This is a genomic window from Streptomyces scabiei 87.22 (genome assembly GCF_000091305.1).
Lineage (GTDB): Bacteria > Actinomycetota > Actinomycetes > Streptomycetales > Streptomycetaceae > Streptomyces > Streptomyces scabiei.
This window is the reverse complement of sequence record NC_013929.1, coordinates 6,311,040-6,766,701: the sequence shown is the minus strand read 5'-3', so window position 1 is coordinate 6,766,701 and position 455,662 is coordinate 6,311,040. Positions and strand designations below refer to the sequence as shown.

Annotated in this window: 416 protein-coding genes, 11 tRNA genes, 4 pseudogenes and 1 riboswitch (2 of these 432 only partly in view); of the genes and pseudogenes, 187 read left to right on the top strand and 244 right to left on the bottom strand. The window is 71.5% G+C overall.

Annotation, left to right across the window (positions count from 1 at the left end):
- The 50 genes from SCAB_RS47420 to SCAB_RS28875 all read right to left on the bottom strand — a co-directional run.
- On the bottom strand, positions 1–565 hold the 5' portion of the coding sequence (locus SCAB_RS47420) for a ParB N-terminal domain-containing protein (protein WP_158512263.1). 605 nt of this gene lie to the left of the window's left edge; 565 of the gene's 1,170 nt are visible here — the first part of the coding sequence; it begins with the start codon at positions 563–565; the stop codon falls past the left edge of the window.
- A gap of 5 nt (positions 566–570) precedes the next feature.
- On the bottom strand, positions 571–912 hold the full coding sequence (locus SCAB_RS29105; protein ID WP_013003671.1) for a hypothetical protein: 342 nt from the start codon (positions 910–912) through the stop codon (positions 571–573).
- Positions 909–1,532, bottom strand: coding sequence for a hypothetical protein (locus tag SCAB_RS29100; RefSeq protein ID WP_041669775.1), 624 nt, complete (start codon positions 1,530–1,532; stop codon positions 909–911). The genes SCAB_RS29105 and SCAB_RS29100 overlap by 4 nt, the downstream gene beginning before the upstream one ends.
- Positions 1,529–2,023 carry a DeoR family transcriptional regulator gene (locus tag SCAB_RS47095; RefSeq protein WP_148274232.1) on the bottom strand — a complete coding sequence of 165 codons (495 nt, stop codon included), beginning with the start codon at positions 2,021–2,023 and terminating at the stop codon, positions 1,529–1,531. The genes SCAB_RS29100 and SCAB_RS47095 overlap by 4 nt, the downstream gene beginning before the upstream one ends.
- Before the next feature lie 2 nt (positions 2,024–2,025).
- Complete coding sequence (locus SCAB_RS47090) at positions 2,026–2,226, bottom strand: hypothetical protein (protein WP_013003668.1); 201 nt, start codon at positions 2,224–2,226, stop codon at positions 2,026–2,028.
- On the bottom strand, positions 2,226–3,710 hold the full coding sequence (locus SCAB_RS43845; protein ID WP_013003667.1) for a hypothetical protein: 1,485 nt from the start codon (positions 3,708–3,710) through the stop codon (positions 2,226–2,228). The genes SCAB_RS47090 and SCAB_RS43845 overlap by 1 nt, the downstream gene beginning before the upstream one ends.
- Complete coding sequence (locus SCAB_RS29080; RefSeq protein ID WP_013003666.1) at positions 3,707–3,958, bottom strand: hypothetical protein; 252 nt, start codon at positions 3,956–3,958, stop codon at positions 3,707–3,709. Before SCAB_RS29080 ends, SCAB_RS43845 begins: the two co-directional genes overlap by 4 nt.
- A complete protein-coding gene (locus SCAB_RS29075; protein WP_013003665.1) occupies positions 3,958–4,524 on the bottom strand; it encodes a hypothetical protein in 567 nt (188 codons plus the stop codon). Before SCAB_RS29075 ends, SCAB_RS29080 begins: the two co-directional genes overlap by 1 nt.
- 3 nt (positions 4,525–4,527) lie before the next feature.
- Positions 4,528–4,902, bottom strand: a complete 375-nt coding sequence (locus tag SCAB_RS29070; RefSeq protein ID WP_013003664.1) for a hypothetical protein — start codon at positions 4,900–4,902, stop codon at positions 4,528–4,530.
- Positions 4,903–5,004: 102 nt separating this feature from the next.
- Positions 5,005–5,077: transfer RNA gene (locus SCAB_RS29065), tRNA-Ile, on the bottom strand.
- A gap of 104 nt (positions 5,078–5,181) precedes the next feature.
- Positions 5,182–6,300, bottom strand: a complete 1,119-nt coding sequence (locus tag SCAB_RS29060) for a DUF932 domain-containing protein (RefSeq protein WP_013003663.1) — start codon at positions 6,298–6,300, stop codon at positions 5,182–5,184.
- 32 nt (positions 6,301–6,332) lie between these two features.
- On the bottom strand, positions 6,333–6,578 hold the full coding sequence (locus tag SCAB_RS29055; RefSeq protein ID WP_013003662.1) for a hypothetical protein: 246 nt from the start codon (positions 6,576–6,578) through the stop codon (positions 6,333–6,335).
- 28 nt (positions 6,579–6,606) lie between these two features.
- A complete protein-coding gene (locus SCAB_RS29050) occupies positions 6,607–6,957 on the bottom strand; it encodes a hypothetical protein (RefSeq protein ID WP_041669773.1) in 351 nt (116 codons plus the stop codon).
- Between the two features lie 93 nt (positions 6,958–7,050).
- Positions 7,051–7,662 (bottom strand): hypothetical protein, encoded by a 612-nt coding sequence (locus SCAB_RS29045; protein ID WP_013003660.1) that lies wholly within the window; start codon positions 7,660–7,662, stop codon positions 7,051–7,053.
- The gene (locus SCAB_RS29040) at positions 7,649–8,149 is read right to left on the bottom strand and encodes a hypothetical protein (protein ID WP_148274231.1); all 501 of its coding nucleotides are present in this window, start codon (positions 8,147–8,149) and stop codon (positions 7,649–7,651) included. Before SCAB_RS29040 ends, SCAB_RS29045 begins: the two co-directional genes overlap by 14 nt.
- Complete coding sequence (locus tag SCAB_RS29035; RefSeq protein ID WP_041669770.1) at positions 8,142–8,447, bottom strand: hypothetical protein; 306 nt, start codon at positions 8,445–8,447, stop codon at positions 8,142–8,144. Before SCAB_RS29035 ends, SCAB_RS29040 begins: the two co-directional genes overlap by 8 nt.
- The gene (locus tag SCAB_RS29030; RefSeq protein ID WP_013003657.1) at positions 8,444–8,653 is read right to left on the bottom strand and encodes a hypothetical protein; all 210 of its coding nucleotides are present in this window, start codon (positions 8,651–8,653) and stop codon (positions 8,444–8,446) included. The genes SCAB_RS29035 and SCAB_RS29030 overlap by 4 nt, the downstream gene beginning before the upstream one ends.
- On the bottom strand, positions 8,650–8,898 hold the full coding sequence (locus tag SCAB_RS29025; RefSeq protein ID WP_013003656.1) for a hypothetical protein: 249 nt from the start codon (positions 8,896–8,898) through the stop codon (positions 8,650–8,652). The genes SCAB_RS29030 and SCAB_RS29025 overlap by 4 nt, the downstream gene beginning before the upstream one ends.
- The gene (locus SCAB_RS29020) at positions 8,895–9,722 is read right to left on the bottom strand and encodes a DNA adenine methylase (RefSeq protein WP_013003655.1); all 828 of its coding nucleotides are present in this window, start codon (positions 9,720–9,722) and stop codon (positions 8,895–8,897) included. Before SCAB_RS29020 ends, SCAB_RS29025 begins: the two co-directional genes overlap by 4 nt.
- Entirely contained in the window at positions 9,719–9,985 is a 267-nt protein-coding gene (locus SCAB_RS29015; RefSeq protein WP_041669769.1) for a hypothetical protein, read from the bottom strand. The genes SCAB_RS29020 and SCAB_RS29015 overlap by 4 nt, the downstream gene beginning before the upstream one ends.
- A 1-nt stretch (position 9,986) precedes the next feature.
- Positions 9,987–10,268 carry a hypothetical protein gene (locus SCAB_RS46030; RefSeq protein ID WP_013003653.1) on the bottom strand — a complete coding sequence of 94 codons (282 nt, stop codon included), beginning with the start codon at positions 10,266–10,268 and terminating at the stop codon, positions 9,987–9,989.
- A 3-nt stretch (positions 10,269–10,271) separates the two neighbouring features.
- On the bottom strand, positions 10,272–12,545 hold the full coding sequence (locus tag SCAB_RS47980) for a hypothetical protein (RefSeq protein WP_013003652.1): 2,274 nt from the start codon (positions 12,543–12,545) through the stop codon (positions 10,272–10,274).
- The gene (locus tag SCAB_RS29000; RefSeq protein WP_013003651.1) at positions 12,542–14,062 is read right to left on the bottom strand and encodes a glycosyltransferase family 2 protein; all 1,521 of its coding nucleotides are present in this window, start codon (positions 14,060–14,062) and stop codon (positions 12,542–12,544) included. Before SCAB_RS29000 ends, SCAB_RS47980 begins: the two co-directional genes overlap by 4 nt.
- A complete protein-coding gene (locus SCAB_RS47845; protein WP_013003650.1) occupies positions 14,059–14,226 on the bottom strand; it encodes a hypothetical protein in 168 nt (55 codons plus the stop codon). Before SCAB_RS47845 ends, SCAB_RS29000 begins: the two co-directional genes overlap by 4 nt.
- A 2-nt stretch (positions 14,227–14,228) precedes the next feature.
- Complete coding sequence (locus SCAB_RS28995) at positions 14,229–14,441, bottom strand: hypothetical protein (RefSeq protein ID WP_013003649.1); 213 nt, start codon at positions 14,439–14,441, stop codon at positions 14,229–14,231.
- Entirely contained in the window at positions 14,438–14,686 is a 249-nt protein-coding gene (locus tag SCAB_RS28990) for a hypothetical protein (RefSeq protein ID WP_013003648.1), read from the bottom strand. The genes SCAB_RS28995 and SCAB_RS28990 overlap by 4 nt, the downstream gene beginning before the upstream one ends.
- A gap of 253 nt (positions 14,687–14,939) precedes the next feature.
- On the bottom strand, positions 14,940–15,629 hold the full coding sequence (locus SCAB_RS28985) for a hypothetical protein (RefSeq protein ID WP_013003647.1): 690 nt from the start codon (positions 15,627–15,629) through the stop codon (positions 14,940–14,942).
- Positions 15,626–16,102 carry a WhiB family transcriptional regulator gene (locus tag SCAB_RS28980; RefSeq protein ID WP_013003646.1) on the bottom strand — a complete coding sequence of 159 codons (477 nt, stop codon included), beginning with the start codon at positions 16,100–16,102 and terminating at the stop codon, positions 15,626–15,628. The genes SCAB_RS28985 and SCAB_RS28980 overlap by 4 nt, the downstream gene beginning before the upstream one ends.
- Positions 16,103–16,105: 3 nt before the next feature.
- Positions 16,106–16,777, bottom strand: a complete 672-nt coding sequence (locus SCAB_RS28975) for a hypothetical protein (protein WP_013003645.1) — start codon at positions 16,775–16,777, stop codon at positions 16,106–16,108.
- Positions 16,778–16,900: 123 nt separating this feature from the next.
- Positions 16,901–17,491: a hypothetical protein gene (locus SCAB_RS28970; RefSeq protein WP_013003644.1), complete on the bottom strand. Its 591-nt coding sequence runs from the start codon at positions 17,489–17,491 to the stop codon at positions 16,901–16,903.
- Entirely contained in the window at positions 17,479–17,922 is a 444-nt protein-coding gene (locus SCAB_RS28965; RefSeq protein WP_013003643.1) for a hypothetical protein, read from the bottom strand. Before SCAB_RS28965 ends, SCAB_RS28970 begins: the two co-directional genes overlap by 13 nt.
- Positions 17,923–18,451: 529 nt before the next feature.
- Positions 18,452–18,694, bottom strand: coding sequence for a hypothetical protein (locus tag SCAB_RS28960; protein ID WP_041669766.1), 243 nt, complete (start codon positions 18,692–18,694; stop codon positions 18,452–18,454).
- Positions 18,694–19,890, bottom strand: coding sequence for a DUF5131 family protein (locus SCAB_RS28955; protein ID WP_013003641.1), 1,197 nt, complete (start codon positions 19,888–19,890; stop codon positions 18,694–18,696). Before SCAB_RS28955 ends, SCAB_RS28960 begins: the two co-directional genes overlap by 1 nt.
- Entirely contained in the window at positions 19,887–20,141 is a 255-nt protein-coding gene (locus SCAB_RS28950; protein ID WP_013003640.1) for a hypothetical protein, read from the bottom strand. The genes SCAB_RS28955 and SCAB_RS28950 overlap by 4 nt, the downstream gene beginning before the upstream one ends.
- On the bottom strand, positions 20,138–20,470 hold the full coding sequence (locus SCAB_RS28945; protein WP_013003639.1) for a hypothetical protein: 333 nt from the start codon (positions 20,468–20,470) through the stop codon (positions 20,138–20,140). Before SCAB_RS28945 ends, SCAB_RS28950 begins: the two co-directional genes overlap by 4 nt.
- Entirely contained in the window at positions 20,467–20,886 is a 420-nt protein-coding gene (locus tag SCAB_RS28940) for a hypothetical protein (RefSeq protein WP_148274230.1), read from the bottom strand. The genes SCAB_RS28945 and SCAB_RS28940 overlap by 4 nt, the downstream gene beginning before the upstream one ends.
- 21 nt (positions 20,887–20,907) lie before the next feature.
- Complete coding sequence (locus SCAB_RS28935; RefSeq protein WP_013003637.1) at positions 20,908–21,216, bottom strand: hypothetical protein; 309 nt, start codon at positions 21,214–21,216, stop codon at positions 20,908–20,910.
- A complete protein-coding gene (locus tag SCAB_RS28930) occupies positions 21,213–22,439 on the bottom strand; it encodes a hypothetical protein (RefSeq protein ID WP_148274229.1) in 1,227 nt (408 codons plus the stop codon). Before SCAB_RS28930 ends, SCAB_RS28935 begins: the two co-directional genes overlap by 4 nt.
- A 63-nt stretch (positions 22,440–22,502) precedes the next feature.
- Complete coding sequence (locus SCAB_RS43840; protein ID WP_013003635.1) at positions 22,503–23,021, bottom strand: hypothetical protein; 519 nt, start codon at positions 23,019–23,021, stop codon at positions 22,503–22,505.
- On the bottom strand, positions 23,018–23,503 hold the full coding sequence (locus SCAB_RS28920; RefSeq protein WP_013003634.1) for a RusA family crossover junction endodeoxyribonuclease: 486 nt from the start codon (positions 23,501–23,503) through the stop codon (positions 23,018–23,020). Before SCAB_RS28920 ends, SCAB_RS43840 begins: the two co-directional genes overlap by 4 nt.
- Positions 23,500–23,700, bottom strand: coding sequence for a hypothetical protein (locus SCAB_RS28915; RefSeq protein ID WP_013003633.1), 201 nt, complete (start codon positions 23,698–23,700; stop codon positions 23,500–23,502). Before SCAB_RS28915 ends, SCAB_RS28920 begins: the two co-directional genes overlap by 4 nt.
- A gap of 337 nt (positions 23,701–24,037) precedes the next feature.
- On the bottom strand, positions 24,038–24,517 hold the full coding sequence (locus tag SCAB_RS28910) for a hypothetical protein (protein WP_013003631.1): 480 nt from the start codon (positions 24,515–24,517) through the stop codon (positions 24,038–24,040).
- Entirely contained in the window at positions 24,514–24,837 is a 324-nt protein-coding gene (locus SCAB_RS28905) for a hypothetical protein (RefSeq protein ID WP_013003630.1), read from the bottom strand. The genes SCAB_RS28910 and SCAB_RS28905 overlap by 4 nt, the downstream gene beginning before the upstream one ends.
- Positions 24,827–25,198, bottom strand: a complete 372-nt coding sequence (locus SCAB_RS28900; RefSeq protein ID WP_013003629.1) for a LuxR C-terminal-related transcriptional regulator — start codon at positions 25,196–25,198, stop codon at positions 24,827–24,829. The genes SCAB_RS28905 and SCAB_RS28900 overlap by 11 nt, the downstream gene beginning before the upstream one ends.
- Entirely contained in the window at positions 25,195–25,869 is a 675-nt protein-coding gene (locus SCAB_RS43835) for a response regulator transcription factor (RefSeq protein ID WP_013003628.1), read from the bottom strand. Before SCAB_RS43835 ends, SCAB_RS28900 begins: the two co-directional genes overlap by 4 nt.
- Positions 25,859–26,266, bottom strand: coding sequence for a hypothetical protein (locus SCAB_RS28890; protein WP_013003627.1), 408 nt, complete (start codon positions 26,264–26,266; stop codon positions 25,859–25,861). The genes SCAB_RS43835 and SCAB_RS28890 overlap by 11 nt, the downstream gene beginning before the upstream one ends.
- Positions 26,259–26,528 (bottom strand): hypothetical protein, encoded by a 270-nt coding sequence (locus tag SCAB_RS28885; protein WP_013003626.1) that lies wholly within the window; start codon positions 26,526–26,528, stop codon positions 26,259–26,261. The genes SCAB_RS28890 and SCAB_RS28885 overlap by 8 nt, the downstream gene beginning before the upstream one ends.
- 86 nt (positions 26,529–26,614) lie before the next feature.
- Positions 26,615–26,806, bottom strand: a complete 192-nt coding sequence (locus tag SCAB_RS28880) for a hypothetical protein (protein ID WP_013003625.1) — start codon at positions 26,804–26,806, stop codon at positions 26,615–26,617.
- On the bottom strand, positions 26,803–26,925 hold the full coding sequence (locus SCAB_RS49095; protein WP_269450647.1) for a hypothetical protein: 123 nt from the start codon (positions 26,923–26,925) through the stop codon (positions 26,803–26,805). Before SCAB_RS49095 ends, SCAB_RS28880 begins: the two co-directional genes overlap by 4 nt.
- Positions 26,925–27,167, bottom strand: coding sequence for a helix-turn-helix domain-containing protein (locus SCAB_RS28875; protein WP_013003624.1), 243 nt, complete (start codon positions 27,165–27,167; stop codon positions 26,925–26,927). Before SCAB_RS28875 ends, SCAB_RS49095 begins: the two co-directional genes overlap by 1 nt.
- A 155-nt stretch (positions 27,168–27,322) precedes the next feature.
- Here SCAB_RS28875 and SCAB_RS28870 point away from each other — a divergent pair, with 155 nt between their 5' ends.
- Positions 27,323–27,811 carry a helix-turn-helix domain-containing protein gene (locus tag SCAB_RS28870; RefSeq protein WP_013003623.1) on the top strand — a complete coding sequence of 163 codons (489 nt, stop codon included), beginning with the start codon at positions 27,323–27,325 and terminating at the stop codon, positions 27,809–27,811.
- Positions 27,812–28,789: 978 nt separating this feature from the next.
- On the opposite strand, the gene SCAB_RS28865 is transcribed toward SCAB_RS28870, so the two are convergent.
- The 6 genes from SCAB_RS28865 to leuS all read right to left on the bottom strand — a co-directional run bounded on the left by SCAB_RS28865 (position 28,790) and on the right by leuS (position 39,235).
- Positions 28,790–30,418 (bottom strand): recombinase family protein, encoded by a 1,629-nt coding sequence (locus SCAB_RS28865; protein ID WP_013003621.1) that lies wholly within the window; start codon positions 30,416–30,418, stop codon positions 28,790–28,792.
- A gap of 22 nt (positions 30,419–30,440) precedes the next feature.
- Positions 30,441–32,804 carry a ComEC/Rec2 family competence protein gene (locus SCAB_RS28860; protein WP_013003620.1) on the bottom strand — a complete coding sequence of 788 codons (2,364 nt, stop codon included), beginning with the start codon at positions 32,802–32,804 and terminating at the stop codon, positions 30,441–30,443.
- A 59-nt stretch (positions 32,805–32,863) separates the two neighbouring features.
- Positions 32,864–34,129 carry a helix-hairpin-helix domain-containing protein gene (locus SCAB_RS49435; RefSeq protein ID WP_041669759.1) on the bottom strand — a complete coding sequence of 422 codons (1,266 nt, stop codon included), beginning with the start codon at positions 34,127–34,129 and terminating at the stop codon, positions 32,864–32,866.
- A gap of 135 nt (positions 34,130–34,264) precedes the next feature.
- Positions 34,265–35,110 carry a DegV family protein gene (locus SCAB_RS28850; protein WP_013003618.1) on the bottom strand — a complete coding sequence of 282 codons (846 nt, stop codon included), beginning with the start codon at positions 35,108–35,110 and terminating at the stop codon, positions 34,265–34,267.
- A gap of 92 nt (positions 35,111–35,202) precedes the next feature.
- The gene (locus tag SCAB_RS28845; protein ID WP_037723847.1) at positions 35,203–36,027 is read right to left on the bottom strand and encodes a hypothetical protein; all 825 of its coding nucleotides are present in this window, start codon (positions 36,025–36,027) and stop codon (positions 35,203–35,205) included.
- A 334-nt stretch (positions 36,028–36,361) separates the two neighbouring features.
- A complete protein-coding gene (gene leuS / locus SCAB_RS28840; RefSeq protein WP_037723845.1) occupies positions 36,362–39,235 on the bottom strand; it encodes a leucine--tRNA ligase in 2,874 nt (957 codons plus the stop codon).
- 462 nt (positions 39,236–39,697) lie between these two features.
- On the opposite strand from leuS, the gene SCAB_RS28835 reads away from it, so the two are divergent.
- A complete protein-coding gene (locus tag SCAB_RS28835) occupies positions 39,698–41,065 on the top strand; it encodes a ferric reductase-like transmembrane domain-containing protein (protein ID WP_013003615.1) in 1,368 nt (455 codons plus the stop codon).
- The gene (locus tag SCAB_RS28830) at positions 41,062–42,675 is read left to right on the top strand and encodes an NADH-quinone oxidoreductase subunit NuoF family protein (RefSeq protein ID WP_013003614.1); all 1,614 of its coding nucleotides are present in this window, start codon (positions 41,062–41,064) and stop codon (positions 42,673–42,675) included. Before SCAB_RS28835 ends, SCAB_RS28830 begins: the two co-directional genes overlap by 4 nt.
- A 152-nt stretch (positions 42,676–42,827) precedes the next feature.
- Here the strand turns inward: SCAB_RS28830 and SCAB_RS28825 are convergent.
- From SCAB_RS28825 to SCAB_RS47825, 10 genes are all read right to left on the bottom strand, one after another.
- A tRNA-Ala gene (locus tag SCAB_RS28825) sits at positions 42,828–42,900 on the bottom strand.
- 243 nt (positions 42,901–43,143) lie between these two features.
- Positions 43,144–43,377, bottom strand: a complete 234-nt coding sequence (locus SCAB_RS28820; RefSeq protein ID WP_005479297.1) for a hypothetical protein — start codon at positions 43,375–43,377, stop codon at positions 43,144–43,146.
- 3 nt (positions 43,378–43,380) lie between these two features.
- Positions 43,381–43,551 carry a hypothetical protein gene (locus SCAB_RS47835; RefSeq protein WP_013003613.1) on the bottom strand — a complete coding sequence of 57 codons (171 nt, stop codon included), beginning with the start codon at positions 43,549–43,551 and terminating at the stop codon, positions 43,381–43,383.
- Positions 43,552–43,772: 221 nt separating this feature from the next.
- Positions 43,773–43,845 (bottom strand) — tRNA-Ala (locus tag SCAB_RS28815).
- A 128-nt stretch (positions 43,846–43,973) separates the two neighbouring features.
- Positions 43,974–44,642, bottom strand: coding sequence for a histidine phosphatase family protein (locus SCAB_RS28810; RefSeq protein ID WP_013003612.1), 669 nt, complete (start codon positions 44,640–44,642; stop codon positions 43,974–43,976).
- Positions 44,639–45,085 (bottom strand): ribosome silencing factor, encoded by a 447-nt coding sequence (gene rsfS, locus SCAB_RS28805; RefSeq protein WP_013003611.1) that lies wholly within the window; start codon positions 45,083–45,085, stop codon positions 44,639–44,641. Before rsfS ends, SCAB_RS28810 begins: the two co-directional genes overlap by 4 nt.
- A 162-nt stretch (positions 45,086–45,247) precedes the next feature.
- Positions 45,248–47,050, bottom strand: a complete 1,803-nt coding sequence (locus tag SCAB_RS28800; protein WP_013003610.1) for an LCP family protein — start codon at positions 47,048–47,050, stop codon at positions 45,248–45,250.
- A gap of 16 nt (positions 47,051–47,066) precedes the next feature.
- Entirely contained in the window at positions 47,067–47,777 is a 711-nt protein-coding gene (gene nadD, locus SCAB_RS28795; protein ID WP_037723839.1) for a nicotinate-nucleotide adenylyltransferase, read from the bottom strand.
- Between the two features lie 58 nt (positions 47,778–47,835).
- Positions 47,836–48,003 (bottom strand): hypothetical protein, encoded by a 168-nt coding sequence (locus SCAB_RS47830; protein WP_013003608.1) that lies wholly within the window; start codon positions 48,001–48,003, stop codon positions 47,836–47,838.
- 176 nt (positions 48,004–48,179) lie between these two features.
- Positions 48,180–48,350, bottom strand: coding sequence for a hypothetical protein (locus SCAB_RS47825; RefSeq protein ID WP_013003607.1), 171 nt, complete (start codon positions 48,348–48,350; stop codon positions 48,180–48,182).
- 98 nt (positions 48,351–48,448) lie between these two features.
- On the opposite strand from SCAB_RS47825, the gene SCAB_RS28780 reads away from it, so the two are divergent.
- Positions 48,449–49,528 carry a M48 family metallopeptidase gene (locus SCAB_RS28780; protein WP_013003606.1) on the top strand — a complete coding sequence of 360 codons (1,080 nt, stop codon included), beginning with the start codon at positions 48,449–48,451 and terminating at the stop codon, positions 49,526–49,528.
- Positions 49,529–49,705: 177 nt separating this feature from the next.
- On the opposite strand, the gene SCAB_RS28775 is transcribed toward SCAB_RS28780, so the two are convergent.
- The 5 genes from SCAB_RS28775 to proB form a co-directional block, all read right to left on the bottom strand.
- Positions 49,706–50,776 carry an SCO2583 family membrane protein gene (locus SCAB_RS28775; RefSeq protein ID WP_013003605.1) on the bottom strand — a complete coding sequence of 357 codons (1,071 nt, stop codon included), beginning with the start codon at positions 50,774–50,776 and terminating at the stop codon, positions 49,706–49,708.
- Between the two features lie 121 nt (positions 50,777–50,897).
- Positions 50,898–51,488: an SCO2584 family spore wall biosynthesis protein gene (locus SCAB_RS28770; protein ID WP_037723836.1), complete on the bottom strand. Its 591-nt coding sequence runs from the start codon at positions 51,486–51,488 to the stop codon at positions 50,898–50,900.
- A 121-nt stretch (positions 51,489–51,609) separates the two neighbouring features.
- On the bottom strand, positions 51,610–52,896 hold the full coding sequence (locus SCAB_RS28765) for a glutamate-5-semialdehyde dehydrogenase (protein ID WP_013003603.1): 1,287 nt from the start codon (positions 52,894–52,896) through the stop codon (positions 51,610–51,612).
- A gap of 122 nt (positions 52,897–53,018) precedes the next feature.
- Complete coding sequence (locus SCAB_RS28760) at positions 53,019–53,486, bottom strand: hypothetical protein (RefSeq protein WP_037723834.1); 468 nt, start codon at positions 53,484–53,486, stop codon at positions 53,019–53,021.
- Positions 53,487–53,646: 160 nt separating this feature from the next.
- Positions 53,647–54,753 carry a glutamate 5-kinase gene (gene proB, locus SCAB_RS28755; protein WP_037723832.1) on the bottom strand — a complete coding sequence of 369 codons (1,107 nt, stop codon included), beginning with the start codon at positions 54,751–54,753 and terminating at the stop codon, positions 53,647–53,649.
- Between the two features lie 375 nt (positions 54,754–55,128).
- Here proB and SCAB_RS28750 point away from each other — a divergent pair, with 375 nt between their 5' ends.
- Together SCAB_RS28750 and SCAB_RS28745 are read left to right on the top strand one after the other, a co-directional pair.
- Positions 55,129–57,198 carry a membrane protein gene (locus SCAB_RS28750; RefSeq protein ID WP_013003600.1) on the top strand — a complete coding sequence of 690 codons (2,070 nt, stop codon included), beginning with the start codon at positions 55,129–55,131 and terminating at the stop codon, positions 57,196–57,198.
- Positions 57,199–57,282: 84 nt separating this feature from the next.
- Entirely contained in the window at positions 57,283–58,557 is a 1,275-nt protein-coding gene (locus SCAB_RS28745) for an IS30 family transposase (RefSeq protein ID WP_013002763.1), read from the top strand.
- A 94-nt stretch (positions 58,558–58,651) separates the two neighbouring features.
- Here the strand turns inward: SCAB_RS28745 and obgE are convergent, their stop codons facing one another.
- The 7 genes from obgE to SCAB_RS28710 form a co-directional block, all read right to left on the bottom strand.
- Positions 58,652–60,088, bottom strand: coding sequence for a GTPase ObgE (gene obgE / locus SCAB_RS28740; protein ID WP_013003599.1), 1,437 nt, complete (start codon positions 60,086–60,088; stop codon positions 58,652–58,654).
- 170 nt (positions 60,089–60,258) lie between these two features.
- Positions 60,259–60,513, bottom strand: a complete 255-nt coding sequence (rpmA, locus tag SCAB_RS28735; protein ID WP_013003598.1) for a 50S ribosomal protein L27 — start codon at positions 60,511–60,513, stop codon at positions 60,259–60,261.
- Between the two features lie 14 nt (positions 60,514–60,527).
- Positions 60,528–60,848 carry a 50S ribosomal protein L21 gene (rplU, locus tag SCAB_RS28730; protein ID WP_005479329.1) on the bottom strand — a complete coding sequence of 107 codons (321 nt, stop codon included), beginning with the start codon at positions 60,846–60,848 and terminating at the stop codon, positions 60,528–60,530.
- Positions 60,849–61,199: 351 nt separating this feature from the next.
- Positions 61,200–65,309 carry an Rne/Rng family ribonuclease gene (locus SCAB_RS28725; RefSeq protein WP_013003597.1) on the bottom strand — a complete coding sequence of 1,370 codons (4,110 nt, stop codon included), beginning with the start codon at positions 65,307–65,309 and terminating at the stop codon, positions 61,200–61,202.
- A 246-nt stretch (positions 65,310–65,555) separates the two neighbouring features.
- Complete coding sequence (locus tag SCAB_RS28720) at positions 65,556–66,368, bottom strand: TIGR03936 family radical SAM-associated protein (protein ID WP_013003596.1); 813 nt, start codon at positions 66,366–66,368, stop codon at positions 65,556–65,558.
- 48 nt (positions 66,369–66,416) lie between these two features.
- Entirely contained in the window at positions 66,417–67,550 is a 1,134-nt protein-coding gene (locus SCAB_RS28715) for a hypothetical protein (protein WP_013003595.1), read from the bottom strand.
- 171 nt (positions 67,551–67,721) lie between these two features.
- On the bottom strand, positions 67,722–68,867 hold the full coding sequence (locus SCAB_RS28710; RefSeq protein WP_041670996.1) for a tetratricopeptide repeat-containing glycosyltransferase: 1,146 nt from the start codon (positions 68,865–68,867) through the stop codon (positions 67,722–67,724).
- Positions 68,868–69,134: 267 nt separating this feature from the next.
- Between SCAB_RS28710 and SCAB_RS49090 the strand changes: the two genes are divergently transcribed.
- Positions 69,135–70,688 (top strand): collagen-like protein, encoded by a 1,554-nt coding sequence (locus tag SCAB_RS49090; protein WP_013003593.1) that lies wholly within the window; start codon positions 69,135–69,137, stop codon positions 70,686–70,688.
- 90 nt (positions 70,689–70,778) lie between these two features.
- Here SCAB_RS49090 and SCAB_RS28700 read toward each other — a convergent pair whose 3' ends face one another.
- The 12 genes from SCAB_RS28700 to SCAB_RS28645 all read right to left on the bottom strand — a co-directional run bounded on the left by SCAB_RS28700 (position 70,779) and on the right by SCAB_RS28645 (position 88,407).
- The gene (locus SCAB_RS28700; protein ID WP_013003592.1) at positions 70,779–72,248 is read right to left on the bottom strand and encodes an APC family permease; all 1,470 of its coding nucleotides are present in this window, start codon (positions 72,246–72,248) and stop codon (positions 70,779–70,781) included.
- A gap of 332 nt (positions 72,249–72,580) precedes the next feature.
- Positions 72,581–74,536, bottom strand: coding sequence for a TIGR03960 family B12-binding radical SAM protein (locus SCAB_RS28695; RefSeq protein WP_013003591.1), 1,956 nt, complete (start codon positions 74,534–74,536; stop codon positions 72,581–72,583).
- A 116-nt stretch (positions 74,537–74,652) separates the two neighbouring features.
- Entirely contained in the window at positions 74,653–76,200 is a 1,548-nt protein-coding gene (locus SCAB_RS28690; protein ID WP_013003590.1) for a CYTH and CHAD domain-containing protein, read from the bottom strand.
- A 90-nt stretch (positions 76,201–76,290) separates the two neighbouring features.
- A complete protein-coding gene (rodA, locus tag SCAB_RS28685) occupies positions 76,291–77,487 on the bottom strand; it encodes a rod shape-determining protein RodA (protein WP_013003589.1) in 1,197 nt (398 codons plus the stop codon).
- Positions 77,484–79,826 carry a penicillin-binding protein 2 gene (mrdA, locus tag SCAB_RS28680; protein ID WP_013003588.1) on the bottom strand — a complete coding sequence of 781 codons (2,343 nt, stop codon included), beginning with the start codon at positions 79,824–79,826 and terminating at the stop codon, positions 77,484–77,486. The genes rodA and mrdA overlap by 4 nt, the downstream gene beginning before the upstream one ends.
- Before the next feature lie 105 nt (positions 79,827–79,931).
- Positions 79,932–80,603 carry a rod shape-determining protein MreD gene (gene mreD, locus SCAB_RS28675; RefSeq protein WP_013003587.1) on the bottom strand — a complete coding sequence of 224 codons (672 nt, stop codon included), beginning with the start codon at positions 80,601–80,603 and terminating at the stop codon, positions 79,932–79,934.
- A gap of 28 nt (positions 80,604–80,631) precedes the next feature.
- Positions 80,632–81,585, bottom strand: coding sequence for a rod shape-determining protein MreC (gene mreC, locus SCAB_RS28670; RefSeq protein WP_013003586.1), 954 nt, complete (start codon positions 81,583–81,585; stop codon positions 80,632–80,634).
- A 174-nt stretch (positions 81,586–81,759) separates the two neighbouring features.
- A complete protein-coding gene (locus tag SCAB_RS28665; RefSeq protein ID WP_004931372.1) occupies positions 81,760–82,779 on the bottom strand; it encodes a rod shape-determining protein in 1,020 nt (339 codons plus the stop codon).
- 370 nt (positions 82,780–83,149) lie between these two features.
- Positions 83,150–83,563, bottom strand: coding sequence for a nucleoside-diphosphate kinase (ndk, locus tag SCAB_RS28660; protein ID WP_013003585.1), 414 nt, complete (start codon positions 83,561–83,563; stop codon positions 83,150–83,152).
- Positions 83,564–83,700: 137 nt separating this feature from the next.
- Positions 83,701–84,054, bottom strand: coding sequence for a DUF4233 domain-containing protein (locus tag SCAB_RS28655; RefSeq protein ID WP_013003584.1), 354 nt, complete (start codon positions 84,052–84,054; stop codon positions 83,701–83,703).
- Positions 84,055–84,064: 10 nt separating this feature from the next.
- A complete protein-coding gene (gene folC / locus SCAB_RS28650; RefSeq protein ID WP_013003583.1) occupies positions 84,065–85,573 on the bottom strand; it encodes a bifunctional tetrahydrofolate synthase/dihydrofolate synthase in 1,509 nt (502 codons plus the stop codon).
- Positions 85,574–85,776: 203 nt separating this feature from the next.
- The gene (locus SCAB_RS28645) at positions 85,777–88,407 is read right to left on the bottom strand and encodes a valine--tRNA ligase (RefSeq protein ID WP_013003582.1); all 2,631 of its coding nucleotides are present in this window, start codon (positions 88,405–88,407) and stop codon (positions 85,777–85,779) included.
- A 137-nt stretch (positions 88,408–88,544) separates the two neighbouring features.
- On the opposite strand from SCAB_RS28645, the gene SCAB_RS28640 reads away from it, so the two are divergent.
- Positions 88,545–89,504 carry a membrane protein gene (locus tag SCAB_RS28640; protein ID WP_013003581.1) on the top strand — a complete coding sequence of 320 codons (960 nt, stop codon included), beginning with the start codon at positions 88,545–88,547 and terminating at the stop codon, positions 89,502–89,504.
- 78 nt (positions 89,505–89,582) lie between these two features.
- Here SCAB_RS28640 and SCAB_RS28635 read toward each other — a convergent pair whose 3' ends face one another.
- The 6 genes from SCAB_RS28635 to SCAB_RS28610 form a co-directional block, all read right to left on the bottom strand.
- The gene (locus SCAB_RS28635) at positions 89,583–89,849 is read right to left on the bottom strand and encodes a hypothetical protein (RefSeq protein ID WP_037729633.1); all 267 of its coding nucleotides are present in this window, start codon (positions 89,847–89,849) and stop codon (positions 89,583–89,585) included.
- 170 nt (positions 89,850–90,019) lie between these two features.
- The gene (gene clpX / locus SCAB_RS28630) at positions 90,020–91,306 is read right to left on the bottom strand and encodes an ATP-dependent Clp protease ATP-binding subunit ClpX (RefSeq protein ID WP_013003579.1); all 1,287 of its coding nucleotides are present in this window, start codon (positions 91,304–91,306) and stop codon (positions 90,020–90,022) included.
- Between the two features lie 203 nt (positions 91,307–91,509).
- Positions 91,510–92,190 carry an ATP-dependent Clp protease proteolytic subunit gene (locus SCAB_RS28625; protein ID WP_013003578.1) on the bottom strand — a complete coding sequence of 227 codons (681 nt, stop codon included), beginning with the start codon at positions 92,188–92,190 and terminating at the stop codon, positions 91,510–91,512.
- Positions 92,191–92,272: 82 nt separating this feature from the next.
- Positions 92,273–92,884: an ATP-dependent Clp protease proteolytic subunit gene (locus SCAB_RS28620; RefSeq protein ID WP_037729632.1), complete on the bottom strand. Its 612-nt coding sequence runs from the start codon at positions 92,882–92,884 to the stop codon at positions 92,273–92,275.
- A 402-nt stretch (positions 92,885–93,286) separates the two neighbouring features.
- Positions 93,287–94,687, bottom strand: a complete 1,401-nt coding sequence (gene tig / locus SCAB_RS28615; protein WP_013003576.1) for a trigger factor — start codon at positions 94,685–94,687, stop codon at positions 93,287–93,289.
- 197 nt (positions 94,688–94,884) lie between these two features.
- Positions 94,885–94,961, bottom strand: a tRNA-Pro gene (locus SCAB_RS28610).
- A gap of 177 nt (positions 94,962–95,138) precedes the next feature.
- Here SCAB_RS28610 and SCAB_RS28605 point away from each other — a divergent pair.
- Positions 95,139–95,212, top strand: a tRNA-Gly gene (locus tag SCAB_RS28605).
- Positions 95,213–95,334: 122 nt separating this feature from the next.
- Here SCAB_RS28605 and SCAB_RS28600 read toward each other — a convergent pair.
- Positions 95,335–95,529, bottom strand: coding sequence for a hypothetical protein (locus tag SCAB_RS28600; protein ID WP_033526477.1), 195 nt, complete (start codon positions 95,527–95,529; stop codon positions 95,335–95,337).
- A 576-nt stretch (positions 95,530–96,105) separates the two neighbouring features.
- Between SCAB_RS28600 and SCAB_RS28595 the strand changes: the two genes are divergently transcribed.
- Positions 96,106–97,308, top strand: coding sequence for an acyltransferase family protein (locus SCAB_RS28595; RefSeq protein ID WP_037729631.1), 1,203 nt, complete (start codon positions 96,106–96,108; stop codon positions 97,306–97,308).
- A gap of 78 nt (positions 97,309–97,386) precedes the next feature.
- On the opposite strand, the gene SCAB_RS28590 is transcribed toward SCAB_RS28595, so the two are convergent.
- Both SCAB_RS28590 and SCAB_RS28585 read right to left on the bottom strand, forming a co-directional pair.
- Entirely contained in the window at positions 97,387–97,872 is a 486-nt protein-coding gene (locus SCAB_RS28590; protein ID WP_037729630.1) for an HD domain-containing protein, read from the bottom strand.
- Positions 97,873–98,145: 273 nt separating this feature from the next.
- On the bottom strand, positions 98,146–99,321 hold the full coding sequence (locus SCAB_RS28585; protein WP_013003572.1) for a PP2C family protein-serine/threonine phosphatase: 1,176 nt from the start codon (positions 99,319–99,321) through the stop codon (positions 98,146–98,148).
- A 225-nt stretch (positions 99,322–99,546) separates the two neighbouring features.
- Between SCAB_RS28585 and SCAB_RS28580 the strand changes: the two genes are divergently transcribed.
- The gene (locus tag SCAB_RS28580) at positions 99,547–100,791 is read left to right on the top strand and encodes a GNAT family N-acetyltransferase (protein ID WP_013003569.1); all 1,245 of its coding nucleotides are present in this window, start codon (positions 99,547–99,549) and stop codon (positions 100,789–100,791) included.
- 101 nt (positions 100,792–100,892) lie between these two features.
- Positions 100,893–101,978: an IS630 family transposase gene (locus tag SCAB_RS28575; RefSeq protein ID WP_041669729.1), complete on the top strand. Its 1,086-nt coding sequence runs from the start codon at positions 100,893–100,895 to the stop codon at positions 101,976–101,978.
- Positions 101,979–101,988: 10 nt separating this feature from the next.
- Here SCAB_RS28575 and SCAB_RS28570 read toward each other — a convergent pair whose 3' ends face one another.
- The gene (locus SCAB_RS28570) at positions 101,989–102,813 is read right to left on the bottom strand and encodes an Fpg/Nei family DNA glycosylase (protein ID WP_013003568.1); all 825 of its coding nucleotides are present in this window, start codon (positions 102,811–102,813) and stop codon (positions 101,989–101,991) included.
- 154 nt (positions 102,814–102,967) lie between these two features.
- Positions 102,968–103,453 carry a ribose-5-phosphate isomerase gene (locus SCAB_RS28565; RefSeq protein ID WP_037729629.1) on the bottom strand — a complete coding sequence of 162 codons (486 nt, stop codon included), beginning with the start codon at positions 103,451–103,453 and terminating at the stop codon, positions 102,968–102,970.
- A gap of 277 nt (positions 103,454–103,730) precedes the next feature.
- On the opposite strand from SCAB_RS28565, the gene SCAB_RS28560 reads away from it, so the two are divergent.
- Positions 103,731–105,188: an amino acid permease gene (locus tag SCAB_RS28560; protein WP_013003566.1), complete on the top strand. Its 1,458-nt coding sequence runs from the start codon at positions 103,731–103,733 to the stop codon at positions 105,186–105,188.
- An 88-nt stretch (positions 105,189–105,276) separates the two neighbouring features.
- Here the strand turns inward: SCAB_RS28560 and SCAB_RS28555 are convergent, their stop codons facing one another.
- A complete protein-coding gene (locus tag SCAB_RS28555; RefSeq protein WP_374200546.1) occupies positions 105,277–107,505 on the bottom strand; it encodes a serine/threonine-protein kinase in 2,229 nt (742 codons plus the stop codon).
- Positions 107,506–107,709: 204 nt separating this feature from the next.
- On the opposite strand from SCAB_RS28555, the gene SCAB_RS28550 reads away from it, so the two are divergent.
- Positions 107,710–108,501, top strand: coding sequence for a hypothetical protein (locus SCAB_RS28550; RefSeq protein ID WP_013003564.1), 792 nt, complete (start codon positions 107,710–107,712; stop codon positions 108,499–108,501).
- A 172-nt stretch (positions 108,502–108,673) separates the two neighbouring features.
- On the opposite strand, the gene SCAB_RS28545 is transcribed toward SCAB_RS28550, so the two are convergent.
- Positions 108,674–109,255 carry a biotin transporter BioY gene (locus SCAB_RS28545; protein WP_041669753.1) on the bottom strand — a complete coding sequence of 194 codons (582 nt, stop codon included), beginning with the start codon at positions 109,253–109,255 and terminating at the stop codon, positions 108,674–108,676.
- A gap of 462 nt (positions 109,256–109,717) precedes the next feature.
- Between SCAB_RS28545 and SCAB_RS28540 the strand changes: the two genes are divergently transcribed.
- The 8 genes from SCAB_RS28540 (at position 109,718) to SCAB_RS28505 (ending at position 117,649) form a co-directional block, all read left to right on the top strand.
- Positions 109,718–110,977, top strand: coding sequence for an ROK family protein (locus tag SCAB_RS28540; RefSeq protein ID WP_078580354.1), 1,260 nt, complete (start codon positions 109,718–109,720; stop codon positions 110,975–110,977).
- A gap of 304 nt (positions 110,978–111,281) precedes the next feature.
- Positions 111,282–112,346, top strand: a complete 1,065-nt coding sequence (locus SCAB_RS28535) for an ABC transporter substrate-binding protein (protein ID WP_013003561.1) — start codon at positions 111,282–111,284, stop codon at positions 112,344–112,346.
- Positions 112,347–112,351: 5 nt separating this feature from the next.
- Positions 112,352–113,278: an ABC transporter permease gene (locus SCAB_RS28530; RefSeq protein ID WP_013003560.1), complete on the top strand. Its 927-nt coding sequence runs from the start codon at positions 112,352–112,354 to the stop codon at positions 113,276–113,278.
- Positions 113,254–114,039, top strand: coding sequence for an ABC transporter ATP-binding protein (locus SCAB_RS28525; RefSeq protein ID WP_013003559.1), 786 nt, complete (start codon positions 113,254–113,256; stop codon positions 114,037–114,039). Before SCAB_RS28530 ends, SCAB_RS28525 begins: the two co-directional genes overlap by 25 nt.
- A gap of 17 nt (positions 114,040–114,056) precedes the next feature.
- Positions 114,057–115,403 carry an LLM class flavin-dependent oxidoreductase gene (locus SCAB_RS28520; protein ID WP_013003558.1) on the top strand — a complete coding sequence of 449 codons (1,347 nt, stop codon included), beginning with the start codon at positions 114,057–114,059 and terminating at the stop codon, positions 115,401–115,403.
- A 74-nt stretch (positions 115,404–115,477) separates the two neighbouring features.
- Positions 115,478–116,395: a TauD/TfdA dioxygenase family protein gene (locus tag SCAB_RS28515; protein ID WP_013003557.1), complete on the top strand. Its 918-nt coding sequence runs from the start codon at positions 115,478–115,480 to the stop codon at positions 116,393–116,395.
- A 156-nt stretch (positions 116,396–116,551) separates the two neighbouring features.
- On the top strand, positions 116,552–117,199 hold the full coding sequence (locus SCAB_RS28510) for a superoxide dismutase (RefSeq protein ID WP_013003556.1): 648 nt from the start codon (positions 116,552–116,554) through the stop codon (positions 117,197–117,199).
- A 231-nt stretch (positions 117,200–117,430) separates the two neighbouring features.
- Positions 117,431–117,649, top strand: a complete 219-nt coding sequence (locus tag SCAB_RS28505; RefSeq protein ID WP_013003555.1) for an SH3 domain-containing protein — start codon at positions 117,431–117,433, stop codon at positions 117,647–117,649.
- 7 nt (positions 117,650–117,656) lie between these two features.
- Here the strand turns inward: SCAB_RS28505 and SCAB_RS28500 are convergent, their stop codons facing one another.
- Entirely contained in the window at positions 117,657–118,310 is a 654-nt protein-coding gene (locus SCAB_RS28500) for a mycothiol-dependent nitroreductase Rv2466c family protein (RefSeq protein WP_013003554.1), read from the bottom strand.
- A gap of 160 nt (positions 118,311–118,470) precedes the next feature.
- Between SCAB_RS28500 and pepN (SCAB_RS28495) the strand changes: the two genes are divergently transcribed.
- Entirely contained in the window at positions 118,471–121,065 is a 2,595-nt protein-coding gene (gene pepN, locus SCAB_RS28495; RefSeq protein WP_013003553.1) for an aminopeptidase N, read from the top strand.
- A gap of 266 nt (positions 121,066–121,331) precedes the next feature.
- Positions 121,332–122,402 carry a hypothetical protein gene (locus SCAB_RS28490; RefSeq protein WP_041669748.1) on the top strand — a complete coding sequence of 357 codons (1,071 nt, stop codon included), beginning with the start codon at positions 121,332–121,334 and terminating at the stop codon, positions 122,400–122,402.
- 100 nt (positions 122,403–122,502) lie between these two features.
- Here the strand turns inward: SCAB_RS28490 and SCAB_RS28485 are convergent, their stop codons facing one another.
- The 3 genes from SCAB_RS28485 to SCAB_RS28475 all read right to left on the bottom strand — a co-directional run bounded on the left by SCAB_RS28485 (position 122,503) and on the right by SCAB_RS28475 (position 126,250).
- Positions 122,503–123,663 carry a serine hydrolase domain-containing protein gene (locus tag SCAB_RS28485; RefSeq protein ID WP_173402916.1) on the bottom strand — a complete coding sequence of 387 codons (1,161 nt, stop codon included), beginning with the start codon at positions 123,661–123,663 and terminating at the stop codon, positions 122,503–122,505.
- 115 nt (positions 123,664–123,778) lie between these two features.
- Positions 123,779–125,551 (bottom strand): TIGR03767 family metallophosphoesterase, encoded by a 1,773-nt coding sequence (locus SCAB_RS28480; protein WP_013003550.1) that lies wholly within the window; start codon positions 125,549–125,551, stop codon positions 123,779–123,781.
- Positions 125,552–125,785: 234 nt separating this feature from the next.
- On the bottom strand, positions 125,786–126,250 hold the full coding sequence (locus SCAB_RS28475; protein WP_013003549.1) for an NUDIX hydrolase: 465 nt from the start codon (positions 126,248–126,250) through the stop codon (positions 125,786–125,788).
- 222 nt (positions 126,251–126,472) lie between these two features.
- On the opposite strand from SCAB_RS28475, the gene SCAB_RS28470 reads away from it, so the two are divergent.
- On the top strand, positions 126,473–129,793 hold the full coding sequence (locus SCAB_RS28470) for a S8 family serine peptidase (protein ID WP_013003548.1): 3,321 nt from the start codon (positions 126,473–126,475) through the stop codon (positions 129,791–129,793).
- A 74-nt stretch (positions 129,794–129,867) separates the two neighbouring features.
- Here SCAB_RS28470 and SCAB_RS28465 read toward each other — a convergent pair whose 3' ends face one another.
- On the bottom strand, positions 129,868–130,911 hold the full coding sequence (locus SCAB_RS28465; RefSeq protein WP_013003547.1) for a hypothetical protein: 1,044 nt from the start codon (positions 130,909–130,911) through the stop codon (positions 129,868–129,870).
- Position 130,912: 1 nt separating this feature from the next.
- Positions 130,913–131,479 carry a sigma-70 family RNA polymerase sigma factor gene (locus SCAB_RS28460; protein ID WP_013003546.1) on the bottom strand — a complete coding sequence of 189 codons (567 nt, stop codon included), beginning with the start codon at positions 131,477–131,479 and terminating at the stop codon, positions 130,913–130,915.
- Positions 131,480–131,836: 357 nt separating this feature from the next.
- Here SCAB_RS28460 and SCAB_RS28455 point away from each other — a divergent pair, with 357 nt between their 5' ends.
- Together SCAB_RS28455 and pepN (SCAB_RS28450) are read left to right on the top strand one after the other, a co-directional pair.
- Complete coding sequence (locus SCAB_RS28455; protein ID WP_037729615.1) at positions 131,837–132,853, top strand: aspartate-semialdehyde dehydrogenase; 1,017 nt, start codon at positions 131,837–131,839, stop codon at positions 132,851–132,853.
- 184 nt (positions 132,854–133,037) lie between these two features.
- Positions 133,038–135,620 carry an aminopeptidase N gene (gene pepN, locus SCAB_RS28450; RefSeq protein WP_013003544.1) on the top strand — a complete coding sequence of 861 codons (2,583 nt, stop codon included), beginning with the start codon at positions 133,038–133,040 and terminating at the stop codon, positions 135,618–135,620.
- A gap of 62 nt (positions 135,621–135,682) precedes the next feature.
- Here pepN (SCAB_RS28450) and SCAB_RS28445 read toward each other — a convergent pair whose 3' ends face one another.
- On the bottom strand, positions 135,683–136,675 hold the full coding sequence (locus SCAB_RS28445) for an EamA family transporter (protein WP_013003543.1): 993 nt from the start codon (positions 136,673–136,675) through the stop codon (positions 135,683–135,685).
- Positions 136,676–136,814: 139 nt separating this feature from the next.
- On the opposite strand from SCAB_RS28445, the gene SCAB_RS28440 reads away from it, so the two are divergent.
- On the top strand, positions 136,815–137,333 hold the full coding sequence (locus tag SCAB_RS28440) for a MarR family winged helix-turn-helix transcriptional regulator (protein ID WP_013003542.1): 519 nt from the start codon (positions 136,815–136,817) through the stop codon (positions 137,331–137,333).
- Between the two features lie 96 nt (positions 137,334–137,429).
- On the opposite strand, the gene SCAB_RS28435 is transcribed toward SCAB_RS28440, so the two are convergent.
- The 3 genes from SCAB_RS28435 to SCAB_RS28425 form a co-directional block, all read right to left on the bottom strand.
- Positions 137,430–137,681: a hypothetical protein gene (locus SCAB_RS28435; protein WP_013003541.1), complete on the bottom strand. Its 252-nt coding sequence runs from the start codon at positions 137,679–137,681 to the stop codon at positions 137,430–137,432.
- A 300-nt stretch (positions 137,682–137,981) separates the two neighbouring features.
- Positions 137,982–140,054 (bottom strand): 4-alpha-glucanotransferase, encoded by a 2,073-nt coding sequence (malQ, locus tag SCAB_RS28430; protein WP_013003540.1) that lies wholly within the window; start codon positions 140,052–140,054, stop codon positions 137,982–137,984.
- Positions 140,055–140,084: 30 nt separating this feature from the next.
- The gene (locus SCAB_RS28425; RefSeq protein ID WP_013003539.1) at positions 140,085–140,321 is read right to left on the bottom strand and encodes a hypothetical protein; all 237 of its coding nucleotides are present in this window, start codon (positions 140,319–140,321) and stop codon (positions 140,085–140,087) included.
- 162 nt (positions 140,322–140,483) lie between these two features.
- Between SCAB_RS28425 and SCAB_RS28420 the strand changes: the two genes are divergently transcribed.
- Genes SCAB_RS28420 through SCAB_RS28410 form a run of 3 tightly spaced genes read left to right on the top strand, consistent with a single transcriptional unit; the run spans position 140,484 to position 143,103 of the window.
- The gene (locus SCAB_RS28420; protein ID WP_041669745.1) at positions 140,484–141,017 is read left to right on the top strand and encodes a PadR family transcriptional regulator; all 534 of its coding nucleotides are present in this window, start codon (positions 140,484–140,486) and stop codon (positions 141,015–141,017) included.
- Positions 141,014–141,745, top strand: coding sequence for an ABC transporter ATP-binding protein (locus tag SCAB_RS28415; protein WP_013003537.1), 732 nt, complete (start codon positions 141,014–141,016; stop codon positions 141,743–141,745). The genes SCAB_RS28420 and SCAB_RS28415 overlap by 4 nt, the downstream gene beginning before the upstream one ends.
- Positions 141,742–143,103: an ABC transporter permease family protein gene (locus SCAB_RS28410; RefSeq protein ID WP_041669744.1), complete on the top strand. Its 1,362-nt coding sequence runs from the start codon at positions 141,742–141,744 to the stop codon at positions 143,101–143,103. The genes SCAB_RS28415 and SCAB_RS28410 overlap by 4 nt, the downstream gene beginning before the upstream one ends.
- 64 nt (positions 143,104–143,167) lie before the next feature.
- Here the strand turns inward: SCAB_RS28410 and SCAB_RS28405 are convergent, their stop codons facing one another.
- The gene (locus tag SCAB_RS28405) at positions 143,168–144,271 is read right to left on the bottom strand and encodes a mechanosensitive ion channel family protein (protein WP_013003535.1); all 1,104 of its coding nucleotides are present in this window, start codon (positions 144,269–144,271) and stop codon (positions 143,168–143,170) included.
- Positions 144,272–144,586: 315 nt separating this feature from the next.
- On the opposite strand from SCAB_RS28405, the gene SCAB_RS28400 reads away from it, so the two are divergent.
- From SCAB_RS28400 to SCAB_RS45335, 15 genes are all read left to right on the top strand, one after another.
- Entirely contained in the window at positions 144,587–145,123 is a 537-nt protein-coding gene (locus SCAB_RS28400) for an HNH endonuclease (protein WP_013003534.1), read from the top strand.
- A gap of 200 nt (positions 145,124–145,323) precedes the next feature.
- Positions 145,324–146,160 carry a hypothetical protein gene (locus SCAB_RS28395; protein WP_013003533.1) on the top strand — a complete coding sequence of 279 codons (837 nt, stop codon included), beginning with the start codon at positions 145,324–145,326 and terminating at the stop codon, positions 146,158–146,160.
- 196 nt (positions 146,161–146,356) lie between these two features.
- Positions 146,357–147,589 (top strand): ROK family transcriptional regulator, encoded by a 1,233-nt coding sequence (locus SCAB_RS28390; RefSeq protein WP_013003532.1) that lies wholly within the window; start codon positions 146,357–146,359, stop codon positions 147,587–147,589.
- A gap of 162 nt (positions 147,590–147,751) precedes the next feature.
- On the top strand, positions 147,752–149,089 hold the full coding sequence (locus SCAB_RS28385) for an ABC transporter substrate-binding protein (RefSeq protein ID WP_013003531.1): 1,338 nt from the start codon (positions 147,752–147,754) through the stop codon (positions 149,087–149,089).
- Positions 149,090–149,113: 24 nt separating this feature from the next.
- On the top strand, positions 149,114–150,100 hold the full coding sequence (locus SCAB_RS28380; protein ID WP_013003530.1) for a carbohydrate ABC transporter permease: 987 nt from the start codon (positions 149,114–149,116) through the stop codon (positions 150,098–150,100).
- The gene (locus tag SCAB_RS28375) at positions 150,097–150,993 is read left to right on the top strand and encodes a carbohydrate ABC transporter permease (protein ID WP_013003529.1); all 897 of its coding nucleotides are present in this window, start codon (positions 150,097–150,099) and stop codon (positions 150,991–150,993) included. Before SCAB_RS28380 ends, SCAB_RS28375 begins: the two co-directional genes overlap by 4 nt.
- 7 nt (positions 150,994–151,000) lie before the next feature.
- Positions 151,001–152,266, top strand: coding sequence for a 6-phospho-beta-glucosidase (locus tag SCAB_RS28370; RefSeq protein WP_013003528.1), 1,266 nt, complete (start codon positions 151,001–151,003; stop codon positions 152,264–152,266).
- A 71-nt stretch (positions 152,267–152,337) separates the two neighbouring features.
- On the top strand, positions 152,338–153,294 hold the full coding sequence (locus SCAB_RS28365) for an N-acetylglucosamine kinase (RefSeq protein ID WP_013003527.1): 957 nt from the start codon (positions 152,338–152,340) through the stop codon (positions 153,292–153,294).
- Between the two features lie 277 nt (positions 153,295–153,571).
- A complete protein-coding gene (locus tag SCAB_RS28360; RefSeq protein WP_013003526.1) occupies positions 153,572–155,044 on the top strand; it encodes a hypothetical protein in 1,473 nt (490 codons plus the stop codon).
- 20 nt (positions 155,045–155,064) lie between these two features.
- Complete coding sequence (locus tag SCAB_RS28355; RefSeq protein WP_013003525.1) at positions 155,065–156,117, top strand: glutamate ABC transporter substrate-binding protein; 1,053 nt, start codon at positions 155,065–155,067, stop codon at positions 156,115–156,117.
- A 90-nt stretch (positions 156,118–156,207) separates the two neighbouring features.
- Positions 156,208–157,533, top strand: coding sequence for a hypothetical protein (locus SCAB_RS28350; RefSeq protein ID WP_013003524.1), 1,326 nt, complete (start codon positions 156,208–156,210; stop codon positions 157,531–157,533).
- Positions 157,530–160,157, top strand: coding sequence for a serine/threonine-protein kinase (locus SCAB_RS28345; RefSeq protein ID WP_013003523.1), 2,628 nt, complete (start codon positions 157,530–157,532; stop codon positions 160,155–160,157). The genes SCAB_RS28350 and SCAB_RS28345 overlap by 4 nt, the downstream gene beginning before the upstream one ends.
- Before the next feature lie 3 nt (positions 160,158–160,160).
- Complete coding sequence (locus SCAB_RS28340; RefSeq protein ID WP_037729605.1) at positions 160,161–161,477, top strand: PP2C family serine/threonine-protein phosphatase; 1,317 nt, start codon at positions 160,161–160,163, stop codon at positions 161,475–161,477.
- A gap of 165 nt (positions 161,478–161,642) precedes the next feature.
- A complete protein-coding gene (locus SCAB_RS28335; RefSeq protein WP_013003521.1) occupies positions 161,643–162,992 on the top strand; it encodes a vWA domain-containing protein in 1,350 nt (449 codons plus the stop codon).
- Between the two features lie 135 nt (positions 162,993–163,127).
- On the top strand, positions 163,128–164,903 hold the full coding sequence (locus tag SCAB_RS45335) for an FHA domain-containing protein (RefSeq protein ID WP_078580203.1): 1,776 nt from the start codon (positions 163,128–163,130) through the stop codon (positions 164,901–164,903).
- Positions 164,904–164,992: 89 nt separating this feature from the next.
- On the opposite strand, the gene SCAB_RS28325 is transcribed toward SCAB_RS45335, so the two are convergent.
- A complete protein-coding gene (locus SCAB_RS28325; RefSeq protein WP_086022891.1) occupies positions 164,993–165,976 on the bottom strand; it encodes a methyltransferase domain-containing protein in 984 nt (327 codons plus the stop codon).
- A 155-nt stretch (positions 165,977–166,131) separates the two neighbouring features.
- Between SCAB_RS28325 and SCAB_RS28320 the strand changes: the two genes are divergently transcribed.
- Entirely contained in the window at positions 166,132–166,545 is a 414-nt protein-coding gene (locus SCAB_RS28320) for a globin (RefSeq protein WP_013003518.1), read from the top strand.
- Between the two features lie 21 nt (positions 166,546–166,566).
- Here the strand turns inward: SCAB_RS28320 and SCAB_RS28315 are convergent, their stop codons facing one another.
- The 7 genes from SCAB_RS28315 to SCAB_RS28285 form a co-directional block, all read right to left on the bottom strand.
- Entirely contained in the window at positions 166,567–167,262 is a 696-nt protein-coding gene (locus SCAB_RS28315; RefSeq protein WP_013003517.1) for a hypothetical protein, read from the bottom strand.
- Positions 167,259–167,669 carry an acyl-CoA thioesterase gene (locus tag SCAB_RS28310; protein ID WP_013003516.1) on the bottom strand — a complete coding sequence of 137 codons (411 nt, stop codon included), beginning with the start codon at positions 167,667–167,669 and terminating at the stop codon, positions 167,259–167,261. The genes SCAB_RS28315 and SCAB_RS28310 overlap by 4 nt, the downstream gene beginning before the upstream one ends.
- A 2-nt stretch (positions 167,670–167,671) precedes the next feature.
- Complete coding sequence (gene ettA / locus SCAB_RS28305; protein ID WP_078580202.1) at positions 167,672–169,336, bottom strand: energy-dependent translational throttle protein EttA; 1,665 nt, start codon at positions 169,334–169,336, stop codon at positions 167,672–167,674.
- A gap of 202 nt (positions 169,337–169,538) precedes the next feature.
- Positions 169,539–170,972: a Cys-Gln thioester bond-forming surface protein gene (locus tag SCAB_RS28300; RefSeq protein WP_013003514.1), complete on the bottom strand. Its 1,434-nt coding sequence runs from the start codon at positions 170,970–170,972 to the stop codon at positions 169,539–169,541.
- A gap of 279 nt (positions 170,973–171,251) precedes the next feature.
- On the bottom strand, positions 171,252–171,731 hold the full coding sequence (locus SCAB_RS28295) for a single-stranded DNA-binding protein (protein ID WP_013003513.1): 480 nt from the start codon (positions 171,729–171,731) through the stop codon (positions 171,252–171,254).
- 330 nt (positions 171,732–172,061) lie between these two features.
- Entirely contained in the window at positions 172,062–174,155 is a 2,094-nt protein-coding gene (locus SCAB_RS28290; protein ID WP_086022890.1) for a YfjP family GTPase, read from the bottom strand.
- Positions 174,152–175,822, bottom strand: a complete 1,671-nt coding sequence (locus tag SCAB_RS28285) for a dynamin family protein (RefSeq protein WP_046774198.1) — start codon at positions 175,820–175,822, stop codon at positions 174,152–174,154. The genes SCAB_RS28290 and SCAB_RS28285 overlap by 4 nt, the downstream gene beginning before the upstream one ends.
- Positions 175,823–176,093: 271 nt before the next feature.
- Between SCAB_RS28285 and SCAB_RS28280 the strand changes: the two genes are divergently transcribed.
- A tRNA-Arg gene (locus SCAB_RS28280) sits at positions 176,094–176,166 on the top strand.
- 687 nt (positions 176,167–176,853) lie between these two features.
- Positions 176,854–177,141 carry a chaplin gene (locus SCAB_RS28275; protein WP_173402914.1) on the top strand — a complete coding sequence of 96 codons (288 nt, stop codon included), beginning with the start codon at positions 176,854–176,856 and terminating at the stop codon, positions 177,139–177,141.
- 138 nt (positions 177,142–177,279) lie between these two features.
- On the opposite strand, the gene SCAB_RS28270 is transcribed toward SCAB_RS28275, so the two are convergent.
- From SCAB_RS28270 to chpG, 8 genes are all read right to left on the bottom strand, one after another.
- Complete coding sequence (locus SCAB_RS28270) at positions 177,280–178,146, bottom strand: tyrosinase family protein (protein ID WP_013003509.1); 867 nt, start codon at positions 178,144–178,146, stop codon at positions 177,280–177,282.
- Positions 178,130–178,588 (bottom strand): tyrosinase family oxidase copper chaperone, encoded by a 459-nt coding sequence (locus tag SCAB_RS28265; RefSeq protein WP_041669742.1) that lies wholly within the window; start codon positions 178,586–178,588, stop codon positions 178,130–178,132. The genes SCAB_RS28270 and SCAB_RS28265 overlap by 17 nt, the downstream gene beginning before the upstream one ends.
- A 92-nt stretch (positions 178,589–178,680) precedes the next feature.
- Positions 178,681–179,190, bottom strand: coding sequence for a hypothetical protein (locus tag SCAB_RS28260; RefSeq protein ID WP_013003507.1), 510 nt, complete (start codon positions 179,188–179,190; stop codon positions 178,681–178,683).
- 233 nt (positions 179,191–179,423) lie between these two features.
- Positions 179,424–180,029 carry a vitamin K epoxide reductase family protein gene (locus tag SCAB_RS28255; RefSeq protein WP_041669741.1) on the bottom strand — a complete coding sequence of 202 codons (606 nt, stop codon included), beginning with the start codon at positions 180,027–180,029 and terminating at the stop codon, positions 179,424–179,426.
- Complete coding sequence (locus SCAB_RS28250; protein WP_013003505.1) at positions 180,029–180,526, bottom strand: DUF5949 family protein; 498 nt, start codon at positions 180,524–180,526, stop codon at positions 180,029–180,031. The genes SCAB_RS28255 and SCAB_RS28250 overlap by 1 nt, the downstream gene beginning before the upstream one ends.
- Before the next feature lie 205 nt (positions 180,527–180,731).
- Positions 180,732–181,022, bottom strand: a complete 291-nt coding sequence (locus SCAB_RS28245; protein WP_037729601.1) for a hypothetical protein — start codon at positions 181,020–181,022, stop codon at positions 180,732–180,734.
- Between the two features lie 166 nt (positions 181,023–181,188).
- Positions 181,189–182,082, bottom strand: a complete 894-nt coding sequence (locus tag SCAB_RS28240) for a hypothetical protein (protein ID WP_013003503.1) — start codon at positions 182,080–182,082, stop codon at positions 181,189–181,191.
- Positions 182,083–182,271: 189 nt separating this feature from the next.
- Positions 182,272–182,511: a chaplin ChpG gene (gene chpG, locus SCAB_RS28235; RefSeq protein WP_013003502.1), complete on the bottom strand. Its 240-nt coding sequence runs from the start codon at positions 182,509–182,511 to the stop codon at positions 182,272–182,274.
- Positions 182,512–182,809: 298 nt separating this feature from the next.
- On the opposite strand from chpG, the gene SCAB_RS28230 reads away from it, so the two are divergent.
- The 9 genes from SCAB_RS28230 to SCAB_RS28190 are packed head-to-tail and all read left to right on the top strand — an operon-like array spanning position 182,810 to position 193,620.
- A complete protein-coding gene (locus tag SCAB_RS28230) occupies positions 182,810–184,015 on the top strand; it encodes a hypothetical protein (RefSeq protein ID WP_013003501.1) in 1,206 nt (401 codons plus the stop codon).
- 39 nt (positions 184,016–184,054) lie between these two features.
- On the top strand, positions 184,055–185,227 hold the full coding sequence (locus SCAB_RS28225; protein WP_013003500.1) for a glycosyltransferase family 4 protein: 1,173 nt from the start codon (positions 184,055–184,057) through the stop codon (positions 185,225–185,227).
- Positions 185,224–186,678, top strand: coding sequence for an exopolysaccharide biosynthesis polyprenyl glycosylphosphotransferase (locus tag SCAB_RS28220; protein WP_231885141.1), 1,455 nt, complete (start codon positions 185,224–185,226; stop codon positions 186,676–186,678). Before SCAB_RS28225 ends, SCAB_RS28220 begins: the two co-directional genes overlap by 4 nt.
- Before the next feature lie 11 nt (positions 186,679–186,689).
- Positions 186,690–188,045 carry an O-antigen ligase family protein gene (locus tag SCAB_RS28215; protein ID WP_013003498.1) on the top strand — a complete coding sequence of 452 codons (1,356 nt, stop codon included), beginning with the start codon at positions 186,690–186,692 and terminating at the stop codon, positions 188,043–188,045.
- The gene (gene murJ, locus SCAB_RS28210) at positions 188,042–189,886 is read left to right on the top strand and encodes a murein biosynthesis integral membrane protein MurJ (protein WP_231885140.1); all 1,845 of its coding nucleotides are present in this window, start codon (positions 188,042–188,044) and stop codon (positions 189,884–189,886) included. The genes SCAB_RS28215 and murJ overlap by 4 nt, the downstream gene beginning before the upstream one ends.
- Before the next feature lie 40 nt (positions 189,887–189,926).
- Positions 189,927–190,619 carry a polysaccharide deacetylase family protein gene (locus SCAB_RS28205; protein ID WP_013003496.1) on the top strand — a complete coding sequence of 231 codons (693 nt, stop codon included), beginning with the start codon at positions 189,927–189,929 and terminating at the stop codon, positions 190,617–190,619.
- A 6-nt stretch (positions 190,620–190,625) separates the two neighbouring features.
- Positions 190,626–191,774, top strand: coding sequence for a glycosyltransferase (locus tag SCAB_RS28200; RefSeq protein WP_013003495.1), 1,149 nt, complete (start codon positions 190,626–190,628; stop codon positions 191,772–191,774).
- 20 nt (positions 191,775–191,794) lie between these two features.
- Positions 191,795–192,439, top strand: a complete 645-nt coding sequence (locus SCAB_RS28195; protein ID WP_037729708.1) for a YveK family protein — start codon at positions 191,795–191,797, stop codon at positions 192,437–192,439.
- Positions 192,436–193,620 carry a GNAT family N-acetyltransferase gene (locus SCAB_RS28190; RefSeq protein WP_013003493.1) on the top strand — a complete coding sequence of 395 codons (1,185 nt, stop codon included), beginning with the start codon at positions 192,436–192,438 and terminating at the stop codon, positions 193,618–193,620. The genes SCAB_RS28195 and SCAB_RS28190 overlap by 4 nt, the downstream gene beginning before the upstream one ends.
- 22 nt (positions 193,621–193,642) lie before the next feature.
- Here SCAB_RS28190 and SCAB_RS28185 read toward each other — a convergent pair whose 3' ends face one another.
- Positions 193,643–195,055, bottom strand: coding sequence for a glycoside hydrolase family 26 protein (locus tag SCAB_RS28185; RefSeq protein ID WP_013003492.1), 1,413 nt, complete (start codon positions 195,053–195,055; stop codon positions 193,643–193,645).
- 179 nt (positions 195,056–195,234) lie between these two features.
- Between SCAB_RS28185 and SCAB_RS28180 the strand changes: the two genes are divergently transcribed.
- The gene (locus tag SCAB_RS28180) at positions 195,235–196,524 is read left to right on the top strand and encodes a carboxylate--amine ligase (protein WP_041670983.1); all 1,290 of its coding nucleotides are present in this window, start codon (positions 195,235–195,237) and stop codon (positions 196,522–196,524) included.
- Positions 196,524–197,783 carry an NAD(P)-binding domain-containing protein gene (locus tag SCAB_RS28175; protein ID WP_013003490.1) on the top strand — a complete coding sequence of 420 codons (1,260 nt, stop codon included), beginning with the start codon at positions 196,524–196,526 and terminating at the stop codon, positions 197,781–197,783. The genes SCAB_RS28180 and SCAB_RS28175 overlap by 1 nt, the downstream gene beginning before the upstream one ends.
- 50 nt (positions 197,784–197,833) lie before the next feature.
- Here SCAB_RS28175 and SCAB_RS28170 read toward each other — a convergent pair whose 3' ends face one another.
- The 3 genes from SCAB_RS28170 to SCAB_RS28160 form a co-directional block, all read right to left on the bottom strand.
- Positions 197,834–198,820 carry a chaplin gene (locus tag SCAB_RS28170; protein ID WP_013003489.1) on the bottom strand — a complete coding sequence of 329 codons (987 nt, stop codon included), beginning with the start codon at positions 198,818–198,820 and terminating at the stop codon, positions 197,834–197,836.
- Positions 198,821–198,928: 108 nt separating this feature from the next.
- Positions 198,929–199,186 (bottom strand): chaplin, encoded by a 258-nt coding sequence (locus tag SCAB_RS28165; protein ID WP_013003488.1) that lies wholly within the window; start codon positions 199,184–199,186, stop codon positions 198,929–198,931.
- 253 nt (positions 199,187–199,439) lie between these two features.
- A complete protein-coding gene (locus SCAB_RS28160; protein WP_013003487.1) occupies positions 199,440–199,850 on the bottom strand; it encodes a rodlin in 411 nt (136 codons plus the stop codon).
- 256 nt (positions 199,851–200,106) lie between these two features.
- On the opposite strand from SCAB_RS28160, the gene SCAB_RS28155 reads away from it, so the two are divergent.
- Complete coding sequence (locus SCAB_RS28155; RefSeq protein WP_013003486.1) at positions 200,107–200,535, top strand: rodlin; 429 nt, start codon at positions 200,107–200,109, stop codon at positions 200,533–200,535.
- Positions 200,536–200,708: 173 nt separating this feature from the next.
- The gene (locus SCAB_RS28150; RefSeq protein WP_013003485.1) at positions 200,709–201,137 is read left to right on the top strand and encodes a rodlin; all 429 of its coding nucleotides are present in this window, start codon (positions 200,709–200,711) and stop codon (positions 201,135–201,137) included.
- Between the two features lie 83 nt (positions 201,138–201,220).
- Here the strand turns inward: SCAB_RS28150 and SCAB_RS28145 are convergent, their stop codons facing one another.
- Complete coding sequence (locus SCAB_RS28145; RefSeq protein ID WP_037729595.1) at positions 201,221–203,146, bottom strand: AMP-dependent synthetase/ligase; 1,926 nt, start codon at positions 203,144–203,146, stop codon at positions 201,221–201,223.
- Positions 203,147–203,269: 123 nt separating this feature from the next.
- Between SCAB_RS28145 and SCAB_RS28140 the strand changes: the two genes are divergently transcribed.
- Entirely contained in the window at positions 203,270–203,926 is a 657-nt protein-coding gene (locus tag SCAB_RS28140; protein ID WP_013003483.1) for a chorismate mutase, read from the top strand.
- A 15-nt stretch (positions 203,927–203,941) separates the two neighbouring features.
- Here the strand turns inward: SCAB_RS28140 and SCAB_RS28135 are convergent, their stop codons facing one another.
- The 8 genes from SCAB_RS28135 to iolC all read right to left on the bottom strand — a co-directional run bounded on the left by SCAB_RS28135 (position 203,942) and on the right by iolC (position 215,638).
- Positions 203,942–205,555, bottom strand: coding sequence for a vWA domain-containing protein (locus SCAB_RS28135; protein ID WP_013003482.1), 1,614 nt, complete (start codon positions 205,553–205,555; stop codon positions 203,942–203,944).
- Positions 205,556–205,724: 169 nt separating this feature from the next.
- Positions 205,725–206,621, bottom strand: coding sequence for an ABC transporter permease (locus SCAB_RS28130; RefSeq protein ID WP_013003481.1), 897 nt, complete (start codon positions 206,619–206,621; stop codon positions 205,725–205,727).
- Complete coding sequence (locus SCAB_RS28125) at positions 206,618–209,275, bottom strand: alpha/beta fold hydrolase (protein ID WP_013003480.1); 2,658 nt, start codon at positions 209,273–209,275, stop codon at positions 206,618–206,620. The genes SCAB_RS28130 and SCAB_RS28125 overlap by 4 nt, the downstream gene beginning before the upstream one ends.
- A 261-nt stretch (positions 209,276–209,536) precedes the next feature.
- On the bottom strand, positions 209,537–211,039 hold the full coding sequence (gene mmsA, locus SCAB_RS28120) for a CoA-acylating methylmalonate-semialdehyde dehydrogenase (RefSeq protein ID WP_013003479.1): 1,503 nt from the start codon (positions 211,037–211,039) through the stop codon (positions 209,537–209,539).
- A 16-nt stretch (positions 211,040–211,055) separates the two neighbouring features.
- The gene (gene iolD, locus SCAB_RS28115) at positions 211,056–212,954 is read right to left on the bottom strand and encodes a 3D-(3,5/4)-trihydroxycyclohexane-1,2-dione acylhydrolase (decyclizing) (RefSeq protein WP_013003478.1); all 1,899 of its coding nucleotides are present in this window, start codon (positions 212,952–212,954) and stop codon (positions 211,056–211,058) included.
- Complete coding sequence (gene iolB / locus SCAB_RS28110; RefSeq protein WP_013003477.1) at positions 212,951–213,799, bottom strand: 5-deoxy-glucuronate isomerase; 849 nt, start codon at positions 213,797–213,799, stop codon at positions 212,951–212,953. The genes iolD and iolB overlap by 4 nt, the downstream gene beginning before the upstream one ends.
- 7 nt (positions 213,800–213,806) lie before the next feature.
- The gene (locus tag SCAB_RS28105; RefSeq protein ID WP_013003476.1) at positions 213,807–214,691 is read right to left on the bottom strand and encodes a Cgl0159 family (beta/alpha)8-fold protein; all 885 of its coding nucleotides are present in this window, start codon (positions 214,689–214,691) and stop codon (positions 213,807–213,809) included.
- Positions 214,688–215,638, bottom strand: coding sequence for a 5-dehydro-2-deoxygluconokinase (gene iolC / locus SCAB_RS28100; protein ID WP_013003475.1), 951 nt, complete (start codon positions 215,636–215,638; stop codon positions 214,688–214,690). Before iolC ends, SCAB_RS28105 begins: the two co-directional genes overlap by 4 nt.
- Before the next feature lie 124 nt (positions 215,639–215,762).
- Here iolC and SCAB_RS28095 point away from each other — a divergent pair, with 124 nt between their 5' ends.
- The 3 genes from SCAB_RS28095 to SCAB_RS28085 all read left to right on the top strand — a co-directional run bounded on the left by SCAB_RS28095 (position 215,763) and on the right by SCAB_RS28085 (position 217,935).
- A complete protein-coding gene (locus SCAB_RS28095; RefSeq protein ID WP_013003474.1) occupies positions 215,763–216,680 on the top strand; it encodes a sugar phosphate isomerase/epimerase family protein in 918 nt (305 codons plus the stop codon).
- A 340-nt stretch (positions 216,681–217,020) separates the two neighbouring features.
- A complete protein-coding gene (locus SCAB_RS28090; RefSeq protein WP_037729589.1) occupies positions 217,021–217,221 on the top strand; it encodes a helix-turn-helix transcriptional regulator in 201 nt (66 codons plus the stop codon).
- A gap of 102 nt (positions 217,222–217,323) precedes the next feature.
- Complete coding sequence (locus SCAB_RS28085; protein ID WP_013003471.1) at positions 217,324–217,935, top strand: GNAT family N-acetyltransferase; 612 nt, start codon at positions 217,324–217,326, stop codon at positions 217,933–217,935.
- On the opposite strand, the gene SCAB_RS28080 is transcribed toward SCAB_RS28085, so the two are convergent.
- Both SCAB_RS28080 and SCAB_RS28075 read right to left on the bottom strand, forming a co-directional pair.
- Positions 217,916–219,013, bottom strand: a complete 1,098-nt coding sequence (locus SCAB_RS28080; protein WP_041669739.1) for a zinc-dependent alcohol dehydrogenase family protein — start codon at positions 219,011–219,013, stop codon at positions 217,916–217,918. The two genes, SCAB_RS28085 and SCAB_RS28080, sit on opposite strands and share 20 nt — an antisense overlap.
- Positions 219,014–219,306: 293 nt before the next feature.
- Positions 219,307–221,559 (bottom strand): MMPL family transporter, encoded by a 2,253-nt coding sequence (locus SCAB_RS28075; protein WP_013003469.1) that lies wholly within the window; start codon positions 221,557–221,559, stop codon positions 219,307–219,309.
- Between the two features lie 187 nt (positions 221,560–221,746).
- Between SCAB_RS28075 and SCAB_RS28070 the strand changes: the two genes are divergently transcribed.
- From SCAB_RS28070 to SCAB_RS28060, 3 genes are all read left to right on the top strand, one after another.
- Positions 221,747–222,424 carry a TetR/AcrR family transcriptional regulator gene (locus SCAB_RS28070; RefSeq protein WP_013003468.1) on the top strand — a complete coding sequence of 226 codons (678 nt, stop codon included), beginning with the start codon at positions 221,747–221,749 and terminating at the stop codon, positions 222,422–222,424.
- Positions 222,425–222,540: 116 nt separating this feature from the next.
- Complete coding sequence (locus SCAB_RS28065) at positions 222,541–222,780, top strand: heavy-metal-associated domain-containing protein (RefSeq protein ID WP_013003467.1); 240 nt, start codon at positions 222,541–222,543, stop codon at positions 222,778–222,780.
- A gap of 43 nt (positions 222,781–222,823) precedes the next feature.
- Entirely contained in the window at positions 222,824–225,112 is a 2,289-nt protein-coding gene (locus SCAB_RS28060) for a heavy metal translocating P-type ATPase (protein ID WP_013003466.1), read from the top strand.
- Positions 225,113–225,898: 786 nt separating this feature from the next.
- On the opposite strand, the gene SCAB_RS28055 is transcribed toward SCAB_RS28060, so the two are convergent.
- The 6 genes from SCAB_RS28055 to SCAB_RS28035 all read right to left on the bottom strand — a co-directional run bounded on the left by SCAB_RS28055 (position 225,899) and on the right by SCAB_RS28035 (position 231,569).
- On the bottom strand, positions 225,899–227,188 hold the full coding sequence (locus SCAB_RS28055; protein ID WP_013003465.1) for a citrate synthase: 1,290 nt from the start codon (positions 227,186–227,188) through the stop codon (positions 225,899–225,901).
- A gap of 258 nt (positions 227,189–227,446) precedes the next feature.
- Positions 227,447–229,708, bottom strand: a complete 2,262-nt coding sequence (recD2, locus tag SCAB_RS28050) for an SF1B family DNA helicase RecD2 (RefSeq protein ID WP_013003464.1) — start codon at positions 229,706–229,708, stop codon at positions 227,447–227,449.
- A gap of 88 nt (positions 229,709–229,796) precedes the next feature.
- Positions 229,797–230,120: a helix-turn-helix domain-containing protein gene (locus SCAB_RS28045; RefSeq protein ID WP_013003463.1), complete on the bottom strand. Its 324-nt coding sequence runs from the start codon at positions 230,118–230,120 to the stop codon at positions 229,797–229,799.
- A gap of 149 nt (positions 230,121–230,269) precedes the next feature.
- Entirely contained in the window at positions 230,270–230,455 is a 186-nt protein-coding gene (locus SCAB_RS45325; protein ID WP_013003462.1) for a DUF397 domain-containing protein, read from the bottom strand.
- Between the two features lie 86 nt (positions 230,456–230,541).
- Positions 230,542–230,724, bottom strand: a complete 183-nt coding sequence (locus tag SCAB_RS28040; protein WP_013003461.1) for a DUF397 domain-containing protein — start codon at positions 230,722–230,724, stop codon at positions 230,542–230,544.
- A gap of 8 nt (positions 230,725–230,732) precedes the next feature.
- Positions 230,733–231,569 carry a helix-turn-helix domain-containing protein gene (locus SCAB_RS28035; protein WP_013003460.1) on the bottom strand — a complete coding sequence of 279 codons (837 nt, stop codon included), beginning with the start codon at positions 231,567–231,569 and terminating at the stop codon, positions 230,733–230,735.
- Between the two features lie 200 nt (positions 231,570–231,769).
- Between SCAB_RS28035 and SCAB_RS28030 the strand changes: the two genes are divergently transcribed.
- On the top strand, positions 231,770–232,174 hold the full coding sequence (locus SCAB_RS28030; RefSeq protein WP_013003459.1) for an ATP-binding protein: 405 nt from the start codon (positions 231,770–231,772) through the stop codon (positions 232,172–232,174).
- A 12-nt stretch (positions 232,175–232,186) separates the two neighbouring features.
- On the opposite strand, the gene SCAB_RS28025 is transcribed toward SCAB_RS28030, so the two are convergent.
- The gene (locus SCAB_RS28025) at positions 232,187–232,750 is read right to left on the bottom strand and encodes a dihydrofolate reductase family protein (protein WP_013003458.1); all 564 of its coding nucleotides are present in this window, start codon (positions 232,748–232,750) and stop codon (positions 232,187–232,189) included.
- 203 nt (positions 232,751–232,953) lie between these two features.
- Between SCAB_RS28025 and SCAB_RS28020 the strand changes: the two are divergent.
- The 13 genes and pseudogenes from SCAB_RS28020 to SCAB_RS27960 form a co-directional block, all read left to right on the top strand.
- A pseudogene (locus SCAB_RS28020) lies at positions 232,954–233,730 on the top strand (substrate-binding domain-containing protein); the annotation flags it as partial.
- Positions 233,731–233,921: 191 nt separating this feature from the next.
- Entirely contained in the window at positions 233,922–234,821 is a 900-nt protein-coding gene (locus tag SCAB_RS28015) for a ribokinase (protein WP_013003455.1), read from the top strand.
- Positions 234,818–235,120 carry an RbsD/FucU domain-containing protein gene (locus tag SCAB_RS28010; RefSeq protein ID WP_041670981.1) on the top strand — a complete coding sequence of 101 codons (303 nt, stop codon included), beginning with the start codon at positions 234,818–234,820 and terminating at the stop codon, positions 235,118–235,120. The genes SCAB_RS28015 and SCAB_RS28010 overlap by 4 nt, the downstream gene beginning before the upstream one ends.
- 387 nt (positions 235,121–235,507) lie before the next feature.
- Entirely contained in the window at positions 235,508–235,840 is a 333-nt protein-coding gene (locus SCAB_RS28005; protein ID WP_013003453.1) for a hypothetical protein, read from the top strand.
- 33 nt (positions 235,841–235,873) lie between these two features.
- A complete protein-coding gene (locus tag SCAB_RS28000) occupies positions 235,874–236,185 on the top strand; it encodes a pore-forming ESAT-6 family protein (RefSeq protein WP_005486398.1) in 312 nt (103 codons plus the stop codon).
- A gap of 62 nt (positions 236,186–236,247) precedes the next feature.
- The gene (locus SCAB_RS45320) at positions 236,248–236,553 is read left to right on the top strand and encodes a hypothetical protein (protein WP_013003452.1); all 306 of its coding nucleotides are present in this window, start codon (positions 236,248–236,250) and stop codon (positions 236,551–236,553) included.
- A gap of 16 nt (positions 236,554–236,569) precedes the next feature.
- The gene (gene eccD / locus SCAB_RS27990; RefSeq protein ID WP_049875787.1) at positions 236,570–237,967 is read left to right on the top strand and encodes a type VII secretion integral membrane protein EccD; all 1,398 of its coding nucleotides are present in this window, start codon (positions 236,570–236,572) and stop codon (positions 237,965–237,967) included.
- A 16-nt stretch (positions 237,968–237,983) separates the two neighbouring features.
- Positions 237,984–239,957 carry a hypothetical protein gene (locus tag SCAB_RS48690; protein ID WP_013003450.1) on the top strand — a complete coding sequence of 658 codons (1,974 nt, stop codon included), beginning with the start codon at positions 237,984–237,986 and terminating at the stop codon, positions 239,955–239,957.
- 34 nt (positions 239,958–239,991) lie between these two features.
- Positions 239,992–244,008 (top strand): type VII secretion protein EccC, encoded by a 4,017-nt coding sequence (locus SCAB_RS27980; protein ID WP_013003449.1) that lies wholly within the window; start codon positions 239,992–239,994, stop codon positions 244,006–244,008.
- Positions 244,005–245,462, top strand: a complete 1,458-nt coding sequence (locus SCAB_RS27975; RefSeq protein ID WP_013003448.1) for a DUF6177 family protein — start codon at positions 244,005–244,007, stop codon at positions 245,460–245,462. The genes SCAB_RS27980 and SCAB_RS27975 overlap by 4 nt, the downstream gene beginning before the upstream one ends.
- Positions 245,463–245,590: 128 nt before the next feature.
- Positions 245,591–246,745 carry an ABC transporter substrate-binding protein gene (locus SCAB_RS27970; protein ID WP_013003447.1) on the top strand — a complete coding sequence of 385 codons (1,155 nt, stop codon included), beginning with the start codon at positions 245,591–245,593 and terminating at the stop codon, positions 246,743–246,745.
- Between the two features lie 48 nt (positions 246,746–246,793).
- On the top strand, positions 246,794–248,566 hold the full coding sequence (locus SCAB_RS27965; RefSeq protein WP_013003446.1) for an ABC transporter permease: 1,773 nt from the start codon (positions 246,794–246,796) through the stop codon (positions 248,564–248,566).
- Positions 248,559–249,686: an ABC transporter ATP-binding protein gene (locus SCAB_RS27960; RefSeq protein ID WP_041669738.1), complete on the top strand. Its 1,128-nt coding sequence runs from the start codon at positions 248,559–248,561 to the stop codon at positions 249,684–249,686. The genes SCAB_RS27965 and SCAB_RS27960 overlap by 8 nt, the downstream gene beginning before the upstream one ends.
- Positions 249,687–249,737: 51 nt before the next feature.
- Here SCAB_RS27960 and SCAB_RS27955 read toward each other — a convergent pair whose 3' ends face one another.
- On the bottom strand, positions 249,738–253,283 hold the full coding sequence (locus SCAB_RS27955) for a BTAD domain-containing putative transcriptional regulator (RefSeq protein WP_013003444.1): 3,546 nt from the start codon (positions 253,281–253,283) through the stop codon (positions 249,738–249,740).
- A gap of 167 nt (positions 253,284–253,450) precedes the next feature.
- Positions 253,451–253,633 carry a hypothetical protein gene (locus SCAB_RS27950; protein ID WP_013003443.1) on the bottom strand — a complete coding sequence of 61 codons (183 nt, stop codon included), beginning with the start codon at positions 253,631–253,633 and terminating at the stop codon, positions 253,451–253,453.
- A 731-nt stretch (positions 253,634–254,364) separates the two neighbouring features.
- Between SCAB_RS27950 and SCAB_RS27945 the strand changes: the two genes are divergently transcribed.
- Together SCAB_RS27945 and SCAB_RS27940 are read left to right on the top strand one after the other, a co-directional pair.
- A complete protein-coding gene (locus tag SCAB_RS27945; protein WP_013003442.1) occupies positions 254,365–256,059 on the top strand; it encodes a TULIP family P47-like protein in 1,695 nt (564 codons plus the stop codon).
- Between the two features lie 148 nt (positions 256,060–256,207).
- Entirely contained in the window at positions 256,208–257,827 is a 1,620-nt protein-coding gene (locus SCAB_RS27940) for a TULIP family P47-like protein (protein WP_013003441.1), read from the top strand.
- Between the two features lie 99 nt (positions 257,828–257,926).
- Here SCAB_RS27940 and SCAB_RS27935 read toward each other — a convergent pair whose 3' ends face one another.
- Both SCAB_RS27935 and SCAB_RS27930 read right to left on the bottom strand, forming a co-directional pair.
- Positions 257,927–258,292, bottom strand: coding sequence for a hypothetical protein (locus tag SCAB_RS27935; RefSeq protein ID WP_037729572.1), 366 nt, complete (start codon positions 258,290–258,292; stop codon positions 257,927–257,929).
- Between the two features lie 153 nt (positions 258,293–258,445).
- The gene (locus SCAB_RS27930) at positions 258,446–258,946 is read right to left on the bottom strand and encodes an ATP-binding protein (RefSeq protein WP_013003438.1); all 501 of its coding nucleotides are present in this window, start codon (positions 258,944–258,946) and stop codon (positions 258,446–258,448) included.
- Positions 258,947–259,104: 158 nt separating this feature from the next.
- On the opposite strand from SCAB_RS27930, the gene SCAB_RS27925 reads away from it, so the two are divergent.
- The 4 genes from SCAB_RS27925 to SCAB_RS27910 all read left to right on the top strand — a co-directional run bounded on the left by SCAB_RS27925 (position 259,105) and on the right by SCAB_RS27910 (position 261,943).
- A complete protein-coding gene (locus SCAB_RS27925; protein ID WP_041669736.1) occupies positions 259,105–259,959 on the top strand; it encodes a helix-turn-helix domain-containing protein in 855 nt (284 codons plus the stop codon).
- Positions 259,956–260,222, top strand: a complete 267-nt coding sequence (locus tag SCAB_RS27920) for a DUF397 domain-containing protein (RefSeq protein ID WP_013003436.1) — start codon at positions 259,956–259,958, stop codon at positions 260,220–260,222. The genes SCAB_RS27925 and SCAB_RS27920 overlap by 4 nt, the downstream gene beginning before the upstream one ends.
- A 7-nt stretch (positions 260,223–260,229) precedes the next feature.
- Positions 260,230–261,357, top strand: coding sequence for an AraC family transcriptional regulator (locus tag SCAB_RS27915; protein ID WP_013003435.1), 1,128 nt, complete (start codon positions 260,230–260,232; stop codon positions 261,355–261,357).
- 94 nt (positions 261,358–261,451) lie between these two features.
- Entirely contained in the window at positions 261,452–261,943 is a 492-nt protein-coding gene (locus SCAB_RS27910; protein ID WP_037729568.1) for an RICIN domain-containing protein, read from the top strand.
- 28 nt (positions 261,944–261,971) lie between these two features.
- On the opposite strand, the pseudogene SCAB_RS48685 reads toward SCAB_RS27910, so the two are convergent.
- Positions 261,972–262,058: pseudogene (locus SCAB_RS48685) on the bottom strand (ATP-binding protein); the annotation flags it as partial.
- Between the two features lie 174 nt (positions 262,059–262,232).
- Here SCAB_RS48685 and SCAB_RS27905 point away from each other — a divergent pair.
- The 4 genes from SCAB_RS27905 to SCAB_RS27890 all read left to right on the top strand — a co-directional run bounded on the left by SCAB_RS27905 (position 262,233) and on the right by SCAB_RS27890 (position 263,745).
- Entirely contained in the window at positions 262,233–262,532 is a 300-nt protein-coding gene (locus tag SCAB_RS27905; RefSeq protein ID WP_231885138.1) for a hypothetical protein, read from the top strand.
- Between the two features lie 116 nt (positions 262,533–262,648).
- Positions 262,649–263,014 carry a hypothetical protein gene (locus tag SCAB_RS27900; protein WP_013003432.1) on the top strand — a complete coding sequence of 122 codons (366 nt, stop codon included), beginning with the start codon at positions 262,649–262,651 and terminating at the stop codon, positions 263,012–263,014.
- 63 nt (positions 263,015–263,077) lie between these two features.
- Positions 263,078–263,353, top strand: a complete 276-nt coding sequence (locus SCAB_RS27895; protein ID WP_013003431.1) for a hypothetical protein — start codon at positions 263,078–263,080, stop codon at positions 263,351–263,353.
- Entirely contained in the window at positions 263,350–263,745 is a 396-nt protein-coding gene (locus SCAB_RS27890; protein ID WP_013003430.1) for a hypothetical protein, read from the top strand. Before SCAB_RS27895 ends, SCAB_RS27890 begins: the two co-directional genes overlap by 4 nt.
- A gap of 46 nt (positions 263,746–263,791) precedes the next feature.
- Here the strand turns inward: SCAB_RS27890 and SCAB_RS27885 are convergent, their stop codons facing one another.
- Genes SCAB_RS27885 through SCAB_RS27875 form a run of 3 tightly spaced genes read right to left on the bottom strand, consistent with a single transcriptional unit; the run spans position 263,792 to position 266,936 of the window.
- Positions 263,792–264,589 (bottom strand): sugar phosphate isomerase/epimerase family protein, encoded by a 798-nt coding sequence (locus SCAB_RS27885; protein WP_173403013.1) that lies wholly within the window; start codon positions 264,587–264,589, stop codon positions 263,792–263,794.
- A gap of 38 nt (positions 264,590–264,627) precedes the next feature.
- Positions 264,628–265,782: a dihydrodipicolinate synthase family protein gene (locus tag SCAB_RS27880; RefSeq protein WP_013003428.1), complete on the bottom strand. Its 1,155-nt coding sequence runs from the start codon at positions 265,780–265,782 to the stop codon at positions 264,628–264,630.
- Entirely contained in the window at positions 265,779–266,936 is a 1,158-nt protein-coding gene (locus SCAB_RS27875; protein ID WP_013003427.1) for a Gfo/Idh/MocA family protein, read from the bottom strand. Before SCAB_RS27875 ends, SCAB_RS27880 begins: the two co-directional genes overlap by 4 nt.
- Positions 266,937–267,171: 235 nt before the next feature.
- Between SCAB_RS27875 and SCAB_RS27870 the strand changes: the two genes are divergently transcribed.
- Positions 267,172–268,215 carry a LacI family DNA-binding transcriptional regulator gene (locus SCAB_RS27870; protein WP_037729564.1) on the top strand — a complete coding sequence of 348 codons (1,044 nt, stop codon included), beginning with the start codon at positions 267,172–267,174 and terminating at the stop codon, positions 268,213–268,215.
- A 310-nt stretch (positions 268,216–268,525) separates the two neighbouring features.
- Here SCAB_RS27870 and SCAB_RS27865 read toward each other — a convergent pair whose 3' ends face one another.
- Positions 268,526–268,963 carry a hypothetical protein gene (locus SCAB_RS27865; protein ID WP_173402913.1) on the bottom strand — a complete coding sequence of 146 codons (438 nt, stop codon included), beginning with the start codon at positions 268,961–268,963 and terminating at the stop codon, positions 268,526–268,528.
- A 252-nt stretch (positions 268,964–269,215) separates the two neighbouring features.
- On the opposite strand from SCAB_RS27865, the gene SCAB_RS27860 reads away from it, so the two are divergent.
- The 9 genes from SCAB_RS27860 (at position 269,216) to SCAB_RS27820 (ending at position 278,085) form a co-directional block, all read left to right on the top strand.
- A complete protein-coding gene (locus tag SCAB_RS27860; RefSeq protein WP_037729563.1) occupies positions 269,216–269,413 on the top strand; it encodes a CsbD family protein in 198 nt (65 codons plus the stop codon).
- A 174-nt stretch (positions 269,414–269,587) separates the two neighbouring features.
- Positions 269,588–270,589 (top strand): iron-containing redox enzyme family protein, encoded by a 1,002-nt coding sequence (locus tag SCAB_RS27855; protein WP_037729562.1) that lies wholly within the window; start codon positions 269,588–269,590, stop codon positions 270,587–270,589.
- A gap of 76 nt (positions 270,590–270,665) precedes the next feature.
- Entirely contained in the window at positions 270,666–271,448 is a 783-nt protein-coding gene (locus tag SCAB_RS27850) for a methyltransferase (protein ID WP_013003422.1), read from the top strand.
- A complete protein-coding gene (locus SCAB_RS27845; protein WP_013003421.1) occupies positions 271,429–271,644 on the top strand; it encodes a CDGSH iron-sulfur domain-containing protein in 216 nt (71 codons plus the stop codon). The genes SCAB_RS27850 and SCAB_RS27845 overlap by 20 nt, the downstream gene beginning before the upstream one ends.
- Positions 271,645–271,658: 14 nt before the next feature.
- Positions 271,659–273,194 carry an FAD-dependent oxidoreductase gene (locus SCAB_RS27840; RefSeq protein WP_013003420.1) on the top strand — a complete coding sequence of 512 codons (1,536 nt, stop codon included), beginning with the start codon at positions 271,659–271,661 and terminating at the stop codon, positions 273,192–273,194.
- Between the two features lie 76 nt (positions 273,195–273,270).
- Positions 273,271–274,077, top strand: a complete 807-nt coding sequence (locus tag SCAB_RS27835; protein WP_013003419.1) for a sugar phosphate isomerase/epimerase family protein — start codon at positions 273,271–273,273, stop codon at positions 274,075–274,077.
- A gap of 265 nt (positions 274,078–274,342) precedes the next feature.
- Positions 274,343–275,272 (top strand): MHYT domain-containing protein, encoded by a 930-nt coding sequence (locus tag SCAB_RS27830; protein ID WP_013003418.1) that lies wholly within the window; start codon positions 274,343–274,345, stop codon positions 275,270–275,272.
- Positions 275,273–275,482: 210 nt separating this feature from the next.
- Positions 275,483–277,285, top strand: coding sequence for a glycoside hydrolase family 3 protein (locus SCAB_RS27825; protein WP_013003417.1), 1,803 nt, complete (start codon positions 275,483–275,485; stop codon positions 277,283–277,285).
- Between the two features lie 164 nt (positions 277,286–277,449).
- Complete coding sequence (locus SCAB_RS27820; RefSeq protein WP_037729559.1) at positions 277,450–278,085, top strand: hypothetical protein; 636 nt, start codon at positions 277,450–277,452, stop codon at positions 278,083–278,085.
- A gap of 87 nt (positions 278,086–278,172) precedes the next feature.
- Here SCAB_RS27820 and SCAB_RS27815 read toward each other — a convergent pair whose 3' ends face one another.
- The 7 genes and pseudogenes from SCAB_RS27815 to SCAB_RS27790 all read right to left on the bottom strand — a co-directional run bounded on the left by SCAB_RS27815 (position 278,173) and on the right by SCAB_RS27790 (position 288,127).
- Positions 278,173–279,603, bottom strand: coding sequence for a S28 family serine protease (locus tag SCAB_RS27815; RefSeq protein ID WP_013003415.1), 1,431 nt, complete (start codon positions 279,601–279,603; stop codon positions 278,173–278,175).
- A gap of 202 nt (positions 279,604–279,805) precedes the next feature.
- Complete coding sequence (locus SCAB_RS27810) at positions 279,806–280,156, bottom strand: hypothetical protein (RefSeq protein ID WP_037729558.1); 351 nt, start codon at positions 280,154–280,156, stop codon at positions 279,806–279,808.
- Between the two features lie 121 nt (positions 280,157–280,277).
- Positions 280,278–284,078, bottom strand: a complete 3,801-nt coding sequence (locus SCAB_RS27805) for an ABC transporter ATP-binding protein (protein WP_231885137.1) — start codon at positions 284,076–284,078, stop codon at positions 280,278–280,280.
- 126 nt (positions 284,079–284,204) lie between these two features.
- Entirely contained in the window at positions 284,205–286,685 is a 2,481-nt protein-coding gene (locus SCAB_RS27800) for a hypothetical protein (RefSeq protein ID WP_049875785.1), read from the bottom strand.
- Positions 286,678–287,004, bottom strand: a complete 327-nt coding sequence (locus SCAB_RS48680) for an anti-sigma factor antagonist (protein ID WP_063649863.1) — start codon at positions 287,002–287,004, stop codon at positions 286,678–286,680. The genes SCAB_RS27800 and SCAB_RS48680 overlap by 8 nt, the downstream gene beginning before the upstream one ends.
- A gap of 177 nt (positions 287,005–287,181) precedes the next feature.
- A pseudogene (locus SCAB_RS48675) lies at positions 287,182–287,502 on the bottom strand (STAS domain-containing protein); the annotation flags it as partial.
- A gap of 61 nt (positions 287,503–287,563) precedes the next feature.
- Positions 287,564–288,127, bottom strand: a complete 564-nt coding sequence (locus tag SCAB_RS27790; protein WP_013003410.1) for a hypothetical protein — start codon at positions 288,125–288,127, stop codon at positions 287,564–287,566.
- A 192-nt stretch (positions 288,128–288,319) separates the two neighbouring features.
- Between SCAB_RS27790 and SCAB_RS27785 the strand changes: the two genes are divergently transcribed.
- Positions 288,320–288,967, top strand: a complete 648-nt coding sequence (locus tag SCAB_RS27785; protein WP_013003409.1) for a class I SAM-dependent methyltransferase — start codon at positions 288,320–288,322, stop codon at positions 288,965–288,967.
- Positions 288,968–289,455: 488 nt separating this feature from the next.
- Here the strand turns inward: SCAB_RS27785 and SCAB_RS27780 are convergent, their stop codons facing one another.
- Positions 289,456–290,433, bottom strand: a complete 978-nt coding sequence (locus SCAB_RS27780) for a serine hydrolase (protein ID WP_374195907.1) — start codon at positions 290,431–290,433, stop codon at positions 289,456–289,458.
- Between the two features lie 145 nt (positions 290,434–290,578).
- Here SCAB_RS27780 and SCAB_RS27775 point away from each other — a divergent pair, with 145 nt between their 5' ends.
- On the top strand, positions 290,579–290,944 hold the full coding sequence (locus tag SCAB_RS27775) for a DUF4180 domain-containing protein (RefSeq protein ID WP_013003407.1): 366 nt from the start codon (positions 290,579–290,581) through the stop codon (positions 290,942–290,944).
- A gap of 377 nt (positions 290,945–291,321) precedes the next feature.
- Here the strand turns inward: SCAB_RS27775 and SCAB_RS27770 are convergent, their stop codons facing one another.
- Complete coding sequence (locus SCAB_RS27770; protein ID WP_013003406.1) at positions 291,322–292,659, bottom strand: phosphatase PAP2 family protein; 1,338 nt, start codon at positions 292,657–292,659, stop codon at positions 291,322–291,324.
- Positions 292,660–293,562: 903 nt separating this feature from the next.
- Here SCAB_RS27770 and SCAB_RS27765 point away from each other — a divergent pair.
- The gene (locus tag SCAB_RS27765; RefSeq protein WP_013003405.1) at positions 293,563–294,369 is read left to right on the top strand and encodes an endonuclease I family protein; all 807 of its coding nucleotides are present in this window, start codon (positions 293,563–293,565) and stop codon (positions 294,367–294,369) included.
- A 218-nt stretch (positions 294,370–294,587) separates the two neighbouring features.
- A complete protein-coding gene (locus tag SCAB_RS27760) occupies positions 294,588–296,078 on the top strand; it encodes an FG-GAP-like repeat-containing protein (RefSeq protein ID WP_037729555.1) in 1,491 nt (496 codons plus the stop codon).
- Positions 296,079–296,221: 143 nt separating this feature from the next.
- Here the strand turns inward: SCAB_RS27760 and SCAB_RS27755 are convergent, their stop codons facing one another.
- Positions 296,222–297,130, bottom strand: a complete 909-nt coding sequence (locus SCAB_RS27755) for an alpha/beta fold hydrolase (protein WP_063649848.1) — start codon at positions 297,128–297,130, stop codon at positions 296,222–296,224.
- Between the two features lie 105 nt (positions 297,131–297,235).
- Between SCAB_RS27755 and SCAB_RS27750 the strand changes: the two genes are divergently transcribed.
- A complete protein-coding gene (locus SCAB_RS27750) occupies positions 297,236–297,850 on the top strand; it encodes a TetR/AcrR family transcriptional regulator (protein ID WP_013003402.1) in 615 nt (204 codons plus the stop codon).
- Between the two features lie 12 nt (positions 297,851–297,862).
- Here SCAB_RS27750 and SCAB_RS27745 read toward each other — a convergent pair whose 3' ends face one another.
- A complete protein-coding gene (locus tag SCAB_RS27745; protein WP_013003401.1) occupies positions 297,863–299,548 on the bottom strand; it encodes a thiamine pyrophosphate-binding protein in 1,686 nt (561 codons plus the stop codon).
- 25 nt (positions 299,549–299,573) lie between these two features.
- Complete coding sequence (gene speB, locus SCAB_RS27740) at positions 299,574–300,554, bottom strand: agmatinase (protein WP_013003400.1); 981 nt, start codon at positions 300,552–300,554, stop codon at positions 299,574–299,576.
- Between the two features lie 97 nt (positions 300,555–300,651).
- Between speB and SCAB_RS27735 the strand changes: the two genes are divergently transcribed.
- Together SCAB_RS27735 and SCAB_RS27730 are read left to right on the top strand one after the other, a co-directional pair.
- Positions 300,652–302,334: a PucR family transcriptional regulator gene (locus SCAB_RS27735; protein WP_231885136.1), complete on the top strand. Its 1,683-nt coding sequence runs from the start codon at positions 300,652–300,654 to the stop codon at positions 302,332–302,334.
- Between the two features lie 97 nt (positions 302,335–302,431).
- On the top strand, positions 302,432–303,226 hold the full coding sequence (locus SCAB_RS27730) for a phosphatase (protein ID WP_013003398.1): 795 nt from the start codon (positions 302,432–302,434) through the stop codon (positions 303,224–303,226).
- Here SCAB_RS27730 and SCAB_RS27725 read toward each other — a convergent pair.
- The 3 genes from SCAB_RS27725 to SCAB_RS27715 all read right to left on the bottom strand — a co-directional run bounded on the left by SCAB_RS27725 (position 303,213) and on the right by SCAB_RS27715 (position 306,099).
- Positions 303,213–304,109: an acyl-CoA thioesterase gene (locus SCAB_RS27725; RefSeq protein ID WP_013003397.1), complete on the bottom strand. Its 897-nt coding sequence runs from the start codon at positions 304,107–304,109 to the stop codon at positions 303,213–303,215. The genes SCAB_RS27730 and SCAB_RS27725 overlap by 14 nt on opposite strands.
- Positions 304,110–304,144: 35 nt before the next feature.
- Complete coding sequence (locus SCAB_RS27720; RefSeq protein WP_013003396.1) at positions 304,145–305,302, bottom strand: acyl-CoA dehydrogenase family protein; 1,158 nt, start codon at positions 305,300–305,302, stop codon at positions 304,145–304,147.
- 200 nt (positions 305,303–305,502) lie between these two features.
- Positions 305,503–306,099, bottom strand: a complete 597-nt coding sequence (locus SCAB_RS27715; RefSeq protein WP_013003395.1) for an SACE_7040 family transcriptional regulator — start codon at positions 306,097–306,099, stop codon at positions 305,503–305,505.
- A gap of 105 nt (positions 306,100–306,204) precedes the next feature.
- Between SCAB_RS27715 and SCAB_RS27710 the strand changes: the two genes are divergently transcribed.
- The 6 genes from SCAB_RS27710 (at position 306,205) to SCAB_RS27685 (ending at position 314,500) form a co-directional block, all read left to right on the top strand.
- Positions 306,205–307,821 carry a carboxyl transferase domain-containing protein gene (locus SCAB_RS27710; RefSeq protein ID WP_013003394.1) on the top strand — a complete coding sequence of 539 codons (1,617 nt, stop codon included), beginning with the start codon at positions 306,205–306,207 and terminating at the stop codon, positions 307,819–307,821.
- A 19-nt stretch (positions 307,822–307,840) separates the two neighbouring features.
- The gene (locus tag SCAB_RS27705; RefSeq protein WP_041669732.1) at positions 307,841–309,904 is read left to right on the top strand and encodes an acetyl/propionyl/methylcrotonyl-CoA carboxylase subunit alpha; all 2,064 of its coding nucleotides are present in this window, start codon (positions 307,841–307,843) and stop codon (positions 309,902–309,904) included.
- Positions 309,901–310,851 (top strand): hydroxymethylglutaryl-CoA lyase, encoded by a 951-nt coding sequence (locus tag SCAB_RS27700; protein ID WP_013003392.1) that lies wholly within the window; start codon positions 309,901–309,903, stop codon positions 310,849–310,851. The genes SCAB_RS27705 and SCAB_RS27700 overlap by 4 nt, the downstream gene beginning before the upstream one ends.
- A gap of 5 nt (positions 310,852–310,856) precedes the next feature.
- Complete coding sequence (locus SCAB_RS27695; protein ID WP_041669731.1) at positions 310,857–312,017, top strand: acyl-CoA dehydrogenase family protein; 1,161 nt, start codon at positions 310,857–310,859, stop codon at positions 312,015–312,017.
- Between the two features lie 353 nt (positions 312,018–312,370).
- Positions 312,371–313,423, top strand: a complete 1,053-nt coding sequence (locus SCAB_RS27690; RefSeq protein WP_013003390.1) for an ABC transporter substrate-binding protein — start codon at positions 312,371–312,373, stop codon at positions 313,421–313,423.
- Between the two features lie 267 nt (positions 313,424–313,690).
- On the top strand, positions 313,691–314,500 hold the full coding sequence (locus SCAB_RS27685) for a siderophore-interacting protein (protein WP_013003389.1): 810 nt from the start codon (positions 313,691–313,693) through the stop codon (positions 314,498–314,500).
- Here the strand turns inward: SCAB_RS27685 and SCAB_RS27680 are convergent.
- Positions 314,497–315,582, bottom strand: coding sequence for an IS630 family transposase (locus tag SCAB_RS27680; protein ID WP_041669729.1), 1,086 nt, complete (start codon positions 315,580–315,582; stop codon positions 314,497–314,499). The genes SCAB_RS27685 and SCAB_RS27680 overlap by 4 nt on opposite strands.
- Positions 315,583–315,797: 215 nt before the next feature.
- On the opposite strand from SCAB_RS27680, the gene desA reads away from it, so the two are divergent.
- From desA to SCAB_RS27660, 4 genes are read left to right on the top strand one after another with little or no spacing between them, the layout of a single operon-like run.
- Positions 315,798–317,243: a lysine decarboxylase DesA gene (gene desA, locus SCAB_RS27675; RefSeq protein ID WP_013003387.1), complete on the top strand. Its 1,446-nt coding sequence runs from the start codon at positions 315,798–315,800 to the stop codon at positions 317,241–317,243.
- A complete protein-coding gene (locus SCAB_RS27670; protein ID WP_173402912.1) occupies positions 317,197–318,510 on the top strand; it encodes a lysine N(6)-hydroxylase/L-ornithine N(5)-oxygenase family protein in 1,314 nt (437 codons plus the stop codon). Before desA ends, SCAB_RS27670 begins: the two co-directional genes overlap by 47 nt.
- On the top strand, positions 318,507–319,061 hold the full coding sequence (locus SCAB_RS27665; RefSeq protein WP_013003385.1) for a GNAT family N-acetyltransferase: 555 nt from the start codon (positions 318,507–318,509) through the stop codon (positions 319,059–319,061). Before SCAB_RS27670 ends, SCAB_RS27665 begins: the two co-directional genes overlap by 4 nt.
- A complete protein-coding gene (locus SCAB_RS27660; RefSeq protein WP_013003384.1) occupies positions 319,058–320,830 on the top strand; it encodes an IucA/IucC family protein in 1,773 nt (590 codons plus the stop codon). The genes SCAB_RS27665 and SCAB_RS27660 overlap by 4 nt, the downstream gene beginning before the upstream one ends.
- A 202-nt stretch (positions 320,831–321,032) precedes the next feature.
- Here SCAB_RS27660 and SCAB_RS27655 read toward each other — a convergent pair whose 3' ends face one another.
- Positions 321,033–322,643, bottom strand: a complete 1,611-nt coding sequence (locus SCAB_RS27655; protein WP_041669724.1) for a beta-N-acetylhexosaminidase — start codon at positions 322,641–322,643, stop codon at positions 321,033–321,035.
- A 103-nt stretch (positions 322,644–322,746) separates the two neighbouring features.
- On the opposite strand from SCAB_RS27655, the gene SCAB_RS27650 reads away from it, so the two are divergent.
- Positions 322,747–323,622: a DUF4429 domain-containing protein gene (locus SCAB_RS27650; RefSeq protein WP_013003382.1), complete on the top strand. Its 876-nt coding sequence runs from the start codon at positions 322,747–322,749 to the stop codon at positions 323,620–323,622.
- Positions 323,623–323,691: 69 nt separating this feature from the next.
- Here SCAB_RS27650 and SCAB_RS27645 read toward each other — a convergent pair whose 3' ends face one another.
- Positions 323,692–325,275, bottom strand: a complete 1,584-nt coding sequence (locus SCAB_RS27645; RefSeq protein ID WP_037729540.1) for a purple acid phosphatase family protein — start codon at positions 325,273–325,275, stop codon at positions 323,692–323,694.
- A 186-nt stretch (positions 325,276–325,461) separates the two neighbouring features.
- On the opposite strand from SCAB_RS27645, the gene SCAB_RS27640 reads away from it, so the two are divergent.
- Together SCAB_RS27640 and glmS are read left to right on the top strand one after the other, a co-directional pair.
- The gene (locus SCAB_RS27640; protein WP_013003380.1) at positions 325,462–325,719 is read left to right on the top strand and encodes a hypothetical protein; all 258 of its coding nucleotides are present in this window, start codon (positions 325,462–325,464) and stop codon (positions 325,717–325,719) included.
- Positions 325,720–325,788: 69 nt separating this feature from the next.
- Positions 325,789–327,606 carry a glutamine--fructose-6-phosphate transaminase (isomerizing) gene (glmS, locus tag SCAB_RS27635; RefSeq protein ID WP_013003379.1) on the top strand — a complete coding sequence of 606 codons (1,818 nt, stop codon included), beginning with the start codon at positions 325,789–325,791 and terminating at the stop codon, positions 327,604–327,606.
- Between the two features lie 301 nt (positions 327,607–327,907).
- On the opposite strand, the gene SCAB_RS27630 is transcribed toward glmS, so the two are convergent.
- Positions 327,908–328,438 (bottom strand): universal stress protein, encoded by a 531-nt coding sequence (locus SCAB_RS27630; protein ID WP_013003378.1) that lies wholly within the window; start codon positions 328,436–328,438, stop codon positions 327,908–327,910.
- Between the two features lie 364 nt (positions 328,439–328,802).
- Here SCAB_RS27630 and SCAB_RS27625 point away from each other — a divergent pair, with 364 nt between their 5' ends.
- The 4 genes from SCAB_RS27625 to SCAB_RS27610 all read left to right on the top strand — a co-directional run bounded on the left by SCAB_RS27625 (position 328,803) and on the right by SCAB_RS27610 (position 331,767).
- Entirely contained in the window at positions 328,803–329,258 is a 456-nt protein-coding gene (locus SCAB_RS27625; RefSeq protein WP_013003377.1) for a hypothetical protein, read from the top strand.
- A gap of 378 nt (positions 329,259–329,636) precedes the next feature.
- Entirely contained in the window at positions 329,637–330,860 is a 1,224-nt protein-coding gene (locus SCAB_RS27620; protein WP_013003376.1) for a helix-turn-helix domain-containing protein, read from the top strand.
- Between the two features lie 103 nt (positions 330,861–330,963).
- Entirely contained in the window at positions 330,964–331,566 is a 603-nt protein-coding gene (gene orn / locus SCAB_RS27615; protein ID WP_013003375.1) for an oligoribonuclease, read from the top strand.
- A 128-nt stretch (positions 331,567–331,694) separates the two neighbouring features.
- Positions 331,695–331,767, top strand: a tRNA-His gene (locus SCAB_RS27610).
- Positions 331,768–331,820: 53 nt separating this feature from the next.
- On the opposite strand, the gene SCAB_RS27605 is transcribed toward SCAB_RS27610, so the two are convergent.
- From SCAB_RS27605 to SCAB_RS27595, 3 genes are read right to left on the bottom strand one after another with little or no spacing between them, the layout of a single operon-like run.
- Positions 331,821–332,660: a serine/threonine protein kinase gene (locus tag SCAB_RS27605; RefSeq protein WP_013003374.1), complete on the bottom strand. Its 840-nt coding sequence runs from the start codon at positions 332,658–332,660 to the stop codon at positions 331,821–331,823.
- Positions 332,661–332,705: 45 nt separating this feature from the next.
- Entirely contained in the window at positions 332,706–332,915 is a 210-nt protein-coding gene (locus SCAB_RS27600; protein ID WP_013003373.1) for a hypothetical protein, read from the bottom strand.
- A gap of 41 nt (positions 332,916–332,956) precedes the next feature.
- Positions 332,957–333,298 carry a hypothetical protein gene (locus tag SCAB_RS27595; RefSeq protein ID WP_013003372.1) on the bottom strand — a complete coding sequence of 114 codons (342 nt, stop codon included), beginning with the start codon at positions 333,296–333,298 and terminating at the stop codon, positions 332,957–332,959.
- A gap of 165 nt (positions 333,299–333,463) precedes the next feature.
- On the opposite strand from SCAB_RS27595, the gene SCAB_RS27590 reads away from it, so the two are divergent.
- Complete coding sequence (locus tag SCAB_RS27590; protein WP_013003371.1) at positions 333,464–333,733, top strand: GntR family transcriptional regulator; 270 nt, start codon at positions 333,464–333,466, stop codon at positions 333,731–333,733.
- Positions 333,734–333,805: 72 nt separating this feature from the next.
- Here SCAB_RS27590 and SCAB_RS27585 read toward each other — a convergent pair whose 3' ends face one another.
- Positions 333,806–334,039, bottom strand: a complete 234-nt coding sequence (locus SCAB_RS27585) for a type II toxin-antitoxin system VapB family antitoxin (RefSeq protein WP_037729538.1) — start codon at positions 334,037–334,039, stop codon at positions 333,806–333,808.
- Positions 334,036–335,091, bottom strand: coding sequence for a LacI family DNA-binding transcriptional regulator (locus SCAB_RS27580; protein WP_086022969.1), 1,056 nt, complete (start codon positions 335,089–335,091; stop codon positions 334,036–334,038). The genes SCAB_RS27585 and SCAB_RS27580 overlap by 4 nt, the downstream gene beginning before the upstream one ends.
- A gap of 615 nt (positions 335,092–335,706) precedes the next feature.
- Here SCAB_RS27580 and SCAB_RS27575 point away from each other — a divergent pair.
- The 5 genes from SCAB_RS27575 (at position 335,707) to SCAB_RS27555 (ending at position 341,213) form a co-directional block, all read left to right on the top strand.
- Positions 335,707–337,071 (top strand): ABC transporter substrate-binding protein, encoded by a 1,365-nt coding sequence (locus tag SCAB_RS27575; protein ID WP_013003368.1) that lies wholly within the window; start codon positions 335,707–335,709, stop codon positions 337,069–337,071.
- A gap of 5 nt (positions 337,072–337,076) precedes the next feature.
- Positions 337,077–338,081, top strand: coding sequence for a carbohydrate ABC transporter permease (locus tag SCAB_RS27570; protein ID WP_037729537.1), 1,005 nt, complete (start codon positions 337,077–337,079; stop codon positions 338,079–338,081).
- Between the two features lie 10 nt (positions 338,082–338,091).
- On the top strand, positions 338,092–339,009 hold the full coding sequence (locus SCAB_RS27565; RefSeq protein ID WP_005486531.1) for a carbohydrate ABC transporter permease: 918 nt from the start codon (positions 338,092–338,094) through the stop codon (positions 339,007–339,009).
- A gap of 145 nt (positions 339,010–339,154) precedes the next feature.
- The gene (locus SCAB_RS27560; RefSeq protein WP_013003366.1) at positions 339,155–340,597 is read left to right on the top strand and encodes a GH1 family beta-glucosidase; all 1,443 of its coding nucleotides are present in this window, start codon (positions 339,155–339,157) and stop codon (positions 340,595–340,597) included.
- A 169-nt stretch (positions 340,598–340,766) separates the two neighbouring features.
- Complete coding sequence (locus tag SCAB_RS27555) at positions 340,767–341,213, top strand: NUDIX domain-containing protein (RefSeq protein WP_013003365.1); 447 nt, start codon at positions 340,767–340,769, stop codon at positions 341,211–341,213.
- Positions 341,214–341,282: 69 nt separating this feature from the next.
- Here SCAB_RS27555 and SCAB_RS27550 read toward each other — a convergent pair whose 3' ends face one another.
- From SCAB_RS27550 to SCAB_RS27520, 7 genes are all read right to left on the bottom strand, one after another.
- Positions 341,283–343,301 (bottom strand): beta-galactosidase, encoded by a 2,019-nt coding sequence (locus SCAB_RS27550; RefSeq protein WP_013003364.1) that lies wholly within the window; start codon positions 343,299–343,301, stop codon positions 341,283–341,285.
- Positions 343,298–344,620: a glycoside hydrolase family 36 protein gene (locus SCAB_RS27545; RefSeq protein WP_013003363.1), complete on the bottom strand. Its 1,323-nt coding sequence runs from the start codon at positions 344,618–344,620 to the stop codon at positions 343,298–343,300. Before SCAB_RS27545 ends, SCAB_RS27550 begins: the two co-directional genes overlap by 4 nt.
- Positions 344,621–344,647: 27 nt before the next feature.
- Positions 344,648–345,553, bottom strand: coding sequence for a carbohydrate ABC transporter permease (locus SCAB_RS27540; protein ID WP_013003362.1), 906 nt, complete (start codon positions 345,551–345,553; stop codon positions 344,648–344,650).
- The gene (locus SCAB_RS27535) at positions 345,550–346,548 is read right to left on the bottom strand and encodes a carbohydrate ABC transporter permease (RefSeq protein ID WP_013003361.1); all 999 of its coding nucleotides are present in this window, start codon (positions 346,546–346,548) and stop codon (positions 345,550–345,552) included. Before SCAB_RS27535 ends, SCAB_RS27540 begins: the two co-directional genes overlap by 4 nt.
- 48 nt (positions 346,549–346,596) lie before the next feature.
- Positions 346,597–347,907, bottom strand: a complete 1,311-nt coding sequence (locus SCAB_RS27530; RefSeq protein WP_173402911.1) for an ABC transporter substrate-binding protein — start codon at positions 347,905–347,907, stop codon at positions 346,597–346,599.
- A 202-nt stretch (positions 347,908–348,109) separates the two neighbouring features.
- Positions 348,110–349,594, bottom strand: coding sequence for a sensor histidine kinase (locus SCAB_RS27525; RefSeq protein WP_013003359.1), 1,485 nt, complete (start codon positions 349,592–349,594; stop codon positions 348,110–348,112).
- Positions 349,591–350,295 (bottom strand): response regulator transcription factor, encoded by a 705-nt coding sequence (locus tag SCAB_RS27520; RefSeq protein WP_037729531.1) that lies wholly within the window; start codon positions 350,293–350,295, stop codon positions 349,591–349,593. Before SCAB_RS27520 ends, SCAB_RS27525 begins: the two co-directional genes overlap by 4 nt.
- Before the next feature lie 133 nt (positions 350,296–350,428).
- On the opposite strand from SCAB_RS27520, the gene SCAB_RS47565 reads away from it, so the two are divergent.
- Entirely contained in the window at positions 350,429–350,992 is a 564-nt protein-coding gene (locus SCAB_RS47565; RefSeq protein ID WP_013003357.1) for a hypothetical protein, read from the top strand.
- An 82-nt stretch (positions 350,993–351,074) separates the two neighbouring features.
- Here the strand turns inward: SCAB_RS47565 and SCAB_RS27510 are convergent, their stop codons facing one another.
- A complete protein-coding gene (locus SCAB_RS27510) occupies positions 351,075–351,947 on the bottom strand; it encodes a spermidine synthase (RefSeq protein ID WP_037729529.1) in 873 nt (290 codons plus the stop codon).
- Between the two features lie 58 nt (positions 351,948–352,005).
- The gene (locus SCAB_RS27505) at positions 352,006–352,380 is read right to left on the bottom strand and encodes a hypothetical protein (RefSeq protein ID WP_013003355.1); all 375 of its coding nucleotides are present in this window, start codon (positions 352,378–352,380) and stop codon (positions 352,006–352,008) included.
- Positions 352,381–352,638: 258 nt separating this feature from the next.
- On the opposite strand from SCAB_RS27505, the gene SCAB_RS27500 reads away from it, so the two are divergent.
- On the top strand, positions 352,639–354,150 hold the full coding sequence (locus SCAB_RS27500) for a hypothetical protein (RefSeq protein WP_013003354.1): 1,512 nt from the start codon (positions 352,639–352,641) through the stop codon (positions 354,148–354,150).
- A 40-nt stretch (positions 354,151–354,190) separates the two neighbouring features.
- Here SCAB_RS27500 and SCAB_RS27495 read toward each other — a convergent pair whose 3' ends face one another.
- On the bottom strand, positions 354,191–354,790 hold the full coding sequence (locus SCAB_RS27495) for a histidine phosphatase family protein (RefSeq protein WP_013003353.1): 600 nt from the start codon (positions 354,788–354,790) through the stop codon (positions 354,191–354,193).
- Positions 354,791–355,010: 220 nt separating this feature from the next.
- Between SCAB_RS27495 and SCAB_RS27490 the strand changes: the two genes are divergently transcribed.
- The 7 genes from SCAB_RS27490 to SCAB_RS27465 all read left to right on the top strand — a co-directional run bounded on the left by SCAB_RS27490 (position 355,011) and on the right by SCAB_RS27465 (position 361,608).
- Complete coding sequence (locus SCAB_RS27490) at positions 355,011–356,054, top strand: phosphatase PAP2 family protein (protein ID WP_013003352.1); 1,044 nt, start codon at positions 355,011–355,013, stop codon at positions 356,052–356,054.
- Complete coding sequence (locus tag SCAB_RS27485) at positions 356,005–357,168, top strand: nuclease-related domain-containing protein (RefSeq protein WP_013003351.1); 1,164 nt, start codon at positions 356,005–356,007, stop codon at positions 357,166–357,168. The genes SCAB_RS27490 and SCAB_RS27485 overlap by 50 nt, the downstream gene beginning before the upstream one ends.
- Complete coding sequence (locus SCAB_RS27480) at positions 357,159–358,784, top strand: hypothetical protein (protein ID WP_013003350.1); 1,626 nt, start codon at positions 357,159–357,161, stop codon at positions 358,782–358,784. The genes SCAB_RS27485 and SCAB_RS27480 overlap by 10 nt, the downstream gene beginning before the upstream one ends.
- Entirely contained in the window at positions 358,781–360,124 is a 1,344-nt protein-coding gene (locus SCAB_RS27475) for an AAA family ATPase (protein ID WP_013003349.1), read from the top strand. The genes SCAB_RS27480 and SCAB_RS27475 overlap by 4 nt, the downstream gene beginning before the upstream one ends.
- Positions 360,125–360,347: 223 nt before the next feature.
- Positions 360,348–360,710: a hypothetical protein gene (locus SCAB_RS27470; protein ID WP_013003348.1), complete on the top strand. Its 363-nt coding sequence runs from the start codon at positions 360,348–360,350 to the stop codon at positions 360,708–360,710.
- 156 nt (positions 360,711–360,866) lie between these two features.
- A complete protein-coding gene (locus SCAB_RS44055; protein ID WP_086022889.1) occupies positions 360,867–361,544 on the top strand; it encodes a bifunctional DNA primase/polymerase in 678 nt (225 codons plus the stop codon).
- Positions 361,535–361,608, top strand: a tRNA-Lys gene (locus SCAB_RS27465). The genes SCAB_RS44055 and SCAB_RS27465 overlap by 10 nt, the downstream gene beginning before the upstream one ends.
- 84 nt (positions 361,609–361,692) lie before the next feature.
- Here SCAB_RS27465 and SCAB_RS27460 read toward each other — a convergent pair.
- Positions 361,693–363,030, bottom strand: coding sequence for a M6 family metalloprotease domain-containing protein (locus SCAB_RS27460; RefSeq protein WP_013003346.1), 1,338 nt, complete (start codon positions 363,028–363,030; stop codon positions 361,693–361,695).
- A 386-nt stretch (positions 363,031–363,416) separates the two neighbouring features.
- On the opposite strand from SCAB_RS27460, the gene SCAB_RS27455 reads away from it, so the two are divergent.
- Complete coding sequence (locus tag SCAB_RS27455; RefSeq protein ID WP_013003345.1) at positions 363,417–365,318, top strand: putative bifunctional diguanylate cyclase/phosphodiesterase; 1,902 nt, start codon at positions 363,417–363,419, stop codon at positions 365,316–365,318.
- Here the strand turns inward: SCAB_RS27455 and SCAB_RS27450 are convergent.
- The 3 genes and pseudogenes from SCAB_RS27450 to SCAB_RS48665 all read right to left on the bottom strand — a co-directional run.
- Positions 365,309–366,409, bottom strand: a complete 1,101-nt coding sequence (locus tag SCAB_RS27450; RefSeq protein ID WP_013003344.1) for an LLM class flavin-dependent oxidoreductase — start codon at positions 366,407–366,409, stop codon at positions 365,309–365,311. The genes SCAB_RS27455 and SCAB_RS27450 overlap by 10 nt on opposite strands.
- Before the next feature lie 176 nt (positions 366,410–366,585).
- Positions 366,586–367,320, bottom strand: a complete 735-nt coding sequence (locus SCAB_RS27445) for a maleate cis-trans isomerase family protein (protein WP_013003343.1) — start codon at positions 367,318–367,320, stop codon at positions 366,586–366,588.
- A pseudogene (locus tag SCAB_RS48665) lies at positions 367,317–367,487 on the bottom strand (decarboxylase); the annotation flags it as partial. The gene SCAB_RS27445 and the pseudogene SCAB_RS48665, both read right to left, overlap by 4 nt.
- 205 nt (positions 367,488–367,692) lie before the next feature.
- On the opposite strand from SCAB_RS48665, the gene SCAB_RS27440 reads away from it, so the two are divergent.
- The 7 genes from SCAB_RS27440 to SCAB_RS27410 all read left to right on the top strand — a co-directional run bounded on the left by SCAB_RS27440 (position 367,693) and on the right by SCAB_RS27410 (position 373,212).
- Positions 367,693–368,655, top strand: coding sequence for a D-2-hydroxyacid dehydrogenase (locus SCAB_RS27440; protein ID WP_013003342.1), 963 nt, complete (start codon positions 367,693–367,695; stop codon positions 368,653–368,655).
- A gap of 138 nt (positions 368,656–368,793) precedes the next feature.
- Complete coding sequence (ehuB, locus tag SCAB_RS27435; protein ID WP_013003341.1) at positions 368,794–369,729, top strand: ectoine/hydroxyectoine ABC transporter substrate-binding protein EhuB; 936 nt, start codon at positions 368,794–368,796, stop codon at positions 369,727–369,729.
- On the top strand, positions 369,726–370,580 hold the full coding sequence (ehuC, locus tag SCAB_RS27430; protein ID WP_013003340.1) for an ectoine/hydroxyectoine ABC transporter permease subunit EhuC: 855 nt from the start codon (positions 369,726–369,728) through the stop codon (positions 370,578–370,580). The genes ehuB and ehuC overlap by 4 nt, the downstream gene beginning before the upstream one ends.
- Positions 370,577–371,227 carry an ectoine/hydroxyectoine ABC transporter permease subunit EhuD gene (gene ehuD, locus SCAB_RS27425; RefSeq protein WP_013003339.1) on the top strand — a complete coding sequence of 217 codons (651 nt, stop codon included), beginning with the start codon at positions 370,577–370,579 and terminating at the stop codon, positions 371,225–371,227. Before ehuC ends, ehuD begins: the two co-directional genes overlap by 4 nt.
- A gap of 31 nt (positions 371,228–371,258) precedes the next feature.
- Positions 371,259–372,038, top strand: coding sequence for an ectoine/hydroxyectoine ABC transporter ATP-binding protein EhuA (gene ehuA, locus SCAB_RS27420; protein ID WP_037729690.1), 780 nt, complete (start codon positions 371,259–371,261; stop codon positions 372,036–372,038).
- A gap of 214 nt (positions 372,039–372,252) precedes the next feature.
- Positions 372,253–373,011: an IclR family transcriptional regulator gene (locus SCAB_RS27415; protein WP_013003337.1), complete on the top strand. Its 759-nt coding sequence runs from the start codon at positions 372,253–372,255 to the stop codon at positions 373,009–373,011.
- 127 nt (positions 373,012–373,138) lie between these two features.
- Positions 373,139–373,212, top strand: a tRNA-Lys gene (locus SCAB_RS27410).
- Between the two features lie 122 nt (positions 373,213–373,334).
- Here the strand turns inward: SCAB_RS27410 and SCAB_RS27405 are convergent.
- The 7 genes from SCAB_RS27405 to SCAB_RS27375 form a co-directional block, all read right to left on the bottom strand.
- Positions 373,335–373,988: a response regulator transcription factor gene (locus tag SCAB_RS27405; RefSeq protein WP_013003336.1), complete on the bottom strand. Its 654-nt coding sequence runs from the start codon at positions 373,986–373,988 to the stop codon at positions 373,335–373,337.
- The gene (locus SCAB_RS27400; RefSeq protein ID WP_013003335.1) at positions 373,973–375,211 is read right to left on the bottom strand and encodes a sensor histidine kinase; all 1,239 of its coding nucleotides are present in this window, start codon (positions 375,209–375,211) and stop codon (positions 373,973–373,975) included. The genes SCAB_RS27405 and SCAB_RS27400 overlap by 16 nt, the downstream gene beginning before the upstream one ends.
- 70 nt (positions 375,212–375,281) lie before the next feature.
- Positions 375,282–376,928, bottom strand: coding sequence for a long-chain-fatty-acid--CoA ligase (locus tag SCAB_RS27395; protein WP_013003334.1), 1,647 nt, complete (start codon positions 376,926–376,928; stop codon positions 375,282–375,284).
- A gap of 40 nt (positions 376,929–376,968) precedes the next feature.
- A complete protein-coding gene (locus SCAB_RS27390; RefSeq protein WP_013003333.1) occupies positions 376,969–377,439 on the bottom strand; it encodes a DUF3592 domain-containing protein in 471 nt (156 codons plus the stop codon).
- Positions 377,440–377,558: 119 nt separating this feature from the next.
- Entirely contained in the window at positions 377,559–378,176 is a 618-nt protein-coding gene (locus SCAB_RS27385; protein ID WP_013003332.1) for a lytic polysaccharide monooxygenase auxiliary activity family 9 protein, read from the bottom strand.
- A gap of 96 nt (positions 378,177–378,272) precedes the next feature.
- On the bottom strand, positions 378,273–379,418 hold the full coding sequence (locus tag SCAB_RS27380) for an SPFH domain-containing protein (RefSeq protein ID WP_037729518.1): 1,146 nt from the start codon (positions 379,416–379,418) through the stop codon (positions 378,273–378,275).
- Positions 379,419–379,622: 204 nt separating this feature from the next.
- A complete protein-coding gene (locus SCAB_RS27375; RefSeq protein ID WP_041669721.1) occupies positions 379,623–381,236 on the bottom strand; it encodes a peptidoglycan-binding protein in 1,614 nt (537 codons plus the stop codon).
- An 807-nt stretch (positions 381,237–382,043) separates the two neighbouring features.
- On the opposite strand from SCAB_RS27375, the gene SCAB_RS27370 reads away from it, so the two are divergent.
- The 7 genes from SCAB_RS27370 to glxA all read left to right on the top strand — a co-directional run bounded on the left by SCAB_RS27370 (position 382,044) and on the right by glxA (position 388,950).
- Positions 382,044–382,481, top strand: a complete 438-nt coding sequence (locus tag SCAB_RS27370) for a hypothetical protein (protein ID WP_037729516.1) — start codon at positions 382,044–382,046, stop codon at positions 382,479–382,481.
- 2 nt (positions 382,482–382,483) lie between these two features.
- Positions 382,484–383,119: a hypothetical protein gene (locus SCAB_RS27365; RefSeq protein ID WP_013003328.1), complete on the top strand. Its 636-nt coding sequence runs from the start codon at positions 382,484–382,486 to the stop codon at positions 383,117–383,119.
- 128 nt (positions 383,120–383,247) lie between these two features.
- Positions 383,248–383,883: a hypothetical protein gene (locus tag SCAB_RS27360; protein ID WP_013003327.1), complete on the top strand. Its 636-nt coding sequence runs from the start codon at positions 383,248–383,250 to the stop codon at positions 383,881–383,883.
- A 55-nt stretch (positions 383,884–383,938) separates the two neighbouring features.
- Positions 383,939–384,385 (top strand): hypothetical protein, encoded by a 447-nt coding sequence (locus SCAB_RS27355; protein ID WP_013003326.1) that lies wholly within the window; start codon positions 383,939–383,941, stop codon positions 384,383–384,385.
- A gap of 158 nt (positions 384,386–384,543) precedes the next feature.
- A tRNA-Lys gene (locus SCAB_RS27350) sits at positions 384,544–384,620 on the top strand.
- 398 nt (positions 384,621–385,018) lie between these two features.
- Positions 385,019–387,016, top strand: a complete 1,998-nt coding sequence (locus tag SCAB_RS27345) for a glycosyltransferase family 2 protein (RefSeq protein WP_013003325.1) — start codon at positions 385,019–385,021, stop codon at positions 387,014–387,016.
- On the top strand, positions 387,013–388,950 hold the full coding sequence (gene glxA, locus SCAB_RS27340) for a radical copper oxidase GlxA (RefSeq protein WP_013003324.1): 1,938 nt from the start codon (positions 387,013–387,015) through the stop codon (positions 388,948–388,950). The genes SCAB_RS27345 and glxA overlap by 4 nt, the downstream gene beginning before the upstream one ends.
- A gap of 162 nt (positions 388,951–389,112) precedes the next feature.
- Here the strand turns inward: glxA and SCAB_RS27335 are convergent, their stop codons facing one another.
- From SCAB_RS27335 to SCAB_RS27310, 6 genes are all read right to left on the bottom strand, one after another.
- A complete protein-coding gene (locus SCAB_RS27335; protein ID WP_046773365.1) occupies positions 389,113–390,132 on the bottom strand; it encodes a glycoside hydrolase family 6 protein in 1,020 nt (339 codons plus the stop codon).
- 556 nt (positions 390,133–390,688) lie between these two features.
- Complete coding sequence (locus SCAB_RS27330; protein ID WP_013003322.1) at positions 390,689–391,405, bottom strand: class F sortase; 717 nt, start codon at positions 391,403–391,405, stop codon at positions 390,689–390,691.
- A gap of 7 nt (positions 391,406–391,412) precedes the next feature.
- Positions 391,413–392,084 (bottom strand): hypothetical protein, encoded by a 672-nt coding sequence (locus tag SCAB_RS27325; protein WP_013003321.1) that lies wholly within the window; start codon positions 392,082–392,084, stop codon positions 391,413–391,415.
- A 193-nt stretch (positions 392,085–392,277) separates the two neighbouring features.
- Positions 392,278–393,057 (bottom strand): HAD-IIA family hydrolase, encoded by a 780-nt coding sequence (locus tag SCAB_RS27320; RefSeq protein ID WP_013003320.1) that lies wholly within the window; start codon positions 393,055–393,057, stop codon positions 392,278–392,280.
- A 226-nt stretch (positions 393,058–393,283) separates the two neighbouring features.
- Positions 393,284–394,171 carry a hypothetical protein gene (locus SCAB_RS27315; RefSeq protein ID WP_013003319.1) on the bottom strand — a complete coding sequence of 296 codons (888 nt, stop codon included), beginning with the start codon at positions 394,169–394,171 and terminating at the stop codon, positions 393,284–393,286.
- A gap of 303 nt (positions 394,172–394,474) precedes the next feature.
- Positions 394,475–395,683 carry an ROK family transcriptional regulator gene (locus SCAB_RS27310; protein WP_013003318.1) on the bottom strand — a complete coding sequence of 403 codons (1,209 nt, stop codon included), beginning with the start codon at positions 395,681–395,683 and terminating at the stop codon, positions 394,475–394,477.
- Positions 395,684–395,738: 55 nt separating this feature from the next.
- On the opposite strand from SCAB_RS27310, the gene SCAB_RS27305 reads away from it, so the two are divergent.
- Both SCAB_RS27305 and SCAB_RS27300 read left to right on the top strand, forming a co-directional pair.
- On the top strand, positions 395,739–396,824 hold the full coding sequence (locus SCAB_RS27305) for a Gfo/Idh/MocA family protein (protein ID WP_013003317.1): 1,086 nt from the start codon (positions 395,739–395,741) through the stop codon (positions 396,822–396,824).
- Positions 396,821–397,312 (top strand): heme-degrading domain-containing protein, encoded by a 492-nt coding sequence (locus tag SCAB_RS27300; RefSeq protein WP_013003316.1) that lies wholly within the window; start codon positions 396,821–396,823, stop codon positions 397,310–397,312. The genes SCAB_RS27305 and SCAB_RS27300 overlap by 4 nt, the downstream gene beginning before the upstream one ends.
- A 166-nt stretch (positions 397,313–397,478) precedes the next feature.
- Here the strand turns inward: SCAB_RS27300 and SCAB_RS27295 are convergent, their stop codons facing one another.
- The 3 genes from SCAB_RS27295 to SCAB_RS27285 form a co-directional block, all read right to left on the bottom strand.
- Positions 397,479–398,318: a YidC/Oxa1 family membrane protein insertase gene (locus SCAB_RS27295; protein ID WP_013003315.1), complete on the bottom strand. Its 840-nt coding sequence runs from the start codon at positions 398,316–398,318 to the stop codon at positions 397,479–397,481.
- 122 nt (positions 398,319–398,440) lie between these two features.
- Positions 398,441–398,752 carry a DUF6412 domain-containing protein gene (locus SCAB_RS27290; RefSeq protein WP_041669718.1) on the bottom strand — a complete coding sequence of 104 codons (312 nt, stop codon included), beginning with the start codon at positions 398,750–398,752 and terminating at the stop codon, positions 398,441–398,443.
- A gap of 98 nt (positions 398,753–398,850) precedes the next feature.
- On the bottom strand, positions 398,851–399,528 hold the full coding sequence (locus tag SCAB_RS27285) for a class E sortase (protein ID WP_013003313.1): 678 nt from the start codon (positions 399,526–399,528) through the stop codon (positions 398,851–398,853).
- A gap of 171 nt (positions 399,529–399,699) precedes the next feature.
- On the opposite strand from SCAB_RS27285, the gene SCAB_RS27280 reads away from it, so the two are divergent.
- From SCAB_RS27280 to SCAB_RS45300, 3 genes are all read left to right on the top strand, one after another.
- A complete protein-coding gene (locus tag SCAB_RS27280) occupies positions 399,700–401,253 on the top strand; it encodes a glycoside hydrolase (RefSeq protein ID WP_013003312.1) in 1,554 nt (517 codons plus the stop codon).
- A 118-nt stretch (positions 401,254–401,371) separates the two neighbouring features.
- Positions 401,372–402,382: an SEC-C domain-containing protein gene (locus SCAB_RS27275; RefSeq protein ID WP_013003311.1), complete on the top strand. Its 1,011-nt coding sequence runs from the start codon at positions 401,372–401,374 to the stop codon at positions 402,380–402,382.
- Between the two features lie 400 nt (positions 402,383–402,782).
- Positions 402,783–403,247, top strand: coding sequence for a very short patch repair endonuclease (locus SCAB_RS45300; RefSeq protein ID WP_013003310.1), 465 nt, complete (start codon positions 402,783–402,785; stop codon positions 403,245–403,247).
- On the opposite strand, the gene SCAB_RS45295 is transcribed toward SCAB_RS45300, so the two are convergent.
- From SCAB_RS45295 to SCAB_RS27260, 4 genes are all read right to left on the bottom strand, one after another.
- On the bottom strand, positions 403,233–404,528 hold the full coding sequence (locus SCAB_RS45295) for a DNA cytosine methyltransferase (RefSeq protein ID WP_060907017.1): 1,296 nt from the start codon (positions 404,526–404,528) through the stop codon (positions 403,233–403,235). The genes SCAB_RS45300 and SCAB_RS45295 overlap by 15 nt on opposite strands.
- 179 nt (positions 404,529–404,707) lie before the next feature.
- Entirely contained in the window at positions 404,708–406,525 is a 1,818-nt protein-coding gene (locus tag SCAB_RS27270) for a DEAD/DEAH box helicase (protein ID WP_041669716.1), read from the bottom strand.
- The gene (locus SCAB_RS27265) at positions 406,522–407,955 is read right to left on the bottom strand and encodes a ParB N-terminal domain-containing protein (protein WP_013003307.1); all 1,434 of its coding nucleotides are present in this window, start codon (positions 407,953–407,955) and stop codon (positions 406,522–406,524) included. Before SCAB_RS27265 ends, SCAB_RS27270 begins: the two co-directional genes overlap by 4 nt.
- Positions 407,956–408,004: 49 nt before the next feature.
- Positions 408,005–408,700 (bottom strand): hypothetical protein, encoded by a 696-nt coding sequence (locus SCAB_RS27260; protein WP_013003306.1) that lies wholly within the window; start codon positions 408,698–408,700, stop codon positions 408,005–408,007.
- Between the two features lie 250 nt (positions 408,701–408,950).
- On the opposite strand from SCAB_RS27260, the gene SCAB_RS47065 reads away from it, so the two are divergent.
- Positions 408,951–409,802 (top strand): transcriptional regulator, encoded by an 852-nt coding sequence (locus tag SCAB_RS47065; protein WP_013003305.1) that lies wholly within the window; start codon positions 408,951–408,953, stop codon positions 409,800–409,802.
- A gap of 46 nt (positions 409,803–409,848) precedes the next feature.
- Here the strand turns inward: SCAB_RS47065 and SCAB_RS27250 are convergent, their stop codons facing one another.
- Positions 409,849–410,481 (bottom strand): ATP-binding protein, encoded by a 633-nt coding sequence (locus SCAB_RS27250; RefSeq protein WP_013003304.1) that lies wholly within the window; start codon positions 410,479–410,481, stop codon positions 409,849–409,851.
- Positions 410,482–410,691: 210 nt separating this feature from the next.
- On the opposite strand from SCAB_RS27250, the gene SCAB_RS27245 reads away from it, so the two are divergent.
- From SCAB_RS27245 to SCAB_RS27205, 9 genes are all read left to right on the top strand, one after another.
- On the top strand, positions 410,692–411,537 hold the full coding sequence (locus SCAB_RS27245) for a helix-turn-helix domain-containing protein (RefSeq protein WP_041669710.1): 846 nt from the start codon (positions 410,692–410,694) through the stop codon (positions 411,535–411,537).
- Positions 411,538–411,765 carry a DUF397 domain-containing protein gene (locus SCAB_RS27240; protein WP_049875781.1) on the top strand — a complete coding sequence of 76 codons (228 nt, stop codon included), beginning with the start codon at positions 411,538–411,540 and terminating at the stop codon, positions 411,763–411,765.
- Between the two features lie 485 nt (positions 411,766–412,250).
- The gene (locus tag SCAB_RS46575; RefSeq protein WP_148274228.1) at positions 412,251–412,955 is read left to right on the top strand and encodes an HNH endonuclease; all 705 of its coding nucleotides are present in this window, start codon (positions 412,251–412,253) and stop codon (positions 412,953–412,955) included.
- 196 nt (positions 412,956–413,151) lie between these two features.
- A complete protein-coding gene (locus SCAB_RS27225; protein WP_041669709.1) occupies positions 413,152–413,418 on the top strand; it encodes a hypothetical protein in 267 nt (88 codons plus the stop codon).
- A complete protein-coding gene (locus SCAB_RS27220; protein ID WP_041669708.1) occupies positions 413,387–413,914 on the top strand; it encodes a DUF6879 family protein in 528 nt (175 codons plus the stop codon). Before SCAB_RS27225 ends, SCAB_RS27220 begins: the two co-directional genes overlap by 32 nt.
- Before the next feature lie 16 nt (positions 413,915–413,930).
- The gene (locus SCAB_RS27215) at positions 413,931–414,779 is read left to right on the top strand and encodes a helix-turn-helix domain-containing protein (RefSeq protein ID WP_013003299.1); all 849 of its coding nucleotides are present in this window, start codon (positions 413,931–413,933) and stop codon (positions 414,777–414,779) included.
- A gap of 304 nt (positions 414,780–415,083) precedes the next feature.
- Positions 415,084–415,248 (top strand): hypothetical protein, encoded by a 165-nt coding sequence (locus tag SCAB_RS47820; RefSeq protein ID WP_173402909.1) that lies wholly within the window; start codon positions 415,084–415,086, stop codon positions 415,246–415,248.
- A gap of 87 nt (positions 415,249–415,335) precedes the next feature.
- On the top strand, positions 415,336–416,532 hold the full coding sequence (locus SCAB_RS27210) for a JmjC domain-containing protein (RefSeq protein ID WP_041669707.1): 1,197 nt from the start codon (positions 415,336–415,338) through the stop codon (positions 416,530–416,532).
- Positions 416,466–417,335, top strand: coding sequence for an aldo/keto reductase (locus SCAB_RS27205; RefSeq protein ID WP_041669705.1), 870 nt, complete (start codon positions 416,466–416,468; stop codon positions 417,333–417,335). Before SCAB_RS27210 ends, SCAB_RS27205 begins: the two co-directional genes overlap by 67 nt.
- On the opposite strand, the gene SCAB_RS27200 is transcribed toward SCAB_RS27205, so the two are convergent.
- Positions 417,313–418,170: a hypothetical protein gene (locus SCAB_RS27200; RefSeq protein WP_041670961.1), complete on the bottom strand. Its 858-nt coding sequence runs from the start codon at positions 418,168–418,170 to the stop codon at positions 417,313–417,315. The two genes, SCAB_RS27205 and SCAB_RS27200, sit on opposite strands and share 23 nt — an antisense overlap.
- A 91-nt stretch (positions 418,171–418,261) precedes the next feature.
- Here SCAB_RS27200 and SCAB_RS27195 point away from each other — a divergent pair, with 91 nt between their 5' ends.
- The gene (locus SCAB_RS27195) at positions 418,262–418,807 is read left to right on the top strand and encodes a class IV adenylate cyclase (RefSeq protein WP_013003294.1); all 546 of its coding nucleotides are present in this window, start codon (positions 418,262–418,264) and stop codon (positions 418,805–418,807) included.
- Positions 418,808–418,851: 44 nt separating this feature from the next.
- Here the strand turns inward: SCAB_RS27195 and SCAB_RS27190 are convergent, their stop codons facing one another.
- From SCAB_RS27190 to SCAB_RS27165, 6 genes are all read right to left on the bottom strand, one after another.
- Positions 418,852–419,454 (bottom strand): TIGR04222 domain-containing membrane protein, encoded by a 603-nt coding sequence (locus tag SCAB_RS27190; RefSeq protein ID WP_041669703.1) that lies wholly within the window; start codon positions 419,452–419,454, stop codon positions 418,852–418,854.
- A 153-nt stretch (positions 419,455–419,607) separates the two neighbouring features.
- Positions 419,608–419,967 carry a hypothetical protein gene (locus tag SCAB_RS27185; RefSeq protein ID WP_013003292.1) on the bottom strand — a complete coding sequence of 120 codons (360 nt, stop codon included), beginning with the start codon at positions 419,965–419,967 and terminating at the stop codon, positions 419,608–419,610.
- Positions 419,964–420,443, bottom strand: a complete 480-nt coding sequence (locus tag SCAB_RS27180) for a hypothetical protein (RefSeq protein ID WP_013003291.1) — start codon at positions 420,441–420,443, stop codon at positions 419,964–419,966. The genes SCAB_RS27185 and SCAB_RS27180 overlap by 4 nt, the downstream gene beginning before the upstream one ends.
- A 53-nt stretch (positions 420,444–420,496) precedes the next feature.
- A complete protein-coding gene (locus tag SCAB_RS27175) occupies positions 420,497–421,675 on the bottom strand; it encodes a winged helix DNA-binding domain-containing protein (RefSeq protein ID WP_013003290.1) in 1,179 nt (392 codons plus the stop codon).
- 139 nt (positions 421,676–421,814) lie between these two features.
- Positions 421,815–423,341 (bottom strand): hypothetical protein, encoded by a 1,527-nt coding sequence (locus tag SCAB_RS27170; RefSeq protein ID WP_013003289.1) that lies wholly within the window; start codon positions 423,339–423,341, stop codon positions 421,815–421,817.
- Between the two features lie 439 nt (positions 423,342–423,780).
- A complete protein-coding gene (locus tag SCAB_RS27165) occupies positions 423,781–424,203 on the bottom strand; it encodes an Hsp20/alpha crystallin family protein (protein ID WP_037729494.1) in 423 nt (140 codons plus the stop codon).
- Between the two features lie 195 nt (positions 424,204–424,398).
- Between SCAB_RS27165 and SCAB_RS27160 the strand changes: the two genes are divergently transcribed.
- Positions 424,399–424,701 carry a hypothetical protein gene (locus SCAB_RS27160; RefSeq protein WP_013003287.1) on the top strand — a complete coding sequence of 101 codons (303 nt, stop codon included), beginning with the start codon at positions 424,399–424,401 and terminating at the stop codon, positions 424,699–424,701.
- 191 nt (positions 424,702–424,892) lie between these two features.
- Here SCAB_RS27160 and SCAB_RS27155 read toward each other — a convergent pair whose 3' ends face one another.
- The gene (locus SCAB_RS27155) at positions 424,893–425,864 is read right to left on the bottom strand and encodes a GlxA family transcriptional regulator (RefSeq protein ID WP_013003286.1); all 972 of its coding nucleotides are present in this window, start codon (positions 425,862–425,864) and stop codon (positions 424,893–424,895) included.
- A 165-nt stretch (positions 425,865–426,029) separates the two neighbouring features.
- Between SCAB_RS27155 and SCAB_RS47415 the strand changes: the two genes are divergently transcribed.
- Complete coding sequence (locus SCAB_RS47415; RefSeq protein ID WP_013003285.1) at positions 426,030–426,554, top strand: hypothetical protein; 525 nt, start codon at positions 426,030–426,032, stop codon at positions 426,552–426,554.
- Positions 426,555–426,602: 48 nt separating this feature from the next.
- The gene (locus SCAB_RS27145; protein ID WP_013003284.1) at positions 426,603–427,103 is read left to right on the top strand and encodes a hypothetical protein; all 501 of its coding nucleotides are present in this window, start codon (positions 426,603–426,605) and stop codon (positions 427,101–427,103) included.
- Here SCAB_RS27145 and SCAB_RS27140 read toward each other — a convergent pair.
- The 3 genes from SCAB_RS27140 to SCAB_RS27130 form a co-directional block, all read right to left on the bottom strand.
- Positions 427,094–427,579 (bottom strand): hypothetical protein, encoded by a 486-nt coding sequence (locus tag SCAB_RS27140; RefSeq protein WP_013003283.1) that lies wholly within the window; start codon positions 427,577–427,579, stop codon positions 427,094–427,096. The two genes, SCAB_RS27145 and SCAB_RS27140, sit on opposite strands and share 10 nt — an antisense overlap.
- A 192-nt stretch (positions 427,580–427,771) precedes the next feature.
- Positions 427,772–429,259 carry an MFS transporter gene (locus SCAB_RS27135; protein ID WP_013003282.1) on the bottom strand — a complete coding sequence of 496 codons (1,488 nt, stop codon included), beginning with the start codon at positions 429,257–429,259 and terminating at the stop codon, positions 427,772–427,774.
- Positions 429,260–429,349: 90 nt separating this feature from the next.
- On the bottom strand, positions 429,350–430,723 hold the full coding sequence (locus tag SCAB_RS27130; protein WP_247192386.1) for a DUF445 domain-containing protein: 1,374 nt from the start codon (positions 430,721–430,723) through the stop codon (positions 429,350–429,352).
- Positions 430,724–430,972: 249 nt separating this feature from the next.
- Between SCAB_RS27130 and SCAB_RS27125 the strand changes: the two genes are divergently transcribed.
- Complete coding sequence (locus SCAB_RS27125; protein WP_037729491.1) at positions 430,973–432,328, top strand: SGNH/GDSL hydrolase family protein; 1,356 nt, start codon at positions 430,973–430,975, stop codon at positions 432,326–432,328.
- Between the two features lie 50 nt (positions 432,329–432,378).
- On the opposite strand, the gene SCAB_RS27120 is transcribed toward SCAB_RS27125, so the two are convergent.
- The 4 genes from SCAB_RS27120 to SCAB_RS27105 are packed head-to-tail and all read right to left on the bottom strand — an operon-like array spanning position 432,379 to position 435,977.
- On the bottom strand, positions 432,379–433,230 hold the full coding sequence (locus SCAB_RS27120; protein ID WP_013003279.1) for a DUF1707 SHOCT-like domain-containing protein: 852 nt from the start codon (positions 433,228–433,230) through the stop codon (positions 432,379–432,381).
- A gap of 33 nt (positions 433,231–433,263) precedes the next feature.
- A complete protein-coding gene (locus tag SCAB_RS27115) occupies positions 433,264–434,259 on the bottom strand; it encodes an ABC transporter ATP-binding protein (protein ID WP_037729688.1) in 996 nt (331 codons plus the stop codon).
- 22 nt (positions 434,260–434,281) lie between these two features.
- Entirely contained in the window at positions 434,282–435,184 is a 903-nt protein-coding gene (locus SCAB_RS27110; protein ID WP_037729489.1) for an ABC transporter permease, read from the bottom strand.
- Entirely contained in the window at positions 435,177–435,977 is an 801-nt protein-coding gene (locus tag SCAB_RS27105) for an ABC transporter permease (protein ID WP_013003276.1), read from the bottom strand. Before SCAB_RS27105 ends, SCAB_RS27110 begins: the two co-directional genes overlap by 8 nt.
- Positions 435,978–437,124: 1,147 nt before the next feature.
- On the opposite strand from SCAB_RS27105, the gene SCAB_RS27100 reads away from it, so the two are divergent.
- On the top strand, positions 437,125–440,016 hold the full coding sequence (locus SCAB_RS27100) for a transglycosylase domain-containing protein (protein ID WP_041669702.1): 2,892 nt from the start codon (positions 437,125–437,127) through the stop codon (positions 440,014–440,016).
- Between the two features lie 10 nt (positions 440,017–440,026).
- Here SCAB_RS27100 and SCAB_RS27095 read toward each other — a convergent pair whose 3' ends face one another.
- From SCAB_RS27095 to SCAB_RS27085, 3 genes are all read right to left on the bottom strand, one after another.
- Positions 440,027–440,347 (bottom strand): DMT family transporter, encoded by a 321-nt coding sequence (locus SCAB_RS27095; RefSeq protein ID WP_013003274.1) that lies wholly within the window; start codon positions 440,345–440,347, stop codon positions 440,027–440,029.
- 32 nt (positions 440,348–440,379) lie between these two features.
- Positions 440,380–440,447: riboswitch (guanidine-III (ykkC-III) riboswitch) on the bottom strand.
- 74 nt (positions 440,448–440,521) lie between these two features.
- Positions 440,522–440,866 carry a GroES family chaperonin gene (locus SCAB_RS27090; protein ID WP_005486682.1) on the bottom strand — a complete coding sequence of 115 codons (345 nt, stop codon included), beginning with the start codon at positions 440,864–440,866 and terminating at the stop codon, positions 440,522–440,524.
- Between the two features lie 69 nt (positions 440,867–440,935).
- Positions 440,936–441,265, bottom strand: coding sequence for a DUF3618 domain-containing protein (locus tag SCAB_RS27085; protein WP_013003272.1), 330 nt, complete (start codon positions 441,263–441,265; stop codon positions 440,936–440,938).
- A 105-nt stretch (positions 441,266–441,370) separates the two neighbouring features.
- Here SCAB_RS27085 and bcp point away from each other — a divergent pair, with 105 nt between their 5' ends.
- Positions 441,371–441,838, top strand: a complete 468-nt coding sequence (gene bcp / locus SCAB_RS27080) for a thioredoxin-dependent thiol peroxidase (RefSeq protein WP_013003271.1) — start codon at positions 441,371–441,373, stop codon at positions 441,836–441,838.
- Between the two features lie 664 nt (positions 441,839–442,502).
- Positions 442,503–442,586: transfer RNA gene (locus tag SCAB_RS27075), tRNA-Leu, on the top strand.
- Between the two features lie 49 nt (positions 442,587–442,635).
- Here the strand turns inward: SCAB_RS27075 and rdgB are convergent.
- The 6 genes from rdgB to SCAB_RS27045 all read right to left on the bottom strand — a co-directional run bounded on the left by rdgB (position 442,636) and on the right by SCAB_RS27045 (position 447,334).
- Positions 442,636–443,238 (bottom strand): RdgB/HAM1 family non-canonical purine NTP pyrophosphatase, encoded by a 603-nt coding sequence (gene rdgB / locus SCAB_RS27070; protein WP_013003270.1) that lies wholly within the window; start codon positions 443,236–443,238, stop codon positions 442,636–442,638.
- 34 nt (positions 443,239–443,272) lie between these two features.
- Positions 443,273–443,671, bottom strand: coding sequence for a hypothetical protein (locus tag SCAB_RS27065; protein ID WP_013003269.1), 399 nt, complete (start codon positions 443,669–443,671; stop codon positions 443,273–443,275).
- A gap of 155 nt (positions 443,672–443,826) precedes the next feature.
- Entirely contained in the window at positions 443,827–444,564 is a 738-nt protein-coding gene (rph, locus tag SCAB_RS27060; RefSeq protein ID WP_013003268.1) for a ribonuclease PH, read from the bottom strand.
- An 84-nt stretch (positions 444,565–444,648) separates the two neighbouring features.
- A complete protein-coding gene (locus tag SCAB_RS27055; protein WP_037729483.1) occupies positions 444,649–444,882 on the bottom strand; it encodes a glucose PTS transporter subunit EIIB in 234 nt (77 codons plus the stop codon).
- Between the two features lie 119 nt (positions 444,883–445,001).
- Positions 445,002–446,312 carry an MFS transporter gene (locus SCAB_RS27050; protein WP_013003266.1) on the bottom strand — a complete coding sequence of 437 codons (1,311 nt, stop codon included), beginning with the start codon at positions 446,310–446,312 and terminating at the stop codon, positions 445,002–445,004.
- Between the two features lie 182 nt (positions 446,313–446,494).
- Complete coding sequence (locus SCAB_RS27045) at positions 446,495–447,334, bottom strand: class I SAM-dependent methyltransferase (RefSeq protein WP_013003265.1); 840 nt, start codon at positions 447,332–447,334, stop codon at positions 446,495–446,497.
- A gap of 416 nt (positions 447,335–447,750) precedes the next feature.
- Between SCAB_RS27045 and SCAB_RS27040 the strand changes: the two genes are divergently transcribed.
- The 7 genes from SCAB_RS27040 to SCAB_RS27015 all read left to right on the top strand — a co-directional run.
- Positions 447,751–449,688 (top strand): RiPP maturation radical SAM C-methyltransferase, encoded by a 1,938-nt coding sequence (locus tag SCAB_RS27040; protein ID WP_013003264.1) that lies wholly within the window; start codon positions 447,751–447,753, stop codon positions 449,686–449,688.
- A gap of 133 nt (positions 449,689–449,821) precedes the next feature.
- A complete protein-coding gene (gene botA / locus SCAB_RS46565; RefSeq protein WP_005486703.1) occupies positions 449,822–449,956 on the top strand; it encodes a bottromycin family RiPP peptide in 135 nt (44 codons plus the stop codon).
- A 63-nt stretch (positions 449,957–450,019) separates the two neighbouring features.
- Positions 450,020–451,276 carry a YcaO-like family protein gene (locus tag SCAB_RS27035; protein ID WP_013003263.1) on the top strand — a complete coding sequence of 419 codons (1,257 nt, stop codon included), beginning with the start codon at positions 450,020–450,022 and terminating at the stop codon, positions 451,274–451,276.
- Complete coding sequence (locus tag SCAB_RS27030) at positions 451,227–452,567, top strand: YcaO-like family protein (RefSeq protein ID WP_231885276.1); 1,341 nt, start codon at positions 451,227–451,229, stop codon at positions 452,565–452,567. Before SCAB_RS27035 ends, SCAB_RS27030 begins: the two co-directional genes overlap by 50 nt.
- The gene (locus tag SCAB_RS27025) at positions 452,564–454,579 is read left to right on the top strand and encodes a RiPP maturation radical SAM C-methyltransferase (protein ID WP_013003261.1); all 2,016 of its coding nucleotides are present in this window, start codon (positions 452,564–452,566) and stop codon (positions 454,577–454,579) included. Before SCAB_RS27030 ends, SCAB_RS27025 begins: the two co-directional genes overlap by 4 nt.
- Positions 454,566–455,429, top strand: coding sequence for an alpha/beta fold hydrolase (locus SCAB_RS27020; protein WP_049875780.1), 864 nt, complete (start codon positions 454,566–454,568; stop codon positions 455,427–455,429). Before SCAB_RS27025 ends, SCAB_RS27020 begins: the two co-directional genes overlap by 14 nt.
- Positions 455,426–455,662, top strand: the 5' portion of a protein-coding gene (locus SCAB_RS27015; RefSeq protein WP_013003259.1) for an amidohydrolase family protein. 1,185 nt of this gene lie beyond the right edge of the window; 237 of the gene's 1,422 nt are visible here — the first part of the coding sequence; it begins with the start codon at positions 455,426–455,428; its stop codon lies beyond the right edge, outside the window. Before SCAB_RS27020 ends, SCAB_RS27015 begins: the two co-directional genes overlap by 4 nt.

Sequence of the window (455,662 nt, the reverse complement as noted above, 5' to 3'; positions counted from 1 at the left end):
CCAGCACCACCCCCCGCTCGAACCCGCCACGCGCCGACAGCTTCGCCACCCGCGCCCGCTCAACATCAGCAACCTCGAAGTCGTGAACAGCCGCCAGAGCACGCACAACCTCCAGCACATCAGCGAGCTCCTCGACGAGGTGCTGCCCGTCGGCCGCTGCCGCCTCGGCGGATTCCTCGACCAGCTTGCGGCGCAGCAGACCCGGCATCTCCTGGGCGGCTGCGGTTCGGACGGTGAGGTGCTGGCCGTCGGCGGCGGCAAGGGCGGGGATGAGGTCACGGATCAGTTTCTCGGTCACCTGATTGCTGCTCGGAGAGGCCGGCCACTCCAAGCGCGGTCCGGCGGCAGCTGCTCGCGAGCGGGAGGCTTCGGCGATGGTTCTGCCGACGGCGGAGAAGGTGAGCGGGTACGCAAGGCGGCTGGCGGGCGGTTCGATGCTGCGGAGCCGGCCGAAGGCAGCTTGGAGTGCGCTCGTGTCCGCGTGGATGGTGACCACCTGCCGCGTGTGATGGCGCTCCAACTGCGCGAGGGCCCGGTCGACGTCCGGGTACGGGCGGTGTCCCATGGCGTTCACTCGTCCTCGTCGTCGGCGGTCGGCGCCTGGTCGCGGAAGGCTCCCTCGGCCCTCTGCACGATCAGTTCCAGCAGCGGGCCCACGGTCGGCTGCAGCTCCAGGACGGGCCAGTTGGCCGACCCGTAGCTGTTGTGCAGCCACTGCCGGGCGAGCACCTCGTACGAGCCGCCCCGCCGCTTGATCGTGTCCCACAGGTGGATCAGGTCCCCGATGGCGGGCGGGTGCGGCGTGTGCAGCTTGCCGTCAGCGTGAGGGCTGCCGATGTTGACCGGTTCGTAGTGGAACTGGCCGTCTCCGGCCGGGGTACGGATGTAGAAGCTGCACACGACGGGCTTCATCGGGTCGGGCCTTTCGCTGGCGCTGGCTTGATGGCGTTGAGGAAGCGGTTGGTGGCGTCGACGACGTTGCCCGTCAGGGTGTCCCTCTTGGGGTCGGCGAACGCGAGGTAGTGCACGTTGGGTTCGGCGGCGTCCGGCTTGGACTCGTCGATGCGGTTGCTGCTGGCCATGTAGCGTCCGCCGTCGGTGTCCACGGCGTTGATGCAACGCTGCTCGACCCGGCCGGGGATGTGCTCGAAGCGGGGCGTCGATCCGCCGGCGTTGCGGCGGCGGGCGGCCTCGCGGGCAGCGGGGTGGTCTGCGTCCCCGCTGATCGCGTACGCCTCGTACCGGAACGCAGCGCCGATCAGCGGCCCGACGTCGGGCATCACGAACACGTGCGAGCCGTCCGGGCGCCGGGGCAGTCCCAACGCCATGTCGGCGATCACGACCACCGCGGTGGGCGGGTGTCCGAAGGTCGTCCACACCTGCTCCGGAACCGGTACCTGGATCATGCGTACACCGGGCCCGTGGACCTGGTGGATGGTGAACAACGCGGGCTGTTCGTCCCACTCGCTACGCGAGCGGAGATGGGCGGCGAGTTCACTCCTGACCGCCTCCACGGCCTTCGGTGCAATCACGGGCGGCTCTCCTCCTCGCGGTGCGGGGCGATGTTGCAGGTGAGGATGCGCGGGGCAACGCCGTCCGGGATGCGGCCGGAGGCCCACGCGTTGCGGTAGGTGCCGGCGACGATGCTGACGGCGGTGGCGATGGCGTCCCATGAGGTCATGCCGGTGCGGGTCATGGTGGCGAGGTCGGCGCGCAGCTGGTCGTCGAGGTCGACGGTGAGCCGGTCCGCGTCGGCCGGCGCGGCCGGTGGCGCATCCGGCGCACTGGCTGGCGCACCGTCCGGGGCGCTGGGTGGCGCGTCCGGCGCAGAGGTCGCCTCGGGGGCTGCCGGGTCAGGCTGGGTCTGGCGCTGCGCCGTCGCATTGGCGTCGAGGTCGCGGCGGATCGTGTCCTTGCCGACCCCGAGCCGAGCTGCGATGTTGCGGGCGCTGATGTCGGGTTCCTGGCGCACGAGTTCGGCGACCATGGCGCGGCGGGCCGCGATCGTGAGTGGCGCGGGCATGTTCACCGGCTCGCTCCGGCCGGCCTCGTGGCGCGCGACGGCGCATCGGCGGGGCACCAGTCGCCGCCGGTGTCGCTGCGCCAGCCGTGGCGGGAGTGCGCCACCCGGCGCGCGTGGTCCGCGTTGAGGGTGCCCGTGACGGTCTGCTGGGCGCGGCAGCCGCGCCGGTCGCAGTACAGGGTGTGGGCGTAGCCGATCGCCATCAGCTCTCACCGTCCTCGGTGACGTCCGTCCAGCCGTGGAGGTCGCTCTCGTCGCGCGGGCTCCAGGTGGCGGCGCCTCGCTCGGTGCGGAGCCAGCCGAAGGCGGTCGGCAGGATGCTGTCCGGTGGGGTGCCGACGTGGCTGACGCGGAAGTAGACGAACTGGCCGTGGAACGCGCGCCGGTAGGTGTGGCCGGGGAGGAAGAAGCCGGGGGTGGCGTCGGGGTGTGGCGGGCTTTCGAGGATGGCGATGATGGCCATGCCGAGGTCCCAGGCTTCCGCGCTGTCGCGGATGTCGACCGTCGCGAGCCGGGCCCGGATCTCGTCGTGGCGCTGGTCGGTCACCGAGGCGAAGCGACGCAGGCGCTCCAGCTCGGCCGGCGCGAGCCAGCCCGACACCTTCGCGCGAGTCTCCTCGTCGAAGAGCAGCGCCACGGGCCGGCCGTCCTCGGTGATGGCGCCGACGGTCAGCACCGGATCTTCCTCCGGGGCGGGCTCGATGGCAGTGTCGTACCGGGACACGACCAGCGGCACGGGGGCGGCCTGCGCCTGGTCGGTCATCTGGCGCAGCAGCTCGGCGACCGCGCGGGCCCCACCGGCCGCACGCTGCCCCTGATCGTCGTAGAGGCGGGTGGCCTCCGACTCGGCGGCGGTGGTGGCTTCGTGGAGCGCCTCGGCGCGTACCTCGGTGCGGTAGGCGGCGAGCGCCGCCCGCTGTCCGTTCTGCGCCGGGCCGGGCGCTGCGTTGTGCTGCATGATCCACAGGCACCACTCGTACGCCGACGGCCACGTGTGGCCCGCGTACGTGATCGGGGCGCCCGGACCGGGCCTCGGCACGGCCGGAGTGGACTCGCCCTCGCGCGGGTGAAGACCGCGGGTGCCCTTCTCCGTGGAGGTGGTCTCGATCATCGACAGCACGACCGCCCGGCACCTTCGCCACGCATCGGCGTACGACCCCGCGTTGAACGTGCCCTGCAGGTGCTCCGGCAGCTTCATCGCTGCGAACTGCTCGTCGACCAGGCGCAGCACCTCGATCCGGTGCTCGGCCAGCAGCTCGGTCGTCCTTGCGCGCAGGTCGGCAGCCTCATCCGTCGCCGCCTTCCGAGCGAGCTGCGACGCGATGACGGTGAACAGCATGTGCTGGAGGGCTTCCTGACCCTCGCGAGCACGGGCCCCGGCGCGGTCGGCGGCCCACCCCCGGCCCAGCGCGCGCTGGTAGGCCATACGCCAGGCGGTGCGGTACCGCTCGGCCCGGGACTCCGCGTCGAGGAGACGCCGCAGGACGGGGGCGGTGCGCACGCCCATGTACGCAGCCAAGTTGAGGCAGTACCAGTCCTCTCGCTGGGTGGTGTGGTCGTGCTCGCGGCGGTCCCGCACCGACTTGCCGAACGACAGGAGCAGTGAGTTGCGCGCGGGCTGCGCGTCGCCCAGCAGCTCGGCGAGCTTAGCCCGCTCCTCCAGCGTCATCTCGTGATGGGCGCTCACCGGCGCTCACCGCCCTTCGACTCGGGCTTCACGCCGGCGATCTCGTACCAGGCGGCGAACTCCGGCGATCCCATGCCGGCCTCGGAGCCCTCGACGGGCGCGCTCATGGCGGTCGCGGCGGCCAGGGCGAGCGTCGCGTGGGCCTGGGCCTCGGCGATGATCCGGGCAGCATCACTCGGGTGCAGGGCCGTCGCGGACTCTTCGAGGAGTTTCTCGGCCTGGTCGTAGTGCTCGGGTCCGGTGGCCATCAGGTGCCCGCTCCGTTCCTGGTGTCGGTGTCGAGCCGTGCCGCCCAATCGGTGAGCACGGCGAAGTCGTCGTGGGTGAGGCCCTTGCCCGGGTCGACCCAGTGGAGGAGGGCAGGCCCGTTGTGGTGACGGTCGACGTACGCGCGGTCGACGTCGGTGATCTGGTCGTCCACCCACACGAACGGCCGCCCGGCCGCGTACTCGACGACCCGCCACGTCTTCACGTAGGTGCCGTCGGGCCGGTCCGCGAACTGATCGCCGAACTCGATGACGGGCAGGTCCCGTTCATGCGGGAGGCCGATGCGCCAGCCGATCCACTCGTTGGCGTCGTGCTCCCACGTCGTCGCCCACACCAGCTCGAACGGCAGTGCGAGGAGGGTCGGGCCGTGGGTGGGGTTGAGCCAGACCCGCAGCGGCTTGACCCGCTGCTCGGGGACGCCGGGGTGCTGGGCTATCCAGCCGTCCGGCTTGAGACGGTGCGTCTGGTAGCCGGCGGGGCGCCGGTGCGCGGGTGCGTCGAACGGATTCAGGGGGCCGTCGACGTCGAGGAGGAGCAGAGGCTTCATCGCTCAGTCCTCGAATCCGGGGAGGCCGCGGGTGTCCAGCCCCATGGGCGAGACTGCGGAGTGCATGCGGTCGACGGCGACGCTGAGGGCCTGCGCGAGGGTGACGGCGTCGCCGATGGCCGCGCGCAGCTCGGTGACGGCCTTGTTGGGGTCGAGGCCGCCGTCGATGAGGACACGGCCCTGCTCGTGGGTGTGCTCCACGGGGCGCAGGGCCTGCTCGATGGCCTGCGGCAGCATGCGCACCAGGTAGGCGAGGGAGCCGATCGCGGAGTAGGCGTGGGGCGGGTACTGCCAGCCGTCGCCGGTGTTGATCGTGTCGTGGTTGAACTGGCGGATGAGGTCGCCGGCCTGCGAGGCGGTCCGACCCGGTGTGGCCATGAGGTGACTCCAGAGGATGTTAGGGGCCCGGCGGCGGGAAGCGAGTCGGGGCGCGGACGCGCGGTCGCGTGTCCGGCCGCCGGGCGGTCGAGGTGGGGGGAGTCACGCTGGTGGGGCTCGAACCCACGACCCAGGACTTATAAGATCCGCGCTCTGCCAACTGAGCTACAGCGTGTCGGTATTGAGTTGTGCGGGCCGCGCCCCGGGGCGGGGGGAGTGGTCGGGGCGCGGCCCTGGGTGGCGGCCGGTAGGGGGAGTTACCGGCCGCCGGTCTGGTGGTCAGCGCGTGCGGAGCTGAAGCAGGCGCCGGTGGGCCCGGGTCTTCAGATCGTCGTCGGCGCCTTCCAGGGCGGCGGTCGCGCGGGCCAGTTCCTCGGTCATCGTCTTGCCGGGGCGGCGGGGTGCGACGTGGTCGAGGTAGTCGGTGACGACGCGTTCGGCGGCGTACGCGGTGCGCCCGGCCCGCTCGGTCTCGGCGCGGAACATTGCGTCGAGCCGGTCGGTGCGGCGGGCGTGGCTGTTGCGGGTGCGGTCGGTGGCGTCGTCGTCGAGGGGCCACAGGTCGGCGATCACCTGGTGGAAGTCGTCGATCGCCAGGCTGGTGCGGGCGAGCGCGGTCTCTTCCGCTTCGAACACCTCGGCGTACTTCCGCGTCAGACCGAGGGTGCGGCGGGCTTCGGTGAGGTTTTCCAGGCCCCCGGCGGTGTGCCGGATCGCCCACCGGGAGGCGGCGTCGGCGAGCGCGAACCGTTCGGTGTTGCCGCAGACGACCCGCCACGGGGTGACGACCACTTCGGCCTGCGAGGTGGCGTCGTGGCTGTTGATCGCGACGATGAACAGACGGATCTCGTCGTCGAGGCCGCCCCGGTCAACGATCACCGACTCGGGGATCTGCATGGTGACGAACACGCGGCGCCCTCCGCGCAAGGCTCCTGCGCTCTCCCAGAGGATGTGGTGCGAGTACGCGAGATCCTGGAGGAACGTGAACACGGCTCGCTGCTGGAAGAGGGTGTACCGGTGGCCGACGGTGCCGAGAGCGGCCCCGGTGTCGGTGCGGACGGTGACGAAGTGGTCGGCGTCGATGAGCCTGCGCCCGCCGTGGGTGTACTCCACCGGGTACTTCACCACCTCGAAGTCGATCTGCGCGGCGGCGAGCACGGTGTCGATGTCGGAGATCCCGCCGGGGATGACCGTGCCGAGCCCGTGCCAGGCGGGGGTGCTGGTGTAGAGGGCGGCGGTGCCGCGCGAGGTGTCGAGCCCGTCCCGGCCGACGACTTCGCCCCGGTCGTAGCCAACGGTGGCGCGGTACGAGCCGGACGCGGTACGGCGGGCGTTGGTCGCCTGCATGAGTGCGGTGCGCTGGTCGTGGAAGTGCTGGTTGACGTCGGTGCTGCTCACGGGGTCCCCCTTACGGGACGGGTGGGTGGTGCTCAGCCGCAGGCGGCGGAGCGGGTGATGGACTCGCGGCGGGCGTGGTGGGGGCCGGACCGCTCGCCCCACGGGTCGACGAGCGCGAAGCGGATCTCGGCGAACCCGAGGAGGTCGAGCCGGTGGCAGATGCCGCAGTTGCAGGGGACGGCGAGCCACAGGCCGTGCAGGTGGGTGAGCGAGCCGTGGTAGATCACGAGGTCACCGGGCTCGATCAGGTCGAGGGCGCGGATCAGCGTGTCGGACATGACTCCCCCTTCCGGGACGTGCGGGCGGTTACGGGTGGCTGCGGACGGGACCGGCGTGCGGGGTCCACCGCATGGCGTCGATGCTGGTGAGCGCGGGCGGTACCGGGCGGACGGCCGGGGCGGGCCGACTGACGGCGAACCGGCCGTACCGGTCCCATGCCTCGCTGAGCACGTGGCTCTCACCGGCGGCGTAGGCGCACACGGGACGGACGTGGTCGTTGATCACGCGGAACGCCTTGAACGGCTCGTGCCGGTAGGTGTCGCGGTAGATCTCCGCCGCCACCCGGCCCAGCCACGAGCCGAAACGCCAGTCGGCGGGGAGACCTCGCTGCACGAGGTAGTCGGCGACGGTGATTGCGCGGTTGAGCTGCACATTCATGACGCCCCCCTTCGGGCCGCCCGGTGCGACCCATAAGAAAAGAGTACGAGAATGTACTAGCAACCACAAGACCTGGGTCGTACTTTCTTTGAATCAGTCGACGTTTTCCGCGCCCGCCCGGGCCTCGGCAGCCACCTGCACCGCACCCCTGTAGGCCGTCAGCAGATACAGGCGGGACCCCTCGTACCGGGCTGGCTGGCCGGTGTCGCCGTCCTCGCAGGCGTCGTTGACGCACCACGCCCGGGGCCGGTCGGCGTCCGCGCGCCCGTACACGGTGCGCTGCTCGCACGCCAGACACAGCGCATGCCGGAAGTGCACCGACGGGCCGCGCAAGCCGAGGACCGTCAGCACCGTCCCGTGCCACATGCCGACCAGCCGCGCCACCTCCGGCCCCCGGCCGGCGTTCTCGGCGCCGGGCGGAATCGCACGGAGCGCCCGGAACCAGGGCTGCGTGTGCGACGAGCCGCGGAGTTCGGCGTCGAGGGCGACCGCTTCGGTCTTGATGCGCTGCGACCAGGACACGGCCTCCAGGGAGGTGGGCGGCCGGGAGCCGGGCGGGGCGTGGCCGCCGTCGGCCGGCTGCCGGGTACGCCAGCCGAACGTGTCGAGCCGGAGAATCAGGCCGGGGCCCTCGTCACCGGGGTGCGTGTCGGTGCCGGTGTACCGGTCGACGAGGTCGGCGACCAGGCCGTCAAGCGTCTGCATCGGCGGCCTCCGCCTCGACGGTGTACGAGGTGGCGGCACGGACGATGCGAATGCCGAGGTCCGGATGCCGCTCCTGGCGGCGGGCCCGGGCCTCGACTGCGGCCTGCCGGTCGTTCATGGAGCGGGTGAGCTGCACCCACCGGTCCGCCGGGAGGTACTCCAGGTGCCACCGCTCCCGCGTCGGCCGCGCCTCCGTGTCGGCCGGCTCGTACGTCTTGGCGAGGACGTCCTCGGCGATCGGGTAGTACTCGCGCTTCACGCCGCGCACGATGTGCTGTCCGGTGTACACGAGGACCCAGGTGCTGTGCAGGTTGTCGAAGACCGTGGCGGTGGCGGCCGGGTCGTCGCTGTTCTCCGGGTCGGCGGGGTCGAGGGCGTAGAAGTTGGCGCGGCCGGTGAACGCCTGCACCTCGGCCTCGTTGTCGCCGGTCCACTGGATCGTGTCGACGGCCACCGGCCTCCTGCGGTACCGCACCACTTCAGCCATCGCTGTTCTCCTTGCTTCGCCGTGCTCGCCAGATGCGTGCGCACCAGCCGCACACGTCTGTGCCATCGGGGTAGAGGGCGCCCGAGCCCTGCTGAGGCTCCTCGCCGGGGCGGAGTGACCGTTGCAGGCCGGGGCAGTTGAGGTAGATGTGGTCGGTCGGACCGCCGGGCGCCATGTACCAGGGGCTGACGGAGTTCTCGGGGCCGTGCCGGTCGCGGTGGTCAGCATCGGCGACAGCGAGCGCGGCCTCCAGCACGGTCGGGTGCTGGGCGATCACGTCGCCCGGGTGCGCGGTCACTGTCCGCACCTCGGGCACGGCAGCTCTACGAGGTCCACGCAGACGATGCAGAGGTTGTCCGACTCGTCATCCTTGGTCGCCCACGGCACGCCGGTCACGTCGGTGCCGCACAGCGCGGTGTCCTCGTCGCAGTCGCACACCCCGTGGGACAGGTCGTCGCCGTGGCCGTTGGTGGTGGTCGCCGGTTCGGGTACGAGCGTGGTCACGGTGCGGGTACCTTCTGGTCGGACTGGGGCGGGTAGGGGAACGGGCGCAGGTGCACCTCGCCGACGGGAATCTGCGGGTCGGCGACCAGGGGGAAGCCGCGGAGGTCACCGAGCCGGATCGTGTCGGCCGGCTGTTCGAGACGCTCGGCAAGCTCAGCTCGCAGGTGAGAGGTCAGGGCGGCGAGCGTGCCGAGCTCGGCCGCGATGACCTGCACCGGCTCCTCGACGACCACGAAGAACTTCACGGCCGGGTCACCTCCTGTGTGAAGAGGTCGGCCTGCGCCGACAGCGGCCGGTTGGACCAGAGCACTTCGGTGCGGGCCCGGTCGCCCTTGGCGTTGCCGGTCATGGTCGGCTGCTCGTACCGGTGCCAATCGGTGTACAGCTCGTCGTAGAGCGGCGAGTTGTAGCCGGAGAGCACGACCGTTGCCGCGCAGTCGGCGAGTGCGTCCGCCAGTTCCCGGTGCTCTCCCTCGGTCTTCAGCTCATGCCGGTAGTTACGGCCCCAGCCCCGCGTCGTGCCCAGGTAAGGCGGATCGGCGTACAGCAGCACATCGGGCTGGGACCCGTACTTCCCGATCAGCGTGAGCGCGGGCAGGCACTCCAGCGAGACGGTGTGGAGGCGTTCCGCAGCTGCAGCGAGCCGGAGGGTGTAGGCCTCGAGGTAGCCCGGCATCGAGGTGACCGAACCGGCGGGGTCGATGTAGTGCCGCCAGCCGGTGTTCCGCAGGGTTCCGGAACGGCCTTGGGCGAGGCGGCACCAGATGCGGCGGGCCAGTTCGAGGTCGCCCTCGGTCGGCTCCCACGTCGCGGCGAGCTCGGTGCGGCTATGGGGGGTGAGCATGCACACGCGCAGCAGTTCGTCAGGGTGGTCGCGCAGCACGCGCCAGAACGTCATCAGCTCGCTGTCGAGGTCGTTGACGGTCTCCATGCGCGACGGGCGCTTGGCGAAGAGCACGGATAGGCCCCCGCAGAAGGGCTCGACGTAGTGGTCATGGCGCGGCAGCAGCGACGCGATCCACGGGGCGAGACGCTGTTTGGAACCGAAGTACGGGACGGGCGACTTCACGGCCGGGTCACCTCCAGGCGTCGGCGCCCACCGCGGTCCTGCTGGCTGGGGACGACGTGGTACCCGGCGGCGCGCAGCTCGTCGGTGATGGCAGCCAGTTGGTCTGCCTCTCCGGGCCCGTCGTAGAAGACGTGCGTGCGGCGGGGGCCGGCCTGGGCGACGCGGAAGCCGGGGTCCCACTCGCCTCCCTCGAACTCGGAGAACTCATGGCCCTGGTCGGTGAGGAGCCGCTCCACGCTGGCGGCCCTGATTCGGCGCGCCACGTCAGGACCTCTCCGGGAGGCCGGGGCAGTAGCAGGCGCTCTCGCCGGGCCCGTACGGGTAGGTGTGCGCGTTGTGGTGCATGTCGAAGGCGCACGGCCGTTCGTGGGTGGTCGGCCGGATCGCCACGCTGACCTGGTGGGCGAAGCCGCGGGCTTGGCGCCGCTCAGGGTCGGAGCGGGGGCTGTTGAGGACAGCCTCGGCCAGGGCCTGGACGCGCGCGAGGATTCTGCCTCGGTCGGCGTAGGCGTCGAGGAGGGCATCCACGGTCTGGTGCGTGGGCATGGATCAGCGCCCCTCTCGCTGAGAGGCGGCCTTGCGGCCCGCGTTGTACTCGGCCCAGGTGGTGGCGAACCGGTACTGCTCGTGAGGGGGGGCCACCGGTTTGTCGGCGGACTCCTGGGGTTCGTCGGGGGCGGCCTTGTGGCCGGCGGCTTCGAGCGCCCGGTTCACGGCGATCCAGATGTGCGCGGACCGCCCGGCCTTGGTGGACGGAAGGGAGTTGCCGAGGCTGTCGATGTGGTTCTGCACGGCCTCGTAGGCGCGCTGACGTGGGGTGCGGTGGGCGTCGTCGGGCAGCCGGCCGGGGCGTGCCGGGCCGTCGGCGGTGGGCGGGAACGCCGTCTGGTACTCGACGTCCGCCTCGCGGATCGCGGTCTCCAGGTCGGCCATGTGGTCTCGGCCGCACCGGGCGCACGCCTCACCGCGCACGACCTGGTCCTCGCGGTCGGTCATGGCGGTCGCGACGATGGACCGCAGCGAGCCGATGAGGTCCTTCTGCAGGCTGATGATCTGGTGCGTCTCGGCGAGTGTGGTCTCGGCCTGCTCCGCGCGGCGGACAGCGGCGACGCGGTCGGCCTCGTTGGTCACCAGTTCGTCGTGCCAGCAGTCGCGATCCGCTTCGGCTGTCTCGGCCCGCCGGATCATGGCGCGGCACCAGTCGCCGAGCCGGTTCACCTCGGCGGCGAGGCGCTCCTGTTCGATGAGGGCGGCCTCCAGCCGGGCCGCCTGGGCGAGTTCGGGCCTGAGGGCATCGAGTACTGCACGGGCGATCACGCCCCGGGTGAAGGGCGAGAGCCACTCACCGTTTGCCGTGAGGGCGGGCACGATGGCGTCGACGACGCGGGCGGCGTATGGCTCACTCGGCGCTGCCTGGTCGGTGGATGTGTCCTCCGGACTGTCCTCTTCAGCACCCTGGCTGACGTGCCAGTTCGCGCTATCGGGCGCGATTCTGTCCACTCGCGTGTCCACCTCGGTGTCGCCCGTAGCGGTGTCCGGACAGCCTCCGGGGTGGTGGCCGTCGTCGTGCGGGCAGACCGCGGCGCACTGGAAGCAGTAGCCGTTCAGGATGCTGTGGCCGATCTGCGGGTGGCCGCACGAGCAGCGATGGTCACAGCCTTCGGTCCCATTGACGCCCTGGCAGGTGACCAGGCGCGGGTCCATCGCCAGCCGCTCGCCGGTCGCCTCGAACGGGGTGCGGCCGCAGCACGGCATGAGTCCGGAGCCGAGGGGCGGGCAGGCGTGCGCCGTCTGCCGATCGATCTCGGGGTGCTGCGCACGCATGTGCGCGTCCCACTCGTGACGCGGGACGAGCGGGCAGCCCTCGCAGTACGGACAGGGGTCCCGCACCTCTACGAACGCCAGTGGGTCGGGGATCCGGTCGCGCTTGGGATCCGGCAGGGCGGCCGGGTACACGGCTACGGACCAGTGGAAGCCGCGCTCGTCGATGTGGTCGCCATCGTGCTGCACAGGCCGGATGCACGGCCGTGGGGGCGCCAGAAAGCCGTCGGCGCTGTGGTACTTCGCGGGACACTCGGCCGTAGCCTCGGTCGCGCCCCGCGCGGCGAGCTTCTCGCGGAGCGTCCGGTTTTCCACCCTGAGATCCGCCGCGATGGCCCGCTGCACGGCCCACTCGACGCAGCCCGATCCCTCATCGCCATCGACCCCGTTCCGCCCGCAGTCCTCAGAGTTCTCGTGGGCGCACTCGTCGAGGACGTCGCGGAGTTCGGCGCCGGCGGCCCGGACGAGGAACTGCGCCGCTCCATGTGCCGCTTGCCAGCGGTCGGCGAGCAGGTAGGCCCGGCCAGCCGTGTTCCGGGCGCGGTCCCGCTGCTCCTGGAGGTGGTGAGCGATCGGCATGACCGCGTCGACGATGCGATGGTCACTGGCCTCGACAGGGGCTGGCTCACCGTCCTGCACTGTTTGGATGGCCTGCTCGATCTGTCGCCGCAGAACTGCGCGTTCGGCCTCGGGCCTGAGCAGGTGCGGGGGTACGTCGGCTGCTTCAGCAGCGTCGGCCACAGCCTGACCCACGACCCGGGTGAGGGCCTGGAGGTCGCCGGCCCAGACGACCCGCGTGCTGCCGCCGTGGCCGTGGACGGCTATCGCGTCGTCGAGGCGGTCCCAGAACACGGTGGACGGCTTGTCACCCCGCCACCGGATCGCGACGGTGCCGTCAGGCCAGCAGCAGCCGTCAGCGACGATGCCGACGCCGGACACGCCTGAGACGTCGTGGTCGCGCTGGAGGACGAACGGGCGGCCGAAGGTCAAAGGTGCGGTCATCGGAAGGTTCCTTCAGGCACAGGCGCGGCGGTGCGCTGGCGGGGGATGGGCACGGTGAGGGTGGTCTCCGTGTCGGGGTCGAGGAGCTTCGCCACGGGGATGCGGATGCGGACGGTGTCCTCGTCCGGCAGGTCGGCGAGCGTGGCCTCGTCGGCCGGGCCGGTGAGAGTGACCTCGGCGCCGTTCTGGCGGGTGCCCCACCCGGTGCGGGCGCAGGTGGCCATGCCGTACCAGCGCAAGAAGCGGAGCACCGTCCACGAACCGACCACGGCAGCCGGCATGAGGAGCCAGGTGATCAGACGGGTGCGGATGCGTTCGTCGCTGCGGATGATCGACAGGTAGCGCAGAGCCTGAGCCCAGCCGATGAGGAACGGCACGATCAGGAAGCTCGCGGGCGGGGTCCGCCCGTAGAGGGCGGGCTCGACGATCAGGAGCCAGGCGAGGACCGCGGTGGACAGGGCGACCTGGAACCAGCGGGTGAGCTGCGCCCAGTACGCCCAGCCGGTGAGCGGCAGGTAGCGCATGCGCCACAGGGAGCGGATGGTGGAGCCGCGCATCCACCGCAGGTACATGCGCAGGAAGTGCGACGGCCGCTCCGGCAGGGCGGTGAACACGACAGCGGAGGGCTGCTGGACGGCCCGGCCTCGCAGCAGCGCGTACAGGGTCAGCAGGGAGTCGTCGGAGAACATGACCGGGCGGCCCATGAACGTCTCGCTCAGGTAGGCGTCGAGGTTGTCCCGGACGACGGCGGCCCGGTAGGCGGCCAGCGGACCGGAGTTGACGAGGACGGCGCCCATCGCGGACAGCGCGGACCGGTCGGTGAGCTGCCCGACGAGGAACCATAGGTCCGTGATCCTCGTGAGGAGGTTGCGGTGGTGATTGGTCGCCAGGACGATCCCGGCCGCGGACTGCACGTCGCGGCGGGCGAACGGCAGCAGGATCTCCTCGACGGCCCGGTGGTCGAGACAGGAGTCCGAGTCGACGGTGACGAAGACGTCCGCCTGCGGGCATGCACGCACGCCAGCGGCTTGGGCGTGCCGCTTCCCGGAGTTGGGCTGGCGTACCCACGTGGTGGCGATCCCAGCTGCGGTGGCGGCCTCGATCCACCAGGCGCGGAGCAACCGGTAGTCGCCGGTGGTGGAGCCGTCATCGACGACGTGCACGGAGTTCGGGCAGCGAGTCTGCGCGAGCAGCGACTCCAGTCCGTAGCGCAGGTAGCCGGGGTCCTCGTTGTAGACGGGCATGAGGACCGCGACGTGGAGTGCGTCGAGCTGGCGTCGGGCACGCGGGGTGGCCTGCCGGGGCCGCTCGCAGTGGTACATGACCGTCTGCGTGAGCAGGAGCAGGAAGGTCACGCTCCACACGGCGGCCAGTCGGGAGCTGGTGTCGGCGCCGTAGTCCGCGGCGGTGATGCCGTGGTGGGCTGCCCAGCCGGCGGCCAGGGTCAGGGAGATCGCGCCGGTGAGGACCGTGGTGGAGCGGTGCGGGTGCGCGGTCAGGGTGTGCGGTCTGGTCACTGCTGGCCTGCCGTGCGGCCGCGGCGGAAGCCGACGCGGATGCTCAGGGCTCCGACGGCGACGAGGGTGAGGGCGGCGGTGAGGAGCCACCAGCCGGTGATGGCGGTCCCGGCGATGACGATGGCTCCGGCGGCGGTTCCGGTGCGGGCGAGCTGGTCGGACACGGCTATTCCTTGAGGTCGTCGATGGTGGTGAAGGTCTTCAGTCGGCGGCGGCCGTCGCGGAGCGCGGTGCGGTGTGCTCGGCGCTCGGCGAGGGCTCCGTGTGCGCGGCCGATGGCGCGGTACAGGACGGCGGCCGCGATTGCGATGGCGAGGAGGATCATCACGGCCCACAGCGCGCCGATGGCGCTGACGATGAGCACCTCCCGGTGGGTCACGGCGTCTCTCCTGCACGGCGGTCGCGGTCGCGGACGATGGCTCTGACGGCCAGGACCCCGAAGAGGCCGGCGCCGGTGAGGAAGCCGACGGCGACCGGATCGCGCTCCTGGTACGCCTCGTACGCGGCGGCGAGCAGGCAGGTGAGGGCCAGCAGGCCGAAGAACCAGCCGTCGGAGGCGTTGCAGCAGAGGCAGACGACAGCTGCGAGCGCGGCCGTCAGGGCGGCGATGTAGAGCGGGGGCATCAGGTTCCTTGAGCGGGTTCGTAGGCGGGGAGGTGGATGGTCTGGATGGGGCGGAAACGGCCCCGGTGGATCACGGCCCGGCCAGCGTCGAGGTCGTCGAGCATCTGCTGCGTCTCCTTGTCCGGCTCCTCTTCGGAGTCGTCACACGGGGCGGCGACGTCCTCGGGGTCGAGGTCTTGTTCGAGGCAGGCGCATTAGCCGTGCTCGCAGCCGCCCCACGGGCAGTCCACGAAGATCGGGAGCCGGAGCTGTGTCACGGCAGGCCCGCAAACAGATCGAGCTGCTCCGTACGCACAGGCGCCGCAGGGACGGACGAATGCGGTCGGTGGCAGACGCAGGTGCAGATCTCGCGGCACGGGCGCCCGGCGAGCCACACCCACGCCACGTCGTTGTTCGTCCCGTAGGCGATCCGGCGGCCGTTACCGCCCGCCGGGGCACGATGTTCGTACGGCTCGGGGAATCGTGCCGCGCGTCCCCGGCTGGTGTGGATGACGGTCTCGTTGACGGGGTGCCCGTCGTGGCGGCATCCCGCGTGCTGGTCGCGCTGGCACTCGCAGGACGGCGCCCCTTGGCAGGCGCACGCGAAGGTGGTGGACGGGATGTGGTTGTGGTTGCGCAGCCGGAACCCGGTCCACACGTGCTCGCGAATCCAGGCGGCCTGGGCCGGACTCATCGGCTCGGGCGGCGCCGCGAGCCGGATGATCTGGCCGGCGAGCCAGGCCGTCACCAGCACCCAGCGGGCGAGTTCCCTGCGGGTCTCCTCCGCCCAGAACCGCTTCTCCCAGCCCCACCGGTACTGGTGCTTGCCGCAGGTCAGGCACATGACCTCGCTGCCCGGGGTGCCGGAGTCACGGACCTCGTACTTGACGGTCTCCGCCTTCTGCCCGCACCAGCGGCAGCCGCGCCCTGCCCGTGCGCGGCCGGTCCGTTCGGGGATGCTCATGACGCCTCCGGCAGAGCCTCGGGGGCAGACTCGACGCTGTTGCGTTGCCGCCAGTTGCGGTTGCCGTGGTCGCGGTACACCTCGCCGCTCCAGCACTTGGAGTCGATCGGCTCGCCGAGCCACAGATGCCGCAGCAGCGCCGTGTGGGTGCCGCAACGCTCGGTGCCGTCGAAGGTCAGCGGCAGCGGATCGTCCGCACGGTGCGATGCCGTGGCGTCGAGCCGGTGCCGCTCGTTGTAGGTGAGGCCGGCGAGCACGCCGTCCCGCTCGTCACGGTGCAGCCCGCGCTCTGTGGCTTTCACGTAGGCCAGGCACTCGGCGCGGACGGTGCAGCGGGCCACGCAGATGGTGCGGGCCTCGTGCTCGCGGGCGGGATCGTCGAAGGTCTCTCGCTCGCCTGTGCAGGCGCCGAGCGCCATCCAGTCGAGGCGGCGGCCCGCGGTGTCGGGGACAGCTCCGGTGTAGTTGCTCATGGCTCACCCCACGGCCGTCTCGGCGGGCAGCAGTTCCTGTGCGCGGGCGTACTGCTGGTCGAGGTAGGCGAGGGCGGCTTCGGGGTCGTTGTCCTGCTCGGCGGCCTCGCGGAGGACGGGCATGCCGGAGTCGATGGCGGCGAGGACTTCCGCGTGGGTGGCGGGCCTCCCCTCGGCGAACCACAGGGCTTCGGCGGGTTCGTCGACGTCGAACAGGGCGTGGCCGGGGATCATCCGCCAGGTGTTCGTGACCCACACCAGCGCGACGCCCGGGTTGCGTTCGATCATCACGCCGTCGGGCTGCACGGTGTCCGGGATGCCCTCGATGGGCCGACGCCGCATGCCGGGGGTGGTGAGGAACGGGCACGCGATCGCGGCGTAGACGGCGCAGTCGCGGTGCGCGGGCGGCTCCGAACTCACCCGGTTGACCGCGCACATCGGGCCGATCACGTACGCGTACTGGGTGGCGGCCGGGCCGAGGACGTTGTTGCGCAGGGCGTGGCCGCACAGCCAGCAGCAGCGGAACACGGACGCGCCTTGCCGCTTGCGGGTGTCGGCGATCCGGAAGTCGGGCTCGCCGTCGACGTAGTCCACGAACCACGGGATCGGGTAGCCGGCCTTGTTGCGGGGCAGGCGGGCGATGCGCGGGGGCGGGGCGGGCAGGGTGCGTGTCACTTCGCACCGCCGGTGTAGTGGTCGAGGCAGGGGTAGGGCCTGCCGCACCAGCAGAATCCGTTCATGGTGGTGGCTCTTTCTCGGGGGCGGGCACGTCTTAGGCGGTGGTGCCAGCGGAATCGGTCAGGACTTGCTGTCCTTCACGTCCTCGATCCGCGAGGGCCCCATGGGCTTGGCGCCCTCGAACTGGGGCAGGTCGAGGGGCCGGTCGTAGAGGAAGTACGACTGGTTCTGGCCGACGGAGAACTCCACGTACGCGCCGGTCGTGGCGTCCTTGCCGTAGTAGGCGTTGCAGTTCGAGCCGCTGCTGTACGTGCCGTCCATCGACGGGCCCTGCACGAACTGCTCGCCGTCGTTACCGCCGAGGTCGAGGTCGGCCTTGACCTCGGGCGGGAGCAGGGACACGCAGTACGTGACGGGCAGGCCCTTGAGGATGAAGTAGCCGTAGTCGCCGTTCGCGTTCTGGATGTAGACGTAGGAGAGCTTGTTCGGGCTCTTCATCCACGTGTCGATCCAGAAGTTCTTCGTCTCCCGGGTCGGCGAGTACGAGCCGGTGTGTGCCGGCTGCCGCGACACCAACTGGTCGTAGTTGCCGTTGCGTGCCTTGCTCTCCTTCGAGCGGGAGCTGGTCGTGTCGTCGTCGCACCCGGTGGCCCCGAGGGCGAGACCGCCCACGATGAGAGTGGCGAGGACGGTGGTGGTCAGGCGGCGCACTGGGTCTCCTGGGCGTTGGGGTCGAGCTTCACGGGGAGGTCGGCGTCCTGGAACGCGGTGCGATGTTCCTGGGAGGCCTTGGAGTTGTAGGTGTTGATGGACTCGGCTCGGCTGGCCTTCACCGCGGTGATGGAGGTGCGGATCTTCTCTGCGCGCTCCGGCGACGGCTTGCCGTCGAGTTCCTGCTGGAGGACGGCGAGCTGCTGCTCCGCCGTCTGCGCGGCGGCGCACAGGTCGAAGAACTCCTCGTAGGTGGCGATGCGGAAGGCTCCGCTGCCCTCGGTGCGGTTCTTCTTGTCGACCTCACCGCGGAAGGGGGCGGTCAGCCAGCCGACACCGCCGAAGGCGAAGACGGCGATGAGGGAGCAGACGGCGAGGGCAACGATCCCGAGGATCGTGTAGCCGAGGACGCGGCTTCCGTCTTTGAACACGGTTGGTCTCCTTGCTGGTTGGGCCCTGCCGCCGGGGCTGGTGGACCTACGGCGGCAGGGGGTTCAGGGGTGCTCGGCTCGTGGGCCGGGCCGGTGGCGAGCGGCGCCTGGTGCAGCGCGACGACGCGGGGGCCGCGCGGCGGAGGGGCAGCGGCGACCGTCAGCGGCCGGATCGCGTTGGCGTTGGCGAGCTGGGCCTGCAGCGCCGTGTTCGTGACGCGCAGCTGGTCCACTTCGCGGAGCTGCTCTTCCAGCTCCGCGTGCTTCTGCTGGGCCTGCTCCAACGCCTCTTCGGCAGCCGCGCGCTGGCCGGCCATCCAATCCCGGTTGCTCTTCACGGCGGAGAGGGCGCTCTCCAGGCCGGCGATGTGCCGCTCGGCGCCCGCCAGTTCGTGGAGCGTGAGGCGCAGTTCCCGCCGGAGCCGCGACCGGGGCACCACGAACCGGTGCAGGCCACGGCCAGCGGGGGCCACCGCGTAGATGACCACGGCTGTGGCCAGCACGCCGACGGTGAGGAACACGTACCCGATCACGAGGCACCGCCCTTCACCGGGAGCGTGCCGAGCTTCCGCTTCGGGTCGCTGCCGAACGGCTGCTGGGTGTCGAAGCGCGGGCCGCCGGTGGCGTCGTGGTCGTCCGCGTACATGCGCTCGTTGGCGCGCTGAAGGTCGGCCAGCTTCTCGGTGAGCGCCGCCAACTGGTCGCGCAGTCTGCGGTTCTCGGCTTCGAGCTGCCGTTCCCGCGCGGTCGGGGACTTGGTGCGGGAGAACATCACGACCTCCGGTGGGTGTCGGTGGGGGCGGCGTCGAGGCGGCGGGAGAACGTGTCGAAGTCCTCGGTGAGGCCGGCCTCGATGGACGCGCGGAAGTCGTCGCGGGGCGGCTCGGGGAAGGCGTCGTGGACGCGCCCGTCCAGCTCCCGCCCGGCGCGCTTCTTGCCGACGCGGGCCATCAGCCACGTGCGCGAGTCGGCGGGCTGGTGGCCCTCGGCGATGTAGCCGTTCGATTCGAGCTGGATGACCTGCTTGCCCTCGACGGCCTCCAGGTGGACGGCCTCCATGTGCCCGTCGTCGGTGTCCTCAAGGTCGCCGTACAGCGGGCCGAGCGGCTGCCACTCACCGAGCTGCTTCAGGAAGAAGGCGGTGCCGGAGAGCGTGCACTGGTCACGCAAGGCGCGGGCCCAGTCGGGGTGCATGGGCCGGGCCCGGGGGCCGGACTCGCCCCCGACGATGACCCAGTCGATCCGCGGGCCGACCGCCAGTCCCTGGAATACGCGGCCGCGGTCGTCGGTCTGCTCCGGGCCCCACCCGGGCCGTCCGTCCAGCCAGTACGTCAGCTTCGGCCTGCCGCGCCCAGGGACGATGGGGCCGCACAGGTCGACCGGGCCGAGGAGCGGCTCGCAGGACAGGAAGCGCACGGCGGCCGGGGTCTCCAGCAAGGCCGGGATACGGATGTCGGCCCACTTCTGATCCTCGACGCTGACGCCGAGCCAGATGTTCGCTGGCGGCCACCCGGCACGCGCACGAGCATCCTGCGCGGCCGGGCTGGTCCGCATCGCCTCCGTCGGGCAATCGTCGAACTTCGCCGCGTACTCCCGCCTCTGCTGCTCGCGCTGCTGCACGAACGACCGCATCCGGGCGTGCCGCTTGGTCAGTACCTGGAAGGTGTGGCGCGGGTTGGCCTCCATGACGTCGAACACCCGCGTGATGAACAGGTCGGGCACGCTGTCGTGGAAGAGGTCGGACATGGAGTTCACGAAGACGCGGGCTGGCTTCGTCCACCGGGACGGCTGGTCGATGCGCTCGTCGTGGAGGGTGACGTCGAAGCCGTTGGGGAATGCCTTGCCTCCGGCGAAACGGTGAGCGATCGTCTCGGCGTAGCAGTTGTCGCAGCCGGGCGACACCTTCGTGCAGCCGGTGACGGGGTTCCAGGTGCGGTCGGTCCACTCGATCTTCGTGGTCGCGCTCATGCCGCTGCCCCTTCGCCGAGGTAGCGGACCCACAGGTCGACGCCGTCCTGAGTGACCTCGATGCGCGCCGCGAACGCTCCGGCCGGCTTGTAGGCGGCTGCCCGCTGCCCGGTGCGGACCGCACGGGCCGCAGCCGTGGCGCTCAGGCTGCTGCCGTACGTTCCGGCGAACACCTCGGTGCCGGGCATCTGCCGCGCCATGGACGCCGCGTGCTGGTGGTCGGCCCGGGGGCGGGCGGCGAGGCGGCTCATGACGCACCTCGCGGGCGGGCGGGAGGCCGTACGACGTGCCTGGTGAGAGTGCCGGTCGTGACGTCGTAGTTCTGTGCGGCGGACCAGTTGGCGTGGGGGAAGGCGTCGCGGAGGATGGCGGCCGCTTGGTGGTGCAGGCCGCTGCCGTGCAGGGGCACTTCCCGGCCGTTGACGCCGATCACCTTGGCCACCCACCTGTTGCCTTCAGGCCGGCGCACCCGGGTGATGCGGACTTCCTGCACGCTGCGGCCCACGAGGACGTACAGCTGCTGGTGCAGGGCCGTCCGCGTGGCGGTGTCTGCCACCAGCTCCTTGGGCTGAGTTCTCATGCCGAGTCACCGCCGGGGTTGAAGCAGGCGCGGATGTCGGCGAGGAATCGGATGTGGGCGTCGATGGTGTCCATGGACCAGAGGTGGTCCGGGGCCGGGTAGACCTCGCGGAACCAGCGGTCGCACACCGCGATCAGCAGTGCCTCGCGGTCGGCGTCGTGGGCCGGAGTGCCGCCGTCGGCCGGGGTGACGGCCTGGGGGTGGTCGATCGCGAGCCGGGCGAAGGCGTCCTCGATGGCCGGCGCGTCCAGGGCGTGGCGGTCGGGGGCGTCGACCGGGAGTGCGTCGTGCAGCCGGGTGAAGTACGCGGTGCGGGCCCGGTGGGAGTGGCGCAACTGGAGCGCGGTCCACCAGGTCCGCAGGGCGGTCGGCGGCTGGTGTGGGGTGGTGCGACGAGCGATGTGCAGCGTGGCCATCGCCATCGCCTCCCTTCGTGATCAGTCGGTGTCGGTGTGGTGCAGGGCCGCACGTACGGCGGCGGCCCCGCGGGTGTAGGTCTCGGGCCCCGGCGGGCGGCGGGTCTGTCGCCATGCCTCGGGGACTTGGGCGAGGAGGTCTGGGGGTTCGGCCCGGGGGTCGGCGATCAGCTGGGCGACCGTGACCAGGACGCGGGACCAGCTCATGGCCGGGCGGGCCTGGGCGAGGACGTCGCGCAACTGGTCGGCGGACCAGTCCGGTCGGCAGGCTGCGGCGAGCGCGAGCAGATGCGCGGTTGCCGGGCGCGGCACGTCGGGCTCGTCGGTCACCGGGGCCTCCCGGGTGGGGGCTTCGGGGGCGCCAGTTGGTAGGGCTCGGAGATGCCCAGCTGGCGTTCGCGTTCGTCGAGTTCGGCTTCGATGCGTCGCAGCGCGACCATGGCGGCTCGGGAGTCGGCGCAGGAGGCGCAGGTCTGCCCGGTGTGCCAGATCCGGCCGGACTCGCAGGTGGCGAGCCCACAGCCGTGGCGTACGACGGCCGTGCCGAGCAGCCAGCGGCCCGGGTCCCGGATGTCCTCGGTGGACGCGAACCGGAACTCCAGCCGGGCGCGGAGCCGCTCGGGCTGCTGGCCCTCGTCGAGCTGACGGCCGATCTCCCGCGCCAACTGGCGGACGACGTACGGCGACAGGCCCGGCAGCAGCGGATGCACCGGTTCGAGGACTCGCCAGATCCGCGGAGCGAGAGTCAGCTCGGGCCCGGCGTACGGGCGGCGCAGCGACGGCGGAAGCGGAGGGTTTTCCACAGGCCCTCGCGCTACCTCCTGCACTCGCCTACGGCGGATACCCGAGACGGCAGTGGGCGGTTGATCATCAGGTGAGTCAGTCGGGTGGTGTTCCTTAGACGCGAGGGACCCCTGTTCAAGATCCGCACCCACCCCCTGTTCAGTGTCCGCAGTCAGCGCCTGGTGGGTGGGTTCGTCGTGGCAGGTGTAGAGGTGACGGCCCCGGTATCCGGCGCGCCGCTCCACGCTGATCCAGCCCAGCTCCTCCAGCTGGCGCAGGATGCGCCGGACCGAGCGCGGGTCGAGCGACTGGCCGGCAGACTCGCCGGAGCGGTGGCGCAGGACCCGGCCGAGTTCGGCGAGGGTGATGTGCACGCCGGTGGCGGTGGCGTACGACAGGGCGGCGTAGCAGCGCAGCTGTCGCGGCGACAGGGCTTCGGTGGCCCGGGTGGGCACCCAGGCGCCGTGCTCGGTGCGCCAGTCGGTGACGCGCACCCGGCGTACCGCCGACTCGCCGTCGCCGCCGGCCTTCGTGCGCTGCTGGCTTGTCAGTTCGATCACGTCGTCATCCGGCGCGGGCCGCATGAGCTGAGTCAGTGCCGCCTCGACCGTGGAGCGGGCCAGGCCGAGCAGGCCGGAGAGGTAGGCGACCCGTGCCTCGCATCCGGTGTCTTTCCGGTCGAGCGCGGCGATCTTCACGTACACGCTGACGGTGGAGTCGGCGTAGTGGCCGACGATCACACGCAGCGGTACGCGCACGCGTTGAGGCATGAGGGTCACCTCCTCTCGGGGTGTGGCCGTGGCAGGGGTTCGGGCGCCGCGAAGGGCTATGCGTCAGCCGTCGTCGCCGTCGGGGTGGTCGTGGGCGGTGTTGAGGATGGCCGTGAGCCCTTCGGCGAGGGCCTGCATCTCGTGCCGGACCTCGGTGATCGTCAGATCGGGGCCGTGGACCAGGCGGTGGGCGTAGTCCCGCCAGTGGGCCAGCCCCGCACGCAGCCGGGCGGTCTCCAGGTAGGCGAGCATTCCGCCGGTGAGCCGCAGCGTGGACTCGGACAACTCCAGCTGCCCGTCGTCGTCGAACGTGCCGCGGGCGGTGCGCTGGAGGTGCAGGAACCGCTGCGCCTCACGGACCGCGCCCTCCTGCTCCTGGTTCGGCAGCTCCAGGCCGACGATCCGCACGCGGACGCTCGGCTCCTTCTCGGTGCCGGGCGCGGGCTCGACTCGCTCGATCGCCGCGAACTCGATGATCGCCATCCGGCGGCTGCCCGGCTGGTCGTACATCGGGCGGACGTGCGCTTCCAGCGCCTCCTGCGCCGACGCCGACACCTTGGCGTCGAACTTCAACTGCGTCACGGGGTGGGCTCCTTGCAGAGATCGTTGAGGCGCCAGACCCTGATGACGGCGCCGGGAGTGCGCAGGGCGTCGCCCCAGAGCACGTAGACCTTGGAGGCGGACAGGGAGGCGACGACGCTGTCGTCGGCGAGCACCCCGGCGTCCTTCAAGGCGTCCTGGGTGCAGCGCACGAGCTTGTCCAGGTCGGGCGTGCCGGTGGGGTAGGCGGGCGCGGACGGCTTCAGCCGGCCTGCGTTCCGCCCGGTGCCGTAGTGGTGCTTGGGCCGCCGGAGGGTGAATTGCGCGTCCAGCCACACGGGGCAGCTCAGCGCCGTCCAGCCGTCGTCGTGGTGGAGCGCATCGAGAGCGGCCGTCTTGACGGCCTCGCGCCACGGCTTCACGGCGGCCGACGACTCGTACAGGGCACCGGCCCGGTTGCGGTTCTTCGAGCCCTGCGGGGCGGGGGTGCCGTACACCGTGAGCAGGAGAGCGGGCGCCGTCATCGGGAGCCACCTCGCACCAGCTCGATGTGCCAGTACTGACCGCACGGGAACGGCCGGTGGTGCGCGCCGGGGAACATGGCGCGCGCGGCGCGCTTGGCCTCCCTGCGGGTCAGGTAGTTGGCCTTGCCGCAGTCGTGGCACAGGCCCACCGTGAGCTGGGTCGGGTGCCCGTAGAACTGACGAGCTGCTGCCTTCATGACGTCTCACCGCCGTTGGTGTCGGCCTCGCGGGTGGCGGACCCGGCAGGCAGCATGAGCCGCGCGCTAGCGCATGCCGGGTCGAGGGCTGGGATCCCGTCCGGCGCAGGCAGCGTCTCCGAGGCCGTCGAGCACGGCCCCTCTTCTGCCTTGCCGTCCACAGCGGCCTCCACGTGGGCGGCGGTGGAGCGGTTTGACGCCGGACGGGTGGTGTGGGACCGGCTCGGCGCAGGCAGGCTCTCGGGAGCGCAAGCAGGACGCTCCTCCCCTGCCTTCGCTTCCGTGCGCGTCCTGTCCGCGTCAGCGGACGACGTTGACGCCGAGCCGGTGGTCTGGTTCATCGCAGGGTCACCGTCCGGATCGTGATGCCGGGGGTGGGAGCGGTGCGGGCGTGCTCGGCGATCTCACGGATCTGCTCGGCCCAGGACGCGGACATGGCGCGCGGGGTCTGCCCGGCCAGGGCCTTGACGACGTCGCCGTGCACCGTGTCGAGGTGCTCGACGGGCTGCGGCAGCGACTCGATCTCCTGCAGACCCAGCGGGGTGTTGGCCGGGTTCCAGCCGGTGAACACGACCGGCCCGGCGTACGGCTGTACGCGAGCACCGAGCGCGGCGAGCACGCAGCTGCCGACGGTGTTGCGCGGGTACCGCTTCGGGTACAGCAGCCCGCAGTCGCTCACCCAACCGGTGACAGCGAGGTCGGGCAGGTGCACACGGGCGCGTCCCTCGGGGCCGATGACCGCGGGCCAGTCCAACCGGCCGTCGTGGTGGGTGAGGTCGCCGTCGGTGCTGATGATGGCGTGGCGCAGGCTGGTCATACCGACAGTCCCGTCAGTCGCAGGGCGTGGGCGGGCTGCCAGACGCGCAGCGGGACGCCGCTGTTCGCGGCCCACACCACGCACACCCGCGCGGTGCCGTCGTCGCTGAGGCACCAGGCGCTCGGCTTGCCGTGGAATCGGCCGGGCACCTTCGCCGGCGAGTCGAGCCGGATCACGCCCTTGGTGCCGAAGCGGCGGTGGCGGACCTGGGCGCCTTCGGGCCACTTGCTCGCGAGGGCCTCGATCTGCGCCTTCACCACGTCGGAGCGGTCGACGGTGCCGAGGTAGTCGATGAGCCGGGTGGGCGTGTCAACGGGCATCAGGGTCTCCGGGGATGTCGATGAGGGAGTGGCTGATCCAGCCGGAGGCCATGGCGACGGCGACGGCCTGGGCGACGGTGTGCACGCCGAGCTGCCGGTGGATGCGGCGGCGGTACGTGCGGACCGTGGCCGGGGTCAGGCCGAGGTTGCGGCTGCTGGTGATGTTGGTGTTGCCGTTGGCGGCGTCGAGCAGCACAGCCCAGCGCTTGCCCGTCAGCGGGCACGGGCTCCGGTTCGTGAGCCGGTCGATCTCGGCGAGCAGCTCGTAGATGGCCTGGGCCTGCGGGTTGCTGGGGTTCCGGGCGGCAACCAGCTCGATCGCGGCACGACGATCCGGGGTGAGGGAGCGGGGGGTGGTCATGCGGCCGCGCCTTTCTGGGTGGGGGCGGCGGAGCCCAGGTAGCGGGCTCGGACGAGCCACTGGCCGCGGTCGCCGCGGACGGCAGTGGCTTCGAAGGCCCCAGCGGGCTGGAACTCTTCGAAGAGGCCGAGCCGGATACGGCGGACGGTGTTGCGCGCCCCGCTGTTCGAGCCGTATGGGCCGATGAGTACCGGCTCACCAGGGCGGGCGAGCATCTCGGCGGCGCGGGCGCGGTAGAGATCCCGCCATGCCTTGGGGCTCTGGCGCAGGACCGTCGGTGCGGGCGGCGGGACGTCGAGGCGCGGCAGCCAGCCTTGATGCGTGGCGATGGCTGCGGCATGTACCGCGTTCCTCGCGCCGAGCCTGCCGTAGATGCGACCGAGGTACTGCCGCACTGTGTGTGCGGTGACTTCGAGTTGAGCACCCGCGGTCTCGTACGTCTCGCCGTTGGCGATCAGGGTCAGGACGTCGGTCTCACGCTGGCTCAGCGGGCACGGGACCGAGTCCTGGGGCGTGGGGGGCTGGTGGGCGGCGACCGCCATCTCCATCGCGTCGAGGGTGGCGATGTCGTCGCCGCCCCCGGCGGCACCCCACATGTCCTCGATGAACGCGGCGAGCGGTTCGGCGGCGAGGGTACGGGCCCACGGAAACGTGAGGGATTCACCGGCCACGAGGGGCACCTGCCTTGGAGCGTTCCGGCAGCCTGGCTCGGTCCATGGCGTCGACGAGGCGCTCCGCGTACATCGCGGACACGTTGTGCGGGGAGCAGTAGCCCCGCATGTCCTCGGCGAACCGGCGCGCGGCGGCGACCTCCGCGCGCAGGGCCTCCGCCTCAGTGGCGAGGCGGGACACCTCGCCGAGCAGGGCGGGGAGGTCGGTGCGCGCGTGCCCGATGAACTCGACGGTCGGCAGCTGCTCGTTGTCGGCCCAGGTCTGGAGGTAGGCGATGGGGCCGACCTGGTCCGGCACGCCGTGCTCGCTGGGCTCGACGTCCCACGGACCCATCGGTGCGGCGGCGATCCGGGCCTGAATCTCTTTCAGGTACTGGTGGGTCAGCGGCTCAGGCATGGTGGCTGCCGTCCTCCGCGAGCTTGCTGCGCAACATCTCGGTCTCGAACGGGATGAGCGGGACCTTGCCGTCGAGGACGTCGCGGACCGACCCGAGGACCAGGAGCACCCGGGCGTCGAGGAGGGCCGGGCGGCGGTTGCCGGGCGGGATGTCGAGCGCGTCGCGGATCGCGGCGAGGAGGTCGCGGAGGTCGCTGTTCTCCACCTCGGCGGCGTGCTTGCCCCCGCCGCTGCGGGGGACGTGTGCGATGCTGGAGGGCATCGGAGTCCACCTACTTCGTCTTCTGGTGATGGATGTGCGGGTGGCCGAGGGCTCGCCGGGTGTCGTCCGGCGGGCCCTCTTTCGTGTCAGGCGGCGTGCAGCTGCCGGGCGGGCGGGCTGACGGCGTCCGGCGTGGTGGGGACCAGCAGCGTGCGGAGCTGGTCCATGACGTGGATCGGTGCCGGTGGCGCGCTGGCGGCGATACGCCGGGCGAACGCCGAGACCGATTCACCGGGCCGGATCCGCAGGACGACCTCGTGGGCCTGTATGCCGCTCACGCCGCGCCCGCTTTGAACTCGCGGTCGGCGCCGCAGCGGCGGCACTGGGCCCGCCAGATCGGGTTGCGGTGACCGCAGTGGCACAGCCATCGGCACACGGCGTCGATGGGGGCACGCATCAGGCCACGCTCCTCGTGGCCACGGCGTCGGCCTTCTCCTCCGGGTCGGGGAGCAGCAGGTCTCGGATCGTGCAGCCGAGGATGTCGGCGATCTTCTTGAGGTTCTTCGGGGAGAAGCCCGCACGCCCGTTCTCGACGTCGCAGAGGTGGCTCTTGCTGACCCCTGCCTGCCTCGCGAGGTCCGTGACACTCAGACCGGCCTCGATCCGCCGGCGGCGGAAGCTCTTCGGGTCTTCGTTCATGCGGACGACATTACGACTATGTACGACTAACCACAAGTGCCTGCCCGGATTTACTCCTACTCCATGTGAAGACGTCGTGCACGCCCTCGCGCAGCCCGCTCCCCTTCAATAAAGTTCGAGAAAGTACGAGCGGCCATGAGGAGGAAGAAGTCGACATGACGACGGACCAGGACCACAGCCCGCCGGGCCACGGGGTGCTGATCAAGCTGGCCCGAGAGGCGCAGGGCATCAGCCCCGAGACCGCCGCAGCGCGCATGCCGTTCAAGTTCAGCGGCTCCAGCTGGCGGCACGTCGAGGCCGGCTATCGAGGCGCCGGCGCGAAGCGCGTCGCGGTGCCGGGCAAGCCGTCCACCGTCGCGGCGATGGCTCGCACGGTCGGCGTCACCGCCGAGCGGATGCAGGAGCACAATCCGGCGGCCGCCGAGATTCTTCGCGAGATGGAGCGCCAGCAGGCACCCGTGATTCCGGACGTGCTCCGCGAGGCGCCGCCCCACGTTCGCCGCATGATCGACGCGGCCCTGGAGGACGTCGAGCCCGAGGATGTGCCGGAGCTACTGCGGGAGATCGCGTCCGACTATGAGGCCGTCGCCCGACGTCGGGCCCGTAAGGCGGCCGGGCCGCAACACCCTCGTCACGCAGGATGATGGCCATGGCCATGGCTTGGTAACGGTTGGGTCACGGTCCCTTGGTGTACGAGGTGATACGAGTCACGTTCGGTACAGGATGGCCGAATCCGTGCAATCACCGACATGTACGGAGCCCGACGCGCACGCACGTAGTGGGGATTGGGAATGGCCATGGTCATTTTCGCGAGCGCGCTCGGCGTCATCATCATCACTGAGGGTCTGTTCTTGCGGCGCCTCCTCGGCGACATAGCCGAGCTCAGGCGGCAGATCACAGGGATCGACAGGCAGATGCGCGCCCAGCGAGCCCACGTGACAGCACTGAGACAACTACTCGCCGAACCTGACGACGAACCACCCCGGGAAGCCGCCGTCAGCGGCAGTCCCGGACCTCTCCCCCCACCCCGGCCGGACCCGGTCCGGCGCAAGAAGCATCTCGGACTGCACCTGGGCGGCTCCCTCGCCCTGGTCGCAGCCGCCGGAGCCGCAGCACGCGAGGCACTCCACACGCACCGCGGCCAGTTGGCCAGCGCGATAACCGGAGCCGCCGTCACCAGCACGACGGTCACGGCCCTGGCCATCACACCGTGGGTGGACACTGCCGACCACGTCGGGCCACAACCCCCGGTGCCCGCGGTTTCACCCAGCCGGTCGGCACTCTGGTTCCCTCCGCCGCCTGCGGATCACGAGGCCAGCACGCCACCCATCTCGCCAGCATCCGCCGACCCTCCGCCCGGTGGTTCCTCCGCCGGGCCGGACAGCACGGCCGAGCCGGACGCGGACGGCATCACCCTGCTGGAGCCAACCCAGGAGTCCTCCACCAGCCCCATCACCGTGCCGGCCCCGGGAGGCACTGCCTCCGGCAGCCCCGGCCTGGTGGAGGAAGAACCTACCGCCAGCCCCGCCGCCAGCGGCCCTTCCGAGAGCCCTCCGCCGACGCCGTCACCGGATCCAGGCTCGTGCCTCATCGGGCTGACGCCACCAGACGAGGAGGTCTGCCTACTCAGCCAGGGGTAGGGCATCCCGGGACCAGACCATTCGCTCCGCCGCCGGGGCATAGCCCCGCGGCACGGGCGATGGCGTGATCCGCACCTCACCCAGCATCGCCGGTGTGAGAAGCAGCGTGGCTACGGCCCGCTGCTTCTCCACGCCGGCCTTCTTCCACCACCGCACCACGTCGGTGATCGGCTCGTCCGGCAGCAGCTCGGCGAGCGGCGCCGGGGTGGTGAGCCGGCCCAGCTTCGCCTGCAGAACCTCCACGTCCGTCTCCAGCTCCTCGATGTCGGCAGTGCGCCGGATGCGGGCGCGGGCGGTCTTCGGCTGCGGGGCCTCCTCCAACTCCTTCAGCTCGCTGCTCAGCTCTGCCAACTCTGCCCGAAGGGCGGCCTCTTCGGCGTCGAGGTCCGGGCGGTGCCGCAGGGCAGCGTGCCGGTCGGGATTGGCGAGGTACTGCAGAATGACGCCCGGCTCGGGCGGCAGCAGCTCGCCGGACTCCGGGTCCACGGGGTCGAGGTCGCCGATGATGATCCGGTCCACCTCGTCCTTGCGTACCCACACATGCCCCTTGGGGTGGCACTGGTAGCCCAGGGTCGCCTTGCGGCCGTTCCTCCTGCGCGCCATGACCGCCATGTAGCCGCCGCACACATCGCACTTGAGCGTCATGCTCAGCACGTGCCGGATGTGCTCGCCGGTGTAGGTCCGGCGAGCAGGGTCGGCCAGGATGGCCTGCACCCGCTCGAACAGGGCACGGTCGACGACCGGCGTCCAGCCCTCCCACTGCTCCGGCACCAGCGTCCCCTTGTGCTTGCGCAGTCCCGCGTAGCCGGGACGCAGGAGCATCGACCGCAGGCTCTGCGGAGTGAAGGGCCTGCCGGGCACGGTCTCACCGTCGACGACCCGGTCACGGCTCACGACTCCCCGGCTCGCCCAGTCCTTGGCGATGGCGTAGATGGGCTCCGGCAGCGCCTCTCCGTCACCCGCGACACGCGTGAACAGTTCCTCGACGAGCCGACCCTCCACCGGATCCGGGTACTGCGACACAGGCCGGGGCCGACCGTCGACGACCTCGTAGTCCCGGCGGTAGCCGAACGGCACCTGCCCCTGCGGGCGGCCCTCGCGGGCGGCGGAGTTGAGCCCTCGGAGCGTGCGGACGGACAGCAGCCTGGCTTCCTTCTCCGCGTCGTTGATGCCGCTGATCAGGCTGTGCCGGTCTTGGTAGTTGGCCGGGTTGTAGGTGTGCTCGTGCGACGTGATGTGGATGAGATACCCGCCGGCCTCGCAGGCGTCCACGAGTTCCACGCCTCGGCCGGTCTCACGTGCGAGCCGGCTGATCTCCCACAGCACGAGGACGTCACCCGGCTTGCCGAACGCTCCGGTGCGCAGGTCGCCGAGCAGCTTCTCGAAATCGTCTCGCTGCTTGCGAGCGAACTTGCTGGCCGATCCGGTGTCCTTGTACGGCTCGCCCCACGCCCACGGCCCGTGGTCCTCCGCGGAGGCGAGGTTGTCGCGGTGCTGGTCAGTGATGCTTCGGGCGGCCCTGCCCCGGCCCTTCGAGACGCGCAGGTATTCGCGCGCCATCCGGGTTACAGCCTGGTCCAGGACGCCCTCAACTGTGGTCAGTACGGCCATGCTTGCCCCTCCGTGCCTGCTTCTACACAGAGAGTACAACGAATAAGGCGAACCCGTGGTGGGCGACCTTCAGCACATCCACGGCTCCCAGTGCCGCGGCTTCCGGGGAGCGGGCGAGCTCCCGCTGACCCGGTGGCTCCAGGTCGCCCAGGAGCAGCAGGGTCAGCCCGGACGAGCGGACGAGCATGGTCACGCTGGCGTCGTTGGGCCCATCGGGCGTGGGGGCGTCGCCCGGTGGCCACAGCACCCGCCAGGTGAGGCTTCCCGTGCGCCGCTCCTCCCCGGCCACGGCCCGCGTCAGCGGGATACGGCGGGCCGCCGCCTCCTCGCGGACGAACGCGGCCTGTTCCGCGGGCTCCTCGAAGGCGGTGGCCGCGATCGCCCCCACCGCGCGCCCGCGCAGCACTCCCGGCAGCCCCATCACGTGGTCCGCGTGGAAGTGGGTGAGGACCACGAGCGGGATCTCGGTGATGCCCAGGGCTGTGAGGCAGCGGTCGGCCAGTACCGGATCGGGGCCGACGTCCACGACCACTCCGGCGCCCTCGCCCGCCGCCAGGACGGTCGCGTCCCCCTGTCCCACGTCGCACATCACCAGGCGCCAGCCGGGCGGCGGCCATCCGGTGATCACTCTGGTCAGCGGCGGTGGCTGCACCACGACCAGCAGAAACGCCACCAGACAGGCTCCCGTCAGATACGGATGGCTGACGATCCGCCGCCCGACGAGGACGACGAGGGCGGTGACCAGGACGAGGAGCGCCGCACCGGCCCAGCTGCCCGGCCAGTCCACTCCCGCGCCGGGCAGCGACGCCCCGGTGCGGGCGATGTCCGCGATCCAGCCGGTGGGCCAACTCGCGCACCAGGCAAGGCATTCGGCGACCGGCATCGCCACGGGGGCCGTCGCCAGTGTGGCGAACCCCAGCACCGTGGCCGGGGCCACCGCGAACTCCGCCAGCAGATTGCACGGCACCGCCACCAGGCTCACCTTGGCCGACAGCACGGCGACGACCGGCGCGCACACCGCCTGTGCGGCTCCCGCCGCGGCCAGTGCTTCGGCCGGACGTGGTGGCACCCGGCGCCGCTGGAGCGCGGCGCTCCAGCGCGGGGCGAGGGTGAGTAGCGCTCCGGTGGCGAGGACGGACAGCAGGAAGCCGTAGCTGCGGGCCAGCCAGGGGTCGTACAGCACCAGCAGCAGGACCGCTGTCGCCAGTGCGGGGACGAGGGACCTGCGGCGTCCCGTGACGATGGCCAGCAGGGCGAGGGATCCGCAGGTGGCGGCCCGCACCACGCTCGGCTCGGGCCGGCACACGATCACGAATCCCAGGCTCAGCGCACCGCCCGCCAGCGCGGTGGCCCGCAGCGGGATGCCGAGCCGGGGGGCGAGTCCCCGTCGCTCGGCCCGCTGTGCCAGCCCCGGCGGTCCGATGAACAGGGCCAGGAGGATCGTGAAGTTGGCTCCGCTGACGGCCAGGAGGTGGGTGAGGTCGGTGGCCCTGAACGCCTCGTCCAGCTCGGCCGGGACCCGTGAGGTGTCGCCGACGACGAAGCCCGGCAGCAGCGCACGCGCGTCGGGGTCCAGTCCGTCGGTCGCCTCCCGCAGCCCGGCGCGCAGTCGTCCCGCGAGCCGCTGCACCGTGCTCGGCTGCTGCACCACCGCCGGCGCCCCGGCGCCCCGCACCCGCAGCACGGCCGCCACCCGGTCTCCCCCGGTCATGGCGGGCCCGGCGTGCGCGGCCACGCGCACGCGGGTGGACGGCAGAAGCGACAGCCATGCCGCCCGGCCCGGCCGGTCGTCCGCGTCGACCAGGACCAGCACCGGTGTGCGTGTCTTCACGACCGTCCCGTCCGGGCCGCGCACCCGTCGCACCTCGGCCTGGAGAAGCACGGCGGCCGGGGCCGCGTGGTTTCCGTGGATGCGGGGGCGGGTGAGCCGTGGGTCGGATGTCAGCTCGACCTCCGCGGTCACCCGGGCGTACCGCTCGGCCAGGGCGGGGACGGGGCCCCGCCGCAGATCCGCCCCGTGCAGCCCGGCGGAGGCGGCGGCAGCTCCGGCGCACAGCAGCACGGCGGCGAGGGACACTTTCGTCCGGGCCCCGGTGCCTCCTCCCTGCGGTCCCCTGCCTCCCTCACGCGCCCAACCCGGCTCCGTCCTCGGCCCCGGCCCCGGCCTCGGCCGTGATCCCGGCCCCGGCCTCGGCCGAGGGAGCAGCAGGGCCGAGCCCAGCACCAGGCAGGCCACGACCACTCCCGTGGTCCACCCGGGCGTGGCGTGCACCATGAGTGCCGCCGTCCCCCACGCGGCCAGCGCCGGTGGCACGAGACGCAGGTCCGTAGGGCCCTCCCGCCTGGGGTGGGCGTCGCCGAGCCGGGTGCCGGAGGCCGCGTGCACGGCGGGCCGGGGCGGAGCGACCGCCGCTGCGGCCGCCGCCGTGGCCCTCTCCCTCGTGCTCATGGCTGGACGAGGTCGCGCAGGTCGGCGAAGCGGCGTTCGCCGATGCCGTTCACCTCGCGCAGTTCGTCGACCGAGCGGAAGCCTCCGTGCCGGGTGCGGTGGTCGATGATGTGCTGGGCGAGGACGGGGCCGACGCCCGGCAGGGTGTCCAGCTGGTCGGCGGTGGCCGTGTTGAGGGAGACGGGGGTCGCGGGTGCGGCCCCCGTGACGGCCGCGCCTGCCCCGGCCGTCACGCCGGGCCCGTTCGGCGGTGCCGGACGTCCGACCAGGATCTGTTCGCCGTCCACGAGGATGCGGGCGCGGTTGAGCCCGTCGGTGTCCGCGCCCGGTCGGACCCCGCCCGCGGCCCGCAGCGCGTCGGCGACCCGGGAGCCGGCCGGCAGTCGTCGGACGCCCGGCCTGCGCACCTTCCCGCCGACGTCCACCACGATCGGCGGCCCGGTCGAGGCGGCCACTCCGGCCGGGTCGCCCGGCGCGGCCCCCGCCCGGCCTTTCCCGGGCTCGCCGAACGAGGCCGCCGACCCTCCCGAAGCGTCCGGGGCCCCGGCCCGTACCACCTCGGGCGCGCTCACGGACTGGGTCCGGCCCGTCCAGAAGTGCTGTGCGGCGAACACCGCCGCGACGAGCAGCACCACGCTCAGCGCGACGACGCTCTTCCGTTCGGTGGCGCACCGCGTCTGCAGCCACAGCGGCAGCCGCTCCCGCAGGGCAGGCCCCGTCCGTTCCCGCCACGTGCCTGCTGTCTCGCGCCCGCCGACATCGATGCCGGTGTCACGGCCGGACAGGGACCTGTCGATGTCCCGGCGGGACCCGGACCTGTCGGTGGCCGCGGCCGTGTCGACGGCAGGCACCTCGTCGATGCCCCCAGCCCTGTCGGCGGCGACGGCACCCCTGCCGGTGACGGTCGCCCGTGTGGAGGTGCCAGGTCCCGCGGCGCGACCGCCGGCAGCCCTGCTCCCACCGGGAGCCTCCGCACCCGCAGACCCCTCCGCGGCGAGCCCCCGAACGGCGGAGCCGCCGCCCGCTTCCCTGGTCGTCCCTCCGAGCGCGCCCGGTGGCCCGTGTCCCGACTCCCTCGGTTTCCCGGCCCGCTCGGGGAACAGTGCCTCCGCGCGCAGGCGGAGCGTCTCCGCCGCTGCTCGGCGGCGGTCGGCCCTGCCTCGGGGCTGTCGGGGGCGGTGTCGGTCGCGGCCGTCGGAGGACGGACCGCGGCCCGGTCCGCTGGTGAGGGTCGCGCTGCGTGAACGTGGTCGAAGTGCCATGCGACGAGGATCGGGCAACTCCACCGACTGGCGATGATCTTGCTCGATTCCGGTGGATTACTCCCCGGTTGTGGACAACTCCGTCACCCACACGAGCGGGGAACGGCTCGGTGAGGAACGGCTCGGCGAGCCGGCTCAGCGGGGTGAGACGACCGCCGCGAGCAGCCCGGGCCCCGTGTGCGCCCCGATCACCGCCCCGACCTCGCTCACGTGCAGATCGGCCAGTCCGGGCAGCCGGGCCCGCAGCCGTTCCGCGAGCGCCGAGGCCCGTTCGGGCGCGGCGAGGTGGTGGACGGCGATGTCGACCGGCGCGCTCCCCGCCCGCTCGGCGACGATCTCCTCCAGGCGGGCGATCGCCCTGGACGCCGTGCGGACCTTCTCCAGCATCTCGATGCGGCCGCCGTCGAGCTGCAGCAGGGGCTTGACGGCGAGCGCGGAGCCGAAGAGCGCCTGGGCCGCACCGATCCGTCCGCCCCGGCGGAGATACTCCAGGGTGTCGACGTAGAAGAACGCGGAGGTGCCCGCGGCCCGCTTCTCGGCGGCGGTGACGGCCTCGTCCGCCGTGCCGCCCGCCTCGGCGGACTCGGCGGCGGTGAGGGCGCAGAATCCGAGGGCCATCGCGACCATCCCGGTGTCCACCACGCGTACCGGTACGGGTGCCTCGCGTGCGGCGAGCACGGCCGCGTCGTAGGTGCCCGAGAACTCGGCGGAGAGGTGGAGGGAGACGATGGCCGTGGCGCCCGACTCCGCGATTCTGCGGTAGGTCTCCGCGAAGAGTTCGGGGCTGGGGCGGGAGGTGGTGACGGATCGTCGTTTCTGCAGTGCCTGGGCGAGGGACCGTGCGGAGATCTCGGTGCCTTCGTCGAGTGCCTGATCGCCAAGAACCACGGTCAGGGGCACCGCGATGATGCCGTGACGCTCCATCGCCGGCGGCGGCAGGTAGGCCGTGGAATCGGTGACGATCGCGACATGGCGGGACATGAGCTGGAGGTTACCCGCCGAGCGCCGCCGACGGCAGCCCGCCCCCTGTCACCTGCGGCCGCGCGGGGCGGGTAGGCGGGGGACGGGCCGGGTCAAGTCGTGCTCTCCGGGCGGGGCTTCTTCTGCCACGGGTACACCGGCCGCGTGGCGGGCGGGGTGATGGCGGGCCGGGGCGGCCCCTCGGCACCGCGGGACTCGGCGGCACGGGACTCGCTTTCACGGGGGTCCCGGGGCCCGCTCACCCGCGGGTCGGCCGGGCGGGCCCCGGGGGTCTCCTGCCAGGTCTGTCCCGTGGAGGCGGCGGCCTCGGGCTTGGGCGCCTCGGGCCATACCGAGGCGGGTTCCGTCGTCCAGTGCCGCAGTGCGCCCGCTTCGACGTCGATGCGCGCGCTGAGCGTGTCCAGGTCGTCCTCGGCGAACTTGCGGGCCCGGTCGTGCGCGGCCCAGCGCAGCGAGTCGGCGGACTTCACGACCCGCTCCGTGCGCTCGCGCAGGGCGGGCAGGCGCTGGGCCAGCTTGCTCCGGTCCGGTTCGGGCTCCAGGCGCCGGAGTTCGTCGTCGAGCTCCCGGCCGTGCTTGCTGAGCTGCTCGAAGAGGGCCAGGGACTCCTTGAGGGACTCGTCCTCGCCCACTCCCGCCTGCAGGGCCTCCTGGGTGGCCCGCATCGACGTGCGCAACTTCAGCCGCAGGTCGGCCAGTTGTCCCGCCGGGCCGGGCTGGGCCAGGCTTCTGGCGCGCAGGGTGGTGTCCTCGACGGTCCGCTTGGCCTGGGTGATTGTGCGGTCCACTCCGCGCTTGGCCACGCCGACAGCCTTCACCGTGGCGTAGACGCCCAGCACCACGAGCAGCACGAGGAGCAGGGCGACGACTGCGATGACGGATTCCACGACGCGCTCCTCCTCCGACCGGCACGGCATGTGCTGCGGCGCTCTTCAACGGTAAACGCTACGGGCAGGTCCCGAGTTCCACCGGAACCCTGAACCTGCCCGTAGGGGACGACCCCGAACCGCTGCCGACGGCAGCCGCTGGACGACACGCACCGCCCCGTCACCAGCGACCCGCCACCAGTCACCGGCCAGCCGACGCCCGGGCAGTCGGCCACCCGGCAGCCCGCAGCCCGCAGCCCGCAGCCCGCAGCCCGCAGCCCGCAGCCCGCAGCCCGCAGCAGCCGACCGACTACCGCACGTGCCCCCGGACGTGCCCCCGCGGAGCCGACCGACCACCGCCCGTACTCCCGCGGAGCGCCTCCGCTCAGGTGACGATGTTCACCAGCTTCGGCGCCCGCACGATGACCTTGCGGATCGGTGCGCCGGCCAGCGCCGCGACCACCTTCTCGTCGCCCAGGGCCACCTTCTCCAGCTCGTCCTCGGAGATGGCCGGCGACACCTCCAGACGGGCCTTGACCTTGCCCTTGATCTGGACGACGCAGGTGACGGCCTCGTCGACGACGTACGCGGGGTCGGCGACGGGGAAGTCCTGGTGGACGACCGAGTCGGTGTGGCCCAGCCTGCGCCACAGCTCCTCGGCGATGTGCGGGGCCAGCGGAGCGACCAGCAGGACCAGGGCCTCGGCGACGGGGCGGGACACCGGGCCGCCCGCCTTGGTCAGGTGGTTGTTCAGCTCGGTGACCTTGGCGATCGCGGTGTTGAACCGCATGCCCTCCAGGTCCTGCCGTACGCCGTCGATGGCCTTGTGCAGTGCGCGCAGGGTGTCCTCGCCGGGCTCGGTGTCCACGACGGTCACCTCGCCGGTGGTCTCGTCGACGACGTTGCGCCACAGCCGCTGCAGCAGCCGGTACTGGCCCACCACCGCGCGCGTGTCCCACGGCCGGGAGACGTCCAGGGGGCCCATCGCCATCTCGTACAGCCGCAGTGTGTCCGCGCCGTACTCCTCGCAGATCGACTCGGGCGTGACGGCGTTCTTCAGGGACTTGCCCATCTTGCCCAGCAGACGGCTGACCTTCTCGCCCTGGTGGAAGTAGGCGCCGTCGCGCTCCTCCACCTCGGCGGCCGGCACCGCGAAGCCGCGGCTGTCGCGGTAGACGAAGGCCTGGATCATGCCCTGGTTGAACAGCTTGTGGAACGGCTCGGCCGAGGAGACGTGCCCCAGGTCGAACAGGACCTTGGACCAGAAGCGCGCGTACAGCAGGTGCAGCACCGCGTGCTCGGCGCCGCCGACGTACAGGTCGACACCGCCGTGCGGCTGTCCCTCGCGCGGGCCCATCCAGTACCGCTCGATCTCGGGGTCGACCAGCTTCTCGGAGTTGTGCGGGTCCAGGTAGCGCAGCTCGTACCAGCAGGAACCGGCCCAGTTGGGCATGGTGTTGGTCTCACGCCGATAGCGCTTGGGGCCGTCGCCCAGGTCCAGCGTGACGTTCACCCAGTCCTCGTTGCGCGACAGCGGCGTCTCGGGCCGGGTGTCGGCGTCGTCCGGCTCGAAGGTGCGCGGCGAGTAGTCCTCGACCTCGGGCAGTTCCAGCGGCAGCATCGACTCGGGCAGCGGGTGCGCGACGCCGTCCTCGTCGTAGACGATCGGGAAGGGCTCGCCCCAGTAGCGCTGGCGGCTGAACAGCCAGTCGCGCAGGCGGAAGTTGACGGTGCCCTGACCGATGCCGGTCCGCTCCAGCCATTCCGTGATGCGTGCCTTGGCCTCGACGACGCCCAGGCCGTCCAGGGACACGCCCTCACCGGTGGAGTTGATGATCTTCGCGTCATACGAGGCGAAGGCGTCCTCCCAGGTGGAGGTGTCCGTGCCGCGGCCGTCGGTCGGCTCGACGATGCAGACGACGGGCAGTTCGAAGGCGCGCGCGAACTCGAAGTCGCGCTGGTCGCCGGCCGGGACGGCCATGATCGCGCCGGTGCCGTAGCCCATCAGGACGTAGTCGGCGATGAAGACCGGGACGCGCTCGCCGTTGACGGGGTTGGTCGCGTACGAGCCGGTGAAGACGCCGGTCTTGTCCTTGGCCTCGGCCTGCCGCTCGACGTCGGACTTCGAGGCGGCCTGCGCGCGGTAGGCGGCGACGGCCTCGGCGGGGGTCGCGTGACCGCCGGTCCACACGTCGTGGGTGCCCTCGGGCCAGGCGTCCGGGGTGAACTTGTCGACCAGCGGATGCTCGGGGGCCAGGACCATGTAGGTCGCGCCGAACAGGGTGTCGGGGCGGGTGGTGAAGACCGTGATGTGCTCCCCGTCGACGGGGAAGTCGACGCGGGCGCCCTCGGAGCGGCCGATCCAGTTGCGCTGCTGCAGCTTGATGGCCTCGGGCCAGTCCAGCTCGTTCAGGTCGTCCAGCAGACGGTCGGCGTAGGCGGTGATGCGCATGTTCCACTGGCGCAGCTTGGCCTTGAAGACGGGGAAGTTGCCGCGCTCGGAGCGGCCGTCGGCGGTGACCTCCTCGTTGGCCAGCACGGTGCCCAGGCCGGGGCACCAGTTGACGGGAGCGTCGGAGGCGTACGCCAGTCGGTACTCGCCCAGGACGTCGGCGCGTTCGGTGGCGCTCAGCGCGCTCCAGGAACCGCCGCCGGGCAGCGCGCGCTCACCGGACTCGAACTGGGCGACCAGTTCGGCGATAGGGCGGGCCCGTCCGGTCTCGTCGTCGTACCAGGAGTTGAAGATCTGCAGGAAGATCCACTGGGTCCACTTGTAGTAGTCCTGGTCGATCGTGGCGAACGACCGGCGCTTGTCGTGGCCCAGTCCCAGCCGGCGCAGCTGGGACTTCATGTTGTTGATGGCCGCTTCGGTGGTGACGCGGGGGTGCTCGCCGGTGGCGACGGCGTGCTGTTCGGCGGGCAGGCCGAAGGCGTCGAAGCCCAGGGTGTGCAGGACGTTGTGGCCGGTCATCCGCTGGAAGCGGGCGGAGACGTCGGTGGCGATGTAGCCCAGGGGGTGGCCGACGTGCAGTCCCGCTCCGGAGGGGTACGGGAACATGTCCATGATGAACTTCTTGGGCTTGGCGGCCAGCTCGGCGTCGCCCGCCAGGTCACCCGTGGGGTTGGGTGCGGCGTAGGTGCCCTCGGCGTCCCAGAAGTCCTGCCAGCGTGCCTCGATGTCGGCCGCGACGGTGGCCGTGTAGCGGTGGGGGCTGGCGTCCGCCGCCACGTCAGCGGCGGCGGGGTTCGTCTCGCTCATGATCCTCAAGGCTCCATCGATCGTCTCTGCCAGCGGCTGTGTCGTCAGGAAACGAAAAATCCCCTCACACAGGAGGGGACGCCGCGCCGATGCCGACCATGCCGTCTCGTCGGCGGTCGGGACTGATCAGCGCGGCTCACTAAGCAGAAGGCGTACGGCACGCATGCGTTCAGGGTACCGCAGCCCCCACAGCCGTCGCGACGAGGTTCGAGCCCTCGACGGGCGTGGAACAGCGGCGTGTCCGCCACACGTTCCGGCCAAATAAGTTGAACTTTATTCAAAACTTACTTCGCGTAACGACCACTAACGGGCATCCTCGATGTGAGATTGGTCCTGGGTAACAGCGCAATAACTCAAACCTCGTACCGCCCGGTATTGGCACCACTTACAGTTCGACGACGGGACCGCTTTCCCGAACTGTTCGGAGTTGCCCCCATGAACCCTCGTCGCAGTAACAGCTCGATGCCCCAGACCGGCCGTTCGGCCTATGGGATAGCCACGGCTGCCGCTCTGCTGCTGATACCCGTAAGTGTGCTGGTCGGAGGTGACGCGTACCGGGAGTTCCTCGACTTCGGAGCGGGCGTGCTCTCGCTCGTCTCGTTGACCTGCTCGGTGCTCTGGGGGCTCGTCGCCCAGGACCGGACCCTGCTCACCGTGCGTCAGCGCATCATCGGCCAGGCCGTCCACCGGACGACCGCCATCGCCTCGGTCGCGTTCCTCGTGCTGCACGTGACGGTCAAGCTGGCACTGAACCACGTCTCCGCGCTCGCCCTGTTCCCCTTCGCCCTCGGCGTGACGGGCACGGGAGCGCTCATCGGCTTCGGCGCGACCGCCGGCTCCATGATGGTCTTCGTCGCCATCACCGGCGCGCTGCGCAGCAACTTCGCGTCCCCGGCGCCGGTCGCGGCACGCTGGCGCGCGATGCACATGATGGCCTACCCGGCCTGGTGTTTCGCGCTCGTGCACGGACTCTACGCGGGTCGCGAGGCCAAGCCGGTCTTCGTGACCCTCTACTCCGTGGGCCTGATCGCCGTCGCCGCCGCCCTGCTGCTGCGCGCCGCGCCGCGCGAGGTCAAGCGCCAGGTGGTCGAGCGGGTCGCCGCCGTCCTCGGCACCGACGGCCAGCGGCCCCCCGAGGTCGACGAACTGGTGAAGTCCCGTGCCGCCCGGCAGGGCATGGAGGAGTCCGGCGGCGGTCGCCGTGAGGGCGGCCGGCGCGACCAGATGCGCGACAGCGGCCAGTTCCCCCTGCCCGGCTTCGGCGGCGGACAGGGCAACCCCCCGCTCGGCGACCCGCTGGTGCCCCCGCAGCGCGGGGCGGCGGCCGCCGCCGACAGCGGCCCCGGTTTCGCGGCCGCGTACCGCGCGGTGTCGATGACGCCGCCGCGCGCGCAGGAGCAGCCCACCGCGGCCTACCTGACCCAGCAGCAGCCGCCGTTGGACATGCAGCCCACCCAGGCCATGCCCCGGATGGACGACGGTTCGACCACGGGGAGCACCCGTTGGCCGGCCCCGTCCCCGCCGCCGGTCGGCGAGGCGCCCCCGTCGTCGTACGACCCGATGCAGGACACGTTCGCCGGACAGCCGCTGGGCGGGCAGAGCTACCAGGGCCAGGCGTACCCGGGTCAGACCTACCAGGGCGAGACGTACAACACGGGCGCTTCCGAAACTTCCTACGGAACCCCTGAGACGAACGCCCCCTACGGCACGTACAACCCGAACGACACGTACAACAGCGGTCCCGCCACTGAGTCGCTGTCCGGCTACGACGACTACAACCAGCCGGGCTCGGGCGAACCCTGGAACGCGCCTTCCGGAGGATTTAAGTGAACGAGGCCCTTCCCGACGTCCCCGAAGTCCGAGTGGTGGGCCTTCCCCAGCTCACCTCGGGCTTCGACCTCGTCGAGAGACTCGACCTCCCCATGCACCTCAAGGTGCACGGTCCGCTCGAACCGATGGGCGGTGAGGCACTCGCCCAGCTGTCCGAGCGGATCAACCTCAAGGGCAGGGGCGGCGCGGGCTTCCCGTTCCACAAGAAACTGCGGTCGGTCGCCGAGTCGGCGATCAAGCGCGGCATCCGGCCCGTCGTGGTCGTCAACGGCAGCGAGGACGAACCCGCCTGCCGCAAGGACACGGTCCTCATCAACCGTGCCCCGCACCTCATCCTGGACGGCGCCCTGCTGGTCGCCGAGGCCCTGGGCGCCCGTCAGCTCGTCATCGGGGTGACACGTGAATCCACCGAGCGGTCCATGGAGGCGGCTCTCGCCGAGCGCGGGCTGAGCAACCGGCGCGGCGCCGCCATCCGCGCGAGCGTGCAGCGCAACCCGGTCCGGATGGTCACCGGCGCCGCCGGCTCGCTGATCCGGTCCATCGACGGCGGGCCGCCCATCCCGCCGGGCCGCAAGACCAGCGCGTCCAAGAGCGGTGTCGGCGGCGCGCCGACCCTGCTCTCCAACGCCGAGACCTTCGCCCAGCTCGCCATCGGCGCCCGCATCGGCTCCGAGCGGTACGGCAACACCGGCCTGTACGACGAGCCGGGCACCGTCATGCTCACCGTCTCCGGCGCGGTCGCCCGCCCCATGGTGATCGAGGCGCCCACCGGCGTGCCGCTGCGCTACATCCTGCAGCTCGCCGGCGCGCCGCCGGTCCCGCAGGGCGTGCTGACGGGCGGCTACCACGGCAAGTGGATCGACGCGGCGACGGTCAACGAGGCGGTCGTGTCGCGGAACTCGCTGGACGCGGTGGGCGGTGCGCTCGGCGCGGGCGCGATCCTGCCGATCAGCCAGGACACCTGCCCGCTCGGCGAGTCCCTCCAGGTCGCCAAGTGGCTCGCCGAGGAGAGCGCGGGGCAGTGCGGCCCCTGCTACCTCGGCCTGCCGGCCGCGGCGCGCGGCATGGAGGACATCCTCAACGGCGGCGGTCCGGCCGCCCTGGAGGCCCTGAAGCAGGTCGCCAAGAACGTGAAGCGGCGCGGCGCGTGTTCGCATCCGGACGGCTCCGCGATGTTCCTGGAATCGACCATCAAGGCGTTCACGGACGACCTCGCCGCGCATGTCCTCGGCAACGGCTGCGGGCGCCCCGTCGAGGGCGTGCTGCCGCTCTTCGAGGGCGGCAGGATGCCCTCCGGCCTCCCGGGCGGCGCCGGTCCCGAGGACACCAGCAGCCGTCAGAAGATCTTCGTCGACTGGACGCTCTGCCGGGGTCACGGCCTGTGCGCCGACATCCTCCCGGAGGTCTTCCAGCTCGGCGCCGACGGCTTCCCCACCGTCGCCCAGGCGAAGGTTCCGCAGTACGCCGAGGCCAAGGCCCTGCGCGCGGTGCGCCGGTGCCCCGCGCTCGCCCTGCGCCTGGAGGAGGACAACCGAGCCTCGGCCCCGTCCCGGAACCTCCCGGTCCTCTCCCAGGGCCGTGGCCGCCGGGCCCTGGGCAGCGGCCGCTGACACGCGGCACGGCGAAGGGCGGGTCACTCCGGTCGGGGTGTCCCGCCCTTCGCCGTCGGGTCACTCGTTCGTCGTCGGGGCACCGTCGATCCGTCGCCGGTCTGCCGCCGCCAACGCAAAAGACCCCGTCCATGTGGACGGGGTCTTCTCTGTGGAGCTAAGGAGAATTGAACTCCTGACCTCCTGCATGCCATGCAGGCGCTCTACCAACTGAGCTATAGCCCCTTGCCGTGCTGTTCGCCCGGTCTCCCTGGCGACGACGCCAACATTACCGGTCCCCACGCGCACCTCCAAATCGATTCCGACGGACCGACACACGAGGCAATTTTGTCCGGTAATGCCGGATTGCGAACCACCGCTTCCCCGACCGTCGTTCACGCCCTGCCGCCACGGCCGCGACAAGGCCGCCGGAGCGGCCCTGGAGGCCCCGCGACGGACAGGAGCAGGGCAGGGATGCGGAGTTGGCGCTCAGGCCGTCACGAAGGAGTAGAAGCGCTTGAGCGTGCAGTGCTCTTCGAGGAGCCGGCCGTAGATCGGCTCGCCCTCCAGCTCGCGGTACGTCTCGATGGGGTCGCCTTTTATGATCAGCGCCCGTGCGCATTCCTCGCACCAGTACTGGTAGTCGGCGTTGACGGGCTCCATGTCGCGGACGATGGGCGTACCACTGCCGCACCAGTCGCACTTCCTCCTGTGTGCACCCATCGTTCAGCTCCAGCTGTGGCCGCAGGCCGTGCACACGTAGGAGATCCCTCCGTTGTCACCGAGGACTTGGGCCACGTGGAGCGAGCCGCAGGAAGGGCAGAGGAGGGTGGTCTTGCTCCGCATCACCACCTTCACGGGAAGGTCGTGGACCCTCCCGCGGATGCTCGCAGGCATCGCTTCTCCCTCCCGTCGGGCCGCGCCCCCTTCCGGCCGTTTGATTCTGCCACGGCCGGACCAATACGGTCAGCGACGCCTTCGTACCAGTCCGGGCGAGGGCGGGAAGAAGACGTCGCAGAGCTATACGCCTGCGGGACGGGGACTGCTCAAGAAGGGACGCAGGTCACACACGAAAAATCCCGCTCCCTGACGGGAACGGGATCTTCTGTACCGATCTGTGGAGCTAAGGAGAATTGAACTCCTGACCTCCTGCATGCCATGCAGGCGCTCTACCAACTGAGCTATAGCCCCTTGCGTCACGCGGTGAACCGCGTGGTGTCCGGTCCCGCTCGGCGGGGCGAACAAGAAGAACTTTAGCCTGCGACCAGCCGGAAAGTGAAATCCGGGCCGCGGCCCCGGTGCGGGGCCGCGTACGGGAGTCAGTCGTCGTCGCCGAGCACCGGCTCGGGCAGGGTGCCGGCGTTGTGCTCCAGGAGCCGCCAGCCGCGGGCGCCCTCGCCGAGGACGGACCAGCAGCAGTTGGAGAGGCCGCCGAGGCTCTCCCAGTGGTGCGGCTCCAGACCGAGGAGGCGCCCGATGGTGGTGCGGATGGTGCCGCCGTGGCTGACGACGACGAGCGTGCCGCTCTCCGGGAGCTTGTCGGCGTGCCGGAGCACCACGGGGGCGGCGCGGTCGGCGACCTCGGTCTCCAGTTCGCCGCCGCCGCGGCGGATCGGCTCGCCGCGCTTCCACGCGGCGTACTCCTCGCCGTGCCGGGCGATGATCTCGTCGTGGGTGAGCCCCTGCCAGACACCCGCGTACGTCTCGCGCAGGCCCTCGTCGTGGCTGACCTCCAGGCCGGTGAGGGCGGCCAGCTCGGCGGCCGTGTCGGCGGCACGCCGCAGGTCGGAGGCGACGATCGCGTCGGGCCCCAGGGAGGCCAGCAGCCGGGCGGCGCGGCGGGCCTGACCGAGACCGGTCTCGGTCAGCTCGACGTCCGTGGTGCCCTGGAAGCGGCGCTCCACGTTCCACGAGGTCTGGCCGTGCCGCCAGAGGATGAGGCGACGGCCCTTCCCCTTGCCTCCTGCCGTGTCGGTGCCCGCGGTCACCGCAGCTCCTCGCCCGGCTCGGCGTCCTCCTCGGCGGCGCGCAGCTTGGCGTGCTCCTCGCCCTTGCCCCGGGTGGCCTTGGCGTCGGCGGGCAGGTCCAGCTCGGGGCAGTCCTTCCAGAGCCGCTCCAGGGCGTAGAAGACGCGCTCCTCGCTGTGCTGGACGTGGACGACGATGTCGACGTAGTCCAGCAGGACCCAGCGGGCCTCGCGGTCGCCCTCGCGGCGGACCGGCTTGGCGCCGAGCTCCTTGTTCAGCCGCTCCTCGATCTCGTCGACGATCGACTTGACCTGGCGGTCGTTGGGCGCGGAGGCGAGCAGGAAGGCGTCCGTGATGGACAGCACATCGCTGACGTCGTACGCGATGACGTCGTGCGCGAGCTTGTCGGCGGCCGCCTGCGCGGCGGTGGTGATGAGCTCGAGGGAGCGGTCGGTGGCGGTCACTACACGGCTTTCGGTCGTCGGTCAGGAACCCTCACGGGCTACCCCAAGGGTCTCACGGCCCACCGACGCCGCCCCACGTGTTAATCGATCAGGCCCCGGAGCGTGGCCGACGGGGAGGCTCCGGGGCCTGATTCCGATCATGCCGACGGGGTCGGCCGGGGGTCAGCCCGTGGTCCCGGTCGTTCCCGTCGCCCCGGTCGTTCCCGTCGCTCCGGTGGTCCCCGTCGTCCCGCCCGTGCCGGTCGTCTCGTAGTTCTGGCCGAGGACGACCGAGACGTCGGCGTTGGAGGTGGTCTCGCCCTTCTTCACGGCGCCGGCCGGGAGGCCGAGGGTCTTGGCGACCTCGACGGCGTCCTGTTTGCGGGACGCGTCGGAGTAGGTGACCCGGGAGGTGGCCTCGGGGGCGGCGGTCGTGCCGGCGTCGAGGAAGGTGTAGCCGCCGTTGAGGACGACCACGCGGGCCTGTTCGGTGGCGTCCTTCTCGCCGGTGGCGTTGCGGATGCCGACGCGGACCGCGTCTCCGGCGTCGGGGCTCTTCGCGGCGCCGCCGAGCAGGTCCTTGACCACGCTGTCGGAGGCCTCGGCGCTGAGCGTGCCGTCCTGCTGGACGGGCAGCAGCTCGGTCGCGTAGTCGCCGCCCTTGGCATGGTCGGCGAGCTTGGCGAGGAAGGTCCCGAGATCCTTGTCGCTGAGCGAGGGGTCGAGGATCTGGGCCAGCGTCTGCACGGTGACGGTGGCGGCCTGCGCGTCGGACGACAGCTTGCGCAGGACACCGCGCACGACCTGCCCGAACCGCTTGAGCTGCGCGTCCTGCGACTCGCCTGACGCCCGGTAGGTGGCGTAGGCGACGGCCATCTTGCCGCTGAGGGTCTGTGCCCTGCCCTTGGTGACGAGGGGGGCCGCCCCCTTCTTCTTCGCCTCCGGGTCGGGCACGTTCGCGTTCGTGTCGATGTCGATGTTGCCGACGAGCCCGACGAGGTTGTTCAGGTAGGGGGTGTCCAGCCGCCAGGTGCCCTCGATGTCGGTGCCCAGGACGGTGTCGAGCGCGTCGCGGGTGCCGGAGGAGCCGTCGTCGTCGACGGACTTGGCGAGGGTGGTCGTGGTGCCGTCGTCCGCGGTGAGGGCGAGGGCGCCCGGGATCAGGACGGTGGCGCCCCGCTCGGTGGTGGTGTTGTTCACGAGCAGTGCCGTGGAGGTGCCGCCGCCTTTGGTGTCGTGCAGGTGGACGACGATCACGTCCCGTTTCTGGGCGGCCGCGGAGGTCGTGGTGCCGGTCCGCTGCTCGGATGAGGAGCCGGGCAGCATGCCCGCCCACCACAGGGTGCCGACCCCGCCGACCACGACGAGGGCGAGGACCACCACCAGCGCGACCAGCCGGCTCTTGGCCCGCCGCTTGGCCTCCTCGCGGCGCTCGGTGCGGTTCTCGGTGAAGTTCAGCCAGTCGATGACGTCCTCGGAGTCACCGTCCGGCTCCTCGACGAAGGCGAACTGCTCGGTGCGGTAGTCCGGTTCCCCGGAGCCACCCTCCGGGGGGCCGTCGTCGGCGAGGGGACCGCTCTCCTCGGCGGTCGTCGGCGGTGCCGACTGTTGCGGGATGTAGGCGGTCTGCTCGGTGACGGGCGTCTGCAGGCCGGTGGCGGCCGTCTGCCCGTAGGGGTCGTACGGGTCGTAGCCGGACCCCGTCGCCTGGTGGCCCGGGTCGTAGCCCGCGCCGCCCGTGCCGTACCCCTGCGGGTACTGCTGGTGGGTCTGGTGGGTCTGGCCGGTCGCGTACGGGTCGTAGCCGTAGCCCTGGCCGTAGCCCTGTCCCTGGGGCTGCTGTGTCCCGTAGGGGTCGTACGCCTGTTGCTGAGGCACCTGCTGGGCGGGCGCCTGTCGGTACACCGGCTGCCCGTACTCGTCGTAGCCGACGAGTTCGTAACTCTGGTCGCCGCCCCCGTAGCCGGCGTCGTATCGGTCGTTCACCGGTGCCCCTCTCGGCTCACTCGCCGCGGTACAGCTGCCGCTTGTCGATGTAGCGCACCACGCCGTCCGGCACCAGGTACCAGACGGGGTCGCCCTTGGCGACTCTCGCACGGCAGTCCGTGGAGGAGATGGCCAGCGCGGGCACCTCGACCAGCGAGACCCCGCCCGCGGGCAGGCCCGGGTCGGCCAGGGTGTGACCCGGACGGGTGACCCCGATGAAGTGCGCGAGGGAGAAGAGCTCCTCGGCGTCGCGCCAGGTGAGGATCTGGCCGAGCGCGTCGGCGCCGGTGATGAAGAAGAGGTCCGAGTCCGCGTTGAGCTCGTGCAGTTCGCGCAGGGTGTCGATGGTGTAGGTGAGGCCCTTGCGGTCGATGTCGATGCGGCTCACGGAGAAATGGGGGTTCTCGGCCGTGGCGATGACCGTCATCAGATAGCGGTCCTCGGCCGCCGAGACCGACTGGTGCGACTTCTGCCACGGCTGGCCGGTCGGCACGAACACGACCTCGTCGAGACCGAACTGCGCGGCGACCTCCTGGGCCGCCACGAGGTGCCCGTGGTGGATCGGGTCGAACGTTCCGCCCATGACGCCGAGACGGCGGCGGCCGGGTGCCGACGGGCGGTTTCCCGGTGCGCCGGGGGCACTGCCGGCCCGGCCGTCCGCGGTGTCGTGCGCCTGGTCCGCCGCCTTGTCGTGCTCGGGACCGGTAGGCATGTCCTGCTCTCCCATGCGTGGAGAGCCTACCGGCCCGGCCGACGCGCGCCGTTCGAACGTCTTTTTGCGCGGATTAGCGATCGCGGTTGAAACGGGTGGTGATCCACAGCAGCAGCAACAGGGCGAGGAAGGCTCCGCCGCCGGTCAGGTAGGGGCTCAGGCTCTCGTGGTTGCCGCCGTGCTCCCCGCCGCCCTCGGCGGCGAGAGTGACCAAGTCGGCAGCGGTGCTGTGGAAGCTCATCGTCGGCGTGACCTATCCGGTGGTGGGATCGGGATGAAGACCCGCCCATCGTAAGCGGGAGCCTTCGCCGCGATCACGCCGACTCCGCCCAGGAGTGAACGCGGGCGGCGCCGGGCGCGTACTTCGCGTGCGAGCAACCGTTCGCGGGCGCGGCACGTCCTTCCCGTCGGCGGGCGTCAGTCGTCCCGCTTGTATCCCCGCAGCAGGAACCACGCCATCAGGACGGAGCCCAGGACCATCACGATCAGCACCACACGCAGCAGGTTGCCGGCTCCCTGTTCCTTCGCGGCGGCGTCCGCGGCATCGGTGAGCCAGGCGGACGCGGGCAGGTGCGGGAGATGCCCCATGAGATCGCTCCTTACGGTTGATGCCCTGTCACGGTAACTCCGCCTAGGCTGGACCCCGCTTCGGGGGCACCTTGGGCAATCAGACGCATGGGGGAAACATGCCGGAAGACAGCCACGAGCAGAACGGGCGCGAGAACGTGCCGAGCAGGCAGCGCAGGCGCTTCGAGGGGATCTCCTCCCGGGCGTACGAACACCCCGCGGACCGCTCGGCGCTGGTGGCGCTGCGCAAGCTCAGCGGCTTCGACACGGTGTTCAAGGCACTCAGCGGCCTGCTGCCGGAGCGCAGCCTCAGGCTGCTGTTCCTGTCCGACTCCGTACGGGTCTCGGACCAGCAGTTCACCCACCTCAACGACATGCTGCGGGACGCGTGCTACATCCTGGACCTGGAGAAGGTCCCGCCGATGTACGTGAACCAGGACCCGCAGCCGAACGCGATGTGCATCGGCCTGGACGAGCCGATCATCGTCGTCACCACCGGCCTCGTCGAGCTGCTCGACGAGGAGGAGATGCGGGCCGTCATCGGCCACGAGGTGGGCCACGCGCTCTCCGGGCACTCGGTGTACCGCACGATACTGCTCTTCCTGACGAGCCTCGCCGTGAAGATCGCCTGGATCCCGCTGGGGAACCTCGCGATCATGGCGATCGTGACCGGGCTGCGCGAGTGGTTCCGCAAGTCGGAGCTGTCCGCCGACCGCGCGGGGCTGCTGGTCGGCCAGGACGTCCAGGCGTCGATGCGCGGTCTGATGAAGATCGCGGGCGGCAACCACCTGCACGAGATGAACGTGGACGCGTTCCTCGCGCAGGCCGAGGAGTACGAGGCCGGCGGCGACCTGCGCGACTCGGTCCTCAAGATCCTCAACGTGCTGCCCCGCTCGCACCCCTTCACGGCCGTGCGCGCGGCGGAGCTGAAGAAGTGGGCGGAGTCCCGTGACTTCCAGCGGATCATGGACGGGCACTACCCGCGGCGCAGCGAGGACAAGGACACCTCGGTGACCGACTCCTTCCGTGAGTCGGCCAGTCACTACACGAGCAGTGTGAAGAACTCCAAGGACCCGCTGATGAAGCTGGTCACCGACATCGCGGGCGGTGCGGGCGACCTCGGCGGCCGGGTCCGCCGCGGATTCGGCGGCGGCGGTACGGCTACCGCCGAGGAGGACCGGGACCGCGACGCCGAGTAGTCGGTCGGGTGCGGGTGGGTGGGGGCTGGTCGCGCAGTTCCCCGCGCCCCTACAGGACACGGCCCCTGCGGGCCGTGAAAAAGCCGGGGCGCAGCGCCGCTTTTTCAGGGGCGCGGGGAACTGCGCGAGAAGCCCCACCCACCCGCACCCGACAACGCACCCCGCACACCCCCGGCCTCAGACCTTCGGCTGCGCACTCTCCGCCAGGGTCCCGCACAGCGCCGTCGCCGCCCCCGTGCCGTACGGGTCGGTCCCGGCGGCCGGGCCGCCGGCCTTCGCGGTCTGCCCCGCCAGCAGCGGTCGCAGATGGTTCGTGGTGTCGTCGGCGCAGGCCAGCGGCCCGGCCTGGACGTAGGAGACGACGACCTCGACCTGGTGGGTGCGCAGGTCGTCCTGGTCGAAGCGGAAGTGCAGCTCGCGCCGGACGGTGAACAGCGATGCCTCGGCGTCGGCCCTCTCGCCGGGCGCCCGCAGCGCGTACACCAGGGTGTGGGCGGCGACGACCTCCAGAGTGCCGGAGTCGAACTCGGCGGCCTGGAGGGTGCCCTGGACGCGGATCCGGTGGTCGGCGAGGGTCGCGCGGGACGGGTCGAAGCGGACGAGCCAGCCGGTGGGCGCGTGCCGCCCGTCGGCCGCCGGACGGTCGAAGCTCTGCTGGAACTGGTCGAGCTGCTCGGAGTCCAGCAGCCGTCGCACGGGCTGGACGGTGGTGCCGCCGAGCACCTCCGGGTCGAGTGCTGAGGCGACCAGGTACTCCTTGGCGATGGTCAGCGCGGAGACGACCTGGCTGTCGGAGAAGTGGGCGGTGCGCCGGGTGGCCGGCATCGTGATGCCCTCGGCGCCGATCCGGAACTGGGCGGCCGGGCTGTGCGCGTACAGCGTCTCGGCCTTCTCGGCGCCGGGCACGGCGGACTGCGGGGACAGCGGGATCACGGTCATCCGCAGCGGCTCGGTGGGCTTGGCGGCCGGGGTGTCGTACGGGTGGCGGATGCCCATGTAGATCGCGGTGCCGAAGGCGAGGGCGACCAGCAGGACGAGGATCAGGACCTGCCGGGAGAGGCCGCGGCGGACGGCGGGGCGGCGGCGGACGGCGGGGGCGTGGTCGGAGAGGCGCTCGTGGGCGGAGAACTCCTGGATGCGGGCAGCGCGGACGAACGACTCGTCGAAGACGACGGATCGGTATTCGTCCTCTCCACCGCCGGGGGCGCCCTCAGGAGTCCCCTCAGGTGGGTTTCCTGGCCCGCCCATACCTTGAGAGTAGGTCTTGGGGAGCTTCGGTAAACGCGTCGGTGCACCACAACTTCTGACAGGTCCTCACCAGATTCACCCACACGGGGCGGGCCGCTCCGCGGGGCCGCCGGTGGCCCTGTCAGGGGGTGCGGGGGTCCGCGGAGACCACCGGCTGGGAGAAGTCGGCGGAGGCGGAGGGTCCGGTCGGGATGCCCTGATCCACACCGGTGGTGGCGGGGGGCGGGATCCGCTCGCCGCGGCCGGAGGAGGCGCCCCGGTAGACGGCGGTGAAGGCCAGCACGACCATGCCGATGCCCATCACGAGGGCGAGGATCCAGGCGACGGGCCGGTGCCAGCGGGTCTGTTTGCCGTACGGCCTGCCGTAGGCCCCGTCGGCGGCGTAGCGGGCCTCCAGGACCTCGGGGTCGTCGAGGTCGTCCAGGTCGTCGTCGTGGCCGATACGCGGGCCGAAGCCGTCGCCGTAGCGGTCGTCGTCGCCGTGCACGCCTCTGGAGCGCGAGCGGCGGGCCTCGGCCTCCTGCGCCGCGGCACGGGCCTCCGCGGCCGCGAGCAGGCGCTCGACCGCGGTCGGCTCATGGACCTCGGCGGACCGTACGAAGTCCTCGTCGAAGACCACGGAGGCGAACTCTTCGTCCATACCCCCGCGGTCGCGGTCGTCGTCGGGCTCCCAGCCGTCAGGGAACGGCGTGCCCCCCACGTCCTCCGGCACGGATCCAGAGTAGACCGGGGTGGTCAATTTGGGCAGACGGTAAGGAAATTCATCCGTTCCGCCGACCGGGGCGCCTGGGCCGTTCGCGGGAACGGGCCGACGCCCCGAGGGGCGCGTGCGGCTAGCGGCGGATGTGTCCGTCGCCGGTGACGATGTACTTCGTGCTGGTCAGCTCGGGCAGGCCCATCGGGCCCCGGGCGTGCAGCTTCTGCGTGGAGATGCCGATCTCGGCGCCGAAACCGAACTGACCGCCGTCGGTGAACCGGGTCGAGGCGTTGACGGCGACCGTGGTGGAGTCGACCAGCTGGGTGAAGCGGCGGGCGGCCTGCTGGGAGGTGGTCACGATCGCCTCGGTGTGACCGGAGCTCCAGAGCCGGATGTGCTCCACGGCCCGGTCGAGCGAGTCGACGACGGCGGCGGCGATGTCGTACGACAGGTACTCGGTCTCCCAGTCCTCCGTGGTGGCCTCGACGACCGTGGCCCGGCTCTCCTTGGCGTAGGCGAGGACGCGCTCGTCGGCGTGGACCGTCACGCCCGCGTCGGCGAGCGCGTCGAGGGCGCGGGGCAGGAACTCGGGGGCGATGTCCTGGTGGACCAGGAGGGTCTCGGCGGCGTTGCAGACACTGACGCGGTGGGCCTTGGAGTTGATGAGGATCTCGACGGCCGTGTCGAGGTCCGCGTCGGCGTCGACGTAGACGTGGCAGTTGCCGGTGCCGGTCTCGATCACCGGGACGGTGGACTCCTCGACGACCGTGCGGATCAGGGAGGCGCCGCCGCGCGGGATGAGCACGTCGACCAGGCCGCGGGCGCGCATCAGCTCGCGGACGGAGTCGTGGCTGTCGCCGGGGACGAGCTGGATGGCGTCGGCGGGCAGGCCCGCGCCGCCGACGGCGTCGCGCAGGACCCGGACGAGGGCGGCGTTGGACTCGTAGGCGGAGGACGAGCCGCGCAGCAGGACCGCGTTGCCGGACTTCAGGCAGAGGGCGGCCGCGTCCACGGTCACGTTCGGGCGGGCCTCGTAGATGATGCCGACGACACCGAGGGGGACGCGGACCTGGCGCAGGTCGATGCCGTTGGGGAGGGTGGAGCCGCGGACGACCTCGCCGACCGGGTCGGGCAGCGCGGCCACGTCACGGACGTCGGCGGCGATGGCGCGGATCCGTTCCGGGGTGAGCGTCAGCCGGTCGATGATCGCCTCGCTGGTGCCCGCCGCACGGGCCCGCTCGATGTCCTTGGCGTTGGCCTCGACGACGTCGCTCGTACGGACCTCCAGCGCGTCGGCGACGGCGAGCAGCGCGTCGTCCTTCTCGGCGCGCGGGAGCGGCGCGAGGTCGGCGGCTGCGGCCTTGGCGCGGTAGGCGGCCCGAGTGACCGGCGTCATGGAGTCGTACGGAGAGAGCGTGGTCATACAGGAAGGGTAGTGCGCCCGGCGGAACGGTTCAGCGCTTGGTCCGAACCGCGAGACACCCGCCGCCGGGGCGTCCCGGCGGCGGGCCGGGCCCCCCTCCGCGCCGTGCGGCCGCGGGGCGGTCAGAAGGGGTGGACCCCCACGGGTGTCGCCGGGAGCGAGCCGTACCCCTCGGCGATCCGCTGGTGGTACGTCTGGCGGTCGATGACCTCCAGGCCGACGATCTCCCAGGGCGGCAGCCCGGCCGTCCGGCGGTGCTCGCCCCACAGGCGCAGGGCGACGGCGGCCGCGTCGTGGAGGTCGCGGGCCTCCTCCCAGTAGCGGATCTCGGCGTGGTCGTGGGCGTAGCGGCTGGTCAGCAGGAAGGGGTGGTCGTGGGCGAGCTGTTCCAGGCCACGCCGCACCTCCTTGAGGGGGGCCTCGGCCCCCGAGACGCTCAGCGTGACGTGCCACAGCCGGGGCAGGTCCTGCGGCTTCTCGGCGCTCTCGCCCTCGTAGGTGTCCGAGGCGGCGACGCTGGTGAGCTTGCGCTCCTCGCCGGCCGCACGGGAGGGACCACCACCGCGGGACGCCGCGGCCCCGGGGCGCACTCGTCTCACGACGGCCTCCTTCGCAACGTTTCGAGCTTCGCAACAGGTCGTGCGGAATCTCCCTGCGTCAAAGTTGAGCAGGCTCAGGAGCTTCGCGTGGTGGTTTTACGGAACGTGCACCGCGGGGGCCCGTCCTCTGCTCTCCCCACGGGGCCGCTGGTCAGGGGTGCAGGAGGACGAGATCGTCCCTGTGTACGACCTCTCGTTCGTACGCGGGACCCAGCTCGCGCGCCAGTTCCCGGGTCGAGCGGCCGATCAGCCGGGGGATCTCCTTGGCGTCGAAGTTGACGAGGCCGCGGGCGACCGCCCGGCCCGTGCCGTCCCGCAGTTCCACGGGGTCGCCGGCGGTGAAGTCGCCCTCGACGCCGCCGATGCCGGCCGGCAGCAGCGAGGTGCGGCGGTCGACGACCGCGCGGACGGCGCCGTCGTCGAGGATGAGCGCGCCCTGCGGGGTGGAGGCGTGCTGGAGCCACAGCAGCCGGTCGGCGGACCGTCGGCCGGTCGGGTGGAAGTAGGTGCCGGTGTCGCGGCCGGCCAGCGCGTCCGCCGCGTGGACGGCACTGGTCAGGACCACGGGGATGCCCGCGCCGGTGGCGATCGCGGCGGCCTCGACCTTGGTGACCATGCCGCCGGTGCCCACGCCCGCCTTGCCGGCGCTGCCGATCTCCACGTGCGCGAGGTCCTCCGGCCCCCGTACCTCCGCTATCCGCGACGTGCCGGGCCTGGCGGGGTCCCCGTCGTACACGCCGTCCACGTCCGACAGCAGGACCAGCAGGTCCGCCCGGACGAGGTGGGCCACGAGGGCGGCGAGGCGGTCGTTGTCGCCGAAGCGGATCTCGTCCGTGGCGACGGTGTCGTTCTCGTTGACGACGGGCAGCGCGCCCATCGCGAGGAGTTTGTCGAGGGTGCGGGAGGCGTTGCGGTGGTGGGCGCGGCGGCTCATGTCGTCGGAGGTGAGGAGTACCTGGCCGACGCGGATGCCGTAGCGGGCGCAGGAGGCCGTGTAGCGGGCCACGAGGAGGCCCTGGCCGACGCTGGCGGCGGCCTGCTGGCGGGCGAGGTCCTTGGGCCGACGGCGCAGGCCGAGCGGCGCGAGCCCGGCGGCGATGGCGCCGGAGGAGACCAGCACGACCTCCCGCTCTCCCCCGCTGCGGGCCTTGGCGAGGACGTCCACCAGGGCGTCCACCCGGTCGGCGTCGAGGCCGCCGGACGCCGTCGTCAGCGACGAGGAGCCCACCTTGACGACGATCCGGTGCGCCTTCGCCACTGCCTGCCTTGCCGCTGACACGCCTATCCCCAATGCTCCGAACAGCCCGGTGTGTGCACTTCGCAATCTACGGGAGCGGGCGGACCGGACGCGTCCTCATTTCGAGGGGCGGACGGCACGGGACCCGCCGGGGCGGGGGGCGGCGGCCGGTCGCCGGGGCGGGGGGCGGCGGCCGGTCGCCGGGCCGGGGGGAGGAGGATGCAGGGACCGCACTCCAGGTCACGCCCGTTATGTCCGGCTGCCGGTGATTGTTCCCACGGCGGATTGCTCCCCGGCCTCCCTAGGTCATACGGTCAGGGATCGGCCTTCCGCAGGCCGCCCCCGGAGTCACCCTCCCCCTCTTTGTCCGTCACCCCCTCCGCAGGAGCCCAGCCCGTGCCCTCCGCAGGCCTCCCCACCCGCCGCGTCGCGCAGCTCTCCGCGCTGTTCGCGATGTTCGCGCTCTTCACGGCCCAGATCGTTTCCGCGCTGCTGCCGAACATTCCCGTGTTCGTCGCCGCGAGCGCGGCGGGCCTCCTCCTGGACACGTTCCTGCAGTACCGGGATCCCGGACTGCTGGCACTGCTGGGCAAGATCCGCTTCGACGCGCTGGTGCGCCAGCTGATGCGCGACATGCTGATCCTGGTGGGACTGCTGCGCATCGACGGGATCGACCCGTTGAACGAGCAGGCACCGCTCCTGGTCGGCCTCCTCCTCTTCTACGGGGTGCACTTCGCCTGCCAGGCCGTCTCGGTGCTCGTGCGCCGCAGCCGGACGCTGCCGATCGTGACCCGCAACATCGACGCCTCCGCGCTGCGCCTGACGGCCGCGCCGCCGCGCATCCTGGCCCGCCGCCAGGCCCACCGGCTGCTGACCTTCTCGCTGCCGATCACGGCCGGCCTGGTGCTCACCGCGGCCACGCGGGACGCCACCTGGGGCGGTGCCGGCCTCGGCGCCGCTCTCACCCTCCTCGTCGCGGGCACCGCGTACCTGGGGACCTGGCTGCTGCCGAAGAAGCGCGCGAAGAACGAGCAGCAGGTCATGGAGTGGCTGGACGAGTGGCTCGCCGACTACCGGCCGACCACCGCGATGTACTTCTCCGGCGGTACGACGTCGGCGTACCAGGCGAACATGTGGCTCTCCACGCTCTCGCAGCTGGAGAAGCCGCTGATCGTGCTGCGTGAGCGCTTCATGGTCCAGAAGATCGACGCGACGGACGTGCCGATCATCTGCTTCCCGAAGGTCGCCACGATGTTCTCGCTGGAGACCTCGACGCTGAAGATGATGCTGCACCCGGCCAACGCCGCGAAGACCTCCCAGGTGCTGCGCATCCCCACCGTCAAGCACGCCTTCATCAACCACGGCGAGAGCGACAAGCTGTCCTCCTGCAACCCGTACGCGAAGGCGTACGACGAGGTGTGGGTCGCCGGTCCCGCGGCGCGCGAGCGGTACGCGCTCGCCGAGGTCGGGGTCGAGGACAAGGACATCGTCGAGGTCGGCCGGCCGCAGCTGGCGCCGATCCGCCCGTACGCGGGCCCGCCGGCGGGCACCTACACCACCGTCCTGTACGCCCCCACCTGGGAGGGCTGGGACGGCAACCCGGGCAACACGTCCGTGGTGCTGGCCGGCGAGAACATCGTCCGGCAGCTCCTCGCCGACGACAAGGTACGGCTGCTGTACAAGCCGCACCCGATGACCGGCTCGGTCGACCCGCGCGCGGGTGTGGCCAACGAGCGCATCAAGGCGATGATCCGCGAGGCCAACACGAAGCGCTCGGGCGCGCGGCCGGGTGCCGAGGCGGCCGCCGAGCTCACCCGTCGCTCGGCCGAGCTGGACCGGCTGACCTCCACGTCGTTCCGTACCAGCGCGGACGAGATGGAGCGGATGCTGCTGCAGGGCACGCCCAGCGGGGACCGTGCGACGGCGATCTCCGAGGCGACGCTCGCCTGGGAGAAGGCGTACTGGGCATCGTTCCCGGAGTGGGAGCACGGCATCGTGACCGAGGCGCGGCCCGCGATCTTCGCCTGCTTCAACGTGTCGGACCTGCTGATCAGCGATGTCTCCTCGGTGGTCTCCGACTGGCTGTCCAGTGAGAAGCCGTACTCGGTCGCCAACACGTCCGGGCTGCCGGAGGCGGCGTTCCGCGCGGCCTTCCCGACGGTCTCCGCGGGTGTCGTCCTGACGCCCGGGGCGGACGGCGTCCCCGCCCTCCTCGACGCGGTCCGCAACCCCGAGAAGGACGGTTTCGCCAAGGCCCGCGCCGAGCTGAAGGAGCAGCTGCTGGGTCCCTCCGACCCGCCGTCGCCGGTCCGCTTCGACTCCGCGGTGAAGGCGCTCTGCGCCAAGGCCGACGACCGCCGTGTGCGGATGGAGTCGCGGATCGTCAACGACATGCCGTCGCCCCGGGAGGCCGGCGACGAACTCACCGAGGGCGAGCCGAGCGAGACGAGCGAGGCGCTCGCCTAGGACGCGACCGCCGCTCATGCCGAAGGGCCCCGGAGAGATCTTCCGTTCTAGTGGTCGTCGCAACACCCCAGCTCAAGGGGTGCGATGGACTTCGAGATTCGGGAAGAGCGGGGTAACTACGGCCGCAAGCCTCTGGCCCGCGAGCGGGAGGAATACCTTCGGCTCGTGGATCTTGGGAAAAGCAACACGGAAGCCTGCCGGATCGTCGGGATCAACCGCCGCACCGGAACGCGATGGCGCTACGGCCGGCAGGCATCCGGAAAGAAGAAGGCGTACGCGCCCATCGTCGACACGGGACTCCCGTGGGAGCCCCGTGAAGTAGTGCCGCCGCTGCCTGCGGAAGCGCTCGAACCGGTCGGCCCGTCCCGGTATCTGAGCGAGTCAGACCGCATCCACATCGCCGACCGGCTGCGGGAAAAGGCATCCATCCGGACGATCGCGGCCGAGCTGGGCCGCAGCCCCTCCACCATCAGCCGGGAGATCCGACGCAACCGCACCGTCCACCCGGCCGGCACCTGGTCCTACCGCCCGCACGCCGCCCAGCGCCGCGCGAACAAGCGCAAGCCGCGGCCCAAGCCCGGCAGGATCGGGCAGAACCCAGAACTGCGTGACTTCATCCAGGACCACCTGACCCTGCGGTGGAGCCCGGAGCAGATCTGCCACGCTCTGCGCAGGCGCTTCCCCGACCGGCCGGAGATGCACGTGGTCCACGAGACGATCTACCAGGCTCTCTACGTCCAGGGCCGCGGTGAGCTGAAGCGGGAACTGACCCGCGCGCTGCGGACGGGACGCGCGATGCGCCGGCCGCACCGGCAGGCAGCGAGCCGCAGGCAGCGGTTCCCGCACCCGATGGTCATGATCAGCGAACGTCCCGCAGAAGCTGCCGACCGAGCCGTTCCCGGCCACTGGGAAGGCGACCTCATCGTCGGCAGCAACTCCCGCTCCGCCATCGCCACCCTCGTCGAACGCAGCACCCGCTACCTGATGCTCGTCCATCTACCCCAAGGGCACGGAGCCGCCGCCGTCAACGCCGCGCTCGCGCAGACCGTCCAGACGCTTCCACCACACCTGATGCGGTCCCTGACCTGGGACCAGGGAACAGAGATGGCCTACCACCGCCACTTCACCGTCACGACTGACATCCCGGTCTACTTCTGTGACCCGGCCAGCCCCTGGCAGCGCGGCTCGAACGAGAACACCAACGGCCTGCTGCGGCAGTACTTCCCCAAGGGCACCGACCTGTCCCGGCACACCCGCGAGGACCTGGACGCCGTCGCCGCCGAACTCAACAGCCGCCCACGCAAGACGCTCGGCTGGGAAACCCCAGCCGAGCGTCTGTCTAAACTGATCGCGGCTTGATCAACTCACCACGGTGTTGCATCGACCCCTGGAATTCGCCGATCCGGGGCCCTTCGGCGTTCGCGGTGCGCTCGGGACCTGCCCGGCGGCAGCCCTAGAACGGCTCGAAGTCGTCGTACTCCTTCTGGAGTTCGTCCCGCGCCGCCTGGCGGTCGCGGCGACGCGTGACGGCCGGGCGGGGCTCCTCGAAGCGGTGGTCCTCGCCGCGGCGGCCGAGCATCTCCGCGCCGGCCATGACGGTCGGCTCCCAGTCGAAGACGACCGCGTTGTCCTCGGGGCCGATGGCGACGCCGTCGCCGGAGCGGGCGCCCGCCTTCATCAGCTCGTCCTCGACGCCCAGGCGGTTCAGGCGGTCGGCGAGGTACCCCACCGCCTCGTCGTTGCTGAAGTCGGTCTGACGGACCCAGCGCTCCGGCTTCTCGCCCCGGACGCGGAACAGCCCGTCCTCCTCCCGCACGACCGTGAAGCCCGCGTCGTCGACGGCCTTGGGCCGGATGACGATCCGCGTCGCCTCCTCCTGCGGCTTGGCGGCACGCGACCGGCCCACGAGGTCGGCGAGCGCGAACGACAGCTCCCGCAGGCCCGTGTGGGCGACGGCGGACACCTCGAACACCCGGTAGCCGCGGGCCTCCAGGTCCGGCCGCACCATCTCGGCGAGGTCCTTGCCGTCGGGCACGTCGATCTTGTTGAGGACGACGATCCGGGGCCGCTTGTCGAGACCGCCGTACTGCGTCAGCTCCTCCTCGATGATGTCGAGGTCGGAGACCGGGTCGCGGTCGGACTCCAGCGTCGCGGTGTCCAGGACGTGGACGAGGACGCTGCAGCGCTCGACGTGGCGCAGGAACTCCAGGCCCAGGCCCTTGCCCTGGCTCGCGCCGGGGATCAGTCCGGGGACGTCGGCGATCGTGTAGACCGTCTCGCCGGCCGTCACCACGCCCAGGTTGGGGACGAGGGTGGTGAAGGGGTAGTCCGCGATCTTCGGCTTGGCCGCGCTCAGCACCGAGATCAGCGAGGACTTGCCCGCGCTCGGGTAGCCGACCAGCGCGACGTCGGCGACGGTCTTCAGCTCCAGGACGATGTCGCCCATGTCGCCGGGCACGCCGAGCAGCGCGAAGCCGGGCGCCTTGCGGCGGGCGGAGGAGAGGGCCGCGTTGCCGAGGCCGCCCCGGCCGCCCTGCGCGGCGACGAAGGAGGTGCCGTGGCCGACGAGGTCGGCGAGGACGTTGCCCTGCCGGTCCAATACGACCGTGCCGTCCGGCACGGGAAGGACCAGGTCCTGTCCGTCCTTGCCCGACCGGTTGCCGCCCTCACCGGGCTTGCCGGCGGTGGCCTTGCGGTGCGGGGAGTGGTGGTAGTCGAGGAGAGTCGTCACGGACTGGTCGACGGTCAGGATGACGTCGCCGCCCCGGCCGCCGTTGCCGCCGTCGGGGCCGCCGAGCGGCTTGAACTTCTCCCGGTGGACGGAGGCACAGCCGTGGCCTCCGTTACCCGCGGCGACATGCAGCTCGACGCGGTCCACGAAGGTGGTCATGGTGGGTGCCTCCAGATACGCGTGATGCGTGGTGTTCGGAAATGTCTTACCTGTAACACGTCAAAGGCGGACCCGCTTCCCGTACGAAAATCCTGTACGAGAAGTGAGGTCCGCCTCGACGAATCGCTCTACGGAAGCCTTGGCCGTGAAGACCGGGCGAGTCGGAAGACTCAGGCGGCCGGAACGATGTTGACGACCTTGCGACCACGGCTGGTGCCGAACTCGACCGCACCGGCGTTCAGCGCGAACAGCGTGTCGTCCTTGCCGCGGCCGACACCGGCGCCCGGGTGGAAGTGCGTGCCGCGCTGGCGGACCAGGATCTCACCGGCGTTGACGACCTGACCGCCGAAGCGCTTCACGCCGAGCCGCTGAGCGTTGGAGTCGCGACCGTTCCGGGTGGACGATGCGCCCTTCTTGTGTGCCATGTCTCCTCAGTCCCTTACTTCGCAGCCGCGGGGATCTCAGTGACCTTGATCGCCGTGTACTGCTGGCGGTGGCCCTGACGACGGCGGTAGCCGGTCTTGTTCTTGTAGCGCAGAATGTCGATCTTCTGGCCCTTGTGGTGGTCCACGACCTCGGCCTGGACCTTGATGCCGGCCAGCACCCACGGGTCGCTGGTCACAGCGTCGCCGTCGACGACGAGCAGGGTCGAGAGCTCGACCGTGTCGCCGACACTGGCGGTGGAAATCTTGTCAACCTCAACGATGTCGCCGACAGCAACCTTGTGCTGGCGACCACCGCTGCGCACGATGGCGTACACGCGGATCTCACTCTCTCGCTCGGGAACGGCACCCCCGCAGTCCAGCCGTCCGACATGCGAACGGCCTCTCCCACGGCGCCCGGCGCGCGGAAGGAATGAGGTTTACGGGGATGTGACGCGTCTCTACCTACGGACACGCCGACGGTCAAGGTTACGGGGCCGCGCCCGAAAGGGTCAAACCGAGCCCCCCGCCCACCGCGTGACCGATGTCTCACCGCCCCCGAGCAGGCGTTTCCCGGCGGGCCCGGGCCCCCGTACCCGTCGGCACCCCCGTATGCCGGTGCCCCTGCCGGGGTGGTCTCCCACCCCGGCAGGGGCACCGGCGGAAGCGGACCGTACGTCCGCCCGGGCTCAGCCCTCGTCGGTCGAGGCCGTGACCGTGGCCGACGACTGCTCGGCGGCCACCGTGGTCTTCTTGGCGGCCGTCTTCTTCGTCGTGGCCGCCTTCTTGGCCGTGGCCTTCTTCGCGACCGTCTTCTTGGCCGCCGCCGTCTTCTTCGTGGCGGCCTTCTTCGCCGTCGCCTTCTTGGCCGTCTTGCGCGCCGCCGTCTTCTTGGCGGGCGCCTCGGCCGCGGTCTCCCCGGCGGCCTCCGCGACCTGCGCCTCGACGGGCTCCCCGGCCGGGGTCGCGACCGTGTCCTCGGCGGACGCGGACGGGACCACGACCACGGCAGCCTCCGCCGACGCCGTGGGCGCCGTCGCCTTGCGCACGGCACGCCGACGGGGACGGGCCGGAGCCGCGCTCTCGACGGTGGCGGCGGCCTCGGGCTGCGGGGCCTCGTCGGCCACGGCCGGCTCGGTCGCCGTCGCCGTCGCCTCGTGGACGACCGGCTCGGACACCGTCACCACGGTGTCCTCCACCGCGGCTCCGGCCGGGGTGCCCGCCGGAGCGGACACCTTCCGGGTGGCCCGGCGACGCGTACGGCCCTTGGGCGCCGCGTCCTCGGTGCTCTCGGCGGCGGGCGCCTCGACGACCGGCGTCTCGACGACCGGGTCCTCCACCGCCACGGGCTCCGCCTCGGCGGCCTCGCGCGGCTTCGGGGCACGGTCCTCGGAGACGGTGCCGGTCACGGTCGCGCGGGACTTCGGCGCACCCGAGGGCGCGGACGCCCGCCGGGTCGCGCGGCGCCGCGAACGGCCCCGCCCGACCGCCGCCTCGGCCTCGGCGACGCTGCTGTACAGCTCCTCGTCCGGCTCGAACTCGGGCGCGGGCAGCGCCACCGGCTCGGCGACCTCGGCGGCCACCTCGGCCTCGGCCTGTTCGGTGGTCGTCTCCACCGGCTCGGCGGTCTCGTGCCCGGACACGTGCTCGTGGTCGTGCTCGTGCTCGGCGCCGCCACGGCCGCGCTTGCGGCGCTTGCCGCCACCGCCGACGGCCGTCGGCTGGTCCATGTGCACGATCACGCCGCGCCCGTTGCAGTGGACACAGGTCTCGGAGAAGGACTCCAGCAGGCCCTGGCCGACCCGCTTGCGGGTCATCTGGACCAGACCCAACGAGGTGACCTCGGCGACCTGGTGCTTCGTCCGGTCGCGTCCCAGGCACTCCAGCAGACGCCGCAGCACCAGGTCCCGGTTGGACTCCAGGACCATGTCGATGAAGTCGATGACGACGATGCCGCCGAGGTCGCGCAGCCGCAGCTGACGCACGATCTCCTCAGCCGCCTCCAGGTTGTTCCTGGTGACCGTCTCCTCCAGGTTGCCGCCCTGGCCGGTGAACTTGCCGGTGTTGACGTCGACCACGATCATGGCCTCGGTCTTGTCGATCACCAGCGAACCACCGCTGGGCAGCCACACCTTGCGGTCCAGCGCCTTCATCAGCTGCTCGTCGATGCGGTACGTCGCGAAGACGTCGACCTCGGAGGTCCACTTCTGCAGCCGCTCGGCCAGATCGGGCGCCACGTGCGAGACGTACCCGTGGATGGTCTCCCAGGCCTCCTCGCCGCTGACGATGACCTTGGAGAAGTCCTCGTTGAAGATGTCGCGGACCACGCGGACGGTCATGTCCGGCTCGCCGTACAGCAGCGTCGGCGCGTTGCCGTTCTTCGACTTCTTCTGGATGTCCTCCCACTGCGCCTGCAGCCGCTCGACGTCACGGCGCAGCTCGTCCTCGCTGGCGCCCTCGGCGGCGGTGCGCACGATGACGCCCGCGTCCTCGGGGACGATCTTCTTGAGGATGGTCTTCAGCCGGGCCCGCTCGGTGTCGGGCAGCTTGCGGCTGATCCCGGTCATCGACCCCTCGGGGACGTACACCAGGTAGCGGCCGGGCAGGGAGACCTGGCTGGTCAGGCGGGCACCCTTGTGGCCGATGGGGTCCTTCGTCACCTGGACGAGCACCGACTGGCCGGACTTCAGGGCGGACTCGATGCGGCGCGGCCCGTTGGCCATGCCGAGCGCCTCGAAGTTGACCTCACCGGCGTACAGCACGGCGTTGCGGCCCTTGCCGATGTCGATGAAGGCAGCCTCCATCGACGGCAGCACGTTCTGCACCTTGCCGAGGTAGACGTTGCCGACGTACGAGGTCGACTGCTCCTTGTTGACGTAGTGCTCCACGAGCACGTTGTCTTCCAGGACGCCGATCTGGGTGCGCTCGCCGCTCTGGCGCACGACCATCACGCGCTCGACGGCCTCGCGGCGGGCGAGGAACTCGGCCTCGGTGATGATCGGGACGCGACGGCGGCCCTGCTCCCGGCCTTCGCGGCGACGCTGCTTCTTGGCCTCCAGACGGGTGGAGCCCTTGATGGACTGCACCTCGTCGGAGAACTCCGTCTCCTTGGCGCGCCGCTCCCGCGGCTCACGGACCTTGACGACCGTGCGCTCGGGGTCGTCGGGCGTCGCGTCGGCGTCGGTGCCGGAGTCACCGGCGCGACGGCGACGACGACGGCGACGGCGGCTGCTGCTGGAGCCGGAACCGGAGTCGTCGCGCTCGTCGGCCTCGTCCTCGGCGTCCTCGTCAAGCTGCTCGGCGGTGTCCTCGGTGCCCTGCGCGGCCTGTTCGGCGGTGTGGTCGTCGCCCTCGGCCGCGTCGTCGGCGTCGGTCGCGTCGCCCCGGCGACGGCGGCGTCCGCCCCGGCGACGGCGACGGCGCGAGCCGGTGGACTCCTCCTCGCCGTACTCGTCGCCCTCGTCGGCGTCCTCGGCGCCCTCCTCGGGCTCCTCGGCGTCCTCGGCCTCGTCGGGCTCCTCGGTCACGACGGCGGCGGGCTGCTCGACCGCGGCGGGTTCGCCCCGACGGCGGCGGCGACGGCGCGATCCGCCGGTGTTCTCCTCCTCGGCGAACCCGCCGAGGTCGGCGGTCTCGACGGTCTCCTCCGCCTCCACGGCCTCCTCGGTCTCGACCTCCGCAGCGGCGGCGGCCTGCGCGGCGGCCCGCTCCGGCGTCTGGAACATCGGCTCGGTGAAGACGGGGGCCTGGAACACGGCCACGGCGGGCCGGGACGAGCGGGACGGCGCGTCCTCGGCGACCGGCGGGGTCGGCGCCGAGAAGCCGCCGGCGGCCTTGCGCGCCGAGCGGCGGCGGGCGCGACGGGGGCCGCCGTCCTCCGCCTCGGCGGCCGGAGCCTCCTGGACGGGCTGGGCCGGCACGGTCTCGGCGGCGGGCGCCTCGACGGTCTGCGGAGCGGTGTCCGCGGCGGCGGCGGCCTCGGCGCTCTCGGGCGTCCCGGCGGGCGTGGTCACGCGGCGCGTGGCACGACGACGTGTACGTGCGGCGGGCGCCGCCTCTTCGACGGCTGCGGGCTCTTCGGCGGCCGGAACCTCGGCCGGGGCCACCACCTCAGGGGCGGCGGCGCTCTCCTCCACGGCCTGCGGCGCACCCGTCGGGGCCGAAGCACGACGGGTCGCACGACGACGCGGACGGGCAGCGGGGGCCGCGGGGGCCGCCTCCTCGACGGCTGCGGGCTCTTCGGCGGCCGGAACCTCGGCCGGGGCCACCACCTCAGGGGCGGCGGCGCTCTCCTCCACGGCCTGCGGCGCACCCGTCGGAGCGGAAGCACGACGGGTCGCACGACGACGCGGACGGGCGGCAGGCGCCTCCTCCTCGACGGCTGCGGGCGCTTCGGCGGTCTCCGCCACGGCGGTGGCGGTGGCGGGCGCCACGGTCTCGACGACCTCGACGGCCTCGGTGTCCTTGGGCGCGCCGGCGGGCGCGGAGGCCCTGCGGGTCGCACGACGACGGGTGCGCGCGGGGGGCGCAGCCGCCTCGGCCTCCTCGTCCGTCTCGGCTTCCGCGACGACCTCGGCGGTCGCTGCGGTCTCCTCCGCCTCGTCGGCGGAGGCGAGATCGTCGGTCTCGGCGACCGGTACGGCCGGAGCGGTGCTCTCCGCGGCGGCCTCGGAGGCGGCCGACGGGGGTCCCGCGGGGCGGGACGCGGCGCGGCGGCGTCGGCGCGGCGGCAAGGTGTCGCTCGGCGAGTTCTGCTCGGAGCCCTGCGTGGGCTCTGCGGATTCGATCGATTCGGGCATGCGGGCGTTTCTCCCGTCGGGCTCCCGGGCGCCGCGCCCGGTCCGGCAGAGGCCGGTGACGTCCGCGGCTCGCGTCATGCGCGACTGCCGCCGTCCGGGGCGCGAGCGCCGCACGGGAGCTTTCCGTGTCCTGTCTCGCCGGTTCCGTACGCCATGTTGCGTACGGCCTGGCGAAAGTCTTGTGGTCGGTGCGCTGCCCGACCCAGGTGGCTCCCGGATCAGAGGGCGGCGCTACGACGTCCGTCCCTACGCGGGACCCACCGTCGCCGACGCCTTCGCGGCGGCAGTGGATTCGGCCGTTGAGAGGGCCGGCGCTGCCTCGCGGTCGGGCGCGAGCGGGTCGGTCACCGTGCCGGTCTCTTCATCGAACAGCCCCTGCGCCAGCCTGGTCACCGCTGCGGGGACCGGCGGCGCCAGGTCGGCCACGGCGCGGAGACCGGACAGGACGTCGTCGGGTCGAACGGCAGGCGTCACGTGCCGAACAACCAGGCGCAGTATCGCACAGGGCTGGTCCGTCGGCCCAGCAAGGGGCGCGGCGTCGGCGGCTCCGGCACCCGGGTCCCGTCCGTCACGGCCGGTGAGGTCGACGACGGCGGCCCTGGCGTCGAAGGTCCGCATACCGTTCTTGGTCCTGCGCTGGACCTCGACGAGGTCCGCCGCCGTGAAGGCCTCGACCGCGCGCGCGGCGTCCGCCGGGTCCACGCCGTCCAGGCGCAGCTCCCACACGGATGCCGTGAGGCGGTCGGCGAGCCCGGAGGTCCGGGCCTCGACGGCGTCGACGATGTCGAGCCCGGTGGGCAACGACTCGTCGAGCAGGATCCTGAGCTTCTCCGGGTCGCACGCCCGGGTGAGCGCGATCTCCAGATATTCCGCCTCACTGCCCGTGCCGGTGGGTGCGGCATTGGCGTACGACACCTTCGGATGCGGCGTGAACCCCGCCGAGTACGCCATGGGCACCTCGGCGCGGCGCAGCGCACGCTCGAAGGCGCGCTGGAAGTCACGGTGGCTGGTGAACCGGAGGCGGCCGCGCTTGGTGTAGCGCAGTCGGATGCGCTGCACCGCGGGTGCGGGCGGCGGGCCTTCGGGCTGTCGCTTGCCCAGTGTCGTTCAGTCCTTCGTGAGAGCGGTCGTACTTCTACCAAGAGTACGTGCCCGGGCGGCTCCCGGTTCCCGCCTGTGGACGGGCCGCGGCTCCGCCGGCCGCCCGAGGAGTGCCGAGCGCACGGCGGCGCGGGCCTGGCGGGCGGACTCGCGGGCGGTGGTCCATGCCTGCCGGGCGATCCGGCCGGCGGCGCTCGCGACCGCCGCGGCCGGTTTCCACACGACGTCGCGCACGACGTGGCCGGCGGGCGTGAGAACGGTCCGGTACAGCCACAGCGCCGGCTCGACGAGGAGCCACCGCAGGACGCCGGCCAGGAACCGTCCGACGGCGCGCGAGAGGTGTCCGGCGACCCGCCAGGCGTGAGCGACGGCGTCCCGGAGTTCCCGTCCCACGACCGCGAGCAGCCGTCCGGCCGGTACGAGCGCCCACCGCCACACGGCGAGCGAGGGCAGCACGAGCAGCACGCGTGCGGTCCAGTAGATCCCGAGCCAGAGCCCGGTGAAGATCATCCGTACGAGCCACAGGGCCCCCCGGCCCACCCATGCGAGCGCGTGCCCCACGGGGGTCAGCGCATACCGGTACAGCCACCCGGCCGGTACGACGAGCAGGTACCGCGTCAGCCGGGCCAGGCCGGTGAGCAGCGCGACCGCGGCGGCGGCGAAGCCGGCCCCGACCGCCCGGGCGAGCCGGGCGACGCCCCGCCCGAACGGCACCAGCGTCCACCGGTACACCCAGGCCATCGCGTGCCCCACGGGCGTCAGCGCGTACCGGTACACCCACACCGCCGGCACGACCAGCAGCCGGTACCCGAGCCACCCGAGCCCCTGGGCGAGCGGCACGACGGCGTAGCGCCACAGCGCCACCCACGGCCACACGAGGACGGCCCTCGCGGCCCACAGCGAGGCGCGCCCCAACGGCCGCAGCACGGCGTCCCCGAGGAACCGGCCGGCCACCACGAGCAGGTCCCACACCATCCGCACCGGCACGACGAGGACGAGCACGACGATCCGGACGGGGATGCGGATCGCGGCCGTGAGACATCCCTCGGGCGTCTGCTGCCGCACGGCGGGGCGTGCCGTCGAAGGCTCGGCGGACGGCTCGACCGGCGGGCGGGCGGGGTGCCTCTTCTCCAGGTCCATGACGGTAGGGACGCCTCAGCGGCCCGTAAGGATGCAGCCCCCAAGGATGAGGTCCGTAGGGATCCGGCCCCTAGGGATGAGGTCCGTAGGGATGAGGTCAGACGACCGCGCGTTCCCCGTCGTCCGTACGCGCGCCCCGGAGCCCGCCTCGGGCGGTCGGCCGAGGCGACGCTACCGCCTGCGTCCGGAAGCCCTCGCGGACTTGGCGGACTTGGCGGCCTTCCCGGTCCTGGCGGACTGAGGGCTGCGCACCACGGCGGACAGCTCCGGCCGGGGGGCGTGCGGCACGGAGAACTCCCGGTTGATCTCGACCTGGCGGCGGACCCGTTCGGGCAGGTCCCGCAGCGCCAGCAGACGGTCACAGGCCCGCAGGGCCCCGGCGTGGTCCCCCACCCAGTGGGCGGCGATGGAGAACTCGAACAGCAGGCCCCAGCGGTAGACCCAGGGCCTGGTGAAGAGGAGGTCGTCCGGGGCGGGCCGGTCGACGACGTCGACGAGGAGGGCGTACGCCGTGTGGTACCGGCGGCGGAGGCGCAGCCGGGAGGCCAGTTCGTAGCAGGCCTCCAGCCGTGCGGGGCGTGCCTCCCAGGCCCGGGTGAGCGTGTCCAGGGCCCCCGGCCAGTCCTCCTCCTGCTCCACCCTGAGGATGCCCGCTTCGAGCAGCGAGCAGTAGACCTCCTCGCCCCAGCCGCCCATCGCCGCGCGCCGCTCGTACAGGGCGATGGCCTCGCGCGCGTGGCCCAGGTCGCGTTCGGTGTTGGCGAGGTAGAAGACGGTGCGGGGGTTGGCGGGGTCGCGGTCGAGCTCCCGCCTGAGCAGACGCGCGTCACGCTCGAACTTGTCGCCGCGGCAGCCGCCGTCGGCATGGTCCTCGATGACGATCGCGTCCAGGTTCTCCTGGACGTCGGGCCCGTCGGTGCACGGGTACTCGTGGGTGACGCCCTCGTACCGCCAGAGCAGATCTCCCCGCATCAGGTGCTTGAAGCGGTGCTGGGTGCCGGGGGTGTCGTAGCGCAGCATGTACGAGGTGGCCGTCAGCCGGGGAAGCGGCGTGTCCTGGCGCAGTACGTGGTCGGCGTCGAGGGTGAGCAGGAAGTCGGCCCTGCCCCGGGCGTGCTGGATGTTCCGCGTCCGGTTGCGGCCGAAGTCGACCCAGGGGTCCTGGCGGAGCTCGCCCGGGATGCCGTCCAGCGCCTCGCGGATCAGGTCCTGCGTGCCGTCCGTCGAGCCGGTGTCGGAGATGACCCAGGTGTCGATCAGGGGGCGTACGGAGGCGAGGCAGCGTTCGATCACGCGCGCCTCGTTCTTGACGATCATGCAGAGGCAGATGGTCTGCGGCTTCACGGCTCACCGGTCCCGGGGACGTTGGAACGCTGCCCGAGCGGCCGCGTGACATATCTCCTCATATCTCACAAATGCCGGTGCACGGCGTCGAATTAGCCCACCCGTGACGGCCGGTTGGTCCGACCTGATGATCTCCTTCCCCGTCCGGGCCAGCGCGCTGGTCGGCTCGGTGGACAGGGGTGAGGCTCACGATCGAGTGAGGGGAAAAGCCCCAAACCGGTTGAAACAAGGAGCACATAGATGAGTCCTGAGCGCAGGACGATCTCACTGATAGGCCCGCTGGCTCGCGACAGGATCACCAAGGTCAGCACCTTCGCCTCGCTCGCGCTGGTAGTGACAGCCGGTCTGGCCGCCCCCGCCGTCGCCACCACACGAAACATGTCCGAACACTCCTCCGTGACGAGGTCCGACGACGAGGAATGCCCGCCCTCCGACGACCACGAGCACCACGACGAGCACGGCGGGCAGCAGGACGAGCACGACTCCTCGGCGTCCGACTGGTACGACCAGGAGGACCACGACCGCATCGCGGCCCTCGGTGGCAACGACGACGACCACTGTGAGGAAGGTCCCGGCGGTCAGACCGGCCCCCCAGGAGCGACCGGCGCCACGGGCCCGAGAGGTGAGACCGGCCCCCGGGGCGACACCGGCCCCCGAGGGGAGACCGGTCCTCAGGGCGACACCGGCGAGGCCGGCGCCACGGGTCCGACCGGTCCCACGGGAGCGGACGGCCTCACGGGCGCGACCGGGCCGACGGGAGCGGACGGTATCGCCGGGCCCACGGGACCGACGGGCGCCACCGGTATCGCCGGACCCACCGGGCCCACCGGAGCGGGAGTCACCGGAGCGACGGGGGCCACCGGAGCGACGGGAGCCACAGGGGCCACGGGCGCCACCGGAGCGGGAGTGACCGGAGCCACGGGGGCCACGGGAGCGACGGGCACGACCGGCTCCACGGGCGCCACAGGCGCCACAGGCGTCATGGGAACGACCGGTGCCACCGGGCCCGCCGGCCCCTGCTCCGACATCGACGCGGTGCAGGACTCGAAGAAGCTCGAGTTCCGGGTCGTCCTGACCAAGGGGCGGGTCTTCGCCGGCATCCGCGACCTGACGGGCGCCACCGCCCACCCGTTCCTGTGGACCGACCTCAGCACCCACCCCAACTTCCCCTCGGGCGGCCGTGATTCACAGGGCCGCCAGGTCGGCTACGCCTGCGGTGTCTCGGTCAACACCCACTCCTCCTCCGGACACGGGCAGAAGGAGACGGGCAAGGACACCGGCAAGGACCACGGCTCCGGCAGCGGGCACGACCAGGGCACGAGCACGGGCCACGGCCAGGGCACGGGCCAGAGCCACGACCAGGGCCATGCCCAGAACACGGGTCAGTACCAGAACACGGGCCAGGGTCACGCCCAGAACGCGGGCCAGGCCAACGCCCAGGACACCGGTCACGACACCGGCAAGGAGTACACCCAGGGCACCGGCCAGGACCACGGCACGGACACGGGCAAGGACCACGGCTCCGGCACCGGCAAGGACCACGGCGGTGACAAGGGTCAGGACAAGGGCGAGCACACGGGCGCCGACAAGGGCCTGGTCAAGTTCAACGTCGTCACCACCGTGGGCCAGATCTGGGAGACCACCTGCGTGCCGGTCGACACGGCACCGCACGCCACCCTGAACTGCGACGACGCCCAGGGCAACCCGCGCCCCTGGTTCAGGGTCGAACTCCAGCCCTCGGAGAGCATCATCAACGGCGGCTCCACCGTCACACCCCGCGTGACAGGCCGATAGGACACGAACAGGGGTGCCCGGAGATCGGCCGACCCGGCCTCCGGACACCCCTCACACCCGGCCCCCGCCCCACACACGTCGAACACCGGGTCAGTGCTCGAAGACACTCACATCCCCGGGCTCGGTCTCCAGCGCCGGGCGATTGAACAGCAGCAGGCCGACGAAGAACGCCCCGCCGACGACGAGCAGACCCGCCACGATCAGCACGGGAACGAGCGCTTCGGACGGCGACACCAGCACGACCAGGGAAACGAGCGTCCACACCATCGCGCAGACCGCGACCGGCAACTCGAACCGGCCGAGATCAAAAGCGCCCTTCTTGCGGTCCAACCGACGGCGCACCGCGAGGTACAGGCCGATCGTCGCGCCGTAGATGATCGCCGGAAGGATCGTGGACGCCGTGATCAGCTTCAGTAGCGCGGCGCCCGGCAGCGCGACCATCAGGACGACGCCCACAACGAGAATCAGCACCGTCGCGGGGATCGGCGTCTGCGTGCGAGGGCTGACCCGGCGCATGAGCCGGTGGGCAGGGAAGCGCCCGTCGCGCGACATCGCGAAAACCATCCGTGAACACGCGGTCATCACCACCGTCCCGGCACCGAAGAAGGCGATCGCGATGGCCGCGAGGAGCACTCTCTCCATCGGCGCCCCCAGCTGCTCACGCATGATCGCCGCGACGGGCGACTCGCTCGCGGTGATCCGGGGGATGTCCTCGATCGCGATGGTGAGGCATACCAGGAACGCGATCCCCAGTACACCGGCGGCTACAACGGACCCCACGATCGCGCGCGGAACGCTACGGAAGGGGTCCTTGGCCTCCTCGGCCAGGTTCGCCGCGGAATCGAAGCCGACCAGCGTGGCGAGGCCCATGATCATCGCGATCATCAGCCCCCCGCCGACGTCGAAGTAGTGCGGGGCATGCTCGGTGATGCCGCGCGAGGTCAGGTTGCCGGGCGCGCCATGGCCGGTGACCGCCACCGCGATGGCAAGGGCGAGCGCCACCACCACGACCAACGCCAGCTCCAGCCCCACCGCGGTCGTGTTGATCAGGCTCACGAGGCGCGTCGAGGCCACGACGACCACGGCTTGGACCAGCAGGATCACCAGGGTGATCACTCGTGCGGTGTCCTCGTCCGGCCGCAGACCCACGAGCGGCATGAACGCCTGACTGGCGAGCGCGTTGTCGATCGCCACCACGGCGATGGCCAGGTAGCAGAAGCTCAGCCAGCCGAATCCCCAGCCGACCTTCGGGTTGGCCAGCCGCGAGGCCCATTGGTAGGACGAGCCGCTGAGCGGGATGCGCCCTGCGAGCTGCGCCACCACCAGGGCCACCAGCACCTGACCCACCGTCGCGATGACCCACAGCCAGATACCGACCGGCCCCGCGTTCTGCAGCACGTCGTCGTAGGTCGAGAAGATGCCGACCGCCACCGAGATGAACGCGAACGAGACCGCGAACACCTGAAAAGAACCGAGAGTCCGCTTCAGCTCCTGCTGATAGCCCCCGAGGGCAGTGGAATCCTCATCGTCCTCGGAGCCCGGCGAAGCCGCTTCCACCACGTCGGCAACCCGCCTTTCGTCACGCCCGGCCGGCCGGCACCCTCGCACCGGCTCTCACGACCCGGGCGACCGCCTTCCCATCCGTGCCCTTCTCGCAGACCTGACACATATGCACAGCACTTGTGCACCCGGACGATCCATTCCGTCCCCCACACGGCCCTGGAAAAGCAGCGAGCCCCCGTCCCGGTCGGGAAAGGGGCTCGCAGGGTCATGCAGTCACGCCCGGCCGGTACAGACCTCAGACCCACTCCACCTCGGAAAGGATCTGCGAGTCACGTCCCGGCTCGGGCAGCGGCGTACGGGACGGCACCGGATCGAGTGCCCCTCCCACCTCAGTGAGAGTGACCACTGGTCACGGGCGCGGCACTCTTGACCGACAGCGGCAGCAGCTTCTTGCCCGTCGGGCCGATCTGGATGGACGTGTCCATCTGCGGGCAGACGCCGCAGTCGAAGCACGGGGTCCAGCGGCAGTCCTCGACCTCGGTCTCGTCGAGGGCGTCCTGCCAGTCCTCCCAGAGCCAGTCCTTGTCGAGGCCCGAGTCCAGGTGGTCCCAGGGGAGGACCTCCTCGTAGGTGCGCTCGCGCGTGGTGTACCAGTCGACGTCGACTCCGAAGGCCGGGAGCGTCTTCTCGGCGCAGGCCATCCAGCGGTCGTAGGAGAAGTGCTCGCGCCAGCCGTCGAAGCGGCCGCCGTCCTCGTAGACCGCGCGGATGACGGCGCCGATGCGACGGTCGCCGCGGGACAGCAGGCCCTCGACGATGCCCGGCTTGCCGTCGTGGTAGCGGAAGCCGATGGAGCGGCCGTACTTCTTGTCGCCGCGGATCTTGTCCCGGAGCTTTTCGAGCCGTGCGTCCGTCCCCTCGGCGGAGAGCTGCGGCGCCCACTGGAACGGGGTGTGGGGCTTGGGGACGAAGCCGCCGATGGACACCGTGCAGCGGATGTCGTTCTGGCCGGAGACCTTGCGGCCCTCGGCGATCACCTTCATCGCCATGTCGGCGATCTGGAGGACGTCCTCGTCCGTCTCCGTCGGCAGGCCGCACATGAAGTACAGCTTCACCTGGCGCCAGCCGTTGCCGTACGCGGTGGAGACCGTCCGGATCAGGTCCTCCTCCGAGACCATCTTGTTGATGACCTTGCGCATGCGCTCGGAGCCGCCCTCGGGGGCGAAGGTGAGACCGGAGCGACGGCCGTTGCGGGTCAGTTCGTTCGCGAGGTCGACGTTGAAGGCGTCCACGCGGGTCGAGGGGAGGGACAGGCCGATCTTGTCCTCCTCGTACCGGTCGGCGAGGCCCTTGGCGATGTCGCCGATCTCGCTGTGGTCGGCGGAGGAGAGGGAGAGCAGGCCGACCTCCTCGAAGCCGGTCGCCTTGAGGCCCTTGTCGACCATCTCGCCGATGCCCGTGATGGAACGCTCGCGGACCGGGCGGGTGATCATGCCCGCCTGGCAGAAACGGCAGCCGCGGGTGCAGCCGCGGAAGATCTCCACCGACATGCGCTCGTGGACCGTCTCGGCGAGCGGGACCAGGGGCTGCTTGGGGTACGGCCACTCGTCCAGGTCCATGACGGTGTGCTTGGACACCCGCCACGGGACGCCGGACCGGTTCGGTACGACGCGGCCGATGCGGCCGTCGGGCAGGTACTCCACGTCGTAGAACGCCGGGATGTACACCGATCCCGTCCTCGCGAGACGGAAGAGGACCTCCTCGCGCCCGCCGGGCCGGCCCTCCGCCTTCCACGCGCGGATGATCTCGGTCATGTCGAGCACGGCCTGTTCGCCGTCGCCGATGATCGCCGCGTCGATGAACTCGGCGATCGGCTCGGGGTTGAAGGCCGCGTGGCCGCCGGCCAGGACGATCGGGTCGTCGACCGTGCGGTCCTTGGCCTCCAGGGGGATGCCGGCCAGGTCCAGCGCGGTCAGCATATTCGTGTAGCCCAGCTCCGTGGAGAAGGACAGGCCGAACACGTCGAAGGCCTTCACCGGGCGGTGGCTGTCGACGGTGAACTGCGGGACGCCGTGCTCCCGCATCAGCGCCTCCAGGTCGGGCCAGACGCTGTACGTGCGCTCGGCCAGGACGCCCTCGCGCTCGTTCAGGACCTCGTAGAGGATCATGACGCCCTGGTTGGGCAGCCCGACCTCGTACGCGTCCGGGTACATGAGCGCCCAGCGGACGTCCGCGGACTCCCAGGGCTTGACGGTGGAGTTGAGCTCACCGCCCACGTACTGGATCGGCTTCTGCACATGCGGCAGCAGTGCCTCTAGCTGTGGGAAGACCGACTCGACAGACATCGCGGAGGTTACCTTCGTGAGCGGACGGGGGGTGACCATCTAGCGTAACGCCCCCGGAGACACCCCTCGCACGCCCGGGCTCCGGCGGCCCGGCCGCCCGGTGGGGCGGGCGCCGTCTAGAAGGGCAGGCCGTCGCGGATCTCCGCCCAGGTCGACGGCAGCGCCTCCTCCGCGCGCTCCGCCCGGCGCTCCTCCCTGCCGTACAGCACTCCGTACGTGAAGGCGCTCTCCCCCGGCGCCGCATGGGCCTGGTGGGCGAGGTCGCGCAGGGTCTCGCGGGCCATCACGCTGTCCTGGTGGTCGCCCAGGAGGCTCTGCAGGGACTTCATGTCCTTGACCAGGGCCTTGGCCGGCTTGCCCAGCAGCGGCTGCGCCGCCTCGGCCGCGTACCGGGTGCGCTTGGTCTTCTTGCGGGCCTCGTGCATGGCGAGGTCCCGGTCCGCGCCGGGCGGCTGTGCCAGGGCCTCCTCGACCAGTGCCGCCACCTTGCCGACGTCCTTGCGGACCGTCTTGGTGATCACCTTCTCGGCGTCGCCCTCGGCCGCCGCGAGCAGCGGCGGGTCGGCGAGCACGGCGTCCAGGGAGGTCAGCAGGGCCAGGTACCGCGGTCCGTCCAGCGCGTCGATCAGCTCGCGCCGGGGGCCCGTGTGGCCGTCCTGCTGCGACCAGGCGCGCAGCCGTGCGTGCACCGGGCCGGTCACCAGGGTCTCGGGCAGGGCGTCCAGTGCCTCGGTGAGCCGTTCCGTCAGGACCTCCCGGTCACGGTCGACGCCCAGCTCCCCCGCGAGCCACTTCAGCTCCTCGCCGATCGGGTCCGTGACGGTCCGGTCGAGCACCTTCCCGAACGACTTGAAGGTGCTGCGCAGCCGGCGCGTGGCGACCCGCATGCTGTGGACGGAGTCGAAGACGTCCCGGCGGACGGCGGGATCGAGTTCGACGATCGCGTCGCGCTGGACGCGGATGTAGGCGAGGACGTGGTCGCCGGGGGTGACGGGCTCGCCCGGAACCGCTGCCTCGGCCTTCTTCCCGTCCTTCTTCTGGTCCTTCTTCTTCCCCTTCTTGTTCCTGGGGGCCGTCTCCCGCAGTGCCCTGGCCAGCTTGGAGGGCGAGTCCGACGGCCGGACACCCGCCTTGCGCAGCTTCTTCTCGACCTTGTCGAGGAAGGCCGGGTCGCCGTCGTCGGCGAGTTCGACCTCGATCTCGGACCACTGGGCGGTCCGGCCGTCCTCGGTGAGCCGCTCGGCGACCACGGCGTCGACGCTGACCTCGGCGAGGAGGGTGCCGTCCGCGTCGAGGAGTTCGCTGACGTCGCGCGTGGACAGCAGACGGACCAGCGGGACCAGGTCGGCTCCCCGGACCCGGGAACGCACGAGCCCCGCGAGTTCGTCGGGCAGGGTGTCGGACAGCGGGGCCCGGATCTCGTCGCGTACCCCCGCGGAGACGGGGAGCTTCAGATGCCAGCCCGCGTCGCTGCCGCCCGTGCGGCGCCGCAGGGTGACGGCGGCGGCGGCCAGGCGCTCGTCCGGGGTGTCGTAGTAGACGGCGTCCAGCTCCGCCACGCCCTTGTCGACGACCGTCGCGACGCCGGTCACACCGGTGAGATCGGGCAGGCCGCTCTCGTCGGACTCGTACTTCCGCTCGATCTCACGCTTGGTGTCCGCCATGAAATGAATCTAGTACGCCTTCGGGCGAAGGGGCAGACCATCGCGCTGCCGCGGGAGACCGGAAGCCTGCCCCGAGGGCGGTGCGGAGCCCTATGCGGACATCGGCCGCTCCACCCGGATGGACTGCAGCAGCCCCACCGCCACCCACACCGCGAACATCGACGATCCGCCGTACGACACGAACGGCAGGGGCAGTCCCGCCACCGGCATGATGCCGAGGGTCATGCCGATGTTCTCGAAGGCCTGGAAGGCGAACCAGGCGATGATGCCGCCGGCGACGATCGTGCCGTACAGCTCGGTCGTCTCGCGGGCGATACGGCAGGCCCGCCACAGGACGACACCGAGCAGCAGGATGATCAGTCCCGCACCCACGAATCCCAGCTCCTCCCCGGCCACCGTGAAGACGAAGTCGGTCTGCTGCTCGGGCACGAACTGTCCGGTGGTCTGCGAGCCCTTGAACAGCCCGGTGCCGAGCAGTCCGCCGGAGCCGATGGCGATACGGGCCTGGTTGGTGTTGTAGCCGACGCCGGCCGGGTCCAGCTCGGGGTTGGCGAAGGCCGCGAAGCGGTTGATCTGGTACTCGTCGAGCACCCCGAGCTGCCAGACGGCGATCGCGCCCATGGCGCCCGTGCCGATGAGGCCGAGGACCCAGCGGTTGGACGCGCCGGAGGTGAGCAGGACGCCCAGGATGATGACCACCATGACCATGACCGAGCCGAGGTCGGGCATCAGCAGGACGATCAGAATCGGTACGGCGGCGAGGCCGAGGGCCTGAACGACCGTGCGGTGGTCGGGATGGGGTTTGTCTCCCGCGTCCACCCGGGCCGCCAGCAGCATCGCCATGCCCAGGATGATCGTGATCTTCACGAACTCGGAGGGCTGGAGCGAGAAGCCGCCGCCGACGACGATCCAGGCGTGGGCGCCGTTGATCGTCGCCCCCAGCGGGGTCAGCACCAGGAGGATCAGCAGGACCGAGATGCCGTACAGGATGGGGACGGCCGTGCGCAGGGTGCGGTGGCCGAGCCAGACCGTGCCGATCATCAGGGCGAAGCCGATGCCGGTGTTGAGCAGGTGCCGCAGGAGGAAGTAGTACGGATCGCCCTGGTTGAGTTCGGTGCGGTTGCGCGTCGCCGAGTAGACGAGGGCGGCACCGATCAGGGAGAGCGCGATGGCCGAGAACAGTATCGGCCAGTCGAGCCGGCGGGCGAGCGAGTCCCGGGCGAACAGCCGGGTCCAGCCGGAGCGCTCGGGACCGTACCCGGAGACGGAGAAACTGTTGCCGGTCATGGGGACGTCCTCCGCGTGAGCGTTCCGCCAAGGGTGCCGGGATACGCCGTCGCCGACCGGCGTCGACGCCGTCGCGCCGCCCGGTTGCCGCTGCCGCCGCGCGTGCCGACGATCGCCGGGGGGCCGTCGAAGGACACCGACCGGGCGGCGGGCCCGACAACGGGTCCGGCGGTGAGGGGGCCGGCGGCAACGGTCTGGGTGCCGTCCTCCTCGGCGTCCTTCTCGGTCTTCTTCGGCGGGTAGGTGCCCAGCTTCGGGCTGTCGATCGAGCCGTCGGACTCGATCTTCGGCAGACGCTTCTGCGGGGTGGGCAGCAACGCGTTCTTCTTGTTGATCTTGCCGTCCTCGGAGACTCCGTACAGCGCGTTGTAGAGCTTGCGCACGGCGGGGGCCGAGGCGCCGGAACCCGTACCACCCTGGGAGATCGTCATGACGATCGAGTAGTCCTTGGTGTACGTGGCGAACCAGGACGTCGTCTGCTTGCCGTAGACCTCGGCCGTACCGGTCTTGGCGTGCATGGGGATCTTGTCCTGCGGCCACCCCTGGAAGCGCCAGGCGGCCGTGCCGCGGGTCGCGACTCCTTCGAGGGCTTCGTCTATCTCGTCGTGCGTCTTCTTCGTCATCGGCAGCCTGCCGTGCGACTTGGGAGCGATCTCCCGCACGTTCTTGCCGTCGGCGCTGATGACGGCCTTGCCGACGGTGGGGTCGTAGAGGGTGCCGCCGTTGGAGATGGCCGCGTAGATGGTGGCCATCTGGATGGGGGTGACGAGGGTGTCGCCCTGGCCGATGGAGTAGTTGACGGAGTCACCGGCGCGCATGCGGTTGCCTTCCAGGCAGTTCTCGTACGCGATCTGCTCGGCGTACGTGCCGCCCTTCTTGCCGTACTTGCACCAGGCGTCCTTGTTGGCCTTCCAGTAGTCCAGCTTCCACTTGCGGTCCGGGATGCGGCCGGCGACCTCGTTGGGCAGGTCGATGCCGGTCTCCGCGCCGAGGCCGAACTGGTGGGCGGTCTTGTAGAACCAGTTGTGGGCGCCCTTCTTGGGCTTGATGCCTCCGTCGCGCTTCCACTCCTCGTGGGCGAGGCGGTAGAAGACGGTGTCGCAGGAGACCTCCAGGGCCTTGCCGAGGCTGATGCCGCCGTGGCTCTGGGACTCGAAGTTCTTGAAGACCTGGCCGCCGATCGAGTACGAACTGGAGCACTCGTAGGGGCCGTTGAAGGAGTAGCCGGCGTTCACCGCGGCAGCCGTCGGGACCACCTTGAAGATGGAGCCGGGGGCCGACTGGCCCTGGATGGCGCGGTTCAGCAGCGGGTAGTTGGACTTCTTGCCGGTGAGCCTGGCGTAGTCCTTGGCGGAGATGCCGCCCACCCAGGCGTTCGGGTCGTAGTCCGGGTTGGAGGCCATGGCGACGACGCGGCCGGTCTTGGCCTCCATCACGACGACGGCGCCGGAGTCGGCCTTGTAGTTGGTGCCCGTGTTGCGGTCGTTCTGCTTGCGGGCCTCCTTCATCGCCTCGTTGAGTTCGTACTCGGCGATGCGCTGCACGCGGGCGTCGACGCTGGTCACCAGGTTGGCCCCGGGCTGGGCGGGGTCCGCCTCGGCCTCACCGATGACACGGCCGAGGTTGTCGACCTCGTAGCGGGTGACGCCGGCCTTGCCGCGCAGCTCCTTGTCGTACTGGCGCTCCAGGCCGGAGCGGCCGACCTGGTCGGAGCGCAGATACGGCGAGTCGGTGTCCTGGGCCTTGGTGATCTCCTCGTCGGTGACCGGCGAGAGGTAGCCGAGCACCTGCGAGGTCCTGGAGCCGCCGGGGCTGGCGTACCGGCGGACGGCCTGGGGTTCGGCGGTGATGCCGGGGAAGTCCTCCGAGCGCTCGCGGATCTGCAGGGCCTGCTTGGCGGTGGCCTCGTCGGTGATGGGGATCGGCTGGTAGGGCGAGCCGTTCCAGCAGGGCTGGGGCGTCTCGGAGTCGCAGAGGCGGACCTTGTCCATGACGTCCTGGGGCTTCATGTCCAGGACGCCGGCCAGCTTGGTGAGGACGGCCTTGCCGTCGTCGTCCATCTTCAGCAGGTCGGTGCGGGAGGCGGAGACGACCAGCCGGGTCTCGTTGTCGGCGATCGGCACGCCCCGGGCGTCCAGGATCGAGCCGCGCACGGCGGGCTGGACGACCTGCTGGACGTGGTTGCCCGACGCCTCCTTGGCGTACGCGTCGCCCTCGCGGATCTGGAGGTACCAGAGGCGGCCGCCGAGGGTGCCGAGGAGGGAGAAGACGAGGATCTGGATGATGACGAGCCGGATCTGGACCCGTGGGGTCCGCCCGGTCTCCGGGATGTTGGTCACTGCCTGTCTCCCCCTCTCAGTGCGTGTGCGGGTGGTGCGCGGAGTGCCGGTACATGGGGTACACCGCTCGGCCGTGATCGGTTCCCGAATTCCTTTGCCCCGCCCTCACAGCCGCTTGACCCCCTTGATGCGTCCCGCCCTGGCCATCCGTGAGCGTGCGGCCTTGATGCGCAGTCCGCCGCGCTGGCTGCCGATGCGCAGTCCCGTGCCGGAGGAGAGCCAGCCGGAGGCGACGTCGGAGGTCTTGGCGGTGCTGCCGGTCTCCGCGAGCGGGTCGTTGTCGGCGCGCCGGGCCAGCGCCATGACGCCGGGCACGACGAAGGGCGCGAGCAGCAGGTCGTAGAGCGCGGCGGTGAACAGCAGGCTGGGCAGGCCGACGTGGCGGGCCGCGTCGTCGCCGACGAGGGCGCCGACACCGGCGTACAGCAGGGTCGCGCCGAGGGCGGCCACGACGACCACGGCCATGGGGCCGGTCGCCGACTTCAGCCGGCCCGTCTCCGGCTTCGCCAGCCCGGCGAGGTAGCCGATGACGCAGAGGACCAGGGCGTACCGTCCGGCCGCGTGGTCGGCTGGGGGCGCGAGGTCGGAGAGCAGTCCGGCGCCGAAGCCGATGAGGGCGCCGCCGACATGGCCGTAGGCCAGGGCGAGGCCGAGCACGGTGAGGAGCACCAGGTCCGGTACGGCACCCGGGAGATGGAGTCTGGCGAGGACGCTCACCTGGATCACCAGGGCGACGATCACCAGGGTCGTGGAGAGCAGCATCCGGTTGAAGCGCATCAGGGGGTCAGCTCCTACTGTCCTACGTCTACTGCTCTTGCGGCTGTCCGTCGGCGTCTTCGGCGAGTTCGTCCGCGCCGGGGGTGACCGTCACCGTCACGGTCGGGGTGGGCGTGGCCTTCGGCCGGTTCGGCAGGACGGTGTCGCGCGGGTCCTTGCGGGGCGGCTGGACGACGACGCCGACGATGTCGAGCCGGGTGAAGGAGACGAACGGTTTGACGTAGATCGTGCGGGTGAGGTCGCCGCCGGAGGGGTCGACGCGGGAGACGAGGCCGACCGGGACGCCCGGTACGAACGGCTTGTCGGCCTGCGAGCCGAAGGTGACGAGGCGGTCGCCCGCCTTCACCTTGGCCTTGCCGTTGAGGAGTTCGACGCGCAGGGGACGGTCGCCCTGGCCGGAGGCGAAACCGAGTTCGTCGGTGGACTCCATACGGGTGCCGACGGTGAAGTCGGGGTCGTTGGCGAGGAGCACGGTCGCGGTGTTCGGGCCGACGGTGGTGACGCGGCCCACGAGCCCGTCGCCGTTGAGGACGGTCATGTCGCGGGTGATGCCGTCGTCGCGGCCGATGTCGATGGTGACGGTCCAGGAGAAGCCCTGGGCCGCTCCTATGGCGATGACCTCGGCGCCCTTGATGCCGTAGCGGCCGTTCGCGGCCGTCCTGAGGATCTTGTCGAGCTGCTTGCTCCGGCTGCGGTTGCGGTCGTCGCTGCCGAGGGACGCCTTCAGTTCGGCGTTCTCCTTCTCCAGCGCGGCGAGGCGGTCGTGGCGGGAGCCCGAGTCCCGGACGGCGCTTATGGCGTTGCCGATGGGGTCCACGGCGGTCGACACGCCGTCCTCGATCGGGCCGAAGACGGTGGCGGCTCCACGTCGGGCACCGTCGACCGGTGAGTCCTCCCCGCCGCGGATGTCGACCGTGATCAGCGCGAACGCGACGGCGATCAGCAGCACCAGGAGCAGCCGGCTCTCTCGTGTGTCCCTCACGTGCGGCGGCCGTGCCTTCCTCATAGGAATTCGACAGGAATGGGGGAATTCGGGTAGCCCCTGGGAATCCCGGGACGGGAACGACAGGGGCGCTTTGTGGGAGCTTATGCCTCGATATCAACGATCCGCCGCACGAGAAGAGAACGTCCCGTACGGCGGAATCGAAGTGTTACCTCATCTGCGGGGCTGGGCGTCGAGCACCTGCTGCAATGCCTCGAACTCCTCGACGCACTTGCCGGAGCCGAGCGCCACGCTGTCCAGCGGGTCCTCGGCGATGTGGATCGGCATTCCGGTCTCCCGGCGCAGCCGCTCGTCGAGCCCGCGGAGCAGGGCGCCGCCGCCGGTCAGGACGATGCCGCGGTCCATGATGTCGCCGGAGAGTTCCGGCGGGCACTTGTCGAGGGTCGTCTTGACGGCGTCGACGATGGCGTTGACGGGTTCCTCGATCGCCTTCCGCACTTCCGCGGCGGAGATGACGACGGTCTTGGGCAGCCCGGACACCAGGTCCCGGCCGCGGATCTCGGTGTGTTCGTCAGCGTCGAGGTCGTACGCCGAACCGATCGTGATCTTGATCTGTTCGGCCGTCCGCTCACCGAGGAGGAGCGAGTACTCCTTCTTGATGTGCTGGATGATCGCGTTGTCCAGCTCGTCGCCCGCGACGCGGATGGACTGGGCGGTGACGATGCCGCCGAGGGAGATGACCGCGACCTCCGTGGTGCCGCCGCCGATGTCCACCACCATGTTGCCCGTGGCCTCGTGGACCGGCAGGCCGGAGCCGATGGCCGCGGCCATGGGCTCCTCGATGATGTGCACCTGACGGGCGCCCGCCTGGGAGGATGCCTCGATGACGGCGCGGCGCTCGACACCGGTGATGCCGGACGGCACGCAGACGACGACCCGGGGACGGGCGAGATACCGCCGCTTGTGGATCTTCAGGATGAAGTAGCGGAGCATCCGCTCGGTGATCTCGAAGTCGGCGATGACACCGTCCTTCAGCGGACGTACGGCAACGATGTTGCCCGGGGTCCGCCCGATCATCTTCTTGGCCTCCGCGCCGACCGCGAGAATTCCACCGGTGTTGGTGTTGATCGCGACGACGGACGGCTCGTTCAGTACGATCCCGCGACCCCTGACGTACACCAGCGTGTTGGCGGTCCCGAGGTCGACAGCCATGTCACGGCCGATGAACGACATTGAGTTCCCCATCAGGATTCGTGTGGCCTTCCCCAGTGGAGCACTGACGGCTTTTGAGAGCTTTTCAGGCTTTTCGGGTCGGCGAAGTGGGTGCTGTGACGTGAAGGCTTACATCGTAGTCTCGCCCGCACGAACACTGCGCGAGGGTCTTCGCCATTGTGGGCATGCGATGCGCCGCCTCGCCTGTGGAGACGATCCATCGGGGGTGCGCGTTCCCCCGATCGCCGCGCGTATGCCGTTGTACGGCCGGATTCTGCACGGGTCGGCTGGTCAACAGGGGTAGGCCGGATGGGTGGTGGCCGAGTGTCACCAGCAGGGTAAGGGCGGCGGGGACGGGACTGATCACCGGCCCCCGCCGTCGGGCATGTCGCTACGCGCGCCCGGGGAAGAAGATCTTCACCTCGCGCTCGGCGGACTCCTCGGAGTCCGACGCGTGGATCAGGTTCTCGCGCACGATCACGCCGAAGTCGCCACGGATGGAACCGGGCTGCGCGGCGATCGGGTCGGTCGGGCCGGCCAGCGCCCGCACCCCTTCGATGACCCGCTCACCCTCGACGATCAGCGCGACGACCGGCCCGGACGACATGAACGCGACGAGCGGCTCGTAGAACGGCTTGCCCTTGTGCTCGCCGTAGTGCTGCTCCAGCGTGTCCTGGTCCAGGGTCCGCTGCTCCAGCGCGGTGATCTGCCAGCCGGCCTTCCGCTCGATACGGCTGATGATCTCGCCGGTCAGGCCACGCCGGACGGCGTCGGGCTTGAGCAGGACGAGGGTGCGCTGGCTCACGGTGGTGACTCCTTCAATTCACACGGGTGCGGAGCTCAGAGGCTACAGGGCGCGTCCGGCCCGGTGTCACGCAGCGTCAGGAAGGCCGGGCAGCGCGCCCGGGCCTCACCCCACCGCGGCCAGGAAGGAGCGCCGGCCTAGGAGGCTCCGGCCTCGGCGGACGTCTGGGCCGCGAACCGGGCCTTCGCCTCGTCGACCTTCCGCCCGAAGTGGACCGAGGCCCACCACAGGGCGGCGAAGACCGCGCCCATGAAGAACATGGTCGGAACGACGAAACCGGAGAGGATCAGCGCGATCTGCAGCGCCCAGCCGAGCTGGACGCCGCCGGGCCGGGTGACGAGGCCGCAGAGCACGACGCACAGGAACATGGCGATGCCGCTGACCGTCCAGACCGTCGACATGGACAGGTCCGGGTCCTTCATGGCGACCAGACCCGCGAAGCCGATCACGAAGAACTCGCCGATCAGGGTCGAAGCACAGAGAGTACGCATGTCGTGGAACTCAGCCCTTCCCCAGCAGCAGCCGGGCCTCGCCGACGGTGATGACGGAACCGGTGACGAGCACGCCGCCGCCCGTGAACTCGCCCTCCTCCTCGGCGAGCGTGATCGCCGCCTCCAGGGCGTCCGGCAGCCGCGGCTCGACCTGCACCCGCTCCTCCCCGAACACCTCGACCGCGATCCCGGCCAGCTCGTCGGCGTCCATCGCGCGATGGCTGGTGTTCTGCGTGATCACGACCTCGGCGAAGATCGGCTCGAAGGCCTCCAGGAGACCCCGGACGTTCTTGTCGCCGCTGGCGCCGACCACACCGATGAGCCGGCTGAAGTCGAACGCCTCTCCGACAGCCTCGGCCGTGGCCCGGGCGCCGGCCGGGTTGTGGGCCGCGTCGAGCACGACGGTCGGGGACCGGCGTACGACCTCCAGCCGGCCCGGGGACGAGACCGCCGCGAACGCCTTGCGGACCGTGTCGATGTCGAGCGGCTCGGGGCGCTGCGAGCCGACGCCGAAGAACGCCTCGACGGCGGCGAGCGCCACGGCCGCGTTGTGCGCCTGGTACGGGCCGTGCAGCGGGAGATAGACCTCGGGGTACTCGCCGCCCAGCCCGCGCAGGGTGAGCATCTGCCCGCCGACCGCGACCTGCCGTGCCACGACACCGAACTCCAGGCCCTCCCGGGCCACCGTCGCGTCGACCTCCACGGCCTTCTTCAGCATCACCTGCGCCGCGTCCACCGGCTGCTGCGCCAGGATCACGGTCGCGTCCTGCTTGACGATCCCGGACTTCTCCACGGCGATCTCGGCGGGTGTCGTCCCCAGCCGGTCGGTGTGGTCGAGGTCGATGGGGGTGACCACGGCCACGTCCCCGTCGATGACGTTGGTGGCGTCCCAGGTGCCGCCCATGCCGACCTCGACGACCGCCACGTCCACGGGCGCGTCGGCGAAGGCGGCGTACGCCATGCCGGTCAGCACCTCGAAGAAGGAGAGCCGGTACTCCTGCGCCGCGTCGACCATCTCGATGTACGGCTTGATGTCCTCGTACGTCTCGACGAAGCGCTCGGCGGAGATGGGGGCGCCGTCCAGGCTGATGCGCTCGGTGATCGACTGGACGTGCGGGGAGGTGTACCGGCCGGTGCGCAGTTCGAAGGCACCGAGGAGGGCCTCGATCATGCGGGCGGTGGAGGTCTTGCCGTTGGTGCCGGTGATGTGGATGGAGGGGTACGAGCGCTGGGGCTCGCCCAGGACGTCCATCAGGGCGGCGATCCGGGTGACCGAGGGCTCCAGCTTGGTCTCGCCCCAGCGGCCGGCCAGTTCCGTCTCGACCGCGCGCAGCGCCTTGTCGACGGCCGGGTCGGCGGGGCGGGCCGGTACGTCGGCCTGCGCCGCGCCGCCCTGGGCACGCAGGGTGCGACTGCCGGCCTCGATCACCGCGAGGTCCGGATCCCGGTCGGTCTCCGCGGCGATGATCTCCTCGAACGGGTCGATCGGGTCGGGCTGCGTGTCACTGCGTTCGCTCACGGGGCCAGTCTACGAGTTTGGCTCTGCCGGGCTGTGGGCGCCTCATGGGGTGGGGGTACGGGCCTTCGGGCGGCTGCGGGTGAGTGGGGGTCGCTCGCGCAGTTCCCCGCGCCCCTTGGGAAACCGGCGCTCGCCAGGCGCCCCGACGCGGCAGAAGGCCCCGGTGCCGGGAAGCACCGGGGCCTTCGTATACGTACGGACCGCTACGCCTGCGGCAGGCGGTCCAGCTGGGCGGCGATGCGGGCGATATCCTCGTCCGCCTTGGCGAGGCGGCCGCGGATCTTGTCGACCACCTGATCGGGGGCCTTCGCGAGGAACGCCTCGTTGCCGAGCTTGGCCGTGGCCTGGGCCTTCTCCTTCTCGGCCGCCGCGAGGTCCTTGGCCAGGCGCTTGCGCTCGGCGGCGACGTCGATGACACCGGAGAGGTCGAGCGCGACCTCGGCGCCCGCCACCGGCAGGGTCGCGGTGGCCGCGAAGCCCTCGCCCTCGGGCTGGAGGCGCAGGAGTTGGCGGATGGCGGCCTCGTGCGGGGCGAGGACCGTACCGTCGAGCGTGAGGCGGGCCGGGACGCGCTGACCGGGCTGGAGGCCCTGGTCGGCGCGGAAGCGGCGGACCTCGGTGACGACCTGCTGGACGAGCTCGATCTCGCGCTCGGCGGCGTCGTCGCGGAAGCCGCTGTCCTGGGGCCAGTCGGCGATGACCAGGGACTCTCCACCCGTCAGCGTGGTCCACAGGGTGTCCGTGACGAACGGGACGACCGGGTGGAGCAGGCGCAGCGTGACGTCCAGGACCTCGCCCAGGACGCGCTTGCTGACCTCGGCCGGCTCGCCGCCCGCCTGGAACGTCGTCTTGGACAGCTCGACGTACCAGTCGAAGACCTCGTCCCACGCGAAGTGGAACAGGGCGTCACTGAGCTTGGCGAACTGATAGTCCTCGTAGTACGCGTCGACCTGCTCGACCGTCTCGTTCAGACGGGCGAGGATCCAGCGGTCGGTCGCCGAGAGCTTCGATGCCTCCGGCAGCGGCCCCTCCACCGTCGCGCCGTTCATCAGCGCGAAGCGGGTCGCGTTCCAGATCTTGTTGGCGAAGTTCCGGGAGGCCTGGACCCATTCCTCGCCGATCGGGACGTCGGTGCCCGGGTTGGCGCCGCGCGCGAGGGTGAAGCGGAGCGCGTCGGAGCCGTACTTGTCCATCCAGTCGAGCGGGTCGACGACGTTGCCGAAGGACTTCGACATCTTCTTGCCGCGCTCGTCGCGGACCAGACCGGTCAGGGCGATGGTCTTGAAGGGGACCTCGCCGTCCATGGCGTAGAGGCCGAACATCATCATCCGGGCGACCCAGAAGAAGATGATGTCGTGGCCGGTGAGCAGGACGTCGGTGGAGTAGAACTTCCGCAGATCCTCGGTCTGTTCGGGCCAGCCGAGCGTGGAGAAGGGCCACAGGCCGGAGGAGAACCAGGTGTCGAGGACGTCGGTGTCCTGGGTCCAGCCCTCGGCCTCCGTGCCGGGCGGCTGCTCGTCGGGGCCGACGCAGACCGTCTCGCCGTCCGGGCCGTACCAGACGGGGATGCGGTGGCCCCACCACAGCTGGCGCGAGATGCACCAGTCGTACATGTTGTCGACCCAGTCGAAGTAGCGCTTCGACATGTCCTCGGGGTGGATCTTGACCCGGCCGTCGCGGACCGCGTCGCCGGCAGCCTTGGCCAGGGGGCCGACCTTGACCCACCACTGCATGGACAGCCGCGGCTCGACCGTGGTCTTGCAGCGCGAGCAGTGGCCGACGGAGTGCATGTAGGGGCGCTTCTCGGCGACGATGCGGCCCTGTTCCTTGAGGGCGCCGACGACGGCCGAGCGGGCCTCGAAGCGGTCCAGGCCGATGAAGGGGCCATGGACAGTGATCACGCCGTGTTCGTCCATGATCGTCAAAGACGGCAGGTCGTGGCGGCGGCCGATCTCGAAGTCGTTCGGGTCGTGCGCCGGGGTCACCTTGACCGCGCCGGTGCCGAACTCCGGGTCGACGTGGGTGTCGGCGACGACCGGGATGGAGCGGTCGGTGAGCGGCAGCTTGATCAGCTTGCCGATGAGGTGCCGGTACCGCTCGTCGTCCGGGTGGACGGCGACGGCGGTGTCACCGAGCATCGTCTCCGCGCGCGTGGTGGCGACGACGAGGCTGTCGTCCCCCTCGCCGTAGCGGATGGAGACCAGTTCGCCGGCGTCCTCCTGGTGCTCGACCTCGATGTCGGAGATCGCGGTGAGACAGCGCGGACACCAGTTGATGATGCGCTCGGCGCGGTAGATCAACTCGTCGTCGTAGAGCCGCTTGAAGATGGTCTGGACGGCCTTGGAGAGGCCCTCGTCCATGGTGAACCGCTCGCGGTCCCAGTCGACGCCGTCGCCGAGGCGGCGCATCTGGCCGAGGATCTTGCCGCCGTACTCCTCCTTCCACTGCCAGACGCGCTCGACGAACTCCTCGCGCCCCAAGTCGTGGCGGGACTTGCCCTCTTCGGCGAGCTGCTGCTCGACCTTGTTCTGGGTGGCGATGCCGGCGTGGTCCATGCCGGGGAGCCACAGCGACTCGTACCCCTGCATGCGCTTACGCCTGGTCAGGGCGTCCATGAGGGTGTGCTGGAAGGCGTGCCCGAGGTGCAGGCTGCCGGTGACGTTCGGCGGCGGGATGACGATGGTGTACGCGGGCTTGTCGCTCTTGGCGTCGGCCGCGAAGTAACCACGCTCTACCCAGCGCTCGTACAGCGCCCCCTCTACATCGGCCGGCGCGTACTGGGTCGGCAGATCGGTGGCGGGCGCTGGAGGCTGCTGCTGAGCGTTCTCGGTCACCCGCCCAGTTTAGGGGTGTCACGGGGTGGTCCCGAAACCCGATTCTTCCGTAACGGTGTGGGCCCCGGTGCGTGGGACCCATCGTGTTTGCGCCAGGATGTCAGGAACACATAAGCATCTGGAGGGGAACCCAGACCATGAGTTACAACCAGCCGGGCCCATACGGTGGGCAGCCCCAGCAGCCCGGCCCGTACGGTCAGCCGGGCGGCCAGCCGGGCCCCTACGGCCAGCAGCCGCCGCAGGCCGCCCCCCAGCCCGGCTACGGCTACCCCCAGCAGGCGCCGCCGGCGCAGCCGGGTTACGGGTACCCCCAGCAGGCCCCCCAGGGCGTTCCGCCCCAGACCCCGCCCTACGGCCAGCCCCAGGCCCCGTACGGCCAGCAGCCGTACCCCACCGTGCCGCAGCCGCCGGTTCCCTCGGGCGGCGGTGGCAAGAAGGTCGGCATCATCCTGGGCGCGGTCGCCGTTGTGGCGGCGGTGGCGGTGGGCGCGTACTTCGTCCTGGGCGGAAGCGGCAGCGGCGCGGACATCGCGGACGACGGCCCGCACAAGCTGACCACGCCGGCGACTGTTCTGGGGGACTACAAGAAGCACAGCGGCGCCGGCGACGAGATGACCACCGAGGAGCTGAAGAAGGCCGAGGCTTTCGGCATCAAGAGCCCCAAGGACGTCAGCGCCAACTACCAGTCGGGGGACGAGAGCAACCCCCTGGCCGGGAAGGCGATCACGTACGGCGGCGTCTACGGCGAGATCGAGGACCCGGAGAAGGCGGTCGACAGCTTCCTCGCCATGCAGAAGGAAGAGGCCGAGAAGAACGACATCACCTTCGTCGGCGAGGCCGAGGAGTACACGCCGGACTCGCTCGACGGCGCCATCATGAAGTGCCAGAAGGCGAAGGGGAAGCTGGGCGAGAGCGAGACGACGAGCGGCGGACCGAGCGAGATGAACCTGGTCTACTGCGTGTGGGGCGACCACAGCACTCTTGGTTTCGTGATGCCCATGGAGTACTCGGATCTCGCGGCCGGCAAGTCGACCGATCCGAACGAGGCCGCCGAGACCGCCGCCAAGCTCCGCAAGGAAGTTCGCGTCGCGGTCTGACATCCTCGCACGTGACGAGGGGCACCCGACCCGGGGTGCCCCTCCGTTGCTTCCGGCCTCAGCCGCAAGCAGGTCGGCTCAGGCCAACGTGCATGCCCTGTTGGCGTGTCCGGCCCTCACACCGACGTCCTGCAGCTTGACTATGCACACGGGATGGAATCCGATGACGCTGTGGTAACCGCACGCGCTGGTCACCACCGGACCCACCCTGTACCCCTTGTCCTTGAGGTACTCGACGCAGTCGAACGCATCAGCGTGCGCCGTGCCTGCTGCCGCCACCGGCACTATTCCCGCCGCCGCGGCCACGCCCAGGGCCGCCAGGAAGCGTCTTACCTTCATCGTCATGATCCTTCCTTCACCGCCCCGGAGTGGTCGGTCCCGGGGCAGCACCAGAAGATCACTTGAGGTGCTCATGACACTAGAGCCTGCGGGTGCACGCAGCCTGATCTGGATGATGACTGACTGAAAAGAGCACCCGACTCCCGTCGGGTGCTCTTTCGGTAAGTGCCCGGCGGCTACGCCGTCTTCTGCTCCCCCGGTCCCCGCCCCCGCGCGTCCCGGGGGATCAGGGTCGGGTTGACGTTGGAGCGGACCACGTCGGCCGTGATGACGACTCGGGCGACGTCCTTGCGGGACGGGACCTCGTACATGACCGACATCAGGACCTCCTCCATGATGGCGCGCAGGCCGCGCGCGCCGGTCTGGCGGAGGATGGCCTGGTCGGCGATGGCTTCGAGGGCCTCGCGCTCGAAGTCCAGCTCCACGCCGTCGAGTTCGAACAGGCGCTGGTACTGCTTCACCAGCGCGTTGCGCGGCTCGATGAGGATCTGGAGCAGTGCCTCACGGTCCAGGTTGTGGACCGAGGTGATGACGGGCAGACGGCCGATGAACTCCGGGATCATGCCGAACTTGACCAGGTCCTCCGGCATGACGGCCTCGAACTGGTCCTTGGACTCCAGCTCGCGCTTGGAGCGGATCGTCGCGCCGAAGCCGATGCCCTTCGCGCCGGCCCGGGATTCGATGATCTTCTCCAGGCCGGAGAAGGCGCCGCCCACGATGAACAGGACGTTCGTCGTGTCGATCTGGATGAACTCCTGGTGCGGGTGCTTGCGGCCGCCCTGCGGCGGGACCGACGCCGTGGTGCCCTCCAGGATCTTCAACAGGGCCTGCTGGACGCCCTCGCCCGACACGTCACGTGTGATGGAGGGGTTTTCACTCTTCCGCGCGACCTTGTCGATCTCGTCGATGTAGATGATCCCGGTCTCGGCCTTCTTGACGTCGTAGTCGGCCGCCTGGATGAGCTTCAGCAGGATGTTCTCGACGTCCTCGCCGACATACCCCGCCTCCGTCAGCGCCGTCGCGTCCGCGATCGCGAACGGGACGTTCAGCATGCGCGCGAGGGTCTGTGCGAGGAGGGTCTTGCCCGAGCCCGTGGGGCCCAGCAGCAGGATGTTGGACTTCGCCAACTCGATGGCGTCCTCGCGGCTTTGGCCGCCGCCGTTCTCACCGGCCTGGACGCGCTTGTAGTGGTTGTACACGGCCACGGAGAGCGCCTTCTTGGCCGCCTCCTGGCCCACCACGTAGCCCTCGAGGAACTCGTAGATCTCGCGGGGCTTCGGGAGTTCCTCCCAGCGGACCTCACTGGTCTCCGCGAGTTCTTCCTCGATGATCTCGTTGCAGAGGTCGATGCACTCGTCGCAGATGTACACACCGGGCCCTGCGATGAGCTTCTTGACCTGCTTCTGGCTCTTGCCGCAGAACGAGCACTTGAGCAGATCGCCGCCGTCACCGATGCGTGCCACGGTGTGCTTCCCCTTCGCCTGGGAGTCGACTGGACGATTGGAATCCAGCGGCTCCTGGTGCTGCCTTATGTCGACGGTACCTTGCCGGGCCCCTCGTTCGGGCCCCCCTTGGCACGGTTCGCTTTGACGTGCACCTTGTCGTGCACTGGGTCAAATGGTGCCAACCATGCCAAGGGGCGGCAGACGATACATCCTTTTCGCGGTCAGCGGACGTTGTTGTTGTTCATCTTGCGCGTGGAGATGATCTGGTCGATCAGGCCGTACGACAGCGCGTCCTCGGCCGTGAGGATCTTGTCGCGCTCGATGTCCTCGCGGATCTTCTCGATCGGCGTGGTGGAGTGCTTGGCCAGCATGTCCTCCAGCTGCCCACGCATCCGGAGGATCTCGTTGGCGGCGATCTCCAGGTCGGAGACCTGACCGCGGCCCGTCTCGCTGTACGGCTGGTGGATCAGGACGCGGGCGTTCGGCAGCGCCATGCGCTTGCCCGGCGTACCGGCGGCGAGCAGGATCGCGGCGGCGGAGGCCGCCTGGCCCATGCAGACCGTCTGGATGTCGGGCTTCACGAACTGCATCGTGTCGTAGATCGCGGTGAGCGCCGTGAAGGAGCCGCCGGGGCTGTTGATGTAGACGGAGATGTCCCGGTCGGGGTCCATCGACTCCAGGCACAGCAGCTGCGCCATGACGTCGTTGGCGGAGGCGTCGTCGATCTGCACCCCGAGGAAGATCACCCGCTCCTCGAAGAGCTTCGCGTACGGGTCGTACTCACGGATGCCCTGCGAGGTGCGCTCGACGAAGCGCGGGATGACGTAACGGGACTCGGCCGTCGGGCCCGAGTACTGGGAGCGTGCGCCGTCGTAGAGGCCGCTGCCGGGGAAGTCGTTCACTGTGGTCTCCTGGGAGCCTGAGAGGGGCTGAGGCGGTCGGCTGGGGGCTTCGCGGGGGTGAGAGTGGCGGCGGGTGCCGCCACTACTGCCCGGCCCCGGTGCCGCCGCCGCCCGGCATGCCGGCGGCCGTGGGGATCACGTCGTCGATGAGGCCGTACTCCTTGGCCTCGAAGGCGTCGAACCAGCGGTCACGGTCCGAGTCACGGGTCACCTGCTCGACGGTCTGACCCGTGTGCTGGGAGGTGAGCTCCGCCATGCGCTTCTTGGTGTGCAGCAGCCGCTCGGCGTGGATCTTGATGTCCGACGCCGAGCCGGCCAGACCGGCCGAGGGCTGGTGGATCAGGATCTCGGCGTTCGGCAGCGCGAAGCGCTTGCCGGGGGTGCCCGCGCTCAGCAGGAACTGGCCCATCGAGGCCGCGAGGCCCATGGCGATGGTCACGACGTCGTTCTTGATGAACTGCATCGTGTCGTAGATCGCCATACCGGCCGTGATGGAGCCGCCGGGGCTGTTGATGTAGAGGTAGATGTCCTTGTCGGGGTCCGCGGCAAGGAGCAGCAGCTGTGCGGTGATCTTGTTGGCAATGTCGTCGTCGACCGGCTGGCCGAGGAAGATGATCCGCTCGTTGAGCAGCCGGTTGTAGACCTGGTCGCCGAGGCCACCACCGATGGAAGGCTCGCCGGCGGCTGAGGGCATCAGATTCGTCACGTATCCACCTGCTCGTCTTACGACGGCGCCGGGCCGTCTTCACGTTTCCCTTCCGGGGACCGGGCCGTTAGCCGACAGCCCAGCCCTCGTCTTCATGGACCCTAACGCGGTGGCTCCGCCGGTGAATCCCGCAAAGGGAACTGTTCGCTGTCAGCGCATGCGCTCCGCCGGGTGGAGCGGGTGCGTTGTGGCCCCCGGCCCGGACAGGGGCGCGGGGAACTGCGCGACCGGCCCCCACAAAGCCGCCCGCGCGTCTGCCACGGGCTGTGGATCGGCGAGTGCGGCTTGTTGTGGGCTGGTCGCGCAGTTCCCCGCGCCCCTTGGATAGGCCGACGGGCCCCTGGGTCACAAGTGATCCAGGGGCCCGTCATCAGGCGAACAGCGGAGCGATCAGGCCTCTGGGGCCTTCTCCTCGGCCTCGGTGGCGGCCGGGGTCTCCTCGGTGGCCTCGGCGGAGCCCTCGGCCTCCGTCTCGTCCTCGTCGTCGTCCAGGTCGACGACCTCGCCGTTGGTGTCCTTCACCGTGGCGGACTCGACGACCAGGGCCAGGGCCTTGCCGCGAGCGACCTCGCCCACGAGGAGCTGGACCTGGTTGTTCTGGACGACGGCCTGGGCGAACTGGTCCGGGGACATGCCGGAGGAGGCCGCGCGGCGCATGAGGTGCTCGGTGAGCTCCTCCTGGTTGACGTTCAGCTTCTCCTTGGAGACCAGCTCGTCGAGGACGAACTGGGTCTTGATGCCCTTGACGGCCGCTTCCTTGGTCTCGGCGTCGAACTCCTCGACCGTCTTGCCCTGGATCTCCAGGTACTTCTCCAGGTCCAGGCCCATCTGGCCGAGCTGGTGGTGCTCCAGGTTGTGCTTGCGGGTGTTGATCTCGTCCTCGAGCAGCTTCTCGGGGACGGGCACCTCGACGATCTCCAGGAGCTTCTCGAGGACGCGCTCCTGGGCCTGGGTGGCCTGGTCGTACTGCTTCATGTTCTCCAGGCGCTTGCGGCTGTCCGCGCGCAGCTCCTCGAGGGTGTCGAACTCGGAGGCGAGCTGGGCGAACTCGTCGTCCAGGGCCGGGAGTTCACGGGCGGCGACCTGGGAGACCTTGACGGTCACCTCGGCCTCCTTGCCGGCCGCCGAGCCGCCCTTGAGCTCGGAGGCGAAGGTGGCCTCGCCACCGGCCTCCAGGCCCTTCACGGCGTCGTCGATGCCGTCCAGCAGCTCGCCGGAGCCGATGGTGTAGGAGACGCCCTCGGCGACGCCGTCCTCCAGGACCTCGCCGTCGACCTTGGCCTGCAGGTCGAGCGTCACGACGTCGCCGTCCTCGGCGGCACGCTCGACCGGGGAGGTGGAGGCGAAGCGCTCGCGCAGCTGCTCGACCGCCTTGTCCACGTCCTCCTCGGTGACCTCGACGGCGTCGACCTCGACCTCGATGCCGGAGTAGTCCGGGATCTCGATGGCCGGGCGGACGTCGACCTCGGCGGTGAAGTTCAGCGTCTCGCCGTCCTTCAGCTCGGTGATGTCGACCTCGGGCTGGCCCAGGACGTTGAGCTCGGCCTCGTTGACCGCGTCCGTGTAGAACTTCGGGAGCGCGTCGTTGACGGCCTCCTCCAGCACCGCACCGCGGCCGAACCGCTGGTCGATGACACGGGCCGGGATCTTGCCCTTGCGGAAGCCCTTCACCGTGACCTGCTGGTTGATCTTCTTGTACGCCGCGTCGAGGCTGTCCTTGAGCTCCTCGAAGGGCACCTCGATGCTGAGCCGAACCCGGGTCGGGTTCAGGGTCTCCACGGCGCTCTTCACGGTTCGGTCTCCTTGGGGGCTGACTTCTTGGGGTTCTGCTGACGTCCCCCACCGGTGCGGCGGGGTTTCAGCGGATTAGCGGCCCTTGAGAGACGTGAGAGTGCAGACACACGGGCGCGCAGCTTGCATAGTAACCGCAGGCGGTACACGCCCCAAAAGGCGATCTCGCCGGTGGCGGGCGACGCCTGCCGGCGCGGTGGTCGGGGTGGCGGGATTTGAACCCACGGCCTTCCGCTCCCAAAGCGGACGCGCTACCAAGCTGCGCCACACCCCGTCTGGTGCGACACGTAGGGTACATGCCCGCAGGCCATGGGGTTGCCGCATTCAGCCAGTGCGCGGGCGCGCGCGACGGCGCACGGCGGACGCGGCCGGGAAGGGGTGTGCGGCGGCGGCACCGGACCCGCTACGATGCCTTCTGTGCCGCGGTCACCCGACCTGCGGCGCGAGCTGTGCGGGCGTAGCTCAATGGTAGAGCCCTAGTCTTCCAAACTAGCTACGCGGGTTCGATTCCCGTCGCCCGCTCCAACGGCCTCCGGCCCGGTCGAGGGATTCCTCGACCGGGCCGGAGGCTTTTTGCCGTCTCGTGGCCGTCGGCCGGCCGTGCGGACGTGCACGGCGCGTGTTCCGGTGGTCACCCCGGACACGGTCTAGAACTGGATCGAGTTGATGGTGTCCGCTATCGAGTTCAGGAAGCGCTGGATGTCGTCGGCCATGCCCGTCGAGGCGAGGAAGAAGCCGAAGAGGATGGCGACGACGGCCGGTCCGGCCTTGATCGTCCCTCCCCGCATCAGCACTACCAGGATGATCCCCAGCAAGAGCACCACTGACAGCGAAATGGCCACACAGATCACACCCTCGGTCGGTCCGCACCCGGCCCGGGGCGCCGACCCCACGCGCACCCCGCCAGAACCATCGTGCCACCAACCAGGCCGTCCTATGCAGCGGCTGAGACAACGTCGGCCACGTCACTCCACGCACGCCACCCCCGCCCCCGGCCAACGGGAGCGCACCCCGGGTGAATTCGCGATGATCGTTTCCGTGCACACACAACCCGTGCGCAGGTAATTCGAATTGTTGCCACCGACACATCAAGAGGCCCGGGCAGGACGGTAATTAACCGGACATTTCACCGGAGTCGCCTGCGCACGGTATGCACCATTTAGTCGGGATGAATGCTGACAGAACGGCGGTTGTCATCTGCCCTGCAGTGGACACGTTGTGACGCTTCACCTGGTCATGACTTCACGAATCCCGGGTACGCGGGGAGGACACGTACCCCTCAATACAGGATTCACGTGGGTGGTTTTACGTAATCGCACAGACAACGCTAGGGTGCCTCAGATGTTCACCGCTGCCTCGTCCCCCGCTTGCGCAGCGAGTGCTCGGACCGTCCTCCGGAGTTGCCGGAGGGAGGGTCTGTGACGAACTCGCTGCGACCGCACGGCCGAACCGGGACGCCGCTCCCGCCGACACAGCCACTACAACCGTCCGCAGACGGAGTGCCGAGTCCGCGCTCGCTGAAGTCCTCGTCTCCCCAGCCGACGCCAGGTGGCGCCTCCCCCGAGGCCAGACCGGCCAAACAACGTGACGCGTTCTTCGACAACGCCAAGTACCTCGCCATCGTGCTCGTGGCGATGGGACACGCGTGGGAGCCGCTCACCGACCACAGCCGCGCCGCCGAGGCGCTGTACATGTTCGTGTACACGTTTCACATGCCGGCGTTCATCATCATCTCCGGTTACTTCTCGCGCAGTTTCGACATGCGCCCGGACCGGCTCCGCAGGCTGGTCACCGGAATCGCCGTGCCGTACGTCCTCTTCGAGATCGCCTACTCCTTCTTCAAGCGGTGGGGCGACGACGACCCCTCCCACCCGATCAGCCTGCTCGACCCCTGGTACCTCACCTGGTTCCTGATCGCGCTGTTCGTGTGGCGGCTGACGACACCGCTGTGGAAGGTCGTGCGCTGGCCCGTCCCGGTGGCGCTCGCCGTCGCGGCGCTCGCCTCGGTCTCTCCCGACATCGGTGACGACCTGGACCTGCAGCGTGTCCTGCAGTTCCTGCCGTTCTTCGTCGTCGGCCTGTTCATGAAGCCCGCGCACTTCCAGTTCATGCGGCGCCGCGAGGTGCGGATCCTGTCCCTGCCGGTGGCCGGGTGCGCGCTGGCGATGGCGTACTGGCTGGGCCCGGACATGAACTCGGCCTGGTTCTACCACCGTGACAGCGCGCAGGAGCTGGGTGCGCCGTGGTGGGCGGGCATCGTCATGACCTTCGCGCTGTTCGGCTGCTCCATGGTGCTGACCACGTGCTTCTTCGCCTGGGTGCCGCGTCGGAAGATGTGGTTCACCGTGCTGGGCGCGGGCACGTTGTACGGCTACCTGCTGCACGGGTTCCTCGCGAAGGGGTCGCGCTTCTGGGACTGGTACGACGCCAACGCGTGGGTGTACCAGCCGCTCGGCGAGCTGTTCGCCACGTTCCTCGCTGCGGCCGTCATCACCGTGCTGTGCACCCCGCCGGTGCAGCGGATGTTCCGGTTCGCGATGGAGCCGAAGATGGAGTGGGCGTTCAAGCGGGATGCCGCCGAGCTGGCTCGCGAGCGGGGGAAGGTGGGGGGCAGGACGTAGGCGCGGGGTCTCTGTCCCCTCGACGTCCCCTCGGCCTCGGCGCCGGGGTCCGTCGCTCCCGTTCGCTCCTGTTCTCTCTCAGTTGTTCTCCGTGGCCTCCTCGGCCGCCGGTTCGTCCGGCAGGCCGAGGAGGTTTCGCATGTGGGCGTACTTGCGGGTCAGGCGGGTGCGTGTGGGTTCGTCCAGGACGGCGAGGCGGGCCGGGTCCGCGTTGTGCGCGAGGTCCGACTGCTTGACGAGGAGGGCGCCCGGGGTGTCGAGGATGCGGGTGGCGTACGTCTCCGGGGTTTCGCCCCCGCGCTTGGTGAGGGCGAGGACGATGGCCTTGGTGCGGGCGGTCAGAGGGGCCTCGGTGAGCCAGGTCTCGGTGAGGGCGTCGTCCTCGACCGCGTCGTGCAGCCAGGCCGCGGCGATCTGGTCCTCGTCGCCGCCTCGTGCCGTGACGCCGGCCGCGACCGCCTGGAGGTGCTCGGTGTAGGGGCGGCCGGCCTTGTCCTTCTGGGTGGCGTGGGCCGTTCTGGCCAGGGTTTCCACTTCCGGGAGGGAGAGGGGGGTCGAGGGCATCGGGTCTGGGCTCCTTCGTGCGGTGGGTGTGGGGTGGGGTGGTGAGTGGTGGGTGCCGGTCCGGGTTTCGCCCCCGCCGCCCCTACCCGTCCCCTCCTCCAGGGGCTGCGCCCCTTCGACCCCCATGTGCCGGTCCGATGGGGTTCTCGCGCCGTTCCCCGCGCCCCTGAAAAGCAGGAGGCTGTCGCCGTCGAGGACCGCGTGCACGTCCGGTGGGGGTTCTCGCGCCGTTCCCCGCACCCCTGGCCAGCAAGGGGCTTCGTCCTCTGCTGTTCAGGGGCGGGTGGCTGTGGGGCCTTCTCGGCAGATCAGGAGGAGGGCTCGGTCGTCGTTGACGTCCTTGGCCACGGCTTCGATGAGGTGCCAGGCGGCGCCGTGGAAGCCTCCCGCGACGTAGCGGTCGGCCTCGCCGGTGAGGCGGTCGATGCCTTCGACTATGTCCCGCTCGGAGGTCTCGACGAGGCCGTCGGTGAACAGCATCAGGACGTCGCCGGGGCGCAGGGATCCCTTGACGGGGTCGAACTGGGCGCCGTCGTAGACGCCGAGGAGGGGGCCCTCGGCGGCCTTCTCCTCCCAGCGGCCGGTGCCCGCGCTGAGCTGGAGGCCGGGCGGGTGGCCGGCGGAGAAGAGTTCGTAGTCGCCGGAGTCGAGGTCGAGGACGAGGTGGATGGAGGTCGCGAAGCCCTCGTCCCAGTCCTGGCGGAGGAGGTAGCCGTTGGCCGCCGGGAGGAAGGCGTGCGGTGGGAGCGATCCCAGAAGACCGCCGAAAGCGCCGGAGAGGAGCAGGGCGCGGGAGCCCGCGTCCATGCCCTTGCCGGAGACGTCGGTGAGGACGACTTCGAGGGTGCGGCCGCCGTTCGTGCGGGCGGCCACGACGAAGTCGCCGGAGAAGGACTGGCCGCCCGCCGGACGCAGGGCCATCTCGCGGTGCCAGCCGGCGGGCAGTTGCGGCAACTTGCTCTGGACCCGGATGCGTTCGCGCAGGTCGAAGAGCATGGTGCCGCCGCGCCGCCAGGGCACGCCGACCCGGCTGCGGAACTGGGCGATGAGCAGGCCGAAGAAACCGCAGGCGGCGACCACGAGCACGATGCCGGGTGTCACCCGGGCCGGGCCCTCGGGATAGGGGCCGAGCCGTACCGACTCCACGATCAGCGCGGTCGCGGCGGCCGCGTACAGGCCGAGGAGACTGGCGGGCCGCAGCAGCAGGCCGCCCGCGACGATGGGAAGGACGAGGACGGCGGGTGAGAACCACACCTCGTTGATCAGCGTGAGGCAGGCGATCAGCGGGATCATCAGCAGCAGGCCGACGAGGGCGATCCAGTCGGAGCCGTCCCCGCGGAAGTAGTCGACGGCGGATTTGCGCACGCCGGTGCGGACCCGGTGAACCAGCTTCTTCATCCGGGCCGTGAGCGTATCGGCCGCCGCGCGCCGCTCTCGTCCTGCTGCCATTGTTCGGGACCTTATCCATCGGACCAGCCCCTGTGCACAGGAGGTCCTACTTGTCCCCCTTCCGAGGGCCGGTTCACGACGAATCTCACACAGATCTCACACCGGAACGCGTCGTTCGGCCCCCGTGCGCCCTCCGTGCGGCACCTGTGAAGGATCCCACGTCCGACGGCGACGCGCGGGTCAAATTCGTTCGCCCGTACGGGATCGTGCTGCTAGGCATGGCGTATGACGACTGAGCTGCGGGCGCTGCGCAAGGAAGACTGGGACCCCTGGTACGACAACCTCATCCGCGCCTTCGGCGGCACCCCCGAACCGCCGGAGGAGCGCGAGTTGTGGGACGCGCTCACGGTGCCCGAGCGTTGCGTCGGCGTGTGGGAGGGCGACCGCTGCGTGGGTACGGCGGGGGCGTTCGACTTCCGTCTCACCGTGCCCGGCGGCTCGGCCGTCCCGGCGGCCGGGGTCACGATGGTCGGTGTCGCGGCCACACACCGGCGCCGCGGGGTGCTGACCTCCATGATGCGGCGGCAGTTGGACGACGTCCGTTCCTGGGGCGAGCCGCTGGCCGTGCTGACCGCGTCCGAGCCGGCGATCTACGGCCGGTTCGGGTACGGCCTGGCCACGCGCCGGCTGGCCGCCGACATCGACACCGCCCGGGTGCGGCTGTCCGTACCGCCCGGCACCGACGACGTACGGCTGCGCTACGCCGACCCGTCCGAGGTGCTCGACGCGTGCGAGGCGGTGTACGCCCGGCGGGTGCCGGAGCGGCCCGGGACGCTGGCCCGGCAGCCCGGCTGGGAGCGGGTGGAACTGCTCGACACGGAACGCCACCGCAGCGGTGCCTCACCCCTGCAGTGCGTGGTGGCCGAGCGGACCGACGGCGAGGGCGCCGGCGTGGTCGGGTACGCGCGCTTCCGGGTCAAGTCCGACTGGGGGCCGCGCGGGGCGGACGGCGTCGTCCAGTTGAGCGCGCTGGAGGCCCTGGACCCGGCCGCCCGTGCCGCGCTGTGGCGGTTCCTCTTCGACATCGACCTGACGTCGTGCGTCGTCGCCCACCGGCTGCCCGTCGACGAGCCGGTGCTGCACCTGGTGTCGGACATCCGGCGCTGCGCGCTGCGGTTCACCGACGACCTGTATGTGCGGCTCGTGGACGTGGGCGCGGCGCTGCGCCTGCGGACCTACCAGGCGCCGCTGGACGTGGTGTTCGAGGTCGAGGACTCCTTCTGCCCCTGGAACGAGGGGCGTTGGCGGCTCACCGGCGACCCGAAGGGCGCGACCTGCGAGCGCACCGCGGACGCCGCCGATCTCTCCCTGGACGTACGGGAGTTGGGCGCGGCCTATCTGGGCGGCGTGAGCCTGTCCGCGCTGGCCGGGGCGGGGCTGGTCCGGGAGCTTCGCCAGGGGGCGCTGGCGGAGGCGTCCGTGGGGTTCCTGGCGTCCGGACCGGCGCCCTGGCTGCCGCACGGCTTCTAGTGAGCCGGTTTTGAGTTCTTCCGTCGCCACTTGAGTCGTGTTCCGTTTCGGATCGCGGCTTGGGTGGTGACGGGGCTGGTGGTTTGCGGTCTGCTGTGGGGATGGGCGACAGCAGGCTTGCGCCGTTGGTGTTATCCGATACCGAGCGGCGGACGTTGCAGGGATGGGCCCGGCGCCGGACGACCGCGCAGGGCCTGGCGTTACGGGCACGGATCGTGCTGGCCTGCGCGGACGGCGGCAGCAATATCGCGGTCGCCGCGCGGCTGGGCGTCAACCGGGGCACCGTGACCAAGTGGCGGGCGGGATTCCTGCGCGCCCGGCTGGACGGGCTCAGCGACGAACCGCGCCCGGGAGTGCCACGAACCATCACCGATGCCCAGGTCGAAGAGGTGGTGGTGCGCACGCTGGAGCAGACGCCTCCGGGTGGGACGCACTGGTCGAAGCGGGAGCTGGCCAAGGTCGTGGGGATCTCCCCGGCGAGCGTGCTGCGTATCTGGCACGCCTTCGGCCTGCAGCCATGGCGGACCGAGACCTTCAAGATCTCTCCGGACCCGCTCCTGATCGACAAGATCCGCGATGTCGTCGGCCTCTACCTCGCCCCGCCGGCCAATGCCGCGGTGTTCGCGGTGGACGAGAAACCGCAGATCCAGGCCCTGGAACGAACCGCGCCGGTCCTGCCGATGCTGCCCGGAGTGCCCGAACGGCGCAGCTTCGACTACGTCCGGCACGGCACCGTCGATCTGTTCGCCGCCCTGAACACCGCGACGGGCAAGGTGATCTCGAAGCTGTCCGCGCAGCACCGGGCCGTGGACTTCCGTGACTTCCTCGACGAGATCGACCGCCAGACCGAGCCCGGCCTGGCAGTCCACGTGATCTGCGACAACCTCTCCGCCCACAAGGCGCCGGTGGTGCACAGGTGGCTGCTCACGCATCCCCGCTTCCACCTCCACTTCACGCCCACCTACTCGTCATGGATCAATCAGGTCGAGCGGTGGTTCGCCGAGTTGGAACGGCGCTGCCTCGAACGCGGGGTGTTCTGCTCCCTCGACGACCTCAAGGCCGCACTCGAGGACTGGATCAAGGTCTGGAACGACCAGGCCAGACCCTTCAAATGGACCAAGACCGCCGACCAGATCCTCGACCGAATCTGCCGCTACTGCTCACGCATCTCCGAACCAGCTCACTAGGGCCGGGGACTCACCTCTGCTGGCAGGCCGGGCACCAGAAGAGGTTGCGGGCGGCGAGGTCGGCGGTGCGGACCTCGCCGCCACAGAGATGGCAGGGCAGGGCCGCCCTGCGGTACACGTACACCTCGCCGCCGTGGTCGTCGACGCGGGGCGGGCGGCCCATGGCCTCGGGCGTGTGTTCCGGGCGGACGGTGTCGATGCGGTTGTGCCGTACGCCCTCGCGCATGAGGCCGACGAGGTCGGTCCAGATCGCGTCCCACTCCGCCGGGGTGATGTCCTTGCCCGCGCGGTAGGGGTCGATGCCGTGCCGGAAGAGGACCTCGGCGCGGTAGACGTTGCCGACGCCCGCGATCACCTTCTGGTCCAGGAGGAGCGCGGCGATGGTCGTACGGCTGCGGGAGACACGGGCGTACGCGCGGGCCGGGTCGGCGTCGGCGCGGAGCGGGTCGGGGCCGAGGCGGGCGTGCACGGCGCGTTTCTCGGCCTCGGTGATCAGGGCGCAGGTCGTCGGGCCGCGCAGGTCCATGTACGACGTGTCGTCGCGCAGCCGCAGGCGGACGGTGTCCGTGGGCGGGGGCGCGGGGGCCGGGCCGAAGGTGACCTTGCCGAACAGGCCCAGGTGGATGTGCACCCGTTCCTCGGCGTCGGGGTCGCCGAAGTGCAGGAAGAGGTGCTTGCCGTGGGCCTCGGCGGTGTGCAGCGGGGTGCCGGTGAGGAGGGCCGCGGCGTCGGCGAACTTGCCCTGGGGGCTGGTGACGTGCGTGGGCCGGCCGTCGCCGCCGAAGTGGGCCAGGCAGTCCTCGGCGAGGCGGTGGATGGTGTGCCCCTCCGGCACGGGGGTCCTCCGGGGGTTCGGCAGGGTGGGTGGGGGCGGCCGGGGGCGCGTTCTCGGGTGCCGGTCCGGTGGGGGGTGCTCGCGCAGTTCCCCGCGCCCCTGAGAAGCGGGGGCTGCGCCCCCTGCTTCTCAGGTCCGTACGAACGCCGGAGCGCTACGGCTGGGGGTGGTGGGCCGGGACGGGGGGCAGGTCGCCCGTGGTCTCGTACGCCGCCAGCATGTCGATGCGGCGGATGTGGCGCTCGTCACCGGAGAACGGGGTGTTGAGGAAGGTCTCGACGAACTTCGTCGCGTCGTCCTGCGCGTGCATGCGGGCGCCGACGGCGACGACGTTGGCGTTGTTGTGCTCGCGGCCCAGCGCGGCGGTCTCGGCACTCCAGGCGAGGGCGGCGCGGACGCCGGCCACCTTGTTCGCGGCGATCTGTTCGCCGTTGCCGGAGCCGCCGATGACGACGCCGAGGGACCCGGGGTCCGCGGCCGTGCGCTCCGCCGCGCGGAGGCAGAACGGCGGGTAGTCGTCCTGGGCGTCGTAGATGTGGGGCCCGCAGTCGACGGGCTCGTGGCCGGCGGCCTTCAGCCACTCCACGAGGTGGTTCTTGAGTTCGTATCCGGCGTGATCAGAGCCGAGGTAGACGCGCATGGTCCGAGTGTGACACGCGTGTTTCGGCATGGCACGACGGGGTGCCGACCCAGCGAAACGTGAGCTACCCAACGAATCCTCAAGTAAACCTCAAGTAACGATCCGGATTCAAAGGTTCTGGAATCCTTTCGCCTCCGATTCACTGGACCGATCTTTACAACGGCCCAGCCGGACCCTCGCGGTCGCCCCTCGTTTCCCGCTCTGACGAGAGTCGATCGGTCGGTCACTGGGCAGACGCACGGAAGTCCCCACCACGGCGCAAAGGAAACCTCCCCCCATGACCTCGCAGCCGACCCTGCCGCCCCAGGCGGATTCCCCTGGCTCGTCCTCGCCTCCCTCCCCCGGTCTGCACGCCGGTCTCAAGAACCGTCATCTGTCGATGATCGCGATCGGGGGTGTGATCGGAGCCGGCCTGTTCGTCGGGTCGAGTTCCGGCATCGCCACCGCCGGCCCCGGCATCCTCCTGTCGTACGCGCTCGTCGGCACGATGGTGGTGCTGGTGATGCGGATGCTCGGTGAGATGTCCGCAGCGAACCCGACGTCGGGGTCGTTCTCGGCCCACGCCGACCGCGCGCTCGGCCGCTGGGCCGGGTTCTCGATCGGCTGGCTGTACTGGTTCTTCTGGGTCGTCGTGCTCGCGGTCGAGGCGACCGCGGGCGCGGTGATCCTGGAGGGCTGGATACCGGCGGTGCCGCAGTGGGGCTGGGCATTGATCGTGATGGTCGTCCTGACCGCGACGAACCTGGTCTCCGTCGGCTCCTACGGTGAGTTCGAGTTCTGGTTCGCCGGGATCAAGGTCGTCGCGATCGCCGCGTTCATCGTGGTGGGCGGTCTCGCGGTGTTCGGCGTGCTGCCGGGCGCCGACACCGACAAGGCCGGGCTGTCCAACCTGACCGAGCACGGCGGGTTCCTGCCGCACGGCGCGGGCGCGATCCTCATCGGTGTGCTGCTGGTCGTCTTCTCCTTCATGGGCAGCGAGATCGCCACGCTGGCCGCCGGGGAGACGGAGAACCCGCAGCGGGCCGTCACCAAGTCGACCAACAGCATCATCTGGCGCATCGGCGTCTTCTACCTCGGCTCGATCTTCGTCGTGGTCACGCTGCTGCCGTGGAACGACCCGTCGATCAAGGAGAAGGGCTCCTACGTCGCCGCCCTCGACTCCCTCGGCATCGCGCACGCCGGCCAGATCATGAACTTCATCGTGCTGACCTCGGTGCTGTCCTGCCTGAACTCGGGTCTCTACACCGCGTCGCGCATGGCGTTCTCGCTGGGCCAGCGCGGGGACGCGCCGCGCGCGTTCGGCCGGACGAACGGCCGGGGTGTGCCGATGGCCGCCATCCTCTCCTCGGTCGTCTTCGGGTTCGTGGCCGTCATCTTCAACTACTTCTTCCCCGAGGGTGTCTTCCTCTTCCTCGTCAACTCCTCCGGCGCGGTCGCCCTGTTCGTGTGGCTCGTCATCTGCTTCTCGCAGCTGCGCATGCGCAGGATCATCGAGCGGGAGTCGCCGGAGAAGCTCGTCGTGAAGATGTGGCTGTACCCCTATCTGACGTGGGCCACGATCGGGCTGATCCTCTTCGTCCTCGGCTACATGCTCACCGACACCGAGCACGGCAACCGCGAGATCCTGCTGCTGTCGCTGCTGGTCGCGGCCGTCGTCGTCGGCATCGCGGTCGTCAAGGAGCGGCTGGGTGCCCGGAAGTCCGCCGGCGCCGAGGTGTCCGACACGGTGCGCTGAGCGCGGGCGGCCGAGGCCGTCGACACAGGGCCGGGGTCCGGTGGCGGTTCGTCCGCCGCCGGGCCCCGTTTCGTCGTCCGGACAGGGCCTAGAGGGGAGTGAAGGTCTTCTCGACCTTCTCGTAGACCGGGAGGGCGCGGTCCTCGATGTCGGGGTGGTACCAGGTGGTGAGCTGGTAGGACTTGCCGCCGGTGTCGAAGCCGAGGGAGCGCACGTGCCAGGGCAGTTCCTGGGCGATCACGGTGTACTCCCACACCACGGCGGGCCGGCCGCGGAACTCGGTCTCCTCCAGGCGGATCCGTTCGTATCCCGGCCCCTCGGCGGTGCTCCTCTCCTTCTTCCGCCACTGCTCCAGGAGGTCGCCGCGCGCGAGGGACGCCTTGCCGACGATCTCCTGGCGGGCGTCGGGCGAGGTGTAGTGCACCTCCGCGCCGGCGTGCACCTCCCGCGAGAACCCGTCCGGCGGAACCCAGGCGAACACTCCGGCCTCCGTACGGGCGCCGGGCGGCAGTTCGGGCGGGCGCGAGGTGCCGGCGACGGTGGGAGCGGGGGTAGGGACGGGCGCCTCGGTGGAGGGGGAGACCGAGGCCGATGTCCTGCCGCTCCTGCCGTGCTTGTCGTCCTCGTCGCCCTTGTCGCCGGACGCGTCGTTCATCGCCGGTACGACGACCGCGGCCACGGCCGCCGTGACGGCGAGGGCCGTGGCCGCGAGGAGTCCGGCGCGGCGGTGGTCCCGCCGGGGCGGCCGGGGTGCGGCGGGTGGCGCGGGACGGGGGCGGGTCGGCAGTTCCGCGTCGTCGGGGAGTGCCGGAGCGGTCGTCGGGGGGAGTTCGGGGGTGCTCGTCGGCGGGTGCGCGGAGGGGGTGTGGGGCGTCGGGACGGGGGCGCGGTGCAGGACGGGGGTGGTGGGGCGGTCGGGGCGGGGAGTGGGGAAGGGGTACGGGTCCGCGTCCGGGGCGGGTGGGGCGGGCTGTCGTGGCCGGGGGTGCGGTACGGGCTCGGGGGTGGGGCGGTTCCGTACCGTCGGGGTCGGATGCGCCGGGGTCGGGGGTCCGGCGGGCGGGGGCGGTGCCTCGGCATCCGGGGTGGTGGCGGGCGACGGGCGCGCGGCGGCGCCCAGGGGAGTCGGGTGCGCCGCGACCGGCTCCGGCCGCCCTGCGGAGGGCCGTCCGGCCGCGGCCACGGGGTCGGATGCCGTGGGGGCCGGCCCCTCGGGTGCGGCGATACCGTCCTCCGGCGTTCTGCCGGGGTCTCCTTCTCCCCCGGGTCCGGTGGCTGTGTCGGCCGTCCCGGCCGCGGGGCGCGGGACGCCGGACGCGGGGCGCGTCGCGGGCTCGGCGAGGCCCGGAGCTGCCGTTCCGGTGGCCGCCCCAGCCGTGTCGGCCGTGTCGGCCGTGTCGGCTGTCCCCGGCGTGCCGGCTGTCCCCGGCGTGCCCACCTTGCCGGCCGTCCCCGCCGAACCTGCCGGCTCCTGTGCTGCCGGTGGCCACGGCTCGGTCGTCCGTGTGGCCGCTGCCGGGTTCGTGGCGAGGCGGCGGAGCGTCTCCGTGAGCTCGGGCACGCCGGGCCGGGACTCCGGCTGCTTGGCGAGGAGGGCGGCGAGGATGTCGTGGAGGGCGCCCGCGGCCGGGGGGAGTTCCGGCTCCTCGTAGAGGACGGCGTGGAGGGTGGCGAGGGTGGTGGCGCGGGCGAACGGGGAGCGGCCGCCGAGGGCGGCGCAGAGGGTCGCGCCGAGGGACCAGAGGTCGGAGGGCGGTCCCTGGGGCCGGCCGGAGACCCGCTCGGGGGCCATGTAGTCCGGGGAGCCGACGAGCATGCCGGCCATGGTGAGGGCCTCGGTGTTCTGGATGGCGGCGATGCCGAAGTCGGTGAGGACGGCCTGGTGGGCGCCCGTGCGCTTGACGAGGACGTTGGCCGGTTTGATGTCGCGGTGCAGGACGCCCTGCGCGTGTACCTGGCCGAGGGCGTCGACGAGTTCGAGGCCGATGCGGGCGGTGTCCCGCACGCCGAGGGGGCCGTCCTCCGCCACGACCTGCTCCAGCGAGCGGCCGTCGACCAGTTCCATGACGATCCACAGCCGGTCGCCCGCGTCGACGACGTCGTAGACGCGCACGACATGGGGATGGTCGATACGGGCCGTGGCCCTGGCCTCCCGCAGGGTTCGCTCGCGCCGGGTGCGGCTGTCCTCCGGGTCGAGACCGTCGATACGCATTTCCTTGACGGCGACCCGCCTGTCGAGCATCTCGTCGGTGGCCCGCCAGACCCGGCCCATTCCCCCTTGGCCGATGCCGGCGACCAGGCGATATCGGCCTGCCACCACAAGACCCGGAACACCACCCCACCCTATTTCCGGCATCCCCCTGACCCCCTTCAACAACCGACCGCCATGCCACAGCAGAAACAAAAGGTCGCGCATTGGTCACACTTCGCCCCGCACCAGCATAGTGCGGAGAAATCTTGTGGTACCTCTTCATAGGCCGTGAATTCAGGCACGGCCAGGGGGACGCAAGGGGGAGGGAACATGAGTTCTCATCGTAGGACCGCCATCACCGGATCGCTGCTCGCCGCTTCGTTCACGTCGGTGCTGCTCCTGGGCTTCGCGGCGTCGGCGGACGACCAGGGGGGACTGAGCGGGCACGGCGGAAAGGCCATGGACGCGGCACCGTCCGGAGTACGGCTCTCGACGCTGCTGTCCAAGGAGATCAAAGTCGACAACACGTCGCAGGAAACGAATATCACCGGCGTCGTGAAGAACGCGGGAAGCAAGGCGAGCGGTGAAATCCGATTGCTCGTGGTCGGTTTCGGCGGCCTGACGGTCAAGAATGTCGAAGGATGTTCAGCAATTCCGGACGGAGATCTTCCCGAGGGTGCGAACAGCGGTTTCGCGTGCGGGATCGAGGATCTTCCGGCCGGAAAGTCGAAGACGTATGCGATCGAAGCCACGTACGACCTGGGAAAGAAGGGCAGGATCTGTCTGCCCGTCCAGAATTCCGACGGCTCGAAGACCTTCTGGCAGCAGGGTCCGGTGCCGTTCGGGGCGACCAACCAGTCACCCAACGAGCCCGCCACCCCCCTGCTCCTCGGCACCGACAACAGCCCGGTCACCCCGGGCGGCGGTGACGGCGGGAGCGGTGACGGCGGCGGGAGCGGTGGCGGGGGCGCCGGCGGCGGGAAGGACGACGCCCCGGACGAACTGCCCGAGACGGGTCCGGCCGACCGTGTGGTGCCGCTCGGTCTGGCCGGTGCCGCGCTCGTCTCCGCGGGCGCGGCGGGCCTGTGGTGGAACGAGCGAAGGGCCCGTCAGGAGTCCTGAACCGCCGGGCGGGAACCGGAGAACGGCAGCCGTCGGGCCGTACGGGCTCGCCCCGGCGCCGAAAACCGAGAGAGGTTCGCCGTGGCACGGTCGCAGTGACCGGCCCGGCGAACCTCTCGATGAGCGGCGCCACAGCACGAGCGGTGCACGCCCGGCGCGGCCGACCGCTACCTCACTTCTTCACGAGCTTCCAGGCCGTCGGCAGCAGCCCCATGGCCAGGAGAGCCTTGAGGGCGTCGCCGATCAGGAAGGGCGTGAGGCCGAGCGCGACGGCGGACGAGAGGCTGATGTCGGCGGTGGCGGCGAGGTACGGGACGCCGACGGCGTAGATGATCGCCTCGCCGACGAGCATCGTGCCCGCCGTGCGCAGCGTCGAGCGGTCGCCGCCGCGACGGGCCAGGGCGCCCACGGCGGCGACGGCCAGGATCATGCCGAGGATGTAGCCGAAGGAGACGCCGACACCGGAGGTGCCGTTCGCGAACCACGGCACACCGGCGAGACCGGCCAGCGCGTACAGGCTGAGCGAGGCGACACCCCGGCTCGCGCCCAGGGTGGTGCCGACGAGCAGGGCGGCGAAGGTCTGTCCGGTGACCGGGACCGGGGAACCCGGCACGGGCACGGCGATCTGCGCGGCGAGCCCGGTGAGCGCGGCGCCGCCGACCACGAGAGCGAGGTCGCGCACGCGGGCGCCGGAGACGGGCAGGAGGTCGGCGAGGACCTCGCCGGGGCGGGCTGACGTGGCGGCGGTGCTCATGTTCGGGCTCACTCCGGCGGGTGAAGTCGGCTGGGACACCGTGACGCTATCCCCGGTCCCGTGCGCCGGGCACCGTCAGCATGCGACAAAGGAGGGAACGACGCCTTGATGGGTTTCCGACAAAGGATGCCCGTTACACCCGGTACGGGGTGACGCCGGTCACTGAGGTGGGATGGCCTGGGGCCCGGAAAGCGCCTACCACGGCATCTGTAGGGTTTCACCAATCCGGTGAGCGGCGTGGACGGACGCCGTCTCGCCCGTCGGTCGCCGTCTGGGCAGCGGTGGGCCGTTTTGCTAGCTTCGGGCGCATGGTTGCTCAGGCCCGGTACTTCTCGTCGCGTCGCTATGTCGACCTGCGACGCGTGGGCACGGCCACCTGTCGCCGTCCCGGGTGAGGCGGCTCCGGCACGCCTCGCCCTTCGAGACGGCGCAGTGTCGGACCCGTTCCCGAGGATGATCGTCATGCCCCATGCCGCGGCAGCACCCACCCTGTACGCTCCCGCCCTCTCCGCCTCCCCTTCTCCCGCCTCGTCCCCCGTGCCGCGTGCCGCCGACAGCGACCGGCGGCGGACCAGCGCCAGCGTGGTGCTGAGGTCCGTCCTGGAACACGGGCCCGTGGCGCGGAGCAACATCGCCCGGGTGACCGGGCTCTCCCCCGCCTCGGTGACCGACTACTGCGCCCGGTTCACGGGGCTCGGTCTCCTCCGTGAGGCCGAACCGCCCCGGCGGGCCAAGGGCACGGGGCGTCCGCACGTGCCCCTCGACCTGGACGACTCGCGGTTCGTGGTGGGCGGTGTCCATGTGGCCGTGCCCTACACGACCGTCGCGCTGCTCGATCTGCGCGGACGGGTCGTCGAGGAGCGGCGGCTGAAGCACGGCACAACCGATCCCGCCCCGGTCCTGGCGCGGGCCGCCGGCGAACTCCGGGCGCTGCTGGACGCGGCGCCGGACTGCCGGCCCCTGGCCGTGGGCTTCGCGGCCGGCGGCTGGGTGGACCGGGAGACCGGGACGGTCGTCGAACATCCGCTGCTGGGCTGGCGCGAGGTGCCGGTACGGGAGATCCTCGGCGCCCTGACCGGTCTGCCGGTCCATGTGGACGGGCACGCGCGGGCGTTGGTGGGCGCCGAGCAGCTGTTCGGGCGGGCGCGGGGCAGCCGGAGCGTGCTGCAGCTGTTCGTCGGCAACATGGTAGACGCGGCGTTCGCGACCAACGACGAGGTGCACCACGGGCCCCGCTCGCAGGCCGGGGCGATCGCCCATCTCCCGCTGCCGGGCGGCACCGAACCCTGCGCGTGCGGCCGGACCGGCTGCCTCCAGGCCGAGTTGAGCGAGCGCACGCTGTGCCGGCGGGCGCGGGCGGCCGGGGTCATCGACGGCTCGAACCCGATGCGGGTGCTGGAGGCGGCGGCCGGCGGCGACGCCGTGGCCGCGGGGCTGCTGGTGGAGCGGGCGCGGCTGGTGGGGCGGGCGGTGGAACTGCTGCTCGACGTGCTGAACCCGGAGACCGTCACCGTCACCGAGATCGGGATCATCGGCCGGGAGGACTGTCTCGCCGCGCTGCGCGAGACCGTCGGGCCGGACCGGGCGGCGGCCGTGGGTCCCACGAGCTTCCCCGACTCCGTGCTGGCCGTGGCGGGCGGGGCGGTGGCCCTGGACGTGCTCTACCGGGACCCGCTGGGGGCGTTGGCCCGTCTCGACCGTGTCTCGGCCGAGGCCGGTTAATTCAGAAACTCCGAATGTTGACAGGCAATACCGCGGACCGGGAACATCGTATTCATGCTGCTCACGAGTTGTCGCACCCTCTGTTGCTGACACGTTGACGTTCCGGAGTGCCTCTCGCACTCCGGCCGACGCGGCTCTTCCACCTGCGTGAATTCCCCTTCCGCGGCTTCCCTCCACCGTTTTCCCTCACAGCTTCGCGGCTTCGCTCCGCGGCGGCTTTCGCGCCGTCCGCACGGCCGGCGGCGCCCGCGCCGCTTCCGTGCGCCTTCCCATCGTTCTCCTTCATTCCTCCGGGGGTTCTCCCATGTCCTCTTCCGCCGCGCCCGGTCTCGACCGGCGACTCTTCCTCACCTCCCTGCTCGGCGTCACGGCCGCGGCGGCCGGCCTCAGCGGTTGCGCCGACAGCAGCGCGGCGACCGCCCGCACGGCCGCGGACGCGCCCCTGCCCACCAAGGTGCCCGCGGGGACGAGCCTGAAGATCGCCTCCTTCCAGAGTCAGCAGGAATTGCAGCTCAAGCTGGCGAAACTCGACGATCTGCCGTTCCGGGTGAGCAGTTGGGCGAACATCGGCGCGGGGCCCGACGTCATCAACGCTTTCCGCGCCGGTTCGCTGGACGTGGCCAACAACGCGGGAATTCCGCCGATCCAGGCGCATTACCAGGGATACGACGCGAAGATCGTCGCGATCAACGTCACCCGCAAACCGAACTATCTCTTCGCCACCAAGCCCGGGAGCGACATCAGGACCGTCAAGGATTTCCGGGGCAGGAAGCTCGCCTTCTCCCAGGGGCAGGCACAGGGTGTCGTCCTGCTGCGGGCGTTGAAGGAGGCGGGCCTCGCGTACGACGACGCGGAACTCGTCCCGCTCACCAGCAACCAGTTCCTGACCGCGCTGCAGTCGGGCCAGGTGGACGTCGCGCCGCTCGCCAACCAGCAGGCCCCCGCCTATCTGCAGCAGTACCGGGCCAAGGGTGCCCGCACGATCCCCACCGACGTGGTGGACCTGCTCAACCTGCTGTGGGCACCGGCCTCGGTGCTGGGCGACTCCGCGAAGGTGGCCGCCGTCGCCGCGTACATCCCGTACTGGGCGAAGGGCGCGGTCTGGCAGTACGAGAACCCGGACATCTGGAACAAGGAGTTCTACGTGAAGACCCAGAACCTGACGCTCCCCCAGGCCGAGTCGATCACCGCGCTCGCCAACAAGCCGCTGTTCCCGCCGAGTTGGGACGAGGCGATCAAGTGGGAGCAGGAGACCGCGGATCTGCTGGCGGAGGGCGGCTTCGTGAAGAAGTTCGACGTCGGCTCGCTGTTCGACCGGCGGTTCGAGCGGATCGCGGCGAAGGCCGTGCCCGCGGAGTACCGGAAGTGAGCGCCGTGACCGCGGGTGCCCCGACGGCCACCGGAGGCCCCACGACCGTCGCCCCCGCCCCCGCCTCCGCCTCCGCCGAAGCCGTCCCTGACACGGCTCCCGCCACGGTTCTCCCCACCGCTCCCGCCACCGGGCGGACCTCCCAGGTCCGCAGGCGCCGGCGCCTCTCCCCCGGCAGGCGGCTGCCCGCCTCCCGGCTCGTCGGGCCGGTGCTGTTCCTCGCCCTCTGGGCTCTCGCCTCCGCCGCCGGCTCGCTCGATCCCGCCGCGGTCCCGGCGCCCTGGACGGTGCTGGAGACGGGCGTCCACCTGTGGACCGACGGCACGCTGAGGACCGACATCCTGACCTCGTTGCAGCGGGCCGGGACCGGGTTCGCGATCGGGCTGACCGCCGGTGTCGCGCTCGCCCTGGCCTCCGGGCTCAGCCGGGTCGGCGAGGCCCTGATCGACGCAACCGTCCAGCTCAACCGGGCGATCCCGACACTGGGTCTGATCCCCCTGTTCATCCTCTGGCTGGGCATCGGCGAGACGTTCAAGATCGCGATCATCGCCATCGTCGTCTACATCCCGATCTACCTCAACACCCACGCCGCGCTGGCCGGCATCGACAGCCGCTTCGTCGAACTGGCGGAGGTACAGGGCCTGTCGAGGTTCCGGTTCGTCCGGCAGATCGTCATCCCCGGCGCGCTGCCCGGCTTCTTCGTGGGCCTGCGGCTCGGGGTGACCGGCTCCTGGCTGGGCCTGGTCGTGCTGGAGCAGATCAACGCAACCAACGGACTCGGCTACATGATGTTCCAGGCCCAGAACTACGGCCAGAGCGACGTGATCCTCGTCGGCCTGGTCGTCTACGGGATCTTCGGCCTGATCTCCGACAGCGCGGTCCGTCTCATCGAACGGAGGGTGCTGTCATGGCGACGCACACTGAGCAGCTGACGACCGCCGGCCCCGCGTCGCCCTCGGCGACGACCACAACCACCACCACAGACCGTCCCGCCGTACAACTACGGTCACTCACCCGGTCGTTCGACGGCCGCACCGTCCTCGACGGCATCGATCTCGACATCCCCGCCGGACAGTTCGTCGCGTTGCTCGGACACAGCGGCTCCGGCAAGAGCACGCTGCTGCGGGCGGTCGCGGGGCTCGACCACGAGGTGGCGGGCAGCGGGCGGCTCACCGCACCGGACCGGGTGTCCGTCGTCTTCCAGGACTCCCGGCTGCTGCCCTGGCAGCGGGTGCTGGACAACGTGCTGCTCGGCACCGAGGGCAAGGAGGCCGCCGGCCGGGGCCGCGAGGCGCTCGCCGAGGTGGGGCTGAAGGGCCGCGAGCGCGCCTGGCCGAACGAGCTGTCCGGCGGCGAGGCCCAGCGCGCGGCACTGGCCCGCTCGCTGGTCCGCGACCCCGAACTGCTGCTGGCCGACGAGCCGTTCGGCGCCCTGGACGCGCTCACCCGGATCCGGATGCACACCCTGCTCCGGCAGCTGTGGGAGCGGCACCGGCCCTCCGTCCTGCTCGTCACCCACGACGTCGACGAGGCGATCGTGCTCGCCGACCGGGTCCTCGTGCTCGAGGAGGGCCGCATCGGCCTCGACCTGACCATCGACCGCCCGCACCCGCGCTCGTACCGGGACCCCCTGCTGGGCGACTACCGCGAACGGCTGCTGGCCGCTCTCGGCGTGAAAGAGGACCACCAGTGACCCGGGAGAACAGACCAGTGCCCGCACGACAGCTCCACCTGAACGCGTTCCTGATGAACACCGGTCACCACGAGGCGTCGTGGCGGCTGCCGGAGTCCGACCCGTACGCGCATGTCGAGCTGGACCACTACGTACGGCTGGCCCGGATCGCGGAGCGGGGCACCTTCGACTCGCTGTTCCTGGCCGACGGCCCGCAGCTGTGGGGCAGTGTGGGCCAGCGTCCGGCGGGCGCCCTGGAACCGCTCACGCTGCTGACCGCGCTGGCGACGGCCACCGAGCACATCGGTCTGATCGCCACCGCCTCCACCTCCTACAACTCCCCCTACAACCTGGCCCGCAAGTTCGCCTCGCTCGACATCCTCAGCGGCGGCCGGGCCGGCTGGAACATCGTCACGACCGCCGGCGCGGAGGCGGCCCGCAACTTCGGCCTGGACGCCGAGCCCGCACACGCCCAGCGGTACGCGCGGGCCGCCGAGTTCCTCGACGTGGCCCTGAAGCTCTGGGACAGCTGGGAGGACGACGCGATCGTCGCCGACAAGGAGTCCGGGGTCTGGGGCGACGACACGAAGATCCATCCGCCCCGGCACAGCGGGACGTACTTCAGCGTCGAGGGTCCGCTCAACGTGCCCCGTTCGCCCCAGGGTTATCCGCTGCTCGTGCAGGCGGGGTCGAGCGAGGACGGCAAGGCGTTCGCGGCCCGGTACGCGGAGGCCGTGTTCACCGCTCAGCAGACCGTCGAGGACGCGCGGGCCTTCTACGCCGACCTCAAGTCCCGTACGGCGGCGGCCGGCCGGGACCCCGGGCACATCAAGGTGCTGCCCGGGATCGTCCCCGTCCTCGGGTCCACGGAAGCGGAGGCACTGGCGGCCGAGCGGGTGCTGGAGGACCACATCGTGTACACGCACGGGGTGGGCAATCTGGAGCGGCTGCTGCAGCTCCCCCTGGGATCGCTGGAGCTGGACGCGCAACTGCCCGCGGACCTGCCGCCCGAGAGTGCGATCGAGGGGGCCAAGAGCCGCTACACACTGGTCGTCGAGCTGGCCCGGCGCGACCGGCTCACCGTGCGGGAGCTGATCGGACGGCTGGGCGGCGGACGTGGTCACCTCACGTTCGCCGGGACGCCCGAGCAGGTCGCCGACACGATCGAGACCTGGTTCACGCAGGGCGCCGCCGACGGCTTCAACATCATGCCCGCGGTCCTGCCCTCCGGCCTCGACGCCTTCGTGGACCACGTCGTGCCGATCCTGCGCGCCCGCGGTCTGCTGCGCACCCACTACGGGCCGCGCCGGACCCTGCGGGACCGCTACGGCCTGCCGCGCCCCGCCAACCAGCACGTCCGCGCCGCCGTGCCCGCCCTCGTCTGAGGCCGGGAGCCCGGCCCCGACCGGCCCCGGTCGCCCCCTCCCCTCGCAGTCCCGCCCATGAAAGGAAGCACGCCATGACCATCGAGATCCAGAAGGTCACCGCCCGCATCGGTGCCCGTGTCTCCGGCGTCGACATCTCCCGGCCCCTCGGCGAGGAGACGGTCGCCGCCCTCCGAGAGGCGCTCAACGTGCACAAGGCACTCGTCCTCGACGACGTGAACCTCGACGACGCGTCCCATCAGAGCTTCGTCCGCCACTTCGGCGACATCACCACCGCCCATCCGACGGTGGCCGCCGTCGAGGGCGCGGCGAGCGTCCTGCCCGTGGACAGCGAGCGGGGGCGGGCCAACCACTGGCACACCGATGTCACGTTCGTCCTCAATCCGCCGCAGGCGACCACGCTGCGCAGCATCACGATCCCGCCGTACGGCGGCGAGACCCTGATCGCCAACGCGGCGGCGGCCTACCGGGACCTGCCCGAGCCGCTGCGGCGGCTGGCCGACGGCCTGTGGGCCGAGCACACCAACGACTACGACTACGCGGTGCCCGACGAGGAGATCGACGCGGAACGGGCCGAGCAGCGTGCCCGGTTCACCTCGATCACGTACCGCACGGTCCACCCGGTCGTCCGCGTCCACCCCCTCACCGGTGAACGCGGGCTGTTCATCGGCGGGTTCGCGCAGCGGATCGTGGGGCTCTCGCTCGGCGAGTCCCGCAAGATCCTCGACCTGCTCCAGTCGTACGTGACCCGGCCGGAGAACGTGCTGCGCCACCGCTGGTCGGAGAACCAGCTGGTCGTCTTCGACAACCGCATCACCCAGCACTACGCCATCGACAACTACGACGGCCTGCCGCGCCGGCTGCACCGGGTGACCGTCGCCGGGGACGTGCCGGTGGGGATCGACGGCCGCGAGAGCCACTCGATCGAGGGCGACGCCTCCCACTACACGTCCGTCGCCGCGCGTGAGGAGAGGGTCGCCGTGGCCGCCTAGGGCCGGTTCGGCCCGCACGTTTCAGGGCCCTCGCGCGAAGGACGGACGGTCGGTCCGCGCGAGGGCCCTTTCGCGTGCCCGGGCACGCCCCCACAGTCTCTTGCTGTTAGCCTGCAGTTGCAAGTTCTTTGCAACAAGAGGTCGGAGGGGACCCCCATGCCCGTCTACACGCTCCCGGAGCTTCCGTACGACTACGCGGCGCTCGCCCCGGTGATCAGCCCCGAGATCATCGAGCTGCACCACGACAAGCACCACGCGGCGTACGTCAAGGGCGCGAACGACACCCTGGAGCAGCTGGCCGAGGCACGGGACAAGGAGAGCTGGGGGTCGGTCAACGGCCTGCAGAAGAACCTGGCCTTCCATCTCTCCGGCCACATCCTGCACTCGATCTACTGGCAGAACATGACCGGCCCGAAGGAGGGCGGCGGCGAGCCGCTGGCCGCGGACGGCGTGGGCGAGCTGGCGGACGCCATCACCGAGTCCTTCGGCTCCTTCGCGGGCTTCAAGGCGCAGCTGACCAAGGCGTCGGCGACGACGCAGGGTTCGGGCTGGGGCGTGCTGGCGTACGAGCCGCTGAGCGGGCGACTGATCGTCGAGCAGGTCTACGACCATCAGGGCAACGTCGGCCAGGGCTCCACCCCGATCCTGGTCTTCGACGCGTGGGAGCACGCCTTCTACCTGCAGTACCGGAACCAGAAGGTCGACTTCATCGACGCCATGTGGGCCGTCGTCGACTGGCAGGACGTGGCCAGGCGCCACGCCGCCGCCAAGGAGCGCGCGGACGTACTGCTCCTGGCCCCCTGAACCGGGGCCCGCCCGGATGTCCTGCTCGTGATCGTCTTCTCACCCGTCACCGGCAGGCAGCCAGAGGAGAACCCCCGCGAGGACGTGACTCGCGGGGGTTCTCGGCTGCCCGGGGTGCCGGAGGACGCCTCCGGCGGGGCGGGTTCCGGTCTGCCAGATTGCCGGTGTTTCGCCCTATGCTCCCGTTTCCGGCCGGATTCCCGATCCGGCCGACCGGACCCGGGAGGTCGCATGGAGACGAGCTACAAGCACTGTCCTCCTTGTGGGGGAGGCAAGCCCCTGCCGTTCCACAAGGCCGACAAGGAGGTGCAGGCGTACCTCACGTCGCTGGGCAGGAACCCGGCCGGCTGGTGGCGCTGCGCCAACCACGGCGAGAAGGGCCGCTGCCTGTTCGTCCAGCCGTACGGGAACCAGAGCGAGGGGCTGAACCTCCCCGAGCACTTCCGGTGACGGGCGGTCAGACCAGGTTGCTGAAGTCCGGGCCCTTGGTGCGGCTGCGCTTGATCTCGTAGAAGCCGGGGACCGAGGCGACGAGGAGGGTGCCGTCCCAGAGCCTGGCGGCCTCCTCGCCCTGGGGGGCGGGGGTGACGACCGGGCCGAAGAAGGCGATCTGCTCGCCGTCGGCGCCGGGGACGGCGATGACGGGGGTGCCGACGTCCTGGCCGACCTTGTCGATGCCCTCCTGGTGGGAGGCGCGCAGCTGCGGCTCGTAAGGGGTGGCGTCCCAGTGGTCCATGAGGGAGTCGGGCAGGCCCACGTCCTTCAGGGCGGCGGCGACCGTCTCCTTCTCCGGGCCCTCGCCCTGGTTGTGGATACGGGTGCCGAGCGCGGTGTAGAGGTCACCGAGCACCCCGGCGCCGTGCTCCTCCTGGGCGGCTATGACGATCCGTACCGGACCCCAGGCCTTCTTCTCCAGCAGCTCGCGGTACTCCTCGGGCAGCTCGTCGATCTTGGGTTCGTTCAGCACCGCGAGGCTCATCAGGTGCCAGCGGACCTCGATGTCCCGGACCTTCTCCACCTCCAGGACCCAGCGCGAGGTCATCCAGGCCCAGGGGCACAGCGGGTCGAACCAGAAGTCGACAGGGGTCTTGCCGGAGGTCTGCTCGGACATGGTTCTCCTCGGAAGCGCGTTCGGAAGGCGGTCGTCTCAGCTGGCAACACCGTCGGCCGGGCGTCGCATTCCCACCTGCCCGCCGTCAGGTGCGCATGGCAGGATCGGGCCTGTCCGCATGCTGAACACCACTGGAAATCCACCCTGAGGGAGTGCCGCCGTGCCCGGTGAGAATCTGTCCCGCGACGAGGCCCAGGAACGGGCCGCGCTGCTGTCCGTCGACGGCTACGAGGTCTCTCTCGACCTGCGGTCCGCCGTCGGCGACGCGGGTGGCGCGGCCGGCGAGCCGCGCACCTTCCGCTCGGTGACGACGATCCGCTTCCGCTGCGCCGAGCCGGGCGCCGGCAGCTTCGCCGACCTGATCGCGCCGAGGGTGACAGCCGTCTCCCTCAACGGCAAGGATCTCGACCCGAGCGAGGTCTTCGACGGCTCCCGGATCACCCTCGACGACCTGGCCGCCGAGAACGAACTGGTGGTCGACGCGCAGTGCGCCTACTCCCGCACGGGCGAGGGCATGCACCGCTTCGTCGACCCCGAGGACGGCGAGGTCTACCTCTACACCCAGTACGAGCCGGCCGACGCACGGCGGGTCTTCGCGGGCTTCGAGCAGCCGGACCTCAAGGCCCCCTTCCGCTTCGAGGTGCGGGCGCCCGAGGGCTGGGTCGTGTGGAGCAACGGCGTGGGCGAGCTGACGGACGGGGTGTGGCGGTTCGCGGAGACGAAGCCGATCTCGACGTACATCACGGCGTTCGTCGCGGGCCCGTACCACTACGTGACGGACACCTACGAGCGGGTCTTCGAGGACGGTACGCGGCTGGAGATCCCCCTCGGCGCGATGTGCCGCAAGGGTCTCGCGCCCTACTTCGACTCCGACGACGTCTTCCTGATCACCAAGCAGGGCCTGGACTTCTTCCACGACCACTTCGACTACCCGTACCCGTTCGGGAAGTACGACCAGGCGTTCGTGCCCGAGTACAACCTGGGCGCGATGGAGAACCCGGGACTCGTCACCTTCCGCGAGGAGTTCATCTTCCGCGGCAAGGTCACGCGGGCGTCGTACGAGCGGCGGGCCAATGTGATCCTGCACGAGATGGCGCACATGTGGTTCGGCGACCTGGTGACCATGGTGTGGTGGGACGACCTGTGGCTGAAGGAGTCCTTCGCCGACTTCATGGGCTCGTTCTCGATGGTCGAGGCGACCCGGTTCACCAACGGCTGGGTCACCTTCGCCAACAACCGCAAGTCCTGGGCGTACCGCGCCGACCAGCTGCCCTCCACCCATCCCGTCACGGCCGACATCCGTGACCTGGAGGACGCCAAGCTCAACTTCGACGGCATCACCTACGCCAAGGGCGCCTCCGTGCTGAAGCAGCTGGTGGCGTACGTGGGGCGCGACGCCTTCCTGGAGGGCGCCCGGCGCTACTTCAAGCGGAACGCGTACGGCAACACGAAGCTGGGCGACCTGCTGTCGGTCCTGGAGGAGACCAGCGGACGGGACATGGTGTCCTGGTCGCGCGCGTGGCTGCAGACGGCCGGGGTCAACTCCCTCACCCCGCAGGTGCTTCTCGCCGCCGACGGCCGGATCGCGGAGCTGGCGGTGGTGCAGGAGGCCGCCGAGTCGCACCCCGAACTGCGGCCGCACCGGGTGGCGATCGGCCTGTACCGGCGGGCCGCCGAAGGGGGTTCGCTGGAGCGGTACGCGCGGGCCGAGGTGGACGTGGACGGGCCGCGTACGGTCGTGGGCGAGCTGGCCGGGGCCGAGGCGCCCGAGCTGGTGCTGGTCAACGACGACGACCTGACGTACTGCAAGATCCGGTTCGACGCGGGGTCGCTGGACGCGCTGCGGGCCGGGCTCGGGGACGTCTCGGACCCGCTGGCCCGGGCGCTGTGCTGGTCGGCGCTGTGGAACCTGACGCGGGACGCGCTGCTGCCGGCGCGGGACTTCGTCGACCTCGTCCTGCGGTTCGCGGGGCGGGAGTCCGACATCGGGGTGCTGCAGATGCTGCACGCCTGGGCCGGGTCGGCGCTCACGCACTACGCGGCGCCCGGGTGGCGGGAGACCGGCGGCCGGCTGCTGGCCCAGGGCGCGCTGCGGGAGCTGCGGGCGGCGGAGGCGGGCAGTCAGCACCAGCTGACGTGGGCCCGTTTCTTCGCCTCGGTGGCCTCGGGCGAGGACGATCTGGCCTTGCTGCGGGGGCTGTTGGCCGGGACCGAGACGATCGACGGGCTGGACGTCGACCAGGAGCTGCGCTGGGCCTTCCTGGAGCCGCTGGCGACGCACGGGGCCGCCGACGAGGCGATGCTGGCCGCCGAGCTGGCGCGCGACGACACGGCCTCCGGGAAGCAGCACCATGTGCGGTGCCTGGCGGGGCGGCCGTCCGCGGTGGTCAAGGCGCAGGCGTGGGTCTCGGTCGTGGAGTCGGACACGATGTCCAACGCGCTGGTCGAGGCGACGATCGCGGGGTTCGCGCGGCCCTCCCAGCGGGAGCTGGTGGCGCTCTACGCCGCGAAGTACTTCGAGGTGATCGAGCGGGTGTGGGCCGAGCGGTCCATCCAGATCGGGATGGACGTGGTGCGGGGGCTGTTCCCGTCGCTGCAGGACTCCCCGGACACGCTGGACGCGACGGACGCGTGGCTCGCCGCGCACGAGAAGGCGGCGCCGGCGCTGCGCAGGCTCGTGCTGGAGGCCCGGGACGACCTGGCGCGGGCGCTGCGGGCGCAGGCGTGTGACGCGGCGGCGGAGTCCGTGGCGTAACTGCCGCCGCGGCGGGGTGTGTTGTGCGCCCGGTGGCTGCCGCACGGCAGCCACCGGGGGGTGCGTGCGCGGCGCTCGCGGGCACGGTCCGGCCCGGTTGAGGGTTACGGAATTCGGGTAATCGGAGCCGTAACCTTTTCCGATCGGGTCCGGACCAGCGGATATCGGCAGTCGAACGCACGTACTTTAGTGTGGTCTTGTCCGGATTTGTCGACGAGCCTGTAACAGAGGTTCATCCGCGGCTCCGGAGCGGGAACCTCCGGACCATGACCCACAACACCCCGCTCTCCCCCCGCCCCCTCCGTCGCCTCTCGGACGTCACGCGCCGGGTGCTGACGGCCGCGCAGCTGCGCGCGCAGGGTGTCACCGCCGCCGAGACGAACGAGCGGTGCCGGCCCGGCGGTTCCTGGCAGCAGCTCCTGCCGGGTGTGTTCCTGCTGCACCCGGGCCCGCCCACCTCCGAGGAGCGCCTGCACGCGGTGCTCTCGTACGCGGCCCGCTCACCGTTCCGCGAGACGGTCACCGGGGTCGCGGCGCCCGTCGGGGTACCCGCCCAGCCGAACGCCGACGAGCCCCGCCCGACGCCCCGCTACCCGGAGGCGGTGATCACGGGCCTGGCCGCCCTGACCCTGCACGGGTTCACGTCCGCGCCGCCGCTCCCCTCCCTCGACACGATCGACGTGCTCGTACCGCGTCTGCGCCGGCTGCGGACCACGGGCTGCGCGCGGATCGTCCGCACCCCGGCCATGCCGACCCCCTCGTACGTGACCGGCCTGCCCGTCGCCCCGGTGCCGCGCGCCCTCGCCGACGCGGTCGGGGAACTCACCGACGCGGGCGCGGTGCGCCGGCTGCTGACGGAGGCGGTGCGCGCCGGGCACACCGAACCGGTCGCGGTGGTGCGGGAGTTGACCGCGGCGCGGCTGCTGAACCGGCCGCACGTGGCCGACGCGGTGGACTCGCTGCTCGCCGAGGGCCGGGCCGTGGCGGAGGACCACCTCTACCGGATGGTGCGCGAACACGCCCTGCCCGACCCGGTCTGGAACGTCGACCTCCGGCTGCCCGGCGGCCCGCACCTCGGCGGACTCGACGCGTACTGGCCGGAGCAGGCCGTCGCGGTCGAACTGGACACCCGCGCACCCCGGCAGGACGAGGACGCGCTGTGGTCCGAGTACGCCCGTAAGCGCGAGATGCTGGAGCGCCTCGGCATCACCGTCGTCCACATCAGCCCCAGGAAGCTGCGTGACTCCCTGGAGCAGCAGGCGACCGTCGTGCGCACCGCCCTGATGGCGTCGTGCGACCGCGATCCGGCCGCCTATGTGGTGGTGCTCCCCCGGTAGATCGGGGTAACCCGGGGACATCAGGAGGGGAGAGGAAGGGCGGCCGGCCACGTTCGGCGGCCCTTCCTCATGCCGGGGCGGCTGCTTGATGCCGGGGCGGCTACTTGCCGCAGAACTCCGCCTCCACGATCGCCTCGGGGTCGCCCGTCCAGTCGCTGTTGAGGTTGAGGGCGAGGGAGTGGCGGCCGTCGGAGGTGGTGACGGCTTCGGAGGTGGAGCCGTGGATGCCGCCGCCGTGGCCCCAGACGGTGATCCCGCAGCTGAGCCTGCGTTCGATGAGGCCCAGGCCGTAGCCGGCGCCGGGGATCTCGTCGACCTTGATCGTGGTCTTCATCTCGGCGAGCTGCTTCGGCGGCAGCAGCCTGCCCTTGAGCAGCGCGCTGTAGAAACGGTTGAGGTCGCCGGAGTCGGAGATCATCTCGCCCGCCGCGGAGGCCAGGGAGGGGTTCAGCTCCGTGACGTCGTACGTCGGGCCCGTCGCCGTCCGGGCCAGCTTGCCGTAGGCGCGGCTGCTCGGCCCGGGGACCTTCGGATACGTGCCCGGCACCAGGGTGGAGCGCAGGCCGAGCGGCTCGATGACGCGGGCGCGGACCTCGTCGCCGTACGGGTTGCCCGTGACCTTGCCGATCACCATGCCGGCCAGGACGTAGTTGGTGTTCGAGTAGCTCCAGTCGGTGCCGGGGGCGAAGTCCGGCTTGTGCTTCATGGCGACCGCCACCAGTCGCTTCGGGGGAATCGTGTCGTAACGGTGCCGGAAGAAGCCGTCCTTCAGGAAGTACGTGCGGCCGAACTCCTCGTCGGACGTGTAGTCGTAGATTCCGCTGGTGTGGTTGAGGAGCTGACGAAGGGTCACCGCACGGCCGTCGTGGCCGTTGCCGCGCACCAGGCCCGGCAGCCAGGTGTCGACCTTGTCGTCCAGCGACAGCCTGCCCTCGGCCTCCAGCTGGAGCAGGACCGTCGACACGAAGGTCTTGGTGATGCTGCCGACGCGGTAACGGTCGTGCGCGGAGCGCGGCTTGCCCGTCCTGGTGTCACCGACGCCGGAAGTGGCCTTCCAGACGCCGCGCTTGTCCTTGGCCTGGAGGGCCACGCCGGGAACGCCGTCCTTCACCGCCGCGTCCATGGCCTTTCTGGTCGCGGTGTGGTCGGTTCCGGCCGGTGCCGGTGCCGCCACGGCGGGCGCGGCCAGCGCCACCGCCGCAGCCACCGCGGTCGCCGCCACCAGAACCGTACGTGCCCCACGAGCCGTGCGAGCCTGCATGTGTGGTCTCCCCCTTCGCACCGACATTCTCGGCGGTTCCGAGAAGGTCCGGTCGCGAGGGGGGACTCGGGGACGGACGGGGAGGTTGAGCACCTGCGCGCAGGTTGAGCCGTTTTCAGCCCTTCCGCAGCACCAGTTCCGTGTTGCGGTCACCGGGGGTTCCGGTGAGCGTGTCGCGGCGGCCCGGCGCGTTGTAGGACAGCTCGCGGTAGAGGGCGGCGAGGCCGGTCTGCGAGAGGTCCGTGAAGTCGGTGGCGTGCGGGGCGGCCGATTCGATCAGGGTGGTGAAGAGGGAGAGCGTGCCGTCCTTGTTGTCCACCAGCTCGATGACGCGGGCGAGTTGGGGGAAGTCGATGTGGGAGGCCGTGGAGATCTCCCAGAACGAGCCGCCGCCCGAGGCCGGGTGCGGGGTGATGCGGTTGCGGTGGCTGTGGCCGTTCACCCAGGCGAGGACGTTGCGGTGGCGGCCGAGCAGGGACAGCACCTCGTCACCGCTGTGGCGGGCCTCGCCGGGACGCGCGGGGTCCTTGCGCAGGTTGCGCATCGAGGCACTGGTGTGGTGGCTGAACACGACGGCGTACGAACCGTCCTGGGCCGCCTCCTTCAGCGTGCGGTCCAGCCACTTCAGCTGGGCCGCGCCGAGCGAGCCCTCGTAGTGGCCGCCGGGGTCGGTGGAGTCGAGGCTGATGCCGATGACGTCGTCGGCGACACGGAAGGCGTAGTACTGGGTGCGGGCGTCCAGGTTGGCCTGCGAGTAGCCGTGGCCGACCGGGCCGGGACCCGTGTGGGCCGGGTCCAGGTGGGCCTTCAGGTAGTCCCGCGGGGTGAAGGGGGCGCGGCCCTCGTCCGGGGTGACCGCGCGCATCTTCTTCGCCTGGGCCTTGAGGAGGGCCTCCCACTCGGCGCCCCGGGGGTCGCCGCCGCTCTTGACGTTGTCCCAGAGGGTTTTGCCGGCCCGCTCGTCCAGCGTCATCAGCTTGCGGCCGCCGACCGCGAAGTCGGCGAACCAGGAGTCGCCGGGGGCGTAGCAGCCGCCGGGGAGGGAGTCGTGGTTGCCGACCGTGGAGTACCAGGGGACGTTCAGGCCGGGGCTGTTGACCTCGCGGATCGCGGCGGCGAGAAAGCCGTTCAGGCGGGGGAAGCCGAGCTGCTTGTCGGCGTCGCGCAGGGCGGCGTCGGGCTGCCAGTAGAGCTTGAGGCCGCTGTTCTGGACGCCCTCGTAGCGGCGCGGGTCACCGGAGTTGGGGGTGACGCGGCCCCCGCTCATCACCTTCAGGAACCAGTCCAGCTCGGTCCTGGAGTTGTTGTCGGTGTTGTCGCCGGTCGTCATGACGAAGTGCAGGGGGGAGCCGGTCACCGGGGCTCCGCGCAGCGCGTTCACGCGCTCGACGAGCGAGACCGCGCCGGCCACGGACAGGGCCTCCTGCGGACGCCAGGCGCTGGCGGTCTGGGCGCGCAGGTACTCGTAGCGCAGCGGGTGCTGGACGTCCACCACGTGCAGGTCGGTGAACTGCACGAAGGACGCCAGTGCCGTACGGCGCTTCTCGCGGCCGGACTTGGGAGCCGCCAGGTCGCTGCGGACGACGCGCGCCCAGGCCGGGCCGGAACCCAGGCGGCGGTAGCCGGAGGAATTGCGCGGGGCGGCGACCGAGGCGAGGGTCGTGCCCCGCGTGTACGGCGCGAGGGGGGCGGCGGGGGCCTGTCTGCTGGAGAGGTTCGTCAGGGGGATCTCGCCGGTTGCGGCGGCGGAGGTGGCGGCATGGGCGGCGGTCTCCGGCCGCAGGGCGAAGCCGGCCCCCGCGGCGAGGCCGACCGCGCCGGTGGCGGCGAGGAAGGCCCGGCGGTCAGGGTGGGTGGCGGCGGCAGCGACTGAGCGTATGCGCGGCATTGGCGCGGTCTCCCCGAGTGCGAACGCGTCGGAAGTGGTCGCGGGGGCCGCTGCGCGGTGGGGGCCGCAGTGGGGTTCCCGCTCTTCCTCGATGCTTGGCAGCGGGGGTGGCCTGGACGTTAACGACGCCGCAACGGACAGCGCCGATCACCGTACGTGGATCTACGGGGACGGTGTGCGCCACCGGAGGTTCCCGAATGTGAGCGGGAGCGAAGGGAAGCGGTCACTCCGTGTTCATCTGCCGGGGTAGGGCACCGGCAGATGGCCGCTGCGGGGGCGTTCCCTCCACAGGCGCAGGCCCACGTCGACCAGGCCCACCCGGTCCAGGTCCGGGACCTCGGCCAGGGGGTACCAGGCGGCCATGTCCGTGGAGCCGCCGGTCTCGTGGCGGAGGTCGCCTCCGGTGACCCGGGCCTCGTAGACGATGCGCAGGGCCTGGAAGTCGACGCGGGTGCCGAGGCGGCGGGGGTCCTGGCGGCGGGCGGTGTCGATGCCGAGGAGCGTGGTGGGTTCGACGGTGTAGCCGGTCTCCTCGGCCGCCTCGCGGACGACCGTGTCGTAGGGGTCCTCGCCGTGCTCCATGCCACCGCCGGGCAGGGTCCACCTGCGCAGGCCGTCCCGGGAGACCCAGCGGGCCAGCAGCAGACGCTCCTCGCGGACGCACACGGCGTAGGCCGCCACCCTCAACTGCTCACGCATGCGCAGACGTTACCCGCAATGTCCGCCCATACGCGGTCATTGCGCTCATGACGGGTTGAGGGTTTACCCCATGAATTGGATCCGTTGCGGTCAGCACTCCCCAAACATCTATCACTTTGGTAAGACTGAGCGATCATCCGGGACCACATAACGGACCGGACCGATCCGAACCTGCCGCTCGGATCACCCCTGCCTGCTCACTGAATTCCTTACCTACAAGGGATGTCGATGACCCTCACCCCCCAGCCCGGCCCCCGGTCGGGTTCGAGACGCGTGGCCCGCACAGCCGTGGCCGCGGGTCTGGTCGCCGCGCTCTCCGCGGCCGGGCCGATACCCATGGCCTTCTCGGCGGACAACCCGTCCACCACCGTCCCGTCCGACGGCGGTGTCAAGTCCGCGCACGACAAGCTCGGCTCGAACGACGCCGACCTCCTCGCCGAGGCCAAGGCCGACGGCGACAAGAACGTCACGATGATGATCGCCACGGCCCCCGGCAAGACCGAGCAGGTCGCCGAGCAGCTGGACGCGGTCAAGGGCGGCTCCGTGGGCCGTACCTACGACAAGCTCGGCTACGTCCGCGCCACCGTCCCGACCAAGAGCGCCAACGCCGCCATCTCGGCCGCCGCGAAGCTCTCCTCCGTGCAGGGCATCGACCTGCGCCACGAGATCGTCCTCGACGACCCCTCGCCGGCCGCGGACACCGCGAAGGGCGCGAGGAAGCAGGCCACGGTCGCCGAGACCTACCCGGGGCCGGACAAGAACACCCCTGCCAAGAACCCGTACAACCCGTCCTTCGAGACGGGCGCCGTGGACTTCGTGCGGAAGAACCCGACGGCCGACGGCCGGGGCATCACCATCGGCATCCTGGACTCGGGTGTCGACCTCGCGCACCCCGCGCTGCAGAAGACCTCCACCGGCGAGCGCAAGATCGTCGACTGGGTGACGTCCACCGACCCGATCGTCGACAACGACGGCAGCTGGCGTCCGATGACGAACTCGGTCTCCGGCCCGACGTTCACCTTCGGCGGCCGGACCTGGTCCGCGCCCGCGGGCACCTACTCCGTCAACACCTTCCGCGAGTCCGCCACGGCGGCCGGTGACGCGGCGGGCGACGTGAACCGCGACGGGGACACCACCGACGCGTGGGGCGTGCTCTACGACGCGGCCAACGGCACGGTCACCGTCGACGTGAACCAGAACTTCGACTTCCGCGACGACAAGCCGATGAAGCCGTACAAGGACGGCTACCAGATCGGCTACTTCGGCACCGACAACCCGGCGACCGACGTCGCCGAGCGTCAGCCGTTCGTCGTGGAGTACCGCAAGAACGTCCCGATGGACCCCTTCGGGGGCGACTGGGTCGGCAAGAAGGCCGACTTCGTCAACATCGGTCTCATCTCCAGCGAGCACGGCACCCACGTCGCCGGCATCACCGCCGCCAACGGCCTGTTCGGCGGCAAGATGAACGGCGCCGCCCCCGGCGCGCAGATCGTCTCGTCCCGCGCCTGCGAGTTCGGCCCCGGCTGCACCAACGTGGCGCTCACCGAGGGCATGATCGACCTCGTCGTCAACCGCGGCGTCGACATCGTCAACATGTCCATCGGCGGCCTCCCGGCGCTGAACGACGGCAACAACGCGCGCGCCGAGCTGTACACGCGCCTCATCGACACCTACGGCGTGCAGCTGGTCATCTCGGCCGGCAACTCCGGCCCCGGCGCCAACACCATCGGCGACCCCGGTCTGGCCGACAAGGTGATCTCGGTCGGCGCGTCCATCTCCAAGGAGACCTGGGCCTCGAACTACGGCTCCGAGGTCGCCAAGGGCTACCAGCTCTTCAACTTCTCCTCGCGCGGCCCGCGTGAGGACGGCGGCTTCACCCCGACCCTGGTGGCCCCCGGCGCTGCGGTCAACACCGCGCAGACCTGGCTGCCCGGCGTCATCGCGCCCGAGGCGGGCTACACCCTGCCGGCCGGCTACCAGATGCTGAACGGCACCTCGATGGCCTCCCCGCAGGCGGCCGGCGCCTCCGCGCTGCTGCTCAGCGCCGCGAAGCAGAAGGGCATCGCCCTGCCGCCCGCGAAGCTGCGCACCGCGCTGACCTCGACGGCCGACCACATCCGCCGCGTGCAGGCGTACGCCGAGGGCGCGGGCCTGATGGACATCGAGGCCGCCTGGAAGTCGATCAAGGCGGGCGCCTCGGCGCACGAGTACACCGTGAAGGCCCCCGTCGACACGGCGATCGACTTCGCGCTGAAGACCCCGGGCTTCGGCACCGGCGTCTACGACCGTGAGGGCGGCCTGAAGGCCGGACAGTCGAAGACGTACGACGTCGTCGTCACCCGTACCTCCGGCGCCGACAGCGCGATCCGTCACGACCTGCGTCTGAAGAACGACGAGAACGACACGTTCTCGATCGTCGGCGGCAAGGAGGTCTCCCTGCCGCTGAACAAGCCGGTCACCGTGAAGATCGCCGCCAAGCCGGAGGAAGCCGGCATCAGCAGCGTGATCCTGGAGGTCGACGACCCGAAGACCGTGGGCGTCGACAAGCAGATCCTCAACACGGTGGTCGTCTCCAAGCCGCTGAACTACACCCACTCGGTGAAGAGCACGGTCCAGCGCAACGCCTTCAAGTCGTACTTCGTCACCGTCCCCGAGGGCGCCAAGACCCTCGAGGTCGCGATCGGCGGGCTGAAGGACAAGAGCCAGACCCGCTTCATCGCCAACCACCCGTACGGTCTCGCGGTCGAGAGCACCAGCTCCCTGACCTGCTACAACAACTTCCAGGACGGCGGCGGCTGCAAGCCGGACGTGCGCTCGTACGCCAACCCGCAGCCCGGTGTCTGGGAGTTCGAGGTCGAGTCGCGCCGGACCTCCCCGCTGCTCGACAACCCCTTCAAGCTCGACTTCGCGATCTACGGGGCGACCTTCGACCCCGAGGTCGTCACCGTGCCCGAGGCCAAGGTCGGCAAGCCGACCACCGCCTCCTGGAAGGTGACCAACAAGCTCGCCGCCATCGACGGCAAGCTGACGGGCGGCCCGCTCGGCTCCGCCAAGACCGGCCGGCCGACCATCGCGACCGGTGCCACCCAGACCTCCACGGTCACGGTGCCCGCGGGCGCCAAGTCCCTGGACGTCTCCATCGGCAACACCGCCGACACGGGCGCCGACCTCGACCTGTACGTCTACGACGCCGCGGGCACCCAGGTCGGCAGCTCCGCGGACGGTGACTCCGAGGAGTCCGTCTCCCTGCCGTCGCCGGCCGCCGGTACCTACACCATCGAGGTCGTCGGCTACGCGGTCCCGTCCGGGTCCACCGCCTACGACTACCGCGACGTGTTCTTCTCCTCCGCCCTCGGCGAGGTGAAGGTCGCGGGTGCCGCCGTCAAGCTCGGCACGGGTCAGTCGGCCACCGTCTCCGGTGAGGTGGTCGCGGCCGCCGAGGCCCCGGCCGGCCGGGAGTTCTTCGGCCAGGTCCAGCTGGTCAACGCGCGCGGCACCGCCGCGGGCACCGGCAGCGTGCGGATCGAGAAGGTCACGCCGTAGCGCGCCGGTAGTGCGTGAATGACGCCAGGGGGCGGGTGTCCATCAGGACACCCGCCCCTTCGGCGTTCAGCGGGTCACTCGCACGACAGCTCCTCGGAGCCGGGGAGCGCCTCCTCCATCCAGGCCCCGTCGCGGGCGATCTGCGCCTCGTCGGTGGTCCACACGTCCGGGTGGGCGTCGTGGCGCGGGATGCCGACGAGGACGTGGTCGCCCTCCTTCAGCCGCGGGTCGACGTCCTGGTCCATGGGGAAGACGATCTGCTTCCCGCCCTTCTCGGGCTTGATCCAGCGCCGCACGTCGACCGTGATCCGGTCCTGCGCGGCCCCGGGCACGGGCTGGACCTCGGTGACGGTGCCCTCGACGATGATGCGGGAACAGGCGACGTACCCCTGGCGGGAGAGCGAGCCCGAGTCGCCCCCGCCATCGCTCTGCTGGTCGGGGGCACGGCTCGCCGCCGCCCCGTCGGCCGCGGAGTCGGACTTGGCCGTGCTGCTCGACCCCTCCGTCTGCGTGAAGCCCCAGCCCAGGACGAGCACCACCGAGGCGACCGCGGCGGCGGCGAGGCCCTTGTAGGCGATGCTCAGGGCCCGCCGGGCGCGGTCCGGCCGCGGCAGCAGGGGCGTCACCGACGCGGTGGGGGCCGTCGCGGGCCCGGACACCCGCCCGGGGTCCGTCTCGGCACCGGCCGCGTCCCCCGGCCGCGCGGCCGCGGGTCGCCCCGGCGGGGCCCCGGCGTCGTCACCCGTCACCGCCAGCGCCTCCCCGAGGAACCCCAGCTGCTCCCGCAGCAGCGCCACGTCGGCGGCGGCCGCGTCCCGCGCCGCCATGAACTCGGCGTCCTCCAGAGCCTGTTCGGGCAGCGGCTCGTCGAGAAGAGCGGCCATGAGCGCGTCCATGCCGGCGTAGACGCGGCCGTCGCGGCCGATGTCTGCATTGCCGACGTCTCCGTGGCCGACGTCTGCGTTGCCGACGTCTGCGTGACCGATCTCCTCACGATCGGTGCCGTCGCGACCGGTGCTGCTTGCGTACCGCCGAGCGCCGCTGTCCTCGCGCTCGACGCCGTTCCGCGCCACGCCCTCGTTCTCGGCGTCGCGCCTGCTGTCGTCCCGGGCGGCCACGTCACACCACCTCGTCCTCGTGCAGGCGGGTGCGCAGGGCGCGGACCGCCGAGTGGAGCCTGCTCTTGACCGTGCCCTCGGGGATGCCGAGCTCGTCGGCGATCCCGCGCACCGGCAGGTCGGCGTAGAAACGCAGGACAAGCACCTGACGCAGGGCGTCGGGCAGCTCGTCCAGCCCTCGGGCGACGGCGAGCGAGAGCACGCTGGAGTCCTCGCCGGAGGGCAGCTCGTGCTGGCGCAGGGAGGCCAGGCGCTCCCCCAGGCGCTCCTGGCGCCGCTTGGCCCGGTGCCAGTCCATCGCCAGGTTGGAGGCGACCACCGCCGCCCACGCGGACACGTCCCGCGGTGCCTCCTGGCCGTTCGCGGCCCTCTCCAGCAGCCGCAGCCGTACCTGCTGTACCCCGTCCAGCAGGTCCGACTGCGGCACGCCGCCGAGCGCGAGCACCGCTCGCACCCGCCGTTCCTGGGCCTCGTCCAGCGGGTCGCGCGTCTCCCGGACGTTCTCGGTCCCCCGGACGCTCTCGTCCCCCCGGACGCTCTCGACGTGGCGCGCCTTTCTGCGCAGCACAGTCCCCCCTCCCCTCCCGCGTTTCCCCTACGACGCCGGCACGGGCCGAAACGTTCGGCGGGTCCGGCCCGGGATTCCCGGCGGAGCGCAGAGGCGTACGTCACACCTTCGCGTGCACGCGGATGCCGTGGGCAGGGTCGGAGCAGCACAGCTTGCGGTACGGAGCCGCCGTAGGGCGAATTTCTCCAGCTCAGCCGGGGTGGCGGCCAAAGAAGCGGCTCCGGTGCGGGGGCCTGCCGCGTCTCGGCCGTCGGACCCGCCGGTCAAACGATTGGACAGGCGGGCACGGCCTGACCGCATGATGGAAACGTCTCGGCCATGCCGCAGACACGGACAAGTCACGTAGAAGGAGTCGCCGTGAGGGTCGGAATCGTCGGAGCCACCGGTCAGGTCGGCACGGTCATGCGCAGGATCCTCAAGGACCGCGACTTCCCGACCACCGAGCTGCGCCTGTTCGCGTCCGCCCGCTCGGCCGGTTCGGTCATCGACGGTGTGACGGTCGAGGACGCGGCGACGGCCGACTACTCCGGCCTCGACATCGTCCTGTTCTCCGCGGGCGGCGCCACCTCCAGGGCGCTGGCCGAGAAGGTGGCCTCGCAGGGCGCCGTCGTGATCGACAACTCCTCCGCGTGGCGCCGCGACCCCCAGGTGCCGCTGGTGGTCTCCGAGGTGAACCCGCACGCGATCGCCGACCGCCCCAAGGGGATCATCGCCAACCCGAACTGCACGACGATGGCCGCGATGCCGGTCCTGCGTCCGCTGCACGACGAGGCGGGTCTGGAGGCGCTGGTCGTCGCCACCTACCAGGCGGTGTCCGGTTCCGGCGTCGCCGGCGTCGCCGAGCTGCACGGCCAGGTCCAGAAGGTCGTGGCGGACGCGGACAAGCTGACGCACGACGGCTCGGCCGTCGACTTCCCCGAGCCGGGCGTCTACAAGCGCCCCATCGCCTTCAACGTCCTGCCGCTCGCCGGTTCGATCGTCGACGACGGACTGCACGAGACGGACGAGGAGCAGAAGCTCCGCCACGAGTCCCGCAAGATCCTGGAGATCCCGGGCCTCAAGGTCTCCGGCACCTGCGTCCGCGTCCCGGTCTTCTCCGGCCACTCGCTGCAGGTGAACGCCCGCTTCGCGCGCCCGATCTCGGTGGAGCGCGCGACGGAGCTGCTGGCCGGCGCCCCGGGCGTCGCCCTCTCCGAGATCCCGACCCCCCTCCAGGCCGCCGGTCAGGACCCGTCCTTCGTGGGCCGCATCCGCGCCGACGAGACGGTCGACAACGGCCTGGCCCTGTTCGTCTCCAACGACAACCTGCGCAAGGGCGCGGCGCTGAACGCGGTCCAGATCGCGGAGCTGGTCGCGGCGGAGCTGAGCGAGTAGCCGGGCGGTACACGACACCGAGGGGCGCCCACCGGAAGCTGCCGGGGGCGCCCTTTCGCGTGCGCGGAGAGCCGGCGGACGCGCGGCGCATGCCCACCGGCGGCCTCCCCGAATGCCACCTGCCCGCGCACCACCCTCCCCATGGAAGGATGGCGCAACCCACACATACCGAGGAGATGACCGCGTGCCTGGCACAAACCTGACCCGCGACGAGGCTCAGCAGCGGGCGGCGCTGCTCACCGTCGACTCGTACGAGATCGATCTCGACCTCTCCGGCGCGCAGAGCGAGGGAGGGACCTACCGGTCCGTGACCACGGTGCGCTTCGACGTCACGGAGAGCGGCGCGACGTCCTTCATCGACCTGGTGGCCCCGGCGGTCCACGAGGTGACCCTGAACGGTGACGCGCTGGACCCGGCGGAGGTCTTCGCGGACTCCCGGATCGCGCTCCCGGGCCTGCTGGAGGGCCGCAACGTCCTGCGGGTCGTGGCCGACGCGGCGTACACCAACACGGGCGAGGGTCTGCACCGGTTCGTCGACCCGGTCGACGACCAGGCGTACCTGTACACCCAGTTCGAGGTCCCCGACGCCCGCCGTGTCTTCGCGAGCTTCGAACAGCCGGACCTGAAGGCCACGTTCCAGTTCACCGTGAAGGCCCCGTCGGGCTGGACCGTCATCTCCAACTCGCCGACGCCGCAGCCCGAGAACGACGTCTGGGTCTTCGAGCCGACGCCCCGGATCTCCACGTACATCACGGCGCTCATCGTCGGCCCGTACCACTCGGTGCACAGCGTGTACGAGAAGGACGGGCAGAGCGTGCCGCTCGGCATCTACTGCCGGCCGTCCCTCGCCGAACACCTGGACTCCGACGCGATCTTCGAGGTCACGCGGCAGGGCTTCGACTGGTTCCAGGAGAAGTTCGACTACACGTACCCGTTCAAGAAGTACGACCAGCTGTTCGTACCGGAGTTCAACGCGGGCGCGATGGAGAACGCGGGCGCGGTGACCATCCGCGACCAGTACGTCTTCCGCTCGAAGGTGACGGACGCGGCGTACGAGGTCCGCGCCGAGACCATTCTCCACGAGCTGGCCCACATGTGGTTCGGCGACCTGGTGACGATGGAGTGGTGGAACGACCTGTGGCTGAACGAGTCGTTCGCCACCTACACGTCGATCGCCTGCCAGGCGGACGCGCCCGGCTCGCGCTGGCCGCACTCCTGGACCACGTTCGCCAACTCCATGAAGACCTGGGCGTACCGGCAGGACCAGCTGCCGTCCACGCACCCGATCATGGCGGAGATCAACGACCTGGACGACGTCCTCGTCAACTTCGACGGCATCACCTACGCCAAGGGCGCCTCCGTCCTGAAGCAGCTCGTCGCGTACGTCGGGCAGGACGAGTTCTTCCGGGGCGTACAGGCGTACTTCAAGGCGCACGCGTACGGCAACACGCGCCTGTCCGACCTGCTGGGCTCCCTGGAGAAGACCTCCGGCCGTGATCTGAAGTCCTGGTCGAAGGCGTGGCTGGAGACGGCGGGCATCAACATCCTGCGTCCCGAGATCGAGACGGACGAGCACGGGGTCATCACCGCGTTCGCGATCCGTCAGCAGGCCCCGGCACTGCCCGCGGGCGCCAAGGGCGAGCCGACGCTCCGCCCGCACCGCATCGCGGTCGGCCTGTACGAGCTGGACGACGACAGCGGCAAGCTGATCAGGGACGAGCGGGTCGAGCTGGACGTCGACGGCGAACTGACCGCCGTGCCCGAGCTGGTCGGCCGGCGCCGCCCGGCCGTGGTCCTCCTCAACGACGACGACCTGTCGTACGCGAAGGTCCGCCTGGACGAGCGCTCGCTGGCGTTCGTCACCGAGCACCTCGGCGACTTCGAGGCGTCCCTCCCCCGCGCGCTGTGCTGGGCCTCGGCCTGGGACATGACACGTGACGCGGAACTGGCGACCCGCGACTACCTGTCGCTCGTCCTGTCGGGCATCGGCAAGGAGTCCGACATCGGTGTCGTCCAGTCGCTGCACCGCCAGGTGAAGCTGGCGATCGAGCTGTACGCCGACCCGGCGGCCCGTGAGGCGCTGCTGACCCGCTGGACGGACGCCACGCTCGCGCACCTGCGTGCCGCGGCCGCCGGCTCAGACCACCAGCTGGCCTGGGCCCGCGCGTTCGCCGCGACGGCCCGTACGCCCGAGCAGCTGGACCTGCTGGAGGCGCTGCTGGAGGGCACCCAGACGATCGAGGGCCTCGCCGTCGACACCGAGCTGCGCTGGTCCCTCGTCCAGCGGCTCGCGACGGTGGGCCGCTACGACGAGGCGGAGATCGCCGGCGAGTACGAGCGCGACAGGACCGCCGCCGGTGAGCGCCACGCCGCCACCGCCCGCGCCTCCCGTCCGACCGCCGAGGCCAAGGCCGAGGCGTGGTCGCAGGTCGTCGAGTCGGACAAGCTCCCCAACGCGCTGCAGGAAGCGGTCATCGGCGGCTTCGTCCAGACCGACCAGCGCGATCTCCTCGCCGCGTACACCGACCCGTACTTCGAGGTGGTGAAGGAGATCTGGGAGTCCCGCTCCCACGAGATCGCCCAGCAGATCGCGATCGGGCTCTACCCGTCCGTCCAGGTGTCGGCCGACACCCTGCACAAGACGGACGCCTGGCTGGCCGCGGCCGAGCCGAGCGCGGCCCTGCGCCGTCTGATCTCGGAGTCCCGCTCGGGCGTGGAGCGGGCCCTGCGCGCACAGGCGGCGGACGCGGCGGCCGCCACGGCCTAGCGGCGACCGGTCGTACGACGACGGGGGCGCCCGGTGAGGTTCACCGGGCGCCCCCGTCGTGATCAGCGGCCGGAGCGGCCGGCGAGCGGGGCCGTCGGGCCCGCGCCGGCCCGGGGGCGAGGCACTTCCGGTACCCCGGTCGCCGGCTTCGGCCTGCGGGGCTGGAGCTGGCCGGCGATCGTCGCCCCGAAGGCGATGGCCATGCCGACGAGCTGGAGGACTCCCAGCGACTGGCCGAGGGCCGCCCAGCCGACCACGGCCGCGGTGAGGGGGGACAGGGGGCCGAGGAAGGTGACCTGGGTGGCGGAGAGCCGGCCGATGCCCCGGAACCAGAGCCAGTAGGACACGGCGGTGTTGCCCAGCATGAGGTAGAGGTAGCCGCCGATCGCCGGGCCGTCCAGGGCCGGGGGCGCCCCCTCGACCAGCAGGGCGAGCGGGGCGATCAGGAGGCCGCCCGCGGTCAGCTGCCAGCCGGTGAGGGCGAGCGGGCTGACGCCGGCCGGGCGTCCCCACCGCTTGGTCAGGACCGTGCCGGTGGACATGGAGGCGGTGGAGGCGAGCGCCGCGAGCAGTCCGACCGGGTCCAGCGCGCCCGCCGCCTTCAGGACGACCAGGCTGACGCCGAGGGCGGCGGCGACGCCGGTGAGCAGCGTCCGTACGGTCGGGCGGTCTCCCAGCAGCAGGGCCGCCAGGCCCGCGACGAACAGCGGCCCGACCGAGCCGACCACCGCCGCCATCCCGCCCGGCAGCCGGTACGCGGAGAGGAACAGCAGCGGGAAGAAGGCGCCGATGTTCAGCGCGCCGAGCACCGCGGCCTTGCCCCACCAGGCCCCGCGCGGCAGCGTGCGCGAGATCGCCAGGAGCAGCAGGCCCGCCGGGAGCGCCCGCACCAGGCCGGTGAACAGGGGGCGGTCGGCGGGCAGGAACTCCGTCGTCACGGCGTAGGTGGTGCCCCAGGAGAGCGGGGCGAGCGCGGTCAGGGCGATGAGGGGGAGACGACTCGCGGTGTGCGCGGGCTGCGTGGTGAGCGCGGTGTGCGCGGGCTGCGCGGTCATGGGAAGCGTCCTTCGCGGCGAGGGCCTGCTGGATCGGCAAGCCGCATGAGCTAGCTTGCTTATAATTAGCTTAGCGCTAAGCAACTTTCCGTCAAGCTACTTTCTTGCGGCCGACCCATCGGCGCCCGATACTCACCCCATGAACGCGCGCCCCGAGCCCGACAGGCCCCTTCGCGACCCCGTCGACACGATCATCGACCAGTGGGCCGCCGCCCGGCCCGACCTGGACACCACCGCGATGGAGGTCTTCGGCCGGGTCTACCGGCTCTCGCGCACGCTGGGAGACCGGATGGACAAGGCGTACGCGCGGTTCGGGATCTCACGCGGCGAGTTCGACGTGCTCGCGACCCTGCGGCGGTCCGGGGAGCCGTACACGCTCTCGCCCCGCCAGCTCTCCGCCACCCTCATGCTCACCACCGGCGGGATGACCGGGCGGCTCGACAAACTCGAACGCGCGAACCTGCTCCGCCGCTCCCCCGACCCGCACGACCGCCGGGCCCTCCAGGTCACCCTCACGGACGAGGGGCTGCGTCTGATCGACGAGGCGGTCGTGGCGGGTCTGGCCGTCCAGACCGAGGCGCTGGCCGCCCTGGACGACGAACAGGCCGGCCGATTGGCCGGCCTGCTGAGGCTGCTGGTGGTGGGCACGGGGTCGTGAGAGAACGCGTCGAGGGCACCTCCGGCGTACGCGGGTGCGGGTGCGGGTGCGCCGGAGGTGCCCTCGAGGGAACGTCTCGGTGGGGTGGAGCGGGGGCTAGACCTTGGCCTTGGCCTTCGGCTGACGGTCCGTGGATCCGTCGAGGACCCACACGAGGCCGGCGATCAGCAGGAACAGGGCGATCGGCGCCACGACGAAGAGGCCGAGCGTCTCGAACACACTGAGGCCCGGGCCCGGGTCGGCGCCGTCGTCGGGCGTCAGCGCGAGCGCGGGGGACGACATGAGCAGCATCATCAGCGTCGTACCGGCAGCCAGGGCGCCGGCGCGCAGGGCGTTCTTCTTGTCCACGCGCTAAAGGTAACGAACGCGCCTGCGCTCCGCTCGGGCGGGGGGCGCCTATGGGGGTGGGGGCGCCTGAGGGGGTGGGTCGTTCGGGTGCGTCGGCGGGTGCGGCTGAGTGGGGGCTGGTCGCGCAGTTCCCCGCGCCCCTAAAAGCCCAGGCCCCTGCGGGCCTGAAAAGCACGGGGCGCAGCCCCTGCTTTTCAGGGGCGCGGGGAACTGCGCGAGAAGCCCCACCGGAGCCGCACCCGCCGACGAAACCCGCACCCCCCACCCCCCTGGGCGCCCCCCGCCCCCGGGAACGCACCGCTACAACAGCCCCCGCACCACATCCACCAGCGCATACAGCCGGGGCGACGCCGCCAGGTCCTCCAGGGCCGCCGGACGGCCCCCCGCGTCGGCGATCGGCAGCCGCCAGTTCGGATACTGGTCCCACGTGCCGGGCAGGTTCTGCGGACGGCGGTCGCCGAGCGCGTCGGGCAGCCAGAGACCGACCATGCGCGCGGGCGTCCGCAGCAGGAAGCGGTGGACGGCCTGGATCCGCTCCTCCTCGGACGTGGTGGAGATGCCCCCGCCGGCACCGTCCAGCATGCCCAGCTCCGCGAGGAGGGCCAGCCATTCGCCCGCGTCGGCGGCGGCCTCGGCCCGCTCCACCTCCAGGGACCGGGTGAGCAGCCCCAGGTCGTGCCGCAGCTCGACATGGTCGCAGGTCAGCCGGGACGCGGTGGGCGGGAGGTCGTGCGTGGTGGCGGTGGCGAGACAGTTCGCCCGCCAGCGCTCGGGCGGCAGGGGCCGGCCCGTGCCCTCCCAGTCGCGCTCGAACCACAGGACGGACGTGCCCAGCACACCCCGCGCGTCGAGCGCCTCGCGCACCCCCGGCTCGACCGTGCCGAGATCCTCGCCGATCACCAGGGCGCCGGCCCGCGACGCCTCCAGGACCAGGATCGCGAGCATGGCGTCGGCGTCGTAGCGGACGTACGTACCCTCGGTCGGGGCCTGGCCCTGCGGGACCCACCAGAGGCGGAACAGGCCCATGACGTGGTCGATGCGCAGGGCGCCCGCGTGGCGGAGGAGGGCGCGCAGGAGGTGGCGGTAGGGCGCGTAGCCGGACTCGGCGAGGCGGTCCGGGCGCCAGGGGGGCAGCCCCCAGTCCTGGCCGCGGGAGTTGAAGGCGTCGGGGGGCGCGCCGACGGACATGCCGGACGCGAAGTACTCCTGCTGGGCCCAGGCGTCGGCGCCGCCGGGGTGCACGCCGACGGCCAGGTCGTGCACCAGCCCGATCGGCATACCGGCGTCGCGCGCGGAGCGCTGCGCGGTACCGAGCTGGGCGTCGGTCAGCCAGGCCAGGCGAGTGTGAAGGTCGACGCGGTCCATCAGCTCCCCGCGGGCGCGGGCGGTCTCGGCGGAGCGCGGGTCGCGCAGACCGGCCGGCCAGCTCTGCCACTCGGGGCCGTGGACCTCGGCGAGTGCGCACCAGGTGGCGTGGTCCTCCAGTGCCGCGCCCTCCTCGGCGAGGAAGTCCCAGTAGGCGGCCCGCCGGCCGGGACCGAGCGGCACGTCGCACACGCGTTCAAGGGCCGTGCGCTTGAGGGCCCACACCGCGTCCCGGTCGATCAGCTCGCCCTTCACCAGGACGGACTCCCGCAGCAGGGAGGCCCGCTCCAGCAGCGCGCCGACGTGGTCGCGCTCCTCGGGCGAGGCGAGGACGTACGGGTACTCGGGTACGTCCTCCACCCGCAGGTGGACCGGGTCGGGGTAGCGGCGGGAGGAGGGGCGGTACGGGGAGGGGTCGGTGGGCGGGCCGGGGACGGCCGCGTGCAACGGGTTGACCTGGACGAATCCGGCGCCGAGGGCGCGGCCGGCCCAGGAGGTGAGTTCGGCGAGGTCGCCGAGGTCGCCCATGCCCCAGCTGCGGCGGGACAGGAGGGAGTACAGCTGGACGAGAAGGCCGTACGTGCGGCCGGGCGGGGCGGGCAGCCGGGCCGGGGCCACCACCAGGTGGGCGTCGGCGGTGCGCCCGTCGGGGGCGGTGGCGCGCAGGGTGTGGACGCCCGGGGGGAGGTCCTCGACGTCGGAGCGGAGTTCGCCCTCCTCGGTCTCGACGCGCAGCCGGGTGCCCTCGGGGAGTGCGGTCAGCGCGGCGGGGAGTTCCCCGTCGGCCCAGCGGACGACGGTCGGCGGCAACAGCCGCTCGCCGAGTCGCCGTTCGCGGTCCGCGAGGGCGGCGGCCACGGACTCCGGGGTGCTCGCGTCCACGTCCAGCGCGGCGAGAGCGGCCACGACCGCGCCGTGCGAGGCCGCGACCGTACGGTCCGGGGAAGGGCTGTAGGAGGTGGCGACGCCGCACAGGGCGGCGAGCCGGGCCAGCGGGGTCTCGGCCATCGGGCTCGGACCCCCTGGGTCTTCGTGCATCTAGACCCCCGATGCGGCGCCGTGGGATGTGGGTTCACTGGTGAGGGGGGCCGCGTCGGTGAGAGGCGGCTCGCTGGTGAGGGGTTCCGCGTCCGGGAGCGGGGGCTCACTGGTGAGCGGGACGTCGGCGCAGGGACCCTCGGCGCTGAACACGCAGACATGGGGTTCGTGGAGCTCGAAGGGCTCCGGGGCGCGTTTGGAAAGGACGGGGGCCGGAAGGTGAGCCGGTGCGGCCACGGGGGTCTCCTTGTCGTCGTACGACGGTGAGGTGCGGGTCCGGGGGTACTCCAGCCCTACCCAGCGGGGGCCGCCGCAGACGTGGGCGGAGGAACATCGTGGCGCGGGTCACCCCTCTCCAGCTATTCACTCGATACATATACTCAGTGCATACTGATCACCATGAGCACCCGCCACATCCTGTTGGGCCTGCTCGCCGGGGGGCCGAGCCATGGCTACGACCTCAAGCGACGGCACGACGAACGCTTCCCGCAGGCCCGCCCGCTGGCCTACGGCCAGGTCTACACGACCCTGCAGCGGCTGGTCCGCGACGGACTCGCCGAGGTCGACGGCACCGAGGCGGACAGCGGCCCGGAGCGGACGATGTACCGCTCGACGGACGAAGGGGCGAGCGAACTGGCCCGGTGGGCCGGGGAGATCACCGCGCCCGCGCCGTTCGTGACGAACGAGATCTTCGCCAAGCTCGTCGTCTCGATCCTCGCCGGCGGCGATCCCGCCGCCCACCTCCGGGCACAGCGCACCGCGCACATGACACGGATGCGGGAACTGACCGCCGTGAAGACCGCACCGGGAGCCGACCTGTCGACGGTGCTCGCGGCGGACTACGCCCTCAACCATCTCGACGCCGATCTCCGCTGGATGAGCACCACCGCGGCCCGGCTGACCACCCTGACCGCGGAGGTCGACACAGCATGAACGAGCACACCCCCCACGAGAACCCCGACCCCGGCCCCGGTCCGCTGCTGGCGGCCCGCGGGCTGGTCAAGCGCCACGGCAGGACCGAGGCGCTGCGCGGTGCCTCCGTGGAACTGCGCGAGGGAGAGATCCTCGCCGTCACCGGGGCCAGCGGCAGCGGCAAGTCCACGCTGCTGCACTGCCTCGCGGGCATCGTCCGCCCGGACGAGGGTTCGGTGGCCTACGCCGGAAAGCGGCTCGACCGGCTCAAGGAGAAGGAGCTGAGCGAACTGCGCCGGACGGACTTCGGGGTCGTCTTCCAGTTCGGGCAGCTGATACCCGAGCTGACGGCCGTCGACAACGTCGCGCTGCCGCTCATGCTGGCCGGCACGACCCGCCAGGAGGCGCGGGAACGGGCCGGTGAGTGGCTGGAGCGGTTCGGGGTGCGCGGGCAGCAGGAGCAGCGGCCCGGTGAGATGAGCGGCGGTCAGACACAGCGGGTGTCGCTCGCGCGGGCCCTGGTGACCGCGCCGAAGGTGGTCTTCGCGGACGAGCCGACCGGGGCGCTGGACTCCCTGGCGGGCGAGCAGGTGATGGCCGCGCTGACGCACGCGGCCCGGGAGTCCGGTACGGCGGTCCTGCTGATCACCCATGACGCCCAGACGGCGGCGTACGCGGACCGGGAGGTCGCGTTGCGGGACGGGGTCGTGCCGGCGGAGGCGGACGTGACGCTGGAGGTGTCCCGGTGAAGCCGCTGGTGAGTGATCTGCGCCTGGCACTTCTCCTGACGCGGGGCTCGGACCGGCGCGAAGGGTGGCGGGTGTCGCTGACGGCACTGGGAGCCGGCCTCGCGACGGCGTTGGGCCTGGCGGCGGGCGTGCTGGCCTCCCTGACGGGCCGCTATCGGGTCGGCATGGCCGCCGGGCTGCTCGACAACCCCGGGGAACGCTCCGGGGTGATCGTGACCCTGCTGCTCCTGCTGGTGCCGGTGCTCGGCCTCCTCGGCCAGTGCACCCGTGTCGGTGCCGTCCACCGGGACCGGCGGCTGGCCGGACTTCGGCTGGCCGGTGCCTCGGCGAACCAGGTGCGCCGGATCGCGGCGCTGGAGACGGGCGCGGCCTGTCTCGGGGGTTCGCTGGTCGCGACGGCCGCCTTCGTGGTGTTCCTGCTGAGCCGCTGGCACAGCCCCGGTCCGGCGGCCTGGATCGCGGTCGCGCTGGTGGCACTGGGTGTGCCCGTGCTGGGTGCGGTCGTGAGCGTGCTGGCGCTGCGCCGGGTGGTGGCCTCGCCGCTGGGGTGGGTGCGTCGGACCGCGTCGGGCAGCGGCCGGGGCCCCGGGTGGGTGTTCGTGGGAGCGGTGGCTCTGCTGATCGTCGTGGCGCTCGTCGCCGTCGCCGTCACCAACGTGGACTCGCCCGGGTACGTGACCAGCTTCGCCCCGCTGACCTTCTGCGGCGCGCTGCTGGCGGTGGGCGCGGGTGCGGTGCTGCTGTCCGGCACGGTCTCGCGGCTCCTCGGGCGGGTGCTAGCACGGCGTACCGGGAGCCCCGCGGTGCTGATCGCCGCCGAGCGGCTGCGTGCGGACCCGTGGGCGGCGTCCCGTACCCACGCGGCCGTGCTGATGGGGGCCGTGGTCGGCACCGGGTACATCGGCGTACGGGAGGCACTCGTCGCACAGATCGCCCGGTACGACAACCTGGCGGAGGAGGACGCCTTCTACCTGACGGGCCTGAACTTCACGGCCGCCGCCATCCTCGTCGGCTTCGCGGTCACGCTGTTCGGGCTCGCCGTCGGCACCGCCGAGTCCCTCGCCACCCGCCGCAAGGGCCTCGCCGCGCAGGTCGCCGCCGGAGTCCCGCACGAGGTGCTGGGCCGTGCGCTGCTGCTGGAGACCGCTCTGCCGCTGGCGCCCGCGGTGCTGGTGGGCGGAGCCGGGGGCACGGCGATCGCCTTCGTGTACGCGATGCTTCTGAGCGACCTGACGGTGGTGCCGTTCGGGGCACTGCTGATCCCCGTCGCCGTCTACGCCGCCTGCCTCCTCGCCGCGGCCACGTCCCTCCCCCTGCTGCGCCGCACGGTCCGCCCCGCGGAGCTGCGGTACGCCTAGCCCGCGGCACGCGGCGGCCCGGGGGACACGGGGGTGCTCCTGGGCCGCCGCGAAGGCGCGTGCGCTACTTCGGCACCCCCGAAGGCGCGATCGGGGTAGCCCGCTCCGACTGCGGCGAGGTCGTGTTGGAGTACACGGACGGGGCCGACACGCCGGCCGTGGGGTCGGCGTCCGGGTTGTCGGCCGCGAGGGCCTGGGTGCCGCCGACGATGGGGATGTCGGCGGCGTCGAAGGCCTTCTTGATGCGCCAGCGCAGTTCGCGCTCGACGGTGAGGGCCTTGCCGGGCATGGTCTTGGCGGAGACGCGGACGATCATCGACTCCAGGAGCAGGTCGTCGAGGCCGAGGACCTCGATGGGGCCCCAGAGCAGTTCGTTCCAGGGGTCCTCCTTGCTCATCGCCTCGCCGACCTCCGTCAGGGTGCGGCGGACCTTGTCGAGGTCCTCGTCGTAACGGACGGTGACGTCGACGCCGGCCGTGGCCCAGCCCTGGGAGAGGTTGCCGATGCGCTTGACCTCGCCGTTGCGGACGTACCAGATCTCGCCGTTGTCGCCGCGCAGCTTGGTGACGCGCAGGCCGACCTCGATGACCTCGCCGGAGGCAACGCCCGCGTCGACGGTGTCACCGACGCCGTACTGGTCCTCCAGGATCATGAAGACGCCGGAGAGGAAGTCCGTGACCAGGTTCCGGGCGCCGAAACCGATGGCCACGCCCGCGACACCCGCGGAGGCCAGCAGCGGCGCGAGGTTGATCTCGAAGGTGGCGAGGACCATCAGCGCGGCGGTGCCCAGGATCAGGAAGGACGCCACCGAGCGCAGGACCGAGCCGATGGCCTGGGAGCGCTGGCGGCGGCGCTCCACGTTGACCAGCAGACCGCCGAGGGTGCCCCCCTCGACGCCCGGCACGGAGCGGTTCATCCGGTCTATGAGCTTGGTGATCGCCCGCCGGACGAACACTCTCAGCACCGCCGCGATCACCACGATCAGCAGGACGCGGAGACCGATCGCCAGCCATGTGGACCAGTTCTCCTCCACCCAGCTGGCGGCGTTGGTCGCGCTCTCCTGGGCGTCCTCCAGCGACGGCACCGCGGGGGTCGTCGACGTCTCCGAGGGGGACGGCGACGGCGTGGCGGCGGCCAGTAGGAGGGGCAGGGAAGAAACGGACGACACGGCGGGTACCTCCAGGTGCGCTATCTGCCCTCCGGTACGGCGGTCAAGATCCGTCGGGTCACGGATGGGTCACCGGACGGGCAGGCCCACCACACTAACGGGGCATTGTGTGGAGGTCGTCGCCATGTTCGAGGGAGACAAGGCGCTCACCAGGGAGTGAAGGGCGCACGCGGCGGGGGATGAATCACGGTGTGGTCGAAAACACTCCCAGCCCGTTACCGGGACATGGTGGCGCTTCCACCAGGCATGAGGGGAGACTGACTACGGATCGTCCACGGCGCGAGCCACGCGCCGCCGGCGTACAAGGAGGCATCCGTGCCGCACGTCCTGGTCCTCAACGCGTCGTACGAGCCGCTCGGTGTCGTACCGCTCCGCCGCGCGCTCGTCCTCGTCCTGGAGAACAAGGCGGTCTCCCTGGAGGAATCCGGCGCCTATCTGCACAGCGCGACCGTCACAGTCCCCGCACCCAGCGTGGTCCGGCTCAAGCGGTTCGTCCGGGTTCCCTATCGGGGGCCCGTTCCTCTGACCCGTCGGGCACTGTTCGCCCGTGACGGGGGCCGGTGCATGTACTGCGGTGGCGTCGCAACCAGCGTCGACCACGTCATCCCGCGCAGTCGCGGGGGCAAGCACGTCTGGGACAACGTCGTCGCGTCGTGCCGCCGCTGCAACCACGTCAAGGCCGACCGCCATCTCGTCGAGATCGGCTGGCGGCTCCGCCACGCCCCCGCTCCGCCGTCCGGGCTGGCCTGGCGCATCATCGGCACCGGGCATAGGGACCCGCGCTGGCTGCCCTACCTGCAGCCGTTCGGCGCGGACGACGCGATGGCCCGGATCGACGGCATCTCCGCCTGACGGTCCGGGTTTTTGCATGGCCGGGTGCCCCTTGACGCGGGGCACCCGGAACGCCCACATCCATTTGACCTGGGCTTTTCTCACCACCTTCACAGGTACCCCACTTCCCCCTCGCACAAGTGATCGCCTAGTGTCGCCTCCACAGGCGGCCCTTGTTCTGGAGCGCAACGCCCAGGGGCCCGCCTCGAATGTGGGGACTCATGCGCAAGCTCGCCATAGGCGTCGCCGTATCCGGCGCCCTGGCTCTCACCGGCCTGGCCGCGCCCGCCGCGCTGGCCGACTCGCCGGCTCTGACCTTCGGGGGCGTCACGGTCAACAACGGCAAGCCGATCGTCGTCGGCACCAAGGCCAGGGTGACCGTGCCGGTCTCGTACAGCTTCACGCGGCCGACGGATCTCGTCATCGACCACAAGAACACCATGCTGGGCATCGCCCTCTACCGGGGCAGGCTCGCCGACCCCGGCAACGCCATCGAGGGCTCCGCCAAGAAGCCCGCCTGCACGACGACGGCGACGACCGACACCACGGTGACCGCCGCCTGCACGACGACGCTCACCATCGATCCCCGGGAGTCCCTCTTCCAGGGCGCGGACGCCACCACCTGGAAGGCGGCCGCCGTCTACACCGAGATGGCGACCGACGAGGACGACTCCGACGACCACATCGGCTTCCACATGGGGACCGACGTCTGGGGCAACCTCGGCACCGCCAAGATCCAGCGGCTCGCCAAGGCCACCGCCAACGCCACCCCGGAGCCGGTCGCCAAGGGCAGGACCCTGACCGTCAAGGGCTCCCTCACCCGCGCCGACTGGAACGCCGGCCGCTACGCGGGCTACCAGGGCCAGAAGGTGACCCTCCAGTTCAAGGCCAAGGGCGCGAGCGCCTACACCGACGTGAAGACGGTGACCTCCGGCACGGCCGGCGCCCTGTCCACCACGGTGAAGGCGGCGAAGGACGGCACGTTCCGTTACGTCTTCGCGGGCACGTCCACCACGGCGGCCGTGAAGTCCGCGGGGGACTTCGTCGACGTGAGGTGACGTGAGGTGACGTGAGATCGCGCGGGCCCCGCGCAAATGCGCGCGGGGCCCGCGCGGCTCCGACACCGCCCCCGGGTGACGACCTCGTCGCCCGGGGGCGGTTTTTTACTGGCCGGATATTGACGTCCCCCTGGTCTAGTCCTATCGTCCTGGCATCCGACAGGAAAGTTTCCTAACAGTTGACAGGTGGCGGACCATGGCAGGAACACCCCGCGTACTGCGCGCCATGAACGACCGTGCCGCACTCGATCTGCTGCTGGAGCACGGCCCGCTCTCCCGGACCCGCCTCGGCAAGCTGACGGGACTGTCCAAGCCGACCGCCTCCCAGCTGCTGGCCCGCCTCGAAGCCGCCGGACTCGTGATCGCCAGGGGCACCGGCACGGAAGGGACCGGGGACAGCGGCCCCGGCGCGGCCCGGCCCGGCCCCAACGCCCAGCTCTACGCGGTCGACCCGACCGCCGCCTACGCCGCCGGCCTGGACGTCACCCCCGAGCGCGTCCTGGCCGCCGTCGCCGACATCACCGGCCGCACGGTCGGCGAGTTCGCCGTCCCCACCCCCGGACGGCGTCCCGCCGAACCTGTCGTACGCCAGGTGACGACCGCCCTCGACGGGGCGGTCAAGGCCGCCGGGCTCGTCCGGGCGGACGTGCGCCGGCTGGTCATCGGCACACCCGGCGCCTTCGACCCGAACACCGGGCGGCTGCGGTACGCCTCGCACCTGCCCGGCTGGCACTCCCCCGCCCTCCTCGACGAACTCGCCGCCGCACTGCCGATGCCGGTGGAGTACGAGAACGACGTGAACCTCGCCGCCCTCGCCGAACAACGGCTGGGCGCGGCCAGGGGCCACGAGGACTTCGTCCTGCTGTGGAACGAGGGCGGTCTCGGCGCGGCCGTGGTGCTGGGCGGACGGCTGCACCGGGGGTTCACCGGGGGCGCCGGCGAGGTCGGCTTCCTGCCGGTCCCCGGTGTACCGCTGGTGCGCCAGGTCACCAAGGCGAACAGCGGGGGCTTCCAGGAGCTCGCCGGTTCGCAGGTCATCCCCCGGCTCGCCCGTGAGCTGGGCATCTCCCCCATCCCGGAGGGGCCGTACGCCGAGGTCGCGGCGGAGCTGGTGAGCCGCGCCGCCGCCGATCCCGACTCCGGGCCCCACCGACACCTTCTGGCCACCTACGCCACCGGGCTGGCCACGGGTGTCGCCGCGCTCGTGGCCGTACTCGATCCCGAACTGGTCGTCCTCAGCGGTACGGCACTGACCGCAGGCGGCGAGCCGCTGCGGGCGCTCGTCGAGGCCGAGCTGGCGGAACTGGCCGCGTCCCGGCCACGGCTCGCGCTCGGTGACGTACGCGAACACCCCGTGCTGCGGGGGGCGCTGGAGAGTGCGCTCGCGGCGACCAGGGACGAAGTCTTCGACACGTTGACGCTCCGCTGAGTTCGGCCGCTTCTCGGGTCGTTCGAAAACTGCCGGCCCGTCGTGGCCGGTCGCGCCCACGCGGCGAAGCCGCACCCATCGATACAGCCCCGCGCCCCTCGGGTTCCCGGGCGCGCCCCCTTCCTCGCAGATCACCCCATTCCTCCCTCAGGAGGCTCCACCATGTCCGGAATATCCAAAAAAGCGGCTGTCGCTCTCGCCGCCACAGCCTCGCTGTCCCTGCTCGCCAGCGCGTGTACCGGTCAGGCCGAGAGCGGTGCGTCCGACGACCCGAACGCGAAGACGACCATCACCTTCTGGCACGGCTGGAGCGCGCCCGGCGAGGTGAAGGCGATCCGGGCGAACGTGGACCGGTTCGAGAAGAAGCATCCCAACATCACGGTGAAGGTCGTCGGGAACATCAACGACGACAAGCTCAACCAGGCGCTGCGGGCGGGCGGTTCGAGCGGGCCGGACGTGGTGTCCTCGTTCACCACGTCCAACATCGGCAAGTTCTGCTCCTCCGGGGCCTTCGCCGATCTGGGGCCCTTCGTGAAGAAGTCGAAGCTCGACCTCGACAAGATCATCCCGAAGCCGATGCTGGACTACACGCAGTTCGAGGGCACCCGGTGCGCGCTGCCGCTGCTGGGCGACGCGTACGGGCTGTACTACAACAAGGACGCGTTCGCGGCGGCGGGCATCACCTCGCCGCCGAAGACGTGGTCCCAGTTCGCCGTGGACGCGAAGAAGCTGACGAAGAGCAAGGGCGACGGCTACGCGCAGCTCGGGTTCATGCCGAACTACCACGGCTACGAGACGGTCGTGGACCACTACATGGCGCAGTGGGACCACTCCTACTTCACCTCCGAGGGCAAGTCGAACATCGCCGACGACCCGGCGTTCGCGGAGATGTTCACCTACCAGAAGAAGCTGATGGACTCGCTCGGCGGCTTCGCGAAGCTGGAAAAGTACCGGAACACCTTCGGTGACGAGTGGGGCGCCAAGCACCCCTTCCAGACCGGCCAGGTGGCCATGCAGCTGGACGGCGAGTGGCGGCTCGGGATGGCGAAGGAGGCGGGGACCGACTTCGAGATCGGCACCGCGCCGATGCCGGTGGCCGACGACGAGGTGGACGAGTACGGCAAGGGCTTCCTCTCCGGCACGGTGATCGGCATCGCCCCGCAGAGCCGCAAGCAGAACGCTGCCTGGGAACTGGTGAAGTACCTGACCACCGACACCGGGGCCGTCGTCTCCTTCGCCAACGCCATCCACAACGTGCCGTCCACGTTCGCCGCCCTGAAGTCGCCCGACCTGAAGGTGGACGAGGGCTTCAAGACGTTCCTGGACATCGCGCAGAACCCGCACTCGAACACCCCGCCCGCCTCCATCAACGGTTCCACGTACCAGACGACGCTCCAGGACTTCGGCTACCAGTACGAGTCCGGCAAGGTGAAGGACCTGCACCAGGGGCTGGAGAAGACGGCCGCGCAGATCGACACCGACATCGCGCAGGCGAAGTAGCGGTCAGGGAACGGGATCCCGCCGATGTCCACGCCCTCCCCGCGTGCGGCTCTCACGTCCACGCACACGCCCACGCACACGCTCCGCGCGAAGCGCCGCCGGTCGGCGCTCCGTACGGTGGCCTTCCTGTCGCCCTGGCTGATCGGGTTCGGCGTCTTCTTCGCCTATCCGCTGGTGTCGACCGTGTACTTCTCGCTGATGAAGTACGACGGCTTCGGTACACCGGTCTTCCGGGGCCTCGGCAACTGGTCCTACGTCTTCGAGGACTACCCGCTGTTCTGGCCGGCCCTGCGCAACACGCTCTGGCTGGTCCTGGTGATGGTGACCTGCCGGGTGCTGTTCGGGCTCGGTGTCGGTCTGCTGATCACCAAGATCAAGACCGGTACGGGCGTCTTCCGGACCCTCTTCTACCTGCCGTACCTCGCGCCGCCGGTCGCCGCGACACTCGCCTTCGTCTTCCTCCTCAACCCCGGGACCGGGCCGGTCAACTCCGTCCTCGAAGGGCTGGGGCTGCCGGCACCCGGCTGGTTCACCGACCCCGCCTGGTCCAAACCGGCACTCACCGCGCTCGCGCTGTGGGGCGTGGGCGACCTGATGGTCATCTTCATGGCCGCGCTGCTCGACGTGCCGAAGGAGCAGTACGAGGCCGCCGAGCTGGACGGGGCGTCGCCCTGGCAGCGGTTCCGCTTCGTGACCCTGCCGACCATCTCGCCGATCGTGATGTTCGCCGTGGTCACGGGCGTGATCCAGACCATGCAGTACTACACGCAGCCCCTGGTGGCCGGAAAGGTCGCCTCCGGCGTCATCGGCGGCTCCGGGCAGCAGTTCGAGCCCGGCTACCCGGACAAGTCGACGCTGACGCTGCCGCAGCTCGTCTACAACCTCGGCTTCCAGCGCTTCGACTACGGCTCCGCCTGTGTGGTCGCCCTCGTGCTGTTCGCCCTGTCGATGGTGTTCACGGCCCTGCTGATGCGGCGCCGGGGCGGACTGATCGGAGCGGGTGACCGATGACCCAGGTACTCGAAGCACGCGACACCTCCGTGCGGCCCGTCGCCGCGGCGAGCGAGCGGACCGCCCGCCGCCGGGCGCTGCTGGAGTGGATCGCCGTGCACGCGCTGGGCGTGGCCGCCGCCCTCTTCTTCACCCTGCCCTTCGTCTTCGTCGTGCTGACCTCGCTGATGGGCGACCAGCAGACGCTCACCCGCGACCTCGTCCCGGACACCTGGGAATGGGGCAACTACCGCCAGGTCCTGGACACTCCCGGCTTTCTGACCTGGTGGAGGAACACGCTCCTCTACGCCGGCCTCGGCACGGTCCTCACCGTCGTGTCGTCCGTCCCCGTGGCCTACGCGCTCGCCAAGTTCCGCTTCCGGGGCCGGAATCTGGCGCTGATGCTGGTCATCTCGATGATGATGCTGCCGCCGCAGGTCGTCGTGATCCCGATGTACCTGTTCTGGGCCAAGCAGATGGACCTGTCCGGCTCGCTGTGGCCGCTGATCATTCCGATGGCGTTCGGGGACGCGTTCTCCATCTTCCTGCTGCGCCAGTTCCTGACGACCATCCCCGACGAGTACCTGGACGCGGCCCGGGTGGACGGCTGCGGCGAACTGCGCACCCTGCTGCGGGTCGTCCTGCCGATGGCGAAGCCCGGCATCGCGGCCGTCGCGCTCTTCCAGTTCTTCTACGCCTGGAACGACTACTTCGGCCCGCAGATCTACGCCTCCGAGAACCCGGCCGCCTGGACGCTCAGTTACGGCCTGGAGTCCTTCAAGGGCGCGCACCACACCGACTGGAACCTGACCATGGCCGCGACCGTGCTGGTCATGGCCCCCGTGATCCTCGTGTTCTTCTTCGCGCAGAAGGCGTTCGTCGAAGGCGTCACCCTGACCGGAGTTAAGGGTTGATACAGCTATGAAGCTCACCGTGGTCGGCGGAGGCTCGACCTACACCCCCGAACTCGTCGACGGGTTCGCCCGGCTCCGGGACACCCTGCCGATCGAGGAGCTGGTGCTCGTCGATCCGGCGGCCGACCGGCTGGAGCTGGTCGGCGGGCTGTCCCGCCGGATCTTCGCCCGCCAGGGGCACCCCGGACGGATCGTCACCACCGGTGACCTGGACCGGGGCGTCGAGGGCGCCGACGCCGTCCTCCTCCAGCTCCGCGTCGGCGGCCAGGCCGCCCGTGAGCGGGACGAGACCTGGCCGCTGGAGTGCGGCTGCGTCGGGCAGGAGACGACCGGCGCGGGCGGACTGGCGAAGGCGCTGCGGACGGTCCCGGTCGTCCTGGACATCGCCGAACGGGTCCGCCGGGCCAACCCGGACGCCTGGATCATCGACTTCACCAACCCGGTGGGGATCGTGACCCGCGCCCTGCTGCGGGCCGGGCACAAGGCGGTCGGCCTGTGCAACGTGGCGATCGGCCTGCAACGGAAGTTCGCCGCGCACCTCGGCGTGGCCCCGGCCGAGGTCCACCTGGACCACGTGGGCCTGAACCACCTCACCTGGGAGACCGGGGTCCGTCTCGGCGGCCCCGCGGGCGAGGACGTCCTGCCGAAGCTGCTGGCCGGCCACGGCGACACCATCGCCGCCGACCTGCGGCTGCCCCGCCCGGTCCTGGACCGCCTGGGCGTGGTCCCGTCCTACTACCTGCGGTACTACTACGCCCACGACGAGGTCGTCCGGGAGCTGGGCACCAAGCCCTCGCGGGCCGCCGAAGTGGCAGCCATGGAGCGGGAATTGCTGGAGCTGTACGCGGACCCCGCGCTCGACGAGAAACCCGCGCTGCTCGGCAGACGGGGCGGGGCGTTCTACTCGGAGGCGGCCGTGGACCTGGCCGCGTCGCTGCTGGGCGACGGGGGCAGTCCGTACCAGGTGGTGAACACCCTCAACGGCGGCACACTGCCCTTCCTCCCCGCCGACGCGGTGATCGAGGTGCAGGCCGCCGTGGGCCGTCAGGGGGCCGCGCCGCTGCCGGTGGGGACGGTGGACCCGCTGTACGCGGGCCTGATGGCGAACGTCACCGCCTACGAGGACCTGGCCCTGGACGCCGCCCTGCGCGGCGGCCGGGACCGGGTGTTCCGCGCGCTGCTCGCGCATCCCCTGATCGGGCAGTACGCGTACGCCGAGGACCTCACGGACCGGCTGATCGCCCACAACCGGGAGCACCTCGCGTGGGCATGACCGACGGCGTACACGCCGGCGCCGGGACCGGCGGTCGGGGCGGACATGCCCGGTCTTGCGGCCCCGGGAGCGTGCTCGCCGTCGACGCGGGCAACAGCAAGACCGACGTCGCCGTGATCGCGTCGGACGGGGAGGTGCTGGGCTCGGCGCGCGGCGGCGGGTTCCAGCCGCCCGCCGTGGGCGTGGGGGTCGCGGTCGACGGCCTCGCGGAGGTCGTACGGCGGGCCTTCGCCGCGGCCGGGACCGGCTCCGTCGACCATGTCTCGGCATGCCTGGCCAACGCAGACTTCCCCGTCGAGGAGGAAGGGCTCGCGGCGGCGCTGCGGGCCCGCGCGTGGGGCGCGACCGTCGAGGTCCGCAACGACACCTTCGCCATCCTGCGGGCCGGCGCGGCCGAGCCACGGGGCGTGGCGGTGGTGTGCGGCGCCGGCGTGAACTGCGTCGGCATGCGCCCCGACGGGCGCACCGCCCGCTTCCCCGCGCTCGGCCGTATCTCCGGCGACTGGGGCGGCGGCTGGGGGCTGGCCGAGGAGGCGATGTGGCACGCGGCCCGCGCGGAGGACGGCCGGGGCGGTCCCACGGCCCTCGCCGCCGCGCTGCCCGCGCACTTCGGTCTGGACTCCGTGTACGCCCTGGTCGAGGCCCTGCACCTGGAGCGCATCCCGGCCGTGCGCCGCCACGAGCTCACCCCGGTCCTGTTCGCCACGGCGACCGCCGGCGACCCGGTGGCCCGCTCACTGGTGGGCCGCATGGCCGAGGAGGTGGTGGCCATGGCGACGGTGGCCCTGACCCGTCTGGACCTCCTCGGCGAGGAGACGCCCGTCCTCCTGGGCGGCGGTGTCCTCGCCGCCCGGCACCCCCTGCTCGACGGCCGGATCCGCGAGGCACTGGCCGCGGCCGCGCCCAAGGCCGTCCCCCGGGTGGTCACGGCCGCCCCGGTGCTGGGCGCGGCGCTGCTCGGGCTGGACCGCGTGGGCGCGCCGGGCACCGTGCACGCGCGCGTGCGGACGCACTACGAAGGAGGGTGACCCGGCGGCCCCCGCCACCCCCGCCCCTCCCCCTCGAACACGTTCGAACCGCCGGGAACCGAACCCGCCCGAGCCGCGTATTCATGGGCGGGGGGTGGTGCGGGAAGCCTTGTGCTGCGCCGGAATCCGGCAGGCACGGCACGTACGGACACGATCGGGGAACAAGATCGAGTCAAGGTCTGTGCGTGGTCACCCCCCGGCGGCGATACTTGCGGCCGTGCACCCGCGTCCGCGCGAGCGGGCGGTGGTGCCGGACGGATGACCAGGGGGAGGTCGGGTGACATTCACGCCGGAGGGCAGCACGCCACCGTCGGCACCGCCCGCGGGGCCGGTCCCGGTCGTGCCGTCCCAGGTCTCGCACACGCCGAGGCCCCCCCTACCGACCCCGGACCCCGACGGCGGCCCGCCCCGCCGGACGGCGTTCGCGGAGGGTGTCGACCACCTGCGCGCCGCCGCGACCACCGAGCCGGGCCGGCTGCGCATCATCGGCGCGCTCCTCGCCTTCCTCGTCGTCGCGTTCGGCTCGGTCACCGCCTGGCAGATGAACGACCGCTCGGCCGCCGCCGACGACGTGCTCCACGGCAGCCAGCCCCTCAGCTCGGCAGCGGCCGAGATCTACAGTTCCCTCGCCGCCGCCAACACGGCGGCCTCCAGCGGGTTCCTCGCGGGCGGGCAGGAGACGGACCAGTCGCGCAAGGACTACGAGCGGGAGATGCGGGAGGCCGCCAAGCAGCTGGCCCTCGCCGCGACCGCCTCGGAGTCCGGCTCCGACTCCGAGGAACGCATCGCCAAACTGAATACCCTGCTCCCCGAGTACAAGGGCCTGGTCGAGCGGGCCCGCGCCAACAACCGTCTGGGCTACCCGCTGGGCGGCGCCTATCTGCGCTACGCCAACGACAAGATGCAGGGCATGCTCGCCGAGGCGCGCAGCATCTACGACAACGAGAACGAGCGGCTCCGTGACGACTACGCGGACGCCACCGCGTATCCGTGGGCCGCGATCGGTCTCGGCGTCCTCGCCCTCGGCGGCCTCGTCTGGGCCCAGCGCCGCAACTACCGGCGGACCAACCGGGTGCTGAACCAGGGGCTCGTCGCGGCCACGGCCGCGTCGACCGTCGTCCTGCTGTGGCTGGCCGGCGGCCACACCCTCGCCCGGTCGGGGCTCAACGACTCCTACGACAACGGGGTGCGGTCCCTGACCGTGCTGAACGACGCCCGGATCGCCTCCCTCACCGCGCGTGGCAACGAGAACCTGACCCTGATCAGCCGGGGCGCCGAGACCGTCAAGAACGCCAAGGGCGACAGCGTCGACAAGTTCGACCAAGCGTTCAAGAGCAGCATGGCGACACTCGAGAAGCGGCTGGCCGCCGCCGAGCGGGTCGCCGACGACGCAGGCGGCGAGAAGCCGCTGAAGGCCGCGGGCGCCGCCATGGAAGCGTGGCAGGATCGGCACAAGGACGCCCGTAAGGCCGACGACCTGGGCGACTACCAGTGCGCTCTCGCCCAGGTGATCGGCGGCAAGGCCACCGACAGCTGCAAGAACGGCGACAAGCCGACGGGCGAGTGCTTCGACCAGGTCGACGAGAACCTGGGCGTCGCGAGCGCCTACGAGGCGAAGGAGTTCCAGCGGGCCGCCGAGGACGGCCGCGCGGCGATGCTCGGGCTCCCCGTGGGCGCGGCGGTGCTGGCCGTGCTCGGCGCTGCGGGCGCGGTGCTCGGCATCGGGCGCAGGCTTTCGGAGTACCGGTGACAGCGGCGGGAGGAGGCGCGGTGGACGGGGTCGCGATGAACGCGGTACGACGCCTGCGGGCCGGTCTCAGGGGCTGGGGCGGTGTGGGCTCGATGACGGTCCTCTGTGCCCTGGCCGTGGTTTTCGCCCTGGTGCTGCCGGTGAGCGGCACACGCGGCGACGGCGTCACGACCGCCGGGGGCCAGGGGGTCGCCCTGGGGACGCAGGCGCGGGTGGACCAGGACTGCGTGAAGAAGAAAGACCCGCAGGACCGCAGCCTCAGGCCCTCCTCGGACGAGTCCGGAACGACGATTCAGCGGATCAAGGACAACGGCTTCATCACGGTCGGCGTCGACCAGAACAGCTACCGCTGGGGGTACCGCGACCCGAACGCCAAGGACGACGGGGCCCAGCTGGAGGGCTTCGACATCGACATCGTGCGCCGCATCGCCAAGGAGATACTCGGCGACCCGGACAAGGTGCACTTCAAGGCGATCCCCACCAGCCGCCGCATCCCCGCGCTCCGGGACGGGGAGGTCGACATGGTGGTCCGCACGATGACGATCAGCTGCGAGCGCATGGACGAAGTCGCCTTCTCACAGCCGTACTTCAGGACCGGACAGCAGGTCCTGGCTCCCAAGTCCTCGACGATCAAGGGCTACGGCAAGAGCCTGGCGGACAAGAAGATCTGCACGGCGGCCACGTCCACCGCTCTGACCGCCCTCACCGCCGGCAAGAAATCGGGCGAGGTGCCCGCTTCCACCGACATATCCCTGCAGGTTCCCAACCAACTCGACTGCCTGGTACGGCTCCAGCTCGGTCAGGTCGACGCCGTGGTCACCGACGGCGCGCTCGCCGCGAGCCAGGCGGCACAGGACCCGACGGTCGATCTCAAGGGTGAGCCGTTCACCACCGAGTACTACGGCGTGGCGATGAACCTGGACGCGAAGGATCTGGTACGCCGGGTCAACCAGGTGCTGGTGGACTATCTCAAGGACGGCTGGCAGGACTCGTACACCACCTGGCTGTCCGCCACGATGGTCGGGGGCGCGGAGCGGTCCCGGCCGCCCTCCCCCCAGCGGTACAAGGACTGACGCGCGAGGCCGAAGTACGAGGACCGTGTGCAGAGGTATTCAGCGGACCGCATCCAACTGACGGACACCGACAGCAGCGAGAGGTGATCGATGGGCGTCGCGGGATCCACCGGGCCGGTGATGGACCGGGACGAGGTGGACCGTGCGCTCGCGCGGCTCGGCGCGGAGCACGAGGCCATCGAGACCTCGCTGCTCGCCCTCCAGGACCACGCGGGCCGCAGGCTGCTCGAAGGCGCCGCGCTGACCGGTGTCACCCAGGAGCGCTGGACGGCCGCCGACGCCTCGATCACGCTGCTGTGGGCGTACTTCGACGCGTACTCGGACGCGCTGCGCTCCGCCCGGGAGATCCGCTCGCGGCGCCGCTGGTCGAGCCGTGAGGACCTGGTGGAGCTGACCGAACTGCTGCGCGGCGAGGCCGTGACGGTGGCGGGCAGCGCCACCGCGATGGCGAACGCGCCGACGCTGCAGGGCACGAGCCGGCTCAGCGAGCAGTTCTCGCTGGTCACGCTCGTGGACCGGATGAACGATCTGTACGCGTCCTCGCTGGACATGGTCGTGGCCGCCGACGCGGTGTGGTCGGCGCTGCCCGCCCGGATCGATTTACTGGCCGCCGAGCTCCAGCGCACCCGTCAGCTCGCGCACTCCGTCGGCGTACGCCCCGGTGAGCACCCGGCCGGCGACGACCTGGAGCGGATCACCCGCACCCTGACCCGGCTCCGCGAGCAGGTCGTCTCCGACCCGCTGGCCTTCTGGGTGCCGTCGCCGGGCAGTTCGGCGCCCGGCGGCGGCCGCCCGGACACCACGACGTACGACCGTGAGGCGCGGGCGCTGGACGAGGTCCGGCGGGAGATCGACGCCGTGCTGACCGTCCGGCAGGACGCGGAGTCGCGGCTGGTGAAGCTGCGGGACGTGCTGAGCCGCGCGGACCGTACGCTCGCCGAGGCGCGCAGCGCGCGCGGGGAGGTGCTGGCGAAGATCGCCGCGACCGAGGTCCCCGTGGTCAGCGGTCCGCCGACGGTGCTGCAGGAGCAGTTGGCGATGGCGGCCGAGTACCGCAGACACGCGCAGTGGCACCGGCTGTCGCCGCTCCTGGAGTCCCTGGAGCAGAAGGCGGACGACGAACTGCTGCGGGCCCGGGAGTCGTTGACGGCGGTCACCGCGCCGCTGGCGGTCCGCGCGGAGCTGCGCGGCCGGCTCGACGCGTACCGGGCGAAGGTCGCCCGGCACGGTTTCGCGGAGGACGCGCTGCTGATCGAGCGGTACGACGCGGCGCGGCGCATGCTGTGGAGCGCCCCCTGCGACCTGCGGGTGGCGGAGATGGCGGTGCTGCGCTACCAGCACGCGGCCGCCGAGGTGCTGGGCCAGTCGGTGCCGGCCCAGCGGGAGCCCCAGGACCGGAGGGAGGAGGAATCGTGAGTCAGACGGAGGAGGGCCTGGCGGCCGAAGACCCCGCGGGCGAGGCCCCGGCGGGCGAAGAGTCTCCGCAGCAGTCGTGTCAGCGGCCCGGTTGCCCGGGATCGTACGAGGACATGGGCGGCGGCGAGCTGTACTGCGACACCTGCGGGCTGGCCCCGGTCGTCTCCACGAACGGCATGGTCAACTCCCCGCCCACCGGCATCACCGGGGGCGGCCGGGGGTCACGCGGCTCCGGATCCGCCAGTTCGCGCTCCGCGCGCACCTCCGCGCGCTCCTCGCAGTCCCGGCGCTCGGTGTCCGGACGGCTCTCGCGCGCCCTGTCGGGCAGGACCACGGGCCGCTCGGTGTCGGTGCGCAGCTCCGGCAAGACCTCCGGCTCCTCGGGGCGGGCCCGGCTCGGCGTCGGTCTGGTCCAGGTACCGGACGTACCGCGCCCGGATCCGCGCTCGATGGTCCTGGAGGCCGCCGAGGTGCCCGAGCGCAAGCGGTTCTGCTCGCGCTCGGACTGCGGGGCGCCGGTCGGCCGGGCGCGCGGTGAGCGGGCGGGGCGCACCGAGGGCTTCTGCACCAAGTGCGGCCACCCGTACTCGTTCGTGCCGAAGCTGCACTCGGGCGACATCGTGCGCGGCCAGTACGAGGTCGTGGGCTGTCTCGCGCACGGCGGTCTGGGCTGGATCTATCTGGCCATCGACCGTGCGGTGTCGGACCGTTGGGTCGTGCTCAAGGGCCTGCTGGACACCGGCGACCAGGACGCGATGGCCGCCGCGATCTCCGAGCGCCGCTTCCTCGCCGAGATCGAGCACTCCAACATCGTCCGCATCTACAACTTCGTCGAACACCTCGACCAGCGCACCGGTTCGCTGGACGGGTACATCGTGATGGAGTACGTCGGCGGCAAGTCCCTCAAGGAGATCGCCAACGGCCGCCGCACGGCGGACGGGCGCCGGGACCCGCTGCCGGTCGAGCAGGCGTGCGCGTACGGCATCGAGGCGCTGGAGGCGCTCGGCCACCTGCACAGCCGCAACCTGCTGTACTGCGACTTCAAGGTCGACAACGCGATCCAGACCGAGGACCAGCTCAAGCTGATCGACATGGGCGCGGTGCGCAGGATGGACGACGAGGAGTCGGCCATCTACGGCACGGTCGGCTACCAGGCGCCCGAAGTCGCCGACGTGGGGCCGTCGGTGGCCTCCGACCTGTACACGGTCGCGCGCACGCTCGCGGTCCTCACCTTCGACTTCCAGGGCTACACGAACGTGTTCGTGGACTCCCTGCCCGACCCGGACACCATCGAGGTCTTCCGCCAGTACGAGTCCTTCTACCGGCTGCTGGTACGGGCCACCGATCCCGACCCGGCCCGCCGGTTCGCCTCCGCCCAGGAGATGTCGGAGCAGCTGACGGGTGTGCTGCGGGAGGTCGTCTCCCTCCAGACGGGCCGGGCGCGCCCCGCCCTGTCGACGATCTTCGGGCCCGAGGTGCGCGTCACGGACACGGAGCTGTTCGCGAGGCTGGACGGGGACGTGTCCCGGCTGGGCAGGCGCCGTGACCCCGCCAAGACCGGCACGAGGAACGGCGGTTCGCCCTCGGTACCGGCCGCTCCCCTGCTGACCGCCGGTACCTCCGGTACCGCCGCCCCCGTCCGGCTCACCAGGGTGCTCGACACCGCCGCCGCGGCCCTCGCGCTGCCGGTCCCGCGGGTCGACGCGGGCGACCCCAACGCCGGGTTCCTGGCGGGGCTCATGACCTCCGCGCCGGCCGAGCTGATCACGGCCCTGCACGCGGCCCCCAGCGGCTCGCTGGAGCTGCGGCTGCGGGAGCTGCGGGCCCGGCTGGAGATGGGCGAGTTCACCGTCGCGCTGGCCACCCTGGACGCCCTGGAGCGCGACCATCCCGACGACTGGCGGGTGGTCTGGTACCGGGGCGTGGCCGCGCTGGCCACCGTTGACCACGAGAACGCCGCACTGTCGTTCGACGCGATCTACGACGCCTTCCCGGGCGAGCCCGCCCCCAAGCTGGCGCTCGGCCTGTGCGCCGAGGTGCTCGGGCAGCTGGACAACGCCGCCGAGTACTACCGTCTGGTGTGGACGACCGACCCCAGCTTCGTCAGCAGCGCGTTCGGGCTCGCCCGGGTCCGGCTGACCGCCGGGGACCGGCAGAACGCCGTCCACACCCTGGAGTCCGTACCGGAGGCGTCCATCCACTACACCGCCGCCCGGGTCGCCGCCGTACGGGCGCGGCTCAGACACCGCCCCGAGGCGATCCTCGGCACCGGACCGGCGCCCGCCCCGGCCGGGGCCGCGCCGGACGTACCGTTCCTGGACGACCTGACCGCGGCCGCCGGGCAGATCGAGGCGCTCGGCGGGTACGGTCTGGACCCGGTGCGCCGCGAGCAGTTGTCCACGGAGGTCCTCGGCTGTGCCCTGGACTGGGTACTCTCCGGTAGCCAGGGTGCCGCGCCCCCTGCCGGTGCGCGGGTGCTGCTCGGCAGCGCGCTGGACGAGCGCGGCCTCCGCTTCGGACTGGAGCGGTCGTACCGCACTTTGGCCCGGCTCGCCCCAGGCGGCGAGGAGAGGATCGACCTGGTGGAACGTGCCAACCGTTACCGCCCCCGGACGTGGGTGTAGTTGATGTCGCAGATGCCCCAGCCGACCGCGCTGACGAAGTGCCCGATCTGCGACTGGCCCGTCGCCTCGGACGACCGCTTCTGCGGTGCGTGCGGCCATGACCTCTCGGCGGTGGCCGCACCGCCGGCGGACCAGCCGACCGTCACCCTGAACGGGGTGACGGGTGACGCGCCCGAGGAGGCCACGCCCTTGGACTGGCCCCTCGCCTCCCCGCCCAGCTCCGACACCCCGCCGCCGGTGGTCCGTCCCACCGACATCGCGGGCACCGACTCCGGCGGCGGCGAACTGCCCGGCCCCGGGCGGGGCGTACGGTTCGACCGGCCCCGGGAGCCCGACGAGTACCCGCTGGCCGCGCCCCAGCCGCCGGATCCGCGCACCGCCGACCTCGCCACCCCGCCGGCCGGGACGAAGCTGTGCGTGGCCTGCCGCGCGGGCCACGTCGACCGGGACGGCTACTGCGAGAACTGCGGGCACGCCCAGCCGCGTGAACGCGACCACATGGAACTGCAGTTGGGCGCGGTCGCCGCGGTCAGCGACCGGGGGTTGCGCCACCACCGCAACGAGGACTCGTTCGCGATCTCCTCGACCGCGCTGCCCGACGGCTCCCCCGCGGTCGTCGCGATCGTCTGCGACGGCGTGTCCTCCGCGACCCGCCCCGACGACGCCTCGCTCGCCGCGGCGCGCACCGCCAACGAGACGGTGCTGGAGTCGCTGCCGCGCGGCACCCATCCGCAGCAGGCGATGCACGAGGCGATCGTCGCCGCCGCCCGTGCCGTCAACGCCCTGGCGGAGGAACCGGAGACGGCCCAGGAACACGCCCCGCACCAGAACGCGCCGGCGTGCACCATCGTGGGCTCCGTCGTCACCCCGAACCTGCTGGTCGTCGGCTGGGTCGGCGACAGCCGCGCCTACTGGGTCCCGGTGGACCGCAGCGCGCCCCCGGCCCGGCTCACCGAGGACGACTCGTGGGCGGCGCAGATGGTGTCCGCGGGCCTGATGAACGAGGCCGAGGCGTACGCCGACGAGCGCGCGCACGCGATCACCGGCTGGCTCGGCGCCGACGCGTACGAACTGGAGCCGCACACCGCTTCCTTCAAGCCGGACCGGCCGGGTGTAGTTGTGGTGTGCACCGACGGACTGTGGAACTACGCGGAGGCCGCCGAGGAGATGGCCGAGGCCGTGCCCGCGGACGCGGCCGAGCGGCCGCTGCACTGTGCGCAGGTGCTGGTGGGCCGGGCCCTCGACGGCGGGGGCCACGACAACGTAACAGTGGCCGTTCTGCCGTTCCCGGCCCCTCCCCAGGGGGCAGGATCGGCCTGAGCGCGCTCGCCGGGCGGGATGCCCGCGGGCGCCTCGGCGGCCGGACGGGCCGACGAACGAGAAGCGCCGGCGGACCGGAGGGGACCGGTCCGTGCGGGCACGCACAGTCATCTCCCCACGGGCCGTGGGGCCAACAGTGGTGCTGCTAGGGGGATCAGAGTAGGCATGGCCAAATTCTCGAAGTCGAACGTGCCGCAGTTCTCGGTCGAGGTGTACCAGAACGAGTACCTGCCCGAGGGCGGACGCGAGGTCAACGCCATCGTCACGGTCAGCGCGACCGGCGGCGGAACCATCGGCACCGCGGTCGCCGCGCCGCACCTGTACTCGCCCGGCCAGGGCCCGTCCGCCGCCGTGGCACTCATGGTCGACTGCTCGGGGTCGATGGACTACCCGCCGACCAAGATGCGCAACGCCCGGGACGCCACGGCCGCCGCGATCGACACCCTGCGCGACGGCGTCCACTTCGCGGTGATCGACGGCACCCACGTGGCCCGCGAGGTGTACCCCGGCGGCGGGCGGCTCGCGGTCGCCGACTCCGCCACCCGGGCCCAGGCCAAGCAGGCGCTGCGCCGGCTCAGCGCGGGCGGCGGCACCGCCATCGGCACCTGGCTGAGGCTCGCGGACCGGCTGCTCGCCTCGGAGGACGTCGCCATCCGCCACGGCATCCTGCTGACCGACGGCCGCAACGAGCACGAGTCGCCGGAGGACTTGAAGGCCGCGCTGGACGCCTGTGCCGGACGGTTCACGTGTGACGCGCGTGGAGTGGGAACCGACTGGGAGGTCAAGGAGGTCACCCAGATCGCCTCCGCGCTCCTCGGCACCGCCGACATCGTCGCCGACCCGGCCGCGCTGTCCGCCGACTTCACGCAGATGATGGAGGCGGCCATGGGCAAGGAGGTCGCGGACGTCGCGCTGCGGCTGTGGACCCCGGTCGGCACCCGGATCAAGTTCGTGAAGCAAGTGGCGCCCACGGTCGTGGAGTTGACCGAGCGTCGCACGGAGGCCGGGCCGCGGGCCGGCGACTACCCGACCGGTTCGTGGGGGGACGAGTCCCGCGACTACCACGTGTGCGTCGAGGTCCCGGCCGCCAGCCTCGGCCAGGAGATGCTCGCCGCCCGCGTCTCCCTGGTCATCCCCCAGCCCGACGGCGGAACCGCGCAGAACCTCGGCGCACAGGGTCTGGTGAAGGCCGTGTGGACCGACGACATGGCCGCCTCCACGTCGATCAACCCCCAGGTCGCGCACTACACGGGTCAGGCCGAACTGGCCCAGGTCATCCAGCAGGGGCTGGACGCTCGCAAATCAGGTGATTTCGACGGAGCGACGGCCAAGCTCGGGCGGGCCGTGCAGCTCGCCAGCGCGTCGGGGAACGCGGATACTGCGAAACTGCTTGCGAAGGTGGTGGACGTGGTCGACGCGGCGACAGGTACTGTGCGACTGAAGGCGAAGGTCACGGAGGCCGACGAGATGACTCTCGAAACGCGGTCGACAAAGACTGTTCGTGTAAAGAAGTAGGTAGAAACAACCCGAAGCACCGCCGCGCGTCAGCCTGGCTTCCCCAGCGGGAATCCGGACAGAACCGGCCACACCGGCCCGTCGCGGCCACAGGAACCGGCCGCGAGGTCGGAAAGGAGAGGGGGAAGCGCCGACATGCCGACCTGCCCGAACGGACACCAGTCGGGTTCCGACGACTGGTGCGAGGTCTGCGGTCACCGTATGGCCGGTGCCGTACCCCCGCCGCCACCGCCGCCGCCTCCGGGCGCCGGTTACGGATACCCGCCGCCCGGTTCGCCTCCCCCGCCTCCGGGCGCGGGCGGTCCCGGCCCCGGGGGTCCCGGCGGACGCCCGCACCTCGCCGCCCAGACGGAACTCTGCCCGCAGTGCCGCACGCCCCGCGAGGGCGGCGCGCCCTTCTGCGAGGAGTGCCGGTGGAACTTCCTGACCAACACCGCCACGACGTACACCCCGGCCGCACCCAGGCCGTCGACACCCGGCCCGGGTCAGGGTCAGGGTGGGCCCGGACCCGGACCCGGTGGACCCGGACCCGGTGGACCCGGACCCGGTGGACCCGGTCAGGGCCCCGGCGGGAACCCGGCGCTCCGGTTCCAGCAGCAGCAACCGCCCGCCCCGTCCTACGGCGGCGGTGACGCCTACGACTACCAGAGCTCCCGCCCCTCACAGGTGAACCGTCCCGCCGAGCCGATCCCGCCGGGACCCCAGTTCGGCGGCGAGCCGTCGGGTCCGGGCGGGCCCGGCCAAGGCGGGTACGGCGGGCCCGGTGGACAGGGTGGCCAGGGCGGTCCCGGTGGACAGGGTGGCCAGGGCGGTCCCGGTGGACCCGGCCGTCCGGGCGGTCCCGGTGGTCCTGGCGGCCCGGCGGGGCCCGGTGGTCCCGGCGGGTTCGGCGGCGGGCCCGCGGGGCAGGGCGGCCGGCCCGGTCCGGGGCAGTCCGGTCGGCCGGGCGAGCCCGGCCCGTCCGGTGCGCCCGGTGCGCCCGGTGCGTCCGCGTTCGGGCAGGATCCTTCGCGACCCGGTGGCCCGGCCTTCGGTGGCGACCCCTCGCGCCCCGGCCCCTCGGCCTTCGGCGGCGACCCCTCACGACCGGTTCCGCCGCCGGACGGCCCCGGTGGACCCGGCGGCTCCGGATTCCCCGGTGGACCGGGGCCGGGCGGTCACGGTGGCCAGGGCCCCGGCGGTCAGGGCCCTGGCGGTCAGGGCCCCGGTGGCCGGCAGGCGTTCCAGCAGGCGGGGCCGTCCGCTCCGCCCGGCTTCCCGCAGGAGACCCGGCGACCCCAGCCCGGAGGGCCCGGCGGCGGCGGTCAGGGCGGCCCCGGTGGCGGTCCCGGCTTCGGCGCCGACGACGACTGGGTGATCTCCCCGCCGTCGACCGGCCCCGGAGGGCCCGGTGGCCCCGGCGGTCAGGGTGGCCCCGGCGGTGCAGGGGCGCGCCCCGATGGCTACGGCTACCCGCAGCCGGCTGTCACCCAGGCTCCGCCCGGCCCCGCGTACCCGCAGGCGCCGATGTCCTGGAGCGCGACCATCGGTCCCGACCGCGACTACTTCATGGCGATGATGCAGCGCTCGGGCCCCGAGGCCGCGGGCCTGAACCTGCCCGCGTACTCCCCGGAGCAGAGACGCGCCCTCACCGGCAACCAGATCACCATCGGGCGCCGCCGCCACTCCACCGGTGACACCCCCGACATCGATCTGTCGGTGCCGCCGGAGGACCCGGGCGTCTCCCACCAGCACGCCGTGCTGGTGCAGCAGCCGGACGGCGGCTGGGCCGTGGTCGACCAGAACTCCACCAACGGCACCACCGTCAACGGTTCCGAGGAACCCATCCAGCCGTTCGTCCCGATCCCCCTCCAGGACGGGGACCGGGTGCACGTGGGCGCCTGGACGACGATCACGATCCGCCGGGGCTGACCCGCCCCACCGGCGAGAGACCGGGGCCGGCCGAGCGACTCGGCCGGCCCCGGCCGTTCGTCCGGCCCGGCTCGCCCCGGGCGGGGTCCTCAGTCCGGGAGAGGCCAGGCGTACGGCCCTTCCGGGTCGTCCAGCCAGGCCCAGGCGCGGTCGCCGCGCACCGTGATGCCGTAACGCTCGCGCTCGGGCATGTCCTCGCGCTGCCACAGGGCGAGGGCCTCGTGCGGGTCGAGACTGCCCGTCGTCAGCGCGATCAGGAACCGGAACAGCTCGTGGTCCCTGGCCCGGCTCGGCAGCCCGCCGAGATGCGGATGCATCGCCTCCGGCTCACTGCCCCCGCGCAGCGGCACGAAGTACGCCGACGTGTGCAGGAAACGCCCCTCGGCCCGCTCCGCGTCCTCGACCCGCAGCCGCACCAGACCGGTGGCCAGCGGCGTCAGGATGCGCGCACCGGGGACGCACTGGGCGAGCCAGGCGCGCGGGATCGACGGCAGGGTGCAGGTCGCGATGATCCGGTCGTACGGCGCCCGCTCGGGCACCCCACGCGCCCCGTCCGCGGTGACGACCGTCGGGTGGTGGCCGGCCGCGTCCAGATGCCTGCGCGCCGCCTCCGTGATGTCGGCGTCCAGATCGACGGTCGTGACCTGCTCGTCCCCGAGCCGGTGCGCGAGCAGGGCCGCGTTGTACCCGGTGCCGGCTCCGATCTCCAGCACCCGGTCGCCGTCCTCCACCTCCAGTTCGGCCAGCATCTTGGCCATCAGAGACGGCTGGCTGCTGGAGGAGATCAGCCGACCGTCCCGCAGCCGTGTGGCGAGCGGGGCGTCGGCGTACGCTCCGCGCACCCAGCGCTCACGCCGCCTGGGGTCGCGTTCCTCGCCCCACAGCCGCTCGAAGCCGCCCACGGCGCTCACGTAGTAGTAGGGCACGAACAGGTGCCGGGGAACGCTCTCGAACGCCTTGCGCCACTGCGGGTCGGCGTCCCACGCCCCACTGGCCTCGATCTCGCGCACCAGCGCCGACCGGGCCTCTGCGGCGAGACGTTCCAGGTCGTGGTCCACAGCGCGCGTGCCCATACCTCCACTGTGCGGCCGGAGGCCCCGGGAGGCGAGTACCACGCCGCATCGGACCGGATTCGCCCGCTCCGTCCGCCCGCTCCACCCCATCCGCCCGCTCGGTCCCTCCGTGGATGGTCCTAAGCCTGGAGTCCTCCTCCCACGCGTCTGAGACCATGGGTGACGTGAATGAGATTCGGCGCGGCACGCTGCAGGAGCAGACCTTCTACGAGCAGGTCGGTGGCGAGGAGACCTTCCGGTGCCTCGTGCGCCGTTTCTACGAGGGCGTCGCCGAGGATCCGATCCTGCGGCCCATGTATCCCGAGGAGGACCTGGGCCCGGCCGAGGACCGCCTCACGCTGTTCCTGATCCAGTACTGGGGCGGCCCCACCACGTACAGCGAGAACCGCGGCCATCCCCGGCTCCGTATGCGCCACGCCCCCTTCACCGTCGACCGGGCCGCCCACGACGCCTGGCTGAAGCACATGCGCGACGCCGTCGACGAGCTCCGGCTCTCCGAGGAGCACGAGCGCATCCTGTGGAACTACCTCACGTACGCGGCCGCCTCGATGGTGAACGCCCCGGGCTGAGCCGGCCGGGGCGGCGCGGGGTCAGCGGACGCTGACGTCGAGCGCCCCGAGTCCCGCCCTGCGCACGGCGACCGATCCGTACGGCGTGCGCAGCCGCAGCCACGCGCCCGACGCGAAGAGTTCCGGCGATGCCTGCGCGGGCGCGCCCGCCGCCGTCCGCGCGGTGCGCAGGAAGCCGAGCGACTGGGCCGCGTGCACGGCCCGGACCGGCAGCGGGGTGTCCCCGACCGTCCGGGACCAGATCTCCCGCCCGATCCGGTCGAGCTCGGCCCGCGTACGGTGCTCGGGCGGCAGTTCCTCGGTGCGGGAGCGGAACTCGCGCACCGCCGCGGAGACCGTCGTCCGCAGCGCATCGGGCTCCGGCAGCCCGGCCTCGGGCCGCCAGCCGCCGCGCGGGGGGAGCACCCCGGCCCACGGAGGCCCGGTCACCGCCCCCGGGACGACGGCCGTACCGGCCGACTCGTCGACGGACTCCAGGAGTTCACCGGCCGACACGGTCACGTCGAGCGTGACGTCGAGCCCGTTCTCGTACGGCTTGGCGAGGCGGGCGGCCCTGATGGCCAGGACCTCGAAGGACGGCGGCCGCCCGAAGACGGCCAGCGCGGTGCCCGCCGCCTGGAGACGCACCGCGGCTCCACGGTCGTAGTGGAGCAGCCGGGAGAGGAAGGCCGCGAGGTCCGCCGCCTCCCCCTCGTCGGCGAGGTGGAGCACCGTCATGCGGCGACGGCCCTCTCCTGGTCGTCCCGGTACTCCTCCAGGAACGCGCGTTCGTCGGCGGTGATCCGGCGGGGCCGCTGGGTCGCGAAGTCGAACGGCACGATCACCGTCGAGGCCCGGACGTAGACCTGCTCCGGGTCCTTGACCTCGTAGGTGATCGTGAAGGACGCCGCTCGTATCTCCGTGACCCACAGCTCGATGTCCACCGGCTTGTGCCGGTGCACGAGCTGCCGCTTGTAGTCGATCTCGTGCCGCGCCACCACGGACCCCTGCTTGAAGTCCTTCTCCGGGCGGAACAGGAAGTCGATACGGGCTTCCTCCAGATAGCGGAGGAAGACCACGTTGTTGACGTGGCCGTACGCGTCCATGTCCGCCCAGCGCAGCGGGCAGCGGTAGATGTGGCGCAAGATCAGCCCCGGGTCAGCTTCTTGTAGGTGGCGCGGTGCGGGCGCGTGGCGTCGGCACCGAGCCGCTCGATCTTGTTCTTCTCGTACGACTCGAAGTTGCCCTCGAACCAGAACCACTTGGACTCGCCCTCGTAGGCGAGGATGTGGGTGGCCACCCGGTCCAGGAACCAGCGGTCGTGGGAGATGACCACCGCGGCGCCCGGGAACTCCAGGAGCGCGTTCTCCAGCGACGACAGGGTCTCGACGTCCAGGTCGTTGGTCGGCTCGTCGAGGAGCAGCAGGTTGCCGCCCAGCTTGAGGGTGAGCGCCAGGTTGAGGCGGTTGCGCTCACCGCCGGAGAGCACTCCGGCCGGCTTCTGCTGGTCCGGGCCCTTGAAGCCGAACGCGGAGACGTAGGCGCGGGAGGGCATCTCGACCTGGCCGACGTTGATGTAGTCCAGTTCGTCGGAGACGACGGCCCACAGCGTCTTCTTGGGGTCGATGTTCTCGCGGCTCTGGTCGACGTAGGAGATCTTGACGGTCTCGCCGACCTTGATCGAACCGGAGTCCGGCTCCTCCAGACCCTGGATCATCTTGAAGAGGGTCGTCTTGCCGGCGCCGTTCGGGCCGATGATGCCCACGATGCCGTTGCGCGGCAGCGTGAAGGAGAGGTCGTCGATCAGGACCTTCTCGCCGAAGGCCTTGCTGAGGTTGTTGACCTCGACGACCACGCTGCCCAGGCGCGGGCCCGGCGGGATCTGGATCTCCTCGAAGTCCAGCTTCCGCATCTTGTCGGCCTCGGCCGCCATCTCCTCGTACCGGGCGAGACGGGCCTTGGACTTGGCCTGGCGGCCCTTGGCGTTGGAGCGGACCCACTCCAGCTCTTCCTTGAGCCGCTTGGCGCGCTTGGCGTCCTTCTGGCCCTCGACCTTGAGACGGGTCTGCTTGGTCTCCAGGTAGGTGGAGTAGTTGCCCTCGTAGCCGATCGCGCGGCCGCGGTCGAGCTCCAGGATCCAGCCCGCGACGTTGTCGAGGAAGTACCGGTCGTGGGTGACGGCGACGACGGTGCCGGGGTACTTGGCGAGGTGCTGCTCCAGCCACTGCACGGACTCGGCGTCCAGGTGGTTGGTGGGCTCGTCGAGGAGCAGCAGGTCGGGGGCTTCGAGCAGCAGCTTGCACAGGGCGACACGGCGGCGCTCACCACCGGACAGGTTGGTGACGGGCCAGTCGCCGGGCGGGCAGCCCAGGGCGTCCATGGCCTGCTCCAGCTGGGTGTCCAGGTCCCAGGCGTTCGCGTGGTCCAGGTCCTCCTGGAGCTTGCCCATCTCGTCGAGGAGCGCGTCCGAGTAGTCGGTCGCCATGAGCTCGGCGACCTCGTTGAAGCGGTGGAGCTTGCCCATGATCTCGGCGGCGCCGTCCTGGACGTTCTGCAGGACCGTCTTCGACTCGTCCAGCGGCGGCTCCTGCAGGAGCATGCCGACGGTGTAGCCGGGCGACAGGAACGCGTCACCGTTGGAGGGCTGTTCGAGGCCCGCCATGATCTTGAGAACGGTGGACTTTCCGGCACCGTTCGGACCGACCACACCGATCTTCGCGCCGGGAAGGAAGCTCAGCGTGACGTCGTCAAGGATCACCTTGTCGCCGTGCGCCTTGCGTGTCTTGCGCATCGTGTAGATGTACTCAGCCAAGAGAAACCGTCCGGCAACTTGAAATCTGGCAGTGGGCAGTACCACCCATCTTGCCGCACGGCCAGCCCTCGACGGAAACCGGATGGTGAGGCCGCCGGAGGAACGACGCGGCCCCGGCGCCCAGCGGGCGTACCGGGGCCGCGTCGCACGCGTGTGTCATCGCGCGGTCACGCACTGTCGAGTTGTCAAGGAGCGCTGTCCCTCACGGGTTCCGGCGACGCAGAAGGATCATCACCGCGCCGCCGATCACGACCAGTCCGATGGCGATGCCGCCGATCACCGGAGTGGCGCCGGAGCTGCCGGTCTCGGCGAGGTCGGTGGCCGTGTCGAGGGCCTCGCCCCCGCCCACCGTCGCCGGGCTCGGCTCGCTCAGGGTCTGGACCGAGTCCCCGCCGGCGCCGGCCGCCGTCTGCGTCCGGCAGTCCAGCACGCCCCGGAACCGCTTCGCCTGGCCGTTCGGCCCTTCGATCGTGAAGTCGTACGCCTGGTCCTCCTGGAGGGGGATCGTCACCGTGCGGGTCTCGCCCGCCTCGACGGTGTAGGTGATCCCCATCAGTTCGAAGGTGAAGGGCTCGTCGCCCTTGTTGGCGGCGGTGAGGTCCAGGCCGCCCGCGGCGCAGTTCTTCTCGGCGGACAGGGCCGGTATCGCGCCCTTCCCGGCCCAGTGCGCGGTCGCCGTCGCGGTGACGGTGGACTCGCTGGAGCCGGCGAGGATCTGGGTCTGGCTGCGGGTCTCGGAGGCGAAGGCGCGGCCGACCGGCACGGTCGTCGAGGCCTGCACGGTCAGCTCGGCCGAGCCGTCCGCGGCCTTCTCGGGCACCTCGAAGTACAGCTCGCTGCCGTCCCCGGCCGCGGTCACGTCCTCGCCCTCCGCGTCGACGACCCGTACGCCGTCCGCCGTGGCGTCCGAGGGCGGGGTCACGGTCACGCCGTCCGCGTTGGTGCGCACCGTGACGGGGCCGAGCCGTTCCCCGGGCCGGCCGGAGACCGCCGACGTGTCGAGGGTCAGGGAGGCGGCCGGTTCCGCCAGGTCCCGCGCGTTCTTCTCCAGGTAGTCCGCGAGCTTCTCCGCCTCCGGGTCCAGGGCCGTCACCTCGGCCCCGTCCGAGTACCGCCAGATCGCGACCTGGGTGCCGGCGGCCGCGTCCTCCTCGGTGAGCCCGCCGGCCCCGGCCTTGTCGGCGAGTGCCGCGAGGTCGTTCACCTGCGGATAGGAGTTCTGCAGGATCCAGCGGATCCTGCCCGCCTGCTTGTTGGCGCCGAGCGACGTGCCGCTCCAGGGTGTCTCCCGGTACTCGGCGTCCTTCTGCGTCGGGTTCTGGACGTCGACGCAGTAGGTCTGCAGGGTGCCGCCGCCGTCGACGAACATCTCGAACAGCCCTGCGGGTAGCTGCTGTTCCTGGCCGTCCTCGGTCCTGAGCACGGCCGTTCCGAACGTCTTGAGGCCGTCCATGGTCGCCGTCGCCCCGCCCGAACTCCGCACCGTGTCCTCGGCGGCGGCCGGGCCCGCGGTGACGACCGCGCCCGCGACGACCAGGCCGGACGCGAGTGAGACGGCGGCGAGGCGAGCCGCCCCTCGTCTGCGCGCGGCCCATCCGGACCACCCGGAGAACGACGCCGAGAACGAAGAAAGCACAGAATTTCCCTTCGAGCAGGACCCGTTGACGTGGGGGGTTGTGGTCCCACCAGCAGAATCAGAAGCCCCGTGAGCTATGCCCGGCATCCTAGGGACGAGGCGCACCACCTTTCCCAGTCGTATCGTCGGACAACCGATCCGAATCGGAATCGTTATCGCGTGCACAGCCCATGGACAGCTCTTGTCGACATATCGCCCGGATGTGCACACGGAGCCTTCACCATCCGTACGCCGCTGCCCCACGCCCGCCTCCACCCGGCCCCGGTCCCCGGATTGACGTCACGTCACCCCGGCCGGTTCCGGCCGGAGTTCGGAGGCGGGGTCGAGTCGCTCTCCGGGCGGCGGTGTCTCCCAGGCCGGCTCCGGCTGGGACGGGGACCTGTCGGCACCCGGCGCCTCCCCCCGGGGCGTCCGCCGGAACGCCGAGGTGCCCCGCGAGAGATCGTGGCCGATGGCGACCGCGTCGACGTCCGCGGAGGCCCAGCTCTGACCGTCCCGCTGCTCGGTGCGCACCTTCAACCGCCCCTGCACCACCACCGGATCACCCAGCGACACGGACGACGCCACGTTGGCGGCGAGCGTGCGCCGCGCCCACACGGTGAAGAAGTTGGTGTGGCCGTCGGTCCACTCGTTCTTCTCCCGGTCCCAGTACCGCGAGGTCACCGCCAGCCGGAACCGGGCCGACGAACCCGTCGACAACTCCCGGCAGACCGGCTGGGTCGCCACGTTCCCCACCACGCACACCATCGTCTCGTTCATCTCTCGAACCCCTCCTCGGCGCCGGCCCCGGGACCGGCGCCGACCGGACACGCGTACGGGCCCGTCCCGTACGGCTGCTGCGTCTGTCGTGCGGCGATGCCATGCTCGCCGCGTGTTCAGACTGCCGCCGCCGGGACGAGCCCGCCGAGCCCTGTGCACTACCCACCGGTTGTGGACAACTCCGTCACCCGACGGGGTGAGGCACCCCTGAGAAGGCCACCTCTCACCCCACCGGCGCCACCCTCATGGAGACCGCCTCACACCCCACCGGCGCCACCCTCATGGAGACCGCCTCACACCCCACCGGCGCCACCCCGTGAAGACCGCCCCTCACCCCACCGGCGCCGTCCCCAGCACCCGCCCGTACTGCTCCCGCACCTCCCGGTACCGCAGCAGTTCGGCGGCCACCGGATCCAGCACCCGGGCCCGGCCGCATCCGGCGGCGGCCTCCCGCAGCCGCCGTTCCGCCTCGTGGCCGTACCGCCGTGCCGGACCGCGCGCGGCCATGCGGCAGCCCCACTCGACGGCCGGGCCGCCGACGATGCCGATCACCATCAGCAGCACCGGCACCCCGAGATTCGGTGTCATGAAGCCGATGATCTGCCCCAGCAGCCACAGACCGCCGACGACCTGGAGCAGGGTCATCGACGCCTGCGCGAGCACCGCCGCGGGCCACCAGCCCGGCCGCGGCGGCCGCCCCGTGGGCGCCCCGACCCGCACGGCGAGCTCGTCCAGCGCCTCCGGCAGCCCCTGAGCCCCGCGTACGGCCGCCTCGCGCACCGCCTGGGCCCAGGGCGCGGGCAGTCCCGTGGCGGCGCGCTCCGACAGCGTGCGCACCGCGTGTTCGACGCGTTGGCGCGCGGTGGACTCCTCGTCCACGGGCGCGGCCAGGGCGAGCCGCCCGGTGGGAGGTTCGGCACGGCCCCGGTACCACCGCCACAGCCGTAGCCAGGGGGTACCGCACGCGCGGTTGGCATGGCGCAGCCAGAGGCGTTCGGCGGCCTCGCCCGCGGCGGTGGCGCCGACGGCGTCCGCGAGCCGCGCGGCGAACTCGTCCCGGGCCGGCTCGCTGAGCCCCGCGCGCCGCTGGTTGGCGTACACGGGCCACAGCCGCGCGGCCGCCGCGTCCAGATCGGCGCGCACCCGGCGGGCGGGGGCGCCCCGCTCGGCCACGAACTGGCTCAGCGTGTCGCGCAGTTCCCCCACCCCGTCACCGGTGAGCGCGGACAGTGCGAGCACGGTGGCACCCGGTTCGCCGTGCTCCCCCAGCGCGATCCCGTCCTCGTCGAGCAGGCGCCGCAGATCGTCCAGCACCTGGTGGGCCGCCTCCCCGGGCAGCCGGTCCACCTGGTTGAGGACGACGAACATGACCTCCGCGTGACCGGCCAGGGGCCGCAGATAGCGCTCGTGGAGGACGGCGTCCGCGTACTTCTCCGGGTCTACGACCCAGATGACGGCGTCCACGAGCGCCAGGATCCGGTCCACCTGCTCCCGGTGCTGCACCGCAGCCGAGTCGTGGTCGGGCAGGTCCACCAGGACGAGCCCCCGCAGCTGGGCCTCCGCCTCCGGGCTCTGCAGCGGCCGCCGCCGCAGCCTCCCCGGAATGCCCAGCCGGTCGATGAGACTCGCGGCTCCGTCGCTCCAGCTGCACGCGATGGGCGCGGCCGTGGTGGGCCGGCGTACGCCCGTCTCCGAGATCGTCACTCCCGCGAGGGAGTTGAACAGCATGGACTTGCCGCTTCCGGTGGCGCCCGCGATGGCGACGACCGTGTGCTGCCCCGAGAGCCTGCGTCGCGCCGCGGCCTCGTCCAGCACCCGTCCGGCCTCCGCCAGGGTCGTGCTGTCCAGTCGTGTGCGGGACGCCCCCACCAGCTCCCGCAGCGCGTCGAGCCGCGACCTCAGGCGTCCGTCGTACGCGAGCGGGGCCGGCTGGGCGACCGGGGCCCTGTTCTCCGTGCCCGGGGCCCGCTCGGTGGCCCCCGCCTCCGTGACCCGCCGCGCGATGAGCCCGTCGTCCCACGGATCTCCGGACTCGGCCCGCGCGGACGGATCACCGGACGGGTCACCGGACGAACCCCCCACCGAACCCCCCTCCGAGCCACTGGCCGAAGCACTGGCCGAAGCACTCGCCGGACGACCGGACGCGCCACCGCCGGAACGGTCGGGCACGCGCGCGTGGGCATCGCTCCCGCCCCGGGCACGCTGCTCGCGGCCCGGCCCGGCCGGTGCGTCGGCGGCCCGGTCCGGCGCCGCCGCGCGCCTCTCCTCGCACCGCGCGCCCGGAGCCCTCTCCGACAGCCCCCTGTCGCCCTGGCTCCCGCCCGGCCTCTCGAAGGTCCTCTCACCCGTCCTGTCGTCACCCTTCTCGGGCACGTCGTCTCCGGTCTGATCCGTGTGGTCAGTGACGGCGGTCACGGCGGTCACCTCTCCTTCTGCAGTACGGACAGGGCGGCGATGAGTTCGGCCTGCGGTTCGGGGTGCACGTCGAGTGCGTCGAGCGGGGCGAGACGGCGTTCGCGCTCGGTGTCCAGGGCCCGCTCCAGGTACTCGGTGAGCAACCGTCCGCCCCGGTCGCGCAGCCGCAGCGCGCCGTGCGCCCCGATCCGTTCGGCGAGCCCCTCGCCCGCGGACCGTGCCCGCCGTCCGCCCAGGAGGGCCGTGGCGCCCAGCGCGGCCACCGCCTCCACGTCCGGCGCGACGCTCCGGTCGAGGTCGCGCACCTCTTCCTCGGCGTACTCCTCCAGCACGCGCCGCCAGCGTCGTACGGTGATCCCGATCCGGTCCTCGACGCTCTCGCGCGCGGTGTCACGTTCCGTCAGTCCGGCCGCCACGGCGGCCGGTTCGCGGCGCCAGGTCTCGCCGATCCGCTCGTCGGCGGCGGTGACGGCGCAGAGCAGCAGGGTGCCGAGGCTTTCGACGAGGGCGTCGAGCAGTTCACCCGCCGTGCAGTCCAGCGGATAGCTGCGCCACCGTTTGAGGGCGTCCCCCGCGAGCACCGCCCCCGCCTGCAGCCGCCCCTTCACGCGCGCGTACTCGCTGTCGTACGCCGTGTCGACGGCGGCGGTGAGGCGCAGGGCCGTGGAGTACTGCTGGGCCGCCGCGCTCGCCAGTTCGGGCATCCGGGACCTCAGCGAGTCGAGGACCCCGTACGCCGTGCGGGCCGCGGTCTCGTGCCGGGCCGCCGGGTCGGTCGCCTGCTGGACGAGCCAGGCCCGCAGCGGAGCGACGGCGGTGCCCGGCAGCAGCCCTCCGCCCCAGGCGGACTCGGGCAGCTCGGGCACGGTGAACCGGGGCACGTCGCCGAGCCCGGCCTTGGTCAGCAGCGCCCCGTACTGCCGGGAGACCTCGGACACCACCTGGTGGGGCACCCGGTCCAGCACGGTGACCAGGGTCGCCCGGTGCTCCTTCGCGGACCGCAGCAGATGCCAGGGCACGGCGTCGGCGTAACGGGAGGCCGTGGTGACCATCACCCAGATGTCGGCGGCGCAGATCAGTTCGGCGGCGAGTACGCGGTTGTCGGCGTCCAGGGAGTCGACGTCGGGGGCGTCGAGCAGGGCGAGACCGGGCGGAAGGCTGTCGGCGGTCTCGACGCGCAGGACGCGCTCACCCCCCTTGCCGCCGCCCCCGCCCGGCGGGAACGACCCGTCGTCCGGATCCTGACCGGGCTCCCGCCGCACCGGCCGGGCGCGGGTGAGGTGCGGCAGGACCCGCATCCCACTGAACCAGTGGTGGTCCTCGGGATGGCAGATCAGCACGGGCGTGCGGGTCGTCGGCCGCAGCACTCCGGCCTCGCTGACCTTCCGCCCCACCAGGGAGTTGACGAGAGTGGACTTGCCGGCTCCGGTCGACCCCCCGATCACGGCCAGCAAGGGCGCTTCGGGTTGCCGCAACCGGGGCACCAGATAGTCGTCGAGTTGCGCGAGCAGTTCGTCGCGGTTGGCACGCGCGCGCGGAGCCCCTGCCAGGGGCAGCGGGAAGCGCGCGGCGGCGACACGGTCGCGCAGGGCGGAGAGCGCGTCGAGCAGCTGGGGCCGTACGTCCAAGGTCACCACATGCGAAGAATGCCCAATTTTGGGAACATTCTGAAGCATATAAGTACGCCTGCGCGCCGAGCGGACACAGAGGGACGGAAGGGGCGAGAGGGGCGCAGGCATAACGAGTGCACAACATGCGGGGTCCGAGCCGCGAAAAGAGGTGCACGATTCGTACCTGCCTGCGATTATCAGGACCGCTTCACCGAACCTCCACATTGAGCCACGGAGGCGAAGCAACAGGGTCAAGGACTCGGGAGCCCTATCCTTGTCCCCGGCGACGTCACGGATCCGCCCACACCCGGGCACCAGACAGAGGCCACCACACCCGGCCCCCGTAGCTCAGTGGATAGAGCAGGCGCCTTCTAAGCGCTTGGCCGCAGGTTCGAGTCCTGCCGGGGGCGCAAGTCTCCGCCCTCCCTCCGGGAGGGCTTTTTTACTGGTCACAGCGGGTATCGCCCGCCACGACACAGCCCCGGACACTCCCCCGACGACCAAGGGAGGGTTCCGGGGCTGTCCGGCTGTCACCGGATTCTCGCGGGTGGCCCCGTCGAATAGGTGTCGAAATCCTCACCGCGAAGCCTCCGCTTCCATCGGCTTCCGGCCCCGGACGGTCCCCGACGGCCTCCGGGCACCGTTTCAGGTCAGGCAGCCGCCCTCGACACCACCGTGCGCATGCGGCAGACGGCACCGGCACCGGCACCGGCACTACCTTCGGCGCCGGATGTACCAACCGGCCACGAGCACGATGAGGATCGCAACGGCGAAGGCCCATACGGTCGTTGCGCCGTGGTACGAGCGGTAGGCAGTCAGGGCGAGCATGTGCGGGCGGGTACCCAGGGCGTGTGGCGTCAGTCGAGGCGCGTGGTCCGCCCTTCCGCCGAACGCGGGCCGAAGGCGCCGCTCGCCCTCCCCCGGCGGAGGGCCCTTTTTTCTGTCCGGATTCCGGCGTCGGTGATCGCCGGCCCCACACTCCCGTTCGGAACGGGTGATCCCCCGGCCGACGCCGTGACCCCCGGTGCGCGGGCGCGTTGAAGGGGCGTGCGGCCACGAAGTGGGGGTCGTGCTCACCGATCAAGAAGGAGAACGTGATGTCTCGCATCGCGAAGGCAGCCGTCATCACCCTCGGCACGTCCGCCGTCGTGCTGAGCGGCGCCGGCCTGGCCTCGGCGGACGCGGGTGCCGAGGCCAAGGCCGTCGGCTCGCCGGGTGTCCTCTCGGGCAACATCGTCCAGGTCCCCGTCAACATTCCGGTCAACCTGTGCGGGAACTCGATCGACGTCGTCGGCCTGCTGAACCCCGCCTTCGGCAACGTCTGCGTCAACAAGAGCGACGACAGCCACAAGGGCAACCCCGGCCCCTCCGGCTACGGCCACTGACACGGCCGACAGCCCTGCGCGCCACAGCGGCGACACGGCAGTGACGCGAAGCCCCCGACGGTGGGACACCCGCCGGGGGCTTCGCGCCGTTCCGGGACCGCCCGCCCCCGGGCCACCGCTGTGGACGACGGGCGGCGGTCACCCGTACCGGTACACGTGCCCGATCGACTCCAGCTCCCCCGGAGTCACGTTCCAGGGCGGCATCCGCTCGTCGCGCGCGACGATCCGCCCCCGCTGGGCATCGCCTTTGCCCGGCGGCTTGGCCGGCAGGTAGCGGGCGCCGCGGTGGCGCTGCTGCCAGCGCGTCCACTGCAGGTCGATGAAGGCGTGGTGCAGCCAGAACACGGGGTCGTTGACGGAGGCCCCGCCGACCATGTGCCCGCCGACCCACCGGTGCACCCGGTTGTGGTTCAGCCACGAGCCGTTCCCGGTCCCCTGGCCCCACCCTTCGAGCCGGTTGCGGAAGCCTCCGCGGGTGACCGAGTTCCAGGGGGACTTGTCGTAGACGGACTCGGCGAGGGCGGCGTCCAGGTCACGGGCGGTGGGCAGGGCCACCGGGTTGCGCGGGTAACCGAAGTCCCGGGTGAGGTACTCGATGTCCGTGAGCCCCTCCGTGATGGTCCATCGGCCCGTCCCGTAGGCGAACGGGCCGGTCGTCACCCGCAGGTCGGAGCGCCGCCCGTTGCCGCCGAGCAGATCGGCGGTCCAGGGCGCGGACGTCGTCGTACGGTCCCGTGTCCAGTCCCAGTACGGCACGGTCACCGAGTCGTCGATCCGGCGCAGCGCCTTCTCCAGCTCCAGCACGAACCGGCGGTGCCAGGGCAGGAAGGAGGGCGCCATGTGGGCCGTCCGCAGACCGCCGTCGCCGTCGGAGACGTAGTGGTCGATGTGCATCCGCACGAACTCGTCGTACTCGCCGCGCTGTTTGAGCTTGAGCAGGGCGTTCACGAACCGCCGGCGCTCCGTGCGGGTGAGCGTGCTGACGTCCTTACGGGTGTAGGCCATGGCCGACCGCTCCCTCCGCCGTCTCCGCCACGCGCAGGCGCTGGGTGGCCCCCAGTTCCTCGACGGCGGCGCGGGTCGCCGCCAGGGCCGTCGGGTACGAGCGGTAGTGGTCGATCATGCTCAGGTACGTGCCGTCCGCGCGGCGCATGAGATGCAGCGGGCGCCCGTCGACGGTCACGTCCCAGGCGCCGGGGCCGGGCGTCCGGGCCCCCAGATAGGCCGTCTGGCTCGTGTCGGCCTCGACCCCGCGGATACGGCGGCCCCGGTACGTCTCGTCGAAGTCGTCCTCTCCGGGTCCGGCCGACCGGCGCGGCCACACGGCGGCGACCACGGGGGTCACGGCCAGGGCGACGGCCGACGCGCCCAGGGCGCGCAGCGCGTTGCGGCGCGTTCTGCTCCGGCCGGCATCGGGGTCCACCGTCACTCTGCTGACGAACAACACTCTCTCCTCGTCGTGTTCGGTAGCGGTGACCCCCGGACGGCCGGGCCCGGGCCGGTACGGCCCCGGGCCTCGTCTGTCGTGTCGCCGCGGGCTCAGACGAGCCCGAGGTTCGCGGTCGGCGCCGTCCGCAGCAGCGGGGCGAGCACGGCCACCTGGGGGTCCTTCAGGCTGGGCAGGCCCAGCGCGTGGGGGTCGGGCGCGGTCAGCGGGGTGTCCACGTTCAGCCCGGGGGTCAGGGTCCGCAGGTCGGCGGCGGGAGCGTCGAGGCCGACCCGCTCGAAGCCCTCCCCGACGAGCCGGGGCAGCGGGGTTTCGGCCTTCAGCCCCGGCAGCGCGGTGCCGAGCGGCACCTGCGGCAGGCTGCTCGCGGGCAGCAGCCGCCCCTCGACGTACGTCGGGCCGCCCTGGGGAGCGCCCGGCATCAGCAGGGGCAGCTCCCCGCTCAGCCTGGGAGCCTTGACGTTCAGGGAGTGCTCCACGCCTTCGAGCGGCAGGGGGACGGGGACCGTCTCGGCCGCGACGGCGGGGGCGGCGGAGGCACCCATCGCGGCCGCCACACCGGTGACGACGGCGGCAAGGGTTCCTCGTGTGGTCGGCTTCATCTCGGTACGGTCCCTTTCAGGAATGGGCGGATCCGGGATCGGCGCTCGTGGGAACCGGCCGGATCGACGGATACGGAATCGGTGGTGCGCCGGCTTTTCTGCGGGCTCGGCGCCCGTACCGGGTGAACGATCCGGAGATCTCCCTCAGTTCAAGATTCGCCCGACTGCCGCAATGGTCCGAGAGGCTTACCTGCTCATTTCCCTATTGCATCACCGGCCCGTCGATCGCATGGTCAGCTCGTCCAGAAATCCCACCAACGGGTCAGGATCAGCATGCCGATCACTCCGAGGTGCAGCACCGGGAGCACCCAGGTGAACTCGACGAGAAAGCCGCTCAGCCAGGCCGGCGCGGGCAGGAAGCCGTTGCGGACGTTGAACGAGGCCAGGTACCAGAAGAGGACGATCGTGGCGATCCAGGCCAGGCAGCACCACAGACAGAGCGAGTTGATCCGGTACAGCGACTCGAACTGCAGCCAGGTCACGAAGCCGACCCCGAACAGCGTGCCCGCGCCGAAGGTCAGCCAGTACCAGCGCGGGAAGACCGCTCCGGCCAGCAGGCTCATGCCGACGCAGACGACGATGCCGTAGGCCACCAGGCCGAGCATCGGGTTGGGGAACCCGAAGGCGGAGGCCTGGTCGCTCTTCATGATGTTGCCGCAGGAGACCACCGGGTTGAGGCTGCAGCCCGGCGTGAAGTCCGGGTCCTCCAGCAGCTTGAACTTGTCGATCGTGATGACCCAGGACGCGAGCAGTCCGGCCGCGCCGGTGATCAGCAGCAGGATCGCGAAGGCGCGCCCGGCGCCGGCCGTACGCACCGGCCGCCCTGCCGGGGCGGCCATCAGCCGCGCAGGCTGCGGGCCGGCAGGAGGACGTGCGCGGCGCTGGTCAGGGTCTCGGGGTCGCCGGCGAAGGCGGCGAGGGCCTCGGGCGCGACGGGCATGCCGGGCCGGGCCTCGGGCCAGGGGCGGGTGGCGAACAGCAGGTAGGCGAAACCGCGGGCGCCGACGGCGGCGAGCCACTCCGGCGGGGCCGGGCACTGGGCGTTGAGCTGCGGCAGGGTGATGACGGCCTGGCCGGCCTCGACGAGCAGGGTGACCGGGAGGCTGGAGTTGGCGGTGCCGTCGACGACCTTCTCGCCGATGGAGAGACCGAGGCCGGTCAGCAGGTCCGCCACGGCGGCCGTGGAACCCTCCGGGCCGCCGCGGCCGTCGCCCAGGGTGTAGGCGAGCAGATAGGGCATGTCTCCGTCGGGGGCTTCACCGCTCCACGCCATGACGACGAGCGTGCCGAGGTCGGCGGGACGGAAAGCGCGAATTTCAGCGGAAGTTGAAGTCACCGCGGAACCCTATCCACGCCCGCCAAACGACTCGGCCGCCTTTTCACCCGACCGGGCGACAAGGGACGGCCGACCACACGAAAGAGGGACACGCCTCGAACAGTGCGGAATTCACCCGTCCGAGGATCGTGGAAGTCGGCCGGAAAGGCGTCGGGCCGGTTCCGCGCCTTCGCGGAACCGGCCCTGTGGGCCGTGCAGGGAAATGTCAGCCCTGGAGGGGCAGGCCGCCGAGGAGCTTGGTGGCGCCGCCCGGGGAGTTGAGGGCCTTGGTCGCGCCGCTCACCGTGTGGAGCACGGAGTCCTTGTTCTCCGTGTCGAGCGCGTTCGACTGCTGCTGCAGCGGAGCGGGCTCGATGGGCCCCTTGAAGAGCGTGTTCACCGCGCCGTTGAGGCTGGTGGGCGTGACGTCCGTGGCGTCGTAGGCAAAAGCGGGCGCGGCGGCACCGGCGATGGCCAGGGACCCTGCGACGACAGCGGCGGCCTTCAGCGACTTCATCGTGTTCCTCTCCTCGGATACTGGAAGCACTGCGCCGTGTCCAACGAGCCCTCGCGCCGGCGGAAACCCCGTTCGGGACAGGTCATATCTGACGCCGAACAACAGGTCATACGAAACAGGCGCCGGACCCGCCCCGGACGGCTCGCCCAGCCGTGCCGCCTCGCTCTCAGCGACCGGGCATTGCGGCCGACGGCCGCACCGGCAGGGTGTCCGTGGCGGGCGTGACCGGCAGTTCCGCCGAGGGCACCACCGGCGGCACGGCGAGCGGGGCGGGCAGACCGCTGCCCAGGAGGGTGGCCCCGACGAACTGGACCAGACCGGCGACCACGCCGTTGGCGGCGGGCAGCACCTGGGCGAGGTCACCGGAGGTGGCCGCCTCGAGGAGGCCGTCGACCGCTGTCTGCAGGGCGGTCAGCGCGTCGGACACCGGGTCCGCCGCGACCGTGCCGACCGGGCGCACGGGCCCGCGGTCGAACGCCGGCAAGGTGACGGCCGACTGCGCCGCCGGCGGGGCGGCAGGCACCAGGGGGACGGCCGGGGCGGCGGGCACCACGGGGGCGGCGGGGGCGGCGGGCACCGACGGGAGCGACGGAGCCGACGGGACCGCCGGCGCGTCAACGGGGGGCGGGACGGCGGGCGTCGCCGGATCCACCGGCGGGGCGACCGGAGGGACGACCGGCGGTGCGACGGGCAGCACGACCGGAGGAACGACCGGAGAAACGGCGGCCGGCGGGGTCGCCGGGGCGCTCGTCCTGGCCTTGTCGATGGCATCCCGCACGGCCTTGCCCAGCTCGGCCGCCCGGTCGGCGGAGAGCCGGCCGTCGTCCGCCTTCAGTACGGCGTCGAGCAGTTCGGTCACCGGCTTCAGCACTCCGCCGAGGTCGCCGAGGCCCTTGAGCTGGGCCTGGAGCGCGTCCGCGCCGGGAACCGGGGCCGCCGACCGGGCGCGCTCGGGCGCCGACCCGACGTCGGCGGCCAGGACGGCCGGGGCGGTGACGCCGAGGAGGAGCGCGGCGCCGAGCGCGGAGACCGCGAGACGCCGTACGGGCAGAACACGCATGGATGTTCCTTTCCATCGGTGCGGGAGATCGTCCTCTCACCGTGAAATCAGTGATCGCCGCCTGCAACCGAGGGGCACCATCCGGAGCAACACGAACCGGCCGCCCTCCCGGAGGGAGAACGGCCGGTTCGTGTACAACGCGCGAACGTCAGTGCGGGACGTCAGTGCGGGGACGCGAGTCCTCGAACGTCAGTCGTTGAAGCACTTGTTGCCGAACGCGGGGTTCAGCAGACCGATGACGTTGATGGTGTTACCGCACACGTTGACCGGCACGTGGACCGGAACCTGCACGACGTTGCCCGACAGCACGCCCGGGGAGTGAGCGGCGAAGCCCTTCGCCTCGCTGTCGGCGGTGGCGACGCCGGCGGTGCCCGCCACGGCCGCGGCAGCAACGGAGGTCAGGGCCAGGCCCTTCGCGATACGCGACATGGAGAGGTGCTCCTTGGAGTTGATGCAAAAACAGTCGGGCGGGGGTGCCCGGCGGTGAGTCAACGCGTGGCATGCGTCCGGGGTTGTGCCTCCAAAGGAGTGATCTCGCAGAACGCCCGCTCCACCGATCCGACACAGGCGGCACGCTCCGCAGATAAATACGCATAGAGGGATAGAGTTGCCCATATCCCCACAACACCGCGGCCTTTATCAGATCCGCACATTTTCCTCACTTCGACGGTCCGCGGCATTTCCCCGTCAAGCACCCGAACCAGCTCCCGAAAGGGCACCGCCGGTCATGCGAATTCACCCGGGTCCTCTGCTGCGCCGCGCCATGGTGGGCTGCTGTGCCGCCGCCGTTCTCTGGGGGCCGGGCGCTCCCGCGACGGCGGCGCCGCCCGCGCCCTCACCCGAGTCCGAGCGCCTGGCGTTCGGACAGCGGTACCGGGCGCTGCAGCACGGCGGGATCGTCCGCGCGGCCAACTCCTCGATCACCTGCCGCGCGACGCCGGCCGCGGTCCCTCCGACGGCCGCGCCTTCCCCCCTCACGGTCGCGCCCGCCCCCCTCGTGGCCGCGCCCGCCTCGGCGCCGGCCGTGCACCCGGTGCTCGCGCCCCCTCCGGCGGTGACCTCGTGCGCCGACGCGCGCGGGGGACGTACGGCCGTCAACGGCGACTTCGACATGTTCTACATCGACGTCGACCGGGACCCGAACACCTACAACTCCAGCCGGGGCGAGGTCCGTCTGCCGCCGGGCGCGCGGGTGTCGTACGCGCGGCTGTACTGGGGCGGGAACCTGCGCGTGGGTGAGCAGAAGCCGCCGAAGGACAACGGGCGGGTGCTGATCGCTGAGCCCGACGGCGCGTACAAGGAGGTGCTCGCGGACACGGTGGTGGGGCACCGGGTGGCGCGGGGCGCCGACGCGTTCCAGGCCTCGGCGGACGTGACGGAGCTGGTGCGGTCCAGCGGTTCGGGGCTCTACACGGTGGCGCAGGTCAATGTGGCCATGGGCCGTTCGGCGGCCGGCGCGTGGGGCGGCTGGACCCTGATGGTGGCCTACGAGAACGCGGCGGAGCCGCTGCGGCACCTGGCGATGTGGGACGGCTTCGACGCCCTCGCCCGGGACGGCGAGCAGCGCGTCGGGCCGGTCCCGATGCCCCTGCCCGAACGCGCGCGCGGCACCGTGGGACTCGTCGCCTACAACGGGGACCGGGGGAGCCGGGGCGATTCGCTCACCGTTTCGACCGGCCGGGGCCCGGCGGTCGCGCTCGGGGACGCGGCCAATCCGCGTGACGACGTCCTGAACTCCACGATCAGCGAGCCCGCGGCGCTCGCCGCCGGGCGTACGCCGGCGTACTCGAACACCCTCGGATACGACTCGGATGTGCTCGAACTGGGCGACGAAATCCGGCACGGCGGTGACCAGTTGGCCTTCCGGATCGTTTCGCAGCGGGACGCGGCTTGGGTCGGGGCGCTCTTCGTCGCCGTCGACGCCAAGCCGTGACGAGCGCCGCCCGGCGCCGCCTCTGAGCAAGGAACCCGCATGCGACTGTCACCAACCGACCCCCCTTCGCGGGTCCTGCACGTCACCCAGCCGGTCGACGGCGGCGTGGCCCGTGTCGTGACGGACCTGGTGCGGGCCCGGCTCGCCGACGGCCTGCCCACCACGGTGGCCTGCCCCGACGGCCCGCTCGCCCCGGCCCTGCGCGCGCTCGGCGCCGAGGTACGGCCCTGGGCGGCGACCCGGTCGCCGGGCCCGACACTCGTCTCCGAGGTGCGCCGGCTGCGGCGGATCCTCGACGACGTGCGGCCCGGCCTGGTGCACCTGCACAGCGCGAAGGCCGGTCTGGCGGGCCGGCTCGCCGTCCGGGGCCGCGTCCCGACCGTGTTCCAGCCGCACGCCTGGTCGTTCGAGGCGGTGGACGGCGCCATGGCGGCCCTGGCACGCGGATGGGAGCGGGCCGGCGCGCGCTGGGCCTCCCGGGTGGTGTGCGTCAGCGAGGCCGAACGGGTCACCGGGGACCGCGCCGGGGTGCGGGCGCGGTGGACGGTGATCCCCAACGGGGTCGACGCCGGGCGCTTCTCCCCCGCCGCCGCGGACATCGTGCGCGCCGGGATCCCGCTGCTCACCGGGGTCGCTCCGGCCGCTCCGCTGGTGGTGTGCGTGGGGCGGCTGTGTCGGCAGAAGGGGCAGGACGTGCTCCTCGCGGCCTGGGAGGCGGTGCTGCGGCGGGTGCCGACCGCGCGTCTGGTGCTGGTCGGCGACGGACCGGAGGCCGAGCGGCTGCGGGCCCTGGCTCCCGAGGGCGTGCTGTTCGCCGGGGATGTCGCGGACGCGGCGCCCTGGTACCGGGCCGCCGATCTGGTCGTCCTGCCGTCGCGGTGGGAGGGCATGGCGCTGGCGCCGCTGGAGGCCATGGCGTGCGGGCGGCCGGTCGTGCTCACCGATGTGGACGGGGCCCGCGAGAGCCTGCCGCCCGGCCGGGAGCCGGTGCCCGTGGAGGACCCCGCCGCACTCGCCGGGGCCGTGGCCCGCCTGCTGCTCGATCCGCCGCTGCGCGAGTCGCTCGGCCGGCAGGGCCGCCATCACGTACTGACCACGCACGACGTGCGGCACACGAACAAGGCCGTCGCGGACGTGTACCGCGAACTGCTCGGCGGTGCGGACGGCCGACGCGGTAAAGCCACCGAGTGCAGGGAGTCCATCCACACGTGACTGCGGAACGTACGGAAAGCACCGTCCACGCCCCCGGTGGACAGCAACGCGAGTTCGGCGGCTCGCCCGTCTCGGTGGTCCCGCCGCGCGAGACCGTCGGCGGCCCGGTCCTCACGGCCGGCCGGCGGCCCGTCGCCCGGCCTCCCTCGGGACTGCCGCTGCTGACGGCGGACGGCGGCGCGGCCCTGCTCGCGGTGCTGGCCCTCACCGACGACACCACGCCCGGGCGGCCGCTCATGGTCGCCGTCCTGGCCCTGGCCGTGGCCGTGCTCAACGCCCGGGCGCGCCTCTACCGGCCCCCTGCCGTGCCCGCCGTGCTCGACGAACTGCCCGCCGTGTGCGGACGGATCGTGCTCGGCTGGTGCGTGCTGGGCGCCGGGGTCGCCGCACACTCCCCCGACCACGCGCTCGCCGCCCACGAGCTGGCCCTCGGCTGCGCCCTGCACTCGGCGGCGGCCTGCCTCGGCCGGGGCACGGTGCACTGGCACCGGCGCCGGGCCCTCGTCAGACGGCCCGGCGCGGCCCTGGTGGTGGGCCCGGCGGCGACCGCGCAGCGCGTGGCCGCCGCGTTCCTGCGCCACCCCGGGTGCGGCATCCGGCCCGTCGGCGTGGTCGCCGACCAGGCGGCCGGGGCCGAGGGCCTGCCCGTGCTCACCACCCCCGAGGAGGTGCGGCGGGCAGCCGTGCAGAACGGTGTCCAGGTCGTGCTCGTCGTCGGCTCCCGCACCGAACGCGCCCCGCTGCTGCGCACCCTGGAGGACGACGGCTGCGCGCTGTGGGAGGTCGACCCCGAGACCCCCTCGTACGACCGGGACGGTTCGACCGAGCTGCTCGCCGGGTTCGCCTGCCGGCGGCTGGAGCTGACGATCACCCATGAGGCGTTCGGCAAGCGCCTGCTGGACGTGGTCGTGTCCGGAGCGCTGCTGTTGCTGGTAAGCCCGCTGCTGCTGGTGTGCGCGGTGGCGCTGCGGCTGGGCGACGGGCCCGGGGTGGTGTTCCGGCAGGAGCGGATCGGCCGGGACGGGCTGCCGTTCACGCTGCTGAAGTTCCGTACCCACCGCCCGGCCGACGCGCACGAGGCGGCGACCCGGTGGAGTGTGGCGAACGACGGGGAGATGGGCTGGTTCTGCCGCTTCCTGCGGCGCAGCTCGCTGGACGAGCTGCTGCAGCTGTGGAACGTGCTGCGCGGCGACATGAGCCTGGTCGGCCCGCGCCCCGAACGGCCCTACTTCGTGGCCAAGTTCGGCCAGACCTATCCCGGATACGCGGCCCGGCACCGGATGCGGACCGGGATCACCGGTCTGGCCCAGGTCACCGGGCTGCGCGGTGACACCTCCATCGAGGACCGGGCCCGCTTCGACAACGCCTACATCGACAACTGGTCGCTGTGGCAGGACCTCTGCATCCTGGTGCGCACGGCCGCCGCGCTCGTCCGCCCGACGGGGAGCTGATCTTGACGTCTGTGCGCGCTGCGGCGCCCGTCCTGCCCGTGGTCGCCGTGGTCGCCGCGCTCGCGCTGCCCGTCACCCAGAGCGCCGAGGGCGGAGCGACCCCGGCCGACGCCGTCTCGGGGCTGCTGGTGCTGTGGTGCGCCGTACGGCTGCTGCGGGACCGGCGGCGACCGCTGACCCGTACGGCCGCGGTGGTCCTCGGGCTGCCGGTGGCCGGGCTCGCGCTGGCGGCGGCCGGGGCGGGCGACCCCGGGGCCGGTGTCGAGGGGTTCGGCCGGTATCTGCAGATCTTCGTGCTGGTGCCGGTGTCGGTGCTGGTCAGCGTCCGCGGGCGGGCCGACTTCCGGGTGGTCGCCTGGTCGTTCGTGGGGCTCGCGCTGTGGCAGGGCGCCGTCGGGGTGCACCAGTTCGCCACCGGGACCGGCGCCAGTTACGCCGGTGAGGACATCCGGGCCGTGGGGACCTTCGGGGCCGGGGACGTCATGGGGATGGCCACGGTGGTGTCGTTCGGGCTGGTGTGCGCGGTCGGGCTGGCGCTGGCGCCCTCGACCGCGCGGCAACGGGTCTGGGCGGTGGTCTGCTCGGTGCTGCTGGTGCTGCCGCTCGCGGTGTCGTTCAGCCGGGGCGCCTGGATCGCCACGGCGGCGGCGTGCGGACTGCAGGTGCTGCTGGCCGGGCTGCGACGGGCGGTGGTGGTCTGCGCGGCCGTCACAGCCGTGGGTGTGGTCCTCGTCGGCGGGCTCGGGATCGGGTCCGCGATGCTCCAGGACCGGATCAGCAGCATCACCCAGGTCGCCGACGCGCCGGACCAGTCGGTCACCGACCGGTACACCATGTGGGCCGCCGCCGAGGACATGTGGCGCGAGCAGCCGCTGGCCGGCGTGGGGCTGAAGGGCTTCCCCGAACACCGCGACGGACACGCCTCGCTGGCGCTGTCCGCCGGCAGCGACATCGCCGGTGCCGGCACCGTCTACCAGAAGCAGCAGCTCCTCTCCCCGCACAACATGTACCTGCTGGTGCTGAGCGAACAGGGTCTGATCGGCCTGACAGCGCTCGCGGGGTGCTGGCTGGCGCTGGCGGTGTGCGGGGTACGGGGGCTGGTGCGGGCCCGGCGCGAGACCTGGAGCGGCGACGCCGGCGGCACTGACGACACCGGTGGGTACGACTGCGGGCTCGTCGCCTGCGGGCTGATCGCCTGGGTACTGATCGACTTCGTGTACGCGGACATCGGCGGGCCGACGACCGTGCTGACGGCGGTGTGCTTCGGCCTCGTGGCGTGGTGGGCGCTGGCGGACCGTACCGCCACGGGTGCCGCCCCAGCCGGGGCGGTCGCGTCCCGCACACCTCAGGAGGCCGGGGTTCGATGACCGGAACACCTCAGGGGCAGACGCCTCCCGTGTCGGCGGCCGGGTCGGCTTCGGACGCCTCGGCTGCGGACGCGTCGGACCCGGCCGGGCCGGCTTCCGTCTCCGGCGCCGACGCCGGCGGCACGCTGCCGTCCTCCTCTCCCGTCTCCGCCCCCGTTCCGCCGGCGTCCGGCCCCTCGGTGCCGGGCGCGCGGGCCCCCGAACCCTCGGAGGTCGCGCCCCCCACCGGGCGGTTCCTCGCGAAGGCGACGCTCGTCACGGCGGCGCTCACGGCGGCCGCCGCGCTGCTGGGGCTCGGCCGGGACCAGTCGCTGTCCTATCTGTTCGGGGCCGGCAGCGAGACGGACGCGTTCCTGGTGGCGTGGACCGTGCCCGAGTTCGCGGCGACGCTGCTGATCGAGGACGGCATGGCGTTCGTGCTGGTGCCCGCGTTCAGCGTGGCGGTGGCACGCCGGGCCCGGGGCGGGGCCGGCCCCGACCCGGTCCGTGCCCTGGTCGCCTCGACGCTGCCCCGGCTGGCGCTGGCCTTCGCCGCGTCGGCCGTCCTGCTCATCCTCGGCGCGCCCTACCTCGTCGAGGCCCTCGCTCCCGGGCTGCCCAACCCTCAGCTGGCCGTGGACTGCACCCGGCTGACCGGCACCTGTGTGCTGACCTTCGGCCTGGCGGGCTACTGCAGCGCGGCCCTGCGGGCCCACCGCCGGTTCATGGCACCCGCCGCGATCTACGTGGCGTACAACGTCGGGATCATCACGGCGATGTTCGTGCTGGGCGGGCGCTGGGGAGTGCGGGCGGCGGCCCTGGGTGTCGCGGTGGGCGGGGTGCTGATGATCGCCACGCAGCTGCCCGCCCTGCTGCGGCAGCTGCGCCGCACCGAGCGCGGCCCCGGGAGCGCAGAGGCGGCCGCCCGCGAAGCCACGCACCGGGCTGCCGACGCCCACGGTACCGACGCCCGAGGCGCCGACGACAGGGCCGCCCGGCCCGTCGAGCTGACCCTCATCGCCACCGTCCTGCTCTTCGCGCTGTGCCGTCAGTCCCAGGTCCTCATCGAACGCTTCCTCGGCTCGACGCTGCCCGCCGGGGCCATCTCGCATCTCAACTACGCGCAGAAGGTGGCCCAGATCCCGATGACGTTCTCGCTGATGCTGTGCACCGTCACCCTGCCGGTGGTGGCGCAGGCGATGGCGGAGGGCGACACCGAGCGGGCCCGCAGCCGGGTGGAGAAGGATCTCGCGCTGGTGTCGTGCATCGTGCTGCTCGGCGCGGCCGCGATCTTCGCGTGCGGACCGCAGCTGATCGAACTGCTCTTCCAGCGCGGCGCGTTCACCGCGCGGGACACCGCGGCCACCGCGGCCGTGATGCGGGTGTACGCCCTCGGGCTGCTGGGGCACGCCCTGGTGAGCGCGCTGGTCCGCTCGTACTTCTCGGCGGGCCGGCCCACCTGGTACCCGCTGGCCGCGATGGCCGCGGGGATCGTCGCCACCTCGTGGATCGGCGCGGCGACCGTCGGTTCCTGGGGCGTCCTCGGCATCGCCGCCGCCAACGCCTTCGGCATCACCCTCACCGCGCTGATCCTGCTGCACGGCATGCGCGGCCGGGCGGTGCCGATCCGCACCCGGCAGGTGGTCGGCGAGATGACCCGGCCGGTGCGGGCGGCCGTGGCCGCCGGCGTGGTGGGGATGTACTGCGCCGACCGGTTCGACTCCCCCGTCCTCGGTCTCGCCGTCGGCGGCGCGGTCGTCGCCCTCGTCTTCGTCCTGCTGGCCTCGGCCCTGGGCGCCTCCGGCGTCACCCCCGCACTCCGTTCCGTCACACGAAGGCTGCCGTATGTCCGTAACCGCTGACCCCAGACCGAAGACCACCGCCGCCCCTCTGTGGGTGGCGATGTACCACTCGGTGGGTGACTGCTCCGACGACCCGTACCGCATCACCGTCTCGCCCGACCGCCTCGACGCCCAGCTCGGCTGGCTGCGGCGGCGGGGCCTGCGCGGGGTCGGCATGTCCGAACTGCTCGCCGCCCGCGCCCGGGGCGAGGGCCGGAACCTGGTGGGGCTGACCTTCGACGACGGGTACGTCGACTTCGTCGACACCGCGCTGCCGCTGCTGCGCGCCCACGGCTTCGGGGCCACCGTCTTCGTGCTGCCGGGGCGGCTCGGCGGCGAGAACGCCTGGGACCCGCTGGGCCCGCGCAAGCCGCTGCTGGACGAGGAGGGCATCCGGACGGCCGCCGGGACGGAGGGCATCGAGGTCGGCTCGCACGGGCTGACCCATGTCGACCTCACGACGGCGGACGCGGAGACCCTGCGCGCCGAGACCGCCGACAGCAGGGCACTGCTCGCGGAGCTGACCGGAACTCCCGTCCCGGGCTTCTGCTACCCCTACGGCACCCTCGACCGGCGCGCCGCCGACGCCGTGCGGGACGCCGGGTACACGTACGCCTGCGCCATCGACCCGGGTCCGCTGAACGGCCCGTACGCGCTGCCCCGGGTGCACATCGGCGAGGAGGACACCGCCCTGCGGCTGCTGCTGAAGCGGAAGCTGCACCGGCTCCGCCGGCGTCCCGTCGAGGGGGTCTGAGCCGACGTGAAGGCGCTGCACATCATCACCGGTCTCGGTGTCGGGGGCGCGGAGCAGCAACTGCGGCTGCTGCTGCGCCATCTGCCGGTCGACTGCGACGTGGTGACGCTGACCAATCCGGGCCCGGTCGCCGACGGTCTCACCGCCGACGGGGTCCGTGTCACCCATCTGGGCATGGCCGGCAACCGCGACCTGGCCGCGCTCCCCCGTCTGGTGCGGCTGATCCGCGGGGGCGGTTACGACCTCGTCCACACCCACCTCTACCGCGCCTGTGTCTACGGCCGGATCGCCGCGCGGCTGGCGGGGGTCCGCGCGGTCGTCGCCACCGAGCACTCCCTGGGGGACTCGCAGATGGAGGGGCGCCGGCTCTCCGCCGGGGTGCGCGCCCTGTATCTCGCCAGTGAGCGCCTCGGCCGGTCCACGGTCGCCGTCTCGCCCACCGTCGCCGACCGGCTGAAGCGCTGGGGCGTGCCGGCCCCCCGGATCGAGATCGTCCCCAACGGCATCGACCTCGCCGGTTTCCGCTTCGACCCGGACCTGCGCGAACTGACCCGGCGGCGGCTCGGACTGCCGGAGGGCGCGTACGTCGTCGGCGGTGTCGGGCGGCTCGCGGCCGGCAAGCGGTTCGACGTGCTGGTCCGGGCCCTCGGCCGGCTGCCCGACGACCACTGGCTGCTGATCGTCGGCGGCGGCCCCGAGGAGAGCGTGCTGCGACGGGCCGCCCAGCGGGCCCAGGTCGCCGACCGGGTGCTCCTCACCGGGGAGCGGCCGGCCGCGGGCGCCCCCGGCACCGATCTGCCCTCCCTGATGAACGCCATGGACGTGCTCGCCTCACCCAGCGCCGAGGAGGCCTTCGGTCTCGCGGTGGTGGAGGCGATGGCGTCCGGGCTGCCCGTGCTCTACGTCTCCTGCCCGGCGATCGAGGACCTGCCGCCGGACGCGACCGCCGGTGCCCGCCGCGTCCAGGGGGGCGCGGAGTCTTTCGTACGCGCCCTGCTGGACCTGCGCGCACAGGGCGAGCGCACCCGGGCCGTCCCCGCCGCCGCCCAGCACTACTGCATCACCCGCAGCGCCGCCCAGCTCATGGACGTGTACGCGGCCGCCGTCTCCCGCACGCCCTCGCCGACCCCGCCCCTGGGAGTGAGTTCCGTATGACCGACCGTACGTCCGAACGTATGCCCGAAAACTCGCATCGCGGGCCGGCCCACGGTGCCCGTGGCAGGTCCCTGCCCCCCTGGTCCCTGCTCGCGGCCGGCGCGCTGCTCGGCGGGGTGGCCGGGGGCGCGTACGGCGTGGTGAAGGCACCCGTCTACACCGCCACCAGCTATGTCGTCGTGGTCCCCGGCGAGGGGTCGGACACGCAGTCGGCCCTCGGCTTCGCGCAGGCGTACGGGCGGGTGGCGACGCAGGTCGCGGTGCTCGGGGACGCCCAGGTGTGGGCGGGGGTGCCGATCGAGACGCTGCGCAAGGACGTGCGGACGGCGACCTCGCCGGACGCGCCGATGGTGGCCGTCTCCGCCACCTCCTCGCGGCCGGACCTCGCCGCGGACATGGCCAACGCCGTCTCCCGGGCGCTGACCCGGCACGCGAACGACACCAAGAGGTCCACGCGCGTCGAACTGCAGCAGTTCGCCCGCGCGACCCGGCCGACCGAGGCGTCCTCGGCGTCCCCGGCGGTGACCGGTCTGGTGGGCGCCGCGGCCGGCGGACTGCTCGGCGGACTCGCCCTGCTGATCCGGCCCCGGCGCACCCCCGACGCCCCGCCGACGGCCTCCGTGCCGGGCCCGGCCCACTCCGCCGACGCCCACGGCCAGCTGTGACCAGCACCCTGCACGCGGGGGCGAGCACCACCCTGCACGCCGAACTCTGCACCGACGAGCGCAAGTTCGGCGAGCTGGCCGGACCCTGGGACCGCTTGTACCGGCGGTGCGGCACGGCCACTCCGTTCCAGAACCACGCCTGGCTGCACTCCTGGTGGCTGTCGTACGGCACCCCCGGCAGGCTCCGGCTGATCGTCGTCCGCGACGGCACCGAGCTGCGCGCTGTCGCCCCGCTGATGCTGGTACGGCGACCGCTGCCCGCCCTCGTCCCCCTCGGCTGCCCGATCTCGGACTTCGCGGACGTGATCGTCGACGACGAGTACGCCGAGGAGGCGTCGACGGCGCTCGCCGAGGGGCTGTCCGCCGCCGCCCGGACCGCGCTGATCGACTTCCGCGAGGTGCGGCCGGGCGCCGCCGTGGAGCAGATCTACGACCGCTGGCCGGGACCACGCCGGAAGGTGGCGGACTCCGTCTGTCTGGAGCTGCCCGCGCGGCCCATGGACGAGCTGCTGAAACGGCTGCCCAGCTCCCGGGCGCAGCGGGTGCGGGCCAAGCTCCGCAAGCTCGGTGACCTCGGCATCGAGCCGCGGGCGGTGGGCGCCGACGAGGTGGACGCGGCCCTGCGGACCATGCTGGACCTGCACCGCCTGCAGTGGCAGGACCGCAAGGTGACCACCGAGCACATGCGGCCCCGCTTCTCCGAACACCTGACCAGGGCGGTCGCGCCGATGGTGCGCTCGGGGGACGCCGTGGTCACCGAGTTCCGGCTCGACGGCGACGTCCTGGCCGTCGACGTCACCCTGCTGTCGCGCCGGCTGGCGGGCGGCTACCTCTACGGCGCCCATCCGCGCCTGCGCGAACGCAAGGCCGACGTGGCCACCATGCTGCTCGACGCCTGTGCCGGGCACGTCGGTTCGGGCGTCCACCAGGTGCTGAGCCTGCTGCGGGGCGCCGAGCCGTACAAGCTGCGGTGGCGCCCGGACACCGTCGTCAACCAGCGGCTGCTGCTCGCCCGCCGCCGCACCGCGCCCCTGCTGTCCGCGGTCGCCTGCGACGCGGCGGCCCGGCTGCGCGGCAAGGAACTCCTCCACCGGTGGCGGGCCCGCAGGGACGCCGGGCAGAACCGGGAGCGAGGAGACCGGCCGGAGCGGAAGGAACGCGGTGCCGGCGGCGGGCCCTGAGCGGCCCGCCGCCGGCTCCGGATCACCGGTAGCGCGACCACCAGTCGGTGCGGACGCAGAGCTTCCCGCCGAGCCAGTACTCCACCCAGTCGCCCAGCTCCAGCGGCGAACAGTTCGGCGGACGGACGGGCGTGGTGGGAGCCGGCTTCGGCGTGGGGGACGGCTTCGGTGTCGGCGTGGGCGTCGGGGTCGGTGTCGCGGTCGCTCCCGTGTCGCGGCCGAAGAGCATCGACCGGTACACCTGCGCCGCCTTCGGGTTGCTCGCGCACTGCCAGACACCGTGCGGGCAGTAGTCCGTGAGCGTGTTGTAGAGCGGCTTGTGCTCGTCCATCCAGGCGAGCATGCGCCGCATGTACTCCGGGTTGTCGCCGTTGCGGAAGAGTCCCCATTCCGCATAGGAGATGGGCTTCTTGTGCTCCTTCGCGAAATCGACGTGCGCCTGCAGACCGTAGGGCTCCTTCACCTGTTCGTCGAAGGTGATGCCGCGCGGCTGGTCGTAGGAGTCCATGCCGATGATGTCGACCGTGTCGTCCCCCGGATAACACTGGGTCCAGGGAATGGCGTCCCGGCCCCGGTTCGGGGTCCAGTCGAACTTGAATTTCTGGCCCGGCACCGCGCGCATCGTGGTGACGATCCTGTTCCAGTATTTCTTCCAGCTCTCCGGGTCGGGCCCGCAGCGATGGGTGTACGTGATGCCGTTCATCTCCCAGCCGAGCACGATCACCGTGTCCGGGATCTTCAGCTCGACCAGCCGCTCCGCGAGCCGGCGGTAGTGGTGGTCGAACTGCCCGGCGGCGGCGCGGCGCAGCAGCGCGCGGACCTCGGCGTCGGAGACGCCCTCCTCGTTGCGCTCCATCATGGGCACGTTGAGGACGAACATCCTGTCGTCCTCGTCGCGCCGCCACTCGGCCCAGGCGTCCAGGAAGCCCGGCAGGCCCTCGATGTTGGACCAGCGGTCGCCCGGCAGGTAGGTGTGCGCCACCCGCAGGTCGGAGCCGCCGAGCCAGTCGCTCAGCTCGGCGATCCGGGCGACGCCGCGGGGTCCGTAGTGCAGATAGGCGCCGATGGCCGGCAGTTGCTCGGGGACCTTCGGGGTCCCCGAGGGCGTGACCGGTACGGGCGTTCCGGCCGACGGCCGCACGGAGGAGCCGGGTGCGGACGGTGCCGTCGGGACGGCGGGGGCGGGCGTCTGGGCCACCGGGGTCTGGGCGACGGGCGCCGAGGTGACGGCGGCGGGTGCCGCCGGGGCCGTGGGCGTGGGCGTGGGCGTGGCCGGGACGGCCGGTGCCGGTGGGTCGGTCACCCGGCCCGCCGGGCCGACGGCGTACACCGGCACCGACGCGAGGGCGAACGACGCGACCACGCCGGCCGCGACGAGCGCCAGCCGTCTGTCGCGGGGCCTCCTGTGCCGGGGCCGCCGCTGTTGTGGAGCCATGTCCGCTCCCCTCTCCGCTCTGTTCACTTCACTGCTTTCCGCCGCCGAATTCCACCTACTGACAATCAGTCATACGAATACGGATTCCGCCAACCGGGGCTCCGGCCTTCGGGTGCCCGAATCGCCCGCACGGGTGACCCGACGTCAAAGAAATGTGCGAGGACCCCGACGAAATGAACGTGTCGCCCTTCGACACCCGCGTTCCGGCCGTTCTGCTGCGAACGGACCGCAATCCCTTCCACCACGGAACACTGGGCGCCGTCCGCTCCCTGGGGCGTGCCGGCGTGGAGGTGCACCTGGTCGCCGACTGCGCGGGAAGCCCCGTGGGCCGCTCCCGGTTCCTCCACGCGACGCACGCCCCGCCCCGCCTCGGGGCCTGCCCCGAGGAGTTCGCCGCCGTACTGCGCCGGGTGGCGGGCCGGGTCGGCCGGCCGGCCGTGCTGGTCGCCCTGGACGACGCGAGCGCCGTGGCCACCGGCCGGCTGCGTGAGGAGCTGACGGACCGGTACCTGCTGCCGGCCGGGCCCGCCGGACTCGCCGAGCAGCTGGCAGACAAGGCGGAACTGGCCGCGCTGTGCGGGCGCCTGGACCTCCCCCACCCGGCCACGGTGGTCCCCGGCAGCCCGGCGGAGGCGGCGGCCGCCGCCCGGGAGCTGGGTCTGCCGGTGGTGGCGAAGTGGAGCCGCCCGTGGCTGCTGCCCGCCGACGCGGGGCTGCGCAGCACGACGGTGGTGCGGTCGGCCGGGGAGGCCGCGGCCCTGCACCGGCGCTCGGCGCAGGCGGGCAGCCGGCTGCTCCTCCAGGCGTTCCTGCCGCCGGGGCTCGACCGCGACTGGTTCTTCCACGGATACGCCGACCGTGCGGGCGTCCTGCGCGCCGGCGGCGCCGGCCGCAAGCTGAGCGCGTGGCCGCGGGGCGCGGGCCTGACCGCCGTCGGCCGCTGGACCCCGAACCCCGAGGTGCGGGCCCTCGCCGAGCGGCTGACCGGCGCGCTCGGCTACCGGGGCGTCCTCGACCTCGACTTCCGCCTCGACCACCGCACCGGCGCGTACCACCTGCTCGACTTCAACCCCCGCCCCGGCGCCCAGTTCCGCCTCTTCACGGACACGGCCGGCACGGACGTCGTCCGCGCCCTGCATCTGGACCTGACCGGCCGCCCGGTCGCGGACGGGTCGCCCGTGCCGGGCCGGACGTTCGTGGTGGAGAACTACGCGCCGCTCACCGCGCTGCGCCGGCCGCCCCTGCCGCTCCCCCCGTCCCGCCCGGACGCGCGCGAGCTGGCCTGGTACGCGCGGGACGACCGCGCCCCCGGCCTCGCGCTGTGGTCGCTGTGGCCGCGCCGCGCCCTCGGCCGCCTGCTGGCGCCCCGTACGCCCCTCCCCCTCCAGCGCGACCACGCCCCCGGCGAGGACCGCGCCCGGAGCAGTGCCGACAACCGCGCCGAGAACGAGAAAGCGAGCAGCCCCTGATGTACGACCTGCTGGTGGTGGGCGCCGGCCCGTACGGCCTGTCCATCGCGTCCCACGCCGCGGCCGCCGGGCTCAGCCTGCGCGTCCTCGGCCGTCCCATGGCGTCCTGGCGCGACCACATGCCGCCCGGCATGTTCCTGAAGTCCGAGCCCTGGGCGTCCAACCTGTCCGATCCCGAGGGGCGTTGGCGGCTCGACGCGTACTGCGCCGAGCAGGGCTTCGAGGCCCGCCACGGCCGGCCGATCCCGGTCGGCACGTTCGCCTCGTACGGCCTGTGGTTCGCCCGCAACGCCCTTCCGCCCGTCGACGAGCGGATGGTGACGCTGCTGCGGCGTGGCTGCGGCGGTTTCGAGGCGGTGCTGGACGACGGCGAGACGGTCCGCGCCCGCACGGCCGTCCTCGCCGTCGGTGTCGTCCCGTTCACCGAAGTCCCGCCCGTGCTGCGCGGGTTGTCGCCCGAGCGGGTCTCCCACAGCAGCCATCACAGCGATCTCGCCCGCTTCCGGGGCAGGGACGTCACGGTGCTCGGCGGCGGCCAGGCGGCCCTGGAGACGGCCGCCCTGCTGGCCGAACAGGGCACGCGCGTGCGTGTGCTGGCCCGCGCCGGGGCGCTGCGCTGGAACGATGTACCGCCCCCGCTGGAGCGCCGGCCGTGGGCCTCCGTCCGCTCCCCGCACAGCGGTCTGGGCTGCGGCTGGCGCAACTGGTTCTACGCGGAGCGTCCGGGCTGGTACCGCCGCCTGCCGGAGGCGAGACGGGTGCGGACCGCGGCCGAGGCGCTCGGCCCCGCGGGCGCCTGGTGGATCCGCGACCGCGTCGAACCGGCCGTCGAGGTACGGCTCGGCCAGGAGATCGCGGTGGCGTACGAGACGGGGGGAGTCGTCCGTCTGGAGACGGTCGGCCGCGGTGGTGAGCTGACCTCGCTGGACACCGAACACGTCATCGCGGCCACGGGGTTCCGGGCCACCTGCGAGCGGCTGGACCTGCTGGCCGGTGACGTCCGCGCCGAGCTGGTGCCGCTCGCCGACGGCTCCCCCTCGGTCGGGCGGGACTTCGAGTCCTCGGTGCCCGGCCTGTTCCTCGCGGGTCTCACCACCGCGGCCGGTTTCGGCCCCGCGATGCGCTTCGTGCACGGCGCGTCGTTCACGGCGCCGACCCTGGTCCGAGGGGTACGGCGGCGGCTGCGCTCGGGTGTGCCGGGCGGGCGGATCCCGGTGCCGGGGGCGCGGGCGGACCTGGCGTCCACCACCGGGTCGTGACACGGGCGGGTGCCGGGCGGCGCGCCGCGCGTCCCGGCACCCGCCGCGGCTCAGCGACGGGAAGCGGCCCGGCCCCGCCGGTACAGGATGCTTCCGCCCGCGATCAGCGCGAGGCCGGCGGCCCCGGCCGCGAGCAGCACCTCGGGGTCGCTGCCGGTCTCGGGGAGGGTGGGCGGGTGGTCCGTCGGGGGGTGGCTGGTGGAGGGCCCGCCCGTCGGAGGCTTGTGCGTGGGGCTGGGGTGGTGCGTCGGCGGCTTGGTCGTGGGTGGCGTAGTCACCGGGGGCTTCGTCGTCGGCGGCTTGCCCGTGGGGCTGGGGTGGCCCGTCGGCGGCTTGGTCGTCGGCGGCTTGGTCGTGGGCGGCTTCGTCGGCGGCTGGTGCGGGGGCTTGGTGGGCGGGGTGTCGCCGTAGCCGACCTCGGTGTCCTCGTCGGTGTCCGGGCCGTCGCCGTAGTCGCCCGGGGTGTCCTCGTGGCCGCCCGGCGATCCGCCGTCGTGCCCGTAGCCCTCGTTCCCGTGGCCCTCGTCGTCGCCGTAGCCCTCGTCGTCGCCGTAGCCCTCGTCGCCCTCGTCGTCCCCGTACTGCGGGTGCTCCGCGGGCTGGATGTACTGCTCGTGCGTGTCCGGCTGCGTGGACTCCTCGTAGGTGTCCGGCCGGGTGTACTCCTCGTACGCCTGCTCCCAGGAGTCCTCCGGGTCCGCCGCCGCGGCAGGCGCGTACTCGGGCTCCGCCACCGGGGCGGCCTGGCGCTGCGGGGCGTCCTGGACGCTCCGGGCCTCCTCCGGGGCGTGGTCGCCCGTGGTGCCGCACTCGTTGCCGATGGACGGATTGGCGAGGGACGCGGCGTCCACGGTGTTGCCGCAGACGTTCACCGGGACGGTGACGGGCACCTCGACCGCGTTGCCCGACGCGACACCGGGCGAGTTCGAGGCGGCGCCGTGCGCGCCCGTGTCCGCGAGGGCCGACGTGCCGTAGAGGGACAGCAGTCCCGTCGCCGCGGCGGCCACGACCATTCTCTTGCGCAGGTCCTGTCGCATCTCTTTCTTCCTGCTCGAAGAAGTGGGAAAAGCCGGCCTTGGAGCCGTTGCGAACACTCCAAGACCGGCTGAGGCACAGCCGAACGGCTGCTGCGATGCGCTACGACGTCAGTCGTTGACGCAGACGTTGCCGGCGGTCGGGTTGAGCAGACCGATGATGTTGATGGAGTTGCCGCACACGTTGATGGGCACGTGGACGGGGATCTGCACCACGTTGCCCGAGAGGACACCCGGGGAACCGATGGCGGCGCCGTGGGCCTCCGCGTCGGCGAAGGCCGGGGTGGCCAGACCCATGGCCATGATCACGCCGGCGACGACAGCAGCGCTCTTCTTGAGCTTCACGTCATTTCCCTTCTCTGCGGTCATGCCTCAATTGACGGCCGAAACCGAGCGAGCACAGCATGAACGGCTCGCATCATGACCCGCAGTCTGCGAACGAGGAATAGACACCGGAGGAAACTGAGGAACGCGGGGGGCAGGGTAATTCACCCGATCGCCCCGCAATATTGTCGGAAATTCTTATCGGCGGCACTCGATCGGCCCATACGGTGAAAGACGACAAGCCCGGGCCGCCCGCACACATCGTGCGGGCGGCCCGAGCCGCGTTTCGGTCCGGCGGTCAGCCGTTGTTGTTGCCGTTGCCGTTGTCCGAGAGGACCGGGATGTCGGACAGGATGTGCGACAGCGGCTCGTCACCCTTGGCCTGGGTGGAGTTCTCGGTGCACTGCTGGTTCTGCGGGGCCGACAGGATCGGGATGTCCTGGGCGGCGATTCCGGCGAGCAGGCCGATGCCGCCGACGTTGAGCTTGGCGGGCAGGCCGATGCAGGGCTTGTTGAGCGAGCCCTGGACCAGCGAGAGCTGCGGGCTCATGTCGCCCTTGGTCACGGAGTTGCCGAACGCCTGGCTGGCACCGTTACCGCTGAAGGACGTGGTCCCACCGTCGTCGGCGAGCGCCTGGGTGGCGGTGGCGGCCGCGAGGCCGGTGATGGAAGCGGCGACCGCGACTGTGGCCATTGCCTTCTTGAGCATTTCGCATTCCTTTCCTGGCGGACCCGCGGGTCCATGCTCTGGCAGCAACGGCCGGATGCCCGCCGCGGTTTCGGCACATCACCCGTTCGGCCCGCTCACGGCGGCGATCTCACAGGGCTCGAAAACGCTTCGCGCGCCCCCTCACTCACTCCCTCGCGTGGGCCGACGGAGTGAATCGGAGCAACCGGACGGTCCGGAGAGAAGTTGTCCATGGCGCTCCGGTGGAACGGGGTTCTTCCATGAAGGGACATCGCAAGTGATCAAGAAGTTCATGGCCGCAGCGACGATCGCCGCCTCCGTCGTCGGAGCCTCGGCCGCCACCGCGCCCCAGGCTCTCGCCGACGACGGCGGCACCACCACCTTCAGCGGGAACGACGCCCACCAGGTGTACGGAAACTCGGCGACCTACGGCAACATGAGCCCCCAGATGGCGCTGATTCAGGGCTCCTTCAACAAGCCCTGCATCGCCCTGCCCGCCAAGCTCAACCTCGGCGGCATCGGCGCCCTGGGAGTCGCTCTCCAGGACATCCCGGTCCTGTCGGCCCCGCAGAACCAGCAGTGCACCGAGAACTCCACCCAGGCCAAGGGTGACGAGCCGCTGTCGCACCTGCTGTCCGACATCCCGATCCTCTCGGACAACGGCAACGGCAACAACAACGGCAACAGCGCCGCGAAGAAGCACTGACACCACGACCGCGCGGACCGGTCGCCGACCGCTGGGCGACCCACCGTGACACCGACGTGTCGCGATAAGCCGCTTAATGCGCCGATCGGGGCATTAAGCGCAACTGTTGGCCGGATGTCCTGTTGACCAGGCGCAACTCCGCAACGGAGTCCGCTTTCCGAAAGGGTTCGAACATGAAGAAGCTGTGGGCCACCGCGGCTGTTGCCGCCTCCCTCACCGGCCTCGCGGCCGGCGTCGCGCCCCAGGCCCTCGCCGACGACGGCGGGACCACGTCGTTCAGCGGCAACGGTGCCAGCCAGGCGTTCGGCAACTCCGTGACCAAGGGCGACATGAGCCCGCAGCTCTCGCTGGTCCAGGGCTCGCTCAACAAGCCCTGCATCGGCCTGCCGGCCAAGATCAACGCCGGCGGCATCGGAGCGATCGGAGTCGCCCTCCAGGACATCCCGATCCTGTCGGCCCCGCAGAACCAGCAGTGCACCGAGAACTCCACCCAGGCCAAGGGTGACGAGCCGCTGTCGCACATCCTGTCCGACATCCCGATCCTGTCCGACAACGGCAACGGGAACGGCAACGGCGGCGGCAACGGCGCCAAGCACCACTGACGCCACCACCGGACACACCGGAGCGGGTCGCCGAGTCCATCGGCGGCCCGCTTCGCCGTGCTCCGGCAGACGGCGGCCCCGGTTCACTTCTTCGCGTACAGGGACTCGATCGCCGCCGCGTACGCCGCCATGACGGCTTGGCGTTTGACCTTCATCGAGGGGGTGAGCAGACCGTTCTCCTCGCTGAACTCGCCTTCCACCACCTTGAACTCACGAATGGACTCGGCGCGGGAGACGGCCTGGTTGGCGTGGTCCACGGCCTGCTGGACGTCGGCGCGCATCCGGGGGTCGGCCACGATCTCGGAGAGCGGGGTGTCCGGGGACATGCCGCGTACGTGCAGCCAGTGGGTGACGTCCTCGGGGTCGAGCGTGATGAGGGCGGCGACGAAGGGGCGGTTGTCGCCGACCACGATGCACTGGCCGACCGGCGGGCGGCTGCGGAGCCGGTCCTCCAGGACAGCTGGGGAAACGTTCTTGCCGCCGGAGGTGACGAGGATGTCCTTCTTGCGGCCGGTGATGGTCAGGTAACCGTCCTCGTCGAGTGCGCCGAGGTCGCCGGTGGCGAACCAGTCGTCGGTGAGGGCGGCGTCGGTGGCGACCGGGTTGTTCCAGTAGGTGCCGAAGACGATGGCGCCCTTGATGAGGACCTCCCCGTCGTCGGCGATCCGGACGGCGGTGCCGGGGACGGGCCGGCCGACGGTGCCGGGGCGGGGCTCCAGGGGCGGGACGATGGTGGCGGCCGCGGTGGTCTCGGTGAGGCCGTAGCCCTCGTAGACGATGACGCCAGCGGCGTAGAGGAAGAGGTTGAGGTCGCGGTCGAGGGGGGAGCCGCCGCTGATGGCGTAGCGCATCCGGCCGCCGAGTTCCCTGCGGATACGGCGGTAGACCAGCAGGTCGTACAGGGCCCAGGCGGCGGACAGGCCGGGCGTCGGGCCGGGGCCCCGGTCCAGGAACTTGTCCAGGTGGGCCTGGGCGAAGCGGACACCGACGCGGTGGGCGCGGTCGAAGGAGGCGCCGCGGCCCAGGCGTTCGGCGGTGGCGCGGCCGGTGGCGTGGATGCGCTCGAAGAGGTATGGGACGCCGACGAGGAAGGTGGGGCGGAACCTGCGCAGGGCGGGGCGCAGTTCGTCGGGCTTGATGCTCGGGCAGTGGCCGATCTCGATGCGGGCCATCAGGCAGGCGATCTGGATCGCGCGGCCGAGGATGTGGGCCAGGGGGAGGAAGAGGAGCGTGGAGGCGGCCTGGCCGGTGATCTCCTTGAAGATCGGGTGCAGGAGTTCGACCGTGTTGGCGGCCTCCGCGTGGAGGTTGGCGTGGGTGAGGACGCAGCCCTTGGGGCGGCCGGTGGTGCCGGAGGTGTAGCAGATGGTCGCGGCCGTGTCCGGGGTGAGGGCGGCACGGCGCTTGGTGACCTCGTCGTCGGGTACGCCCCGGCCCAGGTCGGCGAGGTGGGCGAGGGCCTCCCGGTCGATCTGCCAGACGTGCGGGGGCTGGGAGTGGCCGGCGGTGGCGGTGGCCACGGCCTCCGCGTTCTCGGCGCTCTCCGCGACCACGAAGCGCGAGCCGGAGTCGCGGACGATCCACTCGATCTGCTCGGGCGAGGACGTGGCGTAGACGGGGACGGACTGGCCGCCGGCCGCCCAGACGGCGAAGTCGAAAACCGTCCACTCGTAGCGGGTGCGGGACATCACCGCGACGCGGCCGCCCGGTTCGAGGCCGGCGGCGATCAGTCCCTTGGCCGTCTCGGTGACCTCGCGGGCGAAGGCGGCGGCGGTCACCGGACGGTAGGTGCCGTGCTGGTCGGCGCGGCGCAGGACCACCGCGTCGGGTGCCTCGGCGGCGTTGACGAAGGGCAGGTCGGCGATGCTGCCGCCGGCCAGGCCGGGCGCGAGGGCGGGCGTGCGTGCCTCGCGGACGACACCCCGCGCGTCCCTGACGACCTCGGTCCTCGCGCGGTCGGTCAGGCCGCCGCGCTGTTTCGCCCGGTTCAATTCCCCGCGTACGCCCATCACCACTCCCCGACGCTCCACGAATGACGTTACCGGCGAGTCAACTTACCGGTACGTAAGGAAATATCAATGCTTCGGTATGACTGCGAGGGTCGCGAACGGGCGCGTGATTAGGTGTGGATCATGCGCCCCCACCGCTTCGGCCTCACCCTGATCTCGGCAGTCGCCTCCCTCTCCGTCTGTCTCTCCGCCGGTTCCGCGTCCGCCCTGGCTCCGCCGGGTGCTTCGCCGGTCGCCGCCGAATCGCCCTCCACTCCTCCTCGTACGGCTCCCGGCGCCCGGTCGCTCACCGCCCTGACGGATCTGTTCGCCGAGCGGCTGCTCGTCGCGGACAAGGTCGCGGCGGCGAAGTACGGGACGGCCACGCCGATCGACGATCCCGTGCGGGAGAAGGCGATCCTCGACGACGTGGCGGCACGGGCGGTCGGGCTCGGCCTCGACCCGGATGCCGTCACCGCCGTGTTCCGGGACCAGATCGAGGCCAACAAGCTGGTGCAGCGCGGCCTTTATGCCCGGTGGGACGCGCACCCCGAGGAACGGCCCACCGAGCGGCCCGACCTGGTGAAGGAGGTCCGGCCGGTGCTCGACCGGATCACCACCCGGCTGCTGAGCGCCCTCCAGGAGACGGAGTCCCTGCGGGCCGGGGCGTCGTGCGGGCCCCGGCTGCGGGTGGCTGCGGTGTGGTCCGCGGTCGACCACCGGCTGGACCGGCTGCACGGGCAGGGTCTGGTGCGGGCGCTGCCCTCGGTCTGCGGGCCGGGCCCTGCAGCTCGGGGATGAACCGAACGACACGGCCTAGCCCATCAGCACGTCCGCCGTCCTGATCGCCCCCGCGAGGCCGGTGAGGTCCTTGTCCTCGCGCTCCCTGGCCAGATCGTCCGCCCGGTGGCCCAGCCGGCTCAGGGAGGGCCGGCCCGGGATGCCGGGCCGGCTGTAGTCCTGCCCGCGGAGCGCGTCGGCGAAGTAGGCGGCCGCGGCGGCCACCCGGAGGCCGTACGGGGAGGCGGACCACAGGTCCGCGTGCAGGGCCGACGCCTCCAGGCCCTTCGCCTCCTCGTGCGGGGTCCGGGTGTCGGGGTCCAGCCAGCGGACGGTGGCGGTGGCGAGGTGGCCGCCGCCGGTGCCGCTCCGGGTGCGGACGGCGTAGAGGGCGGTGACGGTGTGGCCGGGGCCGATCTCGCCGCCGTCGACACGGTCGTCGCGGAAGTCCTCGTCGGCGACCTGCCGGTTGTCGTAGCCGATCAGACGGAACTCCTCGACCGTCGCCGGGTCGAAGGAGACCTGCGCCTTGGCGTCACGGGCGGTGAGGTCGACGTGGCGCGGGAGTTCCTCGCAGAAGACCTTCTCCGCCTCCTCCTCGGTGGAGACGTAGGTGGTGTGGCCGTCGCCCTTGTCGGCGAGCTGTTCCATGAGCGCGTCGCCGTAGTCGCTGCCGACGCCCACGCCGAAGAGGGTGATGCCGTGCTCCCGGCGTTCGCCCGCGATGCGTTCGAGGATGGTGTCGGCATCGGTGGAGCCGGTGTTGGCGAGGGCGTCGGAGAGGAGGACGACCCGGTTCGTCGCGCCCTTGCGCAGCCCTTCGACGGCGGTCTCGTAGCCGGTCTCCACACCCGCCGCGAGGTTGGTGGAGTCGGTGGGCTCCAGGCCGGCGACGGCCTCGCGGATCTCGCCCCGGTTGCCGTCCAGACGGGTCATCGGCAGCACGGTCTCGGCCTCGTCGCTGAAGGTCACGACGGCCACGGAGTCGTCGTCGCGCAGCCGGTTCGTCATCGTGCGCAGGGCGTCCTGCGCGAGGTCGAGGCGGCCCGGTTCGGCCATGGAGCCGGAGACGTCGATGACGAAGGTGAGGGCGGCGGGCGGGCGCTGACGGTCGCCGGCGGCCCGGGTGGCGAGGCCGACACGGACCAGGGACCAGTTCCCCGGGCCGGTGCGGGCGCCGTCGACGGTCACCGAGAAGCCGTCGCCGTCCGGGCGTTCGTAGTCCTGGCGGAAGCTGTTGACGAACTCCTCCGGGCGGACCGTCGACGGGTCGGGGAGGCCGCCGTCGTCCAGGGTGCGGCGGGCGTAGCCGTAGGAGGCGGTGTCGACGTCGAGGGCGAAGGTGGAGAGGTGGTCGGGGGCCGGGGCGAAGTCGCCGGAGCCGTCGTCCTGGTGTTCGCCCCGCTGTTCCCCGGAGTCGGGGCCGTCGGGCGCGGGGGCGGGGAAGCCGTCCGCCTTGCCGCCGTTGCCTCCCCGGTCGTAGGAGGAGTCGCCCCTGTCACCGCTGTTGCCGCAGCCGGTGAGGAGCAGGGCGCAGGCGGCGCCGAGAGCGAGGAGCGCGGTGCTCGCCCGCCGCCCCGCCGTCCGCCTCGGCCCCGTCGTCCGGGTCCTCGTCCTGGTCGTCGGCGTGCTCCTGCGATACGTGTGCATCCGGGCCCCCTCGCCACGTCGTCCGCCGCCGTTCCGCGGGTTCTCGCGGCCGGCTGTTGTGACTGTGACGGCGCGGGGGGCCCGGATGTGCGCCACGGGGTGTTGCGGATGCGTCTCGAAGCGGCCACGGCGGGCGGCCGCCGAGACCGGTGGGTGATCCTCCGGTGACCTAGGAGACGACGTCCTTGCGGCCGAAACCGCGGAAGGCCAGCGCGAACAGCACCAGCGCGTACGTTACCGAGACCGAGACGCCCTGGATCATGTCGGTGTACTCGGGCTGCGGGCGGACGACGTCCAGCCAGGCGTACTGCCAGTGCGCCGGCAGGAAGTCGCGCCAGTCGCCGAGGGCGGTCACCGAGTCGAGCACATTGCCGACGATGGTGAGGCCGACGGCGCCGCCGACCGCGCCGAGCGGGGCGTCCGTTCGGGTGGAGAGCCAGAACGCCAGGGCGGCGGTGACCAGTTGGGACACGAAGATGTACCCCGCGGTGACGGCCAGGGCCTGTGCGGCGGCGCCCGTGGCGAGGGTGCCGCCGGTGGGCAGCTCCAGCGGGCCCCAGCCGTAGGCGGCCGTGCCGACCGCGAGGGCGACCACCGGCAGCAGCACGATCGCCGCCAGGCTGAGGGTGAGGCCCACGACGAGCTTGGACCACAGCAGCCGGGCGCGCGGCACGGGCGCGGCGAGGAGGTAGCGCAGGGAGGACCAGCTGGCCTCCGAGGCGACCGTGTCGCCGCAGAACAGCGCGACGGGGATGACGAGCAGGAAGCCCGCCGCGGCGAACAGGTTCACCGCGGCGAAGTTCGCGCCGGACGCGGTGGCCGTGTCCATCAGGTTGACCCGGTTGTTGCCCTCGCCGGGCGTGCCGCCGATCTGGAAGGCGATCAGCAGCACGAGCGGCAGGGCGAACAGGATGCCGAACATGACCATCGTGCGGCGGCGCTTCAGCTGGCGGACCAGCTCGACCCTCAGGGGCAGGGTGCGGCCGGCACAGTAGCCCTCGGCGACCTCCACGGGCCGGCCGGACCCGGGGCTCGCGTGCTCGGCACGCTCGGCCAGCGTGCTCATGCGGACTCTCCGATCAGGGTGAGGAAGGCGTCTTCGAGACGGCGGTGGGGGCCGACCGACTCCACGGGGACCTCCAGCCGGACCAGCTCGGCGACCAGGCGCTGAGCACTGCCGTCGGCGTCGAGGCGGACCACGAGGCCGTCGTCGGCGCGGACGGCCGAGCCGACGCCCGGCAGCGCGGCGATCTTCTCGACGAGCGGTTCGTCCACGGGCTCGGACGTGCCGACCAGCAGCGTGTCGCCGGAGCCGACGATCTCGCTCACGGGGCCCGCCTGGACGAGCTGCCCGTGGTCCATGACGACCAGGTGCGTACAGGTCTGCTCGACCTCGGCCAGCAGGTGGCTGGAGACGATGACGGTACGGCCGGCCGCCGCGTACCGGATCATGACCTCGCGCATCTCGCGGATCTGCGGCGGGTCGAGTCCGTTCGTCGGCTCGTCGAGGATCAGGAGGTCGGGCAGGCCCAGCATGGCCTGGGCGATGGCCAGGCGCTGGCGCATGCCCTGGGAGTAGGTGCGGACCGCGCGGGCCAGCGCGTCGCCGAGGCCGGCGATCTCCAGGGCCTCGTCGAGGTGCGCGTCCTCGACGGGGCGGCCGGTGGCGGCCCAGTACAGCTCCAGGTTCTCGCGGCCGGACAGGTGCGGGAGGAAGCCCGCGCCCTCGACGAACGCGCCGACGCGGGAGAGGACCGGGGCGCCCGGCACGATCGCGTGGCCGAAGACGCGGATCTGGCCGCCGTCCGGCTGGATCAGGCCCATCAGCATGCGCAGGGTGGTCGTCTTGCCGGCGCCGTTCGGTCCGAGCAGGCCGAGGACCTGGCCCTTCTCGACACGGATGGAGAGGTCGCGGACGCTGTACCGGTCACCGTTCCTGTACTTCTTGCTGAGGTCGGTGATCTGCAGCGGGACCTCGGCGAGCGCCGGGTCGGGGGCCGGGGTGACGGTCCGGCGGCGTCCGGTGACGAGGAGGACGGCCGCGATCACGGCACCGGCGACCGGCAGGTACCAGACCCAGGCGGGCAGGACGTCCGTGCGGTCGGCCCCGCCGAGGGGCGTGGGCACCTCCAGGTCGCCCTTGAGGGAGACGGTGTACGTCGCCGGGGTCGTCGGGGAGGCGTAGCCGAGGTCGGTGGAGGCGAGGACCAGGCGGAGGCGGTGGCCGTCGTCGAGTTCGTGGTCGATGGCGGGAAGGGTGAGCGTCACGTCCTTGCCGGCCTCGGCGCCCTCGACGCGGAGGGGCTCGACGAGCTGGGAGGGCAGGACCTGGGACCTGCCGTCCGGGCCGACGTCGTACACCTTGGCGAAGAGGACGGCGTCCTCGCTGGTCGACTTCACATGGACCGTGGCCGTGGGCGAGCCGGTGATCTGCAGGTCGTCGGCGACGGGCTTCGACTGGAACGCGGCGAACTGGCCGGGGAAGTCGAGGGAGATGCCGACGCCGAGGGAGGACAGCTGGGCCAGGCCGCCACCGGCGCCGAGGCCGGGGAGGGCGGAGATGGCGGGCGGGTTGGCGCCCGCCGGGTTCTCGAAGCTCTGCTCGCGTCCGGCGAGGGCGATCTTCGTGAGGTCGCTCTCCAGGCCCGGGTAGGTGTCGTCGGTCGTGCCGGCGAGGCGGGGCTCGCCGTCGCCGGAGCCGGCGCCGAGAGTGCGGGTGACGCGGAACGCGGAGCCGGTGTCGGCGCCCCTGTCGTCCTTCAGGTAGCGGTCGAACCAGGCCCGGGTGCGGGCCTGGACGCGGCTGGTCTCCATGTCGCCGCCGTCGTGGCCGCCGGAGATCCAGTCGACGTCCACGGGGGCGCCGTTGGCCTTGATCGCCTCGGCGGCGGCGTCGGCCTGGCCGAGCGGGAAGAGGGAGTCGGTCTGGCCCTGCATCAGCAGGGTGGGCACCTTGATGCGGTCGCCGACGGCCTCGGGGCTGCGTGCGGCGAGCAGCTTCACGGCCTCGGCGTCGGGCCGCCCCGACTCGGCGACCCGCTGGTACATCTCGCACAGCCGGGTCTCGAACTTCTCGCAGCCGCCGCCGGTGTTGACGAACAGGCCGGCCCACAGCTTCTTGAAGACGCCGTTCGGGAAGAGGGCGTCCGCCAGGTTCCAGTACGTGATCGCGGGCGCGATGGCGTCGACCCGGTCGTCGTACCCGGCGGTCAGCAGCGCGATCGCCCCGCCGTAGGAGGCGCCGGCGATGCCGAGGCGCGGGTCGCCCTTCTTGTCGAGCTGCACCTCGGGGCGGGTGGCGAGCCAGTCGATCAGCTTCGAGACGTCGGCGACCTCGCCCTTCGGGTCGTTCAGCCCGATTTTGCCGGTCGACCTGCCGAAGCCGCGCGCGGACCAGGTCAGCACCGCGTAGCCGTCGCGGGCGAGGTCCTCGGCCTGCTCGCGGACGTCGTTCTTGCTGCCGCCGAACCCGTGCCCGAGCAGGACGGCCGGGCGGCGGCCGTCACCGCCGGAGGTGAAGTACGAGGTGTCGATGCGTACGCCCTCGGCCGTGTCCACGGCCCGGTCGGTGCGCTTCACCGGCGCCGCCTCGTCCGAGGCGGTGGCCGTCCAGGTACCGGCGCCGGCGAGCACGACCACGGCGGCCGCGGCGGCGAGAGCGCGACGCGGCCTCCGCCGGAGCGCTCCGCGCAGGCGCGGGCCGGTCAGTCGAAGATCCATGCGTCAACGGTACGGGGGTGTGGTGGCGTGTCTCGGCCCCCTGAGGGGGGAGGGTGGGACATCCCACGGTCGTACGGGGGGAATTCGGCATACAGCGGGTGCGGTACGTCGCTTGGCTGACAGCAACCTGATAAGTCGCCCCCGCCGCCCCTACCCGTCCCGTCCCTTCAAGGGACTGCGCCCCTTAGCCCCCCAGGGCGTCCGTCCGGTGAGGGCTGGTCGCGCAGTTCCCCGCGCCCCTTTCGGGGCGCGGGTGACTGGTCAGTGGTTGCGCGGGAAGCCCAGGTCCACGCCCGTCGGGCCGTCGGCCGGGTCGGGCCAGCGGGTGGTGACGACCTTGCCTCGGGTGTAGAAGTGGGTGCCGTCGTTGCCGTAGATGTGGTGGTCGCCGAAGAGGGAGTCCTTCCAGCCGCCGAAGCTGTGGTAGCCGACGGGGACCGGGATCGGGACGTTGACGCCGACCATGCCGGCCTCGACCTCCAGCTGGAAGCGGCGGGCGGCGCCGCCGTCGCGGGTGAAGATCGCGGTGCCGTTGCCGAACGGGGAGGCGTTGATGAGGGCGATGCCCTCGTCGTAGGTGTCGACGCGCAGCACGGTCAGCACCGGGCCGAAGATCTCGTCCTGGTACGCCTTCGCCGAGGTGGGGACCTTGTCGAGGAGCGAGATGCCGATCCAGTGGCCGTCCTCGTGGCCGTCGACCGTGAAGCCGGTGCCGTCGAGGACGACCTCGCAGCCCTCGGCCGCCGCGCCCGTGACGTACGAGGCGACCTTGTCGCGGTGGACCGCCGTGATCAGCGGGCCCATCTCGGACGTCGGGTCGTTGCCGGGGCCGATCTTGATCTTCTCGGCGCGCTCGCGGATCTTCTCCACCAGCTCGTCGCCGATGGCGCCCACGGCGACCACGGCCGAGATCGCCATGCAGCGTTCGCCCGCCGAGCCGTAGGCCGCCGAGACCGCGGCGTCGGCCGCCGCGTCCAGGTCGGCGTCCGGGAGGACCAGCATGTGGTTCTTGGCGCCGCCGAGGGCCTGGACGCGCTTGCCGTTCGCCGAGGCCGTGGTGTGGATGTAGCGGGCGATCGGGGTGGAGCCGACGAAGGAGATCGCCTTGACGTCCGGGTGCTCCAGGAGGGCGTCGACCGCCACCTTGTCGCCGTGGACGACGTTGAAGACGCCGTCGGGGAGCCCGGCCTCGGAGAGGAGTTCGGCGATCTTGATGGAGGCCGACGGGTCCTTCTCGGACGGCTTCAGGACGAACGTGTTGCCGGTCGCGATGGCCATCGGGAACATCCACATCGGGACCATCGCCGGGAAGTTGAACGGCGTGATGCCCGCGACGACGCCCAGCGGCTGGCGGATCGAGGAGACGTCCACACGGCTGGCGACCTGCGTGGACAGCTCGCCCTTCAGCTGCACGTTGATGCCGCAGGCCAGCTCGACGATCTCCAGGCCGCGCGCGACCTCACCGAGCGCGTCCGAGTGCACCTTGCCGTGCTCGGCGGTGATCAGCTCGGCGATCGCGTCGCGGTTGGCGTCCAGCAGGGCGCGGAACTTGAACAGGATCGAGGTGCGCTGGGCCAGCGACGACTGGCCCCAGGTCAGATAGGCCTCCTTGGCGGTGCGGACCGCCGCGTCGACCTCGTCGACGGTCGCGAAGGCGACCTGGGTGGTGACCGCGCCGGTCGCCGGGTCCGTGACCGGCCCGAACGTACCCGACGCGCCTTCGACGGTCTTGCCGCCGATCCAGTGGTTGACGATCTTCGTCATGCCGAGAAACTCCTTCTCACAGATGGCGGCGTCGGGTTGAGACGTGCCGGTCGTACTCCTCGCGTGCCTTGACCGCCGACGCGCGGGTCGCGGTCTCGGCCACAGGTACATCCCACCAGGCCTGCGCGGGGGGCGGGCCCGACACTGTGTCTGCCGTTTGGGTCTCCACGTAGACACAAGTGGGAGTGTCGGCCGCCCGCGCCTCGGCGAGGGCGGCGCGCAGGTCACGGACCGTCTTGGCGCGCAGGACGCGCATGCCGAGACTGGCCGCGTTGGCGGCGAGATCCACGGGCAGCGGGGCGCCCGTGAACGTGCCGTCGTCGGGGTCGCGGTGCCGGTACGCGGTGCCGAACCGCTCCCCGCCGACCGACTCGGACAGACCGCCGATGGAGGCGTAGCCGTGGTTCTGCACGAGCAGCACCTTGATCGGGACGTTCTCCTGGACGGCGGTGACGATCTCGGTCGGCATCATCAGATACGTGCCGTCGCCGACCAGCGCCCACACCGGGCGCCCGGGAGCGGCCAGCCGGACGCCGATCGCGGCCGGTATCTCGTAGCCCATGCAGGAGTAGCCGTACTCCAGGTGGTACTGGTCCCGGGACCGGGTCCGCCACAGTTTGTGCAGGTCACCGGGGAGGGAGCCGGCCGCGTTGATGAGGATGTCGCTCTCGTCGGCGATCTCGTCGAGGAGGCCGAGCACCTGGGCCTGGGTGGGCCGGGTGTCGGGTTCGTCGGCCTCGTAGCAGGCGTCGACGCGGTGCTCCCAGCGCTGCTTGTCCTGCGCGTACTCGGCGACGTAGTCGTCCGCGACCCGGTGCCCGTGCAGTTCCAGTGCCTCGCTGAGCGCCTCCAGGCCCGCCCGGGCGTCCGCGATCAGCGGCAGTGCGGAGAGCTTGTGGCCGTCGTACGGGGCGATGTTGAGGTTGAGGAAGCGGACGCCGTCGGCGGCGAAGAGGGTGTTCGACGCCGTGGTGAAGTCCGTGTAGCGGGTGCCGACGCCGATGACCAGGTCGGCGGTGCGGGCGAGTTCGTTCGCGGTCGCGGTGCCGGTGTGGCCGATCCCGCCCACGTCCTGCGGGTGGTCGAAGCGCAGGGAGCCCTTGCCGGCCTGGGTGGACGCCACGGGGATGCCGGTGGCGGCGGCCAGTTCGGCGAGTGTCTCCTCGGCGCGGGCGTGGTGGACTCCGCCGCCGGCGACGATCAGGGGGCGGCGGGCCTCGCGGACCGCGGTGATCGCGGCGGCCAGTTCGGCGACGTCGGCCGCCGGGCGGCGGACGTTCCAGGTCCGCTCGGCGAAGAACTCCTCCGGCCAGTCGTACGCCTCCGCCTGCACGTCCTGCGGCAGGGCGAGGGTGACGGCCCCGGTCTCCACCGGGTCGGTGAGGACACGCATCGCCTGGAGCGCGGTCGGGATCAGTGCCTCGGGGCGGGTGACCCGGTCGAAGTACCGCGACACCGGGCGCAGGGTGTCGTTGACGCTGATGTCACCCGCGTAGGGCACTTCGAGCTGCTGGAGGACGGGGTCCGCCGGCCGCGTGGCGAAGGTGTCGCCGGGGAGCAGCAGCACCGGGAGGTGGTTGATGGTGGCGAGGGCGGCGCCGGTGACCAGGTTGGTGGCGCCGGGGCCGATGGACGTCGTCACGGCGTGCGTGGACAGCCGGTTCGACTGGCGGGCGTAGCCGACGGCGGCGTGGACCATCGCCTGCTCGTTGCGGCCCTGGAGGTAGGGCATGTCGTCGGCGTACTGGACCAGCGCCTGGCCGAGGCCGGCGACGTTGCCGTGGCCGAAGATGCCCCAGGTGGCGCCGATCAGCCGCCGCCGCTCGCCGTCGCGCTCGGTGTACTGCGCGGACAGGAAGCGGACGAGGGCCTGGGCGACGGTGAGCCGCGTCGTCGACGGGGTCGTCGTGCTCATCGGTACCCCTCCGTGTGATCGGGGTGGAAGCAGATCCGCCACTGCCGTTCGGCGCCCGGACCGGCCATGACGTTGAGGTAGTACATGCTGTGGCCGGGCTGCGCGATGGACGGGCCGTGCCAGCCGTCGGGCACGAGCACCGCGTCGCCGGAGCGGACCTCGGCGAGCACCTCGGAGCCGCCCTCGCGGGAGGGGGACACGCGCTGGTAGCCGAAGCCGTGGGGGCCGTCGATCTCGAAGTAGTAGATCTCCTCCAGTGCGGTCTCCTCCCCCGGCCGGTTCTCGTCGTGCTTGTGGGGCGGGTACGAGGACCAGTTGCCGCCGGGGGTGACGACCTCGACGGCGATCAGCTTGTCGCAGGCGAAGGCGTCCGCGGAGGCGAAGTTGCGTACCTGGCGGGCGCAGGTGCCGCTGCCCCGGTCCTCCACGGGAACCTCCGGCGCGGGGCCGTAGCGAGCGGGGAGTCGTCGCTCGCACTTCGCTCCTGCCAAAGCGAAGCGGCCTCCCGCGCCGGAGGCGATCTGTACCCGGGCGTCGCGGGGCGCGTACACGAAGTCGGAGACTCCGGCGAACACGCTCTCCCGGCCCAGGATTTCGAACTCGGTGACGCCGCCACCGTCTGAATTGCCCGGTTCCTCCGACACGCGCACCGTACAACCGCCGCCCAGCGACAGCACGATCCACTCGCTGTCCCCGGTCGTGAACGTGTGCGTCCCGTCCGGCTCCAACTCCACGACGCGCAGGCTGCTGTGGGTCCAGCCGGCCCGCTTCGGGTCGATGTCGACGGCGTACTGAGCGTTCGCCGTCGCGCCCTTGGGTACGTACAGCTCGGTCTTCTGTGTCATGCGGCCCTCACAACAGTCCTACGGCGGTGTCCACGGCGGCGGTCACGTCGTCGTCCGCCGGGTAGAGCAACGAGCGGCCGACCACCAGGCCCTGCACGGTGGGCAGTTGCAGCGCGCCCCGCCACTTCTCGTACGCGCCCTCCTGGTCCTCGCCGACGTCGCCGCCGAGCAGGACGGCGGGCAGCGTGGACGTCTCCATCACCTGGGCCATGTCGTCGGGGTTGTCGGTGACGGGCACCTTGAGCCAGGTGTACGCGGACGTGCCGCCGAGCCCGGCCGCTATGGCGATCGACTTGGTGACGGCCTCGGCGCTCAGATCGTTCCTGACCTTGCCGGTGGCCGGGTCGCGGCGGCTGATGAACGGTTCGACGAAGACGGGGAGCCGGCGCTCGGCCATGGCGTCCACGGCGCGGGCGGTGGACTCCAGGGTGGTGAGGGAGCCGGGGTCGTCGTAGTCGACGCGCAGCAGGAGCTTGCCGGCGTCGAAGCCGAGGCGGCGCATGTCCTCGGGGCGGTGGCCGGTGAACCGGTCGTCGAGTTCGAAGCTGGCGCCCGCGAGGCCGCCCCGGTTCATGGAGCCCATGACGACCTTGCCGTCGAGGGCGCCGAGCAGGAGCAGGTCGTCGAGGATGTCGGCGGTCGCGAGGACGCCGTCGACGCCGGGGCGGGACAGCGCCAGGCACAGCCGTTCGAGGAGGTCGGCGCGGTTGGCCATGGCGAGCCTGCGGTCGCCGACGGAGAGGGCGCCGCGGGCCGGGTGGTCGGCGGCGACGATCATCAGCCGGCCGCTGTCCCCGATCAGGGGGCGCCGGACGCGCCGGGCGGCGGCCTCGGCGATGGCCTCCGGGTGGTGGACCCGGGTGCGCACGAGGGCGGAGACGTCGATGCTCACAGGACCGCTCCCGCCGCGACCGCAGCCTCGATCTCGTCCGCCGTGGGCATGGCGGACGAGCACTCCAGGCGGGAGGCGACGATGGCCCCGGCGGCGTTGGCGTGCCGCATGATCTTCTCCAGGCTCCAGCCTTCGAGCAGGCCGTGGCAGAGGGAGCCGCCGAACGCGTCGCCCGCGCCGAGGCCGTTCAGAACCTCGACGGGCAGCGGCGGGACCTCGGCGGACTCGCCCTTGCTGTTGACCGCGAGGACCCCCTTGGGGCCCTGCTTGACGACCGCGAGTTCGACCCCGGCGTCGAGGAGCGCGCGGGCGGCGGCGTGGGGTTCGCGGACACCGGTGGCGACCTCGACCTCGTCGAGGTTGCCGACCGCGACGGTGGTGTGCCGCAGGGCCTCCTCGTAGAACGGGCGGGCCTCGGCCGGGTCGCTCCAGAACATGGGCCGCCAGTCGAGGTCGAAGACCGTCGTTCCGGCCCTGGCCCGGTGGGCCAGCGCCGCGAGCGTCGCCGTACGGCTGGGCTCCTCGCTCAGGCCGGTGCCGGTCACCCAGAAGATCCGGGTCCCGGCGACGGCGTCGAGGTCCAGCTCGTGGGCGTCGATCTCCAGGTCCGGGGCCTTCGGGCGGCGGTAGAAGTAGAGCGGGAAGTCGTCCGGCGGGAAGACCTCGCAGAAGGTGATCGGGGTCGCGAGGCCCGGGACCGGGGTGACCCAGCGGTCGTCCACGCCGAACTCGCGCAGCGCCTGGTGGAGGTACTCCCCGAAGGGGTCCTCGCCGGTACGGGTGATGACGGCGGTGGAGCGGCCGAGCCGGGACGCGGCCACCGCGACGTTCGTGGCCGATCCGCCGAGGAACTTCCCGAAGGACGTCACCTGCGGCAGCGGGACCCCCGTCTGCAACGGGTAGAGATCCACACCGATCCGCCCCATGGTGATCAGGTCGTACGCCATCGAGTTCCCTTCACGCGCCGGTTCGGTCAAGGTCTAGTCCCGTCGGAGCGACCCTGTCAATACTTTGTCCAGACATTCGGACTACCTATTGACACCTTCTGCTCAGAGGCTGAAGCTGACTCCCATGACGTCGTTGTCACCTCAGTCCTCACTCTCGCGCATCCGAGTCGGCTCGGCGCCCGACTCCTGGGGCGTCTGGTTCCCCGACGACCCCCAGCAGGTCCCCTGGCAGCGCTTCCTCGACGAGGTCGCCGCTTCCGGCTACGAGTGGATCGAGCTGGGCCCGTACGGCTATCTGCCGACCGACCCGGCGGTCCTCGCCGAGGAGACCGCCGAACGCGGCCTGAAAGTGTCGGCCGGCACGGTCTTCACCGGGTTGCACCACGGCCCCGACGTCTGGGAGAAGACCTGGGCGCACGTGGCCGACAACGCGGCCCTCGCCCAGGCCATGGGCGCCCAGCACCTCGTCGTCATCCCGTCGTTCTGGCGGGACGACAAGACGGGCCAGGTGCTGGAGCCCAGCGAGCTGAACGTCGAGCAGTGGCGGCACCTCACCCAGCTCACCGAGCGGCTCGGGCGGGAGGTGCGGGAGAAGTACGGCCTGAAGATCGTCGTCCACCCGCACGCCGACACCCACATCGACAGCGAGGAGAACGTCGTCCGCTTCCTGGACGGCACCGACTCCTCGGTGGTCTCGCTCTGCCTCGACACCGGGCACTACGCCTACTGCGGCGGCGACAGCGTCAAGCTGATCGAGACCTACGGCGAGCGCATCGGGTACCTGCACCTCAAGCAGGTGGACCCCGAGATCCTGGCGGACGTACGGGCGAACGAGGTGCCCTTCGGGCCGGCCGTCGCCCGGGGCGTGATGTGCGAGCCGCCGAAGGGTGTGCCGGAGCTGGGACCCGTGCTCGCCGCCGCCGCGAAGCTGGACGTGGACCTGTTCGCGATCGTCGAGCAGGACATGTACCCGTGCGAGCCGGACGCTCCGCTGCCCATCGCCCAGCGGACGCGGGCGTTCCTCAGGTCCTGCGGGGCGTAGACGCTCCGCTGAATGCCGGACGCCGAGCAGCGCAGGGGAACTGCGGGTCGTCGGCGGGCCACAGGTGGTTCGTGGCCGGTCGCGCAGTTCCCCGCGCCCCTGACAGGGGCGCGGCCGTCGGGCCTTGGCTTCAGGTGCTCGGAACTCGTGTCACAAAAGACACCCTTCTGTCACGGATGTCACATGTACGCGGGGCTCTCGTCACGCGTGTACGACGGGCGCTCCCGGCGGTCACCGAGGGTCGTTGGGCGGTCACAGGCTTGTGATCGCCAGCGCAGCGCCCGGCTCCCCCGACGGCTTCCCGGCCGCCTCCGTGGCCTGCGCGGGGAGGTGCCTTCCGATGACCGACCGTCGGCTCTGGTCGTACCAGGACATCGCGGCGCACATCCGTGTGCGGCCCGACACCGTCCGCTCGTACCGCAAACACGGGCTGCTGCCGCCGCCCGACCACACCGAGAACGGCAAGCCCTACTGGTACGCCGACACCGTCCGCGCCTGGGTCGCCTCCAGACCGGGCAACCGGGGGCGCGGGGCCGACTGAAGCCCCGCTTCCGGGTCTTGGCTCCGGCTTCCGGGTCTTGGCTCCGGCCTCCGGTGGCCAATTCGTTTGTCCCCGGGTCCGTTCGGCATCGAGGATCCGGGGATGAGCTTTTCCCGGAAACCCGTACTCACCGGTGAGCGGGCCGTCCTGCGGCCCTTCACCATGGACGACGCGCCCGTGATGGCGCGGATCCTCGCCGACCCGGAGGTCGTGCGGCTCACGGGCAGCCCGGCCGAGGAGTTCGGCGCGGACCGGTTGCGTTCCTGGTACGGCAGCCGCAACGACCACGCCGACCGGCTCGACCTCGCGATCGTCGACCGGGCGAGCGGTGAACTCGTGGGTGAGGCCGTGCTGAACGAGTGGGACGAGGCCAATCGCAGCTGCTGCTTCCGCATCCTGATCGGTCCCGGCGGGCGGGGCCGGGGGCTGGGCACGGAGGCCGTGCGACTGACCGTCGGACACGCCTTCGAGGAGGTCGGGCTGCACCGCGTCTCGCTGTACGTCTTCACCCACAATCCCCGGGCCCGGCGTGTCTACGAGAAGGCCGGGTTCGTGGCCGAGGGCGTCGAGCGGCAGACGCTGTGGCAGGACGGGACCTGGATCGACGCCGTGCGTATGTCGGTCCTCGCGCCGGAGTGGGCCGACCATCGGGGGCGGCCCGGCGGCCACGGCGAGCGTCCCGACGGCGGTCGGGTCAGCTCCACGGGTCGATGACCGTCACTCCGCCGCCCGGGGCCGTGCCCATCGCCGCGAGGGCGGCGGGGGCCGCGTCCAAGGAGATCGTGGACGTCACCAGGAGGTCGGGGCGCAGGACGCCCGCGCGGACCAGCTCCAGCATCCTCGGGTAGGCGTGGGCCGCCATCCCGTGGCTGCCCAGCAGCTCCAGTTCCAGGGCCACCGCCCGGGCCATGGGCACGGGGGTGGTGCCCTCCGGTGACGGGAGCAGGCCCACCTGGATGTGGCGGCCCCGGCGGCGGAGGCTGTTGACGGAGGCCGCGCAGGTGGCCGGGGAGCCGAGGGCGTCGAGGGAGAGGTGGGCTCCGCCGCCGGTCAGGTCTCGGACGGCCGCGGCGGTGTCGGGTGCGGTCGTTCCGGGTGCGGCCGGGACGGGGGTGGCCGGGTCGGGTGCGGTCGTTGCGGTTGACGCGTTCACGCAGGCCGTCGCGCCGAACGTGCGCGCCAGGTCCAGTGCCTGGGGGGAGACGTCCACGGCGACCACCCTGGCTCCGGCGGCCGCCGCGATCATCACGGCCGACAGGCCCACGCCGCCGCAGCCGTGGACCGCGACCCACTCCCCCGGCGCGACGCGGCCCTGCGCCACGACCGCGCGGAACGCCGTGGCGAAGCGGCAGCCCAGGGCGGCGGCCGTGGCGTACGAGAGTTCCTCCGGGAGGGCCACGAGGTTCACGTCGGCGTGGTCCAGGGCGACGTACTGGGCGAACGATCCCCAGTGGGTGAACCCCGGCTGGGTCTGGCGCTCGCACACCTGCTGGTCTCCGGCGGCGCAGGTGGGGCAGGTGCCGCAGGCACACACGAACGGGACGGTGACGCGGTCGCCGGGGTGCCAGGCGGTTACCGCGCTGCCGGTCGCCTCCACGATGCCGGCCAGTTCGTGGCCGGGGACGTGGGGGAGGGTGATGTCGGGGTCGTGGCCCTGCCATCCGTGCCAGTCGCTGCGGCAGAGGCCGGTGGCTTCGACGCGGACGACTACGCCGTGGGGGGTGGGGGTGGGGGTCGCGAGGTTCTGTACCGTGGCCGGCTCTCCGAAACGCTCGAACACGACTGCGCGCATTGGGCGCCCACCTCTCGGACTTGGGACTGGTGATCGCTGGCCGGCCGGCCAGGTCAGCATCGCATGGGGGGTGAGGTGGGGTTTTCTCGCCCCCGCCGCCCCTACCCTTCCCATCCATCAGGGGCTGCGCCCCTTCGACCCCCACGTGCCGGCCGGTGGGGCTTCTCGCGCAGTTCCCCGCGCCCCTAAAGGCAGGGGGTGCGCGCCCGTCGAGTTTCACGTGCAGGCCCGGTGGGGGTTCTCGCGCAGTTCCCCGCGCCCCTGGAGGGCGCGGGGGTGCGCGCCCATGGGAGTCAGGAGTTGGAGTGGGTGGGGACCGGTTCTGGTTTCGGTTCCGGTTTTGCTTCTGGGGCGGGCGTGGGGGTGGGGGGCTGGTTGTCCGTCTCGGTCAGGCCGAACCTGGCGTGGAACTTTTTCAGGGGGGCCGGGGCCCACCAGGTCGCGCGGCCGGTGAGGCGCATGACCGCCGGGACCAGGAGGCTGCGGATGACCATGGCGTCCATGAGGACGGCGAGGGCGATGCCGAGGCCGAGCATCTTGGTGTTGGTGACCCGGGAGGTGCCTATGGCGATCATGACGACGGCGAGGATCACCGCGGCGGCGGTGATGAGGCCGCCGGTGCGCTGGAGTCCGTAGCGGACGGAACCGACGTGATCCCCGCTGTGGTCGTACTCCTCCTTGATGCGGGAGAGCAGGAAGACGCCGTAGTCCATGGAGAGACCGAAGGCCACGCAGAACATCAGGACCGGGAGTGTGGTCTCTATGGAGCCGGGGCTGGTGAAGGCGAGCAGGCCGGAGAGGTGGCCGTCCTGGAAGACCCAGACCAGCGCGCCGAACATCGCGGTGAGGCTGAGGGCGTTCAGCAGGACCGCCTGGAGCGGGATCAGCACGCTGCCGGTGAGCAGGAAGACCAGGATCAGGGTGACCGTCGCGATGAAGGCGAGCGCCCAGGGGGTGCCCTCGCCTATCGCCGCCTTCGTGTCGACCAGGACCGCCGCCGTGCCCGTCACCGAGGTGTCGAAGGGGGTGTCCATGGACCGGATGTCGTCCACCAGGCGCTGGGCGCCCTCGTCGACCGCGTCGCCCTCGGGCTGCACGGTGAAGTAGGCCCAGTCGCCGTGCACCAGGGGCCCCTCCACGCGGAGCACGTCGGGCAGGTCCGCCAGGCGCTGCTTGTAGCCGGCGTACTCCGTCTTCGTCGCCTCTCCTTCCGCCAGCACCGCCAGGCCGCCGCCGGGAGAGCCGGGGAAGCCTTCGCGCAGATGCTGCTGGACGACATGGGACTCGGCGGTCGAGGGAAGCTGGCGGTCGTCGGCCGTGCCGAACTTCACGCCCAGGAACGGGAGGCCGAGCAGCAGCAGGCCCGCTGTCGTGGCGATGGCGAAGTAGGGCGCCCGGCGCATGACCAGGGCCGCCGTACGGCCCCAGGCCGCGCCCTCCTCCTTGGCCGGGGTGGCGTCCGCCGCGGTGTCCGCGGCCTTGCGGCGCCGGAACAGTTTGCGCAGGTCGAAGGCGTTGACGCGGTCGCCGAGCAGGATCAGGGCCGCCGGCAGCAGGATCAGGGCGGCCCCGGCCGCGAGCAGGACCACCGCGATGCCCGCGTAGGCGAAGGACTTCAGGAAGTACTGCGGGAAGACCATCATGGCGGCCAGCGAGACGGCGACCGTCAGGGCGGAGAAGAGGACCGTGCGGCCGGCCGTGCGCAGGGTGGTGGCGATGGCCGTCGGGGAGTCGGCGCCGCCCGCCAGCTCCTCGCGGAAGCGGCGCACGATGAACAGGGCGTAGTCGATCGCGAGGCCGAGGCCCATGGCCGTGGTGAGGTTCAGGGCGAAGACCGAGACGTCGGTGATCTCGGTGAGGCCGCGCAGGATCGCGTTGGTGCCGAGGATCGCGACGATGCCCACACCGAGCGGCAGCAGGGCGGCGACCGCGCTGCCGAAGACCATGACCAGCAGGACGAGCGTCACCGGAAGGGCGATCAGCTCGGCCCGCAGCAGGTCCTCCTGGATGGTCGTCTGCATCTCGTGGCGCACGGCGAGGATGCCGCCGATCCTGACCTCCACCGGGCCGTGGGTGCCGCGCAGCTCGGGGGCGATGCGGTCGAGGGTCTTGTTCGCCGCCGTCTCGTCCCCCGTGAGGCGGGCCGCTATCAGCGCCTCCCCGCCGTCCTCGGCGCGCAGGGTCGGGGCGCCGGTCTGCCAGTAGGAGGCGACACCCCTGACGCCCTTCTCGGCGGCGAGCCTCTCGGTCAGCCGCTTGCCCTCGGCGGCGACGGCCGGATCGTCGACCGACGCCCGGCCCGCGTCGACGAGCAGCAGGAAGTTCGGCTGGGAGTCGGGGAACTCGCGCTCCAGTGCCTTCGTCGCGTAGGTGGACTGGGCGGCCGGGTCCTCCCAGCCGCCGCTGCCGAGACGGTCGGCGACATCGCTGCCCGCCACCACCGCGAGCGCGGTGAGCACCAGGGCGACCAGCAGGGAGAGCCGGGGGCGGGCGGTCACGAACCGGGTCCAGCCTCCCGCTCGGGGTGGCCGGTTGACTTCGGTCATGGTGCGGTGTCCCCTTCAGTCTGATCCGGTTCGGCCTGATCCGTCGCTCGATCCGTGCCGCGCGCAGCTCTGCGGCACGGGAGCACGAGCCATACACTGGAAAACACGAGAGATCGCTCGTGTTTCACCAGAATGCGAGCGACCACTCGTTTTTGTCAATCACGATCCGGAAAGCCGGTGACGACGCGTGCCCGTGAACCAGGAGAAGGAACAGCCGCGCCGCCGCCAGGCCCGCGGCGAGCGCCGTATCGCCCAGCTCCTCGAAGCCGCGGCCACCGTGTTCTGCTCGACGGGGTACGCGGCCGCCAGCACCAACGCCATCGCCCGCGAGGCGGGCGTCTCACCAGGCACGCTGTACCAGTTCTTCCCGAACAAGGAAGCGATCGCGATCGAGCTGAGCGGGCGGCTCATGCACGAGATGCGCGAGACGTACGGCGAGGCGCTCGCCCCGGTGGACCCGGCGACCCCGCTGGAGGAGGCCGTCGCGGCCGCCGTCGACCGCTTCATCGACTTCAACTGCCGGCACCCGGTGGTCTTCACCCTGATGCACGGGCCGGACGTCCCCGGCCGGATCGCCGAGCAGCACGACGCCGTGCACGCGGCCCTGCTCGCGCGGATCGAGACGCTGCTGACCCCGTTCCTCCCGGACGCCTCGGCCGCCGACATCTCGCGCACCGCGCACGTCTGCGTGGCGATGTACAAGGCCGGCCTGGAGCTGGTGCTCACCCGCGAGGGCGAGGAGCGCGCCGCCTACGTGCAGGAGCTGAAGAACGTGCTGTTCCGCTACCTGGAGCCACTGGCGGGTGGCGACTGCACGCCGGGGAGCCCGGCCGGCACGCCCGCACCCGCAGCCCCGGCCCCCTGACCCGGGAGCCCCGCCCACCCGGGCGGACCTCCCTTGGATTCATACCCCTAGGGGGTATAAGCTGGACGCCAGGAAGGGTTACTCGAACCCCACCCGCCCCGACAAGGAGTAACGACATGACCGCCGAGACCGACACCCAGGGTTCCGTCACCGCCGTCTACCAGGTGAGCGGCATGAGCTGCGGGCACTGCGAGGGCGCCGTTTCGGGCGAGATCACCCAGCTCCCCGGTGTCTCCTCCGTGAAGGCCGTCGCCTCCACCGGCGAGGTCACCGTGGTCTCGGCCGCTCCGCTGGACGAGGAGGCCGTACGCGCCGCCGTGGACGAGGCGGGCTTCGAGCTGGTCGGCGCGGTCTGAGACCGGGCACGGACACCGGCACACGGATGTCACGGACACGGACATGACGAGCACGGACACGACGAGCACCCTCGCGGCGGCGTCGGAGGGCGGGCCCCTCCGCGAGGTCGAGCTGACCATCGGCGGGATGACCTGCGCCTCCTGCGCGGCCCGCGTCGAGAAGAAGCTGAACCGCCTGGACGGGGTCACCGCCTCGGTGAACTACGCGACCGAGAAGGCGAAGGTCAGCTACCCGGCAGGGGTCGAGGTCGCCGAGCTGATCGCCACGGTCGTGAAGACCGGCTACACGGCCCAGGAACCGCCAGCCCCCGCTCCCCCGGCCACCACCGCGCCCGCGGCGGCCACCGGGAGCGGCGAGGAGGGCACCGACCCCGAGCTCGCCGCCCTGCGGCAGCGGCTCACCGTTTCGGTGCTGCTCGCCGTACCCGTGGTCCTCATGTCCATGGTCCCCGCCCTGCAGTTCGACAACTGGCAGTGGCTCTCGCTGACGCTCGCCGCGCCGGTCGTGGTGTGGGGCGGGCTGCCGTTCCACCGGGCCGCGCTCACCAACCTCCGGCACGGCGCGGCCACCATGGACACCCTCGTCTCGGTCGGCACGCTCGCCGCCTTCGGCTGGTCCCTGTGGGCGCTCTTCCGCGGCCACGCGGGCATGCCGGGCATGCGGCACGGGTTCACGTTCACCGTCACGCGCGAGTCGGCCTCGTCGGCGATCTACCTCGAAGTGGCCGCCGGGGTCGTGGCGTTCATCCTGCTCGGCCGCTATCTGGAGGCCCGCGCCAAGCGGCGCGCGGGCGCCGCGTTCAGGGCGCTGCTGGAGCTGGGCGCCAAGGACGTCTCGGTGCTCCGCCAGGGGCGCGAGGTACGGATCCCGGTGGCGGACCTGGCCGTCGGCGACCGTTTCGTCGTCCGCCCCGGCGAGAAGCTCGCCACCGACGGGACGGTCGTCGAGGGCGCCTCCGCCGTCGACGCGTCCATGCTGACCGGCGAGTCGGCACCGGTGGACGTGACGGTCGGGGACCCCGTCACGGGCGCGACCGTGAACGCCGGGGGCCGGCTGGTCGTGGAGGCGACACGGGTCGGCGCGGACACCCAGCTGGCACGGATGGCACGCCTCGTGGAGGACGCGCAGAACGGCAAGGCACAGGCGCAGCGGCTCGCCGACCGGATCTCGGCGGTGTTCGTCCCGGCCGTCGTCCTGATCGCGGTCGCCACCTTCGGTGTCTGGCTCGGCGCCACCGACGACACCACCGCCGCCTTCTCGGCCGCCGTCGCGGTGCTGATCATCGCCTGTCCGTGCGCGCTCGGCCTCGCCACCCCGACGGCCCTGATGGTCGGCACCGGCCGGGGCGCGCAGCTCGGCATCCTCATCAAGGGCCCCGAGGTCCTGGAGTCCACCCGCCGCGTCGACACCGTCGTCCTGGACAAGACCGGCACCGTCACCACCGGCCGGATGACGCTCGGGGAGGCGCACACCGCCGAGGACGTCACCGAGGAGGACGTCCTCCGCCTCGCGGGCGCCGTCGAGCACGCCTCCGAGCATCCCGTGGGCCGGGCGATCGCCGCGGGCGCCGAGGAGCGCCTGGGCCCGCTGCCGCCTGTCGAGGGGTTCGAGAACCTGCCCGGGAAGGGCGTACGCGGGCGCGTGGAGGGCCGTACGGTCCAGGTGGGCCGCATGACCCCCGAGAGTCCCCTCCCCGAGCCCCTGAGGGTCGCCAAGGAGGCCGCCGAGGCCGAGGGGCGCACGGCGGTCGTGGTGACCCGCGACGGCGTGACACTCGGTGTCGTCACGGTGGCCGACGCGGTCAAGGAGACCAGCGCCGAGGCCGTACGGCGGCTGCGGGCCCTCGGGCTCACCCCGGTCCTGCTGACCGGGGACAACACCCGGGTGGCCCGGTCCGTGGCCGCCGCGGTCGGCATCCCCCCGGAGGACGTGATCGCCGAGGTGCTGCCCCAGGACAAGGTCGACGTCGTGCGGCGCCTGCAGGGCGAGGGCCGTACGGTCGCGATGGTAGGGGACGGGGTCAACGACGCGGCCGCGCTGGCCGCCGCCGACCTCGGGCTCGCCCTCGGCACGGGGACGGACGCCGCGATCGAGGCGGGCGACCTGACGCTCGTTCGCGGGGACCTGCGGGCGGCCGCCGACGCGATCCGGCTGTCGCGGCGCACCCTGTCCACGATCAAGGGCAATCTGGCCTGGGCCTTCGGCTACAACGTGGCGGCGCTGCCGCTGGCCGCCGCGGGACTGCTCAACCCGATGATCGCGGGGGCGACTATGGCCTTTTCGTCCGTTTTTGTGGTAACGAACAGCTTGCGACTCAGGACATTTTCATGACCGCCGGGCAAAAGTCCCTCTAGAGTCCGGAAGCAGCCTCACATAAGCTCTTCACAAGGCTCGCGCATCATCCTTACGCTGGGGTCTCGATCACCGATTCGCGTCGCTTGCGTATCTTCAGGGGATATCGCGGGAGACGCAGATCACAGTGGTGTGAACGTAACCACCGAAGGGGTTCGTGAGTCTAAGTTGGCGATGTCAGAAGCGTCTTGGGGGGCGTGACTGACATCTGGGGATGTCTTGGGGGACGTTCCCGGAATTGCGTTGCCGGGGCACGTGCACCGGGGAGCTTTGAGCGGCCCTCCCGTACGTACGCGTCCCGGCAGACCGCACACCGCCACGCACGCACAACAGCTTCATACAGAGCAGGCCGGCTTCCGCTCGGCCCGCGCAGCGATTCAGGCGCTGGTCCACCAGACGCCCGGCCGGATCCCGTGGGGGGAATCCGCACCGGGACATGGGAAGGCGCCCTGCTCGCCGGCCCGTGGGGGGACCAGCGTTGCAGGGCGCCTTCTCGCATGTCTTTTTTGGCTCGGTTCGCCTCCGGGGCGCCTGTTGCCTGTGTCGAGAGCCCGATCGTGCTCGACCCTTCGGGCCTCCGCGCGTTCGGGCTCTCGACACAGGCGCGCCCCTTCGGCTCACTCGCCGTAGGGCACCCTCTTCCGTAGCGGGACACCTCGCGGGACAGCGTGTCGCGGGACGGCGCCCGACGGAACCGCCGGGCACAGAAAAGCGGGCCCGCACGGACGGCTCTCCGCACGGGCCCCTCTGCTACACGTACTCGGCTCAGCGGCCCTCGACCGGGACGAAGTCGCGCTCGACCACGCCCGTGTAGATCTGGCGCGGGCGGCCGATGCGGGAGCCGGGCTCCTTGATCATCTCGTGCCACTGGGCGATCCAGCCGGGGAGGCGGCCCAGGGCGAAGAGGACCGTGAACATCTCGGTCGGGAAGCCCATCGCGCGGTAGATCAGACCCGTGTAGAAGTCCACGTTCGGGTAGAGGTTGCGCGAGACGAAGTAGTCGTCGGAGAGCGCGTGCTCCTCCAGCTTCAGCGCGATGTCCAGCAGCTCGTCGGACTTGCCGAGGGCCGAGAGGACGTCGTGCGCGGCGGCCTTGATGATCTTGGCGCGCGGGTCGAAGGACTTGTACACCCGGTGGCCGAAGCCCATCAGGCGGACGCCGTCCTCCTTGTTCTTCACCTTGCGGATGAAGGAGTCGACGTCGCCGCCGTTGGCCTGGATGCCCTCCAGCATCTCCAGGACGGACTGGTTGGCGCCGCCGTGCAGCGGGCCCCAGAGCGCGGAGATGCCGGCGGAGATCGAGGCGAACATGTTCGCCTGCGAGGAGCCGACCAGGCGGACCGTGGAGGTCGAACAGTTCTGCTCGTGGTCCGCGTGCAGGATGAGCAGCTTGTCGAGCGCGGAGACGACGACCGGGTCGAGGTCGTACTCCTGGGCCGGGACCGAGAAGGTCATGCGCAGGAAGTTCTCGACGTAACCGAGGTCGTTGCGCGGGTAGACGAACGGGTGACCGATCGACTTCTTGTACGCGTACGCCGCGATGGTCGGCAGCTTGGCGAGCAGGCGGATCGTGGAGAGGTTGCGCTGCCGCTCGTCGAACGGGTTGTGGCTGTCCTGGTAGAACGTCGACAGGGCGCTGACCACGGAGGACAGCATCGCCATCGGGTGGGCGTCGCGCGGGAAGCCGCGGTAGAAGTTCTTGACGTCCTCGTGCAGCAGGGTGTGCTGCGTGATCTCGTTCTGGAACGTGGAGAGCTCGTCGACGGTGGGCAGCTCGCCGTTGATCAGCAGGTACGCCACCTCGAGGAAGGTGGAGCGCTCGGCCAGCTGCTCGATCGGGTAGCCGCGGTAGCGGAGGATCCCCTGCTCACCGTCGAGGTAGGTGATGGCGGATTTATAGGCAGCGGTGTTGCCGTAGCCGCTGTCCAGGGTGACCAGACCGGTCTGGGCCCGGAGCTTCCCGATGTCGAAGCCCGTGTCGCCGACGGTGCTGCCGATCACCGGGTAGGTGTACTCGCCGTCGCCGTACCGCAGTACTACAGAGTTGTCGCTCACGTCATCCCTCACCGACGTAGTGCCTCTTCTTCGAGGTGCCCTGACTGTCTCTACCATCCCCCAATTGGCTCTGGAGAGTGCACTCGGGGTCGACCATCGGGCCCATCGGCGGCACTGAGTGCCGCCAACTTGCTCATCCTGCCCCCTCCGTCCAACATCTGGAAGGGCTGTGTGACCTTTCCGACTCGTTTGATCGATCAAATTTCACTCACGGGTCGCACGATCGGCACGAGAGGTTCTCACGAAGCGGGCCCAGAGCTAAAAAACCCGTGGTGCGAGCCGGAAGTCGAGAGCCGTGCACCGGCGGCCGGCGGAGACCGTGCGGACCGCCTGGCCGATGGCCTTGCGGGAGCCGACCAGGACCACCAGTTTCTTCGCCCGGGTCACCGCCGTGTAGAGCAGGTTGCGCTGGAGCATCATCCAGGCTCCGGTGGTGACCGGGATCACCACGGCCGGGTACTCACTGCCCTGGGAGCGGTGGATGGTCACCGCGTAGGCGTGCGCCAGCTCGTCCAGTTCGTCGAACTCGTACTCCACCTCCTCGTCCTCGTCGGTGAGGACGGTGAGCCGCTGGTCGACGGGGTCGAGGGCGGTGACGACGCCGACGGTGCCGTTGAAGACGCCGTTCGCGCCCTTGTCGTAGTTGTTGCGGATCTGGGTGACCTTGTCGCCGACGCGGAAGACCCGGCCGCCGAACCGCTTCTCGGGCAGGTCGGGGCGGGCGGGGGTGATGGCCTGCTGCAACAGCCCGTTGAGGGTGCCCGCGCCCGCCGGGCCCCGGTGCATGGGCGCCAGGACCTGCACGTCCCGGCGCGGGTCGAGCCCGAACTTGGCCGGAATACGACGGGCCGCGACGTCGACCGTGAGCCGTCCTGCCTCCTCCGTCTCGTCCTCGACGAAGAGGAAGAAGTCCTTCATGCCGTCGGTGACCGGGTGCTGCCCGGAGTTGATCCGGTGCGCGTTGGTCACCACGCCGGACTGCTGGGCCTGACGGAAGACCTTGGTGAGCCGGACCGCCGGGATCGGGCCGCCGTCGGCCAGCAGGTCCCTGAGGACCTCGCCGGCGCCGACGCTCGGGAGCTGGTCGACGTCCCCGACGAAGAGCAGGTGCGCTCCCGGCGCCACCGCCTTCACCAGCTTGTTGGCCAGCAGGAGGTCCAGCATGGACGCCTCGTCGACGACCACGAGGTCGGCGTCCAGGGGGCGGTCCCGGTCGTAGGCCGCGTCGCCGCCGGGCTTCAGCTCCAGCAGGCGGTGGACGGTGGAGGCGTCGGCGCCGGTCAGCTCGGCAAGGCGCTTGGCGGCGCGGCCGGTGGGGGCGGCCAGCACGACCTTCGCCTTCTTGGCGCGGGCCAGCTCCACGATCGAGCGGACGGTGAAGGACTTGCCGCAGCCGGGGCCGCCGGTGAGCACGGCCACCTTCTCGGTCAGCGCGAGCCGTACGGCCGCCTCCTGCTCGGGGGCCAGCTCCGCACCCGTACGTCCCCGCAGCCAGGCCAGCGCCTTGTCCCAGGCCACGTCGTGGAAGCCGGGCATCCGGTCCTCGTCCGTGCGCAGGAGGCGCAACAGCTGGGCGGAGAGGGAGAGTTCGGCGCGGTGGAAGGGGACGAGGTAGATGGCGGTGACGGGGTCACCGCCGTCCTGGCCCGGCACCTTCTCGCGGACGACGCCGGGTTCGCCGGAGTCCTCGTCGGGCAGGGCGAGTTCGGCCAGGCACTCGATGACCAGGCCCGTGTCGACCTGGAGGAGCTTGACCGCGTCGGCGATCAGGCGCTCCTCCGGGAGGTAGCAGTTGCCCTGGTCGGTGGCCTGCGAAAGGGCGTACTGCAGGCCCGCCTTGACGCGCTCCGGGCTGTCGTGGGGAATGCCGACGGACTGGGCGATCCGGTCGGCGGTGAGGAAGCCGATGCCCCAGACGTCGGCGGCGAGCCGGTACGGCTGGTTCTTCACCACCCCGATCGAGGCGTCGCCGTACTTCTTGTAGATGCGTACGGCGATCGACGTGGACACCTCGACGGTCTGGAGGAAGAGCATGACCTCCTTGATCGCCTTCTGTTCCTCCCAGGCGTCGGCGATCTTCCTGGTGCGCTTGGGGCCGAGACCGGGGACCTCGATGAGGCGCTTGGGCTCCTCCTCGATGATCTGGAGGGTGTCCAGGCCGAAGTGCTGCGTGATGCGGTCGGCGAAGACGGGCCCGATGCCCTTGACCAGGCCGGACCCCAGGTAGCGGCGGATGCCCTGGACGGTGGCGGGGAGGACGGTGGTGTAGTTCTCCACCGTGAACTGCTTGCCGTACTGCGGGTGCGAGCCCCAGCGGCCCTCCATCCGCAGGGACTCCCCCACCTGGGCCCCGAGCAACGCGCCGACGACGGTGAGGAGATCACCGCCGCCCCGGCCGGTGTCCACGCGCGCGACGGTGTAGCCGTTGTCCTCGTTGGCGTAGGTGATGCGTTCCAGCACGCCTTCGAGAACGGCGAGACGCCGCTCCGTGGGCTCGTTGTTCCCCGCCTGCTTGGACATGATCCGACGGTACCGGCAGGGTGTGACGGTCGGATGGGGCGGAGCGGGGCCGCGGTCTCGGCGGCACCTGGCCGGAACCCTTCGGCGCCTACCCGACCTTGCGCAGTTCCCCGTCGCCGAAGACCGCCACCATGACGAGATTTCCGCCCAGCGCCTCGACGTACCTCGCCACGACGTCCGTTCCGGAGACCTGGCGGCTCTCGATCTGCGAGACCCTGCCCTTGGTCACGCCCATACGCTCGGCGACCTGGGCCTGGGTGATCCCGCGCTCCTGACGCATGTCGGCCAGGCGCCAGGCGCGGGCCTCAACGAGCATGGTGTGTGCGCCTTCGAGGAACGCGTCCCGGCCGCCGGCCAGTTCCTCCGCCCGCTCACGATGTGCGCTCGCCGACCATGTGACGTGTCCGCCCACTTTCCCGACTCCTTCTTCCGATCAGCGACGTACTCGGCGTACCGGCGTTCGGCCAGCGGAATGGCCACCTCGTACCTAACCTTCGAGTTTCCGCCTGCGTCTGCGGCGAGGTGACCCCGACCAGGCGAACTTCCCCCGGGGCGCGGCAGTCACCCCTCAGCGGGCCTCTTGAGGGCTTTGAGGAAGGAGGTGAAGGCGGGGGTGGAGAAGGTGAGAGTGGCTCGGGACGGGGCTTTGGAGTCGCGGACGGCTATGCGGGTGAGAGTGGGGGCTATCTCGACGCAGGCGTTGCCGTCGTCCGGGCCCGAATAGGACGACTTCCGCCAGTTGCACATGGGCGCCTCACAGCTCTCTCGCCAGCCGGTCGATGCAGTCGCGCGACTGTTCGGGGATTCGCTGTTCCAGGACAGCCAGAACGTCGTTACTCGGTCCGCCTCTTGAGGGCTTCGAGGAAGGAGGTGAAGGCGGGGGTGGAGAAGGTGAGGGTGGCTCGGGAGGGGGTCTTGGAGTCGCGGACGGCTATGCGGGTGGGGGTGGTGGCTATTTCCACGCACTCATCGCCGTCCCCATCGCCCGAGTAGGACGACTTCCGCCACTTCTCCATGGGGTGCCTCACAGCTCTCTCGCCAGGTTGTGGATGAACTCGCGCGACGCTCCGGGTTCCAGCGACGCGTCCTCCACTCTACGGAAACGTGTTCGATAACTGTTGAGCTGCGCCTCGGAATCGATGAAGACCGAGCCATGAGGCGCATCGCGTACGACCGTGTCCAGCTTGGACAATGGGCCGCCCACAAAGGCCATCGCGCTGGCGGCCCTGGCGAAGCCGTCCAGATCGAAGGGGATGACTCGCACAGTGACGTTGTCCACCTCGGACAGATCCAGGATCTTGGCGAGTTGCGCCCGCGAGGCGGCGCGGTCACTGACCCTGATACGCAAGGCCGCCTCGTGGATCACCGCCTCGTAAGGGAGTGCGACCGCCTGGCGGGCCATTCGATGCCGGATACGCAACTCCACTTCCTCCTCTGTGAGTTCCGGAAGCCGGGACGAGAAGACAGCGCGCGCGTAGTCCTCCGTTTGCAGCAGGCCCGGCACATACAGGATGGCCACGTGGCGTTGGAACCGGGCATGGTGCTCCAGCTCGGCCAGGTCCAGGAACGGCGTGGGCAAGAGCCCTCGATACTCCTCCCACCAGCCTCGTGTGCGATCGGTGGCCATCGCGACCAGGGCATCGATGAACTCCTCGTCCGTGCAGGCGTAATGGGACGCAAGGCGGCGGAGCCGCAACTCGCTCACGCCCGCGAGCGCGGACTCGATATGAGTGATCTGGGCAGGGCTCACTCCGAGCAGTGACGCCGCCTCGCGGGAGGAAAGTCCAGCCGCCTCACGGAGCCTGCGCAGCTCATTCGCCAGACGCATCTGACGTGCCGTTGGCTCGCGCCTCTTCACCATCGAATGGCCCTTCCAAGGTGCCCGCAGGCGCGACTCGTTCGGTGTCAGATTACGCGATCGACTTGCCGCGTCCCTAAATTTAGATCTACCGTCAGTGATGAACAATCCACGCTACGGAAGCGCACCGCCCCGTCCTGCCATGACGGCGTCGGCAATGCCACCGCGCCCAAATACCCCTCCCCCACCGGAGTTGATGCCCCATGCCCGAAACCTGGGACTACACCCTCCAGATCCCCAACGACCCCCGAGCCGTCCCCGTCTGCCGGCGCACCCTGCGACTGATTCTCACCGTGCACGGGCTCCTCGGACTCGCGGACCTCGCCGAGCTGCTCGCGACCGAGCTGATCTCCAACGCCGTCCGGCACACCAAGGGGCCCGCCGCGTTGCGGGTGCGGCGGTCGGCGGAGGGCATGGTGTGGATCGGGGCCTGGGACGCCGATCCCGAACCGCCCCCGCCCCCGCAGCCGTTGGAGGGTGGGGGCGAGCTGGAGGACGGGCGGGGGCTCGGGCTCGTCGTGGCCTGCACGCCGTACTGGGGGTGGACGCCGTCGGCCAGGTTCGGCGAGCGGGGGAAGTACGTGTGGTGCGAGCTGGTTGCGGCGTGAGGCCGGGGGCGGCTACCTCGCCACCCGGTAGCGCAGAAAGACGAAGCGTGAGCCGAAGGTGCGGGTTTCCACGAGGTCGAGGTTCACCCGGCGCTCGTCCCGGGAGAAGAACGGGATGCCGCCGCCGACCAGGACCGGGTAGAGCATGACCTGGTACTCGTCGATGAGGCCCGCCTCGGCCGCCTGGGCGGCCAGCGTCGCGCCGCCGATCGCGATCTCGCCCTCGCCCGGCTCGGCCCGCAGGCGCTCGATCTCCTCCGCCGGGCTGCCGGAGGCCAGGCGGGCGGTGCCCCGCACCTCCGACAGCGTGGTGGAGAAGACCACCTTGGGGAGCGGGTTCCAGAGCGACACCCACTCGCGCTCGGGATCGTCGAGCTCCCCCTCCTGCTCGGCCGTCTCCCAGTACAGCATCGTCTCGTACAGCCGCCGCCCCAGCAGATGGACGTCGACCCCGCGGATCTGCTCGATCCAGAAGCGGAAGACCTCCGGGTCGGGGGCCGACCAGTCGAAGCTTCCGTCCGGCCCGACGATGTAGCCGTCGAGCGAGACGTTCATCGAATAGGTCACTCTGCGCATCGGGAGTCCTCCTCGGTGACGGGTTCGTCACTATGACCGCCGGACGCCGCCGGACTCATCGCGGCTCGCGGGATTCTCCCGGCCGGTCACCTCAAGCGCCTCGGCGGTCACCTCACGCGCCCCGGTCACGATTGGATTCCAGCCACCGCCGGCCTCCTGTTTCCCCGCCGTGTAATCGATTCCAATCCTCCGTACACGCCGCGGGCGCCCAGGACGAGGCGAAGAAGCTGAGCGTGGACCTGTCCGTCACCGACGCGCAGAACGACGCCTCGCAGCAGGCCAACCAGCTGCAGAACTTCACCAGCGAGGGCCTCGGCACGATCATCGTCAACCCGGTGGACTCCGACGCGGTGACCCCGGCGGCGAAGGCCGTCGACAAGGCGGACATCCCGCTGGTGGCCGTCGACCGCGCGGTGAACGGCGCGAACACGGCCGCGCTCGTCGCCTCCGACAACGTCAGCGGAGGGAAGCTGGCCGCGAAGGCGCTCGCGGAGAAGCTGGGCGGCAAGGGCGAGATCGTCATCCTCCAGGGCCAGGCGGGCACCTCCGCCGGCCGGGAGCGCGGCGCCGGCTTCGCCGAGGGACTGAAGGACTACCCGGGCATCAAGGTCCTCGCCGAGCAGCCCGCCGACTGGGACCGCACCAAGGGCCTCGACGTGATGACGAACATGCTGCAGGCCAACGCCGGTGTCGACGGCGTCTTCGCGGAGAACGACGAGATGGCGCTCGGCGCGATCAAGGCGCTCGGCTCCAAGGCCGGGAAGTCCGTACAGGTCATCGGCTTCGACGGCACGGCCGACGGGCTGAAGGCCGTCAAGGCGGGCACGCTGTACGCGTCGGTCGCGCAGCAGCCCACCGAACTCGGCCGGATCGCCGTGCGCAACGCCGTGAAGGCCGCCGAGGGCGGGAAGGTCGCGAAGTCGGTGATGGTGCCGGTGAAGGTGGTCACGTCGGAGAACGTGGCCGGGTTCGGCGGCTGACACGATGCGGTGGCCGGACGGGGAGCGCACGCGCTCCGTCCGGCCGCCTCGGCCTTTCCGGGTCCTTCGGTTCCGCCGGGGAGTCTTGATCGTTCCGGGTCCTACGGTTTCGCCGCGGGTCCCGACCGTTCCGCCCGTCGGCGCGACCGGCCGCCGGGCGGCCCCAGTACACCTGCACAGGGAGATGGATCATGTACGACTACGACCTCCTGGTCGTGGGATCGGCCAACGCCGACCTGGTGATCGGCGTCGAGCGGCGGCCGGGGGCCGGGGAGACCGTGCTCGGTTCCGACCTGGCCGTGCATCCGGGCGGCAAGGGCGCCAACCAGGCCGTCGCGGCGGCCCGGCTCGGGGCGCGTACGGCGCTGCTGGCGCGGGTCGGCGACGACGGCCACGGGCGGCTGCTGCTGGACTCGCAGCGCGCGGCCGGGGTCGACACGGCGGGGGTGCTGGTGGGCGGGGCGCCCACCGGGGTCGCGCTGATCACGGTGGACCCGTCGGGCGACAACAGCATCGTGGTGTCGCCGGGCGCCAACGGAAGGCTGACCCCCGAGGACGTACGGGCGGCGGACGCGCTGCTGCGGGCCTCGCGGGTGGTCTCGGCGCAGTTGGAGATCCCGTTGGAGACGGTGGTGGAGGTCGTACGGCGGCTGCCGGAGGGCACGCGGTTCGTGCTGAACCCGTCGCCGCCCCGGGAGTTGCCCGCCGAGGTGCTGGCCGCCTGTGATCCGCTGATCGTCAACGAGCACGAGGCGCGGGTCATCGTCGGCGGTGAGCTGACGGGTTCGCCGGAGGAGTGGGCGCGGGCACTGCTGGCGCTCGGGCCGCGTTCGGTGGTGGTGACGCTGGGCGCGGAGGGGGCGCTCGTGGCCGGCGCCGGGCGGAGCGTGCGGGTGGCGGCCGTGAAGGTGGACGCCGTGGACACCACGGGGGCCGGGGACGCGTTCACGGCGGCGCTGGCGTGGCGGCTGGGTGCGGGCGCGGAGCCGGCCGAGGCCGCCGCGTACGCGGCCCGGGTGGGGGCCGTCGCCGTCACCCGGGCCGGGGCGCAGGTGTCGTTCCCGACGGCGGAGGAGGTCGAGGCGCTCTGAAACGGTCCGGGACACTCAACCGTCAGCCGGCGGGCGCGGTCGCCGAGTCGGGGCACGGGCACGGGGTGCCGGTGTGCGACGCGGGGATGCCGGTGCCGGACGGGCCGAGGCTGGTCGGCCTGGCGTTCCGCGCCGGGGTGCCGTCCTTCGCGGAGGTGCTGGAGGACCGCTTCCCCGACCTGGAACCGGTCACGCACGAGACGTTGAAGGAGCCGGCGGCCGGCGCGCGGCTGATCGTGTGGACCGGGGAGGCACGGCCGTACGCGAACGTGCTGCTGCGGTGCGGGGTGTTCTTCTGAGGGAGTCGCTTCCGCGGCGGCGGTTGCTGCTGTTGAGCGGGGCGTTTCCGCGGGGGTGCGCGCGAACGTTTCGAGGGGCCCGGTCCATGGACCGGGCCCCTCGGCTCTCCCCTCCCCGTCAGGACTCCCGCGATCCCCCCGGATCCCCCGCCGGAACGCCCTGATGCCACTTACGACACTCGGAGTGCCGGGAGGGTTGCACCGGGTGCGGAATTTCTTTGGTATGCCAACGCGGGGCGGCAGCACGGCCATTGAGGAGGCGGCACAAGACTGTTCGAATTATGTCCCGATGGTGTCACTTCACCGGCAAGCGCGTTGCGGGTGCAACGGGTTGTGGGAGAGCATGTTCGAGACGTAGGTGAACCGACACACGGGGGTGGACACGACGTGAAGTTCGACATGGGGTCGACGACCCTGGCGGACCTCGGCAAGAGCACGCTCGGATCGAGCGACGACCTCGGAACCCTGATCCAGCTGCTGATCAGCGCGGCGGAACCGCTGGAGGGCAAGTTCAACGGCGCGGGCAAGCTGGCGTTCGACTCGTTCAAGAACCGGGCGGACGAGATCACCGCGGATCTGAACGGCTCGCTCGCCGCGATCCTGGGCGGTCAGTCGGGCATGGACAACGCGTTCGGCACCGGTGACGTGGAGTCCCAGGACAACGCCAACCAGAACATGGGCCTGGCCAACTTCGACGCGGCCCGTTTCGGCGCCCGATAACCAGCGACGAGCAGGAACGAGGGGGAAGTACTCATGGCTCAGAACCAGGACCGCCGTTCGTACGACACCGGCGCCTCCGGCGAGGTGCAGACCGCGCTCGGCACGATCGTGGGACAGCTGGAGCGGGTCCTCGGCGACCGTGACGCCGCCGTCAAGGCCGCGATGACCGAGTTCCAGGCCGACGGCGTCTCGGACGACTACCACGGCAAGGAAGAGCGCTGGAAGAAGGCCGCGGGCGAGGTCCGCGAGATCATCCGCCTGGTACGCACCACGCTCGAACAGAACGACGGGACCGCCCAGTCCACCCTGGCGAAGGCCCGCGCGGCGGTCGACCAGATCGGCTGACCGGGCGGCCGGCCGGCGGCCGGTGAATCGAGTGACAGAGACGTGAACGGGGTTCCGTAGCCGTGGCAGCGCAGGATTACGACAGCCAGTTGCTGGAGTCGGTGTCGGTGCGGCGCCGACGGCTGCGGGACGCCCTGCTGTTCGGGGCGCAGCGGCAGCGGCGCTCGGTGGACGAACGGATCGGGAAGGTCTTCGCCGGGATCGTCATCGCGGCGGTGCTGTGCGCGGGGTGTGTGGGGTGGTCGTTCGTGTCGAACCGCATCATCGGCAAGAGCCCGTACGGGGGTTCGGTGCAGCCGTCCGGCACCCCTTCCCCCTCTGTCTCCACAGCGGTCTCCACGGCCCCGACCAGCACTTCTACCCGGTGATAGGTTCGATCGCGTGATGTCTACGGGGACGTTGGGGCAGGCCACGGGCGGGGCGCGGAGCGCGCTCAGCCGGGTCACGCTGGTCGGTGAGCGGCGGCGGGTGGACCTCGTGCTGCCCTCGCGTGAAGAAGTCGGGCTGCTGCTGCCGGAGATCATGCGGCTGCTGGACGACCGGGTCGGCAGCCGGCCCGAGTTGCGGCATCTGGTCACCGCGGACGGTTCCGCGCTGGCCCACGACAGCACGCTGGAGTCGGCCGGGGTCCCGGACGGGGCCGTCCTGCGGCTCGTCCGGGCCGAGGACGCGCCGTCGGCGCCCGTCGTGCACGACGTCACGGACGAGGCGGCCGACGATCTCGACGCCCGCGGCGGGCGCTGGCGGCCGGCCACGCGCCGGATGACCGCCGGGTTCGCCACGGTCGGCTGGGCCGTGGCCGCCGGGGTGTTCGCACGGACCGCGTACGAGCCCGGGGTGGTCGCCGCCACGCTGCTCGGTGTCGCGCTGGTGGCCGCGCTCGCGGGCGCGCTGCTGGGGCGGGCCGGGAAGCGGGGCCTGGCGACGACCCTGATCGCGACGGCGGGTGCTCTGGGGCTGCTCGGCGCGTGGACGTCGGCGGAGGCGCAGGACTGGTCCGGGACGGCGCGGCTCGCGGCCCTGGCCGCGGCCGGGGTCGGCACGCTGGCCCTGCTCGGGCTGTTCACCCCGCTCGGACGGGGTGGCCTGGTCGGGGCGGGGGCGCTCGGCGGGATCTCGGTCTGCTGGCTGGGGGTCGCCGCGGCCGTCTCGGGAACGGGGTCGCCGACGGCGGCGGAACAGGCCGAGGCGGGGGCCGTTCTCGCGGTGGTCTGCGTGGTGGTGCTCGGGCTGCTGCCCCGGCTGGCGCTGATGGCCTCGGGTCTCTCCGGTCTGGACGACCGGCGCTCCGGCGGCACCTCCGTGAGCCGCTTCCAGGTGTCGGCGGCGCTGACCGCCACCCACCGGGGGCTGGCGCTGGCGACGGTGACGATGGCGGTCTCCTCGACCGTGGCCGGGGTGTTCGCGCTGCGCGCGCCCACCACGTGGACGGTGCTGCTCGCCGTGGTGACCATGGTCGTCCTCGCGCTGCGCGCGCGGGCGTTCCCGCTGGTCGCCGAGGTCGTGGTGCTGCTCGGCGCGGCGGCCGTGCTCGCGCTGCGGCTGGTCTCGGCGTGGCTCGACCACTCCGGCGGGGCGGCCGGTCCGCTCGCCGTCCTCGCCGTGCTGGCCGCGCTGGCCGCGCTGCCGCTGCTGGTGCTCGCCGTGCAGCCCGCCGAGCATGTACGCGTACGGCTCCGGCGGTTCGGCGACACCCTCGAATCCATCGGCGTCATCACTCTGTTCCCGCTGCTCATCGGAGTGTTCGGCGTGTACGGACGACTGCTCGACACGTTCGCTTAAGGGCTGGGGGCCGGACATGGCGCAGGCAGGGGACTGGCAGCGGGATGTGCTGCGCGAGCTGGGCGGGCAGGAACCGGCACCCGGGGGCGACGACACCGCCCCCGCCCCGCCGGCCACCCCCGCCCGACGGGGCGAGCCGACGCTGAGGCTGGTGCGGTCCGTGCCGCCCGAGTCGGCGGAGGGGCCCGGGGAGGCGGCTGGGTCGGGAGCGCCGGATGCGTCCGGCGGCACGGTGGCGCCGGGGGCGGCCGGGGAGCCGGGGCTCGCCGGAAGCGGGAGGTCCGCGCGGCGGGCACCGGAGTACGGCCCGGCGGCCGGGGAGGCACCGGCGCCGGGCGCACAACGGCCGGGGCCGACGGCGCCGCCCGCGCAGCCGGGGCAGACCATGCCCGCCGCGCAGCCACCGGCACAGCCGGGCCACGGCACCCGGGCGTCCGAGCAGGGCACGCCCGGCGCCCCGCAGCCCGAGCAGCAAGCACCCACCGCGCAGCCGCCTGTACAGCAGGCGCAAACGATGCCCACCGCGCAGCCACCGGCACAGCCGGGCCACGGCACCCGGGCGTCCGAGCAGGGCACGCCCGGCGCACAGCGACCCGTACAGCCCGAGCCCACCGCACAGCAGCCCGAACAACACGCACCCCCCGCGCAGCCGCGGCACGACGCCCGGCCACCCGTACAGGCAACTCCCCCCGGGCAGCAGCCCGTACGGGCGACGCCCGCCGCGCAGCCTCCGCTGCAGCCGGGGCACGGCACCTGGGCGTCCGGACAGGACACGCCCGGCACGCAGCAGCCCATCCCGCCGGGGCCCGCCGCACAGCGGCCGGGGCAGCAGGTGCCCCCCACGCAGCCGCCGGTTCAGCAGGCACCCCCCGCGCAACCGCGGCACGATGCCCGGCCGCCCGTACAGGCAACCCCCCCAGGGCAGCCGCCCGTACGGTCGACGCCGGTCGAACACCCGCCGGCTCAGACCTTCTTCGCCGCTCAGCCCCCGGAGGGGCCCGTGCCGGGGGACGGAGGTTCGTCCGGGGTGCCGGTGGGGCGGGGGGCGCGGGCGCCGCAGACGCCTCTGCGGGCGCCCGACTCCGTGCCCACCATCGACCCCCGGCTCGCGCACGCGCTCGGGCGGCCGCAGCACGGGGACTCCGTGGTGCGGCGTACCGGGCGGTCGATCCGTAAGCTCGCCTCCTCCGCCGCGCAGGACGTGGCCGAGGAGACGCGGATCGCGCGGGAGCTGCAGCAGCCGGTGACGACGGGGCGGGTGATCGCCGTGACGTCGATCCGGGGCGGGGTGGGTAAGTCGACGACGGCCGCGCTGCTGGGGCGGACGTTCAACCACTACCGGCACGACCCGGTGCTCACCATGGAGGCGGACGCCGCCCTCGGCACGCTCCCGGTGCGGATGGGCGCCGACTCGGTGCGCTGGGCCGCGGCCGATCTGGCGCGGATCGTCAACCCGGCGATGCAGCTCACCGATGTCACCGGGTACCTGGTGCCGGTGTCCGACGGCGGCTGGCTGCTGCCCGGCAGCCAGGGCCGGGTCGGGGCCCCGCTGGACATCCGCACGTACCGCACGGTGACCCTCGCCCTGCGCCGCTACTTCGCCGTGACCGTGGTGGACTGCGAGACCCTGCCGGGCGAGGTGGCCCGTACGGCGATGGACACGGCCCACGCGCGCGTGGTCGTCGCGCCGATGACCGCCGAGGGCGTCAACGGCACCCGCCAGGTGCTGGACTGGCTCGGCCGACTGCCGCACGCGGCGCTCGGCTCCACCGTCGTCGCGCTGACCGCCACCTCCCCGGACGTCACCCTCGACCGTGACACGGCCGTCGCCCACCTCAAGGAGTCCGGCGTCCACGTCGTCCCCGTCCCCTACGACCGTCATCTCGCCCAGGGCGGCCCCATCCGGACCGCGCTGCTGGGCCGGGAGACCCGGGCGGCGGCGATCACGCTGGCGGCGGAGGCGATGACGCGGGCGGTGCGGATGCGATGAGCGACCACCGGTACGAAGCAGAAGGGGTCCGTCCGTGACCCAGCAGTTGATCCACCGGCCCGCGCGCAGCACCCGGCCGCTCGGGGCCGCCGGAGCCCGGACGATCGAGCCGCCGCCGAACCTGCCGGAGGGCAAGGCGGGGACGGCCGCGACCGCGCTGCTGCCGATGGCGGGCGTGATGGGCTCGGTCGTGATGATGACCGTGATCCGCAACAGCCAGTTCGCGGCTCTCGGCGCGATCGTGCTGGTGTTCGCGCTGCTCGGCGCGGTCGCCCTCTTCCTCTCCCAGCGCGGCAAGGCCCAGCGCACGCGGCGCGCGCAGCGGGAGCGGTATCTGGAGTATCTGGAGGAGCTGCGCGAGGAGTTCGGGGCCGGGGAGCGGGAGCGGCGGGCGCTCGCGCGGGTGCTGAATCCGCCGCCGGAGGCGCTGTACGACCTGGTGCGCGACCCCGCCCGGCTGTGGGAGCGGCGGCGGCAGGACCCGGACTTCCTGCGGGTGCGGGTCGGCACCGGTGACGTCCCCGTGGCGGACCTGGCCATCGGGCAGAACCAGGGCGGGGTGATGACCCCGCCGGACCCCTTCATGCTGAACGAGGCCCGCGCTCTGCTGGCCCGCTACTCCGTGGCCAACGACTGTCCGATCACCGTGCCGCTGGACCGCGCGGGCAACGTCAGCGTGGTCGGCGACCGGGAGGGCGTCCTGCGGGTGGCTCGCGCGCTCCTCGTCCAGGTGGCCGTCTCGCACGCGCCGGACGACGTGGCCGTGGCGCTCGGGGTGCCGGGCGAGCGGCTGGCGGACTGGGAGTGGGCCAAGTGGCTGCCGCACGTGCTGGACGCGCAGGAGCACGACGGCCCGGTGGCGGCCCGCCGGATCGCGCCGAGCCTGCCGCAGCTGGCCCGGCACGTCCGTCACGAGCTGGGCCGGCGCGCGTCGTACGCGGCCGAGGTGCGCCGGGGACTGGCCGACCGCAAGGCGCTGGCGCTGGCGTCCCGGATGCTCGTCGTGAGCGACGAGTACGGGGAGACCGCGGCCGAACTGCCCCGGCCCGACACGGCGGTGGGGCTGGCGGACATGGGGGTCACCGTGCTGCACCTGCTCGCGGAGCAGGTGCACGAGCCCGACCAGGTGTCGGTGCGGATCACCGTGCGGGGCGAGAAGGTCGTGGTGGAGGACCTGCGCGCTCCGGACCCCCTGGCCGTCGCGGCCCCCGCCGCCGCCCCGCCCGCGCACGGCACCTCCGACCGGGTCACCGCCGCCGGTGCCGAGGGTCTCGCCCGGCTGCTCGCGCCGCTCAGGCTGTCCGCCGAGTCGGCCGCCGAGGGCGCGCCGGTCACCGGCCCCGTCGACTTCCCCGGCCTCCTCGGCATCGACGACCCGGCCGTGCTGAACCTCCACGACCTCTGGGCGCCCCGGGGCGAGCGGGAGTTCCTGCGCGTGCCCATCGGCCTGACTGACCGTCATGAACCGGTGCTGCTCGACCTCAAGGAGTCCTCCGAGCTGGGCATGGGCCCGCACGGGCTGTGCGTCGGCGCGACCGGGTCCGGCAAGAGCGAGCTGCTGCGCACGCTCGTGCTGGCGCTGGCCGCCACCCACTCCCCCGAGGACCTGGCGCTCGTCCTGGTCGACTACAAGGGCGGCGCGACCTTCGCCCCGTTCACCGGACTCCCGCACGTGGCGGGCGTGATCACCAACCTGGAGAACCAGGCCGGGCTCGTCGAGCGCGTCCACTCCAGCCTCGCGGGCGAGGTCAAGCGACGGCAGCAGGTGCTCAAGGACGCGGGAAACGTGGCCGACATCGGGCACTACGCCGCCCTGCGCGCGACCCGCCGGCCCGACCTCGAACCGCTCCCGCACCTCTTCGTGGTGATCGACGAGTTCGGCGAACTGCTCACCGCCAAGCCGGACTTCATCGACCTGTTCCTCTCCGTCGGCCGCATCGGACGGTCCATCGGCGTCCATCTCCTGCTCTCCAGCCAGCGCATCGAGGGCGGCAAGCTCAAGGGCCTGGACACCTACCTCTCGTACCGGCTGGGGTTGCGCACCTTCTCCGCCGACGAGTCGCGGACCGTGCTGGACACGACCGACGCGTTCCATCTGCCGCCGCTGCCGGGCTTCGGCTATCTGAAGGTGGACACCTCCACGTACGAGCGGTTCAAGGCGGGGTACGTGTCGGGCGCGTACCGGGGGCCGGCGCTGGTCGCGCAGGCCGAGGAGACGCCGCTGGCGTGGCCGTACCCGACGTACCACGCGCTCGACGGCGGGTCCGTCGCCGAGGCCGCCGACGAACCCCGGGCGACCAAGCGGGAGACCGGGCCGACGGTGATGTCGGTGATGGTGGACCAACTCGCCTCCGTGGCACCGCCGGTGCGACGGATCTGGCTGCCGCCGCTGCCGGACGCGATCACGCTGGACGCGGCCGCCGGGCCCGTACGGGTGGACGAGCGGGGGCTGCGGCTGGCGTCCGCCGAGGGGCCGTTGCGGGTGCCGCTCGGGGTGCTGGACGATCCGGCGCGGCAGTGGCAGGGGCACTGGGTGCTCGATCTGATGGTCGCGGGCGGGCACGCGGCGGTGATCGGCGGTCCGCAGTCCGGCAAGACGACCCTGCTGCGGACCCTCGCCCTCTCGCTCGCCGCGACCCACACGCCCGCCGAGGTGGCCGTGTACGGACTCGACCTGGTCGGCGGCGGGCTGTCGGCGCTCTCCGGGCTGCCGCACGTCGGCGGGATCGCCGGGCGCGCCGACCGGGAGCGGGCCGCGCGCACGGTCGCCGAGGTGCGGACGATGCTGAACGAGCGGGAGGAGCTGTTCCGGGAGCACGGCATCGACTCCGTCGACCAGCTGCGGCACCTGCGGGCGCAGGGGAAGGTGCGCGAGCTGGGGTCCACGGACGTCGTGCTGCTCATCGACGGGTTCGGGGCGCTGCGCGACGAGTTCGCGGAGCTGGACGACGCGGTCGTGGACCTGCTCAAGCGTGGCGGCGGGTACGGCATCCACGTCGTGGGCGGCATGCTCCGCTGGAACGACGTACGGATCGCGACGCAGTCGATGTTCGGGACGCGGGTGGAGCTGCGGCTGAACGATCCGAGCGATTCGAGCGTCGACCGGAAGCTGTCCGAGACGCTGTCGCCGGACACCCCGGGGCGGGTCCTGACGGACGGCAAGCTGTTCGCGCAGGCCGCGCTGCCCCGCCTCGACGGGCGGCCGTCGACCGGCGGTCTCGCTCCGGCGCTGGAGGACGCGGCCCGCACGATCCGCTCCACCTGGCACGGCGAACTGGCGCCTCCCGTAAGGGTGTTGCCGACCCGGCTGCCGTCCGGCCGGCTGCCGTCGGTGGTCGCCGAGCCCCGCCGGGTGCCGATCGGGGTGGACCAGGACGCGCTGGCGCCCGCGCTGCTGGACCTGTTCGGCGCCGACCAGCACCTGCTGATCCTGGGCGACAACGAGTGCGGCAAGACCAACCTGCTGAAGCTGGTCGCCGCGCGGCTCGTGGAGCGGTACTCGGACGAGGAACTGGTCTTCGGCGTCTTCGACCCCCGGCGCGGGCTGCGGGGCGTGATCCCGGAGCCGTACCGGGGCGGGTACGCGCACAACGCGAAGCTGGCGGCGGGTCTGTCGAGCGGGATCGCGGGCGAGCTGGAGAAGCGGATGCCGCAGAGCGCCGACCCGGACGCGCCGGGCGACGAGCCCGCGTTCACGGGTCCGCGGATCGTGATCCTGGTCGACGACTACGACATCCTCACCACGGCCGGGCAGCAGCCGCTGGCCCCGTTCCTGCCGTACGTCTCCTCGGCGCAGGACATCGGGCTGCACTTCGTGATCACCCGCCGGGTCGCCGGCTCCTCCCGGGCGATGTACGAGCCGCTGCTGCAGACCCTGCGCGAGACCGGTACGGCCGCGCTGCTGATGACCGGCGAGCGCGGCGAGGGGCAGCTCTTCCCCGGGCTGTACGCCTCGGCGCAGCCGCCGGGGCGGGGCACCCTGGTCCGCCGGGGGCGGGCCCACCAGTTGATCCAGACGGCACTCGACAACGAGGAGGGCGACCGCCCGTGACCAGGGACGTCATCGCGCTCACCCCGAAGATGCCCGATGTGTGGGCCCTCATGACGAGTCTGTACGCGGGCGGCTCCGACCTGGACCTGTCGGCGGCGGCCGAGGGCGCGGTCGTCCAGCTGCACGGGCCGGGCGGGCGTCCGCTGGTCTCCGTGGAGGCGCCGGTGCTGGTGCAGGTGCCCGGCGAGGCGGAGCGGCTGCTCGGTGAGGCCGTGAGCGCCCCGTTCTGGTGGACGGAGGCGCGGGCGTCCACGGCGGTGCCGGAGGCGGAGCGGCTGGCGGGTGTGGTGTGCGGGCGGCTCAACGCCCTGCTGGGCGGCTCCACCTGGCCGCCCGGGGCGGCGAGCACCGAGGCGGTGGACGTGTCCGCCGTACCGTCGGCGGGGGCGGGGCAGCCCGCCGTGGACGTGGTGACCGAGCACGCGGCCGTCGTCCTCGTCGACCGGCCGGTGGTGGCCCTGACCAGCTGGCTCGCGGAGATCATGCGGACGGCGGTGGCGTCCCGGAGGTCCCTGCAGATCGTGACGCCGCGCGGCGTCCGCCTGACGCCCGCCGCCCGTACGACGCTGGCGCGCGTCCCGCACCGCTGGGTCGTCCAGGACCCGGAGTGCGGGTACTACGACGGCCTGTCGGGGGCGGTGCTGCGCTGGCGGGACGGGGCGTTCTCGCCCGCGTTCGCCGAGGACGGGACGGCGGCGGTGGCCGCCGCCTTCACGCACCCGGCGGGCGCGCCGGAGCGGGACGCGGCGGGCGGTCCGGCGGACGAGGCGCCCGGACGGCAGCTGATCGTCGCCCTCCGTACGGTGCACCGGGCCGACGAGCGGCTGCTGCTGGGCGGCGCCCTGGAGGCGGCCTGGCGGGAGCTGACGGGGGCGCCGCCGGCCGGCTGGGGCACGGCCGAACCGGTCAATCTCCCCTGGTCGCGGCGGCAGTTGACCGACCTGACCCGGGAGCGGGCGCCCGAGCCGTCGCAGCTGGTCGTCGTCGGCGCCCCGGAGCGGCCGGCCATGGCGACGGTCCGGGTGACGCGCACGACGAAGGGCGTGGAGGAGGACGCGGTCCTGACCCTCGGGTACGCGGCGGGTGAGGAGCCGCCGCTGGACCGGATCGAGGCGCTGGCCGGCACGCTGGTCCGGGAGCACGAGCTGAAGACCATGCTGGCCTCGGTGCGTGCGGCGCGCGCCGACCTGACGACCGCGCCCCGCCTGGAGGGCCCGCCGCTGCCGGTGGCCTTCACGCTCGGCCCGGACGACGTGCACGGAATCGGCCTGGACCGGGCGCGGCGGCCCCCGGTCGAGGTCCGTGCGGTCCCGCTCGGCCCGGCGGCCCGTCCGGCGCTGCACTACCCCCTCGGGGACGGCGCGGACACCGAGGCGTGGGGGCGGCTCCAGCAGCTGACAGCGCACCTGAGGGGCGCTGGTTCCCGGCCATCCGCCCCTGTTCAGCACGGGTGACTCGCGTCACTGACACAACGACCAATACGAGCAGTAAGAGCTCTGACGGGTGAAGGATTTACCGCCCTGACCTGGGTCCCTAACCTCCCGGCAACAGCTGCCACACGGCACGCGCCAGGAGGAGAACCATGGCCAGATCCAGCCAGACCAGCACCCGACGCATCGTCGGCACCGCGTGCGCCGCGACGCTCGCGCTCGGCACCCTGGCCGCCTGCGGCGGCGGTGACACCGACGCGCCGAAGGTGGCGGAGAACAAGATCTCGGCGGGCAAGGTGCCGGACTACTACCCGGCGGACTACGCCGACCTGATCGCGGCCGCGGAGAAGGAGGGCGGCAAACTCACCGTCTACTCCAACCTCGGCGACGAGAACATGGCGCCGATCGTCCGGGACTTCAAGAAGAAGTACGGCTTCGTCAAGACCGTCTCCGTCAACGAGCTGGACAGCGACGAGCTGTTCCAGAAGACCCTCTCGGAGAACGCGGCCGGCTCCTCCCCGGCGGACGTGCTGATCTCCAGCGCGGCGACCGCGTGGTCGGACTTCTCGGCCCGCAAGGACACGGTCCTCACCTACAAGTCGCCGGAACTGAAGGAGCTGGGCGCGAGCGCCGAGCTGCTGCCGAGCGTGTACTCGCTGTCGCAGGACCCGATGACGATCGCGTACAACACCTCGCTGCTGGAGACCCCGCCGACCACCCTCACGGACTTCGCCAAGATCGTGACGTCGGACGAGGGCAAGTTCAAGAACAAGGTGACGGTCCGCGACCCGGAGGGCTCGTTCGGCTTCACCGTCACGCGGGCACTCACCGAGGGCAACCCGGAGGCGTGGGACGACCTGAAGAAGATCCTGCCGCTGACCCGCCCGGAGACCTCCTCCGGCACCCAGCTGGAGAAGATCGTCGCCGGTGAGTACACCGCCGGCTTCCTGATCAGCGCCTCCCCCGCCTACCCGGTCGTCGAGGACAGCGCCGGCCTGGTGAAGATCGTCTTCCCGAAGGACGGCACGGTCGTCCTGCCGCGCGGCATGGGCATCGCCGCCGAGGCGCCGCACCCGGCGACCTCGAAGCTCTTCATGGACTTCGCCCTCTCCGAGGAGGGCCAGCGCGCGGTCGCCGAGGGCGGTCTCGCCTCGTACCGCGACGGGGTGAAGGGCCCGGGCCTGCACACCTACCAGGAGGTCGTGGACGCGGTCGGCGAGGAGAACATCATCCACGTCAAGTACGAGCCGGTCTCCAAGGACGACTCCGCGGCCTGGCTGGAGCGCTTCGACGGACTGCGCAAGTAGCGGACTCCGCAGGCAGCCAGGTCCCCAGGACGATCGGAGTCAGCTCAGATGTCAACCCTCACCCAGCCACCCCGCACACCCGCGGACGAGTCACCCACGCGGACGTTCCGGCCCCCGCGCTACCGCCGTCCGTTCGGCATCGGACGGGACACGGCCGTCCAGTACGCGGTCCTGGCGTTCCTCGCCGTGCTGGTGCTGGCCCCGATCGTCCCGACCCTCTACCAGAGCATCCGCAACCGCCCGCTCTACGAGGCGGGCGGGGCCTTCACCCTCAGCGGCTACACCGACCTGTTCACCAAGGCCGGTTTCGGCGAAGTCGCCCTGAACACGGTGCTGTTCGCCTCGCTGACCACGGTCATCAGCCTGGCGATCGCCATCCCGATGGCGATCGTGGTGGTCCGCACGAAGCTGCCGGGCGGACGGCTGATCGCCCTGGCCATGCAGTGGCCGTTCTTCATCTCGTCGCTGATCCTGGGCTTCGGCTGGATCATCATGTACGGCCCGGCCGGGTTCGTCAGCGTCAAGGTGCAGCAGCTTCTGGGTTCGGTGCCGTGGAACCTGTACTCGATCCCCGGCATGGCGTTGACGGAGGCCGTGGCGCTCGCCCCGATCGCGTACGTCTTCTGCGCCAACGCGCTCAGGCAGTCGGACGCCTCGCTCGAATCGGCCGCCCAGGTCTGCGGGGCGGGTCCCTTCCGGATCCTCGCGCAGGTGGTCGTGCCGCTGCTGCGGCCGCCGATCGTCTACAGCGCGATCCTGGTCTTCTCCGTCTCCATCGAGACGCTGAGCGTGCCGCTGCTCTACGGCCAGCCGGTCAGCATCGACGTCTTCTCAACCTTCCTCTACCACAACGGACTTCAGTCGGTGGACCCCGACTACACGATGCTCGGCGCCGCCTCGACCGTGATCCTCGTGGTCACGCTGAGCCTGGTCGCCGTGCAGGCGAAGCTGCTGAAGGACGCGGCGCGGTTCGTGTCCGTGCGCGGCAAGGTGACCCGGCCGCGCAAGCTGGACCTCGGCTGGCTGAAGTGGGTCAGCATCGTGTGCATCTGGTTCTACGTGATCGTCGGCGCGCTCGTCCCGATCGCCGGCCTGGTCATGCGGTCCTTCACGCTGGTGTTCACGCCGCTGCAGTCGCCGTTCAGGACGGTCACGACGAAGAACTACGAGCTGGTCCTCGACTCCGACAACTACGTGCAGTCGCTCTACAACAGCATGATCGTGGCCGGCGTCGGCTCGGTGGTCGTGTCCGCCCTCGCCGTGTTCGCGGTGATGGTGGCCCGGCGGTCCACGTTCCGCTTCGGCCGGGCGGTGGAGTACCTGGCCCTGATCCCGCAGTCCCTGCCCGGCATCATCATCGGTATCGGCTTCTTCTGGGCCTTCGCGCTCGCGCCCTTCGGGGCGGGGTCCGTCCTCCAGGGCACGATCTACGCCGTCGTCATCGCCTTCGGCATGCGGGCCCTGCCCAGCGCGTTCGGCTCGGTCGCCCCGGCGATCATGCAGATCGGCGGCGAGCTGGACAACGCGGCCCGGGTCTCCGGCGCCGACTGGCTGATGACCTTCTTCCGCGTCCTGCGGGCCCTGATCACCCCGGCGTTCGCGGGCGCGCTGATCCTCACCTTCGTGATCATGCTCAAGGAGTACTCCCCGGCCGTCTTCCTCTCCTCGGCCGACAACAACATCCTCGGCACCACCATGCTCAGTCTCTGGACGCAGGGCAGGGCCGGATCCGTCGCCGCGCTGGCCACCCTCCAGATCGGCATCACCGCGGTCTTCGTCGCACTCGCGGGACTGCTCATGAAGGGAAAGCACCATGCCTGAGGTGACCGTCAAGAACCTCGCCAAGACCTTCGGCGACAACTCCGTCCTGCGGGACGTCACCTTCACCATCAAGGACGGCGAGTTCTTCACCCTGCTCGGCGCGAGCGGCTGCGGCAAGTCGACGACGCTGAACTGCATCGCCGGTCTGGAGCAGCCGACGGAGGGCTCGATCGCGGTGGGCGGCAGACCCTTCGTGGACGCGGGCGCGGGAGTCTTCCTGCCCCCCGAGGAGCGCAACCTCGGCATGGTCTTCCAGTCGTACGCGCTGTGGCCGCACATGACCATCGCGAAGAACCTGGCCCTGCCGCTGAACATCCGCAAGGTCCCGAAGGACAAGCAGAGGACGCTGATCCACGACGCCCTGGACAAGGTGGGCCTGGCCGCGCTCAGCGGCCGCTACCCGCACCAGCTCTCCGGCGGCCAGCAGCAACGCGTGGCCCTGGCACGGGCGTTGGTGTACTCCCCCACGGTCCTGCTCCTGGACGAGCCGCTCTCCAACCTGGACGCCAAGCTGCGCGAGCAGGCCCGCGCCTGGCTCAAGCGGCTCCAGGAGGAGCTGGGCATCACCACCGTCTACGTCACCCACGACCAGGACGAGGCCCTCGCGCTCAGCGACCGGATCGCGGTCATGGAGGGCGGCAACATGATCCAGATCGGCACCCCGCACGAGATCTACGAGAAGCCCGCCGCGCCGGCGGTGGCGGCCTTCGTCGGCCGCTGCAACTTCCTCACCGGCAAGGTCGTGAGCGTCGACGGCATCCGGCACACCGTGCTCCTGGACGCCGGCGGCGAGATCGTACGGGTCGACAGCGACCGGCGGGTCCCGACGGGCGACTCGGTCACGGTCGCGGTCCGCCCCGAACGCCTGGAGGTCGTGGCCTCGGCCGAGACGCCGACCGGCATGAACCGCCTCGACACCCAGGTCATCACCAGCTCCTACGTCGGCTCCCGCTACGAGTACGACGTGCGCCTCGGCGACCAGGTGGTGCAGGTGCTGAGCGGCAACGGGGGGCTGGCGGGCGAGGTGGCGCTGGTCTTCGACCCGGGGCACGCGCTGCTGTACGCGGACCGGGTGGAACTGCCGGAGGAACAGCGGGAGTTGCTGACCGTCACCACGTGAGGGTGGCGGTGGCGCGGGGCCCCGTCGCACGCGGGCCCCGCGCCACCCTGGTCACCGGGGGTCCCCGTGCGGGATGCCGAGGGACCGGAAGATCTCCGAAGCCTCCTGACGGTACGGGGCCGGGTCCTCCTCGCCGGTCGCGTCGACGGCGCGGCCGAGGATGCCCAGGGTCTCGGCCCGGGCCCTGCGCCAGCCGGTGCCGCGGTGCATCGCCAGGGCCTCGCGGGCGTGGCCGACGGCGACCGCGGCTTGGCCGTGCCGCAGTTCGGCACCGGCCAGGGCGGTCAGTGCCTCCGCCTGCACCAGCAGGTGTTCCGTGCCACGGGCGATGTCCAGGGCGCGGGAGATCTGCTCCCGGTCGGGCAGGTCGGTGATGGCGGCCAGGCCGAGGAGGGCGCGGGCCCGCAGTTCGTCCGCGCCGCGTTCCTCGGCCAGCTTGAGCGCTTCCCGGTAGGCGACATCGGCCTCGCCGGGGCGGGCGAGGGCGAGCAGGACGCTGCCGAGGGCGATGCGGGCGTCCGCGCGGTAGTACTCCTCGCCGTCCTGGTCGAAGAGGCGTGTGGCGGTCGTCGCCATGTGCAGGGCGGTGGTGAGGTCACCGCTGTCGCGGCGGAGGGAGGACTGGAACCGCAGCACGTATGCCTCGCTGCCCTGTTCGCCGCTCTCCCGGACCATCGTCAGGGCGGTCGCCAGGTGCTGCGTCGCCCGCGCGGGATCCCCGAGGAGGTACAGCGTGCGTCCCAGGTTCGCGTGGGTCAGGATGCCGTTGTGCTGGGAGCCGAGGTCGCGCGGAGCGCGCTCGGCCCCCCGCAGACGCTCCAGTGACTCGGTCAGCCTGCCCAGGTCGCGCAACGTGATCCCGAGCGTGAGCAGGACGACCGGGTGGCCGTCCGGCATGCCGTTGCGCCGGTCGATCTCCGTGGCCCGTTCCAGGTACTCCGCACCGCGCGTCAGCCGGCCGACGAGCCAGTTCACACTGGCGAGGTTGGTGAGCGCCACAGCCGTACCCTCCGGCCAGCCGCCCTCCTCGGAGAGGGCGAGCGTCCGCTCGAAGTGGGGGATGGCCGCATGGGGAAGGCTCTGGTGGAGTTCCGCGCCGCCGAGCAGGTTGTGCATGGCGGCCTGGGCCACGGGCTCGTCGGCGGCACGGGCGGCGTCCAGGGCGGCCCGGCCGAGGGCCGCCCAGTCCACGGCGGTCTTGCGGGTCCAGGAGTGGCCGCGCAGGGCGTCGGCGAGCCGCCAGGAGGCGGGGTGGCGCTCGGCGGCGGCCTGCTGGACGGCGGCGGCGAGGTTGGGCAGTTCGTCGTCCAGCCAGCGGATCGCCGCGGCGGCGTCGGGGATGCGGAGCGGGGGCACGGCGTCACCGGGGCCGGCGCCACCGTCGCCTTTGTCATCGCCGCCGTCGCCTTTGTCATCGCCATAGGTGCCGGTCGGAGGCAGGGGTGGCTGGCCGGGGTACAGCAGCCGGGCGCAGTGGCCGGTGGCAGTCAGGAGCCAGGTGTACAGGGCCTCGGAGGCGGCACGGCGGTCGGCGGCGGTCTCCTCCAGGCGCAGCCGCTCGGCCGCGTACAGCGCGACCAGGTCGTGGCGGCGGTACCGGCCCGCCCGGTGCTCCCGCAGCATGTGGGCGGCGGTGAGCCGTTCCAGCAGCGCGGCGGCCTCCGCCGGGGCGAGGCCCGCGACGACCGCGGCGGCGTCGAGGCCCGTCTCCGGGCCGGGCACCAGGGCCAGCAGCCGGAACATTCGGCGGGCCGGTGCGTCCAGGGCCTGGTACGAGAGGTCGAAGGCGCCGCGTACGGCGGTGGTGGCGTCACCCGTCACGGAGAGCGCGGACAGCCGGTCGCCGTCGCGCAGTTCGGCGGCCTGTTCCTCCAGGGTGCGCCACGGGGTGTGGTCGAGGTTGGCGGCGGCGATCCGCAGCGCCAGGGGGAGGTGCCCGCAGGCGTGGGCGAGTTCGGCCGCCGCCCGCGGGTCGGCGTCCACGCGCTCCGCGCCGAGGGTGCGATGCAGCAGGAGCCGGGACTCCTCGGGGCTGAGCACGTCCACCCCGATCCGCCGGGCGCCGTCGCGTGCCGCCAGCCCGGCCAGCCGGTCGCGGCTGGTGACCAGCACCAGACAGCCGGGCCCGCCGGGCAGCAGCGGCCGGACCTGCTCCGCGTCCACGGCGTTGTCCAGCACGACCAGCAGCCGCCGCTCGGCGGCCAGCGTCCGGTACAGGTCCGCCGCGGTCTCCGGCGTCCCCGGAACGGCTTCCGCGGCCACCCCCAGCGCCAGCAGGAACCGGGTCAGCGCCTCCACCGGGCGCACCGGGCCCTCCGGCGAGTGGCCGCGCAGGTCCACGAAGAGCTGGCCGTCGGGGAAGCGGTCGCGCACCCGGTGCGCCCAGTGCACGGCGAGAGCGGTCTTGCCCGCTCCCCCCGCACCGGTCAGCGCACAGACCCCGCTGCCCCCTGCGGGCCTCTCCCCGGCAGCGGGCAACAGGGCGTCCAGCCGGGCCAGGTGATCGGCACGTCCGGTGAAGAAGGCGGCGTCGTAGGGCAGGAGCGCGGGGACGACCGGCGGGGTGGAGGGCGCGGGTGCCGGGGACACGGTCGTACGGGCGGTGGCGGGTGGTGGGAGGTCCCTGCGCAGGACCCGCAGATGGGCGTCGGTCAGCTCGGGACCGGGACGGACGCCGAGCTGGTCGTCGAGGCGGTCGCGCAGGGCCGTGTACAGGCTCAGGGCGGCGGCCTGCTCGCCCGAGGCGGCGAGTGCCAGCATCAGCCGCGCGTGGACGCCTTCGTGCAGGGGCTCCAGATCGGCCGCCCTGCGCAGTTCGTGGAGGGCGTTCTCCGTCGTGCCCCGGGCCAGGGCGCTGTCGGCGTACGCCTGGAGCACCGTCAGCCGCAGCCGGGTGAGAGTGACGGCCGAGGGGTGCTCGCGCAGCCGGGACGGCATGTCCTGGAGAACGGCGCCGCGCCACAGCCGCAGCGCCGACTCGGCCTGGGCGTACGCCTCGTCCGTGTCCTCGGGGAGGGAGGCCAGGGTGGTGAACCGGGCCGCGTCCGATCCGTGTCCGTCCCCGCCCGGATCCAGCAGATAGCCGGCACGGGTGCGCAGGAGTACGCCGGCGGACGGCTCTCCGGGGCGGGCCGCGGGGGCGAGCAGGCGGCGCAGCCGGGTCACGTAGGTGTGGATCATGTTCAGGGAACTGGCGGGCGGATGGTCCTCCCACAGGATGTCGACGATCTCCTCCTGGGACACGGGCGTGCCGGGGTGGAGGGCGAGCAGGGCCAGCAGGCTGCTCTGCTTCGTCGCGCCGGGCTGGGTCCGCCGTCCCGCCACGTGGAGGGTGAGCGGGCCGAGGATGTCGAGCCGGAACCGTGGTGCTCGGCCGGGCTCCGCCTCGGGTCGGGGTTCCGGTTCGGTGTCCAGCCCCAGTGCCGCTTTCAGCCGGAGCACCGAGGGGTTGTCCGGCGACGGGATCCTGCCGTGCTCGATCTCGCGAATACCGCGGACACTGACTCCGGCACGCTGGGCGAGCTGGGACTGGCTCAGCCCCAGCGCTGTCCGTCGGCCACGGATCCAGGCCCCGAACTGCTCAGGCGTACGCCCCAACGTGTCTCGATTCTCCGTCGCCGGACTGCGGCGTCGGCCTCACCTGGTCATGATCTGCTGATGCGCGGGCATCACAGTACGTGACCGGATCGTGGCCTGGAGAGATCATTGTCCGCCAACAGGCGGCCGGAAAAGATCGGCCCACGGGGCGCGCGGACCGCCCTCCTTCACTCGGCGACCGATCCGCCCGAACGGTCGGGCGCGTTGTCCAGGGGCTGCATCTGCGGCCCGAATACCTCCTTGAGGTTCGGGTCCTCGGGGCCGGCGTTCAGCAGGCGCTCCCCGCTGACGGCCTCGACCACGGCGCAGCCGGACTTCGGATTGCCCCACCGGCCGGTGCAGTTCAGCAAGGACAGATCGCCGGTGTAGCTTGCCCGCGGGCTGCCAGGAGAACACCTTGAGGGCCTTTCGGGTGTTCCAGGGCGGGCCGTTGCCCGTCCGGTCCACGAGGCTGTGGCCATGGGGGAGACGCAGGTAGGTGTGGTCTCCGGGGTCGGCGTACAGGCCGTGGCATCCCCAGGCCGCGTAGGCCGGCGGCTGGGTGCCGGCCACGGCCTCCCCATCTTCGGACCGAGAACGACCGACCACTGGGTGAAGAGAACATGCGCGGGTCCCCTCATGCGGAGTTCGGAAGTCAGCGCCTCACACTCTAGGAACCGCCGGGCGAGAAACCCTGGAGTGGTTCCATGTCCGCCGATTCGGTCCGCTGATCTTCCCGACCTGCGCAAAGGCTCCTCGTGGGACCCCGGGAACGCCACGCCCCGGCAAGAACCGGCAGCAGTACGCGCCGACCGGCGCACGACCGGCAGCATGGTGACGCCCCAAGTCCGCACCGGCACCGGAGTGTTACGCCTTTCCGCAGGTCAAGGCGGGTTGAGTCAGGCGGGACGGACCCGGGTCGGCGATCCAGAAACGGTACAGAGTTTCGTTGCGCCTCTGTCCCTACAGTCAGGCCATCGGGCCGGAAGGCGCTCCGGTGACCATGCGGAGCGTGGCCGCACCGCGAGCGGAGGCCCGGCACTCCCGTACACGGCCTGCCGCCTGCCGGACGCATGCCCGGCGTTCTCTGAAAGGGCACAGAATGGACCGTTCTCCGCTCACCCGACGCGGCGCGCTGACCGCCGCCATGGCCACCACCGCCGCACTCGCCGTCCCGGTGACGGCTCACGCGAGCGCCTCGAAGGCCGGTGCCGCAACAGGCGGTCAGCCCATGCCGGACATCCCGAAGGACAAGGTTCTCCGGGTCGCCCTGGTGGACTCCGAGCATGCCCACCGGCCGCTGGGGTCCACGCGAGAGGTCCGGCTGAGGGACGACAAGGCACTTCCCAACGAGACCATGGGCTGGGACACGGTCTCCGCCGTCAGGCTGACGGATGTGAACCGGGCCATTCTCAACAACGCCACCACGCCGAAGGAGTGGAGCGCCAAGATCCCGGGCTCGACCTTCAGCTCTCCGGTCGAGGCGTCCGGAGGGTTCGACGCCTGGCGCCTGACGCCGGGTGGCACCGGCGGAAACGTCCTCATGAAGATCCCGTTCCACGCCACACTGGTCGTGAACCCGGGCAAGGGCGAGACCGTCTACGACATCCAGGGCGGTAGCGCGAACGTCGAGGTCTACCTGGAGTACCACACCTCCTCGAAGGACGGCAACGTGAAGGAGCTGAAGCTCCAGTCGTCGCCCGGCGACAGCGGCAAGGAGGACCGCGACGGCGACGACGCCAAGCCGCTCGCGATGATCACCCATCTGGATTTCGACAAGCCGGACATCAAGAACCCCGACGAGAAGGCCGCGGTGGTCCGGAGCCTGACTGCCCTGCTCGGACAGTGGCTCAACGCCAGGGACTCCGGCGACATGTCGAACCTCGGCAGGTTCGACCACGTGTTCGCCACCATCGATCTGAACACCGCCGAGGCGCAGGGCGAGCTCAGCTGGCTCACTCCCACGACCAGGGAGTACGCCTACATCAACGGCAAGGACGCCAACTCCTCCTACCTCGGCGTGCTCTGCATGACCGAGAACCGCGACCCCGGCATGGCGGCACAGGAACTCGCGCCGGGCGCCATCATCACCGGAGCGGAGGCCACGTTCACCATCTCCATCGACCGCGTGCTCAACAAGATGATCATGCCGGCGGTGCAACACAGTTTCCCTGACGGCGCCTTCGTCCTCACGGCGGGCGAGATCGTGTCCAAGGGGGAGTTCTCTCTCGACACCGTCGAGGCGGGTGGGCTCAAGTACCACCCGAAGGTGACGTCCTTCCACTTCTCCGTCATCGGGCAGACACTCCAAGTGGAGATGGACGTACACATCCCCATCTCGCCGGGGATCGACGGCTACGCCACCATGAAGTACCGCGTACAGCCGACGATGTCGCACAACAGCAAGGGCGAGCCCAACCTGGCGTACGAGGTCGTCGAAGAATCCTCCCAGCACTGGCACACGGTCGCGGACTGGCTGGAGGGAGTGGAGATCGCGGTGGACATCATCGTCCTCGTTCTGGCCTCCGTTGCCGGCGCCCTGCTCGCCAGGGGTATGAGCCTGCTCGTGAAGGTCGTCATCGCGGCCGCCACGGCTCTCGTCGCCACGCTCCCGGCGATATTCGAACAGATCCCGCTGTTCAACGCCGACAAGGCGCTCGACGACCTGCCCGGCATCCTGGCGATGGTGAACGCGGTGACGGCTCCCATCACATGGGCCGACGCCAAGACGTTCAACCCCAAGGCAGCCATGATCAACGGTGGTCTGCAGGTCGGCGGAGACTGTTTCAGCCAGTAGCCACACCGGGACCTCGCACCTCGTTCTGTACGTCCCGCACCCCACCCGTACGCCTCGCACCCGTCCCAGGTGGCGGGCCGGACCGTGGCGCGCCCGCGCGCGAACGCGTCTCCTCCCGCCCCGCTCCCGCCCCGGAAAGGGATCTCCGATGGATCACTCCGCTCTCTCCCGTCGCGGCGCGCTGAGCGCCGTCTTCGGCTCCGCCGCCGCTCTCGGCGTCCCCGCGACCGCCCGTGCCGCCACCCCGCCGGAGGTGCCGGCCGCCGCGCCCGCACTGCTGCCGGCCATTCCCGGGGGCAAGCATCTGCACCTCTCCTACGTGGACGCCGACTCCGCGCACAAGCTGAAGACCACCCGGCTGCTGGGGGACACCCCACCCTCGACGGACGACTTCACCACCCTCGGCTGGGACACCATCTCCGCAGTCGCGCTGACGGACGTCAACAACGCGATCGCCAAGTACGGCACCTCGCCCCACGCGTGGGACGGCACTGTCCGCAGAACGAAGTTCAGTCCCGAGGTAGCCCTCTCCGGACAGTTCGAGCCATGGACCCTCACCACCGGGGGAACCGGCAGCAAAGTCATCATGAAGATCCCGTTCAGCGCCGAGGTGGTGATCGTCGACGGCGAGGACAAGACGGACTACGTCGTCAAGGGAGGAACCGCCGGGGTCGAGGTCGACCTCGCGTTCGACCCCGCACAGCAGCTGAGGGTGGACACCCTCCCGGACGACGGAAAGCTGGCCCTGGTCACCGACGTGGCGTTCGTTCAGCCGGCCGCCGGGGACATGCCGGACGAAGACCGGGAATGGCTGAACAAGACTCTCAAGTACCTGCTCGAACAATGGCTCAACGCCCCGGCCAATCTGGGCCAGTTCCAGCACGTCTTCACCGCCGTCGACCTCAACTCGGCGGAGGCGATGGGCGACCTGGCCTGGCTCGTCCCCACCCACACCAGCTACGCCTACATCAACGGCAAGAACGAGGACGACTCCTACCTCGGCGTGCTGTGCATGACCGAGAACCGCGACCCCGGCAACGCACCACAGGAACTCGCGCCGGGTGCCATGCTGGGCGACCAGCAGAAATGGTCCGGATTCACCGTCTCGAAGGACCGCTTCATGCACAAGATGGTGCTGCCGGGGCTGCAGCACCACTTCCCGGACGCCAAACTCACCGTCAAGAACGGGGTGTTCACCGCGGAATCGGAGTTCCGCATGGCCGAGATCGACGTCGACGGCGACAGCTACCAACCGGTGGCGACCTTGTTCTCGGTCTCCGTGGACTACGACAGGATCACCACGCACATGCAGCTTCACATCCCCGTGAACGGCCACATCGACGGCTACGCCAAGATCGAGTACGCCATACAGCCGACGCTCGGCCAGAACTCCAAGGGCCAGGCGTGTGTGACGTACAGGGTGGTTCAGCAGGACCTCAGCCAATGGACCACGACCGACGGCATCTTCGGCGACTTCGAACTCTGGCTCGGGAAGATCGCCGACGGGCTCGGCGGCATGCTGCGCAGCGTGGTGGGTGACATCGGGCTCAAGGTGCTGGGCAGCATCCTGTTCGGCGGCGTGTTCGCCCTCATGGACGGGCTGGAAGGGATGGACGTCGAGAAGGCCCTCGACCACCTGCCCACCGCCGACTCGTTCGCGCAGGACGCCACGCTCCCGATCGCGTGGACCAACGCCGATGTGCTCAAGCCCGCGCAGGTGCGGCTGCACAACGGGGCCTTCCAGCTCTTCGGCCCCACGTTCGCCTAGGCGGTGCCGGCGGAGCGCGAGCGGGCGAGGCGGGCCCGCGGAGCGTGCACACGCGTGAGTCCCGGGAGGTCTGCCTCCTCCCGGGACCGCCGCGACGCCTTACGGGGTGACGATGACGGAGTTGTACGTGGTGAGATCGACGTCATCCCAGGCACCCGGATAGAAGGTCCAGTCGCAGTTCTCGCCGTTCCAGCCATGGCACAGATGGAACTTCCAGCCGTCCGTCTGGTTGTTGAACACGGTGTGCAGGCCCACCTGGTTGCGGAGCTGGTGAACCCCTCGGGACCAGTACTGGTTGGTCACGCCACCGCTGCCGTTGGGTCCCCCGTAGATGCACGCGGCACCGGACGGGCAGCCGGCGGGCGCCGCCGAGGCCGGCGTCGCCGACAGTACTCCCGTACCGAGCGCCAGCAACGCGGTCGCGGCTACCGCTGCGACCCTTCTCCGGATCGGCGTACGCGTCATGCATGCCCCCTCAATCGTGGTGGAACGGACGACGTGCGGCAGGTCTGTCGCCGGGGTGCGTCCGGCGCCGCACGAAGCCGAGGTGCTTGGAGGCAGACGGTAGGGCGACTTCGCGTCGGCCCACACCTGTAACGAGCCGGATTGACAGGCCCGCTAGCCGCGCCTCTTGTGCGGCCGGCGTTCGGGGAGCCGTCTCATCAGGGACCGCCAGTCCGGCAGGTCGATCTCGACGAGGACGGTCTTGCCGGGCGGTCTGCCGTCCTGGATCTCCCAGCGGTCGGCCAGCGCGTCGACCAGGACCAGACCGCGCCCGCCCTCGTCCAGGGGGCGGGCCGGCCGTACGGTGCCGGGGCGTGGCGGCAGGCGTTCGGCTCGGGTGTCGGTGACCTCGATGCGGAGCGAACCCGTGGGCAGGGAGAGGCGCAGCTCGAAGTCCCGGCCCGGGACGCGGCCGTGGGTCACCGCGTTCGCGGCCAGCTCGGCCACGACCGCCGCCGCCCGGTCGGAGGGGTCCGAGCCGTACCGGATGCCCCAGGCGTGCAGCTGGTTCAGGGCCAGGTGCCGGGCCAGGCGGGCGCCCAGCGGGGTCGAGCTGAAGCGCTGCGTGAACGTCGGTGCCGTCAGCGTCTGTCGCGCGGCGGGCGGTGCGGTCATGACGCCCAATGTGGCCTGCGGGAAGCCCGGTTCGCCAGCTTCGCGCCGCGTACGCCGGGGCAGCGTACGCGGTCACTCACTGGACGGTACTGGTGACGTGCTGTGACCATGGTCCGGGAACGGTGTGGTTCGGCGGGCGGGTGCGCGGGAGGTGGCCCATGGTGGCCGACAGCGGCGGCATGACGGCGACGGGGCCGGGCGGCGGGGAGCCGGAGGCGTCCGACAGCCTGCGGACGTTCGGGGCGATGGTCCAAGCGCTGCGGGAACACGCGGGGCTGGGCCGCGAGGAGTTGGCCGACGCGGTCGGCTACTCCAAGCACATGGTCGCTTCGGTGGAGCTGGGGCGGCGGATGCCGGACACGGCGTTCGTGGAGGGGGTGGACCGTGAGCTGGGGAGCACGGGTGCGCTGATCCGGGCGGCTCAGCATCTGGGGCGACAGCCGGGGTTGGCGGCCTGGTTCAGGAAATGGGCGGGATTGGAGTCGGCGGCGATCGTGCTCCATACCTACGAGTGCCGCCTCGTTCCTGGGCTGTTGCAGACGGAGGCGTACGCGCGGACTCTGTTCGACAACCAGTTGCCGCCGCTGGGCGATGACCAGGTGGAGGCCCAGTGGGTGGCTCGGGCAGAGCGCCAGCGGCTGTTGAGGGAACGGCCGAACACCGAGTTCAGTTTCATCCTGGAGGAGGGGTTGTTCCTTCGGCGTACGGGCGGCGCGGCGGTGACACGCGAACTCATCGATCACGTGCTGGAGATCGGCGAGCTACGGAACATCGAGATTCAGGTCATGCCACAGCTACGGGAGACTCACGCTGGGCTCGATGGCCCCATGCAGTTGCTGGAAACCTCGGAAAACCGCTGGTACGGCTACTGTGAAGGACAGCGAGGCGGCCTGCTCGTATCCGACGCGAAAGAGGTCAGCGTCCTGCAGCGGCGATATGCCAGGATGCGATCACAGGCTCTCACCTCCGAAGACTCCGTGAGCCTGTTGCGGCGGATGCGAGGGAACCCATGAGCAGCACCGAACTGGCCTGGTTCAAGAGCAGTTACAGCGGCGGAGACGGCGACGACTGTGTCGAGGTAGCTCTTTCCTGGTTCAAGTCGAGCTACAGCAGCGGAGGCGACGGCGACTGCGTAGAAGTGGCCGTAGCCCTCCCCCACGCCATCCACGTCCGCGACTCCAAGTCGAACACCGCACCCGGCCCCCAGCTCGCCCTCACCCTCTCCCCCGCCGCCTGGGCCGACTTCGTCCCGTACGCGGCCGGCGCCCGGGGCTGAACGAACCATGATCGGGACCGTGTTCCGAAGTGACGACGTGCCCGCGGAGCACCGGTTCGACTACTGGCGGGAGTTGGTGCACCGGGCGATCGCGCCCAGCGACATCCACAGCGAGTTCGCGGGCGACTTCTGGGCGCAGCAGCGGCTGCTGGAACTGGGGCCGGTGCTCGTGTGGCCGACCGCGCACCTGCCGACGGGGTTCCGGCGTACCGAGAAGATGGTGCGGCAGTCCGACCCGGAGATGTACCACCTGTCGCTGGTGCTCGGCGGCGACTTCGGGCTGGAGCACGTGGGGCGGACCGAGATGTACGGCCCGAGTGATCTGTGGGTGACGGACACGTCCCGGGCGTACGACGTGCGCCCGTCGGACAGTCTGGGCCGCCAGGTGATCAGGGGGATCTGTGCGGACCTCCCCAAGACGCTGTTGCCCCTGCCGCCCGCCCGGATCACGCAGTTGCTGGGGCGGCGGCTGCCGGGGCGGCAGGGGGTGGGACCCCTGCTGACGGGGTTCCTCACCGGGCTGGAGCAGCAGGCCGAGTCCCTGCAGCCGGCCGACGCGCCCCGCCTCGGCACCGTGCTGATCGATCTGCTGGCCGCCTGGTTCGCCCAGGTGCTGGAGGTGGAGGACGCGCTGCCGCCGGAGACGCGCCAGCGGGCCCTGACGAAGCGGATACGGGCGTTCGTCCGGCAGAACCTGCACGACCCGGAGCTGAACCCGCGGGCGATCGCGGCGGCCCATCACATCTCGCTGAGCTATCTGCACCGGCTGTTCCAGGAGGACAGCCCCGGGGAAACGGTCGCTGCCTGGATCCGGGCCCAGCGCCTCGCCGGCGCCCACCGCGACCTGGCGGACCCCGCCCTCGCCGTCACCCCCATCCACACCATCGCCGGCCGCTGGGGGATGCCCCGCGCCTCCGACTTCACGCGGGCGTTCCGGGGGGCGTACGGGGTGTCGCCGACGGAGTACCGCGCGGAGGCGCTCCTCACGACAGCCCCGGGGGCCTCCCCCCATGGTGATCGCACGGGGGAACTGGGCGACAAAGAACCGGAACGGGCAACGAGACCGGCCTATGTCTCAGACCGTGCAGGCACCGGAGTGGACGCAGTGACAAGCAGCCGCAGGACTCAGCGATAACGACAACTGCGGCACTCGCCCCGCATTCTGGTCATTCCCGTACGCCGAGCGGACTCGTCCGTTCTCCGTCCGTCCCTTGATCCAGGAGATGCGCATGTCCCGTGCTCCGAAGGCAGCGCGAAGAATCGCCGCGGCGGTTCTCGCACTCGGTTCCGTCCTGCTCCTGTCCCCGTCTCCGGCTCAGGCCGCGGGGTGGGAGGAGCTGAAGAACGACAATTCCCGGAAGTGTCTGGCGATTCCCCACGGCAGCGGCAGCAGCACCGCCCGTCCGATCCAATGGACCTGCAGTGGCGACGCCGAACAGCAGTGGGAGCTGCGTCGCGTGACGGACGAGTGGTACCAGCTCGTCAACCGGGCCACCGGTGAGTGCCTCATCGGCGTTGACGCCGGCGCCAAGCCCACTCAGTTCACCTGTACCGAATCCCCGTGGCACCTCTGGAAGCGCGACAGCATCAACCGGCTGCACACCTACTCCACCAGCGCCGCCGAGGACAACTGCCTCGCCGTTCCCAACTCCAGCACCACCAACGGAGTCGAGGTGATCGTGTGGCCCTGCAGCTTGAACCACGACCAGCGTTGGCTCTGATCAGCCGCGTTCCCGCATCGTGAGCCGGCCAGGCGTGCGGCTGGTGCAGGGCCAGGTGTCTGGCGAGGCGGGCGCCCAGCGGTGTCGAGCCGAACCGCTGGGTGTACGCGTGCACGGTGGGTGGAGGCCGGGCGGGAGTCGGGGTGGACGCGCCGGCAACGCACCCGTGGACGCGTGACCGATGACGGCGGCGGAACGGCCGTGATCCAGTCGGACCGGCGGCGGTCCCTTGGCCCCGCAACGTCCGTCCCGGCCTGCGCCGGCCTTGATCGTCATCAGCAAGGAGCCCATGCTCCCGCCCCGTTTCTCCCGTACCGAGTGGTGGATCACCGCCGCCGTGGCCGGGGTCGCCCTGGCCGTGGCGATCACGTCGCTGGTCCCCGCGAGGAAGGACTGGTGGAAGGCCGTCCTGCCCATCCTGGGGGCGGCCGTCTTCGTGGGGCTGAGCGCTCCGCCCGAGGAGGCCGACGGGGATCCCATAGCCCTGCCGCTGTTCACCGCCACCGCGCTGGGCCTGGCGCTCACGCGGGTCGTCTTCGCCGGTCACATCAGGCGGCAGCAGGAGCGGGCGCGTTCGGGCCGACCGTGAGAGAGACTCACCACCAGGCAGACCGTGGTCTTCTTCCTCACCTTCACCGCGGTCGTGGCACTCATGGCCCGCTTTCTGTGAGAGACCGGGTCAGAGATCGATAGGAGACGCGCACCTTGGGCACTCTGTGGATCACCGCCGCCGTGGCCGGAGTCGCCCTCGCGACGGTGTTCGCGTCTCTGTTCCCCAGCACGCGCAGGGGCAAGTGGGAGGCGGTCCTGCTCGTCCTGGCCGTGGCGGCCTACGCGGCCCTGCGGGGTCTGCCCGAGGACGAGGACGGGGAGCCCCGCATGGCGCTGCTGCTGTTCATCGCCGTCGCGATCAACTTCGCGCTCAACTACGCCGCCTTCGCCCGATGGTCCAAGCGCCAGGACGAACTGATCCGCCTGGGCCGCCCCATCGAGAAACTGAAGGCCAGGCACTACGCGCTCATGACCCTCGCCCTCGCGGTGAGCATGGCCGTCGTGATCCCTCTGCGGTGAGCCGCCGCGCCGTCCCGCGTCTGCGACAGAGCGTTCTAATAGAAGTTTTGCTAGATTGGGTGTGTGAGTGAGCACACTTATGGACCAGGTGAGGGCCCGACCAAGTCCGTCTCGGTTTCCGTACATGAGGGCACCATCGCGGCCCTCCGTTCACGCGTCGGCAAGCGCGGCATCTCCGCCTACGTGGAGGCCGCGATCCAGCGGCAGATCGAGCGGGACCAGCTCGACGAACTCATCGCCGCGAACGAGGAGCTGCACGGCCCTCTCACCCAGGAGGAGATCGACGCGGCCGAGCGCGAGATGTTCGGCAGCGGCCGGGGCGACCGGGCGGTGGCGTGAGCGGCACCTGGGTGCTCGACAGTGAAGCCCTGTCCCTCTACCTGCGTGGCGACCGGGCCATGACCGCGAGGCTCGCCGTCGCGAGCAAACGGGACGTCAGGGTGATCACCAGCGCGGCCACGATCGTGGAGGCCGATCCCCAGGGGGCGCACACCGCCCGCCTCGCCTGGGCCCTCTCCCGGCTCGTCGTGGAGCCGGTCACCAAGGAGACCGCCAAAGAGGCCATCACCCGGATGAAGGACAGCGGCAGGACCGGCGGGCACAAGTACGCCCTGGACGCGATCGTCGCCGCCACCGCCCGCGCGGCGCAACCGCCGGTGACGGTCCTCACCTCTGACCTCGACGACCTCAAGCCGCTCTGCGGCAAGCAGGTCGAGGTCCGACAGGTCTGACCGGGCGGCGGACCGGAGCGTGGTGCCCCCGCCCGCCGCCCGGACGTCACGCCGCGTGTTCCACGAACCGCCGGGCCGTCTGCGCGAGCAGCGCACGGCCGTCGCCCGCCCACAGCTCGTCGTTGAACAGCTCGACCTCGATGGGGCCGGTGTAGCCCGCCGCCTCGACGTACGCCTTCCACTCGCGCATGTCGATCGCGCCGTCGCCGATCTGGCCCCGGCCGGTCAGGACGCCCTGGGGCAGCGGGGTGATCCAGTCGGCGAGCTGGAAGGTGTGGATGCGGCCGGTCGCGCCCGCGCGGGCGATCGCCGCCGGGGCCGTGTCGTCCCACCAGATGTGGTAGGTGTCCACGGTCACGCCGACCTGCTCCGCCGGGAAGCGCTCGGCGATGTCCAGCGCCTGGGAGAGCGTCGACACCACACAGCGGTCCGAGGCGAACATCGGGTGCAGCGGCTCAATGGCGAGACGGACGCCGTTCGCCGCCGCGTACGGGCCCAGTTCCGACAGGGCGTCGGCGATGCGCTCCCGTGCCCCGTGCAGGTCCTTCGAGCCGGACGGGAGACCGCCCGAGACCAGGACCAGGGTGTCGGTGCCGAGCGTCGCCGCCTCGTCGATCGCCTTGCGGTTGTCGGCCAGGGCCGCCGCACGCTCGGCCGGATCGATCGCCGTGAAGAAACCGCCCCGGCAGAGGGTCGTGACCGCGAGGCCCGCGTCGCGGACCAGCTTGGCGGTCGCCTCCAGGCCGTACTCCGCCACCGGCTCGCGCCACAGGCCCACGCCCGGGATGCCCAACTCGGTGCAGCCGTCGACCAGTTCGGGCAGCGACAGCTGCTTGACCGTCATCTGGTTGATGGAGAAGCGCTCAAGTCCGGTACCGGTACTCACTGGGCCACTCCGTACAGCGACAGCAGGTTCTTCATGCGGGTCTCCGCAAGCGCCGGGTCCGGGAACAGGCCCAGGCCGTCGGCGAGTTCGTAGGCGCGCGCGAAGTGCGGGAGGGAGCGGGCCGACTGGAGGCCGCCGACCATCGTGAAGTGCTCCTGGTGGCCGGCCAGCCAGGCCAGGAAGACGACACCCGTCTTGTAGAAGCGGGTGGGGGTCTGGAAGAGGTGGCGGGACAGCTCGACGGTCGGGTCCAGGAGGTCCCGGAAGCCCTGTACGTCGCCCGTGTCCAGGACGCGTACCGCCTCGGCCGCCAGCGGGCCCAGCGGGTCGAAGATGCCGAGCAGCGCGTGACTGAAGCCCTTCGCGTCGCCCGCGATCAGCTCGGGGTAGTTGAAGTCGTCGCCCGTGTAGCAGCGCACCCCCTGCGGGAGCCGGCGGCGGATGTCAATCTCCCGCTGGGCGTCCAGCAGGGAGACCTTGATGCCGTCGACCTTGTCGGGGTGGGCGGCGATCACGGCGAGGAAGGTCTCCGTGGCCGCGTCGAGGTCCGAGGAGCCCCAGTAGCCGTCCAGCGCCGGGTCGAACATGGGGCCGAGCCAGTGAAGGACGACCGGCTCGGCGGCCTGGCGGAGCAGGTGGCCGTAGATCTCCAGGTAGTCCTCGGGACCCGTCGCGGCGGCGGCCAGCGCGCGCGAGGCCATCAGGATCGCCTGGGCGCCCGACTCCTCGACGAGCGCCAGCTGCTCCTCGTACGCCTTGCGGATCTCCGGCAGGGAGGCGGGGCCGGTGAGCTGGTCGGTGCCGACGCCGCAGGCGATCCGGCCGCCGACGGCCTTCGCCTCGGCGGCGCTGCGGCGGATCAGCTCCGCCGCGCCCGCCCAGTCCAGGCCCATGCCGCGCTGCGCGGTGTCCATCGCCTCGGCGACGCCCAGGCCGTGCGACCACAGGTGGCGGCGGAAGGCGAGGGTGGCGTCCCAGTCGACGGCGGCGGGCGAGTCCGGGGAGACGTCCGCGTACGGGTCGGCGACGACGTGCGCCGCCGAGAAGACCGTACGGGAGGTGAGGGGAGTGCCGGGGGACACCGCCAGCGGCTCGGTGCGCGGGGTGTAGGCCCGCAACTGCCCTGCGGCCCCGGGGAGGTGGATCGTCACAGCTGGATCTCCGGTACGTCGAGACGGACACCCTCGGCCGAGGACTTCAGGCCCAGCTCGGCGAGCTGGACGCCGCGGGCGCCGGCCAGCAGGTCCCAGTGGTAGGGCGCGTCGGCGTAGACGTGCTTGAGGAACAGCTCCCACTGCGCCTTGAAGCCGTTGTCGAACTCGGCGTTGTCCGGCACCTCCTGCCACTGGTCGCGGAAGGAGTAGGTGGCGGGGATGTCGGGGTTCCACACCGGCTTGGGGGTGGCCGAGCGGTGCTGGACGCGGCAGTTGCGCAGACCGGCCACCGCCGAGCCCTCGGTGCCGTCGACCTGGAACTCGACCAGCTCGTCGCGGTTGACGCGGACGGCCCAGGAGGAGTTGATCTGGGCGATCGCGCCGCCGTCCAGCTCGAAGATGCCGTAGGCGGCGTCGTCGGCGGTGGCGTCGTAGGGCTTGTCCTGCTCGTCCCAGCGCTCGGGGATGTGGGTGGCGGTGAGGGCCTGGACGGACTTCACCCGGCCGAACAGCTCGTGCAGCACGTACTCCCAGTGCGGGAACATGTCGACGACGATGCCTCCGCCGTCCTCCGCGCGGTAGTTCCAGGAGGGGCGCTGGGCCTCCTGCCAGTCGCCCTCGAAGACCCAGTAGCCGAACTCGCCGCGGATGGAGAGGATGCGGCCGAAGAAGCCGCCGTCGATGAGGCGCTTGAGCTTCAGCAGGCCCGGCAGGAACAGCTTGTCCTGGACGACGCCGTGCTTGATGCCGACGGCGTTCGCGAGACGGGCCAGCTCCAGGGCGCCGTCGAGGCCGGTGGCGGTCGGCTTCTCGGTGTAGATGTGCTTGCCGGCGGCGATGGCCTTCCTGATCGCCTCCTCGCGGGCCGAGGTGACCTGGGCGTCGAAGTAGATCTCGACGGTCGGGTCGGCGAGGACGGCGTCCACGTCGGTGGAGACGTTCGCCGGGTCCAGGCCGTGCTGCTCGGCGAGCGCCTTCAGGGCGTGCTCGCGGCGGCCGACGAGGACCGGCTCCGGCCACAGGACGGTGCCGTCGCCGAGGTCGAGGCCGCCCTGCTCGCGGAGGGCGAGGATGGAGCGGACGAGGTGCTGGCGGTAGCCCATGCGTCCGGTCACGCCGTTCATGGCGATCCGTACGGTTCTGCGTGTCACGGCCGGTCCTTTCGTTGGTGTGCGTTCGTGTCTGCGTACGCGTCCGGCGCCGCGTACGCCCGACGAAAGGGTGAGCGTCACAGCAAGCGCTTTCTATCCAACTAGAAGCTAGCCTCTGAGCAGCGGTCCGGACAAGACCGCGAGGGGGTCGAGTTGTTCGAGGGGGCGAACGGCGATCGCGGCCGTAAGGTTCCCCGACAGCCCGAACATCACGCGCACCGGAGGACGAGCAACGATGACTGTGACCCTGGCGGACGTGGCGGCCCGTGCGCAGGTGTCGCCCGCGACCGTCTCCCGGGTGCTGAACGGCAACTACCCGGTGGCCGCGACCACGCGCGAGCGGGTGCTGAAGGCCGTGGACGAGCTGGACTACGTCCTCAACGGACCCGCCAGCGCGCTCGCCGCCGCCACCTCCGACCTGGTCGGCATCCTCGTGAACGACATCGCCGACCCCTTCTTCGGGATCATGGCCGCGGCCATCCAGTCCGAGATCGGCGGGCCCGGTGGGCGCGCGGGCGGGGAGCGGCTGGGTGTGGTGTGCAATACGGGCGGCTCCCCGGAGCGCGAATTGACGTACCTCACGCTGCTGCAGCGGCAGCGGGCCGCCGCCGTCGTGCTGACCGGCGGGGCCATCGAGGATCCGGCGCATCTGACCGCCGTCGGCAACAAGCTGCGCAAGCTGATGGAGGCCGGGACGCGGGTGGTGCTCTGCGGGCGGCCGCCCACGCCGGAGGCGATCGCGATCACCTTCGACAACCGGGGCGGCGGACAGCGGCTGACCGAGCATCTGATCGGACTGGGCCACCGGCGCCTCGGCTACATCGCCGGGCCGCAGGAGCGGACGACCACCCGGCACCGGCTGGAGGGCCACCGGGCGGCGCTGGCGGCGGCCGGCATCGAGGACGACCCCCGCTGGACGGTGTACGGGCGCTACGACCGGCTCTCCGGCTACGAGGCCACGCTGGAGCTGCTGCGACGGGACCCCTCCCTGACGGCCGTGCTCGCCGCCAACGACACCGTGGCCCTCGGCGCGTGCGCCGCCCTGCGCGACTCGGGCCTGCGCATCCCGGACGACGTCTCCGTGGCCGGCTTCGACGACCTCCCGTTCAGCATCGACGCGGTACCGGCTCTGACGACGGTACGGCTGCCGCTGTCGGAGGCGGGCGCCCGGGCGGGCCGCATCGCGATGGGCCGCGAGGAGCCGCCGCCCGGCGGGATCGCCACGGTGCGGGGGGAACTGATGGTGCGGGGGTCTACCGGGGGGCCTCGGGGGGACTGAACCGAGTTCCGGCCTCTCCGGATTCGGGGCGGTGGGGGTGGCCGACGCGCCCGAGTCAGGCGCCCCGCCGGCGGAGGTTCGGGTCCGCGCGGGACCGGGAGGCGTCGGGGATCAGTTTCCGGTTCCGCGCAGCCGCTGGGTGACGGCCGCTACCGATGCCAGCGCGCCGAGTGCGACGCCTCCGAAGACGGCCGGATTCACCAGATTCGGGGCCGTGGGGGTGGCGGGCGCGTGCGAGTCCGGCGCCCCCGGCCGAGGTTCGGGTCCGGTCGGGGCTCGGGTCCGCGCGGGGCCTGGAGGGCGTCGGGGATCAGGTTCCGGTTCCGCGCAGCCGCTGGGTGACGGCCGCTACCGATGCCAGCGTGCCGAGCGCGATGCCTCCGAAGACGGCCGGATTCACCCAGGCCGGCACCAGTTCGGTGCCCGCTCCCTCGTCCGTGACGCACTGCACGCTCACCGGCAGGGTCATGCGCGTCACCACGTACTCCCCGGGGGCGCCTTCGGCCGCGCACATCTGGTCGGGGTCGAGGACGTAGAAGCCCGACGTCGCACCGACCGCGTACGCGCCGAGCGCGACCGCGCCGGCCATGACCGCGACCAGCGCGCACGAACCGGCATTCGGCAGGCGACGCCCGCTGCCCGCCTCCCGGCGATGCGCGCGGGCCGCGAGAGCCAGGGACGTGGCCGCGACCACCAACGGGGCCAGGAACGGTGCGAGGACCAGGGCCAGAAACAGTAAGGACTCCACGCTGGAGCAGACTGCGCCGGTCAGCCCGTGGTTCCGCGGCGCGGCATCCGGCATCCGGCATCCGGCATCCGGCATCCGGCATCCGGCATCCGGGGAAGCGTGGTCCGTCCGACGGGCAGGCATCGGTGCTCCCTCCCACGGGCCGCCCTTACGGAACGTGACGGTTCGGCGCGCGTCCGTCACCGTCCCGACCTACGTTGGGTGTGCGAGGCATCGCCTCAACCCCTCCCCCCACCCACGAAGGAGAAGATCATGGCCGCCAAGGACAAGGGCAGCATGGACAAGCTCAAGGGCAAGGCCAAGGAGATGTCCGGGAAGGTCACCGGGAACCACGAGCAGCAGGTCGAGGGCAAGATGCAGCAGGCGCGCGGTGAGGCCAAGAAGATGAAGGGCAAGGTCGAGGAGCGCGCGCAGGCGACGCGGCGCCCGGCGCAGCGCGACGGCGTGTGACGGCACGCGGCGCGCGGGCGGACCGCCGCCGACCGGCGGTCCGCGGTCCGCGCGGCCGGTTCCGCTGACGAGGGGGCTCCCCTGACGGGAGCCCCCTCGTCATGTCCGCCTCCCGGGCCCGCGGCCAACGGGACGCACAGGTGCAAACTCACGCATCACGGGTACCCGGCGGCCATGAGGACCCGGGTGGCAGGACCGACCCTGCCGGAGAGCAGAGGACGTATCTCGGCCGCGGTGACGGCGTTCCTGCGGGGCGAGGGCCCCCCGCCGGACAGCCGGGCGATCGCCGGGGCCGACCCCTTCGGCGACGATCTCCAGCTCGCCCTCTACCTCTGCTACGAACTGCACTACCGGGGCTTCGCCGGCGTCGACGCCGGCCTCGAATGGGACCCGGAGCTGCTGCGCTGTCGGGCCGCGCTGGAATGGCCGTTCCTGGAGTCGCTGCGCGACCGGGCGACCCGGCACGTGAGCGCCGGGGAGGCGCTGGACGACCTGCTCGTGGAACCGGCCGCCGACGACGAGGGCGGCGGTGGCGTCAGCGGCTTCCTCCAGGACCACGGCGAGCTGTGGCAGGTGCGCGAGTACGCGGCGCAGCGCTCGCTGTACCACCTGAAGGAGGCCGACCCGCACGCCTGGGTGCTGCCCCGGCTGTGGGGGCGGGCGAAGGCGGGGATGGCCGCCGTGGAGTTCGACGAGTTCGGCGGGGGCCGGGCCGAACGGGTGCACGCGCGTCTCTTCGCCGACCTGATGACCGACCTCGGCCTCGACCCGGAGTACGGCCGCTATGTGGACGCGGCAGGCGCCGAAGCGCTCGCCCCGGTCAACCTGATGTCCCTGTTCGGCCTGCACCGCGCCCTGCGCGGCGCCCTCGTCGGGCACTTCGCGACGGTCGAGATCACGTCCTCCCCCGGCTCCCGGCGGCTCGCCCGTGCCATGCGGCGCACCGGGGCGGGCCCCGCAGCCGAACACTTCTACGACGAACACGTGGAGGCCGACGCCGTGCACGAGCAGGTCGTCCGACGCGAGGTCGTCGCCGGGCTGCTGGAGGAGGAACCGCAGCTGGACGCCGACGTGGCCTTCGGTGTCGACGCCACCAACCATCTGGAGGACATCCTCGCCGACCGTCTCCTCGGAGCGTGGCGGGCGGGCCGCTCGTCCCTGCGCGCGCCGGCCTGACACCCGCCGTCCGCCCACCGGCCCATCAGCCCGTCCGCCCTCCCGACGACCCCCACATGCCAGGAGGCCCATTCCCGTGAACCCCCTCTCCCTCCCCGTGTCCCTGCCCGGCGTCTACGCCCCGCAGGACGACACCGAACTCCTGGTCCACGCCCTGGGGCGCGAACCTCTCGCCCCGCGGGCCCGTGTGCTGGACGTCGGTACGGGGACGGGAGCCGTCGCGCTGGCGGCGGCGCGGCGCGGCGCGGACGTCACGGCGGTCGACATCTCCCGGCGGGCCGTGCTCAACACCCGGGTCAACGCCCTGCTGGCGCGGCTGCCGGTGACCGTCGTCCGAGGAGACCTGCTGGGGCCCGTGGCCGAGCGGTCCTTCGATCTCATCCTGTCCAATCCGCCGTACGTGCCGGGCCCGGCACAGGCGCGGCGGCGCGGGCCCGGTCCGGGGCCGGGCGCGGCGCCCAGACCCGACAGGCCCGGCCACGCGCGGGGCGCCGCGCGGGCCTGGCACGGCGGCTGGGACGGCCGGCTCCTGCTGGACCGGATCTGCCGGGACTCGCCGGGGCTGCTGCGGCCCGGCGGCGTGCTGCTGCTGGTCCACTCGGCGCTGAGCGACGCGGACCGGACGCTGACGCAGTTGCGGACGGCGGGGCTGCGGGCCGGTGTCGTGGAGCACCGCCGGGTCGCGTTCGGGCCCGTCCTGCGGGAACGGCGCGACTGGCTGCGCCGCCGCGGACTGCTGGGGGCCGAGGGCCGTGCAGACAGTGCCGGTGCCAGTGACTGTGACGCTGCCGGTGCCGGTGCCGGTGCCGGCGACGAGAAGGAAGAGCTGGTGGTCATCCGTGCCGAACGTCCCCGCTGAACGCCGCCGCGTCAGCCTGCAACGCCCCGGCCCGCTGCTGGTCGAGGGGCCGGTCGAGGTCGCCCTGGACGACGGTACGACCGTGTCGTCGGACCGTTTCTGCGTGGCCCTGTGCACCTGCCGCCGCAGCCGGATCTACCCGTGGTGCGACACCAGCCACCGCCGCCGCGCCCCGTCACAGCCGCCGCCCTCCTGAAAGGACCCCACACCATGCAGCCCGAGGAGCACACACGGCCGGAACAGCGGTCGTACTGGATCGAGAGCGCGCCGCACGAGGGCGAACACCCGGCGCCGGACGGGGACCTGGTCGTCGACGTGGCCGTGGTCGGCGCGGGCATCGCGGGGATCAGCACCGCCTGGGAGCTGGCGCGGCGCGGGCGGCGGGTGGCGCTGCTGGAGGCGGACCGGGTCGCGGCGGGCGTCACCGGGCACACCACGGCCAAGGTGACGGCGTTGCACACGCTGGTCTACGACCGGCTGCGGCGGACCCGGGGCGCCGAGGCGGCCGCGCTGTACGCACAGTCGCAGAGCGAGGCGATCCGGCATGCCGCCGCGGTGGTGGAGGAACTGGGCATCGCGTGCGACTGGGAGGACGCGGCGGCCTACACCTACGCCGAGGACGAGGGGCGCGTGGCGGAGCTGCGGGCCGAGGCGGAGGCGGCCCGGGAGGCCGGGCTGCCCGCCGAGTTCGTGACGGAGACGGGGCTGCCCTTCCCGGTCGCGGGGGCGGTGCGGGTGGCGGACCAGGCGCAGTTCCATCCCCGCAGGTACCTGCTGGCGCTGGTCGGGGACCTGGTGCGGCTGGGCGCGTCGGTCCACGAGCGGACGCGCGTGACACGGCTCAAGGAGGGCTCGCCGTGCCGGCTGACCACCGACGCGGGGTACACCGTGACCGCCGAGGACGTCGTGGTCGCCACGCACTACCCCGTCTTCGACCGCGCGTTGCTGTTCACCCGGCTCTCCCCGCGCCGCGAACTCGTGCTCGCCGCGCCGGTGCCCGCCGACGCGGACCCGCACGGCATGTACATCACCCAGGAGCAGCGCACCCGCTCCGCGCGGACCGCCCCGTACGGGGACGGACAGCGGCTGCTGATCGTCACCGGGGAGCACTTCACGCCGGGTACGGCCGGTGTGGAGGAGCGGTTCGAACTCCTCGCGGAGTGGGCGGTCGAGCGGTTCGGGCCGCTCGGCTTCACCCACCGCTGGGCGACGCAGGACAACGACTCCACCGACTCCGTGCCGCTCGTCGGCCCCTTCCACGCGGGCAGTCGGCACACCTGGGTGGCGACCGGGTTCGGCGGCTGGGGCATGAGCGGCGGCATCATGGCCGGGCGGCTGCTGGCCGAGTCGATCACCGGGCACAAGTCCGCGTGGAGCGACCTGTACGACCCGCGCCGGGTGCTCAGCGCAGTGCGGGAGGCGCCGAGCTTCCTCAAGCACCAGGCGCAGGTGGCCCGGCACTTCGTCGGCGACCGGATCAGCCCGCCCGGGAACGCCTCCGTGGACGCCATCGCCCCGGGGGACGGCGCGGTCGTCCGCGTCGGCGCCCACCACCACGCGGTCCACCGGGACGAGGACGGCTCGCTGCACGCCGTCTCCGCCCGCTGCACCCACATGGGCTGTCTGGTCGGCTTCAACCGCGCCGAACGGACCTGGGAGTGCCCCTGCCACGGCTCCCGCTTCGACGTCGAGGGCCGGATCGTCCAGGGGCCCGCGACGAAGCCGCTGGAACGGCGGGACATCTGATGCGCCGGTGCGAAGGCCGCCTGCCACGCCGGGCGGGGTGCCGCACGGCGCCGGACGGCGTGTACGGTCCGAAGGCATGAAACTCGCGTTCTCCACCCTCGGTGTCCCCGGTCTCCCCGTCGCCGACGTCGTACGGCTCGCCGTCGCGCACGGCTATCACGGCGTCGAGTTGCGCGCCCATCCCGAGGAGCCGGTGCACCCGGGGATCGGGGCCGGCGAACGCGCCGAGGTGGCCGCCGAGTTCAAGGCGGCCGGGGTGGAGATCCTGGGACTCGCCGGGTACGCGCGGGTCGCCGCGCCGGGCGAGGACGGTCCCGTACTGGACGAGATCCGCGGCCTCCTGGACCTGGCCCGGGACCTGGGCGCCCCCTTCGTCCGCGTCTTCCCCGGCGCCGACCCGGACAGTGGCCAGAGCCCGGACGAGGCCGACGCGATCGCGGCGCGGCGGCTCGGCACGGCGGCGGAGGACGCGGCCGACCGGGGCGTACGGGTCCTGCTGGAGACCCATGACTCGCACCGCACCGGCGCCGACGCGATCCGGGTGCTCGGTCCGGTCGGCCACGGCAGTGTCGGCTCCCTCTGGGACGTGATGCACACCTGGCTCGGCGGCGAACAGCCCGCCGAGTCCTACGCCGCCCTCTCCCCCTTCCTCGGCTACGTCCAGGTCAAGGACATCGCCTCCCCCGAGGACACCACCCCGCTCCCGCTCGGCGCGGGCGTCCTGCCGCTCGGCGAGTGCGTCGAGCTGCTGTCCCGCAAGGACTGGGACGGGTGGCTGTGCTGGGAGTACGAGAAGCGGTGGTACGAGGAGGCCGCGCCGCTGCCGGAGCTGCTGGCGGCGGGCCGGGAACACCTCGGACGGCTCCTCAACGACGCCGCGTAGAGCACGGGCCTGAGCTTGAAACGTCAAGCTCAGGCCCCTCTTCTTGCATGCGGCCGGCACGCGGCTTGTATGCGGCTTGTATGCGGCGCGGATTTTGACCGCGAATCAGTATCGACTCGCCCAAAGCCGATCACGCGCCGAACAAGCACCGACCAAGTACCGACAGTAACTCTGGGAAAACGGAGCGCTGCGGCCCGTCCTTACAGCAGACTTACCTCCCGCGACAGCCAGGCACAACTGGCCATGTATCGGGGGGATTTGGCATATGCAAGGCACGGTCGACGGTTTCAGCTACGGCGCGGTCACCCCGGTGGCCGCCTATGTCATGGCCTGCCTGGGCGCGGCGCTCGGCCTGCGCTGCGTCGTACGGTCGGTCTACAACGAGCAGTCCTGGAAGCCCGGCTGGCTGGCCCTCGGGGCCGCCTCGATCGGCTGCGGCATCTGGACCATGCACTTCATCGCGATGATCGGCTTCCGGGTCAAGGAGAGCGAGATCCACTACGACGTCGGGCTGACCGTGCTCAGCCTGGTCGTGGCCGTCACCGTCGTCGGTGTCGGGGTCTTCGCCGTGGGCTACCGCGGGGTCAGCACGGCCTCCCTGTGCGCCGCGGGAGGCGTCACGGGCCTCGGGGTGGCCGCCATGCACTACCTGGGCATGGCCGCCATCCAGCTGAACGGGTACATCCGCTACGACCTCGCCGTCGTCGCCCTCTCCATCGGCATCGCCATCGCCGCCGCGACCGCCGCGCTCTGGGCGGCCGTGTCGATCCGGGGCTTCCTGACCAGCCTGGGCGCCAGCCTGGTGATGGGGGTCGCCGTCTCCGGGATGCACTACACGGGCATGGCGGCGGTGGGGGTCCATCTGCACGGCACGGCCCCCGGCACGTTCACCGGCGAGTCGCCCACGTCGATCCTGCTGCCCATGCTCATCGGGCCGGTGATCTTCCTGCTGCTCGCGGGGGTGGTCGTGATGTTCGACCCGATGCTGGTGCTCGGCGAGGGCGACTGGGACCGGTCCGCCGTGCGCGGGCGGCGGCGGGAGCCCGAGGCCCCGCGACAGCCCTGGCGGGCCGACCGGCCCGACGTCCCGCTGCAACACCCCGACGACGACGCCGGCCCCTCCCTCTTCACTCCCCGCCCCCGCCGCCCCGATGCCCGGGCACGACAGGCGGGGGACCGCGCCCAGCAGTGGTGACGGGTGCGTGTTCGGGTGCGGGTGCGTGGGGCCGGTCTTTCAGGGGCGCGGGGAACTGCGCGAGAAGCCCCACCGAACCCGCACACGAACACGCACCCCGACCCACCCCCACTCCTTGACCGGAAGAAACTTTCCGGATAATCGTGGCACTCTGGAAGTTTTCTTCAGTCCACAGCTCCCTCTCTCCCCCCTCCGGAAGGAGCGCCGCACGTGCCCTCCAGACGTACCCTCCTCGCCGCCACGGCGGGCGTCACCACGGCCCTGACCCTCGGCACCGACGCCCAGGCCGTCAGCGGCCCCGACGACAAGCGGCTGCGCCGTCTCATCTCGCGCATGACGCTGGAGGAGAAGGTCGGCCAGCTGTTCGTGATGCGGGTCTACGGGCACTCGGCGACCGCCCCCGACCAGGCCGACATCGACGCCAACCTCCAGGAGCTGGGCGTCCGGACGGCAGCCGAACTGCTGGCGAAGTACCGGGTCGGCGGGATCATCTACTTCTCGTGGGCGCACAACACCCGCGACCCCCACCAGATCGCCGCCCTGGGCAACGGCATCCAGCGCGCCTCCCTCGCCCTCCCCCGCGGCCTGCCCGTCCTGGTCTCCACCGACCAGGAGCACGGCGCCGTGGCCCGGGTCGGCAGGCCCGCCACCCTGCTGCCGGGCGCGATGGCCCTCGGCGCGGGCGGCTCCGGCACCGACGCCCGCGAGGCCGGCCGCATCAGCGGCGCCGAACTGCGCGCCCTCGGTGTCCGGCAGGACTACGCGCCGGTCGCCGACGTGAACGTCAACCCGGCCAACCCGGTCATCGGCGTCCGCTCCTTCGGCGCCGACCCGAAGGCCGTCTCGAAGCTGGTCGCCGCCCAGGTGAAGGGGTATCAGGAGGCCGGGGTGGCGGCCACCGCCAAGCACTTCCCGGGGCACGGGGACACGGCCGTCGACAGCCACTACGGCTTCCCGGTCATCGAGCACACCCGGAAGCAGTGGACGGCCCTCGACGCCCCGCCCTTCAAGGCCGCGATCCGCGCCGGGATCGACTCGATCATGACCGCGCACATCATGGTCCCCGCCCTGGACCCCTCCGGCGACCCGGCCACCCTCTCCCGCCCGATCATCACCGGCATCCTGCGCGGCGAACTGGGCTACGACGGGGTCGTGGTCACCGACTCGCTCGGCATGCAGGGCGTCCGGGAGAAGTACGGCGACGACCGGGTGCCGGTGCTGGCCCTGAAGGCCGGTGTCGACCAGCTGCTCAACCCGCCCTCGATCGACGTGGCGTGGAACGCGGTCCTCGACGCCGTGCACGCCGGCGAGCTGACCGAGGCCCGCCTCGACAGGTCGCTCCTGCGCATCCTGCGGCTCAAGGCGAAGCTGGGACTGTTCGAGCGGCCGTACGTGAGTGACGCCGGGGTCGACCGGGTGGTGGGGATCGCGCGGCACCTCGACGCCGCCGACCGGATCGCCGAGCGGACCACGACCCTCCTGGTCAACAAGGGCGGGCTGCTGCCGCTGAACCGCACCGGGCAGCGCAAGGTGCTGGTGGTCGGCGCCGACCCGGCGTCCCCGACGGGCACCACGGGCCCGCCGACGGCCGTCCTCGCCGCCGAACTCACCTCCCTCGGCTTCACGACGACCCGGCTGCCGACCGGTACGGCCCCCACCCAGGCGGCCATCGACCAGGCGGTCGCGGCAGCGGCCGGCCAGGACGTCGTGGTCGTGGCGACGTACAACGTGACGGCGACCGGTACGCAGAAGACCCTCGTCGCACGGCTGATCGCCACCGGTGTCCCCGTGGTGGCGGTCGCGGTCCGCAACCCGTACGACGTGGCCCACCTTCCCGGGGTGAAGGGCTGCGTGGCCGCGTACTCCTGGACGGACGTGGAGGTGCGGGCGGCGGCACGGGTGCTGGCCGGGCGGGTGGCGCCGCGCGGAAAGCTGCCGGTCCCGGTGCAGCGGGCCGACGCCCCGACGCGGGTGCTCTATCCGATCGGGCACGGTCTGACCTACGGCCCCTGACGTAGAGGGCCTACGCCGCACGATTCGCACACCGCCCCCAACTGACGCAAAGCGCACGATATGTCCAGCGTGACCCCTTCCACGGGGTCACGCTGGACGGGGGTTCATCGGGGGTGGCCATGCGAGGGGTGCGTCGCGTTCGAATCGTGCGCGCGGGAGTGCTGATGTCCGCGGTCGTCCTGGCGGCCGCCGCGCTGTCGGGGTGCCAGGGCTGGTCCGGCGGGACGGACGAGGAGACCGGGGAGCGCTCGACCACGGCCGCGTCGGCCCCGCCGTCCGGGTACGGGTCGGTGTTCCTCGGCGTCGACGAGTGCAGTTCGTTCGGGACGACCAGCTTCACCGAGGTGCCCTGCGCGGGCGAACGGGCCGCCGCCCGGGTGGTGGCCCGGCACGACGACCGGGCCGGCCAGGGCCCCCTCTGCCCGCCGACCACCGACTTCGTCCTCCACATCAGCGAGTCCCGGCCCGCCCCGGACGGGTCCGCCGGGCCGGGTGTGTCCGGCGAGGACGAGGACGGCGACGGTTCCGTGCCGCAGGGCTACGCCTGTATGCGCAAGCTGCAGCCGCCGCACCCGGGCGACCCCGGCGGCGGAGGCGGCCCCCGCACCATCGTGGGCGACTGTGTCTACGGCGCCGGGCGGGGCGAGGTCCGCGAGACGGCCTGCGACGGCCGGGGCCGGCACGACCCGGAGTACGAGGTGACGACGGCCGTCGACACCAGGACGCGGTGCCCGGCCGCCACGGACCTGTACGTACGGCTGGGCGGGCAGCGGCCGGTGGGCTGTGCGGTGCCGGTGTGAGGGACCCGGGCGAGGGGCGGGAAACGGCAGGCCCGGCTGCCACCGGAGGGCGGCAACCGGGCCCGACTCGCCTACTGCTCCCGCGAACTACGGCCGGAGCGTCATCTCCCGCTCGATGTCACGCTTGTCGAGCTTGGAGTCGAACTTCGCCAGCGGCTTCGCCTTGCCCGGGTCGGCCTGGACGGCGGCCGGGGCGACGCCCGCCCACTTCAGGATCCGGGCCGTGGCCAGGTCCTTCTGCGCCTTCACCAGACCGGCGACGTTGGCACCGTGGTTGGCGCCGGGCGCCGTGAAGACGTACGAGTCGCGCGCCTTCTTGCCCAGGTGGAACGGCTCGGAGCCCCACGGGTCGTTCTGCCCGTAGACGAACAGCATCTGCTTGGCGTTGTTCCGGACCCAGGTGTCGACGTCGCGCATCGCGGTCGGGTCGAACGTCATCCTGATGTCCCGCGGGACGAAGTTCCGGGGCGGCTGGTAGCCGTAGCGGATGTACTTCTTCTCGATGTGCGGGAACTTGATGTCGGGCGCGCCCAGCTGCGTACCCGCCTGGTAGTAGTACGGCGTGTACGGCTCCAGGCCCTGGTCGGCGTAGGCGGAGAAGCCGGAGATCGTGTCGATGGACGTCCAGATCTCGTCGTCCGTCGCGGCCTTGGCGTCCTTCGGGATGACGCCGCTGTCGCAGTCGGCGAGCAGGCTGTACTGCCAGAAGCCCCAGACGTAGTCGAGGACGACCGCCTCGTACGCCTTGTCGAGGCTGCCGATCGTGTGGAAGGTGAGGCCGTCGGCGGCGGCGACCTCCGCGTACTTCTTCTCCAGCGGCTCACGGCGCACCAGCGCCTCGCGCTGCACGGCGTTCAGCCGGTCGCGGCACTCCTTGGTGCCGACGTTGGCGAAGAACCGGTCGTATGCCGAGTCCTCGTCGTTGACGACGTCGTTGGGGGCGACGTACGCGACGACACCGTCCATGTCGTGCGGGTAGAAGCGCTCGTAGTAGGTGGCGGTCATGCCGCCCTTCGAGCCGCCGGTCGAGATCCAGTTCTCGCGGTAGATCTTCCTCAGCGCCCGGAAGATCCGGTGCTGGTCGCTGGCCGCCTGCCAGATGTCCAGCTTCGACCAGTCGGCCGGGTCGGGGCGGGACGGGTTGAAGAACCGGTACTCCATGGAGACCTGGTTGCCGTCCACGATCTGGGTGGGCTCGCGGCGGCCGGGGTTGGCGGAGACGTTGTAGCCGCCGGTGTAGAAGACCGTCGGCCGGGCCGTGTCCTTGTGCAGCACGGTGATCCGCTGCTGGAACGTGCCCTTCTTCGGGTTCCTGTGGTCCACCGGCTGGGTGAAGTTGAGGACGAAGAAGCGGTAACCCGGGTACGGCTTCTCCTGGATGAGGCTCACGCCCGGTACGGCGAGCAGTCGGTCCTTGATGTCGGCGGTGTCCGACCCGGCGGCGGTGGCCGCCCCCGCCGTGCTCAGTGTGCCGATGAGCACCACGAGCGACAGCACCCACCTGAGTGCTTTGCGCATGCGTTTCTCCCCTATGCAGCTATGCAGTTGTGCAGCGGCTGTGCGCCGGAAGCTATCGGAGCCACCGCCGGGGCACCAGGGAAGAAAGGGGCCAACTGGACTGCTTTCGGCCGCGGCCGGGAGGGATAGGGAAAACCCTGTGCGGGGCACCGGCCCGCCGGGACACCGGAGCCGGGGCCCGGCGCGGGACGGGCGCGGCGGTTCAGCGCAGGATCCAGCCCGAGTCGTAACTCCGGCCGCCTGCCCGCGCCTTGATGCACACCGGACGCCGGCCCGCGTGCACGGTCACGGGACCGGCGGGGTGCTTCTCGTTGCGCACCCACTGGCCGCCCCAGGCCCGGATGCGCAGGGTGCCCTTGCGGGCGGGCTTCCGCGGCACGAGGACGGCGCAGACGTACCGGCCGCCCTTGCGGTAGACCCGTACGGTGCCGGTGTCGAAGGTCAGCGTCCGCACCTTGCGCCCGGCGCACGACGCGGCCGCCTCCGCACTCGTCGGCGGCCCCGCGAGGGCCAGCAGCCCGGCGGTCGTCAGCACGGCCAGTACGAGCGCCATGCGCCGACGTATCCCACGCCCGCTCACTGCAGCCCCTCCCGCCACACACCCGTACTGATGTACGGACGCACAACCCCCCTCGAACGGTTGCGCGCTCAAGGGGACACGCTACGGAGGGGCGCTACGGCTTCAGAACCGGCTCGCCCACGAACGTGCGCCACAGTGCCGCGTACCGGCCCTCGTGGGCCAGGAGCTCGTCATGGGTGCCGTCCTCCACGACCCGGCCGTGGTCCATGACGACGACGCGGTCGGCGCGGGCGGCCGTGGTGAGCCGGTGGGCGACGACGAGCGTCGTACGGCGTCCGGCGAGGCGGTCGGTGGCCTGGTTGACCTGCGCCTCGGTGGCCAGGTCGAGCGCGGCCGTCGCCTCGTCGAGGAGCAGCACGTCCGGGTTCACCAGTTCCGCGCGGGCCAGCGCGATCAGCTGCCGCTGCCCGGCGGAGAGGTTGCGGCCGCGCTCGGCGACCTCGTGGAGGTAGCCGCCGTCGAGCGTGGCGATCATGTCGTGGGCGCCGACCGCGCGGGAGGCGGCCTCCACCTCGGCGTCGGTCGCGTCGGGGCGGCCGTAGGCGATGGCGTCCCGGACCGTGCCCTGGAAGAGGTACGCCTCCTGGGGGACGACGCCCAGGCGGTGCCGGTACGAGGTCAGGTCGAGATCGCGCAGGTCGGTGCCGTCGACGGTGACCCGGCCGCCGGTCGGGTCGTAGAAGCGGGCGACGAGCTTGACGAGCGTCGACTTGCCGGCGCCGGTCTCGCCGACGAAGGCGACGGTCTGGCCGGCGGGGATCGACAGCGCCACACCGCTCAGGGCCGCTTCCCCGTCGGCGGAGCCGTAGGCGAAGTCCACGTCCTCGAACCTGATCTCACCGCGCAGCGCACGGACCCGGCGCGGCTCGGCGGCGGACTTCGTGGACGTCGGCTCCCGGAGGAGTTCCTGGATGCGGCCCAGGGAGACGGTGGCCTGCTGGTAGCCGTCGAAGACCTGGGAGAGCTGCTGGACGGGGGCGAAGAACAGGTCGATGTAGAGGAGGTAGGCGACCAGGGCGCCGGTGGTCAGGGTGCCCGCGTCGACGCGGTGGGCGCCGACGATCAGGACGGCCGCGGCCGCCGCCGAGGACAGGAACTGCACGAACGGGAAGTAGAGGGAGATCAGCCACTGGCCGTGGATCCGGGCCCGGCGGTAGCTGTCGCTGCCCGCCGTGAACCGCTCGCCGCCCGCGCGCTCGCCCCGGAACGCCTGCACGATCCGCAGCCCGGCCACCGACTCCTGGAGGTCCGCGTTGACCACGGACACCCGCTCGCGGGCCAGCTCGTACGCCTTGACGCTCGCCCGCCGGAAGAAGAACGTGCAGACGATCAGCGGCGGGAGCGTGGCGAAGACGACGAGGGCCAGCTCCACGTCCAGCACCAGCAGGGCGACCATGATGCCGAAGAAGGTGACGACGGAGACGAAGGCCGTGACGAGGCCCGTCTGCAGGAACGACGACAGGGCGTCCACGTCGGTCGTCATCCGGGTCATGATCCGGCCCGTCAGCTCCCGCTCGTAGTAGTCGAGCCCGAGGCGCTGCAGCTGGGCGAAGATCTTCAGGCGCAGGGAGTACAGGACGCGTTCGCCGGTCCGGCCGGTCATCCGCGTCTCACCGATCTGGGCCGCCCACTGGGCGAGCACCGCGACCAGGCCCAGCAGGGCCGCGGCCCAGACCGCGCCGAGCGCCGCCTGGGAGACGCCGTCGTCGATGCCGTGCCGGATCAGCACGGGCAGCAGCAGGCCCGCGCCCGCGTCGACGGCGACGAGCGCCAGGCTGACCAGCAGGGGCAGGCCGAAGCCGCGCAGCAGCCGCCGCAGGCCGTACGACTCCTCCGGCGCGACCGCGCGGGCCTCGTCGATGCCGGGGGTGTCGGTCGCCGGGGGCAACGCCTCGACCTGGGCGAGGAGTTCGGGGGTGGCGGGGGTGCCGTCGAAGGCGGTGTCGCGGGGCTCGCGGTCACCGGTCCACAGCCGGGGCGTGATGCCGCGCTCGGCGTCGAACTCGGCGTCCAGCTCGTCCCGTATCGAGTCGCGTACGGCGGTGTCGTCGGCCTGGGCGAGGGAGGCCGCGGGGGTGTGTCCGGGCGAGACTCCGCCGAGTTCGTCGGGGTCCGTCAGCAGCCGGCGGTAGAGGGCGGAGCGGCGTTCCAGCTCCTCGTGGGTGCCGATGTCGGCGAGGCGGCCCCCGTCGAGGACGGCGATGCGGTCGGCGAGGTTCAGGGTGGAGCGGCGGTGGGCGATCAGGAGGGTCGTACGGCCCTCCATGACGCGGGCCAGGGCCTCGTGGATCTCGTGCTCCACGCGGGCGTCCACGGCCGAGGTCGCGTCGTCGAGGACGAGCAGGCGCGGGTCGGTGAGGATCGCGCGGGCGAGGGCGACGCGCTGGCGCTGGCCGCCGGAGAGGGTGAGGCCGTGCTCGCCGACCTTGGTGGCGTAGCCGTCGGGCAGCTCGGCGATGAAACGGTCCGCCTGGGCGGCGCGGGCGGCGGCCTCGATCTGCTCGTCGGTCGCGTCGGGGCGGCCGTAGGCGATGTTGGCGCGGACCGTGTCGGAGAAGAGGAAGGAGTCCTCGGGGACCAGGCCGATCGCGGCGCGCAGCGAGTCGAGGGTGAGTTCGCGGACGTCGTGGCCGCCGATGAGGAGCGCGCCGCGGGACACGTCGTAGAAGCGTGGGAGGAGGAGGGAGACGGTGGACTTGCCGGAGCCGGAGGAGCCGACGACGGCGAGGGTCTCACCGGGACGGATCTCGAAGCTGAGGCCGTCGAGGACGGGGTGCCCGTCGGCGTAGCCGAAGGACACGTCGTCGAACTCGACGGTCGCGGGTGCGTCGGCGGGGAGGTCCTTGGTGCCCTCGGCGAGCGTGGGCTCGGTGTCGATCAGCTCCAGGACGCGCTCGGTGCCGGCGCGGGCCTGCTGGCCGACGGTGAGGACCATGGCGAGCATGCGGACGGGGCCGACGAGCTGGGCGAGGTAGGTGGAGAACGCGACGAACGTGCCGAGCGTGATGTGGCCGCGCACGGCCAGCCAGCCGCCGAGCGCCAGCATCGCGACCTGGCCGAGGGCGGGGACGGCCTGGAGGGCGGGGGTGTACCGGGAATTGAACCGGATGGTCCGCAGCCGGCCCGCGAAGAGCCGCCGGCCGACCTCCCGCAGCTTCCCGGTCTCCTGCTCCTCCTGCCCGAACCCCTTGACCACGCGGACGCCGCTGACGGCGCCGTCGACGACGCCCGCGACGGCGGCGGCCTGGGCCTGGGCGTACCAGGTGGCGGGGTGCAGCCTGGCGCGGCTGCGCAGGGCGATCCACCACAGGGCGGGGGCGACGGCGATCGCGACCAGGGTGAGGGGCAGCGACAGCCACGCCATGATCACGAGGGAGATCAGGAACAGCAGGATGTTGCCGATGGTCATCGGCAGCATGAAGAGCAGGCCCTGGATCAGCTGGAGGTCGCTGGTGGCACGGCCGACGACCTGCCCGGTGGACAGCTCGTCCTGCCGCCGTCCGTCGAGGCCGGTGATCGTCCCGTACATCTCCGTGCGCAGGTCGTGCTGGACGTCGAGCGCGAGACGTCCGCCGTAGTAGCGGCGGACGTAGGTGAAGACGTACACCAGGAGGGCGGCGCCGATCAGGGCCGCCGCCCAGGGGGCCATGGCCCGGGTCCGGTCCCCGATCACGTCATCGATGATCACCTTGGTGATCAGGGGGACCAGGGCCATCACGGCCATACCGCCGAGGGACGAGCCGAGGGCGAGGATCACGTCCCTGGGATGCCGCCAGGCGTATCCGGCGAGTCTGCGCGCCCACCCTCGGTCGCCCCCCTGCTGCGCTGTCACGCCGGTGCCCTCCGTTCGTCCTGGTCTCCGCTGGAGACCAACACGTGGGGCCGCGGATTTCATCCCGCCGCAACAATCTCGCTCCGCGGTCGAGCCCGGGAAGCCGGGGTCTGTCGGGCGGGTGCGGGTGGCTGGGGGGGCGGTGCGGGTGGATGGGCGTGGGGCCCGACAGACCCTGGCCGCTCACCCTTACGCCGGCAGTCCCGTCGTACGGAGCCGGTCCACCGTCTGCGCCGAGATCGCGCGGGGTGCCTGGGCCGCCAAGGCCGTCAGCAGACCTTCCCAGGCGTCGGGGATGCCCGCGTCGACAGCCGACCGGTAAGCCGCGCAGGCCTCGGCCGACCGTCCCTGTTCCAGGTACAGGGCGCCGAGGGCGGCGTACGCCTCCGTGTCACCGGCCTCGCAGCCACGGACGTACGCGCGTTCGGCGGCGGCGGTGTCACCCAGTTCCTCGCGCACGCGGCCCAGTGCGGTCCAGGTGTCGGAGGCGCCGAGGGCGTCGGCCCGCAGCACCGCTCGCCGGGATCCGTCCCGGTCCCCGGCGCGTTCCCGCATCCGGGACAGCGCGGCCCACCCCGTGTGTGAGCCTCGGTCCGCGGCCAGGTCGGCGGCGAGCTCCGCGCTCTCCGCGTCACCGGCGCGTTCCAGGCCGCGCGCCAGCGTGATCCACGCCTCCACGTCACCGGCGCGCGCCGCCTCCGCGGCGGCATGTGCGGCGCCTGTGTCGTCGCCACGTTCCGCGCGGTCCTCGGCCAGGGCGGTCCAGGCCTCCGGATCACCGGTGCGCACCGCCTGCGCGGCGGCTTCCTCAGCACCTACGGCGTCGCCGTCCGACTCGGCGAGCAGGGCCAGTTCACGCCAGGCCGCGCCGACGCCGAGGGCCGCGGCCTCGCGGTAGGCGGCTGCGGTGCCCGACAGGTCGCCGATTCCGTGGCGCAGTCGCGCCAACAGGGACCAGCCCTCCGGGTTTCCGGTGTCCGCGCCGCCGGTCGCCGCTGCCACGGCCGACGCGGGGTCGCCGAGCGACCAGTGCAGCCGTACCAGACGCGCCCAGGCCGCCGTGACGCCCGTGTCGGCCGCCCGCGTGGCGTGCTCCACCGCCTCGTGGAGGTCACCCGCGCGTTCGGCGACCTGCGCGAGCCCGACGTGCCCCCATCCGTCACCGAGGCTCACGGCCTGCTCGAACGCCTTGGCCGCGGCCGGGCCGTGGTCCGCGCGCATCCGGCCGAGCGTCCGCCAGGCGAGCGGCTGCCCCGCCGCCCCGGCCAAGGCCGCGACATCGTCCGCGGCGGCCTGTTCCCCGTCCTCCTCATGGATCCTGGCCATCGCCGACCACGCCCACGCGTCACCCGCCCGGGCCGCCTGCCGATACGCGTCATAGGCGGCGCGCCTGTCGCCGCCGCTCTCCCTCGACATCGCGAGAGCCGCCCAGGCGACGGGGTCCGTCGCGGCCGTCTCCTCGGCGGCGACCCGGCCGTCGGTGGTCTCCCGCAGCACCGCCCAGGCGGCTCGGGCCCGTCTGTGGCCCTGCTGCACGGCGTTCTCGTACAGCGCCACCGCACACCCGTATCGACGCCGCTGTTCGGCGGCCCGTCCGAAGGAGTACAGGTCATCGGGGGTTCTGGCCCAGGAGGCACCCGTCCAGAACTCGGCCGGTGGCGCCCGATGCGCCCTGACCCGGCGGATGTGCTGCTCCAGGTAGTCGTCCGGGCGATAGCTGTCGGGGACGCCGACGCCGGGCTCGTGCCGTTCCGCGATCAGCGGAGCGGGGCCGCGGCCTGCCGTCGTCAGCGCTCCGATGGCCGCCGGGAACCACTCCTCGCCCGCGGTCGCACGGGCGGTGGAGGCCATGAACCCGACCGCGGCCTCCCTCAGCAACCCCGCCGGTACGGCGCTGGTGTGGCCGAGCCTGCGCGCCTCGACGGCCGCCGTCAGCACGGCGTGTTCCGGAGCGGTGAACCACTGGTCCGGGCCCATCTCCCAGCGGCGCACCAGCTCCGGTCCCCCAGTGAGGTGTTGCAGTACCCGATGCCCCGGACCGGCCGCCCGCACGGCGGCGGCCAGACGCGGATCACGGGCCGCCGCGGCGGCCACGGCCGGAGCGTCGCCGGACAGCGTGTCCGGCACCGTGATCATCGCGTGGCGTCCCGCCAACAGCGCCCGGACGTATGGCGATTCGTCCTCGCCGTCCCGTCGGTTCTCGGTCAGTCGCCTCAGGTGCTCCGGCCACATGGTGCCGACCACCGCGAGCGGTGCCACCTCGTCGAGCAGCCGCCCCAGTACCCTGGCGGCCCGCTCGCCCGAGGCCCCGTTCAGATAGCGCTGCGTCTCGTCGAGCCACAGCACGGTGCGGGGGCCGATGTCCGCCGCGTTCAGCTCGTCCGCGTCCGCTGGGCGCACCACGGGCCAGTCGGGCAGGACGGCCGCCACCGCCTCGTAGACGGCACGGGTCTTGCCGCTCGCGGAACGGCCCACCAGCAGGACGAACACGGAGTCGTTCGTGGCCGCGGTGCGGGCCAGCCGCTGCCGCAGGGTCTCGTCGTGCGGGCGGAGGAGGTACTCGGTCAACGGCAGGTCCACGGTGGTGTCCGGGCCGGGGGCGGGATGCACTCCCAGGCGGACGGGGTCCCATTGGAGGGCGGTGCGCCGATGTGTCTCACCGTCAGACATGCGCCGCAGGCACCTCCCTGCCGAGGAACTCGACGGCGGGGTCCACGGTGGCGAAGATGGGAAACACCTTGGTCAGTCCGGTGATCCGGAACATCTTGAGCACTCGCTCGGACGGCACGACCAGCGCGATCGCGCCGCTGTGGGCACGGATCCGCTTCAGACCGCCGACGAGGACACCCACTCCGGTCGAGTCCAGAAGCTCGACGGACGTCAGATCCACGACCAGGAAGTACCGTCCCTGGTTGATCAGGTCCACGATCAGCTCGCGCAGGGTAGGCGCAGTGGAGACGCTTATCTCACCGCCCGGATCTCTGCTCATGACGTTCACCAGCGTTATGTCTTCGGAGACATGCTCGTACGTGTGGTCGCCCGAGACCAGGACGCCCTTCTCCGGTACGCGCCGCTTACGGGCCTGCCGCTCCACGATGGCTGCCCGGCGCTGCTCGATGCCTTCTTCCGCGTAGTCGGCGACCAACGTCGCGACCGCGCTCGGCACGTTGTCGTGGACGCGGAAGACCTTCGTCAGGCCAGTCTTGGACAGAATGGCACGCACCCGATCGTTCGTCACGACCAGGGACAGCGTCCCGCCTTGGACGTGCACCCGTTTCAGGCCTCCCACCAGCACGCCCAGCCCGGTGCTGTCGACGTCGTCGACCACGCTCAGGTCGACGACCAGGATCAGCCGCCCGTCTTCGGCCAGCCGCGTCAGTACCGCGCGCAGTTCGGGTGCAGAGTCGATGTCGAGCGTACTGCCCTGGTCGTCGCCTTCCAGCCGCACGACAGTGATGTCGCTGGACTGGTCCGTGTACGACAACACCTTCGGTTGCACCTGGCCCTCCGTCACCTCGGCACTGCGGATCCTATCCGCGCGGCACCGACTACACAGGGGTGAGCGCCGCGCGGGCAGCGGTCAGGAAGGCTTCCTGTGCCATGGAGGGCGGGGTTCCGGGAGCCGTGGCGGCGAGTGAGCCCCGCAGGGTCTCCGCCGCCGCTGTCACACCGTCCGGCCCTTCCAGCCGCACGACATTGAGCGCTTCCCCGACCGCGCCCATGGCGGCGTCGTACTCCCGTCGACGCTGCGCCTCGTTCGCCGTGCCGATCGCGCTCTGCCAAGCCGTGAGCGCCTGTTGGGCACTGTCCGTGCGGCTCAGGTACGTCACGTATGCGGCTCGCCGCACCGCCCGCTGCCCCGCGAGCGTCTGCTCGGTGAGGGTCCGGCGGGCGACGTCGAGCTGGGCCGTGGCCTGGAGTTGTCCGGCGTCCCAGGCGGCGGCCGCTTGTTGGCGGCCGGCTTCCCAGGCGGCGGCCGCCTGGCGCTCGCCCGCCGCCCAGGCGGCCTGGGCCTGGCGTTTGGCGGCGGCGAGCGTGAACACCCCCGTGAGCGCTCCGCCGCCGATCGCGGCCCCGGCGGCGACCAGCGCCGTCAGCACAGCCTCGTCCATCCCTGCCCCCTTGTCGGATCAGGCGCCGAGCGCCGTGAGCACCACGGACCTGGCCCTCCCCTGGACCTGGCGCGTGAGTACGGCTCTCATTCTCCCCTCCAAACCCGAACCGCCGGGACGCGCAGCGGGCCGCCGTTGTGGCACGCGTCCGTCGGGTGCGACGATGCGGGCCGGCGAGCGAAGGACACCGACATGAGGCACCAGGACCAACAGCCCCCCGCCGCAGCGCTGTTCGACGCGCTGGGCCTCGTCTACGAGAAGGCGTTCGCCCATGCCCCCGCGCATCTGTCCGCGCTGGAGTGGCTGATCGAGCGGCTGCCGCCCGCCGCGCGGACGCTGGACGTGGGGAGCGGCACCGGGCGGCCCACCGCGGCCGCGCTCATCGCGGCAGGGCACTCGGTGCTGGGCGTCGACGTCTCCCCCGTCATGGTCGAACTCGCCGCACGTCAGGTCCCCGAGGCGGAGTTCCGCTGCGGCGACATCAGGGAGCTCCCGCTGGAGACGGAATCGTTCGACGGCGTGTGCGCGTTCTTCTCGCTGCTGCAGATGACCCGCGCCGAGCAGTCGGCTCTGACACGGCGGCTGGCCCTGGCCCTGAGGCCCGGCGGGCATCTGGTGCTGGCCACCGTGCCCGGGGACGTGGAGGACGTCGAGCTGGTCTTCATGGGCCGGGCGGTCCGCGCGACGAGCTTCGCCGAGGAGGACTTCGCCGGCATGGCGGAGGCGGCGGGGCTGACGGTGCTGTCCCGGCACAGCGCCGTCTTCACCCCGGACCACCCCGAAGCCGGGCCCGAGCCCCATCTCTTCCTGCACTGCCGCCGCGACGAGACGGGGCGCTGACGCTGGGGCGGAGAGCGCCGGCAGGCGTATGCGGTCGGCCGGTGGGCGACCGTCCGACTGCGACTGCGCCAGGCCGCCGCTCCTGGACCATGACTCCTGGCAACGCCGGTGCAGCGCACATCCGGCGGTCGTACCGCCGGATCGACGGTTCGGTCTCGGAGGTGACGAGCCGGGCGCCGTCGCGGTCGACGGCGAGACCGGAGAGGTTGCCGACGTAGGTGTCCTCGTACGTCGCCTTGTCGAGAGCGTCGGAGTACGCCTGGATCGACACGGACGGCGAACAGCCGTGAGCGCGCGGCGAGTCGGCGGGGACGGGTCCGGCGGCGGCCGGGTGGTGGCCGCCGCCGGAATCGCGGTCAAGGACGCGACGAGGCTGCCGGGAGACACGGCGTCACGGTGGGGTGACGCCGATCACCGGCGTCACGGTGGGGCGACGCCGGTGATCCGCGGACGGTCTCGTCGTGGACGTCCGGATGACGACTGCCGCGTCACCCGTTCTCGGGCACCGGGACGGTCGCCTCCTGGGGCCGGTCGGTGGGCACGTAGCGGTGCACGCTCGGCGCACCCGAGGCGCTCTTGGCGACGGGCACGAGATCCTTGTGGATCACCTTGGCGACGCCCTGGATGGTGTTGACGCCGTACTGCATGTCCGCGTTGCCGTGGGTGAGGACGGTGATCGTGTAGTCCCGCCCGCCGCCGGTGAACGTGCCGACGCTGTGCACGCGCCAGCCGTGCGTGGCACGGGACAGCCACCCGTTCTTGACGTGCACCTTCACGGTGGAGGGGGCCCCGGCGGGGGTGCCCCAGCGCTGCGAGGCGACGACCTTGTTCATGAGCTTGAGGACGTACGCGCGGGCGTTGTCGCTCAGCACGGTGTTCTTCGCGGTGAGCAGCGCGAGGAGGCGCTGCTCGTCCCGGACGGTGATCTGGGTGAGGCCCCAGTAGTTGTCCGCGCCCGGCTTGGTCTGGGTCATCTGGGCGGCGGTCAGGAACGCCTTGATCTTCTTCAGGCCGAGCTGCTTCCACAGGGTGCTGGTGGAGGCGTTGTCCGACTGCGTGATCATGGCGGTGGCGAGCTTGGTCTCACGGTCGGTGAGATAGCGGTTCGTCTTCTTCGCGTCGAACAGCAGCGCGGCGAGCACCGTCACCTTCACGACGCTGGCCGAGTCGAAGGCGGTGTCCCCGCGCAGCGTGCAGGTGGTGCCGGTGGTCCGCTCCGACAGTCCGACGGCCACCGTCCCCTTCCGCTTCGCCAGCGCGGCGGTGATGTCCTTCTGCAGCTTGTCGGCCAGCCCGGCCTGCTTCGACGTACAACTGACCTGCGGTGTCGGCGCCGCGCCGGCCGCCGGCGCGAACGCCACGGCCGCCGAGGACACGATCATCCCGGCGCCGATCCCCGCAGCAACCACACGCGCACTCCTGGACGTACGCGACACCCGGGATACCCCCGATATCCGGTGAGTCATCTACCTTTTCCCATCCCCTATGAGCGACTGGAACCCGCCAAGGGCGGGTTCACCACAGTCGACTCGCGAGAATGCACGATAGTTGTACGTCAGTTCGTTTCTGAATCGCGCCCCCGCTCCGCCGTCGGCCCCTAGGGTCGGTGTCATGACGACCACCCTGGAGACGATCCACGACGTGCCCGTGCTGATGTGCGCCGCCGAGGGCGGGAGGATCGCCCGCGAGAGCGACGCCCTGGATCTCATCGGCGACGCCGGGTACCAGGGCGCCGGCTGGGTCGTCGTCCCCGTCGAGCGGTTCGACGAGGCGTTCTTCGAGCTGCGTACGCGCGTCGCCGGCGACATCGTCCAGAAGTTCGTCCAGTACGGCGTCCGCCTTGCCGTGATCGGCGACATCTCCCGCCACACGGAGGCCAGTTCGTCCCTGCGGGACTTCGTCCGTGAGTGCAACCGCGGCCGTCAGACGTGGTTCCTGACCGACCTCGACGAACTGCGCGACCGCCTGCGGGGCTGAAGGACCCCGGCACGGGCCGGGTCCCGCGGCTGCCGCGGGACCCTCCGGGATCGGAAACCGGACAAGATCTCGTGCGCGGACGGGTATGCGTACGCGTCGGCAGGCGTCGCGTCGTAAGGGCTGCCGGGGGCCGGACGGCCCGGTGGGGCGCCCTGGGCACGGCCCCGGAGCGCCGCCTCGTCACCCACCGCGGTCGCGCGGGCTCCGGCGAGCCGTCGTCGCGGGGCGGGCGGGCCGTCATCGCGCGGGACGAGCCGCCGCCGCACCGGCCGGGGCTTCGTCGCACGCGACGAGGCGTCGTGGCACGGGCCGAGTCGGTCTCCCGGCCCGCCCGGCCCACGCGGCGCCCGCCGAACGCCGGTCCCCGGAGCCGCCGTTCAGCCGACCAGTTCGTGCTGCCGCTCCGTCGAAGGCTCCGGCCGGCGTGCCGGCGCGGACTGTCCGGCCCATCGTCTTTCGTTGCGCAGGTAGCCGTAGCCGACCGAGGCCATCAGCAGCAGGAGGAGGGGTCCGAACACCCACGGGTAACGGGCCATCTCCAGCGACAGGAACCGGTAGGCCAGCAGCAGCGCGGCGAACACGGTCGTGCCGTGGACGACCAGCCACACGCCCGACCGGTCCCAGCCGCGGTCGGCCGTGCGCAGGGCCGCCTCGATGGTGAGCGTGAAGACGACACCGGCGATGAGATCCACGCCGTAGTGGTAGCCGAAGCCCAGCGTCGCGGTGAGCGTGGCGATCAGCCAGAAGGTGCCCGCGTGGCGCAGGAGGCGCGGGCCGCCGCGGGAGTGGATGAAGATCGCCGTGGCCCACGCCGTGTGCAGACTGGGCATGCAGTTGCGCGGGGTGAGGTCGTCGTACGGCATCGCGTGCGGGACCCCGACCGGTGGCGGAATGTCGGGCCACAGGTGGGCGAGCGCCCACGGCCCGCCGCCGGTGCCGAACGCGCCGGGACCGTAGGCGAAGACCGGCCCGACGACCGGGAAGATCATGTAGATGCCCGGCCCGAGGAGGCCGATCACCAGGAACGTGCGCACCAGGTGGTGGCGCGGGAAGCGGCGCTCGGCGGCCACGTGGCGCAACTGGTAGAGCGCGACGGCGACCGCGGCCACCGCGAGCTGGATGTAGACCCAGTCGAGGAGGTGGGTGCCGACCGGGCCGGTGGCCCGGACCAGCCGGCCCACCAGCCACGACGGGTTGCCCAGCGCGTGGTCGGCGGTCGCCAGGTACGGATCGAGCACCGTCGGGCGGGTCTTGGAGGTGATCAGCAGCCAGGCGTCCCCGGTCTTGCGGCCGGTCACCAGCAGCAGGCCCAGCCCGACGCCCTTCAGCAGCAGCGCCCGTTCACGGCCGGTGCGGCGGGTGAGGGCGATGACCGCGCAGCCCAGCAGCACCCACAGCGCGCCGTTGCCGAACATCATCTTCGCGTCGAGGGCCCAGCGCACCAGGAAGAAGACGACGTCGATCCCGATCGCGACACCGGCCGCGATGAACCGTTGCCGCCAGGTGAGCACGACCATCGTCAACGCCATGCTGGCGTACAGCAGCGGCCCCGACTTGGGGGCGAAGATCACCTCGCGTGCCTGGTTGGTGATCGGACCCGGCAGCCCGTAGCCACGTGAGGCGATCTCCAGCGCAAGGATGAATCCGAGGGTCGCGACACCCGCCACGGCCCACAGAATCACCCTCGGCCGGCGCCACTCGACGGACGACAGCACGCTTCTTATTCGCGGGACCACCCGCGAGACCTGGGATATCAATTACCCGGCCGTCGTCTCGTTCGCGGGGCCGGGTCTTTTCTCGGTGTGCAGCATGGCTTTCCGGTGGCTTGTGGGGGCGGGTGGACCGTTCCCGGCGGGCGGGACCGCGCACACGATCCGGGATCACGGGCGCGGGACCGACGACCGCGGGCACGCGATCGAGCATCACGCACACGGGACCGAAGACCACGAGCACGCGATCGAGCATCACGCACACGGGACCGAAGACCACGAGCACGCGATCGAGCATCACGCACACGCGATCGAGGATCACGGGCACGATCAAGGATCACGCACACGGTTTCCGGGATCACGAGCGGGATCCCGGCGACCACGGGCGGGATCCCGGATCACACGCGGGATCACCCCTGGGAAGACCGCCGGCCGCCCCGTGAGGTTGCTCGCGGCAGGACACACGGGCACCACGTCCACCACGCGACGCGGAGCCGGTCCACGGCTCGTCCACTGGTCCACCCCCACTCGCCCCCGGTCCGCCCTCGCGTTCCCCACCAGCATCGGTGACAGCCGGGAGAAGGCATAGAGCGCGCCGCGCACTCGGGCGGACCGGCCCGGGGACCGGCCGAGGGGCGGGCGGGCGGCCGGCCCGCGTCGCGCGCGCCCAGCACGCCTGAATTCCCACGTCAATTGGGGTTCGCCCGCGAATCGGGACACGGGAGAGGGGCTTGGGTCACGAGGGTTGTCCCGTTGGCCAGAACGTCACCGAATCGCCTTCTCCCCGTAACACATGGACTGACCCGTCCATGCCAATCTCTCGATTGCCCACACAGTCAACCCGCGTAGAACGAGACTCCCCGAAGCAACTCCTCGTGCTGCGCGGCCCTCTGGGAAGGGACACCCCTCATGCCCGCTGCGCGGATACGCAGTTGGAAGTCGGTCGCGCTCGCGACGTCGGCCGTGCTCGTCGGTATCGTCCTCCCCGCCGCCACGGCCTCCCCCGCCTCGGCGACGACCACCGCCTACGACGCGACGTACTACAAGAACGCGGTCGGCAAGTCCGGCACGGCCCTGAAGTCCTCCCTCCACACGATCATCAGCGCCAACGTCTCGAAGATCTCGTACTCCGCGGTCTGGAACGCGCTGAAGGTCACCGACCAGGACCCGAACAACACCAGCAACGTGCTCCTGCTGTACAGCGGCGTCTCCCGCAGCAAGTCCCTCAACGGCGGTGACCTCGGCGACTGGAACCGCGAGCACACCTGGGCCAAGTCGCACGGCGACTTCGGCGAGGTCACCGGGCCGGGCACCGACCTGCACCACCTGCGCGCCTGTGACGTCCAGGTCAACAGCACCCGCGGCAACCTGGACTTCGACAACGGCGGCAGCTCCGTCACCAACGGCGGCGGCTCCACCGTCGACTCCGACTCCTTCGCGCCGCGCGCGGCCGACCGGGGCGACGTGGCCCGCATGATCCTCTACATGGCCGTGCGCTACGACGGCGGCGACGGCTTCGCCGACCTGGAGCCCAACGAGAAGGTGGGCAACGGCTCCAACCCGTACATGGGCAAGCTCTCCGTCCTGAAGGCCTGGAACGAGGCGGACCCGCCGAGCGCCTTCGAGGAGCGCCGCAACCAGGTCATCTACGACACCTACCAGCACAACCGCAACCCGTTCATCGACCACCCGGAGTGGGTCGAGGCGATCTGGTAGCCGCCCGCCGAGCCCGGTGAACCCCCGGCCCCGTACAACCCCCACGTACGGGCCGGGGGTTCACCGTTTCCCCCGCCACGGCAGCCCGCCCCGGCAGGGGGCGCTCAGTTACCGACCCATGACATTCGCACGTACAACCGATGAAGGCCCGATCGGGTCGGACTACACGGACGCGGCACTTCCGCCACGCCGGATCCACCGACCCGAAAGGCACGTGCATGTCACGAGCACGAGCACGACACAGCATCCGCGCGACTCGGCTGAGCGCCTCCATGGCGGCGGTGGCGCTGCTGACCGGAGGCCTGACGGCGCTGTCGCTCGGCCCTGCCTCGGCGGCGCCCGCGAAGGTGGGCGTGGCGGACGACTTCAACGGCGACGGCTACGGCGACCTGGTCGTCGGCGCCCCGAACGCCAAGGTGTCCGGGAAGGCCAAGGCCGGCTACGTGACCGTCCTGTACGGCTCGAAGGGCGGGGCCTCTGCTGCGAAGAAGAAGCTGATCAGCCGCTCGACGAGCGGGGTGCCGGGCGCCGCCACCGCGAACCAGCGCTTCGGCTCGACGTTCACCAAGGGCGACCTGGACGGGGACGGCTACGGCGACCTGGTGATCTCCGGCGGCACGGCGGGCTCGGTGATCGTCTGGGGGTCGGCCTCCGGGCTGACCGGCGGCACGAGCATCGCCAAGTACGGTTCGGCCCCGCAGGCGGGCGACTTCGACGGCGACGGCAAGACCGACCTCGCCCTCTTCTCCGCCCAGAACATCAGCGGCGACGACCCCGAGGGCGCCCCGGCGGCCCTGTGGAAGGGCCCCATCTCCCGCGCGGCCAAGCCCAAGGCCGTCCTCCCGCTCCTCGACAAGTCCCTGTGGTGGGGCTGGTACGAGGAGGACGCCTCCTGCGCCACCGGCCACGGCTGCGAGAACGGCCCGTCCTCCATCACCGGCCCGGTCGTCTCCGGCCAGGTCGGGGACGTCAACGGCGACGGCCGCGACGACCTGGTCCAGTGGTACTACACGGGCGACGGGACCTACGGCAACCGGCTCCTGCTGGGCGCCGCCACGGGCTTCAAGCGCGGCTTCGCGCCCGGCGACGACGTGACCCGCACCCCGGCCGGCACGGGCCTGGGCGACGTGAACGGCGACGGGTACGACGACATCGTCGTGGGCGCCGACGGCTGGACCGACCAGGTCCGCGTGGCGTACGGCTCCGCCACCGGCACCTCCGAGTCCCACGTCCAGACCTTCGACCAGAACCTGCCCGGCTTCCCCGGCGCGCAGGAGGAGGGCGACCTCGTCGGCTCGGCGGTATCGGTCGCCGACGTCACCGGCGACGGCTACGCCGACCTCGCCCTCGGCATCGCGTACGAGGACGTCGACGACATCACCAACACCGGTGCGGTCGCCCTGGTCCCCGGCAGCGCCGCCGGTGTCACCGGCGCCGGGACGAAGGTCTTCCACCAGAACACCGCCGGGGTCCCCGGCGCCGCCGAGGCGGAGGACAGGTTCGGCACCACCACGGCCCTGGTGGACCTCGACGGCAACGGCCACCCCGACCTCGCCGTCGGCGCCCCCGCCGAGAACAGCGACAACGGGGCCGTCTGGGTCCTCCCCGGCACCGGCACGGGCCTGACCACCACGGGCGCGCTCTCGTTCGGCCCCGGCGACGTCTCGGCGCCGGCGACGGACGCGATGTTCGGCGCGTTCCTGCGCTGACCGCCCGCCGGTTCCCCGGCTCCCCGGTCCGGCGTGACGGCCCTACGCGGTCACGCCGGGCCGGTTGCCGGTGCCGGTGTTGATGCCGGTGCCGGTGCCGGTGTTGATGCCGGTGCCGGTGCCGGTGTTGATGCCGGTGCCGGTCAGGCCGTGTGCCGCAGGATCTCCTCGGCCAGGCGGGCGTCCAGGGCCGCGGGCAGGGTGTGCCCCAGCCCCTCGACCACGACCAGCCGGGCACCGGGGATCGCGGCGGCGGTGGCCTCCCCGTGCGCCGGCGGGAACATCGGGTCCTCCGTGCCGTGCAGCACCAGCGTCGGCGCGGTGACGGAGGCCAGGGCCGCCGTGTCGTCCCCGCCGGCCGACCCCGCGAGGGTGTGGTGGAACCCGGCGGCCAGATCGCGCGCCCGCTCGTACACCCGCCGTTCCATGCGCCGGTACTCCTCCTCGTCGAACGGCAGCACCGAGCCGTGCAGCACCCTCCACAGCGGGAGCCGCGCGGCGAGGTACCGGTCCGGTCCCGCCTCCGGGTCGGGCAGCGTGGTGGCGAGCACGGCCAGCAACTCGGCGCTGGGCGGGGGCAGTTCACCCGGCTCGGGGGGCTCCCCCGCCAGGTCCCGCCCCACCGCGGCCGCCGTGTCCGTACCGAGCGGCTGCGACGACAGACTCGTCAGGGTCAGTACGCGTTCCGGATCCGTGACGGCGATCCGCTGGGCGATGATCCCTCCCAGGGAGGCCCCCACGAGATGCGCCTGCTCCACGCCGAACGCGTCCAGCACGGCCAGCGCGTCCGAGGCCATGTCGGCGACGGTGTACGGCCGCACGGCGAAGTCGACGACGGAGGAGCGCCCGGTGTCGCGGTGGTCGTACCGGATCACCCGCCGCCCTCCGTCCACGAGCCGCCGCACGATGCCGTCGTTCCACTGGACCCCCTGCGCCTGCGCGCCCATCACCAGCAGCACGGCCGGATGCTCCGGCGCGCCGAACTCCTCCGCCCACACCTCGATGCCGTCCACGGGAACGATCCGCTCGCGGCCGGCCAGGTCCTCGCTCATGACTTTATTTTCCTGCATGGTCATTCAGGATAATGGCCGGACGAAGATCCCGCACGAGGTTTTCCGAGGTGGACGCGCCGCCGCCGCACCCGGCACCCTGATCGCATGGCCGGAGTCAAGGGACAGGTGCAGCAGCGGGGCGTGGAACGCCGTCGCGCGATGGTGGACGCCGCGATCACGCTCTTCTCGCAGCAGGGCGTACGAGGGACCGGCGTCGCCGCGATCGCGGAACGGGCGGGTGTGACCCCCTCGGCCCTCATCCACCACTTCGGCAGCAAGGACGGCCTGGTCCGCGCGGTCCTGGAGGAGGCCGACCGGCGCGCCCTGGCCCGGCTGTCGGCCACCCCGGCCTCGGAGCCCACGCTCGACGAGGCCTTCGACTGGTTCGTGCGGGACGCCGAACACACGGCGGCCACCGAACGCGAACTGACCGCCCTGCACACCACCTTGACGGCCGAGAACCTGGAACCGGGCTCCCCCCTCCACACCTGGTTCCGCGACCGGGGCCGGGCCCTGCGCGCCCACCTCACGGCCCTGTTCACCCGGGCGGCGGCCGACGGCACCGCCCGCCCGGACCTGGACCCGGCCCTCCTGGCGACCGAGGTGGCCGCCTTCCTCGAAGGCGCCCACCTGCTCTGGCTCCTGGACCCCGCCGAGACCGACCTCACGGCCCTCCACCGCGGCTACTTCGAGGGCCTGGCCTCCCGCCTGCGCCCCTGAACCCGGCCCGTGTCAGACGTGCGTCGGCGCGAACATCCGCAGCACCGCCGGGAGGACGACCACCGAAGGCCCGGGCGTGGCGAGGGACGCGGCCAGGTCGGTCGCGAGGGACTCGGGGGTGGTGCGTACGCCCGGCACCCCGAAGGACTCCGCCAGGGCCACGTAGTCGGGGCGGGACAGTTCCGTGCCGGTCGTCCCGCCGTACGCGTCGGTCATGTACTCGCGCAGGATGCCGTAGCCGCCGTCGTCGACGATCAGCCAGGTGACGTTCAGGTCGTACTGCCGGGCGGTGGCCAGCTCGGCGATCGAGTAGAGCGCGCCGCCGTCGCCCGAGACGGCCAGCACCGGGTGGGTGGGGTCGGCCGCCGCCGCGCCGAGGGCGGCCGGGAAGGCGTAGCCGAGGCCGCCCGAACCCTGGGCGGAGTGCATGGTGTTGGGGCCCTTGGGGTCGAACGCGGACCAGGCCCAGTAGGACAGGATCGTCATGTCCCAGAAGGAGGGCGCGCGGGCCGGGAGGGCCCGGCGGACGGACGCCAGCAGCTCCTGTTCCAGGGTGAGTTCCTGGGCGTCGACGCGGGCGCGGACCCGGTCGAGGACGTCCCGCACGCGGTCCGGCGCGGACGCGTCCGCGCGCGGCTCCTCGATCGTCTCCAGCAGCGCCGTCAGCGCCAGGCGCGCGTCGGCGTGGATGCCGAGCGCCGGGTGGTTGGACTCCAGCTTCCCGAGGTCCGCCTCGATCTGGATCACCCGGCCGCGGGGCGCGAACGTGTGGTAGTTGGAGGAGAGTTCACCGAGGCCCGAGCCGACGACGAGGAGCACGTCCGCGTCCTCCAGGAAGTCCGTGGTGTGCCGGTCCTCCATCCAGGACCGCAGCGACAGCGGGTGCGTCCACGGGAAGGCGCCCTTGCCTCCGTACGTCGTCACGACCGGGGCCGACAGCCGCTCCGCGAGCTGCCGCAGCTTGCCCGAGGCGTCGGCCCGGACGACCCCGCCGCCCGCGATGACCGCCGGGCGGGCGGCGGTGGACAGCAGGTGGGCGGCCAGCGCGGTCAGTTCGGGGCGCGGGGGCAGCTCCTCGGGGAAGGCGTCGCCGCCCGTCACCATCGGGACCGACGTCTCGGCGGACAGCACGTCCTGCGGGATCTCCACCCACACCGGGCCGTGCGGGGCCGACAGCGCCGACTTCCAGGCCGCCTCGATCGCGGACGGGATCTGCGACTGCGTACGGACCGTGTGGACGGACTTCACCACGCCCCGGAACGAGGCGGCCTGGTCGGTGAGTTCGTGGAGGTAGCCGTGGCGGCCGCCGCCCAGGCCGGCCCGGGGGACCTGGCTGCTGATCGCCAGCACCGGCGCCGAGGCCGAGGCCGCCTCCTGGAGCGCGGCCAGGGACGTCAGCGCGCCCGGTCCCGTCGACAGCAGCAGCGGGGCCGCCTCGCCGGTGATCCGGCCGTACGCGTCCGCGGCGAACCCGGCGTTGTTCTCCACCCGCAGGCCGATGTACCGCAGGCCGGAGCGGCGCAGCGCGTCGAACACGGGCAGGGCGTGCTGGCCGGGGAGCCCGAACACCGTCGTCGCGCCGAGTCCGGCCAGGGTCTCCACGACCAGGTCTCCGCCGTGGCGGCCGGGGGGAGGGTTCAGCGCGGCCTCCGTCTGGGCGGCGGTCGGGCGGAGCACCAGGTCGTGGTCGTGGGTCACTGCGCTGCCTTCTCCTTGTCGCGGATCACCGGCCCGTGTTCTCCTCGCGGGCCTCGGCGATCTGGCGGGACATGATCGTGGTGAGTTCGTAGGCCGTGTGCGAGGCGGCCACCGCGGTGATCTCGGCGTGATCGTACGCGGGTGCCACCTCGACGACGTCGGCGGAGACCAGGTGGCAGGAGGCGAGGCCCCGCAGGATCTCCAGGAGTTCCCGCGAGGTCATCCCGCCGGCCTCCGGCGTGCCGGTGCCCGGAGCGTGGGCCGGGTCGAGGCAGTCGATGTCGATGGAGATGTAGAGGGGCCGGTCGCCGATGCGCTGCCGCAGCTGGTCGGCGACCTCGTCGGGTCCGCGCCGCATCACGTCCGCCGAGGTGACGATCCCGAAGCCCATCTTCGCGTCGTCGGTGAGGTCCTGCTTGCCGTACAGCGGGCCGCGCGTGCCCACGTGCGAGAGGGCCTCGGTGTCGAGGATGCCCTCCTCCACCGCGCGCCGGAACGGGGTGCCGTGGGTGTACGCGGCGCCGAAGTACGTGTCCCAGGTGTCGAGGTGCGCGTCGAAGTGGAGCAGGGCCACCGGCCCGTGCTTCTTGGCGACCGACCGCAGCAGCGGGAGCGCGATGGTGTGGTCGCCGCCGAGGGTCATCAGGCGGGCCCCCGTCCCGAGCAGCTCGTCCGCGGCCGCCTCGACCGTCTCCACCGCCTCCTCGATGTTGAAGGGGTTGGCGGCGATGTCACCGGCGTCCGCGACCTGGGCGAGGGCGAAGGGGGAGGCGTCCTGGGCCGGGTTGTAGGGGCGCAGCAGCCGGGACGCCTCGCGGATCGCGTTGCCGCCGAAGCGGGCGCCCGGCCGGTAGGAGACGCCCGAGTCGAACGGCACGCCCACGACCGCCACGTCCGCGCGGCCCACCTCGTCCAGACGGGGGAGCCGGGCGTAGGTGGCGGGCCCGGCGTAGCGCGGGATGCGCGAGGAGTCGACGGGGCCGCGGGGCGTCTCGTTGCCGCTCATGGTGTTCTGCCTTCCTTCTGCGGGGTGACCGGCATCGAGCCTAGGTCGCCGCCGCCCGCCTGCGAAGTGTACGTTTCCTCCATTCGAGGCGTCCCGAATGGAGGAAACGCACATGATGCCGGACCCGGCGGCCCCCGACCCGGCGGTCCCCGTCCCCGCGGTGTCCGACCCCGCGGTGTCCGACCCGGCGGCGCCCCCCGCCCCCGCCGTCCCTCCCACCCCGCCCGTGCCCCTCTCCGCGCTGCTGGCCCACGGCGAGCTGGGCCTGCGGCAGATCGCCGGCCCGGTGGACGCGGACACGGCGGTCCACTGGGCGCACACCTCCGAGATGTCGGACCCCTACCCGTACCTGCTGGGCGGCGAGCTGCTGCTGACGGCCGGTGTCCACATCCCGGAGGCGGCCGGGCCGGGCGGCTACTTCGACACGTACGTCTCCCGTATCGTCGCGGCCGGCGGCGCGGCCCTCGGCTTCGGCGTCGCCCCGGTGCACGACCGGGTCCCGGGCGCCCTGGTCGCCGCCTGCGACGCCCACGGCCTGCCCCTGATCGAGGTGCCGCCCAGCACCACCTTCTCCGGTGTCGCCCGCGCGGTCTGGCAGCTCATGGCCCGGGCCCGCCACGCCGAACTCCGCCGCGTGACGGAGGCGCAGCAGGGCCTGGCGGCGGCCGCGTCCCGCCCGGACCCGGTGCGCGCGGTCCTGCGCCGGCTCGCGCAGCGCGTGAACGGCAGGGCGGTCCTGTACGGCCCCGAGGGGACGGAACTGGCGTCGGCGGGACGGGGCCCGACACCGGCCGCGCTGGCCGGCCTCGCGGCGGTGGTACGGCCGGGCGCCGCTCGGAGCACCGGGCGGCCTTCCGGAGGCGCGGGAGACCAGGCGACCGGCCCCGGCGCACCCGCCCCCACCCCCGCCGGCGCTCCGGAACCCCTCGCCCCCTCCCCGCACACCCCCACCCCCGCCTCCGCGACCGACACCGCCGACGGCATCCACCTCACCGCCCACGCCCTCTCCTCCTCGGGCCGGGGCTTCGCCCTCGGCGTGGCGGCCCCCCACCGCACCCCCGGCGACCACACCATCGTCTCCGTCGCCGCGGTCCTCCTCTCCCTCCTCACCGGCGAACGCCGCAGCGGCACCGGCGCGGCCCGCGCGTCGGCGCTGGTGCGGCTCCTGCTCGGCGCCGAGCCGCGGGAGGTCGCTCCCCTCCTGGGCACGGCCACCCACTGGCACGTCGTGCACGCCCGGCCCGCCGAGCGCGGCGCCCGGCCGGAGGCCCTCGCCGCCGCCGCGCTAGGCGCCGCCCTGGGGTCCGCGCTGGTCGACGCGGACGGCGAGGTCGTCCGTGTCCTCGTCCCCGCCGGCCGCGAGGTCACCGGGCAGCCCGGCTGGACGTGCGGTGTGAGCGCGCCCGCCGAGCCGCACGCGTGGCCGGCGGCCGACGCGCAGGCCGCCCGCGCGCTGGCGCGCGCCGGGGCGACCCGGGCGGCGCTCGTGCGGCACGGCTCCCGTACCGCCCTGTCCGACCTGGTGCCGGAGGCCGACGCGGCCGCCCACGCCCGGGCCCTGCTGGCCCCGCTGGCCGAGGCGTCCGGCGCCGCCGCGCTCACCGAGACACTGCGCACCTGGCTCTCCCTGCACGGGAGTTGGGACCGTACGGCCGTCGCGCTGGCCGTGCACCGCAACACGGTCCGCCAACGGATCGGGCGGTGCGCGGTGTTGCTGGAGGCGGACCTCGACGACCCGGACGTACGGATGGAGTTGTGGTTCGCGCTGCGGCAGGCGTGAGGCGTGGCCGGAGGCCGTCCGTCCGCCGGGGAGTGACGCAGGTCGCAGCGGCGGGGACGCCCGCGACTCCCGCGGCCGTCTGCCTCACAATGGACCCATGCCGATATCCGGGACCCCCAGCCGCGCCGAGCTGATCGAGCACCTCGTACGGACGCGTATCGCGGGTGATGTGGCCACGCCGCGCGAGAACAACCTCTCCCACTACCGCGAACTGGCCAACGGCAACCGCCACTACTGGCTCGGTCTGGAGCTGGGGGACCGCTGGAGCGACGAGCAGGACGTGCTGGCCGTGATGGCGGAGCGCGTCGGCGTCAACGACGACCCGGGGTACCGCTACGGCCAGGACACCATCGACCCGGACCTGACCGTCGACGCGCTGGAGCGCATGGCGGCCCGGCTGCGCAAGGCGGCGGAGGGCGGGCAGCGCGTGCTGTTCGCCACCGGCCACCCCGGCGGGCTGCTCCAGGTGCACAACGAGACGGCGCGGGCGCTGCGGGCGGCCGGCTGCGAGATCGTCGTCATCCCGGACGGCCTGCAGACGGAGGAGGGGTACGTCATGCAGTTCGCGGACGTGGCCGTCCTCGAACACGGCGCCACGCTCTGGCACACCCACTCCCCCGAGCCGATGCGGGCCATCCTGCGGGGCCTGGAGGGCGCCGGCCGGCCGCTGCCCGACCTGGTCGTCGCCGACCACGGCTGGGCGGGCTGCGCGGGCCAGCTCGGCGTCGACTCCGTCGGCTACGCGGACTCCAACGACCCCGCCCTCTTCCTCGGCGAGTCCGAGGGCACCCTCCAGGCCGTGGTCCCGCTCGACGACCATGTGGTCAGCCCGCGCCACTACGACCCGATGTCGGCGTATCTGCTCCAGCAGGCGGGGCTCAGCGAGGCGTAGCCCCCGGCGCCCCGGGCCGTTCCCTCGGTACGCGGACGACGCCCTCCTGGATCACGGAGATCGCGAGGCGTCCGTCCTGCGTGTAGATCCGGCCCTGGCCGAGGCCCCGGCCCGCCGACGCCGACGGTGACTCCTGGTCGTACAGGAGCCACTCGTCGGCGCGGAACGGCCGGTGGAACCACATGGCGTGGTCGAGCGAGGCCCCGACGACGTCGCCGACGGCCCAGCCGCCGCGCCCGTGCGCGAGCAGGATGGAGTCCAGGAGCGTCATGTCGGAGACGTAGGTGGCGAGGACGACGTGCAGGAGCGGGTCGTCGTCCAGCTTGCCGTTGGCGCGGAACCAGACCTGGGAGCGCGGTTCGCGGGGCTCGCCGTAGCGGCCGTAGGGCGGGTCGTCGACGTAGCGGAGGTCGACGGCGGCCCGGGCCTCCAGCGCCTTCTCCACCACGGCGGGGTCGAGGCCGTACGTCGGCAGCACCTGCTCGGCGGTGGGCAGGGAGTCCGGGTCGGGCGCGGCGGGCATCGGGGCCTGGTGGTCGAGGCCGTCCTCGTACCGCTGGAAGGACGCGGAGAGGGCGAAGATCGGCTGCCCGTGCTGGACGGCGACGACGCGGCGCGCGGTGAAGGAACGGCCGTCGTTCATCCGCTCCACGGTGTACACGATGGGCGCGCCGGCGTCGCCGATGCGCAGGAAGTACGCGTGGAGGGAGTGCGGGAGCCGGTCGGCGGGGACCGTGCGCCCGGCGGCGACGAGCGCCTGGGCCGCGACCTGCCCGCCGAAGACCCGCGGGACGATGGCGGGCCGGGACCGGCCGCGGAAGATGTTCTCCTCGATCTGCTCGAGGTCGAGCAGATCGAGGAGTGACTGCAGTGCCTGACTCATGGGGTCAGTTGTACAGAACGGTGTTTTCCGGGACCTTACAGACCCATGTCCTTGGCGATGATCGACTTCATGATCTCGCTGGTGCCGCCGTAGATGCGGTTGACGCGGTTGTCCGCGTACAGGCGGGCGATCGGGTACTCGTTCATGAAGCCGTAGCCGCCGTGCAGCTGGAGGCAGCGGTCGATGACGCGGTGGGCGACCTCGGTGCAGAACAGCTTGGCGCTGGCGGCCTCGGCGGGCGTCAGCTCACCGGCGTCGAGGGCCTCCGTGGCGCGGTCGGCGACGGCCTCGGCCGCGTCCACCTCGGCCTGGCAGGCGGCCAGCTCGAACTTGGTGTTCTGGAAGTGCGCGACGGGCTTGCCGAAGACGGTGCGCTCCTGCACGTACTGCTTGGCGAACCGGACGGCGGCCTTGGCCTGCGCGTAGGCGCCGTAGGCGATGCCCCAGCGCTCGGAGGCGAGGTTGTGGCCGAGGTAGGAGAAGCCCTTGTTCTCCTCGCCGAGGAGGTTCTCGACGGGCACCTTGACGTCGACGAACGCCAGCTCGGCGGTGTCGGAGGTCTTCAGGCCGAGCTTGTCCAGCTTGCGGCCGATCGAGTAGCCCTCGGACTTGGTGTCCACCACCAGGAGGGATATGCCGTGCCGGCGGTCCTCGGCGCTGGGCGCGTCGGTCCGGGCGCAGACGATCATCTGGTCGGCGTGGACGCCGCCGGTGATGAAGGTTTTGGAGCCGTTGAGGACGTAGTGCGTGCCGTCCTCGCTGAGCTTGGCGGTGGTCTTCATGCCCGCGAGGTCGGAGCCGGTGCCCGGCTCGGTCATCGCGATCGCCCACATCTCCTCGCCGGAGACGAACTTGGGCAGGTAGCGCTTCTTCTGCTCGTCGGTGGCGAGCAGCTTGACGTAGGGCAGGCCGAGCAGGACGTGCACGCCGGAGCCGCCGAAGGTGATGCCCGCGCGGGCGGTCTCCTCGTACAGGATGGCCTCGAACTTGTACGAGTCGATGCCGGCGCCGCCGTACTCCTCGTCCACGCGGATACCGAAGACGCCCAGGTCGGCGAGCTTGTAGTAGAACTCGCGCGGCGCCTGGCCGGCGGCCAGCCACTCGTCGTACTCGGGCACGACCTCGGCCTCGATGAAGGCACGCAGGGTCTCCCGGAACGCCTCGTGATCCTCGTTGAACACCGTACGACGCACCGCCGCCACCTCCACCTGAATACCTTCGAATGTACCCAAGCACCCGCCGCGCACGGCTAAGCGCTTGCTCAGATCAAAAGGTACCGGCGGGTAGGGACACGCGTCCAGATGGTCCACCCCGTAACGCTCGTCACGCTTGCGGCGGACCGCCCGGGCCGCACGGCCCGCCACCCGCCGCTCGCCCGCCGCTCCGCCCGCGCTCAGCCGGCGGCGGCCGCCCCGAACGCCCCCCGCGCCATCCGGTGCAGCAGCTCCGCCGTGGCCGCGCGGCCCGGCAGCGAACCCGCCCGGCCCAGGTGCGGGGTGGAGTTGAGCAGCCCGAAGACCGAGTGGACGGCGGACCGCGCGGCGGGCTCGGCCAGCCCGGGATACACCTCCCGCAGCACCCCGACCCACAGCTCGACGTACTGCCGCTGCAGCTGGCGCACCAGCTTGCGGTCACTGTCGCGCAGGCGGTCCAGCTCGCGGTCGTGCAGGGTGATCAGGGGACGGTCGTCGAGGGCGAAGTCGATGTGCCCCTCGATGAGCGAGTCCAGGACCTCGGCCCCGGACACCCCGTCGGCCTCCGCCACCCGCCGCTTCGCCCCGGTCAGGAGCTGCCCGCTGATGCCCACCAGCAGCTCCGCGAGCATCGCGTCCTTGCCCGCGAAGTGCCGGTACAGACCCGGCCCGCTGATGCCGACGGCCGCGCCTATCTCGTCGACGCCGACGCCGTGGAAACCACGCTCGGCGAAGAGGCGGGCGGCTTCCTTGAGGATCTGCTCGCGGCGCGTGGGCGCGTCGGTTCTCGTGGCCATGGAGCCAATTCTAGACAGGGAGGTTAGCGGTCGTTAACCTGAACGAAACGGGTTAACGCTCATTAACAGGTGACCACCGTAATCACTGGGTGAGGGGACCGCACGATGGACCAGGCACCGGAGCTGACGACCGCGGCAGATCCCGCGGCCGAGGCGTATCGGGCCAACGAGGCCGCGCACCGCGCGCTGGGCGAGGAGCTGCGGGCCAGGCTGGCCGCGGCACGGCTCGGCGGCGGCGAGAAGGCCCGCGCCCGGCACACCGCGCGCGGCAAGCTGCTGCCGCGCGACCGGGTGGACACCCTCCTCGACCCCGGCTCGCCCTTCCTGGAGCTGGCGCCGCTGGCGGCGGACGGGTTGTACGACGGGCAGGCGCCGGCCGCGGGCGTCGTCGCCGGGATCGGCCGGGTCTCCGGCCGGGAGTGCGTCGTCGTCGCCAACGACGCCACCGTCAAGGGCGGCACGTACTACCCGATGACGGTGAAGAAGCATCTGCGGGCCCAGGAGGTGGCCCTGGAGAACCGCCTGCCCTGCCTGTACCTGGTGGACTCCGGCGGCGCCTTCCTGCCCATGCAGGACGAGGTCTTCCCCGACCGCGAGCACTTCGGCCGCATCTTCTACAACCAGGCACGGATGTCGGGCGCGGGCATCCCGCAGATCGCCGCCGTCCTGGGCTCGTGCACGGCCGGCGGCGCGTACGTCCCCGCCATGAGCGACGAGGCCGTCATCGTGCGCGGCCAGGGCACGATCTTCCTCGGCGGTCCCCCGCTGGTGAAGGCCGCCACCGGCGAGGTCGTCACCGCCGAGGAACTGGGCGGCGGCGAGGTGCACTCCCGGATCTCCGGCGTCACCGACCACCTCGCGGAGAACGACGCGCACGCCCTGCGGATCGTGCGGACCATCGTCTCCACCCTGCCCGCCCGGGGCCCGCTGCCCTGGTCGGTCGAGCCGGCCGTGGAGCCCAAGGTCGACCCGTACACGCTGTACGGCGCCGTGCCGGTCGACTCCCGCACCCCCTACGACGTGCGCGAGGTCATCGCGCGCGTGGTCGACGGTTCGCGGTTCGCGGAGTTCAAGGCGGAGTTCGGGCAGACCCTGGTCACCGGCTTCGCCCGGATCCACGGGCACCCGGTCGGGATCGTCGCCAACAACGGCATCCTCTTCTCCGAGTCCGCCCAGAAGGGCGCCCACTTCATCGAGCTGTGCGACCAGCGCGGCATCCCGCTGGTCTTCCTGCAGAACATCTCCGGCTTCATGGTCGGCCGGGACTACGAGGCGGGCGGCATCGCCAAGCACGGCGCCAAGATGGTGACGGCCGTGGCCTGCACCCGGGTCCCCAAGCTGACCGTCGTGATCGGCGGCTCGTACGGCGCGGGCAACTACTCGATGTGCGGCCGGGCCTACTCGCCGCGCTTCCTGTGGATGTGGCCGAACGCCAAGATCTCGGTGATGGGCGGCGAACAGGCCGCCTCCGTCCTCGCGACCGTCAAGCGGGACCAGCTGGAGGCGCGCGGCGACACCTGGTCCGCCGAGGACGAGGAGTCCTTCAAGGACCCGATCCGCGGCCAGTACGAGCGCCAGGGCAGCGCCTACTACGCCACCGCCCGCCTCTGGGACGACGGCGTGATCGACCCGCTGGAAACCCGGCAGGTCCTCGGCCTCGCCCTGACCGCCTGTGCCAACGCGCCCCTGGGTGACCCCCAGTTCGGCGTCTTCCGGATGTAAGGGGGAGCTGAAGGTGAGCATGTTCGACACGGTCCTCGTGGCCAACCGGGGCGAGATCGCCGTCCGCGTCATCCGCACCCTGCGCGCCCTCGGCGTCCGCTCCGTCGCGGTCTTCTCCGACGCGGACGCCGACGCCCGGCACGTCCGGGAGGCCGACACGGCGGTACGGATCGGCCCGGCGCCGGCGTCGGAGAGCTATCTGTCGGCGGAGCGGCTGCTGGAGGCCGCCGCCCGCACCGGCGCCCAGGCGGTCCACCCCGGGTACGGCTTCCTCGCGGAGAACGCCGCCTTCGCGCGGGCGTGCGCCGACGCGGGCCTGGTCTTCATCGGCCCGCCCGCCGACGCCATCTCCCTGATGGGCGACAAGATCCGCGCCAAGGAGACGGTACGGGCGGCCGGCGTGCCGGTGGTGCCGGGCTCCAGCGGCAGCGGTCTGACCGACGGTGAACTCGCCGACGCCGCCCACGAGATCGGCATGCCGGTCCTGCTGAAGCCCAGCGCGGGCGGCGGCGGCAAGGGCATGCGGCTGGTCCGGGACGCCGGGCAGCTGGCCGAGGAGATCGCCGCCGCCCGCCGCGAGGCCCGCGCCTCCTTCGGCGACGACACCCTCCTCGTGGAGCGGTGGATCGACCGTCCCCGGCACATCGAGATCCAGGTCCTCGCCGACGGCCACGGCGGTGTCGTGCACCTCGGTGAGCGCGAGTGCTCCCTCCAGCGCCGCCACCAGAAGATCATCGAGGAGGCGCCCAGCGTCCTGCTCGACGAGGCCACCCGTGCCGCGATGGGCGAGGCGGCCGTGCAGGCGGCCCGCTCCTGCGGCTACTCCGGCGCGGGCACGGTCGAGTTCATCGTCCCCGGCGGCGACCCCTCCGCGTACTACTTCATGGAGATGAACACCCGCCTCCAGGTCGAGCACCCGGTGACCGAGCTGGTCACGGGCGTCGACCTGGTGGAGTGGCAGCTGCGGGTCGCGGCGGGCGAGCGCCTCGCGTTCGGGCAGGAGGACGTCACCCTCACCGGGCACGCGGTCGAGGCCCGGATCTGCGCCGAGGACCCGTCCCGGGGCTTCCTGCCCTCCGGCGGCACGATCCTTCGCCTGCGCGAGCCGCAGGGCGACGGCGTCCGCACCGACTCGGGCCTGACCGAGGGCACGGAGGTCGGCTCGCTGTACGACCCGATGCTCTCCAAGGTCATCGCCTACGGCCCCGACCGCCCCACGGCCCTGCGCCGGCTCCGGGCGGCCCTCGCCGGGACGGTCACCCTGGGCGTGCAGACCAACGCGGGCTTCCTGCGGCGGCTGCTGGCCCACCCGGCGGTGGTGGCGGGCGAGCTGGACACGGGGCTGGTGGAGCGCGAGGCCGGGGACCTGGTCCCGCGCGAGGTCCCGGTGGAGGTCCACGCGGCGGCGGCCCTGCTGCGCCAGGCGGCCCTGACCCCGGCCCGCGGCGACGGCACGGGCTGGACCGACCCGTTCGACGCGGCGGTCGGCTGGCGGCTGGGCGGCGAACCGGCCTGGACGGCCCACCATCTGCGGCTGCCGGGCCAGGAGCCGGTGACCGTACGGGTGCGCAGCACACCGGCCGGCGGGACCGAGGTACTGCCGGACGGGGCCGGGACCCCGCTCCGGGCATCCGCCGGCACATCCCGGGCGGCCGGTGACCCGGGCCGGTTCACTTTCCTCCTCGACGGCCTCACCCACACCTTCCAGCACGCGGGCGACTGGCTGGGCCGCGACGGCGACGCCTGGCAGGTGGCCGACCACGACCCGGTCGCCGCGTCGCTGGAGGGCTCCGCCCACGCGGGCGCCGACTCGCTCACCGCCCCGATGCCCGGCACCGTCACCGTCGTGAAGGTGGCCGTGGGGGACGAGGTGGCCGCCGGGCAGAGCCTGCTGGTGGTGGAGGCGATGAAGATGGAGCACGTCGTCTCCGCGCCGCACGCCGGGACGGTCGCCGAGCTGGACGTCTCTCCGGGCGCGACGGTCGCCATGGACCAGGTGCTGGCGGTCGTCACTCCCCACGAGGAGCAACAGGAGCACGCGCAGGAACAGGAAGACGCGGAGCGCCGGGAGGTGGCGCGGTGACCCTGCCCATGACGGTCCCCGAACCCGGCCTGCCGGCCCGGGTCCGTATCCACGAGGTCGGCGCCCGCGACGGCCTGCAGAACGAGAAGTCGACCGTGCCCACCGAGGTCAAGGCGGAGTTCGTCCGCCGCCTGGCCGAGGCGGGGCTGACGACGATCGAGGCCACCAGCTTCGTCCACCCCAAGTGGGTGCCCCAACTGGCCGACGCGGAGCAGCTGTTCCCGCTCGTGAGCGACCTGCCGGCGGCCCTGCCCGTCCTCGTCCCCAACGAGCGGGGCCTGGACCGCGCCCTGGCCCTCGGCGCCCGCCGCGTCGCGGTCTTCGCCAGCGCCACCGAGTCCTTCGCCAAGGCCAACCTCAACCGCACGGTCGACGAGGCGCTGGCCATGTTCGAGCCCGTCGTCGGCCGGGCCAAGGCCGAGGGCGTGCATGTGCGCGGGTACCTGTCGATGTGCTTCGGCGACCCCTGGGAGGGCGCGGTCCCGGTCCCCCAGGTGACCCGGGTCTGCCACGCCCTGCTCGACATGGGCTGCGACGAACTCAGCCTCGGCGACACCATCGGGGTCGCCACACCGGGCCACGTGGGGGCGCTGCTGAGCGCCCTCGACGTCCCCGTGGAGAAGCTGGGCGTGCACTTCCACGACACCTACGGCCAGGCGCTCGCCAACACCTACGCGGCGCTGCGGCACGGCGTCACCACCGTGGACGCCTCCGCGGGCGGCCTGGGCGGCTGCCCGTACGCGAAGTCCGCCACCGGCAACCTCGCCACCGAAGACCTCGTCTGGATGCTGCGCGGCCTCGGCATCGACACGGGCGTCGACCTCGGCCGCCTCGTCGCCACCAGCGCGTGGATGGCCGGACACCTGGGCCGGCCCAGTCCGTCCCGCACCGTACGAGCCCTGTCCCACAAGGACGCCGAGGGCCACCAGGACGACAAGGAGCAGTGACGTCCATGAACCACCGCCTCTCCCCCGAGCTGGAAGAACTCCGCCGCACGGTCGAGGAGTTCGCGCACGAGGTCGTCGCCCCCAAGATCGGCGACTTCTACGAGCGGCACGAGTTCCCGTACGAGATCGTGCGCGAGATGGGCCGCATGGGGCTGTTCGGGCTGCCGTTCCCCGAGGAGTACGGCGGCATGGGCGGCGACTACCTGGCGCTGGGCATCGCGCTGGAGGAGCTGGCCCGGGTGGACTCCTCCGTGGCCATCACGCTGGAGGCCGGGGTCTCCCTGGGAGCCATGCCGGTCCACCTCTTCGGCACACCGGCCCAGAAGGCGGAGTGGCTGCCGCGGCTGTGCTCCGGCGAGGTGCTGGGCGCGTTCGGCCTCACCGAGCCCGACGGCGGCTCGGACGCGGGCGCGACCCGGACGACGGCCCGCCTGGACACGTCGACGAACGAATGGGTCATCAACGGCAGCAAGTGCTTCATCACCAACTCGGGCACGGACATCACGGCCCTGGTCACGGTGACCGCGGTGACCGGCCGCACCCCGGAGGGCAAGCCCCTCATCTCCTCGATCATCGTCCCGTCCGGCACCCCGGGCTTCACGGTGGCCGCGCCCTACTCGAAGGTCGGCTGGAACGCCTCCGACACCCGTGAGCTGTCCTTCGCGGACGTCCGGGTCCCGGCGGAGAACCTGCTCGGCGAAGAGGGCCGCGGCTACGCGCAGTTCCTGCGCATCCTCGACGAGGGCCGGATCGCCATCTCGGCGCTCGCGACGGGCCTCGCCCAGGGCTGTGTGGACGAGTCGGTGAAGTACGCCAAGGAACGGCACGCGTTCGGGCGGCCGATCGGCGCCAACCAGGCCATCCAGTTCAAGATCGCCGACATGGAGATGAAGGCCCACACGGCCCGTCTCTCCTGGCGTGACGCGGCCTACCGCCTGGTCGCCGGTGAGCCGTTCAAGAAGGAGGCGGCGCTGGCGAAGCTGTACTCCTCCACCGTGGCCGTGGACAACGCCCGCGACGCCACCCAGATCCACGGCGGCTACGGCTTCATGAACGAGTACCCGGTCGCCCGCATGTGGCGCGACTCCAAGATCCTGGAGATCGGCGAGGGCACCAGCGAGGTACAACGCATGCTGATCGCCAGGGAGTTGGGCCTGATCGGCTGACCGACAGCTGGTGTTCGAACGATGGCCGGAACCTGCCCTGACGGCACGGCTCCGGCACCCGCCACCCGGTTCGCCCCGTGCGAGCCGGGTGCCCTTTTGTCCGTCATGCGCACCCGCCGGGCCGATCCTGGAGTACCTTCACATCAGCGGCACAAACCGCCACCCAAAAGGCCAATGGGCCTTCACGCGCCCCATCATCCTTCGATTCACAGGTAATTCAAAGAATGAACGGAGGCGGATCCGGGGACTCCACCCCAAGGGGCCACCCGCTGGACAATCAGTGAGGTTAGGCTAACCTGCCTTCGAACTCGCTCACGGGCGGCCCTCCGCCCCGTTCGAAAGTAGCCATACACATGTCCAACGCCAGAGCCGCTCACCTCACCCGCCGTGGCATCCTCGCCGCCGGTGGCGCACTCGGTCTCGGTGCCGTGCTCGCCGCCTGCGGGGACGAGAGCCCGACGAGCAGCGGCACTGGCTCCGCCAAGGAGACGGCCGCCGCGAAGTCCGGCCCCTGGTCGTTCAAGGACGACCGCGGCGTGACCGCCAGGACCGACAGGACGCCGGCGAACATCGTCGCGTTCGTGGGGGTCGCCGCCGCGCTCCACGACTACGGCATCGACGTCAAGGGCGTCTTCGGCCCGACGAAGACCGCGGACGGCAAGGCAGACGTCCAGGCCGGCGACCTCGACATCGGCAAGGTGAAGATCCTCGGCAACGTCTGGGACGAGTTCAGCGTCGAGAAGTACGCGGCCCTCGCCCCCGACGTCCTGATCACCACCCTGTTCGACGACGCGGGCACCCTCTGGTACGTCCCCGAGACCTCCAAGGACAAGATCGCCCAGCTCGCCCCGAGCGTCGCCATCTCCGTCTACGACCGCCAGATGACCGAGCCCCTGCAGCGCATGCTGGAGCTGGCGAAGTCGCTCGGCGCGGACACGGGGTCGCAGAAGATCACCGCCGCCAAGAAGCGCTTCGAGGACGCGGCCGCCCGGCTGCGCGCGGCCACCAAGGCCAACCCCGGCATCAAGGTGCTCGCGGGCTCCGCCAGCCAGGACATCTTCTACGTCTCCGGGTCCAACCTCTCCATCGACCTGGAGTACTTCAAGGCCCTCGGCGTGGACTTCGTGGAGCCGAGCGCCGCCGCGCTCAAGGCCAGCGGGGGCTGGTTCGAGAACCTCAGCTGGGAGAACGTCGACAAGTACGACGCGGACCTCATCATCATGGACAACCGCACGTCGGCCATCCAGCCGGACGCCATCGAGGAGGCGACGTGGAAGAAGCTCCCGGCGGTGAAGGCGGGCCAGGTCATCGGGCGCAACCCCGAGCCGATCCTGTCCTACGACAAGTGCGCGCCGCTTCTCGAGGAGCTGGCCGAGGCGATCGAGAAGGCCAAGAAGGTCAGTTGAGCTGAGGGCGTGGGTCGGGTGCCGGCCCGGTGGGGCTTCTCGCGCAGTTCCCCGCGCCCCTAAAAGCATCAGGCCCCTGCGGTCCTGAAAGCACCAGCCCCGCGGGCCTGAAGGCCAACGGGCCTGCGGGCTGAAAAGCCTGGGGCGCAGCCCCTGCTTTTCAGGGGCGCGGGGAACTGCGCGAGAAGCCCCACGCACCCGCACCCGACAACGAACCGAGCTGCCCCCGAACCCCCACACGCTCCCGCCCCCAATCCAGGAGCCCCCATGACGACGGCCGTAGCCGCACCCTTCCGCTTCTTCTCCCTTCAGGTCGCGCGGACGGAGCGGCTGGGACCGTCTCTCGTGCGTGTCTCGTTCGCCGGGGACGACCTGCGGTTCTTCCACTCCGACGGCAGGGACCAGTCGCTGTCGTTGTTCCTGCCGCACCCCGGGCAGGAGGTCCCGGCCGTGCCCCACGAGCTGGGCGACGGCTGGTGGCAGGCGTGGCGGGAACTGCCGGACGACGTGCGGGCGGTGATGCGGTCGTACACACTCCGGTCGCTGCGCCGGGACCCCGACGAGGTCGACATCGACTTCGTGCTGCACACCCCGGCCGGCCCCGCCTCCTCCTGGGCCTCCCGTGCCACCCCCGGCGATCGCGTCCTGCTGCTCGGCCCCGCCGTCGCCGACAACCGGGCCATCCGGTTCCGGGCGCCCGAGGACACCGATCTCGTGGTGATCTGGGGGGACGAGACCGCCGTGCCGGCCGTGTCCGCCATCCTCGAATCCCTGCCCGCCGGGACCCGGGCCCGGGTGTGGCTGGAGGTGCGGGACGCCGGGGACGTCCAGGACCTGGCGACCGAGGCCGACGCCGAGATCACCTGGCTCGTGGGGGAGGACGGGCTCGACGCCGTCCGCGCGGCCCGGCTCCCGTCCGCCGAGCGCCCGTACGTCTGGACGGCGGGCGAGTCCGGCCGGGTGAAGGCGCTGCGCCGGCACTTCGTCGCCGAGCGCGGGATCGACCGGCGCCGGGTCACCTTCGTCGGGTACTGGCGCCACGGCATGACCGAAGAACAGCTGCGCGCCGCGGCCTAGTGAGCTGGTTCGGAGATGCGTGAGCAGTAGCGGCAGATTCGGTCGAGGATCTGGTCGGCGGTCTTGGTCCATTTGAAGGGTCTGGCCTGGTCGTTCCAGACCTTGATCCAGTCCTCGAGTGCGGCCTTGAGGTCGTCGAGGGAGCAGAACACCCCGCGTTCGAGGCAGCGCCGTTCCAACTCGGCGAACCACCGCTCGACCTGATTGATCCATGACGAGTAGGTGGGCGTGAAGTGGAGGTGGAAGCGGGGATGCGTGAGCAGCCACCTGTGCACCACCGGCGCCTTGTGGGCGGAGAGGTTGTCGCAGATCACGTGGACTGCCAGGCCGGGCTCGGTCTGGCGGTCGATCTCGTCGAGGAAGTCACGGAAGTCCACGGCCCGGTGCTGCGCGGACAGCTTCGAGATCACCTTGCCCGTCGCGGTGTTCAGGGCGGCGAACAGATCGACGGTGCCGTGCCGGACGTAGTCGAAGCTGCGCCGTTCGGGCACTCCGGGCAGCATCGGCAGGACCGGCGCGGTTCGTTCCAGGGCCTGGATCTGCGGTTTCTCGTCCACCGCGAACACCGCGGCGTTGGCCGGCGGGGCGAGGTAGAGGCCGACGACATCGCGGATCTTGTCGATCAGGAGCGGGTCCGGAGAGATCTTGAAGGTCTCGGTCCGCCATGGCTGCAGGCCGAAGGCGTGCCAGATACGCAGCACGCTCGCCGGGGAGATCCCCACGACCTTGGCCAGCTCCCGCTTCGACCAGTGCGTCCCACCCGGAGGCGTCTGCTCCAGCGTGCGCACCACCACCTCTTCGACCTGGGCGTCGGTGATGGTTCGTGGCACTCCCGGGCGCGGTTCGTCGCTGAGCCCGTCCAGCCGGGCGCGCAGGAATCCCGCCCGCCACTTGGTCACGGTGCCCCGGTTGACGCCCAGCCGCGCGGCGACCGCGATATTGCTGCCGCCGTCCGCGCAGGCCAGCACGATCCGTGCCCGTAACGCCAGGCCCTGCGCGGTCGTCCGGCGCCGGGCCCATCCCTGCAACGTCCGCCGCTCGGTATCGGATAACACCAACGGCGCAAGCCTGCTGTCGCCCATCCCCACAGCAGACCGCAAACCACCAGCCCCGTCACCGCCCAAGCCGCGATCCGAAACGGAACACGACTCAAGTGGCGACGGGAGAACTCAAAACCGGCTCACTAGTCCACCCCCTGCGACCGGAGTGATCACGCTCACGGTCCAGGCCATCTTGAATCCTCGTTACTTAGGTTAGGCTAACCTAAGTTGATGTTCCCCCACCGGAGGACCTCCCCATGCGCTCGCACCTGCTCAATGACACGACCGCGGAGCGGTACCGCCGCACCGTGACCGAAGGCGTGGAGCGGGTGGCGGCCAGAATCGCCACCACCGACCGGCCGTTCACCGGTGTCGGCGTCGACGCCCTCGCTCCCGTCATCGAGAAGATCGACCTCGACCGGCCGCTGCACGACACGTCCGCCGTCCTCGACGAGCTGGAGGAGGTCTATCTGCGGGACGCGGTCTACTTCCACCACCCGCGCTACCTCGCCCACCTCAACTGCCCCGTCGTCATCCCGGCCGTGCTCGGCGAAGCCGTCCTGTCCGCCGTCAACTCCTCCCTGGACACCTGGGACCAGTCGGCGGGCGGCACCCTGATCGAGCGCAGACTGATCGACTGGACCAACGAGCGCGTCGGGTTCGGGCCCGCCGCCGACGGCGTGTTCACCTCCGGCGGCTCGCAGTCCAACCTCCAGGCCCTGCTCCTCGCCCGTGAGGAGGCCAAGACCGACCGCACGGACAAGCTGCGGATCTTCGCCTCCGAGGTCAGCCACTTCAGCGTGAAGAAGTCGGCGAAACTGCTGGGCCTCGCCCCGGACGCGGTCGTCTCCGTCCCGGTCGACGGCAACAAGCGCATGCAGACGGTCGCCCTCGCGCGGGAACTGGAGCGCTGCCGGAACGACGGCCTCGTCCCCATGGCCGTCGTCGCCACCTCCGGCACCACCGACTTCGGCTCCATCGACCCGCTGCCCGAGATAGCCGAGCTGTGCGCCCAGTACGACACCTGGATGCACGTCGACGCCGCGTACGGCTGCGGCCTCCTCGTCTCCCGCAGGCGGCGCGGCCTCCTCGACGGCATCGAGCGCGCCGACTCCGTCACCGTGGACTACCACAAGTCCTTCTTCCAGCCGGTGAGTTCCTCCGCCGTGCTCGTCCGGGACGGGGCCACCCTGCGCCACGCGACCTACCACGCCGAGTACCTGAACCCGCGCCGCATGGTCACCGAGCGCATCCCCAACCAGGTCGACAAGTCCCTGCAGACCACCCGCCGCTTCGACGCGCTCAAGCTGTGGATGACCCTGCGCACGATGGGCGCCGAGGGGATCGGCGCGCTCTTCGACGAGGTCTGCGACCTGGCGGAGGAGGGCTGGAGACTGCTCGCCGCCGACCCGCGCTACGACGTCGTCGTGGAGCCCCAGCTCTCCACGCTGGTCTACCGCTACATCCCCGAGGCCGTCACCGACCCCGCCGAGATCGACCGCGCCAACCTGTACGCCCGCAAGGCCCTGTTCGCCTCCGGCGACGCCGTGGTCGCGGGCACCAAGGTCGGCGGCCGCCACTACCTGAAGTTCACCCTGCTCAACCCCGAGACCACGGCCGAGGACATCGCCGCCGTGCTCGACCTGATCGCCGGCCATGCCGAGCAGTACCTGGGAGAATCCCTTGACCGCGTCGCTTCCTGAACCCGCCGTGAGGACCTACGACTTCATCGGCATCGGGCTGGGACCCTTCAACCTCGGCCTCGCCTGCCTCACCGAGCCCATCGCCGAACTCGACGGGATCTTCCTGGAGACGAAGCCGAACTTCGAGTGGCACTCGGGGATGTTCCTCGACGGCGCCCACCTCCAGACCCCGTTCATGTCGGACCTGGTCACCCTCGCCGACCCGACCTCCCCGTACTCCTTCCTGAACTACCTGAAGGACTCGGGCCGCCTGTACTCGTTCTACATCCGCGAGAACTTCTACCCGCTGCGGGTCGAGTACGACGACTACTGCCGCTGGGCCGCGGGCCGGCTGACCAACGTCCGCTTCGGCACCACGGTGACGGAGGTGACGTACGAGGACGCGGACGAGGTCTACGCCGTACGGACGGCCGCCGGCGACGTCCTGCGCGCCCGGCACCTCGTCCTCGGCACCGGCACTCCCCCGTACGTCCCGGAGACGGTCCGGGACCTGGACGGCGACTGGATCCACAACTCCCGCTATCTGACGCACAAGCGGGAGCTGCAGCGGAAGAAGTCGATCACCGTCGTCGGCTCGGGGCAGTCGGCCGCCGAGATCTACCGGGACCTGCTCGGCGAGATCGACGTCCACGGCTACCAGCTGAACTGGGTGACGCGCTCCCCGCGCTTCTTCCCCCTCGAATACACCAAGCTCACGCTGGAGATGACCTCCCCGGAGTACATCGACTACTTCCACGCGCTGCCGGAGCCCACCCGCCACCGGCTGACGCGGGAGCAGAAGGGCCTCTACAAGGGCATCGACGGGGACCTCGTCGACGAGATCTTCGACCTGCTCTACCAGAAGAGTCTCGGCGGCCCGCTCCCCACCCGGCTGCTCACCAACTCCGCCCTGCACAGCGCCGGTCACGAGAACGGGACGTACACCCTCGGGCTGCGCCAGGAGGAGCAGGAGAAGGACTTCGAGCTGCACACCCAGGGCCTGATCCTCGCCACCGGTTACCGGTACACCGAGCCGGAGTTCCTCCGGCCCGTCCGCGACCGGCTCCGCTACGACTCCCTCGGCAACTTCGACGTCGCCCGCAACTACGCGATCGACACCACCGGCCGCGGCGTCTTCCTGCAGAACGCGGCCGTCCACGCCCACAGCGTCACCTCACCCGACCTGGGCATGGGCCCGTACCGCAACGCGTACATCATCCGCGAGCTGCTGGGCACCGAGTACTACCCGGTGGAGAAGACCATCGCGTTCCAGGAGTTCGCGGTATGACCTTCACCTTCCGCCCCCTCGACCCGCTGCGCGACGCCGAGCTGCTGCACCGCTGGGTGACCCACCCCAAGGCGGCCTACTGGATGATGCAGGGCGCCCGGCTGGAGGACGTCGAGCGCGCCTACATGGAGGTCGCCGCCGATCCGCACCAGCAGGCCCTGCTGGGGCTGCGGGGCGGCGAGCCCGTGTTCCTCATGGAGCGGTACGACCCCGCCCACCGCGAGCTGGTGGGCCTGTACGAGCCCGAGCCCGGGGACGTCGGGATGCACTTCCTGGTGCCGGCGACGGACACCCCGGTGCACGGCTTCACCAGGGCCGTGATCACCGCCGTGATGGCGCACCTCTTCGAGGACCCGGCCACCCGCCGCGTCGTCGTCGAACCGGACGTGTCCAACACGGCCGTGCACGCCCTCAACGAGATCGTCGGTTTCGTCCCCCACGGCGAGATCGACAAGCCGGAGAAGCGCGCGCTTCTGAGTTTCTGCACGCGAGAGCAGTTCGCCGACAGCCGGGCCGGCCGGAGCACGGCGGCCCGAGGAGTGACCGTATGACCCTGTCCGATGCCGTCGCGCATCTGTCCCCCCACCACTGGGCCCGGGCCGAACGCCTGCTGATCCGCAAGGCCCTCGCCGAGTTCGCCCACGAGCGGCTCATCACGCCGGAGGCCACCGCCGACGGCCGCTTCGAGGTCCGCAGCGACGACGGTGCGACCCGCTACGGGTTCACCGCCGTCCGGCGCGCCCTCGACCACTGGCAGGTCGACGCCGACTCGATCACCCGTCGACGGGACGGCGTCGGCCTCCCTCTGGCCGCCCTGGACTTCTTCGTCGAACTGAAGGGGTCCCTCGGCCTGAGCGACGAGATCCTCCCCGTCTATCTGGAGGAGATCTCCTCCACCCTGGCCGGCACCTGCTACAAGCTCGCCAAGCCGAAGGCTCCGGTCTCCGAGCTGGTGGACGCCGGCTTCCAAGCCGTCGAGACCGGGATGACCGAGGGCCACCCCTGCTTCGTCGCCAACAACGGCCGCCTCGGCTTCGGCGTCCACGAGTACCTGGCGTACGCCCCCGAGACGGCGAGCCCGGTCCGCCTGGTCTGGCTGGCCGCGCACCGCTCGCGCGCGGCGTTCACGGCGGGCGTGGGCATCGAGTACGAGACCTTCCTGCGGGACGAGCTGGGCACGACGACAGTCGACCGCTTCCACGCCGTCCTCACCGGCCTCGAACTGGACCCCGCCGACTACCTGTTCATCCCGGTCCACCCCTGGCAGTGGTGGAACAAGCTCACCGTCACCTTCGCCGCCGAGATCGCCCGGCAGAACCTCGTGTGCCTCGGCGAGGGCGACGACGAGTACCTGGCCCAGCAGTCGATCCGGACGTTCTTCAACAGCACCGCCCCCGAGAAGCACTACGTGAAGACGGCCCTGTCCGTCCTCAACATGGGCTTCATGCGCGGCCTGTCGGCGGCGTACATGGAGGCGACCCCGGCCATCAACGACTGGCTCGCCGGACTCATCGCCAACGACCCGGTCCTCAGGTCGACCGGCCTGTCGATCATCCGCGAGCGCGCGGCGGTCGGCTACCGGCACCTGGAGTACGAGGCCGCCACCGACAAGCACTCCCCGTACCGCAAGATGCTGGCCGCGCTGTGGCGCGAGAGCCCGGTGTCGTCCCTCCAGGACGGCGAGTCCCTGGCCACGATGGCCTCCCTGGTCCACGTCGACCACGAGGGCAACGGCTTCGCGGCGGCCCTGATCGCCCGCTCGGGCCTGTCCCCCACGGAGTGGCTGCGCCGCTACCTGAGGGCGTACCTCACCCCGCTCCTGCACAGCTTCTACGCCTACGACCTGGTCTTCATGCCGCACGGCGAGAACGTCATCCTGGTCCTGAAGGACGGGGCCGTGGAGCGGGCGGTCTACAAGGACATCGCCGAGGAGATCGCGGTCATGGACCCGGACGCGGTCCTCCCGCCAACGGTCGAACGCCTGCGCGTGGACGTCCCCGAGGACATGAAACTCCTCTCGATCTTCACCGACGTCTTCGACTGCTTCTTCCGCTTCCTGGCGGCGAACCTCGCGGAGGAAGGCGTCCTGGACGAGGAGGAGTTCTGGCGCACGGTCGCCGAGTGCGTCCGCGACTACCAGCGGGCGATGCCCGAACTCGCCGACAAGTTCGCCCAGTACGACATGTTCGCCCCCGAGTTCGCGCTGTCCTGCCTCAACCGCCTCCAACTCCGCGACAACCGCCAGATGGTCGACCTCGCGGACCCGGCGGGCGCGCTCCAGCTCGTCGGCACGCTGAAGAACCCCATCGCGGGCCTGTAGGCCCCGGCGGCCCGATACTTCGGTTCGGATGTCGGGTGCGGCTCCGGTGGGGGCTGGTCGCGCAGTTCCCCGCGCCCCTGACAGACCAGGCCCTGCGGGCCTGAAAAGCACGGGGCGCAGCCCCTGCTTTTCAGGGGCGCGGGGCACTGCGCGAGCAACCACGACGCACCCGCACCCGCCGACGCACCGAACCCCCCACCCCCTACCGCCCCACCGCCGGAGGCCACGCCACCCCCGGCGCACGGAAATACCCCACCCCCAGCGCCTCCCACCGCGGAGCCTGCGCAGCAAGCCGCCCCCGATACCCGTCCCACCCGTGCGTGGACCTCGGCGACCAACCCAGCTCCGCGACCCCCGGCAGCCGGGGGAACGTCAAATACTCGATGTCCGCCGAGGAAGTGATCGTCTCCGTCCACAACGGCGCCTCGACCCCCCGCACGGCGGCCCCCGGCACGCCGGCCAGATACGCTCCCGGGTCCCAGTCGTACGCGCGTCGCACGTCCACGTACCCGGCCCAGTCCAGCCCCAGCGGGGTGTCCTTGTCGTACTTCATGTCGAGGTAGATCCGGTCGGCCGGTGACAGGATGATTCCCGTGCCGTTCCGCGCGGCGGCGGCCACCCGCTCCTTCTCCTGTGCACCCGTGCCGTCCAGCCCCCAGTACTGCGCGAGGGCGCCCGGCGCGGGCGTGGCCCCGGTCAGCTGGTGCCACCCGATCACCGTCTTGCCGTACTTGCGGACCGCCGGCTGCACCCGGTCCATGAACGTCGCGTAGTCCTCGTGACTGGTCGAGTGCGCCTCGTCGCCGCCGATGTGCAGATACCGGCCCGGGGTGAGCGCGGCGAGCTCCCGTACGACGTCCTCCACGAAGTCGTACGTCACGTCCTTGCCGACGCACAGGGAGCTGAAGCCGACCTCGGTGCCGGTGTAGAGCGGGGGCGCGACCCCGTCGCAGTTCAGCTCGGCGTAGGACGCGAGGGCGGCGTTGGTGTGGCCGGGCATGTCGATCTCGGGGACGACCTCCAGGTGGCGGGAGGCGGCGTACCGGACGATCTCCCGGTAGTCGGCCTTGGTGTAGAAGCCGCCCCGGCCTCCGCCGACCTGCGTGGAGCCGCCGTGCGAGGCCAGGCGCGGCCAGGAGTCGACCGCGATGCGCCAGCCCTGGTCGTCGGAGAGGTGCAGGTGCAGCTTGTTGAACTTGTAGAGCGCGAGCTGGTCGATGTACCGCTTCACCTGGTCCACGCCGAAGAAGTGGCGGGAGACGTCCAGCATCGCGCCGCGCCAGCCGTAGCGCGGGGTGTCCTCGACGGTGCCGCCCGCGACCTGCCAGGGCCCCGGCTGCACGGATCGCCTCTCGACGGCGGCGGGCAGGAGCTGACGCAGGGTCTGCACGGCGTGGAAGAGTCCGGCGGGCGCGCGGGCGGTGAGCGTCACGCCCGCGGGGCCGCTCTCCAGCCGGTAGCCCTCCTGGCCGAGACCCGTCTCCCCTGCGGCCAGGCGCAGGCGGATTCCGGCCTCCCGGCGGTCGGTCACCGGCAGCCGGTATCCCGTCGAGGGCCGCAGGATCCCCGCGAGGTACTCCCCGATCCGGCGGACCTCGGGCCCGCCGTCCACGACGATGCGCGCGGCACTCGTGAGCCGGTACGGCGATCCGGCGGGCCGCACCGCGGCGGGGGCCGGGATCACCTGCCCGAGCGGGACGGTGGCGGCGGCCTGGGTGTTGTGTGACACGGGTGCGGCTCCCACGGCGAACATCCCGGTCGCCACCAGCAGCAGCGAGCCGAGCAGGCGGGTCGATCTGTGACGCGGACTCACGAGTGCTCCCTCCACCGATCGAACAGTGCGCTCCCCACCCTCGCCCCTCCACCCCCTTCAGGTCTAGACCATCTCCCCGGCGACCGATGGAAGAATCCTCTGCATGGCGGAAATCCTCCAGCGCGACGGCACGTGGACCTTCGACGGCGACACCCTGCGGCTGACCCCCGGCCGCGACAAGAGCGTCAGCCTGCTGCGCAAGACCCTCGGTGAACTCGCCGTGCCGCTCGGGGCGTTGGCGGGCATCTCCTTCGAACAGGGGAAGAAGTCGGGGCGGCTGCGCCTGAGGCTGCGCGACGGCTCCGACCCGCTCCTCCAGGCCACCGGCGGCCGGCTCACCGACGCCCACGACCCGTATCGGCTGAGCGTCGACTCCGACCGGTACGGGGTCGCCGAGTACGTCGTGGACGAGGTGCGCAACGCGCTGCTGCTGGACGAGGTGCCGGGCGACGCGGTGGACAAATATCTGCTCGCCGGGCCCGCCGTCCCGCTCTCCGTCTCCGCCGGGGACGGCACCGCGAGCTTCGACGGCGACCACGTACGCCTTGAGTGGAACTGGAAGACCGAGGAGGCGAAGGCGGCATCCGGGACGCGGACGCTGCCGCTGGCCGACATAGCGGGCGTGGAGTGGCACCCCTCGGTCGGCCTGGAGAACGGCTGGCTGCGCTTCACCGTGCGGAACGCGCCGACGAAGGCGCCGCCCAAGTACGACCCCAACTCCGTGGAGCTGTGGGGCTTCAAGAAGGATCCGCTGATGGCCCTGGTCGCGGCGGCCGTCCAGGCCCGGCTCCCGCATCCGGCGGCCCCGGCTCCCCAGCCGCTACCCCCGTCCGCACCGGCCGCGGAAGCGCCGGCCCCCGAGGAGGACCACGACGCCCTGCTGCGCCGCCTGCGCGAACTGGGCGACCTCCACCGGTCCGGGGTACTCACGGACGAGGAGTTCACCTTGGCCAAGCAGGCGGTCCTCAAGCGCATCTGACGCGCGGGAGGACCCCCTGCCCGGCACCCGGCCGTGCGTGCGCCCCGCCTTCCGGGCGCACCCACGGCACTACTTGGCCCTGCGCGCCACCGTGAAGTGGTCGACCTGCGCCCCGGTCTCCGCGATGCCCCGCACGGTCAGCGTGGCCCAGTGCCCCTTCGGCGCGGGCTTCACGTCCACCCGCAGGAAGGAGTAGTCGAGGTACCGCACCCGCGACCAGGTGACGGTCTCGTTCTGCTTGCCCGCCTTGGTGTTGATGTAGGAGGGGACGGACTCGACCTCGTTCTCGTGGCCCTCGTAGGACAGCGGGGCGGTGAAGGAGTAGAGGCTGCGTCCGGCCGCGCCCGCCGTCACGTACACCACGCCCTCGGTCTCCGGGTACGCGGTGCCGCCGATCGGGAGCTTCTTGGTGACCGCGCCCGCCTTGATGACGTCGGTGCGCTCGTACTGGTGGTTGTGGCCGTTGATGACGAGGTCGACGGCGTACTTCTCGAACAGCGGCACCCACTCCTGGCGCACACCGCCTTCCGAGGCGTGCGCGGTGGAGGTGCAGTAGGCGCAGTGGTGGAAGAAGACCACGACGAAGTCGATGTCCTTGGACGCGCGGTACTTCTTGAGCTGTGCCTCCAGCCACTTGGTCTGGGTGCCGCCGGAGATGCCGAGGTTGGCCGGGATCTCGAAGGAGATGTCGTTGGCGTCGAGCGCGACGATCGCCGTGTTGCCGTGGACGAAGGAGTAGACGCCCGGAAGGTTCTTCGGGTCGGGGCCGTTGTCGGGGAGGTTCCAGCGGGCCTGCTCGCCGCCGTAGCCGTTGGGCGAGTACCAGGCCTCCATGTCGTGGTTGCCGTACGCGGGCATCCACGGGACGGACTTGGCGACGGACTCGGTCTGGGCGAGGAACTGGTCCCACACGCGGGAGTCGAAGCCGGTGTCGGCGGTCTTGCCCTGGCCGGCCGGGTCGGCGTAGGCGATGTCGCCGGCGTGCAGATGGAAGGCCGGGTTCTGGCCGAGGAGGAGGCTGTTGTTGGCGAGGCCGTGGTAGCCGACGCCCTCGTCGCCGAAGGCCGTGAAGGTGAACGGCTCTTTGAGAGCGGGGGCGGTGGTGAAGGTGCCGACGGTGCCCGCGTACCGGGGCGAGGCCGGGTCGAAGCCGTCGTGGCCGACGCCGTAGTAGTAGGTCTTCCCGGGCTTGAGGTGGGTGAGCTTGGCGTGCACGTAGTACTGGGTGTGGTCGCCGCTCGCGCCGACACCGGCCGGGGTGAAGAGGGTGCGGACCTCGGCCTCGATCCTGGCCGAGAGGTGCGAGGCGTGCGTGCCGACCCGGACGAAGGGCTTCTTGACCGGGAGCGGGACCTGCCAGGAGACGGTGATCTCGGTACGCGGGTCGTTGCCGTAGGCGAGGTGGCGGCCGAAGGGGGCGACGAAGGAGCCGTCGACGTGCTCGGCGCTCGCGGCGGCCCGGGTGGGCACCGAGGTGCGGAGCGCGGCCGGGGTGGCGGCCCGGGCCGCGGCGGGGACGAACACGCCGCCCGTGACGGCGCCGAGGGTGACCGCGCCGCCTCTGATCATCGAGCGCCGGGAGAACGCGGAGCGCAGGTACTCGTGCTGCTCGGCCATGCTCATGCGCTCGGCCAGCTGCTCGGGTACGCCCATACGAGGAATGTCCATGGTGTCCGAAAGTCGTCGCCTCAGGCGACGGGATACGGGACGCCGGATGGACGGCACACGAACAGCCACTCATAACACATTCAACGTTCCCCCAAGAGGCCGTAACGGCATCCTGCCCGATATCGGGCAGGATTCTTGCGAAACGCCCGCCGCTCCCCCAGGATCTACCGAGTGCACGATGAACTTGTCGATCATTTGACGCGCTCCTCCCCCCTCAACCGGGGCGAGGCGCTGCGGGTGATCCAGGACGTGCTCGCCTACTTCGACGAGACGACCGAGGTCTACGTCCGTCGCCGCCACCGCGAACTCCAGGCCCAGGGCCTGGTCAACGCGACGATCTTCGAACGGATCGAGGCGGACCTGAAGTACCGGGCGGTCGCACCGCCGGAGCTCACGCTCCGGCAGCTGCGCCGCATCGTCTACGGCTGACCGGCCACGACCGGTCCGCCACGACCGGCCGGTCACGGCCGACCGTCTACAGCTAGGGGATACGTCTATATGTGCGGGATCGTCGGTTACATCGGCAGGCGCGATGTGGCGCCGCTGCTCCTCGAAGGTCTGCAGCGCCTGGAGTACCGGGGCTACGACTCGGCGGGCATAGTGGTCACCTCGCCCAAGACCGCCGGCCTGCGGATGGTCAAGGCCAAGGGCCGGGTCCGCGACCTGGAGGCCAAGGTCCCCGCACGCTTCAAGGGCACCACCGGCATCGCCCACACCCGCTGGGCCACCCACGGCGCCCCGTCCGACGTCAACGCCCACCCGCACATGTCGGCCGACAACAAGGTCGCCGTCGTCCACAACGGCATCATCGACAACGCCTCCGACCTGCGCAAGAAGCTCGAAGCGGACGGCGTCGAGTTCCTCTCCGAGACGGACACCGAGGTTCTCACCCACCTCATCGCCCGCTCCCAGGCCACCACCCTGGAGGAGAAGGTCCGCCAGGCGGTGCGCATCGTCGAGGGCACGTACGGCATCGCCGTCATGCACGCCGACTTCAACGACCGCATCGTCGTGGCCCGCAACGGCTCCCCGGTCGTCCTCGGCATCGGCGAGAAGGAGATGTTCGTCGCCTCGGACATAGCCGCTCTGGTCGCCCACACCCGCCAGATCGTCACCCTCGACGACGGCGAGATGGCCACGCTCAAGGCCGACGACTTCCGCACCTACACCACGGAGGGCACCCGCACCACGGCCGAGCCCACCACCGTGGAGTGGGAGGCCGCCTCGTACGACATGGGCGGCCACGACACGTACATGCACAAGGAGATCCACGAGCAGGCCGAGGCCGTGGACCGGGTGCTGCGCGGCCGGATCGACGACCGCTTCTCCACCGTGCACCTCGGCGGACTCAACCTGGACGCCCGTGAGGCGCGCCAGATCCGCCGCGTGAAGATCCTCGGCTGCGGCACCTCGTACCACGCGGGCATGATCGGCGCCCAGATGATCGAGGAACTGGCGCGCATCCCCGCGGACGCCGAGCCGGCGTCGGAGTTCCGCTACCGCAACGCGGTCGTCGACCCCGACACCCTCTACATCGCCGTCTCCCAGTCCGGCGAGACCTACGACGTGCTGGCGGCCGTCCAGGAGCTGAAGCGCAAGGGCGCCCGGGTGCTGGGTGTGGTGAACGTGGTGGGCTCGGCGATCGCCCGTGAGGCGGACGGCGGCATCTACGTGCACGCGGGCCCGGAGGTCTGCGTGGTCTCCACCAAGTGCTTCACCAACACCACGGTCGCCTTCGCGCTGCTGGCGCTGCACCTGGGCCGCACCCGCGACCTCTCCGTCCGCGACGGCAAGCGGATCATCGCGGGCCTGCGCAAGCTCCCGGCCCAGATCTCCGAGATGCTGGAGCAGGAGGAGGAGATCAAGAAGCTGGCCGAGGGTTACGCCGAGGCCCGCTCGATGCTCTTCATCGGCCGCGTCCGGGGCTACCCGGTGGCCCGTGAGGCCTCCCTGAAGCTCAAGGAGGTCTCGTACATCCACGCCGAGGCCTACCCCGCCTCGGAGCTGAAGCACGGCCCCCTGGCCCTCATCGAGCCCGCCCTCCCCACGGTCGCGATCGTCCCGAACGACGACCTGCTGGAGAAGAACCGGGCCGCGCTGGAGGAGATCAAGGCCCGCAGCGGCAAGATCCTCGCCGTCGCCCACCAGGAGCAGGAGAAGGCCGACCAGACGATCGTCGTCCCCAAGAACGAGGACGAGCTGGACCCGATCCTCATGGGCATCCCGCTGCAACTCCTCGCCTATCACACGGCGTTGGCCCTGGGCCGGGACATCGACAAGCCGCGCAACCTGGCGAAGTCGGTGACCGTGGAGTAAGCAACTCCCCTACGGGCCGGGCGGATCGCACCGGCCGCACGACGAAGACGGACCCCCGCGTGATGGCACCCATCACAAGGGGGTCCGTTCGATGACACCGGGGTCGCCCAACTCCCCGGCGCACGCTGCCAACTACCCGTGGCCGTCACACCACTCCGTCAGGCATCACGCGGGTTATGCCCTTCACAAAGACACAAACACCCCTACGCGCCAGTAGACTTCCGCGTTTCCGAACCGGTCGGAGAACTCGGGGAACTCGGGGAACTCGGGGCCCTCGGGAAATCCAGGGAACTCAGGGAACTCAGGGAATGACGATGACCGGCCGCTGCGCCCGCTTGGCGAGCCGGCCCGCGACGGATCCGAAGATCCGTCCGACGATCCCGTGCGTCGACCCGACGACGATCGCGTCGGCCTCGTACTCCCGCCCCACCTCTTCGAGTTCGTGGCAGATGTCGCCGCCCCGCTCGACGAGGATCCAGGGCACTTCGGCGAGATAGTCGGCGCAGGCCAGTTCCAGGCCGAGGACCTCGGTCCGGTGGTCGGGGACATCGACGAACACGGGCGGCTCGCAGCCGGCCCACACGGTCGTGGGCAGCCGGTTGGCGACATGCACGATGATCAGGCCCGAGCCGGAGCGGCGGGCCATGCCGATGGCGTACGCGAGAGCGCGCTCACTGGACGTCGAACCGTCGAAGCCGACGACGACACCGTGCTTGAACGCTGGATCACAGGAGGGACGTGCCTCTTCCGCCGCAAGGGGCTCGGCCGCCGTCTGATCGGCGACGGGCCGCCGCTCGCGGTCCGCGGATTCGAAGAATTCTTGACCGGCCATGGGTGTCTCGGCGTTTGGATCCTCGTGTGGGACGACGTGTAGGGGACGTCAGTGTGCGGCGGAGCGGTGTCCGGGAAACGTCTTCCCCGGCCCATACCCCCAAGGGTACGACCGCACGCCTCCTTCGCCCAGATTCCGCACGGGCTGCGCGGGGTTCCAGGGAGCATGCACGAGCACCGCCCCTCAACGCAATGGTTGCTGCCACGTACAGCCGGTTCATCCGGCCCGCCCCGATCCGGCACCGCCGCCGGCGCGTGGGCCCCGGCGCCCGCGGCAACCCGATCACGCGGTACCAGTGACCGACGGCTCGAACACGCGTTGAACCCCGGTAAGCCGATCCCGTGGGAGCCAGGAGGGAGCCCGCATGTCCGCGCACCGCACCGCGCCTCGGTCCGCCCCCGGGACCGACGAGGTCCCCCCGCCCCGGCCGCACTCCCCCGGACGCGCCCCCCAGTCCCCGCCCTCGCCCACGGCGTCACCAGCACCCCACTCCGTCGACACCGCCACGGACGTGGTCCGCTGGGCGGCCTTCAGCTGCGTCCTCGTGCCGGTCGTCCTCGTCTGGTACGGCACCTCCCTCGCCGGCGCCACGGGCGCGGCCCTGGGCCTGGCCGCGGTCACCGGTGTCTGCCGCGTCCTGCTGCGCCAGTCCGAACGCGGCGCGGCCCGCGCGGCCCAGGAGAGCGCCGCACACCCTCCGGCGGCCCCCGCCGATCCGGTGGCCGAAGATCGCACCCCCCAGCGCGGCCGCCACGGACGCCCCGCTGCCGGGGCGCACAGAGGCGGACGGAACCCCGGCCCGAGTGCGCCGGTCGACTGACCGGTTTCCGCGCACACCCCCGTATCTTTTCAGCCAACTTCGGTTACCTGGGTGTTCCTTGGTCGAACACCCCCCCACCCCCCGTTCGACCTGCACCGAAAGGGGTCCAGGGGCCGCGCGCACCCTACGTGGACCGGCCACGGGGACGAGGCGTACTTCCCTGCACGCCCCACGAGTGCAACGCTTCGTGATCGAATGCTTTACGCCAAGTTGCCATGTCGACAATGTGCCGGTTGGCGATCTGGTCACGCCGGCACCACGGGACACAGTAGATTCGATCATGACTGTCTTACGGCGGGGGACTCGTGCAGGACCAAGGGGAAACGTGCAGGAGCGACACAACCGAGGAGCCGCGACCACCGAGGGGGGCTTAGCAGTATGAGCCAGGACTCCACCGCCGCGCCGGAAGCCGCGGCCCGGAAGCTGTCCGGGCGTCGCCGCAAGGAGATCGTCGCGGTGCTGCTGTTCAGCGGCGGCCCCATCTTCGAGAGTTCCATACCACTGTCGGTGTTCGGGATCGACCGCCAGGACGCCGGCGTACCGCGCTACCGCTTGCTGGTGTGCGCGGGTGAGGACGGCCCGCTGCGGACCACGGGGGGCCTGGAACTCACCGCACCGAACGGCCTCGAGGCGATCTCGCGTGCGGGCACGGTGGTCGTGCCCGCATGGCGTTCGATCACCTCACCGCCGCCGGAGGAAGCGCTCGACGCACTGCGCCGAGCGCACGAGGAGGGTGCCCGCATCGTCGGGCTGTGCACCGGCGCGTTCGTGCTGGCCGCCGCCGGACTGCTGGACGGCAGACCGGCGACGACGCACTGGATGTACGCGCCGACGCTGGCCAAGCGCTATCCGTCCGTCCACGTCGACCCACGAGAACTCTTCGTGGACGACGGTGACGTACTGACGTCGGCCGGGACCGCGGCCGGAATCGATCTCTGTCTGCACATCGTGCGGACGGATCACGGCAACGAGGCGGCAGGGGCCCTGGCCCGGCGTCTCGTCGTGCCACCTCGCCGATCGGGCGGCCAGGAGCGCTACCTCGATCGATCTTTACCCGAGGAGATCGGCGCCGACCCGCTGGCCGAGGTCGTCGCCTGGGCGCTGGAGCACCTCCACGAGCAGTTCGACGTGGAGACGCTGGCGGCACGCGCGTACATGAGCCGACGGACGTTCGACCGCCGGTTCCGTTCGCTCACCGGGAGCGCTCCCCTGCAGTGGCTGATCACTCAGCGCGTGCTGCAGGCACAGCGTCTGCTGGAGACGTCCGACTACTCGGTGGACGAGGTCGCCGGACGGTGCGGCTTCCGTTCGCCGGTGGCGCTGCGCGGGCACTTCCGGCGGCAGCTGGGGTCGTCCCCGGCGGCGTACCGGGCGGCCTACCGTGCCCGTCGCCCCCAGGGCGAGAAGCACAACGACCACCATGACGGGCCGCACGGCGTCCCGGGGCCGGCGATGTCGCCGGAGCACGCCCCGGTGCCGCTCCAGGCCCGCCGCACGGCCGCGGCGAGCGCCCTGGCGTCGTCGGCGTCCCTCTCCGCGGAGGGCGCCAAGCCGGAGCTGTACGCGACCGGCCGCCTGCCGGGCCAGCGCAGCGCGCCGTAGCACCGATCGGGCTCGTACGGCCCGGTCCCGCACCTGATCACCCGGTGATCACCCTGGTGCAGGACCGGGCCGTACGGCTGTCACGGGCCGTAAGGTGAGACACATGAACGATCGCATGGTGTGGATCGACTGCGAGATGACCGGCCTCTCGCTGTCCGACGACGCGCTCATCGAGGTGGCCGCCCTCGTCACCGACTCCGAGCTGAACGTGCTCGGCGACGGCGTCGACATCGTCATCCGCCCGCCGGACGCGGCGCTGGAGACGATGCCGGAGGTGGTGCGCCAGATGCACACCGCGTCCGGCCTGCTCGACGCCCTGGCCGGCGGCACGACACTCGCCGACGCCGAGGCGCAGGTCCTGGCCTACGTGCGCGAGCACGTGAAGGAACCGCGCAAGGCCCCGCTGTGCGGCAACACGGTGGGCACGGACCGCGGCTTCCTGCTCCGGGACATGCCGACGCTGGAGGGGCACCTCCACTACCGCATCGTGGACGTCTCCTCCGTCAAGGAGCTGGCCCGCCGCTGGTATCCGCGGGCGTACTTCAACAGCCCCGAGAAGAACGGCAACCACCGGGCACTCGCCGACATCCGCGAGTCCATCGCCGAGCTGCGCTACTACCGCGAGGCGATCTTCGTCCCGCAGCCCGGCCCCGACTCGGACACGGCCCGCACGATCGCCGCGAAGCACGTCCTGCCCGCGACGTAACCCCGTCCACCGGGGCCCCTCCGGGCCCCCGAACGCCCCCACCGAAACGTGTGCGCGGGCACCCCTTCGGACCCTGTACACTTTTTCTCGGCCGGTCGGTGAAACCTTCGGATGAACCGCCGGTCATGGTGGGTGTAGCTCAGCTGGTAGAGCACCTGGTTGTGGTCCAGGATGCCGCGGGTTCGAGTCCCGTCACTCACCCTGAAGGAACGAGCCCCGATCCGGGAAACCGGTTCGGGGCTCGTTCGTGTGTCTCAGCCGCGCCAGGCGTCCGCGAACTCCCGTACCCCCGCGAAGCGTTCACCGGGGTCGGGGTGCGTGGCCCGCTTCAGGACGGCCAGGCGGGCCGCCGTGCCCCGCCAGGCGCGCTCCTCGTCGCCCGCGTCCAGCAGCAGACGGGCCGTGCGGCCCAGCGCGTGGACGGTGGTGCGGATGTCGATCGTCGCTCCGCGCTCGAACTCCTCCGGCGCCATGAAGCGGGTCGACCCCGGCAGGCGGTCCGCGTCCAGCACGAAGGGGCCCGGCCGGTACTCGTCGAGGTCGATCAGCCGCATCCCGCCCGCCGCGAAGTCGTACAGCAGGGCCCCGTCGTAGAGGTCCACGGCGACGTACCCGGCCTCCTCCACGGCCAGATGGGCGTCGAGGACACGGGCGAAGGCCGCCTCGATCCGGTCGACGGGCAGGGAGCGGAAGCGCGTCATCGGGCTGCCTGGGCTCGTACGGTCCCCTCTGCCGCGCTCGGCGGGGTCGTACAGCACCTCGCCGTCCAGCCACGGCATGACCACGGCCGGCCCGTCCCGCAGCGTGATCCGGTGCCCCTGCGGGACGATCACCGGGTGCCGTACGGCCCGGTGGAAGTCCCAGGCCCGCTCCAGCGACCGCCGGCCCACGGCGGCGACCGCCGCCTTCACGAACCACCGCTCCCCGCGGCCCGGCAGCCGCACGCCGTAGGCCCTGCACCCCGAGTCCTGCTTCCCGAACACCCGGAAGACGTCGCCGATCCGGGCCAGGTACGGCGCCAGGGGCTCTTCGATCCGGTCGACGTCCACCAGCGGGTGACCGCCGGCACTTTCCCCACGATCCAGCTGCTCCATGGCGGCCAGGCTGCCGCACGCACGGCCGGGCGCGCGAGGCCGCCGCTACAACCGCTCCCCTCTCGACCGCGCGTTGCTCCGGGCGACACTGTCGCTCAGCGCCTCGGACCGGGTCACCGGCCCGAGTCCTTCCCGCCGGGCGTCCCACTCCCGGCCGCCGCCGACCGGCCGCAGTTGGACGTACGGCCCGACGAAGCCCATCACCCTGCCGATCCGCCCACTCCCCGCGTCCCGGACGGTGTCACCGAGGCTCACGCCCGAAGGGTCGGGGCGGCGGGGAGGTTCGCAGCCGCCCATCAGGCCACCGCCTCCGCCGCCGCGCCGATCACATGCTCGTCGAGGTCGATACCAAAGTCCGCCGCGAGCACCAGGGCGAGCCTGCGCCGGGACCGTCGAGCCTCCTCCCGCTCGGACTCGACGACGTACGGCCGGACCATGACGGTGGCGGTGCCGTCGAGCGGTCCGTGAAGGCCGTAGGGGGACCGCGGGGCCGGGAGCGCCTGCGGCAGCGTTCGGGGCCGGTTCCGGGGACTTCCGCGGTGCTGAGGGGCGGGGCGGTGGCCGGTCAGGCGGCGCCTGCCCGTGCCGGGGGCGAAGACGCCCAGCGCCCACCGCAGGAACGCGTGGATAATGCGCACTGTCGTCAGCTCCTTCGAAGCTGGTGGCCATGCCCCGGGAGGTCGCACAACCTCGCCGGGGTCTTTGCATGTCGAGAGATTACGTCACTTGTAAGGTGTTGTCAGGTGATGTCATGTGACTCCACATATCGTTAGGCATCGTCGCAGGTCAAATAGGGTCGACATATGACTGTCGACCTCGAAGGACCTGAGCCGCTGTACGAACAGATCGCCGCCATACTCAGCGCGCGCATCGCGGACGGCACGTATCCGCCCCGCCGCAGGGTCCCCTCCGAGGCAGCCCTCTGCGACGAGTTCAGCGTCTCCCGCCCGACCGCACGGTCCGCACTCCAGCTCCTGAGTCAGCGCGGCCTGATCGTCACTGTGCGCGGCAAGGGCTCGTTCGTCACCGAACGCGCCGCGGCACCTGTCGAGGACAGCGGCTCCGCGGGCTGACGCCCGGCGGCTCGCTGGACAGCAGGCCGACGGCGCCCGCGGCCCGGTGCTGTCCACACTGGGTAAGCGTGATCACTCGAAGGCGGCCCGGCGCACCCGCTTGGCTTCGCTGTGCGCCGCCGCGGCCGCGTCGAACTCACCACGCTCACCACGCGCGGCAAGTCTCTCCGCCGCCACCAGCCTCCTGACGCGCGCGACACGGTCCCGCAGGGCCGTGTTCACCGTGTCCTTCTTCATGGTGGATCCCCCAAGTCGCATTGCTTCGGCAAGCGCTTCGTCATCCAGGTCGATCTGGGTCGCACTCAGGAAGAATCCCGCCCCACCAGCTCCGTCGGCAGCACCACCTGGCGTCGTTCCAAGCCCCTCGACACCGCCGGGCGGCGGTCCGCGATCTCGTCCAGGAGGAGGTCGATCATCGCGCGGCCCATCTCCTCTATCGGCTGGCGGACGCTGGTGAGCGGCGGGTCCATGTGGCGGGCGATCGCCGAGTCGTCGTAGCCGACCAGCGCCACGTCGTCGGGTATGCGGCGGCCCTCCTCGCGGAGCACCTGGCGGGCGCCGGCGGCCATGACGTCCGACTCGGCGAAGACCGCGTCGAGGTCGGGGCAGCGGGCCAGGAGTTCGCGCATCGCTCGGCGGCCGCCCTCCTCCGTGAAGTCACCGGGGGCGATCAGGCGCTCGTCCACCTCGCGGCCCGCGTCCTCCAGGGCGTCGCGGTAGCCCTCGATGCGCCGCTGGGCGCCGTAGACGTCCAGCCGGCCGGTGATCGTGGCGATCCGGGCGCGCCCCCGTGCGATGAGGTGCTCGACCGCCGAGCGGCCGCCGCCGTAGTTGTCGGAGTCGACCGAGGGGAGCGTCTCGTGCTCGGAGCGGGGGCCGCTGATGACGGCCGGGATTTCCAGTTGCGACAGCAGATCGGGGAGCGGGTCGTCCGCGTGGACGGAGACCAGGAGGACACCGTCGACGCGGTGCGCGGCCAGGTACTGGGCGAGGCGCCGGCGCTCCCGGTCGTTGCCCGCGAAGATCAGCAGGAGCTGCATCTCGGTGTCGGACAGTTGCGCTCCGACACCCTTGAGGATGTCGGAGAAGTACGGCTCCGAGAAGAAGCGGGTCTCCGGTTCGGGCACGACCATCGCGATCGCGTCGGTACGGTTCGCCGCGAGCGCGCGGGCCGCCGTGTTCGGGACGTAACCCAGCTCCGCGACGGCCGCCTCGACCGCCGCGCGGGTCGCGTCGCTCACCCGGGGCGAGCCGTTGATCACCCGGGACACCGTCCCCCGGCCCACTCCGGCCCGTGCGGCGACCTCCTCCAACGTCGGCCGCCCACCGCTCCGGCCCCGTGCCCCGTGGCCTGTCACCATGGTCGTCTCCCGTCACTACCGCGCTGGCGTGGAATCTAACAGTCCTGATCCTCGTACCACGTACAGGACGTACCCGGCCGGGTCACGGCACCGCCGCCGACACCGGCCCGGCCGCCGCCCCGGCTCGCCCCCCGCTCCCCCGCCGACCGTCCGGCCGGCCGGACACCGGCGAGCCGTCGACGGCCGGTTACACGAGTCCAACAGTGCCGCCACCCCGGAACCCGGCGGTCCGGTACGGAACCGGCGCGGGAGCCCGGGGGCGGTCCGTCGCCGCCGGCCCCGCGTCCGTACCAGGCCGAACACCCCGCGCCCGGACCTTTCCCGCCGATCCACGAAGCCTCTCGCGGGCCGACCCGACCGATTTCGGACATGACCGACCGCCGGCACCGGGTTAGTTAACAGCCCGATAACCGAAGACATCTCTCCGCGCTCGCTCCCTTGACACCCCCGCACGAACCGACGACTCTTCAACACATCACTCGTGGGAGCGCTCCCACAGTACCTGGCACTTACACATCCCGCACGTTCCCCGCCCGAGCCGCAGCATGAACAACAGGGCCCAACAACGCAGTTGGCCGGGGGGTCGGCACGTCAGGGCATCAGGAGGACGCAATGCGAGCACGTACCCTCCCGCACTCCCGGCTCCAGTCGGGCGGGGGCAGCCGAATCGCCCGCAGGACGCGCAAGACGGTGGTCATCGCGGCCGTCGCCGCGCTGGGCGCAGGGCTGCTGGCCGGCTGTGCCGACGACGGCAAGGACGAGGAAGGCGGCTCGTCGGACGGCGGCGGCGGTGGCAAGACCAAGATCACGCTGGGCCTCTTCGGCACCGCGGGCTTCGAGGAGTCCGGTCTGTACAAGGAGTACGAGAAACTCCACCCGGACGTCGACATCCAGCAGACCGTCGTGGAGCGGAACGAGAACTACTACCCCGCGCTCCTCAACCACCTGACCACCGGCAGCGGCCTCCAGGACATCCAGATGGTCGAGGTCGGCAACATCGCCGAGATCGTCGGAACCCAGTCCGACAAGCTGCTCGACCTGTCGAAGTACGGCAAGGAGAGCGACTACCTGCCCTGGAAGTGGAGCCAGGGCTCGACCTCCGGCGGCCAGACCGTCGCGCTGGGCACCGACGTCGGTCCGATGGCCATCTGCTACCGCAAGGACCTCTTCGAGGCCGCCGGTCTGCCCTCCGACCGCGAGGAGGTCGGCAAGCTGTGGACCGGCAGCTGGGACAAGTTCGTCGACGCCGGCAACCAGTACAAGAAGAAGGCGCCCAAGGGCACCACCTTCCTGGACTCCCCCGGCGGTCTGCTGCAGGCGATCCTGAGCAGTGAGAAGGACCGCTTCTACGACGCCTCGGGCAAGGTCATCTACAAGACGAACCCGGCAGTGAAGTCGGCGTTCGACCTCACGGCCAAGGCCGCCAAGGCCGGGCTGGTCGGGAACCAGACGCAGTTCCAGCCGGCGTGGGACACCACGATCGCCAACAGCAAGTTCGCCGCGATGTCCTGCCCGCCGTGGATGCTCGGCTACATCAAGGGCAAGTCGAAGCCCGAGGCGGCCGGCAAGTGGGACATCGCCCAGGCGCCGAAGTCCGGCAACTGGGGCGGCTCCTTCCTCTCGGTGCCCAAGAACGGCAAGAACGCCGAGGAGGCCGCGAAGCTGGCCGCCTGGTTGACCGCGCCGGAGCAGCAGGCGAAGCTCTTCGCCGTACAGGGCAGCTTCCCCAGCACCCCGGCCGCCTACGACTCGGCCGCGGTGAAGGACGCGAAGAACGACATGACCGGTGACGCGCCGATCGGCACGATCTTCGCCGAGGCCGCCAAGAACATCCCGGTCCAGACGATCGGCCCGAAGGACCAGATCATCCAGCAGGGCCTGACCGACAACGGCGTGATCCTGGTGACCCAGGGCAAGTCGGCCTCGGATGCCTGGAAGAACGCCGTCAAGACCATCGACAACGCACTGGACAAGTGACCGGTATGCCCACAAGGCCCGACACCGCCGCGCCCCCCGTGAAGGGGGGCGCGGCCCCGGCCCGCCCGCCCGCGGAGTCCGCGACCGAGGAGCGTCGCCGGGCCCGGCTGTCCCGCCGCTGGCAGCGGGACATGCGCTGGAGCCCGTACGCCTTCGTCTCCCCCTTCTTCCTGCTGTTCGTCGCGTTCGGCCTGTTCCCGCTGCTCTACACCGGCTGGGCTTCGCTGCACACCGTGGAGCTGACCGCCCCCACCGACATGAGCTGGGTGGGACTGCGCAACTTCACCCGGATCTTCGACGACGAGTTCTTCTGGAACGCGGCGAAGAACACGCTGATCATCGGGATCATCTCGACCGCCCCGCAGTTGATGATGGCGTTGGGCATCGCCCACCTCCTCAACTACAAGCTCCGCGGCTCGACCTTCTACCGGGTCGTGATGCTCGCCCCGTACGCCACCTCGATCGCCGCGGCCACCCTGGTGTTCGTGCTGCTGTTCGGCCGCGACTACGGGATGATCAACTGGTTCCTGGAGCTGCTCGGTTTCGACCACATCGACTGGCAGAACGGCACCTGGTACTCGAAGATCGCCGTGTCGACCATCGTCATCTGGCGCTGGACCGGCTACAACGCGCTGATCTACCTCGCCGCGATGCAGGCGATCCCGCAGGACCTGTACGAGTCGGCAGCCCTCGACGGTGCGAGCCGCTGGAAGCAGTTCATCCATGTGACGCTGCCGTCGCTGCGCCCGACGATCCTGTTCACCGTGGTCGTCTCGACGATCGGCGCCTCGCAACTGTTCGCCGAGCCCCTGCTGTTCGACGCCAACAAGGGCGCGTCCGGCGGCTCGCAGCACCAGTTCCAGACGCTCGGCCTCTACCTGTACGAGCAGGGCTGGGTGAACCAGCACCTGGGCCGCGCCTCGGCGATCGCCTGGACCATGTTCCTGATCCTCATCGTGGTCGGAATCATCAACTACGTCATCTCGCGCCGGCTGCGCGCCAGTAGTTAGGAGACCGGCCGTGACGACGACAATCACCAAACCCCCGGCCGACGCGGTCCCCGAGCCGCCGAAGAACGGGCGGCGCGTGCGCCGTCCGAAGGCGGCACGCGCGGGCGGACAGCACCACGCCGGGCCCGTCGCCTACATCATTCTCATCGCGTTCACCCTGATCTCGCTGTTCCCGCTGTTCTGGACGGCGGTCGCCGCCTCCCGCGACAACGCGCGGCTGGCGGACACCCCGCCGCCGTTCTGGTTCGGCGCGAACCTCTTCGACAAGCTCGAAGTGGCCTGGAGCGACGCCAATCTGGGCGAGGCGTTCCTCAACACGACGCTCGTGGCCGGCATTTCGTCGCTGACCATCGTCTTCCTGTCGACGATCGCCGGGTTCGCCTTCGCCAAGCTGCGCTTCAAGGGCCGGGGCGCCATGATGCTGATCGTGATCGGCACCATGATGGTGCCGCCGCAGCTCCAGGTGATCCCGCTCTACATGATGGTCGCCAAACTCGACTGGACCGACCAGCTCCAGGCGGTGATCCTGCCCTCGCTGGTCAGCGCGTTCGGTGTGTTCTTCATGCGGCAGTACCTGCTCCAGGCCCTGCCGGACGAGATCATCGAGGCGGCCCGCGTCGACGGCGCGAGCAGCTGGCGGGTGATCTGGCACGTGGTGTTCCCGGCCGCGCGGCCCGCGATGGCCGTCCTGGGCATGCTGATGTTCGTGCAGACCTGGAACGACTTCCTGTGGCCGTTCCTCGTTCTGACCCAGCTGGGCAACCCGACCGTGCAGGTCGCGGTGGCCGGCCTGGGCCGCGGCTACACCCCCGACCAGGCCCTGATCATGGCGGGCGCGCTGCTCAGCACGCTACCGCTGCTGCTGGTCTTCGCGATCTTCGGCAAGCAGATCGTGGGGGGCATCATGCAGGGCGCGGTGAAGGGCTGAGGCCCCGGTTCGCCGCCGTACGTCTTCTCACCGGGGGTCGGGTCACCGCCGCCTCGACCCCCTTCCTTCGCCTTCGCCTTCGCGCGTGCACCACGCCCCCCACCCACCTCCGTCGGTCGACACGACCACCAATGGGAGCGCTTCCATGCCTGAACCCGTGAATCCGGCCACCCCGGTGACCTTTCCTCCCGCCTTCCTCTGGGGCGCGGCCACCTCCGCGTACCAGATCGAGGGGGCGGTGCGGGAGGACGGCCGTACGCCCTCCATCTGGGACACCTTCAGTCACACGCCGGGCAAGACCGCCGGCGGCGAGAACGGTGACATCGCTGTCGACCACTACCACCGCTACCGCGACGACGTGGCGATGATGGCGGACCTGGGCCTCAACGCGTACCGCTTCTCCGTCTCCTGGTCGCGGGTGCAGCCGACGGGGCGGGGCCCGGCCGTCCAGAAGGGGCTCGACTTCTACCGACGGCTGGTCGACGAGCTGCTGGCCAAGGGCATCAAGCCCGCCGTCACCCTCTACCACTGGGACCTCCCGCAGGAGCTGGAGGACGCCGGCGGCTGGCCCGAGCGGGACATCGTGCACCGGTTCGCCGAGTACGCGCGGATCATGGGCGAGGCGCTCGGCGACCGCGTCGAGCAGTGGATCACCCTCAACGAGCCGTGGTGCACCGCGTTCCTGGGCTACGGCTCCGGGGTGCACGCGCCGGGCCGTACGGACCCGGTGGCGTCCCTGCGCGCGGCCCACCATCTGAACGTGGCGCACGGCCTCGGCGTCTCGGCGCTGCGGTCGGCGATGCCCGCCCGCAACTCGATCGCGGTGAGCCTCAACTCCTCGGTGGTGCGGCCGATCACCAGCTCCCCGGAGGACCGGGCCGCGGCCCGGAAGATCGACGACCTCGCGAACGGCGTCTTCCACGGACCGATGCTGCACGGGGCCTACCCGGAGACCCTGTTCGCCGCGACCTCGTCGCTGACGGACTGGTCGTTCGTGCGGGACGGTGACGTGGCGACGGCCCATCAGCCGCTGGACGCTCTGGGGCTGAACTACTACACGCCGGCGCTGGTCGGCGCGGCGGACGCCGGCCTGGAGGGCCCCCGCGCGGACGGCCACGGGGCGAGCGAGCACTCGCCGTGGCCGGCCGCGGACGACGTCCTGTTCCACCAGACCCCGGGCGAGCGTACGGAGATGGGCTGGACCATCGACCCGACGGGCCTGCACGAGCTGATCATGCGGTACGCGCGGGAGGCTCCGGGCCTGCCGATGTACGTGACGGAGAACGGCGCCGCGTACGACGACAAGATGGACGCGGACGGCCGTGTCCACGACCCCGAGCGCATCGCCTACCTGCACGGCCACCTGCGGGCGGTCCGGCGCGCGATCGCCGAGGGGGCGGACGTGCGCGGGTACTACCTGTGGTCCCTGATGGACAACTTCGAGTGGGCGTACGGCTACGGCAAGCGCTTCGGCGCGGTGTACGTCGACTACGCGACCCTGACCCGCACACCGAAGTCGAGCGCGCACTGGTACGGGCAGGCGGCGAAGACGGGCGCCCTCCCGCCGCTGGCGCCGGCGCCGGCGTAGGGCAGCGACGGACCACGGAGCCGGGGGCCGGGGAGCCCCCTGGGGGGAACGGGGGAACGGGGGAGCGGGGGCCCGGGGCGCGGCGCACATAGGGGAAGCGCCGCGCCCCGGGCGTGGGTGGTCAGAGCTCCCTGGGGCATGCTGGGCGGCCTACGAAGGGACGGGTCTCATGACGTTGCTGGTCGCCGCCGTCATCGTGCACGACCGGGACGCGGGGCGGGTCGTGCTCCTCCGGCGGGGCGAGAACGCCGCGTTCGCGCGGGGGAGATGGCATCTGCCGATCGGCAAGAGCGAGCCCGGGGAGCCGATCACCCGGACCGCCGTGCGCGAACTGTACGAGGAGACCGGGCTGACCGTGAAGCCCGAGGCGCTGGAGGTCGTGCACCTGGTCCACGCGGCCCGGGGCGTCGAGGCGCCGGACGGCTTCCTCACCGTCGTCTTCGCCACCCACGAGTGGAGCGGCGAGCTGGAGAACCGGGAACCCCACAAGCACGCCCAGGTCCGCTGGACCGACACCGGCGCGCTCCCCGACGACTTCGTCGAGGGCGACATCGCCGCGCTGCGCGGGTATCTCACCGGCGGGCCGCGACTGTCCCTGCACGACTGGGAAGCCTGACCCCGGACCACGGGGACGGGCCGCGGCCCCCGGAGGAGTCGCGGCCCGTCGCCTTCGTGATCGGTGTCGTCAGCGGGGTTCGCGGACGACCGCCACGTCGCCGGCCGGTACCGACACGGTCGTCGAACCGTCCGTCGTGGCGATCCCCTTGCCCGTCAGCAGCTCGGACGCGTCCGCGGAGACCGTGACCTCGACGTCGGTGCCGCCGTGGTTGATCAGGAAGAGGTAGTCCGCGTCCGCGCCCCGGCGCAGGGCCGCCTCGACGCCCTCGGGGGTCGGGCGCACCGACGCCACGCCCGCGTCCTCGGCGATACGGGCCAGCAGGGAGGCGAGGGCCGTCGGGTCCGGTCGGGTGGCGACGTACCAGGCGGTGCCCGTGCCGTGGGTGTGACGGGTGACGGCCGGGACCCCGGTCAGGGGACCGGAGGTGTACGACGTCACCGCCTCCGCGCCGGCCAGGGCGACCCGCTCCGACCACAGTCCGGCCGTACCGCCGTCGCTCAGGCCCACCGACTCCCCCGGGAGCAGCGGGAACAGCTCGTCCGTGCGCACGCCGAGCGCCTCGCGGAACGCGCCCGGGTAACCGCCCAGCCGGACATGGCAGTTCTCGTCCACCGCGCCGCTGTGGAAGCCGACGGCCAGCGTGCCGCCGGCCTCCGCGAAGCCGGTGAGGTTCGCCGCGCCCGCGTCGTCCACCAGGTACAGGCTCGGGGCCAGCACCAGCTTGTACGAGGAGAGGTCCGCGTCGGGGCGGACGAAGTCCACCGCCACACCGGCCCGCCACAACGGCTCGTACCAGGCACGGACCAGGTCCTGGAAGCGGAGTTCGCCGCTCGGCTGGGACGGTAGTTCCACCGCCCACCAGGCGCTCCAGTCCCAGACGACGGCGACCTCGGCGACGCCTTCGCTGCCCCGCACCTCCGCCAACGCCCGCAGATCCGCGCCCAGTCGGACCACGTCCCGCCAGATCTGGCTGTCCGTGCCCGCGTGCGGGAGCATCGCCGAGTGCCACTGCTCGGCGCCCGCCTTGGCGGCCCGCCACTGGAAGTAGGCGATGCCGTCGGCGCCCCGGGCCACGTGGGACAGGGCGTTGCGGCGCAGCTCTCCGGCCGTCTTGGCCCGGTTGACGGGCTGCCAGTTGACCGCGCCGGTGGAGTGTTCCATCAGCAGCCACGGGCTCCCGCCGCCCAGCGAGCGCACGAGGTCGCCGCTGAGCGCGATGTCGATCTCGGACTCGGGGTCCGTCGACTGGAGGTAGTGGTCGTTGGAGACGATGTCCAGCTCGGGTGCCCAGCGCCAGTAGTCGAGCTTGTCGAAGTTGAACATCACCATGAAGTTGGTGGTGGCCGGGGTGGCGGGGGCCGCCTCCAGCAGCACCTCGCGCTCGGCCTTGTACAGCGACAGCAGGGCGTCGCTGCAGAAGCGGCGCCAGTCCAGCTGGTGGGTCGGGTTCGGGACCGCGCCGGTCGGGCGGGGCGGGATGATCTCGTCCCAGTCGTAGTACCACTGGCTCCAGAACGTCGTGCCCCAGGCGTGGTTGAGCGCCGCCAGGTCGTCCTCGTACTTCTCGCGCAGCCAGACCCGGAAGGCCGCGGCGCTGGTGTCGCAGTGGCACTCGCCGTTGTGGCAGCCGTACTCGTTGTGGATGTGCCACATGACGACGGCCGGGTGGTCGGCGTACCGCTCGCCGAGCACGCGGGCGATCCGCAGGGCGGCCTCGCGGTAGGCGGGGCTGGAGGGGCAGAAGGTCTGCCGGCTGCCGTAGGAGAGGGTGCGGCCGTCCTTGTCGACCGGCAGGGCCTCCGGGTGCTTGACGAAGAACCAGGCCGGCGGGGCGGCCGTCGGCGTCGCCAGGTCGGCGGCGATGCCGTTCTCGTGGAGCAGGGCGAGGATCCTGTCGAGGCGGGAGAAGTCGTACTCGCCCTCGCGCGGCTCGATCAGCGCCCACGCGAAGATGTTGACGCTGACCATGTTCACGCCCGCCTCACGCATGAGGCGTACGTCCTCGGCCCAGACCTCCTCGGGCCACTGCTCGGGGTTGTAGTCCCCGCCGTAGGCGATGCCGGGGACCTTCAGTTCGCGCTTCATTCGGTGGCCTCCGCGCCCTTCGTCAGCAGTCGGCGTGTGGTGTCCACGCCCCAGGTGTCCAGTGAGAGCAGGCGGTCGCTGGAGGCCATCAGGCCCCCGGTCGCCTCGACGTGCGCCGCCCAGCGTTCGCGTGTCTCGACGGCGGGGCGCGCCATCAGACAGTCGGGGTCGTTCACCCAGAGGCGGCCGTGCTGCCACTGGCGGCCGGCGCCGGTGAACTCGGCCGGGTCCTGGCCGGGCTGGCTGAAGTCGTCCGCCGCGGGGCGGCGGTGCGGGGCGGTGTCCGGGCTGACCCGCATGGCGTCGAAGAGGCCCAGGGACGGGAGGATCGGCGCGCCGCAGCCCAGGAGGTAGGCGTCGGCGCCGATCGCGTCACGGATCAGTTCGACGCCCTGCCGGTACGCCGTCAGGGCGTCCACACCGGTGTGCCGTACGCCGTCCAGCGCGCCCGCGTAGAGGAAGTCGGTCTTGAAGTAGTCGTAGCCCTCGGCGCGCAGGGTGGTGAAGACCTCGGTGAGGTACACCGCCGCCCCGGGGTGCGTGCTGTCGAGGGCGTACAGGTCGTGGCCCCAGTTGTGGCCGGCGTGGGTGAGGCCGCCGTCCTCGTCGCGCACCAGCCACTCGGGGTGTTCGGCGGCCAGGGTGCTCGACGGGTCGACGAGGAAGGGCGCCGTCCAGATGCCGGCGCGGCGGCCCCGGGCCCGGATGGTGCCGGCGATGCCCGCCCGGGAGCGGAAGCGGCCGGAGAGGGTGAGCCAGTCGCCGAGGGCCTTCTGGTGGCCGTCGTCGATCTGTACGACGTCGATGGGGAGGTCGAGGGTGTCCATCGCACGGAGGTTCTCGTGGATGTCGTCCTCGGTGACGGAGGTGAAGTACTCGTACCAGGAGCACCAGACGGTGGGGGCCGGGCGGGGGGCCGGGAGGCCGAGGCCCGCCGCCCACTCGCCCAGCACCGCCTGGAAGTCCGTGCCGGTCCACTCCTTCACCGGGCCGTCGGAGGTCACCTCGGCGACCTGGTCCGCGACCGTCAGCCGGATCGAGGGGACCTGGTGGACGGGGTCGGGTGCGGCCCAGAGGCGGACCGGTGTGCCGTCGCCCGGGTCGAGGGCCAGCAGGCCCTCCCCCTGGAAGGTGCCGGCCGGGACGGTGGCCCCCGGGCGGTAGCAGACAGTCGCCCGGTTGCCGTCGGTCGGGCGGTACGGGGCCGCGTCGAGGGCGTAGGCGCCACTGGGGCTCCAGGACTGCCAGCCCTCCTCGTGGACGCGTGCCGTACGGGTGTCCACGGGCACGGAGACCACGTGGGTGAAGGGGTGGTGCACGAAGGGTTCTCTCTCGGAAGTGGCCGGTCAGCCCTTGTTGGCGCCCAGGGTGAGGCCGCTGACGAACTGGCGCTGGAGTGCGAAGTACACGATCAGCGTCGGGATCGCGGTGAGCAGGGCACCGGCGGCGACCAGGTTGGGGTCGGTGAAGTACTGGCCGGAGAGGTTGTTCAGCGCCGAGGTGATCGGCATGTTCTCGCCGGTGGAGATCAGCACCAGCGCCCAGAAGAAGTCGTTGTAGATCCAGATGGACAGCAACGTGGCGAGGGCGGCCATGGCGGGCTTGCACAGCGGCAGCACGATCTGCCAGTACAGGCGCCACACCGAGGCACCGTCGACGAGGGCGGCCTCGGTCAGCTCGTGCGGCAGGGAGCGCATGTAGTTGCTCAGCACGAAGGCGCAGAACCCGGACTGGAAGGCCACGTGGATGAGGACCAGGCCGAGCGCGGAGTCGTAGAGCTTGCCGCTCATCGTGATGCCGGGCAGGTCGATGAGCAGGTACAGGCGGTACAGCGGGGTGATGATGACCTGCTGCGGAAGCAGGTTGCCCGCCGTGAAGACCAGCAGCAGGAAGATGTTGACGCGGAAGTCGAAGCGGCTGACGTAGAAGGCGACCATCGACGACAGGAACAGCGTCAACAGCACCGCCGGGACGGCGATGATCAGGGTGTTCACGAAGTAGTGCGTCATGTCCGACTGGGTGAACGCGTTCGTGAAGTTGTCGAAGCTGAGCTTGTCGGGCCAGGAGACGTAGCCCTTCTCGCTGGTCTCGCCGTAGGGGCGCAGGGCCGCGTACAGCGCCCACAGCAGGGGTGCCAGCCAGGCCAGGGCCATGCAGACGAGGAAGGCGTGCAGGACGATCCGGGCGGGGCGCAGGGGGGTGCGCTCCTTGGGAGCGACGGCCGCGGCGGTGGTGTCGACGGTGGTGCTCATGCGCGCCGCTCCTTCCGGAAGGTCGCGATCAGGTACGGGATGATCACGGCGAGGGAGATCACCAGCAGGACGACGGCGATGGCCGATCCGTAGCCGATGCGGCTGGACTCTCCGATGATGTTGTTGGTGACGAGGATGGAGAGCAGTTCGGTGCCCTCGGCGCCCTTGTTGAAGACGAAGACGAGGTCGAAGGCGCGCAGGGCCTCGATGATCGTGACGACCAGGACGACGGTGTTCGTCGGGCGCAGGGTGGGGAAGATGACGTTCTTGAACGTCTGCCACTCGTTGGCGCCGTCCAGCGCGGAGGCCTCGCGCAGGGACGGGTCCACGCCCTTCAGGCCGGCCAGGTAGAGGATCATCATGTAGCCGGTGTGGCGCCAGGACGCGGCGATGAGGATGGCCCAGAGGTTGAGGTCCGGGTCGCCGATCCAGTCGATGTAGTGGCCCGGCTCGTTGGCGCCGATGAGGCTGTTGATCAGGCCCGTGTCGGGGTTGTAGATCAGCTGCCAGACGAAGCCGATGACCGCCAGGGACATCACGACGGGCAGGAAGAACGCCGTCTGGTAGACGCGGCTGAACCGGATGTTCTTGTCCAGCTGCACGGCCAGGAACAGGCCGAGCGGCGTGGGGATCAGGATCAGCGCGACGAACCAGATGACGTTGTGTTCGACGGCGGGCCAGAACTGCGGGTTGTTGGTGAACAGTTCCTGGAAGTTGTGCAGCCCGACCCACTTGATGGAGTCGAAGCCGATGCCGTCCCAGGTGGTGAAGGCCAGCAGGATCGACGCGAGGGCCGTCACCCAGACGAGGGCGACGTGCAGGAACGTCGGCAGACCCGCCATGAGGCCCAGGGTGAGCCTGTCCCGGCGGGTGAGGAGCCGCCGGTGCCCCTGGGGCACCTTCGCGGACTTCCCGTTCTGTGCGGTTTTCGCGGCAGGGCCGGAGCCCGGAGGCGGCGTGGCCGCCTCCGGGCTCTCGGTGGGGGTGGTCGTCATGTCAGGAGGTCATCCAGTCGTGAGGACGGTCGGTCGTCAGGACGGTCGTCAGGACGCGAAGATCGTCTTCTTCTGGCGCTCGATGGACGAGAGCAGGCTGTCGACGCCCTTGGGGTCGCGGATGAACTTCTGCAGCGCCGGCTGCATCACCGTGGAGGTGAAGTCGGGGCGGCTGTCGCGGTCCATGAACTGGGTGAGGCTCTTGGCGCCCGAGATCATCTCGTACGCCTTCTTCTGCAGCGGCGAGTACGAGGAGGTGTCGGCCTTGGTGGAGGCGGCGACCACGTTCGGGTCGGCCTTCAGGTAGATCTGCTCGGCCTCGGGGGTGCCGAGGAACTCCATCAGCTTGACGGCGCCGGCCTTGTTCTTCGGGGCCTTGCTCATCATGTAGCCGTCGGTGGGGGCCTCGACGGTGTCCTGGCCGTACGCCGGGTCGATCTCCGGGAAGGCGAAGAAGTCCAGGTCGTCCAGGTCGGCCTTGTTGGTGAACTGCTGGCCCACGAAGGTGCCCAGCAGGTACATGCCCGCCTTCTTCGACACCAGGGTCTGCGCGGCGTCCTGCCAGGTACGGCCGACGGCGCCCTCCTGGTGGTAGGGGAGCAGCTCGGTCCAGTTGTCGAAGACCTTGCGGACCTTGGCGTCGGTCCAGGACGCCTTGCCCGCCATCAGCTCGACGTGGAAGTCGTAGCCGTTGGTGCGGAAGTTGAGCTGGTCGAAGGTGCCCATCGCCGGCCACGCGTCCTTGTCGCCGAAGGCGATCGGGACGAGCTTGTCCTTCTGCATCTGCTTGCACAGGGCTATCAGCTGGTCCCACGTGGTGGGGACCTCGTAGCCCTTCTCCTGGAAGACGCTCTTGCGGTAGAAGAGCGCCCAGGGGTACGTGTACAGCGGCACGAAGTAGTACTTGCCGTCCGCGCCCTTGCTGAGCTTCTGCATCGCCTCGGGGAAGTTGCCCGAGATCTTGTCCCACACGTCGTCGATCGGGCTGGCGAGGCCCTTGGCGGCGAAGAACTGCATGCGGTAGCCGGCGAACCAGTGGAACACGTCGTCCGGCGTGCCCTGCAGGTAGGAGTTGATCTGCTCCTGGAACGTGTTGTGGTCCTTGGTGTTCACGTCGACCGTGATCCCGGACTTCTTCTTGAACGCCGCGTAGATCTCGGCGAACGCCTTCTTCGGCACCGCGTCCGACGCGTTGGAGCCGAGCGAGACGGTCTTCGCGTCACCGGCCGAGCTGCCACTGCCGCCGCAGGCGCTGAGCAGGGGGACGCCGGCGCCGAGCGCCACCGCCCCGCCGACGCCGCGCAGCACGGTGCGGCGGCTCGGGCCGGGGACGGAGAGACCGGAAGGTGTGAGGTGCATGTACGGCTCCCTGGGGACAGGTCGTTCGGTCTCAATGGCCCTCGCCGGTGACTGATCGAAAACAATCAGAAACCAACTCGACCGAACATCGGTGGCCGCCATAACAGCTCTATGTCATGTCATGCGTCAAGACTTCTTGTCCCCCTTTGTTGAAACGTAATCCCTGGATGTCGAAACGTGACCGACACATACGTGAGCCACCTCACATCCCGGAGGGCCCACCCCGTGGGCCACCGCGACCGCCCGAGATCGCCCACCACGGCCGGCCGCCGCCGTCCCCGGCCCGGGCGGGCGCCGTCCCGAAGTGTTTGCGCCGGCGTATCGCCACTCCCCCGCGCCGCCGCCGCACCGGCGGCCTGCCGCCCCCCGCGGCCCCGCCCCCGTCGAGCTGGAGCCGGATCCGCACCTCGGTGCCGCCCAGCACCGACGTCCCGAGGCGGACGTCACCGCCGGTCGACTCGGCGAGCCTGCGCACGATGTCCAGGCCGAGCCCCGTCGAGCCGTCGCTGCCGGAGCCGCGCCCCCGGGCCATGGCGGCCTCGGGATCGGCGATGCCGGGCCCCGCGTCGGAGACCAGGACGATCACCGCGTCCTCGGCGTGGTGGACGTCCACCGCGAAGGCCGTGCCCTGCGCCGTGTGCCGGAAGACGTTGCCGAGGAGGGCGTCCAGCGCGGCGGCCAGGTCGGCGCGGGCGACGGGCGTGCGGACCGGGCGCTCGGCCCCGGCCACCCGCCAGACGCGCCCCTCGTCCTCCGCGAGCGCCGACCAGAACTCCATCCGCTCCCGGACCACCTCGGCCGCGTCGCACCCGGCGCCGGGCCCCGTCGGCGCCGTCCGCGGCTTGGCCTCCCGCGCGGTACGGATGATCGTGTCGACCTCCCGCTCCAGCTGCTCGACCGCCGCCCGCGTCTGCTCGGCGGCAGGCCCGTCGCCGAGCGAGGCCGCGTTGAGCCGCAGCACGGTCAGCGGTGTCCGCAGCCGGTGCGACAGATCGGCCGCCAGCTCCCGCTCGTTCGCCAGCAGTTGCACCACCTGGTCGGCCATCGCGTTGAACGCCGCCGCCGCCAGCCGCAGCTCCTTGGGCCCCTTCTCCGGCACCCGCGCGCCCAGTTGCCCCTCCCCCAGTTCCCGCGCGCTCCGCACCAGCCGCCGCGCGGGCCGGACCATCCGCACCCCGAGCCGGTCCGCCACGGCCACCGAGCCGACGATCAGCAGGGCGCCCACCCCGGCGAGCACCGCCCACGCCGTGGCGAGCCCCCGGCTCACCTCCGCGTCGGGCACGTACACCTCCACGACCGCCGTCGCGCCGGAACCGACCGCGGTGGGCTGCAGCAGCGTGGACCCGCCGGGCACCTCGGCGGTGGAGGCCCGGCCCAGCTTCCGCACGGCCGCGATGTCCCGGTCGGACGCCCGCTGCCGGCCCAGGTCGAGCGCGGGGCTCCCCGCGCCCGCCGGCAGGTGCACCGCCATCCCGTCGTCGGACCCGACCGAGGCGAGGACCCGCTCCAGCTGCTCCCGGTCGGTGGTGATGGAGAGCGCCGGTGCGATCGCGGCCGCCTCCCGCTCGGCGCCGGAGAAGGCCCGGTCCCGCGCCAGTTCCTTGACGACCAGCCCGAGCGGCACCGCGAAGGCCACCACGACCATCGCCGTCACCGCCAGACACACCTTGACCAGGGCCCACCTCATGGCCGGGGTCCCGCCCCCGGCGGTTCCAGCTTCACACCGACACCGCGCAGCGTGTGCAGATACCGCGGTCGCGCCGCGGTCTCCCCCAACTTCCGCCGCAGCCACGACAGATGCACGTCGATGGTCTGGTCGTCCCCGTACGACTGCTGCCACACCTCGGTCAGCAGCTCCCTGCGCGCGACGACCACACCGGGGCGTCCGGCCAGGAACGCCAGCAGGTCGAACTCCCGCCGGGTGAGGTCGAGCGGTACACCGTCCAGCTCGGCCCGGCGGCGCAGCGGGTCGATCGCGAGACCGCCGACCCGGATGACCGGGGAGGGGGGCGCCTCACCGGCGTAGGCGCGGGAGCGGCGCAGGACGGCCGCCATCCGGGCGGACAGGTGCTCGACCGAGAACGGCTTGGTCAGGTAGTCGTCCGCGCCCGCGTTCAGCAGGCGGACGATCTCCGCCTCGTCGTCCCGCGCGGTCGCGATGATCACGGGGACGTCCGTGATGCCGCGCAGCATCTTCAGCGCCTCCGAGCCGTCGAGGTCGGGGAGCCCGAGGTCGAGGACGACCACGTCGAACCGGACGTGCGCGACCTCGCGCAGCGCCTCCAGGGCCGTACCGACGCTGCGCACCGTGTGTGCGGCGTCCGTCAGATGCCTGATCAGCGCCGAGCGTACGAACGGATCGTCCTCGACCACGAGCACACTTGCCATGCGCCGCACCGTACGCCATGCGCAGGAGCCCGGCGGGAGCCTGTGGACAACTCACGCGGCAGCCCCGCGAGAAGGCCGGGGGCCGGACCGGTACCCCAGGTCACCAGGACACCGCCGGGGCGCGTGGGGCAGTATGGCCGCGATGCGCAGAGGACTCCTCCCCCTACTGGCCTGGCTGCTCGCCACGGGCGCGGCGGTCACGGTGACGTGGTGGGGCGTCCACACGGTGCTGGCCGGTACGGCCTACGACCCGCCCCGTGCGCTGCCCGTCGGGGCCGCCGACGCGCGGGACCGGGGCGCCACCGCGCCCGCCACCGCGACGGCCCCTCCGGAGCCCTCGAAGAGCACGGAGCCTCCGGCGCGGAAGGAGGCGGACGAGCCGTCCCCCACCCCCTCGAAGCCGCCGGGGTCCGCGAGGCCGAGCCCCGGTCCGGGCACCGGCACCCCGGCCGCCCCGGCCGCCCCGTCCGACTCGGGCCGGGTGAAGGCGTACGACACCGAGGGCGGCCGGGTGGTCCTCTCGCTCGCCGAGGACTACGCGACGCTCGTGTCGGCGACGCCCGGTTCGGGCTGGTCGATGCAGGTGTGGAAGACGGAGACCTGGATCCGGGTCGACTTCGCCGCCGGTGCGGACCGGGTGTCGGTGTTCTGCACCTGGCACGACAGCGCGCCCCGGGTGGACGTGCAGAACTTCTGAGGAGGAGCCGTGCCGCCCTCCGGGGACCGGCGCCTCCCCCGCACGCGTGCCCCGCGGGCCGTTACTTCTGGAAATCGGGACCTCAGCGGAACACCGACGACGGCGGCGCGGGAGAGGCCACCGCACCCGCGTCCGTCACGGGCTGCGCGCCGCCCGTGAAGTCGGTGAGCGCCCTGCCGTGCTCGACCCGGCCGGGATGCGGGTCGGAGGCGGCCCGGCGGGTCAGTTCGGCGACGGGGAGCGGTACCGCGGAGGCGACGAGGACCGCGTTGCCGAACCGTCTGCCCCGCAGCACGGTCGGGTCGGCGATCAGCGCCAGCTCCGGGAAGACGACGGCGGCGGTGGCGATCTGGCCGCGCAGATGCGCCAGCGGCGGACCGTCGGCGAGGTTCGCCGCGTAGGACCCGCCGGGCTTCACCACCCGCCGCACCTCCGTGAGGAACTCCGTCGACGTCAGATGCGCCGGGGTGCGCGCCGCGCTGAACACATCCGCTATGACCAGGTCCGCCCATCCGTCGGGCACCTTCGCGAGCCCCTCGCGCGCGTCCGTCGACCGCACCCGTATCCGGGCGTTCGGGTCCAACGGAAGCTCCCGTCGGACGAGTTGGACGAGGGACGCGTCCCGCTCGACGACCTGCTGGGTGGAGCGGGGGCGGGTGGCGGCGACGTACCGGGCGAGGGTGAAGGCGCCTCCGCCGAGGTGCACGGCGTGCACGGGCCGCCCCGCCGGGGCGACGAGGTCGATGACGTGACCGATCCGGCGCTGGTACTCGAACGACAGGTACGCGGGGTCGTCGAGATCGACGTGCGACTGCGGCGCCCCGTCGACCAGCAAGGTCCACGCCCGGGGCCGGTCCCGGTCCGGAAGCAGCTCGGCGAGCCCCCCGTCGACCTCCTCGACCACGACGTCGGCGCCCTGCCCACGCCGCCCCTGCCCCTTCTTCGACCTGCCCATGACCTCATTATCGGGCGCGGGGCACCCGGTGCGCGCCGGGCGGGGGGCGCCCAGCGGGTCACCGGCAGTTGTCCGCGGCCTCGATCAGCCGCGCCGCCTCGCCCAGCGCGGCGCGCAGCACCGTCGGATCGGTCGCGAGGTCCGCCTCCCCCGGCGGCAACAGCCAGTCCGCGCCCTCCGGAGGAGCCAGGACGGCCCCCCGCCCGTCGCTCTGCGTGCAGGTGCTCCCCGGCACGTCCCACGCGTCGGCCGTACCGGGCGGTACCAGGAACCCGAGGGTGTCGCAGGTGTCGTCGTGCAGCACGGGCCCGACCGTCATGACGGGCCCCATCACGTCGAGGGCGCCCCGGCGGAGGATGTCGACCGCCTCCAGTCCCTGCCGCGCGGGCACGGTCACCAGGTCGCATTCGGAACGGGGTTCGTGGTTCTTCATCCGGGCCTCCCACGCCTACCAGCCCCCTGGTCAACGCGTAGCCCCGTCAAGGGCTACGGCGAAACTGCGCCGCAAAGGATGGCAGTTCATGGCATATCCGGGATGAGATATCCGGTTTGTAGCCAAACCTCGCGTGGCGGCCTCGATCGGGCGGGTACGTTCTTGCCCCGCCGGACACAGCGGAACCAACCGTGCAGCACGCACACAAGTCCTACTGAATCCGGCATGGTTCGACGGTTCGCGAGAGAGGGCCCGGCCATGGCGTCGTCATCGGTGACCTCGTCCCAGTTCCCCCGGCCACAGCGGCCGAACCTCGCCTTCAGGCGGCTGCGCGGGCAGCGTTCGCCGGGCGAGTTCGCCTCGGCGGTACGGCGCGCCGCGCTGGAGATCGGCGAGCGGGTGAGCTGTGACGCGCGCTACGTCGGCCGGGTCGAGTCGGGCGAGATCCGCTGCCCCAACTACGCCTACGAACGGGTGTTCCTGCACATGTTCCCCGGCCGGACACTGACCGACCTGGGGTTCGCGCCCCGCGCGGAGGTGCGCGGTCGGGGGGCGCGCCCCGCCGAGGAAGCGCCCTCGCCTCGCTACGAGAGCCGCTCTCACCCCTCACCCGACGTGAGGGGTGAGACGGAAGGGACGTACGAGCCGTATGACACGCAAGAGATGTACGACATGCAGGACCCGCGGGGCGACACGGGCTATGTGCGCGGCCGGCGGGGCCCGCAGCACACGTACCGGAACCACGAGGAGAGCGACGTGCAACGTCGCGCATTCATGACCGGCGGTACCGCCGCGGTGGCGGCCGCCTCGATCGGCCCCTTCGCCCTGGCGGGCACGGCCTCGGCCGCCGGCCGTCCCGTCCACCGGGCGGGCACGGGGGAGGCGGGCGCGCTCGAAGCCGCCGTGCGCAAGATCCGGCTGCTGGACGACCGGCACGGAGCCGACGGGCTGTACCGCAGGGCCTCGGCGCCGCTGCGCGCGGCCTACGCGCTGCTCGACGCGGGCACCACCCGGCAGACCACCGCCGACCGGCTGTACGCGGGGGCGGGCGAACTGGCCATCTCCGTGGGCTGGCTGGCCCATGACTCGGGGCGCTTCGACGACGCCCGCTCGCACTACGCGGAGGCGCTCGCGACGGCCCGGATGGCGGGGGACCCGGGTCTGGAGGCGCACGCGTTCTGCAACACGGCGTTCCTCGCGCGCGACGCCGGCCGCCCGCGCGAGGCGGTACGGGCGGCGCAGGCCGCGCAGCGGGTCGCCCGGCCGCTCGGGTCGCCCCGGCTGATGTCCCTACTGGCGCTGCGGGAGGCGGGCGGCTGGGCGGGGCTCGCCGACCGTACGGGCTGCGAGCAGGCGCTGGCCCGGGCGCACGCCCTGTACGGGCGGGGCGCCGCCGAGGCCGACCCGGAGTGGATGAGCTTCTACGGGGAGGCCGAGCTGGAGGGCCTGGAGGCGCAGTGCTGGTCCACGCTGGGCGACTGGTCCCGGGCGGCCCGGCACGCGCGCCGGGCGGCCGGTCTGCAGAACCCGCACTTCACCCGGAACATCGCGCTGTACACCGCCGAGCTGGCCGACGACCTCGCGCGCGGGGGCCGGCCCGACGAGGCCGCGGCGGCCGGCCTGCGGGTCCTCGACCTGCTCGACGAGGTCCAGTCCTCCCGCGTCCAGCAGATGCTGGCGGGCACGGCCCGGGTGCTCCTGCCGCACCGCCGGGCGGCGGGGGTGGCGGCCTTCCTGGAACGGCACGCGGGGGTCGCACGGACGGCGTAGAGCGGTCCTCGGGGTCCGGCGACGGCCCGCCGGGGTCGCGTCAGTGGCCCGCCAGGTGCCCGGTGTCGTTCCAGGACTCGATCGCCGGGTCGCCATAGGCCCAGCCGAGGACCGACAGGGACGTGGGGCTGAGGCGGACCCGGGCGGCGAAGGCGAGGTCGAGGCCGAGCCAGCGCGCGGCTATGGAGCGCAGGACGTGCCCGTGGGCGAAGACCAGGACGTCGCGCTCGGCGGAACGGGCCCACGCCACGACCTCGTCCGCGCGCGCGGAGAGCTGTTCCAGGGTCTCCCCCTCGGGGACGCCGTCGCGCCACATGAGCCAGCCGGGCCGGAAGTCCTGGATCTCGGCCGGGGTCAGCCCCTCGTACGCCCCGTAGTCCACCTCCATCAGCGTGTCCCACTCGGTGGCGCGGTCGCCGAAGCCCGCCAGATCGCAGGTCTCACGCGCGCGGGAGAGGGGACTCGTCCGGATGTCGGCATCGGGCAGCCCGTCCAGGGGGGCCCGGTGCAGGCGCTCGCCGAGGAGCTTGGCACCACGCCGCCCCTCTTCGAGGAGCGGGATGTCCGTCCTGCCGGTGTGCTTCCCGAGCAGGGACCATTCCGTCTGTCCGTGCCGGGCCAGCAGGATGCGCGGTGCCATGAGCGACCTTTCGGGGGCCTTCTGCGAGAAGGAAGAATAGGGAGGCGGATGCTTCCATCATCGCTCAGGCTGTCGGAGGGCAACCCGGGAGGCGATCCCTGCGTCTTGGACATCGTCTTGCACAAGGGCCACCGCAGCACCACGCACGGATGAACACCGCGTACGGACGAGCACCGCACACAGGTGCACACCGAGGCACACAGATGGGGGAGGACGTCGGATGCCGCAGACCGAGGCGACCGAGGCACCGGTTGACAGAAGGACCGGCGCACCGGTTACCGAGGAGGCTCCGACCGCGCGGGCCCGGTGGTGGACCGAGCTGCCGCTGCTCCTGCTGGTGTACGGGGCGTACTCGGGCGGCCGGCTCCTGGCGCGCGGTGACACCGCCCACGCCGTCGACCACGGCCTGGCGATCCTGCGGTTCGAGAAGGCCCTGTGGCTGAACGCCGAGCATCCGCTGAACCGGCTGTTCACGCGGGAGCCCTGGATCGGGATACCCGCCGACTTCTGGTACGCGTCGCTGCACTACCTGGTGACGCCCGCGATCCTGGTGTGGCTGTTCCGGTCCCGCGCCGTGCGCTACCGCGCGGCCCGCACCTGGCTGCTGACCTCCACCTTCATCGGCCTCATCGGGTTCACCCTGCTCCCCACCTGCCCGCCCCGGCTGCTCGACCCGTCCCACGGCTTCGTCGACACGATGGCCCAGTACAGCTCCTGGGGCTGGTGGGGCGGCGAGGCCAGCGCCCCCCGGGGCCTGGGCGGCATGACCAACCAGTACGCGGCGATGCCGAGTCTGCACGTCGGCTGGGCCCTGTGGTGCGGGGTGATCCTCTGGCGCCTCGGCAGCGGCTCGCGCCTCGTACGGACGGCCGCCGTGGCGTACCCGCTGATCACCACGATCGTGGTGATGGGCACCGCCAACCACTACTTCCTCGACGCGGCGGCGGGCGCCGCCGTGATGGGCGTCGGTCTGCTGCTGACCCCGCTGGTGCTGCGGATCGCCGACCGGTGCCGGGCCGCGCTCGGTCTCGCGACGGCGGCGGGCACGGCGGCCGGGGACCGGTCCGGCGGCGCCGGCGGGCGGCGCGCGGAGGAGTCCGTCACTCCCGCCACCACGGCCTCGCGGGGCTCGGGTGCCCCCATTGTCAGTGGGGAGTGCCAGACTTCCCCGGGTGAGCGAATTCCACGGCAGCGGATCACCGAGCCCGAGCCGGGTGCCGTCCCCGCGGAGGCGGGCGACGGGGCTGCGGCAGCGGCTCGCTGAGCTGCGCGGACCCGAGGTCCCCCCGAAGGCGCTGGACGCGCGCGCCCTCGCCGCGCTCGCGGCCAACCCGGGCTGTGAGCGCCGCGCGCTGCTGGACGGCGCGGGGGTGAACAAGGCGGTGCTGGCCGACGCGCTCGGCTCGCCCTCCGCCTTCGGCCAGTCCCAGTTCGCCTTCATGCGGGGCAACGCCTTCGAGGCCCGCGTCAAGGCGGACGGCGGCGCGGAACTGCTGCGGCTGGTGCACGAGAGACTGGACCCCGGCGCCGGGCCGCCGGTGTCGGCCTCGGTCCCCGACCTCACGGCCGTGGGCCCCGAGGGCCGCACCGCCCGTACGGCACTGGCGCTGCGCGAGGCCACGGAGACCGGCGGCTGGACGCTGCTCGACCACCCGATGCTCGCGCTCGACGTCGCGGGCACGCCCGCGTTCCTGGAGCCGGACGCGGTCGTGGTCCACCCCGACGGCATCTGGTCGGTCGTCGAGATCAAGTCCTTCCCGATGCTCGACGGTTCGGCGGACGCGGCGAAGGTGGGCGCGGCGGCCCGCCAGTCCGCGGTGTACGTGCTGGCGCTGGAGGAGGTCGCCGCCCGGCTCGGCGGCGAGACGGGCGGGGGCGCCCCCGTGCCCGAGGTGCGCCACCGGGTGCTGCTGGTCTGCCCCAAGGACTTCACCAACCTCCCGGCGGCCGCCGCCGTGGACATCCGCAGGCAACGGGCGGTCACCCGCCGCCAGCTGGCCCGGCTGACCCGCATCGAGGAGATCGCGGACACCCTCCCCGAGGGCACCTGCTTCGCCACGGACCTGCCCCGGGAACGGCTGACGACCGCCGTCGAGGCACTGTCCGCCAGTTACGCCCCCGAGTGCCTCGCCGCCTGCGAGCTGGCCTTCCACTGCCGGGCCCGTTCCCGCACGGAGGGCGCGGTGACCTCGCTCGGCCGGGCCGCGCGCGCCGAGCTGGGCGGTCTCACCACGGTCGACGAGGTCCTGGCCGCGGCCCACGGCCGGGCCGGGGACCCGGACGACCCCGCCGTGGCCGCGCTGCGCAGGGCGGCGGAGCTGCGGGCGGAGGCGCTCGCCACCGCGGGCGCCGCCCGGGAGGGCGCCGCGTGTCGCTGATCGCCACCCTCGCCCGTCTCGAAGCCGTCAGCTCCGGCCGCGCCCAGCCCGCGGCCACCGTCCTGCACCGGCATCTCTCGGACCGCCCGCTCGTCCTCGTGCCGCTGACCACCGCCGGTGAGGCCGGGGCCCCGCTCGGCGCGCTCGTCGGCACCGACCGGGACGCGCCCCGGCTGCTGGTGGTGCCCCAGCCCCGGGACCGTGACCTGCGGTTCGCGTTCCTGGCCGAGCTGGCGGACATCGTGCTGCCGTACGTGGACTCCTACGCAGACGTGGTGGAGACGGCCGAACGTGCCGAGACCGACCCGGAGACCGGCAAGCGGGTCAAGGTCGAGGTAGAACTGTGCGCGGACGCCCCGCAGTTGATCCTGCCGAGCCGGACGGGCATCGACCTCGTACGGCTCCTCGGGCGCTCCACGCGGTTCCGGCGCACCGCCGAGCAGGACCCCGAGGCGCCGTATCCGGCGCCGCCGCGCGTGCCGCTGCTCGGGCGGTGGCTCACGCACTTCGGGGAACGCGCGCGGGTGCCGGGCTCCTCGCTGCTGCTCGCGCTCACCGACCTGCTGTCGCGGCACTGGGCGACCGGCCAGTCCGGGGTGGAGGACCAGCATCTGGCATCGCTGCTGGCCTGGATCGACCCCCCGGAAGGGGAGTCGGGCGAGGCTGCGGCGCGGCGGGCCGAGCTGGCGCGGGACGCCGAGGGGCAGTTGCTGTGCCCGCCCGCCGGGCCCGCGACCGACCCGGCCTTCGACAACAAGCTGCTGGCCCCGGCCGTCGAGCGGTACGACCGGGCGCGGCTCGCCCTGGCCGCCGCCGAGGACGGTCTGGAGGCGGACGACCGGCTGGGGGCGCTGACCGCGGCCGAGCGGGAGATCCGCGCCCTGGTCGAGAGCCGCACCCGGCCCACCTGGGACGCGGTCTGGCACGGACTGGACCTGCTGCGCGCCCTGCCGGAGGGCGCCCACGCGGCCGACCGGTGGACCCGCGACCGCTGGTCCTTCACCGGCCACCGGGACCGGATCGTCGCCGGGGAACCACCGCAGCCCCGGATCGACGACGCGGTCACCGCCGCGAACAAGCTGGCCGCGCGCGAGCGGGAGCAGGCCCGGCTGGACGCCCAGGAGGCCCTGGACGACCCGCTCGTCATGGCCGGGCGGCGGCTGGCCGGGGAGGCGTTCTCCGGTGAGGTCACGGACGTCGTGATGGCGTACAGCGAGAGCAAGCGGCCGAGCCCGCGGCCCCTGGTCACCGTGCGCACGGGGGACCGGCCGCATCTCGGGGAGCGCGCGAAGGTGTACCGCTCGCTGGGCGGGAAGCCGCAGACGGCCGAGTTCGTGGGGTACGAGGGGTACGAGGGGGACACTGCGGGCGGGGGCCCGGACGGCGGCCTCCTGGTGCTGCGGATCATGGACCGGATGGGGCGGGGCAAGGAGCCGGAGGCGGGGTCGGTCCCCGAGAAGGGCGACGCGCTCTGTTTCACCCTGTTCGAGCACGACCAGCGGGGCGGGGCGAAGCTGCCGGACCCGGAGGACACCCCGTGGACGCACGGGGGGCCGCCGGGTGAGCCCGACGCCGTGCCGCTGCCGGACCCGGTGACTGAGGAGGACGTGCTGTGACCACCACCGAGGCCGTGCTCGACCCCGGGGCCGCGGCGGGCCGTGCCACCGACGCCATCCTGCGCGACACGCTGCACGGCGACGCGCGCGGTGTCGTCGTCGACTCGCCGCCCGGCGCCGGGAAGTCGACCCTCGTCGTCCGCGCGGCGCTCGAACTCGCCTCCGCCGGGCGCCCGCTGATGGTCATCGCGCAGACGAACGCGCAGGTCGACGACCTGGTGATCCGGCTCGCGGAGAAGGAGCCCGGCCTTCCCGTCGGCCGGCTGCACAGCAGCGACAGCGACCCGTACGACAAGGCGCTGGACACGCTGGACAACGTACGGAAGTCGGCGAAGGCGGCCGAGCTGACCGGGCTGGACGTGGTGATCTCCACGGCGGCGAAGTGGGCGCACGTCAAGGGCGTCGAGCCGTGGCGGCACGCGATCGTCGACGAGGCGTACCAGATGCGGTCGGACGCACTGCTGGCCGTGGCAGGGCTGTTCGAGCGGGCGCTGTTCGTGGGCGACCCCGGGCAGCTGGACCCGTTCGCGATCGTGGGCAGCGAGCAGTGGGCGGGGCTGTCGTACGACCCGTCGGCCTCGGCGGTGTCGACGCTGCTGGCGCACAACCCCGGCCTTCCCCAGCACCGGCTGCCGGTGTCCTGGCGGCTCCCGGCGTCGGCGGCGCCCCTGGTGTCGGACGCGTTCTATCCCTTCACCCCGTTCCGCAGCGGCACGGACCACGGGGACCGGCGGCTGGGGTTCGCGGTGCCGTCGGACGGTTCCGGTACGGACCGGGTGATCGACGAGGCGGCCGAGTCGGGCTGGGGACTGCTGGAGCTGCCGGCCCGGCACACGCCACGCACCGACCCGGAGGCGGTGCACGCCGTCGCCCTGGTCGTACGGCGGCTGCTCGACCGGGGCGGGGCGGCGGTCTCCGAGCGGTCCGAGGAGCCCGTGCCGCTGACCGCCGACCGGATCGCCGTCGGCACGGCCCACCGCGACCAGGCCGCCGCGGTGCGCGCGGCGCTGGCCGAGCTGGGCGTCACCGACGTGGTCGTGGACACGGCGAACCGGCTGCAGGGGCGGGAGTACGACGTCACGGTCGTCCTGCATCCGCTGTCCGGCCGCCCGGACGCCACGGCGTTCCACCTGGAGACCGGGCGGCTGTGCGTCCTCGCCTCCCGGCACCGGCACGCGTGCATCGTGGTGTGCCGGGCGGGAGTCGACGACCTGCTCGACGACCATCCGTCGACCGAACCCGTGCAGCTGGGGGTGACCGTGAAGTTCCCGGACGGCTGGGAGGCGATGATGTCGACCTGGGCCCACTGGTCCGAGCACCGGGTGAGCCTGCGGCCCTGACCGCGCGGGATGCCGGTGCCCGGCTCGGGGGGCGTGGCACGGGGCGTTCCGGCGGACGCGAGCGGGGCGGCGCTCCCGGGCGCAGGTGTGCGGGGGGCCGCGGATGGAAAGCCTGGGCAGGGTCGGTGCCCACTTGCGCGGTCACGAGACAATGGACGGTGGCCCTCCACCCGGGACACCCCCGGGACCGGCCCACCGAACCGTCGTACGAGGAGGAGAAGACATGGCGGAGCCCACGCCGCGTCGGAACGAACCGCGGCTACGCCCCGCGCCCCTGCTCTTCGAGCCGGCGGAAGCGGCCGGCGATCCCGAGCACTTCTTCGACCTGGAGTCGATCGACGATCCCCGGGCGCTGCTGTCGCGGGCGACGGAGCTGGCGCAGGCGTTCCGGGCGGCGGCGGACCGGGCCGTGGAGTTCCAGGCGATCGCGGCGGCGCAGCTGGCGGACCCCCGACGGTTCGACCGGCTGACTCCGGCGGACATCGCGGAACGCGCGGAGTGGACCGAGGACTACGCCAAGAAGATGGTGGAGTACGGACGGGAACTGCAGCGGGGGCGGGACGCGAGCGGGCCGGAGTCCCTCTGACCGTCGCCCCTCCGGGCCGGGCGGCAGCGGCAGCGGTGGGCGCGAAACAGCTCCTGGCATATGCCGAGCGGGCAAGATACCCCACTTGCCCCCCTCACGTCCCAGTTTCCGGCAACCGCCCGGGGTCGGGCGCTCACGGGCGGTAGACCTGGAGGCATGAGCGCTGGAGTGGGGACGGGCAGGTACCCGCAGGACGGGGACGACGTCGCGGGGGTCACGGCGGACGGGGCGGCGTGGCTGGCCTCGGCAGGAACGTATCCGCGCAGCACCCTGACGCTGTGGGAGGAGCGGCCCTCGGCGCCGGTGGTGCTGCCGTGCGGGTCCGTCTTCGACGTCGTCAGCGTGCCGGCGATCTTCGGGCGGCGCATGCTGGACCGGCTGTGGGACGAGGGCCCCGGCTCGGGCCCGGTCGCCGTCTACCGGGGGCGCATGCTGCTGTTCGCCTCCCCCGGCACCGCCCACCGGCTGCCCACCCTGCTGGCGTGGGAGGAGTGGGGCGCCCCGGGCCGTACCGGCGCCGTCCCTCCCCTGCTCTGTCACGGCACGGGCGACGCGGTGACCGTTCCCGCCGTGCTCCGCACCGAGCCCGAGGACGGTGGAACCGGCGCCGGCGAGGGCCGCGGCGGCACACCGGACGCGCCCGGGACGAGCCGCCTCGGATCACGCTGGCTCGTCGCCCCGGACACCCTCCGACCTTGGCTTCCGGGGCCCGAGGTACTGCTCTGGGCGGCCGTCCGGGCAGCCCGCGCGAGCGCCCGTGCGACCGTGCGCGTATCGATTTTTCCTCCCACCGATCAGGGTGCTAAGGTCTACGACGTCAGCAGGCGCCGCTAGCTCAGTTGGTTAGAGCAGCTGACTCTTAATCAGCGGGTCCGGGGTTCGAGTCCCTGGCGGCGCACGACACGAGAGAGGCCCCTCGCGCAAGCGAGGGGCCTCTCTCGTTTGCCTCGCCCCGCCCCGCCCCACTTCCCGCCCCACCCCCCTACCGCTCCGTCGTGATCCGTACCGTCCACGCCCCCGTGGCCGTACGCCCCTCCACCGCCACCCGCACACCGTCGCCCGGCACCGAGAAGCTCTCGCCCACCGTCACCGGCGCGTCCGCCAGCGGCGGGTACACGGACTCGTCCCAGCACGCCTCGGTGCGCGGATGGGCGTCGACGACCTCGACGGGGCCGCTGCCCGACTCGGTGCCGCCGCGGATGCGGTAGACGAGGACGCCCTGCGTGCAGACGGCGGCGTCGTTGCCCACCGCCCCCCGCGCCTCGATCGCCAGCGCACTGTCCGGGCCGGTGCGGACGACCGCCAGCTTCGTCCCCCGCCCGGCGCCGGGGGCCGGAATCCCGGCCGGGGCCACCCCGCCGACCGCGCCCGCTCCCCCACCGCCCGCCGCGGCCTCGGCCTCCCCGTCGTACGCCCCTCCCGGTCCCGCCCCCACCGCCTCCATCGTCAGCCGGGTGCTCCCCGCCCCCCGCACGCACGTCACCTGACCCGGCTCCAGCCAGCCCAGCTTCCACTTGTGCCAGGCGAACAGGTCCGGGGCGAGGGCGAACTGGCTGCCCATGAGGTCCCAGTCGCCGACGTGGGTGTCCCAGTCGCCCTTGCCGTCGGCGGGTCGGCGGTAGAGGTCGGGGAGGTCGAAGACATGGCCGGTCTCATGGGCGAGGACGAGACGGTCCGGCGGATGCCGCTCGAACACGGTGACGACCCGGCGCAGTCCCGTGCCGTCGATCTCCAGCGGCGTCTCCAGGTTGACCACCTTCGTCGCGTCCGAGTCGACGCCGGGCGCGTGCGGGTCGGCGACGAAGTACACGATGTCGTAGCGGGAGAAGTCGACGTGCGGGTCGGCCGTGGCGAGCGCGTCCCGGAGGTAGGCGGCCCGGTGCGTCGCGTTCCAGTCACGTCGTATGGCGTACGCCGTCGACGGCCTGGGCATCTCCAGCCACTCCCGGCGCGGATGGGGGTGGAGTGCGAACTTGCCGTACGACGCGCGCGCGAAGAACTCACTGGTGGCCGGAAAGTGATCCGCGGTCAGCTCCGCCGGTGTGGTGAGAGGGGCCGCGTCCGGGAATGACAAGAATACGAGTACGGCGTCGAGGTCGCGGGTGGGGCGCGGATACGCGGAGTTCCAGGTGTCGAGGCCCTCCGAGTGGTGCGCCTGGGTGCGCCGCAGCGTGCACGGCTCCGACAGCGGTACGGCGGAGGGAGCCGCGATCAGGGAGGTCGCGGCGAGCGCGGCGAGGGAGGTGAGCATGGCCGCAGTGCTGCGCAGCACGGGCGCCCGGTCGCCGAGGAGTTCCTTCCAGAGGAGCGGACGCTGCACGGAGACCTCCGGATGCGGATCTTGTGGACACCGCGTCCAGATTTTCTGAATTAGTAGTACTTTGCCCTGTTTGCCTGCACCAGAAGGGTGAGGGAGAGGCGGGAAGGAGCCGGATGACCTCTGATGGCCGACACCCCGGACACTCACGGAACGTCACAAGCGGTCGACGGAACGGGGAAGCCGTTCACCTCGGGGCAGAAACGATCTGCCAGATCAGGTCGTTGTTCAGGGAGACTGGAGAGTGGCTGGAAGGCCTTCGGGGCAGCCTCTATGATCGGCACACTTTCCTGCACGGACACGGCTTGAGCGCCCCTACGTACCGGTTCGGCCGCTCCGACGAGACACATGAGATCCGTACGAAAACGAGTGCACTGCGGGAGCGAACGGTGAGCGGAACGTCCCAAGGGCCGGCGCCCGCGGCAGACCTCGTCCGGCCGGCGATCACAGAGCGTCACGCCAATGCGTCAGTTCAGGCGTCCCGGCCGTCGGAGGAGAGTCCCACGGCCCCCGCCGCCTTCTCCGTCGCGCCCCTGGCCATGGCCGTCGTGGACCGCGACGGACTGGTCGTCACCGCCAACGGGGCGATGGGGACGCTGCTCGGCACGGGCACAGAGCCGCTGACCGGACGGGTCGCCGCGGATCTGGTGGACCTCGCCTCGGACACCCGCACCTGGCACGCCTACCGCGAGGTGCTGCGCGGCCGGCAGGCCCGGCTGCGCTGTACGCGCCGGCTCAAACAGCAGGACGGCGGCTGGCTGTGGGTGCAGGTGTCGGTGGCGCCGCTGCCGGAGGAGGAGCGGGCGGTGCTGCTGTCGGTCACCGACATCAGCGCCCACCGTCAGCTTCAGGCCAGGCTCCGCCATCTGCAGATGCACGACCCGGTGACCCGGCTCCCCAACCGCACCCTGTTCTTCGAACAGCTCTCCGCCGCCCTCGAACGGGAGGGGTACGACGAGGTCGGCACCGGCCGGATCGGCCTGGTCTATCTGGACCTGGACGGGTTCAAGGCGGTCAACGACACCCTCGGCCACCGGGTCGGCGACCGGCTCCTCGCGGCCGTCGCCGAGCGGCTCACCCGGTGCGCCGACGAGGCCGCCCTGCTGCGCAAGCCCGGCACGCCCGCCGGGGCACCGCTGGTGGCCAGACTCGGCGGCGACGAGTTCGCGCTGCTCGTGGAGGACTCCACCGGAACCGAACAGCTCGCCGACCTGGCCGACTCGGTCCTCAAGGCGCTGCAGGCGCCCTTCGACCTGGCCGGTCAGCGCTTGTCCGTCTCCGCGTCGATCGGGGTCGTCGAGCGGCAGTCGACGAGCACCACGACGACGGGGCTGATGCAAGCCGCCGACACCACGCTGTACTGGGCGAAGGCCGACGGCAAGGCCCGCTGGACGCTGTTCGACCCGGAGCGCAACGCCCACCGGATGACCCGTCAGGCCCTGTCGTCCACCCTGCGGGCGGCCGTCGGGCGGGGCGAGTTCGTCCTGGAGTACCAGCCGCTGGTGGGCATGGCGGAGGGTGAGGTGCGCGGGGTCGAGGCGCTGGTGCGCTGGCATCACCCGCAGTTCGGCCTGTTGACGCCGAATCGGTTCATCTCACTGGCCGAGGAGGACGGCTCGATCGTCCAGCTCGGGCGGTGGATCCTGGCCACCGCCTGCCGGCAGGCCCGCCGCTGGCAGACCGACCATCCCGACCGGGCACCGATCTTCGTCAGCGTGAACGTGGCCGTCCGCCAGGTCTGGGACTCCGACCTGGTCGCCGACGTCGCCGAGATCCTGGCGGAGACCGGCCTCGCCCCGCATCTGCTGCAGCTGGAGCTGACCGAGTCCGCGCTGATGGGCTCCGCCGGCCGCCCCCTCCAGGCCCTCAGGGCCCTCAGCGACATGGGCGTACGCATCGCCATCGACGACTTCGGCACCGGGTACTCCAACCTGGCGTACCTGAGCCGGCTGCCGGTGTCGGTGCTGAAGCTGGACGGGGCGTTCGTACGCGGGTTCCAGTACGAGGGCGGGGAGGAAGGCGCGGGTCCCGGTGCGGCCGGGCCCGAGGCCGACGACGTCGAGGACTCCGGGCAGCCCAGTCCCGCCGACGAGATCATCGTCGAGGCGCTCGTCCAGCTCGCCCACCGGCTCGGGCTGTCGGTCACGGCGGAGGGCGTGGAGACGGACGCGCAGGCGTCCCGGCTGCGCAGGCTCGGCTGCGACACCGGGCAGGGGTGGCTGTACTCCCGCGCGGTGTCGCCGGAACGGATCGCGGAACTGCTGGGGGCCGCGGCCTGTCCTCAGGCCTGATCCTCGGTGCGCGGCAGGTCGTAGGCGTCCGCGATCAGCTCGTAGGAGCGCAGGCGCAACTCGGCGCTGTGGGCGTGGGTGGTGAGCATCAGCTCGTCGGCGCCGGTGCGCTTGTGGAGGTCGTCGAGGCGCGTGCGGACCTCGTCGACGGTGCCGTGCACGACGTCGGCGTTCCAGGAGTCGATGAAGTCCCGCTCCACCGCGCTGAACTCGTACGCCTCCGCCTCCTCCGGCGTAGGGACGAGGCCGGGGCGGCCGGTGCGCAGCCGGACCATGTTGAGCGCGGCGGCCCTGACCTGGCGACGGGCCTCCTTCTCCTCGTCGGCGGCGAGGGCGGAGACGCCGATCAGCGCGTACGGGGCGTCGAGGACCGGTGAGGGGCGGAACGACTCGCGGTACAGGTCGAGCGCCGGGATCGTGTTCCGCGCGGAGAAGTGGTGGGCGAAGGCGAAGGGAAGGCCGAGGGAGCCGGCCAGGCGGGCGCTGAAGCCGGAGGAGCCGAGCAGCCAGACCGGCGGGCGGTGCGGGGACTGGACGCCGCCGGGCGAGGTGGCCTGGACCGGGCCGGGGACCGCGTGGATACGGCGGTAGGGGTGGCCGTCGGGGAAGTCGTCGTCCAGGAACCGGGTCAGCTCCGCGAGCTGCTCGGGGAAGTCGTCGGCGCCCTCGTGCAGGCGTGCGGAGCGGCGCAGGGCGGCGGCGGTGGCACCGTCCGTGCCGGGGGCGCGGCCGAGGCCGAGGTCGATACGGCCGGGGGCCATCGCTTCGAGGGTGCCGAACTGCTCCGCGATCACCAGGGGGGCGTGGTTGGGGAGCATCACGCCGCCCGAGCCGAGGCGGATGCGGGTGGTGTGGGCGGCGAGGTGGGCGAGGATCACGGCCGGGGAGGACGAGGCCACGCCGGGCATGGAGTGGTGCTCGGCGACCCAGTAGCGGTGGAAGCCTCGGCGCTCCGCCTGGCGGGCGAGGGTGACGCTGGTGCGGAGGGCGTCCGTGGCGGTGCGGCCGGCGCCGACGGTGACCAGGTCGAGGACGGAGAGGGGGAACGGGGCGGTGCCCTTGGTTTCGCCTCGTATCTCGTCTGTGGTCACGGTGGGGCCTCCTGGGGCGGGTGGGTGGTGCGGGGGTGCGGGGGTGCGTCCCCGGTTAACAGGAGGGTGACTCCGGTTATTCCCTCGCCCCCGCCAGCCCGGTGGGGGCTTCTCGCGCAGTTCCCCGCGCCCCTGGACGAACAGGCCGCGGGCCGTTCGTCCAGGGGCGCGGGTGGTCATACCTGGACGATGGGTTCCCTGGTGAACAACTGGCCCAGCTGGGGGGCGTTGATCCTTCGGTCGGTCAGCCTCAGGGCCTCCCAGAGCGTGACCTGGTGGGCGGTGAGGACCGGTTTGCCGAGTTCCTTCTCCAGGGTGGGGAGGTGCGAGACGGTGTGCAGGGCCGTGTCCGGGAGGAGCAGGGCCTGCGCGTCCCGGTGGTCGCCCGCGCGGGCGAGGGCGAGGGTCTCGTCGAGGCCCCAGGTGGCCACCTCCGCCGTCGTGACGAGGCCGGCGCCCCGTACGACGGGTAGAACCTCGATGCCGGCCACCGCCAGGAAGTCGACGAAGAGGCGGGCCACGTCGTCCGGGTAGGTCGCCGCGACGGCGACCCGCGTGGCGCCGATCTCCCGGGCCGCGTGGGCGAAGGCGAAGGACGTGGAGGAGGCCGGGAGGCCCGCCGCGCGGGCGAGCGTCCGGATCTGCTCGTGGGCGCCTTCGTGGCCGTGGACGAAACTGCCGCTGGTGCTGGCCCAGACGACGGCCTCCGCACCGGACAGACGCAGGGCCTCGCAGCCGGCGGCCAGCCGTTCGGGGGTGCCCATCGCACGCAGGGCGTCCAGCCGGTGGGCGTCCTCGCCCGTGTCGGTGTGCACCACGTCCACCCGGATGTCGCTGCCGAGCAGTTGCTCCATCCTCGGATAGTCGTCCTCGGCGGAGTGGCCCGGATAGAGGAAACCGAGTGCGGTCATGCCCAACCTTCCTGTTCTTCCGGCAGTACCGGCGGTGGCGGAACGGGTCCCGCACCGAACGGCAGCCTGGCCGACTCGTCGGGCAGAGCCTGGTACGGACCCACCGCCCGGGTACCCAGATGACGCAGTGCCGCCCACATCGTCACCTGGTTGGCCGACGGGCGTGGATGTGCCCGGTGGGGCCATGACGGCCCCATCGCGGCAGGAGACGTTCACGAGGACCACCGGCCTCACGGAGAGAGAGGTACGGACGACAGAACGTGCGCAAGTCCGTGTTGACGACAGTGAATTCGGATGCGAGCGTGGTCGATCAGTGCATGTCACACGCGTCTCGTGGGGTGACCGGTGTCCTCTCTCGTCCCTTCCTCTCCCGTGGCCTCGTCGCGGCGCCCGCGCCTCCTCGTCCTCGACGCCGAGCCGCACCCCCGGCTCGGCCGGCTCACCGGGCGGGTGACGGTCGAGTACGCCGACGCCACGACGCTGGCCGAACGGCTGCCGTCCGCCGATGTGCTGCTGGTGTGGGACTTCACCTCCCGTGCGGTACGGGACGCCTGGCCGGGCGGCGGCCCCCGGCCGCGCTGGGTGCACACGGCGAGCGCGGGTGTCGACCATCTGCTCTGCCCCGAACTGGTCGCCGACGAGGACGTGGTGGTGACGAACGCGCGCGGGGTCTTCGAGGCGCCGATCGCCGAGTACGTCGCCGCGCTCGTCCTCGCCATGGCCAAGGATCTGCCGCGCAGCGGGGAGCTGCAGGGGCGGCGGGAGTGGCGGCACCGGGAGACGCTGCGGGTGGCGGGCGGCCGGGCGTGCGTGGTGGGGTCCGGGCCGATCGGGCGGGAGATCGCGCGCCTCCTCAAGGCCCTCGGTCTGCACACGGCCCTGGTCGGCCGGACCGCGCGGCCCGGGGTGCACGCTCCGGAGGATCTGGACCGGCTGCTGGCCCGCGCCGACTGGGTGATCGCGGCCGCGCCGCTGACGGAGGCGACGCACGGCATGTTCGACGCCCGGCGGTTCGGGGTCATGCAGCCGTCCGCACGCTTCGTGAACGTGGGGCGCGGGCAGCTCGTGGTGGAGGACGCGCTCGTGGAGGCGCTGCGCAAGCGGTGGATCGCGGGGGCCGCGCTGGACGTCTTCGCGCGCGAGCCGCTGGGCCCCGACGACCCGTTGTGGGAGGTTCCCGGACTGATCGTCTCCCCCCACATGAGCGGGGACACGGTGGGCTGGCGGGACGAACTCGGCGCCCGGTTCGTGGAGTTGTTCGAGCTGTGGGAGGCGGGCAGACCACTGCCCCACGTGGTCGACAAGAAGCTCGGGTACGTGCCCGGCCCCGCATGAGGTGCTGACCCCGGGTGTACGGACCGCCACGGACCGCCACGGCCGTGGCGGTCCGCACACCCGTCCGGCCGACGCGCGTGCGTGAAGGACCGGAAAAGACCTGGCATACCCGTTGCCGCCTCGGGTAGCCGCGCGGCCATGGCTCGATTGCACGCACACGACAGGAACGGCCGGCGTCCCAGCAGACCCGGCATCCCCCGCCGTACCCTGCTCACCGGCACCGCCGCCCTGGTCGGCACGGGCGCCGCGGTGGGGGCGAGCAGCGGATGCAGCCGGGTGGCGACCGCGGACACCGGCGACGGCGGGCAGCTGCTGCAGCAGCTGCGGGCGAGGGGCACCGTACGGCTGGGTATCGCCGGCGAGCAGCCGTACGGCTACATCGGCAAGGACGGCGAGGTCACCGGCTCCGCGCCGGCCATCGCGCGGCGGATCTTCCGCCGGCTCGGCGTGGATCACGTCGAGCCGTTCCCGACCGAGTTCGGATCGCTGATCTTCGGCCTGAACTCGCTGCAGTTCGACGTGGTCGCCGCCGGGATGTACATCAACCCGGAACGCTGTGAGCAGGTGCTCTTCGCGGACCCCGAGTACCAGATGAAGGACGCCTTCATCGTGCCCCGGGGGAACCCGAAGAAGCTGCGCACCTACGCCGACATCGCCCGCACCGGCGCCCGGATGGCGACCGGCATCGGCTACGCGGAGATCGACTACGCCAAAGAGGCCGGGGTGAAGCACATCGACACCCTGCCGGACCAGCTGGCCGGTCTCCTCGCCGTCGAACAGGGGCGCGTCGACGTCTTCGCGGGCACCGCCGTCACCGTGCGCAACGTGGTGAAGCAGACCGGGAGCACGAAGGCGGAGGCGACCGACGAGGTCACCCCGGTGATGGACGGGAAACCGGTCGTCGACGTCGGCGGCTTCGCGTTCCGCATGCCCGAACGGAACCTGCGGGACGCCTTCAACCGCGAGCTGCACCGGATGAAGCGGAGCGGGGAGCTGCTGGAGGTCATGCGGCCCTTCGGGTTCACGAAGGACCAGATGACCGACATCAGAGCAGAGGAGAAGTGCCGCGCATGAGCGCCTTGGACGAGACGGCACCCGTGCGTGCCGTCGACGGGGTGACCCTCGCCGGTCCCCTGGACGACTTCGCCTTCAGCTCGGGTCTGTGGGAGCTGCTGCTGCGCGGTGTGTGGATCACCGTCCAGCTGACCGTGTACGGCGCGGCCCTCGGCGCCGCCGTCGCCTTCGCCGTGGGGCTCGCCCGGCAGCACCGGCTGTGGATCGTGCGGTTCGTGGCGGGCGCGTACTTCGAGATCTTCCGCGGCACCTCCGCCCTGGTGCTGATGATCTGGGTGTTCTTCGTGGTGCCGCTGACGTTCGGCTGGCAGCTGGTCCCGATGTGGGCCGCCGTGCTCACCCTGGGCTGCACCTACGGCGCGTACGGCTCGGAGATCGTGCGCGGCGCGGTGGCCGCGGTGCCGGCCGCGCAGCGCGAGGCGGGGGTGGCGCTGAGCTTCACGCCCGCCCAGCGGATGCGGAAGATCGTGCTGCCCCAGGCCTGGCCGGAGATGGTCCCGCCCTTCTGCAACCTGCTCATCGAGCTGCTGAAGGGCACCGCGCTGGTGTCCGTACTGGGCGTCGCCGACACGACCTTCGCCGCCCAGCTGGTGCGCAACGCCACCGGGCAGAGCGCACCGGTCTACTCGGTGATCCTCGTCATGTACTTCGTCCTCGCCTTCGCCATCACCCGGGTGATGCGGCAGGTCGAGCGGCGGGCCAAGGCCGGTGTCGGCCGGGCCCCCCGCGGGGACGTCCCCGCCCCGCGCGAGGCCGTCGCCGGGCGGCCGCGGGATCTGGCCGGAGCGGGTGCCGCAGCAGGTGGCGCCGGAGCGGCCACGAAGACATCGGCCCCCGGAGGTGCCTCATGACGTGGGACTGGTCCACGCTGGACGACTTCATGCCGGCCTTCCGGGACGGCGTCCTGGTCACGCTGCAGGCCCTGCTCTGGGGTTCGCTGCTCGCCTTCTCCCTCGGTCTGGTCTGGGCGCTCGCCCAGCGCTCGTCGCTGAAGGCGGTGCGCTGGCCGGTCAAGGCGGTCACGGAGTTCATCCGCAACACCCCGCTGCTGGTGCAGCTGTTCTTCCTCTTCTACGTGCTGCCCGAGTGGGGTCTGACCCTGTCCGCGCTGGCCACCGGCGTGCTCGGCCTCGGTCTGCACTACTCGACGTACACCGCCGAGGTGTACCGCGCCGGGATCGACGGGGTGCCCGCCGGGCAGTGGGAGGCGGCGACGGCGCTCAGCCTGCCGCGCTCGCGCACCTGGACCGCGGTGATCCTGCCGCAGGCACTGCGCCGGGTCGCGCCCGCCCTCGGCAACTACGTCATCGCGATGCTGAAGGACTCGCCGATGCTGATGACCATCGGTGTGCTGGAGATGCTCGGCGAGGCCCGCCAGTTCGGCTCCCGGACCTTCCAGATGAACGAGGCCATCGTGACCGTCGGCATCGCCTTCATCCTCATCGCCTACCCCGCCTCCCTCCTCCTGCGAGCCCTGGAGCGTCGTCTTGTCCGCTGACACCCCGACCGACACCCCGACCGACACCCCGCTGAAGAACGAACCCGAGTCCGCCGGCCGGCGCGTGGCGGACACGAACGAACTGATCCGCTTCGAGAACGTGACCAAACGATTCGGCAGCAACACCGTCCTCGACCGGCTGGACTTCTCGGTCGACGCGGGCAAGCACGTCACGCTGATCGGCCCGTCCGGCTCCGGCAAGACGACGATCCTGCGGCTGCTGATGACCCTGGCCAAGCCGGACGAGGGGAGGATCACCGTCGGCGGGCAGCAGCTGTACCCGGCGAGCGAGAAGCAGTGCCGTGAGGTCCGCAAGAACATCGGGATGGTGTTCCAGCAGTTCAACCTCTTCCCCAACATGAAGGTGCTGCGCAACATCACCGAGGCGCCCGTCAACGTCCTCGGCCTCTCCAAGGACGAGGCGGAGGCGCGGGCCCGCGAACTGCTCGACATGGTCGGGCTCGCCGACAAGTGCGACGCCTATCCGACCCAGCTCTCCGGCGGTCAGCAGCAGCGGGTGGCCATCGCGCGGGCCCTGGCGATGCGCCCGCAGGTGCTGCTCCTCGACGAGGTGACGTCCGCGCTCGACCCCGAGCTGGTCGCGGGCGTGCTCGACCTGCTCAGGGACATCGCCCGCACCACCGACATCACGATGCTCTGTGTGACCCACGAGATGAACTTCGCCCGGGACATCTCGGATCAAGTTCTGATGTTCGATTCTGGCCAGGTGATCGAATCGGGCAGCCCCGAGAAGATCTTCGGCGATCCGTCACACGAACGTACGCGCGAATTCCTCGGTGCGGTCAACTGACTACACCAAGTGAAGGGGGGAACGCGTGGGAACATCCGAGGTCCGCCCGCCGGGCCATGCCCATGGCATATGCCAGAGTGCTGGTCCGGCAGTTGGGAGGGCGGAGGGCCCCGGGAAAATCTCGTGAACAACCCCTCCGCGTACGGCTCTTGAGCCGTATCGTGGGACACGGCAAGCTGTCCGAAAAACGGCCCGAGAAGCGCAGGGGGAAACCGTGGCGCTCAAGCACGAGCCGACCGCGCCGTACCACTCGGCCCAGGACGCCCTGCGCGTCCTGGAGACGGTGGCGCGGCACGCAGGTGGCGTCACCGACGCCGAGATCGCCCGTCGCACCGGCGTCGACAGCGAGCGGCTGACCGCGCTCCTGCGGATGCTGCGTCGCGAGGGATACGTGGAACAGACCACCGAGGGCGCCTACGTCACCGGTGCCGCACTTGCCCGGCTGGGCTCGACGGAGGGTCACGACCGGGCCCTGCGCGAGCAGCTCCAGCACACCCTCGACCGGCTGCGCGACTCGGTCGGCGCCGCCGTCTACGTCACCCGTTATCTGGACGGTGAGATCCAGGTCACCGGCTGGGCCGACAGCACGGCCACGCCCGCGGTCCACGAGTGGGTCGACTTCCGCTCCTCCGCCCACGCCACCGCCTTCGGCAAGGGTCTGCTGGGCCAGCTCGACCTCAACGGCCGGCGCGACCACCTCTCGCGGCACCGCCCGGCCCGGCTCACCGCCCGCACGATCACCAACGAGAAGGTGCTGCTGAGCAAGCTCGACGCCCAGACGCCCACGGTCCCGGTGCTCGACCTCCAGGAGTACGCGCCGGGCACGGTCTGCGCGGCCGTCCCCCTCACCGCGGGCTCCGCCGTCGGCTGCCTGGCGCTGTCGCTCCCGCTGGAGCACGCGCACCGGCTGCGGGCGGCGGCGCACACGCTGAACCGGGGAGCGGCGCCGGTGCTGCTGTCGCTGGCGATCTAGACACCCACCGCGGGAGCGGCCGCTCCCGCGGAGATCCAGCTCACGTTTAAGTGGTCGAGGGCACCCTCGCGGACCAGGTAGTATTTTCTCTGTCGCCAGCCGCGAAAGCGCGAGGGCGACAGAGTCTGCGCCGCTAGCTCAGTTGGTTAGAGCAGCTGACTCTTAATCAGCGGGTCCGGGGTTCGAGTCCCTGGCGGCGCACGATGACGATGGCGAGGCATGTTCGCAGAAAACGCGAACCTGTCTCGCCATCGTCGTGTTTGCGCGGCTTCGCCGCGCGCCGTGGGGGCTTCGCCACCCACACCCCCCGCGCCGCGCCGCCCTCAACTCCTCAGGTACGCCAGCACCGCCAGCACCCGGCGGTGAGTGTCCTCCGCCGGCGGCAGGTCCAGCTTCCCCAGGATGTTGCCGATGTGCTTGCCGACGGCCGCCTCGGTGACGACCAGCTCCCGGGCGACGGCCCCGTTCGACCTTCCCTCGGCGACCAGCGCCAGCACCTCCCGCTCGCGCGGAGTGAGCGCCGCCAGCGGATCACGCCGGCGCCGCAGCAGCTGCCGTACGACGTCGGGGTCGACGACCGTACCCCCGGCCGCCACCTGCTCCACCGCCTCCGCGAACTGTTCGACCTGGCCGATGCGGTCCTTGAGGAGATAGCCGACGCCGCTGCCGTCGCCGGTGTCCAACAACTCGGCCGCGTAGGCCCGTTGGACGTACTGGCTGAGGACCAGGACCGGCAGGGCGGGGTTCGCGGCACGCAGGGCGAGGGCGGCGCGCAGCCCCTCGTCGGAGAGGCCGGGCGGCATCCGTACGTCGGTGACGACGAGGTCGGGGGCGTACGACGTCACCGCCGCCGTCAGCGACTCGGCGTCCCCGACCGCCGCGACGACCTCGTGCCCGAACCGGGTCAGCACGCCGACGAGCCCCTCCCGCAGCAGCACGCTGTCCTCGGCGAGCACGATCTTCAGCGCTGCGGGCACGGGATCTCCAGGGACAGGACGGTCGGGCCGCCGGCCGGGCTGTGGACGGACAGTCTGCCATCGAGCACCGCGAGCCGGTCGGCGAGACCGGTGAGCCCGCTGCCGTGCGCGGGGTCGGCACCGCCCGTCCCGTCGTCCCACACCTCCACCCGGAGCACCCCTCCCGCGTACCGTCCGCCGATCCGGGCCCGCTCCGCCCCGCTGTGCCTGCCGATGTTGGCGAGGGCCTCGCGGACCGCGAAGTAGGCCGCCGATTCCACGGGTTCGGCGAACCGGGGCAGGTCCACGTCGAGTTCCACGGGCACGACGGACCGGTCGGCCGCGTCCGCGAGGGCGTCCGGGAGGCCGTAGTCGGCGAGCACCTGCGGATGGATGCCGTGGATCAACTCGCGCAGCTCGCCCAGGACCTGGTCGGCCTCCCGGTGGGCGGCGGCGAGCCGGGCGGCCAGTTCCGGCGGGGCGTCGAGGCGGGCCAGTCCCAGGGCCATGCTCAGGGAGACCAGGCGTTGCTGGGCCCCGTCGTGCAGATCGCGTTCGATCCGGCGCCGCTCCGCCTCGAAGGCCGCCACCAGCCGGGCCCGTGACCGGGTCACCTCGCCCAGGCGCCGCTCCGCCTCCGCCTCGCTCGGCGCGAGCAGCAGCCGGGCGAGCGCGGCCCGCAGCCGCGCGTACCGGACGAGGGGCCACAGCAGCGCGAGGAGCAGCGCGGCACCGGCGGCCGTGCACAGCAGGGCCTGGCCGTAGGAGTCGATCAGCCAGAGCTTGACGATCCGCGCGTCCCCGCCGGCACCGCCGTTCGCCGCCAGGTGCAGGGGTGCCCCGATCAGCGCGCCGGGCACACCGAGCGCGGCGAGCAGCACGGCCGCGTCGAACGGCCACAGCACGAGACCGAGCAGGAGCGTGTACGCCAGCTCCCGCCAGGTCGCCCGCTCGGTCAGCCGCAGCCGGGTCCAGGCGGCGAGACCGGGCTCGGCGGGGGTGGCGTGCGGGCCGGGCGGCGGCGGGGTGCGGGTGAGGGCCAGCCGCCGCCGTTCCAGGGCGCCGACCGGGATGCCCGACACAACGGCCACGGCGAGCAGCGGCAGCCCCACCAGGACCGGGGCCAGGGCGAGGCCGAGGACCCCGAGGACCAGCAGCACCACCAGCAGCGGGGCGCCGACGAGGACACCGCTCAGCAGGTAGGCCACCGCGCGCGGCACCTCCCGCAGGACCGTTCGGATCATGGGGTCACGGTAGGCGGGGGCGGCGGGCGGCGGCCATGGGCCCAGGCGGTGTCCGGGGGTATGCCCAGCCCTACCTCGTCAGCAGCTCGTCCCGCCCGCGCGCCCGGTACTCCGCCACCAGCCGGGCCAGGTCGACGGCCGAGAACTTGCGGTAGGCCCACTTCCCGGGCGGCCGCCACCAGACCGGGTCGGCGCAGCGGAAGCCCTCGCGGCGGAGGGTCGCACGCTGGATCTTGTTGGTGGCGGTGACGGGCATGGACGGGACGACCCGGACGAACCGGGGGGTCATCTTGGTGCCCAGGTCGGGTTGCGCCACGAGGAACTCGGCGAAGCCGTCCGGGTCGAAGGCGCCGGCGACGGTCGCCATGACCTGGTCCCCGGCGACGGGGTCGGGCACGGCGTACACGGCGACGGCCTCGGCGCCCTCGTAGCGGGCGAGGATGTTCTCGATGACGGCGGCGGCGAGGTTCTCGCTGTCGACGCGGAGGCGGTCGTCGGTGCGGCCGGCGAAGTAGAGGAAGCCGTCCGGGTCGCGGTAGAAGAGGTCGCCGGTCCAGTACCAGCCGTCGTGGCGGCGGGCGGTGTCCGCCTCCGGGTTGCGCCAGTAGCCCTCGAAGGGGTTGGGGCCCCGGTTGACCAACTCCCCTATCGCCTCGGTGCCGTTGAGCAGACGGCCGTCGTCGGCGAGGAGGGCGGGCGGGCACTCCTTCCGGGTCTCGGGGTCGACCACCGCGAGGTCGTCGCCGGGTGCCGCCCGGCCGATGGCTCCCGGCGGTGTCCCGGGCGTCCGCTGGATCGCCGCCCCGCCCTCGGAGGACCCGTACCCCTCCACGAGCCGGACCCCGAACCGCTCTTCGAACGCCGCCGCGTCCACCGCCCCGGCCTCGGTGCCGAAGCCCATGCGCAGCGGGTTGTCGCGGTCGTCGGGGCGGGGTTCGGTGGCCAGGACGTAACTCACGGCCCGTCCGACGTAGGTGAAGTACGTGGCCCCGTAGGCCCGTACGTCGTCCAGGAACCCGGAGGCCGAGAACCGGCGCCGCAGGGCGATGCCCGCGCCGGCGACCAGGGCGGGGGCCCAGTCGGCGATGACCGCGTTGCCGTGGAACAGCGGCATGCAGACGTAGTGCACGTCGTCCCGCCGTATCCCGAAGCGGTCCACCAGGGCCCGTCCGGCCGCCGCCAGCCGCCCCTGGGAGCAGAGGGCCGCCTTGGGGGCGCCGGTGGAGCCGGAGGTGAAGTAGAGGAGGAGACGGTCGGCGGGGCCGGCGCGGGTGGGGTCGGGCCGGGCGCCGGCGTAGGGGGCGAGCAGTTCGGTGTACGGCCGGGTGTCCGTCACCAGGATGCGTACGCCGGTGAGGTCTAGGCCGTCCAGCAGGGGCAGGTGGGCCTGTTCCGTGATGAGCAGGCGGCATTCGGTGTGCAGGATGTCGCGGGCCAGTTCGGGACCCCGGCGGGTGGGGTTGACCCCGGCGACGGCGGCGCCCGCGAGGGCCGCCGCGCTCAGCCAGAGCGGGAATTCCGGGGTGTTGTCGAGAAGGACGCCGAAGTGCGGCTCGGCGGTGGGTGGCAGGAGGTCGGCGAGCAGTGCCGCGCGGGCGGCGGCTCCGGCGGCGACCTCGTGGTGGGTCAGGACCTGTTCCTCGAACCACAGCCCGGGCCGGTGGTCGTCCCACCGGTCGGCCACGAGCTGTGCGACCGTGCGCCTGATGGACTCCATGTCGGCGCACGGTAGTTGACGTACCGTCAGTTGAGGAGGGTCACGGCGTCGGGAACGAGGGGTCCGTGGAGAACTGGTGGAAGGTGACCATGAAGAACACGCAGAACGCGAAGGCCACCCCGAGGAACGCCAGGATGCCGAGCCCGGCCGCGGCCTGCTTGACCCGCTCGCCGGGGGCGTGGGCGGTGGCGACCACCTCCGGGCCGTCGGTGTAGTACACGGTCACGAAGTCGCCCTCGACCGTGGTCATCGGCCCGTCCTCCTCCTCGAAGCGGATGGCGCGGCCGTCCCGGGCCGTGAACTCGTACACGTGGTGGACCGTCGTGCGCACGCTGCTGTGTTCGCCCGTGTTCCGGTGGACCGTGGTGAACGTCCTCAGGCAGCGCGCCTCGGCCGTCAGCCCGCTGTCCCAGGCCCTTCTGACGCGCAGCCAGCGGATCAGGACGCGGTACGCCATGAAGCCGATGAAGGTCATCATGACCACGGGAATGAGGTAGAAGAAGACGTCCATGGCGGTTCCCCCCGGAGTGCGGCGGCCGCCCTGGTCGGCGGCGTGAGGGGAACGTACCCGGATGGTGGCCCCGCGCAGCTCAAGCGATGCTCAGAACTCGCGGGGCCGGGCGCCCGGACTCAGAAGGTGACGTCCGAGCAGGCGTAGAACGCGTTGGTGGTGTCCGCGATCGTCCAGACCGCGAGGATGACGTGGTGGCCGCTCAGCCCGGACGGCAGACGGCCGGTGTGGGAGAGCGTGGACGGGGGGCGCTGACCGTTGTAGGGGACGGTGAAGAACGGCGTCAGGTCGAGGTCGGAGCGGGTCAGGGCGTGGTTCTGGTTCCAGCCCGCCCTGGTGACGTAGTACTTGAAGTCGGTGGTGGCGTGCATGGCGGTGAACTGCCACCGGAACGTGTAGTTCTGACCGCCCGTCACCCTGGTGGTGGGCCAGGCGCCGCCGCCCGGCCGGGCGGACGCGTCGAGCTGGCCGAACCTGGTGTTGCCACCGGAACACAGTCGGCCGTCAGCCGGCCCTGAGCCCGGGAAGCCCTTCGGTCCCTCGACGCTCTGCGGTTCCCACTGGATGTCGCCGCAGTTGGTCACGGTGCCGTTCTGACAGAGCTTCTGCCGGCTGACGGGGAGGTCGGTGTAGCCGTGGCCGGAGGCGCCACCACTGGAGAGCACGAGCGCTCCGGTGGTGGCCAGGCCGACCGCGGCCGCGTACCACTTGGTCCTGTTCCGCGCGTGATGGCGCATGCTGCCGCTCCCTGGAGTACGTGGGGAAGTTTCCAGGTCTAGACCAAGTCCCAGATTATGGGCGACCGTTGAACATGTCCATACCAATTCAGCGGTTCAGGACGACACTTCGCGCCGCCCCGTATAGAACGCCACCGTCAGGTCCTTCACCAGCGCCTTGCGCTCGTAGTCGTCGAGTTCGACCAGGCCGCGCAGGGTCAGCCGGGTCACGGTGTCCTCGACCGAGTCGACGACGGAGGTGAGGACGGTGTCGCGGTGCTGGGCGTCGAGCGCGGCGATCCGGCGGCGCTGCATCACGGCGGCCACCTCCGGCGCGTACTCGATCCGGATCGGCTGGACCGAGAAGACCTCCACCCCGACCGGCGCCGTGTCCGCCGCCACCAGCCGCGTCAGCGCCTCACCCACCGCCTCCGTGTTCCGCAGCGTCTCGTCCCTGACCAGCGCGCCCGGCGGCACGTCCGCAGGCAGCCGCGCCAGCACCCGGGAGACCGCCGCCTCCACGCACTCCCGCAGGTACCGCTCGTGGTCCTCGATCCCGAGCACCGCCCGTGCGGTGTCCCTGACCCGCCACGTCACCAGGACGACGACACGCATGGCGACCCCGCCTGCGTCGACGGCCGCGATCGGCTCGCTGCGCCAGTGCCGCAGCCGTACGTCGACGCGGCGGCGCAGCACCAGCGGGTTCACCCAGAGCAGGCCGGTGCGGCGGACGGTCCCCCGGTAACGCCCGAAGAGCCCGAGCACCCAGGCCCCTCCGGTCCGCCCCCGTGCCAGCCCGCCGAAACCGAACATCGTCAGGGCCCCGGCTCCGGTGTACGCGGCCCACTGCGCCGGTCCGAGTCCGGCGCCCGCGTACGCGGCCGGCAGTCCGAGCGCCCTCGCCGCGAGCCCCGGCAGCACCCCGGCCCACCAGGAGGTGAGGACGCATCCGGCCACCCCGCAGGCCCCGCCCAGCACGCCCAGCGCGCCGGGGACCACCCGCGCCGGCCGCTCGACCAGCTCGGGGTCGACCTCGACGGCGGGGCGCGGCTCGGCGGACGCGATTCCCTGCCGTACCCGCGGCTGCTCGCCGGTACCGCGCCGCCGGCCCACGACGGCGGGCGCGAGGGGGAAGGCCACCGGTACGGGGTCGTCGCGGAACAGCAGGTGGACGGGGATCTCGGTGGTGGTCTCGTTCTGGATGAGCCGGGCGGGCCGCGCGGGCCCATCGGGCTCCGGTGTGGGTGGGGTGGTCGTACGCATACGTGCCTCCATGCCTCCGCGCAGGAAGAACCGTGGTGAGGGCCCCACCGGTTCGGGTGGGACGTCGGGCCGGGAGTCGGGCCCGGGTCCGGCCGGGGATCGGGCCGGGGATCGGGCCAGGGACGGGAAGGGGATCGGGCCAGGGACGGGAAGGGGGTCCGGGAGGTCGGCGGATCCGCGCCCCGGTGGACGCCGGTCGTGCCGTCAGGAGAACAGCCGGCGCCAGGTCTCGGGGCCCGGGTAGCCGTCCGCCGCGCCGCCGCGCCACCCCTGGGCCCGCTGGAACGCCTCCACGTTCCGGCGGTCCGACTCGCCCCAGCGCGGCCCCGGACCCGAGGTGTAGTACTTGCCGAACCCCCTCTTGACCAGCTGCTTCCCCAGCCGGAGGACATACGCGTTGTCCGCGCCCGGCCGGAACATGCCGCGCCCCGGATAACCGGCGACGCCGTGCGAGGCGGGCGGCGGGGGTCCACCGGGAGCCACCGGGTCCCCGGAACCCCCGGGCGGGGCGGGCGGCATGGGCTTCACCGACGGCGCTCCCGGTGGGCGGGAGGCGCCGGGGGTGCGGGACGGGGCGAGGGTGCCGGACCCTCCCGGCATGCCCGGCGGCCGGTGCACCACCGGCGGCTCGGGTGCCGCCGGCTTCCCCCGCGGGCCCTGGTTCCCGGTCTGCGGAATGTCCCGGCCCCGCCCGGTGACCAGATACGCCCAGGTCAGGGGGCCCGGAATGCCGTCGGCGAAGTGGCCCGACCAGCCCTGCGCCCGCTGGAAGGCCCGGGTCGCCCTGCGGTCGGCGGCCGACCAGCCCGGTCCCGGTCCGCCGGTGTAGAAGCGGGCGCCGCCGCGTCGCACGAGCATGTGCCCCAGCCGGGCCACGTACTTGTTGTGCGCGCCGGGACCGAAGGCCCCGGGGCCCGGGTAGCGCTCCCCACCGGACGGCCCGGCGGCCCCCTGCGCGCCCGGCGGCTCCGGCGTCCTCGGCGGGACGGCGGGCGCGCCGGGGCCGCCGGGGTCGCCGAGGTCGCCGGCGGAGTCGGTCCCGTAGTCCGGCAGGTCGGCGTCGTCGGCGATCAGGCCCTTGTAGCGGTACGGCACGTAGTGGGCGGCGTTGTCCCAGTACCCGTACGGGGTGGCCTTCCTGCGGGCGTACGGGTGGGTCGACTCGTAGGCGATGTAGTGGGTCTCCGCGTCGTCCGTCCAGCCCCCGAAAATGACGACGTGCGAACCCTTTCGAGGGTCCTTCGGATTATGGAAGAGCAACATGTCGCCCGGTTCGAGCCGGTCCTTCGAAATGCGCTGTGCGAACTTGCCGAGGCTGCCGGTCCATTCGTTCCCGGGGAGGTTCCAGGCCATCGAGACGAACCCCGAGCAGTCCTGCCGATATCCGTCGGACCAGTACGCGCGCATGCTGTAAGGAACCTCGGCCTCGACCCAGGCTCTGGCTCGCCTGATGATGTCGGCGCGGGTGGTGGGCGGCAGCGTCACCTCCTTCAGCGGCTTCTTCCCGTCCGCCGGACGCCCTCGGGGGCCGTGCAGCGCACCCTTGACCCCCTGCGGGGTATCAGGCCCCTCACCTGCGGGAACGGCACCGGGGCGAACCGGTCCGTGGGTCGCCGCGACCGCCGGTACGACATGCCCCGCGCCGAGTGCGGCACCGGCGGCGGTGGCGACCACCAGGGCGTTCCTGACGGCCCTGGCCGCCGGGTGACTCACATGGGCGTACTGGGCCGAGTAGGGCATGACCCGCCGCCAGTGGACACAGCCGGGGCATTCGCAATCGGTCCCCGGATCGACCTCCTCGAATACCGGAGTCTCCATACGATTCCCCTCGCGAACCGACCGAAGAATTCCACGCTTCTGCACGCCCGTCAGTTTCTCAACTGTCTCCCGGTGTCGCATGCTGACGGTCCAAATGATGTACTCCGCCGCTCCCGGGCCGGGGCCGGCGGGTGTCCACCCGCGGACCGGCCAGTGACCGGTGGCCGGTGACCCGTGGCCGGGGCGGCGCTCGCGGCGGCGGTCGGGTGGCCTGGCGGCGGCGGCCGAGGCGGGCGCCAGGCGTCGGGCGATCGCCGGATGCCGCCGGCAGGGAAAGCCGAAAGAAAGGAAAAACGTTTCGGCAACCCCATAGTTACCGGACGGTCCGGTAATTACTCGAAAGTGACTGCCGGGTAGCGTTTCGTTCATTGAGTCCGCCGAGGGTCGATCTTGACGTTTCAAGCTATTCGGTTGCATGATCAGCGCTGAACCAGAGCCGTGACCAAAGACCCCCCACCCTCTTTGGGAGCCGTAGAGCCGCCCCCGTCCGTTCATGTGAGAGCCGCCCTTTTCGCGATCCCTTTCGCGACCTCCTCCGCGATCCTTTCGTGGACTCTTTCGCGATGCCTTCGCAACCTTTCCGATAACCCTTTTCGCGCGTCCCGCAGCCTTTTGCAGATGCGCCCAAAGGGTGCTTCGGCATGCCCGCACATTTCTTTCTGACGCGATTTCAGAAGTCGCTCGAAAAAGGTTCTTGAAGTCTTGACTTCCCATCAGATGGCGCTCCATATTGATGGCCGACCACCCCCCGCCCTCGAATTCGGTCCTCGCTCGGAGGACCGTTTCGTGGACCCCAAGGAGACATCAATGGCGATCGCACTCCCCTTCGGCCGCAGGACGGCCCTGGCCGCTCTGGCGATCACAGCGGCGGCGGCCACCACGCTCACCCTGCCGGCGACGGCCGAGGCCCAGTCGGGTTCCCGTATCTGCGGGAACTACTGGGAGGCCCGGGCCAACGGCAAGACGGTCGGGATCATGGCCAAGGTGCTGGAGGTGCCGAAGGTCGACTTCGGCATCTGCCTGCGCGTCATCGACAAGACCAACAGCATCAACGGCCGCGATCTGCCCGGCTACGGCAAGGTGACCTGGAACCCGCGTCAGCCCATCAGGTCCTGGACCTGCGAAGACGCCGGCGACCTGTTCAACGACAAGTACGGCGACGACCCCTGCCTCACCATGAACCGGGTGGACCTCATCGGCCAGGTGGCCAACCGCACGCCCGCCGAGTGGTCGCAGGTGTACTGAGCATGAGGACGAACACCTGGTGGGCTCGCGTCCTGATGTGCGGCACCCTCGCCCTCGCGACCCTGGCCACGACCGAGGGCACGGCGAGTGCCGCCACCCAGTGCTTCAGCCAGAGCTATTCCGACGGAGCGAACGTCGTCCCCGGCACGGGCGGCGGCAACGTGACCCGGTCGATCACCCGGCAGCGGGCCGGCAACACCTGGGACGACTGGGTCTGGCGCGGGACCGAGTTCCAGTGCCCCCGCGGCCGGACCTGTGAATACGCGTGGGACAAGTCGAAGACGACGACCACCGGCTGGGCCATAGGCGGCGGGACCGATCTCGGTAATGCCAGCTCGCCCTCCAAGAAGTGGTACAACACCGTGCTCGGTCTGGTCGGCGGATATCAGAAGACCACTCAGATCACGACCTCATTCACCTGGACCGTGCATCTCAACGGCGGCGATGTGGCACAGCCCATTCAGGTCGCGGTCCGCCGCTGGACGCAGGGCGATTTCGCCGGCGGCTGGGTCAGGACCAACCGGGGCTGCCAGGGCGGAACCACCTACGAGTGGAACGGAAACCTGCGGTTCGGCAACTGGACCCGCGACGTCTTCGAGAAGGAAAAGGTCGGCTACGCCGTCAACGGCCGCATGTGACCCCGATATCACCCGGTCATTTCCGTGGGCCACTTCCGTTCACCGGCCCACTCCGAACAGAACCCGGACAGCCTGAATCCCCCCACCATCACTTCCGGGCATTTCCTTCTCCGAGAAAGGACACCGTCATGCGCAAGAGAGTCTGGTGGAATCGCGCTCTGCTGTGCGGAGCGCTGGCCCTCACCACTCTGGCCACGACCGAGGGCACGGCGAGTGCCGCCACCCAGTGCTTCAGCCAGAGCTATTCCGACGGAGCGAACGTCGTCCCCGGCACGGGCGGCGGCAACGTGACCCGGTCGATCACCCGGCAGCGGGCCGGCAACACCTGGGACGACTGGGTCTGGCGCGGGACCGAGTTCCAGTGCCCCCGCGGCCGGACCTGCGACTACGCGTGGACGAAGTCGAAGACCACGACCACCGGCTGGGCCATCGGCGGCGGCGTGGACCTCGGTAACGCCACGTCGCCCTCCAAGAAGTGGTACAACACCGTGCTCTCCCTGGTCGGCGGATACCAGAAGACCACCGAGATCAGCACGAACTTCACCTGGACCGTGCACCTCAACGGCGGTGACGTGGCGCAGCCCGTCCAGGTCGCGGTCCGCCGCTGGACGCAGGGCGATTTCGCCGGCGGCTGGGTCAGGACCAACCGGGGCTGCCAGGGCGGAACCACCTACGAGTGGAACGGAAACCTGCGGTTCGGCAACTGGACCCGCAACGTGTTCGAGAAGGAAAAGGTCGGCTACGCCGTCAACGGCCGTATGTGACACGCCAGTTCGCTTTCACCTTCCTTTCCGGCATTTCCCAGTCAAGGAGACACCCATGTCGATCAAACTCATGAAGCGGCGTACGGCGATGCTGACGGCCGCCGGAATGGCGGCCGGGGCACTGTTCGCCCTCGCGGTCCCCGGCACGGCCGAGGCCCAGTCCGGCTCCCGTATCTGCGGGAACTACTGGACGGGCTACTACGCCAACGGCCAGAAGGAAGTCACCTGGTCCCGGGTGATCGAGGTGCCCAAGAGCGACGGCGTCGCCTGCGATGTCGCCATCAACAGGACGGACCGGGTCGGCAACCCCCCGCAGGAGACCGTGAACCTCGGCGTGAAGTGGGGCTCCCGGCAGCGGCTGCAGAACGTGACCTGCGAGTGGTACTCCCAGGACGTGCTGAACTCCAAGCACGGGGACGACGTCTGCAACAGCATGCTGCGCGCGGACAACGTGTTCGAGGTCAAGAACCGCACCATCAGCCAGTTCTACGTCAAGAGCTGAGCACGCCGGCCGGTCGCCCGACTCCCCCGCCGGAGCCGGGCGACCGGCGGTTCTCCACGCCGGGAGCCGGCGGTCGGCCGTTCCCCGTGCGGTCCCGCGATCCGTCCCGGACCATGCGGTCAGAAGCACCCCGGCACCTCCGCTAGACTTTTCCTCGCGCGCCGCTAGCTCAGTTGGTTAGAGCAGCTGACTCTTAATCAGCGGGTCCGGGGTTCGAGTCCCTGGCGGCGCACCATCCGAAGAGGGCCCTCGCGAGCATGTGGCGCGAGGGCCCTCTTCGTATGCCTTCTTCGCATGCCCCCTTACCCGCCGGCCCCGCGTCCGCCATGCGCCCCCCGGGGTCTCCCCGCGCGCGCCCCCGGCTCCCCACCCCCTTTCGCACACCCGTGCCATGGGCGAATTAGCGCCGAAATACGGACCCCAAACTTTCACCGAGGTACAGGAGGTAAGCGCTCAGGAACAAAAGATGCCGAGCGGGCATCAATGCAACCGGATGACCGTCGCCCCGTGTCTCCATGGTGTAGATCACATGGTGACGATGACGCATTGATGTGTCCGTAACGGTCGAGGGGGACCGATTCGGACGAAAGACCGACGAACACACACTCGATGAGTGTGCGGGGGGAATGACCCATGACGTCGACGCCGACGGGCGCCCGGCACAATCACGACCCATCCGAAACAGCCCGGCTCAAGGTACCGTCACCTCGGACCGGAGCATTCCGCAAGCTGCGGAAGACCCTTCCGCGCTACGACTACGAGCACTACAGCCGCCTCGCGGGACCGCTCACCCAGCCCGATCCGACCAAGCCCTACACGGTGCAGTACCGCTCGCTGATCTCCCAGGAGCCGCACCGTCTGCGGGTGGCCCTGATGCTGGCCGCCGCACCGCTGCTCTCCCTGGTCCTGCTCGGCTGGCTGCTGCAGCAGGAGCACTGGACCAGGCGCGACTACGTCGAGTACGACTTCCTGCCCGCCCTCGACATGGTCATGCTGGTCTCGATCGGTCTGATCGAGTTCTTCCGCTGCATGAACGTCCTGTCGAACGCGCACGCCACCCTGGTCGCCCGCGACCCGATCCCGGTGGTGCCCGAGACCGGCACCAGGGTCGCCTTCCTCACCTCCTTCGTGCCCGGCAAGGAACCGCTGGAGATGGTGACGAAGACCCTGGAGGCCGCGGTGCGACTGCGCCACCGCGGACTGCTGCACGTGTGGCTGCTCGACGAGGGCGACGATCCGGCCGTGAAGACGGTCTGCGCGCGGCTGGGCGTGCACCACTTCTCCCGCAAGGGCATCGCGAAGTGGAACCAGCCCAAGGGGCCGCACCGCGCGAAGACCAAGCACGGCAACTACAACGCCTGGCTCGACGCCCACGGCGACGACTACGACTTCTTCGCCTCGGTCGACACCGACCACATCCCGCTGCCCAACTACCTGGAGCGGATGCTCGGCTTCTTCCGCGACCCGAACATCGGCTTCGTCATCGGCCCCCAGGTGTACGGCAACTACGACAACTTCGTCACCAAGGCCGCCGAGTCCCAACAGTTCCTGTTCCACGCGCTGATCCAGCGCGCCGGCAACCGGTACGGCGCCCCCATGTTCGTCGGCACCTCCAACGCCGTACGGATCAGGGCGCTCAAGCAGATCGGCGGGCTGTACGACTCCATCACCGAGGACATGGCGACCGGTTTCGAGATCCACCGTCACAAGAACCCGGCGACGGGGAAGAAATGGCGCTCGGTGTACACACCGGACGTGCTCGCGGTGGGTGAGGGGCCCAGCGCCTGGACCGACTTCTTCACCCAGCAGATGCGCTGGTCGCGGGGCACCTACGAGACGATCCTCAAGCAGTACTGGAAGGGCTGGTACTCGCTGCCGCCGAGCAAGCTCTTCAACTACACCATGATGATCATCTTCTACCCGATGTCCGCCCTCAACTGGATCCTGGCGGCGCTGAGTTGTGCCCTGTTCCTGGGCCTGGGCGCCTCGGGTGTGAACATCGACCCGACCGTGTGGCTGATGCTCTACGGCAACGCCTCGGCGCTCCAGATAGGCCTGTACGTCTGGAACCGCCGGCACAACGTCTCCCCGCACGAGCCGGAGGGCTCCGGCGGTGTGGCCGGCATGGTGATGTCCGCGCTGTCCGCGCCGCTCTACGCGAAGGCGCTGGTCGACTCGGCCCTGCGCCGCAAGAGCAAGTTCGTGGTCACGCCCAAGGGCGACTCGGCCAGCCCCGACCGGTGGTTCGGCACCTTCCGGTACCACTGGTACTTCATCGTCATCTTCGGGGCCTCGATCGCCGCCGGCCTCGTCCTCGGCCACGCACATCCCGCGATGATCATCTGGGCCACCTTCGCCATGATGATCACGGCTCTCCCGATCGTCGTCTGGCGGCACATGGTGCGGCAGGACCGGAAGAGGGCCGCCGCGGCCGACGGACTCCAGGGTTCGATGGCGGCACCCCCCGAGGCGGCGCCCGCGCCCTTCGCGCCACAGTCCGCACCACACGCCCCGCCCGCACCCCACGCTCCCCGGCACAAGCCGAGCTGGGCCGCGTCCGGGCCGGGCAACGGAGGCAGTGAGCAGACCATGCAGATCGCCCTGGGCGGACTGGGGGGACGTAAGGAATGAAGGACCGTGCAGGCCGCCGCCGCGCCCGTCGCCTCGCGATCGGCGGGGCGGTGGTCCTCGCGCTCGCCGGGACGAACGGGCCCTGGGTGTACCGCTTCAGTTCGGAGAAGTACCACGAGTACAAGATCAACAGGCCGGAGTACAAGGCCGCCAACGGGCACTGGCAGATCGTGGAGTTCCCGCGGGAGTACCGGCAGAACACGATCCACGCCGCGCTGCTGCACACCGGCAAGATCCTGTTGATCGCGGGCTCCGGCAACGACGCCGACAATTTCGACAGGAAGAAGTTCGACACCCGGCTCTGGGACCCGGTCAAGCAGACGATCAAGCGGGTGCCGACCCCGGCCGACCTGTTCTGCACGGGGCACACCCAGCTGGGCAACGGCAACCTGCTGATCGCGGGCGGCACCAAGCGCTACGAGAAGCTGAAGGGTGACGTCACCAAGGCCGGCGGGCTGATGATCATCCATAACGAGAACCCCGACAAACGGATGAGGATCAGGGCGGGCACCCGGTTCGTCGGCAAGGAGAACGGCAGGACCTTCGTCCTCAAGGACACCGTCGACATCAAGAAGGCCGTCAAGACCTTCGACCCGGACACGGGCAGGTTCACCGGCAACAAGCCGGGCATCGCGCGCGCCTACGTCGAGGCCGAGCGGCGCGGCAGGAAGTACGAGACGGGCACGGAGGACAACTACCGGGTCGTGGGCCTGAAGGGCGAGGACGCGCGGAACACGTACGGCATCGCGCAGAAGCTCGCGCTCGACAAGAAGGACTTCCAGGGGATCAGGGACGCCTACGAGTTCGACCCGGTCGCCGAGAAGTACATCAAGGTCGACCCGATGAACGAGGCCCGCTGGTACCCGACGCTCACGACGCTGTCGGACGGCACCGTCCTGTCGCTGTCCGGCCTCGACGACATCGGTCAGCTCGTCCCGGGCAAGAACGAGATCTACAACCCCGCGACGAAGAAGTGGACGTACACCAAGGACGTCCAGCAGTTCCCGACGTACCCGGCGATCTCCCTGATGCAGAACGGCAAGCTGTTCTACTCGGGCGCGAACGCGGGGTACGGGCCGGACGACATCGGGCGCGACCCGGGTGTCTGGGACCTGCGGACCAACAGGTTCACCAAGCTGCCCGGCATGAGCGACGGCAAGCTGCTGGAGACCGCCGGGACCGTGCTGCTGCCTCCGGCGCAGGACGAGACGTACATGGTCATCGGGGGTGGCGGGGTCGGTGAGTCGCAGCGCTCCAGTCGGAGGACCCGGCTGATCGATCTGCTGGCGGACCGGCCGAGGTTCGTGGACGGGCCGCGACTGGCGAAGGGCACGCGGTATCCGCAGGCGTCGATCCTGCCCGACGACACGGTGCTCATCTCCGGGGGCTCGGAGGACTATCGCGGGCGCGGCGACTCCAACATCCTGGAGGCGCGGCTGTACGACGCGAGGACGGGCGGGATGCGCCGGGTGGCGGACCCGCTGGTCGGCCGGAACTACCACTCCGGGTCGATCCTGCTGCCGGACGGCCGTGTGGTGTTCTTCGGGTCGGACTCCCTCTACGCCGACAGGGCCAACACCAAACCGGGGGAGTTCGAGCAGCGGATCGAGATCTACACGCCGCCGTACCTGTACCGGGACGCGCGGCCGACGCTGACGGGCGGGCCGAAGACGGTCGCGCGCGGCGGGACGGCGACGTTCGGCGCGCGGGACGCCTCGGCGGTCCGCTCGGCCCGTTTGATCCGGCCCAGCGCGTCGACGCATGTGACGGACGTGGACCAGAAGTCGATCGAGGCGGACTTCGTGGCGAAGGGCGACCGGATCACCGTGACCGTGCCGAAGAACCGGAATTTGGTGCAGTCGGGGTGGTACATGCTGTTCGTGACGGACGAGGCGGGGACACCGAGCGAGGCGCGGTGGGTGAAGGTGCCGTAGCGCTGCGCTCGCCCGCGCCGTTCTGGCCTCGGGCCCGGTGCGCCGTTCTGGCCTCGGGCCCGGTGCGCCGTTCTGGCCTCGGGCCCGGTGGGGCTTCTCGCGCAGTTCCCCGCGCCCCTGAGGAAGCAGAGGCTGCGCCCTGCTTCTTCAGGGGCGCGGCCCTCAGTCGGACGCCTTCGCCAGGGCCAGGGCGTACTCCGGCCACCACTCCCCCGCCCTGGGGCCGCCCTTGCACTCCCCGTCGGACTCCCCGGGACGCTTCACCCACAGGTACGCGTCGACCAGCTCGTCCGGAGTCTTGGTCGTAGGCGTCTCCCCCAGCGCCCGTCCCGGCGGGTTGCACCAGCGTTCGTCCTCGTCGCCCTCGTTCCAGGGGCCGTTGCCGTTGCGGCTGGTGTCGACCACGAACGGCTTGTCGCCGATCCTGGACGAGAGCTGCTTGCCGTACTTGATGGAGTCCTCGGTGGTGTAGAAGTTCGAGACGTTGACGGCGAAGCCGTCCGCCTGCTCGATCCCGGCCCACTTGAGGGGCTCGTAGATCTCGTCGGGGTCGCCCCAGCCGGCGTTGCCCGCGTCCAGGTACACCGTGGTGTTCTTCAGCGCACCGAGCCGCTCGATCGCACCCTTCAGCAGGTCGTACCGCTCCCCGTGGAACTCCTCCGGGGTGCAGCCGTCCACCACGTGGAGCACCGCGTCGGGCTCCAGGACGACCGTGGCCGCCCGGTCCCCGATGCCCCGGGCCACCCCGTCGATCCACGCCCGGTAGGCGTCGCCGTCGGCCGCGCCGCCACCGGAGTACTGGCCGCAGTCGCGGTGCGGGATGTTGTAGAGGACGAGGACGGCGTCCCGGTCCGCCTCCTTCGCGGCCTCGGTGAAGCCCCTGGCCTCCCGCTCGGGGTTCTCCGGGCCGATCCACTCGCCGGTGGGCTGCTCGGCGATCATGCGGATCAGCTCGGCGTCCCTGTCCTTGCCGGCCTTCTCGTAGGCGGCGACCTGTGCCGCCGCGTTCCCGCGCGGATTGACCCAGAACGGGTCGGTGCCGTCGGGCCGTTGGGTGATACCCGGCCCTGTGCTCCGGTTCTTCCCGCCGTCGCCGTCGTTCCCCCCGGAACAGGCGGCGAGCGATATCGCCGCCACCACCGCCACCGACGCCCGAACCCCGGCACCCCTCCTGCCGTACATCCAACTCCCCCTCGGGTGCACCGTGTCGTAAGCCTCAATCCTGACATAAGTACCGCCTCGCCAAGGGGGCCGTCACACCCTTGTCCAGGTGCTGTCGACTCCTGATCACGATGGTGGGGCGACACGTCCGGACGGGGACGGAAACCGCTCGTACGGCCCGCCCGGAGCACTCGTCGAAGCGGGCCGGCCGAACACCAACTCCTGTGTCGGCGGCTCTCCATGACGCATAGTCATGCCTCGCCGGACCGGTCCGGGACCGGACTCTGGCCGCGGGCGCCGCCGCGCTCTACAGTCGCAGAGGTGCGGCGCTCCGGGGTGCTCCGCCCGCAAGCCTCCCGTGTCGGCGCCCGGGTCACTCCCGCAGCCCGTGCGCCCCACGGTCGAGGACCGGCCCGGTCGGCGGCCCCGGGGGGAGCGGGTCGCGGACCGGGCCGGGTGGACCGGCGCCGCGCGTCCGCTCGGGGCCGGGGCTCAGGGGCCCGTCCCACTCAGGGACCCGTCCCACTCAGGGACCCGTCCCGCTCAGGGACCCGTCCCGCTCAGGGACCCGTCCCGCTCAGGGACCCGTCCCGCTGAGGTACGCGGAGACGACGACGTTCGCCGCGTACGTGCGGGTCTCCCTGTCGAAGGTGCCGCCGCAGGTGACGAGCCGGAGTTCGGCCCGCCCCGACTGCCGTACGCCGTAGGCCCGTTCGGCGTCGAAGCCGTCGCGGCCGATGACCTGGACGTCGTCCACGGTGAACTCGGCGATCCTGCCGTCGCTGCGGGTGACCCGGATCTTCTCGCCGATGCCGAGCGTGCTGAGCTTGTAGAAGACGGCGGGCCGGGTCTCGGTGTCGACGTGTCCCACGAACAGTGCCGCTCCGGGCGCCCCCGGCCGCGCACCGCCCGCGTACCAGCCGACGACGCCCGGCTGACCGTAGGAAGGTGGTTCGATCGCCCCGTCGCGGTCGAGGCCCCGCGCCACGACCGGCGCCTGCACGCCCATCGCGGGGATGTCCAGCCGTTGCGGCCGTGCGTCCCTCAACGGCATTGCGGCGGGCGGGAGTTCGGCCTGCGCGGGGCGCCCGACGGCCGCCACGTCACCGGTCATGGGCGCGGACTCACCCGCGCGTACGTCGGTGATCTCACGCCCCCACAGCCACAGACCGAGCAGCAGTACGGCCCAGGCGACACCGGCGACGACCCGGCCGGTTCCGCCGCCGGACCTGCCCCCGGCTCCCGTCCCGATGGTGCTCTCGTTGTCGGCGTAGTCGTGGTTCCGCTTCGACACGGCGGCCTCACTCCGTGCCGCGGCCACGGCCCCGGCGCGCGCCCCGCGCCACGACCGCCGCCGCCGCGACCCCGGCGAGGACCAGGCCGACCACCGCGTGGCGGGCGCCGGGGCCCGCGTGCCGGGCGTCGTCCAGGGAGCCGGCCGGGCCGGCCGAGCCCCGGGCGTCCACCGGCCCGTCCGCCGCGAGCCGGACGGCCGCTCCGCCGCCGCCCGCGCGTACGGGGGCGACCGGGGAGGCGGGGGACGCGGGCCTCGGTGCGGGGCCGGACTCGGCGCCCGGTGGGGCGGGGGCCGAGGGACCGGCGGCTTCGGGCTGCCTCCCGCCGCCGACCCGAAGGGTCCCCCTGATCCCGTCCTCCACGCCCGGGCAGGTGACCCGCAGCTCGTACGTACCGGGTCGGAGCGAGGACCGTACGCGGGTGTCGCCGGTGAGGGTGCCGAGGCTCCCGTCGCCGGGCCGGGTGAGCAGCGCGTCCGCGACGAACGCCTCCGAGACGGCCGTTGCGGACTCTCCCGCGCACCCCGCGGCCCGTACCTGGATGTCGCTGCCGGGCGGCGGGGAGGCCGGCACCGCCGAGACGCGTCCCGGGTCGGCCGCCAGGGCCGGGGACGCCGACGCGGCCAGCGCGGCGGCGAACAGCGTTCCGGCACAGAGAGCGACTCGTGATGAGCCCATGGTGAACCTCCAGACACCCTGAGACTCCCGCGCCGTGCGGTGGGCCGCATCCGGGGAGGGGCCGCGGCTGCTCCGTACGGGTGTCCTGGGGTTTATCCGGTGGGGCGGCCGGGTGGGGCGGTCGGGTGGATCCGTCCGGTGGGCTCGTCCCCCGGGCTGTCCGGCGACCGGGCGAGCGGGCCCGGCGGTGGGTTCAGATGCGGTCGACCAGGTCCGCGATGGAGTTCACGACCTTCGACGGACGGTACGGGAACTTCTCGATCTGGTCCGGGGTCGTCAGGCCGGTGAGGACCAGGTAGGTCTGCATTCCGGCCTCGATGCCCGCGAGGACGTCGGTGTCCATGCGGTCGCCGATCATCGCGCTGGTCTCGGAGTGCGCGCCGATGGTGTTCAGGCCAGTGCGCATCATCAGGGGGTTGGGCTTGCCCGCGAAGTACGGGTTCTTGCCGGTCGCCTTGGTGATCAGCGCGGCCACGGCTCCGGTCGCGGGCAGCGCGCCCTCGGCGGAGGGGCCGGTCTCGTCCGGGTTGGTGGCGATGAACCGGGCGCCGTCGTTGATCAGCCGTACCGCCTTCGTCATGGCCTCGAAGGAGTACGTGCGGGTCTCGCCGAGGACGACGTAGTCGGGCTCGTGGTCGGTGAGGACGTAGCCGATGTCGTGCAGCGCGGTCGTCAGCCCCGCCTCGCCGATGACGTACGCCGTGCCGCCGGGCCGCTGGTCGTCCAGGAACTGGGCGGTCGCGAGGGCGGAGGTCCAGATGTTCTCCACGGGCACGTCCAGGCCCATGCGGGAGAGCCGGGCGTGCAGGTCGCGCGGGGTGTAGATCGAGTTGTTGGTGAGCACCAGGAAGGGGCGCCCGGACTCGCGGAGCTTCTTTATGAAGGCATCGGCGCCGGGGATCGGCACACCCTCGTGGATGAGCACACCGTCCATGTCGGTGAGCCACGACTCGATGGGCTTGCGCTCTGCCATGTGCGATCTCCTGCCGACCTGTGCCGATTCCCGCGTACGCCCGTACGTCCGGGCCCGCCCCAACCCTAGTGAGGGCTGGCTGAAATGAGGAGGCCGATCTTGGCCGCTGAGACCGCCCGCATCAGGTCAGCGGGGGTGCGCACGGCCCGGGGGGCGCGGGACCGGGGTCAGCCGGACCCGTACAACCGGACCCGTGTGAGCCGGACCGGTGTCAGCCGAACCGGTGTCAGCCGGTCCGCCTGCGGACCGCCGCGACCAGGAGCCCGCCGGCGGACAGGAGCAGCAGCCCGCTCACGTACGGCAGTGCCTCCCGCACACCCGAGGCGGCCAGCTCGGCGCGGCGCTCTGGCGGATAGGGCCGCGGCTCGCCCCGTACGGTGCCTCCGCCCTCCTTCGCGGGCCCGCCGCCGTCCCGGCCGTGGCCCTCCTTCCCCGCCCCGGCGTCCTCGTCGCCGTCGTCGCCCCCGCCGTCGGTGATCCGGAAGCGGTAGTCGTTCGACTCCCCCACCCACTCGCTGTCGTCGCCGCGCCGCTCGACCACGGCGGCGTTCGCGACGACGTCGTTCGGCACGGTCGCGTCCGAGGTGAGGGAGAGGCGGACCCTGACGGTCAGGGTGCGGCCGGGGGGCACGGTGAAGCCGGGGCCGTGTCCGCCGAGGACACCGACCAGTTCGTCGGAGTCGGTCCGTTCGAAGGTCACCGGCAGGGGGGCCGCGCCCCCGGTGGCATCGGTGGCGTCGTAGTACTCCAGCTGCGGCTGTGTCCGTTGCAGCGTGCGCGCGCCGTCGGTCAGCACGACCACCGGATGGATGTTCCCGCAGGTCTGCTTGGTGGTGTTCGTCAGCTCCAGCGCCCAGGTGTGGAACCCGCCGCCGGCGACGTAGGTGGCGGGCCCGCCACGGATACGGGTCCGCAGGGGAAACGCGCCCCTCTCGGTCCCGGCGCAGGTGGGCCGCGGATCGGCCGACACCGCACGCGGGGGGCCGCCGGGGCCGGGGGCGCTGTCGAGTGCCACGGCGGGACCGCCGGCGACGACGGCGGTGACCGCGGCGGCGGTGGCGGTGGCCGCGCCGGCCAGGACGAGGGTCAGACAGGTAGACGGTCGCATGAACACATGACCATGCCATCTATCTGCGCGGGGGCGGGCCGCCACGCCAACGGGGCGGCGGCGTACGGGGGAAGTCCGCTCGATCAGCGGAGCGAGGGGGTGGGGGGCACGGGCACCCCGTGGACACCGCTCAGGGCAGCGGGGGGAGGCGCCGGGCGGGGGCCCGCACTTCAGGGGCGCGGGGAACTGCGCGAGCAACCACACCCGGCCCGCACCCACCACACCCGCCCCGCACCCACCACACCCGGCCCGCACCCACCCGCCGACCTCGGCCGGTTCGGGGCGCACCCCACCCACCCCCACCCACCCTCACCCGTCCTCGCGCCCGAACAGCGGCGCCAACAGCAGCTGCGCCGCCCCCTCGGCGACCGCGGACGCCCCGCCCTCCACCACCCGGACCGGCACGGCCGGGTCCTCGCCCTGCCGCCGCGCCCAGGCGTCGAGCACGAACCCCACGCCCCGTACGAACGCGTCGGGCCGCGCCTCGATCGTGCGCCCGCCCAGCAGCACCAGCTCGATGTCGAGCAGCCCCACCAGGTTGGCGACCCCCGCGCCGAGCACCCGCGCGGCCTCGTCCACGTCTCCCCGCGCGACCGCCGCGAGGCACAGCGCCTCGATGCACCCCCGGTTCCCGCACTCGCACGGCGGCCCGTCCAGCTGGACGACCTGGTGCCCGAACTCACCGGCCCGGGTCCGCGCCCCCCGGTGCACCGCCCCGTCGATCACGAGCCCCGCCCCCAGCCCCGTACCGAGGTGGAGGTAGGCGAAGGAGCCGTGCGCCCCGGCGGCCGCCGCGAGCCCGAGGGCCGCCGCGTTGGTGTCCTTGTCCACGACCACCGGCAGGCCCAGCCGCCGCACCAGCGCGGCCCGCAGCGGGAACCCGTCCCACTCCGGGAAGCCGGTGACCCGGTGCAGGACACCGTGCAGATGGTCGAGGGGGCCGGGCAGGGCGACGCCGACGCCGAGGACGGGCAGGAGGGGGGAGTCGGGGGACTCGTCCCCGAAATCGGCCGGTGCGACGGAACGCTCCTCGCCGGCCGCCGCCAGCAACGCCTCCACCTCGGCGGCCGCGCCCTCGACCACGGCGTCCGCGCCGGCCCCGAGGTCCAGCGGTGCCTGCCGCCGCGCGACCACCGAGCCGGTCAGATCGCAGAGGACGGCCGTCAGCTCGTCGCGGTCGAGATGGAGACCGACCGCGTGTCCGGCGTCGGGCACGAGACGCAGCACGGTCCGCGGCTTGCCGCCGGTGGAGGCCCGGTACCCCGCCTCCGTCAGCAGCCCGTCCGCCCGCAGCCGGGCGGTGATCTTACTGACGGCCTGCGGGGTGAGGCCCGTCCGCTCAGCCAGCTCCAGCCGGCTTATCCCGGCCGGGCCGGCGCCGCGCAGCAGGTCCAGCACCAGTGCTCCGTTGTGGCTGCGCAGGGCGAGCAGGTTCACCCCGGTCACCCCCGGGGGGCGTCCCCCACCGCCGAGGCCACCGCTCGTACCGCCACCGTTGCCGATCCCGTTGCCGTTCACCCTCCCATTGTCCCTCGCGCTTGCACTTTGGCAACAGCGTTGCTTAAGTGGGTGTATGACAGGCACCAGCACAGGCAGAACCCCTCGCGTCGCCCTCGTCGGCTACGGCCTCGCGGGCTCCGTCTTCCATGCCCCGCTGATCGCCGCGACGGACGGCCTGATCCTCGACATGGTCGTCACCTCGAACCCGGAGCGGCGGGCCCGGGCGAGCGCCGAGTTCCCCGAGGTGCGGTTCGCGGCCACGGCGGACGAGCTGTGGGACCGGGCGGACGAGCTGGACCTGGTCGTCGTCGCCTCCCCGAACAAGACGCACGTCCCCGTGGCCACCGCCGCGCTGGAGGCGGGCCTCGCGGTCGTCGTCGACAAGCCCGTCGCCGGTACGGCGGCCGAGGCGCGCGGGCTGGCCGCCCTCGCGGACTCCCGCGACCTGTTCCTCTCCGTCTTCCAGAACCGCCGCTGGGACAACGACTTCCTGACCCTCCGGGCGCTCCTCGCCGACGGTGAGCTGGGCGAGGTCCGCCGCTTCGAGTCCCGCTTCGAACGCTGGCGCCCCCAGCCCAAGGGCGGCTGGCGCGAGTCCGGCGACCCCGCAGAGATCGGAGGTCTCCTCTACGACCTGGGCAGCCACGTCGTCGACCAGGCCCTCACGCTCTTCGGCCCCGCCACCCTCGTGTACGCCGAGTCCGACCTCCGCCGCCCCGGCGCCGAGGTGGACGACGACACGTTCATCGCGGTCACCCACGCGAACGGCGTCCGCTCCCACTTCTACGCCTCCGCCGTGACGCCCCAACTCGGCCCGCGCTTCCGGGTGCTGGGCTCCGAGGCGGGCTACGTCAAGTACGGCCTCGACCCCCAGGAGGCGGCCCTCCGCGAGGGCGAGCGGCCCGCCGCCGGCGCCGACTGGGGCCGGGAGCCCGAGGACCTCTGGGGCCGCGTCGGCGCCGGCGACTCCCCGCCGACCGGCGGCGGCCGCCCCGTCCCGACCCTGCCCGGCGACTACCCCGCGTACTACGCGGCCGTGGCCGCCGCCCTGCACGGCACCGGCGAGAACCCGGTGACGGCGTACGAGGCGGCCGCCGCGCTGGACGTACTGGAGGCGGCGCGCAGGTCGGCGCGCGAGGGCGTGGCGGTGCGACTGTGACGACCGACGACCCCACCACCCCCGCCGTCCCGACCGTCGAGGAACTCGAAGCCCAGGAACGCCGGCTGGTGCTCCCCCGGTTCACGTACGACGACGCCTGGGCGCTGGGCTCCCTGCTGGTGGACCTGGCCCGCGAGCAGGGCGCCCCGGTCGCCGTCGACATCCGCCGCGGCCCCCAGCAGCTCTTCCACGCCGCCCTGCCCGGCTCGACCCCGGACAACGACGCCTGGATCGACCGCAAACGCCGCGTGGTGGAGCGCTACGCCCACTCCTCCTACCTGGTAGGAGCCCGCTTCCGGGCCCAGGGCACCACGTTCGAAGCCTCGTCCCGCCTGGACCCCGACCGCTACGCCGCCCACGGCGGCTCCTTCCCCCTGACGGTGGAGGGAACGGGAGTGATCGGCACGGTGACGGTCTCGGGCCTCCCCCAACTGGAAGACCACGAGATGGTGGTCAGGGCCCTGGAGCAGCTCCTGAGCACCCTGTAACCACGGGCAGAGCCCCGCGCCCCTCTCAGGGGCGCGGGGAACCGCGCAGTGGGAGCGCGCGACACCGGCGCGCTCAGGACCCCGAGCACTGCAGGCTTTCAGGGCCGTGAGGAGCCGCAGGGCCCCTGAAAGCGCAGGGAACCGCAGGCTTTTCACCCCGCACGCGCTACCGAGCCGCGGCGGCCGACGACGCACCGGCACCGGTCCCCGCACCCCCACTCGAATCCGCACCCGCACCCGCACCCGCACCCGCCGCGGCCCCGGCCGGCGTCGTCGGCAGCGGGTAGAGCAGCGCCCGCTCCACCGCGCTCCACGTCGTACTGGTCACCACGTACAGCGCGGCCGCCAGCGGCACCACCGCCACGCTGAGCAGCGTGAAGAAGGACATGAACGGCATGAACTTGCTGACGGCCCCCATGCTCGCCGCCATCCCGGGCACCTGATCGTCCGACACGGCCGGCATCCCGGCCGTACCCGCCGCCATCATCCGCTTCGTACGGCGGAAGTTGAAGGTCGCGACCCCCGCGACGATCACGAACAGTCCCAGGTAGACGAGCCCCTGCGGCCCGAAGAGACCGCCCTCGCCGAGCGCGTCGTGCCAGCGGTCGCCGAGCGGGGCCGCGAAGAGCTTGTGGGTGAGCAGGGCGTTGGCCTCGCCGCCGATCGTCCGGTTGGAGAAGAGGTGGTAGAGGAGAAAGAAGGCGGGCAGCTGGCAGAGGCTGGGCAGGCAGCCGGACAGCGGCGACACCTTCTCCTTGGTATGCAGCTCCATCATGGCCTTCTGCAGCTTCTCCGGGTTCTTCGCGTGCTTCTTCCGCAGCTCCGCGATCTGCGGCTGCAGGGCGACCCGCGCCCGCTGCCCCCGCGCCGCGGCCCGGGACAGGGGGTGGACGAGCAGCCGTACGAGCGCCGTGAACAGGATGATCGCGAAGGCCGTCGCGGAGGCGTGGAACAGCGGCTGGAGCAGATCGGCGAGGTGTCCGACGAGGTCGGCGAAAACGGACATGGGTGGGAGCCCTCCAGGGGGTCTCGTCGTGCCAGGGACCGGTCCGGCAGGGGACCGGGAACAAGGACTGGCGCGACGGCCCGCGCGAGGAGCACGTGCCCGGAAACAGAGGCGGAGGTGCCCTACGCGGTGGCCGTCAGGAGGGCGTGTCCGGGCGCCCGGGGCCGCCTACGGCCGCGCGCGTCGGGATCGCGCTGGGACAGGAACGCCGTACGGCGCTCACGGTCCCGCATGGCTGTCCGTACGCGCGTACGCGGCACCACGGGTGCGCAGCGCGAGGCGATCACCGCGCAGGCGGCGAACGCGGAGCCGGCGGCGGCGGTCGCGGCGAAGGCGACGGCCGCGGAGAGCGTGCCGGAGTCGAGGACGGCGACCTCGAACAGGAACAGCAGCAGCACGGCGGCGGAACGCGGGTTGACCCAGCTCGTGATCATGCGCACCCCTTCCCTGCTCCGTGTTCCTGTCCCATGTCCCGCTCAGTGCTCTGGTCGCCGCACCGCGCTCTGCCGCGCCCATGCTCGCACCCATGCTCTCATCCGAGGCGCACCGAGCGCAGCTTCCCCCAGACTACGAGTCGGTACGTGGAGGTGTACGCGGGCGTGCAGGTGGTGAGCGTGAGGTAGTGGCCGCGCTCGGCGTACCCGTACGACGGTCGCACGTCACTGCGCGGCACGGGCCGCAGGACCCCGCCGTCGCCGGGCGTGGTCTGCGGGAGCGTCCGGTCGACGACGTACGTGTGGACGGCGTCCCGGGTCTCGACGCGGACCTCGTCGCCGGGCACGAGCCGGTCGAGGTGCCGGAAGGGCTCGCCGTGGGTGTTGCGGTGCCCGGCGAGCGCGAGGTTCCCGGGCCGGCCCGGCTGCGCGCTCCCCGGGTAGTGGCCGACGTACCCCTTGTCGAGGACGTCCGCCCGGCCGACCCCCTCGGCGACGGGCACGCGAAGGCGGAGCCGGGGGATGTCGAGGACGGCGTAGGCCCCGGCCGGACGCTCCGGCTCCCCGCGCCCCCGGCGCAGCGGCTCTCCCGCACCCACCCCCTTCCCGTCCCGCCCCCACTCCCTCTCCAGCGCGGCCACCTCACGGGCCGCCGCCTCCTGGGCCTGCCGGTTGGTCCACCACAGCTGATGGGCGACGAAGAGAAGCAGGACCAGCCCGAGCGTGACGGCGCCCTCGGCGGCGACCAGGAGCGCGCGGGGGCGGGCGACTTTCATCTCCCCTTCTCACAACCGTTGAAAGAAAGAGGAGAAAGCGCTGTCACACCTCTCGACAACCTCACCATTCACCCCTGACTCTTCCGATGTCCCACTCAGCAGTTCGGAAGGTGGCCGGTCCCCCAACCCCACCTTTCCCTCCCTTCGGCACCCGCATCCCCCGGAGCTGACATGACTGCATCCCCCGACCCCGGGCACACCCAGGCGAGACCTGCCCCGGAGCCCTCCGCCACCGACCGGCCCACGGCAGCCTTCGGCCGCAGAGCCCTGCTGGCCGCGGCCGGCGGCGCCGTGGTCGGCACCGCCCTCGGCGCGGGCACGGCCCACGCGGACGCGACCATCACCGTCAACCCGGGCACCAAGTACGGGACCTGGGAGGGCTGGGGCACCTCCCTGGCCTGGTGGGCCAACGTCTTCGGGGCCCGGGACGACTTCGCCGACCTGTGGTTCACCACGAAGACGACGACGTACAACGGCACGGCCCTGCCCGGCCTGGGCATGAACATCGCCCGCTACAACCTCGGCGCGTGCAGTTCGAACTCCATCAACGGCGAGTCGATGGTCAAGTCCGCCAACATCCCCGCCTTCAAGCAGATCGAGGGCTTCTGGCAGGACTACACCAACGAGAACCCGGCCTCCTCCGCCTGGAAGTGGACGGCAGACCCGAACCAGCGCGCGGCCCTGACGAAGGCGGTGGCGCGCGGAGCGACGACGGAACTCTTCGCCAACTCCCCCATGTGGTGGATGTGTTCGAACCACAACCCCTCGGGCGCCTCCGGCGGCGGCAACAACCTCCAGACCTGGAACTACCGCCAGCACGCCTCCCACCTGGCGGCGGTGGCCCTCTACGCCAAGAACAACTGGGGGGTGAACTTCGCGACGGTCGACCCCTTCAACGAACCGGCGTCCTCCTGGTGGACGGCGACCGGCACTCAGGAGGGCTGCCACATGGACCCGGCGGTCCAGGCCGCCGTACTCCCGTACATGCGCAGCGAGTTGGACGCGCGCGGCCTGAACTCGGTCCGTATCTCGGCCTCCGACGAGACGAACTACGACACCGCCCGCTCGACGTGGAACTCCTTCAACTCCGCCACGAAGGCCCTGGTCAGCCAGGTGAACGTGCACGGCTACCAGGGCGCGGACGGTCGCCGCGACCTCCTCTACACGGACGTGGTCACCACCGCCGGCAAGAAGCTCTGGAACTCGGAGACGGGCGACGCCGACGGCTCGGGCTGGACCCTCGCGCGGAACCTCTGCTACGACTTCCGCTGGCTGCACCCCACGGCCTGGGTCTACTGGCAGGTGATGGACCCGACGGCGGGCTGGGCGATGATCGCCTACGACGCGAACACCCTCCAGCCGACGACGGTCCAGACCAAGTACTACGTGATGGCGCAGTTCAGCCGCCACATCCGCCCGGGCATGACGATCCTGGACACGGGCTCCCCCTACACGGCAGCGGCGTACGACGCGGCGGCGAGGCGCCTGGTGATCGTGGCGATCAACACCGCCTCCTCCGCCCAGACCCTCACCTTCAACCTGGCGAACTTCACGACGGTGACCGGCGGCACGAACGGCCTGGTCCCCCGCTGGAACACCCACACCTCGGGCGGCAGCGACCGCTACCGCGCCTACTCCGACACGCGCCTGAGCGGCAAGACGGTGGCGGTGCCGTTCGCGGCGGGGGCGGTGCAGACGCTGCAGATCGACGGGGTGACGATCTAGAGGAACCGGCGACGCCGGGGAGGCGGGGGAGCACGCGCCCCCGGCCCGCTCCCTCCCACCCCGGCCCGTACCTCACCTCCATCCCCCTGGCTCCCCCACGGGCAGTACGGTGTCGTCCATGCGCCCCGACACGCCTGCCGAGAACGTCGACCACAACGCCGAAGCGGCACGCCTGGAGCGGACCGCCGACCTCTATCCCGAGGACGCCGAGCACCTCCTCCTCCAGGCCGCCGCCCACCGCGAACTCTCCGGCGACCGCCCCACGGCGACAGCCCTCTACGACCGCCTCCTGTCCTCCTCCACCCCCCTGGACAACCCCCATCTCGTACGAGCGCTGAAAGCGTCCAACCTCTGGGAGTATGGCCACGAGGCGGAGGCCCGCGCGATCATCGACGGCGTCCGCGCGGCGGCCCCCCGCGACCCGGCCCCCTGGGTGATCGTTGCCGAGGCCCTGGAGGCCCACGACGAGCTGGAGGCGGCCCAGGACACGTTCACGGCGGCCGTGACCCTGCTGCTGACGGACGTGGCGGAGCCCCCGTACGCGACCCGCGCGCTGCTCTTCGGCCGCCACCGGGTCCGCCGCATGCTGGGCGCGGTCCACGACGAGTGGGACGCCATGGCGGACACCCAGCACTCCTCCTCGGTCTCCCTGGACGAGCTGCACGACCCCAAGCGCGTGTGGTCCCTGGGCTCGGACAACCCGGCGGAGCTCCAGGCCGAGATCTCCCGCCTGCGCGCGGAGCTGGGCGCGTACCGGGAGGCCCTGTCCCGCCCGTTCCCGGTGGCGGTCCTGCACTGGCCGGCCGGCGAACTCGCGGAACTGATCGCGGCCTACCCGGGCCTGGCCGCGGAGTACCCCTCGCACGAGGAGCACCTGGCGACGATAGAAGCCTCGCTGCGGGAACTGTCCTCCTCAGGCACCCCGAACCTGGGCATCGTGACGGGCACGGTCCCGTCGTACGAGGCGTTCGCAGCCTCGGAGAGCTCGTCCCCGTCCGACGCGACACTGCTGCCGCAGTATGCGACGACGTTGGCGGCCAGGGGGTTGGCGGTCTCGTGGCCGCCGCAGCGGGGGGCTGCTTGCTGGTGCGGGTCGGGGGAAACGTACGAAACCTGCCACGGCGCATAGACCCCAAGCACCGACGGGCAAAGCCCCACTCCGCCACCTCAAGCCGCCAAGCCAACCCGGCGTGCTTGCGAGACGAGATCGCGCCCCCGGACCCCGCCCCACCACCCAACCGACCTACACCCTGAACTCGGTCGGGCCCCCCACCCTCCCGGGCCGCTCGCTCGCTTCTCCCTCAGTGATTCCGCGGCCCGGGTCAAGGGTCGGCCGCAGGCCGATCGCCGCAGGCGACGCGCAGCGCCCTTGAGGCAGGCCGCGGAATCACGACACTGCCAAGAAGCGAGTGGTCCTACGGTGCCTCTAGACCGTCGTCCCCAGGAGCTCGGAAGCCTGCGGTACCTCCATCCGGACTCTGACCAGCCGAAGTACCCCGACCTTCCGCACCGGAGCTACTCTCTGTGGTGTGTCCGAAGATCCCAAGTGGGAAGCGCCAGAAGGTTCCTGGGCTTCATCCGCCGCTCGCCGTCGCAATATGCAGGCGATTCGCAATCGCGACACCAAACCCGAGCAGCTGATCCGGCGCTTGGTGCATGCGCAGGGGCTGCGTTACCGGGTGTGCGCGCGTCCGCTGCCTGACCTTCGTCGTACTGCGGACTTGGTTTTCCGCCCAGTGAAGGTGGCAGTCTTCATAGACGGCTGCTACTGGCATGGATGCCCCGAGCATTATGTTCCGCCGAAAACGAACTCGGGCTACTGGTCCGAAAAGGTTCTGCGCAATATGACACGTGACCGCGACACCGATGAGCGACTCAAGGAAGCCGGATGGCTTGTGCTCCGATTCTGGGAACACGAGCCATCCGACCTTTGCGCGAACACTATCGCCGCAAATGTTATTGCACGCCGGGCAACTGATTCACGAAACTTCTGACAGCGAGAAAGACATCTGCTCCAACCGAGGTGCAGCGAACTCGGAACCGCCGTCGTCCATTTCATACCCGTGAAGCAATTCGTCGCGCTGCTCGGGACGCAGAACCGCCGCGATAGCCCGCCCCACGGCCTCTGCCACAGGAGGCGGAAAAGCGTTTCCGACCTGACGGTACTTCGCCGTCTTCTTCCCCGGGAATTTCCAAACCTCGGGGAATCCCTGAATTACAGCGGCCTGTTCAACGGTCAGCATAGGTCCGGCCTCCCGGAAGAGGTCGCGCTCCGGGTCGCATTCACTGGGATCATTCGCGAGACCCATCGCATTCACCCCTAGGGCTTCCCAGGCGCGCTTAGCTCTGGTGGGACCAAGGTCGGCCCCGCCGTGCTTCCTTGATCCACCCACCAAGGTCGGAGCAATTCCCTTGCCTGCCTCAACGGCATCAGTGGCTTTGCGCAGCCATTCTTGGTACACATGCTTGCCGGAGGGTTCGCCGGGCCTTGCGCGCTCCCCGTCCTTGTTCTTGTTCCAGAACTTGCGGCAACGGGCTTCCATGCTCGCAGCCAGTTCGTCTACTACGGTCGCCCGCTTCCCTTCAAGCTGAAGCGGCCAGAGGAAATCAACTCCCGAGGATGCCAGAACATCCTTGCGAATCGCCACAAGGATAGCGCGGGGACGGAGCTGAGGGACGCCAAATCTATTCGCGTCCATTCTACGCCAAACCTGACGCATCTCTCTGTCCTGCTTTTCAGCTGGCCAGCTTTCACTGATTTCAGGAATCACATAGTCAAGCTCGTCCAGCTCATTCAGGATGTCCCTGCGGTAGTCAATGAAAACCTCTGGGGGCTCCAAAATCCCTCGCACGTTCTCAATCATCACGGCCTTGGGTCGCAGAGCCCTGACGATCCTCAGTGCATCGGGAAAAAGATCGCGCTCATCGTCCTTGCCGAGCCTCTTCCCCGCGAGAGAAAAGGGAGGGCACGGAACTCCGCCGGCTAGCAGATCAAGATCACCTTTTTCAAGGTCAAGGCTCGTGTGAACTTTAGATCCAAGGAATTCCCTGACATCCATGGGTTCCAGCGCATCGATACGAGATTTGTCCCACCCTGGCCAGTCGTGCACATTTGCCCTGAGTGTCCGCACAGCGTGCTGGTCCCACTCCACCAACGCCAAGTGATCAAATCCGGCGTTGTGCAGCCCAACGGCTTGTCCGCCTGCTCCAGCGCAGATCTCCAACGAGGTTAGCGGCTGGGTGAACTGCGGACGCTGGCGACCGCGGGGGTGCATAGCGCTCCTTCCGGAAGTGACTCAAAACCGATCTCAAGTGTCCCAGAGATCATGATCATGCACTGACTCTTGGACACTTGGCACCACGAGTCTCCCACCGCCCCGCTCTTCCCTGCCTATCCGGGGAGAGCCCCTCCCCTTCCGTTCGGATGGAGCACCGAGAGCCCAGTCACTCAGCGCTACGCTCCTCCCATGTGACGCAGCAGAGCCTCTATGTCACTCGGAGCGAGACCGGCGGCTACCGCCGGTTCTTCTTGCAGGTCAGCAAGCTGCTGAACAGTGGGATCATCGAGGATCTTGCCCATGAACTCCAGCTTCTGGTCCAGCCGTATCTCCACCACCTCATCAATGGTGTTACGCGCCGCGATCACTGTGACGTGTGTGTCAGTACCAGGGGCGAGCCCGAGGCGGTGGATCCGGTCGAGGCTCTGCAGGAAACGGCCGGCCATGAAGTCACGGTCCACGTAGACGGCGTCGTGACAGACGTGGTGCAGGCTGATGCCCTCGCCCAGGGTCGCGGGATTGGAGATCAGCACCATGCAGCTGGGATCCTCGCGGAAGCGCCGCAACTGCTCGTCCCGGTCTGGTGTGCCGCCGTACACGACGGCTGGGCCGAACTTCTCAAGCATCTGCGCCAACGTCGTCAGACTCCGCACGAACGTCGTCCAGACCAGGGTCTTGCGCCCCTGCTCCGCGTTCTTGGCGACGATCGCAACAGCTTCCTTGTACTTCGGGGAGAGTTCGTAGTCAGGAAGGTCCTGCATCAGCGAATACAGCGAAGTGCCCACTGGGATCTCCAGCGGAGGCAACTGATACACGAGTGGTTCATGTCGGCTGGCCCCCTCCAGGAGGAGGGCGGGGCTCGTCGCCGCCATCAGGAGGCGCAGTGCCGTTTTACCAAGAGAGCTCAGGTCTTCGCGAGCGGCGCCGCTCTCCATCCCCCCCACCAGTGAGCGGTAGATCTCGGCGTGCAGGTCCGGCATGTCGACGTACCGCATCCGAAGCCGCATCGGCGGCAGGCCGAGTTCGTGTTTCGTCGTCCTGGTAAACAGGGGCCGGAGGACCGTGCTCGCGTAGGCCAGGTCACCGCCGGCCACAGCCTGCACTACGCTGCGCTGCCCATGGCCTGGCCAGACGAAGCCCAGCAGATTCTCCAGATCCTTGGCGCCATTCGGAGCCGGGGTTCCGGTGAGGATCAGCCTGCGTTTCGCCAGAGGGCCGAGGGCCATACATGCGGCACCGTAGGTACCGCGCGCACCAAGTTTCATCCTGTGCGCCTCATCCAGGATGATCATTGAGGGGCCCGACTTGAGCCAGCTCGCCAGCATCGAGAGCGATCGGTCCAGCCTCTCGTAATTGACGATCAGAACCTCTGCCCACTGATCCATGGAGCCGTCGAGCACATGGGTGCGCAGTGGGTAGTTGAAGCACACGGCGGTCTCGTAACGCCATGACTCATAGGCCGATTTGGGACAGACAACCAGGAGGCGGCTCACCTTCTGCTGGGCCTTCTGCGCGGCGTAGACAGCAAGGGCAACACGTGTCTTGCCCGCGCCGGGCACACTGAAATTGGCCCCGTGGCCCAGCGAGAGCAATTTCGCGATGTCCCTGCGTTGGAACGCGTTGAGCTCGCCCTTCCATGTGTCGCCGAGCAGATCCGGAACATCGGCGGAGGCGACTTCTGATGATGTGCCCGAGCCGGCTAGCCGTTCCTTGACTGTGTTGGCGTCTTTGATGACGCCAGCCACGAGGCTGCGCAGCTCCGGCGCCCATTCCACTCCTACGTGGTGCGGCCAGCTGCCGAGAACACCCAGATCGGCGAGGAGTTCGTCAAGAGCCACCGAGGCGGAGAGCGGGCCGAGCTGGCCACCGGTACGGAACCGAGCGGCCAGCTGGACAAGATCCTGTCGGTACTGATCGGTGGTCTTCAGCACTACGCGCGTGCGCGTAGCGTCGAATCCCAGGTGCAGGGACGTTTCCGTCGCGCTCTCCGTCACTGGAGACCCTCCGCAGCGGCGGCAGCGAGGAGCCAGGAAACGCCATCACCTGGATTCGGAATGCCGCGGCCGGCCTGCTGGGCCAGCTTCCGGAAGCTGCTCCGGAGTTTGAGCACGGCCTCGTCGAAAGCCTCTTCGTCAAGGCTGTTCGACGTACGGGCCTGGACCAGATCCGTGACGCACTGGTCGATGTTGGCGGAGGCATCAACGAGTCGAGCCGGAGCCAGCTGCTTGCGCTTCCGGACGCGGGCGTCACGGCCATGGAATTCGATGGCCTGATCGAACGCAGTCTTCGCCTCGTCAAGTAGCGCCTGCGCTTTGGACTTCTCAGTATCCGAGAGTTCGGACTTGGTGTTGCGGACTGTGGCAGCCGCGCGAAGGATGCGGTCGTTCAGGGCACGGGCGGCAGAGACGGCCGACGATGCCGCCGGCACTTCCAGGTCCAGGCCTGGGATGGACACGGCTGCCGACTGGGCCGCCTCTCCGCCCTCAGCCAAGTCCGCAGGCAGCACCTGGGTCAGGTACCCCTGCTTCAAGAACTCCTCATCGATGTGCCGGACATCGGTCTTCGAGAAGTCCAGGAGGATCGCGGCCAGCCGCCACTCCTTCAAGATCTCCGCCTGGTCACGGTCCAAGGTCTCCAGCTTCAGATACAACCGCTGAAGCTCCTTGAGACGTTCCTGGGCTCCCTCCCAGTCGACCAGCCGAAGCTCTACGCCCCCGCCACTCTTGCTACGACCGTTCAGCTCCTTGATCGTGCTGAGGATCCACCGCTCCTGGTGATAGGTCGACGTCCGGATCCGGAATTCCTTGGCGATCTGCTCTGGGGTCCGCCCCAGAGTCGCCTGCTCCTCCATAGCGAGCAAGCGGTTGATGTACGTGTAATCGCGCTTCTGGTCCAGACGAAGCTGGAGAGCAAGCTCCACCGCGTCGATGTCCGCCTGCGTGAACGATGACGGCAACACACCCACCCGCATGGACTGTGCGCCGAGCTTCCGCAGAGCCACAGCTCGCGTATTGCCATTCACTAGCACGCCGTGATGGGTGACCAAGCCAGGATCGTTCTGCCCGAACTTCTGCAGGTCTTCCATCAGTTTGTCGAAGTCGGGGTCGCGCAGATCCGGGTTGTCGGGGCGAGCCATCAGCAGATCGCGCAGGTAGAGCTGCCCCTCATCACCGAACGGCTCCCTCTCCAGCGCCTGATCACGCACCGGGTCGAAGGTGCGCTGCGCCCTGATGCGGTGAGTGCCGGGATTCAGGTAGAGGCCGGTCAGGGGAAGATCGATCACGTCGACATGCGTCTGCTGTCCGTTCCAGTCGACCGTGACGGTCTCCCGGGTACCCCCCGCCCCTCGTACCTCATCCAGCCTCTTCTTGATCAGCTCGCTGAACGCTGCCGCTCGCGGCGGCGGCGGAAATTCCCGCAGCATGTCTACCCCGTCCTCTGTATCTGTGTGTCATCGTTCCTGCGGTTGGTGATCAGCCGAGCATCTCGGTGATGGCTTGAGCCACAGCGGCACGGGACTCCTGCGGCAGGGTCCGGTAGATGCCCCAAACCTTCTCGATCGGGCTGAACGTGCGCTGGTCGGTCGCCATCCACTTGAGGAAGACCTCCTGTTCGATCGGAGCGAGGTCCTCCACGAGGTCCAGAATCATGCCGAGGTCGACCTCCCGATCGGAGCCTCCACCGACACCGCACCTCTTGCACTCGGTGATGAGCTGGTACTCCTCGGTCCCATCGCTGTGGAGCACCTTGCGGCGGGACACGTTCAGCTTCGCGAGCTCGACTCCGCCGCCGTCCTCATAGGCTTCACCGGCTCCCACGCCGCACGACCGGCACAGGTTGTTGTCGTCGTGCATGACCTTTGCGCGCTGTGTGGCGGTGAGGCTGTTCTTGTGAGCCGGCGCCTTAGCCTTGCCCGGAATCCAGACGTCAGCCCCCCTGGTCACAAACCGCTGTTCCTGCTGGAGCAGCGAGGGGTCCTCACGGCTGGTATCGAATCTCCAGCCGTGATCGCGAAGCTCCCGCAACCGCCTGTCGATCTGCGCCGCTTCCGGGAAGGCTTCACGCAGCTGGACCTTGGTGAAGGTGTTCCCCTCCCCCACTTCGGCGATCAGCCACAGCGCTACCTGCGACTTGCCCCCTTTGACGTCCTGGTAGGACGGCAACTCCATGAGCCCCTCCGGTCAAGTCGTGTCCAACATGCCGCACCACAAACAACCGGCAGCGCTCACGCGGTTTCGCGTCCCCCGCTTCCCGGGCGGCGCAACCAGTGTTGCACTTCCGACCGAATGAAAGTCCACCCAGAAAACACTTGCTCGCAAAAGAGCAAGCGCCCCGATCGACCCTGACGTGATCATGCACAATTACCTGCACACGACCGGGACTTAGACCGGGTGGACTGGAGCGGGGAGACAGGTTCGCGTGACGCCAGAAGACCGCAGCCCGGCCGGGCCCAGTTGGATAAAGAAGCAGTTCAACAGCGATGTTCCCCCTGGCCGACGAGCACTCGCAATGACACTCGGGGACCTCTGCCGACACCTGAAACCAGATTTTTCGGGTCAATCTGGGAATAAGAGGCTTAACCAATCCGAAGCAGCTGGAAGGCTGCGTAGCAATCCCAGTTCGCTGTCCCGGTTCCTGAGCGGCAAGACGGTCCCGGGACCGGAGTTCATTGAGACTCTCTACAAAGAAGCCTGCACAGACGCTGGCAGCGAGCGAGCCGTTGGCATCAGCCTCGACGACGTGATGAGTCTCCGCCTCAGGGCCGTGGACGAACGGCGTTGCGTCAGATGCGCCGACTTGAGCGAGCAGGCCGAGCAACTCGCCTCGCTGAGAAACGAATCCGCGACACTGCGCGCCGCCGTCACGGAACTGAACGCGGCCAAAGCCGGCCTGCAAGCACGTCTGGCCGCCCTCGCTCGTCCGGCTCCGCCGCCGGTCCCCCGTCGAAGGGGGGACCGGCGGCGGAGCCGGAACGATGTGGCGGCGGCACGCCGAGTGGCGGCACAGGCGGAAGAGCTAGGCAGAGGCGACAGACAGGACGTGGCACTGGCCATGCTCCGCCAGACCACGACTGAAGTCCTCAGTCCCGTCGAAACGGCCGTGGTACTACTGACGCTTCGCCAGCGGCACCAGAACCGGCTGGCCGACAACTTGATCCATGTCTACGGCCGGGATCAAGGGGATCGAGACGTCATGCAGGCAGCTCTAGAGCTTCACGAGCAAGGCGCTCACGGCGATGCCGGCGCGCTGCTGCGGTCTGCAATGAGATAGTCGCCGGCCCGGCCCACTTCATCACGTCGTCCGGAGCGAGAACAGATCACGCCGCCTCCGCCTCGTAGTGCATCTGCGCCCGGTCGAGGATGTCGTCCGGGTCCAAACCGCGGGCCGATGTCCAGTGGAGCAGATCGGCAATCAACTCGATCGCCGACTCCTCCAGCACAACTTGCCGACGACGCCCCTGATCAACCGCGGCACTGGCACCACCGTGGTAGGCCTCCAATGCCTCAGCGGCCCGCTCGACGCGGCGGCACCCCTGCCCGGAGTCAATCTCGACCTCGCACCAGACAGCCTTGCCCACCGCCGTAAGAACCGTCCCCCAATCGGCCGTCAGGGCAGCGAGCAGATGCAATCCGCGTCCGCACTCCTCGTCACAGAGCGCCGGCCGGATAGTCGGCACCGTGCGGCTCTTGTCGTGGACTTCAACTCGTAGCCGCTCGCCTCTCCTCTCAAGGACCAAGGCCGCCGAGGCCCCCTCACCAACATGCCTGACAACGTTCGTCGCCAGCTCGGTCACAACCAATTGCGCTTCCTCCGCAGCGGCCAGCAATCCCCACTGCCCCAGCTGCGAGGCGGTCGCTCCGCGAAGGAGTCGTACCTCCGCCGGCCCCGCCTCGAAGGGCAGGACACAGCGAAGTCGAGGCCTGGTGATGTCGTAGCCGGGCACGGCCACTCCTCCCTCCCATGCCACGCGCTGCCTGCGCCCGCCGTATCCGTACGACTGCATTGCGTAGCGATCCATGAGCGAGCATGACACAGAGAACTCTTACTGTGTAACTTCTCACGACAATCCATCGAGTGAATCTGGTAGTGACGCGGCCGCGGTGCTGCCTAGCCTGAAGGGCCTCCAGGCAGCCGCCCCATGCTCAGGTGAAGGAGCTCCATGTCCGTACGGACCACCACTCGGCGCCGTCAGTTGGGCGTGATGATGCGAAAGTTGCGCGCCCAGAAAGGGCTGACCCTTGAGGAGGCCGGGCAGCTGGTGGGCGTATCCAAGGCCACGGTCAGCCGGTACGAGACCCAAGCCGGCCCTGTGAAATGGCTGGTGATCGACGCACTGTGTCGCGAGTACGGAGCAACTGACGCCGAACGGCGAGCAGTTGTGAACCTTGCCAAGAACGCCAAGGAACAGGGCTGGTGGAGTTCCTTCGCCGACTCCATCCCCGAGAGCATGAACCTCCTGCTCACGCTAGAGGACGAAGCAGTGCGCGAGAGTCATTTCTGCTGCGTCTACGTGCCCGGCCTTCTGCAGACCCGCGAGTACAGCACGGCCCTCCAGAAGGCCAACGAGGTACCTCTAGAGCCTGCGGAGATCGAGCGGCTCGTCGACATCCGCATGAGGAGGCAGGAGATCCTCTCCCGGCCGAAGCCGCCGAGCTTGTGGGCGATCCTCGACGAGTCCGTGATCCGCCGCGTCGTCGGGTCACCGCCGGTAATGAGGAATCAACTCGACCGACTGCTACAAGCCAACGAGTCCCCACACATCACACTCCAGATACTGCCGTTCTCCAAAGGAGCGCACGCCGCAGCCCTGGGCAGCTTCGTCGTCATCGGCGGCCAGGAGGCGGCGCTCGACGTCGTATACGTCGATTTCCACACGGGCTCCCTCTTCCTGGAACAGGAGGAGGAACTGGAGAAGTACAGGCTTGCGTTCGAGTATCTGCGCGCACAAGCGTTGGATATGGAGGCTTCCTCCGACATGATCCACAACGCCCGCAAGGAGCTTTGAATGCTTGTCGACCCCCAGGCCGCCCCTGAGCCCACCTGGTTCAAGTCGTCGTACAGCGGCGCCAACACCACCGAGTGCCTGGAAGCAGCCTTCCTCCCTTCCCAAGTACTCATACGGGACTCGAAACGACCGGCAGCCGCCCGCCTGTCGGTATCAGCGGGGGCGTGGGCGAGTTTCGTGGCCCAGCCTCCGCATCTCATTCAGGCCAGCGCCGCGCAGGTTGCTTGACCGGTCCGCACTTACGCGCCTGCCGCATCGGCCGGCAGATCCCGGGATCTGACCGCCTGCGGCAGGCGCCCGCGCGCCCGCCAACCTGCGCCGTCATCGACGAGGCTCGGTGCGCTCCCGGTCACTTACTCCGCCTGCCGCGCCCCCGCCGTCGCGCCAGGCGGACCGAAGGCGACGGAGCGAGACGATCGCCCTCTCAGCCTTGGCCGACAGGCCAGGCACCTGGTCAAGGGTGTAGCCCACCACGAAGACGATCAACCAGATCCCAGCTACCGCCGCGGTAGCCCAACCACCCATGTCCATCTGTACCGCTCGCCCTCCCTGACCAGCCGGAACGTTTTTGCCGGACGTTGCCGAACGCCGTAGGCGCCTTCATCATATTGGCCGTCCGTGCTATCTATGGTCGCCGAAGGTACACTAGTTCGGGCCGTCCCCGCTTGGAGGGGAGCACGGCGTGCTGGCAGCTAGGTCAAGGGGAGAGAGCAGTGACAGACGAACGCCCTGTGCGACGGTCATCGAAGGTCAAAGTCGCCGAGTTCTTGGCGGCCGTGGGTGAAGGCGAGGTCTTCACCAAGCTCCAGCTCATCGAGGGGGTGCCTGGAGTAGCCCAGGTGGATCGCCGTATGCGGGATCTGCGCGAACTGGGGTGGCGCATCGACAACTACAAGACCAATCCACGACTTAGGCCCGACGAATATCTGCTCGCAAAGATCGGGGTCCGTATCGACTTGGGAGAGCAGCGCCAGGAGCCCGCCAAGCCACGCATCCCCGCTACCCGCCGCCGAGAAGCCATAGAGAAGGCCGGCTCCCTCTGCCAGACGTGCGGAATTTGTGCCGGCGAGGCGTACCCCGAGGACGAGACTCAGCGAGCGGTGCTCAGCGTCCACCTGGTCGACCCGGCTCCGCCCATAAACACCGAGTTGTCGAACCTCCGCGTCGAGTGCCAGCGCTGCAACGCCGGACTCCGTGGAGCAGGCAAGGCCCTGCCGTCGATGGAGGACGTGCTGGCACGCGCATCAAGGCTCGAAAGCCGCGATGACAAACGTCGGCTGTACCGGCTCATGCAGTCCGGACGTCTGGAGCGAGACGAGGTCGAGCTGATCTTCGCAGAGTGGCTACGGCTTGAACGAAACGACAGGGTGGACATCATGCTGAAGCTGGCGGGAGCCCTGATCGAGGAAGGTGCGTGACTCCTTCTTGGAGTCGAGACGGCTCGGGACGGCTCCGGAGATGCCTGCGGCGCATGGGCGAGTGACATCGTGCAGCACATCCGACGCGAACAAGCCATTTAGTTGCCGACGCGGCCTTGCGCCCTTGACGCAGCACAACCGCCCCGGAACCGTCGCACCGCAACAACCCGCAACCGCCTTGATACGGGAGGGCACCATGGCTCTAGAGTTCGTTGGAATCGACCCGGAGACCACAGGAGGCGGTTCGCCGACCGTGTGGGTGGAGGAAGAGACAGCCGATCTCATCTTCCAGGGCGAGGAGGCCGACAAGCTGCTGAAAGCCCAGGTAGGCGAGACGGAATGGGTCGCCGGACATGACACGGGAATCCCCGCGCATGAGACGGTGATCCGCATCCCCGCCCGCATGGTGCCGATTCTTAGGGAGGCGTGTGATGTCGCAGAACGGCGTGCCGGACTTCGCTGAACTGCTGGGTTCCGCCGAGCACACAGCCGTCCACCTGGAGATGCGCGACGTCTACAGTGTCGGCAACGAGGCGGACAGTTTCGAGGAGTTCCTGCGAACCGGTCGGACCGACCTGAACCCTGATTCACCGTTCTGGCTGGGCTGGACCCCGTTGGTGCGTGAAACCGTCGCCAGGGGCGTCCGGATGCGTCGAGCCCGGATCGTCTCCGAGCCCGTGACCGATTACATCCGGTGGGAACATGCCCTGACCTCGGTCAACATCGCTGTCGGTGAAGAGGTTCGCTGGCTCCCCCGCCGTCTCGCCTCGGATATCGCTCTGCCCGGCAACGACCTGTGGCTCATCGACGATCGGCGGGTGATGTTCCACTGGTTCACCGGCGACGGTGACTGGGCAGGGCATGAGTTCACCGAAGACCACGACGTGGTGAAGATGGTCGTCGCCGCCTTCGAGAACGTGTGGGAGCGAGCCATCGACCACGAGAAGTTCTCCGTCTGATCTCACGCACGATTCGATGCCCGCCTCCCCTTCCTCCAGCGCCCAGGCGGCGCGTGAGGCGCTCGCGAAGCGCTTGCAGCACCTTCGTCAGGACGCCGGCCTTACCGGGAAGGAGCTTTCCGCCCGGTGCGGCTGGCATCCGGCGAAGACGACCCGTATCCAGAAAGCCGAGGCCGCGCCCTCCGACGCAGACATCAGAGCATGGTGCTCCGCCTGCGGAGCAGAGGGCCAGACGGAGGACCTGATCGCCACGGCGCGGGCGGTCGACTCCATGTATGTGGAGTGGCGGCGCATCCACAAGAACGGTATGCGCAAGGTCCAGGAGGATTTCTACACCCTCCACGAGCAAGCGGCCGTGTGCCGGGTGTACTGCTCGAATGCTGTTCCAGGGTTCTTCCAGACCGCCGGCTTCGCCACCGCCCTCATGCAGTCGATCACCGACTTTCAGGGAACGCCCAACGACGTCGCCGATGCCGTTGCCGCCCGTCTCGCCCGTAGCCGGTTCCTGTACGAGGGAGGCCATCGCTTCGTCGTGCTGCTCGAAGAGTGGGTTCTACGCTCCCGAATCGGCGACCGGGCAACGATGGTGGGCCAGCTCCGTCACCTGCTTGACGTCCTGCCACTGCCGTCGGTCTCACTCGGTGTCATCCCGTTCACTGCCTCGCGCGTCATGTGGCCCCTTGAGGCGTTCTACATCTTCGACGACGCCCACACCGTGGTGGAAACCCTGACCGCTGAGATCAACATCAGGCAGCCTCGCGAAATCGCCGACTACCGCAGGGCGTTCGCCGAACTCGTAAAGATGGCCGTCTACGGCGACCGCGCCCGTGCCCTCATCAACTCGGCTATCAGCGACCTCGGTTGACGTTCCGCAATAACTCGCAATTTCGTTGAGCCCGGTATCGCTGGCTCCGTACGGTCGTTGACGTCGCCGAAGGACCGAGCGCCACGCTACAGCGGCAGCGGAGGAGAGGCCCAGCGGCTGCGACCCGGTAGCCCTTCTCCCCCGCCTCTTGGAGGGGCTGCGCACCCCCTGCAACGCACAGACTCCCGGTCATGGACCAAAGGCCAGGAACGGCGGTGCCTTACGGCGCCATGCACAGCACAGCTCCACCAGCGCCCCAACCCGGCCAGACATGGCCGGGAACCCGAAGAGGAAGGAGCACGAAGTGGCAGACAACACGACGCCGCCGGGCCCGAGTGGCTTGTTGGTGGCGGTAGAGGAACTGACCGCTGTCCACGACCGGTACGACAGCCTCCGGTCGGACAACGCCGGGAGTTCCGGCGACGCGCCGTGGCCGGGCGGCGACGGCAACCTGCACGACAGCGAGTAGGCACCAAGCGGTGGGGGCCGGCACGGTCGGCCGTGCCGGCCCCCGCTGTGTCCGAATCACGTGATCGAATTCATGGAGGACGCAGCGATGGAACATCGGTTGATCAGCTCCATCAAGACAGCGCTCGGATGGAGCGGGGTCGAAGAGCTGGGCATGGGATTCGTACGCGGGAGCATGGACGACCCCACCCTCGTCTCCCGCATCATGACTCCGAACCGCCTGCTGGACATTGCGATGCGCAGGAGCCTGAACCGCCCGCAGTTCCGATGCTTCCAGAAGGGCGAGGAGGTCCACCCAGCCATCTACTACACCGACAGTGTCAGCCCTCGGGGTCAGAGCATCCCCATGGTCAACATGCGCAGCCTTGGCAGGCTCCTGCAGGACGGCGCGACGGTGATCATGGACCAGGCCAACGTCTTCGATCCCACGATGGAGGTCGCTTGCCGAGCCTTGCAGTGGTGGTCCCGCGAGCGAGTCCAGGTCAACGTATACCTGACGACGAACGACGCCGCAGGCTTCCCTCTGCACTGGGATGACCACGATGTCGTGATCGTGCAGCTGGCAGGTGAGAAGAAGTGGGAGGTGCGCACTGCCTCCCGAAACGTCCCGATGTACCGGGACTCCGACCCGAACAACACCGCGAGCGACGAGATCATCTGGTCCGGCGTTATGCGGGCCGGTGACGTCATGCACATCCCACGAGGCCATTGGCACCAGGCGACCCGGACCGGCAGCGGATCGGGCAATAGCCTTCACGTCACCTTTGGCATCACCAAGCGCACGGGCGCGAGCTGGCTCGCATGGCTGGGCGACTGGTGCCGTGAGCACGAAATCTTCCGCCAGGACCTCGACCGCTGGCACGGAGCCGGCAGCGAAGCCCTGACCACGGCTGCCGCCCGACTCGTCGCCGAACGTTCCCCGGTCGACTTCCTGGCCGCGTACGAGCAGGAGACGACGCTGTCTCGGCACGTGCCGTTCCTCGACGTACTCGGGCCGCTCGACGCCGTGGTGTGCACCACCCACTTCCCTCCCCGGATCCAGGAAGGCGGGGAGGCCGTCGACGTCGTGGCCTCAGGGAAGAAGCTGACCCTCGCGGTCAAGGCCCTGCCGGCGCTGCGTCTGCTGCTCAGCGGCAGGCCGGTCGCGCTGGAACGGGCCGCAGCCGTAGTCGGAGCCGAGGTGATGGAGGTCGCCGAGATTCTGGTGAAGGAGGAGCTGTGCACGGTGCTGACCCCCGAGTTGTCCTCGGGCTACACCGGTCTCGTCACGAACGCCGTCTCCTGACCGGGGCCCTGGACCTAGGCGTCACCGCACTCGACACCAGCACCAACTACCTCGGCTTCCGCTCGCATCAGGTCTTGGCGCGGACAGCCGGCGACCTGCTGCCGAAGTTCACGGTCTCCACCAAGGTCGGTTTTTTCCCCGGGCCGGACGGGGTGGAGCACTCCCTGGACTCCGTACGCCTGCACGCTGCCGTGGAACAGGCTGCCTGGGACCTTGCGCGAGAGCCGGACTTGGTGTTCCTGCACAACCCGGAGCATTCGCTCCGCGAAGCCGCCCCTCACAACCAGGACGTACTGGTACAGGCATGTGCCGCCCTCGACACCGCTGTGGCGACGGGGCTGTGCGCAGCGTGGGGCGTCGCGTCCTGGGACCCGTCGCCCTTGTTGAGCCTGGTCGACACGACCGTACCGAGGCCAGCGGTCCTCATGGTCCGCGCCGGTTTGCTTGTCGGAGCCAGAACACTGGACGCCTCGGATGCCCTCACCAAGGCGTGGGGCTTGGGCAGCGGCGAGGTATGGGGGATGAGCCCTTTCGGAGGCAGCACCAGCGCCCCGGTGTGGGCCAGGATCGACCCCCGCGTCTTTCTCCGTGACAGCAGTCAACTCTCCTGTGCACAGGCGGCGTTCAGAGCCGCTTATCACCTCCCGCGGGTCGACTCCGTCGCCGTGGGCACTGATGAGCTCGCCCATTTGGGCGAACTCGTCGGCGCACTGGCGGGCGAGGTCGAGGAGCGGACCGTCCAGGAATACCGGAGTCTCCTTCGAGACCACTCTCGTGTGGTCAACCCGCTTGAAGCTCCTTGATGATCTGGTCGGCCGTGCGCCGGGCGGGCTCCAGACGAGGGTCCTCCGGGTGCGCGTAGGGCCCGAGGATCTTCGAGCAGGAGAACAACGCCATCAACTTGCCATCCCGGCTCTCGAAGTCGGACCGGCGCTCGTGCCGTACACGATCGGCCAGAGCCGGGACAGCGAGGGAACTCGCCCACAGGGAGGAAGAATCCAGCCCCAACGGTGCATTTCCCCAGTCTTCCCAGTCGAAGAGGCTGAAGGTCGGTGCGGTCACGTTCGCCCAGTTCAGATCCGCGTGGGCCGGGACCCACCGCTCCACAGTCGTATCGAAATCGCTGGGGAAGACACCATGGATGGACTCGGTCACGAGGGCCTGGGTGATGGTGGCGGTGTCCGGTGTGGCGATCCGCCTCGTGGCCTGAGCCGCCAGCGCATCCAACGAGGCGTTCAGCGACTCCCACCACTGATCCGGCAGTTCCGGGGCGACACTCAACACGGCGGTACCGACAGGCGCTCCCGGCAGCAGCGCGGTTTCGTCCGCGCGCCACATCATGGGCCCGTTCACGTCCCGCCAGACCACACATCCGTGCCATTCGGGTTGCGTGATGCCTTCCAGACGCGCGGCGCACTCAGTGCCGTTCCACCCCTGATCGGGGATCTTGTCGAGCAAGCGCCGCTCGATCCGCACCCAGGTATCGCGGTCCGTCCTGGCCCCCACCGATCGCCGCTTCCGCACCAACGTTTCGGGGAGCAAGTGCACTTGCAGAGACCGCTCGACGCGTTCAAGGACATCGTCAACCGGCTGCACCCGTAGATCAACAGCCTGGGCCATGGAGACGGAGAACGCCATGCACGCGACCGTAGCAGTGACCACACTGAGAGGCTGCCCTACCTCTCCATCGAGAGCATGGACAGCTTCTGCCCAGACGACAAGGAGAACCGTGGCGCAACACGAGTACGAGGCGAAGTTCCTGAAGATCGACGTACAGAGCACCGTCGGCGCACTGCGGGCCGCCGGGGCCGAACAGGTCTTCCCCAGGATGCTGTTCACCCGCCTGATCTTCGAGAACGACGCCGTGCAAGGGGAACAGTGGCTGCGGCTACGGGACGAGGGCGGCAGGACCACGCTCACCTTGAAGCAGGTCACCGATGCGACACACATCAACGGGACCACCGAGATCGAGGTCGAGGTCGACGACCTGGCCAAGACAGCGGAGCTGCTCGCCGCACTCGGTCTGCGGCAGGTCCGCTACCAGCAGAACTACCGCGAAGAGTGGCAACTGAGCGGCGTCACTTACGACTTCGACACCTGGCCGGAGCTGGACACCTTCCTGGAGATCGAGAGTTCTTCCGAGGCGGCCGTGCGGGATGCCGTGGCGGCTCTGGGCCTGGACTACGCCCACGCCCGCTTTGGCAGCATTGACTTGATCTACAAGAGCGAACTGGGGCGGGACATCCTCGCCGAGCCGACCCTCCTCTTCGCGTGATGTCCACATGCTCGTCCGGACAGTCACGCCCCCCACTTGGAGCCTCAGTCGCCACCTCCACCACCCCCACCCCCGCAGCTGAAGCCCCCGCCCCAGTCCGGGGTGGAGTCGGTGGTGTCGAGGTCGGAGTCGCGGTCCAGGGCCCTGCCCATGCGGGTCAGGGTGCGGCCGAGGCCCGACGGCAGGGGATGCGCGTTGAGGACGCCGCGTCGGACCGGGCCGCGAGAGAGCGTTGCGGGGCCGTCCAGGACGTACGCGGGCAGGCTTTCGTCGTGTTGAGCCGACCGCAGTCGCCGTCTGCCTGCCCGAGTCGGACGGCGGCGGGTCCCCGTCACCAGGCCACGTGTGGCCAGTCGGCGGCCGATCTCCTCGACCTCCGGAGAGGTCCGCAGAGCTGTGGGCACGGAGGCAATGGACCGGCTGCGCGTGCACCAGGCGATCACGGCCCGCTCGACCGGGTGCTCTGGGCGGCGCGCCTCGCCCAGGGCCCGTACCCGTGAGCCACGCATCCTGAGCGACCCGGCCTCGGACAGTGCGACCACCGCACTGTCCGCCACTCGTTGGACCCCACCCGCCAAGAAGGCCAGGTCATACATGTCCAGGGCCTCGGACTCCCCCACGGCCGCCGACCGCCGGAACACTCGCATGCCGCATCCCCCTTCGCCACGCTGCAGTTCAGCTGTGGGCAGTGTCGCCGTGCGGGGGTGCGGACAACCCCCTTCCAGCCCGGTTCAGAGCATTCCTTGAGCTGCTGGGGAGGGGACGCTCAGTACGGTCCGGCTTCTCGCCGCCGCGCCGGATCAGCTCCGGTCCGTGGCTCTCGGGTGCCCCGTGCCGGCAAAGGTGATCCAGCAGGTGCTGCGAGCGGTGTCCAGGAGATACCAGACGCGGCCGCCGGCGGTCACCTCGATCTGCCACTGCTCGCAGGTGCGGCCGCGGTGGGTGCCGTGGGCCAAGGCGCCTTTGAGCCGATGGTGTCGGGGTGTCTCCATGGCCGGCTTGGGATGGGTGCGCAGGGTGAGCCAAGCTCGGTAGGTGTTCTCCCGGGCCTGTTGGGCTAGGTTCTCCCAGCCTTTGGCCGAGGCCGCGTCCGCGAAGCGGACTTCCCAGTGGCCGTCCGGTGCCGGTGGTGCGGTGCGGTCTCCGCGGCCCGGCGTCATGCGACGTCCCGAGGGTCGGGGACCGAGCCGTAGTCCTCCGAGTGGTCTCGGGTCAGTGCGGCCAGCAGTTCGGGGTCGGAGTGGACCTCGGCCGTGTGCTGCCAGGCGATGAGGAGTTGGGCGACGGACGCGCTGTTGCCGACGGAGTCCGCGGCGCGCATGGTGTCGACCAGTTCGACGGCGAAGGCGTGGACGTCGGCCTCCGGGAGGAAGCGCACCCAGGGGAACGCGTCCGGCAGTATGTCGAGCAGCAGTTCCATGCTGCCGGGCTCGCGGCGGGCCATCGCGGCCAGCATCCGGGTGGCCGCCGACACGACGGTCTGGTCCTGCTCGGCTCGCGCCGCAGTGGTGAGCACCAGGTCCTCGCCGTCCCTGCGGTGCAGAAGCAGTCTCGGCGATTCCTGGAGCCGGGCCAGTGTCTGCTTGTTCTTGTTCACCAGCTCGGAGAAGTTCACGGCGGCTCTCTCGGTACTCATGACTTTGAAAGTACTTCGAAATTTGGAGAGGGTGCCAGCACTCTGCGGCGCCCTCACCCGAAAGAGAGCAACCGGGTCTCCGCCGTCTCCGGGAACGGCTTGGTCCGCCAGTGGTCGTAGCGGCTGTACGGGGTCGTGTCTCCTCGGGCGGTGAGGAAGGCGTGCAGGGTGGCGGCCTCCGACTTCAGGGCTTCCCAGACCTCGTCCTTCAGCGGGTGGAAGGCCGTGGCCTCGATCGCGTCGGGGCGGGGGCGCCAGATCCCCGCCACGTAACCGTCCACCAGCAGTGTCGGCAGGACGTCGCCGTTCACGCGGGTCACGTGTCTGCGGTACTCGGCGGGCAGGAGGCGGCCCCGGTCGGCGTAGGCCAGGAGCGTGCTGTCCCACATGGCCATCAGGCGGGGTGGGGCGAGGGTGTCCTCCGGGGGGCGGGGGGCGTCCGGGATGTCGTAGAGCGGTGTCCTGGTGCCGAGGGACGGCGGGAGTGTTTCGAGTTCGTCCGTCATGGAGGACAGCGCCTCCTTGATGCGGCGCTGCTGGACCAGCGCGAACTGGGCCATGTCCGCCACCGATGCCGGGCCGAAGCCCTGGAGGTAGCGGCGGATCAGGGTGCGCAGGCCCTCGGCGGGTGCGTCCGGGTCGGTGAGGGACGGGCGGGGTGAGGCCGCCACGTACGACTGGCGGGTGTCGAAGGACCAGGGGCCGCCCGTGGGGGCGTGCCACAGGGGGGCGTAGTGGCGGAGCATCCGGTGGCCGCCGGAGTCCAGTGCCGTGGGGGTGCCGAGGTGCTCCTCCAGGCGGGTGCGGAGTTCGGTGGCCGTGCGCGGGTGGCCGTGGGCGTGGTCGAGGAGGTGGGGGAGGAAGGCGTCGGCGTCGGTCGCGGTGAGGCCGGAGGCGCGGTAGCGGGGGTCGCCCAGGCGGGAGCCCCGGAGGGTGGGTTCCATCGCCTCGCGGAACGGGGTGTAGTCGTCGGCGTGGACCGTGTGGACCGTGATCCGCATCAGGGTCGCCCTGACCAGGCTGTGGTCGGTGAGTGCCGCGTCCAGGGCCGCCGGGTCGAAGGGGGACAGGCGGTTCCACAGGGCGATGTACGGGGACGCCGGCTGCTGGGCCTGCACGGCCACGATGCGCCGGACCGCCTCCGTCACCGTCAACGGTGCGCGGGCGAGGAGGAGTTGGCGGGCGAGCGTGGCACGGTTGAGCGCGCGGGCGGTGAGTTTCGGGGTCCCCATGGCGTGATTCTCTCTCCCCCGACCGGACGGCCGGAGGGTCACGTCCTGCGGGCCCTGCCCCCGTGGGGGACAGGGCCCGCGCCGCGTGGGTCCGCGCGGCCCGCTACGTCCGCGCAGCCCGCTACGCCCGCGCGGCTCGTTACGTCTTCGCCTCGCCCTTCGTCAGCAGCCACTCCTCGTGCACCGCGCCGAGCGGGATCTTCGTCTGGAAGATCGGCGTGCCGAAGATGGAGAGCTGGATGTTGAGCGTGCCGGTGAGGTCGATGCCGCCGTACAGGGCCCAGGAGCCGGAGGCGGAGCCTGTGCCGTCGGCGGAGCCCTCGGCGGTCGCGTCGGCCTCGGCGCGGAGGTAGGGGGCCACGTCGGCGGTGACGCCGACCGTGCCGTAGAGGCCGACCGTCGCCTCGGCGCCCATGGCGGCCTTGACGTCGCCGACGGCGGTGACCGTCGTCTTCAGGGGCTCACCGGTCATGTGGGACTCGCTGACGCCCTGCCAGCCCTTGGACCAGGTGAAGTTGCCGCCCACCTTGAAGTCGCCCTTGAGGTCCTGTTCGACGTCGACCGTGACGCGGCCGTCGGCGGTCACCTCGAAGTAGCAGACGAGGTCGAGGTTGACGACGATCGGGACCGGGCCGGCCTGGATCACGGGGTCGGCGTGCAGTTCGGCGAAGGGGATGCGGATCGGCTTGCCGTCGGTCGAGCCGGCCGCGCGGCCCTTCAGCGACCACTGGGAGGCCCAGTCGCCGGTCAGGCCCAGGAAGGCGCCGCCGGGCGAGGAGCCCGTGCCGGAGCCGGAACCGTCGTAGGAGAAGGCGACCTCGGGGGCGAGCTGGACGAAGCCCTCGACGGACGCGGCGGCCGAGGCGGGGGCGCCGGGGGCGGTCTCCACGGCCGCGCCCACGTCGATGCGCAGGCTGCCCAGCGGGAGCTTCGCGCCCTCGGGGCCGAAGGTCAGGTCGCCGGTCTTCGCCCAGGAGACCTTCACGCCCTGGACGAGCGGGTCGACCTTCAGGGTGGACGGGTCGACGGGGACCGCGCCCTTCGCCTCGCGCTCACCGAGGACCGCGTCGAGCGTGGCCGGCTCGGTCGCGACCGTCGTACCGCCGTCCTTCGCGGTGTCGACGATCTCCGTCACCTCGGCCAGGACGCCGTCGGGGGCGCCGGGGGCGGGAGCGCTGGCTATGACGTCGCCGACGGCCACGGCGGCCTTGGGCTTCGCCGCGCCGGAGCCCTTGTCCGAGGGCGTGCCGGAGGGCGTGTCGGGCTCGTCCGGAGCGGTGGGGGTGGGGGTGCCCGTCCGCGAGGGGGTCGCCGACGGCTCGTCGTCCGGGCGCGACGGTTCGTCGTCCGCGTCCGACGGCGGTGCCGTGATGACGGCCCGGCCGCTCTTCCTGTCGTACGAGGCGACCTTGAGCGGGGACTTCCGGGCCTCGCCCCGGTCGTCCGCGCGCGCGTCGGCCATGGCGGTGGGGGTGGCGCCGTCGGGCGGGGCGGCGACGACGGCGAGCTGTTCCCCGGCGGCGGCGGGCTCGGGGGTCTCGGCCGTGGTGGCGGCCGCCCTGTCGCCGGTGGCGGGGGATTCGGTGGAGCAGCCGGTGGCCAGCAGGGTCGCGACGGTGATCGCCGACAGTGCCGTGACCAGGGCATGTCTTCTGAGCTTGTGCACGCGTGAGTCCTCGGGAGCGGTGACAGGGGGGTGCGCTTCAGGAGGGGCGGCTGAGCGGCATGGCGGGGGCGCCATGACGGCATGCCGGAGAGCAGGCGCGCGTGGTGAGGCGGCGCCTGGCGACGGGGGGTGGGCCGAGCGGCACAGCTGTCCTCATGACAGTGCGCACGCGCTGGTTACCTCCCAGTAGCCATGCATGAGCATGCCAGGCTGCCGGAGCGCCGCCCACCACTTCCCCCGCACCTCCCCTGTGGCATGGATCACATGTGGGCGAGGCTCAACTGTCTTGCCCCAGAGGGGAGTTGCGGGCCCTTGGCCGGTCGGGGGCCCGCCCCCGGGAACGGGATGGCGGACGCGCAGGAGGGGCGGGAGGAGTGAGAGGCACAGACGGGCTGTGCGTCTCACCCTCCCGCCCCTCCGGCGTGGGCGCGGTACCGGCTCAGCGGTTCAGCTGGTGGCGGCCGGTGCCGCCGACGACCTGGATCTTGCGCGGCTTGGCCTTCTCGGCGACCGGGATGCGCAGCGTCAGGACGCCGGCGTCGTACGAGGCGTCGACGCGGTCGGCGTCGAGGGTGTCACCGAGGAACAGCTGGCGGCTGAAGACACCCGTCGGGCGCTCGGCGGCGATCATCTCGGCACCCTCGGGGGCCGGGGAACGGCGCTCGGCGTGGACGTTCAGGACGTTGCGCTCGACGTCCAGGTCGATGGTCTCCGGGTCGACGCCCGGGAGGTCGAAGTGGACGACGAAGTCGTCGCCGGACCGGTAGGCGTCCATCGGCATGGCGGCCGGCCGGTTGTCGGAACCGAACACCTGCTGCGCGAGTCGGTCGAATTCGCGGAAGGGGTCGGTGCGCATGAGCATCACGGCACTCCTCTCTTCTGACGTTGGGTGCGATGCCCTCTGAATTCCTACGGCTTCTTATATAGCTCGAAGGAGGAAACTTGACAACCCTCGACTCAGGTTCGGGGGCCGAGGGCTCCGCGGAGCTAGCCTCGCGTCGGACACCGGGCCAGGCAGGTACCGAGGACGGCGTCAGCGACGGCACAGGAGGCAGGGATGGCGAAGGTTCCCACGGCGGCGGTGGCCGCGAGCGGGCTCATCGGCGGGTACGGGGTGGCCCGCTGGACGAAGAAGCGGCCGCTCGGCGGGGCGGTGCTGGCCGTCGCCGGGGCCGCGGCGGCCCGGCAGTGGCAGCAGGCGGCCGGGGGCAGGGCGGCGGGGGCGCTGACCGCGGGGTACGTGGCCGCGTTCGCGGGGTCCCACCCCCTGGCGAAGAAGGTGGGCGCCTGGCCGGCGGTGTTCGGGGTGGCCGGGGTGATGGCACTGGCCTCGTGGGCGGTGGCCGACCGCAAGGAATAGAGGGTTCCTGCCGCTCCTGGGCCGCGGAAGGAGTGGTCACGGCCGGAAGAGGCGGTCACCGGCCGGAAAGGGTGAGGGCTCCCTACCGGAAGGGGTAGCGGCTTCCGTCCGGACGCGGACCGCGGGTCGTCCGTGGTTGCTCGCGCAGTTCCCCGCGCCCCTGAGGGGCACGCCCTCGATGCGGCACGCCCCTACCGGGACACGGCCCCGCTCCCCTCCCCCCGGAACGCCCGCCGGTACGCGTACGGGCTCGTCCCCACCACCCTCTTGAAGCGGTCCCGGAACGCCGTCGGGGAGCCGAAGCCCGCCTGGGCCGCGATGCGTTCGACCGTGTGGTCGGTGGACTCCAGGAGGTACTGGGCTCGGCGGACCCGCGCCCGGTGCAGCCACTGCAGGGGCGTCGTACCGGTCTGTTCGCGGAAGCGGCGGTTCAGGGTGCGGGCGCTGGTGCCGGCGTGCAGGGCGATGTCGTCCAGGGTCAGATCCCGCTCCACGTTCCCCTCCAGCCAGTGCAGCAGGGGCTCCATCGTCGCGCCGGCGGGGGCCGCGGGCTGGTCCTGGACGATGAACTGGGCCTGGCCGCCCTCCCGTTCGAGAGGCATGACACACATCCGGGCGGTGAACGCGGCGACCGCCGAGCCGTGGTCCCGGCGGATCATGTGCAGGCACATGTCCATGGCCGCGGCGGCGCCCGCCGAGGTGAGGAACTGGCCGTTGTCGACGTAGAGGACGTTCGGGTCGACGGTGATCTCCGGGTGGCGGGCCGCGAGGTCGGGGGCCGCGATCCAGTGGGTCGTGGCGCGCAGCCCGTCCAGCAGGCCCGTCGCCGCGAAGAGGAACGCGCCGACACAGATCGAGGCGATCCTCGTGCCGTTCGCCGCCGCCGCGTGCAGCGCCTCCGTCACACCGGGCGGCAGCGGCGCGGTCGGGTCCTCCGTCCCCGGCAGGATGATCGTGTCGGCCTCGGCCAGCGCCTGCAGCCCGTACGGCGCCCGCACGCCGAACGGCCCCGCCTTCACCTCCCGCCCCTCCGCCACCGAGCAGACCCGCACCCGGTACGCCTCCCGGCCGTCCGGCAGCCGGGCCCAGCCGAAGGTGTCGACGGGGACCGACAGGTCGAAGGGGATCACGTCGTCGAGCGCCAGTACGGCCACGGTGTGCATGGCGGGAGCGTAGGTCCGGGCCGGGTTTCCGCCAAGCGGTGCCCTCCCGCTCCCCCATGCCCCAGCCCACCGCGCCCCCTGGCTCCTGGAAGGCTGGCGAGAATCCGTTGACCACTGGCAATCCCGCCACTTCCACCGGCTCCCGGCGCGACCTACCGTCCCCCCGTGACCAAGTTCCTGCTCTCCCTCCACGTCCTCGCCGCGATCGTCGCCGTCGGGCCCGTCACCGTCGCCGCCAGCATGTTTCCGCCGAGCGCACGCAAGGCGCTCGGCGAACCCGGCAGCGAGCGGGCGGTGGCGGCCGTACGGCTGCTGCACCGGATCTGCCGGGTGTACGGCGGTGTGGGCATCGCGGTGCCCGTGCTCGGGTTCGCCACCGCGATGAGCATGGGGGTGCTGAACGACGCCTGGCTGATCGTGTCGATGCTGCTGACCGCCCTCGCGGCGATGGTCCTGCTGGCGCTGGTGCTGCCCCGGCAGGAGGAGATCCTGGCAGGGCTCGGGGGCACCGCCACCGAAGGCCCCACCACCGGAAGCCCCGCCACCGGCACCGCCGACACGGCCACCGGCACCGCCGTCGACACCCGGGCCACCGCCCGACTCGCCATGTTCACCGGGGTGTTCAACCTGCTGTGGGCGACGGTCACGATCCTGATGATCGTGCGGCCCGGTTCGACCACGGGAGCATGACCCGACCCCGCCTTCCCCGCGGTGCCCGGGTGGGTGCATGATCCGGCCATGCATCCACAGCAGTCGCCCTCCCAGACCTACCTCGCCTCCGTCGCCGCCCGCCTCGCCGCCGACGAATGCCGCACCTGGTGGGAGGAGTGGGCCGGGGTGCCCGTGCTCGTCGGGCGCCGGGCCGACTTCAAGTGGAGCTGGATGGGGACGAAGCTGCACCTGTTCACGGTCGCGGCGGCGGTCCAGGAGATAACCATCCCCACCATCGAGACCTTCACCGACCAGGTGCTGACGTACGCGAAGAAGACCAAGGGCGGTCTGCCGGTCGGCATCCAGAACGGGGTCGCCGCGTTCCCCGTCCTGGTCAGCGACCGGGTGGACCCGGCGGCCGTGCGCTGGGCGGAGGCCCAGCAGCGCAACAAGTGGGCGTGCATGGCGCGGCCCGTGGTGGTCGACAGCACCCAGCAGTACGTGGGCTCGTACCGGGGCACCCCGGCCATCGGCCTCGTCTACTCCTCCTACTTCGAGAACAAGGCCCGGCGGTACTTCTACGGCTGACCGGCGGCCGAACGGTCCGGGGACCGGCCGCGGATCAGCCACCCCTCGTCCACCGGCTCCGTCCGGAACCGCCGCGCCACCGACGACGCGACCAGCACCCACGCGCCCAGCACCAGCGTGAAGAAGGCCCAGGACAGGGGCCATACGGCCGCGTCCGGGGGCTCGGTGGGGGCGTGGAAGGACACGTACATCAGGGCGGACGGCGGGACGGCGACCAGGACCAGCGGCCAGGCCAGGGCGTCCCGGTGGCCGAAGTAGGCCGCGAGGAGCAGCAGGACGACGGCGAGGGCGATCACGCCCGTGACGGTCACGGGGTTCGTCTCCGTCAGGGAGCCCTCCAGCTCGGGCCGGTCGCGCAGGTCCCACGGAAGGCAGAGGCGGTACGCGGCCGCGGCGAGGGCGGCGCCGAGCAGGCGGGTCAGCCAGCGTTCCGGCCAGGGGCGCGTGCGCAGGGGGCGGAGCAGCTTCTCGGTCATGCGTACGAGGGTTCCGGGGCGGGCGGCGGGCCGACAGAGTACGCGTACTCAGACCGGCCTGCTCCCCCGTACCCAGAAGCCGCCCGGAGCCGGCCAACCGGCTTCCCCGTACCCGGAAGCCGCCCCGATCCGGCCAACCGGCTCCCCCGTGCCCGGAAGCCGCCCCCGACCGCCTGCCCGCCCCGGCCCCTGCTAGGCGGAGCTGCGCGCCGACAGCGGCTCCGCGATGTCCTCCAGCGAGCGCCGCTCCGCGCGGACCGCGAGGAAGGCCGCCACCAGACCCGCCGCGCACATCAGGCTCGCGCCGATCCGGAAGGCGAGGACGGTGTCGCCGACGACCCCGGACTCGGTCAGCTCGGCGAAGATCAGCGGGCCGCTGATACCGCCGGCGGCCGTTCCGATGGCGTAGAAGAAGGCGATGGCCATCGCGCGGGTCTCCATGGGGAAGACCTCCGAGACCGTCAGATACGCGCTGGAGGCTCCGGCCGAGGCGAAGAAGAGGACCACGCACCAGCAGGCCGTCAGCGTCACCTCGTCCAGCGAACCGCGGCCGAACAGCCAGGCCGTGCCGAAGAGCAGCACACCGGAGAGCAGGTACGTCGACGAGATCATGATCCGGCGGCCGACCGTGTCGAACAGCTTGCCGAGCAGCAGCGGGCCGAGCAGGTTGCCGGCGGCGATGACGGCGAAGTAGTAGCCGGTGTCGGAGGTCGGGACGTCGTAGAACGTGGTGAGGATCGCGCCGAAGCCGAAGGTGATCGCGTTGTAGAGGAACGCCTGGCCGATGAAGAGGGAGAAGCCGAGGACCGCGCGGCGGCGGTACCGGGAGAAGACCGTACGGGCGATCGTGCCGAAGCCGATGCTCTCGCGCTGATGGACGGTCATCTCCCGTTCGGCCGCCTCCAGCTGACGTCCCTTCTCGGCCTCGATCCGCTCCTCCGCCTCCCGCACCAGTCGGTCGGCCTCCTGTTCCCTGCCGTGGATCAGCAGCCAGCGGGGGCTCTCGGGGACGTTCCGGCGGACCAGCAGGATCACCAGGCCGAGCACCACACCGAGGGCGAAGGTGAGCCGCCAGCCGACGTCGGCCGGGAAGATGCCGGTGTTCAGGGCGACGATCGACAGCAGCGAACCGCCGATCGCGCCGAGCCAGAAGCTGCCGTTGATGACGATGTCGACGCGGCCCCGGTATTTGGACGGGATCAGCTCGTCGATGGCGGAGTTGATGGCCGCGTACTCGCCGCCGATACCGAAGCCGGTGAGGAAGCGGAAGAGGAAGAACCACCAGCTGGAGAAGGAGACGGCCGTCAGCGCGGTCGCCCCCAGATAGACCAGCAGGGTCACCATGAACAGCTTCTTGCGGCCGAACCTGTCGGTCATCCGGCCGAAGAAGAGGGCGCCCAGACAGGCGCCCGCCACGTACAGCGCGGCCGCGGTCCCGGTGACCTGCGCGGAGCTGATCGGCAGTCCGCTGCCCTCCTCGGAGAGCCGCCCCGCGATGTTGCCGACGACGGTCACTTCCAGACCGTCGAGGATCCACACGGTGCCGAGACCGATCACGATCGTCCAGTGCCAGCGCGACCAGGGAAGACGGTCCAGGCGCGCCGGCACGGCGGTGGTGATCACACCCGGTGAGCCGGGTGAACCGGTTGAACCCGGTGACTGCGGGTCTGTGACGGACATGGGCTGGGGCTCCCTCCACCTCGAGCGAACCCGGACCGGGTGCCCGCGCGAGCAGGGATCACTCCCGGTACACGCCCCGGCGCCCGCGCCCTACGCCCCCAGCGCCCGCGACACCGTGTAGATCAGCAGGCCCGCCAGCGAGCCCACGACCGTGCCGTTGATCCGGATGAACTGCAGGTCGCGGCCGATGTTGGCCTCGATCTTCCTGGTGGTGTGCTCGGCGTCCCAGCTCGCGACGGTCTCGGTGATCAGGGAGGTGATCTCCGCGCGGTAGGTGGTCACGACGTGCACCGCGGCCCCCTCGATCCACTTGTCCAGCTTGGCCTGCGCGCTCGGCTCGGTGGCCATCCGGGTGCCCAGCGACAGCAGGGAGGAGCGGACCCGCAGCCGCAGTTCGCTGCGCTCGTCCTCGGCGGCGGACACGATCATCGCCCGTACGGCCGTCCAGGCGGAGGCGATCAGGTCCTGGACCTCGCCGCGGCCGAGCACCTCGCCCTTCAGCCGCTCCACCCGCGCCCGGGTCTCCGTGTCGGACTGGAGGTCGGTGGCGAAGTCGGTGAGGAAGCGGTCCAGGGCGCCGCGCGCCGGATGGGTGGGCGAGTCGCGCATCTCGGTGGTGAAGCGCAGCAGTTCCTTGTAGACGCGCTCGCCGATGCGCCGGTCGACGAACCGGGGGGTCCAGCCGGGGGCGCCGCCCTCGACCGCGTCCATGACCTGCTCGTCGTGGAGTATCAGCCAGTTCTGGGCGCGGGCGCAGATCAGATCCACGATCCGCCGGTGACCGCCGTCCGTGACGATCCTCTCCAGCATCTTGCCGATACCGGGCGCGATCTCCTGGGCGTTGGCCCGCCGGGTGATCGCCTCCCCGACCACGGCCTGGACGTCCGAGTCGCGCAGCACGGTCAGCGCGCCCCGCAGCGCGGTCGCCAGTTCGGCCGTCACCCGGTCGGCGTTCTGCGGTTCGGCGAGCCAGGCGCCGAGCCGGCTGCCGATGCCGACGGCCCGCAGCCGCTGCCGTACGACGTCCTGGGAGAGGAAGTTCTCGCCGACGAACTCACCGAGCGAGACGCCCAGTTGGTCCTTCTTGGTGGGGATGATCGCGGTGTGCGGGATGGGCAGTCCGAGGGGGTGCCGGAACAGCGCGGTCACGGCGAACCAGTCCGCCAGCGCACCCACCATGCCCGCCTCGGCGGCCGCGGCGACATAGCCGGCCCAGGCGCCCGCGCCCTCGTGCGAGGCCCACTTGGCCAGCACGTACACCACGGCCACGAAGAGCAGCAGCCCGGCGGCGATGAGCTTCATCTGCCGCACGCCGCGCTGTTTCTCCTCGTCGGCGGGGCTGAAGGTGGTCATGGTGCGGTGCGACGCACGCGACGGGGCGCCCGCCGCCGGGTCCGCCGCGCTCCGGGCCTCCTCGGCCCGCTCCCGCGCCGGTCCGTCCTGTTCCGCTTTCGTACGGTCCATTCGCTCCACCCGTTCCTGTCCCCCGTACACATTGTCCGTTCTTCGACGCCTTCTCCGGCGCTGCGACTCTTGGTGACGTACTCCATAGATCTATCGACACCTACTCCTGGAACGGAACAGGAGTTCCCCGCGTCTGTCCGGGCGGGGGAACCGATGGGGGTTCTCGCAAGCAACCCCCATCCCATGACGCATCATGGGGTGATCACATCGGAGCCTCGGGGCTCCACAGCCCGAGGAGTAACCCGCCGCATGACCAGGCAGCACGGTGGGGGTGTCGGGGCGCCCCCCACAAGGCACCGCGCGGTTCTGGCGGCCATCGTCGCCCTGGTCGTGGCGATCACGGCCGCGATCTACGTCGTCGTCGGCACGGACGACGGCACCCCCCGGCCGCAGACCTTCGCCCGCGCGCCCCACAACAGCGCCGCCCCCGCCTCCACCGGCGTCTGGGTCGGTGCCTGGGCCGCGTCGCCGAGCGGTTCGGAGCCGGGCACCGAGCAGGACGGCCTCGCCGGCCGTTCGGTGCGCAACGTGGTGCACACGACCGCCGCCGGTACGAGTGCCCGCGTCACCCTGTCCAACCTCTACGGCCAGCAGCCGCTGACCGTCACCCACGCCTCGCTCGCCGTGGCCGCGTCGGTGAACACCCCGGCCGCGACCGCCGGCACCATGCGCCGCCTCACCTTCGGCGGCAACCCGACGGTCGTCGTCCCGGCGGGTCAGCAGGTGGTGAGCGACGCCGTCCGGGTGCCGATCCCGCACGACAGCGACGTACTGATCACCACCTACTCCCCCACGCCCTCCGGCCCCGCGACCTACCACTTGCACGCCCGGCAGATCTCCTACACCGCCGAGGGCGACCTGACCGAGGACATCACCGGGGAGCCGTACACCGAGCAGTCCCCGTACTGGCGTTACGTCACCGCCCTGGACGTGCTGAGCAACGAGTCCGACGGCACGGTCGTGGTCCTCGGCGACTCGCTCACCGACGGCGTCACCTCCACGGTCGGCGAGAACCGGCGCTGGACCGACGTCCTCGCCGGCCGCCTGCGCGCCGACGGCGGCTCCTCGGGCGTGCCCCGCTACAGCGTCGTCAACGAGGGCATCAGCGGCAACCAGGTCCTCGCCGACGGCTACGGCCGCCCCGCCGAGAACCCCAGCGGCCTCGCCCGCTTCCAGCGCGACGTCCTCGGCCGGACGGGCGCCAAGGCCGTGATCATCGACCTCGGCATCAACGACATCCTCAAGAACCCCGGCCGGGCCGACCCCGAGGCCGTCACCGCCGGACTCCGCCGGCTCGTCGACCGGGCCCACGCCCGCGGCCTCCGGGTCGTCGGCGCCACCCTGATGCCCTTCGAGGGCCACCGCGGCTACTCCGACCAGCGTGAATCCGTCCGCCAGGCCATCAACGCCACGATCCGCTCCGGCAGCGTCTTCGACACCTACGTCGACTTCGACAAGGCCCTGCGCGATCCCTACGCCCCCCGCCGCCTGCGCCCCGACTACGACTCGGGCGACCACCTCCACCCGAGCGACGAGGGCTACGCACGGATGGCGGACGTCTTCGACCTGGAGAAGCTGAAGGGCGCGGTACCGGCCAAGCTCTGACCGGTACCGAGGGGGCCGGGGTCGAAGCCGGAGCCGGGGCCGAAGTCGGCCTACCGCTCCCGTCTCCGGCGCCGTTCCCGCTCCTCCTCGCGCCGCGAACGCACCGCGTCCCTGATCTGGTCCATGGCCTCGCGGTGCGCCTCCTGCGTCTCGTGCGCGTGGTCGCGGTGGGACGCGTGCAGTTCGCGGCGGGCCCGGCGGCGCTCCAGCCGCTCCTGCCGCCGCTCCTCCTTCAGCCGCTGCCGCTCCGCCTTCGGGATCTTCCGGTCCACCCCGACCCCGCCCCAGAACGCGAACCCGGTGATGATCACCCGCGGCGCGCCCGGCTCCCCGGGCACACCCTCCTGGCCGTGGTCGAAGCCGCCCATGATCCCGACGCCCCGGACGACGACCTCGACCCCGGGCGGCACCACCACGTTGATCCCGCCCATGATCGCCACACAGTTGATGGTGACCTCGCGGCTCGCGAAGTTCGCGTCCCGCAGGTCCAGTTCACCGCCGCCCCAGAACGCGAAGCAGTCGAACCGCTCGGGCACGGTCCACCGGCCCTTGCGCTCGAACCCGGACAGCACCGCCACGCCCCAGGTCGACGTCCCGTCGCCGCCGACGATCCGCTCGGGCCAACTCGCCTCCCCCGCAGGCCCCTTGACCAGCGACACGGACGGCGGCGACACCAGGGCCGGCGGTGCCACGGCCCCCGCGCCGGGCAGGTCACGGGTGATCGGCGCCAGCTCGCCGTACGTCCGCGCCTTGTACGTCGCGTCCAGCCGCTCCTCGAACTCCTCCATGTCGAGGCGCCCTTCCGCGAGCGCGTCCCGCAACTGCTCGGAGACTCGTTCACGATCGGCGTCGGAGGCACGAAGATCCGCGGCGGCCGGAACATCCGGCAGGTCGTCCGTCATACGGATCAGCGTACGAGGATCCCCCGCGCCGGGCTATGACGCAGCCGGTCCCGGCTCCCCCACCCGCTCCGCCTGCTGCGCGTACATCTGGGCGATCACCGCCTCGATGTCCGGCTCCCGCACCGACAGGTCCACCAGCGGATACTCCGCGGCGATCCGCGCCACCAGCGGGGCCGCCGACTCCGACGCCGGGAAGGCGAGCCACTGCCGGGGTCCCTCCACCCGGACGACCCGGGCGGGTTCGGCCTCGATCGGCGGCAGTTCGCGCTCCAGGTCGACCACGAGGGTCCGCTCGCTCTCGCCCACCTCGTGCAGCCCGGTCAGCGGCCCGTCGTACATCAGGCGCCCGTGGTCGATGACCATCACCCGGCGGCACAGCTGCTCGATGTCCTGGAGGTCGTGCGTGGTCAGCAGCACGGTCGTGCCCCGCTCGGTGTTGAGTTCCCGCAGGAACTCCCGGACCTTGGCCTTGCTGATGACGTCGAGCCCGATGGTCGGCTCGTCCAGGTACAGCACCTCGGGGTCGTGCAGCAGGGCCGCCGCGATGTCCCCGCGCATGCGCTGACCGAGCGAGAGCTGCCGTACGGGCACGTCCAGCAGGTCGCCCAGTTCGAGGAGTTCGACACAGCGGTCGAGGTTCTCGCGGTAACGGGCGTCGGGGATGCGGTACATGCGGTGCATCAGCCGGTAGGAGTCGACGAGGGGGAGGTCCCACCACAGGGTCGTCCGCTGCCCGAACACCACGCCGATACGCCGGGCCAGCCGCGTCCGCTCGCGGGACGGGTCGATGCCCGCGACCCGCAGCCGGCCCCCGCTCGGGGTCAGGATGCCGGTGAGCATCTTGATCGTCGTCGACTTCCCCGCGCCGTTCGGCCCTATGTAGCCGACCATCTCGCCCCGAGCGACCGTGAAGGAGATCGAGTCGACCGCCCGCACCTCACGCCGCTCCCGCCGCAGGAACCCGGTCTTCTTCCGGACGTCGAAGACCTTCTCCACCCGGTCCAGTGCGATGAACGCGCTGTCTGTCACATCCGGCTCCACGCCTGACTCCTTAACTCCCCGTACTCCGATACGAACGCAGCCCCGCCCGCCACGCGAGTCCCGCCAGCGCGCAGCAGGCCACACCGACCAGCGGGGGCGCGAAGGCCGACCAGGACGGCAGGTCGAGGGGGTAGGGGCGGCCCAGGACGTACAGTCCGGGCACCCAGTTGACGAAGGCCAGCGGCAGGACGAAGGTCACCCCGCGCAGCAGGTCCTTGGCGAAGAGGGCCGGGGGGTACTGCAGCAGGGTCGAGCCGCCGTACGTGAAGGCGTTCTGCACCTCGGAGGCGTCCTGGGCGACGAACTGGAAGGCCGCGCCCCCGACGAACACCGCGCCGAAGATCAGCCCGCCGCTCGCCACCATCAGCGGGATCATCAGCACCTTGGCCGGGGTCCAGACGACGTCGAGCGTGGTCAGGGCGTAGCCGAGGACGAACAGGCCCTGGGTGACCCGGCCGAGGCGGCGCAGCGCGAACTTGTCGGCGGCGACCTGGGCGAGCACCGGCACGGGGCGGACGAGCAGGGTGTCCAGCGTGCCGTCCCGCACCCGGCGGCCGAGCCGGTCCATCGAACCGATCATCAGGTCGGCGAGGCCGAAGGCGACGGCGGAGGTGCCGTAGAGCAGGGCGATCTCGGGCAGGGTGAACCCGCCCAACTCGTCGACCTGCGAGAACATCAGCAGGATCGCGATGAAGTCGAAGGAGGTCGCCGCGAAGTTCCCGAGCGTCGTCATCGCGAAGGACGCGCGGTAGGCCATCGTGGAGCGGATCCACATGGCGGCGATCATGCGGTAGGCGCGCAGCCCGTCGCGGACGCGGCCGTACGTGCCGTACTCGGCGAACGGGTTCTCCCGCCCGGCGAACGGGTTCTCCCGCCCGGCGCCCGTGGCGGGGCGGTCGTCCACGTCAGCCACCCTGGACCACCACCTTGCGGGTCGCCGCCGACTGGATCAGCCGTCCGACCGCGAGCAGGGCCCCGGCCCAGGCCAGCTGGAACGCGTACGTCCCGAGCGGGTCGGCCTCGCCCAGCAGGACGTCCGCCGGGGCCTGGAGCAGGGCGGACCAGGGCAGGGCGCGGGCGAGGTCGCCGAGCGCGCCGGGGAAGACGTTCAGCGGGAGGAGCATCCCGGAGAAGAACACTCCGGTGAGCCAGGTGATCTGCATCGCTCCGGCGCCGTCGAGGAGCCAGAACGCCGACAGCGCGACGAGGTACCGGATCGCGAAGCTGACGAGGGCGCCGAGGGCGACCGCGAGCAGACAGGCGAGCCACGGCAGCGGGCCGCCGGGCAGGGCCAGGTCGAAGAAGAGGGCACCGCACACCATGGGGAGGACACCGCGTCCGAGCAGCTGGAACAGGGCCCGGCCCAGGTCGGCGGCGAGCCACCACAGCTGGAGGTCGACGGGCCGGTACAGGTCGACCGCGATGTCCCCGGTCCGGATCCGCTCGATCAGCTCCTCCTCGAAGCCAGCGCTGCCCAGTACCATCACCGCGAACATGGCCTGGCCGACCCAGACATAGGTGAGGGCCTGGGCCTGGTCGTAGCCGCCGAGGTGGGGCTTCTCGTGCCAGAGGGCCAGGTAGGTATATGCGAGGATGAAGCCGAAGACGGTGTTGGTGAACACCCCCGCGGCGGTGGCCACCCGATATGTCGCGTACCGCCTGAAACCACCGGCGGCGACGGCGGCGTACAACCGCCCTGTGCCCACGAGGAAACCCCCATCCGCTGCGAAGAGTTAGGCGAAAGGCCGAGGCCTGGACCGATTCGGGCCGAAGCGAAGAAGCCTAGTCCGCGGCCGGAGGGGCCTGCCACGCGTTTTCGGGGGCGGACGGTGGTGCTCGTGTGGTGTGCGGGGCACGTGCCGGGATTCGGGAACGGATCGAACGGAACGAGAGTCTTACCCAAGGGCGCAGAACCGGCCCGGAGCGGGCGCAAAGCGTACGAGTCCGTACGGAAATGAACGTACGACGCGAAAACAGGAGTACGGCAGCACGATGAGCGACGAGCCGCAGCCGAAGCGGAACGGCCCGGGCTGGACACCGAGAGACCCGGAGCGACGCACTCCGGGCACGACTCCGGGGTCCGGCGACACCGCCGCCAGGGCGAACGCCGACGGCCGACCCGGCCCGACCCCGGGCGACGGCCCGAACCCGACGCCGGACGGGCCGCCCGCGAAGGCGTCCCCGCGACGCCCCGACACGGCACCCCCCGGCACACCTCCCGGCGGGGAGCGGGGCGGGCGGCCCGCAGGGACGGCCGGGGGCCAGTCCGGCCGGCAGGCCGGGGAGCGGTCCGGCGGGCAGGCCGGGGAGCGGTCGGCTACGTCCGGCGAGCGGCCCGGTCAGGCGTCTGGCGGGCAGTCCGGTCCGGCGTCCGGCGGGAAGCCCGGTTCGGAACCTGGCGAGCGGCGCGGCTCTGCGTCCGGCGGGCAGTCCGGCGCGGGATTCGGCGGGCGCTCCGACCGGGAGACCGGCACGGGATCCGGTCGGCAGCCCGGCGCGGCGAGCGGCGGGAAATCCGGTGGCCAGGCCGGTTCGGAACCTGGCGAGCGGCGCGGCTCTGCGTCCGGCGGGCAGTCCGGCGCGGGATTCGGCGGGCGCTCCGACCGGGAGACCGGCACGGGATCCGGCCGGCAGCCCGGCGCGGCGAGCGGCGAGAAGTCCGGCGGGCAGAGCGGTTCGAGGTCCGGCGGGACATCCGGTGGGCGGTCCGGCTCGGCTGCCGGTGGATCGGCCGGCTCGGCCGGGGAGCGGTCGGGTTCGGCGTCCGGCGGGCAGTCGGGCGCACCCGGCGGGCAGGCCGGTGCGGCGTACGGCGGAAAGAGTGGCTCGGCTGCCGGCCGGGACTCCGGTGCCGTGAGCGGCGGGAAGCCCGGCGGGCAGTCCGGCGCGGCGTCCGCCCGGCAGGCCGGCGCGCAGGCCGGTGCCGCGTCCGGTGGCGAGTCGGGCGCCGCGGCCGGCGGGAAGCCCGGTACGGCGTCCGGTGCCGCGGCCGGCGCGCAGGCCGGTACGGCGTCCGGTGGGAAGCCCGGTGGTGGGGCCCGACGTGACCCGGAGGGCAAGGCGGCGCCGTCCGCCGGCCACCGCGACGGCGGACCCGCCGGCGCTCAGGGCCGTGACTCCGCCGGTCCCGGCGCCGGAGGCGGCAGCCCCGCCGGAGTCCCGGACGCCAGGGCGGCCCGAGCCGCTCGGGCGGCCAGGGCCGCCGGCGCGAAGGCGGGCGGCGGCACCGCCGCCGCGTCCGGCGCGGCCGGGGAGGACACCCCCACCACCACCCTGGCCATCACCCCGGGCCGCAAGCCCGCGGCCGGGGGCGACACACCGACCCAGGCCCTCGGCGTCATCACCGCCCCGAAGGCCGCCGCCGCGGCGCCCGCCACGGCGCCCGCCGCCGTGCCCGCGGTGTCGCCCGCCTCCACGGACGGGGGCGGCAAGGGCAAGAAGCCCAAGCGGCGCAAGCGCACCGGCTGGAGACGGCTGTTCCCCACCTGGCGCATGGTGCTCGGCACCTTCGTCATCGGACTCATGCTGATCGTCGGCGCCCTGGTGCTGGGCTACAACATGGTCCACATCCCCAAGGCGAACGCGTTCGCGACCAAGCAGAGCAACGTCTACCTCTACGCGGACGGCTCCCAGATCGCCCGCGACGGCGAGGTCAACCGCGAGAACATCCCGCTGTCGAAGGTCTCCAAGGCCGCCCAGCGCGCCGTACTGGCCGCCGAGGACCGCGACTTCTACTCCGAGCCGGCCATCGACCTCAAGGCGATGGCCCGCGCGGCCTGGAACACCGCGACCGGCAAGGGCAAGCAGTCCGGCTCGACGATCACCCAGCAGTACGTGAAGAACTACTACCTGGCCCAGGACCAGACCGTCACCCGCAAGGCGAGGGAGTTCTTCATCTCGATCAAGCTGGACCGCGAGGTGACCAAGGACGAGATCCTGGAGGGCTACCTCAACACCAGCTTCTTCGGCCGCAACGCCTACGGCATCCAGGCCGCCGCCCAGGCGTACTACGGCATCGACGCCGACGAACTCACCGCCGAGCAGGGCGCCTACCTCGCCGCCCTGGTCAACGCGCCCAGCATGTACGACGTCGTCGCCCACCCCGAGAACAAGAAGGCGGCCCTCGCCCGCTGGAACTACGTCCTCGACGGCATGGTCAAGGAGGGCTGGCTCAAGCAGTCCGAGCGGACCGGCGCGAAGTTCCCGATGCCGAAGCAGGCCACGACCTCCTCGGCCTTCTCCGGACAGCGCGGCTACCTGGTCGAGGCCATCAAGTCGTACCTCATCGAGCACAAGATCATCGATGAGAAGGCGCTGGAGAACGGCGGTGGCTACCGCATCACCACCACCATCCAGCCCAAGATGCAGGACGCCCTCATCAAGGCCGTCGACGACCAGCTGATGGACAAGCTCGACAAGAAGAACCGCAAGGTCGACAACTACGTCCGCGCCGGCGGCGTCTCCATCGACCCGAAGACCGGCAAGGTCATCGCGATGTACGGCGGCATCGACTACACCAAGCAGTACGTGAACAACGCGACCCGCCGCGACTTCCAGGTCGGCTCCATCTTCAAGCCGATCGTCTTCACCGCCGCCGTGGAGAACGCCTCCAACAACCAGAACGGCCAGGCGATCACCCCGAACACGGTCTACGACGGCACCAACAAGCGCCCCGTCACCGGCTGGCCCGGCCCGCCGTACGCCCCGGAGAACGAGGACTACCACAACTACGGCAACATCACCGTCCGCCAGGCCACCGAGGACTCCGTGAACTCGGTGTACGCGCAGATGGCCGTCGACATCGGCCCCGAGAAGGTCGAGAAGACCGCGATCGACCTCGGTGTCCCCAAGAACACCCCGGACATGAACCCGTACCCGTCCATCGCCCTGGGCACCGCCACCGCGAGCGTCCTCGACATGACGGAGGCGTACGCCACGCTCGCCAACCACGGCAAGCACGGCACGTACACGATGATCGAGAAGATCAGCAAGGACGGCCAGGCGGTCGACCTCGCCTCCACTGAGTCCACGCAGGCCGTCAGCCGCAAGGCCGCCGACACCACCACCTCCGTGCTGCGCAGCGTGGTGCAGAGCGGCACCGCCACCGCCGCGCAGGCGTCCGGTCACCCGGTCGCCGGCAAGACCGGTACCGCCGAGGAGGACAAGGCGGCCTGGTTCGCCGGCTACACCCCCGACCTCGCCACCGTCGTCTCCGTCATGGGCCAGGACCCCAAGACCGGCGCCCACAAGCCGCTGTACGGCGCGATGGGTCTGCAGCGCGTCAACGGCGGCGGGGCGCCCACGGAGATCTGGGCGCAGTTCACCAGGACCGCCCTCAAGGGCAAGAAGGTGAAGGACTTCGACCTCGACCTCCAGGTCGGCGCAGACGTCGTCTACACCCCGCCCAGCACCCCCGCCGACGAGCCGGGCGCCACCGGCGACGAGGAGACCGGCGGCACCACGGGCGGCGAGGAGACCGGCGGACCGACGGACGACGACACCGGCGACGGCACCTCCACCGGCGGCACGCCCGCGACGGACGGCGGCACCTCGTCCACCGGCGGCACGGCCGCGGACGGAGGTACCACGTCCACCGGCGGCACCTCGACGGACGGCGGCGCCGCGTCGACGGGCGGCGCCACGGGCGACGGCGGAGCGGACACGGGAGGCGGCACCGACGACGGCGGTACGACGGACGGCGGAGCCGACACGGGAGGCGACACCTCGGTGGGGCCGTTCGGTTGACCGGGGCTGCTCAGTGGCCGGAGGTGGCCTTCAACCCCACCACGGCCACGAGCAGCAGACACACGAAGAAGATCCGGGCGGCGGTGGCCGGCTCCCCCAGCCACACCATGCCGAACACCGCCGCCCCGGCCGCGCCGATCCCCACCCACACGCCGTACGCGGTACCGATGGGCAGCGTCCTGGCGGCGTGGGAGAGCAGCAGCATGCTGGCGACGATGCCGGCGCCGGTGAGGACGCTGGGCAGGGGCCGGGTGAAACCGTCGGTGTACTTCATCCCGACCGACCAGCCGACTTCCAGCAGTCCGGCGACGACCAGCAGAACCCAGGCCATGAGGCACCTCCGTGATCCAAAGGGGAATCGGGGGTGCGTCGTCTTTGCGGGTCCCGGTACGGCGCGTCTCGTCGGGTCCTTGCAAACATAGCAAAACACGGGTGTGGGGGGCTGGTGACCATGGTCACCAGCCCCCCACACCCATGAAAGCAATGATGCAGCGGCAGCGAAGTATCAGAGATACAGGCCCGTGGAGTCCTCCGACCCCTCGAACCGGTCCGCGGCCACGGCGTGCAGGTCGCGCTCGCGCATCAGGACGTAGGCGACGCCCCGGACCTCGACCTCGGCGCGGTCCTCCGGGTCGTACAGGACACGGTCGCCGGGCTCCACGGTCCGGACGTTCTGGCCGACCGCCACGACCTCGGCCCACGCGAGACGCCGGCCGACGGCCGCCGTCGCGGGGATCAGGATGCCTCCGCCGGAACGCCGCTCGCCCTCGGCGGTGTCCTGCCGTACGAGCACACGGTCGTGCAGCATCCGGATGGGCAGCTTGTCGTCGTGCTGGGTCTTCTCGCTCACGCCCCGAACCTACCTGCTCCGTCCTCGTCCTCGTCCCCGCCCGCGTCCCGGTTCGCGTGGCGGTCCGCGTCAGGCCCTGCGGCGCCGGGTGCCGAGCGCGAGCAGACCGACGACGCCGACGACCACGAGGGCGACGGGCACGATGCGCTCCACCCGGGGCGCCCCGTCCTGGTCGACGAACTGGCCCCTGACGTCGCTGACCGCACGGTTGACGGAGACGTACGCCTTGCCGAGGGTGTGGTCGATGTTCGAGACGACCTTGGCCTTGGCGTCGCCCACGATCGTCCGGGGGTGCACACGGACGCCGATCTCGTCGAGCGTCTCGGCGAGGTTGTCGCGGCGGCGCTTGATGTCCGCCTCGATCTCGGCCGGGGTTCTGATGTCCGAGGTCTCCGCCACCGCGCGGCCTCCCGTTGTCGGTTGTCGGTGAAATCTCTTCGTCATGGACAGTCTGTCAGCTCCACCCGGCACCGCACCGTCAGGGCCCGCCATTACGCTGGACCGATGAGCGAGCGACTCCAGCCCGGCGACGTGGCCCCCGCCTTCACCCTCCCGGACGCCGACGGCAACGAGGTGTCCCTGTCCGACCACAAGGGCCGCAAGGTCATCGTCTACTTCTACCCGGCCGCCCTGACCCCCGGCTGCACCAAGCAGGCCTGCGACTTCACCGACAACCTGGAGCTCCTCGCGGACGCCGGGTACGACGTCATCGGCATCTCCCCCGACAAGCCCGAGAAGCTCGCCAAGTTCCGCGAGAAGGAGTCCCTGAAGGTCACCCTCCTCGGCGACGTGGACAAGACGGTCCTCGACGCCTACGCGGCCTTCGGCGAGAAGAAGAACTACGGCAAGACCTACATGGGCGTCATCCGCTCCACGATCATCGTCGACGAGGAGGGCAAGGTAGCCCACGCCCTCTACAACGTCCGCGCGACGGGCCACGTAGCGAAGATCATCAAGGACCTGGGCATCTGAGACCCACCTGCCCGCCCCTCCGAGAACGGCTCGTACCGGACCCCCGGCACGAGCCGTTCCGCATTCCGGACGTCACTGTCCGGTCAGCGGCTCGCCATTCAGTACGAGCCACGAACGAATGGCCGGGACGGAGGGATGCGGGGACGCGTCGAGCACATCGAAACGATCGGACGCATACAGCGGGGAACGGCTCGCGCCGGAGGTTGCCACGGCCCGTAGCTGGGCTGAACTGCTGCGGCGGCTCGGCCTCAAGCAGAATGGCGGCCAACGGCGGGTGCTGCAGGAGCACGTGACGCGCCACGGACTTGACACGGGCCATCTCACGAAACGCAGCCCGTGGCGCAAGTACCCGAGTCCTGCCGGAGCACGCCGGACGGACGAACAGGAGCCGCCTCCACCAGGCCCTGACTGCGATCGGGGCGCCCTACGCATGTGTGGAGTGCGGCGACACCGGGGAGTGGCGGGGGCACTCCATCACCTTGCAGATCGACCATGTCAACGGGAGCCGGCGGGACAGTCGCCGGGAGAATCCGCGATACCTGTGTCCCAACTGCCATGCCGTGACAGACACGTGGTGCCGTCAGAAGGGCCGAGTCCCCTTCGCCGGGCAGCCGGCAGCCCCGTAGACTGAGTGCCGCCGGTCGAGCGCGATGACCGTTTTTGAGCGGCCGTGATGGAATTGGCAGTCATGCTGGGTTTAGGTCCCAGTGGGTTCACACCCGTGTGGGTTCGAGTCCCACCGGCCGCACGCACACAGAAGAGGGACCGCGCAAATCCGGCGGTCCCTCTTTTGCAGCTCAGCCCAACAGCTCCCGCAGCACCGGCACCAGCCCCCGGAACGCCTTCCCCCGGTGGCTGATCGCGTTCTTCTCCTCCGCGGTCAGTTCCGCGCAGGTTCGGGTGTCGCCGTCCGGCTGGAGGATCGGGTCGTAGCCGAAGCCGCCGGTGCCGGTCGGGGCATGCCGCAGGGTGCCCCTCAGCTGTCCCTCGACCACCCGTTCCGTGCCGTCAGGCAGGGCCAGGGCGGCGGCGCAGTTGAAGTGGGCGCCCCGGTGCTCGTCGGCGATGTCGCCGAGCTGGGCGAGCAGGAGGTCGAGGTTGGCCTTGTCGTCGCCGTGGCGGCCGGCCCAGCGGGCGGAGAAGATGCCGGGGGCGCCGTTCAGGACGTCGACGCAGAGGCCGGAGTCGTCGGCGATGGCGGGGTAGCCGGTGGCGCGGGCCAGGGCGTGGGCCTTCAGCAGGGCGTTCTCGGCGAAGGTGACGCCGGTTTCCCTGACGTCGGGGATGTCGGGGTAGGCGTCCGCGCCGACGAGGTCGTGGGCGAGGCCCGCGTCGGCGAGGATGGCCTTCAGCTCGGTGAGCTTGCCGACGTTGCGGGTGGCGAGGATCAGGCGGGTCATGCCCACCAGTATCGCCACCCGCTCCCGGGGGCCGTTACGAGGTGCAGACCTTCGTCAGCTCGCCCGCCGCGTCCGTGATGCCGCTGATGTCGGGGGTCGCGTCGCCGTTCTCCACGGCGGTACGGGTGTCGGTGACGGCCTTCTGGAGGGAGTCGACGGCCTTGTTGACGTCGGTGTTGTCGGTCTTGTCGCCGATGTCGTCGAGGCTCTTGTCGATGGAGGCGAGGGACTCCTCCAGCTGCGTGGGGTCGTCCGCCGCGTTCTGCACGGCCTGCTGGAGGTCGTCCACGCTGCGGGCGATGGCGTCGGCGGTCTGGACGCAGTCCAGGGCCTTGTTCACGGCGTCGCAGCCGGTGGTGAGCCCGGCGGTCAGGGCGACGGCAGCTACGGCTCCGGCGATGGCGGTCATACGGCGTCGGCGGCTCGCGGCCATGGAACGGTCCTCCTCCTGGTGGCAGGCCTGACGGCCCCGGGTACGGCTGGCGCCGTGTGGCCGGGCGCACGGTGGTGTGCCGTGCGCCCGTATGGGCAAGGACGCGGCCGGGGCCGCCGTGGTTGCCGACGGCGGCCGGGCTCTTGGGGTGCCCTTTACCTTTCGAGGACCGTATCAAGCGCCTTGCGCTGCAGGAGGGCCAGCTCTGTGCAGCCCGAAACGGCCAGGTCGAGCAGGGAGTTGAGTTCCTCGCGGGCGAACGGCTCGGCCTCGGCGGTGCCCTGGACCTCGACGAAGCGGCCGTCGCCGGTGCAGACGACGTTCATGTCGGTGTCGGCCTTGACGTCCTCCTCGTAGCGGAGGTCGAGGAGGGGGACGCCGCCGACGATGCCCACCGACACGGCGCTGACCGTGCCGGTCAGGGGCTGGCGGCCGGCCTTGATCAGTTTCCGGCCCTGGGCCCAGGAGACGGCGTCGGCCAGTGCGACGTACGCGCCGGTGATGGCGGCCGTGCGGGTGCCGCCGTCGGCCTGGAGGACGTCGCAGTCCAGGACGATCGTGTTCTCGCCGAGCGCCTTGTAGTCGATGACGGCACGCAGGGAACGGCCGATGAGGCGGGAGATCTCGTGGGTGCGGCCGCCGATCCGGCCGCGTACGGACTCGCGGTCGCCGCGGGTGTTGGTGGCGCGGGGGAGCATGGAGTACTCGGCGGTGACCCAGCCTTCGCCGCTGCCCTTGCGCCAGCGGGGGACGCCTTCGGTGACGGAGGCGGTGCAGAAGACCTTCGTGTCGCCGAAGGAGACGAGGACGGAGCCCTCGGCGTGCTTGCTCCACCCGCGTTCGATGGTGACCGGGCGGAGCTGTTCGGGGGTGCGGCCGTCGATTCGAGACATGGCGCTGAGCCTATCGGCACATACGGAGGGGCCCCCTCCCCCGGCGGTCCGGGAGAAGGGGCCCCTGCCGTGGCCGCGCGTGGCTCACATCATGTCCTCGATCTCCGCGGCGATGGGGTCGGCGTCCGTGCCGATGACGACCTGGATCGCGGTGCCCATCTTGACGACGCCGTGGGCGCCGGCGGCCTTGAGGGCGGCGTCGTCCACGAGGGAGGGGTCGCGGACCTCGGTGCGCAGGCGCGTGATGCAGCCCTCGACCTCTTCGATGTTGTCGAGGCCGCCGAGTCCGGCGACGATCTTCTCAGCCTTGCTGGCCATGGCCACTCTCCCTGTCTTCCCCGGCGGATCGGGGTGCGGAACCGTACGCGGACAGTCTGCGGGACCGTCCGCGACTGGTCTACACCACTGGGGAACGGGTCGCCAAACGCACCCGCGGCTCAGACCGGTTTCGACTCGGTGGTCTCGGCTCCCTGGCCGGGCACGGTGGATCCGGTGCCGGGGGTGTCCGGGGTGCCGGGGGTGCCCGGGGTTCCGGGGGCCTTGGGGGCGGCCCGGTCCGTGTCCAGGTTCCGCAGGGCGGGCAGGGTCAGGATCGCGAGGGTGACCAGGCACCACGCGGCGGCGAGGAGCATGCCGGTCCGCCGGAGGCCGATGCCGTCCACGGCGAGTCCCGCGGCGAGGGTGCCGAGCGGGACGGCGGTCATGGACACGGCGTTCTGGAGACCGAGGACGCGGCCGCGCACCTCCTCCGGGATCCGTTCGGTGACGAGGACCAGGAAGAGGGCGGGCAGGGGGCCCGCTCCGGCCCCGGCCAGGACGGCGGCCGCCCACATGACGGGCACCGGGGGCAGGAGCGCGAGCCCGGCGACGCCGATCGTGGAGGTGAGCTGGGCGACGGCGAAGACGGTGCGGCGCGACCAGCGGGTGCCGAGGGCGGCGTAGAGGCCGGCGCCCGCGATGCCGCCGACGGCGAGGAGGGAGACGAGGACGCCGAAGCCGCCGGGTGAGTCCTCGCCCACGAGGTGGACGGGGAGCACCAGGTTCTGCAGGGGGGCGAGGACGGCGACGCTGCCGGCCGAGACCAGGGTGACGGTGGTGAGGACGCGGTCGGCACGCAGGACGCCGAGTCCGCGGCCGAGGTCGGCGCGCAGGCCGGTCTCCTCGCCCTGGGCGGGCGCGGTACTCCGGGCGCCGATGGTCCGGGGCAGGGCGAGGGTGACGAGGGCGGCGAGGGCCGAGCAGCCGGCGGTGAGCCAGAGGACGGTCGCCGGGTCGACGAGCATGATCAGTCCGCCGGCGGCGGCCGGGGCGAGGATCACGACGCCGCCGGCGATGCTCTCGCGGAGTCCGGCGAGGCGTTCCATGCCGATGCCGGTGGCTTCGGCGATGTCCGGTGCGAGGGCTTCCCGGGCGGTCATGCCGGGGACGTCGAAGACGGCGCCGGCGACTCCGAGGACGACGAACCAGACGACGGTGAGGCCGAGCAGGCCGTCGACGACGGGGAGCGCGGCGACGCAGGCCGCGGAGGCGAGGTCGGCACCGATGGAGAGGCGTCGGCGGCCGGCCCGGTCGATGAGCACGCCTCCGGCGACGGCCGACAGCAGCATCGGCAGCGCGCTCGCGGCGGCGACGAGTCCGACCGCGGCGGCGTCCCCGGTGCGCAGCAGCACCAGCCAGGGCAGGGCGATGGAGGCCACGGTGTTGCCCAGCAGGGACAGGCCGTGGGAGATCAGGTAGAGCGGCAGCATCGGGGCATTCTGGTCGGGGGGCCTGGGGCCCGTCGGATGGTGGCCCGGCGCCGGGGCCGGGCGGCCGGGGGTGTCCCGGCGGTGGGAGGTCGGGTGGTGCGGGCCCGGGCGGGGGTTCCGGGCGGAAGCCCCGCGGAGGCCCTGGCGCCCGGTGGCCCTGGCGCCTCGGTGACCCTGGCGGGTCAGTCCCGCGGGCCGAACGCGAAGCGGGAGATGTGGCCGATGCCGCGCAGCACGGGCAGGCGGGACAGGATCAGGGTGTCGACCCGCATCCGCAGCCGCAGTGCGCGGGGCAGGTGGCGCACGTCGGCGCCGGCGGCGGTGGCGTAGGCGCTGTCGGCCTCGATCAGCCGCAACCCGGGTATGGCGCGCTCCAGTTCGCGTGGGTCGTCCACGCCCCAGGCCAGCCGGGCGCCCGTCTTCCGGAAGAGGGTCAGGGAGCGGGTGGAGCGGACGGCGAACCGGGAGTAGGTGTCGAACAGCAGCTCGCCGCGCGGGAAGCGGGCGACGAGGGTGCGCAGCAGGCCGGGGCCCTCGTCGGCGGAGAGGTACATGCTGAGGCCCTCCGCGACCACGAGGACGGGCCGGTCGGTGGGGACCTGGGCCGGCCAGTCGGGTTCGGTGACGGAGGCGGCGAGGGTCTCATGGCCGGGGCGGGCGGGGTAGAGCCGTTTGCGCAGTTCGACGACGTCGGGCTGGTCCAGGTCGAACCAGCGCACGCCCGGACCGGGGGCGAGGCGCTCGTACCGGCTGTCCAGGCCGCAGCCGAGGTGGACCACGGTGCACTCGGGATGTGCGTCGAGAAATGCGCGGACCCGCAGATCGAAATATCGGGCCCGTAGGGCGACGCCCACGGCGGACGCCTCCCCCATGCCGAGGCGGTCGAAGTCGTAGTCGATACGGTCGACGAGTTCGGCCGCGATGTGGTCACCGAGCAGAGGATGTGCGGACCGGGCGTCGATCGCGCGGGCACAGAGCGGCGCGAGCAGTGTCTCCGCCGCGCCGGTCAGGGAAATCTTCACGCGACCTCTCGCCTCTCTGCGCACAGAATTATGGTCGGCAGAACACACTCTTCTACGGCACATGGACGAGCGCATGGTAAAGCCCTCGGAAGCGTCTTATCCGCTCGGCAGGACGGCCCGCTCCGGTTTTTTCCCGACATGGAGCACATCAGGGAACAACGAGCACCATACACCGTACAGTGCGATCGCCCGAGCTGTCCACCACGCCTCCCACCTGCATCTATGCATTCCCCTCGGGGCGCCGACCCCCGGGCCCCCGAGTTGATCAAGAACAGGCCGGCGGGCACCGCACGCAAGTAGATGCCGGACGAATGTTTTCGGCCAACCTATACCGAAGCTTGGTGAACCGTTGACTCGCGTAATCCTCACTCCTACGGTGATTCGAGTTGCCGCAATCGGCTCCGGGGGTTGATTTCGTGCCTACCGCCACACCTATCGCCAAGAACGTTTCCCTTGTTTCCATGCCCTGGAACAGTGTCGTCCGTCCTTCGATTCAGGTCGGTATTCTGCGCTCGCTCGCCGAGAACGAGGGCTGGCAGGTGGACGCCCGATATTCCTATCTCGATTTCTATGGGCTGGCCCAGAGAATGCTCGGGTTCTCCGATGAGAAGTGGGCGGAGGCCTATGAACTGGTCTCCGAAAAGCTCTATCACCTCTCGGTGGGCGACTGGATCTTCTCGTGCCGCCGGGGCGACGCCGGCCGGCGGGACGCCTACTTCGCCCAGCTGCGGGCGCGCCGGGTCGACGACACGTCGATCGAGCTGGTCGACGCGCTGCGCGCGGTGGCGGACCGTCATGTGGAGGACACCGCCGCCGCGTTGCTGGAGTCCGCCCCCGACGTCGTCGGTTTCACCTCGATGTTCAGCCAGAACGGCCCCTCGCTGGCGGTGGCCGAGCGGCTGCGGGAGCTGGGCTACGGCGGGGTGATCGTGCTCGGCGGCAGCAACTGCGAGGGTTCCATGGGCCGCGCGCTGCTCGCCAACTTTCCCGCCGTCGACGCGATCGTGGACGGCCCCGGCGAGGACGCCTTCGTCACCCTCCTCCACCAGGTCGCAGCGGGCGAACCACCCCGCTCCCACGGCCGCCTGCTCACCCGCGTGCCCGCCGCCCCCGGCAGTTCACCGGCGGCGCCGCTCACCACCGGCGTGGCCCTGGACGTCCCCACCCCCGACTACGACGGTTTCTTCGAGCAGTTGCACGCCGCCGGACTGCACACCCTCGAACCCGAGATCACCCTGCCCGTGGAGTTCTCCCGCGGCTGCTGGTGGGGCGCGAAGACCCACTGCACCTTCTGCGGACTCAACGGCGCGACGATGGCGTACCGGAGCAAGAACCCGGACGGCGTCGCCGACGAACTGCGCCACCTCATGGACCGCTACGGCGTCCTCGACTTCTTCGCCGTCGACAACATCCTCGACCTCAAGTACCTCGACACGGCCCTGCCGCTGGTGGAGAAGCTCAACACCGACCACTCCCTGTTCTTCGAGGTCAAGGCGAACATGGAGTGGGCCGACATCCGGGCCGTGCGCCGGGCCGGGGTGCGTTCCGTGCAGCCGGGGATCGAGAGCCTGAGCACCGAGGGGCTGAGGCATCTCAGGAAGGGCGCCACGGCGTACCAGAACATCCGGTTCCTGCTCGGCTGCGCCGAGTACGGCGTGCGGGCCGACTGGAACATCCTCACCGGCTATCCGCACGAGACACCGGACTCCCTGACGGCTCAGCTCGACGTCGTCTCGTCGCTGACCCATCTGACGCCGCCGCACATCACGCTGATCCGCTTCGACCGGTTCAGCCCGTACGTCGAGGCGCCGGAGAACTACGGCCTCACCCTGACCAGCCCGCTGCCGGGCTACCGGTACGCCTATCCCGGTCTCTCGCAGGAGGACCTCTGGAACATCGCGTACCACTTCGAGGGCGACTTCACCGACGACCCCGCCAACGGCCCGGTGCGCCGCCGGCTCGCCGCGCGCGTCCGGCTGTGGCGCGCCCATCACGAGTCCGCGCGCTTCGGCTACCGGCTCGGCTTCGACTCGCTCACCCTCACCGACGAACGACCCGGACTGCCGCCGCACACCACCACCCTGCGGGGCGAGGAGGCGCGGCTGTTCCGCGCCGTCGTCGGCGGCACCCGGTTCCGCGACCTCCAAGGGCAGGAGTGGCAGGGGGAACGCTGGGACCAGGCCCTGGACACGCTGCACGCCTGGCACAGGAAGCGGTGGGTCTACATCGAAGGCACGAAGGTCATCGCACTGGCGGTACGCGAGCAGCCCTCGGCCTATCGGACCCCACCGCCCAAGGGCACTCCCCGGCGGGCTCGTCCCCCCGTACCTCTCACGCTCACCGCTCGACCGTAAGGAGGCCGCCCCGCACGCGGACACGGGCCCCCGCGTCCCTCTGAGGCAAGAGCGCCGGAACCGAGAAGAGCGCCCGGCGCCATCGCACAGCGACCCGGAAGACAGACGAGAAGACAGACGAAAGGACCACACCATGGGACCCGTAGTCGTATTCGACTGCATGACCGCGGACTTCCTCAACGACGACCCCAACAACGCGGAGCTGAGCGCGCTGGAGATGGAGGAGCTGGAGTCCTGGGGCGCCTGGGACGGTGAAGCCACCTCATGAGCGTCGGCCGGTGAGTAGCCGGCCGGTGTGAAGTCGGCGCGACGGACTACCGGGAGAGGGAGCATGCGCGAAGCGACGGCGACGGAGTGCGAGCTGCGCGAGGTCGTCCACCGTTCGTATCCCTCGGAGGGAACGGTGACCGTGCGGTGCACCGTGCGCCCCGCCGAGGGCGACGCCCGGGCCGACGGTTACGGCACCGCCACGACCGAGGCCGTGGCACGGGCGAAAGCCCTGTCGGAAGCCGTGGAGCGGCTGGTGGCGTGCACCCCCTTCACCGCGGTCGCCCGTCCGCCGACGGCCTTCGCGGACCCCGGAACGGGCTCCGGCCCGGTCCCGCCGTTCCCGGCGGCCGGGGTACGCACCGCGCCGGACGGCTGCGCGGACCGGGTGTACCGGCCGCTGACCGGCGGCGGACCACGCCGGGTGCCGCTGTACTGGTCCTCGCCCTGGACGGCCGGCGCGGAGCTGCGGGCGGGCACGCTGACGGCGGCGCAGGCGCGGCTGTCGAGCACGGTGGGCTGGGCCGTCGCCCCGACACCGGAGGCGGCGCTGCGCGGCGCGCTGCTGGAACTGACCGAACTGATCGGCTACGGCGTCTTTCTGCACCGCCGGCTGGCGGGGCCGCCGCGGCGGCCGTCGGGGGACGACCGGACCCTGGTGGTGCCGCTGGAGGGCGTCGGCCGTACGCCGGCCGTGCTCGCCGTGGCGTACGGCCGCGGGCGGCTGATGCCCGCCACCGGGCTGGGCTGCGGGGAGACCGTCGCGGAGGCGACCGGCCGGGCGCTGCTGGAGCTGGCGCAGGCCGAGACGATGTGGCGGTCGAACCCGACCGCGGAGCCGGCCGAGCGTTTCTTCCTGCGCCGCTTCGAGCGGTGGCCGCTGCTCACCCGGTGCGCGACCTTGGACTTCGACCTGAAGGACGCGGACGCCCCGCACGGTCCGCACGACCCGGCGCCGGGGGACGACGAGCCGCGGCCGGCGACCCCCCTCGAAGAACTGGAGGCCGGCGGCATCCGTGTGTGGGCCGACTCCGGTGCCCTCGACATCTCAGGCCCGGACATCCCCAGGACCCGTCTCTGCTTCGCCCATGTGGTGTCGGATCCGCAGCCCCTCCTGGGCCTTGTCCGCGCAGGCATCCCCGTGTTCGACACGGGAGAAGTGAGGAGGACCCTTGACCCGTCCCGCCCATCCGCAGACCCGTCCGACCCGGCCGGCCGAGCCGTTCCCGCGGACACCCGCCGAGAACGCCGAGACCTCCGAGACCGATCCGCTGACCGCGGTCCTGCTCGACGGGGCCGCGAAGGAAGACGTTCCGCCTGAGCGCGAGACGGATCTCCGGCAGGCCCTGGCCTCCGTCGGGGACTGGCTGGCCGCCGAAGGGCTGACGGCAGACATCCGCAAGTACGGCATCGAGTCCGCGCCCACCTACGAGGTACGGCTGTCGGACGCGGCGGGCGCGCTCTGTTCCCGCAGCTCCGGCAAGGGGCTCGGGCACCGGAGCATGGCGAGCGCGCTGTTCGAGAGCGCCGAGCACTACCACCTGGACTGGCGCCGGGACCCCCGCGCGTCGGAGGCGGAGTTCCGGCCGGGGCGGGAGATCGCGGGCCAGGCCACCGCCCGGCGGTCCGCGCTGCTGCGCCGGCTCGGCGGCATCATGCCCGACGCGCCCGTGCTGACCCGCACCTACCGCCCCGTGGAGGAGGCCCTGACCGGGCGGGCGGACGACGGCGGGGGTGCCGGCCCGGCCGGGCAGCCGCACCGGCACCCCGTGTTCCTGCGGGACGGGGGCTACCGCAACTGGCCCCATCCGGACGACGACCGCTCGTTCCAGCCGCTGTGGCACTACACCTCCAGCGCCGGTTACGCGGCGGGCGCCACCCGGCACGAGGCGCTGGTGCACGCGATCAACGAGGTGATCGAGCGGGACGCCTGGTCGTACCAGCTGGCCCGGTCGTACTTCGGCCTGCCCGGGGAGGGGCCCGAGCTGCGGGTGGTCGACCACGGCACGCTGCCCGCCGAGCTGCGGGAGCTGACCCGTACGGTCGAGGAGGTCCGCGACTCCCCGGTCCTGATCGTCGACATCACCTGCGACACCGGCGTACCGGCCTATGTGGTGTGCGACGCGGTGAGCAGGGAGGACGTCCGGCTGATCGGCAGCGGGGCCTCGCCGGTGCGGACGTACGCGGTGCAGCGGGCGCTGCTCGAGTACCTCCAGGTGCGGACGATGTTCGAGAACGGGCCGGTGGACGCGGACACCGAGGCCGGGCAGATCGGTTCGGCGCTGGCCCGCTATCCCCGGCATCTGGCCGCGGCCCGGTTCGACATCCACCGGCTGCCGCACGAGAGCCGGGCGTTCGAGGCGGACGACGGACTGCCCGCGGCCACCGGGCCCGAGCGGCTGCTGCGGCACCTGGTGGACCGGCTGCGGGAGTCGGGCATCGAGGCGCACCACCGTGTGCTGACCCCGCCGGGGCCGGTCACGGTCGTCGACGTCGTCGCGCCGGGGCTGGAGATGTTCGACAAGGCGCGGGCGGGCTATCCGGTGCTGCCGACCGGGCGGCTGGGCGAGCGGCTGCGGCCGCGCGGGGACGGCGGGGGTGCGCGCCGGTGAAGCTCGCGCTCGTGGCACCGCCCTGGAACAGCCTGTACCGCCCGTCCATCCAGATCGCCACCCTCGCGGCGCTGGAGGGGACGGGGGACGGTGACCCGATCACACCGGTGTACGCGTATCTCGACTGGTTCGAGTACGCCGTCGACGCGCTGGGGTGCGATCCGGCGGAGTTCGTCACCGTCTACGACACGATCGGCGAGGAGCTGTACGGGCTCGGCGTCGGGGACTGGATCTTCGGCGGGGTGCTGGACGGGCACGGCCCCGTGGAGGAGGAGGACGCCCGCGGCCGGTACGCCGCCTTCCTGTCCGGGCACGGGGTGGCCGAGGAGCTGGTGGGCCGGGTGCTTGCGCTGCGTGCGGCGGCGCCCGCGTTCGTCGCGGAGCTGGCCGGGCGGCTCGTCGCGACCGGCGCGGAGTGCTTCGGGTTCACCACGTCCTTCAGCCAGCTGGTGCCGGCGCTGGCCGTGGCGCGGGCCGTCAAGGACCGGGCGCCCGGCCGGCTGGTGCTGCTCGGCGGGGCGAACTGCGACCGGCCCATGGGGCAGGCCGTGATGCGGGCGTACCCGTTCGTCGACGCGGTCGTGCAGGGCGAGGGCGAGGCGGCGGTGGCCGCGGTCCGGGCCGCGCGCGGCACCGCCGACCTCGCGGCGGCCCCGGGTCTGGTGCTGCGGCACGAGGGCGAGCTGCGGGTGTCGCTGCCGGCCGTGCAGCCGGCCGAGTCGGCGCCGGTGCCCCGGTACGCGGAGTACTTCGAGCGGCTGGGGAGGCTGCCCCACCGTGAGCTGATCGCCCCCCACGTGGCCCTGCCGTTCCAGATGTCGCGGGGCTGCTGGTGGGGCGAGAAGCTGCAGTGCACCTTCTGCGGGGAGAACGGCAGCGGCATGGTCTACCGCAGCAAGCCGGGCGGGCAGCTGACCGAGACCCTGCGCCGGCTGACCGAGGAGCACGGTGTGTTCGACACGTACGCGGTCGACACGATCCTCGCCCGGACCGACAACGGTCTCGCCGAACTCGCCGCCGCCGAGGTCGACATCACCACGTTCTTCGAGGTGAAGGCCAATCTGGGGCCGCGTGAGGTGGGCGAGATGCGGGCGGCGGGCGTCACCATGGTCCAGCCGGGCATCGAGAGCCTCAGCAGTGGCGCGCTGAAGCTGCTGCGCAAGGGGGCGACGGCCTTCCACAATCTGCGTTTCCTGGTGCTGTGCCAGGAGCTGGGCATCGACGCCCAGTGGAACCTGCTGTCGGCGATGCCGGACGAGACGGCGGCGATGCTGGAGGAGCAGCTGCGGCTGATCCCGTTCATCACGCATCTCGCGCCGCCCTCGACGGTGAGCAAGGTCCGGGTCGACCGGTACAGCCCGTACTTCGAGAAACCCGGCGAGTTCGGCATCGCGCTGGACGGGCCGGAGGCGAAGTACCGCTTCGTGCACGCCGGCCGGACCGCCGGTGAACGCGCCGAGCTGGCCTACTCGTTCGAGCATGTGGAGCTGGCGGACCGGGACGAGGCCGTGGACGCGGAGATGCTCGCGCTGCGACGGCGGCTCGGGGCCCGGGTGGGACTGTGGAAGAAGCTGCACGAACAGTCGCGGTTCTCCTTCCGGTTCGGTCCGAACATGACCGTGCTGCAGGACGGCCGGCCTCATGTCGGCACCGGGCGGCACGTGCTGCGGGGCGGCGACGACCAGTTGTTCCGCTGTCTGGTGCACGGCGGACGGCTGCACCAGGCCGTCGGCCAGGTCGCGGCGATGACGGGCCGGCCGGAGGAGTCGGTGCACGCGACGGTACGGGAGTGGGCGGGGCGCGGCTGGATCCATCTGGAGGGCCGGCGCGGTCTCGTGCTCGCGGTGCGCGACGGCATGCGCGACGAGCTGGGACGGGCGGCCGAGCTGAGGGAGGCGGCCGGCGGACCGGAGCGGGCGGCCGGCGGTGGGGAGCGTTCGCCCGATGGTGCGGGGCAGGCGGCCGAGTCGGCGCCGGCCGGTGCGGTGGGGAGGGTCGGTGCGGGACGCTGACGGCACCCGGCGGGGTGCGACGGAACCGTTCGAGGTGGTCTCCCGCGACGGTACGCCGATCCGCGGCTTCAGCAGGCCCGGACCGGGCGAGACCCTCGTGCTGGTCCACGGGGTGGCGATGGACCGGCGGATCTGGGCGGAGTCGGGGTTCCTCGACGCCGTACCGAACGCCCATGTCCTCGCGCTCGACCTGCGCGGACGCGGGGAGAGCGGGCGGGTCGGCACCCCGGAGGGACACGCCCTCGCCCGCTGTGTCGAGGACGTCCGCGCGGTCCTCGACGGCTTCGGCCAGGACCGCTACAGCCTGTTCGGCACCTACTTCGGCGGGCGGATCGCGCTGGGGACGGCCGCCGCGGACCCCCGGGTGGTCCGCGCGTTCTCCTTCTGCGCGCACGCCGAGCAGGTGGAGATCCCCGAGGACGCCGTCGAGGAGGAGGCGGTGGCCGTCGAGGGTCCGGGCGGACACGCCTATCTGCACGACCACTTCACCGGGCGGGGCGCCCCGCCGTGGATGGTCGCGGCCTGCGCCCGCGTCGACCCCGGAGAGCTGGGGGCGGCCACCCGGGGGCTGCTGCACGGCTCGGACCGGCGGACCGAGCGCGGCCACGCGGACCAGGAGCTGGTGCTGATCACCGCCGAGGGCGACGCGGACCTGGCCCCCTTCCGCGCCGGGGAGCACCGGCTCGGCGCCCGGCTGTGGCTCGTCGGGGCCCCGACCCGTATCAGGGCGGCCGGACACCTCGCGGAGACCGGCCGGCGGGTCGCGGACGTACTGGCCGGGGCGGAACGCGGCGGCGAGCCGCACCCGGGGCCGGCCGGGGGACGCACGAGCCGGGCGGGGGCCGTATGACGGCCACCGAGGACACCATGTGGCGGCGCCGCCGGGGACTGCTGCCCGAGGGCGAGCCGCTGGTGCGGGCGCTGGAGGAGCTGGCGGAGCGGGGGCGCGGGCACCGGCTGCGGGCCGTGTGCCTCGTCGACCCCGCCACCGGGCGGCCCGGTCCCCCACACGATCTGACGGTGACCGACGGGACGGTCACCGCTTGGACGCCGTCCCGGCCCGCCGCCGACGGGAGCCCGGCC

Bases quoted from the DNA above. Each gene is read 5' to 3' on its own strand.
- SCAB_RS27685 (WP_013003389.1), top strand. From the start codon at position 313,691: ATGACGACGGCCGTAGCCGCACCCTTCCGCTTCTTCTCCCTTCAGGTC.
- SCAB_RS27695 (WP_041669731.1), top strand. From the start codon at position 310,857: ATGAACCACCGCCTCTCCCCCGAGCTGGAAGAACTCCGCCGCACGGTC.
- SCAB_RS27345 (WP_013003325.1), top strand. From the start codon at position 385,019: ATGACGTCGACGCCGACGGGCGCCCGGCACAATCACGACCCATCCGAA.
- SCAB_RS28715 (WP_013003595.1), bottom strand. From the start codon at position 67,550: ATGGACCTGGAGAAGAGGCACCCCGCCCGCCCGCCGGTCGAGCCGTCC.
- SCAB_RS28535 (WP_013003561.1), top strand. From the start codon at position 111,282: ATGTCCTCTTCCGCCGCGCCCGGTCTCGACCGGCGACTCTTCCTCACC.
- SCAB_RS28230 (WP_013003501.1), top strand. From the start codon at position 182,810: ATGCGAATTCACCCGGGTCCTCTGCTGCGCCGCGCCATGGTGGGCTGC.
- SCAB_RS28185 (WP_013003492.1), bottom strand. From the start codon at position 195,055: ATGGCTCCACAACAGCGGCGGCCCCGGCACAGGAGGCCCCGCGACAGA.
- SCAB_RS27725 (WP_013003397.1), bottom strand. From the start codon at position 304,109: ATGAGTCAGGCACTGCAGTCACTCCTCGATCTGCTCGACCTCGAGCAG.
- SCAB_RS27835 (WP_013003419.1), top strand. From the start codon at position 273,271: ATGAAACTCGCGTTCTCCACCCTCGGTGTCCCCGGTCTCCCCGTCGCC.
- SCAB_RS28150 (WP_013003485.1), top strand. From the start codon at position 200,709: ATGAAGAAGCTGTGGGCCACCGCGGCTGTTGCCGCCTCCCTCACCGGC.
- SCAB_RS28875 (WP_013003624.1), bottom strand. From the start codon at position 27,167: ATGAACGAAGACCCGAAGAGCTTCCGCCGCCGGCGGATCGAGGCCGGT.
- SCAB_RS28240 (WP_013003503.1), bottom strand. From the start codon at position 182,082: ATGCGTGTTCTGCCCGTACGGCGTCTCGCGGTCTCCGCGCTCGGCGCC.
- SCAB_RS27830 (WP_013003418.1), top strand. From the start codon at position 274,343: ATGCAAGGCACGGTCGACGGTTTCAGCTACGGCGCGGTCACCCCGGTG.
- SCAB_RS27175 (WP_013003290.1), bottom strand. From the start codon at position 421,675: ATGGGGACCCCGAAACTCACCGCCCGCGCGCTCAACCGTGCCACGCTC.
- SCAB_RS27840 (WP_013003420.1), top strand. From the start codon at position 271,659: ATGCAGCCCGAGGAGCACACACGGCCGGAACAGCGGTCGTACTGGATC.
- SCAB_RS27650 (WP_013003382.1), top strand. From the start codon at position 322,747: ATGGCGGAAATCCTCCAGCGCGACGGCACGTGGACCTTCGACGGCGAC.
- SCAB_RS27290 (WP_041669718.1), bottom strand. From the start codon at position 398,752: ATGATCACGAGCTGGGTCAACCCGCGTTCCGCCGCCGTGCTGCTGCTG.
- SCAB_RS28640 (WP_013003581.1), top strand. From the start codon at position 88,545: ATGAGTTACAACCAGCCGGGCCCATACGGTGGGCAGCCCCAGCAGCCC.
- SCAB_RS27705 (WP_041669732.1), top strand. From the start codon at position 307,841: ATGTTCGACACGGTCCTCGTGGCCAACCGGGGCGAGATCGCCGTCCGC.
- SCAB_RS28040 (WP_013003461.1), bottom strand. From the start codon at position 230,724: ATGGAGAAGTGGCGGAAGTCGTCCTACTCGGGCGATGGGGACGGCGAT.
- SCAB_RS27155 (WP_013003286.1), bottom strand. From the start codon at position 425,864: ATGCACACCGTGGCCGTACTGGCGCTCGACGACGTGATCCCCTTCGAC.
- glxA (WP_013003324.1), top strand. From the start codon at position 387,013: ATGAAGGACCGTGCAGGCCGCCGCCGCGCCCGTCGCCTCGCGATCGGC.
- SCAB_RS28470 (WP_013003548.1), top strand. From the start codon at position 126,473: ATGTCGATGACCCTCACCCCCCAGCCCGGCCCCCGGTCGGGTTCGAGA.
- SCAB_RS27305 (WP_013003317.1), top strand. From the start codon at position 395,739: ATGACAGGCACCAGCACAGGCAGAACCCCTCGCGTCGCCCTCGTCGGC.
- SCAB_RS28590 (WP_037729630.1), bottom strand. From the start codon at position 97,872: ATGCCCTCGACCCCCCTCTCCCTCCCGGAAGTGGAAACCCTGGCCAGA.
- SCAB_RS28075 (WP_013003469.1), bottom strand. From the start codon at position 221,559: ATGACCGAAGTCAACCGGCCACCCCGAGCGGGAGGCTGGACCCGGTTC.
- SCAB_RS27690 (WP_013003390.1), top strand. From the start codon at position 312,371: ATGTCCAACGCCAGAGCCGCTCACCTCACCCGCCGTGGCATCCTCGCC.
- SCAB_RS27665 (WP_013003385.1), top strand. From the start codon at position 318,507: ATGACCTTCACCTTCCGCCCCCTCGACCCGCTGCGCGACGCCGAGCTG.
- SCAB_RS27765 (WP_013003405.1), top strand. From the start codon at position 293,563: ATGCCCGCTGCGCGGATACGCAGTTGGAAGTCGGTCGCGCTCGCGACG.
- SCAB_RS29040 (WP_148274231.1), bottom strand. From the start codon at position 8,149: ATGGCTGAAGTGGTGCGGTACCGCAGGAGGCCGGTGGCCGTCGACACG.
- SCAB_RS28900 (WP_013003629.1), bottom strand. From the start codon at position 25,198: ATGACCACCCCCCGCTCCCTCACCCCGGATCGTCGTGCCGCGATCGAG.
- SCAB_RS28475 (WP_013003549.1), bottom strand. From the start codon at position 126,250: ATGCGTGAGCAGTTGAGGGTGGCGGCCTACGCCGTGTGCGTCCGCGAG.
- SCAB_RS28160 (WP_013003487.1), bottom strand. From the start codon at position 199,850: ATGCTCAAGAAGGCAATGGCCACAGTCGCGGTCGCCGCTTCCATCACC.
- SCAB_RS27750 (WP_013003402.1), top strand. From the start codon at position 297,236: ATGGCCGGAGTCAAGGGACAGGTGCAGCAGCGGGGCGTGGAACGCCGT.
- SCAB_RS28135 (WP_013003482.1), bottom strand. From the start codon at position 205,555: ATGCACACGTATCGCAGGAGCACGCCGACGACCAGGACGAGGACCCGG.
- SCAB_RS28955 (WP_013003641.1), bottom strand. From the start codon at position 19,890: ATGAGCGCGACCACGAAGATCGAGTGGACCGACCGCACCTGGAACCCC.
- SCAB_RS28565 (WP_037729629.1), bottom strand. From the start codon at position 103,453: ATGCGCGTCTACCTCGGCTCTGATCACGCCGGATACGAACTCAAGAAC.
- SCAB_RS27760 (WP_037729555.1), top strand. From the start codon at position 294,588: ATGTCACGAGCACGAGCACGACACAGCATCCGCGCGACTCGGCTGAGC.
- SCAB_RS27280 (WP_013003312.1), top strand. From the start codon at position 399,700: ATGACTGCATCCCCCGACCCCGGGCACACCCAGGCGAGACCTGCCCCG.
- SCAB_RS27050 (WP_013003266.1), bottom strand. From the start codon at position 446,312: ATGCTGCCGCTCTACCTGATCTCCCACGGCCTGTCCCTGCTGGGCAAC.
- SCAB_RS27820 (WP_037729559.1), top strand. From the start codon at position 277,450: ATGTCCGCGGTCGTCCTGGCGGCCGCCGCGCTGTCGGGGTGCCAGGGC.
- SCAB_RS27200 (WP_041670961.1), bottom strand. From the start codon at position 418,170: ATGGCGTTCTCCGTCTCCATGGCCCAGGCTGTTGATCTACGGGTGCAG.
- SCAB_RS27505 (WP_013003355.1), bottom strand. From the start codon at position 352,380: ATGAAGAACCACGAACCCCGTTCCGAATGCGACCTGGTGACCGTGCCC.
- SCAB_RS27385 (WP_013003332.1), bottom strand. From the start codon at position 378,176: ATGCGCCATCACGCGCGGAACAGGACCAAGTGGTACGCGGCCGCGGTC.
- SCAB_RS28195 (WP_037729708.1), top strand. From the start codon at position 191,795: ATGCCCGAAAACTCGCATCGCGGGCCGGCCCACGGTGCCCGTGGCAGG.
- SCAB_RS27130 (WP_247192386.1), bottom strand. From the start codon at position 430,723: ATGGACCGTACGAAAGCGGAACAGGACGGACCGGCGCGGGAGCGGGCC.
- SCAB_RS28260 (WP_013003507.1), bottom strand. From the start codon at position 179,190: ATGAAGCCGACCACACGAGGAACCCTTGCCGCCGTCGTCACCGGTGTG.
- SCAB_RS28690 (WP_013003590.1), bottom strand. From the start codon at position 76,200: ATGGCGGACACCAAGCGTGAGATCGAGCGGAAGTACGAGTCCGACGAG.
- SCAB_RS28585 (WP_013003572.1), bottom strand. From the start codon at position 99,321: ATGGCAGCAGGACGAGAGCGGCGCGCGGCGGCCGATACGCTCACGGCC.
- SCAB_RS28865 (WP_013003621.1), bottom strand. From the start codon at position 30,418: ATGGCCGTACTGACCACAGTTGAGGGCGTCCTGGACCAGGCTGTAACC.
- SCAB_RS27095 (WP_013003274.1), bottom strand. From the start codon at position 440,347: ATGGCCTGGGTTCTGCTGGTCGTCGCCGGACTGCTGGAAGTCGGCTGG.
- SCAB_RS28420 (WP_041669745.1), top strand. From the start codon at position 140,484: ATGAGCACCCGCCACATCCTGTTGGGCCTGCTCGCCGGGGGGCCGAGC.
- SCAB_RS28090 (WP_037729589.1), top strand. From the start codon at position 217,021: ATGACCGACCGTCGGCTCTGGTCGTACCAGGACATCGCGGCGCACATC.
- SCAB_RS27810 (WP_037729558.1), bottom strand. From the start codon at position 280,156: ATGGCGCTCGTACTGGCCGTGCTGACGACCGCCGGGCTGCTGGCCCTC.
- SCAB_RS27555 (WP_013003365.1), top strand. From the start codon at position 340,767: ATGACGTTGCTGGTCGCCGCCGTCATCGTGCACGACCGGGACGCGGGG.
- SCAB_RS27160 (WP_013003287.1), top strand. From the start codon at position 424,399: ATGGCGAAGGTTCCCACGGCGGCGGTGGCCGCGAGCGGGCTCATCGGC.
- SCAB_RS27215 (WP_013003299.1), top strand. From the start codon at position 413,931: ATGCCCGCCTCCCCTTCCTCCAGCGCCCAGGCGGCGCGTGAGGCGCTC.
- SCAB_RS27775 (WP_013003407.1), top strand. From the start codon at position 290,579: ATGACGACCACCCTGGAGACGATCCACGACGTGCCCGTGCTGATGTGC.
- SCAB_RS27710 (WP_013003394.1), top strand. From the start codon at position 306,205: ATGGACCAGGCACCGGAGCTGACGACCGCGGCAGATCCCGCGGCCGAG.
- SCAB_RS27800 (WP_049875785.1), bottom strand. From the start codon at position 286,685: ATGTCTGACGGTGAGACACATCGGCGCACCGCCCTCCAATGGGACCCC.
- SCAB_RS27470 (WP_013003348.1), top strand. From the start codon at position 360,348: ATGGCGGAGCCCACGCCGCGTCGGAACGAACCGCGGCTACGCCCCGCG.
- SCAB_RS27620 (WP_013003376.1), top strand. From the start codon at position 329,637: ATGAGCCAGGACTCCACCGCCGCGCCGGAAGCCGCGGCCCGGAAGCTG.
- SCAB_RS27785 (WP_013003409.1), top strand. From the start codon at position 288,320: ATGAGGCACCAGGACCAACAGCCCCCCGCCGCAGCGCTGTTCGACGCG.
- SCAB_RS27905 (WP_231885138.1), top strand. From the start codon at position 262,233: ATGCTCCCGCCCCGTTTCTCCCGTACCGAGTGGTGGATCACCGCCGCC.
- SCAB_RS49090 (WP_013003593.1), top strand. From the start codon at position 69,135: ATGAGTCCTGAGCGCAGGACGATCTCACTGATAGGCCCGCTGGCTCGC.
- SCAB_RS27790 (WP_013003410.1), bottom strand. From the start codon at position 288,127: ATGGACGAGGCTGTGCTGACGGCGCTGGTCGCCGCCGGGGCCGCGATC.
- SCAB_RS28515 (WP_013003557.1), top strand. From the start codon at position 115,478: ATGACCATCGAGATCCAGAAGGTCACCGCCCGCATCGGTGCCCGTGTC.
- SCAB_RS27125 (WP_037729491.1), top strand. From the start codon at position 430,973: ATGACCAGGCAGCACGGTGGGGGTGTCGGGGCGCCCCCCACAAGGCAC.
- SCAB_RS27735 (WP_231885136.1), top strand. From the start codon at position 300,652: ATGGAGGAAACGCACATGATGCCGGACCCGGCGGCCCCCGACCCGGCG.
- SCAB_RS28295 (WP_013003513.1), bottom strand. From the start codon at position 171,731: ATGAACGAGACGATGGTGTGCGTGGTGGGGAACGTGGCGACCCAGCCG.
- SCAB_RS27925 (WP_041669736.1), top strand. From the start codon at position 259,105: ATGGTGGCCGACAGCGGCGGCATGACGGCGACGGGGCCGGGCGGCGGG.
- SCAB_RS27805 (WP_231885137.1), bottom strand. From the start codon at position 284,078: ATGAAATCCGCGGCCCCACGTGTTGGTCTCCAGCGGAGACCAGGACGA.
- SCAB_RS28275 (WP_173402914.1), top strand. From the start codon at position 176,854: ATGTCTCGCATCGCGAAGGCAGCCGTCATCACCCTCGGCACGTCCGCC.
- SCAB_RS28255 (WP_041669741.1), bottom strand. From the start codon at position 180,029: ATGGCCGCCCCGGCAGGGCGGCCGGTGCGTACGGCCGGCGCCGGGCGC.
- ehuC (WP_013003340.1), top strand. From the start codon at position 369,726: ATGAGCGCCTTGGACGAGACGGCACCCGTGCGTGCCGTCGACGGGGTG.
- SCAB_RS47980 (WP_013003652.1), bottom strand. From the start codon at position 12,545: ATGACCGCACCTTTGACCTTCGGCCGCCCGTTCGTCCTCCAGCGCGAC.
- SCAB_RS29055 (WP_013003662.1), bottom strand. From the start codon at position 6,578: ATGTCCGACACGCTGATCCGCGCCCTCGACCTGATCGAGCCCGGTGAC.
- SCAB_RS28170 (WP_013003489.1), bottom strand. From the start codon at position 198,820: ATGCGACAGGACCTGCGCAAGAGAATGGTCGTGGCCGCCGCGGCGACG.
- SCAB_RS27275 (WP_013003311.1), top strand. From the start codon at position 401,372: ATGCGCCCCGACACGCCTGCCGAGAACGTCGACCACAACGCCGAAGCG.
- SCAB_RS27375 (WP_041669721.1), bottom strand. From the start codon at position 381,236: ATGGAGACTCCGGTATTCGAGGAGGTCGATCCGGGGACCGATTGCGAA.
- SCAB_RS27360 (WP_013003327.1), top strand. From the start codon at position 383,248: ATGCGCAAGAGAGTCTGGTGGAATCGCGCTCTGCTGTGCGGAGCGCTG.
- SCAB_RS27190 (WP_041669703.1), bottom strand. From the start codon at position 419,454: ATGCGAGTGTTCCGGCGGTCGGCGGCCGTGGGGGAGTCCGAGGCCCTG.
- SCAB_RS49435 (WP_041669759.1), bottom strand. From the start codon at position 34,129: ATGGCACTTCGACCACGTTCACGCAGCGCGACCCTCACCAGCGGACCG.
- murJ (WP_231885140.1), top strand. From the start codon at position 188,042: ATGACCGGAACACCTCAGGGGCAGACGCCTCCCGTGTCGGCGGCCGGG.
- SCAB_RS27245 (WP_041669710.1), top strand. From the start codon at position 410,692: ATGTCCGTACGGACCACCACTCGGCGCCGTCAGTTGGGCGTGATGATG.
- recD2 (WP_013003464.1), bottom strand. From the start codon at position 229,708: ATGTCCAAGCAGGCGGGGAACAACGAGCCCACGGAGCGGCGTCTCGCC.
- iolD (WP_013003478.1), bottom strand. From the start codon at position 212,954: ATGAGCACGACGACCCCGTCGACGACGCGGCTCACCGTCGCCCAGGCC.
- malQ (WP_013003540.1), bottom strand. From the start codon at position 140,054: ATGGCCGAGACCCCGCTGGCCCGGCTCGCCGCCCTGTGCGGCGTCGCC.
- SCAB_RS47835 (WP_013003613.1), bottom strand. From the start codon at position 43,551: ATGCCTGCGAGCATCCGCGGGAGGGTCCACGACCTTCCCGTGAAGGTG.
- SCAB_RS28415 (WP_013003537.1), top strand. From the start codon at position 141,014: ATGAACGAGCACACCCCCCACGAGAACCCCGACCCCGGCCCCGGTCCG.
- SCAB_RS45295 (WP_060907017.1), bottom strand. From the start codon at position 404,528: ATGCACCCCCGCGGTCGCCAGCGTCCGCAGTTCACCCAGCCGCTAACC.
- SCAB_RS28775 (WP_013003605.1), bottom strand. From the start codon at position 50,776: ATGGGCGGGCCAGGAAACCCACCTGAGGGGACTCCTGAGGGCGCCCCC.
- SCAB_RS28500 (WP_013003554.1), bottom strand. From the start codon at position 118,310: ATGTCCGAGCAGACCTCCGGCAAGACCCCTGTCGACTTCTGGTTCGAC.
- SCAB_RS28480 (WP_013003550.1), bottom strand. From the start codon at position 125,551: ATGCCGCGCATACGCTCAGTCGCTGCCGCCGCCACCCACCCTGACCGC.
- SCAB_RS28910 (WP_013003631.1), bottom strand. From the start codon at position 24,517: ATGACCAGCCTGCGCCACGCCATCATCAGCACCGACGGCGACCTCACC.
- SCAB_RS28175 (WP_013003490.1), top strand. From the start codon at position 196,524: ATGTACGACCTGCTGGTGGTGGGCGCCGGCCCGTACGGCCTGTCCATC.
- SCAB_RS29070 (WP_013003664.1), bottom strand. From the start codon at position 4,902: ATGGCCACACCGGGTCGGACCGCCTCGCAGGCCGGCGACCTCATCCGC.
- SCAB_RS27670 (WP_173402912.1), top strand. From the start codon at position 317,197: ATGCCGAGCAGTACCTGGGAGAATCCCTTGACCGCGTCGCTTCCTGAA.
- SCAB_RS27285 (WP_013003313.1), bottom strand. From the start codon at position 399,528: ATGAAAGTCGCCCGCCCCCGCGCGCTCCTGGTCGCCGCCGAGGGCGCC.
- SCAB_RS27540 (WP_013003362.1), bottom strand. From the start codon at position 345,553: ATGAGCACCACCGTCGACACCACCGCCGCGGCCGTCGCTCCCAAGGAG.
- SCAB_RS27575 (WP_013003368.1), top strand. From the start codon at position 335,707: ATGCGAGCACGTACCCTCCCGCACTCCCGGCTCCAGTCGGGCGGGGGC.
- iolC (WP_013003475.1), bottom strand. From the start codon at position 215,638: ATGGCGTACGACCTGATCACCATGGGGCGGATCGGTGTGGATCTCTAC.
- SCAB_RS27525 (WP_013003359.1), bottom strand. From the start codon at position 349,594: ATGAGGTGGGCCCTGGTCAAGGTGTGTCTGGCGGTGACGGCGATGGTC.
- SCAB_RS27135 (WP_013003282.1), bottom strand. From the start codon at position 429,259: ATGTCCGTCACAGACCCGCAGTCACCGGGTTCAACCGGTTCACCCGGC.
- SCAB_RS47825 (WP_013003607.1), bottom strand. From the start codon at position 48,350: ATGGGGCATCTCCCGCACCTGCCCGCGTCCGCCTGGCTCACCGATGCC.
- SCAB_RS27400 (WP_013003335.1), bottom strand. From the start codon at position 375,211: ATGATCCGAACGGTCCTGCGGGAGGTGCCGCGCGCGGTGGCCTACCTG.
- obgE (WP_013003599.1), bottom strand. From the start codon at position 60,088: ATGACCACCTTCGTGGACCGCGTCGAGCTGCATGTCGCCGCGGGTAAC.
- SCAB_RS27560 (WP_013003366.1), top strand. From the start codon at position 339,155: ATGCCTGAACCCGTGAATCCGGCCACCCCGGTGACCTTTCCTCCCGCC.
- SCAB_RS28245 (WP_037729601.1), bottom strand. From the start codon at position 181,022: ATGAAGTCGCTGAAGGCCGCCGCTGTCGTCGCAGGGTCCCTGGCCATC.
- SCAB_RS28945 (WP_013003639.1), bottom strand. From the start codon at position 20,470: ATGAGAACTCAGCCCAAGGAGCTGGTGGCAGACACCGCCACGCGGACG.
- SCAB_RS27645 (WP_037729540.1), bottom strand. From the start codon at position 325,275: ATGGGCGTACCCGAGCAGCTGGCCGAGCGCATGAGCATGGCCGAGCAG.
- SCAB_RS27605 (WP_013003374.1), bottom strand. From the start codon at position 332,660: ATGGAGCAGCTGGATCGTGGGGAAAGTGCCGGCGGTCACCCGCTGGTG.
- SCAB_RS27145 (WP_013003284.1), top strand. From the start codon at position 426,603: ATGCATCCACAGCAGTCGCCCTCCCAGACCTACCTCGCCTCCGTCGCC.
- SCAB_RS28370 (WP_013003528.1), top strand. From the start codon at position 151,001: ATGAAGCTCACCGTGGTCGGCGGAGGCTCGACCTACACCCCCGAACTC.
- SCAB_RS27935 (WP_037729572.1), bottom strand. From the start codon at position 258,292: ATGACGCGTACGCCGATCCGGAGAAGGGTCGCAGCGGTAGCCGCGACC.
- SCAB_RS28870 (WP_013003623.1), top strand. From the start codon at position 27,323: ATGACGACGGACCAGGACCACAGCCCGCCGGGCCACGGGGTGCTGATC.
- SCAB_RS28035 (WP_013003460.1), bottom strand. From the start codon at position 231,569: ATGGTGAAGAGGCGCGAGCCAACGGCACGTCAGATGCGTCTGGCGAAT.
- SCAB_RS27325 (WP_013003321.1), bottom strand. From the start codon at position 392,084: ATGGGCTCATCACGAGTCGCTCTCTGTGCCGGAACGCTGTTCGCCGCC.
- SCAB_RS28145 (WP_037729595.1), bottom strand. From the start codon at position 203,146: ATGGGCGTACGCGGGGAATTGAACCGGGCGAAACAGCGCGGCGGCCTG.
- SCAB_RS28445 (WP_013003543.1), bottom strand. From the start codon at position 136,675: ATGACCGCGCAGCCCGCGCACACCGCGCTCACCACGCAGCCCGCGCAC.
- SCAB_RS28205 (WP_013003496.1), top strand. From the start codon at position 189,927: ATGTACCACTCGGTGGGTGACTGCTCCGACGACCCGTACCGCATCACC.
- SCAB_RS27165 (WP_037729494.1), bottom strand. From the start codon at position 424,203: ATGCTCATGCGCACCGACCCCTTCCGCGAATTCGACCGACTCGCGCAG.
- SCAB_RS28320 (WP_013003518.1), top strand. From the start codon at position 166,132: ATGGGTGACGTGAATGAGATTCGGCGCGGCACGCTGCAGGAGCAGACC.
- SCAB_RS27530 (WP_173402911.1), bottom strand. From the start codon at position 347,907: ATGCACCTCACACCTTCCGGTCTCTCCGTCCCCGGCCCGAGCCGCCGC.
- SCAB_RS27730 (WP_013003398.1), top strand. From the start codon at position 302,432: ATGCCGATATCCGGGACCCCCAGCCGCGCCGAGCTGATCGAGCACCTC.
- SCAB_RS44055 (WP_086022889.1), top strand. From the start codon at position 360,867: ATGAGCGCTGGAGTGGGGACGGGCAGGTACCCGCAGGACGGGGACGAC.
- SCAB_RS28505 (WP_013003555.1), top strand. From the start codon at position 117,431: ATGGAGACGAGCTACAAGCACTGTCCTCCTTGTGGGGGAGGCAAGCCC.
- SCAB_RS28765 (WP_013003603.1), bottom strand. From the start codon at position 52,896: ATGACCACGCTCTCTCCGTACGACTCCATGACGCCGGTCACTCGGGCC.
- orn (WP_013003375.1), top strand. From the start codon at position 330,964: ATGAACGATCGCATGGTGTGGATCGACTGCGAGATGACCGGCCTCTCG.
- SCAB_RS29080 (WP_013003666.1), bottom strand. From the start codon at position 3,958: ATGGCCACCGGACCCGAGCACTACGACCAGGCCGAGAAACTCCTCGAA.
- SCAB_RS28285 (WP_046774198.1), bottom strand. From the start codon at position 175,822: ATGCTTCAGAATGTTCCCAAAATTGGGCATTCTTCGCATGTGGTGACC.
- SCAB_RS48690 (WP_013003450.1), top strand. From the start codon at position 237,984: ATGGCGCAGGCAGGGGACTGGCAGCGGGATGTGCTGCGCGAGCTGGGC.
- SCAB_RS28015 (WP_013003455.1), top strand. From the start codon at position 233,922: ATGTACGACTACGACCTCCTGGTCGTGGGATCGGCCAACGCCGACCTG.
- SCAB_RS28655 (WP_013003584.1), bottom strand. From the start codon at position 84,054: ATGCGTACTCTCTGTGCTTCGACCCTGATCGGCGAGTTCTTCGTGATC.
- chpG (WP_013003502.1), bottom strand. From the start codon at position 182,511: ATGTCGCGTATCGCGAAGGGCCTGGCCCTGACCTCCGTTGCTGCCGCG.
- SCAB_RS28085 (WP_013003471.1), top strand. From the start codon at position 217,324: ATGAGCTTTTCCCGGAAACCCGTACTCACCGGTGAGCGGGCCGTCCTG.
- SCAB_RS29050 (WP_041669773.1), bottom strand. From the start codon at position 6,957: ATGAATGTGCAGCTCAACCGCGCAATCACCGTCGCCGACTACCTCGTG.
- SCAB_RS27860 (WP_037729563.1), top strand. From the start codon at position 269,216: ATGGCCGCCAAGGACAAGGGCAGCATGGACAAGCTCAAGGGCAAGGCC.
- SCAB_RS27210 (WP_041669707.1), top strand. From the start codon at position 415,336: ATGGAACATCGGTTGATCAGCTCCATCAAGACAGCGCTCGGATGGAGC.
- SCAB_RS47090 (WP_013003668.1), bottom strand. From the start codon at position 2,226: ATGGCGATCGGCTACGCCCACACCCTGTACTGCGACCGGCGCGGCTGC.
- SCAB_RS27265 (WP_013003307.1), bottom strand. From the start codon at position 407,955: ATGCTGCGGGAATTTCCGCCGCCGCCGCGAGCGGCAGCGTTCAGCGAG.
- SCAB_RS28960 (WP_041669766.1), bottom strand. From the start codon at position 18,694: ATGTTCTCCCGCACCAAGTCCCCGACCGCGCGGGAACGGCAGCTCGAA.
- SCAB_RS28990 (WP_013003648.1), bottom strand. From the start codon at position 14,686: ATGCCCCCGCTCTACATCGCCGCCCTGACGGCCGCGCTCGCAGCTGTC.
- SCAB_RS28580 (WP_013003569.1), top strand. From the start codon at position 99,547: ATGACGACTGAGCTGCGGGCGCTGCGCAAGGAAGACTGGGACCCCTGG.
- SCAB_RS28395 (WP_013003533.1), top strand. From the start codon at position 145,324: ATGCGCAAGCTCGCCATAGGCGTCGCCGTATCCGGCGCCCTGGCTCTC.
- bcp (WP_013003271.1), top strand. From the start codon at position 441,371: ATGAGCGAGCGACTCCAGCCCGGCGACGTGGCCCCCGCCTTCACCCTC.
- rdgB (WP_013003270.1), bottom strand. From the start codon at position 443,238: ATGACCCGCCTGATCCTCGCCACCCGCAACGTCGGCAAGCTCACCGAG.
- SCAB_RS27945 (WP_013003442.1), top strand. From the start codon at position 254,365: ATGGACCGTTCTCCGCTCACCCGACGCGGCGCGCTGACCGCCGCCATG.
- SCAB_RS28130 (WP_013003481.1), bottom strand. From the start codon at position 206,621: ATGAGCACGCTGGCCGAGCGTGCCGAGCACGCGAGCCCCGGGTCCGGC.
- SCAB_RS28980 (WP_013003646.1), bottom strand. From the start codon at position 16,102: ATGAGCAACTACACCGGAGCTGTCCCCGACACCGCGGGCCGCCGCCTC.
- SCAB_RS28380 (WP_013003530.1), top strand. From the start codon at position 149,114: ATGTCCACGCCCTCCCCGCGTGCGGCTCTCACGTCCACGCACACGCCC.
- SCAB_RS27940 (WP_013003441.1), top strand. From the start codon at position 256,208: ATGGATCACTCCGCTCTCTCCCGTCGCGGCGCGCTGAGCGCCGTCTTC.
- rodA (WP_013003589.1), bottom strand. From the start codon at position 77,487: ATGACCGGCAACAGTTTCTCCGTCTCCGGGTACGGTCCCGAGCGCTCC.
- SCAB_RS27960 (WP_041669738.1), top strand. From the start codon at position 248,559: ATGCCTGAGGTGACCGTCAAGAACCTCGCCAAGACCTTCGGCGACAAC.
- ehuD (WP_013003339.1), top strand. From the start codon at position 370,577: ATGACGTGGGACTGGTCCACGCTGGACGACTTCATGCCGGCCTTCCGG.
- SCAB_RS28635 (WP_037729633.1), bottom strand. From the start codon at position 89,849: ATGACGATGAAGGTAAGACGCTTCCTGGCGGCCCTGGGCGTGGCCGCG.
- SCAB_RS27365 (WP_013003328.1), top strand. From the start codon at position 382,484: ATGAGGACGAACACCTGGTGGGCTCGCGTCCTGATGTGCGGCACCCTC.
- SCAB_RS28060 (WP_013003466.1), top strand. From the start codon at position 222,824: ATGACGAGCACGGACACGACGAGCACCCTCGCGGCGGCGTCGGAGGGC.
- SCAB_RS28540 (WP_078580354.1), top strand. From the start codon at position 109,718: ATGCCCCATGCCGCGGCAGCACCCACCCTGTACGCTCCCGCCCTCTCC.
- SCAB_RS28390 (WP_013003532.1), top strand. From the start codon at position 146,357: ATGGCAGGAACACCCCGCGTACTGCGCGCCATGAACGACCGTGCCGCA.
- SCAB_RS29045 (WP_013003660.1), bottom strand. From the start codon at position 7,662: ATGCAGACGCTTGACGGCCTGGTCGCCGACCTCGTCGACCGGTACACC.
- SCAB_RS27395 (WP_013003334.1), bottom strand. From the start codon at position 376,928: ATGGAGTCCATCAGGCGCACGGTCGCACAGCTCGTGGCCGACCGGTGG.
- SCAB_RS27570 (WP_037729537.1), top strand. From the start codon at position 337,077: ATGCCCACAAGGCCCGACACCGCCGCGCCCCCCGTGAAGGGGGGCGCG.
- SCAB_RS28550 (WP_013003564.1), top strand. From the start codon at position 107,710: ATGAGTTCTCATCGTAGGACCGCCATCACCGGATCGCTGCTCGCCGCT.
- SCAB_RS27490 (WP_013003352.1), top strand. From the start codon at position 355,011: ATGCCGCAGACCGAGGCGACCGAGGCACCGGTTGACAGAAGGACCGGC.
- SCAB_RS27055 (WP_037729483.1), bottom strand. From the start codon at position 444,882: ATGGCCAGCAAGGCTGAGAAGATCGTCGCCGGACTCGGCGGCCTCGAC.
- SCAB_RS28930 (WP_148274229.1), bottom strand. From the start codon at position 22,439: ATGCCTCAACGCGTGCGCGTACCGCTGCGTGTGATCGTCGGCCACTAC.
- iolB (WP_013003477.1), bottom strand. From the start codon at position 213,799: ATGACACAGAAGACCGAGCTGTACGTACCCAAGGGCGCGACGGCGAAC.
- SCAB_RS27355 (WP_013003326.1), top strand. From the start codon at position 383,939: ATGTCGATCAAACTCATGAAGCGGCGTACGGCGATGCTGACGGCCGCC.
- SCAB_RS27370 (WP_037729516.1), top strand. From the start codon at position 382,044: ATGGCGATCGCACTCCCCTTCGGCCGCAGGACGGCCCTGGCCGCTCTG.
- SCAB_RS28985 (WP_013003647.1), bottom strand. From the start codon at position 15,629: ATGAGCATCCCCGAACGGACCGGCCGCGCACGGGCAGGGCGCGGCTGC.
- mmsA (WP_013003479.1), bottom strand. From the start codon at position 211,039: ATGACGAAGATCGTCAACCACTGGATCGGCGGCAAGACCGTCGAAGGC.
- SCAB_RS28915 (WP_013003633.1), bottom strand. From the start codon at position 23,700: ATGAAGGCAGCAGCTCGTCAGTTCTACGGGCACCCGACCCAGCTCACG.
- mreD (WP_013003587.1), bottom strand. From the start codon at position 80,603: ATGCGCTTCAACCGGATGCTGCTCTCCACGACCCTGGTGATCGTCGCC.
- SCAB_RS28710 (WP_041670996.1), bottom strand. From the start codon at position 68,867: ATGATCGTCAAGAACGAGGCGCGCGTGATCGAACGCTGCCTCGCCTCC.
- SCAB_RS28525 (WP_013003559.1), top strand. From the start codon at position 113,254: ATGGCGACGCACACTGAGCAGCTGACGACCGCCGGCCCCGCGTCGCCC.
- SCAB_RS27120 (WP_013003279.1), bottom strand. From the start codon at position 433,230: ATGACGGACGACCTGCCGGATGTTCCGGCCGCCGCGGATCTTCGTGCC.
- SCAB_RS27320 (WP_013003320.1), bottom strand. From the start codon at position 393,057: ATGGCAGAGCGCAAGCCCATCGAGTCGTGGCTCACCGACATGGACGGT.
- SCAB_RS28780 (WP_013003606.1), top strand. From the start codon at position 48,449: ATGCCGGAAGACAGCCACGAGCAGAACGGGCGCGAGAACGTGCCGAGC.
- SCAB_RS28440 (WP_013003542.1), top strand. From the start codon at position 136,815: ATGAACGCGCGCCCCGAGCCCGACAGGCCCCTTCGCGACCCCGTCGAC.
- SCAB_RS28350 (WP_013003524.1), top strand. From the start codon at position 156,208: ATGGGCGTCGCGGGATCCACCGGGCCGGTGATGGACCGGGACGAGGTG.
- SCAB_RS27185 (WP_013003292.1), bottom strand. From the start codon at position 419,967: ATGACGCCGGGCCGCGGAGACCGCACCGCACCACCGGCACCGGACGGC.
- SCAB_RS28835 (WP_013003615.1), top strand. From the start codon at position 39,698: ATGCCCCAGACCGGCCGTTCGGCCTATGGGATAGCCACGGCTGCCGCT.
- SCAB_RS27550 (WP_013003364.1), bottom strand. From the start codon at position 343,301: ATGAAGCGCGAACTGAAGGTCCCCGGCATCGCCTACGGCGGGGACTAC.
- SCAB_RS28845 (WP_037723847.1), bottom strand. From the start codon at position 36,027: ATGCCGTGCCGGTCGGAGGAGGAGCGCGTCGTGGAATCCGTCATCGCA.
- SCAB_RS28560 (WP_013003566.1), top strand. From the start codon at position 103,731: ATGACCTCGCAGCCGACCCTGCCGCCCCAGGCGGATTCCCCTGGCTCG.
- SCAB_RS27065 (WP_013003269.1), bottom strand. From the start codon at position 443,671: ATGGCCGCGAGCCGCCGACGCCGTATGACCGCCATCGCCGGAGCCGTA.
- SCAB_RS27715 (WP_013003395.1), bottom strand. From the start codon at position 306,099: ATGGCCACGAGAACCGACGCGCCCACGCGCCGCGAGCAGATCCTCAAG.
- SCAB_RS27780 (WP_374195907.1), bottom strand. From the start codon at position 290,433: ATGACTCACCGGATATCGGGGGTATCCCGGGTGTCGCGTACGTCCAGG.
- SCAB_RS28725 (WP_013003597.1), bottom strand. From the start codon at position 65,309: ATGCCCGAATCGATCGAATCCGCAGAGCCCACGCAGGGCTCCGAGCAG.
- SCAB_RS27920 (WP_013003436.1), top strand. From the start codon at position 259,956: ATGAGCAGCACCGAACTGGCCTGGTTCAAGAGCAGTTACAGCGGCGGA.
- SCAB_RS28485 (WP_173402916.1), bottom strand. From the start codon at position 123,663: ATGCAGGCTCGCACGGCTCGTGGGGCACGTACGGTTCTGGTGGCGGCG.
- SCAB_RS28065 (WP_013003467.1), top strand. From the start codon at position 222,541: ATGACCGCCGAGACCGACACCCAGGGTTCCGTCACCGCCGTCTACCAG.
- SCAB_RS28820 (WP_005479297.1), bottom strand. From the start codon at position 43,377: ATGGGTGCACACAGGAGGAAGTGCGACTGGTGCGGCAGTGGTACGCCC.
- SCAB_RS28490 (WP_041669748.1), top strand. From the start codon at position 121,332: ATGACCCACAACACCCCGCTCTCCCCCCGCCCCCTCCGTCGCCTCTCG.
- SCAB_RS27500 (WP_013003354.1), top strand. From the start codon at position 352,639: ATGGCGTCGTCATCGGTGACCTCGTCCCAGTTCCCCCGGCCACAGCGG.
- SCAB_RS27680 (WP_041669729.1), bottom strand. From the start codon at position 315,582: ATGGGCGACAGCAGGCTTGCGCCGTTGGTGTTATCCGATACCGAGCGG.
- SCAB_RS28665 (WP_004931372.1), bottom strand. From the start codon at position 82,779: ATGTCGTTCATCGGCCGTGACATGGCTGTCGACCTCGGGACCGCCAAC.
- SCAB_RS27885 (WP_173403013.1), bottom strand. From the start codon at position 264,589: ATGACGGTCAAGCAGCTGTCGCTGCCCGAACTGGTCGACGGCTGCACC.
- SCAB_RS28270 (WP_013003509.1), bottom strand. From the start codon at position 178,146: ATGGCCTACACCCGTAAGGACGTCAGCACGCTCACCCGCACGGAGCGC.
- SCAB_RS27930 (WP_013003438.1), bottom strand. From the start codon at position 258,946: ATGACCGCACCGCCCGCCGCGCGACAGACGCTGACGGCACCGACGTTC.
- SCAB_RS28325 (WP_086022891.1), bottom strand. From the start codon at position 165,976: ATGGGCACGCGCGCTGTGGACCACGACCTGGAACGTCTCGCCGCAGAG.
- leuS (WP_037723845.1), bottom strand. From the start codon at position 39,235: ATGAGCGAGACGAACCCCGCCGCCGCTGACGTGGCGGCGGACGCCAGC.
- SCAB_RS27220 (WP_041669708.1), top strand. From the start codon at position 413,387: ATGTCGCAGAACGGCGTGCCGGACTTCGCTGAACTGCTGGGTTCCGCC.
- SCAB_RS28885 (WP_013003626.1), bottom strand. From the start codon at position 26,528: ATGCCCTCCAGCATCGCACACGTCCCCCGCAGCGGCGGGGGCAAGCAC.
- SCAB_RS27295 (WP_013003315.1), bottom strand. From the start codon at position 398,318: ATGTCCGTTTTCGCCGACCTCGTCGGACACCTCGCCGATCTGCTCCAG.
- SCAB_RS27815 (WP_013003415.1), bottom strand. From the start codon at position 279,603: ATGCGCAAAGCACTCAGGTGGGTGCTGTCGCTCGTGGTGCTCATCGGC.
- SCAB_RS28030 (WP_013003459.1), top strand. From the start codon at position 231,770: ATGCCCGAAACCTGGGACTACACCCTCCAGATCCCCAACGACCCCCGA.
- SCAB_RS28385 (WP_013003531.1), top strand. From the start codon at position 147,752: ATGTCCGGAATATCCAAAAAAGCGGCTGTCGCTCTCGCCGCCACAGCC.
- SCAB_RS27510 (WP_037729529.1), bottom strand. From the start codon at position 351,947: ATGGGCAGGTCGAAGAAGGGGCAGGGGCGGCGTGGGCAGGGCGCCGAC.
- SCAB_RS28575 (WP_041669729.1), top strand. From the start codon at position 100,893: ATGGGCGACAGCAGGCTTGCGCCGTTGGTGTTATCCGATACCGAGCGG.
- glmS (WP_013003379.1), top strand. From the start codon at position 325,789: ATGTGCGGGATCGTCGGTTACATCGGCAGGCGCGATGTGGCGCCGCTG.
- SCAB_RS28080 (WP_041669739.1), bottom strand. From the start codon at position 219,013: ATGCGCGCAGTCGTGTTCGAGCGTTTCGGAGAGCCGGCCACGGTACAG.
- SCAB_RS48680 (WP_063649863.1), bottom strand. From the start codon at position 287,004: ATGAGCAGAGATCCGGGCGGTGAGATAAGCGTCTCCACTGCGCCTACC.
- eccD (WP_049875787.1), top strand. From the start codon at position 236,570: ATGTCTACGGGGACGTTGGGGCAGGCCACGGGCGGGGCGCGGAGCGCG.
- SCAB_RS27140 (WP_013003283.1), bottom strand. From the start codon at position 427,579: ATGACCGAGAAGCTGCTCCGCCCCCTGCGCACGCGCCCCTGGCCGGAA.
- SCAB_RS28745 (WP_013002763.1), top strand. From the start codon at position 57,283: ATGGACTTCGAGATTCGGGAAGAGCGGGGTAACTACGGCCGCAAGCCT.
- SCAB_RS27625 (WP_013003377.1), top strand. From the start codon at position 328,803: ATGTCCGCGCACCGCACCGCGCCTCGGTCCGCCCCCGGGACCGACGAG.
- SCAB_RS27630 (WP_013003378.1), bottom strand. From the start codon at position 328,438: ATGGCCGGTCAAGAATTCTTCGAATCCGCGGACCGCGAGCGGCGGCCC.
- SCAB_RS27380 (WP_037729518.1), bottom strand. From the start codon at position 379,418: ATGCGTACGACCACCCCACCCACACCGGAGCCCGATGGGCCCGCGCGG.
- SCAB_RS27035 (WP_013003263.1), top strand. From the start codon at position 450,020: ATGCGCGAAGCGACGGCGACGGAGTGCGAGCTGCGCGAGGTCGTCCAC.
- SCAB_RS28140 (WP_013003483.1), top strand. From the start codon at position 203,270: ATGCGCCCCCACCGCTTCGGCCTCACCCTGATCTCGGCAGTCGCCTCC.
- SCAB_RS29075 (WP_013003665.1), bottom strand. From the start codon at position 4,524: ATGAAGCCTCTGCTCCTCCTCGACGTCGACGGCCCCCTGAATCCGTTC.
- SCAB_RS27965 (WP_013003446.1), top strand. From the start codon at position 246,794: ATGTCAACCCTCACCCAGCCACCCCGCACACCCGCGGACGAGTCACCC.
- SCAB_RS28025 (WP_013003458.1), bottom strand. From the start codon at position 232,750: ATGCGCAGAGTGACCTATTCGATGAACGTCTCGCTCGACGGCTACATC.
- SCAB_RS28940 (WP_148274230.1), bottom strand. From the start codon at position 20,886: ATGGCCACGCTGCACATCGCTCGTCGCACCACCCCACACCAGCCGCCG.
- SCAB_RS28545 (WP_041669753.1), bottom strand. From the start codon at position 109,255: ATGAGCACCGCCGCCACGTCAGCCCGCCCCGGCGAGGTCCTCGCCGAC.
- SCAB_RS47830 (WP_013003608.1), bottom strand. From the start codon at position 48,003: ATGAGCTTCCACAGCACCGCTGCCGACTTGGTCACTCTCGCCGCCGAG.
- botA (WP_005486703.1), top strand. From the start codon at position 449,822: ATGGGACCCGTAGTCGTATTCGACTGCATGACCGCGGACTTCCTCAAC.
- SCAB_RS27590 (WP_013003371.1), top strand. From the start codon at position 333,464: ATGACTGTCGACCTCGAAGGACCTGAGCCGCTGTACGAACAGATCGCC.
- desA (WP_013003387.1), top strand. From the start codon at position 315,798: ATGCGCTCGCACCTGCTCAATGACACGACCGCGGAGCGGTACCGCCGC.
- SCAB_RS27535 (WP_013003361.1), bottom strand. From the start codon at position 346,548: ATGACGACCACCCCCACCGAGAGCCCGGAGGCGGCCACGCCGCCTCCG.
- SCAB_RS28165 (WP_013003488.1), bottom strand. From the start codon at position 199,186: ATGACCGCAGAGAAGGGAAATGACGTGAAGCTCAAGAAGAGCGCTGCT.
- SCAB_RS28125 (WP_013003480.1), bottom strand. From the start codon at position 209,275: ATGGATCTTCGACTGACCGGCCCGCGCCTGCGCGGAGCGCTCCGGCGG.
- SCAB_RS28695 (WP_013003591.1), bottom strand. From the start codon at position 74,536: ATGTCTGTCGAGTCGGTCTTCCCACAGCTAGAGGCACTGCTGCCGCAT.
- SCAB_RS27445 (WP_013003343.1), bottom strand. From the start codon at position 367,320: ATGACCGCACTCGGTTTCCTCTATCCGGGCCACTCCGCCGAGGACGAC.
- SCAB_RS28375 (WP_013003529.1), top strand. From the start codon at position 150,097: ATGACCCAGGTACTCGAAGCACGCGACACCTCCGTGCGGCCCGTCGCC.
- SCAB_RS46030 (WP_013003653.1), bottom strand. From the start codon at position 10,268: ATGCCCACGCACCAGACCGTGGATGCCCTCCTCGACGCCTACGCCGAC.
- SCAB_RS49095 (WP_269450647.1), bottom strand. From the start codon at position 26,925: ATGCGTGCCCCCATCGACGCCGTGTGCCGATGGCTGTGCCACTGCGGT.
- SCAB_RS28890 (WP_013003627.1), bottom strand. From the start codon at position 26,266: ATGCCTGAGCCGCTGACCCACCAGTACCTGAAAGAGATTCAGGCCCGG.
- SCAB_RS27755 (WP_063649848.1), bottom strand. From the start codon at position 297,130: ATGAGCGAGGACCTGGCCGGCCGCGAGCGGATCGTTCCCGTGGACGGC.
- SCAB_RS28335 (WP_013003521.1), top strand. From the start codon at position 161,643: ATGGCCAAATTCTCGAAGTCGAACGTGCCGCAGTTCTCGGTCGAGGTG.
- speB (WP_013003400.1), bottom strand. From the start codon at position 300,554: ATGAGCGGCAACGAGACGCCCCGCGGCCCCGTCGACTCCTCGCGCATC.
- SCAB_RS28920 (WP_013003634.1), bottom strand. From the start codon at position 23,503: ATGACGGCGCCCGCTCTCCTGCTCACGGTGTACGGCACCCCCGCCCCG.
- SCAB_RS27970 (WP_013003447.1), top strand. From the start codon at position 245,591: ATGGCCAGATCCAGCCAGACCAGCACCCGACGCATCGTCGGCACCGCG.
- SCAB_RS28315 (WP_013003517.1), bottom strand. From the start codon at position 167,262: ATGACGGTGCTCCACCTCGCCGACGAGGGGGAGGCGGCGGACCTCGCG.
- SCAB_RS27335 (WP_046773365.1), bottom strand. From the start codon at position 390,132: ATGTACGGCAGGAGGGGTGCCGGGGTTCGGGCGTCGGTGGCGGTGGTG.
- SCAB_RS28905 (WP_013003630.1), bottom strand. From the start codon at position 24,837: ATGCCCGTTGACACGCCCACCCGGCTCATCGACTACCTCGGCACCGTC.
- SCAB_RS27240 (WP_049875781.1), top strand. From the start codon at position 411,538: ATGCTTGTCGACCCCCAGGCCGCCCCTGAGCCCACCTGGTTCAAGTCG.
- SCAB_RS27520 (WP_037729531.1), bottom strand. From the start codon at position 350,295: ATGGCAAGTGTGCTCGTGGTCGAGGACGATCCGTTCGTACGCTCGGCG.
- SCAB_RS27660 (WP_013003384.1), top strand. From the start codon at position 319,058: ATGACCCTGTCCGATGCCGTCGCGCATCTGTCCCCCCACCACTGGGCC.
- SCAB_RS45325 (WP_013003462.1), bottom strand. From the start codon at position 230,455: ATGTGCAACTGGCGGAAGTCGTCCTATTCGGGCCCGGACGACGGCAAC.
- SCAB_RS27915 (WP_013003435.1), top strand. From the start codon at position 260,230: ATGATCGGGACCGTGTTCCGAAGTGACGACGTGCCCGCGGAGCACCGG.
- SCAB_RS28850 (WP_013003618.1), bottom strand. From the start codon at position 35,110: ATGTCCCGCCATGTCGCGATCGTCACCGATTCCACGGCCTACCTGCCG.
- SCAB_RS28225 (WP_013003500.1), top strand. From the start codon at position 184,055: ATGCGACTGTCACCAACCGACCCCCCTTCGCGGGTCCTGCACGTCACC.
- SCAB_RS27180 (WP_013003291.1), bottom strand. From the start codon at position 420,443: ATGAGTACCGAGAGAGCCGCCGTGAACTTCTCCGAGCTGGTGAACAAG.
- SCAB_RS27870 (WP_037729564.1), top strand. From the start codon at position 267,172: ATGACTGTGACCCTGGCGGACGTGGCGGCCCGTGCGCAGGTGTCGCCC.
- SCAB_RS27855 (WP_037729562.1), top strand. From the start codon at position 269,588: ATGAGGACCCGGGTGGCAGGACCGACCCTGCCGGAGAGCAGAGGACGT.
- SCAB_RS27910 (WP_037729568.1), top strand. From the start codon at position 261,452: ATGTCCCGTGCTCCGAAGGCAGCGCGAAGAATCGCCGCGGCGGTTCTC.
- SCAB_RS47095 (WP_148274232.1), bottom strand. From the start codon at position 2,023: ATGCCCGCGCCACTCACGATCGCGGCCCGCCGCGCCATGGTCGCCGAA.
- SCAB_RS47565 (WP_013003357.1), top strand. From the start codon at position 350,429: ATGGCCGCGATGCGCAGAGGACTCCTCCCCCTACTGGCCTGGCTGCTC.
- SCAB_RS28510 (WP_013003556.1), top strand. From the start codon at position 116,552: ATGCCCGTCTACACGCTCCCGGAGCTTCCGTACGACTACGCGGCGCTC.
- SCAB_RS28950 (WP_013003640.1), bottom strand. From the start codon at position 20,141: ATGAGCCGCCTCGCCGCCCGCCCCCGGGCCGACCACCAGCACGCGGCG.
- SCAB_RS29105 (WP_013003671.1), bottom strand. From the start codon at position 912: ATGAAGCCCGTCGTGTGCAGCTTCTACATCCGTACCCCGGCCGGAGAC.
- SCAB_RS45335 (WP_078580203.1), top strand. From the start codon at position 163,128: ATGCCGACCTGCCCGAACGGACACCAGTCGGGTTCCGACGACTGGTGC.
- SCAB_RS27225 (WP_041669709.1), top strand. From the start codon at position 413,152: ATGGCTCTAGAGTTCGTTGGAATCGACCCGGAGACCACAGGAGGCGGT.
- SCAB_RS28620 (WP_037729632.1), bottom strand. From the start codon at position 92,884: ATGCCCTCAGCCGCCGGCGAGCCTTCCATCGGTGGTGGCCTCGGCGAC.
- ehuB (WP_013003341.1), top strand. From the start codon at position 368,794: ATGGCTCGATTGCACGCACACGACAGGAACGGCCGGCGTCCCAGCAGA.
- SCAB_RS27260 (WP_013003306.1), bottom strand. From the start codon at position 408,700: ATGGAGTTGCCGTCCTACCAGGACGTCAAAGGGGGCAAGTCGCAGGTA.
- SCAB_RS28340 (WP_037729605.1), top strand. From the start codon at position 160,161: ATGTCGCAGATGCCCCAGCCGACCGCGCTGACGAAGTGCCCGATCTGC.
- SCAB_RS28095 (WP_013003474.1), top strand. From the start codon at position 215,763: ATGACGTCGTTGTCACCTCAGTCCTCACTCTCGCGCATCCGAGTCGGC.
- rpmA (WP_013003598.1), bottom strand. From the start codon at position 60,513: ATGGCACACAAGAAGGGCGCATCGTCCACCCGGAACGGTCGCGACTCC.
- nadD (WP_037723839.1), bottom strand. From the start codon at position 47,777: ATGGGAGAGCAGGACATGCCTACCGGTCCCGAGCACGACAAGGCGGCG.
- rph (WP_013003268.1), bottom strand. From the start codon at position 444,564: ATGTCTCGAATCGACGGCCGCACCCCCGAACAGCTCCGCCCGGTCACC.
- SCAB_RS28000 (WP_005486398.1), top strand. From the start codon at position 235,874: ATGGCTCAGAACCAGGACCGCCGTTCGTACGACACCGGCGCCTCCGGC.
- SCAB_RS27495 (WP_013003353.1), bottom strand. From the start codon at position 354,790: ATGGCACCGCGCATCCTGCTGGCCCGGCACGGACAGACGGAATGGTCC.
- SCAB_RS27390 (WP_013003333.1), bottom strand. From the start codon at position 377,439: ATGGACGTCTTCTTCTACCTCATTCCCGTGGTCATGATGACCTTCATC.